Annotated in this window: 425 protein-coding genes, 2 tRNA genes, 1 other RNA gene, 8 pseudogenes and 3 riboswitches (1 of these 439 only partly in view); of the genes and pseudogenes, 198 read left to right on the top strand and 238 right to left on the bottom strand. The window is 66.5% G+C overall.

Features of this window, described 5'->3' with window-relative positions; all coding sequences use genetic code 11:
• The 3 genes in view from AC1Z3W_RS26900 to AC1Z3W_RS26910 are tightly spaced (at most 1 nt apart) and all read right to left on the bottom strand, a layout consistent with a single transcriptional unit that may run on beyond the window.
• On the bottom strand, window positions 1-280 hold the 5' end (the start) of the coding sequence (locus tag AC1Z3W_RS26900) for a beta/alpha barrel domain-containing protein (RefSeq protein WP_242431747.1). It extends 401 nt beyond the left edge of the window; only the first 280 of its 681 coding nucleotides appear in the window; it begins with the start codon at window positions 278-280; its stop codon lies beyond the left edge, outside the window.
• Window position 281: 1 nt separating this feature from the next.
• Window positions 282-1,307, bottom strand: coding sequence for a 4-hydroxythreonine-4-phosphate dehydrogenase PdxA (gene pdxA, locus AC1Z3W_RS26905; protein ID WP_483508816.1), 1,026 nt, complete (start codon window positions 1,305-1,307; stop codon window positions 282-284).
• A complete protein-coding gene (locus tag AC1Z3W_RS26910; RefSeq protein ID WP_483508818.1) occupies window positions 1,304-2,410 on the bottom strand; it encodes a four-carbon acid sugar kinase family protein in 1,107 nt (368 codons plus the stop codon). Before AC1Z3W_RS26910 ends, pdxA begins: the two co-directional genes overlap by 4 nt.
• Before the next feature lie 100 nt (window positions 2,411-2,510).
• Between AC1Z3W_RS26910 and pdxR the strand changes: the two genes are divergently transcribed.
• Window positions 2,511-3,980 carry a MocR-like pyridoxine biosynthesis transcription factor PdxR gene (gene pdxR / locus AC1Z3W_RS26915; protein WP_483508819.1) on the top strand — a complete coding sequence of 490 codons (1,470 nt, stop codon included), beginning with the start codon at window positions 2,511-2,513 and terminating at the stop codon, window positions 3,978-3,980.
• A gap of 41 nt (window positions 3,981-4,021) precedes the next feature.
• Here the strand turns inward: pdxR and AC1Z3W_RS26920 are convergent, their stop codons facing one another.
• Entirely contained in the window at window positions 4,022-4,504 is a 483-nt protein-coding gene (locus tag AC1Z3W_RS26920; RefSeq protein WP_057924407.1) for a winged helix-turn-helix transcriptional regulator, read from the bottom strand.
• Window positions 4,505-4,673: 169 nt separating this feature from the next.
• Between AC1Z3W_RS26920 and AC1Z3W_RS26925 the strand changes: the two genes are divergently transcribed.
• Complete coding sequence (locus tag AC1Z3W_RS26925) at window positions 4,674-5,111, top strand: PaaI family thioesterase (RefSeq protein WP_006757989.1); 438 nt, start codon at window positions 4,674-4,676, stop codon at window positions 5,109-5,111.
• A 197-nt stretch (window positions 5,112-5,308) separates the two neighbouring features.
• On the top strand, window positions 5,309-6,361 hold the full coding sequence (locus tag AC1Z3W_RS26930) for an NADP(H)-dependent aldo-keto reductase (RefSeq protein WP_483508821.1): 1,053 nt from the start codon (window positions 5,309-5,311) through the stop codon (window positions 6,359-6,361).
• Window positions 6,362-6,447: 86 nt separating this feature from the next.
• Here the strand turns inward: AC1Z3W_RS26930 and AC1Z3W_RS26935 are convergent, their stop codons facing one another.
• Together AC1Z3W_RS26935 and AC1Z3W_RS26940 are read right to left on the bottom strand one after the other, a co-directional pair.
• Window positions 6,448-7,734, bottom strand: a complete 1,287-nt coding sequence (locus tag AC1Z3W_RS26935) for an MFS transporter (RefSeq protein ID WP_057924409.1) — start codon at window positions 7,732-7,734, stop codon at window positions 6,448-6,450.
• Window positions 7,735-7,768: 34 nt separating this feature from the next.
• The gene (locus AC1Z3W_RS26940; protein WP_483508822.1) at window positions 7,769-9,190 is read right to left on the bottom strand and encodes a M20 family metallopeptidase; all 1,422 of its coding nucleotides are present in this window, start codon (window positions 9,188-9,190) and stop codon (window positions 7,769-7,771) included.
• A 166-nt stretch (window positions 9,191-9,356) separates the two neighbouring features.
• On the opposite strand from AC1Z3W_RS26940, the gene AC1Z3W_RS26945 reads away from it, so the two are divergent.
• From AC1Z3W_RS26945 to AC1Z3W_RS26960, 4 genes are all read left to right on the top strand, one after another.
• Window positions 9,357-10,310: a LysR family transcriptional regulator gene (locus tag AC1Z3W_RS26945; RefSeq protein ID WP_057924411.1), complete on the top strand. Its 954-nt coding sequence runs from the start codon at window positions 9,357-9,359 to the stop codon at window positions 10,308-10,310.
• A gap of 64 nt (window positions 10,311-10,374) precedes the next feature.
• On the top strand, window positions 10,375-11,502 hold the full coding sequence (gene mnmH / locus AC1Z3W_RS26950) for a tRNA 2-selenouridine(34) synthase MnmH (RefSeq protein WP_483508824.1): 1,128 nt from the start codon (window positions 10,375-10,377) through the stop codon (window positions 11,500-11,502).
• Complete coding sequence (locus AC1Z3W_RS26955) at window positions 11,499-12,557, top strand: permease (protein ID WP_124833054.1); 1,059 nt, start codon at window positions 11,499-11,501, stop codon at window positions 12,555-12,557. The genes mnmH and AC1Z3W_RS26955 overlap by 4 nt, the downstream gene beginning before the upstream one ends.
• Window positions 12,558-12,778: 221 nt before the next feature.
• On the top strand, window positions 12,779-13,201 hold the full coding sequence (locus AC1Z3W_RS26960; RefSeq protein ID WP_057924414.1) for a hypothetical protein: 423 nt from the start codon (window positions 12,779-12,781) through the stop codon (window positions 13,199-13,201).
• 48 nt (window positions 13,202-13,249) lie between these two features.
• On the opposite strand, the gene AC1Z3W_RS26965 is transcribed toward AC1Z3W_RS26960, so the two are convergent.
• The 3 genes from AC1Z3W_RS26965 to AC1Z3W_RS26975 all read right to left on the bottom strand — a co-directional run bounded on the left by AC1Z3W_RS26965 (window position 13,250) and on the right by AC1Z3W_RS26975 (window position 15,331).
• Window positions 13,250-14,083 carry an ABC transporter permease gene (locus AC1Z3W_RS26965; RefSeq protein WP_483508825.1) on the bottom strand — a complete coding sequence of 278 codons (834 nt, stop codon included), beginning with the start codon at window positions 14,081-14,083 and terminating at the stop codon, window positions 13,250-13,252.
• A gap of 6 nt (window positions 14,084-14,089) precedes the next feature.
• The gene (gene nodI, locus AC1Z3W_RS26970; RefSeq protein WP_057924416.1) at window positions 14,090-15,004 is read right to left on the bottom strand and encodes a nodulation factor ABC transporter ATP-binding protein NodI; all 915 of its coding nucleotides are present in this window, start codon (window positions 15,002-15,004) and stop codon (window positions 14,090-14,092) included.
• 162 nt (window positions 15,005-15,166) lie between these two features.
• The gene (locus AC1Z3W_RS26975) at window positions 15,167-15,331 is read right to left on the bottom strand and encodes a hypothetical protein (RefSeq protein WP_160327430.1); all 165 of its coding nucleotides are present in this window, start codon (window positions 15,329-15,331) and stop codon (window positions 15,167-15,169) included.
• On the opposite strand from AC1Z3W_RS26975, the gene AC1Z3W_RS26980 reads away from it, so the two are divergent.
• Window positions 15,330-15,827 (top strand): universal stress protein, encoded by a 498-nt coding sequence (locus tag AC1Z3W_RS26980; protein ID WP_057924417.1) that lies wholly within the window; start codon window positions 15,330-15,332, stop codon window positions 15,825-15,827. The two genes, AC1Z3W_RS26975 and AC1Z3W_RS26980, sit on opposite strands and share 2 nt — an antisense overlap.
• A gap of 92 nt (window positions 15,828-15,919) precedes the next feature.
• Here AC1Z3W_RS26980 and AC1Z3W_RS26985 read toward each other — a convergent pair whose 3' ends face one another.
• Genes AC1Z3W_RS26985 through lexA form a run of 3 tightly spaced genes read right to left on the bottom strand, consistent with a single transcriptional unit; the run spans window position 15,920 to window position 17,660 of the window.
• Window positions 15,920-16,618, bottom strand: coding sequence for a DUF2939 domain-containing protein (locus AC1Z3W_RS26985; protein ID WP_483508828.1), 699 nt, complete (start codon window positions 16,616-16,618; stop codon window positions 15,920-15,922).
• A 29-nt stretch (window positions 16,619-16,647) separates the two neighbouring features.
• Window positions 16,648-16,986, bottom strand: coding sequence for a hypothetical protein (locus tag AC1Z3W_RS26990; RefSeq protein ID WP_057924419.1), 339 nt, complete (start codon window positions 16,984-16,986; stop codon window positions 16,648-16,650).
• 26 nt (window positions 16,987-17,012) lie between these two features.
• A complete protein-coding gene (lexA, locus tag AC1Z3W_RS26995; RefSeq protein ID WP_006754655.1) occupies window positions 17,013-17,660 on the bottom strand; it encodes a transcriptional repressor LexA in 648 nt (215 codons plus the stop codon).
• Between the two features lie 264 nt (window positions 17,661-17,924).
• Here lexA and AC1Z3W_RS27000 point away from each other — a divergent pair, with 264 nt between their 5' ends.
• The 19 genes and pseudogenes from AC1Z3W_RS27000 to AC1Z3W_RS27090 form a co-directional block, all read left to right on the top strand.
• Window positions 17,925-18,962, top strand: a complete 1,038-nt coding sequence (locus AC1Z3W_RS27000; RefSeq protein ID WP_057924420.1) for a sulfate ABC transporter substrate-binding protein — start codon at window positions 17,925-17,927, stop codon at window positions 18,960-18,962.
• 134 nt (window positions 18,963-19,096) lie between these two features.
• Entirely contained in the window at window positions 19,097-19,993 is an 897-nt protein-coding gene (gene cysT, locus AC1Z3W_RS27005) for a sulfate ABC transporter permease subunit CysT (protein ID WP_057924421.1), read from the top strand.
• The gene (gene cysW, locus AC1Z3W_RS27010) at window positions 19,990-20,937 is read left to right on the top strand and encodes a sulfate ABC transporter permease subunit CysW (RefSeq protein ID WP_057924422.1); all 948 of its coding nucleotides are present in this window, start codon (window positions 19,990-19,992) and stop codon (window positions 20,935-20,937) included. Before cysT ends, cysW begins: the two co-directional genes overlap by 4 nt.
• A 13-nt stretch (window positions 20,938-20,950) precedes the next feature.
• Complete coding sequence (locus AC1Z3W_RS27015) at window positions 20,951-22,009, top strand: sulfate/molybdate ABC transporter ATP-binding protein (RefSeq protein WP_057924423.1); 1,059 nt, start codon at window positions 20,951-20,953, stop codon at window positions 22,007-22,009.
• Window positions 22,010-22,089: 80 nt separating this feature from the next.
• Window positions 22,090-23,016, top strand: coding sequence for a CysB family HTH-type transcriptional regulator (locus AC1Z3W_RS27020; protein WP_124833050.1), 927 nt, complete (start codon window positions 22,090-22,092; stop codon window positions 23,014-23,016).
• A 111-nt stretch (window positions 23,017-23,127) separates the two neighbouring features.
• Window positions 23,128-23,223: a DUF805 domain-containing protein gene (locus AC1Z3W_RS27025; RefSeq protein ID WP_124833049.1), complete on the top strand. Its 96-nt coding sequence runs from the start codon at window positions 23,128-23,130 to the stop codon at window positions 23,221-23,223.
• Window positions 23,224-23,355 (top strand): DUF805 domain-containing protein, encoded by a 132-nt coding sequence (locus tag AC1Z3W_RS27030; RefSeq protein WP_148095686.1) that lies wholly within the window; start codon window positions 23,224-23,226, stop codon window positions 23,353-23,355.
• 301 nt (window positions 23,356-23,656) lie between these two features.
• Window positions 23,657-24,607, top strand: a complete 951-nt coding sequence (locus AC1Z3W_RS27035) for a sugar ABC transporter substrate-binding protein (RefSeq protein ID WP_124833048.1) — start codon at window positions 23,657-23,659, stop codon at window positions 24,605-24,607.
• A 138-nt stretch (window positions 24,608-24,745) separates the two neighbouring features.
• Window positions 24,746-26,359: a sugar ABC transporter ATP-binding protein gene (locus AC1Z3W_RS27040; RefSeq protein ID WP_057924426.1), complete on the top strand. Its 1,614-nt coding sequence runs from the start codon at window positions 24,746-24,748 to the stop codon at window positions 26,357-26,359.
• Entirely contained in the window at window positions 26,356-27,375 is a 1,020-nt protein-coding gene (locus AC1Z3W_RS27045) for an ABC transporter permease (RefSeq protein ID WP_483508830.1), read from the top strand. Before AC1Z3W_RS27040 ends, AC1Z3W_RS27045 begins: the two co-directional genes overlap by 4 nt.
• Window positions 27,376-27,411: 36 nt before the next feature.
• Window positions 27,412-28,443: a LacI family DNA-binding transcriptional regulator gene (locus tag AC1Z3W_RS27050; protein ID WP_057924428.1), complete on the top strand. Its 1,032-nt coding sequence runs from the start codon at window positions 27,412-27,414 to the stop codon at window positions 28,441-28,443.
• Window positions 28,440-29,375 (top strand): ribokinase, encoded by a 936-nt coding sequence (rbsK, locus tag AC1Z3W_RS27055; RefSeq protein ID WP_483508831.1) that lies wholly within the window; start codon window positions 28,440-28,442, stop codon window positions 29,373-29,375. The genes AC1Z3W_RS27050 and rbsK overlap by 4 nt, the downstream gene beginning before the upstream one ends.
• A gap of 271 nt (window positions 29,376-29,646) precedes the next feature.
• Window positions 29,647-31,419 carry a methyl-accepting chemotaxis protein gene (locus AC1Z3W_RS27060; RefSeq protein ID WP_483508832.1) on the top strand — a complete coding sequence of 591 codons (1,773 nt, stop codon included), beginning with the start codon at window positions 29,647-29,649 and terminating at the stop codon, window positions 31,417-31,419.
• Window positions 31,420-31,925: 506 nt separating this feature from the next.
• Window positions 31,926-33,848, top strand: a complete 1,923-nt coding sequence (locus tag AC1Z3W_RS27065) for a PrkA family serine protein kinase (protein WP_057924430.1) — start codon at window positions 31,926-31,928, stop codon at window positions 33,846-33,848.
• A 125-nt stretch (window positions 33,849-33,973) separates the two neighbouring features.
• Entirely contained in the window at window positions 33,974-35,242 is a 1,269-nt protein-coding gene (locus AC1Z3W_RS27070) for a YeaH/YhbH family protein (RefSeq protein WP_057924431.1), read from the top strand.
• Window positions 35,239-36,918, top strand: a complete 1,680-nt coding sequence (locus AC1Z3W_RS27075) for a SpoVR family protein (RefSeq protein WP_057924432.1) — start codon at window positions 35,239-35,241, stop codon at window positions 36,916-36,918. Before AC1Z3W_RS27070 ends, AC1Z3W_RS27075 begins: the two co-directional genes overlap by 4 nt.
• A 232-nt stretch (window positions 36,919-37,150) precedes the next feature.
• Complete coding sequence (locus AC1Z3W_RS27080) at window positions 37,151-38,455, top strand: MFS family transporter (RefSeq protein ID WP_057924433.1); 1,305 nt, start codon at window positions 37,151-37,153, stop codon at window positions 38,453-38,455.
• Window positions 38,455-38,658 (top strand): hypothetical protein, encoded by a 204-nt coding sequence (locus AC1Z3W_RS27085; RefSeq protein ID WP_175826499.1) that lies wholly within the window; start codon window positions 38,455-38,457, stop codon window positions 38,656-38,658. The genes AC1Z3W_RS27080 and AC1Z3W_RS27085 overlap by 1 nt, the downstream gene beginning before the upstream one ends.
• Window positions 38,659-38,943: 285 nt before the next feature.
• A pseudogene (locus AC1Z3W_RS27090) lies at window positions 38,944-39,099 on the top strand (amino acid ABC transporter permease); the annotation flags it as partial.
• A gap of 16 nt (window positions 39,100-39,115) precedes the next feature.
• On the opposite strand, the gene AC1Z3W_RS27095 reads toward AC1Z3W_RS27090, so the two are convergent.
• Both AC1Z3W_RS27095 and AC1Z3W_RS27100 read right to left on the bottom strand, forming a co-directional pair.
• Complete coding sequence (locus tag AC1Z3W_RS27095) at window positions 39,116-40,381, bottom strand: M23 family metallopeptidase (protein ID WP_057924435.1); 1,266 nt, start codon at window positions 40,379-40,381, stop codon at window positions 39,116-39,118.
• 342 nt (window positions 40,382-40,723) lie between these two features.
• Window positions 40,724-41,371 carry a TetR family transcriptional regulator gene (locus AC1Z3W_RS27100; protein WP_483508834.1) on the bottom strand — a complete coding sequence of 216 codons (648 nt, stop codon included), beginning with the start codon at window positions 41,369-41,371 and terminating at the stop codon, window positions 40,724-40,726.
• A gap of 150 nt (window positions 41,372-41,521) precedes the next feature.
• Here AC1Z3W_RS27100 and AC1Z3W_RS27105 point away from each other — a divergent pair, with 150 nt between their 5' ends.
• Genes AC1Z3W_RS27105 through AC1Z3W_RS27115 form a run of 3 tightly spaced genes read left to right on the top strand, consistent with a single transcriptional unit; the run spans window position 41,522 to window position 47,338 of the window.
• Window positions 41,522-42,724 carry a MexX/AxyX family multidrug efflux RND transporter periplasmic adaptor subunit gene (locus tag AC1Z3W_RS27105; protein ID WP_483508836.1) on the top strand — a complete coding sequence of 401 codons (1,203 nt, stop codon included), beginning with the start codon at window positions 41,522-41,524 and terminating at the stop codon, window positions 42,722-42,724.
• Between the two features lie 19 nt (window positions 42,725-42,743).
• Entirely contained in the window at window positions 42,744-45,881 is a 3,138-nt protein-coding gene (locus AC1Z3W_RS27110; RefSeq protein ID WP_483508837.1) for a multidrug efflux RND transporter permease subunit, read from the top strand.
• On the top strand, window positions 45,881-47,338 hold the full coding sequence (locus AC1Z3W_RS27115; RefSeq protein WP_057924439.1) for an efflux transporter outer membrane subunit: 1,458 nt from the start codon (window positions 45,881-45,883) through the stop codon (window positions 47,336-47,338). The genes AC1Z3W_RS27110 and AC1Z3W_RS27115 overlap by 1 nt, the downstream gene beginning before the upstream one ends.
• Here the strand turns inward: AC1Z3W_RS27115 and AC1Z3W_RS27120 are convergent.
• Window positions 47,247-47,777, bottom strand: a complete 531-nt coding sequence (locus AC1Z3W_RS27120; RefSeq protein WP_483508838.1) for a hypothetical protein — start codon at window positions 47,775-47,777, stop codon at window positions 47,247-47,249. The genes AC1Z3W_RS27115 and AC1Z3W_RS27120 overlap by 92 nt on opposite strands.
• A gap of 410 nt (window positions 47,778-48,187) precedes the next feature.
• Here AC1Z3W_RS27120 and AC1Z3W_RS27125 point away from each other — a divergent pair, with 410 nt between their 5' ends.
• From AC1Z3W_RS27125 to AC1Z3W_RS27140, 4 genes are all read left to right on the top strand, one after another.
• Window positions 48,188-48,700, top strand: coding sequence for a fimbrial protein (locus AC1Z3W_RS27125; RefSeq protein ID WP_483508839.1), 513 nt, complete (start codon window positions 48,188-48,190; stop codon window positions 48,698-48,700).
• An 89-nt stretch (window positions 48,701-48,789) separates the two neighbouring features.
• Complete coding sequence (locus tag AC1Z3W_RS27130; protein ID WP_483508840.1) at window positions 48,790-51,276, top strand: fimbria/pilus outer membrane usher protein; 2,487 nt, start codon at window positions 48,790-48,792, stop codon at window positions 51,274-51,276.
• Between the two features lie 16 nt (window positions 51,277-51,292).
• On the top strand, window positions 51,293-52,039 hold the full coding sequence (locus AC1Z3W_RS27135; protein WP_057924508.1) for a fimbrial biogenesis chaperone: 747 nt from the start codon (window positions 51,293-51,295) through the stop codon (window positions 52,037-52,039).
• On the top strand, window positions 52,036-53,058 hold the full coding sequence (locus AC1Z3W_RS27140; RefSeq protein ID WP_175826529.1) for a fimbrial protein: 1,023 nt from the start codon (window positions 52,036-52,038) through the stop codon (window positions 53,056-53,058). Before AC1Z3W_RS27135 ends, AC1Z3W_RS27140 begins: the two co-directional genes overlap by 4 nt.
• A gap of 103 nt (window positions 53,059-53,161) precedes the next feature.
• Here the strand turns inward: AC1Z3W_RS27140 and AC1Z3W_RS27145 are convergent, their stop codons facing one another.
• Window positions 53,162-53,299, bottom strand: coding sequence for an HHHH-motif protein (locus AC1Z3W_RS27145; RefSeq protein WP_483508842.1), 138 nt, complete (start codon window positions 53,297-53,299; stop codon window positions 53,162-53,164).
• A 53-nt stretch (window positions 53,300-53,352) separates the two neighbouring features.
• A complete protein-coding gene (locus AC1Z3W_RS27150; RefSeq protein ID WP_057924443.1) occupies window positions 53,353-53,592 on the bottom strand; it encodes a hypothetical protein in 240 nt (79 codons plus the stop codon).
• 404 nt (window positions 53,593-53,996) lie between these two features.
• Between AC1Z3W_RS27150 and AC1Z3W_RS27155 the strand changes: the two genes are divergently transcribed.
• The 7 genes from AC1Z3W_RS27155 to AC1Z3W_RS27185 all read left to right on the top strand — a co-directional run bounded on the left by AC1Z3W_RS27155 (window position 53,997) and on the right by AC1Z3W_RS27185 (window position 60,824).
• The gene (locus AC1Z3W_RS27155) at window positions 53,997-54,665 is read left to right on the top strand and encodes an RNA polymerase factor sigma-70 (RefSeq protein ID WP_124833037.1); all 669 of its coding nucleotides are present in this window, start codon (window positions 53,997-53,999) and stop codon (window positions 54,663-54,665) included.
• 95 nt (window positions 54,666-54,760) lie between these two features.
• The gene (locus AC1Z3W_RS27160; protein WP_006753776.1) at window positions 54,761-55,003 is read left to right on the top strand and encodes an MbtH family protein; all 243 of its coding nucleotides are present in this window, start codon (window positions 54,761-54,763) and stop codon (window positions 55,001-55,003) included.
• A gap of 45 nt (window positions 55,004-55,048) precedes the next feature.
• Window positions 55,049-56,065, top strand: coding sequence for a TauD/TfdA family dioxygenase (locus tag AC1Z3W_RS27165; protein WP_483508844.1), 1,017 nt, complete (start codon window positions 55,049-55,051; stop codon window positions 56,063-56,065).
• The gene (locus AC1Z3W_RS27170; RefSeq protein WP_483508845.1) at window positions 56,055-56,906 is read left to right on the top strand and encodes an ABC transporter ATP-binding protein; all 852 of its coding nucleotides are present in this window, start codon (window positions 56,055-56,057) and stop codon (window positions 56,904-56,906) included. Before AC1Z3W_RS27165 ends, AC1Z3W_RS27170 begins: the two co-directional genes overlap by 11 nt.
• Window positions 56,903-58,996 (top strand): Fe(3+)-hydroxamate ABC transporter permease FhuB, encoded by a 2,094-nt coding sequence (fhuB, locus tag AC1Z3W_RS27175; protein WP_483508846.1) that lies wholly within the window; start codon window positions 56,903-56,905, stop codon window positions 58,994-58,996. The genes AC1Z3W_RS27170 and fhuB overlap by 4 nt, the downstream gene beginning before the upstream one ends.
• Window positions 58,993-59,793: a siderophore-iron reductase FhuF gene (gene fhuF / locus AC1Z3W_RS27180; RefSeq protein WP_483508847.1), complete on the top strand. Its 801-nt coding sequence runs from the start codon at window positions 58,993-58,995 to the stop codon at window positions 59,791-59,793. The genes fhuB and fhuF overlap by 4 nt, the downstream gene beginning before the upstream one ends.
• Entirely contained in the window at window positions 59,790-60,824 is a 1,035-nt protein-coding gene (locus AC1Z3W_RS27185) for an ABC transporter substrate-binding protein (RefSeq protein ID WP_483509605.1), read from the top strand. The genes fhuF and AC1Z3W_RS27185 overlap by 4 nt, the downstream gene beginning before the upstream one ends.
• A gap of 263 nt (window positions 60,825-61,087) precedes the next feature.
• Here the strand turns inward: AC1Z3W_RS27185 and AC1Z3W_RS27190 are convergent, their stop codons facing one another.
• Window positions 61,088-62,833, bottom strand: coding sequence for a cyclic peptide export ABC transporter (locus AC1Z3W_RS27190; RefSeq protein WP_483508848.1), 1,746 nt, complete (start codon window positions 62,831-62,833; stop codon window positions 61,088-61,090).
• Window positions 62,834-63,105: 272 nt separating this feature from the next.
• On the opposite strand from AC1Z3W_RS27190, the gene AC1Z3W_RS27195 reads away from it, so the two are divergent.
• The 9 genes from AC1Z3W_RS27195 (at window position 63,106) to AC1Z3W_RS27235 (ending at window position 85,512) form a co-directional block, all read left to right on the top strand.
• Window positions 63,106-72,864 carry an amino acid adenylation domain-containing protein gene (locus AC1Z3W_RS27195; protein ID WP_483508849.1) on the top strand — a complete coding sequence of 3,253 codons (9,759 nt, stop codon included), beginning with the start codon at window positions 63,106-63,108 and terminating at the stop codon, window positions 72,862-72,864.
• Between the two features lie 9 nt (window positions 72,865-72,873).
• Window positions 72,874-77,889, top strand: a complete 5,016-nt coding sequence (locus tag AC1Z3W_RS27200; RefSeq protein ID WP_483508850.1) for an amino acid adenylation domain-containing protein — start codon at window positions 72,874-72,876, stop codon at window positions 77,887-77,889.
• Window positions 77,879-78,904, top strand: coding sequence for a GNAT family N-acetyltransferase (locus AC1Z3W_RS27205; RefSeq protein WP_483508851.1), 1,026 nt, complete (start codon window positions 77,879-77,881; stop codon window positions 78,902-78,904). The genes AC1Z3W_RS27200 and AC1Z3W_RS27205 overlap by 11 nt, the downstream gene beginning before the upstream one ends.
• A gap of 34 nt (window positions 78,905-78,938) precedes the next feature.
• Entirely contained in the window at window positions 78,939-80,315 is a 1,377-nt protein-coding gene (locus tag AC1Z3W_RS27210) for a lysine N(6)-hydroxylase/L-ornithine N(5)-oxygenase family protein (protein WP_175826485.1), read from the top strand.
• Between the two features lie 46 nt (window positions 80,316-80,361).
• Window positions 80,362-82,614: a TonB-dependent siderophore receptor gene (locus tag AC1Z3W_RS27215; protein WP_483508852.1), complete on the top strand. Its 2,253-nt coding sequence runs from the start codon at window positions 80,362-80,364 to the stop codon at window positions 82,612-82,614.
• An 86-nt stretch (window positions 82,615-82,700) separates the two neighbouring features.
• Window positions 82,701-83,540, top strand: a complete 840-nt coding sequence (locus AC1Z3W_RS27220; RefSeq protein WP_483508853.1) for a formyltransferase family protein — start codon at window positions 82,701-82,703, stop codon at window positions 83,538-83,540.
• Window positions 83,540-84,556, top strand: a complete 1,017-nt coding sequence (locus AC1Z3W_RS27225; protein WP_124833027.1) for a GNAT family N-acetyltransferase — start codon at window positions 83,540-83,542, stop codon at window positions 84,554-84,556. Before AC1Z3W_RS27220 ends, AC1Z3W_RS27225 begins: the two co-directional genes overlap by 1 nt.
• 270 nt (window positions 84,557-84,826) lie before the next feature.
• Window positions 84,827-85,093, top strand: coding sequence for a type II toxin-antitoxin system VapB family antitoxin (gene vapB / locus AC1Z3W_RS27230; RefSeq protein ID WP_057924455.1), 267 nt, complete (start codon window positions 84,827-84,829; stop codon window positions 85,091-85,093).
• Window positions 85,090-85,512 (top strand): PIN domain-containing protein, encoded by a 423-nt coding sequence (locus AC1Z3W_RS27235; protein ID WP_175826482.1) that lies wholly within the window; start codon window positions 85,090-85,092, stop codon window positions 85,510-85,512. The genes vapB and AC1Z3W_RS27235 overlap by 4 nt, the downstream gene beginning before the upstream one ends.
• 45 nt (window positions 85,513-85,557) lie before the next feature.
• On the opposite strand, the gene AC1Z3W_RS27240 is transcribed toward AC1Z3W_RS27235, so the two are convergent.
• Together AC1Z3W_RS27240 and AC1Z3W_RS27245 are read right to left on the bottom strand one after the other, a co-directional pair.
• Window positions 85,558-86,463, bottom strand: coding sequence for a nucleotidyl transferase AbiEii/AbiGii toxin family protein (locus AC1Z3W_RS27240; RefSeq protein ID WP_124833025.1), 906 nt, complete (start codon window positions 86,461-86,463; stop codon window positions 85,558-85,560).
• Complete coding sequence (locus tag AC1Z3W_RS27245) at window positions 86,432-87,499, bottom strand: type IV toxin-antitoxin system AbiEi family antitoxin (protein WP_124833024.1); 1,068 nt, start codon at window positions 87,497-87,499, stop codon at window positions 86,432-86,434. Before AC1Z3W_RS27245 ends, AC1Z3W_RS27240 begins: the two co-directional genes overlap by 32 nt.
• A 356-nt stretch (window positions 87,500-87,855) precedes the next feature.
• Here AC1Z3W_RS27245 and AC1Z3W_RS27250 point away from each other — a divergent pair, with 356 nt between their 5' ends.
• Complete coding sequence (locus AC1Z3W_RS27250) at window positions 87,856-89,019, top strand: M20 aminoacylase family protein (RefSeq protein ID WP_124833023.1); 1,164 nt, start codon at window positions 87,856-87,858, stop codon at window positions 89,017-89,019.
• A 113-nt stretch (window positions 89,020-89,132) separates the two neighbouring features.
• The gene (locus tag AC1Z3W_RS27255) at window positions 89,133-89,375 is read left to right on the top strand and encodes a type II toxin-antitoxin system ParD family antitoxin (RefSeq protein ID WP_057924458.1); all 243 of its coding nucleotides are present in this window, start codon (window positions 89,133-89,135) and stop codon (window positions 89,373-89,375) included.
• A gap of 89 nt (window positions 89,376-89,464) precedes the next feature.
• Here the strand turns inward: AC1Z3W_RS27255 and AC1Z3W_RS27260 are convergent, their stop codons facing one another.
• From AC1Z3W_RS27260 to cobA, 4 genes are read right to left on the bottom strand one after another with little or no spacing between them, the layout of a single operon-like run.
• Window positions 89,465-90,775 carry a cobyrinic acid a,c-diamide synthase CobB gene (locus AC1Z3W_RS27260; protein ID WP_483508855.1) on the bottom strand — a complete coding sequence of 437 codons (1,311 nt, stop codon included), beginning with the start codon at window positions 90,773-90,775 and terminating at the stop codon, window positions 89,465-89,467.
• A 3-nt stretch (window positions 90,776-90,778) separates the two neighbouring features.
• On the bottom strand, window positions 90,779-91,381 hold the full coding sequence (gene cobO / locus AC1Z3W_RS27265) for a cob(I)yrinic acid a,c-diamide adenosyltransferase (RefSeq protein ID WP_057924460.1): 603 nt from the start codon (window positions 91,379-91,381) through the stop codon (window positions 90,779-90,781).
• A 34-nt stretch (window positions 91,382-91,415) separates the two neighbouring features.
• Window positions 91,416-91,793: a cobalamin biosynthesis protein gene (locus AC1Z3W_RS27270; RefSeq protein WP_057924461.1), complete on the bottom strand. Its 378-nt coding sequence runs from the start codon at window positions 91,791-91,793 to the stop codon at window positions 91,416-91,418.
• Window positions 91,790-92,599 (bottom strand): uroporphyrinogen-III C-methyltransferase, encoded by an 810-nt coding sequence (gene cobA, locus AC1Z3W_RS27275; protein WP_175826478.1) that lies wholly within the window; start codon window positions 92,597-92,599, stop codon window positions 91,790-91,792. Before cobA ends, AC1Z3W_RS27270 begins: the two co-directional genes overlap by 4 nt.
• A gap of 110 nt (window positions 92,600-92,709) precedes the next feature.
• Window positions 92,710-92,946: riboswitch (cobalamin riboswitch) on the bottom strand.
• A gap of 127 nt (window positions 92,947-93,073) precedes the next feature.
• Window positions 93,074-93,337, top strand: a riboswitch (cobalamin riboswitch).
• Window positions 93,338-93,665: 328 nt separating this feature from the next.
• Here cobA and cobW point away from each other — a divergent pair.
• The 7 genes from cobW to AC1Z3W_RS27310 all read left to right on the top strand — a co-directional run bounded on the left by cobW (window position 93,666) and on the right by AC1Z3W_RS27310 (window position 101,912).
• Window positions 93,666-94,754, top strand: coding sequence for a cobalamin biosynthesis protein CobW (gene cobW / locus AC1Z3W_RS27280; protein WP_124833020.1), 1,089 nt, complete (start codon window positions 93,666-93,668; stop codon window positions 94,752-94,754).
• Between the two features lie 6 nt (window positions 94,755-94,760).
• Window positions 94,761-98,570: a cobaltochelatase subunit CobN gene (gene cobN / locus AC1Z3W_RS27285; RefSeq protein WP_483508856.1), complete on the top strand. Its 3,810-nt coding sequence runs from the start codon at window positions 94,761-94,763 to the stop codon at window positions 98,568-98,570.
• Window positions 98,567-99,643: a magnesium chelatase ATPase subunit I gene (locus tag AC1Z3W_RS27290; RefSeq protein WP_124833018.1), complete on the top strand. Its 1,077-nt coding sequence runs from the start codon at window positions 98,567-98,569 to the stop codon at window positions 99,641-99,643. The genes cobN and AC1Z3W_RS27290 overlap by 4 nt, the downstream gene beginning before the upstream one ends.
• Before the next feature lie 68 nt (window positions 99,644-99,711).
• Window positions 99,712-100,320 carry a vWA domain-containing protein gene (locus AC1Z3W_RS27295; protein WP_483508857.1) on the top strand — a complete coding sequence of 203 codons (609 nt, stop codon included), beginning with the start codon at window positions 99,712-99,714 and terminating at the stop codon, window positions 100,318-100,320.
• A 74-nt stretch (window positions 100,321-100,394) separates the two neighbouring features.
• Complete coding sequence (locus AC1Z3W_RS27300; RefSeq protein WP_057924467.1) at window positions 100,395-100,847, top strand: YaiI/YqxD family protein; 453 nt, start codon at window positions 100,395-100,397, stop codon at window positions 100,845-100,847.
• Window positions 100,848-100,976: 129 nt separating this feature from the next.
• Window positions 100,977-101,549: a DUF1993 domain-containing protein gene (locus tag AC1Z3W_RS27305; protein WP_057924468.1), complete on the top strand. Its 573-nt coding sequence runs from the start codon at window positions 100,977-100,979 to the stop codon at window positions 101,547-101,549.
• Window positions 101,550-101,585: 36 nt separating this feature from the next.
• Window positions 101,586-101,912, top strand: a complete 327-nt coding sequence (locus tag AC1Z3W_RS27310; RefSeq protein ID WP_483508858.1) for a low molecular weight protein tyrosine phosphatase family protein — start codon at window positions 101,586-101,588, stop codon at window positions 101,910-101,912.
• Between the two features lie 15 nt (window positions 101,913-101,927).
• On the opposite strand, the gene AC1Z3W_RS27315 is transcribed toward AC1Z3W_RS27310, so the two are convergent.
• A complete protein-coding gene (locus AC1Z3W_RS27315; protein ID WP_057924470.1) occupies window positions 101,928-102,356 on the bottom strand; it encodes an NUDIX hydrolase in 429 nt (142 codons plus the stop codon).
• Between the two features lie 147 nt (window positions 102,357-102,503).
• Window positions 102,504-102,743 (bottom strand): hypothetical protein, encoded by a 240-nt coding sequence (locus AC1Z3W_RS27320; protein WP_124833016.1) that lies wholly within the window; start codon window positions 102,741-102,743, stop codon window positions 102,504-102,506.
• Between the two features lie 270 nt (window positions 102,744-103,013).
• On the opposite strand from AC1Z3W_RS27320, the gene AC1Z3W_RS27325 reads away from it, so the two are divergent.
• The 4 genes from AC1Z3W_RS27325 (at window position 103,014) to AC1Z3W_RS27340 (ending at window position 107,679) form a co-directional block, all read left to right on the top strand.
• Window positions 103,014-104,180, top strand: coding sequence for a CaiB/BaiF CoA transferase family protein (locus AC1Z3W_RS27325; RefSeq protein ID WP_483508859.1), 1,167 nt, complete (start codon window positions 103,014-103,016; stop codon window positions 104,178-104,180).
• A gap of 117 nt (window positions 104,181-104,297) precedes the next feature.
• Window positions 104,298-105,599 carry a CitMHS family transporter gene (locus tag AC1Z3W_RS27330; RefSeq protein ID WP_124833015.1) on the top strand — a complete coding sequence of 434 codons (1,302 nt, stop codon included), beginning with the start codon at window positions 104,298-104,300 and terminating at the stop codon, window positions 105,597-105,599.
• A 109-nt stretch (window positions 105,600-105,708) separates the two neighbouring features.
• Window positions 105,709-106,875, top strand: coding sequence for an acyl-CoA dehydrogenase family protein (locus tag AC1Z3W_RS27335; RefSeq protein WP_175826471.1), 1,167 nt, complete (start codon window positions 105,709-105,711; stop codon window positions 106,873-106,875).
• Between the two features lie 60 nt (window positions 106,876-106,935).
• Complete coding sequence (locus AC1Z3W_RS27340; protein WP_124833013.1) at window positions 106,936-107,679, top strand: IclR family transcriptional regulator; 744 nt, start codon at window positions 106,936-106,938, stop codon at window positions 107,677-107,679.
• A 62-nt stretch (window positions 107,680-107,741) separates the two neighbouring features.
• Here AC1Z3W_RS27340 and cobJ read toward each other — a convergent pair whose 3' ends face one another.
• The 4 genes from cobJ to cobG are packed head-to-tail and all read right to left on the bottom strand — an operon-like array spanning window position 107,742 to window position 112,165.
• Window positions 107,742-109,454 (bottom strand): precorrin-3B C(17)-methyltransferase, encoded by a 1,713-nt coding sequence (cobJ, locus tag AC1Z3W_RS27345; RefSeq protein ID WP_057924475.1) that lies wholly within the window; start codon window positions 109,452-109,454, stop codon window positions 107,742-107,744.
• Window positions 109,451-110,185, bottom strand: coding sequence for a precorrin-2 C(20)-methyltransferase (locus tag AC1Z3W_RS27350; RefSeq protein WP_057924476.1), 735 nt, complete (start codon window positions 110,183-110,185; stop codon window positions 109,451-109,453). The genes cobJ and AC1Z3W_RS27350 overlap by 4 nt, the downstream gene beginning before the upstream one ends.
• On the bottom strand, window positions 110,182-110,808 hold the full coding sequence (locus AC1Z3W_RS27355; protein ID WP_057924477.1) for a precorrin-8X methylmutase: 627 nt from the start codon (window positions 110,806-110,808) through the stop codon (window positions 110,182-110,184). Before AC1Z3W_RS27355 ends, AC1Z3W_RS27350 begins: the two co-directional genes overlap by 4 nt.
• Window positions 110,801-112,165 (bottom strand): precorrin-3B synthase, encoded by a 1,365-nt coding sequence (gene cobG, locus AC1Z3W_RS27360; protein WP_483509607.1) that lies wholly within the window; start codon window positions 112,163-112,165, stop codon window positions 110,801-110,803. Before cobG ends, AC1Z3W_RS27355 begins: the two co-directional genes overlap by 8 nt.
• 106 nt (window positions 112,166-112,271) lie before the next feature.
• Window positions 112,272-112,462: riboswitch (cobalamin riboswitch) on the bottom strand.
• A 204-nt stretch (window positions 112,463-112,666) separates the two neighbouring features.
• Here cobG and AC1Z3W_RS27365 point away from each other — a divergent pair.
• Genes AC1Z3W_RS27365 through cobM form a run of 4 tightly spaced genes read left to right on the top strand, consistent with a single transcriptional unit; the run spans window position 112,667 to window position 116,488 of the window.
• Window positions 112,667-113,902, top strand: a complete 1,236-nt coding sequence (locus AC1Z3W_RS27365; protein ID WP_057924478.1) for a bifunctional cobalt-precorrin-7 (C(5))-methyltransferase/cobalt-precorrin-6B (C(15))-methyltransferase — start codon at window positions 112,667-112,669, stop codon at window positions 113,900-113,902.
• Window positions 113,902-114,990 carry a cobalt-precorrin-5B (C(1))-methyltransferase gene (locus tag AC1Z3W_RS27370; protein WP_124833010.1) on the top strand — a complete coding sequence of 363 codons (1,089 nt, stop codon included), beginning with the start codon at window positions 113,902-113,904 and terminating at the stop codon, window positions 114,988-114,990. The genes AC1Z3W_RS27365 and AC1Z3W_RS27370 overlap by 1 nt, the downstream gene beginning before the upstream one ends.
• Entirely contained in the window at window positions 114,987-115,718 is a 732-nt protein-coding gene (locus tag AC1Z3W_RS27375) for a cobalt-precorrin-6A reductase (protein ID WP_057924480.1), read from the top strand. The genes AC1Z3W_RS27370 and AC1Z3W_RS27375 overlap by 4 nt, the downstream gene beginning before the upstream one ends.
• 41 nt (window positions 115,719-115,759) lie before the next feature.
• Window positions 115,760-116,488 (top strand): precorrin-4 C(11)-methyltransferase, encoded by a 729-nt coding sequence (cobM, locus tag AC1Z3W_RS27380; RefSeq protein WP_057924481.1) that lies wholly within the window; start codon window positions 115,760-115,762, stop codon window positions 116,486-116,488.
• Window positions 116,489-116,977: 489 nt separating this feature from the next.
• Here cobM and AC1Z3W_RS27385 read toward each other — a convergent pair whose 3' ends face one another.
• Window positions 116,978-118,174, bottom strand: a complete 1,197-nt coding sequence (locus tag AC1Z3W_RS27385) for an MFS transporter (protein WP_483508860.1) — start codon at window positions 118,172-118,174, stop codon at window positions 116,978-116,980.
• 130 nt (window positions 118,175-118,304) lie between these two features.
• Here AC1Z3W_RS27385 and AC1Z3W_RS27390 point away from each other — a divergent pair, with 130 nt between their 5' ends.
• Window positions 118,305-118,817: a MarR family winged helix-turn-helix transcriptional regulator gene (locus AC1Z3W_RS27390; protein WP_057928964.1), complete on the top strand. Its 513-nt coding sequence runs from the start codon at window positions 118,305-118,307 to the stop codon at window positions 118,815-118,817.
• Between the two features lie 124 nt (window positions 118,818-118,941).
• Here the strand turns inward: AC1Z3W_RS27390 and AC1Z3W_RS27395 are convergent, their stop codons facing one another.
• The 4 genes from AC1Z3W_RS27395 to AC1Z3W_RS27410 form a co-directional block, all read right to left on the bottom strand.
• Complete coding sequence (locus tag AC1Z3W_RS27395) at window positions 118,942-119,646, bottom strand: glutathione S-transferase N-terminal domain-containing protein (RefSeq protein ID WP_483508861.1); 705 nt, start codon at window positions 119,644-119,646, stop codon at window positions 118,942-118,944.
• Between the two features lie 298 nt (window positions 119,647-119,944).
• Entirely contained in the window at window positions 119,945-121,423 is a 1,479-nt protein-coding gene (ltrA, locus tag AC1Z3W_RS27400) for a group II intron reverse transcriptase/maturase (protein ID WP_124835047.1), read from the bottom strand.
• Between the two features lie 356 nt (window positions 121,424-121,779).
• On the bottom strand, window positions 121,780-122,904 hold the full coding sequence (locus AC1Z3W_RS27405; RefSeq protein WP_483508862.1) for a porin: 1,125 nt from the start codon (window positions 122,902-122,904) through the stop codon (window positions 121,780-121,782).
• Window positions 122,905-123,156: 252 nt separating this feature from the next.
• Window positions 123,157-125,850: a winged helix-turn-helix domain-containing protein gene (locus tag AC1Z3W_RS27410; RefSeq protein ID WP_483508863.1), complete on the bottom strand. Its 2,694-nt coding sequence runs from the start codon at window positions 125,848-125,850 to the stop codon at window positions 123,157-123,159.
• A 254-nt stretch (window positions 125,851-126,104) separates the two neighbouring features.
• Between AC1Z3W_RS27410 and AC1Z3W_RS27415 the strand changes: the two genes are divergently transcribed.
• The 6 genes from AC1Z3W_RS27415 (at window position 126,105) to AC1Z3W_RS27440 (ending at window position 132,188) form a co-directional block, all read left to right on the top strand.
• Window positions 126,105-127,031, top strand: coding sequence for a universal stress protein (locus AC1Z3W_RS27415; protein WP_483508865.1), 927 nt, complete (start codon window positions 126,105-126,107; stop codon window positions 127,029-127,031).
• Between the two features lie 33 nt (window positions 127,032-127,064).
• Window positions 127,065-128,045, top strand: a complete 981-nt coding sequence (locus tag AC1Z3W_RS27420) for a quinone oxidoreductase family protein (protein ID WP_124833003.1) — start codon at window positions 127,065-127,067, stop codon at window positions 128,043-128,045.
• Between the two features lie 10 nt (window positions 128,046-128,055).
• Window positions 128,056-128,904 (top strand): TauD/TfdA dioxygenase family protein, encoded by an 849-nt coding sequence (locus AC1Z3W_RS27425; RefSeq protein WP_057928958.1) that lies wholly within the window; start codon window positions 128,056-128,058, stop codon window positions 128,902-128,904.
• A 123-nt stretch (window positions 128,905-129,027) separates the two neighbouring features.
• The gene (locus tag AC1Z3W_RS27430; protein WP_483508866.1) at window positions 129,028-130,083 is read left to right on the top strand and encodes a beta-keto acid cleavage family enzyme; all 1,056 of its coding nucleotides are present in this window, start codon (window positions 129,028-129,030) and stop codon (window positions 130,081-130,083) included.
• Between the two features lie 162 nt (window positions 130,084-130,245).
• Window positions 130,246-131,574 carry an MFS transporter gene (locus AC1Z3W_RS27435; RefSeq protein WP_483508867.1) on the top strand — a complete coding sequence of 443 codons (1,329 nt, stop codon included), beginning with the start codon at window positions 130,246-130,248 and terminating at the stop codon, window positions 131,572-131,574.
• Window positions 131,575-131,606: 32 nt separating this feature from the next.
• Window positions 131,607-132,188, top strand: coding sequence for an RBBP9/YdeN family alpha/beta hydrolase (locus AC1Z3W_RS27440; protein WP_057928955.1), 582 nt, complete (start codon window positions 131,607-131,609; stop codon window positions 132,186-132,188).
• 88 nt (window positions 132,189-132,276) lie between these two features.
• Here the strand turns inward: AC1Z3W_RS27440 and AC1Z3W_RS27445 are convergent, their stop codons facing one another.
• Window positions 132,277-132,468: a hypothetical protein gene (locus tag AC1Z3W_RS27445; RefSeq protein WP_483508868.1), complete on the bottom strand. Its 192-nt coding sequence runs from the start codon at window positions 132,466-132,468 to the stop codon at window positions 132,277-132,279.
• Here AC1Z3W_RS27445 and AC1Z3W_RS27450 point away from each other — a divergent pair.
• The 6 genes from AC1Z3W_RS27450 (at window position 132,467) to AC1Z3W_RS27475 (ending at window position 137,848) form a co-directional block, all read left to right on the top strand.
• Window positions 132,467-133,633: an ABC transporter substrate-binding protein gene (locus tag AC1Z3W_RS27450; RefSeq protein ID WP_057928954.1), complete on the top strand. Its 1,167-nt coding sequence runs from the start codon at window positions 132,467-132,469 to the stop codon at window positions 133,631-133,633. The two genes, AC1Z3W_RS27445 and AC1Z3W_RS27450, sit on opposite strands and share 2 nt — an antisense overlap.
• Window positions 133,634-133,682: 49 nt before the next feature.
• Window positions 133,683-134,762 carry an ABC transporter ATP-binding protein gene (locus AC1Z3W_RS27455; protein WP_124832999.1) on the top strand — a complete coding sequence of 360 codons (1,080 nt, stop codon included), beginning with the start codon at window positions 133,683-133,685 and terminating at the stop codon, window positions 134,760-134,762.
• Window positions 134,763-134,808: 46 nt separating this feature from the next.
• Window positions 134,809-135,681: an ABC transporter permease gene (locus AC1Z3W_RS27460; protein ID WP_057928975.1), complete on the top strand. Its 873-nt coding sequence runs from the start codon at window positions 134,809-134,811 to the stop codon at window positions 135,679-135,681.
• A complete protein-coding gene (locus AC1Z3W_RS27465; RefSeq protein ID WP_175826867.1) occupies window positions 135,681-136,604 on the top strand; it encodes an ABC transporter permease in 924 nt (307 codons plus the stop codon). The genes AC1Z3W_RS27460 and AC1Z3W_RS27465 overlap by 1 nt, the downstream gene beginning before the upstream one ends.
• Before the next feature lie 189 nt (window positions 136,605-136,793).
• Window positions 136,794-137,231: a hypothetical protein gene (locus AC1Z3W_RS27470; RefSeq protein ID WP_057928951.1), complete on the top strand. Its 438-nt coding sequence runs from the start codon at window positions 136,794-136,796 to the stop codon at window positions 137,229-137,231.
• Window positions 137,232-137,635: 404 nt separating this feature from the next.
• Window positions 137,636-137,848 carry a hypothetical protein gene (locus AC1Z3W_RS27475; protein WP_014897011.1) on the top strand — a complete coding sequence of 71 codons (213 nt, stop codon included), beginning with the start codon at window positions 137,636-137,638 and terminating at the stop codon, window positions 137,846-137,848.
• Window positions 137,849-138,027: 179 nt separating this feature from the next.
• Here AC1Z3W_RS27475 and AC1Z3W_RS27480 read toward each other — a convergent pair.
• Window positions 138,028-138,732, bottom strand: a pseudogene (locus tag AC1Z3W_RS27480) (NAD(P)-dependent oxidoreductase); the annotation flags it as partial.
• 272 nt (window positions 138,733-139,004) lie between these two features.
• Here AC1Z3W_RS27480 and AC1Z3W_RS27485 point away from each other — a divergent pair.
• The 5 genes from AC1Z3W_RS27485 to AC1Z3W_RS27505 all read left to right on the top strand — a co-directional run bounded on the left by AC1Z3W_RS27485 (window position 139,005) and on the right by AC1Z3W_RS27505 (window position 143,696).
• Complete coding sequence (locus AC1Z3W_RS27485; protein WP_483508869.1) at window positions 139,005-140,195, top strand: CaiB/BaiF CoA transferase family protein; 1,191 nt, start codon at window positions 139,005-139,007, stop codon at window positions 140,193-140,195.
• 21 nt (window positions 140,196-140,216) lie between these two features.
• Window positions 140,217-141,179 carry a hydroxymethylglutaryl-CoA lyase gene (locus AC1Z3W_RS27490; RefSeq protein ID WP_483508870.1) on the top strand — a complete coding sequence of 321 codons (963 nt, stop codon included), beginning with the start codon at window positions 140,217-140,219 and terminating at the stop codon, window positions 141,177-141,179.
• Window positions 141,180-141,204: 25 nt separating this feature from the next.
• On the top strand, window positions 141,205-141,588 hold the full coding sequence (locus AC1Z3W_RS27495) for a VOC family protein (RefSeq protein WP_124832996.1): 384 nt from the start codon (window positions 141,205-141,207) through the stop codon (window positions 141,586-141,588).
• A gap of 255 nt (window positions 141,589-141,843) precedes the next feature.
• A complete protein-coding gene (locus AC1Z3W_RS27500; protein ID WP_483508871.1) occupies window positions 141,844-142,671 on the top strand; it encodes an alpha/beta hydrolase in 828 nt (275 codons plus the stop codon).
• 131 nt (window positions 142,672-142,802) lie between these two features.
• Entirely contained in the window at window positions 142,803-143,696 is an 894-nt protein-coding gene (locus AC1Z3W_RS27505) for a LysR family transcriptional regulator (RefSeq protein ID WP_124832994.1), read from the top strand.
• A gap of 68 nt (window positions 143,697-143,764) precedes the next feature.
• On the opposite strand, the gene AC1Z3W_RS27510 is transcribed toward AC1Z3W_RS27505, so the two are convergent.
• The gene (locus AC1Z3W_RS27510; RefSeq protein ID WP_124832993.1) at window positions 143,765-145,222 is read right to left on the bottom strand and encodes an MFS transporter; all 1,458 of its coding nucleotides are present in this window, start codon (window positions 145,220-145,222) and stop codon (window positions 143,765-143,767) included.
• 445 nt (window positions 145,223-145,667) lie between these two features.
• Window positions 145,668-146,852, bottom strand: a complete 1,185-nt coding sequence (locus AC1Z3W_RS27515) for a hypothetical protein (protein WP_483508872.1) — start codon at window positions 146,850-146,852, stop codon at window positions 145,668-145,670.
• Between the two features lie 143 nt (window positions 146,853-146,995).
• On the opposite strand from AC1Z3W_RS27515, the gene AC1Z3W_RS27520 reads away from it, so the two are divergent.
• The 7 genes from AC1Z3W_RS27520 to AC1Z3W_RS27550 all read left to right on the top strand — a co-directional run bounded on the left by AC1Z3W_RS27520 (window position 146,996) and on the right by AC1Z3W_RS27550 (window position 153,156).
• A complete protein-coding gene (locus AC1Z3W_RS27520; RefSeq protein WP_057928944.1) occupies window positions 146,996-147,922 on the top strand; it encodes a LysR family transcriptional regulator in 927 nt (308 codons plus the stop codon).
• Between the two features lie 116 nt (window positions 147,923-148,038).
• Entirely contained in the window at window positions 148,039-149,244 is a 1,206-nt protein-coding gene (locus AC1Z3W_RS27525) for a YbfB/YjiJ family MFS transporter (RefSeq protein ID WP_483508873.1), read from the top strand.
• Window positions 149,241-150,500 (top strand): MFS transporter, encoded by a 1,260-nt coding sequence (locus AC1Z3W_RS27530; RefSeq protein ID WP_483508874.1) that lies wholly within the window; start codon window positions 149,241-149,243, stop codon window positions 150,498-150,500. Before AC1Z3W_RS27525 ends, AC1Z3W_RS27530 begins: the two co-directional genes overlap by 4 nt.
• 281 nt (window positions 150,501-150,781) lie before the next feature.
• Entirely contained in the window at window positions 150,782-151,882 is a 1,101-nt protein-coding gene (locus AC1Z3W_RS27535) for an NAD(P)H-dependent flavin oxidoreductase (RefSeq protein WP_124832990.1), read from the top strand.
• Between the two features lie 181 nt (window positions 151,883-152,063).
• A complete protein-coding gene (locus tag AC1Z3W_RS27540) occupies window positions 152,064-152,435 on the top strand; it encodes a GFA family protein (RefSeq protein WP_175826862.1) in 372 nt (123 codons plus the stop codon).
• Entirely contained in the window at window positions 152,432-152,575 is a 144-nt protein-coding gene (locus AC1Z3W_RS27545) for a hypothetical protein (protein WP_175826861.1), read from the top strand. The genes AC1Z3W_RS27540 and AC1Z3W_RS27545 overlap by 4 nt, the downstream gene beginning before the upstream one ends.
• A 125-nt stretch (window positions 152,576-152,700) precedes the next feature.
• Window positions 152,701-153,156 carry a MarR family winged helix-turn-helix transcriptional regulator gene (locus AC1Z3W_RS27550; RefSeq protein ID WP_057928940.1) on the top strand — a complete coding sequence of 152 codons (456 nt, stop codon included), beginning with the start codon at window positions 152,701-152,703 and terminating at the stop codon, window positions 153,154-153,156.
• Between the two features lie 101 nt (window positions 153,157-153,257).
• Here AC1Z3W_RS27550 and AC1Z3W_RS27555 read toward each other — a convergent pair whose 3' ends face one another.
• From AC1Z3W_RS27555 to AC1Z3W_RS27575, 5 genes are all read right to left on the bottom strand, one after another.
• On the bottom strand, window positions 153,258-154,001 hold the full coding sequence (locus AC1Z3W_RS27555; protein WP_175826860.1) for a GNAT family N-acetyltransferase: 744 nt from the start codon (window positions 153,999-154,001) through the stop codon (window positions 153,258-153,260).
• 144 nt (window positions 154,002-154,145) lie between these two features.
• On the bottom strand, window positions 154,146-154,475 hold the full coding sequence (locus AC1Z3W_RS27560) for a DUF4148 domain-containing protein (protein ID WP_124832989.1): 330 nt from the start codon (window positions 154,473-154,475) through the stop codon (window positions 154,146-154,148).
• A 72-nt stretch (window positions 154,476-154,547) separates the two neighbouring features.
• On the bottom strand, window positions 154,548-154,874 hold the full coding sequence (locus AC1Z3W_RS27565) for a DUF4148 domain-containing protein (protein ID WP_483508875.1): 327 nt from the start codon (window positions 154,872-154,874) through the stop codon (window positions 154,548-154,550).
• A gap of 67 nt (window positions 154,875-154,941) precedes the next feature.
• A complete protein-coding gene (locus AC1Z3W_RS27570; protein ID WP_057928937.1) occupies window positions 154,942-155,361 on the bottom strand; it encodes an organic hydroperoxide resistance protein in 420 nt (139 codons plus the stop codon).
• Window positions 155,362-155,635: 274 nt separating this feature from the next.
• Window positions 155,636-156,100 carry a RidA family protein gene (locus AC1Z3W_RS27575; RefSeq protein WP_057928970.1) on the bottom strand — a complete coding sequence of 155 codons (465 nt, stop codon included), beginning with the start codon at window positions 156,098-156,100 and terminating at the stop codon, window positions 155,636-155,638.
• Between the two features lie 298 nt (window positions 156,101-156,398).
• Between AC1Z3W_RS27575 and AC1Z3W_RS27580 the strand changes: the two genes are divergently transcribed.
• Window positions 156,399-157,331, top strand: a complete 933-nt coding sequence (locus tag AC1Z3W_RS27580; protein WP_057928936.1) for a LysR family transcriptional regulator — start codon at window positions 156,399-156,401, stop codon at window positions 157,329-157,331.
• A gap of 91 nt (window positions 157,332-157,422) precedes the next feature.
• Here AC1Z3W_RS27580 and AC1Z3W_RS27585 read toward each other — a convergent pair whose 3' ends face one another.
• From AC1Z3W_RS27585 to AC1Z3W_RS27595, 3 genes and pseudogenes are all read right to left on the bottom strand, one after another.
• On the bottom strand, window positions 157,423-158,130 hold the full coding sequence (locus AC1Z3W_RS27585) for an SDR family NAD(P)-dependent oxidoreductase (RefSeq protein ID WP_057928935.1): 708 nt from the start codon (window positions 158,128-158,130) through the stop codon (window positions 157,423-157,425).
• Window positions 158,131-158,935: 805 nt separating this feature from the next.
• A pseudogene (locus tag AC1Z3W_RS27590) lies at window positions 158,936-159,364 on the bottom strand (helix-turn-helix domain-containing protein); the annotation flags it as partial.
• Between the two features lie 343 nt (window positions 159,365-159,707).
• Window positions 159,708-160,196, bottom strand: a complete 489-nt coding sequence (locus AC1Z3W_RS27595) for an aminoacyl-tRNA deacylase (RefSeq protein WP_044848239.1) — start codon at window positions 160,194-160,196, stop codon at window positions 159,708-159,710.
• A gap of 468 nt (window positions 160,197-160,664) precedes the next feature.
• Here AC1Z3W_RS27595 and AC1Z3W_RS27600 point away from each other — a divergent pair, with 468 nt between their 5' ends.
• Window positions 160,665-160,952 carry a YciI-like protein gene (locus AC1Z3W_RS27600; protein ID WP_057928933.1) on the top strand — a complete coding sequence of 96 codons (288 nt, stop codon included), beginning with the start codon at window positions 160,665-160,667 and terminating at the stop codon, window positions 160,950-160,952.
• 10 nt (window positions 160,953-160,962) lie between these two features.
• Here the strand turns inward: AC1Z3W_RS27600 and corA are convergent, their stop codons facing one another.
• Complete coding sequence (gene corA / locus AC1Z3W_RS27605; protein WP_124832986.1) at window positions 160,963-161,940, bottom strand: magnesium/cobalt transporter CorA; 978 nt, start codon at window positions 161,938-161,940, stop codon at window positions 160,963-160,965.
• A gap of 186 nt (window positions 161,941-162,126) precedes the next feature.
• On the opposite strand from corA, the gene cydX reads away from it, so the two are divergent.
• Window positions 162,127-162,273, top strand: coding sequence for a cytochrome bd-I oxidase subunit CydX (cydX, locus tag AC1Z3W_RS27610; RefSeq protein WP_124832985.1), 147 nt, complete (start codon window positions 162,127-162,129; stop codon window positions 162,271-162,273).
• The gene (locus tag AC1Z3W_RS27615; RefSeq protein WP_057928931.1) at window positions 162,270-162,887 is read left to right on the top strand and encodes a P-loop nucleotide/nucleoside kinase family protein; all 618 of its coding nucleotides are present in this window, start codon (window positions 162,270-162,272) and stop codon (window positions 162,885-162,887) included. The genes cydX and AC1Z3W_RS27615 overlap by 4 nt, the downstream gene beginning before the upstream one ends.
• 112 nt (window positions 162,888-162,999) lie before the next feature.
• Here the strand turns inward: AC1Z3W_RS27615 and AC1Z3W_RS27620 are convergent, their stop codons facing one another.
• Both AC1Z3W_RS27620 and AC1Z3W_RS27625 read right to left on the bottom strand, forming a co-directional pair.
• Window positions 163,000-164,100: a saccharopine dehydrogenase family protein gene (locus tag AC1Z3W_RS27620; protein ID WP_040144221.1), complete on the bottom strand. Its 1,101-nt coding sequence runs from the start codon at window positions 164,098-164,100 to the stop codon at window positions 163,000-163,002.
• Window positions 164,101-164,517: 417 nt separating this feature from the next.
• Window positions 164,518-164,982: an Lrp/AsnC family transcriptional regulator gene (locus AC1Z3W_RS27625; protein ID WP_006481526.1), complete on the bottom strand. Its 465-nt coding sequence runs from the start codon at window positions 164,980-164,982 to the stop codon at window positions 164,518-164,520.
• Window positions 164,983-165,321: 339 nt separating this feature from the next.
• On the opposite strand from AC1Z3W_RS27625, the gene AC1Z3W_RS27630 reads away from it, so the two are divergent.
• Together AC1Z3W_RS27630 and AC1Z3W_RS27635 are read left to right on the top strand one after the other, a co-directional pair.
• Entirely contained in the window at window positions 165,322-165,870 is a 549-nt protein-coding gene (locus AC1Z3W_RS27630) for a Spy/CpxP family protein refolding chaperone (RefSeq protein ID WP_124832984.1), read from the top strand.
• A 128-nt stretch (window positions 165,871-165,998) separates the two neighbouring features.
• Window positions 165,999-166,430, top strand: a complete 432-nt coding sequence (locus AC1Z3W_RS27635; RefSeq protein WP_124832983.1) for a PGDYG domain-containing protein — start codon at window positions 165,999-166,001, stop codon at window positions 166,428-166,430.
• 51 nt (window positions 166,431-166,481) lie between these two features.
• On the opposite strand, the gene AC1Z3W_RS27640 is transcribed toward AC1Z3W_RS27635, so the two are convergent.
• The 8 genes from AC1Z3W_RS27640 to AC1Z3W_RS27675 form a co-directional block, all read right to left on the bottom strand.
• A complete protein-coding gene (locus AC1Z3W_RS27640) occupies window positions 166,482-166,844 on the bottom strand; it encodes a DUF3022 domain-containing protein (RefSeq protein ID WP_057928928.1) in 363 nt (120 codons plus the stop codon).
• A 12-nt stretch (window positions 166,845-166,856) separates the two neighbouring features.
• The gene (locus tag AC1Z3W_RS27645; RefSeq protein WP_057928927.1) at window positions 166,857-167,645 is read right to left on the bottom strand and encodes a YhfC family intramembrane metalloprotease; all 789 of its coding nucleotides are present in this window, start codon (window positions 167,643-167,645) and stop codon (window positions 166,857-166,859) included.
• A 54-nt stretch (window positions 167,646-167,699) separates the two neighbouring features.
• On the bottom strand, window positions 167,700-168,743 hold the full coding sequence (locus tag AC1Z3W_RS27650; protein ID WP_057928969.1) for a LacI family DNA-binding transcriptional regulator: 1,044 nt from the start codon (window positions 168,741-168,743) through the stop codon (window positions 167,700-167,702).
• A gap of 326 nt (window positions 168,744-169,069) precedes the next feature.
• Window positions 169,070-170,035 (bottom strand): NAD(P)-dependent oxidoreductase, encoded by a 966-nt coding sequence (locus tag AC1Z3W_RS27655; protein WP_483508878.1) that lies wholly within the window; start codon window positions 170,033-170,035, stop codon window positions 169,070-169,072.
• Between the two features lie 5 nt (window positions 170,036-170,040).
• Window positions 170,041-171,321 (bottom strand): MFS transporter, encoded by a 1,281-nt coding sequence (locus AC1Z3W_RS27660; RefSeq protein WP_124832981.1) that lies wholly within the window; start codon window positions 171,319-171,321, stop codon window positions 170,041-170,043.
• Window positions 171,322-171,484: 163 nt separating this feature from the next.
• On the bottom strand, window positions 171,485-172,477 hold the full coding sequence (locus AC1Z3W_RS27665) for a sugar kinase (RefSeq protein ID WP_057928925.1): 993 nt from the start codon (window positions 172,475-172,477) through the stop codon (window positions 171,485-171,487).
• Between the two features lie 28 nt (window positions 172,478-172,505).
• Window positions 172,506-173,270, bottom strand: a complete 765-nt coding sequence (locus AC1Z3W_RS27670; RefSeq protein ID WP_124832979.1) for a sugar phosphate isomerase/epimerase family protein — start codon at window positions 173,268-173,270, stop codon at window positions 172,506-172,508.
• Between the two features lie 163 nt (window positions 173,271-173,433).
• On the bottom strand, window positions 173,434-174,327 hold the full coding sequence (locus tag AC1Z3W_RS27675; RefSeq protein WP_057928923.1) for a LysR family transcriptional regulator: 894 nt from the start codon (window positions 174,325-174,327) through the stop codon (window positions 173,434-173,436).
• A 111-nt stretch (window positions 174,328-174,438) separates the two neighbouring features.
• On the opposite strand from AC1Z3W_RS27675, the gene AC1Z3W_RS27680 reads away from it, so the two are divergent.
• Both AC1Z3W_RS27680 and AC1Z3W_RS27685 read left to right on the top strand, forming a co-directional pair.
• Window positions 174,439-175,515, top strand: a complete 1,077-nt coding sequence (locus AC1Z3W_RS27680) for a YeiH family protein (RefSeq protein WP_124832978.1) — start codon at window positions 174,439-174,441, stop codon at window positions 175,513-175,515.
• A 115-nt stretch (window positions 175,516-175,630) separates the two neighbouring features.
• Window positions 175,631-177,364 (top strand): ClcB-like voltage-gated chloride channel protein, encoded by a 1,734-nt coding sequence (locus tag AC1Z3W_RS27685; RefSeq protein ID WP_199866615.1) that lies wholly within the window; start codon window positions 175,631-175,633, stop codon window positions 177,362-177,364.
• A gap of 66 nt (window positions 177,365-177,430) precedes the next feature.
• On the opposite strand, the gene AC1Z3W_RS27690 is transcribed toward AC1Z3W_RS27685, so the two are convergent.
• Complete coding sequence (locus AC1Z3W_RS27690) at window positions 177,431-178,051, bottom strand: TetR/AcrR family transcriptional regulator (protein WP_057928920.1); 621 nt, start codon at window positions 178,049-178,051, stop codon at window positions 177,431-177,433.
• A 191-nt stretch (window positions 178,052-178,242) separates the two neighbouring features.
• Between AC1Z3W_RS27690 and AC1Z3W_RS27695 the strand changes: the two genes are divergently transcribed.
• Both AC1Z3W_RS27695 and AC1Z3W_RS27700 read left to right on the top strand, forming a co-directional pair.
• The gene (locus tag AC1Z3W_RS27695) at window positions 178,243-179,352 is read left to right on the top strand and encodes an efflux RND transporter periplasmic adaptor subunit (protein ID WP_057928919.1); all 1,110 of its coding nucleotides are present in this window, start codon (window positions 178,243-178,245) and stop codon (window positions 179,350-179,352) included.
• Window positions 179,349-182,507, top strand: a complete 3,159-nt coding sequence (locus tag AC1Z3W_RS27700; RefSeq protein ID WP_124832977.1) for an efflux RND transporter permease subunit — start codon at window positions 179,349-179,351, stop codon at window positions 182,505-182,507. Before AC1Z3W_RS27695 ends, AC1Z3W_RS27700 begins: the two co-directional genes overlap by 4 nt.
• Window positions 182,508-182,538: 31 nt before the next feature.
• On the opposite strand, the gene AC1Z3W_RS27705 is transcribed toward AC1Z3W_RS27700, so the two are convergent.
• Window positions 182,539-183,591 carry an RNA-guided endonuclease InsQ/TnpB family protein gene (locus AC1Z3W_RS27705; RefSeq protein WP_483508879.1) on the bottom strand — a complete coding sequence of 351 codons (1,053 nt, stop codon included), beginning with the start codon at window positions 183,589-183,591 and terminating at the stop codon, window positions 182,539-182,541.
• Window positions 183,592-183,710: 119 nt separating this feature from the next.
• Between AC1Z3W_RS27705 and AC1Z3W_RS27710 the strand changes: the two genes are divergently transcribed.
• On the top strand, window positions 183,711-185,282 hold the full coding sequence (locus AC1Z3W_RS27710; protein WP_483508880.1) for an efflux transporter outer membrane subunit: 1,572 nt from the start codon (window positions 183,711-183,713) through the stop codon (window positions 185,280-185,282).
• Window positions 185,283-185,405: 123 nt separating this feature from the next.
• Window positions 185,406-185,873, top strand: a pseudogene (locus AC1Z3W_RS27715) (MerR family transcriptional regulator); the annotation flags it as partial.
• Between the two features lie 61 nt (window positions 185,874-185,934).
• Here AC1Z3W_RS27715 and AC1Z3W_RS27720 read toward each other — a convergent pair.
• On the bottom strand, window positions 185,935-186,288 hold the full coding sequence (locus AC1Z3W_RS27720; RefSeq protein ID WP_483508881.1) for a hypothetical protein: 354 nt from the start codon (window positions 186,286-186,288) through the stop codon (window positions 185,935-185,937).
• Between the two features lie 108 nt (window positions 186,289-186,396).
• Between AC1Z3W_RS27720 and AC1Z3W_RS27725 the strand changes: the two genes are divergently transcribed.
• From AC1Z3W_RS27725 to AC1Z3W_RS27735, 3 genes are all read left to right on the top strand, one after another.
• A complete protein-coding gene (locus tag AC1Z3W_RS27725) occupies window positions 186,397-186,792 on the top strand; it encodes a GNAT family N-acetyltransferase (RefSeq protein ID WP_483508882.1) in 396 nt (131 codons plus the stop codon).
• 143 nt (window positions 186,793-186,935) lie between these two features.
• On the top strand, window positions 186,936-187,541 hold the full coding sequence (locus AC1Z3W_RS27730; protein WP_483508883.1) for a hypothetical protein: 606 nt from the start codon (window positions 186,936-186,938) through the stop codon (window positions 187,539-187,541).
• Window positions 187,542-187,685: 144 nt separating this feature from the next.
• Window positions 187,686-188,888: an ISL3 family transposase gene (locus tag AC1Z3W_RS27735; protein ID WP_483507674.1), complete on the top strand. Its 1,203-nt coding sequence runs from the start codon at window positions 187,686-187,688 to the stop codon at window positions 188,886-188,888.
• A 137-nt stretch (window positions 188,889-189,025) separates the two neighbouring features.
• On the opposite strand, the gene AC1Z3W_RS27740 is transcribed toward AC1Z3W_RS27735, so the two are convergent.
• Genes AC1Z3W_RS27740 through AC1Z3W_RS27755 form a run of 4 tightly spaced genes read right to left on the bottom strand, consistent with a single transcriptional unit; the run spans window position 189,026 to window position 191,362 of the window.
• Window positions 189,026-189,697 (bottom strand): hypothetical protein, encoded by a 672-nt coding sequence (locus AC1Z3W_RS27740; RefSeq protein WP_483508884.1) that lies wholly within the window; start codon window positions 189,695-189,697, stop codon window positions 189,026-189,028.
• Window positions 189,698-189,727: 30 nt separating this feature from the next.
• The gene (locus tag AC1Z3W_RS27745) at window positions 189,728-189,973 is read right to left on the bottom strand and encodes a hypothetical protein (RefSeq protein ID WP_483508885.1); all 246 of its coding nucleotides are present in this window, start codon (window positions 189,971-189,973) and stop codon (window positions 189,728-189,730) included.
• A gap of 13 nt (window positions 189,974-189,986) precedes the next feature.
• Window positions 189,987-190,775, bottom strand: coding sequence for a hypothetical protein (locus AC1Z3W_RS27750; RefSeq protein ID WP_483508886.1), 789 nt, complete (start codon window positions 190,773-190,775; stop codon window positions 189,987-189,989).
• Between the two features lie 5 nt (window positions 190,776-190,780).
• Window positions 190,781-191,362, bottom strand: coding sequence for a PAAR domain-containing protein (locus AC1Z3W_RS27755; protein ID WP_483508887.1), 582 nt, complete (start codon window positions 191,360-191,362; stop codon window positions 190,781-190,783).
• Window positions 191,363-191,726: 364 nt separating this feature from the next.
• Here AC1Z3W_RS27755 and AC1Z3W_RS27760 point away from each other — a divergent pair, with 364 nt between their 5' ends.
• Window positions 191,727-192,749 (top strand): IS30 family transposase, encoded by a 1,023-nt coding sequence (locus AC1Z3W_RS27760; protein ID WP_175828054.1) that lies wholly within the window; start codon window positions 191,727-191,729, stop codon window positions 192,747-192,749.
• A gap of 68 nt (window positions 192,750-192,817) precedes the next feature.
• On the opposite strand, the gene AC1Z3W_RS27765 is transcribed toward AC1Z3W_RS27760, so the two are convergent.
• A complete protein-coding gene (locus tag AC1Z3W_RS27765) occupies window positions 192,818-193,198 on the bottom strand; it encodes a hypothetical protein (RefSeq protein WP_483508888.1) in 381 nt (126 codons plus the stop codon).
• A gap of 63 nt (window positions 193,199-193,261) precedes the next feature.
• Between AC1Z3W_RS27765 and AC1Z3W_RS27770 the strand changes: the two genes are divergently transcribed.
• Window positions 193,262-193,807, top strand: coding sequence for a phage antirepressor KilAC domain-containing protein (locus tag AC1Z3W_RS27770; protein ID WP_483508889.1), 546 nt, complete (start codon window positions 193,262-193,264; stop codon window positions 193,805-193,807).
• Between the two features lie 32 nt (window positions 193,808-193,839).
• Here the strand turns inward: AC1Z3W_RS27770 and AC1Z3W_RS27775 are convergent, their stop codons facing one another.
• From AC1Z3W_RS27775 to AC1Z3W_RS27800, 6 genes are all read right to left on the bottom strand, one after another.
• The gene (locus tag AC1Z3W_RS27775) at window positions 193,840-194,484 is read right to left on the bottom strand and encodes a DUF2971 domain-containing protein (protein ID WP_483508890.1); all 645 of its coding nucleotides are present in this window, start codon (window positions 194,482-194,484) and stop codon (window positions 193,840-193,842) included.
• A 93-nt stretch (window positions 194,485-194,577) separates the two neighbouring features.
• Window positions 194,578-195,225, bottom strand: coding sequence for a DUF4326 domain-containing protein (locus AC1Z3W_RS27780; RefSeq protein ID WP_483508892.1), 648 nt, complete (start codon window positions 195,223-195,225; stop codon window positions 194,578-194,580).
• An 8-nt stretch (window positions 195,226-195,233) separates the two neighbouring features.
• Window positions 195,234-195,686, bottom strand: coding sequence for a DUF488 domain-containing protein (locus AC1Z3W_RS27785; protein WP_483508893.1), 453 nt, complete (start codon window positions 195,684-195,686; stop codon window positions 195,234-195,236).
• 8 nt (window positions 195,687-195,694) lie between these two features.
• Window positions 195,695-196,147: a dual OB domain-containing protein gene (locus AC1Z3W_RS27790; protein ID WP_483508895.1), complete on the bottom strand. Its 453-nt coding sequence runs from the start codon at window positions 196,145-196,147 to the stop codon at window positions 195,695-195,697.
• Window positions 196,038-196,397 carry a dual OB domain-containing protein gene (locus AC1Z3W_RS27795; protein WP_483508896.1) on the bottom strand — a complete coding sequence of 120 codons (360 nt, stop codon included), beginning with the start codon at window positions 196,395-196,397 and terminating at the stop codon, window positions 196,038-196,040. The genes AC1Z3W_RS27790 and AC1Z3W_RS27795 overlap by 110 nt, the downstream gene beginning before the upstream one ends.
• 345 nt (window positions 196,398-196,742) lie before the next feature.
• Window positions 196,743-198,125 carry a sigma-54 interaction domain-containing protein gene (locus AC1Z3W_RS27800; RefSeq protein WP_483508897.1) on the bottom strand — a complete coding sequence of 461 codons (1,383 nt, stop codon included), beginning with the start codon at window positions 198,123-198,125 and terminating at the stop codon, window positions 196,743-196,745.
• 265 nt (window positions 198,126-198,390) lie between these two features.
• On the opposite strand from AC1Z3W_RS27800, the gene AC1Z3W_RS27805 reads away from it, so the two are divergent.
• Genes AC1Z3W_RS27805 through AC1Z3W_RS27815 form a run of 3 tightly spaced genes read left to right on the top strand, consistent with a single transcriptional unit; the run spans window position 198,391 to window position 201,782 of the window.
• A complete protein-coding gene (locus tag AC1Z3W_RS27805) occupies window positions 198,391-199,260 on the top strand; it encodes an MBL fold metallo-hydrolase (protein WP_409364295.1) in 870 nt (289 codons plus the stop codon).
• Between the two features lie 29 nt (window positions 199,261-199,289).
• The gene (locus tag AC1Z3W_RS27810) at window positions 199,290-200,957 is read left to right on the top strand and encodes a bifunctional protein tyrosine phosphatase family protein/NAD(P)/FAD-dependent oxidoreductase (protein WP_483508899.1); all 1,668 of its coding nucleotides are present in this window, start codon (window positions 199,290-199,292) and stop codon (window positions 200,955-200,957) included.
• Window positions 200,958-200,975: 18 nt separating this feature from the next.
• Window positions 200,976-201,782, top strand: coding sequence for a sulfite exporter TauE/SafE family protein (locus AC1Z3W_RS27815; RefSeq protein ID WP_483508900.1), 807 nt, complete (start codon window positions 200,976-200,978; stop codon window positions 201,780-201,782).
• A gap of 113 nt (window positions 201,783-201,895) precedes the next feature.
• Here AC1Z3W_RS27815 and AC1Z3W_RS27820 read toward each other — a convergent pair whose 3' ends face one another.
• From AC1Z3W_RS27820 to AC1Z3W_RS27835, 4 genes are all read right to left on the bottom strand, one after another.
• Complete coding sequence (locus AC1Z3W_RS27820; RefSeq protein WP_124832971.1) at window positions 201,896-202,717, bottom strand: ABC transporter permease subunit; 822 nt, start codon at window positions 202,715-202,717, stop codon at window positions 201,896-201,898.
• Entirely contained in the window at window positions 202,714-203,643 is a 930-nt protein-coding gene (locus AC1Z3W_RS27825) for an ABC transporter permease subunit (RefSeq protein WP_057928911.1), read from the bottom strand. The genes AC1Z3W_RS27820 and AC1Z3W_RS27825 overlap by 4 nt, the downstream gene beginning before the upstream one ends.
• Window positions 203,640-204,800 (bottom strand): ABC transporter ATP-binding protein, encoded by a 1,161-nt coding sequence (locus AC1Z3W_RS27830; protein ID WP_483508901.1) that lies wholly within the window; start codon window positions 204,798-204,800, stop codon window positions 203,640-203,642. The genes AC1Z3W_RS27825 and AC1Z3W_RS27830 overlap by 4 nt, the downstream gene beginning before the upstream one ends.
• An 86-nt stretch (window positions 204,801-204,886) precedes the next feature.
• Window positions 204,887-205,981 carry a polyamine ABC transporter substrate-binding protein gene (locus tag AC1Z3W_RS27835; RefSeq protein ID WP_057928909.1) on the bottom strand — a complete coding sequence of 365 codons (1,095 nt, stop codon included), beginning with the start codon at window positions 205,979-205,981 and terminating at the stop codon, window positions 204,887-204,889.
• A 362-nt stretch (window positions 205,982-206,343) separates the two neighbouring features.
• Between AC1Z3W_RS27835 and AC1Z3W_RS27840 the strand changes: the two genes are divergently transcribed.
• Complete coding sequence (locus tag AC1Z3W_RS27840; protein ID WP_057928908.1) at window positions 206,344-206,547, top strand: DUF1289 domain-containing protein; 204 nt, start codon at window positions 206,344-206,346, stop codon at window positions 206,545-206,547.
• Window positions 206,548-206,622: 75 nt separating this feature from the next.
• Here AC1Z3W_RS27840 and AC1Z3W_RS27845 read toward each other — a convergent pair whose 3' ends face one another.
• From AC1Z3W_RS27845 to AC1Z3W_RS27855, 3 genes are all read right to left on the bottom strand, one after another.
• Window positions 206,623-207,264, bottom strand: coding sequence for an OmpW/AlkL family protein (locus AC1Z3W_RS27845; protein ID WP_057928907.1), 642 nt, complete (start codon window positions 207,262-207,264; stop codon window positions 206,623-206,625).
• Between the two features lie 65 nt (window positions 207,265-207,329).
• Window positions 207,330-208,520, bottom strand: coding sequence for an NAD(P)H-dependent flavin oxidoreductase (locus AC1Z3W_RS27850; protein WP_124832970.1), 1,191 nt, complete (start codon window positions 208,518-208,520; stop codon window positions 207,330-207,332).
• A 128-nt stretch (window positions 208,521-208,648) separates the two neighbouring features.
• Complete coding sequence (locus tag AC1Z3W_RS27855; RefSeq protein WP_483508903.1) at window positions 208,649-210,085, bottom strand: aldehyde dehydrogenase family protein; 1,437 nt, start codon at window positions 210,083-210,085, stop codon at window positions 208,649-208,651.
• A 256-nt stretch (window positions 210,086-210,341) separates the two neighbouring features.
• Here AC1Z3W_RS27855 and AC1Z3W_RS27860 point away from each other — a divergent pair, with 256 nt between their 5' ends.
• On the top strand, window positions 210,342-210,707 hold the full coding sequence (locus tag AC1Z3W_RS27860; RefSeq protein WP_057928905.1) for a hypothetical protein: 366 nt from the start codon (window positions 210,342-210,344) through the stop codon (window positions 210,705-210,707).
• 34 nt (window positions 210,708-210,741) lie between these two features.
• Here AC1Z3W_RS27860 and AC1Z3W_RS27865 read toward each other — a convergent pair whose 3' ends face one another.
• Window positions 210,742-211,206, bottom strand: a complete 465-nt coding sequence (locus AC1Z3W_RS27865; protein ID WP_014896949.1) for an Lrp/AsnC family transcriptional regulator — start codon at window positions 211,204-211,206, stop codon at window positions 210,742-210,744.
• Between the two features lie 133 nt (window positions 211,207-211,339).
• On the opposite strand from AC1Z3W_RS27865, the gene AC1Z3W_RS27870 reads away from it, so the two are divergent.
• Entirely contained in the window at window positions 211,340-212,383 is a 1,044-nt protein-coding gene (locus tag AC1Z3W_RS27870) for a zinc-dependent alcohol dehydrogenase family protein (protein WP_483508904.1), read from the top strand.
• A gap of 120 nt (window positions 212,384-212,503) precedes the next feature.
• Here AC1Z3W_RS27870 and AC1Z3W_RS27875 read toward each other — a convergent pair whose 3' ends face one another.
• The 3 genes from AC1Z3W_RS27875 to AC1Z3W_RS27885 form a co-directional block, all read right to left on the bottom strand.
• Complete coding sequence (locus AC1Z3W_RS27875; protein WP_483508906.1) at window positions 212,504-212,992, bottom strand: YjjA family protein; 489 nt, start codon at window positions 212,990-212,992, stop codon at window positions 212,504-212,506.
• Between the two features lie 310 nt (window positions 212,993-213,302).
• Entirely contained in the window at window positions 213,303-214,895 is a 1,593-nt protein-coding gene (locus AC1Z3W_RS27880; RefSeq protein WP_057928902.1) for an ABC-F family ATPase, read from the bottom strand.
• 135 nt (window positions 214,896-215,030) lie between these two features.
• Window positions 215,031-217,322 carry an AsmA family protein gene (locus AC1Z3W_RS27885; protein WP_483508907.1) on the bottom strand — a complete coding sequence of 764 codons (2,292 nt, stop codon included), beginning with the start codon at window positions 217,320-217,322 and terminating at the stop codon, window positions 215,031-215,033.
• A 152-nt stretch (window positions 217,323-217,474) separates the two neighbouring features.
• Here AC1Z3W_RS27885 and AC1Z3W_RS27890 point away from each other — a divergent pair, with 152 nt between their 5' ends.
• Window positions 217,475-218,176 carry an ABC transporter ATP-binding protein gene (locus AC1Z3W_RS27890; protein ID WP_124832966.1) on the top strand — a complete coding sequence of 234 codons (702 nt, stop codon included), beginning with the start codon at window positions 217,475-217,477 and terminating at the stop codon, window positions 218,174-218,176.
• The gene (locus AC1Z3W_RS27895; protein ID WP_057928899.1) at window positions 218,173-218,976 is read left to right on the top strand and encodes an ABC transporter permease; all 804 of its coding nucleotides are present in this window, start codon (window positions 218,173-218,175) and stop codon (window positions 218,974-218,976) included. Before AC1Z3W_RS27890 ends, AC1Z3W_RS27895 begins: the two co-directional genes overlap by 4 nt.
• A 358-nt stretch (window positions 218,977-219,334) precedes the next feature.
• Here AC1Z3W_RS27895 and AC1Z3W_RS27900 read toward each other — a convergent pair whose 3' ends face one another.
• Window positions 219,335-219,886, bottom strand: coding sequence for a DUF6013 family protein (locus tag AC1Z3W_RS27900; RefSeq protein ID WP_175826846.1), 552 nt, complete (start codon window positions 219,884-219,886; stop codon window positions 219,335-219,337).
• A gap of 160 nt (window positions 219,887-220,046) precedes the next feature.
• Complete coding sequence (locus AC1Z3W_RS27905) at window positions 220,047-221,063, bottom strand: zinc-binding alcohol dehydrogenase family protein (RefSeq protein ID WP_057928898.1); 1,017 nt, start codon at window positions 221,061-221,063, stop codon at window positions 220,047-220,049.
• Between the two features lie 123 nt (window positions 221,064-221,186).
• Here AC1Z3W_RS27905 and AC1Z3W_RS27910 point away from each other — a divergent pair, with 123 nt between their 5' ends.
• Window positions 221,187-222,137 carry a LysR family transcriptional regulator gene (locus AC1Z3W_RS27910; RefSeq protein ID WP_483508908.1) on the top strand — a complete coding sequence of 317 codons (951 nt, stop codon included), beginning with the start codon at window positions 221,187-221,189 and terminating at the stop codon, window positions 222,135-222,137.
• A gap of 226 nt (window positions 222,138-222,363) precedes the next feature.
• Window positions 222,364-223,209 (top strand): phosphoserine phosphatase SerB, encoded by an 846-nt coding sequence (gene serB, locus AC1Z3W_RS27915; RefSeq protein WP_057928897.1) that lies wholly within the window; start codon window positions 222,364-222,366, stop codon window positions 223,207-223,209.
• A 77-nt stretch (window positions 223,210-223,286) separates the two neighbouring features.
• On the opposite strand, the gene AC1Z3W_RS27920 is transcribed toward serB, so the two are convergent.
• From AC1Z3W_RS27920 to rimO, 4 genes are all read right to left on the bottom strand, one after another.
• On the bottom strand, window positions 223,287-224,471 hold the full coding sequence (locus tag AC1Z3W_RS27920) for a cystathionine beta-lyase (RefSeq protein ID WP_057928896.1): 1,185 nt from the start codon (window positions 224,469-224,471) through the stop codon (window positions 223,287-223,289).
• A 115-nt stretch (window positions 224,472-224,586) separates the two neighbouring features.
• Window positions 224,587-225,129 carry a hypothetical protein gene (locus AC1Z3W_RS27925; RefSeq protein ID WP_124832961.1) on the bottom strand — a complete coding sequence of 181 codons (543 nt, stop codon included), beginning with the start codon at window positions 225,127-225,129 and terminating at the stop codon, window positions 224,587-224,589.
• A gap of 199 nt (window positions 225,130-225,328) precedes the next feature.
• Entirely contained in the window at window positions 225,329-226,255 is a 927-nt protein-coding gene (locus AC1Z3W_RS27930; RefSeq protein WP_175826842.1) for a sugar kinase, read from the bottom strand.
• Between the two features lie 3 nt (window positions 226,256-226,258).
• Window positions 226,259-227,632: a 30S ribosomal protein S12 methylthiotransferase RimO gene (gene rimO / locus AC1Z3W_RS27935; RefSeq protein WP_483508910.1), complete on the bottom strand. Its 1,374-nt coding sequence runs from the start codon at window positions 227,630-227,632 to the stop codon at window positions 226,259-226,261.
• Window positions 227,633-227,647: 15 nt separating this feature from the next.
• Between rimO and AC1Z3W_RS27940 the strand changes: the two genes are divergently transcribed.
• From AC1Z3W_RS27940 to AC1Z3W_RS27955, 4 genes are all read left to right on the top strand, one after another.
• Window positions 227,648-229,312, top strand: a complete 1,665-nt coding sequence (locus AC1Z3W_RS27940) for a recombinase family protein (protein WP_483508911.1) — start codon at window positions 227,648-227,650, stop codon at window positions 229,310-229,312.
• A gap of 63 nt (window positions 229,313-229,375) precedes the next feature.
• The gene (locus AC1Z3W_RS27945) at window positions 229,376-229,558 is read left to right on the top strand and encodes a type II toxin-antitoxin system HicA family toxin (RefSeq protein ID WP_059771351.1); all 183 of its coding nucleotides are present in this window, start codon (window positions 229,376-229,378) and stop codon (window positions 229,556-229,558) included.
• Between the two features lie 24 nt (window positions 229,559-229,582).
• A complete protein-coding gene (locus tag AC1Z3W_RS27950) occupies window positions 229,583-229,978 on the top strand; it encodes a type II toxin-antitoxin system HicB family antitoxin (protein WP_483508912.1) in 396 nt (131 codons plus the stop codon).
• Window positions 229,979-230,041: 63 nt separating this feature from the next.
• Window positions 230,042-230,776 (top strand): Abi-alpha family protein, encoded by a 735-nt coding sequence (locus AC1Z3W_RS27955; RefSeq protein WP_483508913.1) that lies wholly within the window; start codon window positions 230,042-230,044, stop codon window positions 230,774-230,776.
• A 67-nt stretch (window positions 230,777-230,843) separates the two neighbouring features.
• Here AC1Z3W_RS27955 and AC1Z3W_RS27960 read toward each other — a convergent pair whose 3' ends face one another.
• The 6 genes from AC1Z3W_RS27960 to AC1Z3W_RS27985 all read right to left on the bottom strand — a co-directional run bounded on the left by AC1Z3W_RS27960 (window position 230,844) and on the right by AC1Z3W_RS27985 (window position 234,463).
• Window positions 230,844-231,314 (bottom strand): DUF2514 family protein, encoded by a 471-nt coding sequence (locus AC1Z3W_RS27960; protein WP_483508914.1) that lies wholly within the window; start codon window positions 231,312-231,314, stop codon window positions 230,844-230,846.
• Entirely contained in the window at window positions 231,304-231,612 is a 309-nt protein-coding gene (locus AC1Z3W_RS27965) for a phage holin family protein (protein ID WP_483508915.1), read from the bottom strand. The genes AC1Z3W_RS27960 and AC1Z3W_RS27965 overlap by 11 nt, the downstream gene beginning before the upstream one ends.
• Window positions 231,613-231,621: 9 nt before the next feature.
• Window positions 231,622-232,074 carry a D-Ala-D-Ala carboxypeptidase family metallohydrolase gene (locus AC1Z3W_RS27970; protein WP_483508916.1) on the bottom strand — a complete coding sequence of 151 codons (453 nt, stop codon included), beginning with the start codon at window positions 232,072-232,074 and terminating at the stop codon, window positions 231,622-231,624.
• A gap of 85 nt (window positions 232,075-232,159) precedes the next feature.
• A complete protein-coding gene (locus tag AC1Z3W_RS27975; RefSeq protein ID WP_483508917.1) occupies window positions 232,160-232,465 on the bottom strand; it encodes a hypothetical protein in 306 nt (101 codons plus the stop codon).
• Complete coding sequence (locus AC1Z3W_RS27980; RefSeq protein ID WP_483508918.1) at window positions 232,462-234,198, bottom strand: discoidin domain-containing protein; 1,737 nt, start codon at window positions 234,196-234,198, stop codon at window positions 232,462-232,464. The genes AC1Z3W_RS27975 and AC1Z3W_RS27980 overlap by 4 nt, the downstream gene beginning before the upstream one ends.
• Before the next feature lies 1 nt (window position 234,199).
• Window positions 234,200-234,463: a spike base protein, RCAP_Rcc01079 family gene (locus tag AC1Z3W_RS27985; protein ID WP_483508919.1), complete on the bottom strand. Its 264-nt coding sequence runs from the start codon at window positions 234,461-234,463 to the stop codon at window positions 234,200-234,202.
• Between the two features lie 108 nt (window positions 234,464-234,571).
• On the opposite strand from AC1Z3W_RS27985, the gene AC1Z3W_RS27990 reads away from it, so the two are divergent.
• A complete protein-coding gene (locus AC1Z3W_RS27990; protein ID WP_483508920.1) occupies window positions 234,572-235,309 on the top strand; it encodes a class I SAM-dependent methyltransferase in 738 nt (245 codons plus the stop codon).
• A 9-nt stretch (window positions 235,310-235,318) separates the two neighbouring features.
• Here the strand turns inward: AC1Z3W_RS27990 and AC1Z3W_RS27995 are convergent, their stop codons facing one another.
• The 28 genes from AC1Z3W_RS27995 to AC1Z3W_RS28130 form a co-directional block, all read right to left on the bottom strand.
• A complete protein-coding gene (locus AC1Z3W_RS27995; RefSeq protein WP_483508921.1) occupies window positions 235,319-235,750 on the bottom strand; it encodes an XkdW family protein in 432 nt (143 codons plus the stop codon).
• Window positions 235,750-236,820 carry a hypothetical protein gene (locus AC1Z3W_RS28000; protein WP_483508922.1) on the bottom strand — a complete coding sequence of 357 codons (1,071 nt, stop codon included), beginning with the start codon at window positions 236,818-236,820 and terminating at the stop codon, window positions 235,750-235,752. Before AC1Z3W_RS28000 ends, AC1Z3W_RS27995 begins: the two co-directional genes overlap by 1 nt.
• Complete coding sequence (locus tag AC1Z3W_RS28005; protein WP_483508923.1) at window positions 236,817-237,470, bottom strand: baseplate wedge 1 family protein; 654 nt, start codon at window positions 237,468-237,470, stop codon at window positions 236,817-236,819. The genes AC1Z3W_RS28000 and AC1Z3W_RS28005 overlap by 4 nt, the downstream gene beginning before the upstream one ends.
• Entirely contained in the window at window positions 237,467-238,612 is a 1,146-nt protein-coding gene (locus tag AC1Z3W_RS28010) for a baseplate J/gp47 family protein (protein WP_483508925.1), read from the bottom strand. The genes AC1Z3W_RS28005 and AC1Z3W_RS28010 overlap by 4 nt, the downstream gene beginning before the upstream one ends.
• A gap of 43 nt (window positions 238,613-238,655) precedes the next feature.
• Window positions 238,656-239,015 carry a contractile injection system sheath initiator gene (locus tag AC1Z3W_RS28015; RefSeq protein WP_483508926.1) on the bottom strand — a complete coding sequence of 120 codons (360 nt, stop codon included), beginning with the start codon at window positions 239,013-239,015 and terminating at the stop codon, window positions 238,656-238,658.
• Window positions 239,012-239,713, bottom strand: coding sequence for a Gp138 family membrane-puncturing spike protein (locus AC1Z3W_RS28020; RefSeq protein WP_483508927.1), 702 nt, complete (start codon window positions 239,711-239,713; stop codon window positions 239,012-239,014). Before AC1Z3W_RS28020 ends, AC1Z3W_RS28015 begins: the two co-directional genes overlap by 4 nt.
• Window positions 239,700-240,587 carry a phage protein gene (locus AC1Z3W_RS28025; protein WP_483508928.1) on the bottom strand — a complete coding sequence of 296 codons (888 nt, stop codon included), beginning with the start codon at window positions 240,585-240,587 and terminating at the stop codon, window positions 239,700-239,702. Before AC1Z3W_RS28025 ends, AC1Z3W_RS28020 begins: the two co-directional genes overlap by 14 nt.
• Complete coding sequence (locus tag AC1Z3W_RS28030) at window positions 240,584-240,904, bottom strand: phage baseplate plug family protein (protein WP_483508929.1); 321 nt, start codon at window positions 240,902-240,904, stop codon at window positions 240,584-240,586. Before AC1Z3W_RS28030 ends, AC1Z3W_RS28025 begins: the two co-directional genes overlap by 4 nt.
• Window positions 240,901-241,689 carry a phage baseplate protein gene (locus AC1Z3W_RS28035; RefSeq protein WP_483508930.1) on the bottom strand — a complete coding sequence of 263 codons (789 nt, stop codon included), beginning with the start codon at window positions 241,687-241,689 and terminating at the stop codon, window positions 240,901-240,903. Before AC1Z3W_RS28035 ends, AC1Z3W_RS28030 begins: the two co-directional genes overlap by 4 nt.
• Window positions 241,690-241,699: 10 nt before the next feature.
• A complete protein-coding gene (locus tag AC1Z3W_RS28040; protein ID WP_483508931.1) occupies window positions 241,700-243,451 on the bottom strand; it encodes a phage tail tape measure protein in 1,752 nt (583 codons plus the stop codon).
• Window positions 243,448-243,570, bottom strand: a complete 123-nt coding sequence (locus AC1Z3W_RS28045; RefSeq protein ID WP_483508932.1) for a hypothetical protein — start codon at window positions 243,568-243,570, stop codon at window positions 243,448-243,450. The genes AC1Z3W_RS28040 and AC1Z3W_RS28045 overlap by 4 nt, the downstream gene beginning before the upstream one ends.
• Window positions 243,567-244,058 carry a phage tail assembly chaperone gene (locus AC1Z3W_RS28050; RefSeq protein WP_483508933.1) on the bottom strand — a complete coding sequence of 164 codons (492 nt, stop codon included), beginning with the start codon at window positions 244,056-244,058 and terminating at the stop codon, window positions 243,567-243,569. The genes AC1Z3W_RS28045 and AC1Z3W_RS28050 overlap by 4 nt, the downstream gene beginning before the upstream one ends.
• The gene (locus AC1Z3W_RS28055; RefSeq protein ID WP_483508934.1) at window positions 244,058-244,492 is read right to left on the bottom strand and encodes a phage structural protein; all 435 of its coding nucleotides are present in this window, start codon (window positions 244,490-244,492) and stop codon (window positions 244,058-244,060) included. The genes AC1Z3W_RS28050 and AC1Z3W_RS28055 overlap by 1 nt, the downstream gene beginning before the upstream one ends.
• Before the next feature lie 59 nt (window positions 244,493-244,551).
• Entirely contained in the window at window positions 244,552-246,051 is a 1,500-nt protein-coding gene (locus AC1Z3W_RS28060) for a DUF3383 domain-containing protein (RefSeq protein ID WP_483508935.1), read from the bottom strand.
• Window positions 246,052-246,543: a phage neck terminator protein gene (locus AC1Z3W_RS28065; RefSeq protein WP_483508937.1), complete on the bottom strand. Its 492-nt coding sequence runs from the start codon at window positions 246,541-246,543 to the stop codon at window positions 246,052-246,054. It lies immediately after the preceding gene.
• Window positions 246,518-246,889: a hypothetical protein gene (locus AC1Z3W_RS28070; RefSeq protein WP_483508938.1), complete on the bottom strand. Its 372-nt coding sequence runs from the start codon at window positions 246,887-246,889 to the stop codon at window positions 246,518-246,520. The genes AC1Z3W_RS28065 and AC1Z3W_RS28070 overlap by 26 nt, the downstream gene beginning before the upstream one ends.
• Window positions 246,873-247,343, bottom strand: a complete 471-nt coding sequence (locus AC1Z3W_RS28075; RefSeq protein ID WP_483508939.1) for a hypothetical protein — start codon at window positions 247,341-247,343, stop codon at window positions 246,873-246,875. Before AC1Z3W_RS28075 ends, AC1Z3W_RS28070 begins: the two co-directional genes overlap by 17 nt.
• Window positions 247,340-247,723, bottom strand: a complete 384-nt coding sequence (locus AC1Z3W_RS28080; protein ID WP_483508940.1) for a DUF4054 domain-containing protein — start codon at window positions 247,721-247,723, stop codon at window positions 247,340-247,342. Before AC1Z3W_RS28080 ends, AC1Z3W_RS28075 begins: the two co-directional genes overlap by 4 nt.
• Window positions 247,720-248,154 carry a hypothetical protein gene (locus tag AC1Z3W_RS28085; protein WP_483508941.1) on the bottom strand — a complete coding sequence of 145 codons (435 nt, stop codon included), beginning with the start codon at window positions 248,152-248,154 and terminating at the stop codon, window positions 247,720-247,722. Before AC1Z3W_RS28085 ends, AC1Z3W_RS28080 begins: the two co-directional genes overlap by 4 nt.
• A gap of 9 nt (window positions 248,155-248,163) precedes the next feature.
• The gene (locus tag AC1Z3W_RS28090) at window positions 248,164-249,141 is read right to left on the bottom strand and encodes a DUF2184 domain-containing protein (RefSeq protein ID WP_483508942.1); all 978 of its coding nucleotides are present in this window, start codon (window positions 249,139-249,141) and stop codon (window positions 248,164-248,166) included.
• 4 nt (window positions 249,142-249,145) lie between these two features.
• Window positions 249,146-249,652: a structural cement protein Gp24 gene (locus AC1Z3W_RS28095; protein ID WP_483508943.1), complete on the bottom strand. Its 507-nt coding sequence runs from the start codon at window positions 249,650-249,652 to the stop codon at window positions 249,146-249,148.
• A gap of 30 nt (window positions 249,653-249,682) precedes the next feature.
• Complete coding sequence (locus AC1Z3W_RS28100) at window positions 249,683-250,903, bottom strand: DUF2213 domain-containing protein (protein ID WP_483508944.1); 1,221 nt, start codon at window positions 250,901-250,903, stop codon at window positions 249,683-249,685.
• Window positions 250,900-251,568: a phage head morphogenesis protein gene (locus AC1Z3W_RS28105; RefSeq protein ID WP_483508945.1), complete on the bottom strand. Its 669-nt coding sequence runs from the start codon at window positions 251,566-251,568 to the stop codon at window positions 250,900-250,902. Before AC1Z3W_RS28105 ends, AC1Z3W_RS28100 begins: the two co-directional genes overlap by 4 nt.
• A 73-nt stretch (window positions 251,569-251,641) precedes the next feature.
• Window positions 251,642-253,069 (bottom strand): DUF1073 domain-containing protein, encoded by a 1,428-nt coding sequence (locus AC1Z3W_RS28110; protein WP_483508947.1) that lies wholly within the window; start codon window positions 253,067-253,069, stop codon window positions 251,642-251,644.
• A gap of 3 nt (window positions 253,070-253,072) precedes the next feature.
• Window positions 253,073-254,617 (bottom strand): phage terminase large subunit, encoded by a 1,545-nt coding sequence (terL, locus tag AC1Z3W_RS28115; protein ID WP_483508948.1) that lies wholly within the window; start codon window positions 254,615-254,617, stop codon window positions 253,073-253,075.
• A complete protein-coding gene (locus AC1Z3W_RS28120) occupies window positions 254,568-254,963 on the bottom strand; it encodes a hypothetical protein (protein WP_483508949.1) in 396 nt (131 codons plus the stop codon). Before AC1Z3W_RS28120 ends, terL begins: the two co-directional genes overlap by 50 nt.
• 4 nt (window positions 254,964-254,967) lie before the next feature.
• Window positions 254,968-256,140: a DNA modification methylase gene (locus tag AC1Z3W_RS28125; RefSeq protein WP_483508950.1), complete on the bottom strand. Its 1,173-nt coding sequence runs from the start codon at window positions 256,138-256,140 to the stop codon at window positions 254,968-254,970.
• A gap of 237 nt (window positions 256,141-256,377) precedes the next feature.
• A complete protein-coding gene (locus tag AC1Z3W_RS28130) occupies window positions 256,378-256,653 on the bottom strand; it encodes an I78 family peptidase inhibitor (protein ID WP_483508951.1) in 276 nt (91 codons plus the stop codon).
• Window positions 256,654-256,802: 149 nt separating this feature from the next.
• Here AC1Z3W_RS28130 and ghoS point away from each other — a divergent pair, with 149 nt between their 5' ends.
• A complete protein-coding gene (gene ghoS, locus AC1Z3W_RS28135) occupies window positions 256,803-257,078 on the top strand; it encodes a type V toxin-antitoxin system endoribonuclease antitoxin GhoS (protein ID WP_483508952.1) in 276 nt (91 codons plus the stop codon).
• 101 nt (window positions 257,079-257,179) lie between these two features.
• On the opposite strand, the gene AC1Z3W_RS28140 is transcribed toward ghoS, so the two are convergent.
• The 5 genes from AC1Z3W_RS28140 to AC1Z3W_RS28160 are packed head-to-tail and all read right to left on the bottom strand — an operon-like array spanning window position 257,180 to window position 260,203.
• Complete coding sequence (locus tag AC1Z3W_RS28140) at window positions 257,180-257,875, bottom strand: hypothetical protein (protein ID WP_483508953.1); 696 nt, start codon at window positions 257,873-257,875, stop codon at window positions 257,180-257,182.
• Complete coding sequence (locus AC1Z3W_RS28145; RefSeq protein WP_483508954.1) at window positions 257,876-258,460, bottom strand: DNA-binding protein; 585 nt, start codon at window positions 258,458-258,460, stop codon at window positions 257,876-257,878.
• A 4-nt stretch (window positions 258,461-258,464) separates the two neighbouring features.
• A complete protein-coding gene (locus AC1Z3W_RS28150) occupies window positions 258,465-258,641 on the bottom strand; it encodes a hypothetical protein (protein WP_483508955.1) in 177 nt (58 codons plus the stop codon).
• Between the two features lie 10 nt (window positions 258,642-258,651).
• Entirely contained in the window at window positions 258,652-259,128 is a 477-nt protein-coding gene (locus AC1Z3W_RS28155) for a RusA family crossover junction endodeoxyribonuclease (protein ID WP_483508957.1), read from the bottom strand.
• Window positions 259,118-260,203, bottom strand: a complete 1,086-nt coding sequence (locus AC1Z3W_RS28160; RefSeq protein WP_483508958.1) for a DUF1376 domain-containing protein — start codon at window positions 260,201-260,203, stop codon at window positions 259,118-259,120. The genes AC1Z3W_RS28155 and AC1Z3W_RS28160 overlap by 11 nt, the downstream gene beginning before the upstream one ends.
• A 245-nt stretch (window positions 260,204-260,448) precedes the next feature.
• Between AC1Z3W_RS28160 and AC1Z3W_RS28165 the strand changes: the two genes are divergently transcribed.
• Window positions 260,449-261,162 (top strand): hypothetical protein, encoded by a 714-nt coding sequence (locus AC1Z3W_RS28165; protein WP_483508959.1) that lies wholly within the window; start codon window positions 260,449-260,451, stop codon window positions 261,160-261,162.
• A gap of 233 nt (window positions 261,163-261,395) precedes the next feature.
• Here the strand turns inward: AC1Z3W_RS28165 and AC1Z3W_RS28170 are convergent, their stop codons facing one another.
• Window positions 261,396-261,701, bottom strand: a complete 306-nt coding sequence (locus tag AC1Z3W_RS28170; RefSeq protein ID WP_483508960.1) for a DNA-binding protein — start codon at window positions 261,699-261,701, stop codon at window positions 261,396-261,398.
• A gap of 178 nt (window positions 261,702-261,879) precedes the next feature.
• Here AC1Z3W_RS28170 and AC1Z3W_RS28175 point away from each other — a divergent pair, with 178 nt between their 5' ends.
• Window positions 261,880-262,131, top strand: a complete 252-nt coding sequence (locus AC1Z3W_RS28175) for a hypothetical protein (RefSeq protein WP_483508961.1) — start codon at window positions 261,880-261,882, stop codon at window positions 262,129-262,131.
• A gap of 387 nt (window positions 262,132-262,518) precedes the next feature.
• Window positions 262,519-263,034 carry a hypothetical protein gene (locus AC1Z3W_RS28180; RefSeq protein ID WP_483508962.1) on the top strand — a complete coding sequence of 172 codons (516 nt, stop codon included), beginning with the start codon at window positions 262,519-262,521 and terminating at the stop codon, window positions 263,032-263,034.
• Window positions 263,035-263,039: 5 nt separating this feature from the next.
• On the opposite strand, the gene AC1Z3W_RS28185 is transcribed toward AC1Z3W_RS28180, so the two are convergent.
• Entirely contained in the window at window positions 263,040-263,300 is a 261-nt protein-coding gene (locus tag AC1Z3W_RS28185; RefSeq protein WP_483508963.1) for a YdaS family helix-turn-helix protein, read from the bottom strand.
• 72 nt (window positions 263,301-263,372) lie between these two features.
• Here AC1Z3W_RS28185 and AC1Z3W_RS28190 point away from each other — a divergent pair, with 72 nt between their 5' ends.
• From AC1Z3W_RS28190 to AC1Z3W_RS28240, 11 genes are all read left to right on the top strand, one after another.
• Window positions 263,373-263,831, top strand: coding sequence for a hypothetical protein (locus AC1Z3W_RS28190; protein WP_483508964.1), 459 nt, complete (start codon window positions 263,373-263,375; stop codon window positions 263,829-263,831).
• Between the two features lie 483 nt (window positions 263,832-264,314).
• Window positions 264,315-264,572, top strand: a complete 258-nt coding sequence (locus AC1Z3W_RS28195) for a hypothetical protein (RefSeq protein WP_483508965.1) — start codon at window positions 264,315-264,317, stop codon at window positions 264,570-264,572.
• Between the two features lie 36 nt (window positions 264,573-264,608).
• Window positions 264,609-264,965: a hypothetical protein gene (locus AC1Z3W_RS28200; protein ID WP_483508966.1), complete on the top strand. Its 357-nt coding sequence runs from the start codon at window positions 264,609-264,611 to the stop codon at window positions 264,963-264,965.
• A complete protein-coding gene (locus AC1Z3W_RS28205; RefSeq protein ID WP_483508967.1) occupies window positions 264,962-265,186 on the top strand; it encodes a hypothetical protein in 225 nt (74 codons plus the stop codon). Before AC1Z3W_RS28200 ends, AC1Z3W_RS28205 begins: the two co-directional genes overlap by 4 nt.
• Before the next feature lie 224 nt (window positions 265,187-265,410).
• Window positions 265,411-265,881 carry an HNH endonuclease signature motif containing protein gene (locus tag AC1Z3W_RS28210; RefSeq protein ID WP_483508968.1) on the top strand — a complete coding sequence of 157 codons (471 nt, stop codon included), beginning with the start codon at window positions 265,411-265,413 and terminating at the stop codon, window positions 265,879-265,881.
• The gene (locus tag AC1Z3W_RS28215) at window positions 265,878-266,690 is read left to right on the top strand and encodes a RecB family exonuclease (RefSeq protein ID WP_483508970.1); all 813 of its coding nucleotides are present in this window, start codon (window positions 265,878-265,880) and stop codon (window positions 266,688-266,690) included. The genes AC1Z3W_RS28210 and AC1Z3W_RS28215 overlap by 4 nt, the downstream gene beginning before the upstream one ends.
• 14 nt (window positions 266,691-266,704) lie before the next feature.
• Window positions 266,705-267,997: a recombinase family protein gene (locus AC1Z3W_RS28220; protein ID WP_483508971.1), complete on the top strand. Its 1,293-nt coding sequence runs from the start codon at window positions 266,705-266,707 to the stop codon at window positions 267,995-267,997.
• Window positions 267,998-268,024: 27 nt separating this feature from the next.
• A complete protein-coding gene (locus AC1Z3W_RS28225) occupies window positions 268,025-268,912 on the top strand; it encodes a DNA translocase FtsK (RefSeq protein WP_483508972.1) in 888 nt (295 codons plus the stop codon).
• The gene (locus AC1Z3W_RS28230; protein ID WP_483508974.1) at window positions 268,909-270,657 is read left to right on the top strand and encodes an AAA family ATPase; all 1,749 of its coding nucleotides are present in this window, start codon (window positions 268,909-268,911) and stop codon (window positions 270,655-270,657) included. The genes AC1Z3W_RS28225 and AC1Z3W_RS28230 overlap by 4 nt, the downstream gene beginning before the upstream one ends.
• 149 nt (window positions 270,658-270,806) lie before the next feature.
• Window positions 270,807-271,259 carry a zinc-finger-containing protein gene (locus AC1Z3W_RS28235; protein WP_483508975.1) on the top strand — a complete coding sequence of 151 codons (453 nt, stop codon included), beginning with the start codon at window positions 270,807-270,809 and terminating at the stop codon, window positions 271,257-271,259.
• Window positions 271,256-271,600 carry a hypothetical protein gene (locus AC1Z3W_RS28240; RefSeq protein WP_483508976.1) on the top strand — a complete coding sequence of 115 codons (345 nt, stop codon included), beginning with the start codon at window positions 271,256-271,258 and terminating at the stop codon, window positions 271,598-271,600. Before AC1Z3W_RS28235 ends, AC1Z3W_RS28240 begins: the two co-directional genes overlap by 4 nt.
• Window positions 271,601-271,605: 5 nt before the next feature.
• Here the strand turns inward: AC1Z3W_RS28240 and AC1Z3W_RS28245 are convergent, their stop codons facing one another.
• The gene (locus AC1Z3W_RS28245) at window positions 271,606-271,848 is read right to left on the bottom strand and encodes a hypothetical protein (protein WP_483508977.1); all 243 of its coding nucleotides are present in this window, start codon (window positions 271,846-271,848) and stop codon (window positions 271,606-271,608) included.
• Window positions 271,849-271,880: 32 nt separating this feature from the next.
• Here AC1Z3W_RS28245 and AC1Z3W_RS28250 point away from each other — a divergent pair, with 32 nt between their 5' ends.
• The 3 genes from AC1Z3W_RS28250 to AC1Z3W_RS28260 all read left to right on the top strand — a co-directional run bounded on the left by AC1Z3W_RS28250 (window position 271,881) and on the right by AC1Z3W_RS28260 (window position 274,200).
• On the top strand, window positions 271,881-272,564 hold the full coding sequence (locus AC1Z3W_RS28250; protein ID WP_483508978.1) for a hypothetical protein: 684 nt from the start codon (window positions 271,881-271,883) through the stop codon (window positions 272,562-272,564).
• Entirely contained in the window at window positions 272,561-272,842 is a 282-nt protein-coding gene (locus AC1Z3W_RS28255) for a hypothetical protein (RefSeq protein WP_483508979.1), read from the top strand. Before AC1Z3W_RS28250 ends, AC1Z3W_RS28255 begins: the two co-directional genes overlap by 4 nt.
• A 185-nt stretch (window positions 272,843-273,027) precedes the next feature.
• Entirely contained in the window at window positions 273,028-274,200 is a 1,173-nt protein-coding gene (locus AC1Z3W_RS28260; protein ID WP_483508980.1) for a YaaC family protein, read from the top strand.
• 611 nt (window positions 274,201-274,811) lie between these two features.
• Here the strand turns inward: AC1Z3W_RS28260 and AC1Z3W_RS28265 are convergent.
• Window positions 274,812-275,435, bottom strand: a complete 624-nt coding sequence (locus AC1Z3W_RS28265) for an RloB family protein (protein WP_483508981.1) — start codon at window positions 275,433-275,435, stop codon at window positions 274,812-274,814.
• A 2-nt stretch (window positions 275,436-275,437) separates the two neighbouring features.
• The gene (locus tag AC1Z3W_RS28270) at window positions 275,438-276,706 is read right to left on the bottom strand and encodes an AAA family ATPase (RefSeq protein ID WP_483508982.1); all 1,269 of its coding nucleotides are present in this window, start codon (window positions 276,704-276,706) and stop codon (window positions 275,438-275,440) included.
• A 482-nt stretch (window positions 276,707-277,188) separates the two neighbouring features.
• Here AC1Z3W_RS28270 and AC1Z3W_RS28275 point away from each other — a divergent pair, with 482 nt between their 5' ends.
• Window positions 277,189-277,440 carry a hypothetical protein gene (locus AC1Z3W_RS28275; protein WP_047900820.1) on the top strand — a complete coding sequence of 84 codons (252 nt, stop codon included), beginning with the start codon at window positions 277,189-277,191 and terminating at the stop codon, window positions 277,438-277,440.
• Window positions 277,441-278,066: 626 nt separating this feature from the next.
• Here the strand turns inward: AC1Z3W_RS28275 and phaR are convergent.
• The 6 genes from phaR to AC1Z3W_RS28305 all read right to left on the bottom strand — a co-directional run bounded on the left by phaR (window position 278,067) and on the right by AC1Z3W_RS28305 (window position 285,201).
• Window positions 278,067-278,633, bottom strand: a complete 567-nt coding sequence (gene phaR / locus AC1Z3W_RS28280; protein ID WP_012363978.1) for a polyhydroxyalkanoate synthesis repressor PhaR — start codon at window positions 278,631-278,633, stop codon at window positions 278,067-278,069.
• Between the two features lie 118 nt (window positions 278,634-278,751).
• Window positions 278,752-279,492 (bottom strand): 3-ketoacyl-ACP reductase, encoded by a 741-nt coding sequence (locus AC1Z3W_RS28285; RefSeq protein WP_057925235.1) that lies wholly within the window; start codon window positions 279,490-279,492, stop codon window positions 278,752-278,754.
• A gap of 115 nt (window positions 279,493-279,607) precedes the next feature.
• Window positions 279,608-280,789, bottom strand: a complete 1,182-nt coding sequence (locus AC1Z3W_RS28290; RefSeq protein WP_483508983.1) for an acetyl-CoA C-acetyltransferase — start codon at window positions 280,787-280,789, stop codon at window positions 279,608-279,610.
• A gap of 99 nt (window positions 280,790-280,888) precedes the next feature.
• Complete coding sequence (gene phaC, locus AC1Z3W_RS28295) at window positions 280,889-282,763, bottom strand: class I poly(R)-hydroxyalkanoic acid synthase (RefSeq protein ID WP_483508984.1); 1,875 nt, start codon at window positions 282,761-282,763, stop codon at window positions 280,889-280,891.
• A 365-nt stretch (window positions 282,764-283,128) separates the two neighbouring features.
• A complete protein-coding gene (gene pgeF / locus AC1Z3W_RS28300) occupies window positions 283,129-283,968 on the bottom strand; it encodes a peptidoglycan editing factor PgeF (RefSeq protein ID WP_124833214.1) in 840 nt (279 codons plus the stop codon).
• 6 nt (window positions 283,969-283,974) lie between these two features.
• Window positions 283,975-285,201, bottom strand: a complete 1,227-nt coding sequence (locus tag AC1Z3W_RS28305; protein ID WP_124833213.1) for an RluA family pseudouridine synthase — start codon at window positions 285,199-285,201, stop codon at window positions 283,975-283,977.
• 41 nt (window positions 285,202-285,242) lie between these two features.
• Between AC1Z3W_RS28305 and AC1Z3W_RS28310 the strand changes: the two genes are divergently transcribed.
• Window positions 285,243-286,067 (top strand): outer membrane protein assembly factor BamD, encoded by an 825-nt coding sequence (locus tag AC1Z3W_RS28310; protein ID WP_057925239.1) that lies wholly within the window; start codon window positions 285,243-285,245, stop codon window positions 286,065-286,067.
• An 81-nt stretch (window positions 286,068-286,148) separates the two neighbouring features.
• On the opposite strand, the gene yoaA is transcribed toward AC1Z3W_RS28310, so the two are convergent.
• The 3 genes from yoaA to AC1Z3W_RS28325 form a co-directional block, all read right to left on the bottom strand.
• Window positions 286,149-288,392, bottom strand: a complete 2,244-nt coding sequence (yoaA, locus tag AC1Z3W_RS28315) for a DNA repair helicase YoaA (protein ID WP_124833212.1) — start codon at window positions 288,390-288,392, stop codon at window positions 286,149-286,151.
• A gap of 55 nt (window positions 288,393-288,447) precedes the next feature.
• Window positions 288,448-288,663, bottom strand: coding sequence for a YdcH family protein (locus AC1Z3W_RS28320; protein WP_006755091.1), 216 nt, complete (start codon window positions 288,661-288,663; stop codon window positions 288,448-288,450).
• A gap of 77 nt (window positions 288,664-288,740) precedes the next feature.
• Window positions 288,741-289,490, bottom strand: a complete 750-nt coding sequence (locus AC1Z3W_RS28325) for a hypothetical protein (protein ID WP_057925241.1) — start codon at window positions 289,488-289,490, stop codon at window positions 288,741-288,743.
• A 160-nt stretch (window positions 289,491-289,650) separates the two neighbouring features.
• Between AC1Z3W_RS28325 and AC1Z3W_RS28330 the strand changes: the two genes are divergently transcribed.
• Window positions 289,651-291,975, top strand: coding sequence for a Tex family protein (locus tag AC1Z3W_RS28330; protein WP_175824906.1), 2,325 nt, complete (start codon window positions 289,651-289,653; stop codon window positions 291,973-291,975).
• Between the two features lie 115 nt (window positions 291,976-292,090).
• Here the strand turns inward: AC1Z3W_RS28330 and AC1Z3W_RS28335 are convergent, their stop codons facing one another.
• From AC1Z3W_RS28335 to ndk, 17 genes are all read right to left on the bottom strand, one after another.
• Window positions 292,091-294,004 (bottom strand): potassium transporter Kup, encoded by a 1,914-nt coding sequence (locus AC1Z3W_RS28335; protein WP_057925243.1) that lies wholly within the window; start codon window positions 294,002-294,004, stop codon window positions 292,091-292,093.
• Between the two features lie 274 nt (window positions 294,005-294,278).
• Window positions 294,279-294,875, bottom strand: a complete 597-nt coding sequence (locus tag AC1Z3W_RS28340) for a phosphoribosyltransferase (RefSeq protein ID WP_124833210.1) — start codon at window positions 294,873-294,875, stop codon at window positions 294,279-294,281.
• Between the two features lie 8 nt (window positions 294,876-294,883).
• Window positions 294,884-296,230 carry an adenylosuccinate synthase gene (locus AC1Z3W_RS28345; RefSeq protein WP_044848883.1) on the bottom strand — a complete coding sequence of 449 codons (1,347 nt, stop codon included), beginning with the start codon at window positions 296,228-296,230 and terminating at the stop codon, window positions 294,884-294,886.
• 113 nt (window positions 296,231-296,343) lie between these two features.
• Window positions 296,344-297,492 carry an ATP phosphoribosyltransferase regulatory subunit gene (locus AC1Z3W_RS28350; RefSeq protein ID WP_124833209.1) on the bottom strand — a complete coding sequence of 383 codons (1,149 nt, stop codon included), beginning with the start codon at window positions 297,490-297,492 and terminating at the stop codon, window positions 296,344-296,346.
• A gap of 112 nt (window positions 297,493-297,604) precedes the next feature.
• On the bottom strand, window positions 297,605-297,796 hold the full coding sequence (locus AC1Z3W_RS28355; RefSeq protein WP_009687995.1) for a DUF2065 domain-containing protein: 192 nt from the start codon (window positions 297,794-297,796) through the stop codon (window positions 297,605-297,607).
• A 36-nt stretch (window positions 297,797-297,832) separates the two neighbouring features.
• On the bottom strand, window positions 297,833-298,732 hold the full coding sequence (gene hflC / locus AC1Z3W_RS28360) for a protease modulator HflC (protein WP_057925246.1): 900 nt from the start codon (window positions 298,730-298,732) through the stop codon (window positions 297,833-297,835).
• Between the two features lie 15 nt (window positions 298,733-298,747).
• Window positions 298,748-300,097: an FtsH protease activity modulator HflK gene (gene hflK / locus AC1Z3W_RS28365; protein ID WP_483508988.1), complete on the bottom strand. Its 1,350-nt coding sequence runs from the start codon at window positions 300,095-300,097 to the stop codon at window positions 298,748-298,750.
• A 47-nt stretch (window positions 300,098-300,144) separates the two neighbouring features.
• Window positions 300,145-301,320, bottom strand: a complete 1,176-nt coding sequence (gene hflX / locus AC1Z3W_RS28370) for a GTPase HflX (RefSeq protein ID WP_185734422.1) — start codon at window positions 301,318-301,320, stop codon at window positions 300,145-300,147.
• Window positions 301,321-301,392: 72 nt separating this feature from the next.
• Window positions 301,393-301,632: an RNA chaperone Hfq gene (gene hfq, locus AC1Z3W_RS28375; protein ID WP_006399927.1), complete on the bottom strand. Its 240-nt coding sequence runs from the start codon at window positions 301,630-301,632 to the stop codon at window positions 301,393-301,395.
• Between the two features lie 154 nt (window positions 301,633-301,786).
• Complete coding sequence (gene der, locus AC1Z3W_RS28380) at window positions 301,787-303,124, bottom strand: ribosome biogenesis GTPase Der (protein ID WP_014896912.1); 1,338 nt, start codon at window positions 303,122-303,124, stop codon at window positions 301,787-301,789.
• Between the two features lie 246 nt (window positions 303,125-303,370).
• Window positions 303,371-304,516, bottom strand: a complete 1,146-nt coding sequence (gene bamB, locus AC1Z3W_RS28385) for an outer membrane protein assembly factor BamB (protein ID WP_057925249.1) — start codon at window positions 304,514-304,516, stop codon at window positions 303,371-303,373.
• 40 nt (window positions 304,517-304,556) lie between these two features.
• Window positions 304,557-305,186: a tetratricopeptide repeat protein gene (locus AC1Z3W_RS28390; RefSeq protein ID WP_057925250.1), complete on the bottom strand. Its 630-nt coding sequence runs from the start codon at window positions 305,184-305,186 to the stop codon at window positions 304,557-304,559.
• A gap of 55 nt (window positions 305,187-305,241) precedes the next feature.
• Complete coding sequence (hisS, locus tag AC1Z3W_RS28395) at window positions 305,242-306,582, bottom strand: histidine--tRNA ligase (protein ID WP_057925251.1); 1,341 nt, start codon at window positions 306,580-306,582, stop codon at window positions 305,242-305,244.
• Between the two features lie 20 nt (window positions 306,583-306,602).
• Complete coding sequence (gene ispG, locus AC1Z3W_RS28400; RefSeq protein WP_027787235.1) at window positions 306,603-307,907, bottom strand: flavodoxin-dependent (E)-4-hydroxy-3-methylbut-2-enyl-diphosphate synthase; 1,305 nt, start codon at window positions 307,905-307,907, stop codon at window positions 306,603-306,605.
• Between the two features lie 106 nt (window positions 307,908-308,013).
• Entirely contained in the window at window positions 308,014-309,030 is a 1,017-nt protein-coding gene (locus tag AC1Z3W_RS28405; protein ID WP_057925252.1) for a helix-turn-helix domain-containing protein, read from the bottom strand.
• 191 nt (window positions 309,031-309,221) lie between these two features.
• Window positions 309,222-310,361, bottom strand: coding sequence for a dual-specificity RNA methyltransferase RlmN (rlmN, locus tag AC1Z3W_RS28410; protein WP_057925253.1), 1,140 nt, complete (start codon window positions 310,359-310,361; stop codon window positions 309,222-309,224).
• Between the two features lie 55 nt (window positions 310,362-310,416).
• Entirely contained in the window at window positions 310,417-310,842 is a 426-nt protein-coding gene (gene ndk, locus AC1Z3W_RS28415; RefSeq protein WP_011352265.1) for a nucleoside-diphosphate kinase, read from the bottom strand.
• 250 nt (window positions 310,843-311,092) lie between these two features.
• On the opposite strand from ndk, the gene AC1Z3W_RS28420 reads away from it, so the two are divergent.
• On the top strand, window positions 311,093-311,791 hold the full coding sequence (locus AC1Z3W_RS28420; RefSeq protein ID WP_006761414.1) for a Bax inhibitor-1/YccA family protein: 699 nt from the start codon (window positions 311,093-311,095) through the stop codon (window positions 311,789-311,791).
• A 62-nt stretch (window positions 311,792-311,853) separates the two neighbouring features.
• Here the strand turns inward: AC1Z3W_RS28420 and rlmD are convergent, their stop codons facing one another.
• Window positions 311,854-313,251: a 23S rRNA (uracil(1939)-C(5))-methyltransferase RlmD gene (rlmD, locus tag AC1Z3W_RS28425; RefSeq protein WP_483508990.1), complete on the bottom strand. Its 1,398-nt coding sequence runs from the start codon at window positions 313,249-313,251 to the stop codon at window positions 311,854-311,856.
• Window positions 313,252-313,468: 217 nt separating this feature from the next.
• On the opposite strand from rlmD, the gene AC1Z3W_RS28430 reads away from it, so the two are divergent.
• Window positions 313,469-314,323 (top strand): endonuclease/exonuclease/phosphatase family protein, encoded by an 855-nt coding sequence (locus AC1Z3W_RS28430; RefSeq protein WP_124833204.1) that lies wholly within the window; start codon window positions 313,469-313,471, stop codon window positions 314,321-314,323.
• Between the two features lie 27 nt (window positions 314,324-314,350).
• Here AC1Z3W_RS28430 and AC1Z3W_RS28435 read toward each other — a convergent pair whose 3' ends face one another.
• The 10 genes from AC1Z3W_RS28435 to ffs form a co-directional block, all read right to left on the bottom strand.
• Entirely contained in the window at window positions 314,351-315,127 is a 777-nt protein-coding gene (locus AC1Z3W_RS28435; RefSeq protein ID WP_124833203.1) for a 3'-5' exonuclease, read from the bottom strand.
• A gap of 3 nt (window positions 315,128-315,130) precedes the next feature.
• Entirely contained in the window at window positions 315,131-316,216 is a 1,086-nt protein-coding gene (gene rpoS / locus AC1Z3W_RS28440; RefSeq protein ID WP_057925256.1) for an RNA polymerase sigma factor RpoS, read from the bottom strand.
• An 11-nt stretch (window positions 316,217-316,227) separates the two neighbouring features.
• Complete coding sequence (locus AC1Z3W_RS28445; protein WP_124833202.1) at window positions 316,228-317,109, bottom strand: peptidoglycan DD-metalloendopeptidase family protein; 882 nt, start codon at window positions 317,107-317,109, stop codon at window positions 316,228-316,230.
• A 5-nt stretch (window positions 317,110-317,114) separates the two neighbouring features.
• Entirely contained in the window at window positions 317,115-318,044 is a 930-nt protein-coding gene (locus tag AC1Z3W_RS28450) for a protein-L-isoaspartate(D-aspartate) O-methyltransferase (protein WP_057925434.1), read from the bottom strand.
• Window positions 318,041-318,802 (bottom strand): 5'/3'-nucleotidase SurE, encoded by a 762-nt coding sequence (gene surE, locus AC1Z3W_RS28455; protein WP_057925258.1) that lies wholly within the window; start codon window positions 318,800-318,802, stop codon window positions 318,041-318,043. The genes AC1Z3W_RS28450 and surE overlap by 4 nt, the downstream gene beginning before the upstream one ends.
• Before the next feature lie 218 nt (window positions 318,803-319,020).
• Window positions 319,021-320,226, bottom strand: a complete 1,206-nt coding sequence (locus AC1Z3W_RS28460; protein WP_057925259.1) for a CaiB/BaiF CoA transferase family protein — start codon at window positions 320,224-320,226, stop codon at window positions 319,021-319,023.
• Window positions 320,227-320,274: 48 nt separating this feature from the next.
• Window positions 320,275-320,871, bottom strand: a complete 597-nt coding sequence (gene recR / locus AC1Z3W_RS28465) for a recombination mediator RecR (protein WP_014896897.1) — start codon at window positions 320,869-320,871, stop codon at window positions 320,275-320,277.
• A gap of 47 nt (window positions 320,872-320,918) precedes the next feature.
• Window positions 320,919-321,245, bottom strand: coding sequence for a YbaB/EbfC family nucleoid-associated protein (locus AC1Z3W_RS28470; protein ID WP_006755698.1), 327 nt, complete (start codon window positions 321,243-321,245; stop codon window positions 320,919-320,921).
• Between the two features lie 94 nt (window positions 321,246-321,339).
• The gene (locus AC1Z3W_RS28475) at window positions 321,340-323,676 is read right to left on the bottom strand and encodes a DNA polymerase III subunit gamma/tau (RefSeq protein ID WP_483508991.1); all 2,337 of its coding nucleotides are present in this window, start codon (window positions 323,674-323,676) and stop codon (window positions 321,340-321,342) included.
• A 127-nt stretch (window positions 323,677-323,803) separates the two neighbouring features.
• An RNA gene (gene ffs, locus AC1Z3W_RS28480) (signal recognition particle sRNA small type) lies at window positions 323,804-323,902 on the bottom strand.
• Window positions 323,903-324,305: 403 nt separating this feature from the next.
• Here ffs and trxA point away from each other — a divergent pair.
• The 8 genes from trxA to AC1Z3W_RS28520 all read left to right on the top strand — a co-directional run bounded on the left by trxA (window position 324,306) and on the right by AC1Z3W_RS28520 (window position 332,930).
• Window positions 324,306-324,632 carry a thioredoxin TrxA gene (gene trxA, locus AC1Z3W_RS28485; protein ID WP_006402348.1) on the top strand — a complete coding sequence of 109 codons (327 nt, stop codon included), beginning with the start codon at window positions 324,306-324,308 and terminating at the stop codon, window positions 324,630-324,632.
• 194 nt (window positions 324,633-324,826) lie between these two features.
• Window positions 324,827-326,089, top strand: coding sequence for a transcription termination factor Rho (rho, locus tag AC1Z3W_RS28490; RefSeq protein WP_006478662.1), 1,263 nt, complete (start codon window positions 324,827-324,829; stop codon window positions 326,087-326,089).
• 132 nt (window positions 326,090-326,221) lie between these two features.
• On the top strand, window positions 326,222-326,722 hold the full coding sequence (locus tag AC1Z3W_RS28495) for a MerR family transcriptional regulator (RefSeq protein WP_057925261.1): 501 nt from the start codon (window positions 326,222-326,224) through the stop codon (window positions 326,720-326,722).
• On the top strand, window positions 326,719-328,275 hold the full coding sequence (locus tag AC1Z3W_RS28500) for an MFS transporter (RefSeq protein ID WP_483508992.1): 1,557 nt from the start codon (window positions 326,719-326,721) through the stop codon (window positions 328,273-328,275). Before AC1Z3W_RS28495 ends, AC1Z3W_RS28500 begins: the two co-directional genes overlap by 4 nt.
• Before the next feature lie 38 nt (window positions 328,276-328,313).
• The gene (locus tag AC1Z3W_RS28505; protein WP_483508994.1) at window positions 328,314-329,147 is read left to right on the top strand and encodes a M90 family metallopeptidase; all 834 of its coding nucleotides are present in this window, start codon (window positions 328,314-328,316) and stop codon (window positions 329,145-329,147) included.
• A gap of 157 nt (window positions 329,148-329,304) precedes the next feature.
• Window positions 329,305-329,571: a type B 50S ribosomal protein L31 gene (locus tag AC1Z3W_RS28510; protein ID WP_057925264.1), complete on the top strand. Its 267-nt coding sequence runs from the start codon at window positions 329,305-329,307 to the stop codon at window positions 329,569-329,571.
• Between the two features lie 150 nt (window positions 329,572-329,721).
• On the top strand, window positions 329,722-331,554 hold the full coding sequence (locus tag AC1Z3W_RS28515; RefSeq protein WP_124833200.1) for an ArnT family glycosyltransferase: 1,833 nt from the start codon (window positions 329,722-329,724) through the stop codon (window positions 331,552-331,554).
• Window positions 331,555-331,556: 2 nt separating this feature from the next.
• Window positions 331,557-332,930 carry an MATE family efflux transporter gene (locus AC1Z3W_RS28520; protein ID WP_057925266.1) on the top strand — a complete coding sequence of 458 codons (1,374 nt, stop codon included), beginning with the start codon at window positions 331,557-331,559 and terminating at the stop codon, window positions 332,928-332,930.
• Here the strand turns inward: AC1Z3W_RS28520 and lipA are convergent.
• The 6 genes from lipA to AC1Z3W_RS28550 form a co-directional block, all read right to left on the bottom strand.
• Entirely contained in the window at window positions 332,927-333,892 is a 966-nt protein-coding gene (lipA, locus tag AC1Z3W_RS28525; RefSeq protein WP_124833199.1) for a lipoyl synthase, read from the bottom strand. The two genes, AC1Z3W_RS28520 and lipA, sit on opposite strands and share 4 nt — an antisense overlap.
• 2 nt (window positions 333,893-333,894) lie before the next feature.
• Window positions 333,895-335,010, bottom strand: a complete 1,116-nt coding sequence (locus AC1Z3W_RS28530; RefSeq protein WP_483508995.1) for an acetoin dehydrogenase dihydrolipoyllysine-residue acetyltransferase subunit — start codon at window positions 335,008-335,010, stop codon at window positions 333,895-333,897.
• 4 nt (window positions 335,011-335,014) lie between these two features.
• A complete protein-coding gene (locus AC1Z3W_RS28535; protein WP_175824913.1) occupies window positions 335,015-336,019 on the bottom strand; it encodes an alpha-ketoacid dehydrogenase subunit beta in 1,005 nt (334 codons plus the stop codon).
• Window positions 336,020-336,080: 61 nt separating this feature from the next.
• Window positions 336,081-337,064, bottom strand: coding sequence for a thiamine pyrophosphate-dependent dehydrogenase E1 component subunit alpha (locus AC1Z3W_RS28540; protein WP_057925270.1), 984 nt, complete (start codon window positions 337,062-337,064; stop codon window positions 336,081-336,083).
• A gap of 76 nt (window positions 337,065-337,140) precedes the next feature.
• The gene (locus tag AC1Z3W_RS28545; RefSeq protein WP_175824915.1) at window positions 337,141-337,917 is read right to left on the bottom strand and encodes an SDR family oxidoreductase; all 777 of its coding nucleotides are present in this window, start codon (window positions 337,915-337,917) and stop codon (window positions 337,141-337,143) included.
• Window positions 337,918-337,974: 57 nt separating this feature from the next.
• Window positions 337,975-339,033 carry an ATP-NAD kinase family protein gene (locus tag AC1Z3W_RS28550; protein ID WP_057925272.1) on the bottom strand — a complete coding sequence of 353 codons (1,059 nt, stop codon included), beginning with the start codon at window positions 339,031-339,033 and terminating at the stop codon, window positions 337,975-337,977.
• Window positions 339,034-339,556: 523 nt separating this feature from the next.
• Between AC1Z3W_RS28550 and AC1Z3W_RS28555 the strand changes: the two genes are divergently transcribed.
• Window positions 339,557-341,473, top strand: coding sequence for a sigma-54-dependent Fis family transcriptional regulator (locus AC1Z3W_RS28555; protein WP_483508996.1), 1,917 nt, complete (start codon window positions 339,557-339,559; stop codon window positions 341,471-341,473).
• A gap of 20 nt (window positions 341,474-341,493) precedes the next feature.
• Here AC1Z3W_RS28555 and AC1Z3W_RS28560 read toward each other — a convergent pair whose 3' ends face one another.
• Complete coding sequence (locus tag AC1Z3W_RS28560; protein ID WP_057925274.1) at window positions 341,494-341,937, bottom strand: carboxymuconolactone decarboxylase family protein; 444 nt, start codon at window positions 341,935-341,937, stop codon at window positions 341,494-341,496.
• Window positions 341,921-342,382 (bottom strand): MerR family transcriptional regulator, encoded by a 462-nt coding sequence (locus AC1Z3W_RS28565; RefSeq protein WP_057925275.1) that lies wholly within the window; start codon window positions 342,380-342,382, stop codon window positions 341,921-341,923. Before AC1Z3W_RS28565 ends, AC1Z3W_RS28560 begins: the two co-directional genes overlap by 17 nt.
• A 286-nt stretch (window positions 342,383-342,668) precedes the next feature.
• On the opposite strand from AC1Z3W_RS28565, the gene AC1Z3W_RS28570 reads away from it, so the two are divergent.
• The gene (locus AC1Z3W_RS28570; protein WP_057925276.1) at window positions 342,669-343,280 is read left to right on the top strand and encodes a helix-hairpin-helix domain-containing protein; all 612 of its coding nucleotides are present in this window, start codon (window positions 342,669-342,671) and stop codon (window positions 343,278-343,280) included.
• Between the two features lie 88 nt (window positions 343,281-343,368).
• The gene (locus tag AC1Z3W_RS28575) at window positions 343,369-343,800 is read left to right on the top strand and encodes a YidB family protein (protein ID WP_057925277.1); all 432 of its coding nucleotides are present in this window, start codon (window positions 343,369-343,371) and stop codon (window positions 343,798-343,800) included.
• A 132-nt stretch (window positions 343,801-343,932) separates the two neighbouring features.
• Here AC1Z3W_RS28575 and clpB read toward each other — a convergent pair whose 3' ends face one another.
• Window positions 343,933-346,530 carry an ATP-dependent chaperone ClpB gene (gene clpB, locus AC1Z3W_RS28580; protein ID WP_057925278.1) on the bottom strand — a complete coding sequence of 866 codons (2,598 nt, stop codon included), beginning with the start codon at window positions 346,528-346,530 and terminating at the stop codon, window positions 343,933-343,935.
• 156 nt (window positions 346,531-346,686) lie between these two features.
• The gene (locus AC1Z3W_RS28585; protein WP_057925279.1) at window positions 346,687-347,205 is read right to left on the bottom strand and encodes an Rrf2 family transcriptional regulator; all 519 of its coding nucleotides are present in this window, start codon (window positions 347,203-347,205) and stop codon (window positions 346,687-346,689) included.
• 275 nt (window positions 347,206-347,480) lie between these two features.
• On the opposite strand from AC1Z3W_RS28585, the gene AC1Z3W_RS28590 reads away from it, so the two are divergent.
• On the top strand, window positions 347,481-348,041 hold the full coding sequence (locus AC1Z3W_RS28590; protein ID WP_057925280.1) for a group III truncated hemoglobin: 561 nt from the start codon (window positions 347,481-347,483) through the stop codon (window positions 348,039-348,041).
• A gap of 58 nt (window positions 348,042-348,099) precedes the next feature.
• On the opposite strand, the gene AC1Z3W_RS28595 is transcribed toward AC1Z3W_RS28590, so the two are convergent.
• From AC1Z3W_RS28595 to AC1Z3W_RS28620, 6 genes are all read right to left on the bottom strand, one after another.
• Window positions 348,100-348,576: a molybdenum cofactor biosynthesis protein MoaE gene (locus AC1Z3W_RS28595; RefSeq protein WP_057925281.1), complete on the bottom strand. Its 477-nt coding sequence runs from the start codon at window positions 348,574-348,576 to the stop codon at window positions 348,100-348,102.
• A gap of 157 nt (window positions 348,577-348,733) precedes the next feature.
• Entirely contained in the window at window positions 348,734-348,991 is a 258-nt protein-coding gene (moaD, locus tag AC1Z3W_RS28600; RefSeq protein ID WP_011885003.1) for a molybdopterin converting factor subunit 1, read from the bottom strand.
• A 19-nt stretch (window positions 348,992-349,010) separates the two neighbouring features.
• Window positions 349,011-350,258, bottom strand: a complete 1,248-nt coding sequence (locus AC1Z3W_RS28605) for a molybdopterin molybdotransferase MoeA (protein ID WP_483508997.1) — start codon at window positions 350,256-350,258, stop codon at window positions 349,011-349,013.
• Between the two features lie 256 nt (window positions 350,259-350,514).
• Complete coding sequence (gene thrC, locus AC1Z3W_RS28610) at window positions 350,515-351,966, bottom strand: threonine synthase (RefSeq protein ID WP_057925435.1); 1,452 nt, start codon at window positions 351,964-351,966, stop codon at window positions 350,515-350,517.
• Window positions 351,967-351,983: 17 nt separating this feature from the next.
• Window positions 351,984-353,312 (bottom strand): homoserine dehydrogenase, encoded by a 1,329-nt coding sequence (locus tag AC1Z3W_RS28615; RefSeq protein WP_057925283.1) that lies wholly within the window; start codon window positions 353,310-353,312, stop codon window positions 351,984-351,986.
• A gap of 53 nt (window positions 353,313-353,365) precedes the next feature.
• On the bottom strand, window positions 353,366-354,604 hold the full coding sequence (locus AC1Z3W_RS28620; protein ID WP_057925284.1) for a pyridoxal phosphate-dependent aminotransferase: 1,239 nt from the start codon (window positions 354,602-354,604) through the stop codon (window positions 353,366-353,368).
• Window positions 354,605-354,920: 316 nt separating this feature from the next.
• Between AC1Z3W_RS28620 and AC1Z3W_RS28625 the strand changes: the two genes are divergently transcribed.
• A complete protein-coding gene (locus tag AC1Z3W_RS28625; RefSeq protein ID WP_006754746.1) occupies window positions 354,921-355,295 on the top strand; it encodes an Mth938-like domain-containing protein in 375 nt (124 codons plus the stop codon).
• Here AC1Z3W_RS28625 and AC1Z3W_RS28630 read toward each other — a convergent pair.
• Window positions 355,292-355,417 (bottom strand): hypothetical protein, encoded by a 126-nt coding sequence (locus AC1Z3W_RS28630; protein WP_483508998.1) that lies wholly within the window; start codon window positions 355,415-355,417, stop codon window positions 355,292-355,294. The genes AC1Z3W_RS28625 and AC1Z3W_RS28630 overlap by 4 nt on opposite strands.
• A 14-nt stretch (window positions 355,418-355,431) precedes the next feature.
• Between AC1Z3W_RS28630 and AC1Z3W_RS28635 the strand changes: the two genes are divergently transcribed.
• The 8 genes from AC1Z3W_RS28635 to AC1Z3W_RS28670 all read left to right on the top strand — a co-directional run bounded on the left by AC1Z3W_RS28635 (window position 355,432) and on the right by AC1Z3W_RS28670 (window position 363,280).
• Window positions 355,432-357,108, top strand: coding sequence for an ArnT family glycosyltransferase (locus AC1Z3W_RS28635; RefSeq protein ID WP_175824917.1), 1,677 nt, complete (start codon window positions 355,432-355,434; stop codon window positions 357,106-357,108).
• Between the two features lie 13 nt (window positions 357,109-357,121).
• Complete coding sequence (locus AC1Z3W_RS28640; protein ID WP_057925286.1) at window positions 357,122-357,493, top strand: EamA family transporter; 372 nt, start codon at window positions 357,122-357,124, stop codon at window positions 357,491-357,493.
• A 130-nt stretch (window positions 357,494-357,623) separates the two neighbouring features.
• Window positions 357,624-358,775 carry a DegT/DnrJ/EryC1/StrS family aminotransferase gene (locus AC1Z3W_RS28645; protein WP_175824918.1) on the top strand — a complete coding sequence of 384 codons (1,152 nt, stop codon included), beginning with the start codon at window positions 357,624-357,626 and terminating at the stop codon, window positions 358,773-358,775.
• 6 nt (window positions 358,776-358,781) lie between these two features.
• The gene (locus tag AC1Z3W_RS28650) at window positions 358,782-359,804 is read left to right on the top strand and encodes a glycosyltransferase (RefSeq protein ID WP_057925288.1); all 1,023 of its coding nucleotides are present in this window, start codon (window positions 358,782-358,784) and stop codon (window positions 359,802-359,804) included.
• The gene (locus tag AC1Z3W_RS28655; protein WP_175824919.1) at window positions 359,801-360,748 is read left to right on the top strand and encodes a formyltransferase; all 948 of its coding nucleotides are present in this window, start codon (window positions 359,801-359,803) and stop codon (window positions 360,746-360,748) included. The genes AC1Z3W_RS28650 and AC1Z3W_RS28655 overlap by 4 nt, the downstream gene beginning before the upstream one ends.
• Complete coding sequence (locus tag AC1Z3W_RS28660) at window positions 360,745-361,800, top strand: bifunctional UDP-4-keto-pentose/UDP-xylose synthase (RefSeq protein WP_057925290.1); 1,056 nt, start codon at window positions 360,745-360,747, stop codon at window positions 361,798-361,800. The genes AC1Z3W_RS28655 and AC1Z3W_RS28660 overlap by 4 nt, the downstream gene beginning before the upstream one ends.
• Window positions 361,801-361,813: 13 nt before the next feature.
• A complete protein-coding gene (locus AC1Z3W_RS28665; RefSeq protein ID WP_124833189.1) occupies window positions 361,814-362,710 on the top strand; it encodes a polysaccharide deacetylase family protein in 897 nt (298 codons plus the stop codon).
• 108 nt (window positions 362,711-362,818) lie between these two features.
• Window positions 362,819-363,280 carry a peroxiredoxin gene (locus AC1Z3W_RS28670; RefSeq protein WP_006756046.1) on the top strand — a complete coding sequence of 154 codons (462 nt, stop codon included), beginning with the start codon at window positions 362,819-362,821 and terminating at the stop codon, window positions 363,278-363,280.
• 192 nt (window positions 363,281-363,472) lie between these two features.
• Here the strand turns inward: AC1Z3W_RS28670 and AC1Z3W_RS28675 are convergent.
• Window positions 363,473-363,717 (bottom strand): annotated as a pseudogene (locus tag AC1Z3W_RS28675) (hypothetical protein); the annotation flags it as partial.
• Here AC1Z3W_RS28675 and AC1Z3W_RS28680 point away from each other — a divergent pair.
• Both AC1Z3W_RS28680 and AC1Z3W_RS28685 read left to right on the top strand, forming a co-directional pair.
• Window positions 363,613-365,433, top strand: coding sequence for a PhoH family protein (locus AC1Z3W_RS28680; RefSeq protein WP_483509000.1), 1,821 nt, complete (start codon window positions 363,613-363,615; stop codon window positions 365,431-365,433). The pseudogene AC1Z3W_RS28675 and the gene AC1Z3W_RS28680 sit on opposite strands and share 105 nt — an antisense overlap.
• 236 nt (window positions 365,434-365,669) lie before the next feature.
• Window positions 365,670-366,722, top strand: coding sequence for a C40 family peptidase (locus AC1Z3W_RS28685; protein ID WP_124833188.1), 1,053 nt, complete (start codon window positions 365,670-365,672; stop codon window positions 366,720-366,722).
• A 119-nt stretch (window positions 366,723-366,841) separates the two neighbouring features.
• Here the strand turns inward: AC1Z3W_RS28685 and AC1Z3W_RS28690 are convergent, their stop codons facing one another.
• The 10 genes from AC1Z3W_RS28690 to AC1Z3W_RS28735 form a co-directional block, all read right to left on the bottom strand.
• Complete coding sequence (locus AC1Z3W_RS28690) at window positions 366,842-367,852, bottom strand: inorganic phosphate transporter (RefSeq protein ID WP_057925294.1); 1,011 nt, start codon at window positions 367,850-367,852, stop codon at window positions 366,842-366,844.
• Between the two features lie 10 nt (window positions 367,853-367,862).
• Window positions 367,863-368,489, bottom strand: coding sequence for a DUF47 domain-containing protein (locus AC1Z3W_RS28695; protein ID WP_044847234.1), 627 nt, complete (start codon window positions 368,487-368,489; stop codon window positions 367,863-367,865).
• 146 nt (window positions 368,490-368,635) lie between these two features.
• Window positions 368,636-370,018: a replicative DNA helicase gene (locus AC1Z3W_RS28700; RefSeq protein WP_044847233.1), complete on the bottom strand. Its 1,383-nt coding sequence runs from the start codon at window positions 370,016-370,018 to the stop codon at window positions 368,636-368,638.
• Window positions 370,019-370,160: 142 nt separating this feature from the next.
• On the bottom strand, window positions 370,161-370,613 hold the full coding sequence (gene rplI / locus AC1Z3W_RS28705) for a 50S ribosomal protein L9 (protein WP_057925295.1): 453 nt from the start codon (window positions 370,611-370,613) through the stop codon (window positions 370,161-370,163).
• A 27-nt stretch (window positions 370,614-370,640) separates the two neighbouring features.
• Complete coding sequence (gene rpsR, locus AC1Z3W_RS28710) at window positions 370,641-370,916, bottom strand: 30S ribosomal protein S18 (RefSeq protein ID WP_270178484.1); 276 nt, start codon at window positions 370,914-370,916, stop codon at window positions 370,641-370,643.
• Window positions 370,917-370,920: 4 nt separating this feature from the next.
• Complete coding sequence (priB, locus tag AC1Z3W_RS28715) at window positions 370,921-371,220, bottom strand: primosomal replication protein N (RefSeq protein WP_006486250.1); 300 nt, start codon at window positions 371,218-371,220, stop codon at window positions 370,921-370,923.
• Between the two features lie 40 nt (window positions 371,221-371,260).
• Entirely contained in the window at window positions 371,261-371,635 is a 375-nt protein-coding gene (rpsF, locus tag AC1Z3W_RS28720; RefSeq protein WP_006755436.1) for a 30S ribosomal protein S6, read from the bottom strand.
• 241 nt (window positions 371,636-371,876) lie between these two features.
• A complete protein-coding gene (locus tag AC1Z3W_RS28725; protein WP_483509001.1) occupies window positions 371,877-372,773 on the bottom strand; it encodes an anti-sigma factor family protein in 897 nt (298 codons plus the stop codon).
• On the bottom strand, window positions 372,763-373,404 hold the full coding sequence (locus AC1Z3W_RS28730) for an RNA polymerase sigma factor (RefSeq protein WP_057925297.1): 642 nt from the start codon (window positions 373,402-373,404) through the stop codon (window positions 372,763-372,765). Before AC1Z3W_RS28730 ends, AC1Z3W_RS28725 begins: the two co-directional genes overlap by 11 nt.
• Before the next feature lie 173 nt (window positions 373,405-373,577).
• Window positions 373,578-374,489: a LysR family transcriptional regulator gene (locus AC1Z3W_RS28735; protein ID WP_057925298.1), complete on the bottom strand. Its 912-nt coding sequence runs from the start codon at window positions 374,487-374,489 to the stop codon at window positions 373,578-373,580.
• A gap of 171 nt (window positions 374,490-374,660) precedes the next feature.
• Here AC1Z3W_RS28735 and gcl point away from each other — a divergent pair, with 171 nt between their 5' ends.
• The 4 genes from gcl to lysM all read left to right on the top strand — a co-directional run bounded on the left by gcl (window position 374,661) and on the right by lysM (window position 379,152).
• On the top strand, window positions 374,661-376,436 hold the full coding sequence (gcl, locus tag AC1Z3W_RS28740) for a glyoxylate carboligase (RefSeq protein ID WP_057925299.1): 1,776 nt from the start codon (window positions 374,661-374,663) through the stop codon (window positions 376,434-376,436).
• A 43-nt stretch (window positions 376,437-376,479) separates the two neighbouring features.
• The gene (hyi, locus tag AC1Z3W_RS28745) at window positions 376,480-377,289 is read left to right on the top strand and encodes a hydroxypyruvate isomerase (protein WP_124833185.1); all 810 of its coding nucleotides are present in this window, start codon (window positions 376,480-376,482) and stop codon (window positions 377,287-377,289) included.
• 26 nt (window positions 377,290-377,315) lie between these two features.
• On the top strand, window positions 377,316-378,224 hold the full coding sequence (locus AC1Z3W_RS28750) for a 2-hydroxy-3-oxopropionate reductase (RefSeq protein WP_483509609.1): 909 nt from the start codon (window positions 377,316-377,318) through the stop codon (window positions 378,222-378,224).
• A gap of 457 nt (window positions 378,225-378,681) precedes the next feature.
• On the top strand, window positions 378,682-379,152 hold the full coding sequence (gene lysM / locus AC1Z3W_RS28755; RefSeq protein WP_124833183.1) for a peptidoglycan-binding protein LysM: 471 nt from the start codon (window positions 378,682-378,684) through the stop codon (window positions 379,150-379,152).
• Between the two features lie 90 nt (window positions 379,153-379,242).
• On the opposite strand, the gene AC1Z3W_RS28760 is transcribed toward lysM, so the two are convergent.
• Window positions 379,243-380,265 carry an asparaginase gene (locus AC1Z3W_RS28760; protein WP_483509002.1) on the bottom strand — a complete coding sequence of 341 codons (1,023 nt, stop codon included), beginning with the start codon at window positions 380,263-380,265 and terminating at the stop codon, window positions 379,243-379,245.
• Window positions 380,266-380,537: 272 nt separating this feature from the next.
• Between AC1Z3W_RS28760 and AC1Z3W_RS28765 the strand changes: the two genes are divergently transcribed.
• From AC1Z3W_RS28765 to AC1Z3W_RS28775, 3 genes are all read left to right on the top strand, one after another.
• On the top strand, window positions 380,538-380,828 hold the full coding sequence (locus AC1Z3W_RS28765; RefSeq protein ID WP_057925303.1) for a PsiF family protein: 291 nt from the start codon (window positions 380,538-380,540) through the stop codon (window positions 380,826-380,828).
• 320 nt (window positions 380,829-381,148) lie between these two features.
• Window positions 381,149-381,607, top strand: coding sequence for a hypothetical protein (locus AC1Z3W_RS28770; protein ID WP_483509003.1), 459 nt, complete (start codon window positions 381,149-381,151; stop codon window positions 381,605-381,607).
• Window positions 381,608-381,834: 227 nt separating this feature from the next.
• A complete protein-coding gene (locus AC1Z3W_RS28775) occupies window positions 381,835-382,422 on the top strand; it encodes a BPSL1445 family SYLF domain-containing lipoprotein (RefSeq protein WP_057925305.1) in 588 nt (195 codons plus the stop codon).
• A gap of 107 nt (window positions 382,423-382,529) precedes the next feature.
• Here AC1Z3W_RS28775 and AC1Z3W_RS28780 read toward each other — a convergent pair whose 3' ends face one another.
• The 9 genes from AC1Z3W_RS28780 to mltG form a co-directional block, all read right to left on the bottom strand.
• Window positions 382,530-383,594: a glycosyltransferase family 4 protein gene (locus AC1Z3W_RS28780; RefSeq protein ID WP_057925306.1), complete on the bottom strand. Its 1,065-nt coding sequence runs from the start codon at window positions 383,592-383,594 to the stop codon at window positions 382,530-382,532.
• A gap of 260 nt (window positions 383,595-383,854) precedes the next feature.
• Window positions 383,855-385,030, bottom strand: coding sequence for an AAA family ATPase (locus AC1Z3W_RS28785; protein WP_124833180.1), 1,176 nt, complete (start codon window positions 385,028-385,030; stop codon window positions 383,855-383,857).
• A 40-nt stretch (window positions 385,031-385,070) separates the two neighbouring features.
• Complete coding sequence (locus AC1Z3W_RS28790; protein WP_124833179.1) at window positions 385,071-386,243, bottom strand: mechanosensitive ion channel family protein; 1,173 nt, start codon at window positions 386,241-386,243, stop codon at window positions 385,071-385,073.
• A gap of 96 nt (window positions 386,244-386,339) precedes the next feature.
• Window positions 386,340-386,696 (bottom strand): Rap1a/Tai family immunity protein, encoded by a 357-nt coding sequence (locus AC1Z3W_RS28795; RefSeq protein WP_006485939.1) that lies wholly within the window; start codon window positions 386,694-386,696, stop codon window positions 386,340-386,342.
• 123 nt (window positions 386,697-386,819) lie between these two features.
• Window positions 386,820-387,530 (bottom strand): ankyrin repeat domain-containing protein, encoded by a 711-nt coding sequence (locus AC1Z3W_RS28800; RefSeq protein ID WP_124833177.1) that lies wholly within the window; start codon window positions 387,528-387,530, stop codon window positions 386,820-386,822.
• A gap of 43 nt (window positions 387,531-387,573) precedes the next feature.
• A complete protein-coding gene (locus AC1Z3W_RS28805; RefSeq protein WP_014896836.1) occupies window positions 387,574-388,353 on the bottom strand; it encodes a TatD family hydrolase in 780 nt (259 codons plus the stop codon).
• Window positions 388,354-388,431: 78 nt separating this feature from the next.
• Window positions 388,432-389,460, bottom strand: a complete 1,029-nt coding sequence (locus AC1Z3W_RS28810; RefSeq protein ID WP_057925310.1) for a DNA polymerase III subunit delta' — start codon at window positions 389,458-389,460, stop codon at window positions 388,432-388,434.
• Between the two features lie 17 nt (window positions 389,461-389,477).
• The gene (gene tmk, locus AC1Z3W_RS28815) at window positions 389,478-390,098 is read right to left on the bottom strand and encodes a dTMP kinase (RefSeq protein ID WP_057925311.1); all 621 of its coding nucleotides are present in this window, start codon (window positions 390,096-390,098) and stop codon (window positions 389,478-389,480) included.
• On the bottom strand, window positions 390,098-391,117 hold the full coding sequence (gene mltG / locus AC1Z3W_RS28820; RefSeq protein WP_057925312.1) for an endolytic transglycosylase MltG: 1,020 nt from the start codon (window positions 391,115-391,117) through the stop codon (window positions 390,098-390,100). The genes tmk and mltG overlap by 1 nt, the downstream gene beginning before the upstream one ends.
• 77 nt (window positions 391,118-391,194) lie before the next feature.
• On the opposite strand from mltG, the gene ygfZ reads away from it, so the two are divergent.
• Both ygfZ and AC1Z3W_RS28830 read left to right on the top strand, forming a co-directional pair.
• Window positions 391,195-392,229, top strand: coding sequence for a CAF17-like 4Fe-4S cluster assembly/insertion protein YgfZ (gene ygfZ / locus AC1Z3W_RS28825; protein WP_124833175.1), 1,035 nt, complete (start codon window positions 391,195-391,197; stop codon window positions 392,227-392,229).
• A 76-nt stretch (window positions 392,230-392,305) separates the two neighbouring features.
• Window positions 392,306-393,151, top strand: a complete 846-nt coding sequence (locus tag AC1Z3W_RS28830) for an NRDE family protein (RefSeq protein WP_124833174.1) — start codon at window positions 392,306-392,308, stop codon at window positions 393,149-393,151.
• A 16-nt stretch (window positions 393,152-393,167) separates the two neighbouring features.
• On the opposite strand, the gene AC1Z3W_RS28835 is transcribed toward AC1Z3W_RS28830, so the two are convergent.
• The 6 genes from AC1Z3W_RS28835 to AC1Z3W_RS28860 form a co-directional block, all read right to left on the bottom strand.
• On the bottom strand, window positions 393,168-393,608 hold the full coding sequence (locus AC1Z3W_RS28835) for a GNAT family N-acetyltransferase (protein ID WP_057925315.1): 441 nt from the start codon (window positions 393,606-393,608) through the stop codon (window positions 393,168-393,170).
• 34 nt (window positions 393,609-393,642) lie between these two features.
• A complete protein-coding gene (locus AC1Z3W_RS28840; RefSeq protein WP_124833173.1) occupies window positions 393,643-394,602 on the bottom strand; it encodes an alpha/beta hydrolase in 960 nt (319 codons plus the stop codon).
• A gap of 61 nt (window positions 394,603-394,663) precedes the next feature.
• A complete protein-coding gene (locus tag AC1Z3W_RS28845; protein WP_483509005.1) occupies window positions 394,664-395,662 on the bottom strand; it encodes an NADP-dependent oxidoreductase in 999 nt (332 codons plus the stop codon).
• A 107-nt stretch (window positions 395,663-395,769) separates the two neighbouring features.
• Window positions 395,770-396,249 carry a PaaI family thioesterase gene (locus tag AC1Z3W_RS28850; protein ID WP_006753420.1) on the bottom strand — a complete coding sequence of 160 codons (480 nt, stop codon included), beginning with the start codon at window positions 396,247-396,249 and terminating at the stop codon, window positions 395,770-395,772.
• Complete coding sequence (locus AC1Z3W_RS28855) at window positions 396,246-396,563, bottom strand: Dabb family protein (protein WP_057925319.1); 318 nt, start codon at window positions 396,561-396,563, stop codon at window positions 396,246-396,248. The genes AC1Z3W_RS28850 and AC1Z3W_RS28855 overlap by 4 nt, the downstream gene beginning before the upstream one ends.
• 308 nt (window positions 396,564-396,871) lie before the next feature.
• On the bottom strand, window positions 396,872-397,402 hold the full coding sequence (locus AC1Z3W_RS28860; RefSeq protein WP_057925320.1) for an isochorismatase family protein: 531 nt from the start codon (window positions 397,400-397,402) through the stop codon (window positions 396,872-396,874).
• A 172-nt stretch (window positions 397,403-397,574) separates the two neighbouring features.
• On the opposite strand from AC1Z3W_RS28860, the pseudogene AC1Z3W_RS28865 reads away from it, so the two are divergent.
• A pseudogene (locus tag AC1Z3W_RS28865) lies at window positions 397,575-398,090 on the top strand (hypothetical protein); the annotation flags it as partial.
• A 146-nt stretch (window positions 398,091-398,236) separates the two neighbouring features.
• Here the strand turns inward: AC1Z3W_RS28865 and AC1Z3W_RS28870 are convergent.
• The 5 genes from AC1Z3W_RS28870 to AC1Z3W_RS28890 form a co-directional block, all read right to left on the bottom strand.
• Window positions 398,237-399,637: a sensor domain-containing diguanylate cyclase gene (locus AC1Z3W_RS28870; RefSeq protein WP_057925322.1), complete on the bottom strand. Its 1,401-nt coding sequence runs from the start codon at window positions 399,635-399,637 to the stop codon at window positions 398,237-398,239.
• A gap of 313 nt (window positions 399,638-399,950) precedes the next feature.
• Window positions 399,951-401,129, bottom strand: a complete 1,179-nt coding sequence (locus AC1Z3W_RS28875) for an acetyl-CoA C-acyltransferase (RefSeq protein ID WP_057925323.1) — start codon at window positions 401,127-401,129, stop codon at window positions 399,951-399,953.
• 43 nt (window positions 401,130-401,172) lie between these two features.
• A complete protein-coding gene (pncA, locus tag AC1Z3W_RS28880; RefSeq protein ID WP_057925324.1) occupies window positions 401,173-401,805 on the bottom strand; it encodes a bifunctional nicotinamidase/pyrazinamidase in 633 nt (210 codons plus the stop codon).
• Window positions 401,806-401,848: 43 nt separating this feature from the next.
• Entirely contained in the window at window positions 401,849-403,933 is a 2,085-nt protein-coding gene (locus tag AC1Z3W_RS28885) for a 3-hydroxyacyl-CoA dehydrogenase NAD-binding domain-containing protein (protein ID WP_057925325.1), read from the bottom strand.
• 185 nt (window positions 403,934-404,118) lie between these two features.
• On the bottom strand, window positions 404,119-405,762 hold the full coding sequence (locus AC1Z3W_RS28890; RefSeq protein ID WP_124833170.1) for a 3-(methylthio)propionyl-CoA ligase: 1,644 nt from the start codon (window positions 405,760-405,762) through the stop codon (window positions 404,119-404,121).
• Window positions 405,763-405,926: 164 nt separating this feature from the next.
• On the opposite strand from AC1Z3W_RS28890, the gene AC1Z3W_RS28895 reads away from it, so the two are divergent.
• The 5 genes from AC1Z3W_RS28895 to AC1Z3W_RS28915 all read left to right on the top strand — a co-directional run bounded on the left by AC1Z3W_RS28895 (window position 405,927) and on the right by AC1Z3W_RS28915 (window position 409,731).
• Entirely contained in the window at window positions 405,927-407,495 is a 1,569-nt protein-coding gene (locus tag AC1Z3W_RS28895; protein WP_483509006.1) for a protein adenylyltransferase SelO, read from the top strand.
• Window positions 407,496-407,533: 38 nt separating this feature from the next.
• Entirely contained in the window at window positions 407,534-407,965 is a 432-nt protein-coding gene (msrB, locus tag AC1Z3W_RS28900; protein ID WP_057925328.1) for a peptide-methionine (R)-S-oxide reductase MsrB, read from the top strand.
• A gap of 124 nt (window positions 407,966-408,089) precedes the next feature.
• Window positions 408,090-408,620 (top strand): septation protein A, encoded by a 531-nt coding sequence (locus AC1Z3W_RS28905; protein ID WP_057925329.1) that lies wholly within the window; start codon window positions 408,090-408,092, stop codon window positions 408,618-408,620.
• Between the two features lies 1 nt (window position 408,621).
• Entirely contained in the window at window positions 408,622-408,930 is a 309-nt protein-coding gene (locus AC1Z3W_RS28910) for a BolA family protein (RefSeq protein WP_057925330.1), read from the top strand.
• Between the two features lie 18 nt (window positions 408,931-408,948).
• Window positions 408,949-409,731, top strand: a complete 783-nt coding sequence (locus AC1Z3W_RS28915) for a peptidylprolyl isomerase (protein ID WP_057925331.1) — start codon at window positions 408,949-408,951, stop codon at window positions 409,729-409,731.
• A gap of 172 nt (window positions 409,732-409,903) precedes the next feature.
• On the opposite strand, the gene AC1Z3W_RS28920 is transcribed toward AC1Z3W_RS28915, so the two are convergent.
• Together AC1Z3W_RS28920 and purL are read right to left on the bottom strand one after the other, a co-directional pair.
• A complete protein-coding gene (locus AC1Z3W_RS28920) occupies window positions 409,904-410,446 on the bottom strand; it encodes a GNAT family N-acetyltransferase (RefSeq protein WP_124833168.1) in 543 nt (180 codons plus the stop codon).
• Window positions 410,446-414,510: a phosphoribosylformylglycinamidine synthase gene (gene purL, locus AC1Z3W_RS28925; RefSeq protein WP_483509007.1), complete on the bottom strand. Its 4,065-nt coding sequence runs from the start codon at window positions 414,508-414,510 to the stop codon at window positions 410,446-410,448. The genes AC1Z3W_RS28920 and purL overlap by 1 nt, the downstream gene beginning before the upstream one ends.
• Before the next feature lie 351 nt (window positions 414,511-414,861).
• On the opposite strand from purL, the gene AC1Z3W_RS28930 reads away from it, so the two are divergent.
• From AC1Z3W_RS28930 to pgi, 3 genes are all read left to right on the top strand, one after another.
• Complete coding sequence (locus AC1Z3W_RS28930; RefSeq protein ID WP_483509008.1) at window positions 414,862-416,166, top strand: FAD-dependent oxidoreductase; 1,305 nt, start codon at window positions 414,862-414,864, stop codon at window positions 416,164-416,166.
• Window positions 416,167-416,215: 49 nt separating this feature from the next.
• Window positions 416,216-417,760 (top strand): NAD(P)H-hydrate dehydratase, encoded by a 1,545-nt coding sequence (locus AC1Z3W_RS28935; protein ID WP_483509009.1) that lies wholly within the window; start codon window positions 416,216-416,218, stop codon window positions 417,758-417,760.
• A gap of 112 nt (window positions 417,761-417,872) precedes the next feature.
• The gene (pgi, locus tag AC1Z3W_RS28940) at window positions 417,873-419,495 is read left to right on the top strand and encodes a glucose-6-phosphate isomerase (RefSeq protein WP_483509010.1); all 1,623 of its coding nucleotides are present in this window, start codon (window positions 417,873-417,875) and stop codon (window positions 419,493-419,495) included.
• A 74-nt stretch (window positions 419,496-419,569) separates the two neighbouring features.
• Here pgi and AC1Z3W_RS28945 read toward each other — a convergent pair whose 3' ends face one another.
• Window positions 419,570-420,271: an ABC transporter ATP-binding protein gene (locus AC1Z3W_RS28945; RefSeq protein ID WP_124833164.1), complete on the bottom strand. Its 702-nt coding sequence runs from the start codon at window positions 420,269-420,271 to the stop codon at window positions 419,570-419,572.
• Between AC1Z3W_RS28945 and AC1Z3W_RS28950 the strand changes: the two genes are divergently transcribed.
• Window positions 420,270-420,950, top strand: a complete 681-nt coding sequence (locus AC1Z3W_RS28950; protein ID WP_124833163.1) for an arylesterase — start codon at window positions 420,270-420,272, stop codon at window positions 420,948-420,950. The genes AC1Z3W_RS28945 and AC1Z3W_RS28950 overlap by 2 nt on opposite strands.
• A 120-nt stretch (window positions 420,951-421,070) precedes the next feature.
• Here the strand turns inward: AC1Z3W_RS28950 and AC1Z3W_RS28955 are convergent, their stop codons facing one another.
• The 9 genes from AC1Z3W_RS28955 to tig all read right to left on the bottom strand — a co-directional run bounded on the left by AC1Z3W_RS28955 (window position 421,071) and on the right by tig (window position 433,172).
• On the bottom strand, window positions 421,071-423,005 hold the full coding sequence (locus AC1Z3W_RS28955; RefSeq protein ID WP_124833162.1) for a SurA N-terminal domain-containing protein: 1,935 nt from the start codon (window positions 423,003-423,005) through the stop codon (window positions 421,071-421,073).
• Between the two features lie 320 nt (window positions 423,006-423,325).
• Window positions 423,326-423,402: transfer RNA gene (locus tag AC1Z3W_RS28960), tRNA-Asp, on the bottom strand.
• Between the two features lie 23 nt (window positions 423,403-423,425).
• A tRNA-Val gene (locus tag AC1Z3W_RS28965) sits at window positions 423,426-423,501 on the bottom strand.
• Between the two features lie 443 nt (window positions 423,502-423,944).
• Window positions 423,945-424,982, bottom strand: a complete 1,038-nt coding sequence (locus AC1Z3W_RS28970; protein ID WP_483509011.1) for an IS110 family RNA-guided transposase — start codon at window positions 424,980-424,982, stop codon at window positions 423,945-423,947.
• A 129-nt stretch (window positions 424,983-425,111) separates the two neighbouring features.
• Window positions 425,112-426,503, bottom strand: coding sequence for a group II intron reverse transcriptase/maturase (ltrA, locus tag AC1Z3W_RS28975; RefSeq protein WP_483509012.1), 1,392 nt, complete (start codon window positions 426,501-426,503; stop codon window positions 425,112-425,114).
• A gap of 471 nt (window positions 426,504-426,974) precedes the next feature.
• Complete coding sequence (gene lon, locus AC1Z3W_RS28980) at window positions 426,975-429,398, bottom strand: endopeptidase La (protein ID WP_006760949.1); 2,424 nt, start codon at window positions 429,396-429,398, stop codon at window positions 426,975-426,977.
• Window positions 429,399-429,595: 197 nt separating this feature from the next.
• Entirely contained in the window at window positions 429,596-430,867 is a 1,272-nt protein-coding gene (gene clpX, locus AC1Z3W_RS28985; protein ID WP_006754177.1) for an ATP-dependent Clp protease ATP-binding subunit ClpX, read from the bottom strand.
• Between the two features lie 164 nt (window positions 430,868-431,031).
• Entirely contained in the window at window positions 431,032-431,685 is a 654-nt protein-coding gene (clpP, locus tag AC1Z3W_RS28990) for an ATP-dependent Clp endopeptidase proteolytic subunit ClpP (protein WP_006496351.1), read from the bottom strand.
• Window positions 431,686-431,825: 140 nt separating this feature from the next.
• Window positions 431,826-433,172 carry a trigger factor gene (gene tig / locus AC1Z3W_RS28995; protein ID WP_057925341.1) on the bottom strand — a complete coding sequence of 449 codons (1,347 nt, stop codon included), beginning with the start codon at window positions 433,170-433,172 and terminating at the stop codon, window positions 431,826-431,828.
• Window positions 433,173-433,545: 373 nt separating this feature from the next.
• Here tig and AC1Z3W_RS29000 point away from each other — a divergent pair, with 373 nt between their 5' ends.
• Window positions 433,546-434,715, top strand: a complete 1,170-nt coding sequence (locus AC1Z3W_RS29000; RefSeq protein WP_124833160.1) for a glycerate kinase — start codon at window positions 433,546-433,548, stop codon at window positions 434,713-434,715.
• A 62-nt stretch (window positions 434,716-434,777) separates the two neighbouring features.
• Window positions 434,778-435,227, top strand: a complete 450-nt coding sequence (locus AC1Z3W_RS29005; RefSeq protein ID WP_057925343.1) for a MarR family winged helix-turn-helix transcriptional regulator — start codon at window positions 434,778-434,780, stop codon at window positions 435,225-435,227.
• Between the two features lie 252 nt (window positions 435,228-435,479).
• On the opposite strand, the gene AC1Z3W_RS29010 is transcribed toward AC1Z3W_RS29005, so the two are convergent.
• Window positions 435,480-436,478, bottom strand: a complete 999-nt coding sequence (locus AC1Z3W_RS29010; protein WP_057925344.1) for a 2-dehydropantoate 2-reductase — start codon at window positions 436,476-436,478, stop codon at window positions 435,480-435,482.
• A 100-nt stretch (window positions 436,479-436,578) separates the two neighbouring features.
• Window positions 436,579-437,724 carry a helix-turn-helix transcriptional regulator gene (locus AC1Z3W_RS29015; protein ID WP_124833159.1) on the bottom strand — a complete coding sequence of 382 codons (1,146 nt, stop codon included), beginning with the start codon at window positions 437,722-437,724 and terminating at the stop codon, window positions 436,579-436,581.
• A gap of 305 nt (window positions 437,725-438,029) precedes the next feature.
• On the opposite strand from AC1Z3W_RS29015, the gene AC1Z3W_RS29020 reads away from it, so the two are divergent.
• The 4 genes from AC1Z3W_RS29020 to AC1Z3W_RS29035 all read left to right on the top strand — a co-directional run bounded on the left by AC1Z3W_RS29020 (window position 438,030) and on the right by AC1Z3W_RS29035 (window position 441,768).
• The gene (locus AC1Z3W_RS29020) at window positions 438,030-439,073 is read left to right on the top strand and encodes a porin (protein ID WP_483509611.1); all 1,044 of its coding nucleotides are present in this window, start codon (window positions 438,030-438,032) and stop codon (window positions 439,071-439,073) included.
• A gap of 22 nt (window positions 439,074-439,095) precedes the next feature.
• Entirely contained in the window at window positions 439,096-440,313 is a 1,218-nt protein-coding gene (locus tag AC1Z3W_RS29025) for an MFS transporter (RefSeq protein WP_483509014.1), read from the top strand.
• 16 nt (window positions 440,314-440,329) lie between these two features.
• The gene (locus AC1Z3W_RS29030) at window positions 440,330-441,439 is read left to right on the top strand and encodes a class II histone deacetylase (RefSeq protein ID WP_124833156.1); all 1,110 of its coding nucleotides are present in this window, start codon (window positions 440,330-440,332) and stop codon (window positions 441,437-441,439) included.
• A 98-nt stretch (window positions 441,440-441,537) separates the two neighbouring features.
• Window positions 441,538-441,768, top strand: a complete 231-nt coding sequence (locus AC1Z3W_RS29035; RefSeq protein ID WP_057925349.1) for a hypothetical protein — start codon at window positions 441,538-441,540, stop codon at window positions 441,766-441,768.
• Window positions 441,769-441,860: 92 nt separating this feature from the next.
• Here the strand turns inward: AC1Z3W_RS29035 and AC1Z3W_RS29040 are convergent, their stop codons facing one another.
• The 3 genes from AC1Z3W_RS29040 to AC1Z3W_RS29050 all read right to left on the bottom strand — a co-directional run bounded on the left by AC1Z3W_RS29040 (window position 441,861) and on the right by AC1Z3W_RS29050 (window position 443,219).
• Complete coding sequence (locus tag AC1Z3W_RS29040) at window positions 441,861-442,187, bottom strand: hypothetical protein (RefSeq protein ID WP_483509015.1); 327 nt, start codon at window positions 442,185-442,187, stop codon at window positions 441,861-441,863.
• Between the two features lie 629 nt (window positions 442,188-442,816).
• Entirely contained in the window at window positions 442,817-443,047 is a 231-nt protein-coding gene (locus AC1Z3W_RS29045) for a helix-turn-helix domain-containing protein (RefSeq protein WP_483509017.1), read from the bottom strand.
• On the bottom strand, window positions 442,950-443,219 hold the full coding sequence (locus AC1Z3W_RS29050; RefSeq protein ID WP_483509649.1) for a hypothetical protein: 270 nt from the start codon (window positions 443,217-443,219) through the stop codon (window positions 442,950-442,952). The genes AC1Z3W_RS29045 and AC1Z3W_RS29050 overlap by 98 nt, the downstream gene beginning before the upstream one ends.
• 92 nt (window positions 443,220-443,311) lie before the next feature.
• On the opposite strand from AC1Z3W_RS29050, the pseudogene AC1Z3W_RS29055 reads away from it, so the two are divergent.
• Together AC1Z3W_RS29055 and AC1Z3W_RS29060 are read left to right on the top strand one after the other, a co-directional pair.
• A pseudogene (locus AC1Z3W_RS29055) lies at window positions 443,312-443,971 on the top strand (IS6 family transposase).
• A 358-nt stretch (window positions 443,972-444,329) separates the two neighbouring features.
• The gene (locus tag AC1Z3W_RS29060) at window positions 444,330-444,560 is read left to right on the top strand and encodes an oxidoreductase (protein WP_282434847.1); all 231 of its coding nucleotides are present in this window, start codon (window positions 444,330-444,332) and stop codon (window positions 444,558-444,560) included.
• A 45-nt stretch (window positions 444,561-444,605) separates the two neighbouring features.
• Here the strand turns inward: AC1Z3W_RS29060 and AC1Z3W_RS29065 are convergent, their stop codons facing one another.
• The gene (locus AC1Z3W_RS29065; protein ID WP_244104822.1) at window positions 444,606-444,836 is read right to left on the bottom strand and encodes a hypothetical protein; all 231 of its coding nucleotides are present in this window, start codon (window positions 444,834-444,836) and stop codon (window positions 444,606-444,608) included.
• On the opposite strand from AC1Z3W_RS29065, the pseudogene AC1Z3W_RS29070 reads away from it, so the two are divergent.
• Window positions 444,768-445,232, top strand: a pseudogene (locus AC1Z3W_RS29070) (oxidoreductase); the annotation flags it as partial. The gene AC1Z3W_RS29065 and the pseudogene AC1Z3W_RS29070 sit on opposite strands and share 69 nt — an antisense overlap.
• 70 nt (window positions 445,233-445,302) lie before the next feature.
• Here the strand turns inward: AC1Z3W_RS29070 and AC1Z3W_RS29075 are convergent.
• Entirely contained in the window at window positions 445,303-446,154 is an 852-nt protein-coding gene (locus AC1Z3W_RS29075; RefSeq protein WP_483509019.1) for a glycine betaine ABC transporter substrate-binding protein, read from the bottom strand.
• Between the last annotated feature and the right edge of the window lie 556 nt (window positions 446,155-446,710).

Genomic DNA, 446,710 nt, shown 5'->3' on the forward strand with positions numbered 1-446,710 from the left:
CGACATGACGGCCGCCAAGCAGGTAGTCGACGCCGATATCGAGCGCTGCCTGGATCGATTCGAGTTCGCTTTCGCGACTTGTCGCGACAACTTCGAGCATGACCTTGCGGCCGTCGGCCCGGATACGTTGAGCCAGTTGCTTGAGCGAGGCGACCGGCAGACCGATATCCTTGAAACCGACATAGCGAACGGGACTGTGGCGCAGGCTGTCGTAGACCGTCAGCGCATCGGGAACGGTAGCGTCGTTCTCTGTCAGCATCAGTATGAAATGGGAGGACACGTCAGACTCCTTTGAAATTGGAAGAACTCACCCGGGATCGGGCGAATTGGTGGGCAGTTCGGAGAGCGACCTTCAGGCTGGCGGGATCCGCAATACCTTTTCCCGCAATGTCGAATGCGGTGCCGTGGTCGGGGCTCGTGCGCACGAATGGCAAGCCGACGGTGATGTTCACGCCGTCTTCGACGCCGGCGAGTTTCACGGGAATCAGGCCCTGGTCGTGATACTGGGCGACCACGATGTCGAACCGGCCCCGGCGCGCGTTCATGAACACGGTGTCGCCAGGCCATGGGCCGCTCGCATCGATGCCTTCGCCCCGGGCCAGTGCAATGGCCGGCGCGATGATGTCGATATCCTCCCGACCAAACAATCCGCCTTCACCGGCATGTGGATTGAGGCCCGCCACGGCCACGCGCGGATGCTCGATGCCCAGTTCCGTCATCGCCCGGTACGCAAGCCGGATGATCTTCAGTTCGCTTTCCACGGAGAGCTTCGCAATCGCGTCGCGCATCGAGCAGTGAACGGTGACGAGGATGGTGCGCAACGTCGGGTTGACCAGCATCATTGCGTATTCGCGTGTGCGGGAAAGGTCTGCGAGCATCTCGGTGTGACCGGGGTACGGTACACGCGCAGCAGCCAGCGCCTCCTTGTGGACAGGCGCGGTGCAGATGCCGGCAATCTGGTTTTGAACGGCGAGGTCGATCGCGGTGCGGATCGCATCGAATGCTGCCTGCCCGGCCTCGACAGTCACCGTGCCGATCGGGAGATCAGGCGGCAGCGGATGACAACCCGGTACGCGCAGGACGTCCAGGAACCCGGGGCGGGGCGAAACGTCCGCCATGGCCTCGACCTCGCGAATTTCAAGTGGGACGCCGAGCGACGCGGCTGCTCGTCTGAATACGCCGGCGTCGCCAATCGCGAATGACGGATGGTCGGCAATGAAGGCCGCATCCGCGAACGTCTTGACGACGATCTCTGGCCCGATTCCGGCGGCGTCACCCATTGTTACTGCGATCAGGTTCTGTTTCATGGTCGAACTTCATTGGAGAGGGTTAATGCATGGATGCAAGCAAGCAGCGCGTCATCGTCGCCAAAGCCACCGGCCTTCGTGATCATTGGAAACGTGCCGTCTGCAGTGCGAACTTCGGCGAGGGGTATGCCGGGCAGGATTTCCCGACATACGCGTAGCGACAGAGCGGGCAGCGCGTCGACGATGCGTCGCGCGGTCTCTCCTCCCGTCACGACGAGACCGTCGCATGTGCCGCTGCGGATGAGATTTACCGCTCGAGTGACCAGGTCGTGCAATGCCGCTTGCCGTGCTTCGTGGGCAGGCAATCGCTCATCGCGGGTAGCCAGGACGTGAATGCCGGATTGCGAGCGGACCACGTCGAGCTGGCGCCTGGAGCGCGGATTGAGGCTGCCGACCACAAGCGATGGATGCCGCAGAAGCGGGGTGGCTTCGTACTCGGCATCGCGGTCGGGACCCGGACGCGGTAAGCCCCTCGCGAGAGCCCGTACCAGGCCGGTCGAGCCGGCGAGCAGCAAGTCGCGTCGTCCGGCGAATCGGCCGGCGATCGCGTCAAGCTCCGTCTCCGTGCGGGCGTCCACGACCACGGCATCGCACACCTCGAGCAGCTCGCGCGCATGTTCCGCATCTTGCGCGACTGCGAGATCGATGCCGCTCGCACGAAACAATGCAGACACGTCGGATTCGCGCACGGGCAATGTCGGGTCCCGACCAAACTCGGTTTCATGGACCGGTACGCCGTGGACAAATACCGCGCCAGCTTCAGTTGTACGTCCTGCCGAAGGGAAAGCGGGCGCAATCAACAACTTGCGCCGTCCCGACGCGGCAAGGGCCATTTTGCAATCCAGTGCGACCCGACCACGCAGCGTTGAATCGAATTGAAGCACGAGCACGTCGGCGTCGCGCCACGCTTGCGCGGCGTCGGCAACGATGCGGCTGTCTCGTGCCGAAGGGTTCTCTCTGGTATCGGTGTCGAGGCTCACGACCGCGGCACACGCAGTGCTGTCCGGTCGGGTCAGAACCGCGGTAGCCCAACCCCGCTCGGCAAAGGATGCGGTTCCGTCAAGTGCGCTGGTGAAGTCATCGGTGATGATGCGAATCTGCATGGGCCGCCTTGTGCTATGGTTGCAATCGCGTTTGGTTCGTTCATTCTTCCATTTTTGGATGGTTTTTTAAGAACCAAAAAATGCCCATTTTGGAGTCTTTATGGTTGCGAGCCGGTCGCCGAGGCAATCGTCACCGACGCTGCTGAATCTCGAAATCGACCGGCACTCGGGCGAGCCGATGTTTAGACAAATAGCGCGGCAACTGCGAGAAAAGATCGGAAGTGCTGCGTTACCGCACGGAGCGCGGCTGCCTCCGACGCGCGACCTGGCTGCGCAACTGGGCGTTGCGCGCAATTGCGTCGTCGAGGCATATGACGAAATGATTGCCGGTGGGCTGCTCGAGGGGCGTGGACGACGAGGGACTTTCATTGCGTCGACAGCTCCAGCCGATCTTGCTGAAGAAATCGGACACGATTGCCAGCCGGCCTTGCTGCGCCGCCTGCGAGAGCAGGCAAGTCGAGAAGCCGTCCCGGTGGACGCTGCGCACGACTGGCGGCTGGGTCAGGCGAACGTGCGTGCATTGCCGGTCGACGTGTGGCGAAAGGCCTGCCGTGAAGCAGGGCGACATTTGCCGCCGCCGGGGTATGGCGACCCGCGCGGTGATCTTGGCTTGCGAAGAGCGATCGTTGCCTGGCTCCACGAGCAGCGCTCGGTGCAGGTCGCTCCGGATCAGATCGTTGTTACACAAGGAACCGGCCACGCGCTTCAACTCGTCGCGCAAGCATTGCTGCACGAAGGCGACCTGTGTGCAACGGAGGATCCCGGTTACGGCGGCGCGGCACTGGCGTTCGCGCGGGCCGGTGCATCGTTGCGCTACGTTCCGGTCGACGCAGAAGGGATTCTGGTCGAGCGTATCGTCGGTGCCAGCGCTCCGCTCATGGTTCACGTTACGCCCACGCATCAGTATCCGCTCGGTGGACCTTTATCCGGAGCACGTCGCCAAGGGCTTGTCGCGCTAGCGCGTGAGCATCGGATTCTGATCGTTGAAAACGAATACGACTGCGAGTTTCATTACGCAGGGACTCGACATCCGCCGCTGTTTTCTGCCGCGCAGGAAAGTACGCTCCTTTTAAGCACATTCGCAAAGGCAGTGAGCCCCGCGTTGAGACTCGGCTTCATTGCGGCGCCACCCGCTGTCGCGACCGCGCTGGCTGCGCATGTCGAGCGCGAACGCGTCCATGTATCGTGGCCGATCCAGAAAATCGTCGAAGCGTTGCTTGTTTCCGGCGAGCTTGATCGGCACCTCCGCCGCGTTCGACGACACTACGGCGCGATGCGCGATGTCATCCGCCGCAGGCTGGCCGAACATGCCGGATCGGTGACGGTCTGCGGTGACCACGGTGGCCTGCATATGGTCATCGTTGGCCGAAATCGGGCGTTTGATCTTGAACTGCGTACAGTCCTGCGCACGCGCGGCATCGTGTTCAATGAAGTTCGAGCGTTCACGAAACAGGCGCCCGATGCCGACGGACTCCTGTTCGGTTATGGACATATGAACGAGTCAGAGTTGTCACGATCGCTTGATCACCTGACTGAATGCCTGCGACGGGTGGATGCCGACGTCCGATAGGCAGTGGCGATAGATGGCCGGGCTGCGATGCGGGTCAAGCATCAGGCGCCGAGCGGCCCCGTTGCCTCGCGTGCGACCCACCCGGGCCCGGGTTCCGGCTGCACGTCGTGCGCATCGAGCGGCTCGCCGCATGCCGAGCACACCGAAACTGCGTGCATCACCTGACCACAGGTGCGATGGCGCAATTGCACCGGCGGCCCCTGGCCGTCGTCCTTCCAGCGGTCGCCCCATGTCATCAGCGCGAGCAGGGCCGGGTAGAGGTCGAGGCCTTTTTCCGTCAACCGGTATTCGAAGCGCGGCGGGCGTTCCTGATACGCACGCTTGACCAGCACGCCTTCGTCGACGAGGCGCGCGAGCCGCTCGGCCAGTACGTGGCGCGTGAGGCCCAGTTGCGTCTGGAACGCATCGAAGCGGCGGCAGCCGAGAAAGGCGTTGCGCAGGATCAGCATGGTCCAGCGATCGCCGAGCACCGCGAGCGTGCGCGCGACCGAACAGTTCAGCGTGCCGATGTCATCCCATTTCATCGTCGAGTCTCTTGCGTCGGTTCAGCGAAATAGCGGGTTCGATTATAGAACCCGCCTTCGGTTGTAACGGGCCCGGCCGCGTTGACAACGGCTGGTACCGTTGTCGATAATGAGTTCCAATTTAGAACTTAATGGCGCGACGACGCGCCTTCAACCTGGAGACAACCCGATGAATCCGCTTTCCCTCTCCGGTCTCGATCTGCTGCGTGCCGCAGCCGCCGGCGACGTGCCGCTCGCGTCGATTTCCGAAACGATCCCGATGCGTCCGCTGGGTGTCGAGCTCGGCTATGTGAAGTTTTCGGCGCGTGCGGACGGCCGGCACCTGAATCCGCTGGGTGGTGTGCACGGCGGGTTCGCCGCGACGGTGCTCGATTCGGTCACGGGCTGCGCGGTTCATTCGATGCTCGACGCGGGTGTCGGCTACGGCACGGTCGACCTGCACGTGAAGATGCTGCGTCCCGTGCCGCGCGACGTCGACCTGATCGCGGAAGGGCGCGTGATCCACCTGTCGCGTTCGCTCGGCGTCGCCGAAGGCACGCTGAAGACGCCGGATGACAAGATCGTCGCGCACGCATCGGCGACCTGCTTCATTCAGCGGCCGCAGTAACGGAGCGGACGGCGGCGTGCCGCCCCGGCCGTCCGACGTCATCCGAACGGCGCGCACGCGGAGGCGGCCATCGTGGCTGCAACCGGCATGAGCGACGCACACGTCGAAGGCTGCCTGTAAGTATGTGCATTGGGCATCTGAAGCGTTCGCTTCAATGTGATAGCGTTTCTGCTTTCCACTGACGCGACAGGAACAGTATGGAATACCGCACACTCGGCGATTCGGGCATCGAGGTCAGCCTGATCGGTCTCGGCACGATGACGTGGGGCGAGCAGAATTCGGAGCGCGACGCCCACGAGCAGATCGATTACGCGCTCGGGCAGGGCGTCACGCTGATCGATGCCGCGGAGATGTATCCGGTGCCGCCGAAGCCCGAAACCCAGGGCCGCACAGAGCAGTACATCGGCACCTGGCTCGCGCAGCACCGCGCGCAGCGCGGCCGGATCGTGCTCGCGACGAAGATCGCGGGCCCCGCGCGGCAGCCGCACAATCCGCGCCACATTCGCGGCGAAGGCAACCAGTTCGACCGCAAGAACCTGACCGAGGCGCTCGATGGCAGCCTCAAGCGCCTGCAGACCGACTATGTCGACCTGTATCAACTGCACTGGCCCGATCGCAGCACGACGACGTTCGGCCGTCCCGCGTATCCGTGGGTCGACGATGCGTATACGGTGCCGATCGAGGAAACGCTGGGCGTGCTCGCGGAATTCGTGAAGGCCGGCAAGGTGCGCGCAATCGGCGTGTCGAACGAAACGCCGTGGGGCGTCGCCCAGTTCCTGCGCGCGGCCGAGAAACTCGGGCTGCCGCGCATCGCGAGCATCCAGAATCCGTACAGCCTGCTGAACCGCACGTCCGAGAACGGCCTGTCCGAGTTCACGCATCGCGACGGCGTCGGCCTGCTCGCGTATTCGCCGCTTGCGTTCGGCTGGCTGTCCGGCAAGTACGAGAACGGCGCGCGTCCGGCCGGCGCACGCATCACGCTGTTCGAGCGGTTCCAGCGTTACAGCAAGCCGCAGGCGGTTGAAGCGACGTCGCGCTATGTCGCGCTCGCAAAGCGCCATGGGCTGTCGCCCGCGCAGCTTGCGCTCGCGTTCGTCAATAGCCGGCCGTTCGTGCGCAGCAACCTGGTCGGCGCGACGTCGCTCGCGCAATTGAAGGAGAACATCGGCAGCATCGACGTGAAGCTGTCCGACGAGATCCTTGCCGAGATCGACACGCTGCACGAACTGCAGCCGAACCCGGCGCCGTAAACGGCGAGCGGCCCGCGCGGCACGGATGCCGCGACGGGCCGCGTCCGACGCGCATCGGCGCGCCGGCGCTTCTTTCCTTGCGGCGGTTACCGCATCCCGAGCCGCGAGCGCGCGACCAGCAGTGCCGCGAGACTCAACACCGCGCAGCCCATCAGGTACAGTGCCGGCGACAGACGGTTGCCCGTCGCGCTGATCAGCCACGTGATCATGAACGGCGCGAAGCCGCCGAACAGCGTGACACCCGTGTTGTAGCTGACCGCGAGACCGGTCGCGCGGGTCTGCGCCGGGAACAGCTCGGCCATCAGCGCCGGCAGCGCGCCGCAGTACGTCGCCTTCAGCACGCCGATCCAGATCAGCGCGGCGAGCATCGTCGCGAATGATGCGTGATGCGTGAGCCACACGAACGTCGGCCAGACGGTAGCGAGCATCAGCACGGCGGCCGCCATCATCACGCGGATCCGCCCGGTGCGATCGGACAGGTGGCCGACGAGCGGCGTGACGAGGGTCAGCACAAAGCCGGTCGCAAGCGTCGCCGCGAAGCCTGTCGAGGCCGGCAGCCCGAGCTGCTTGATCGCATACGTCGGCATGTACAGCACCATGTAGTTGATCGCGGTCGAGATCACGAGCACGCCGATCGACAGCAGCACGCGCATCTTCTGGTCCGCGAACAGTTCGCGCACGGGCGCTTCGGAGCGCGCCTGCGTCTTGAACTCGATCCCTTCGTCGACGTAGCGGCGGATGTAGAGCCCGACCGGGCCGATCGCGAGGCCGAACAGGAACGGCACGCGCCAGCCCCAGCTTTCGAGTTGCGCGGTGCTCAGCGTCGTCGTCAGCAGCGCACCGAAGCCCGATGCGAGCAGCGTCGCGAGCCCCTGGCTCGCGAACTGCCAGCTCGACATGAAACCGCGCCGCTGCGGCGCATGTTCGACCAGGAACGCGGTCGAGCTCGCGAATTCGCCGCCGGCGGAAAAGCCCTGCATCAGCCGCGACAGCATGATCCCGAGTGGTGCGAGGATGCCAATCGACGCGTAGGTCGGCATCAGAGCGATCAGCAGCGTGCCGACCATCATCATCCCGATCGACAGCAGCAGCGATGCCTTGCGGCCCGCGCGGTCCGCGTAGGCGCCGAGCACGAAGCCGCCGATCGGCCGGATCAGGTAGGACAGCCCGAACGTGCCGAGCGTGAGCAGCAGCGACGTCGCTTCGCTCGTGGCGGGGAAGAACAGCTTGGCGATCGTCACCGCGAAAAAGCCGTAGACGATCAGGTCGAACCATTCGAGCGCATTGCCGATCGAGGCGGCGAAGATGATGCGCCGGATCTTCGCGGCGCTGGGACGCGCGGCGTCCTGCGAGGTCAGGGTGGTCGTATTCATCGTGTGAGCAGGTCCCGAGAAAGGGCGAAGCGCGTTACAGGGCGGCGCCGGCCGCGGCGGGTGCCGCGCGGCGAACGGGCGGCGCGGCGTCGCCGAGATCCCAGAAGAGGCCGGCCATCATTTGCAACCCCTCGCGCACGACGCTCGCGAGCAGGTGCTCGTCGGGCGCGTGCTGCGAGCACGCCGGATACGAGTGCGGCACCCACAGCGTCGGCAGTCCGAGTGTGTCGGCGAACACTTCGTTCGGCAGCGTACCGCCGAGGTTCGGCAGGATCGCGGGCTTCTTGCCGGTCGTGCGCGCCAGCGACGCGACGGCCCAGCGGACCCATGGATCGTCCGGCGGCAGGCGCGTCGCCGGTGCGCCGCGTTCGACGTCGATCTCGATGTCGGCGAAGCCGTGCGTATCGAGATGCGCGCGCAGGTGCGCGTGCAGCGCTTCCCAGTCGGTGCCGACCACGAAACGCAGCTGGCAGTGCGCATACGCGACGGGCGGAATCGCATTGACCGGATGGTCGGGATTGCCGGCCTTGAAGGCCAGGATCTCGAACGTATTCCAGCCGAACACGCGCTCGGCGGCGGAGAGGCCGGGCTCGCCCCAGTCGGCGTCGAGCGCCGGATCGCCGGGGCCGCCGCCGACGGACAGGTCGGCGAGCGCGGCGCGCACGGCGGCCGGGATCGGCGGCGGGCGCAGCGCTGCCACGCGGATCGCGCCGCGCGCATCCACGAGGCTCGCGAGCGCGTTCGCGAGCACGGTCGCCGGGTTGCGCAGCAGCCCGCCCCAGTTGCCGGAATGGTGGCCGCCGTCGCGTGCGCGCAGGCTCAGCTTGAAGTTGACGGCGCCGCGCGAGCCGAGGAACACGGTCGGGCGTTCCGCGGTGACGCGCGGCCCGTCGGACGCGATCAGCACGTCGGCCGCGAGCGCATCGCGCTCCTGGCGGCACAGTGCGTCGAGGCCCGGCGAGCCCGTTTCCTCACCCATCTCGATCAGCAGTTTCGCGTTGAAGCCGAGCCGGCCGCCGCGTGCGTCGAGCACGCTCGCCAGCGCGGCCAGGTTGATCGTGTGCTGGCCCTTGTTGTCGGCACTGCCGCGGCCGTACCAGCGATCGCCGTCGGCGGTCAGCGTCCATGGCGACAGCGGCGCGCGCCATTGCGCGTCGTAGCCGCGCACGACGTCACCGTGGCCGTAGATCAGGACGGTCGGCAGCGCGTCGTCCTCGTGACGCGACGCCAGCAGGAACGGACTGCCGCCGTCGACAGGGTTTTCGACAATCCGCGACGTGAAGCCGAGGCGCGCGGCTTCCGGCGCGATCTCGTCGGTCAGGTACGCGCGCAGCGCGGCGCCCGCGCCGCTGTCCTGGCTTTCGGTGCGCAGGCCGACGCGGCGGCTCAGGGTTGTGAAGAACGCGCCCGATTCGAACTGGTTCAGCGCGTGCTGGATGGCGGCGGTACGGCTCAAGACGTGTCTCCTCTGTCGGTTTTCCGGCGGGCGCGGCGCGCGCTCAACCGGGAGCGCGATCGATTCTAGAAAGCCGTTTTTTTTGTCACAATGATCGAATTTCGAACATTTCTTTGCCGAAAAGGCAAAGCGAATCGGCTCGGACGACGGGCTCGGGGACAGAACGATGGCGGCTTTCCTGCATGGTCTTGCGCTGCGGTACTTCGTCGAAGTGGCGCGCACCGGGTCGATCAGCGACGCATCGGCGCGGCTGCACGTGGCCGTCTCGGCAATCAGCCGGCAGATCGCGAAGCTCGAGAGCGAACTCGGCGCGCCGCTCTTCGAGCGTCGGCCGCGCGGGATGGCGCTGTCGGAGGCCGGCGAACGGCTGCTGGGCTTCGCGCAGCGCAGTCTGCTGGAGGCCGAGCATGTGATGAAGGAAATCGGCGGGCTCGAGGCGCTGCACGGCAGCCTGCTGAAGATCGCCTGCTCGGAAGGGTTCGCGATCGATTTTCTGCCCGGCGCGCTCGCAGGCTTCAAGGCGCGCCACCCGGGCGTCGAGTTCTCGGTGTGGGTCGTGTCGCCGGCGGAGGCCACGCGGCGCGTGCGCGACGGCGATGCCGACATCGGGCTGACGTTCAGCCTGGCGCCGGAGCAGGGCGTGCGCGTCGAACACACGGAGCGTGCGCCGGTCTTCGCGCTCGTGCGGCGCGACCATCCGCTTGCAGCGCGTGACGCGGTGTCGCTCGCCGATGTCGCCGGGCACCCGCATGTGTTGCCCGAGGCCGGCACGACGGTGCGTCAGCTGATCGACATCGCATGCGTGCTCGACGGGATCATGCTGGAGCCGGAGCTGACCAGCAACAACACCGCGGTGATGTACCGCTACGCGCAGCGTACCGGTGCGGTGATGTTCACGGGTCTGCTGTCGGTGCGCGACCGCTTCGACGCGGACGGCTTCGTCGTCGTGCCGGTGACGAACCCGCAGCTGCGCGAGCGCAGCATCCAGGTGCAGACCATGGCGGGGCGCGATCTGCCCGCGTCGGTGCGCGCGTTTCGCGACCATCTGATCGATGTGATGAGCGCCGCGTCGCCTGCGCCGGTTGCCGCGCGCAGCCCGAGACGCCCGGGCGTGAGATAATCGCGAATCCGCCTTCCATGTCCGTGCGGCTCGCCGAGCCGCATCGCCCCTGTTCGACGCCAAATTGAAGAACCTGATTGTCACCCTCGATCGCGCCGGCGAGTTCGACGAGATCATCGACGTGCGTACGCCGCTCGAGTTCGCCGAGGATCATATTCCCGGCGCGCTGAACGCGCCCGTGCTCAGCAACGAGGAGCGCGTGATCGTCGGCACGATGTACCGCCAGGTGTCGCCGTACGAAGCGACGCGCGTCGGCGCGGCGATGGTCGCACGCAACATCGCGCGCCATCTCGACACCACGTTTGCCGACCGTCCGCGCAACTGGCGGCCGCTGATCTACTGCTGGCGCGGCGGCAAGCGCTCGGGCTCGATGACGACCTGGTTCAACCTGATCGGCTGGCAGGCGCGCCAGCTCGACGGCGGCTACAAGTCTTACCGTCATTCGGTGTGCGCGACGCTCGACACGCTGCCGACGCGGTTTCGCTACATCGCGCTCGTCGGTCATACGGGCTGCGGCAAGACGCGACTGCTGAACGCGCTGCGCGACGTGGGGGCGCAGACGCTCGATCTCGAGGCGCTCGCGCGTCATCGCGGCTCGTTGCTCGGCGCACTGCCGGGAAAACCGCAGCCGTCGCAGAAGGGGTTCGATTCGGGGCTCGTCGAGACACTCGGGCATTTCGACCCCGAATGGCCCGTGTTCGTCGAATCGGAAAGCCGCAGGATCGGGCTCGTGCACCTGCCGATCGCGCTGATCGATGCGTTTCACGCCGGGCCGTGGGTGCAGGTCGACGCGGCGCACGACGAGCGCATCGCGTTCCTCCTTGAAGACTACGCCCACCTGTTCGACGATCCAGCCGCGTTCAAGGCGCAGCTCCATCGGCTGATCGGCCTGCACAGCCGGGACCGGGTGGCGCACTGGAATGCGCTGATCGATGCCAACGCGCGGGCCGACCTGTTCACCGAACTGATCGACAAGCATTACGATCCGGCCTATGCGCGCACCTACCGTGCAACGTACGACACGCCGAACCTGGCGCTGACGTTCACGTTCCAGCCGAATGCGGCCGACGTGCGCGATCAGGCGCGCACGTTGCTGGCCCGGCTCGCGCAAGCGGGGCTGCCTGCGTCGGCCGCGCTGGCGGCAGGCGTGGAATCCACAACCGAGAAAGACCAATCGAGCACCACACGATGACGACCACACGCACTCAACCCAGTCCGGCGCTCGGCTGGATGACCTTCCTGCTAATCGCGGTCGCGGGACTGTTCTACGTGAAATGGTTCCCGTACTACAACAAGGCGTTCGTCGCCGCCGAGCATCATTCGATCGGCCAGTCGATCCTGATGGGCACGTCGGCGAGCGCGCCCGAACCGTCGCTGAAGGCGGCGCTCGACTACGCGTGGGCGTACGGCAAGGCGATCTGGCAGGCGATGGTGCTCGGCCTGCTGCTCGGTTCGGCCGTGCAGGCGCTGCTGCCCGCGCACTGGGTCGCGCGCGCGCTCGGCCGCACCGGCTTCGGCAGTGTCGCCGCGGGCGGCCTGCTGTCGCTGCCCGGCATGATGTGCACGTGCTGCGCGGCACCGGTCGTCGCGGGCCTGCGCGCGCGGCACGCGTCGCCGGGCGGCGCGGTCGCGTTCTGGCTCGGCAACACGGTGCTGAATCCGGCTGCGCTCGTGTTCATGGGTTTCGTGCTCGGCTGGCACTGGAGCGCGCTGCGGCTCGTGCTCGGCATTGCGATGGTGTTCGGGATCGGCTATCTGCTGAACCGCGTCGCGCGCCCGGAGGACCGCAGCATCGACGACGCGCAACTCGCTGCGCTGGTGGCCGAGCAGGCCGCGGCCGGCAATCCGTTCATCCGCTGGATCAAGCTGCTCGCGCGCATGGCCGTGCGGCTCGTGCCCGAATACATCGTGCTCGTGCTGCTGCTCGGCGCGGCGCGCGCATGGCTGTTCCCGCACATCGGCCCGGAGATCGGCAACCATCTCGGCTGGATCATCGCGTTCGCGGTCGCGGGCACGTTGTTCGTGATCCCGACGGCCGGCGAGGTGCCGATCATCCAGGCGATGCTGTCGCTCGGCATGGGCGTCGGCCCGGCCGCCGCGCTGCTGATGACGCTGCCGCCGATCAGCGTGCCGTCGCTCGCGATGCTCGCGCGTTCGTTCAAGCCTTACATGCTGGCGATCGTCACGGGCCTCGTCGTCGTGTTCGGGATCGCGAGCGGGCTGCTCGCGATCGCGTTCGGGTTCTGACGGGCACGCGGGCGGGACGGCAAGCGGGCGCGACAGCCGGACACGTCCGGCTCGCGTGCCCGACCGGCCAACGGGCACGACAGGCCCGGCAGCCGGCAACCGAACCTGCGTGATGGCCGTTGCGCCGCGTGCAGGCTGATTCCGCCGCGCGATCGTCGTAATTTATCCGGCACCGCTGCTTCACGCGCGGTGACCTTTACAAGAAGCAAACAGGAAAACGCATGACCCAACCGAAGATTCATCCTCGACTCGAAAAGGCGCTGACGCGCGGCGATCTCGCGATCCGCCAGGCCAATTCCGCGCGGGCGACGGCCGTGCTGAACGCGCTCGGCACGATGATCATCGAAGCCTCCGCCACGATCGGCGTCGAGGCCAGCATCGAGATTCCACAGGGCGATCGCATTTACGATCCGATGAACGGCTTGTGGCCGCAGAAGATGCTGGTGTCGTTCGACGGCCCGGTAGACGAAGCCGACGCGGAAGAACTGCGTGCGGTCTATCTGGTCGCCGACGATCCGGGTACGCAGTTCCGCGTCGAATGGCATCGCGCGGACGGCAAGCTCGGCCGCCAGGAAGGCGGCCCGCTGGCGACCGTCGCGTTCCTGACCGACGTCGAGATCCCGTGGAGCGACGACGACGAGTAACGTCGTCGTGGTTTCGTCGTATCAAGCTGGCGCCGTGCTCGCCGGCCGTCAGCGCATCATCCGCCGCCGGAACAGCCACGCAGAGACCACGAATCCGCCGACCGCATAGCCGGCGAGCACCGCCAGATGCAGGCCGACGTCCGTCGCCGGCCGGCCGAGCATCGCGGGCCGGATCAGTTCGACCGCGTTCGCGAGCGGCAGCATGTGCGCCGCGTGCTGCGCGATCGGCGGCAGCTGCGTGATCGGGAAGAACACGCCCGACAGCAGCAGCATCGGCGTCAGCACGAGCGTCTGATAAAACATGAAGAAATCGTAGGACGGCGCGAGTGCGGTGACGATCATCGCGGTGCTCGCGAACGCGAGGCCGGCGAGCGCGATCACGGGCAGCGCCGCGAGCATCGACGGAAACTGCGCATAGCCGAGCAGGCCCGCGACGAGCATGATCGCGACGCCCGATAGCAACGCCTTGCTCGCGCCCCAGACAATCTCCCCGAGCACGATGTCGCCGAGCGCGAGCGGCGTGTGCATGATCGCTTCCCAGGTGCGCTGCACGTGCATCCGCGAGAAGCCCGAATACATCGACTCGAAGCTCGCGGACATCATCACGCTCGAACCGACCGTGCCGGCCGCGAGGAACGCGATATACGACACGCCGTCGACGTGGCCGAGCATCAGGCCGAGCCCGAACCCCAGCCCGAACAGGTAGATCATCGGATCGGCGAGGTTGCCGAACAGCGATGCGAGCGCGAGCTTGCGCCACACGAGATAGTTGCGCCGCCATACGGCGATCCAGTTGGTCGCATTCGCGGGCAGCGCGATCGCGAAGCGGGATTCGCGTGGCGGTGCGGACGGCGCGGCGGCGGAATAGTTGCGTACGTCCATGATCGATCAGTCCTGCATTTCGCGGCCCGTGAGCCGCAGGAACACGTCCTCCAGATTGGCCGGACGATGCAGATAGCGCAACCCTGAACGACCCTTGAGTCGTGCACTGAGCGGCTCGGGATCGGTCACGTAGCAGAACAGTGTTTCGCCGCTGATCTCGGTGTGCTTCGCGAACGGCGCCAACTCGTCGCGCAGCGTGACCGGGTCGGGCCCGTAGATCTCGATCACGTCGCAGCCGATCTCCGATTCGATCAGCGCATGCGGCGCGCCTTCTGCTATCTTGCGGCCTTCCTCGATCACGCACAGCCGGTCGCACAGGCGCTCGGCTTCCTCCATGAAATGCGTGGTGATCAGGATCGTCTTGCCGCGCGCGAGCAGCGAGCGCAACCGCTCCCACATCAGGTGCCGCGCCTGCGGATCGAGGCCCGTCGTCGGCTCGTCGAGCACCAGTACGTCGGGATCGTTGACGAGCGCGCGGGCAAGCGTCAGACGCCGCTTCATTCCGCCCGACAGCTCGCCGACCTTCGCATCGGCCTTGTTTTCCAGCTTCGCGAACTCGAGCAACGGCTGCACGAGCGCGCGTGCAGCCTGCGCGGACATCCCGAAATAGCGGCTGAACACGAGCAGGTTTTCGCGGACCGTGAAGTCGGGATCGAGGTTGTCGAACTGCGGGACGACACCGACGCGCTGGCGCGCATGCCGCGCGCGCGACGGAACCGGTTCGCCGCACAGTGAAATGGCGCCGGCATCGGGATACACGAGACCGAGCAGCATCTTCAGCGTCGTGGTCTTGCCGGCGCCGTTCGGCCCGAGCAGTCCGTAGCATTCGCCGGCCTGCACGTGGAACGACAGGTCGTTGACGACGAGCTTGTCGCCGTAGCGCTTTTCGACGTTCCGGAAATCGATCGGTGCAACGGACATGGGCAGGTTGTCGTTGTAAGCGGGCGCGGGCGTGTTTCACAGCCGGCCGGATGGGCATGCGGCGTGCGAACGGATCGGCGCAGGCGTGTCACATGGGCATGATCGGGGCGAACGCACACCGACGGCACGAACGGGCCATTCTAGTGCATCGGCTGCGTCTCTTCAGGGCATGCCCGTGCGGCACGGTGCATGCGCGCACGGATCGTGCACCGCATCATCGCCGACGCGCCCCGCGTGGCGAATCAGCGTTTTCCATCCCTTGCGTCCGGAATTGCGGCGCACCATGATGAGTGCATAGGGCACGTAGTCGCGATAGGGAGGTTTCATGGCTAGCTACAACAAGATTCTGCTGTGCTACGACGGCACGCTCGAAGGACGCAAGGCATTGCGGTGCGGTGCCAATCTCGCGCTGGACCTGAAGGCGGAAACGCATTTGCTGTCGGTGGTCGACATGCGCTCGAGCATCGCGCAAAGCGCAGGGTTGCTGACCGACGTCGCGTGCGGCCGCTTCGAGGAAACCGCGCGCGAGATCCTGCAGGAAGGCGTGAACTGGCTGCGCGAGCGTGGCGTCCAGGCGGAAGGCCATTTCGCGTTCGGCTATCCGATCGACGAAATCGCGAATCTCGCGACGGAGTTGAAGGCCGACCTCGTCGTCGTCGGCCATCGGTGCCGCAGCGGGTTGTCGAGATGGTGGATGGGGTCGGGCAACACGCAACTGCTCGATCGCGTGAGCTGCAGCATTCTGGTCGCATGCTCGTCGGCCGAAGAGCAAAAGGCCGAGATCGCGCGCGAACGCGAAGCGGCCACCGCGAACGGCAAGTGACGCAGTAATCGCGTGACCGGCCGGATTGTCCTGCGATTCAGGCCGGTCGCGTGCCGTGCCGCATCAGCGGCGCCTGGTCCGATCGCGACCGCTTACGCGTGCAGGTCGATCGCGGACAGTTTCCACGAGAACAGGCCGAAGCGGTGGAAGATCGCCGCATAGCGTGTGCCGTCGGCACTGCGCTGGTAGGTCACGACGAATTCATCGATATTCCTGTAGCCGGCACTCGTTTGCTGCGGATGACCCGCATCGCTTGGGCTCGCTGGCGCTGGCGCTGGCGCGGGTGCAGGCGCAGCCGAGGCGGTGGGACTGCTGCCCGGTACGGGTGCGCTCGCCGGATTGGCCGGCGGCACGGCCGGTGCGTTTCCGGGCGCACCGCCTGACGGCGGGCCCGACCATTCGGGTGGCCGCTCGCCCGGATTACCGCGCGGCGGGATGCCGCTCATCAGCGCCGCCACACCTTCCGGTGTCGCATAGGCATCGACCAGCGGGCCGATCAATGCAGATCCGATCAGCGCGCCAATCACCGCGAGCGGATTGTCCTTCTTGACCGCGTCGATCCGGCGCATCAACTCGTCCGTGACCTGCTGCTTCAGGCTGATGCGCAGCGACGGAAAATCGACATATTCGCTGACCGCCTGCCCATCGCGCGCGTCGATCGCCGATTTCAGGCGACTGAGCGCGACGTACGGCGACGCGTATGCATAGCCGATCGCCACCAGGGCGGCGACGGCCAGCACGACGATCAGCAGGGGCTTGAGCCGCCAGGCGCGGCCCGAAGATCCAGTCACGATGCCTCCGGTGCGGACAGGTTCCGCAATCAGAGACCGCCGTGCGTGGCCGATCGTTCCTCGTCGATGCAGCGATCGATCATCCGGCACACGGCATCGATCGTCCCGACCATGATGAGCCGCGATCGACCGTGATAGACGCGCACGGGTGCACGGCGCGCCGGTTCCGCGTGATTCAGGCCGGCGTTCAGCGAGACCCGCGCGAATGCGGGGAGCGCTGACGGCAGCAGCGACGCCTGCCGTTCAACTGCGACTTCTTGGCTCACCACGGGCGCCGCGGCGGACAGCGGTGCGCAGGGCGTGCGGCCGCGCAGGTGACGCAGGCGACCGAATTGACGGAAAGGCAGCAAACGGGAAAGGCGTTCCATGATGTTCTCCTCAGCGAGACCGATTGTCAGAGTTCGCCCGAGCGGATCAGCCCGACGGCGATGCCTTCCAGCGCGAATTCCGCGCTGCCGGCCTTGACGAAGATGTTTTCGTAATCCGGGTTCTCCGCGATCAGCTCGAGGCCGCCGGGCCGGCGCATCAGGCGCTTGACCGTGACGTCGTCGCCGAGACGCGCGACGATGATCTGGCCGTCCTTCGCTTCCGTGCGCTTCTGCACGGCGAGGAGGTCGCCGTCGAGAATGCCGGCGTCGCGCATCGACAGGCCGCGCACCTTCAGCAGGTAGTCGGGCTTGCTCGTGAACAGCGCGGGATCGCACGCGTAATGCTGCGAGATATGCTCCTGCGCGAGGATCGGGCTACCGGCCGCGACCCGGCCGACGAGCGGCAGCGACAGTTGCATCAGGCCGGCGTGCGGCAGCGTGAACTGGTGCGGCGCATCGTCGATGCCGAGCAGGCGGATGCCGCGCGACGCGCCGGCGGCCAGCTCGATCACGCCCTTGCGCGCCAGCGCACGGAGATGCTCCTCGGCCGCATTCGGCGAGCTGAAACCCAGCTCGGCCGCGATCTCGGCACGCGTGGGCGGGAAACCGGAGCGCTCGATCGCGCGGCGGATCAAGTCGAACACTTGCTGTTGACGGGCGGTGAGTTTGGTCATGGCTGAACTGTATGGATAGACAGTGAGCTGTATTTTTATACAGTACTTCGCGAATTTCAAGTGTTACTTGAGGTTCGACGCGATCGCGCCGGTTCCGGCGCGATTTCGCGATGTCCGGACGCCGGTTCGTCTGCCGCAACCGTCCGTCCCGTCTGCGTTAGCACTTTTGAGTATTAAAAAATGAAGAACGATTATTTTTAATCATGTAACCCGTTCGCTAGACTGGCCCGACATCGCAATACCGACAACACTGGAGAACCAAGGATGGCGAAGCGCAATACGGGGCTGGCGGGCGGAGCGGGCCGCCTGATCGCAACACTCGCGCTGGGCGCGGCGGCGGCGCTGGGCGTCGCGACACATGCCCAGGCCGATACGACGTTCCTGAACGTGTCCTACGACCCGACGCGCGAGCTGTACCAGGACTTCAACCAGGCGTTCGGCAAGGAGTGGAAGGCGAAGACGGGCGAGACGGTCAACTTCAAGCAGTCGCACGGTGGCTCGGGCGCGCAGGCGCGCTCGGTGCTCGACGGCCTGCAGGCCGACGTCGTGACGCTCGCGCTGGCCTACGACATCGACGCGCTCGCCAACAAGGGGCTCGTCAACAAGGACTGGCAGAAGCGCTTGCCGGACAACGCGTCGCCGTACACGTCGACGATCGTGTTCCTGGTGCGCAAGGGCAACCCGAAAGGGATCAAGGACTGGGACGACCTGACGAAGCCGGGCATCTCGATCGTCACGCCGAACCCGAAGACCTCGGGCGGCGCGCGCTGGAACTACCTGGCCGCATGGGCGTACGCCGTCCACAAGCCGGGTGGCAACGAGCAGACCGCGAAGGAATTCGTGACGAAGCTCTACAAGAATGCGGGCGTGCTCGACTCGGGCGCGCGCGGTGCGACGACGAGCTTCGTGCAGCGCGGGATCGGCGACGTGCTGATCGCGTGGGAGAACGAGGCGTTCCTGTCGGTCAAGGAATTCGGCACCGACAAGTTCGAGATCGTCGTGCCGTCGGTGAGCATCCTGGCCGAGCCGCCCGTTGCCGTGGTCGACAAGGTGGTCGACAAGAAGGGCACGCGCAAGCTGGCCGAGGCCTACCTGAATTTCCTGTACAGCCCGCAGGGCCAGGAGATCGCGGCGCGCAACGACTACCGTCCGCGTTCGAAGAACGTGCCGGCGAACCTGACGAAGCAGTTCCCGAAGCTGAAGCTGTACACGGTCGACGACACGTTCGGCGGCTGGACGAATGCGCAGAAGACGCATTTCGCGGACGGCGGTGTGTTCGACTCGATCTACAAGCCGCAGTAACGCCAGGCAGCAACCCATAACGACAGCGGCGCGCCACGACAGCGCGCCGCATCCCCGACGGTCCGCCGGCGCGACGCCTCGCGCCGGCGTTTGCGTCGGACCCGTGAGCAGCAACGACCCAGCAAGAGCATCCGATGACGACGTACACCTTTCGCAAGCCGAGCGCGCTGCCCGGTTTCGGCGTGACGCTCGGCATCACGGTGGCCTATTTGAGCCTCGTGGTGCTGATCCCGCTCGCCGCCACGTTCCTGAAGACCGCGACGCTGTCGTGGGACCAGTTCGTCACCGCCGTCGCGTCGCCGCGCGTACTCGCGTCGTACCGGCTGACGTTCTCCGCCGCGCTCGGCGGCGCCTTGATCAACGCCGTGTTCGGCTTTCTCGTCGCGTGGGTGCTGGTGCGCTACACGTTTCCGTTCAAGCGCATCGTCGACGCAATCGTCGACCTGCCGTTCGCGCTACCGACGTCGGTCGCCGGCATCTCGCTTGCAGCCGTCTATGCGACCAACGGCTGGGTCGGCCAGTATCTGGCGCCGTTCGGCATCAAGATCGCGTTTACGCCGGCCGGCGTGCTGGTGGCGCTGACCTTCATCGGGCTGCCGTTCGTCGTGCGCACCGTGCAGCCCGTGCTCGAGGATTTCGAGCGCGAGCAGGAGGAGGCCGCGGCGTGCCTCGGCGCATCGCGCTGGCTGACGTTCCGCCGCGTCGTGCTGCCGGCCGTGCTGCCGGCGCTGCTCACCGGCTTCGCGCTGGCGTTCGCGCGCGCGCTCGGCGAGTACGGGTCGGTGATCTTCATTGCCGGCAACGTGCCGATGAAATCCGAAATCACGTCGCTGCTGATCATCACGAAGCTCGAGCAGTACGACTATGCGGGCGCAACCGCGCTGGCGGTCGTGATGCTGGTCGTGTCGTTCCTGATGCTGCTCCTGATCAACACGCTGCAGTGGCATCTGCAGCGCCGGACGAGCAAGGGGGCGAGCGGCCCCGCGCCGTCGACCGTCACCGTCACCTCGGCAGCAGGAGGCCAGCAATGAGCCAGGAGTCCAGTGCCGTGCTGAACAATCCGTCCGCCGCGCGCGTGAGCGCCGCGAAACGGCTCGACCCCGTCAGCGAGCCGCGCGCCGTGCGCTGGCTGCTGATCGGCGTCGCGCTGGCGTTCCTCGCGTTCTTCCTCGTCGTGCCGCTCGCCGCGGTGTTCTTCGAGGCGCTGCGCAAGGGCGTTGGCTTCTATCTCGAATCGCTCGCCGATCCCGACGCCTGGTCGGCGATCAAGCTGACGCTGACCGTCGCCGTGATCGCGGTGCCGCTGAATCTCGTGTTCGGCGTGTGCGCGTCGTGGGCGATCGCGAAGTTCGAATTCCGCGGCAAGGCATTGCTGACCACGCTGATCGACCTGCCGTTCTCCGTGTCGCCGGTGATCTCGGGCCTCGTCTACGTGCTGCTGTTCGGCGCGCAGGGCTGGCTCGGGCCGTGGCTGCAGGACCATGACGTACAGATCATCTTCGCGGTGCCGGGCATCGTGCTCGCGACGATCTTCGTCACGTTCCCGTTCGTCGCGCGCGAGTTGATCCCGCTGATGCAGGCACAAGGCACCGACGAGGAAGAGGCCGCGCGCGTGCTGGGCGCGTCGGGCTGGCAGATCTTCCGGCGCGTGACGCTGCCGAACGTGAAATGGGGCCTGCTGTACGGCGTGATCCTGTGCAACGCGCGCGCGATGGGCGAGTTCGGTGCGGTGTCGGTCGTGTCCGGCCACATTCGCGGCGTGACCGACACGATGCCGCTGCACGTCGAGATTCTGTACAACGAATACAACTTCGCGGCAGCGTTCGCGGTGGCATCGGTGCTGGCGCTGCTCGCGCTCGTCACGCTCGGGCTGAAGCTGCTCGCCGAGCGTCATCTGGCCGCCGAACTGGCTGGTGCACGCGATGACGTTCCCGCTCATGCCGGCCCCGTCGCCGCCATTTCGTCGAAATCGTAAAGAGGCAACCAGAATGGGTATCACCGTCCGTCACCTTCAGAAGCGCTTCGGCGATTTCACCGCCCTCGACAACGTGTCGCTCGACTTCCCGCCGGGTGAGCTCGTCGCCCTGCTCGGGCCGTCCGGCTGCGGCAAGACCACGCTGCTGCGCGTGATCGCGGGCCTCGAGCACGCGGACGCCGGACAGGTCGTGCTGCAGGGGCTCGACGTCGCGTCGGTCGGCGCGCGCGATCGCCAGGTCGGTTTCGTGTTCCAGCACTACGCGCTGTTTCGTCACATGACCGTATTCGAGAACGTCGCGTTCGGGCTGCGCGTGAAGCCGCGCCGCGAGCGGCCGTCGGAAGCCGTGATCCGCGAGAAGGTGCACGAACTGCTGAAGCTCGTGCAGCTCGACTGGCTCGCGCAGCGTTATCCGTCCGAGCTGTCGGGCGGCCAGCGCCAGCGGATCGCGCTGGCCCGCGCGCTCGCGGTCGAGCCGAAGGTGCTGCTGCTCGACGAGCCGTTCGGCGCGCTCGACGCGAAGGTGCGCAAGGAACTGCGCGGCTGGCTGCGGCGCCTGCACGACGACCTGCACATCTCGACGATCTTCGTCACGCACGACCAGGAAGAGGCGCTGGAAGTGGCCGACCGGATCGTCGTGCTGAACCGCGGCCGCGTGGAGCAGGCCGGCAGCCCGCAGGACGTCTACGATCATCCGCAAAGCGCGTTCGTCTACGAGTTTCTCGGTGCGGCGAACCGGCTGCCGGGCACGGTCGCCGGGCGCGGCTTCGTCGCCGAGGGGGCGGCGGCGCCGATCGCGGTCGACGCCGATTTCGCGGGCCCCGCGAACGCGTACGTGCGGCCGCACGACCTGCAGCTGTGGCCGGCCGGCGACGGCCATCGCGACGGCATCGCGGTCGACGTGCGCCGCGTGATCCCGCTCGGCGGCTCGGTGCGGGTCGAACTCGAGGCGCGTACCGGCGGCGCACTCGAAGCGGAGCTCGATCGCGACGCATGGCGTGCGCTCGCGCTGCAGGTCGGCGACGGCGCGACGGCCGTGCCGCGCGCGGTGCGGGTATTTCCCGCACACTGACGCCCGAACCCGGTAAAGAGAAGAGGGCGGCTACCGCTCCGAATCGACATTCGAACAACGACAGCCTAAGAGGCATACCCATGAATTTTCAGCAATTGCGTTTCGTGCGCGAAGCCGTGCGCCAGAACATGAACCTGACGGAAGTCGCGAACGTGCTGTACACGTCGCAGTCGGGCGTGTCGAAGCAGATCAAGGATCTCGAGGATGAACTGGGCGTCGACATCTTCATCCGGCGCGGCAAGCGGCTCACGGGGCTCACGGAGCCCGGCAAGGCCGTGCACCAGCTGATCGAGCGGATGCTGCTCGATGCGGAAAACCTGCGCCGCGTCGCACGCCAGTTTGCGGACCAGGACAGCGGCCACCTCGTCGTCGCGACGACGCACACGCAGGCGCGCTACGCGCTGCCGAAGGTGATCCGCCAGTTCACCGACGTGTTCCCGAAGGTGCATCTCGCGCTGCGTCAGGGCAGCCCGCAGCAGATCGCGCAGATGATCCTGAACGGCGAAGCCGATCTCGGCATCTCGACCGAGGCGCTCGATCGCTATCCGGACATCGTCACGTTCCCGTGCTATTCGTGGCACCACACGGTCGTCGTACCGAAGGGGCATCCGCTCGTCGGCCGCGAGAACCTGACGCTCGACGAAATCGCCGAGTACCCGATCATCACGTACGACCAGGACTTCACGGGCCGTTCGCACATCGACCAGGCGTTCTCGCAGGCCGGCGCCGTGCCCGACGTCGTGCTGACCGCGATCGATGCGGACGTGATCAAGACCTACGTCGAGCTCGGGATGGGGATCGGCGTCGTCGCGGCGATGGCCTTCGATCCGCAGCGCGACACCGGGCTCGTCGCGCTCGACACGCAGCACCTGTTCGAAGCAAGCACGACGCGTGTCGGGCTGCGCAAGGGCGCGTTCCTGCGCGCGTATGCGTACCGGCTGATCGAGATGTTCGCGCCGCACCTGACCGAGGCGGAAATCGCCGGGCTGCTGCGCGAAGCGGTCTGACGGCGGGGCGACGTTTCGGGGGCGCGGCAAGCGCGCGCCGGACGCGTTGCATGCGGGCCGCCATGACGCCGGTTTCGTGCCGTCACGGTGTGCCCGCGCGGCGCACTTTCGATGCTCGTGCTGTTCGCGATCGCGGTCGTTTCGGGGTGGTCGTCGATAGCAGTGGGCGTGAAGCGCCTGCACGACACCGACAAGCCGGGGTGGTGAATGCTGCCGATCGTCGGCGCGATCGCGCTGTTCGTGATGAACGGCTTCATTGCCGGCACGCCGCACGCGAATCGCTTCGGCGAGCCGCCGTCGGACGATCGCGACGAAGCGACGCCGCGGAACTCGGTATAACACACCGCAATCGGCATGCGCAGCCGCGCGCTCCGAAAAAACCCTTAATTATTGATCAGACGGGTTGCGCGTCGAACCGAAACGGTACAGCATAGCCTTCACTCCGCCGGCGTCCCGCCGGCGGTGGCGCGTCGACGACAGCACGCGCCAGGCAGTCGGCCGTCTGCCTCGCTTCCATTCCGTGGTACCGACAAGCAGCATCGATGGCCAATGTGTGGGTAGTGTGACGCAAACGTTTGCTCACATTAAAACAACAGTCGAACAATAATCCGGCCCTCGGGCCCGTCGCCAGGAGATGTGTATGAATGTCCTTTTTCGCCGTCGATTCCTGACCGCCGCGCTTGCCGCAGTCGCGGTCGCCGCCGCACCGGCCGTCCATGCGCAATCCACGGCCAAGCCGAAGGTCGCGCTCGTAATGAAGTCGCTCGCCAACGAGTTCTTCCTGACGATGGAAAACGGCGCGAAGGAATACCAGAAGCACAACGCCGGCCAGTTCGACCTGATCACGAACGGTATCAAGGACGAGACCGATACCGCGAACCAGATCCGCATCGTCGAGCAAATGATCGTGTCGAAGGTCGATGCGATCGTGATCGCGCCGGCTGATTCGAAGGCGCTCGTGCCGGTCGTGAAGAAGGCGGTCGACGCGGGCATCATCGTCGTGAACATCGACAACCGGCTCGATCCGGACGTGCTGAAGTCGAAGAACCTGAACGTGCCGTTCGTCGGCCCCGACAACCGCAAGGGCGCGCGCAAGATCGGCGACTACCTCGCGAAGCGGCTGAAGGCGGGCGATCAGGTCGGCATCGTCGAAGGCGTGTCGACGACGACCAACGCGCAGCAGCGCACGGCCGGCTTCGAGGATGCGATGAAGGCGGGCGGGATGAAGGTCGTGTCGGTGCAGTCGGGCGAATGGGAGATCGACAAGGGCAATGCGGTCGCGTCCGCGATGCTCAACGAATACCCGAACCTGCGGGCGCTGCTGTGCGGCAACGACAACATGGCGATCGGCGCCGTGTCGGCCGTGCGGGCGGCGGGCAAGCAGGGCAAGGTGTTCGTGGTCGGCTACGACAACATCAACGCGATCAAGCCGATGCTGAAGGACGGTCGCGTGCTCGCGACCGCCGACCAGTACGCGGCGAAGCAGGCCGTGTTCGGCATCGACACGGCGCTCAAGGCGATCGCCGAGCACCGCAAGCAGGCCGACATGTCCGGTGTGGTCGAGACGCCGGTGGATCTCGTGACGAAGTAACGCCGCCCCGTCACGGCCGCCGCCCTCAAGAATCCGGGCTGGCGGCCGTTATACGGTGTGAGCGCGATCACGGCCACTGCTGCACTTGTGAGCGTCATACCCGCGCGCCGCGTGCGCGCGGCCGCAACCAGGATCGCGATGGAACCGACCTTCCAACCCTCCCGTTCAGCCGTTCCCGTGCTGTCCGTCTCGGGCGTGGGCAAGACCTACGCCGAACCCGTGCTCGCCGACGTCACGCTGACCCTCGCGCCGGGTGAAGCGCTTGCGCTGACGGGCGAGAACGGCGCGGGCAAGAGCACGCTGTCGAAGATCATCGGCGGGCTCGTCGACCCGACGACCGGCACGATGCAGCTCGGCGGCCGGGCCTATGCGCCGGCGAGCCGCACGCAGGCAGAGACGCTCGGCGTGCGCATGGTGATGCAGGAGCTGAACCTGCTGCCGACGCTGACGGTCGCCGAAAACCTGTTCCTGAATCGTCTGCCGCGCCGCTTCGGCATCATCGATCGCGCGCGGCTGCGCGACGATGCGCGTGCCGCGATGGCGCAGGTCGGGCTCGACGCGGTCGACCCCGATACGCCGGTCGGTGCGCTCGGCATCGGCCACCAGCAGATGGTCGAGATCGCGCGCAACCTGATCGGCGACTGCCGCGTGCTGATCCTCGACGAGCCGACCGCGATGCTGACTGCACGCGAGGTCGAGCTGCTGTTCGAGCAGATCGACCGGCTGAAGGCGCGCGGCGTGGCGATCGTCTACATCTCGCACCGGCTCGAGGAGCTCGCGCGCGTCGCCGAGCGCGTCGCGGTATTGCGCGACGGCCGGCTCGTGCACGTCGGCGACATGGCCGCGACGACGTCCGACCGGCTCGTCACGCTGATGGTCGGGCGCGAGATCGGCGAGCACATCGATCTCGGCACGCGCCGGATCGGCCCGCCGCGACTCGTCGTGTCGGGCATGACGCGCGGCACGGCCGTGCAGGACGTGTCGCTCGAGGTGCGCTCGGGCGAAATCTTCGGCATCTCGGGGCTGATCGGCGCGGGGCGCACCGAATTGCTGCGGCTGATCTACGGCGCGGACACGCCGGACGCCGGGATGATCGCGGTCGGCGATCCGCTGAAGCCGGCGCGCATCGGGTCGCCCGTCGACGCGGTGCGGCACGGCATCGCGCTGATCACCGAGGACCGCAAGGGCGAAGGGCTGCTGCTGTCGCAGTCGGTCACGTCGAACGTGTCGCTCGGCCAGCTTGACCGGCTGGCGCGCGGCGGCATCGTCGACACGGCGCGCGAGACGGCGCTCGCCGAGCAGCAGATCGACGCGTTGCGGATCCGCACGCACGGCGCCGCGCAGGCGGTCGGCGAACTGTCGGGCGGCAACCAGCAGAAGGTCGTGATCGGCCGCTGGCTCGCGCGCGACATGGGCGTGCTGCTGTTCGACGAGCCGACCCGCGGAATCGACGTCGGCGCCAAATTCGAGATCTACACGCTGATGGGCGCGCTCGCGCGCGACGGCCGCGCGCTGGTGGTCGTATCGAGCGACCTGCGCGAGCTGATGCTGATCTGCGACCGGATCGGCGTGATGTCGGCCGGCCGCATGACCGCCGTGTTCGAACGCGGCAACTGGACCCAGGATGCGCTGCTGGCCGCGGCGTTCGCCGGCTTCGGCCGCGAAGCGCTGCCGGAAGGCACGCGGCATCCGGATGCGGAAAGCGCGCCGCGCGCGGCTTCCGGCACTTCGACGACAGGACGACCGCAATGACCCAGCCTCCCGTATCCCCGACCGACGCAGGCGCGCAGCAGGACGTGACGGGGCGCCGCGCGCGCACGCTGTCCGGCACGCGGCTCGGCCTGTCGAACTACCTCGGGCTCGCCGGCGCGCTCGCCGCGATGATCGCGCTGTTTTCGGTGCTGAGCTCGCATTTCCTGACCTACGATACGTTCAGTACGATCGCGAACCAGATTCCCGATCTCGTCGTGATGTCGGTCGGAATGACCTTCGTGCTGATCATCGCGGGCATCGACCTGTCGGTCGGCTCGGTGCTGGCGCTGGCCGCGTCGATGGTCAGCGTGGCCGCGTTGAAATGGCAGTGGGGGCCGCTGCCGGCCGCGCTGATTGGGATCGCGATCGCGACCTTGACCGGTTCGCTGACCGGTGCGATCACGGTCGGCTGGCGGATTCCGTCGTTCATCGTGTCGCTCGGCGTGCTCGAGGCCGCGCGCGGTGTCGCATACCAGCTGACGAATTCGCGCACGGCCTACATCGGCGACGCGTTCGATTTCCTGTCGAACCCCATCGCGCTGGGCATCTCGCCGGCGTTCCTGATCGCGGTTGCGGTGATGCTTGCGGCGCAGTTCGTGCTCACGCGCACCGTATTCGGGCGCTATCTGGTCGGGATCGGCACGAACGAAGAGGCTGTCCGGCTTGCCGGGGTTAACCCGCAGCCGTATAAAATCATCGTATTCGCATTGATGGGCGCGCTCGCAGGGCTCGCGTCGCTGTTCCAGATTTCGCGGCTCGAGGCCGCCGACCCGAACGCGGGCGTGGGCCTCGAGCTGCAGGTGATCGCAGCCGTCGTGATTGGCGGCACGAGCCTGATGGGCGGGCGCGGCTCGGTGATCAGCACGTTCTTCGGCGTGTTGATCATCTCCGTGCTGGCCGCAGGGCTGGCGCAGATCGGCGCGAACGAGCCGACCAAACGGATCATCACCGGGGCGGTGATCGTGGTGGCGGTCGTGCTCGATACGTATCGCAGCCGGCGCGCGCGCGCCCGGTAAGAACTACACAGAAAGCAGACCAGAGAGAAACGGGAAATGGCGACGATCAAGGATGTGGCGGCCATGGCGGGCGTGTCGTTTACGACCGTCTCGCACGTGGTGAACAATTCGCGGCCGGTGTCCGCGGATGTGCGTGCGAAGGTCGAGGGCGCAATCCGCGAACTGAACTACGTGCCGTCGGCGGTGGCGCGCTCGCTGAAGGCGCGCTCGACGGCGACCATCGGCCTCGTCGTGCCGAACAGCACGAATCCGTACTTCGCGGAGCTTGCGCGTGGCATCGAGGACCAGTGCGCGGCCAACGGCTATTGCGTGTTCTTCTGCAATTCGGACGACGATCCCGTGAAGCAGCGCAACTACCTGCGCGTGCTGCAGGAAAAGCGCATCGACGGGCTGATCGTCGCGTCGGCCGGCGAGGATGCGGTGCTCGCGCAGACGCTCGCTGACGCCCATGCGCCACTCGTCGTCGTCGACCGCAACATCGAAGGGCTCGCGGCCGACCTCGTGCAGATCGATCACGAACGCGGCGCGTACCTGGCGACGCGTCACCTGCTCGAACTCGGGCACGCGAAGATCGGCTGCATCACCGGGCCGACGGACACGGCCGTCAGTGCGATGCGCGTGCATGGCTTCATCCGCGCGATGGCCGAGCGCGGGATCGACATCGTGCCGGGCGCGATCGCGGAAAGCGATTTTTCGTGCCTCGGCGGCTATCACGCGGCGTCGCGACTGTTCGAGTCGGTGCGTCCGAGCGCGATTTTCGCGGGCAACGACCTGATGGGCGTCGGTGCGCTGCGCGCGGCGGCCGAGCGCGGGATGCGCGTGCCGGACGACTGCTCGATCATTGGCTTCGACGACATCGAATTCTCCCGCTACACGTATCCGGCGCTGTCGACGGTCGGCCAGTCGGTGCGCGCGCTCGGCGAAATGGCCGCGCAGACGCTGATCGAGCGGATCGGCGGCGGCTCGACGGCCGCGCCGAGCCGCCGTCGCGTCGTGTCGCCGCGCCTCGTGCTGCGCGAATCGACGGCGGTCTACCACGAGCCGGCCGTGCCCGGCGGTCGCGCATGACGGCCCGCGCAGCGCTCGCCGGCCGCGTGACGGTGGTCGGCAGCCTCAACATGGATCTCGTCGTGCGGGCGCCGCGGCTGCCGCTGCCGGGCGAAACGCTCGCTGGCCATGCCTACGCGCAGGCGGCGGGCGGCAAGGGCGGCAACCAGGCCGTCGCGGCCGCGCGGCTCGGTGCGCAGGTCACGATGATCGGCTGCGTCGGCGCGGATGCGCACGGCACCGCGCTGCGGGCCGGCCTCGAGGCCGAAGGCATCGACTGCTCGCGGCTCGCGACGAGCGCAGCGGCATCGACCGGCGTCGCACTGATCGTCGTCGACGATGCGAGCCAGAACACGATCGTGATCGTCGCGGGTGGCAACGGCGAAGTCACGACCGATACGGTGGCGCAGCACGAGGCCGCGCTGGCCGCGACCGACGTACTGATCTGCCAGCTCGAGACGCCGCCTGATGCCGTGTTCGCCGCGCTGTCGGCCGGGCGGCGGCTCGGCCGCACCGTGGTGCTCAATCCGGCGCCGGCCGTCGCGCCGCTGCCGCACGGCTGGCTGCCGCTGGTCGATTACCTGATCCCGAACGAAGTCGAGGCGGCCGCGCTGACCGGGCTGCCGGTGCGCGATCCGGCCGAGGCGGAAGCCGCGGCGCGGGCGCTGCAGGCGGCCGGCACGCGCAACGTACTGATCACGCTCGGCGCGCGCGGCGTGCTCGCACTGACGGCCGACGGCGCAGCGCGCCACTATCCGGCGCCCGTCGTGCAGGCGGTCGACACGACCGCGGCCGGCGATACCTTCATCGGCGGCTTCGCCGCCCGGCTCGCGGCCGGCGACGACGTCGACACCGCAATCCGCTTCGCGCAACTCGCAGCAGCGCTGTCGGTCACGCGCGCAGGCGCGCAGCCGTCGATTCCCACCCTCGCCGAACTGGCCGAACAGCGCTAGTTCGCGCATCCCGGCCGGCGCCTGCGGCAACAGGCGGCCGGCCCGCTCTCGCTGACCATCCGGAATTCGACATTCGCCCTGTTATTTCACAGCGAGGGCTCGAATGTTCCGCACCAATTATTCATCAATATGTAATAAACAGACGGATTCCGCGGAAAATTGACGTCAATACCATCAAGTTGCGCAGCAGACGGTCGTAAATGCATCGGAACGAAACAATGTTCCGAAAACGGGCCCGGCCCGTCCATGACGACGCAACACAGGAAGAATGATGGTGATCGGAAACCTGACGATACGTGCGCGCATCGGTTTGACGATGGCGTTTCTCGCGGTACTGCTGGGGGTGATCGGCGGGCTTGGTCTGTACGGGATGGCGCGCTCGAACGACTCGACGCGCGAAATCTTCACGAACCGGATGCCGGGCACGGTCGATGTGGCCGTTGCTGAAATGTATGCGGCGCGCGAGCGCCTTGCGCTCGATCGCGCCGCGCTGCTGGCCGGGACACCCGATTCGGCTGCCGCAGTGGAGCGTAGCCGGGCGATGCGTGCGCAGTCCGATTCGTGGTGGAAAAAGTACCTTGCGCTGCCGCGCGATGCGCAGGAGGACCGACTCGCGCAGGATGTCGCCGCGAAGCGGCAGGCGCTACAGCGCAGTTGCGACACGTTCGGAGACCTTCTCGCGACAGGCGACCACGTCCGGATCGGCGATAGCGCCAAGCAGCTCCAGGTGCTTTACAACGATCTCGCGGTTGCGAGCGAGGCGCTGCGCAATGTCCAGTTCAGCGCGGTGCAGACGAGCTTCGATCATTCGGAATCCGCGTACGAAACGATGCGCGTGCTGTCGATCGTCGTGCTGGCGGCCGGTCTGGTCGCGGCGGTGCTGTCGTGGCTGACGCTCAGCCGCGCGATCGGCCGTCCGCTCGCGGACGCGCTCGCGCATTTCGACGCAATCGCCGCGGGCGACCTGCGCCGCTCGATCTTCGTGCACCGACGAGATGAAATGGGCCTGCTCCTCGACGGCCTCGCGAACATGCAGCGCGGCCTCGTCGACACGGTGCGCACCGTGCGCGGCGGCAGCGAATCGATCGCGACCGCGGCCCGGCAGATTGCCGCCGGCAACATCGACCTGTCGTCGCGCACGGAAGAACAGGCGGCTGCGTTGCAGGAAACCGCGTCGAGCATGGAACAGCTGACCGGCACCGTGAAGCAGAACGCGGAGAATGCGCGGCAGGCAAGCTCGCTGGCCGCGAATGCGTCGGAGATTGCAAACAAGGGCAATACGGTGGTCGGCCGGGTGGTCGGCACGATGGGCGAGATCAACGACAGCTCCGCGAAGATCGCGGACATCATCGCGCTCATCGAGGGAATCGCGTTCCAGACCAACATCCTGGCGCTGAACGCGGCTGTGGAGGCCGCGCGCGCCGGCGAGGAAGGGCGCGGCTTCGCGGTCGTCGCGGGCGAGGTGCGCAGCCTCGCGCAGCGTTCGTCGAGCGCGGCCAAGGAGATCAAGGCGCTGATCGATGCGTCGGTGGAGCGCATCCGCGCGGGGTCGACGCTGGTCGACGAAGCCGGTCGCACGATGAGCGACGTGATCGGTGCAGTGCAGCGGGTCACGGACATCATGGGCGAAATCGCGGCGGCGTCCGAGGAGCAGAGCGGCGGGATCGATCAGGTCGCGCGTGCGGTCGCGCAGATGGATGAGGTCACACAGCAGAACGCCGCGCTCGTCGAGGAGGCGGCGGCCGCTGCGCAGTCGCTCGACGAACAGGCCGCGCGTCTGCGCGAAACGGCGTCGGTGTTCCGGATCGACGACGACGCGGCGCGGCCGGTGGCTGCCGAGGCAGCACGCCAGGTGCCGCGCGCGGCGTCCGCGCCGGTTGTTGCGTCCGCTGCGTCCGCTGCGTCGCCCGCACCGGGCGTTGCGCGCGACGATCGCAAGGCAGCACCGAAGCGCACGGCGCCGGCACGCAAGCCGGCGGCTGCGTCTGCAGCGCCGGCACCGGTCGCCGCGGCTGCCGGCGCCGACGACTGGGAGACGTTCTGATTCGCGCGCGCCGCGTATCTATCCCCATTTGACAACATACGACGCCCGCGACGTGCGGGCGTCGTCGTTTCGGCGCGCGATGAAATGTGACAGCGCGTGTGAACGTTCGTGCATCGCCGCGCGTTGCATGCGCGCATCCGCGCTACGGGTATCTCCGGACGATGCGAGAAAAATTTGTAACGGTGCGCGTGGCGTGTCGTCGAAAACGTCTGCTCGAACGTCTAGGGATGAAGGGGGGAGTGGAGAGGCTGCGACGACGGAGGTGTCCGGTGCACGAGACGTTCCGATGCTCGACGAGACGCGGCGGATGCAGTTTCTGCGGCTCGGGAGATCAATTGTAAAGCGTCAAAATGCGTTGTCCAAGCGGTGTTGTCGAGAATGACGAACTTCATACGAAGAGTTCGTGAAAAAAAATAAGAAAGGGTTTAGGATGAATTCGAACGCGCTTGCTTCTGCGCAGTCATACGAAGGCAAGCACGTCTTCAGACTCAGGCGAGGGAGGTAGCATGGATATTTACAGCAGCTTCGCGAACCGCTTCGAAAAAACGCGAGAGGAAGAATTCTCGCTGGAGGAGTACCTCGCGCTCTGCAAGAACGATCCGTCAGCGTACGCCACAGCAGGCGAACGCATGCTGGCTGCAATCGGGGAACCTGAACAAATCGATACCCGCATCGATCCGCGCCTGTCGCGGATCTTCGCGAACAAGGTTATCAAGGTCTATCCCGCGTTCCGTGAGTTCTACGGAATGGAGGAAGTGATCGAGCAGGTGGTCGCGTACTTCCGCCACGCTGCGCAAGGGCTCGAAGAGAAGAAGCAGATCCTCTACCTGCTCGGCCCGGTGGGCGGTGGCAAGTCGTCGATCGCCGAGCGCCTGAAGCAACTGATGGAGCGCGTGCCGTTCTACTCGCTGAAGGGTTCTCCGGTCAACGAATCGCCGCTCGGGCTCTTCGACTACGACGAGGACGGCCCGATCCTCGAAGAGCAATACGGGATTCCGCGCCGCTACCTGAAGAACATCCTGAGTCCGTGGGCCGTCAAGCGCCTGCACGAATACAACGGCGACATCCGCCAGTTCCGCGTGGTGCGCCGCTATCCGTCGATCCTCCGGCAGATCGGCATCGCGAAGACGGAGCCTGGTGACGAGAACAACCAGGATATTTCCTCGCTCGTCGGCAAGGTCGACATCCGCAAGCTCGAACAGTACGCGCAGGACGATGCCGATGCGTACAGCTACTCGGGCGGCCTGTGCCTGGCGAACCAGGGGCTGCTGGAATTCGTCGAAATGTTCAAGGCGCCGATCAAGGTGCTGCACCCGCTGCTGACCGCGACGCAGGAAGGCAACTTCAAGGGCACCGAAGGATTCGGCGCGATTCCGTTCGACGGGGTGATCCTCGCGCACTCGAACGAGTCTGAGTGGAAGGCATTCCGCAACAACCGCAACAACGAGGCACTGCTCGACCGGATCTTCGTCGTGAAGGTGCCGTACTGCCTGCGCGTGTCGGAAGAGGTCAAGATCTACGAGAAGCTGATCCGCAACTCGTCGCTCGCCGAAGCCGTATGCGCACCGGGCACGCTGAAGATGATGTCGCAGTTCTCAGTGCTGTCGCGCCTGCACGAGCCGGAGAATTCGAGCCTGTTCTCGAAGATGCAGGTGTATGACGGCGAAAACCTGAAGGACACCGATCCGAAGGCGAAGTCGTATCAGGAGTATCGCGACTACGCGGGCGTGGACGAAGGGATGACGGGCGTGTCGACACGCTTCGCGTTCAAGATCCTGTCGCGCGTGTTCAACTTCGATTCGAGCGAGGTCGCGGCGAACCCCGTGCACCTGATGTACGTGCTCGAGCAGCAGATCGAACGCGAGCAGTTCCCGCCGGAAACCGAGCAGAAGTACCTGTCGTTCGTGAAGGATGTGCTCGCGTCGCGCTACGCGGAATTCATCGGCAAGGAGATCCAGACGGCGTACCTCGAATCGTATTCCGAGTATGGGCAGAACATCTTCGACCGCTACGTCACGTACGCGGATTTCTGGATCCAGGATCAGGAATTCCGCGATCACGACACGGGCGAGAGCTTCGATCGCGCCGCGCTGAATGCGGAGCTGGAGAAGATCGAGAAGCCGGCCGGCATCAGCAATCCGAAGGATTTCCGTAACGAGATCGTGAACTTCGTGTTGCGTGCGCGGGCGGCGAACGCCGGCAAGAATCCCGTGTGGACGAGCTACGAGAAGTTGCGCGTCGTGATCGAGAAGAAGATGTTCTCGAATACCGAGGAACTGTTGCCGGTCATTTCGTTCAATGCGAAGGGCTCGGCGGAGGAACAACGCAAGCATGAGGACTTTGTGAACCGGATGGTCGCGAAGGGCTATACGCCGAAGCAGGTGAGGCTGCTTTGCGACTGGTACCTGCGCGTGCGCAAGTCGTCATGACACGCGCGGTACCGTGCCCGTGCGAGTCGTTCGCACGGGCACCCTCAGAGGCGCCACCCGCATGACGGCAGACGGCATGCGCGGCGAGTGCCCCGGCAGATCGACTTTCGAGCGGGAGACCGGGAGTGCTTCATCAAATCATCGACCGCAGGCTGGCCGGCAAGAACAAGAGCATCGCCAACCGCGAACGCTTTCTGCGTCGCGTCAAGAACTACATTCGTCGTGCCGTGTCCGACGCGGTGCGCGATCGTAGCATCAAGGATATCCAGAGCACGCAAAGCATCACGATTCCACGCAAGGACATCGCGGAGCCGAACTTCCGGCACGCGCCGGGCGGGCGTCGTGAATACGTGCACCCGGGCAACGAGGACTACGTCCGCGGCGACAAGATTCCGCGTCCGCAGGGCGGCTCGGGCGGCGGCGGCAGTCAGGCGAGCAACGAGGGCGAAGGGCAGGACGACTTCGTGTTCGAGCTGTCCCGCGACGAATTCATGCAGTATTTCTTCGACGATCTCGAACTGCCGCGCCTCGTGAAGACGCACCTGCTGACGGTGCCGAGCTGGAAGAACGTGCGGGCGGGCTGGTCGGCGGAAGGCACGCCGAACAACATCGACGTCGTGCGCTCGCTGCGCAGCGCGCTCGGCCGGCGCATCGCGCTCGGCTCGCCGCTCGTCAACGAGCTGCGCGAGCTGGAAGCGCAACTCGAGGCGCTGAAGAGCGACACCGAGGACCGTCGCGAGGAAATCGCCGTGCTCGAGGCCGAGATCCATCACCTGAAGGGGCGCATCTGGCGGATCCCGTTCATCGATCCGTTCGACCTGCGCTACATCAACCGCGTGAAGCAGCCGCAGCCGTCGAGTCAGGCCGTGATGTTCTGCCTGATGGACGTGTCGGGCTCGATGGACGAGCAGCGCAAGGATCTCTCGAAGCGTTTCTTCATCCTGTTGTACCTGTTCCTCAAGCGCAACTACGAGCGCATCGAGGTGGTGTTCATTCGTCACCACACGCGTGCGGAGGAGGTCGACGAGGACACCTTCTTCCATTCGACCGAAAGCGGCGGCACCGTCGTGTCGAGCGCGCTCGAGCTGATGCGCAAGGTGATGAACGAGCGCTACTCGCCGACCGAGTGGAACATCTACGGCGCGCAGGCGTCCGACGGCGACAACTGGACCGACGATTCGCCGAAGTGTCGCAAAATCCTGGAAGAGGATATCCTCACGAAGACGCGTTACTTCGCGTATATCCAGGTCGCGCCGGAAGAGCAGAATCTGTGGCTGGAGTACGCGCAACTGGCGTTGTCGCAACCGCATCTCGCGATGAAAAAAGTGGAATCGGCTGCCGACATCTACCCGGTATTTCGCGAATTGTTCGAAAAGCAGGTGGAAATGTCATGACGACACGCCATCTGCACAACGAGTCGCGCGGCTACGAGCCGCGCCCTTCCGGCGACGACACGGCCGGTCCTGCCGCATCGCAGCAAAGCGGCCGGACCGAACCGGCGCCGCCGGCCGCCGACTTGCCCGGTGCCGGGCAGAAGGAAGCGCGTATGAACGTTGCCGAACGCAAGCCGCTGCCGTGCCCGTCCGACTGGACGTTCGAACTGCTCGAGGAATACGACACGCACATCGCGCAGGTCGCCGAGCAATACGAGCTCGACATCTATCCGATCCAGCTCGAACTGATCAGCGCCGAGCAGATGATGGATGCCTATGCGTCGGTCGGGATGCCGGTCAACTATCGCCACTGGTCGTTCGGCAAGCATTTCCTGTCGACCGAGAAGAGCTATCGACGCGGCCAGATGGGCCTCGCGTACGAAATCGTCATCAACTCGAACCCATGCATCGCGTATCTGATGGAAGAGAACACGATGACGATGCAGGCGCTCGTCATCGCGCACGCGGCGTATGGGCACAACTCGTTCTTCAAGGGCAACTACCTGTTCCGGCTGTGGACCGACGCGCACGCGATCATCGACTATCTCGTGTACGCGAAGAACTATGTCGCGGAATGCGAGGAGCGCTACGGGCTCGACCGCGTCGAGGAACTGCTCGATTCGTGCCATGCGCTGATGAATTACGGCGTCGACCGCTACAAGCGGCCGCAGAAACCGTCGCTGTCGAAGGAGGCCGCGCTGCGGCGCGAGCGTGAGGCGTATCTGCAGTCGCAGGTGAATGAACTGTGGCGCACGCTGCCGGGCAAGAAGCCCGAGCTGATGGAGGAGCAGGAGGGGCGCTATCCGCCGGAGCCGCAGGAAAACCTGCTGTATTTCGCGGAAAAGAACGCGCCGCTGCTCGAGCCGTGGGAGCGGGAAGTGATCCGCATCGTGCGCAAGATCGGCCAGTACTTCTATCCGCAGCGCCAGACGCAGGTGATGAACGAAGGCTGGGCGACGTTCTGGCACTACACGCTGCTGAACACGCTGTACAACCAGGGCAAGCTGGAAGACGGCTTCATGATGGAGTTCCTGCATTCGCACAGCAACGTGGTCTACCAGCCGCCCGTCACGAAGCCGTACTACAGCGGGATCAACCCGTATGCGCTCGGCTTCTCGATGATGAGCGACATCCGTCGGATCTGCGAAGCGCCGACGGAAGAGGACTACAAGTGGTTCCCGGAGATCGCGGGCACCCCGTGGCTGCCGGCGATGCACTACGCGATGCGCAACTTCAAGGACGAGAGCTTCATCGCGCAGTACCTGTCGCCGAACCTGATCCGCGAGATGCGGCTGTTCTCGGTGCTCGACGACGACATGCGCGATTCGCTCGAGGTGTCGGCGATTCACGACGAGTCCGGCTACCAGTATGTTCGGCAGGCATTGTCGCGGCAGTACGACATTCATCATCGCGAGCCGAACATCCAGGTGTGGGCCGTGAACACGCGTGGCGACCGCAGCCTCACGCTGCGCCACTTCATGACCGACAACCGCCATCTGTCGAACGACAGCGAGGAAGTGCTCAAGCACATGGCGCGCCTCTGGCAGTTCGATGTGTACCTGGAAAGCGTCGACGAGGCCGGTACCGTGCGCAAGCGCTACGAGTGCCGCTACGTGCCGCCGGAAGTGCGTGTCTGAATTTCCCGAAAATAGTTTGCATGGGACGCCAGCCTGACGGCTGGCGTTTTCATATGACGAACGCGCGGCGAGAGAAAATTCTTCTACATCCGGACGAACCCGGAAAGCCTGTTACTTTACATTTCGCTAAAATCCCGTAGCGCCGTGCGCCGGAACCGGTGCCACGTGCGACCGCACGCGGCGGCCCCCCAGCCGTCTCGCCCAGAAAGCACTAAAAGGAACAGACCAACCCATGGACGTCCAGACCGACCAAGCTGCGCTGTCCGCGCATGACACCCGGCGGCGCGTGTTCGCCATCGTCGGCGCCTCATCGGGCAACCTCGTCGAGTGGTTCGACTTCTACATCTACTCGTTCTGCGCGCTGTACTTCGCGCCGGCGTTCTTCCCGAGCGGCAACACGACAACGCAGTTGCTGAACACGGCCGGCGTGTTCGCGGCCGGCTTCCTGATGCGTCCGATCGGCGGCTGGCTGTTCGGCCGCATCGCCGACCGTCACGGCCGACGCGCGGCGATGATGATCTCGGTGCTGATGATGTGCGGCGGCTCGCTCGTGATCGCGGTCCTGCCGACCTACGCGCAGATCGGCGCGCTCGCGCCGGCGCTGCTGCTGGTCGCGCGCCTGTTCCAGGGCCTGTCGGTGGGCGGCGAATACGGCACGAGCGCGACCTACATGAGCGAGGTCGCGCTGAAGGGGCGGCGCGGCTTCTTCGCGTCGTTCCAGTACGTGACGCTGATCGGCGGCCAGCTGTGCGCGCTGCTGGTGCTCGTGATCCTGCAGCAGGCGCTGTCGCATGACGAACTGAAGGCGTGGGGCTGGCGCATTCCGTTCGTCTGCGGTGCGGCGGCCGCGCTGGTCTCGCTGTACCTGCGCAAATCGCTCGACGAGACGTCGACGAGCGCATCGCGCGACAAGAAGGACGCGGGGACGATCCGTGGCGTGTGGCAGCACAAGGGCGCTTTCTTCACAGTGGTCGGCTTCACGGCCGGCGGCTCGCTGATCTTCTATACGTTCACCACGTACATGCAGAAGTACCTGGTGAACACGGCCGGCATGCATGCGAAGACGGCCAGCAACGTGATGACCGTCGCGTTGCTCGTCTACATGCTGCTGCAGCCGGTGTTCGGCGCGCTGTCCGACAAGATTGGCCGCCGCACGTCGATGATCCTGTTCGGCACGTTCGCGGTGATCGGCACGGTGCCGCTGATGCACACGCTGAAGACCGTGACGAGCCCGACGGCCGCGTTCGTGCTGATCACGATCGCGCTGGCGATCGTGAGCTTCTACACGTCGATCAGCGGCCTCATCAAGGCCGAGATGTTCCCGCCCGAAGTGCGCGCGATGGGCGTCGGCCTGTCGTATGCGGTCGCGAACGCGATCTTCGGCGGCTCGGCCGAATACGTCGCGCTGTGGTTCAAGTCGATCGGCAGCGAGGAAACCTTCTACTGGTACGTGACGGTGCTGTGCGCGATCTCGCTGATCGTGTCGTGGCGGATGCGCGATCCGAGCAAGGAAGGGTATCTGCGTCACGAGCCGTGATGGAAGGGCAGCCCGGCCGGGCTGCCTGCATCGACCGGCAACATGCAACAGGACGGCGCTCCGCCACGCAGGCGGCGCGCCGTTTTTTCATGCGCGGCAGCTTCGCATCGGGGCGCATGCAAGCTCATCGCCGGCCGCGCGATATCGATATCGCAATCGCTTCGTTGTCCGTCGCACGCGATGCGCTTATCCTGAACCCGTAGTTCGTGTGACACCTCCTTGACTGGGATTCGCGCCCGCTGCGTGCAGCGGGCGTTTTTTTGCGTGCACACATTGCATGCGGCGAGCGCGGCTCATCACGAAACCCGCGGAGCAAAGCATCGTTCGTTGGTTCGGAATCGACGCAGGCGCTGATATGTTCGCGGCTTCGCGACGGCACACAGCGTCGCGATGTTCCTCGAACCGGCCGCCGCGCGATCCGCGGCGGCCTTCATGACAAATCAGGTCGTGCTCGTGAAAACCCACACGCTCGCGATGTGACGTGACGCGTCGCGGCTGGCGACGGGCAGCGGCAGGCCGGGCTACCGCTCGGGCTCACGTACTGGCAGACGATGCGCTAGGTGCCGCTGCCGCATGCGATCCGGGGCATGACGCCGTCGCTCGTCAACCAGTGGGGCGCACTCGTGAAGGACACGTCTTCAGCGCGTTGGTGCGTCAGCGTCAGGACGCGCTGTAGTGCGTATTGAAGACCGCACGCAGCGTCGACGGGTCGGTCGCGAAGTCGCCCCACAGCGGGCCGTCGCTTTGCGCGAACGCGAACGGCGACGTATTGATCGACGCGAGGCGGAAGCGCCATTGCGCCGCTTCCTGGCGGAACGCGGTGAGCTGCATGTCGGACAGCCCCGTTTGTGCGTTCGCGAGCGTGACGAGCGGATCGACCGGATCGTTCGCGACGCGCACCTCGAAGTGCAGGTGCGGGCCGGTGGCCGCGCCGGTCATCCCGACCGAGCCGATGCGCTGGCCCTGTTTCACGGTTTCGCCCGTCTTCAGCCCGCGCGCATACGCGGACAGGTGTGCGTAGTAGGTCGAATAGCCGTCCGCATGATCGACGATCACGTAGTGGCCATAGCCGCCCGGATCGGTGCCGACGAACGACACGACACCGTCGGCCGCCGCGTTGACGGGCGTGCCGGACGGCGCGGCGAGATCGACGCCCGTATGGAATGCCATCGCCTGCGACAGCGGGTGGATGCGCTCGCCGAAGAACGAGCTGATGCGCGTCCACTTCACCGGCATCGTGAACGCGGCCGCTTCGAGCGGTGCGCCGTCGAGCGTGTAGTACGCGCCGTGGTCGGCGCCCGGTGCGCGGAACCAGATCGCACCGAACGTGCGGCCCGCGACGCGCAGCTCGAGCGCGGTAAGGTGCGGCGTGCCGTTGTTCGTGTCGTACGCGATGCGGTAGTAGTCGCCGCGCTGTGCGCCGGCGCGCAGCGCGACCTTGCCGGTGACGAGATCGCCGAGCTGGATGCGCACCTCGGGCGGCACGTCGAGACGGTTCAGCGTATCGGACAGCGTGAGTTCGATGTCACCGGCGCGCATCCCGTGCTGGTTTTCGGGCGCCGCGTACTGGAACAGGCTCGCATAGCCGAGCATGTCGTTGCGGTGCGCGCTGAGCGGCGCGAACAGGCCCGGTTGCGGGTTGCGATGGCCGTGTTCGTCGAGTTCATTGTGCTCGCCGATCGTGCGCGCGAGTTCGCTCGTCACGAAATGCTGTGCGGTGGGAAACGGCGTGTCGGACAGCACGCGCTGCGGCAGCGCGGCCGTGCCCGAATCGACGGCGCCCGGCAGTTGCGAGACGGCTGGCAGCGCGGCGGCCAGACCGAAGGCGGCGAGGGCGCCGAGCACGGCGGCCGGCACGAGCGCGCGCGCGAGGCGCTGCGCGCGGCCGGGCGCGAAAGCATCAGGGGTTGCGGCAGGCTTGACCAAAGGTGTCCACATCCAGGAAAGCGGTTCAAAGAGGTGTGGGCAGTAGCCATCGGCGGCACATCCGTCGGGCGGCGACGGGGCGGGCGACGGGCGTGCAACAAAACAGGCCCCGCCAAGGGGCCTGTGTCGTTCCCGTTCGACCCAACGCGCGGGCGGGCCCGCTTCGAACGGCGGCGTGAACTTTCCGGGTCGAACCCGGTTTATCACGAAGACGCTAAAGAAAGATGACAGCGTCAGTCTACCGATGTTCCGCAGAATGTTAAAAATTTTAAAGAGGGTCAGCGTCGTCGTTTCGCAGTGCGGTAAATCGGGTTAAATCAGCATTTATTGCGCGGCTTTTCGTCAGGCAGGCAATTTTTGCGTGCGCACACGCAGCGCGCCGGAGGTCCTGACCGCATCGAAACCGGCGTCGAGCATCGCTTCCGCATCGCTCCACAGGTTGCCGCGCAGGCGATTGGTCCAGATCATCGATGCGAACACGCCTTCGAGCAACGACACGAGATAGACGGCCGCGAGATGCACGTCGAGATCGGCGGCGATTTCGCCCGCCGTGATCGCGCGGCGCAGCAGCGCCTTCGTGATGCGCAGCGTCTGCAGCTCGAGCAGCGTGCGGCGCCGCAGCAGCGCGCCGTTCTCCTCGCTCTGCTCGCACTTCGTATAGAGAATCACGAGCACGCGCTGCATCGCGCCCGGCGCGCCGCATTGCTGCAGGTAGTGCGACGCCGCGCGGCGCAGTGTGGCGAATGCGGGCAGGCTGTCGAGCGCGTCGAAGCCTTCCGACGTCCGCGCGAACGCGCGGTCGCACATCGCGAGACACACTTCCATCTTGTTGCGGTAGTGGCCGTACACGGCGCCCCGCGACATCCCGGCGGCCTCGGCGAGGTCCGCCATCGCGGTTTGCGCGACGCCTTTGTCGAGCAGTACGAGCTCGGCGGCATCGAGGATCCGGTGCTTGATGGCGAGCGATTCTTCCCGGGTCTTGCGGGCCATGTCGTGAATTTCCTTACAGTTCGCTGTCGTTTTATTGAGACAGAGGGGCGGTCGAATGGCAACCGCATGTATTTAATCAGTCGTGACTGATTATAATCGGCCACCCTAAGCCGCCGCATTGTATCGGCGGCGAACGATCCGAGGTCTCACATGAATGACAAACGCTCCCTGTGGCGCCGCCTTCGGCTGGCGCCGTTCGCGCTCGCGGCCATGCTGGCCGTGGCCGGATGCGGAAAGGACGAACGGGACAAGGCGCCGGAGGCCATGCAGAGCGCGACGGTCGTGACGGTGCGTCCGACGGCCGTGCCGATGACCGTCGAGCTGCCGGGCCGGCTCGATGCGTATCGGCAGGCGGAAGTGCGCGCGCGGGTCGCGGGCATCGTCACCGCTCGAACTTACGAGGAAGGCCAGGAAGTGAAGCAGGGCGCGGTGCTGTTCCGCATCGATCCCGCACCGCTGAAAGCTGCGCGCGACGCCGCGCAGGGTACGCTCGCGAAGGCGCAGGCCGCCGCGCTCGCGGCGAGCGACAAGCGCCGCCGTTACGACGACCTGGTGCGCGACCGCGCGGTGAGCGAGCGCGATCACACCGAGGCCGTCGCGGCCGACATGCAGGCGAAGGCCGACGTCGCTTCCGCGAAGGCCGAACTCGCACGCGTGCAACTGCAGCTCGACTATGCGACCGTCACCGCGCCGATTTCGGGCCGCGCACGGCGCGCGCTCGTCACCGAAGGCGCGCTCGTCGGTCAGGACCAGGCGACGCCGCTCACGACCGTCGAGCAGCTCGATCCGATCTACGTGAATTTCTCGCAGCCGGCGGCCGATGTCGACGCGCTGCGTCGCGCGGTGAAGAGCGGGCGCGCGACGGGTATCGCGCAGCACGATGTCGCGGTGACGCTGCTGCGCGCCGACGGCACCGCGTATCCGCTGAAGGGCAAGCTGCTGTTCAGCGATCTCGCGGTCGATCCGACCACCGATACCGTCGCGATGCGCGCGCTGTTCCCGAATCCCGAGCGCGAGTTGCTGCCGGGCGCGTATGTGCGGATCGCGCTCGACACGGCAGTCGACCAGCGCGCGATCCTCGTGCCGCGCGACGCGCTGTTGCGCACGGCCGACAGCACGTCGGTGCGCGTGGTCGGCGCGAACGGCAAGGTCAAGGACGTCGAGGTCACGGTCGGCCAGATGAGCGGCCATGGCTGGCGCATCACGCGCGGCCTCGCGGGCGGCGAGCGCGTGATCGTCGACAACGCCGCGCGGTTCGCGCCCGATACCGCCGTCAAGCCCGTCGAGAAGGCGCCGCCGTCGAAGACGGCGCCGGCAGCGGCTGCGACGCAGGCGGCCGCCCGTCAAACCTGACCGGTTCATACAGACCAACATGGCACGTTTCTTCATCGATCGCCCCGTCTTCGCGTGGGTGATCTCACTCTTCATCATGCTGGGCGGCGCGTTTGCGATTCGCGCACTGCCCGTGGCGCAGTACCCGGACATTGCGCCGCCCGTCGTCAGCATCTATGCGACGTATCCGGGGGCGTCCGCGCAGGTCGTCGAGGAATCGGTGACCGCGCTGATCGAGCGCGAGATGAACGGCGCACCGGGGCTCCTTTACACGTCCGCGACGAGCAGCGCCGGGATGGCGTCGCTGTACCTGACGTTCAAGCAGGGCGTGAACGCCGATCTCGCGGCCGTCGAAGTGCAGAACCGGCTGAAGGCGGTCGATGCGCGCCTGCCCGAACCGGTGCGGCGCAACGGCATCCAGGTCGAGAAGGCCGCCGACAACATCCAGCTCGTCGTGTCGCTGACGTCGGACGACGGCCGCATGACCGACGTACAGCTCGGCGAATACGCGTCGGCGAACGTCGTGCAGGCGCTGCGCCGCGTCGACGGCGTCGGCCGGGTGCAGTTCTGGGGTGCCGAGTATGCGATGCGGATCTGGCCCGACCCGGTGAAGATGGCCGGACACGGCCTCACCGCGTCGGACATCGCGACGGCCGTGCGCGCGCACAACGCGCGCGTGACGGTCGGCGACATCGGCCGCAGCGCGGTGCCGGACAGCGCGCCGATCGCGGCGACGGTGTTCGCCGATGCGCCGCTGAAGACGCCGGCCGATTTCGGCGCGATCGCGCTGCGCACGCAGCCGGACGGCTCCGCGCTCTACCTGCGCGACGTCGCGCGCGTCGAATTCGGCGGCAACGACTACAACTATCCGTCGTACGTGAACGGCAAGGTGGCGACCGGCATGGGCATCAAGCTCGCGCCGGGCTCGAACGCGGTGGCCACCGAGAAGCGCGTGCGCGCGGCGATGGACGAGTTGTCCGCGTATTTCCCGCCGGGCGTGAAATACCAGATCCCGTACGAGACGTCGTCGTTCGTGCGCGTGTCGATGAACAAGATGGTCACGACGCTGATCGAGGCCGGGGTGCTGGTGTTCCTCGTGATGTTCCTGTTCATGCAGAACCTTCGCGCGACGCTGATTCCGACGCTCGTCGTGCCGGTCGCGCTCGCGGGCACGTTCGGCGTGATGTACGCAGCCGGCTTCTCGATCAACGTGCTGACGATGTTCGGGATGGTGCTCGCGATCGGCATCCTCGTCGACGATGCGATCGTCGTCGTCGAAAACGTCGAGCGGTTGATGGTCGAGGAGGGGCTCGGTCCTTACGAAGCGACCGTCAAGGCGATGAAGCAGATCAGCGGCGCGATCGTCGGCATCACGGTCGTGCTGACGTCGGTGTTCGTGCCGATGGCGTTCTTCGGCGGCGCGGTGGGCAACATCTACCGGCAGTTCGCGCTGTCGCTCGCGGTGTCGATCGGCTTCTCGGCGTTTCTCGCGCTGTCGCTGACGCCCGCGCTGTGCGCGACGCTGCTCAAGCCGGTGTCCGGCGACCATCACGAGAAGCGCGGCTTCTTCGGCTGGTTCAACCGGTTCGTCGCGCGTTCGACGCAGCGTTATGCGACGCGCGTCGGCGCGATGCTGAAGAAGCCGCTGCGCTGGCTCGTCGTGTACGGCGCGCTGACCGCGGCCGCGGTGCTGATGCTCACGCAACTGCCGACCGCGTTCCTCCCCGACGAGGACCAGGGCAACTTCATGGTGATGGTGATCCGGCCACAAGGCACGCCGCTCGCGGAAACGATGCAGAGCGTGCGCGAGGTCGAATCGTATATCCGCAAGGACGAGCCGGCCGCGTATACGTTCGCGCTCGGCGGCTTCAACCTGTACGGCGAAGGGCCGAACGGCGGGATGATCTTCGTCACGCTGAAGAACTGGAAGGAACGCAAGGCCGCGCGCGATCACGTGCAGGCGATCGTCGCGCGCATCAACGCGCGCTTCGCGGGCACGGCTAACACCACGGTGTTCGCGATGAACTCGCCGGCGCTGCCCGATCTCGGCTCGTCGAGCGGCTTCGACTTCCGGCTGCAGAATCGCGGCGGGCTCGACTACGCGGCGTTCAGCGCCGCGCGCGAGCAACTGCTCGCGGCGGGCGGCAAGGACCCGGCGCTCACCGACCTGATGTTCGCCGGCACGCAGGACGCGCCGCAGCTGAAGCTCGATATCGATCGCGCGAAGGCATCGGCGCTCGGCGTATCGATGGACGAGATCAACACGACGCTCGCGGTGATGTTCGGCTCCGACTATATCGGCGACTTCATGCACGGCACGCAGGTGCGCCGCGTGATCGTGCAGGCCGACGGGCTGCACCGGCTCGATCCGGACGACGTGAAGAAGCTGCGCGTGCGCAACGCGCGTGGCGAGATGGTGCCGCTCGCGGCGTTCGCGACGCTGCACTGGACGCTCGGACCGCCGCAGCTCACGCGCTACAACGGCTATCCGTCGTTCGCGATCAACGGCTCGGCCGCGCCCGGGCACAGCAGCGGCGACGCGATGGCCGCGATCGAGCGGGTCGCCGCGAAGCTGCCGGCCGGCATCGGCCACGCGTGGTCGGGGCAGTCGTTCGAGGAGCGGCTGTCGGGCGCGCAGGCACCGATGCTGTTCGCGCTGTCGGTGCTCGTCGTGTTCCTCGCGCTCGCGGCGCTGTACGAAAGCTGGTCGATTCCGTTCGCGGTGATGCTGGTCGTCCCGCTCGGCGTGATCGGCGCGGTGCTCGGCGTCACGCTGCGCGCGATGCCGAACGATATCTATTTCAAGGTGGGGTTGATCGCGACGATCGGGTTGTCCGCGAAGAACGCGATCCTGATCGTCGAGGTCGCGAAGGATCTGGTCGCACAGCGCATGTCGCTCGTCGACGCCGCGCTCGAGGCCGCGCGCCTGCGGTTGCGGCCGATCGTGATGACGTCGCTCGCGTTCGGCGTCGGCGTGCTGCCGCTTGCGTTCGCATCGGGCGCCGCGTCCGGCGCGCAGACGGCGATCGGCACCGGCGTGCTCGGCGGCGTGATCACGGCGACGGTGCTCGCGGTGTTCCTCGTCCCGCTGTTTTTCGTGATCGTCGGCCGCCTGTTCGACGTCGGCCCGCGCCGGCGCGGCGGGCCGCAGCCGACGACGATGGAGGGTTCGCATTGATGTTTGCGTTGAATGCACGCGCCGCATTGAGGGTTCAACTCGCGCTCGCCGCCGCGCTCGCGCTCGCGGGCTGCGCGTTCGCGCCGCGTTACGAGCGGCCGGCGGCGCCGGTGCCGGCCAGCTACGCGCCGGTCGACGGCAGCACGGCGTCGGCTGCCGAGCCGGCTGCGGTGCAAGACGCCGCGCTGCTCGACGACTGGCATGCGTATTTCACCGATCCGGCGCTGCAGGCATGGATCGACGCGGCGCTCGCGAACAATCGCGACCTGCGGATCGCGGCCGGCCGGCTCGACGAAGCGCGCGCGCTGTACGGCGTGCAGCGCGCGGACCTGATGCCGTCGGTCGACGCGAATCTCGGCTATGAACGCGCGCGCCAGTACGATCCGGTCGTGCGCCAAAGCGCGATCAGCGGGCTGTATCGCGCGGGCGTCGGCATCAGCGCGTACGAACTCGACCTGTTCGGCCGCGTGCGCAGCCTGTCCGATGCGGCGCTCGCCGAATATTTCGCGACGGCCGATGCGCAGCGCACAGTGCGCATCGGCGTGATTGCCGAAGTCGCAGGGGCGTACGTGTCGGAGCGATCGTTGCGCGAGCAATTGGCGTTGGCCCAGCGCACGCTCGACGCGCGCGAGCGCATCGCCGCACTCACGCAGCGCCGTTACGCGGCCGGCACGAGCGATGCGATCGAGCTGCGTTCGGCCGAGATGCTGGTCGCGTCCGCGCGGGCGTCGCAGGCCGCGCTGCAGCGCCAGCATGCGCAAGCGGTGCGCGCGCTGCAACTGCTCGCCGGCGATTTCGCACGTAACGTGCCCGCCGACGGCACCGCGCTCGACACGCTCGCGATCGCGCCAGTGGCGCCCGGCGCGCCGAGCGCGCTGCTCGAACGGCGGCCGGACATCCGGCAGGCCGAGTCGAGGCTGAAGGCCGCGAACGCGCAGATCGGCGCCGCGCGCGCGGCGTTCTTCCCGCGCATCGCGCTGACGACCGACTACGGCTCGGTCAGCGACGCGTTCTCGAGCCTGTTCGCGGGCGGCACGAGCGTATGGACGTTCGCGCCGCGCATCACGCTGCCGATTTTTGCGGGCGGCCGCAATCGCGCGAATCTCGACGTCGCGAATGCGCGCAAGCACATCGCGGTCGCCGAGTACGAGAAGACCGTGCAGACCGCGTTCCGCGAGGTGGCCGACGCATTCGCCGCGCGCGACTGGATCGACCGCCAGCTTGCCGCGCAGCAGGACGTCGACGCGGCCGACAGCGCGCGGCTGAAGCTCGCCGAGCGCCGCTATGCGGGCGGTGTCGCGACGTATCTCGAACTGCTCGACGCGCAGCGCAGCACGTACGAATCCGGGCAGGAGCTGATCCGGCTCAAGGAGCTGAGGCTCGCGAACGCGATTGCGCTGTATCGCGCGCTCGGCGGCGGGTGGGCGCCGGCAGCGGCAGGGGAGGCTGCCGCGTGATGTCGTGGCCGGGGTGGCGGCGCATTGCGATGCGCTGCCGCTGTCCCGGCGTGTATCGCTTCTGCCGTGATACCGTCAGCGTCGACGACGAGCGCATCCGCGCGCGCCGTCGCCCACGTCGTTTCTCCTGGCTGTCGAGCTGAACGGCCATCTTCAGATCGACCTGCATCCCGGCGACCGATCGCGTCGCCGCCCGGCCGCCGATCGCGCCGGACTTCATTCTTTTCGATTCCATCCAATGCGTTCGTGCGTTCGTGCGTTCGTGCGCAGTGCGCCGTATGCCGCGATGGCGCACGGCATTACGCGCGACTTTTAATCCGGAATTGACGCATCGATTAATTCGCGCATCATGAATAATGCAGGGCGACAAACTGCCGCGGTAAAACGTTTGTATGGCGCGCAATCGTTTGCGAAGAAAATTCGAGGCGGCGAAAATCACTCGTTAATTTCCTGTCAGTTGAAAATCGCCAAATGTTTTCGTTGTGGTCGGACAACGATGGCGGGATTGGACAGAATTTTGTCATTTCAAAGTGGTTATCCATCAAAGCCTTGACCGGCAATGGGTAGCAAGGTCGGAGTATTGGCGACGGGAAAATGTCTTTATATTTCAAGCGATTCCGTGAAATGGGAAAGGACTGCGGAAGAAAAAGGTGGATTGATAAACTCAGAGAAAGAGTGTGCTTGAAAATACGTAAATCCGACATTGTCATGCTCTATTTGACAATGATTTACAGAATTCTTTCATTCATATCTCGATAATGCCGCCTCGTGACGGACGGGAGCCACCACACGCTGCCTTTTGTATCCGCCACGTCGTCCATTCCCTTTGCAATTCTCACGGAAAACGCCATGAAAAAAACCCTCCTGAGCGCTGTCGCACTCGCAGTCCTGTCCACCTCGGCCTTCGCAGACGGCACCGGCACGATCAACTTCACGGGCGAGATCGTCGCGGGCGCATGCGGCATCGATTCGGGCTCGGTCAACCAGACCGTGAACCTCGGCAAGGTGCCGACCCACACGTTCAAGCAGGCCGGCGACAAGTCCACGCCGACCAACTTCGACATCAAGCTGACCGACTGCGACACCAGCATCGCGCAGAACGCGTACTTCACGTTTACCGGCACGTCGAGCGCGGGCCAGCCGAAGCTGCTCGCCACGATCGGCTCGGCAACCAACGTCGGCATCCGCCTGCAGGCCGCATCGGGCGAATACCTCGACAACGGCGCAGAGCAGAAGGCGCCGACCGTGCTGCAAAACGGCACGAACATCGCACGTTTCGCGGCCATGTACGAAGCCACGGCAGCCGGCGTGACGCCGGGTACCGCCGACGGCGTCGCGAACTTCACGGTCCGCTACCAGTAAGCGTCCGTACCGGAGAAGGGGTGCGCGCACCCTTTCTCCATCCTCGTTGCCTTCCCGCTTCTTCTTCCTCGGATTTCCGGTAGCGCCGCGTGCGAATCAGACATTCCTTCCTTTGCGTCTCCGTGCTGGTCGTCGGCAGCCAGAGCCATGCGACGGAATTCAATTCGTCATTCCTCGACATCGACGGCACGAGCAACGTCGACCTGTCGCAGTTCTCGCAGGCCGACTTCACGCTGCCGGGCGAGTACATGCTTGACGTGCAGGTCAACGACCTGTTCTACGGGCTGCGGGCGATCCAGTTCATCGCGCTCGACGCGTCCGGTGCGGGCAAGCCGTGCCTGCCCCCGGAACTCGTCGCGCAGTTCGGGCTGAAGCCGTCGCTCGCGAAGGACCTGCCGCGCTTCCAGGGAGGCCGTTGCGTCGATCTCGGCGCGATCGAGGGCGCGACCGTGCGTTATCTGAAGAGTGACGGGCGGCTGAAGATCACGATTCCGCAGGCCGCGCTCGAATTCACCGATTCGACCTATCTGCCGCCGGAGCGGTGGTCCGAAGGGATTCCGGGCGCGATGCTCGACTATCGCGTGATCGCGAACACGAACCGCAGCTTCGGTTCGGGCGGCCAACAGACGAATGCGATCCAGGCCTACGGAACGATCGGCGCGAACTGGGACGCATGGCGTTTTCGCGGCGACTATCAGGCGCAGTCGAACGTGGGCAACACGGCGTATGCGGACCGCACGTTCCGCTTCAGCCGGCTTTACGCGTTTCGCGCGCTGCCGTCGATCCAGTCGACGGTGACGTTCGGCGACGACTACCTGAGCTCGGACATTTTCGACACGTTCGCGCTGACGGGGGCGTCGATCCGCAGCGACGACCGCATGCTGCCGCCTTCGCTGCGCGGCTATGCGCCGCTGATCTCGGGCGTTGCGCGCACCAACGCGACCGTGACCGTGTCGCAGGCGGGACGCGTGCTGTACGTGACGCGCGTCTCGCCGGGCGCGTTCGCGCTGCAGAACATCAATACGAGCGTGCAGGGCACGCTCGACGTCGCGGTCGAGGAAGAGGACGGCAGCGTGCAGCGCTTTCAGGTAACGACGGCCGCCGTGCCGTTCCTCGCGCGCACGGGACAACTGCGCTACAAGGCCGCCGTCGGCAAGCCGCGGCAGTTCGGCGGCGCAGGCATCACGCCGTTCTTCGGTTTTGGTGAAGCCGCGTACGGTTTGCCGTTCGACATCACGGTGTACGGCGGATTCATCACCGCCGCGGGCTATACGTCGATCGCGCTCGGTGTCGGCCGCGATTTCGGTACGTTCGGCGCGGTTTCGGCCGACGTCACGCATGCGCGCGCGCGGCTGTGGTGGAACGGTGCGACCCGCAACGGCAACTCGTACCGCATCAACTATTCGAAGCACTTCGACGGGCTCGACGCCGACGTGCGCTTCTTCGGCTATCGCTTCTCCGAACGCGAGTACACCAACTTCGCACAGTTCTCGGGCGACCCGACCGCGTACGGCCTCGCCAACAGCAAGCAGCGCTACTCGGCGACGATGTCGAAGCGCTTCGGCGACACGTCGACCTATTTCTCGTACGACCAGACGACCTACTGGGCCCGCGCGTCGGAGCAACGCGTCGGCCTCACGCTGACGCGCGCGTTCTCGATCGGCGCATTGCGCAACCTGAACGTCAGCGTGTCGGCGTTCCGCACGCAGAGCGCGGGCGCGAGCGGCAACCAGTTCTCGGTGACCGCGACGCTGCCGATCGGCGGCCGCCACACCGTCACGTCGAACCTGACGACGGGCAGCGGCAGCACGAGCATGAACGCGGGCTACATCTACGACGACCCGGCCGGACGCACCTACCAGATCAACGCGGGCGCGACCGACGGCCGCGCGTCGGCGAACGCGAGCTTCCGCCAGCGCACGTCGACGTACCAGCTGAGCGCGCAGGCGTCGACGCTCGCCAATGCGTATGCGGCCGCGTCGCTCGAAGTCGACGGCTCGTTCGTCGCGACACAGTACGGTGTGTCCGCGCACGCGAACGGCAACGCGGGCGATACGCGCCTGCTGGTATCGACCGACGGCGTGCCCGACGTGCCGCTGTCCGGCACGCTCACGCACACCGACTCGCGCGGCTATGCGGTGCTCGACGGGATCTCGCCGTACAACGTGTACGACGCGACCGTCAACGTCGAGAAGCTGCCGCTCGAAGTGCAGGTGTCGAACCCGATCCAGCGCATGGTGCTGACCGACGGCGCGATCGGCTTCGCGAAGTTCTCCGTCGCGCGCGGCAGCAACCTGTACCTGACGCTGACCGATGCGGCCGGCAAGCCGCTGCCGTTCGGCGCATCCGTGCAGGACGCGGCGAACGGCAAGGAACTCGGCATCGTCGGCGAGGCCGGTGCCGCGTTCCTGACCCAGGTGCAGCCGAAATCCGCCCTCGCGGTGCGTGCCGGCGAACGCACGCTCTGCACGGTGAACGCACTGCCGAACCAGCTTCAACTCGAAGGCACGCCGATTCCGGTGACGTGCCAGCCGTCCGGCGAGTCGCATGCAGCGGCCGCACGGGTCGAACATTGAATTGACGGAACCCGCGATGAACCATGCTTTCTCCTTTTCCTTCCGGCGACGCGCGTCGTGCATGCTGGCCGCGGCCGGCGCGCTGCTCGCCGGCGTCGCGCACGCGGCGATCGTGCCGGACCGCACGCGCGTGATCTTCAACGAAGGCGAACAGGCCGCGATCGTCACGATCACCAACAAGAGCACGACGTATCCGTATCTCGTGCAGTCGTGGCTCGAGGATACGCAAGGCAACAAGATCGCGTCGCCGCTGATGGTCGTGCCGCCGCTGCAGCGCGTCGAGGCGAACGAGCGCAACGTGCTGCGCATCGCGAAGCTGCCCGGTGCCGCGCTGCCGGCCGATCGCGAATCGGTGTTCTACCTGAACATCCGCGAAGTGCCGCCGAAAACCGATACGCCGAACACGCTGCAGATCGCGCTGCATACGCAGATGAAGCTGTTCTACCGGCCGAAGGGCGTGCAGCCGGCGCGCGACGAGGACTGGACGCTGCCGATGACGCTGCGCGTCGACGCGGCCACGCACCGGCTCGTGTTCGACAATCCGACGCCGTACCACGTGACGGTGGTCGACGTGACGGCGGGCGCGCAGAAGACGCCGGTGCCGATCGAGCCCGTGATGGTGAACCCGATGAGCACGGCCGACGTGCCGTTCAAGGCCGCGACGCCGTCAACGCTGTTCGTCACGCATATCGACGATTACGGCGGCCAGGTGGCTGTCGAATATGCGTGTGACGCGGGCGCTTGCAAGAGCGTGAAGAAATGAGTGGCGCCGCGCATGACCGGCAATTGCCGGCGGCATGGCTGCGCTGGATCGTGCTTGCTTTGCTGGTCGCGGCGGCGCAGCCCGCGTGGGCGTTGCGGTGCCTGACGAACAGCGGTGCGACCTCGCTGACCGAACCGATCGGCGGCGTGGCGTCGTATCCGACCGACGCGCCGGACGGATACGTGATCTGGGTCTCTCCGGTCCGCACGACGTCGGGGTATTGCTACAAGGACCTCGGTGATGCCGGCAGCCTGAAAGTCGTCGACAACATCTATTTCTACGCGAACCCGAATCGCACGAACCCGGCCGCGTGGGGGCTCGAGATCGGCATCCGCTACCAGGGGATCGACTATTTCGACAAGACGAGCAATCGTGGCGGCGGCGTGTTTACCGGGTATGCGGTGCCACCGTGCAGCAAGTACGACTTCGATCGCGGGCGTTGTCAGCAGACCCGGATCAGCATCGACTACCAGGTCGTCGTGCGCAAGAAAGGCAACTGGGTCCAGCCGCCGAGCGATATCTACACGGTATTCCAGTTCGACGGCGAGTTCGGGCTGAATGCGTACAACCCGAGCTTCCAGTACCGGTTGAGCGGCCTACGCAACCTCCAGCCGACGCCGTGCTTCGTCGACGTGCTCGTGACGCCCGAGCCGGGCATCGTCAACTTCGGGCAGGTGCAGGCGGTGGGCAACGGCTTCATGCCGGCGGTGCCGCGCAAGCGGTTTTCGTTGTCGTTGACCAAGAAATGCAACGTCGCGGTGCGGGTCGACGGGTATTTCGAAACGAGCTTTCCGGTGCAGAACGGTTTGCTCGTGCCGGCGAAGGACAGCAATTTCGGTATCGGCATCGAGGACAGCCAAGGCAAGGCCATTCCGTTCAATCAGCAGTTCACGCTGGCTCAGTTTGCGTCCAACGTGATGAATCAAAGCGTGTTGATGGACGCGGTGCTGAAATCGTTCGGCCCGCCGAAGATCGGGCGATTCGATGCGACCGCAACGATCCGGTTGTTCATCTACTGACGTGATGCTCACGGGTGCAGCCGGGCCGCAGCCTGGCGCACCGCACGCCATGAAAAAAGCGCCGGCATGCCGGCGCTTCCTTTTCAAACCCGCTGCGCGATGCTCAACGCACCCAGCGGCACATCTTGTGATGTTGATGCTCGAAGTGGCACACGCGGTGCGGATGCGCTTCGGCGATGGCCGGCACGAGCACGGCGGCGGCAACGGCGGCGGCGGTCAGGGTTTTCAGTAGCGTCTTCATGTCGAGGTCCTGTCGTTCAGTATTGGGTCACGGGAGGCGGAAGGCGGAAGGCTTTACCACTGCGGGCGCTGGTCGTCACGGCGATCGTAGCGATGGTCGTCCCGGCGGTCGTCATGACCGCGCGGATGCTGCGCTTCCCAGTCGCGGCGCTCCCAGTAGCGCTGTCCGTCCCAGTAACGATCGCCGTGCCAGCCGATCGTGACCTGAGCCTGGCCAGGGTATGCGACGCAGCCGGTCAGCATCACGCTCGACAGCGCGCCAACCATGACAGCGGATAACACGATGGATTTCATGTTGTTCTCCCTTGGAAACAGCAAGCCGATCGTACGAGCCCCCAAAATTTCACGTGGTAATAAGTTGCTACGGCAAATGACAGCCGTACGCGTTTCGTCAGGGGCGTGAAAGACCGGGCCGACGTCACGCAAGCAGCAGGGGGCGCGCGAATGCGTCGCTCGCCCCGTGCGGCGGCGCGCCTGCCATGAGCGTCGGGCCGTTTCCGGCGCCGGCCGCCTTCCTTTCATGCGGAAAGCTTTCCGCACGCCACGGATCCGCTGTTCCCGTCCCGTTCGTCGAGACATCGGCTCTGCCAATTAATCAGACAAATCCCGGCAACCGGAAGGGGCTTTCGGTAATCGTATTGAGAATGATTTGCGTTTACGTTAGATTGCGCTATCTCAGAATTTGACGGAGCAGATCGATGGCAATGGCGGAAGTGCTTGAACGACCGGCAGCGGCAGCGGCGAACCCGTTCCTCGGCAGTTATCCGGGCTTGCCGTCGCGCTCCGTGCCGCGTGCGTGCCGTGCCGCGGAGCAGCGTGCGCAGGGCGCGCTGCTCGACGTGCTGATTTCCCATCGCGCGATGCTCGTCAACGTCGCGCGCGGCTTCGTCGGCTGCGCGAGCCGCGCCGAGGACGTCGTGCACGACGTGTTCGTGAAGCTCGTCGAATTCCCGAACCAGGACGCGGTGCGCCAGCCGGTCGCGTACGTGACGCGGATGGTGCGCAACGCGTCGATCGACGCGTGCCGCCGGCAAAGCCTCGAGAACGTCTATCACACGGAAGAGGACGACGGCTTCGACGTGCCGTCGCCGGAACCGACGCCCGAGGCCGCGCTGATGACGCGCGACACGCTGCGCCGCGTGTGGGCCGCGCTCGACGACCTGCCGGCGCGCAGCCGCGCGGCGTTCGAGATGGTGCGGCTGCGCGAGGAAACGCTGCAGACCGCGGCGCGCGCGCTGAACGTGTCGCAGACGCTGGTGCATTTCATGGTGCGCGACGCGGAGCGGCACTGCGTGGAGTGTCTCGACGCATGCCAGCGCGGCGTCGCGTGTCCGGTGTTTCTCGGCGGCCGCGCACGGCGGCGGTAAAAAATCGCGCCGGCCAATCGTCTTCAAGACAGGAGCGGCCGAATCGACAGCGCGCCGCTTCGCATCCTTCAACCGTCTCCCGCTTTTTTCCGATCATGACGCAAGCCACGACGCCTTCCGCGGACACCGACGACCTCGTCTACACGGTCGTCATCAACGACGAAGAACAGTATTCGATCTGGCCGACGTTCCGGCCCGTGCCGGCCGGCTGGCGCGAGGTCGGCGTGCGCGGCCCGAAAGCCGACTGCCTCGCGCACATCGAGACCGTCTGGACCGACATGCGCCCCGCGAGCCTGCGCCGCGCGATGGACGGCGAGCGCGCGACGCGCGCGTCTTGACCCGCTGCGCCGCGCTTGCGGCGCGCCACCTGAAGAGGACGTTGCATGACCCTGCTTTCGTTGCCGACGCTCGACGACCTGCGTATCGAGCCGGGGCTGCCCACCGTCGTGTCGCCGCGCGGCGCCGACGGCATGTCGATCGACGAAGTCGCGCCGCTCGCGCATGCCATCGCGGCCGACACGCTCGAACGGTCGGGCGGCGTGCTGTTCACGGGCTTTAACGTGCCGTCGATCGATGCGTTCCAGCAGTTCGCGGCGTCGTTCGGCGATCCGCTGATCGGCTATGAATACGCATCGACGCCGCGCAGCCAGGTCGCAGGCGCCGTCTACACGTCGACCGAATACCCGCCGCATCGCGCGATTCCGCTGCACAACGAGCAGTCGTACACGCGCGAGTGGCCGCTGCGGATCTGGTTTCATTGCGCGCTCGCGGCGCCGAAGGGCGGTGCGACGCCGATCGCGGACAGCCGCGCCGTCTATCGCGTGCTCGATCCGGCGCTCGTCGCGCGCTTCGAGCAGCGCGAGCTGCTGTACGTGCGCAACTTCGGCCAGGGGCTCGACCTGCCGTGGCAGCAATCGTTCGGCACCGACGATCCCGCCGAGGTCGAGCGAATGTGCGCGGCGCGCGGGATCGAATGCGCGTGGCGCACCGACGACGGCGAGCTGCTGCTGCGCACGCGCGAACGCTGCCAGGCCGTCGCGCGCCATCCGCGCACGGGCGAGCGCGTGTGGTTCAACCAGGCGAACCTGTTTCACTTGTCGGCGCTCGACGACGACATGCAGGAAGCGCTCGTCGACGCGGTCGGGCTCGAGAACGTGCCGCGCAACGTGTACTACGGCGACGGCGAGCCGCTCGAGGCCGACGCGCTGGCGGAAATCCGCGGCGTGCTCGACCGCCAGCGCATCGTGTTCCCGTGGCAGACGGGCGACGTGCTGATGCTCGACAACATGCTGACCGCGCATGCGCGCGACCCGTTCGAGGGGCCGCGCAAGGTGGTCGTCGCGATGGCGCAGAGCTACACGGTCCCGCGCGCGACCGAACGGAGGACCGATGACGCGTAGTCCCGCCGCGCTTGCCGCGCGCGGACTGACGGTGGGTTATCGCGACCATGTCGTGATCGACGGGCTGGACCTGTCGATCGCGGCCGGCCGCGTAACGGCGCTGTGCGGCCCGAACGGCTGCGGCAAGAGCACGCTGCTGCGCACGCTCGCGGGGCTGCAGCCCGCGCGTGCGGGCCACATCGACGTGAACGGCATGCCGCTCGCGTCGTTTCGCCGTCGCGCGCTCGCGCGCGAACTCACGATGCTCGCGCAGTTCAACCAGATTCCGTCGGGGCTGACCGTGCGCGAGCTCGTCGCGTACGGGCGCTACGCGTATGGCGGCTTCCTGCGCGGGCTATCGCGCGCCGACCAGGCGGCGATCGACGCGGCGCTGGACACGAGCGGCCTGGCCGGCGACGCCGAGCGTGACGTCGGCGCGCTGTCGGGCGGCGAGCGCCAGCGTGCGTGGATCGCGATGGCGCTCGCGCAGCAGGCGCCGATCGTGCTGCTCGACGAGCCGACGACCTATCTCGACATCCATCACCAGCTCGACATCCTCGACGCGCTGCGCGCGCTGAACCGCGCACGCGGGCTGACGATCGTGTGGGTGCTGCACGACCTGAACCAGGCCGCCGCGTACAGCGACGAGATCGTGCTGATGCGTGCCGGCCGCCTCGTCGCGCAGGGGGCGCCCGACGCGATGCTGGAACCGGCGCAGCTGCGCGCGGCGTTCGGCGTCGACATGCTGAAGCTCGCGCATCCGCAGACGGGTGCGCCGATGTGCGTGCCGGCCTACGGGCCGCCGGCATCGGGCACGCAGCACGCGTTCGATCGCGCGGTCGACCGGGATATCGCCGTATGACGACGTTCGCGATGCGCAAGCGGCTCGCGGCGAGCGGGCAGGGCGCGGCATCCGGCCGCCGTGCCGGTGCGATCGCGCTCGGCCTTGTCGTGCTGATCGCCGTGCTGGCGGTGCTGCGCGTCGCGCCGGACCTGCACGGATGGTGGAACGCGGTGCCGGGCAGCGACGCTGCCGCGCTCGCGGGCGTGTTCCTGTTCGACCTCAACCTGCCGCGCGTCGCGGCCGCGCTCGTCGCGGGCGGCTGTCTCGGCATCGCGGGCGCGCTGTTCCAGTCGCTCACGCGCAACCCGCTCGCGTCGCCCGACCTGCTCGGCGTGACGGGCGGTGCCCAGCTCGGCCTGCTTGCGGCGATGCTGGTGCCGGCGCTCGCCGGCGTCGCGTCGGTGCCGCTGCTGTTCGTCTGCGGGCTGATCGCCGCCGCGTGCGCGATCGTCGCGGCCGGCGGCTGGCGCGCGACGCCGCTGCGGCTCGTGCTCGCGGGCAGCGTGTGCATGCTGCTGTTCGCGGCGCTGTCGACGCTGGTACTCGCGTTCTTCGAGCAGAACATTGCAGGCGCCGCGCTGTGGACCAACGGCAGTCTCTATCAACCGGGCGCGACCGGGCTCGCGCTCGCCGCGCGCTGGCTGGTCCTGCCGCTGCTGGCACTGCCGTTCGTGATCCGGCCGCTGAATCCGCTCGCGCTCGGCGACGAGGCGGCGGCCGCGGCCGGCGTGCGCGTCGATGCGACGCGGCTCGCCGCGACGATCGTCGCGGTCGCGTTCACGAGCGTGGCGGTCAGCATCGCGGGCCCGCTGTCGTATGTCGGGCTCGTCGCGCCGAACCTGCTGCGCCAGGTGCGCGGTGCGCGCGCGGCGCGGCTCGGCGTGCTGGTGCCGCTGTCGGCGCTCGCGGGCGGTGCGCTCGTGCTCGTCACCGACAGCGCGGTGCTCGCGTCGGGCCTCGACGCGACGTTGTCGACCGGCGTCGCGATCGCGCTCGTCGGCACGCCGCTGATGCTCGCGATGATCCGGCGCGGCGCCGCGTGGTCGGGTGTGCTGCACGCGCAAGCCGAACGCGCGGCCGGCAGCGGCTCGACGCGCGTGGTCGGCTGGCTCGAACGGCTCGGCTGGCCGCTGCGCACCGCGCTGTTCGTCGCGGCCGGCTTGCTCGTGGTGTTCGTCGGCGTGTCGACCGGCCCCGAATGGCTGTCGCTCGCGCGCTGGTCCGCCGCGCTGTCGGGCCACGATGCGCTCGCGCGCATGCTGATCGACCTGCGCATGCCGCGGCTGCTGTGCGCGCTCCTCGCGGGTGCGCTGCTGGCCGCGAGCGGCGTCGCGATGCAAAGCGTCGTGCGCAATCCGCTCGCCGGGCCCGAAGTGCTCGGCGTCACGCAGGGCGCGGGGCTCGTCACGCTGTTCGCGTTGTCGACGTGGCCGCTGATGGGCCATGTGACGCTTGCCGTAGCCGCCTTGACCGGCGGCGCGCTGTCGCTCGCGATCACGCTCGCGCTGAATCACCGGCATCGTTACGCACCGCTCGCGGTCGCGTTGACCGGCATCGTGATCGGCGCGCTGTGGACCACGCTCGCGCAATGGCTGATCACGCAGCAAAGCGTGCAGCCCGCGCGCTTCGTCGTCTGGCTCGTCGGCGGCACCTACGGCCGCAGTTGGGGCGAGGTGTCGATGCTGCTGCCGTGGTGCGTGCTCGCGATACCCGTATTCGCATGGCTCGCGCGGCCGCTCGATATGCTGGCGCTCGGCGACGACCAGGCGGCCGCGCTCGGCCTGCCGGTCGCCGCGCTGCGGCCGCTCGCGCTGACGATCGCGACGCTCGCCGCCTGCGCGGCCGTCGCGGCGGTCGGGCCGGTCGGCTTCATCGGACTGATGGCGCCGCACGTCGCGACGATGCTCGGCGCGCGCCGGCATCGCACGCGTCTGTGGCTGGCGGCCGCATGCGGCGCGCTGATTCTCGGATGTGCCGATCTGGCGGCCCGCACGGTCGTCGCGCCGCGCGAAGTGCCGGCCGGCGTGCTGACCGCGCTGATCGGCGCGCCGTACCTGCTCGGGCTGCTGATCCTCGAGGGGCGCCGCGCCCGGCGCGCGGGGCGATGACGCCGGCGCTCGACGGCGCGCGCGTCACGTGCTTCTCCGCGCTCTCGCCCGAACCGTTCGCCGCGCATCTAGACGACGTGTGGCTCGGGGTGCCCGACGACACGCACGCGCCGTGCCGGATCGTCGTGCCGGTGAGCGCGCTGCCCGATCATCGCGACGCGGTGCTCGACGCGATGGTGCGGCACTACGGCGGCGATCCGGCGCAGCATGCGCGCGCACTGATGTCGCAATGGAGCAAGTACTACTTCGGCCGCGCGGCGCCCGCCGGCGTGGTCGCCGCGCTGACGCTCGGCCGCCCGCTCGACATGGCGCCGGAACGCACGTTCGTCGCGCTCGACGACGGGATGCCGGCCGCACTGTATTTCGCGCCGGACGCGCTCGGCGCGCCGTGCGCCGATCCCGCGCCGCGCTATGCGGGGCTCGTCGCGCATCTCGGCGCGGTGATCGACCTGCTCGCGGCGATGGGCCGTGTCACGCCGCGCGTGCTGTGGAGCAACGCGGGCAACCTGCTCGACTATCTGCTCGATACGTACCGGTCGCTGCCGTGTGCGGCCGATCCCGTTCGCGATGCCGACTGGCTGTTCGGCGCGTCCTGCGTTCAGGGCGCGCCGAATCCGCTGCGCCTGCCGGTGCGCGACGCCGTGCCGCGCTCGCCGTTGCTGCCGACGCCGTTTCGCGCGCGCCGCGTGTGCTGCCTGCGCTATGAAATTCCTGGAGAAACGCAACTGTGTGGAAGCTGCCCCCTGCTATTGACGATGGACGACGCGGCGCTGGCCGAGCAGGACGCGTGCCGGTGACGCATGCCGGCCGCCGTCATGCGCTCGGCGCACTGGCCGCGCTCGGCGCCGCGTGCTGCGGCGCGCTGGTTACACCGGCCGTCGCGGTCGCCGGCGACGCGCGCAGCGGAGCGGGCAGCACGGCCTCGCCATCGAGCCGCTTGCTCGCCGGCAACCCCGTCGTATCGCAGGCGAGTGCAACGATGCCCGTGCGGCCGCAGCGCGTGGTCGCGCTCGACTTCATGTTCGCGGAAAGCGTGATCGCGCTCGACATCGTGCCGGTCGGCATGGCGGATACGGCGTTCTATCCGGGCTGGCTCGGCTACCGGAGCGACCGGCTCGCGCACGTGACCGACATCGGCTCGCGGCAGGAGCCGGGGCTCGAGGCGATCGCCGCGGTGAAGCCCGATCTGATCATCGGCGTCGGCTTTCGGCATGCGCCGATCTTCGCCGCGCTCGACCGCATCGCGCCGACGATCCTGTTCCAGTTCAGCCCGAACGTGTCCGAAGACGGCGTGCCCGTCACGCAGCTCGACTGGATGCGGCAGATCTTCCGGACGATCGGCGCCGTGACCGGACGCGACGCGCGTGCGAAAGCGGTCGAAGCGCAACTCGACGCGGGCATCGCGCGCAATGCGTCGCGGCTCGAGGCGGCCGGGCGCAGCGGCGAACGCATCGCACTGCTGCAGGATCTCGGGCTGCCCGACCGTTATTGGGCCTATACGGGCAACAGTACGTCGGCGGGCCTTGCGCGCGCGCTCGGTCTCGAGCCGTGGCCGAAGAAGCCGACACGGGAAGGCACGCTCTACGTGACCTCCGCCGACCTGCTCCGGCAACGCGATCTCGCCGTGCTGTTCGTCACCGCGACCGGGATGGACGTGCCGCTGTCGTCGAAGCTCGATTCGCCGGTGTGGCGTTTCGTGCCCGCGCGGCGAGAACACCGGATCGCGCTCGTCGAGCGGAATATCTGGGGGTTCGGCGGTCCGATGTCGGCGCTGAAACTGGCCGACGTGATGACCGATACGATGCTGAAGCTGCCGATCGTGCGCTGAACGGGGAGATCGTCGTGAGCGGGCGGGGCAGCGCGTGGCCGGGAATTGGGTTGTCATTCGCGTACCGCCCGAACGGGCCGCGGCATTGCGGTGGCGTTACGCCGTATGCAAGTATGCCGAACAATATCTCCTTCCGATTCATCCGAATCCTTCCGATCTTCCGATCTTCCGAACCTCCGAACCTCCGAACCTCCGAACCTCCGAACCGAACAACGCCTGCGCGCCGCAATCGCTGCACGCAGGCCGCCGGTGTTGACGCATGCTCACGCGCTCAGCGCGTCGGCACCATCCCGCGCGCGTGACCGCGCGGGCGTCGTGTCGCTGACGATCTGCCCGTTGTCGAGTTTCAGCAGGCGATCGGCGAGATCGAAATAGCGGTCGTCGTGCGTGATCACGATCACGGCCTTGCCGCGCGCGCGCAGCTCGGGCAGCAGCTGCTCGTAGAACACGGCCTTGAACGACGGATCCTGGTCGGCCGCCCATTCGTCGAACAGGTAAAACGGGCGGTCCTCCAGATAAGCGACGACGAGCGCGAGCCGCTTGCGCTGCCCGGTCGACAGCGCACGGTTCGAGAACGCGCCGTCGACGACCTTCACCTTGTGATCGAGCGCGAGCTTCGCGACCAGCGCGTTCGCGCGCGCATCGGCCTGCGCACGCGCCGGATCGTCCGGATCGACGATGCCGAGCAGCGCATCGAACAGGTGGAAATCGTTGAACACCGCGCTGAAGCGCTGCCGGTACGCCGCACGCTCGCGCCAGCCGATCGCGAGGCCGTCGACCTCGATCGTGCCTTCCTCCGGCTCGTAGAGCCCCGTCAGCACCTTCGCGAGCGTCGTCTTGCCGCTGCCGTTGCCGCCGACGATGAACACGAGCTCGCCCGGCTGGATCGTCAGGTCGATCGGCCCGATGCGGAACATTCGTTCGTCGCGCTCGTGGAAGTACGCATGCGTGACGCCGCGCAGCGTGACGGCGCCGGCCGGCGGCACGTCGGGCGCGTCGCTGGCGGGCGGCACCGTGCGCAGCGCGCCGAACTCGGCCATCACGCCTTCGATCCGCGTGAGCGACACGCGCGCCGCATTGACGGTCGGCAGATTGTTCAGCAGTCCGTCGAGCGGCACCAGCATGAACAGGAACACGACGACGTAGCCGGCCGCCGCACCGGCGTCGGCATGCACGCCCAGCTGCGGCCAGAACGCGGCCGCGCCGAGGAACACGTAGAACAGGAAGATGATCCAGCCGACACCGACCGCATACGCGCTGAACGCGCGGCGGCGGTGGTCGCGCACCTCGCCGATCGCGGCGCCGAGCTGGCCGTCGACGAACTGGCGCGCGCGCGCGTCGTGCAGCTTCAGCTCCTTCGCGCCGGAGAACAGCGAACCGAGATAGCCGAACAGGCGGTCCTGCGCGTGGCCGGCCGCCTCGAGTGACGCGATCGCGCGGCGGTCGCCGGTGTGATAACCGAGCGAGCCCGCGATGATCGCGGTCAGCGCGAGCAGGCACACCGGCCACGACAACCACGCGAGATAGCCGAGGCAGCCGAACACGATCGAGCCGTGCATCACCAGGTTCGGCAGCGCGAAGAACAGCATCGACACGTTGGTCGCGTCGTCGGTCAGCACCGACTGCACGGGCGCCGCGCCGATCCGCTCGATGTCGCGCAGTTCGGCTGCGCCGACACGCCGCGCGAGATGCACGCGCAGACGCGCCATCGTGTCCTGCGACAGCCGGGCGAACAACGTGCCCGACACGATCCGCGTGACGAGCGCGATCACCGCGCACAGCGCGAAGCGCCACGCGAGCGACGCGTCGGCCGCGCAGGGCTGCGCGAGCGCGCGGTTCAGCGTCGCGACGAGCAGCACGCTCGCGACGCCGTTGAGCACACAGGCGACGAGCGCAAGCGCGAGCGATGCGCGGCTTTCGCGCAGCAGCGCGAGGATCAGGCGGGCCGCGGGGCGGCCGGGGGAGGCGTCGAGGGACGGCGGGGAAGAAGGCTCGTGGGCGGCGGTCATCGGCAACGTCGGTAAATGAAGGGCAGGCAAACCGTGCGGAAACGGCAAAACTGACGCGAAAGCGGCGCGCGGGACGGGCCCGGTTGCGGCGTTCCTCCCTGATAGACGAACGGGCCGCGCAAATATTTAGCCATGCCGTCAAAAAATGCATCCGTTCGGACTTTGCGCGCAGAACGGTAAAAAATCGGCCGCGCCGTTCGTCACACCAGTGAAGCCGCCCCAAGCGGCCCCGAGACTTGGCCGAAGCGGCCGGACCGAAGGACTTCACGCACATGACGAGTTTCCCGACTGAGTTGCACCACCGAATCCGCGAACTGGCGCGCCGCGCGCCAGCCGCCCCTGCGCTCGCCGCGCCTTTCCAGAACGACCTGCGCCTGTCGCGCGGCGCGCTCGACGCGCGTGCATCGCGCCTTGCTCGCCAGTTGCGTGCTGCCGGTGTCGGCGAGGAAGTGCGGGTCGGCGTCTGTGTCGAACGCTCGTGTGAGCTGTTCGTCGCGCTGCTGGCCGTGCTGAAGGCGGGCGGCGTGTTCGTGCCGCTCGATCCGCGTCATCCGGCCGCGCGCCTCGACTGGATCGTCCGCGATGCGCAGTTGCGCCACGGGATCGTCGATGCGGCGGGCCGCGCGGCGCTCGGCGCGTCGTTCGAACACGCGTTCGACGCGACGTCGGCGGTGGATGACGGCGCGGATGCCGCCGCCTTCGCCGACGAAGAAGACGAAGACGTGCCGGTGCATCCGCGTGCGGCCGCCTACATGATCTATACGTCGGGCTCGACCGGCACGCCGAAGGCGGTGGTCGTCGAGCACGGGCCACTCGCCGCGCATTGCGACGCGCTCGCGGCCGCACTGCCGATCGAAGGCGGCGATCGCCTGCTGCATTTCGCGTCGGTCAATTTCGACGCCGCGCACGAATGCTGGCTCGCGCCGCTCGCGGTCGGCGCGAGCGTGACGATTGCACCGCCGCAGCCGTTCGCGCCGGACGCCGCCCATGCGCTGATGGTGCGCGAATCAGTCAGCGTCGCCGCGTTCCCGCCGGCCTACCTGCGTGAATTCGCGGCCGTCGCCGCGCGCGACGGCGTGCCGCCGGCCTTGCGCGTGCTCGCGTTCGGCGGCGAAGCGCTGCCGCAACAGGCCTTCGAATTCGTGCGCCGCACGTTCCCGTCAGTACGCCTGATCAACGGCTACGGGCCGACCGAGGCCGTGATCTCGCCGATGCTGTGGCCGGTCGAACCGGGCGAAACGCCCGTGCTGGCCGCGCACGATGCGTATGCGTCGCTGCCGATCGGCCACGTGATAGGCCCGCGCGTCGCGCGTATCGAAGGTGACGAGGCGGGCGAATCGGGTGAATCGGGCGAGGGCGGCGAACTGCTGCTCGGCGGCGTGTGCATCGCGCGCGGCTATCACGGCCGCCCGGCGTTGACGGCCGAACGCTTCATTCCCGATGCGCAGGGCGAGCCCGGTGCACGCGTGTACCGCACCGGCGACCTCGCGCGCCAGCGCGCCGACGGCGCCTTCGATTATCTCGGCCGTCTCGACGACCAGGTCCAGGTGCGCGGCGTGCGCGTGGAGCCCGCCGAAATCGCCGCGTGCCTGCGCACGCATCCGGCGGTGGCCGACGCGGCCGTGATCGCCGAAACCGGCAACGGGCCGACGCGGCTCACCGCGTGCGTCGCGCTGCGCGCGGCCGCCGACGATGCGGCGCTGAAGGCGCACGTGGGCGCGCAGTTGCCTGCCGCGTGGCAGCCGCACCGGTTCGTGCGCTGCGATGCGCTGCCGTACACGCTGAACGGCAAGCTCGACCGTGCCGCGCTGCGCGAGCGCATCGCCGCAGCACGGGATACCGAACAACACGCTGGCGACGCACCGCGCACGCCGACCGAAGCGCAGATCGCCGGTTTCTGGCAGACGCTGCTCGGCCTCGACGCGACGCCGTCGCGAGCCGACCGCTTCTTCGCGCTGGGCGCCGATTCGCTCGCGGCGATGCAACTGCAGGCCGCGATCCGCGCCGCGTTGCGCGTGAACCTGCGGCTCGACATGCTGTTCGCCGATCCGGCGCTGGGCGAGCTGGCCGCGCACGTCGATCGCGCGGAACGCGAAACGGGCGAGCCGCTGGCCGCGATCGCCGCGCGCCGTGCGCCGGCTGATGCGGCCGCATCGGGTGCGGCGCATGTCGATCGCGCGGCATCGCTCGCGCAGCAACGCTTCTGGGTACTCGCGCAAACGCGCGACGCCAGCGCCGCCTATCACATCGCCGCGCACTGGACGATCGACGGCGCGCTCGACCGCGCTGCACTGCAGCGCGCGCTCGATCACGTGATCGGGCGGCACGAGGCGTGGCGCACGACGCTCGTCGACAATGACGACGGCATCGTGATGCAGCGTATCCACGCGCATCTGCCGGTTTCGATCGCTACGGTCGACCTGCGCGACCAGCCGCCGGCTGCACGCGATGCAGAGGCTGCTCGTCTCGCCGAACGCGACGCGGGCGCGCCGTTCGATCTTTCGCACGGGCCGCTGCTGCGCGCGACGCTCGTCGTGCTCGCCGACGATCGCCAGCGGCTGCTGTTGAACGCGCATCATGCGATCACCGACGGCTGGAGCTCGCGCTGCGCATTCGACGAGCTGTCGGCCGCATACGGCGCGTACGCGCAAGGCCGCGAGCCGTCGTTGCCCGCGTTGCCGATCCAGTACGCCGACTACGCGGACTGGCAGCGCGACATGCTCGCTGGCGGCGAAGGCGAGCGTCAGCTCGAATATTGGCGCGGCGCATTGCGCGACGTGCCGGGCCCGCTCGCGCTGCCGGTCGACCGCCAGCCGGGCGCGACGCGCACGCTGCAGGGCGCGCGTGCGTCGCTTCGCCTGCCCGACACGGTCACGGCCGATGTGCGGCGTCTCGCGCGCGACGCGCAGGCCACGGTCTTCACCGTGCTGCTGGCCGCGCTCGACGCATGGCTGTCGCGCCTGACCGGCGAGACGGACGTCGTCGTCGCGGTGCCGGTCGCGCATCGTCAGCGTCCGGAAACCCGCGCGCTGCTCGGCCTGTTCCTGAATACGGTCGCACTGCGCGTGCGCGTGGTGCCGACTCTGCCGTTTCGCGCGCTGGTCGACGCGGCACGCACGGCGGCACTCGACGCGGTCGCGCATCAGGATGTGCCGTTCGAACGCGTCGTCGATGCGGTGAAGCCGCCCGTCAAGCGCGGCGACGAATGGCTGCGCGTGAAATTCGCGCAGCAGTTCGATGCGCGGCACGACAGCGAGCTGCCGGGCGCGACCGCGGTTGCGACGCCGGGGCCCGATCTCGCCGCGCGCTTCGACTTCGCGCTGGACTTCACCGATGACGCGAACGGGATCGAACTCGTCGCCGCCTATGCGACCGACTGCATCGATGCCGATACCGCGCGCGCATGGCTCGACAGTTATGCGGCGCTCGTCGCCGCCGCCGCACATGAACCGCAATGCACGACGGCCGCGCTGCCGTGCGATGCGTCGCCGGCATCGCGCCAGCCGCGCGACGGCCGCGCGCTGAGCGTCGAGCACACCGACATCGTCGCCGCATTCGCGCGGCAGGCCGCTGCCTATCCGCATCGCGTCGCGCTTGCCGATACGTCGGCGTCGCTGACGTTCGCCGAACTCGACGACGCGTCGAACCGCATCGCGCACGCACTGACACTGCGCGGCGCGACGGCAGACGCGCCCGTCATCGTCTGCATCGAGCGTTCGGCACGCTTCGTCGTCGGCCTGCTCGGCGCGCTGAAGGCCGGCGCGCTGGCCGTGCTGCTCGACCCGGCCCAACCGGACGCACGCCTGGCCGCGGCCGCCGCCGATAGCCGCGCACGCTGGGCGCTGGTTGCGAACGCGGCCGCGTGGCCGGCCGGCATCGACGCGCAGCCGCTCGACGTCGACGCGCTCGCGCAGGACGCGACGCTCGCACACGCGGCCGGCGTACACGTCGCGCCGCATCCCGAACAGGGTGCCTATCTGATCTATACGTCGGGCTCGACCGGCACGCCGAAGGGCGTCGTCGTGTCGCACGGCGCGCTGGCCGACTACGTGCAGGGGATGCTCGACGAACTCGCGTTCGCCCCGGACGCGTCGTTCGCGATGGTGTCGACCGTCGCCGCCGACCTCGGCCACACGACGCTGTTCGGCGCGCTGTGCGCCGGTCGCACGCTGCACCTGCTGCCGGCCGCGTGCGCGTTCGATCCGGACCTGTTCGCGGAAGAAATGCGCCGCCGCGACGTCGGCGTGCTGAAGATCGTGCCGAGCCACCTGCAGGCGCTGCTCGATGCGCGCGTGCCGGCCGACGTGCTGCCGCGCCACGCGCTCGTGACCGGCGGTGAAGCGCTGACGTGGGCGCTCGTCGCGCGTCTGGCCGCGCTCGCGCCGGCCTGCCGCGTGATCAACCATTACGGGCCGACCGAAGCGACGGTTGGCGCGATCGCGTGCGACACCGCGTCGATCGCGGCCGACGCGCGCGATCCGGCGAGCGGCGTGCCGCTCGGCGCGCCGCTGCCGAATGCGCGCGCACTGGTACTCGACGCGTTCGGCGCGTGCGTGCCCGCCGGTGCGACGGGCGAACTGTATCTGGGCGGGCCGGGCGTTGCGCGCGGCTACCTGAACCGGCCGGCGCAGACCGCCGAGCGCTTCGTGCCCGATCCGTTCACGCCCGGCGCGCGCCTGTATCGCACCGGCGACCGCGTGCGTCTGCGCACGGACGGCCGTCTCGCGTTCCTCGGCCGGATCGACGATCAGGTGAAGATTCGCGGCTATCGCGTCGAGCCGGGCGAGGTGAGCGCGGCGGTACGCGCGTGCGGCCCGATTGCGCAGGCCGAGACGCTCGCGATCGAGCACGACGGCCGTCTGCGGCTTGCGACGTTCGTCGTGATGCGCGACGGCGCGGCATTCGATGAAGCCGCCGTGCGCGCGGCGCTCGGCACGACGCTGCCCGACTACATGGTGCCCGCGCAGTTCGTCGCGCTCGCACGTCTGCCGGTGACCGCGAACGGCAAGATCGATCGCGCGGCACTGCGCGAACTGGCGGCCGCGCCGGTGGCGACGGCCTCCGGCGACGCGCCGCAGGGCCCGGTCGAAACGGCGCTCGCGGAAGTCTGGCAAGCGGTGCTGAAGGCGCCGCATGTCGGCCGCGACGACAACTTCTTCGAACTCGGTGGCGATTCGATCCTCGTGCTGCAGGTGATCGCACGCGCCCGCAAGCGCGGCGTGCGCTTCACGCCGAAGCAGCTGTTCGACGGCCCGACGGTCGCCGAACTCGCGCGCATCGCGAAGACCGGGGACGTTGCCGCTGCTATGTCGGCAACGACTTCCGCAACGCCCATGCCAGATCAGTCCGCACCGGCTGCCGAGGCGATCCTGACGCCCGCGCAACAGCGCTTTTTCGCGCTCGACGTGCCGCGTCCGGGCCACTGGAACCAGTCGGTCGCGTTCGACGTGCGCGGCCCGTTCGACGCCGATGCGTTCGCGCGTGCATTCGATACGTTGCTGACCCATCACGATGCTTTCCGCCAGCGCTTCGCGCGTGGCGCGGACGGCAAGTGGCACGCGCGCGATGTGGCAAAGCCGTACGACGCGCTGCCGTTCGTCGAAGTCGCCGCACGCGATGATGCCGACGCGCTGGCGCGCTTCGACGCACTGCAGCGCCGCCTCGATCTCGGCCGTGGGCCGCTCGCCTGCGCATGCGCGGCGCGGCTGCCGGACGGTGCGACGCAGCTATATCTGGCGATTCACCACGCGATCGTCGACGGCGTGTCGTGGCGCATCCTGCTCGACGACCTGGACGCCGCGTATCGCGCTGCATGCGAGCGCACGCCGGTCCGTCTGTCGCAGCCGGGCCTGCGAGCGGACGCATGGGCAGCACGCCTGGCGCGTGCCGCGACCGACCCGGCGTCGCCGCTCACTGCCGAAGTCGCATACTGGACCGGCATGGCACAGGGCGACGACCTCGTGCCCGATCATCCGGACGCACCGGCGACGAACGCCGACGCGGCCGTCGTCGTGCAGACGATCGACGCGGCACTGACCCGCGCCGCGCTAACCGATGCGCATGCCGCGTATCGCACGCAGACGATCGAACTGCTGGGCGCGGCGCTCGCCCTGGCGCTGGCCGGTGCCGGTGCCGGTGCCGGTGGCGCCGCATCGTGCCGGGTCGAACTCGAAGGGCATGGCCGCGAGGCGCTGTTCGACGATGCGGACGCGAGCCGCACGATCGGCTGGCTGACGAGCCACTATCCGGTGACGCTGCCGGTCGCCGCCACGGCGTGCGACACGCTGTGCGCGGTCAAGGACACGCTGCGCGCGGTGCCGCACAAGGGGCTCGGCTTCGGCGTGCTCGCGCACTACGGCGATGCGGCGACGCGCGCGGCGCTGGCCGCGGTGCCTCGTCCGCACGTCACGTTCAACTATCTTGGCCAGTTCGACGCACCGCGCGACGCGATGCTCGTGCCGCGCTTCGGCGGCACCGGCATCGAGCGCGACCCGCAAGGGCCGCTCGGCAACACGCTCGCGATCCACGCCTATCTGGATACCGATCGCGACGGCGCACGCACGCTGAAGGTTCACTGGGTATACGGCGCGCCGCAATTCGAGCGCGCGACGATCGACGCATTCGCGGCACGCTTCGCCGTCGCACTGCGCGAACTCGCCGACGCATGCGCGTCGCGTGTCGCGCATCGCGGCGGCGGCGCGACGCCGGGCGATTTTCCGCTCGCGCAGGCCGCCGGTCTCACGCAAGCCGCGATCGAGCGCGCGCCGCTCGACTGGCGCACGATCGACGACGTGTATCCGCTGTCGCCGATGCAGCAGGGAATCCTGTTCCACGCACTGTTCGCACCCGGCCACGCAAGCTACGTGAACCAGCTCGTCGCGACCGCGACGGCGCTCGATGCCGACCGGCTGGCGGCCGCATTCGGCGCGTCAGTCGCGCGCCACGACATCCTGCGCACCAGTGTGATGCCCGACGAGGCCGCACCGCTGCAATGCGTGCATCGCCATGCGCAGATGCCGATCGAACAGCTCGACTGGCGCACGCGCGGCGACACGCTCAACGCCGATTTCGACGCATGGCTCGCGGCCGACCGCGCACGCGGCTTCGACTGGCGCGAGCCGCCGCTGATGCGGCTCACGCTGATCCGCGTCGCAAACGACGCATGGCGGGTCGTCTGGACGCGTCACCACGTGCTGCTCGATGGCTGGAGCACCGCGCGCCTGCTCGCCGACATGCTGCGCGACTATCGCGGCCCCGATGCCGTGTCGCCGTTCGCGAGCCGCCCGACGCTGCGTTACCGCGACTTCATCGCATGGCTCGGCACACGCGACCGAGCGGCGGACGAGCGCTTCTGGACCGACCGGCTCGCGCGTCTCGACGCACCGACGCTGATCGCCGAGCGCGTGGCCGACCGTGCGGATGCCGACATGGTCACGTGGCGCGCGACGATCGATGCGGATGCGATGACGCGCGTCGCACGAACGGCACGTGCGCTGAAACTGACTGTCAACACGCTGGTGCAGGGTGCGTGGGCGCTCGCGCTGCAGCGCATGACGCACCAGCCAGCCGTCGCGTTCGGCGCGACCGTCGCGGGCCGTCCCGATGCGCTCGCGGACGTCGACACGGTGCTCGGCCTCTTCATCAACACGCTGCCGGTGATCACGGCGCCTGCGCCGCAGCAACGCGCGGCCGACTGGCTGCAAGCGCTGCAGCGCGAGAACGCGGCCGCCGCCGAGCATGCGCACACGCCGCTCGCCGACATCCAGCGCTGGGCACGCGGCGCCGGCGGCGCACTGTTCGACACGCTGGTCGTGTTCGAGAACTATCCGGTCGACGACACGGCGCGCGACACCGATCCGCGCGCGCTCGCACTGAGCGACGTGCGCAGCATCGAATCGACCGATTTCGCGCTGACGCTCGTGATCGAGAGCGGCGCCGAGCTGACGATTGACTACGGCTACGACACCGCGCGCGTCGATGCGCGCCAGGTCGAGACCTGGCACCGCGCGTTCGCGTGCGCGCTCGACGCGCTGTCCCGCACGCCGGACGCATTGCTCGGCACGCTGTCGATCGCCGACGACGCGACGCGCGACGCACTGGCGCTCGCGCAGGACACGGCGCGGACGTGGCCGAACACGCAACGGCAGCCGCTGCACCTGCAATTCGCGGCCGCTGCACGGGCGACGCCCGACGCGATCGCGCTCGAATACACGGATACCCATGGCGGCGTGCAACGTGCGACTTATCGCGAACTCGACCTGAACACGACGCGTGTCGCCGCCGCATTGCGCCGGCGCGGCGTGCTGCCCGATACGCCCGTGGCGTTGTGCGTCGAGCGCTCGTTCGACATGGTGACGGCACTCGTCGGCGTACTGAAGGCCGGCGCGGCCTACCTGCCGGTCGATCCCGACTATCCGGCCGAGCGCATCGCGTACCTGCTGCGCGACGCGCGGCCGGCGGTCGCGATCACGCAGGCCCATCTGCGCGAGCAGGTCGAGGCCGCGCTCGGCAACGACGCGACGACGCAACTGCTGACGGTAGCCGATCTGCTCGCCGACGGCACCGACAACGGCGTCGATGGCGTCGATGGCGACGATGGCGATGCAGCGGCCGATACCGCCACCGACGCTGCGACCGACATCGACGACGCCCGGCTCGCATACCTGATCTACACGTCCGGCTCGACGGGCAAGCCGAAGGGCGCCGGCAACTCGCACGGCGCGCTCGCGAACCGGATCGCGTGGATGCAGCACGCGTACCGGCTGACGCGCGACGACGTCGTGCTGCACAAGACGCCATTCGGCTTCGACGTATCGGTATGGGAATTCGTGTGGCCGCTCGCGATCGGCGCGAAGCTCGCGATCGCCGCGCCCGGCGATCACCGCGATCCGGCCCGCCTCGCGGCCGCGATCCACGCACACGGCGTGACGGTGCTGCACTTCGTGCCGTCGATGCTGGCCGCGTTCGCCGCATATCTCGACGATTTCACGGCCGCAGCGCAATGCGACAGCGTGCGCCTGATCGTCGCGAGCGGCGAGGCGCTCGCGCCCGAACTCGTCGCGAAGGTCGCACGGCTGATGCCGGACGCGACGCTCGTGAACCTGTACGGGCCGACGGAAGCCGCGATCGACGTGTCGCACTGGACCTGCGGCCCCAGCGACGCGAGCGCCGTCGCGGTGCCGATCGGCCATCCGATCGCGAACCTGCAGCTGCACGTGCTCGACGCGGCCTGGCAACCGGTGCCGGCCGGCGCGACCGGCGAACTGTATCTGGCGGGCGCGGGCCTCGCGCGTGGCTATCTCGGCCGTCCGGGGTTGACCGCCGAGCGCTTCGTGCCCGATCCGTTCGTGGCGGGCGCGCGCATGTATCGCACCGGCGACCTCGCGCGGCGCCGCGCCGATGGCGCGCTCGATTACCTCGGCCGCGTCGACACGCAGGTGAAACTACGCGGCCAGCGGATCGAGCCCGGTGAAATCGAGGCGCTGTTGCGAGCGGCGCCGGGCGTGCACGACGCGGTCGTGATCGTGCGCGACGAGCAACTGATCGGCTATGTCGCCCGCTGCGACGCGGGGCCGCTCGACCGTGCGGCACTGCTGGATTCGCTGCGCGCGCAGTTGCCGGCATACATGGTGCCGTCGCAACTGATCGAGCTCGACGCGCTGCCGGTCACGCCGAACGGCAAATGCGATCGCCATGCGTTGCCCGCGCCGGTGCGCGAGGCAGCCGCGGCCGTCGAACTCGCGACCGACACGGAGCGCGCGCTCGCGGCGATCTGGCAGCGCGTGCTGCACGTGGACGCGATCGGCCGCGACGACGACTTCTTCCTGCTCGGCGGCCACTCGCTGCTTGCGACGCAGGCCCATGCGCAGGCGAACCTGCACTGGGGTCTCGCGCTGCCGCTGCGCACGCTGTTCGACACCCGCACGCTCGAACGCTGCGCTGACGCGATCGACGCGGCCTGCGCGGCACGCGGCGAGACCGACGCGGCGAGCGCGATCGATGCGCTGCTCGGCGAACTGGAAACCCAATAAGGACGACGGATGACGAAGGTTCAACCCGACTGGCTCGCGCTCGCGACGCGTTTCGCGCAACTGCCCGACGCGCAGCGCGCGGTGTTCATCGACAAGCTCGGCGCGGCCGGCATCGACTTTCGCGTGCTGCCGATCCCGCCGCGCACGCCGCGCAGCGATCGGGTGCCGGCGTCGTTCGCGCAGACGCGGCTGTGGCTGCACGCGCGGCTGATCGACGCGCCCGACGCGTATCACATCACCGAGCGGCTCGCGCTGACGGGCCCGCTCGACGGTCACGCGCTGCGGCTCGCGTGCGATGCGTTGATCGCGCGCCATGAAGCGCTGCGCACGACCTTCGATGAAGCGGAGGGCGGCGTCGCACAGACGATTCATCCGCCGCTGCGTTGCCCGTGGCGCGAGACCGATCTCGACGCGCTGCCCGACGCGCAGCGCGTCGCGCGCGCCGAAAGTATCGCGGCGGCCGACGAAGCCGGCGCATTCGATCTCGGCGCGGCGCCGCTCGTGCGCGCACACCTGATCCGCTTCGACGCGACGCACCACTGGCTCGCGCTGACCGTGCACCACATCGTGTCGGACGGCTGGTCGTCGGGCGTGATGCTGGACGAGCTTGCGGCGTTCTATCGTGCGTATGCGTCGGGCCAGCCGGTGCCGCTCGCGCCGCTGCCGATCCAGTACGCGGACTATGCGCTGTGGCAGCGCCGCTGGCTCGATGCCGGCGAGCGCGATCGCCAGCTGGCGTTCTGGCGCGAACGGCTCGATCCGCAGCGCGGCGTACTCACGCTGCCCGGCGCAGCCGCGCGGCCTGCTCGCCGCAGCGCGCGCGGGGCACGTCATGTGTTTTCGCTCGACGCCCGCACCAGTGCACAGCTGCGCGCCTTCGCGGCCGGGTCGGGCGCGACGCCGTTCGCGGTGCTGCTCGCCGCGCTCGACGCGCTGCTCGCGCGCGCGACTGGCGATGCGCGGATCTGCGTCGGCGTGCCGGCCGCGAACCGCGAGCGCGCGGAAACGGCCGGCCTGATCGGCTTCTTCGTCAACACGCTCGCGATCGACGTCGACGTGCCGGCGCACGGCGATTTCTCGTCGCTGGTCGCGCGCACGCAGCGCGCGCTCGTCGATGCACAGATGCGCCAGGACGTGCCGTTCGAGCAGGTCGTCGACGCGCTCGGCGTGCCGCGCAGCGCAAGCCACCATCCGCTGTTCCAGGTGATGGCCGCGTATGGCGAGCGCCGCGCGCTGCCGGCGCTCGGCGCGGCGTCGGCAGCGTTGCTGCCGTCGGGCACGCCGTCCGCTAAATTCGACCTGACGCTTGCCGTCGAAGCGACGCCCGACGGCACGTTCGACGCCGCCTTCATTCATGCGCTCGACCTGTTCGATGGCGACGCGATCGAACGGCTGGCCGCACGCTTCGTCACGCTGCTGGGCGATGCGCTCGTGCGTCCCGACACGCCGGTCGGCGATCTCGACTGGCTGCCGGCGGACGAACGAGCACAGCTCTTCGCGTGGAATGCGCCGGCAGGCGCGGCCGAAGCCGAGCCGTTCGTGCCGGTGCACGCGCGCATCGCCGCGCATGCGAAAGCACGGCCCGACGCACGCGGCGTCGCCGACGTCGATCGCGCGCTGACGCGCGGCGAGGTCGACGCGCGCGCGGCACGCATCGCGCGCAATCTCGTCGCGGCCGGCGTGCGGCCCGAAATGCGCGTCGGCGTCGCGCTGCAACGCTCGGTCGACCTGCTGGTCGCGCTGATCGCGGTGCTGAAGTCGGGCGCCGCGTTCGTGCCGCTCGATCCGGCCCATCCGCGCGAACGGCTCGCGCAAATCGTCGGCGACGCAGGCATCGCGCACGTGCTGACCGATGGCACGAGTGCTGCATCGCTGCCCGAGTTGCCGGCCCTGAGCGTGTGGCGCGCGGATGAAGTCGACGCGCTCGACGAGGCGGCCCACGTGACGCTGCCGGCCGTGCTCCCCGGCCATGCCGCGTACGCGATCTACACGTCGGGCTCGACCGGCAAGCCGAAGGGCGTGATCGTCGATCACGCGGCGTTCGCGCGGCATTGCGTGGCGATCGCGGAGCGCTACGGTGCTGGCGAGCACGACGTGTTCCTGCTGTTCCAGTCGGTCAACTTCGACGGCGCGCACGAAGGGTGGTTTTCGCAATACCTGTCGGGCGCCGCTGTGTCGGTGACGGCCGACGTGCTATGGCCGCCCGCGCAGACCTGCGCGATGATGGTCCGCGACGGCGTGACGATGACCTACGTGCCGCCCGGCTGCGCCGCGCAGCTCGCCGAATGGGCGCTCGCGCACGGCGCGCCGCCGACACTGCGCTCGCTGACCGTCGGCGGCGAAGCGACGTCGCGCGAAGCGTTCGCGATGCTGCGCCGCGCGATGCCGAACGTGCGCGTGGTCAACGGCTACGGCCCGACCGAAACCGTGATCACGCCGACCCTGTGGATGTACCGTCCCGGCGACGATCTCGCGAAGCTTGGCGACGCCGCCTATCTGCCGATCGGTACGCTGGTCGGCGCGCGCACCGCGCACGTGCTCGACGCGCGGCTGCATCCGCTGCCGGTCGGCGTGATCGGCGAGCTGTATCTGGGCGGCGAGGGGATCGGCGTCGCGCGCGGCTACCTCGATCGTCCCGCGCTGACGGCCGAGCGCTTCGTGCCGGATCCGTACGGCGCGCCGGGTACGCGCCTCTATCGCACGGGCGATCTCGTGCGGCGTCGCGCGGACGGCGTGTTCGACTTCATCGGCCGCGTCGATCACCAGGTGAAACTGCGCGGGCTGCGCATCGAACTCGGCGAGATCGAGGCGCAGCTGGCCGCGCACGATGCGGTGCGCGAAGCGTGCGCGGTCGTGCACGGGCAGGGCGCGCAGGCGCAGCTCGTCGCCTACGTCGAACTGACCGCGGACGCGCAGGCCGCCGCGCAACCGGTCGAAGCGGCGACGCTCGACGCGCACTTGCGCCGCACGCTGCCCGACTACATGGTGCCCGCGCAGCTGATCGTGCTCGACGCGCTGCCGCGCAACGCGAACAGCAAGGTCGACCGTGCGCGGCTGCCGGCGCCGGTGCGCGTCGAACGCGCCTACGAAGCACCGCATGACGGCGACGAAACCGCGCTCGCGGCAATCTGGCGCGACGTGCTGAACGTCGAGCGCGTCGGCCGCGGCGACCACTTCTTCGAACTCGGCGGCCATTCGCTGGCGGCGGTGCGCGTTGCGACGCGCGTCGCCGAGCGGCTCGGCCGCGACGTGCCGGTGCGTGCGCTGTTCGAAGCGCCGGTGCTCGCGCAATACGCACGCCAGGTGGCCGATGCGCCGCGCGCCGCACACGCCGGCGCCACGGCGCCGGGCGTCGCGGTGGTCAAACCCGATGCGCACGGCGTGTGGCCGCTGTCGCCCGCGCAGCTCGGCCTGTGGTTCCTGTGGCGCGCGCAGCCGGACAGCGCCGCGTACAACATTCCGGTCGCGCTGCGCGTGCGCGGTCCGCTCGACCTCGAGGCACTGCGCGCGGCGTTCTCGGCGGCGGCCGCCGCGCACCCGGCGCTGCGCGCACGGCTCGTCGTGCGCGACGGCATGCTGCCGGGCCAGCGGATCGACGCCGCGGCGTCCGTCGCGCTGCCGCTCGTCGACCTGTCCGCGCAGCCCGACGCGCTCGCCCGCGCGGCGGCGCTGACCGATGCCGATGCGCTCGCGCCGTTCGATATCGCGGCCGATGCGCCGCTGTGGCGTGCATGCGTGCTGCGGCTCGGCGCGGACGATCACGTGCTGTCGGTGACGATCCATCACATCGTGTCGGATGGCGAATCGATCGAGCTGTGGCTCGATGCGGTGCGCGCACGCTATGTCGCGCTCGTGCGGGGCGACGTGGCATCGGCATCGGCATCGTCGGCAGCGTCGACGACGACGGCGGAAAACACGTCGCTCGTGCTGCCCGCCCCGTGCCATCCGGCTCGCGTCGCGTACTGGCGCGACGCGCTGGCCGACCTGCCATCTCCCATGCTGCCGCGGCGCGCACACGCGCCGGCCGTCCCGCAATGGCGCGCGGCGCGCATCGCGTTCGAGTTCGACGCGTCGCTGATCCGTGCCGCGCGCGACGCCGCGTCGGCTGCGCACGCGACGTTGCCGATGCTGTTGCACGCGGCGCTCAACACCGCGCTGTTCCGTGTGACCGGCGCAGCCGACCAGCCGGTCGGCGTGCTCGCATCGACGCGGGAGCTGACGGGCGATGCGGCGCGCGATGCGCTGGGCCTGTTCATCAATTCCGTGGTCGTGCGCACGCGGATCGACACGGCGGCCAGCCGCACGGACGTGCTCGCGCAGGTGCGCGATACGGCGCTCGCCGCTTATGCGCATGCCGACGTGCCGTTCGCCGACGTCGTCGCGGCGCTGCGCGCACCGCGTGCCGCGCACGCCAATCCGCTGTTCCAGGTGATGTTCAACTACCTGCGCCCGACCGGTGCCGCCGCACGCGACTGGGCCGGTTTGTCACTCGCCGACTTCGACGACGTGCGCCATCGCGTGGTGTTCACGCTGGAGCTGGATGTCGTCGAGCATCCGGACGGCCGCGTGAGCGCCGCGTTCTCGTATGCGGACGAACTGCTCGACGGCGGTTTCGTCGATGCGCTCGTCGAGCGCTATCACGACGAACTCGCGCGTTTCGCCGGTGCGCCGGAAGCGACACTCGGCGTGCCCGATGCGCTGTTCGATGCGCCGGCAGCGGCTGCAGTCGGCCCGGCCACTGGCCAAGCAACGCCCGTCAAGACGGCATCGCATGCCCCGAACGCTGCGGCCGCGCTCGCCGCGCTGTGGTCGGACACATTCGCGACGGCCGCGCCGGCGCCCGACGCCGACCTGTTCGAAGCCGGCGCGACGTCGTTCGACGTCGTGCGCTTCGTTGACGCGGCCGGCCGCGCCGGTCACGCGCTGACGGTGGCTGACGTGTTCGCGTCGCCGACGCTCGCGGCGCTCGGCGCGCATGTCGAGGCATCGGCCGAAGCGGCGCAGGAGGTGCGCGATGCTGGCTGAAGTGCGTCCGGACGGATTCACGATGCCCGACACCTGCCGTCTCGCGTTCGCGGACGGCCTGGTCGCCGCGCGCGACGGCGCGGAGATTCGCGTCGCGCAGGGCGACGGCATCGGCGCGCAGCTGCTGCGCGCGCAACTCGCGGACGACGGCACGCTGCGCCTCGTCGCGTACAACCATCGTGCGGCGCCGGCCGAGCAGCGCCGCGCGCTGCTGGCCGCACTCGCCGCGGCGTTTTCCGACGACGTGTGCCGCGCGGCGATCCGTCTCGACCCGGCCGCGTGGCCGGCGGTCGCGCTCGATGCGCTGCGCGCGAGCGGCGTGCTCGCCGACGGCGGCCTGTGCATGCGCGAAGGCTGGGCGCAGCAGGCCGATCTGTGGCGCGTCGGCACGCCGCTGCCGTGCGCGACGCTGCCGATGCTGACCGACGGCCGCCGTCATCCGCGCCGACCGCCCGCGCCGCGCGGCGACGTGTATGCGCGCGACCTGCCGGCGCTCGGCGTGCGCTTCACGCTGCGCGGCTGGCAGCCGGCCGAAGACGCCGCGCGCGTCGCGCGCTGGTTCGACGAGCCGCGCGTGCGCGACGGCTGGCCGGGCACGCAGCCCGGCGCGGACGGTACGGGACCCGATGCCGATCCGCACGTGAGCCCGCTCGTCGGGTGCTTCGACGGCGAACCGTTCGCCTATGTCGAGGCGTTCTGGCTGAAGGAAGACCCGCTCGCGCCGCACGTTGGCGCGCGCGACTACGACCGCGGGCTGCGGATGCTGGTCGGCGAGCCGCGCTGGCGCGGCCCGCATTGCGTGGCGGGCTGGCTGCCGTCCGTCGTTCATTACCTGTTTCTCGACGATCCGCGCACCGAAGCGGTCGGCTGCGCGGTCCCGGCCGGCCGTGCGCGGATCGTCGATACCCTCGCGCGGCACGGCTTCGCGCGGCCGCGTCGCCTGGCGCTCGCCGACACGCAGCCGCTGTGGATGTGCACGCAGCGCGAGACCTTCTTCACCGGCCGTCACGTCTGACGGGCCGGTTTCACCGACAAGGGAGCTGAGAGACATGCAGAGAGAAACCGTATTCGACCTGATCGGCGTCGGCTTCGGGCCGTCGAATCTGGCGCTGGCCGTGCGCCTCGAGGAGCGGCGTGCGGCACGCCCGCTCGCCCATTGCTTCATCGAACGCCAGCCGGAATTCGGCTGGCATCGCGGAATGCTGCTCGACGACTGCCGGATGCAGATCTCGTTTCTGAAGGATCTCGTGACGATGCGCGATCCGAAGAGCCGCTACACGTTCATCAACTACCTGTTCGAACGCGGCCGGCTGAACGAATTCGTCAACCTGAAGAACTTCTATCCGACCCGCGTCGAATTCCACGACTACCTGAGCTGGGTCGCCGACGCATTCGACGAGCACGTCCACTACAGCGAAACCGTCACGGCGATCGAGCCCGTGCGCGGCGACGGCGCGCGGATCGACGCGCTGCGCGTGGTGTCGCGCGACGCGGCCGGCCACGAGCGCCGGCGCGTGACGCGTGCGCTGTCGGTCGGCGTCGGCGGCACGCCGGCGGTGCCGGACGCGTTCGCCGCGCTCGGCCGCGATCGCATGATCCATTCGTCGTCGTACCTGACCGACATCGACCGGCTGGTCGCGTCGCCGGATGGCGAGCGCCGCCGCGTCGCGGTGATCGGCGCGGGGCAGAGCGCGGCCGAGGTGTTCATCGACCTCGCGCGCCGTTTCCCGCACGTCGACGCGAGCCTCGTGATGCGCGCGGGCGCGCTGAAGCCGGCCGACGACAGCCCGTTCGTCAACGAGATCTTCAGCCCCGAGTTCACCGACGTCGTCTACGCACAGCCGCACGATGCGCGCCGCGCGCTGCTCGAGCGCTACCGCGACACCAACTACGCGGTGGTCGACCGGCCGCTGATCGAGCAGATCTACGAAATGCTGTACCTGCAGCGCATCGACGGCACGCCGCGTCATGCGCTGCTCGCGAACAGCGCGATCGAGGCCGCGGTGCGCACCGCCGACGGCCGCATCGAGCTGACGCTGCGCGACCGGATGAACGGCGCCACGCGCGTCGAACGCTTCGACGCGCTCGTGCTCGCGACCGGCTACCGGCGCGACACGCATTCGGCGCTGCTCGAAGGGCTCGCGCCGTATCTCGGCGATGCGCTCACGCGCGGCGACGTCACGCGCGACTACCTGCTCGCGACGCCCGAGCACTTCGCGCCGCGCATCTACCTGCAAGGCTGCTGCGAAGACAGCCACGGCCTGTCCGACACGCTGCTGTCGGTACTGGCGCGCCGCGCGGACGAGATCTGCGCGTCGATCGAGGAAGGGACCGCGCCCGCCCATGACGACGGCGCGGCCCGGGCACTGCATGAACAACGACATCAAAACGGGGCGAGCGCGGGCCGCATGGCTTTCGCTCTTTGACAAAGGCGCGGTCGGAGACCGCATCGAAAAAGTGGAGCAGAGAAAGATGGAGTGGGCAACAGGCACGCGTGTGCGTGCGATCGCAGCCGCGGCAGGCGTGGCGTTCGGGATGGCGGCAGGCCACGCATTCGCGCAGACGGCGCCGGCCGTGAACGCGGGCGCCGCGGCGTCGGCCGGCGGTGCGCAAAACGGTGCGGCGGCCAATGCGTCGAGCAGTGCGCCGAACGGCTCGACGACCGGCACGCTGCCGGCGATCAACGTCAACGCGGGCGCGGAAGGAGACGGCACGGTCGGTCTCGTCGCGAAGCGCAGCAGGACCGGCACCAAGACCGATACGTCGATCGATGCAATCCCGCAGACGATCAACGTCGTCACCGCGCAGCAGATCGAGATGACCGGCGCGACCGACGTGAACGCGGCGCTGCGCTACGTGCCGGGCTTTTCGTCGTACGGCTCGGACAACCGTTCCGACTGGTACGCGGCGCTGCGCGGCTTCACGCCGACTGCGTACGTGAACGGCCTGCAGGTGCCGAACACGCTGAACCTGTCGAGCTGGCGCGTCGATCCGTACATGATCGACAGCATCACCGTGCTGCGCGGGCCGACGTCGGTGCTGTACGGCGCGGGCGACCCGGGCGCGATCATCGACGTGCAGACCAAGACGGCCGACGGCGAACGCGTGCGCGAAGCCGGCGTGCAGTTCGGCAACTATGCGCGCAAGCAGTTCATGATCGACGTCGGCGACAAGCTCGACGCGGACGGCAAGTATGCGTACCGGTTCGTCGGCGTCGCGCGCGACGGCAACGCGCTGACGGGCCCGAACAACGACCAGCGCGTCGCGCTCGCGCCGTCGTTCCGCTGGCGCCCGGATGCGGATACGTCGCTGACGCTGTCGGCCACGTACCTGCAGGACTGGGGCGACATCTCGTCGAACTTCCTGCCGGCGCAGGGCACGGTGCTGCCGAACTCGAACGGGCAGATCGGCAAGGACGTCTACGGCGGCGATCCGGATTTCAACTACTACCGCAAGAAGCAGTGGTCGCTCGGCTACCAGTTCGAGCGGAACCTGAACGCGATGTGGACGTTCCGGCAGAACGTGCGCTGGATGCACCTGTCGCTCGACAACGGCTCGGTGTTCGGCGCGGGCCTGGCCGACGGCAGCACGACCGACATCAACCGCTGGGCCGGCGTGTTCCAGACGAACTACAGCCGCTTCGACATCGACAACAACCTGCAGGGCCGCTTCGGCACGGGGCCGCTCGAGCACACGCTGCTGCTCGGCTTCCAGTACAACCGGCAGACCGCGACCGACAGCGAATGGCTGGCCGCCGCGTCGACGTTGAACATCTACAACCCCGTCTACACGCCGGTCACGCTGTCGGTGTTCTCGCCGCCGAACACCACGTACCGCACCAACACGTACACGACGATGAACACGTTCGGGCTGTACGTGCAGGACCAGGTCAAGTGGAACCGCTGGACGCTGACGCTCGGCGGCCGCGAGGACTGGGTCAACCAGCGGATGGACGACCGCGAGGGCGGCACGCAGTCGAAGGCCGACGTCACGGCGTTCACCGGCCGCGTGGGCCTTACGTACCAGGGCGACTACGGGCTGTCGCCGTACGTCAGCTACGCGACGTCGTTCAATCCGCTGATCGGTGTGAACCTGTACGGCGGCGGCCTGCCGCAGCCGACGCGCGGCAAGCAGATCGAGGCCGGCCTGCGCTGGCAGCCGGCCGGCCGGAACCTGATGCTGAGCGCGGCGATCTACCAGATCAACCAGACCAACGTGCTCACGCCGACGCCGACGAATCTCGATCCGTCCGGCACGACGTCGATCCAGACCGGCGAAGTGCGCTCGCGCGGGATCGAGCTGAACGCGACCGGCAAGCTCACGCGCAACCTGTCGCTGATCGCGTCCTACGTCTACCAGGACGTGAAGAACGTGAAGGCGAACGACGCATCGCTGAACAACTGGCCGGTCGACATTCCGCGGCCGCGCCAGATGGCGTCGCTGTGGGCGGACTGGACGTGGCACACGGGGCCGCTCACCGGCTTCGGCCTGAGTGGCGGCGTGCGTTACCAGAGCGCGTCGGCCGGCGCGGCGGACAACTCGCTGACGGTGTCGAGCTACACGCTGTTCGACGCGGGCGTGCACTACGACACGCGCAACTGGCGCTTTGCCGTGAACGGGACGAACCTGTTCAACCGCCACTACATCAGCGGTTGCCAGTCGACGAGCGTCTGCATTTTCGGTACCGACCGCACGGTGATCGCCACCGCGAAATACAACTGGTGACGCCGCACGCCGCGGCGCGCCGGCCGGCCTTCGGGCCGGTGCGGGCGGGCCGCGGCGCCGTCGTCCGCTTTTTCCACGACGCCTCCATGCCGAAGAAAAATCTCGTCTACATCCAGTCGCTGCGCAACGGCGCGGCCGATCGCGCGGGCCAGCCGGTCGCTTACCAGGGCGGCACGCGCTACATGAAGGCGCCGCTCGAATGCCTCGTCGAGCGCCTGAACGATTCGCCGCTCGGCGAACGCTATGCGCTCAAGGGCGTGATCGTCGACGACGACGAAGGCTCGCCGGCCGATCGCGCGAAGGTCGCCGACTACGGCTTCGCGCGCACGCCGGGCCGCCCGTGGATCCTGCCCGACGGGCTGACCGTGCAGGGGCGGCCGGTCGACGAACTGTTCTGCACGATTGCGTCGACATACCGCCGGCTGCCGCGCGACGCGCGCGAGCGCGTGACGGGCAAACAGGCGTTCGAGCGCCGCCTGCTCGAACGCCTGCTCGAACTCGACGCCGACGTGGTCGTGCTCGACGGACTGCTCGTGATCCTCGACGAGCTCGTGCGTCCGGGCGCGCGCTTTCACCGCCGCATCGCGAACATCCACCCGGGTATCACGGCCGACGATTCGCCGTACCAGCGGCGCGGCGCGTGGGCAACGCTCGACGCGCTGCACGGCGCGCGCGGCGAACGGGTCGACTGGGCAAGCGGTGCGACCTCGCGCGTCGAACCCGTGACGATGACGGGCGCATCGTTCCACTACGTCGACAACGGCATCGATTCCGGCGAGGTAATCTGCGACGTGCTCGACACGCCGATCGCGCCGGACGACACGATTCTCGAACTGCGCTGGAACAACTTCCAGCGCAGCCTGTTTCCGGCGCTCGAGCGGGGGCTGCACGTCCTCGCCGACCGCCACGACGCGGGAGCACTGTGATGGAAGACACGCTGACGAAACCGGCCGGCACGGCAGATACCGTCGAAGGCGAGGTGGCCGCGGCACTGGACGGCGCCGCGCACGCGCAGGCGACGCCCGCCGCCGAGCACGCGCTCGACGCGTGGCGGCCCGGCGACCCGCCGGCCGCGCTGCTCGCGGAATTCGTCGCACTGTTCAACACGGACACGCGGCACGACACAGCGACGGTGTCCGTGCCGCTCGGCGACGCCGATCCGGCGGCCGTCGGGTCGTACGTCGAGCGCGCGGTGCGCGAAGGCGTGATCGACGGCGCGCAGGTCGCGGGCGACCGGCTGCGCCTGAGCGCATCGCGCGCGACGTTCTGGCAGAACCCGCAGCCATGGTTGAAGGCGCCCGCATCGGGCGGGATGCCGCTGCGCTACACGATCACGAACGGCCATCGGCATCCGGTGCGACCGCCGTCGCCGGCCGGCGAGATCTATGCGCGCGACATGCCGCAAGTCGGGATGACGTTCAGCCTGCGCACCGTCGACATCGATGCGCATGCGCGGCTGTTCAGCGACTGGATGAACCTCGATCGCGTCGCGCATTTCTGGGATCAGCGCGGCACGCTCGACGAGCACGCCGCGTATCTCGCGCAGCGGCTTGCCGATCCGCACATGCATCCGATGATCGGCTATTTCGACGATACGCCGTTCGGCTATTTCGAGTTCTACTGGGCGAAGGAGGACCGCCTCGCGCCGTTCTACGACGCGCACGACTACGATCGCGGGCTGCACCTGCTGATCGGCGACTCGCGCTTCCAGAGCGCGGGCAAGCTGCATGCATGGTGGAGCGGGGTGCTGCACTACATGTTCGTCGACGAACCGCGCACGCAGCGGCTCGTCGGCGAGCCGCGCGTCGATCACGTGCGGCATATCGCATACATGCACCGGCTCGGGTTCTACACGCTGAAGGAGTTCGACTTCCCGCACAAGCGCGCGGCGCTTACCGTGATGGAGCGCGAGACATTCTTCGACACTTTCCGGTTGCCGTGACGGGACGGCGGCGCGAAGCGTCGGTGCGCGGATTCGCACGCGGCGACGTTTCGCGCGGCTCGAATGGCCGCGGGCATCGGCCGTTCGGGATATGGATCGGGCGGGCGGCATGAGGAAGAATGGATCGCATCCTCATCACGCACAGGTCATGACGACATGGCAAGCACATCCGCGATCGCATCGGGCACGCTCCCCGATCTGCGTTCCCCGACATTGACATATGCCGGCATATGCCTAGAATGGGCGCATCGTACTCCCGTGGAGTGGCTCATGCGCACCGTTTCCATTTTCAAGAACGCCCGTAACCAGGCAATCCGCATCCCGAAGGACATGGAATTCGAGGGTGTCACGGAACTCGAGATTCGCCGCGAGGGCGACACGCTGCTGCTGCGTCCGGTGCGGCCGACGTGGCTGTCGTTCGCCAGTGAACCACTGGCCGATGCCGACTTCCTCGTCGAGCGCCCGGCGATCGTCGAACCCGGCCGCTTCGACCTGTCCGGCGCCGATGACGACGCACCGACGGAGTCCGGCCGGTGACCACGCTCTACATGCTCGATACGAACATCTGTTCGTTCATCATGCGCGAGCGGCCGCCCGTGGTGTTGTCCCGGTTGCAGTCGTGCGTCAATGCGCAGCACCGGATCGTCGTGTCGGCAATTACCTATGCCGAAATGCGGTTCGGCGCAGTCGGCAGAAAGGCTTCGCCGAAGCATGCCGAACTCGTGACGGCCTTTGTCGCGCGGCTGGACGGCGTGCTGTCGTGGGATACCGCAGCGGTCGATGCGACGGCCGCGATTCGCGTCGACCTTGCCGCACGTGGCACGCCGATCGGCGCGAACGACGCGTCGATCGCCGGTCACGCGATCGCGGCCGGTGCGGTGCTTGTTACGAACAACCATCGCGAGTTCGGCCGTGTAGCGGGGTTGTCGCTCGAAGACTGGACAGCCTCGGCATAGGGGCGAATGCACGATGGCGCTGCTGTCGCGCGGCGCGCCAGCACGTCATGCCCGCGGAACGGGCGGATCCGCGAGGAAAGCCGAGCGGAACGCGTCGAGATACCGGTCCGCGTCATCGTTGAATTCACCCGGCAGCAACGCGAACGCACGAGCCTGCAGATCCTGCACGAGCGTCGCGTAAATCGCTTCGTCGGATAACAGCGCGCGGATCGCATCGTACGTTTTCGGTGAAGCAATGCCCTTCGCATCGCGTGCCAGCAGCGCCGCCGCTGCCAGCTCCGGCTGGAAATCGTGCAGTTCGACCAGATCGGGCGCAACGTCCCAGATGCGCTCGCGATTGCCCGCGTCGTGAAAATGCGTGAGCAGGAACAGCAGATCGTACGCGTCGCTGTTCTGGCGCGCGCGCCGGTCCTTCCACGCGAGCAACTTCAGCAGCGCGAGCGCCGGCAGGCTGGTCACCGGCACCACAATGCCGGCGCCGATCGACACGGCCAGCGCCGTATCGACCGCCTCCTGAAAGCCCAGCACGTTCAGCACGAAGTCGCCGCCCGGCGGCCACGCGATTTCGCCGGGCGGCGTTTCGAGCGGCCCGAACGGCACGAGATCGAGCTCCGTGCGAAAGCCCTGCGTCCCGCTGTCGAACAGCAGTTTCTGCTGATGTTTCGGCGCGCGCGCGAATTGCCCGGTCGCGACGAGCGCATCGACGAGCCGCTCGTGAAACGGCCAGCTCACCGCGCACACGGCGACATCGACGTCCCGCGTCGCGCGCACCGGCCGGATGCCGTGGACATGCCACATCAGGATGTCGCGCGCGGTTGCGCCGGCGACGACGAATGCCGCGTCGAGTGGCGCGCAGGCTGCGCCGACCGCCTGCAGCAGCGTGACCGCCGCCGGCTCGAGCGGCCGGCGTGCGTCGACTTCAAGCGGGCGGGTGGGCGAGGTATCGGTCATGGATGTATTCGGCAGCGGCAAGATTGCGGCTGTCCCCGGACGAGACGAGATCCGCGTAGATCAGCAGCGGCGGCACGAGCGGCACGTCCTGCTCGCGCCAGTCGAGCGCCGGCGACGGTGGCCAGAATGCTTCGAGCAGTTCGACGTCGCCGTGCTCGTCCGGGCGCAGGCGCGCCTGGAGCAGCAGGCGGTTCGACGCGGCGCCGTGCGTATAGACGGTGATCGCGGCGGGTTTCAGGTCGTGCGTGAGCAGGTCGGCCGCCGGTTCGCCGCCGAGCTGTGCGTCGAATGCAGCGAAATCGAAATTGCGCCACCAGTCGGGCGCGAGCGCGGCAAACCGCCGGCTCGGCAGTTTCGCGCGCAGGCGGCTCGGGTACAGTGCAACCCATTCCTGCACGAAACGCGGCCAGTCGGGAAACCGGCGCTCGCCGTTGCGCCGCTGCGCGACGAGGCCGCGAGCGATCAGGTCGTCCATCGCGAGATTGACCGTGCCGAGCGCGACGTCCGAGGCGGCGGCGATCGCCCGAAGCGGTTGCGCGACGAGGCTCGGCTGCGTCGCGAGCGCAAACATCACGGCGAGCCCCTTGGGCGTCGTCGCGCGCGATGCCGGCCGGCGCGGTGTGCGTACCGGTTTCGGCCGGCCGGAGATCATCACGGTCGCCTCCGGCTGGACCAGGCACGCGTTGCCGGCGGTATCGAGATACGGGATGTCGTGATCGATCAGGCGGGCAGCCAGTTCGGCTGAAAAATACGGCGCGACCAGCATCAGCGGCCGCTCGCCGGGCGTCGGGGTAGCGCGATGGCGTAACGCGGCGAGTGCGCCCTGCAGCGATTCGACGCCGACGCTCACAACAGCCGGCATCTCGAAGGCCTGTCCGGCAATGCCGAAGCGGATCATCGCATCGGCATGCGCGCTGCGGGCGGCCGGCACGCGCACGGGCCGTGCGTTGAAGCGCCGGGTCGCGCGTTCGAACGCGGCGCAGGCTTCGTCGAGCACGTGTTGTTCCGCTATCGGCAGGGTGGCGTTCTTGGGCATCAGGGCGAATCGGTTGTTCACTTTTTTATCAGCGTACACAAAAAATGTACGCCCGTCAAAAAATGAACAAACTCGCTCAAGCCATTGAGGCAAATGAATTATTTAAGAATATCGAACTGCAATCAACGAACGCCCCCGCCTGAAAAATCGAGACCGAACATGCAGTGTCGCGAATCCCGATCGCGCACGGTAGTCGCCCGAATGGCCGGTTTGTGACGGCCGAGCGAGTCGCCATGTTCCGCCGTCACGGAACGGCAACTCCAGGTTGTCTCAGTGACGACTTTCTGTCTGCCCGGTTGCCGCTCAACGGACTATCCTTGCCTGCACATTCCCCACCGAACCCAGGAGACGACACCGTGACGCACAGCGTGATCCCCGCAGGCCTCGCCGACGAAATGATCGAGATCCGGCACCGCATTCATGCCCACCCCGAGCTGGGCTTCGAGGAATTCGCAACGAGCGATCTCGTCGCCGGGCAGTTGCAGGCATGGGGCTATACGGTGCATCGCGGGCTCGGCGGCACGGGTGTGGTCGCGCAGCTGAAGGTCGGCAACGGCACGCAGCGTCTCGGCCTGCGCGCCGACATGGATGCGCTGCCGATCCACGAGTCGACCGGCCTGCCGTACCAGAGCACGATCCCCGGGAAGATGCACGCATGCGGTCACGACGGCCACACGGCGATGCTGCTCGCGGCCGCGAAGCACCTGGCGCGCGAGCGCCGCTTTTCCGGCACGCTGAACCTGATTTTCCAGCCGGCAGAGGAAGGGCTCGGCGGCGCGAAGAAAATGCTCGACGACGGGCTGTTCGAGCAGTTCCCGTGCGACGCGATCTTCGCGATGCACAACATGCCGGGCTTCCCGACGGGCAAGTTCGGTTTCCTGCCGGGGCCGTTCATGGCGTCGTCGGATACCGTGATCGTCGACGTGCAGGGGCGCGGCGGCCACGGCGCGGTGCCGCACAAGGCGATCGACCCGGTCGTCGTGTGCGCGCAGATCGTCGTCGCGCTGCAGACGATCGTGTCGCGCAACGTGTCGCCGCTCGACATGGCGATCGTCACGGTCGGTGCGATCCATGCCGGCGAAGCGCCGAACGTGATTCCCGATCGCGCGCAGATGCGCCTGTCCGTGCGCGCGCTGAAGCCCGAGGTGCGCGACCTGCTCGAGACACGCATCAAGGAAGTCGTTCATGCGCAGGCGGCCGTGTTCGGCGCGACCGCGACGATCGACTACCAGCGCCGCTACCCGGTGCTCGTCAACGATGCGCAGATGACCGCGTTCGCACGCGGCGTCGCGCGCGAGTGGGTCGGCGAAGCGAACCTGATCGACGGGATGGTTCCGCTCACCGGCAGCGAGGATTTCGCGTTCCTGCTCGAGAAACGGCCGGGCAGCTACCTGATCATCGGCAACGGCGACGGGGAGGGCGGCTGCATGGTGCACAACCCCGGCTACGACTTCAACGACGCGGCGCTGCCGACCGGCGCGTCGTACTGGGTCAAGCTGGCCGAGGCATTTCTGGTGTGACGAAGAAGGCGACGTGCGGGCCGGGGCCGGGCATCGGTGCGCCGATCGCGGTGATTGCATCCGGCATGTACCTGACGTTGGTACATGCCCATCGTGTTCAAAGGCAGTGATTCATGTCGCTAAAAGCCACCGTTTCCCGAGACAAGCACTTTGCCGAGTGCGTCGACGCTGAAGTGCGGTCGAAGCGATGTTCCGAGAGCGACATCGTGCGAGCGAGATCGCGGCTGCTTGAATCACCTGAAGCACCGGTGCGCGTGCTGCGCGACGCGCTGAAGGCCGGCGAGGCCTCGGGCGATCCCGCGACGTTCGACGGAGAAATCTTCCTGGCCCGCATGCGGGCAACGCATGGCGGATAAGGTCAGTCAGGTCACACGATTCCTGCCCCGATCTTGAAGGCGGTTGGCGTCGTGCCGCCGAACATGGGCCGCTCTCGCAAGCTGACCACTCATGTCTCGAACACGTCCCCGCTGAACAACGCCGCCGCCGCATCCGGATTCGACGGCCAGTACATGTGCATGTACGTCGCGACGATCGCCCCCGCGCGATAAACGGCTTCGCCGCTGCCGGGCTCTCCATCGGGCCGGGCGGCGGTCGCCACCGGCGCCAGCGGCGTGTCGAGCCGCGAATAATGAAACGTGTGTCCGCGTATCGGCCCGGTGCGCGTGTCGAGCTGCTGCATCCCGAGCGCCGCGAACCGGCGCTGCATCGTCGCATGGCCTGACAGCAGCCCGAGCATCGGTGTCGTCGCGCCTTCCACGTCGGTCAGCGACTCGCACAAATACGCCATCCCCCCGCATTCCGCGACGATCGGCCGGCCGGCCGCCGCGTGTGCGCGAATCGTCCGCGCGGTCACGGCATTCGCCGCGAGCGTCGTCGCATGCAGTTCCGGATAACCGCCCGGCAGGAACAGCGCGTCGCAATCGTCGGGCACGGGCTCGTCGGCAAGCGGCGAAAAGAACCGCAGCTGCGCGCCGAGCGCATCGAGCAGCGCGAGATTGGCCGGATAGATGAACGAGAACGCCGTATCGCGCGCGATCGCGATCCGCTTGCCGGCCAGCGCACGCGGCAGCGGAGCGCCGACGTCAGGTTCCGCGAACGAGACGGCGGGCGGCAATTCGGCGAGCGCCGTCTGCGCGAGCACGTCGGCCGCACGATCGAGCCGCGCATCGAGATCGTCGATGTCGGCCGGCTGGTGCAGGCCGAGATGCCGTTCCGGCAGCGCGATGCCCGCATCGGCCGGGACGTGCCCGAGCCAGCGCAAGTCGTCCGGCAGCGCCTGCCGCAACAGTTCCGCGTGACGCGGCGAGCCGACGCGGTTCGCGAGCACGCCGTGAAACGGCACCTCCGGCCGGAACCGCGCGAGCCCGAACGCGATCGCCGCGAACGTCTGCGCCATCGCCTTCGCCGAAATCACCGCGACGACCGGCACGCCGAATGCCGCCGCGAGATCGCCGCTGCTTGGCGTGCCGTCGAACAACCCCATCACGCCTTCGATCAGGATCAGGTCCGCTTCGCGCGCGGCATCGGCGAGCAGCGCCCGGCAGCCGGCTTCACCGACCATCCCGAGGTCGAGCGCGTGCACCGGCGCGCCGCTCGCGCGTTCGAGCAGCATCGGATCGAGAAAGTCCGGCCCGGTCTTGAACACGCGTACGCGCCGGCCGAGCCGGCGGTGCAGCCGCGCGAGGCCGGCCGTAACCGACGTCTTGCCCTGGCCGGACGCGGGCGCGCTGACGAACAGCGCGGGGCAGGCCGGCATCGGTCAGAACTCCACGCCGCGCTGCGCCTTCACGCCTTGCTCCTTGTACGGATGCTTGACGAGCCGCATTTCGGTGACGAGATCGGCCGCATCGATCAGCGCATCGGGCGCATGCCGCCCGGTGACGACGACGTGCACCGAATCCGGTCGCGCGACGAGCGTCGCGAGCACTTCGTCGAGCGGCAGGTATTCGTACTTCAGCACGGTGTTCAGCTCGTCGAGGATCACCATCCGGTACTCGCCGCTTTCGATCATCCGGCGCGCCTCGTCCCAGCCCTTGCGCGCGGTCGCGATGTCCGCGTCGCGGTTCTGCGTATTCCACGTATAGCCGTCGCCCATCGTCACGAAGTCGCATTGCGCGACCGCACCGAGGAAGTCGCGCTCGGACGTATGCAGCGCGCCCTTGATGAACTGCACGACGCCGAGCCGCATGCCGTGGCCGAGCACGCGCACGGCCATGCCGAACGCAGCCGTGCTCTTGCCCTTGCCGTTGCCGGTGTTGACGATCAGCAGGCCCTTTTCCTGGGTGGCGGCAGCCTGCTTCTTTTCATGGCCGGCGCGGCGGCGTTCAGTCATCCGCTGATGGGATTCGGCATCGGTCTTCATCGGGAATCGTCCTGTCGAAAGCGAAACAAAGGGTTCAGAGCGGGCCGGCGAGCGCAACCGTCACGCCGTCCCGGATGGATTTGGGGCCGAGCAGCCGGCCATTGGGCGCCGCGAGCCGCGCGCACGGCTCGGCCACGCCCGCGACGCCGAAGCGCGCGAGCGCGGCGGCCGACGGGCCGCTCAATAGCGGTTCGGAGCAATGCGCGAGTTGCGCCGCGTCGAACGCGACGAGCGGCCAGCCGCGCCGTGCGCACAGCGTGCGCAGCGGCCGCGCACGCGCCTTGTCGGCGAGCGTCGCGACGACGGCCGGCTCGGCGTCCGGGTAACGCGCCAGCGCCGCGCGGATCGCGGCATCGAGTTGGGCGGCCGTCACGCCCGCGCGGAAACCGACGCCGAGCGCGACGCGCATCATGCGCGGCCGCCGAGCGCCGCGCGCACCGCCGGATCGTCGGCGAGCGCCGCGACACGGCCGATCACGACGATCGCGGGCGAACCGATGCCGGTCAGGCCCACGCGTTCGACGATCGTGTCGAGCGTCGCGAGCACGTGCCGCTGCCCGTCACGCGTCGCGTTTTCGATCGCCGCGCACGGCATGTCGCCGGCCAGGCCGCCGTCACGCAGCGCGGCCACGATCGCGTCGAGCCGGCGAATGCCCATGTAGATCACGATCGTCATCCGCGTCGCGGCCAGCGCGCGCCAGTCGGGTTCGTCGGCACCCGCACCGTGGCCCGTGACGAAGATCACGCCCTGCGCGTCGCCGCGATGCGTGACCGGAATGCCGAGCGCGGCCGGCGCGGCGATGCCGGCCGTGATGCCGTTGACGACCTCGACCGGAAAACCGGCCGCGCCGAGCGCGAGCAGTTCCTCGCCGCCGCGGCCGAACACGAACGGATCGCCGCCCTTGAGGCGCGCGACGCTGCGGCCCGCGCGCAGGTGCGCGAGCATCGCGGCGACGATCGTCTCCTGCGGCGTCGATGCATGGCCGCCGCGCTTGCCGACGTGCTCGATGCGTGCGTCGGCGCGCGCGTGGCGCAATACGTCGGGGTTCACGAGATCGTCGACGAGCAGCACGTCGGCCGCGGCGATCGCGCGCACGGCCTTGAGCGTCAGCAGATCGGCGTCGCCGGGGCCGGCGCCGACGAGCCATGCGCGGCTCATCGGACGCGGCACGGCGCGCACCGTGTCGTAGCGGTGGAAAGGGGACAGCGAGCGGCACATCGGCGGCCGGCGGACAGGCAGTGCATGACGGATCGAGCGAAGCCCGCGCGAGCGCGGGCGGAAAGCGCACCCCATCCGTTCCCCGCGGATCGGGCGTTCGGCGAGCCTCGGGCTCGCCCCTTGCGTCGGCCGGTATCCGGGCTGGCCGCTTGCCAGGCCGCAGCCTTCCCACCCGCTGAAGGGCAGTGGCATCGCGGGCGGCCTGGGCGCGTGCGGGGGGAGCCGCGGCGCGCGGGCGGCGTACCGTTGCGGGGACAGCACAGGCCGGGCGGACTTCCGCCTCCTGTTTCCCGTTTAACTGCGTGCGCGGAATGCGCATGCGAGCACCGAACGCGGCGCATACGATAGCACAGCGCCCGGCCCGCGCGAACCCGCCGCGCGGGTGCCGGGATGCGGCCGCGGGCGCGGTGCCGCGGTCATGCCGAAGCCTCCCGCGGCGGCCCGTTGCGCCTTGACGCTCCGCGCACCGCCGCCTACACTCGCACGCGTTTCGGTGCTCGCACGCGCCTCTCCGGCGTGCGCAGTTAAACGGGAAACAGGGAGCCTGCCTGCGCCGCAGTCGAGCCAACCTGTGCTGCCCCCGCAACGGTAAGCGAACGCGTCGCGCGCAAGCGCCATGCAGCGCCGCTTCGCCGCATGCCCGCCGCATGCGGACGACCGCCACTGGATGCCGCGCATCCGGGAAGGCGAAGCGGCGTGTTCGTCAGCCCGGATACCGGCCGAAACGTTGGGGTTCAGCGCCGCGGGGAGGCGGCGCATCGTCCACGGCCGCAGCACGCCCGACGCCCGCGCGTTTCCCGCTTTCCCCGCCGATCCGCCCGCCGCACGCGCGCCGGGCCGGCGCGACGAACGGCAGGCGGCGCGGGCAGGGCCGACGGCGGCCGTGTTGGCATTCACGATGTCGACCGTTCGCAAGGAAGCGTCATGTCCGATTCGTCGTTCCGTCCGTTCTGCAGCCGTCCGTGCGGACTGCACCGCGCCATCCCCGCGATTCGCCAAATGACATGCCGCGCCGCCATCGACGCGACGATCCCGGCCTGATTCCATTTTCGCCACAGGACCTACCATGACCCTACGCAAGCTTCCCGTCACGATCGTCACGGGCTTTCTCGGCAGCGGCAAGACCACGCTGATGCGCCACATCCTGCAGCACGCCGAAGGCCGCCGCATCGCGGTGATCGTCAACGAATTCGGCGAGCTCGGCATCGACGGCGAAATCCTCAAGGGCTGCGGGATCGGCTGCGAGGATGCGGAGGGCGCGCAGGGCGAAGCGTCGGGCCAGCTGTACGAGCTCGCGAACGGCTGCCTGTGCTGCACCGTGCAGGAGGAGTTCTATCCGGTGATGGAAGCGCTCGTCGAGCGCCGCGCCGACATCGATCACGTGCTGATCGAGACGTCGGGCCTCGCGCTGCCGAAGCCGCTCGTGCAGGCCTTCAACTGGCCGACGATCCGCAACAGCTTCACGGTCGACGCGGTCGTGACCGTCGTCGACGGGCCGGCCGCCGCGAGCGGCCAGTTCGCCGAGAACCCGCAGGCCGTCGACGCGCAGCGCCGCGCCGATCCGAACCTCGATCACGAATCGCCGCTGCACGAATTGTTCGCCGATCAGCTGTCGTCCGCCGATCTCGTGATCGTGAACAAGGCCGACCTCGTCGCCGACGCGCAGTTCGCCGAAGTCGAAGCCGCGATCCGCGAGGAAATCCCGCCGCAGGTGAAGATCGTGCGCGCGACGCGCGGCGAACTGGATCTCGCGATGCTGCTCGGGCTCGAGTCGGCATCGGAGGAAACGATCCATCTGCGGCACGACCATCACGGCTCGGCCGACGACGGCGATCACGACCACCATCACGACGATTTCGATTCGGTCGTCGTGTCGGGCGATGCCGGTTCGCGCGAAGCGACGATCGCCGCGCTGCAGCGTGTCGTCGAGGCACATACGATCTATCGCGCGAAAGGCTTCGCGGCGCTGCCCGATGCGCCGATGCGGCTCGTGATCCAGGGCGTCGGCCGCCGCTTCGACAGCTATTTCGACCGTCGCTGGCAGGACGGCGAGCCGCGCACGAGCCGCTTCGTGCTGATCGGCGAGGATCTCGACGCGGCCGCGCTGCAGCGCGCGTTCGACGCCGCGTGCGCGGCGCAAATGCAACAGGCGTAACGCGCGATGCATCTGCTGCGCACCACGCCGGGCGGCTTCGTCGACGATACGCAGGGTGTCGTCCGGATCGACCAGCAGCCGGCCGACATCGTGATCCTGAGCTCGGCCGACACGACGCTGTCGCTGCTGGCCAGCGTCGTACCGAAGCTGCCGGCCGGCTTTCCGAGCGTGCGGCTTGCGAACGTCACGTTCCTGCGGCAGCCGGCGTCGGTCGATTTCTATGTCGACGACGTGCTGCGTCACGCGAAGACGGTCGTGATCGATCACCTCGGCGGCGAAGCATACTGGCCGTACGGGATCGAACAGGCCGTGTCGCTCGCGTCGAAACGCAAGCAGCAGCTCGCGATGTTCTCGGGCGACCTGCAGGAAGACCCGAACCTCGTCGCGAAGAGCACGGTCGCGCCCGACCTGTGCCGGCTGTGGTGGCGCTACCTGCGCGAAGGCGGGATGCACAATGCCGAAGCGTTGCTGCGCAGCATCGCGTTCCATACGCTCGGCTTCGGCGACGAACCCGAGCAGCCGCGCCCGCTGCCGGCCGCCGCGCTGTATCACCCGGCGCGCGACCCGGCGAGCGTCGACGACTGGCAAGCGCGCTGGACGCCCGGTGCGCCCGTCGTCGCGATCCTGTTCTATCGCGCGCACTGGCAGGCCGCGAACACGGCCGTGTTCGACGCGCTGGCCGATGCGCTCGTGCGCGAAGGGCTCAATCCGCTGCCGATCGCGGTCACGTCGCTGAAGGACGCGGTGAGCCGCGAGGTCATCACGCAGCTCTGCGACACGCACGGCGTCGCGCTCGTGCTGAACACCACGGCCTTCGCGGCCGGCGCGATCGACAGCCCCGAGCCCGACGTGCTCGCCGGCGACGCGCCCGTGCTGCAGGTGATCCTGTCCGGCGGCAACCGCGACGCATGGGTGGCCGACAATCAGGGGCTGCACGCGCGCGACATCGCGATGCACATCGCGCTGCCCGAGGTCGACGGGCGCATCGTCACGCGCGCGGTGAGCTTCAAGGGGCTCGCGTATCGTTGCCCGCACACTGAAGTCGACGTCGTGCGCTACCAGCCGGACGCCGAACGAATCGCGTTCGTCGCGGCGCTCGCGCGCGGCTGGTGCCGGCTGCGCACGCTCGACCACGCCGACAAGCGCATCGCGCTGATCCTCGCGAACTATCCGCAAAGCGAAGGGCGGATCGGCAACGGCGTCGGGCTCGATACGCCGGCGTCCGCGCTGCGCGTGCTGTCGACGCTGCGCGACGCGGGCTATGCCGTGGCCGACCTGCCGACCGACGGCGACGCGCTGATCGCGCGACTCACCGAAGGCGTGACCAACGACCCGGCCGTGCGCGCGTTGCGCCCCGCCTTCCAGAGTTTCGCGCTGGCCGACTACATCGCGCATTTCGCGCGGCTGCCGGCTGGCGTGCGCGACGCGCTGAACGAACGCTGGGGCCCGCCCGAAGCCGACCCGACGCTGCGCCAGGGCCGCTTCACAATCGCCGGCTGGCGCGCGGGCAACGTGTTCGTCGGCATCCAGCCGTCGCGTTCGCGCGGCGAGAACGACTATGCGAGCTACCACGACGCGGACCTCGTGCCGCCGCACGCGTACCTCGCGTTCTATTTCTGGCTGCGCGACGCGTTCGCCATCGACGCGGTCATCCACCTCGGCAAGCACGGCAACCTCGAATGGCTGCCGGGCAAGAGCGTCGCACTGTCCGACGCGTGCTGGCCCGACCTGACCCTCGGACCGCTGCCGCACCTGTATCCGTTCATCGTCAACGATCCGGGCGAGGGCAGCCAGGCGAAGCGCCGCGCGCAGGCGGTGATCGTCGATCACTTGATGCCGCCGCTCACGCGCGCGGAGAACTACGGCCCGCTGCAGGATCTCGAACGGCAGGTCGACGAGTACTACGAAGCACTGATGGTCGATGCGCGGCGCGCGAAGCTGCTGCGCAAGACGATCCTCGCGACGATCGCCGAACACCGGCTGCATGACGAGCTGAGCGTGTCGCCGCCGCGCGACGCGGGCGCCGAGGATGCGCTGCTGACGCGCGTCGATGCGTGGCTGTGCGAATTGAAGGAAGCGCAGATTCGCGACGGGCTGCACGTGTTCGGCGCGTCGCCGGCCGACCGTCAGCGGCGCGATACGCTGCTCGCGCTCGCACGCTTTCCGGTCGGCGACGGCAAGGGCGAACGCGCGGGACTGATTGCCGCGCTCGCGCGCGACCTCGCGCTCGGCGACGCGTTCGATCCGCTCGCAGCCGACTGGGCCGCGCCGTGGACGGGCCCACGGCCCGCCGTTCTGCAGTCGCTCGACGAATCGCCGTGGCGCCATGCGGGCGATACGCGCGAGCGGCTCGAGCGGCTCGCGCAGCAGTGGCTGGACGGGCTGTGCGCGCACGCCGGCGTCGATCCCGGCATCGACACCACGCCACCCGGCGACTGGCCGCACACGCTCGCGGTGATCGAACGCGTGCGCTCGACGCTGATGCCCGCGCTCGACGCGTGCGGCAGCGAGGAGCTGCGCCAGCTGCTGCGCGGGCTCGACGGCCGCTTCGTGCCGCCCGGGCCGAGCGGCTCGCCGTCGCGCGGCCGGCCCGACGTGCTGCCGACGGGCCGCAACTTCTATTCGGTCGATACGCGCGCGGTGCCGACGCAGGTCGCGTGGTCGCTCGGGCTGAAATCCGCGCAGCAACTGATCGAGCGCCATCTGCAGGATCACGGCGACTATCCGCGCGCGATCGGGCTGTCGGTCTGGGGGACGGCCACGATGCGCACCGGCGGCGACGATATCGCGCAGGCGTTCGCGCTCATCGGCGTACGGCCGAAATGGGCGCACGGCAGCCATCGCGTGACCGACTTCGAGATCCTGCCGATCGAGATCTTCGACCGGCCGCGCATCGACGTGACGCTGCGCGTGTCGGGCTTCTTCCGCGATGCGTTCCCGAACCTGATGCACTTGTTCGACGCGGCCGTGCAGGCCGTCGCCGCACTCGACGAGCCCGAGGAACTCAACCCGATCCGCGCGCGCATCGAGCGCGAACGCGCGAAATGGATCGAGCAGGGCGTGGCACCCGACGAAGCGCGGCGCCGGGCCGGCTGGCGCGTGTTCGGCGCGCGGCCGGGCAGCTACGGCGCGGGCCTGCAGGACCTGATCGACCAGCGCCGCTGGCAGACCGACGCCGACCTCGCCGACGCATACCGCCGCTGGGGCGGTCATGCATACGCGCAGAACAGCGCGGGCGACGTCGCCCCCGACGTGTTCGGCGAGCGGCTCGCGACGATCGACGTCGTCGTGCAGAACCAGGACAGCCGCGAACACGACATCCTCGACTCGAACGACTACTACCAGTTCCAGGGCGGGATGACGGCGGCCGTGCGCCACCTGTCCGGGCAACAGCCGAGCATCTACCACGGCGACCATGCGAACCCGGTCGCGCCGAAGATGCGCACGCTGCGCGAGGAGATCGCGCGCGTGATCCGCTCGCGCGTCGTCAACCCGAAATGGCTCGACGGCGTGAAGCGTCACGGCTACAAGGGCGCGGCCGAAATGGCCGCGACCGTCGACTACCTGTACGGCTATGACGCGACCGCGCGCGTGCTGTCGGACCACCAGTACGCGCTCGTCGCCGACGCGTACCTGTTCGACGACGCTACCCGCGCGTTCCTCGAACGGCACAACCCGAAGGCGCTGCACGGCATCTGCGAACGCTTCGTCGAAGCGATGCAGCGCGGACTGTGGCAGCAGCCGGGCGACTATCGCGAGCGGATCGAAGCGGTCTGGCTCGACAGCGAACAACTCCAGGAAGGGGGGCGGCGATGACCGATCCGACGACGCACCGCGCACGCACGGTGTTCCCGTTCGCGGCGCTGGTCGCGCAGCAACCGCTGCAGCAGGCGCTGCTGCTCGCGGCGATCGATCCGTCGCTCGGCGGCGTGCTCGTCAGCGGGCCGCGCGGCACCGCGAAATCGACCGCCGCGCGGGCGCTCGCGGAATTGCTGCCCGAAGGCGAATTCGTCACGCTGCCGCTGTCGGCGAGCGACGAGCAGGTCACGGGCACGCTCGATCTCGCGCATGCGCTCGCCGAAAACGGCGTGCGCTTCCGGCCGGGCCTGCTCGCCCGCGCGCATCGCGGCGTGCTGTACGTCGACGAGGTGAACCTGCTCGCCGACGGGCTCGTCGATACGCTGCTCGACGTCGCCGCGAGCGGCGTGAACGTGGTCGAGCGCGATGGCGTGTCGCACGCGCACGATGCACGCTTCGTGCTGGTGGGCACGATGAATCCCGAGGAAGGCGAACTGCGTCCGCAACTGCTCGACCGCTTCGGGCTGATGGTCGAGCTCGAGAACTGTTTCGACGCCGCGCAGCGCGAGCAGATCGTGAAGGCGCGTCTTGCGTTCGATCTCGATCCGCACGCGTTTCGCGAGCGTCATGCGGCGGCGCAGCGCGCACTCGGCGACCGGATTCACGCGGCACGGGCACGGCTGTCGACGCGGGATTTCGACGATGCGGTTCACGCACGCGTCAGCGCGCTGTGCATCGACGCGGCCGTCGACGGCCTGCGCGCCGACCTCGTGATGCTGCGCGCTGCGCGCGCGCTCGCGGCGCTGGAGCAGGCCGACGCGGTGACGGTATCGCACGTCGAGCGCGTGGCCGACGCGGTGCTGCGGCATCGGCGCCACGCGGGTACGCCGCCGCCGTCGGGCGCGTCGCCATCGAGCGGCGACCGTGATGCCCCTTCGCCGCCGGACACACGCCGGCAGCCCGGCAATCAACCGGACGGGGCACGCAACGATGCGACGGCATCGCAAGGCGACTGGGGCTACCTGCCGCCCGAGCCGGCCGGACTGCGCGACGTGAAAGGCGTGGTGCCGCTGCCGTTAAAAAAACGCTGAGCCATCGAGCCGACGCCGCCGCGAACGTCGTTCGCGGTCCTCGATGGCAGCCAGGCGCCGCCGCGCGCGTGCCGGGGACGGCGCGTGCCGGCACGGCCGTCGCGTGGCCGGCGACGCTCGCCGCGAAGCGCGGCGAGCCGCTGCACGCCGGCCATCTGCGTTTTCGCAAGCAGGCCGGCACACCGCGCGCACTTCATTGCTTCGTGCTCGACTGTTCGGCGTCGATGCTGTCGCATGAACGGCTCGCGCTCGCGAAAGGCTTGATCGTCGCGTACTTCGACCAGGCCGCGCGCGACCGCGTGGAAACCGCGCTGATCTGCTTCGGCGGCGACGGCGCCGCGCGGCGTTTCGGCCCGGCCGTGCCGCGCTGGTGGAATGCACGCTGGCTCGAACCGGTGGACGGTGGTGGCGGCACGCCGCTCGCGGACGGCATCGCGGCCGCCGCGCAATTGCTCGCGCGCGCTGCACGGCGTGCGCCGGACAAGCAGCGCTGGCTGTGGGTGCTGTCCGACGGCCGCACGCGCGAAACGCCGCCGAAACCGGCGGTTGCCGATCACGTCGTGTTCGTCGATTTCGACGACGCAGCCGTGCGGATCGGGCAGGGCGGGCGGCTCGCCGATGCATGGGGCGCGCAATGGACGACGGCCGCGGCGCTGTGCCCCGGGCCGATCGGCTGACCGGACAGCGTCCGCGCGGGACGATCGCCGACGCTGCGCTATGATCGCCGTTTCTGCTCACCGGAATGTCTGCCATGCAAGTACTCGTCGATGCCGACGCGTGTCCCGCCGTCGTCAAGGACATGCTGTTTCGCGCCGCGCGTCGTGCCGAGATCTGCGTAACGCTGGTCGCGAACCAGTTCCTGCGCACGCCGCCGTCGCCGTTCATCAAGGCGCTGCAGGTGCCGGCCGGTTTCGACGTGGCCGATGCGCGGATCGTCGAGCTCGCACAAGCCGGCGATCTCGTGATCACCGCCGACATCCCGCTGGCCGCGGCCGTCCTCGACAAAGGCGCGCATGCACTCGACCCGCGCGGCAACTGGTTCAGCCGCGAGAACATCGAGGAACGCCTGTCGACGCGCGCGATGATGGATCAGCTACGCAGCGCGGGCATCGACACGGGCGGGCCGGCGCCGTTCAGCGCGCGCGACGGCAAGGCGTTCGCCTCGCAGCTCGACCGGTTCCTGGCACGCAACGGCAAGCCCTGACGCAGCGGGCGACAGTGTCGTCGGGCGTGTGATGCGTCACCGGTTTCGCGTCGAATCGCCGGCTACGGCAGAATACGGATTCGCCCCGACATGGAGATCGTGGCGCGAACGAACCCTCGGAGAGCATGGATGTCACCGACCCAACTTCTCGTTCCGACGTTGACCCAGATGCTGCGCGCGCAATCCGCGTGGCTCGACAAGGCCGTGTCGCACCGGCAGGCCGCCGGCGACGCACCCGATGCGGTGCTGGCGCTGAAACTCGCGCCCGACATGTACCCGCTCGCCGCCCAGGTGCGGTTCTCGTGCTTCCAGGCGATGGAACCCGTCTACCGGCTGCGCGGCGAACCGCTGCCGGCCGCGCTGCTGGCGCTGCGGGAAGCCGGCTGGCATGCCGATGCACAGCCCGGCACGCTGAGCGACGCGCAAGGGATCCTCTCCGGCACGATCGCATTCCTCGGCGAACTCGCGCCCGACGCGCTCGATGGCGGCGCCGCGCTGCCGATCGCACTCGAGCTGCCGAACGGCATCGCGTTCGACATGACCGGCGAGCAGTACGTGCGCGACTGGGCGCTGCCGCAGTTCTACTTTCACTCGATCGCCGCGTACGCGATCCTGCGCCATTACGGCGTCGAGCTCGGCAAGGCCGACTATGTGCCGCACATGCTGGCGTACGTGCGGCCCGGCACGATTCCGCAGGGCTGACCGGATGACAGGACGAGCCGGCCGCGGCGCTCCGGCATGACGCGGGCGCTCTTCATCTGCAGCCGCAACCGGCTGCGCAGCCCGACGGCCGAAGCGGTATTCGTCGTGTGGCCGGGCGTCGAAACCGACTCCGCGGGCCTCGCGCCGGACGCGGACACGCGTTTGTCCGCGGAGCAGATCGAATGGGCCGAGATCGTGTTCGTGATGGAACGCGCACACAAGGCGAGGCTGTCTGCACAGTTCGGCGCGCGCCTGAAGCACAAGAAAGTCATCTGCCTCGACATTCCCGACCGCTACGCATACATGCAGCCCGAACTGGTCGCGCTGCTCGAACGCAAGGCCGGACCGTTGCTGCGCGCGTGAGTGGCGCAGGTCGATTCAACGCGAACGAAGCGATCCGTCCGTGAGTGCCGAAAAACGGTCGAGATGCAGCAGTTCGATGATCTTGCGCGTCGGCACGCTGGCACGCAGCGTCTCGAGGCGTTCGACGTCGAACCACTTGCAGCGCGCAATCTCGTTGCTCGCGCGCGGGGTCAGGTGTTTCGGCACGTCGGCCACGAACACGTGATGGAGTTTCGTGAGGCCGCCGAACTGCACCGCATAGTCGAGCGCGAGCCCCTCGAGCCGCGTTTCCTCCGCCAGCTCCCGCTGCGCGGCCTCGAGCGGTGTCTCGCCGCGCCGGATCGTGCCGCCCGGCAGCGACCAGCGCGCCGCGGTACGGGCGACCAGCAGCACGCTGCTGCGCTGGCGGCACACGATCGTGGCGCGCTCCTTGATGCTGTCGATGGTATCCGGCACGGTATTCATGTTCGGCAAAACAGGTGCTGAATCGTGGAGGGAAAGGCACGTCGACCGGCGTTGCCGGCCTGTTGCCCGGTCGTCGGGCACGATGGCATGCAAGCCGCCGCGCCGATCATACCGGTCGTTCGTGACAGTTCCGTGCGTCACCGCGCGTCACGCGTGCGTGTAGATCCCCGTGCGGGCGGGCTTTCCGGAACGTCCGTGGCGCCGTTTGTGGACGGCCCGCCGGTGATGCGGCGGCGTCACATGCGGGCGCACGGGCGCCGGCCGCGCCGTTGGCGCGGCGGCACGCGGCTGTAATTGTCCCTCGCCAAAATGGAAGGTCTGGGTTTGTGCGCTGGCGACGCCCAACGTCGACGCCAGCACGAGGGCCGCGAGCAGCATGCGTTTCATGAAATCTCCCACTTTCTTCGGATGAGTGCCGGTCGCCAGCTTAGCGAACCGCGGCCCGGTGCCGCAACCGGCTCGCGTTCGGTGTCGTTCCCACTTGCGGACGGCCGCTCTTCGCCCAGCCGTCGACGCACGTCCGGCTTGACAATAAAATTCTCGAGTGTGAATATAAATTCACACACAAGAATTATCATTCAAGCCAAGGAAACCGCGCCATCGTAGTCGGCGCAGCGGAACCGGCGATCCGATCAACCGGAAGCAGGAGCGAGACGCATGGCGGAGCTGGAGCAGCAGGGCGCGTTGGCGGGGTTGCGCATCATCGATCTGTCGCGGGTGCTGGGCGGCCCGTACGCGACGCAGATCCTCGCCGATCACGGCGCGGAGGTAATCAAGGTCGAACCGCCGTCGGGCGACGAGACGCGCACGTGGGGCCCGCCGTTCGACGGCGACACCGCGTCGTATTTCCTCGGCGTGAACCGCAACAAGCTCGGCATCGCGCTCGACCTGACGAAGCCGGACGATCGCGAGCGGCTGCTCGGCCTGCTCGAGCACGCGGATGCGCTGGTCGAGAACTTCAAGGTCGGCACGATGGAACGCTGGGGGCTCGGCTTCGACGCGCTGCATGCGCGCTTCCCGCGCCTCGTCCATTGCCGTGTGTCGGGCTTCGGCGCGGACGGCCCGCTCGGCGGGCTGCCCGGCTACGACGCGGCCGTGCAGGCGCTGGCCGGGCTGATGAGCGTCAACGGTGAAGCAGGGGGCGCACCGCTGCGCGTCGGCGTGCCGATCGTCGATCTCGTCACCGGGCTGAACGCGGCGCTCGGCGTGCTGATGGCGCTGCGCGAACGCGATGCGAGCGGGCGTGGCCAGTTCGTCGAATCGACGCTGTTCGACTGTGCGCTGTCGATCCTGCATCCGCATACGCCGAATTTCTTCCATTCCGGGAAGGCGCCGGTGCGCACCGGCAACGCGCATCCGAACATCACGCCGTACGACAGCTTTCCGACCGCGAGCGTCGACATCTTTCTCGCGGTCGGCAACAACGGGCAGTTCGCCGCGCTCTGCGACGTGCTCGGCACGCGCGACTGGCCCGACGATCCGCGCTTCGCCGACAACCGCGCGCGCAGTACGAACCGCGCCGCGTTGCGCGCGCTGCTCGAAACGGCGCTGGCCGCTCACGACGGTGCAGCGCTCGCCGAGCAGCTGATGCGCCGCGGCGTGCCGTGCGCGCCCGTGCTCGGGCTCGACGCGGCGCTCGACCATCCGCACGTCGCGCATCGGCGGATGAAGGTCGAACTGGGCCGGCATCGCGGTATCGCGTCGCCGGTCAAGCTCGGCCGCACGCCGGCCACGTACCGGCGGCCGCCGCCCGCGCTGAACGAACATGCGGCGCAGGTGTTCGCCGACGCAGGACCGGACGACGGCAGCACGCACGGCAACTGACACGCATCGCGGCCAGCGGCCGTGCAACGGCGCCCGACGCCGCTGCACGACCGCACGCCGCTTCGGACATCACGCCGCGTCGCGCCCGACGCGCGCCGGCGCCAGAGGAGACACATCATGCTCGCATGGATCGGCGCGATCGCGATCGTCGCGCTGTTCGGCCTGATCATCACGAAGCGGCTGTCGCCGCTCGTCGCATTGATCGTCGTGCCGGTGGCCGCGTCGCTCGCGGCCGGCTTCGGACTCTCGACCGGCAAGTTCATCGTGCACGGCGTGCAGAACATCGGCCCGATCGCCGGAATGTTCGTTTTTGCGATTCTATTTTTCGGAATCCTCACCGACGCGGGGATGCTCGACCCGATCATCGCGTGCGTGCTGCGCGTGATCGGCTGCCATCCGCCGCGCATCGTGATGGGCTCGGCGCTGCTCGCGCTGCTGATCCATCTGGACGGCTCGGGCGCCGTCACGTTTCTCGTCACGCTGCCCGCGATGATGCCGCTCTATACGCGGCTCGGGATGGACCGGCGGATCCTCGCGTGCGTCGCGTCGATGGCGGCCGGCGTCAACTTCCTGCCGTGGGTGGGACCGATGCTGCGCGCGTCGGCGGCGCTGCACATTCCCGGCTCGGCGATCTTCACGCCGATGCTTCCCGTGCAGATCGTCGGGCTCGTGTTCGTGTTCGGCACCGCGTACGTACTGGGCGTGCGCGAGGCAAAACGGCTCGGGCTCGATCGCGCCGGCGCCGCGTCGCTCGCGATCGCGCCGCGCGAGCTGACCGACGCGGAACGCGCGCTGCGCCGGCCCGCGCGCTTCCGGATCAACCTGGTGCTGACGCTCGTCGTGCTCGGCACGCTGGTGTCGGGCATCGTCGACCCGATGGTGATGTTCATGCTCGGCACGGTCGCCGCGCTCGTCATCAACTATCCGGACGTGCAGGCGCAGCGCGAGCGGATCGACGCGCATGCGAAGGCCGCGCTGATGATGGCGAGCGTGCTGCTCGCGGCGGGCGCGTTCACCGGGATCATGTCCGGCACGGGGATGCTGAAGGCGATGGCCGAGGTCGTCGTCGCGCACGTGCCGGTCGAGCATGCGCGCCACATGCCGTTCGTGCTCGGCCTGCTGTCGATGCCGCTCAGCCTGCTGTTCGATCCCGATTCGTTCTATTTCGGCGTGCTGCCGGTGCTCGCGGAAAGCGCGAAGCTGCTCGGCGTGCCGCCGATCCAGATGGCGCAGGCCGCGCTGCTCGGCCAGATGACGACAGGTTTCCCGGTCAGTCCGCTCACGCCCGCGACGTTCCTGATCGTCGGCCTGACCGGCGTCGAGCTGGCCGAGCACCAGAAGTTCACGATTCCGTTCCTGTTCGCCGCCACCGTGCTGATGGTCTTCGCTGCGGTCGCGACGGGCGTGTTTCCGTTGTGAGCGTCCGCGTATCCGGCGCGTCGCGCCGGCCTCCACCGAGGAGGCACACACCGGCCCGACGTTACCCCGAAAGCGGCGCGGCCGCCCACGTTTTCCTGGAGAGCAATCCATGCAGTTCGACCTGACCGACGACCAGCGCGCGATCGAAAGCGCGATCGAGAAAATCTGCGAACGCTTCGGCGACGACTACTGGCTCGAACGCGATCGCGCGGGCGGGTTTCCGTCCGACTTTCACGCGGCGCTCGCCGAAGCCGGCTGGCTCGGCATCGCGATGGACCCGGCCCACGGCGGCGCCGGGCTCGGGATGACCGAGGCCGCCCTGATGATGCGCACGATCAGCGCGTCGGGTGCCGGCCTGTCGGGCGCATCGGCCGTGCACATGAACATCTTCGGGCTGAACCCCGTGCAGGTGTTCGGCAACGATGCGCAAAAGGCGCGCTTCCTGCCGTCGCTGATCGCCGGGCGCGACAAGGCCTGCTTCGCGGTGACCGAGCCCGACGCCGGCCTCGACACGACGCACCTGAGCACGCAGGCGCGCCGCGACGGCGACCATTACGTACTGAGCGGGCGCAAGATCTGGATCTCGACCGCGCAGGTCGCGAACAAGATGCTGATCATCGCGCGCACGACGCCGCTCGACCAGGTCGCGAAGCCGACCGACGGGCTGAGCCTGTTCTACACCGACCTCGACCGGTCGCGCGTCGAAGTGCGAGAGATCGAAAAGATGGGCCGCAAGGCCGTCGATTCGAACATGCTGTTCATCGACAACCTGCGCGTGCCGCGCGACGACCTGATCGGCAACGAGGGCGACGGCTTTCGCTACCTGCTGCACGGGCTGAACCCCGAGCGGATCCTGATCGCCGCCGAGGCGATCGGTCTCGGGCAGGCCGCGCTGCGGCGCGCGACGCAGTATGCGTGCGAGCGCGTCGTGTTCGGCCGGCCGATCGGGCAGAACCAGTCGATCCAGCATCCACTCGCGCAGGCGTGGATGCAGCTCGAGGCCGCGTGGCTGATGGTGATGAAGGCGGCGACACGCTACGACGCGGGGCAGCCGTGCGGGGCCGAGGCGAACGCCGCGAAGTACCTCGGCGCGGAAGCCGCGTTCCAGGCATGCCAGACGGCGATCGCGACGCACGGCGGAATGGGCTATGCGAAGGAATACCATGTCGAGCGCTACCTGCGCGAGTGTATGATTCCGAGGCTCGCGCCCGTGAGTCCGCAACTGATTTTGTGCTACATCGCGGAGAAGGTGCTCGGGCTGCCGAAGTCGTACTGACCGTAGCGACCCGGCGGCCTGCGCGGCGCGCGGCTTCCCGTTCCGAATCAAGCGCTCGCCATGGACGTCAAACTCGTTGCCCGCACGCTCGACCTGTTCGAGCTGTTCGCCGCCGAACGGCGGCCGCTGCCGCTCACCGAACTCGCGCGCCTGCTCAATGTGCCGGCGTCGAGCTGCCTGGCGATGGCGCGCACGCTCGTGAGCCGCGGCTATCTGTACGAAGTGCGCAAGCGCGGTGGGTACTACCCGACGCGGCGCCTGCAGACGCTCGCCGCCGCGATCGACGCGACCGATCCCGTCGTCGACATCGTGCATCCGCAGCTCGTCGCGCTGCGCGACGCGAGCCGCGAGACGGCCGTGCTCGGCAAGATCCAGGGCGCGTCGGTCACGTATCTCGACGTCGTCGAATCCGAGCAGGCGATCCGCTATACGCGCCAGCCGGGCGAGCTGCGCCCGCTGCATGCGAATTCGATCGGCAAGGCGATCTTCGCGGAACTCGCGAGCGATGCGCAGCAGGCGCTCGGCGCGCAGCTGTCGTTCGAACGCTTCACCGATGCGACGGTGGCCGACCTGCCGGCGCTCGTCGCGCAAGCCTCACGGTTTCGCGAACTCGGCTGGGCCGAGAACTTCGGCGAGAGCGCGCCCGAGCTGTCGGCGATCGCGGTCGCGCTGACGCTCGACGGCGACTGGTACGGGCTGTCGGTCGTCGGCCCGACCGAGCGGATCCGCCAGCATCGCGACACGCATGCGGCGCTGCTGGTCGACGCGAAGGCGCGGCTGCTGGCCGAGCAGGGGCGCGGCTGACGTAGCCACCTGCCGCGCTGCCTGCTGCCCTCGGGTACTCAGGTACTCGGGTGCGCGAGCCGTCAGCGATACCAGCGCGGCGTATACACCCATTCGCGCCCGTCGCCGATCGTGAAACGTCGCGTCGTCGACGAACCGACGATCACCATCGTGCGCATGTCCACCTGGTCGCTGCGCAGCGCGCCGAGAGTCGTCGTTGCGAGTGTCGCGCCAGGCCGGCCGATATCGCGGCCGAGCACGACGACCGTATCGGCCGCGCGATGCGCGCGCACGGCGTCGAGCGCACGATCGAGCTGCCACGGCCGCGCACGCGAGATCGGATTGTAGAACGCCATCACGAGATCGGCTTGCGCCGCATGCCGCAGGCGCGTCTCGATCACATCCCATGGCTTCAGGTTGTCCGACAGCGAGATCGCGCAGAAATCGTGGCCGAGCGGCGCACCGGCCTGCGCGGCGGTCGCGAGCGATGCCGATACGCCGGGTTCGACGCGCAGCTCGACCGCCGCCCATTGCGGATCGCGCGCTTCGTCGAGTGCCTCGAGCACGGCCGCGGCCATCGCGAACACGCCCGGGTCGCCCGACGACACGACCGCGACGCGCCGGCCTTCGGCCGCCAGTTCGAACGCATGGCGCGCGCGCTGCATTTCTTCGCGATTGTCGGTGCCGTGCACGCGCTGGTCCGCGCGGAACGGGCCGGCCATCGTCACGTAGGTCGTATAGCCGAGGATGTCGGTGGCTTCCGCGAGTGCGGTGCGCGCAGCCGGCGTAAGCCATGCGGCATCGCCCGGGCCGAGGCCGAGCACCGTCAGGCGGCCCCGCGCACGGCCGAGCGTCGCGGGATCGACCGGCTGCGCGGCAACCGCGCAGGCGAAGCCGTCGGACGTTGTGCGCAACGTGTGCGCCACGCGCAACGCATTGCCGAGCACGGCCGCCGCATCGGTGTCGCCGCCGGCAACATCCGCGAAGCGCAGCGGCACGCCCAGCGTGTGCGCCGCCGCTTCGACCCGTGCCTCGCCGAGCATCGTCGCCGGTGCGACGAGCGCGGCGAGCGCCAGCCGCGCGAGGCCTTGCGCGTCCAGCAGCGCATCGATGCGTTCGGCGAGCGGGGGCGCCGCGTCGGCCTGCACACCGCGCGCATCGATGCCGACCACCACGCTGCGCGGATGGATCACGAGTTCGTCGCGCGCGCCGCGCCACGCATCGGGCGTCACGCGGATCGCATGCGCTGCCGCGTCGTCGCGCGGCAGCGCGACGTCGTCGAGCCACGGTGCCGCGCCGTCGATGCGCGTGGCCGCGCCCGCGAGCAGGTCTGACACGAAGCGCTTGCCTTGCTGGAGATCGGCGAGCGCATAGCCGTCGGGTGGATTGAGCACGCATGCGCCGAAGCGCAGCTCGCCGCTCGTCGTGATCGCCGGTGCGACGCCGAGGCATTCGGCGATTTCGCGCGCGATCACGTTGACGCCCGTCAATCCGCCGAGCAGCGGCACGACGGCCGAGCCGTCTTCCGCGACCGCCAGCACAGGCGGCTCGACTCCCTTGTCGGCCAGTGCCGGCGCGACGCAACGGATCACGATGCCGGCCGCGCACAGCGCGACGATCGGCAGGCCGCGCGCGTAAAGCTCGCGCAGGTGTGTGCCGAGCTCGTCGAACGGCACGTCGGCCTCGACGCGCGACGCGAGCCCGTGCACGAGCGCCCCCGGATAACGCGCCTGGATGCGTCGCGCGGTTTCGAGCGCGCCCGCGCCGAGAATCACGATCGCGGGCGGAGTCGTCATCCTTGCCATTTTTCCCCCGGTACGACGAGCAGCGAGAAATACGGCGATGCCATCGGGTCGACCTCGTCGAGCGGCACGATGCGCTGGGTCGCCATCGTCGCGCGCTCGACGTACAGCGCGCGCTTCGCGAGCCCGAGTGCGTCGAGCACGCGCCGCACCTTGTCGAAGTTGCGGCCGAGCTTCATCACGACGGCCGCGTCGGCCTGTGCGAGCCGCGCGCGCAGTTCGTCCTCAGGCAGCACGCCGGACAGCACCGACAGGCTCTGGTTGCGATAGACGAGCGGCTGGCCGAGCACGGCCGTGCCGCCGAGCATCGCGCACACGCCCGGGATCACTTCGGTGTCGTAGCGCGGCGCGAGGCGATCGTGCAGGTACATGTACGACCCGTAGAAGAACGGATCGCCTTCGCAGATCACCGCGACGTCGCGCCCGGCGTCGAGATGCGCCGCGACGATCTCGGCGGCCGTGTCGTAGAAGTCGGCGATCACCGTCTCGTAGCAGAGCGGCGGCGGCAGCGTCTCGGTCGTCACCGGATAGACGAGCGGCAGCTGCGTCTGCGCTTCGAGCAGGTGCGCTTCGACGATCCCGTACGCATTGCCTTTCTTGCCTTTCGCGACGAAATACGCGACCACCGGCGCGGCCTGCAGCACGCGCAGCGCCTTGATCGTCATCAGCTCAGGGTCGCCGGGGCCGACGCCGACCCCGAACAGGCGTCCGCGCGGGGCCGTCATTCGGCCTCCGTCGCGAGTGCGTTGACCGCGGCGGCGGCCATCGCGCTGCCGCCGCGTCGGCCGAGCAGCGCGACGTACGGCACGCCGCGGCTGTCCGCGTCGAGCATCGCCTTCGATTCGGCCGCACCGATGAAGCCGACCGGAAAGCCGAGGATCAGCGCGGGGCGCGGCGCACCGGCGTCGATCATGTCGAGCAGGTGGAACAGCGCGGTCGGCGCATTGCCGATCACGACGACGCTGCCGGCCAGGTGCGGGCGCCACAGTTCGAGCGCGGCGGCCGAGCGCGTGTTGCCGAGATGCCGCGCGAGGTCGGGCACGGCCGGTTCGCCGAGCGTGCAGATCACGCGATTGCCGGCCGGCAGCCGCGCGCGCGTGATGCCTTCGGCGACCATCTTCGCGTCGCAGAGAATCGGCGCGCCGGCCGCGAGCGCGGTGCGGCCCGCCGTGCCGGCGCCGGCCGAAAAGCGCAGGTCGTAGACGACATCGACCATCCCGCACGCGTGGATCACGCGCACCGCGAGTTTCTCGAGATCGGGCGGAACCTGCGACAGGTCGGCCTCGGCGCGGATCGTCGCGAACGACTGGCGGTAGATTTCCTGCCCGTCGCGAATATAGTCAAGCATCGGTGGTGTCCTGGCTGTGCCGCGCGCCCGTCAGTCGGGCCGCGGCCTGGTCAATCGTCAGATGGCGCGCGAGCGGGGCGCCGAGGCCCGCGGCGGCGTCGCGCCGGTAAAGGTCGTAGCGTGCGGGCGCGACCGCGACGAGCGTGTGCGTCGCGGGGTGCGGCAGCGCGCAGTGGCGCTCGCAGCCGGTCAGGTGCACGTCGACCGGATGGCCGACGCGCGCGGCCAGCGCGAGCGCATCGTGTTTCGTATCGGCGCGCGACTTCGCGCAGCCCGCGCTGCCGGTGCAGGCAACCAGCGCCGCCAGCGGGTCGGATGCCGTGCATACCAGGCCGAGCGACGCGAGCGCATCGAGCACGGCCGGCGCGCGCTCATGCCGTATGCCATGCACGAACACGCCTTGCCACGGGGTCATCGACAGCGTGCCGTCGCCTTCGGCTTCGGTCAGTGCCGCGAGTCGCTCCAGTTGCGTCGCGTCGAGCCGGCCGAGCACGCACTGCGCGCCGACGCTGCAGTACGCCGCGTCGAGCGACGGCCGCGCGCCGAAACGCAACGCGGCATCCGCCGGCTTGCGCCGCCAGCCGGCCAGTGCCGGATCGGCCTCGAGCGGGAAGGGTACGTAGTGCTGCGCGCGCGCGCGCAACGCGCGTTCGCCGCCGGTCGCGAGCCATGCGCGCATCCGCGTGACGTCGGCCGGCGCAAGATCGAGGAACGCGAGCAGCAACGCACGCACGAGCGCGACGGCCTGGTCCGGCGCCACGTCGAACGACGCGGGCGAATCGTCGGACGAGACCGGCGGACAGCCGGCCAGGCCCGCGGCGATGCGGACCGCGCCGTCGCCGCGGCGCCGCGCGGCGAGCCAGATGTCGTGCGGATGATCGAGCGCCGCGACCGATTCGCCGCCGTCGAGCTGGATCGAGAATTTCGGCGACAGCTCGCCGCGGCGCGGCGCGTGCGTCAGCATGTCGAGCAACGGAAGCGCGAGTGCGCGGCTGTCGAGCAGCGCGGCGGGATCGAGCCCGGCGAGCGGGCTGAGCATCACATTGCGGACGTCGTCGCTCGCGGCGAGCGCGGCCGTATCGGCGGTGGCGTCCGCAGTTGCATCGACGGGTGGGCCGAGACCCGCGTCGAGCAACGCACGCGTCAGCGCGTCGGCCGCGCCGTCGCGAATGCCGCGCAGCTGGAGATTCGCGCGATTGGTTGCGTCGATCGTGCCGGAGCCGTACACGCGCGCGGCGGCGGCGATCGCGCGCGCCTGGCGGGCCTCGAGCCGGCCGCCCGGCAGCTTGATCCGGCACAGTCCGCCGTCGGCGGCCGCGACGACGCGCACGAGCCCCGGGCAAGCCGACGGGCGCACGACGGGTGACGCAGGAATCGAAACGGGGGCGGAACTCACGGGATACCGGGACAGTGTCGCGCCGCGGCCAACGCATCGGTACACCCCGCCCGACGCCGACTGGCACGCACGCACTTTCAGGCCGGCAGGTCTCCTGGCTGACAGGTCGGCGCCGGCTCCCGGCCTTCCCGGTGAAACCAGTGGCATGAGGGGGAGATCGGCTCGCTGTCTACAGTTGCGGGGGCAGCCACAGCGGCGCGAGGCGCGCCCTGTGTTCCCTCTTCGGCCCCGAAGGGCACCGGCGAACGAACGGCCGTAGGATACCCGATTTCACGGTCGCTTCGCGACCGCCGGGCGCGTGCCGCGATCGCAGCGAAACGCGGCCCGGCGCCGGCGGGTCAGCAGATGAAACGCGCGGTGGAACACGGTACCATGCCGACTTTCGCAACGCGGACGGCCGCGCCGGCGCCTTCTCGGCCGCCGTGCGGCGACTCGATGAAATCGGACGATGGGGAAGGGTGCATGACGGCGTGGCTGACGGTAGTGGGCATCGGCGACGACGGCTACGCGGGGCTCGGACGCAGCGCGCGGCGCGCGCTGCTCGAGGCGACGCGGGTCGTCGGCGCGAAGCGGCACCTCGACATGCTGCCCGCGCGGCTGCCGGCCGCACGCGAAGCGTGGCCGTCGCCGTTCGACCTGTCGGGCCTGCTCGCGCGGCGCGGCACGCCCGTCTGCGTGCTCGCCAGCGGCGACCCGATGCTGTTCGGCGTGGGCGCCACGCTCGCGCGCGAACTCTCCCCCGACGAATGGCGCGTGCTACCCGCCCCGTCGTCGCTGTCGCTGGCGGCCGCGCGGCTCGGCTGGCCACTGCAGGACGTCGGCGCGGTGTCGCTCGTCGGCCGGCCGCTCGCGACGCTCGCGCGCCACCTGCTGCCGGGCCGGCGCCTGTTCGTGCTGAGCGCCGACGGCCGCACGCCGGCCACGGTGGCCGCCGAACTCGCCGCGCGCGGCTTCGGTCCCACGCGCATCAGCGTGTTCGAGCATCTCGGCGGCCCGCTCGAGCGGCGTCTCGACGGCCTCGCGCAAGACTGGCACATCGCCGAAACCGCCGCGCTCAATCTCGTCGCGCTCGACTGCCGGGCCGGCCCCGATGCGCCGCGCCGCGCGCTCACGCCCGGCCTGCCCGACGACGCGTATCGCCACGACGGCCAGCTCACCAAGCGCGACATGCGCGCGCTGACGCTCGGGCGCCTCGCGCCCGCGCCCGGCGAACTGCTGTGGGACGTCGGCGCGGGCAGCGGCTCGATCGGCATCGAATGGATGCGCGCGCATCCGTCGTGCCAGGCGATCGCGATCGAGTCGCATGCCGAACGGCAGCGCTTCATCGAGCACAACCGCGACGCGCTCGGCGTGCCGGGCCTGCAACTCGTCGCGGGGCGCGCGCCCGATGCGCTCGCGGGGCTCGCCGCACCCGATGCGATCTTCATCGGCGGCGGCGCGACCGCACCCGGCGTGCTCGATGCGTGCTGGTCGGCGCTGAAGCCCGGCGGCCGGCTCGTCGCGAACGCGGTCACGCTGCAGGGCGAACTGGCGCTCGCCGCGTGGCGCGATGCGCATGGCGGCACGCTCACGCGCGTGTCGCTCGCGCACGCCGAGCCGCTCGGCCGCTTCGATACGTGGCGGCAGCCGTTGCCGGTTACGCTGTACGACGTGCGCAAACCCGATTCAACGGCAACGGCATTCACGGACCTCGCGTGATGCGCGACGAAACCCCCGAACAACCGGCACCGCTGCGCTTCGGCTATACGACCGGCAGCTGCGCGACCGCGACGTCGCTTGCCGCCGCGCGCCTGCTGCTCGCGGGTCGCGCGGACGATGCGGTCGAGATCGTGTTGCCGAAGGGGCAGCGCGTGATGATGCGGCTCGAATTCTGCCGGGCCACGGCCGACGGTGCGGAAGCCGGCACTGTCAAGGACGCCGGTGACGATCCGGACGTCACGCACGGCGCGCTGATCTTCGCGCGCGTTGCGCTGTCCGCCGCGCCCGGCGTGCGCTTTCATGCGGGGCCGGGCGTCGGCACGGTCACGCGCGCGGGGCTCACGCTGGCGGTCGGCGAACCGGCGATCAATCCGGTGCCGCGCCAGATGATGACCACGCACCTCGACGCGCTCGCGGCCGAACACGGCTATGCAGGCGGCTTCGACGTGACGATCGGCGTCGAGGGCGGCGAGGCGCTCGCGCTGAAGACGATGAACCCGCGGCTGGGCATCGTCGGCGGATTGTCGATCCTCGGCACGACCGGCATCGTGCGGCCGTTCTCGTGCTCGGCGTACATCGCGTCGATTCATCAGGGTATCGACGTCGCCCGCGCGAACGGGATCGCGCACATCGCCGCGTGCACCGGCAACGCGAGCGAGGACGCGATGCGCGCGCACTACGGCCTGCCCGACATGGCGCTGATCGAAATGGGCGACTTTGCCGGCGCGGTGCTCAAGCACCTGCGCCGCGCGCCGATCGCGCGGCTGTCGATGTGCGGCGGCTTCGGCAAGCTCAGCAAGCTCGCGGCCGGCCATCTCGACCTGCACAGCCGGCATTCGAGCATCGACCTGCCGCTGCTCGCGCAGTGGGCGGCCGAGGCCGGCGCGAACGAGGCGCTGCAGGCCGCGATGCGCGCGTCGAACACCAGCCAGGAAGCGCTGAAGCTCGCGAACGCCAGCGGCGTGCCGCTCGGCGACATCGTCTGCGCGCACGCGCTGCGGGTCGCGCGCGACATCGTGCCGGCCTCGGTCGCGGTCGAGATGTTCGCGATCGACCGGCAGGGCCGCTTCGTCGGGAGCGCACGATGAGCGCGCGCATCCTGCTGCTCGGCGGCACCGGCGACGCGCTGAAGATCGCACGCGCGCTCGGCCCGCGACACGTCTATAGCCTCGCGGGCCTCGGCAAGGTGCCCGACGACCTGCGCTGCGACGTTCGCGTTGGCGGCTTCGGCGGCGCTGCCGGGCTTGCCGCGTATCTGCGCAGCGCCGGCATCGGCCTCGTGATCGACGCGACGCATCCGTATGCCGCACAAATCAGTGCAAATGCCGCGGCCGCGGCGCGTGAAGCGGGCGTGCCGCTGTGGGCGCTGCGCCGTGCGCCGTGGGCGCCCGGGCACGGCGACGACTGGCGGATGGTCGACGACTGGGCCGGCATCGAGGCGGCGCTCGCGCCATTCCGGCGGCCGCTGTTCACGCTCGGCCGCGAACCGCTCGCGCATCTCGACGAGATCCCGCCGCACCAGTTCTGGCTGGTGCGCTGCCTCGATGCGCACCCCGGCAACGCGCGCGCGCAGATCGTCGCGACGCGCGGACCGTTCACGCTCGACGGCGAACGCGCGCTGTTCGCCCTCGCGGGTATCGACGTCGTCGTCAGCAAGAACAGCGGCGGCGCCGCTACCGAGGCCAAGCTCGACGTCGCACGCGAACGCAGGCTGCCGGTCGTGATGCTGAAAAGGCCGCCGCTGCCCGACGCCGACCGCGCATTCGACTCGGCCGCCGTGCTGCTCGACGCGCTCGACCCGGCCGCGCGCACGTGATGCCGCGCTCGGCTGCCCCATGAATTGACGGAGATTTCTGGATGACGGTGTATTTCATCGGCGCGGGCCCTGGCGACCCGGAGCTGATCACGGTGAAGGGCCAGCGCCTCGTGCGCACGTGCCCGGTGATCCTGTATGCGGGCTCGCTCGTGCCGCCGGCGGTGCTCGACGGCCATCGCGCGGAACAGGTCGTCAATACGGCCGAGCTCGACCTCGACGCGATCGTCGCGCTGCTCGCCGACGCGCATGCGAAAGGGCAGGATGTGGCACGCGTGCATTCGGGCGATCCGTCGCTGTACGGTGCGATCGGCGAACAGATCCGCCGGCTGAAAGCGCTCTGGATTCCATATGAAATCGTACCGGGCGTGACGGCCACGGCCGCATGCGCGGCGACGCTCGGCGTCGAGCTGACGCTGCCCGGCGTCGCGCAGACGGTGATCCTCACGCGCTTCGCGGGCAAGACGACGATGCCGGAAGGCGAAGCGCTCGGCTCGCTCGCCGCGCATCGCGCGACGCTCGCGATCCATCTCGGCGTGCGGCATCTCGCCCGGATCGTCGACGAAGTGCTGCCGCATTACGGGCCCGCGTGCCCGGTCGCGGTGATCTATCGCGCGAGCTGGCCCGACGAGGAACGCGTGACCGGGACGCTTGCCGACATCGTCGGCAAGGTGCAGGGCACGCAGATCGAGCGCACCGCGCTGATTCTGATCGGGCGCGTGCTCGATGCGGAAGGGTTCGCGGATTCGACGCTGTATGCGAGCGGGGGTTGATTGCGCGTGTGCGGAACGCCAGGCGCTTCGAGGCATCGCGACAACGGGTTTTCTCGCGAGCCGGTCAACTGATCGACTCGCTTGGCCGTGCGGCACTGACCGTGCAATCCGGCGCGCCTGAGTAACACGGGGCAACCGCGCGCCGGCATCGATTCGGACCGACGCCAGACCGATGCGCCTTCGCGTTGCTGCCGATCGGCGCTAGGGCCTGTTCACGCTAATAACGGGCTTGCGAACGTGCCTTTCCGCCCGCAAGGCAAGGAGAGAGGAGGCGCAATAGCCGTAGCTATTGCAACGATGAACGACGCCGCAATGCGGGCGGAAAGGCACGTTCCCCTGTTTGGAAAAATCATTCGTGGGGCTGGCCCCCAGAAGGGCCGATCGCCGCGTCATGCGCCTCGCGAATACGTCGAGTATTCGCTTCTCCGCATTCCTTGCGCTCGGCCCTTCTGGGGGCCAGCGCAAGCCCGTTATTAGCGTGAACAGGCCCTAGGCCGGCGCGACGCGCCGCGCAAGCTGCGGCACGAAACCCGCCGCCAGCGCGAACAGCACCACACACAGGCCAGCCATTGCGACCCACGCGGGCGACAGATCGGCGAGATGCTGGCGCACGACGCCCGCCGCGAACGGAAACAGCCCCGCGATCAGATAGCCGATGCCCTGCACGAACCCCATCAGCGACGCCGCATCGGCCGGCGTCGCCGCATGATCGACCGTGACGATCAACGACAGCGGAAACAGCGCACCGATGCCCGCACCCAGCAGCAGCGCGGCCGGCAACGCGAGCGTCTGCGGCGCGGCCAGCATCACCAGCAGCCCCGCGAGCAGCGACGCGATCGCCGCGTGCAGCATGGGCCGGCGATCGGGCAGGCGGTCGATGGTCGCCGAGATCGCGAGCCCCGCGACGACTTCCGCGAGCGTCACGCCGCCGAGCAGGCTGCCGGCAGCCGTTGGCGACCAGCCGAGCCGCATGTAGTACGGCGGCAGCCAGGCCAGCACGAGCGTGTACGCGCCCGTCGCGATCCCGAAGAACACCGCGAGCCGCCACGCACGCGGCGAGCGCGACGGCCGCGCCTGCGTCACCGACGTCGAAGCTGACGCCGGCCGCGCCCCGGACGCCGGCGCATCGCCGCCACGGCTGGCCAGCGGCCACGCGAGCGCTGCGATTGCGGCCGGCAGCGCCCAGCCCGCGAGCGCGACGAGCCAGCCCCAGCGGGTCGCGGCAAACGGTGCGACGACGCTCGCAAACACCGCGCCGCCCATGATCGACGTCGAATAGACGCCCATTGCGCCGCCGATCCGCGTCGCGAAATGCGCCTTCACGAACCCCGGCAGCAACGCCTGCACCATCGCGATCCCGATGCCCGCGCAGCATGCGCTCGCCAGCAGCAGCCCCGCATGCCGCGCGCCGATGCGCGACGCGCAGGCGAGCCCGATCAGCGCGACGCCGAGCCACACGCCGCCCGCGATTCCCGTCGCGCGCTGCAGCCGCCGCGCGCTCAGCGCGCCGAAGCCCATCAGCAGGATCGGGATCGTGGTCAGCAGGCTCGCCGCGCCGTCGCCGATGCCGGTCGCACGCTGGATCATGTCGAGCAGCGGACCGATTGCGGCCAGCGCCGGCCGCAGGTTCAGTCCGACCAGCACGACGGCGGCGAGCCGCCATCCTGGGGAGGCGAAACGATTCATGGAACGGCCCTCGATATCGGTGCATGCCCCCTGCGTCGAGGCGCATGCGTTTTCAGGTAAAGTATCTCGACATCAAGATAAATGCCGATTTATCTCGACGTCAAGATAACTGGTGAGCCGAGGAGGGTTAATGGATCGAGCCGCGCATGCGCTCGCGCAATGGCGCATCGAGCGCCCGGATCTGGATGCGTCGTCGATGCTCGTGATGGGGCGGCTGCAGGAAGCCGCGCTCGTGATCGCACGCGACGGTCTCAATCCGCTGTTCGCGCGCTACGGGATGCAGCCGGGCGAATTCGACGTGCTGGCGACGCTGCGCCGCAGCGGCGCGCCGTTCGCGCTGACGCCGACGGCGCTGTACGACGCGCTGATGATGTCGTCGGGCGGAATGACCGCACGGATCGACCGGCTGCAGAAGGCCGGCTGGGTCGAGCGGCGGCCGAACCCGGCCGACGGCCGCGGCACGCTCGTCGCGCTGACGGACGCCGGACGCGTGCTGATCGACGATGCGGTGGTCGCGCACGTCGACAATCAGCGCGCGATGCTGGCTGCGCTGTCGCAGGCGGAGCAGGCGCAACTCTCGGCGTTGCTGGAAAAGCTGCTGGCGGGATGGGGGGAAGGAGCGTCGGCGCCGGCCGAAAAATAACGCGGCCGAATCGTCCTGCTGCCCGCAACGAGGGACATGCGGACACACCGAAGGAAAGCGGGAAAGCCGCCCGCCGCGCGATGCGGCGGGCCACGCAGACAGCGGGCAGCGCCCGCTGCACGGATCAGTCGCGTGCCGGGATGTTGAGCCCGCGCCCGACGGCCGGACGCGCGACGAAGGCTTCGAGCGCCCGCGCGACGTTCCGGAATTCGCTGAAGCCGACGAGGTCGCCCGCCTCGTAGAACCCGACCAGGTTGCGCACCCACGGGAAGATCGCGATATCGGCGATCGTGTACGTATCGCCCATCACCCACTTGCGGTTCGCAAGATGCGCGTCGAGCACGGCGAGCAGGCGCTTCGACTCGTCGACGTAGCGATCGCGCGGACGCTTGTCTTCATAGTCGCGGCCGGCGAACTTGTGGAAGAAGCCAACCTGACCGAACATCGGGCCGATGCCGCCCATCTGGAACATCACCCACTGGATCGTCTCGTAACGGCCGGCGAGATCCTTCGGGATCAGCTTGCCCGTCTTGTCGGCGAGATAGATCAGGATCGCGCCCGATTCGAACAGCGGCAGCGGCCGGCCGTCGGGGCCGTTCGGATCGATGATCGCCGGGATCTTGTTGTTCGGGTTCAGCGACAGGAATTCGGGCGACAGCTGGTCGTTGGTGTCGAAGCGCACGAGGTGCGGCTCGTACGGCAGGCCGGTTTCCTCGAGCATGATCGACACCTTGACGCCGTTCGGCGTCGGCAGCGAGTACAGCTGGAGACGGTCGGGATGCTGGGCAGGCCACTTTTTCGTGATCGGGAAGGCAGACAGATCGGGCATGGAGGTTCGCTCGTCAACGTGGAGGATCCGCGGTCCGCCGGCCTGCCGGGCGTCGCCGGCAGCCCCTGACACGGCGGCAGGGGCGGGACGAGCGCATCGACGGGCGGGCGGGGCGCGCCGAAAGCGCCCACTGTAGCCGATCCCCGCGATCGCTGCAGGCGGCGGCCGCGAGTCGCGCCCGAGCGCCGCCGCGCGCATCGCGCCGTGCTTCGCCTGGCTGCGTCGATCGCGGTAGGAATGCCCATTGCTAGACACCCCCCGCACAGATCCCGGCGTGCCCAATTCGGGCACCGGGCTCCTACCTTGAGTGTTTGACGGCGAACCGCCGGTCTGGCCACGGGTGAAGGATTCGAGGTTGTGGGAGCCAGGCATCCGCGATCCGCTCGACCCGCGTCCACGTCATGTGATCCTTCTGGCTGCGGCGCCGAAGCGCACGCCGCCAGAGATCCACGACGTGGTAACGGAACGCGCCAAGTGCGCGCGAATTCGTCGGTACCGCGTGGTACGCGAAGTAACCGCGAACCACTTGCCCGAGCCATTTCCCTTGTATGGGAATCGGTTCGTGCATACGCCGCCGTAGTTCCTCCTTGATCCCCCTGAGCTTCGCCCGCATGCGATCGCCCCGGGTCTTCCTCTGAAGCTGGAAGCTACCCCTTCGCGATTTGCCGCAGATAAAGATAAAGCCCAGAAAGGCGAAGGTCTCCGGCCGGCCAAGACCGCGGCTCCGGCGATTGGCCGCCGCATAGCGACCAAACTCCAGCAGCCTCGTCTTCTCCGGGTGAAGCGCAAGCATGAACTCCTCCAGCCTCGAACGCATCGCATCCCAGAAGCGCCGCGCGTCAGCTTCGTGCTCGAAGCCGACCACGACATCATCCGCGTATCGCAGGATGATGACGTTGCCCTTGGCTTCCCGCCGTCGCCAACGATTGGCCCAGAGATCGAAGACGTAGTGCAGGTACACGTTCGCGAACAGTGGCGAGGCCACTGATCCCTGCGGGGTACCTGTCTCACTTACGCTTAGCTCTCCGTCTTCCAGCACGCCGGCCTTGAGCCACTTGCGCACAAGACGGATGATGCGTTGATCACCGATCCGGTGCTCAATGAATCGCACCAGCCATTCCTGACTGACCGAATCAAAGAAGCTCTTGAGATCGGCGTCCAGAATCCAGTTCACCGGGGTGCGGGTGATCGCTGTCGCCAACGCGTCCAACGCATCGTGCTGACTACGTCCGGGCCGGAACCCGTACGAGAATCCGAGGAAGTCCCCCTCGTAGATCGCATTCAGTACTTCAACCACCGCGCGCTGGACGATCTTGTCCTCCAGCGCGGCAATCCCCAGCGGGCGATGCTTGCCATCCGGCTTGGGTATGTACTGCCGCCGAACGGGCAGTGCCCGATACGCTCCGCTGTGTACTTGCGCGTGCAGGCGCTGGAGATGGTCTTCCAGTCCTGCCTCGTAGTACCGCCACGTCAAACCGTCCACCCCAGGGGCCGCCTTGCGTTTGAGCGCAAAGAACGACGCCCTGAGACGATCGATCGTGACGTGGTGCAGCAGCGCGGTGAACCGTTCCTTCTTCCGCTGCCTTGCAGCCTGCCGTACACGGTCCAGCCCCTGTGACACGCTTGCCCGGTTCTGCGCCCGGCACGTGCTGAACTGCCCCGTGTTCCTCTTGGTCCCCGCCCTTGGCTCCACCCACTCCGCAGCCGGTTGCCCGACCTTGTTCGCAGGCTTCGACGCTACTATGGCGGAGTCTGACTTCTCCCGTCCGTTCATCATCGGCTACGGCTCCTCACCTTCCCGACACGGACCAGCCCGGGTTGCGACTGGCCAGACGAGAGATCTCCCGGTTCCCGCGCAAAGAGCGTCCGTGCGTGCCAGGGTCTTCGACCACGCCGGGTCGTCGAGGCGCTCGCGCTTGCGCGCCCCTTCATGTTGCCTTCCGCGTTCTGAACCGCGTCGGCACCCGGAATTACACAACTATCGCGGCTCAATGGCTGGCCCGCACGTTCCCCTACCGACGCTTCGCCGGTCGCCTCACGGCAGCCGACGCACGGCTCGGGGTCGATGTGGCTCGCTACGCCTTCATCGTAATGGACTTGCACCACCTGCTCCTTGCCGGTCTCCCGGCGCACTCAGAAGTTGTGCCGCAGCCCGACCATCGCGGCCGTCGTGCCGACCCCGGGCGCGACCGGCTGCCCGTACGCGAGCATCTGATCCATCGTGCCGCGGTTGTTCACGTGACCGACCTGTGCATAGACCATCGTCCGCTTCGACAGGCTGTAGTCCGCCGTGAGCACGATGGCCGTCGACCGGTTCTCCGAGCGGTTGCGGTCCTTCAGGTAGTACACGGCGGAGGCGACCTGCAGCGCCGGCGTGAAGCGATAGCCGACACCCGCCGACAGCATGTCGAGGTTTACCTTGTCCGCATGCGACGGATTCCGGCCGTTGCCGTACGACGCCGACACCGAGAAATCGCGGATCGTGTATTTCGCGCCGAAATAGACGAAGCGGTTGTTGTCGACGCCGGTCGGCGCGGTGCCCGGCGCCGGATTCGTGTCGTGGCCGTTGTAGTAGACGGCCGATGCGTTCAGCCCGTAGTTCGCATACCTGAGCACGACCGATTCGCGCGTGCCGCCCTGGAACTGCCCGGCGACACCGCCCGGCGCGTATTCGAGCGCGATCGATGCGCCCGCGAACGTCGGCGACTGATAGACGAGCGCATTGCTGTCGTACAGCGCGCCGATCGCGCCGTTGGTGCTCGTCCCCGGCCAGCCGGCCGCCGTGTTCAGGCCGAGCCACGCGGTCAGCACGCTGCCGAAGAACTGCGCGTTGCGCACGTCGGTGTCGGCCATCGCGTAGATCATCGGCACGATCTGGCGGCCGGCCGTGAACGTGCCGAACGGGCCCGACACGCCGAGCGACGCAACCTGGTTGAAGATCGCGACGGCGCCGGGCGTGTCGCTCAGCTGCATCTTGCCGGTGCCGCTGTCGAACGAGCCCTGCAGCTTGAAGTTGACCTTGTAGCCGCCGCCGAGGTCCTCGCTTCCCTTGATGCCCCAGAAACTCGAATAGATGCCGCCGTCCTTCATCCGGAACACCTTGCCGGTGTTCGGCGCGGTCGGGCTGAACGACGCGGCCGACGTGCTCTGGTACAGCATGCCGGTGTCGACCACGCCGTACAGCGTGACGGAGGATTGCGCGTGTGCGAGCGCCGAACAGCCGGCGAGCGCCGCGAGCGCGGCCAGTTTCGTCTTCATCGAAGTCTCCAGGATCGTAATGGACCGCACGGGATCGAGCCCGTGCGAGTGAAGCGGGGAAGCATCGAGGCAGGCGGGAAGGCGTCGGATGCGACGCCGGTGCGAGCCGTGCGGAAAGACTACGCAACGGCGCGCGGCCGCTCCCCCCCATGCGCGGGGGGCAGGGTTGCGGAGAATCGAAGGAGGGCGGCAATGATGCCGCCGTCGACGGCCGGTAAGGACAACGCCGGTACGGACGTGTAGAGGGGGCGGTCAGGGCGCGCTTTCGAGCAGCCCGAGCACCAGCGCGCGGCGCACCGCGTGCTTGCGCGAGCTGGCGTCGAGCTTGCCGAACAGGTTCTTCAGGTGCCACTTCACGGTTTCCTCGCCGACGGCAAGCGCGACCGCGATCTCCTTGTTCGACAGGTTGCGCGCGAGCAGCTCGAGAATCGCGCGCTCCTTGGGCGTCAGCACGACGCTCGGCACCGCGCGCGGGCTGGCGGTGCTGCGTGGTGCGGGCGGCACGATGCGCGGCTGCGGCTGCGCGGCCCGCGGGGGACCGTCGCCCGCGGCCGCCTCGTCGCCGGCGCGGCGCGCCCAGTCGGCGACGGCCGGATGCGTGTCGGCGAGCGTGCGCGTGAGGCCGAACAGGTCCGCGAGGTTCATCGCCTCGTCGAGCCGCGCGCGGCCGCCGTGCCCCGACTGCTCGAGCGCGAACGCACTCAGCGCCATGATCTCGATGCGCGCGCGCCCCATGCTCATCTCGCGGGCCAGTACGGCCGCTTCGTCGAGCGCCGCGCTCGCGTCATCCCAGCGGCGCGCGGCAAGCGCGGCGCCCGCGTGCGCCATCGCCTGCAGCAACACGACGGGGCGCCGCCACAACGGCCCGTGCGACGGAAATTCGGCCGCGGCGATCGCGTCGATCCGCTCGACCAGCGCATGGCAGGTTGCCTCGCGATAGCGTGCCGCATGAATGCGCACCTGCTCGGCGAGGCTCGCGACCGACAGCCGCGGCAGCCGCCGCGCGACACCCATTGCGTCGAGCGCCTCGAGCAGGTCGATCGCGCGATGCTCGACGCCGCGCAGCAGCGCGATGCGCGCGGCCGTCAGATAGCCGAGCAGCACGGTGTCGGGCGTGCCCGCGTGCTCGAGCACGTCGAGCCGGTTCGCGAGCAGCGCGGCAGCCTGGTCGACGCGATCGGACTCGTATGCGATCGCCGCGCACATCGCCGCGAGCATGCAGGTCAGCGGATGGCGGCGCCCGAGGTCGGCTTCCGCGCGCGCGAGTGCCGGCGACAACGCGTCGTCCGCGAGCCGGATCTGGCCTTCGCCCAGGTAGCTCAGGCCGGTGATCAGCTCGCCCCAGCGCGCGACGTACCCGAACCCGGCCGCCGTCTCGCCGCGCGGCGCGGCCTGCTGGAAGCGGCGCGCCTGCGCCGGTTCGCCGACGATGATCGCGCGCGCCGACAGGCGGTTCGCATGCATCTGGGCCAGCCATGTCGCCGCGGGCGGCGTGAACTCGGCCCACGGCTCGAACAGCTCGACGAAACGGTCGATTTCGTCGGCGTAATAGGCCGCCGCGCTGAGGATCAGCGCGCATTCGTAGCGCATCGCGGCCGGCGTGCCGGCATCGGCCAGGATGCTGGCGATCTGACGCTGCGCCTCGACATGGCGCTCGCCGAGCGCCAGCGCCCAGGCGACCGCGATCCGCAGCGTCGGGCGCTTGTCGAGTTCCGCGTCGGGCAACAGCGCGAGCCAGTCGAGCACGTCGTTGATGCGGCCCTGCTTGATCGCGTCCTCGAGGCAGCGCTGCGCGAGCGCGTACGCGGTCTCGACCTGGCCGGCCGCATACGCATGGCGCGCGGCTTCCTCCGTCATCCCGTGCGCATCGAGCCACGCAGCCGCGCGTGCATGCAGCTCGCTGCGGTCTGCGTCCGGGCACGCCGCCAGGCGGTCGCGCAGCGTATCGCGCACGAGCGGATGCAGCCGGCACCAGTCGGAATCGTCGGACGCGATGAACAGCGGCGTGTCGCGCGCGAGCCGCACGAGCCGGTCGGCGGCATCCGCGTCGTCGAGCAGCGCGGCGCACAGCGACGGATGCAGGCGGTCGGCCACGCTCGTGCGCGTCAGGAACGCGGTGTCGTCGGCAGACAAGTTCGCGAGCAGCAGCTCGACGAGCCGGTCGCGGGTGCCGTCCATGCGCGCGGCGAGCGCGTCGACGGCCTGGCGCGGATCGGCCGAGCGCGCCATCGCGGCCATCGCGAGCTGCAGCCCGAGCGGCCAGCCGTCGACGCGTTCGAACAGCCGCGCGCACGCATCGGCGTCGACCCGCTGCGCAAAGCGTGCGCCGACCAACGCGATCGTTTCGTCGAGCGTGAAGCGCAGCCAGTTGGGGCCCACGAGCGTGCATTGCCCGCCGGCGAGCAGGTCGCCGGCCGCGTGATCGAGCCCGCGCCGGGCGGCGACGACGACCCGCAGGTTCTGCGGCGCGTTGTGCAGCACGTAGGTCAGCGCGTCCAGGCCCGCGGCCGGCAGCCGCTCCGCATCGTCGACGATCAGCAGCGCGTCGATCGACAGTTGCGCGACTTCGGCCAGCCACGCGGTCAGCCCCTCCAGCGCGCGCGCCGCACCGCCCGGAACCAGGCGCCCGAAACCGGGCCGCGCGCAACCGGTGCGCACCGCCTGCACGAGCCCCAGCAGCAGGCGCGGCGCGTCGTCGCGCTCGTCGGCGGACAGCCATACGACCGCGCGGCCGAGCGCGAGCGATTCGCGGCGCCATTGCGCGAGCAGCGAGGTCTTGCCATAGCCGGCCGGCGCCTGTACGAGCGTGACCGGCCGGGCGTCGAACGTCGGCGCGGCGAGGCTCAGCCGCGCACGCGCGAGCAGTTGCGCCGGCACGCGCGGCGCGGTCGTCTTCAGCACGAGTTCGGTGGGGGGCGCGTCGGCGCGATCGGGTGGGTGGGCCATCGGGGCAGCAGTCGGATTCCGGCGATGCCGTGCGGGCCAGCGTCCGGGGTGGTTGTGGGGGGAAGGATCGGCCGAACCGTGTTCGCGCGTCAATCCCCCCCGCGACGAGTGGGGCCGCACCGCCGCCCGGTCGATAGCATGGGTTCCGATGCGTGACGAACGCAATTGACGAACGCGACGAGGAGGGACCATGAACATCGTATCGACCGGCACGCAACGCAGCGCGTCGAGCGCCGGATAAGCGGAGCGGCACGATGTATCGCCATCTGCTCGTGACGGTCGACGGCGTGCCCGGCGGCATCGACGCGATCGGCCATGCGCTCGAACTGGCGCGGGCGGTCGGCGCGCGGGTCACGTTCGTGCTGCCGGGCGCCGCGCCGGGCTCGCGTTTTTCCGGAGCGCGGATGCCCGAACAGGGTGCGAAAGTGGAAGCCGCTGCGCGGGCGCAGGGGCTGTCGCATGCGATCGCGGGGGTCGGCCATCCGGGGGCCGGCCATCCGGGGGCCGGCGACACGTCGCCTGGCGCGCTCGCCGCCGATCTCGGCTGCGACCTGATCGGCGTCGCGGCGCTGCCGCACGACGCCGATGCAGCCGCAGCCGTGCAACGGCAGTTGCTGCTCGCGACGAGCGGCGTGCCCGTGCTCGTGTGCCCGGCGCGGCATGCGCCGGCCGAGGTGCGCGTGATGGCACGCTGTCTCGCCGCGCATCGTGCGCTCGGCGAGCAGCTGCAGGCCCTGATGATGGCGAGCGAGGATGCGGACGTGACAAGGCGGCCGACGGCCGACGCGAGCGGCATGCCGACGGCGCTGGCATCGCTTGCGGCGCTGCAGGACGCACGCTTCGGCACGTCCGCCGAAGCCCGTCTCTTTGCGGCATTGCGCAGGCGGGCGGAGAGCACCGCGGCCGAGCTCGACGAGCTCGATCGCCAGCGGCGCCGCGATGCGCACGCCCTTGATGCGCTGGCGCGGCTCGCCGCCGCCGGTCTGCCGTCGGCCGCATTCGATGCCGCGCTCGCCGTCTATGCGCGCGGCGCATTCGAGCAGATGGGACGCATGGAAGGCGTGATATTCCCGGCCGCGCGCCGCTACCTGGGCGACGCCGACTGGAACGAACTGGACCAGCCCCCGGCGGGCGGCGCAGCCACGACGCCGCCGGGCGCCAACGAACCCGACGATGCGTGACGCGCATCCGACCGAATACCTACGGAGAACAAGATGGCACATGCAGTGCGATTCCACGAAACCGGCGGCCCTGACGTGCTGCGCTGGGAAGAAGTCGACGTCGGCGATCCGGGCCCCGGCCAGGTGCGCCTGCGGCACGAGGCGGTCGGCCTGAACTTCGCCGACACGTATTTCCGCAGCGGCCTGTATCCGGTTCCGCTGCCGGCCGGCATCGGCGTCGAGGCAGCCGGCGTGGTCGAGGCAGTCGGCCCCGGCGTGACGAACGTCGCCGCCGGCGACCGCGTGACTTACACCGGCTTTCTCAACACGCTCGGCGCGTACAGCACCGAACGGCTGATCGCGGCCGCGCCGCTCGTCAGGCTGCCGGCCGGCATTTCGTGCGAAACGGCCGCGGCGATGACGATGCGCGGGCTCACGTCGGCGTATCTGTTGCGCCGCATCCACGCGTTCGCGCCGGGCGACGCGATCCTGCTGCATGCGGCCGCGGGCGGCGTCGGGCTGATCGTGTCGCAATGGGCGAAGCTGCTCGGGCTCACGGTGATCGGCACCGTGTCGAGCGAACACAAGGCAGCGATCGCCCGCGCGCACGGCTGCGACCATACGATCGACTACAGCCGCGAGGACGTCGCGAAACGCGTGCGTGAACTGACGGGCGGCGCCGGCGTCGACGTCGTGTTCGACAGCGTCGGCAAGGACACCTTCGAAGGCTCGCTCGATTCGCTGAGGCGGCGCGGGCTGATGGTCTGCGTCGGCACCGCGTCGGGCCCGATCCCGCCGTTCGATCCGCAGCGCCTCGCGATGAAAGGCTCGCTGTACCTGACGCGCCCGGCGCTGGCCGACTACATCGCCGATCCGGCCGAGAAGAACGATCTGGCCGGCGAACTGTTCGCGCACGTCGCCGCCGGCCGCATCCGGATCGAAGTCAACCAGCGTTATGCGCTGCAGGACGCGGCGCAGGCGCACCGCGACCTCGAGTCGCGCAAGACGACCGGCTCGTCGGTATTCATCGTCTGAGGAGACGCGCATGCGAGTCGAACCCCTGACCTGTGCGATCGGCGCGGAGCTGCTGGACGTGAGCCTCGCCGACGCCGTGCACGACGACGGCCTGTTCGCCGAGATCCGCACGCAGTTGCTGCGCCATCGCGTGCTGTTCCTGCGCGACCAGGACATCACGCGCGCCGAGCACGTCGCGTTCGCGCGCCGCTTCGGCGAGCTCGAGGATCATCCGGTCGCCGGCAGCGATCCGGAGCACCCGGGGCTCGTGCGGATCTACAAGTCGCCCGACCAGCCGAACGACCGCTACGAGAATGCGTGGCACAGCGATGCGAGCTGGCGCGTGGCGCCGCCGTTCGGCTGCGTGCTGCGCTGTGTCGAAGGGCCGGACGTCGGCGGCGACACGATGTGGGCGAACATGGTGCTCGCGTACGAGTACCTGCCGGAGCACGTGAAGCAGCAGATCGCCGACTTGCGCGCGCGTCACAGCATCGAGGCGAGCTTCGGCGCGGCGATGCCGATCGACAAGCGCCTCGCGCTGAAGGCGCAGTACCCGGATGCCGAGCATCCGGTCGTGCGCACGCATCCCGAGACGGGCGAGAAGGTGCTGTACGTGAATGCGTTCACGACGCATTTCACGAACTTCCACACGCCCGGGCGCGTGCGCTTCGGGCAGGACGCGAACCCGGGCGCCGGCCAGTTGCTGCAGTACCTGGTCAGCCAGGCCACTATCCCCGAATACCAGGTGCGCTGGCGCTGGAAGAAGAACAGCGTCGCGATCTGGGACAACCGCAGCACCCAGCATTACGCGGTGATGGACTACCCGCCGTGCGTGCGCAGGATGGAGCGCGCGGGCATCGTCGGCGACGTGCCGTTCTGATCTGAGCCCACCCGCGCCGTAACCGGTTCTCAACCCCATGCAACGCGCCGGGCCTGCCGCCCGGCGCGACGGGATGCGCACGCCCGTACATCCCGAACACAACGATTCCATCTGGAGGACGACATGCAATTTCTCGACGATTCGCTGCACCCGGAAAACCAGGACAAGGTAGTCATCACGGTCGCGCCGTACGGCCCCGAATGGATGCCCGCCGATTTTCCGGAAGACATTCCGGTGACGATGGACGAACACGTGCAGAAGGCCGTCGACTGCTACAACGCGGGTGCGACGGTGCTGCACCTGCACGTGCGCGAGCTCGACGGCAAGGGCAGCAAGCGGCTGTCGAAATTCAACGAGCTGCTCGGCCGGCTGCGCGACGCCGTGCCCGACATGATCCTGCAGGTCGGCGGCTCGATCTCGTTCGCGCCGGAAGGCGACGGTGCCGAAGCGAAATGGCTGTCCGACGACACGCGCCACATGCTCGCCGAGCTCACGCCGAAGCCCGACCAGGTGACGGTCGCGATCAACACGGTGCAGATGAACATCACCGAGCTGATGAACCGCAAGGACATCGCCGGCACGTCGCTGAACGAAGCCGCGCTGTGGGACGCGTACCGCGAGATGACCGTGCCGGCCGGCCCCGGCTGGGTCGACGAACACCTGCGCCGGCTGCAGGCGGCCGGCATCCAGCCGCATTTCCAGCTCACCGGCATGCATGCGCTCGAGACGCTCGAACGAATCATCCGCCGCGGCGTCTATCGCGGCCCGCTGAACGTGACGTGGGTCGGCATCGGCGGCGGCTTCGACGGCCCGAATCCGTACAACTTCATGGAATTCGTGCGGCGCTGCCCGGACGGCGCGTGCATCACGCTCGAATCGCTGATGAAGAACGTGCTGCCGATCAACACGATGGCGATGGCGCTGGGGCTGCATCCGCGCTGCGGGATCGAGGACACGATCATCGACCAGAAGGGCAACCGGATGACGTCGGTGCAGCAAATCGAGCAGTGCGTGCGGATCGCGCGCGAACTCGGCCGCGAGATCGCGACCGGCAAGGAAGCGAAGGCGATCTACCGGATCGGCGTGCAGTACGACGGCATCGACGAGACGCTCGCGCAGCTCGGGATGGCGCCGAACCGTCGGCCGGGCCAGGTGAGCGTGCCGCTGCGCGCAGCCTGACGCGCCGCGCATCCGGGCGGCGGCCCTCGCGGCTGCCGCCCGCCGATCGTTGTGGCGTGGCACCCGTCCCCGCGCGTCGCGCGGGGGCCGACTCCGGTTAACGGAGCGGGGCCGCGCAAGCCGCGCCGGCGCGTTGCCGCACCGGTGCCGGAGGAGACACGCATGCTGATTCATCACGTCGAGCCGTCGCTGCAGGAGACGGCCGCCACCGGCCGGCGCGCGCCGGCCTATGCCTGGCTCGTGTTCGGGCTGACCGTCGGCCTGCTGCTGTCGGACTACATGTCGCGGCAGGTGCTCAACGCCGTGTTTCCGCTGCTCAAGCACGCGTGGGGGCTGTCGGACACGCAGCTCGGTTCGCTGTCCGGCGTCGTCGCGCTGCTGGTCGGGCTGCTGACGTTTCCGCTGTCGGTGCTCGCCGACCGTTTCGGGCGCGTGCGCAGCATCGTGCTGATGGCCGCGCTGTGGAGCATCGCGACGCTCGGCTGCGCGCTGTCGACCCACTACACCGAAATGCTCGTGGCGCGCGGCCTCGTCGGGCTCGGCGAAGCCGCGTACGGCAGCGTCGGCGTCGCCCTGATCCTCAGCATCTTTCCGGCGCGCTTGCGCGCGACGCTGACCGGCGCGTTCATGGCCGGCGGCGCGTTCGGCTCCGTGTTCGGGATGGCGCTCGGCGGGCTGGTCGGCGCGCATCTCGGCTGGCGCTGGTCGTTCGGCGTGATGGCCGCACTCGGGATCGTGCTGCTCGTCGCGTACCGCGGTGTCGTCACCGAGCGGCGGCTTGCGGCATGCCGCGTCGAACCGTGCCGGCCCCTTGCCGATGCGCCGTGCGATTTGCGCGGCAGCGTGCGCGTGCTGATGGCGGGGCTGTTCGCGTCGCGCTCGGTGATCTGCGCGTATGTCGGCAGCGGGCTGCACCTGTTCGTGCCCGGCGCGCTGTTCGCATGGCTGCCGAGCTACCTGAACCGCTATTACGCGATGGCGCCCGACCGCGCCGCCGTGCTCGCGGCCGGCTTCGTGCTGCTGTCGGGCATCGGGATGGTCGGTTGCGGAATCGTCACCGATCGCGTCGGACGCACCGACGGCGCGCGCAAATGGCTGACTGCGATCGTGTACTGCGTGCTGACCGGCGTGTGCCTCGCGCTCGCGTTCCGGCTGCCGCCCGGGCCACTGCAGCTCGCGCTGATCTGCGCGGGGATGCTGGTCGGCGCCGGTGCGTCCGGCGCCTCGGGTGCGATGGTCGCGAACCTGACGCCGGCCGCGATCCACGCGTCGGCCTTCGCGACGCTCACGCTCGCCAACAACCTGCTCGGCATGGCGCCGGGCCCGCTGCTGACGGGATGGGTTGCCGATCGGGCGGGCCTCGTCGGCGCACTGCAATGGATTCCCGCCGTGCCGCTCGCGGCCGCCGTGCTGTTCGCGATCGGACGCGCAAGCTACGCGGCCGATCTCGCGCGCGTCGAACGCGAACGGCGCGCATCCCGTCTTTCCTGAACTTTCCCGAACCGAACCCACCCGGAGGCTGCATGACCCTGGCGACCGCGCCCACGCCCACCATCCTGATCGTGCCCGGCTTGCGCGATCACGTCGAAGATCACTGGCAGACGCATCTGCAACGACGCCTGCCGAACGCGCGCGCCGTCGCGCCGCTCGAAGCCGACAAGCTGAGCCGCGCCGCACGGGTCGCGGCGCTCGACGCGGCGCTGGCCGAGATCGGCGGCCCCGTGATTCTCGTCGCGCACAGCGCGGGCGTGATGATCGTCGTCCATTGGGCGCAGCAGGCCACGCGTGCGATCGACGGCGCACTGCTTGCCGCGCCGGCCGATCTTGATACGCCGATGCCCGCAGGCTATCCGCCCCTCGATGCGCTCGACGCGCACGGCTGGACGCCGGTGCCGACCCGGCCGCTGCCGTTTCCGAGCATCGTGGCCGCGAGCCGCAACGACCCGCTTGCGCGCTTCGAACGCGCCGAAACGCTCGCGGCAGGGTGGGGCAGCCAGCTTGTCGATCTCGGCGAGGTCGGCCACCTGAACCCGGCGTCCGGGTATGGCGAGTGGCGTGACGCGGAGCGGCTGATCGGGGAGGTGATCGCGCTGCGTGCGGACTGAGCGCCGTCTGCAGCGCGCCGCGCAGGATTTCACGCCGGCGCGGCTGTGCAAACCAGTTCCATTTCAGCGCCTGCCGATATACGACGTCCTAACACACCATGCCGCCGTTGCCCCAGCGCGCCATGAAATCGGTCAATCGGCAAATCACCGATAAAAGGAAGGTTTTTGTTAGGGAAATTCCCGCCCCGCGCCGCTTGGTTTTTTGTTGACCGACATCGTATAACACCGTCATGATTTCCTGAAAGAAAGGTCCCATCCACCGACCGAAGCGAGGAGACATGAACACAACCACGATCGCGCGCCGTGTTCGCCGGATCGCCCTGGCGCTAAGCCTGACGTTGCCGGCCGCGGCCGCCGTCGCGGCCCCGGTGTCGCTGAATGTCGTCGACGTCGCGGGCAACCTGCAACTCACGCAGAAGGCCATCGAAGCGTTCAAGGAAAAGAACCCGAACCTCGTCGCGAACGTCACGTTCACGAACGCGCCCGCGCCGCAGCTGCCGGGCAAGATCAAGGCGATGCAGGCGGCGGGGCGCGCCGACATCGACCTCGTGCTGACGGGCACCGACGCGCTGGCCGCCGGCATCGAGCAGAACCTGTGGCTGAAGCTGCTGCCCGACAACGCGGGCGCGTTCCCCGGCGTGCTCGACAAGTACGCGCCCGGCCCCCGCAAGATGCAGGATGTCGCGCAGGGCTTCGGCCTCGAAGTCACCTACATGCCGGCCGGCCCGCTGCTCGAATACAACCCGGCGAAGGTCAGCGACCCGCCGAAGACGCCTGCCCAGCTGCTCGCATGGTGCAAGGCGCACCCGAACAAGCTGATCTACGCGCGCCCCGCGAACTCGGGCCCCGGCCGCACGTTCCTGATGGGGCTGCCCTACGTGCTCGGCGACAAGAACCCGCAGGACCCGATCAACGGCTGGGACAAGACCTGGGCGTTCCTGAAGCAGCTCAACGACTGCGTCCCGTATTACCCGGGCGGCACGTCGGCCGTGATGAAGGAACTCGGCGAGGGCACGCGCGACATGACCGTGACCGTCACCGGCTGGGACCTGAACCCGCGCGCGCTCGGCATCGTGCCGGCCGAATTCCGGATCCAGGCGTTCGACAACATGACGTGGGTCAACGATGCGCACTACATGGTGATCCCCAAGGGCGTGCCGAAGGACAAGCTCGACGTGCTGTTCAAGCTGATGAACTTCCTGCTCGAACCGGCGCAGCAGGCGATGACCTACGACGACGGCTACTTCTATCCGGGCCCGGCGGTGAAGGGCGTGACGCTCGAGATGGCGCCCGCGCACAGCCAGGACGTGATCAGGAAGTTCGGCCGCCCCGAGTACGCGAAGCTGCTCGCGGATCGTCCGCACGTGCAGCCGCTCAACGCGCAGGCGATGGTCGCCGCGTTCCAGAAGTGGGACCGCGAGATCGGTTCGCAGAAATCGAAATGACGCATGAACCCGCGGGCGCCGCGGCGCCCGCGCCGACGGAGTTCGCGTAATGAAGCACAGTTTCGAACGGTTGCGGCTCGACGGCGTGTGCCGCAGCTTCACCAATGCGGAGGGCGCACAGGTCGCCGCGCTGAACGGGCTCGATCTCGACATCAGGCGCGGCGAGTTCATCGCGCTGCTCGGCCCGTCGGGTTGCGGCAAGTCGACCGCGCTGAACTGCATCGCCGGGCTGCAGCCGCTCACGAGCGGCGGCATCTGGCTCGACGACACGCGCATCGACGTGCTGCCGCCCGAGCGCCGCGGCTTCGGGATGGTGTTCCAGAACTACGCGCTGTTCCCGCACATGTCGGTGCTCGACAACGTCGGCTTCGGGCTGAAGATGCGCGGCGTGCCGAAGCAGGACACGCGGCGGCGCGCGCAGCAGGCGCTCGAACTCGTGCAGCTCGTCGGCCACGAGGGCAAGCTGCCCGGGCAGCTGTCGGGCGGGCAGCAGCAGCGCGTCGCGATCGCGCGCGCGATCGTCATCGAGCCGCCGCTGGTGCTGATGGACGAGCCGCTGTCGAACCTCGACACGAAGCTGCGCATCGAGATGCGCGCCGAGATCCGCCGCATCCACACGCAGCTCGAACGCGCGACGATCTACGTGACGCACGACCAGGACGAGGCGCTGTCGATGGCCGACCGGATCGTCGTGATGAAGGAGGGCGTCGTGCAGCAGGTCGCGTCGCCGAAGGACGTGTACACGCGCCCGCACAACCTGCACGTCGCGCGCTTCATGGGCTATCGCAACGTGCTGCCGTTCACGCTCGAAGGGATGGCCGGCGACTACGTGAACGTCACCGCCGCCGGCGTGCGCGTCACCGGCGTGCCGATGGCCGGCTTCGACGGCAAGGACGTCGTGGTCGCGCTGCGCCCCGACGACATCGAGCGCGCGGAAGACGGCGCCGACAATGCATTCGACGCGACCGTCGAAACGGTCGAGTACGGCGGCCGCGATTCGCTGATCCGCGCGATCACGCCGTTCGGGCCGATCTGGGCGCGGGTCGCCGGCGAATTCGCGGAAGGCGAGCGGCTGCGGCTGCGCGTGGCGCCGGCGCGCACACTCGTCTATGCGGGAGACGCGCAATGAACGGCCACTGCGCCGCGCGCGCGGCCGCACGCCCCCGGGAGGCCGCATGAGCACGCTCGCGACCGGCGGCACGCCGCGCGACGCGAAGGCATGGCTCGTCACGCCCGCGCTCGCGTTCATCGTCGCGCTGTTCATCTATCCGTTCGCCTACGGCCTCGTGCTGTCGTTCCAGCCGATGAACGGCGGCGGCGCGCTCGCGAACTACGTGCAGTTCTTCACCGACACCGCGATGTGGCCGACCGTGCTCGTCACGCTGAAGCTCGCGGTGCCGGCGACGCTGCTCAACGTCGGCATCTCGGTGCCCGTCGCGTTCGCGTTGCGCCGCAACTCGCCGTACCAGAAGTTCGTCACGACGCTGCTCGTGATTCCGGTCACGCTCGGCACGGTGCTCGTCGCCGACGGGATGCTCACGTATTTCGGCCCGAACGGCTGGTTCCCGCAGGCGCTGCAGGGGCTGCACCTGTACACCGACGAAGTGCGCCTCACGCACAACTACTGGGGTGTGCTGCTGTCGCTGATCGTGTCGGGCTTTCCGTTCGCGTTCCTGCTGATGCTGTCATACATCAGCGGCATCGACCCGACGCTCGCGCGCGCCGCGGCCACGCTCGGCGCGAACCCGTGGCAGCAGTTCCGGCAGATCTACCTGCCGCTGCTCGTGCCGGGGCTCACGATGGCCGCGTGCCTGTCGTTCGTGCAGGCGTTCTCGGTGTTCCCGTCGGCCGTGCTGCTCGGCGCGCCGGCCGGGCCGACGCGCGTGATCTCGATCGCGGCGGCCGAAGCCGCGTTCGAGAGCTACGACTATTCGCTCGCATCGGCGATCGCGATCGTGATGGGTTTCGTGCAGTTGCTGGTGGTCGCGTCGATGCTCGGTGCGCGCCGCTTCTTCTATACGGGGCCGGTGACAGGGGGCAAGGGCTGATGGCGACCGACAATCATGCCGCGCCGGCCTGGCCGCCGAAGCAGGACGCGCCCGATGCACGCCCCGTCAACGCGAGGACACCGCGGAAGATGAGAAGCAGCCTCGCCGGCCGGGCCTGGAAGGCACTCGTCTGGGGGCTGATGGCGTTCTTCCTGCTGAACGTGATGCTGCTGATCGCGACCGTCGCGGTGAACTCGGTCGCGACGCGCTGGTTCGGCACGCCGCTGCCGCAGGGCTTCACGCTGCACTGGTACGCGAAAGCGTGGGAAGACTTCCAGCTCGCGAGCGTGCTGTGGGTGACGCTCGAAGTGGTCGGCGCGGTCGTGCTGCTGTCGGTCGCGCTCGGCGTGCCGGCCGCCTATGCGCTCGCGCGCGTGCGGTTCCGCGGCAAGCGCTTCGCGCTGCTGGTATTCCTGCTGCCGCTGATGGTGCCGCCCGTCACGTACGGGATTCCGATGGCGACCGTGATGTACAAGGTCGGGCTCGCCGGCACGCTGCCGGGCGTGATCCTCGCGAATCTCGTGCCGGCGCTGCCGTTCGTGATCCTCGTGATGACGCCGTTCATCGAGCAGATCGACCCGAATCTCGAGGCCGCCGCGCGCATCTTCGGCGCGAACACGTGGCGCTATTTCCGCTACGTGCTGCTGCCGCTGCTGGTGCCCGGCATGCTCGCGGCCGGGCTGCTCGTGCTGGTGCGCACGATCGGGATGTTCGAGCTGACCTTCTTCACCGCGGGCCCGAGCACGCAGACGCTCGTCGTCGCGCTGTATTACGCGGTGTTCTCGACCGGCGTGCGCGCGCCGCAGTCGATCGACGCGATGGCGATGATCTACATGGCCATCACGCTCGTGTGGGTCGTGATCGCGCTGCAGTTCGTGAGCCCGACGCAATTGGTCAGCCGCGTGAAGCAGGAGCGGCAGTAAGCGCGGACACCAGCGGCGGGGCGCGGCGCACGGGCCGTCCGTTCGGCCGCCCGCATCCGTGCAATTGGTTACAAATGGATACCGCGAACGACGCGCGGACGTTGCAGACTACGCGGCGTACCGGCATCGGTGATGCGTTCACTCGCATCGCAGCATGCCGCCCGACGTTCACCGGATTCACGGAGTGCCATGAAGTTTCCCACGCTGCTGACGCTCGGCTGTGCCGCCACGCTGCTCACCGCCTGCAACCTGCTCCACGACGGCCCCGGATCGAGCGACGTCGACGCCGCGGTGCGCCGCGCGCTCGAAGCGGAAAACCACGGCGGCCTGAACGCGCTGTTCGGCCAGCCGCTGCCCGTGTCGGCCGACGTGATCTCGGCGAAGCCCGACGGCGACTGCAAGAAGGTCGGCGAACGCACCTATACGTGCAACGTCGTGGTCACGTGGCGCAACAGCGATTACGCGCCGTCGCGCGCGAACCTCACCTTCGTCAAGGCCGCCGACGGTTCGTGGCAGACCTCGGGCGTCGACGCCGCGATCGCAACGGGCGCCGCCAAGTCGCTGATCGACAGGATCGGCAAGGCGTGGCCGGGCAATGCGGCCAGCGGCGCGTCGGCGCCGCAGTAACGCGTGCGCGACGGGCTTCGTCGCGCTTTCTTCCTTCCGAGTACGGTCCCGGCGAGCGGGGGCCGCACCGTCCTTATTCCGACACCGACGCCCGGCGAACCGCTGACCATGGCGGCAACGGCCCGCGTGCCGCCGTGCGGGTCACGCTGCGGTCGGCGGCCGCCACCGACCGCACCGTCATCGGTGCGGTCTGCGCCGGGCGACCTGACGCGGTCGAGCCGTCGGCATCCGCCAATCCCGCACGATTGCTCGACATGCGCGTCGGCGGCACGGATGGCGTGAGCAGAGAAAAAGGGGGCAAACGCGGCCGGATATCGATCGACCCCATCCCCGGTATGCGGACCGACATATAGGGAAAACCCTTAATTCGCGCTATAATCACGGCCTAGAAGAAAGGTCGAACCATGCCCGAACGTTTCCAATCCCTTGAAAAGTTTGTATTTTCCCTCGTCGTGATGTCCGCGGTCGTCTGCTCCGCATTCCTCGCGTACGAGCGTCATCCCGAGATCAAGATCGCGCTGCACGAAGGCGAAGCGCTGATGCGCGAAAGCGCCAAGTATTCGGTCATCTGCTCGCCGTCCAAGGTCGATCCTTGCGTCGAGATGTCCGCTTACTGAGCCCCGCCTCCCGCTGACGCATTCCCGCTGATTCCCGCCGACGCGCGGCCGATGGCCGACACGCGCCGGCGGCGCGCATCGCGCACTCGCGCGCACCGGTTCCGGTCGCGCGTCGCCTGACCATCGCTTCCCCGATTCTCCGATTCCGCTGCGGCGTCCTGCCCGCAACGCGTCTTCCTGTCGATCAGCAACGGCCGGCGTGCCATCCGCGCGAAGGCGGCCGCGTCGATCAGGTTCCGGGTCGCCGGCGTGAGCGGGCAATGCAGCGTGATCACGTCGCTGTCGCGCAGCAGCGTGTCGAGCGGCACATGGTCGCCGCCCCGCGCATCGCCGTGCGCGGCGAACAGCACGCGCATGTCGAGCGCACGCGCGATGGCGGCCACGGCCCGACCGAGCACGCCGTCGCCGACGATCCCGAGGGTCGAGCCGGCCAGATCGCGGATCGGATGATCGAAGAAGCAGAACTGTCCGCTGTCGAGCCAGCGTCCCGCGCGCACCGCATCGCGATACGCGACGAGGCTGCGCCGCAAGGCAAAGATCAGCGCGAACGTGTGCTCGGGCACCGTGCGCGCCGCATACCCGCGAATGTTGCTGACGACGATGCCGCGCGCCGCGCACGCGTCGAGGTCGACGATGTCGGTGCCCGTCGCGGCGATCGCGACCATCCGCATATGCGGCGCGGCGTCGAGCATCGCCGCGTCGAGCCGGACCTTGTTGGTCACGACGATGTCCGCGTGGCCGATGCGCGCGGCCACTTCGTGCGGGGCCGTCCGTTCGAAGGTCTGGAGCGTGTGCGGAAACGGGAACGGCTTCAGCACGGTCTGCGGCGACAGCGTCGCGCGGTCGAGAAACACGATCTTCGCGGGTGAACAGCTGGAAAACATGGCGGGCCTCGCTGACGGGCGCCCGGCGGGCGCGCAACGGCAATGATTCTGCCGACGGCGCGCGGGATCGGGCTTGATCGTTGCGCGAGTGCGCTTTCCCGCATGGAAAGGCCGGCGCTCCATCGCATGTGGAGCGGCGCGGCGTCTCCTGATTCACCGCCTTGCATGCCTTTCCGTTCGGGAAAGGCTGGTTGAGCATCGATCGATTTTCGCCGGGCGCGAACGCCGTCATGATCGCCGTCATCGACAACACGATTTCATCGGAGACAGACATGACGCGACCCCTGGACGGAATCCGCGTGCTGGAACTCGGCCAACTGATCGCCGGGCCGTTCGCGGGCCGGATGCTCGCCGAATTCGGCGCGGACGTGATCAAGGTCGAGCCGCCCGGCGTCGGCGATCCGCTGCGCAAATGGCGGCTGCTGCACGACGGCACGTCGGTCTGGTGGGCCGCCCAGTCGCGCAACAAGACCTCGCTCGCGCTCGACCTGCGCACCCCCGAAGGGCAGGACGTCGTGCGCCGCCTCGTCGCCGAGACCGACGTGCTGATCGAGAACTTCCGGCCCGGCACGCTCGAAGGCTGGGGGCTCGGCTGGGAGACGCTGTCCGCGATCAACCCCGGGCTCGTGATGCTGCGCGTGTCGGGCTTCGGCCAGACCGGCCCGTATCGGGACCGGCCGGGCTTCGGCGTGATCGCCGAGGCGATGGGCGGCCTGCGGCACCTGACGGGCGAACAGGGCCGCACGCCGGTGCGCGTCGGCGTGTCGCTCGGCGATTCGCTGTCGGCGCTGCACGGCGTGATCGGCATCCTGCTCGCGCTGCGCCATCGCGAGCAGCAGGGCGGCAAGGGGCAGGTCGTCGACGTCGCGCTGTACGAATCGGTGTTCAACATGATGGAAAGCCTGCTGCCCGAGTACTCGGCGTTCGGCGCGGTGCGCGAGGCGGCCGGCAGCAGCCTGCCCGGCATCGCGCCGACCAACGCGTACCGCTGCCGCGACGGCAAGTACGCGCTGATCGCCGGCAACGGCGACAGCATTTTCCGGCGCCTGATGGAACTGATCGGGCGGCCCGATCTCGGCAATGATCCGGCGCTCGCGCACAACGACGGGCGCGTCGCGCAGGTCGCGCGCATCGATGCGGCGATCGGCGAATGGAGCGCGCGGCACGACCTCGACGGCGTGCTGGCTGCACTGAACGACGCGCGCATCCCGTCCGGGCGCATCTACGACGTCGCGGACATCGCGGCCGATCCGCATTACCGCGCGCGCGACATGATCGTCGACGCGGCGCTGCCCGATGGCACGCCCGTGCTCGTGCCGGGCATCGTGCCGAAACTCGGCGCGACGCCGGGACGCATCGAGCGTCCCGCACCCGCGCTCGGCGCCGATACCGACGCGGTACTCGAATCCATCGGCATCGATGCCGCGACGCGCGACGACTGGCGCACGCGCGGCGTGATCTGAACCGACCACCGGGACGACGACATGAGCAAGCATCTCCAACGACTCTACATCCACGAAGTCGCCACACGCGACGGTTTCCAGAATGAAGCGGCGTTCGTCGACACCGACGACAAGATCGCGCTCGTCGACGCATTGAGTGCATGCGGCTACGCGAAGATCGAGGTCACGTCGTTCACGTCGCCGAAGGCGATCCCCGCGCTGCGCGACGCGGAGGCCGTGATGCACGGCATCGTGCGCACGCCGGGCGTCGTCTATACGGTGCTCGTGCCGAACGTGCGCGGCGCGGAACGCGCGCTGTCGTGCGGCGTCGACGAGGTGAACCTCGTGATGTCGATGAGCGAAAGTCACAACCGCGCGAACCTGCGGATGACGCGCGAGCAGTCGTTCGCGCAGCTGCGCGACGTGATCGATGCGGTGCGCGGCTCGGGCGTCGCGCTCAACGTGTCGCTGTCGACCGCGATGGGTTGCCCGATGGAGGGCGACGTGCGCGACGAAACCGTGCTGGCGTGGATGCAGCGCTTCGCGGATCTCGGCGTGCACGGCTTCACGCTATGCGACACGACCGGCATGGCATATCCGTCGCAGGTGCGCGCGCTGGCCGAGCGCGCACGCGAGCGCTTCGGCGCGCTGCAGCTCACGCTGCACTTTCACAACACGCGCGGGATGGCGCTCGCGAACACGCTCGCCGCGCTCGACGCCGGCATCGACCGCTTCGACGCGTCGCTCGGCGGGCTCGGTGGCTGTCCGTACGCGCCGGGCGCGACCGGCAACGCGTGTACCGAGGAGCTCGTGCACATGCTCGAACTCGACGGCTACGATACGGGCGTCGACCTCGCGGCCGTGCTCGCCGCGGCCGCACGGCTGCCCGCGCTGATCGGACACGACGTGCCGAGCCAGATCCTGAAGGCCGGGCGCCGCTCGGACCTTCATCCGCCGCCGCGCGCCGAAGCCGGCAGCATGCCGGCGCAGCGGGCTTTCTCGTGAACAGCCGTGAACAGGAGCAAATCACATGGCGCTGATTGACCACCTCGACCACCTCGTGCTGACCTGCGTCGATCCGCAGCGGACGAAGCATTTCTATACGGAAGTGCTGCAGATGCAGCTCGAGACCTTCGGTGCGGGCCGGCTCGCGTTCCGCTTCGGCAACCAGAAGATCAACCTGCACGTGCGCGGCGCGGAGTTCGAGCCGAAGGCGCACGTGCCGGTGCCCGGCGCGCTCGACCTGTGCTTCATCGCGTCGGTGCCGCTCGACGACGTGATCGCGCATCTGCAACGCGTCGAATGGCCGATCGTCGAAGGGCCCGTCGAGCGCACCGGCGCGACGCAGAAGATCCGGTCGGTGTACGTGCGCGACCCGGACCTGAATCTGATCGAGATTTCCGAGTTGATCTGAGTGGCTTCGCGTGGTGGTCGTCGTGCCGTCTCATCGCGCCGGTCCGTCCGTTCGCGCATGCGCCGGCACGCGGCGCCCGCCGCGCGACAGTCCGCCGCCGAAAGCGGACAGATGCGCGCCGCACCCGCCGATTCCGGATAGCCGGCCCCGGTCACGCTGCGGATAATGGTGCGACAGCGTCGGCCCGTCCGTCGCCATCGCAGCGGGCACCGCGAACGTCCCGCGTATCCGCAATCCGATCCAGGCGCTTCCCGAATGACGATCCTTTATCGCGGCATGGACCGCGCGGCGCTCGACGCCGCCTACCTGAACACGAAGGCCATTCCCGATTTCCCGGCCGTGCTCGCATCCTGCCAGGCACGCAGCAGGGCGCTCTACGATGCGACGTCCGGGCAACGCGACCTGCGTTACGGCGCGGGCCCCGCGCAGCGTTTCGACTGGCTGCGCTGCGGGCGGCCCGACGCGCCGCTGTTCGTGTTCATTCACGGCGGCTACTGGCAGCACTGCGCGAAGGAGGATTTCGCGTATGCGGCCGCCGGGCCGCTCGCGTGCGGCTTCGACGTCGTGCTCGCCGAATACACGCTCGCGCCGGCCGCGTCGATGACCGACATCGTCGGCGAGATCGGCGCGCTGCTCGACCGTCTCGCGGCCGATCCCGACCGCATCGGCACCGCTGGCCGGCCGATCCACCTGAGCGGCCACTCGGCCGGCGGCCACCTGACGGCCGTGCATCGCGCGCATCCGGGCGTCGTATCGGCGCTTGCGATCAGCCCGCTCGTCGATCTCGAACCGATCTCGCTCTGCGTGCTCGACGACAAACTGAATCTGACCCAACAGGAAATCGCCGCGTACAGCCCGCTGCGTCATGTCGGGCCCGGCGCGCCGACCGTCGTCGCGGTCGGCGCGGCCGAGCTGCCCGAGCTCGTGCGCCAGGCGCACGAATACGCGGACGCATGCGAGGCGGCCGGCGAACGGATCGCGCGCGCATGGCTGCCCTGCATGCGGCACTTCACGGTGCTCGACGATCTCGCGAAACCCGATAGCGCGATGCTCGCCGCGTTGCAGGCGATCGCGCCACGCTGACCGCGTCGTATTGCACGCATTCGCTACCCGTTCACACCCGTTCGCGCCGCGCGCGGCCGGGCGTATGATCGGCATCAGGCCGATCCGGCGCCGTTCGCCCGCGCCGCACGGCTTTCCCCAGGACCCTCATCATGGTGAACCCGCTTCATTTCGATCTGCAGTCGCTGCGCGTGTTCGCGCTCGTCGCCGAGCACGGCAGCCTGACCAAGGCGGCCGAACACGGCCAGCTCACGCTGTCCGCGGTCAGCAAGCGGATCGCCGAGCTCGAAGGCGTGACCGGCAGCGCGCTGTTCGTGCGGCATGCGCGCGGCGTCGAGCTGACGCCCGCGGGCCGCGCGCTGCTCGACCATGCGGCGAAGGTGATCGAGCAGGTCAACCGGATGGCGCACGAGATGAGCGACTACGTCGCCGGCGTGCGCGGCCACATTCACGTGTGGACCAATACGTCGGCCATCGTCCAGTTCCTGCCGGCCGATCTCGCCGCGTTTCTCACCGACAATCCGGGCATCAAGGTCAGTCTGGAGGAGCGGCTGAGCCACGAGATCGTCGACGCGCTCGCGTCCGGCAAGGCCGATCTCGGCGTGTTCGCGGACAACGTGCCGGCGCCCGGCATCGACCGCCGGCTGTACCGGCGCGACGAGCTCGTGCTGCTCGTGCCGCGCGGGCATCGCTTCGCCGCGCTCGACAGCATCCGCTTCGCGGATACGCTCGATGAAGACTACGTCGGCCTGAGCGATGGCAGTTCGCTGCTCGCGCGGATGACCGACGCCGCGTTCGCGGCCGAGCGCTCGCTGAAGCTGCGCATCCAGGTATCGAATTTCGATGGCGTGAGCCGCATGATCGAGGCCGGGCTCGGGATCGGCGTGCTGCCGCGCGATGCGGTGACCGGCGAGCGCGCGGCGCGGCTCGGCGTCGTGAAGCTCGACGATGCGTGGGCGACGCGCACGCTGTGGGTCGGCGTGAAGGCCGGCAGCGTGCTGACCACCGACATCGCGAAGCTGTTCGATTTCATGTCGGCGCGCTGAACAAGCGGAACGCGCCGCACGCGCGATGCACGGGGCACGCATTCGCACGCCCCGTGCCGGTCGCCGCGTCAGACCGGATTGATGTCGTCCTGGCTGCGCCGCGTGGTCAGCGGCCCGAGCACGCGCAACGTGACGGCGACGATACCAAGCGCAACCGAGATCACGCCGAACATCGCCCCCGCGCCGTGTTCGGCCAGCACCGGCAGCAGCACGAACGGCAGCACGCCGCTCACGATGCGCGACAGTGCGTACGTGCTGCCGATCGCGGTCGAGCGTACGCGCGCCGGGAAGATCTCCGCCTGGTACACGTGATACGCGTTGCTGAACACGTTCGACGCGCAGGTCGTCAGGAAACCGAAGCAGACGATCAGCACCGTATTGCCCGAGTACGCGAAGCACAGCCCGAACGCTGCGATCGACAGGATCGACACGATCACGAGCGTGCGGCGCTCGATCCAGTTCAACAGCGGAATCGACAGCAGCGAGCCGATCGGATAGCCGATGAACGACAGTGCAATGAACAGCGTGCTGTCCGTCACGTCGAAACCGCGGCTCTTGACGACCGTGCCCGCGAGCGTGCCGAAGCCGTAATAACCGAAGCCCTGGAACAGGTGGAACACGGCGAGCATCAGGTAGCGCGTGCCATAAGGCCGGCGGCGCAGCAGCGCGATGCGCTCGCCGAGGCTCAGCGGGCGCTGCGGTTCGGCCGACGCCGCGAACTGCTCGGGCACACGCACGCCGGCGCTGTCCGCGAAGCGCCGCGCGGCGGCATGCGCGTCAGCCGTGCGGCCCTGCGCGAGCAGCCAGCGCGGGCTTTCGGGCAGCCGCTGCTGGACCACCAGCACGTACACGGCACCAAGGCTGCCGATCGCGAGGATGATGCGCCAGCCGGCCACGCCCGCGATGTGCAGCGGGTTCAGCCATAGCGCCAGAAAGCCGACCAGCGGCACCGCGACATACGAAGTCGTATAGGCCCACGCGGCGAGCCGCCCGCGCTTGTCCTTCGGCAGGATTTCCGACAGGAAGCTGTCGGCGACCGGGTAAATCGCCCCGACGCCGATGCCCGTCAGGAACCGGCATGCGACCAGCATGTCGGCATTCACCGAGAACGCGCCGATCAGCGAGAACGCGCTGTACCAGACGAGCGTCAGCAGGAACGCCTTGCGCCGGCCGATGCGGTCCGCGAGGCTGCCGAGACACATCGCGCCGACGAACATCCCGATGAATGCCGATGCCAGCAGCAGCTTGAAATCGGCGCTTTGCCGGCTCAGCCCGTATTCGTTCTGCAGCGCGGAACCGATCGTGCTGACGAGGAAGATCTCGTACATGTCGAAGAACAGCCCGATGCCGATCACCCAGACGACGAACCGGTGCAGCGCACCGACCGGCAGGTCGTCCATGAATTCGCCGAGCGTGATGCCGCGGGCGGGAAGGGTGGTCGCATCGGCGCCGGCCCGGGCCGCGGGCGGTACGGCGGATGCGGGCGCGCCCGCGGTACCGCCAAGGTTGAGGGATTGGCTGTTCATCGTGTCTCCTGATTATCGATTTGCCGTGGCGCGACGCCCGGCCGTTCGCGACCGGCCTTGCGGCTCCGGCCGCGCGACGCGACGCACACGTGCCCGCCACGCCCGCGAAAGGCCGGATGCGCGGGTGGCGCCGATCGTCCGAAACATGGTGGGCGAATTTGCGCGGCGCGATAATTGCGGATGCTTCAAGCATCCTTTCCTGCGCAGAAAGGCTGCGCAACGCCCGCGGGACGGGCGTCGGGCGGGACGATGGCGGCTGCGGGAACGCAGTGGCAGGGAAAACCATGAGCGGTGTGGCGCCCATTCGGCGATCGGGGGAAGCCATACCGCGCGGCTCGGTATCGACAGCGTCGCCCGGCGCCGCTCAACGGATCGGCGGGCTTCGGTTCCCGCACTCGTCAGCGTCTAGCGATCGATGTGACTCACAAGGCGCGATCGTCGCCATTCATGGCGACGCGCACGGATCGGAACGTCCGGCCGTCGTGGTCGCGCCGGCACCGGCACCAGCACCAGCACCAGCACCAGCACCGGCATCGGCGTCGGCCCGTTCACCCAGGACCGTATCGGACGCAACGGCCTGCAACCTTGCCGCCAGATCGGGCGCGATGCCGAGTTGCGCGGCCGCGTGCTCCCGTGGGCCGAATGTGCGGACGTCGACACCGGCGATCTGCTGGAACAGCACGAGCGCGCTCAGGTAAGCGCCCGGCACGCCCGGATGCAGATAGTCGGGCCGCGAGATCGGCGGGTCGTTCTGCGCGCGCATGCCGTACCACAGCAGCGGCGCGCCGGACGGCGCATACGGGTCGGGATCGGCGACACCGGTCGACCATGCGCGCTGCCACGCGCGTCCGACCGGTGCGACTGCCACGATCGACGGATCGGCGCGGCGCGCGCCTTCGTATGCATCGCGATACGCGGCGACCAGATCGGCGAGACGATCGGCGTAACGTGCGCGAAAACCGTCGCTGCCCGGCTCGCCGGCGAGCGCTTTCGCGAGATCGGCGCGCGGCCAGGTTTCATACAGATAGACCCGCGCTCGCGGCGCCGCCGCACGAATGCCGCGCGCCAGCTTCGCGACGCTCGCGCAGAAACCGGCCGGATCGCTTGCGCGGCTGTGCGTGAGCGCGAACGGCAGCGGCTTCGCGCTCAGTTCCTGCAGGACGACCACATCCCAGGTGGGCCGGTCGATCACGTCCGATGCAACACGGTCATGCTTCGCGAGACTCGTCGCCGACATCGCCTCGAGGTGAACCTCATAGTCGAGCCCGGCTTCGACGGCAAGGCGCGCGAAGATGCCCGGAATTCCGCCCCACGGACCCGGCTCGTGTTCCGCGCGCGCACCGGTCTGCCCGACGTTTTCGTCGGCCACCTCAGCGGTGCCGTCGGCCGCCTGGCTGCCGGTGCGCATCGCGCCGTACGAACGCACGGGCGTGTAACGGCCGTGCGTGAGGCTGTCGCCGACGAACAGGATGCGTAGCGGGGCGTGGGCGGCCGGTGCAGGCGACCCGCCCGGCGAATCCGCGGCAGAGGCGGCCGTCGCCGGCCCGGCGGCCAGCAACGCGGCGATGCACGTCAGTGCGCAACGCGTGATCGGGCAACGGAACGAGGGCACGGCAGGCATTTCGGTCATCGCGGGGTTCCGGAAGGACGCGTGGCCGAAGTATTTCACGAAGCGGCTCGGCGGGGCCGACGAACCGCCGCCGAGCGCGTACGGTAGACTGCTCGCTGCTTTTCCCCGTCAATGACACGACCACTCGCGCACACCTGCACGCCATGGACCGAATCGATGCGATGAAGGTGTTCGTCGCCACGCTGGACGAGGGCAGTCTCGCGGGCGCGAGCCGCCGTCTCGGCCGTTCGCCGGCGGCGGTCAGCCGCGCGATCGCGTTTCTCGAGGCGCACACGGGCACCGCGCTGCTGTACCGGACCACCCGGACGATTCGCCTGAGCGAAGCCGGCGAACGCTACGCGGCAGCGTGCCGCCGCATCCTCGCGGATCTCGAGGAAGCCGACATGCTGATCGCCGACGAACGCTCGGCGCCGCGCGGCCTGCTGACGGTCACCGCACCGGTCGCCGCGGGAGAGGACGTGCTGCGCGCGCTGCTCGACGAATTCATCGACCGCCATCCGGCCGTGTCGATTCGCCTGCAGTTGCTCGACCGTCCCGTGAGCCTGATCGACGAGGGGATCGACGTCGCGCTGCGCATCGCGCACCTGACGGATTCGACGCTCGTCGCGATTCCGGTCGGCACGGTGCGCCGCGTCGTCGTCGCGTCGCCCGATTATCTGGCGAACCATCCGCCGATCACCACGCCGGCCGATCTCACCCGGCACCGGATCATCTCGATGACGCACTTCGGGCTCGATTCATGGAGCTTCCCGCCGTCCGGCCAGTCGGCGCTGCCGCAGGTTGTCCCATTCGCGCCGCGCTTCATCGTCAACACGATCCGCGGTGCAGTCGCGTCGGCGCTCGCCGGCCACGGCGTCACGCGGCTTTTCTCGTATCACGTCGCCGAGCACGTCCGGGACGGCGCGCTGCGCATCGTGCTGCGCGACAGCGAGCACGCGCCGCTGCCGATTCATCTCGTCACACCTTACGGACGACTGTCGGTGCCGAAGGTGCGGACATTCGTCGATTTCGCCGCACCGCGATTGCGCGAGCACTTCGCCCGGCTGGCCACCATCACCGATGGAGATTGAACCGCATTGCGGAAGAATGGCTTCCGCATCGCGTGGATTCTCCCGATATCCGGTTCAATTTAGACTTCCTTCAACCGACGGACGCACGTGCGGCCGTCCAGCGAATGGAGGTCCTCATGCAACAAGCGCTTCTCGACCGGCCGCATGCCCCCGCGTTCAACGTGTGGCGCGGCACGGTGTCCGGCGCCAGCGCGAGCCTGATCGGCATCGGCCTGGCGCGATTTGCGTACACGCCGCTGCTGCCCGCGATCATCGGCGCGCACTGGTTTCCCGCCGCGACGGCAGCCTATCTCGGCGCGGCCAACCTCGGCGGTTACCTGGCCGGCGCGCTGATCGCCGGTGCACTCGCGCGTCGCGCCGGCTCGACCGCCGTGCTGCGCGCGATGATGCTGCTCGCGACGCTTGCGTTCGTCGCCTGCGCGGTGCCCGTATCGTTCCTGTGGTTCTTCGTCTGGCGCTTCGCATCCGGCCTGTCGGGCGGTGCCCTGATGGTGCTCGCCGCGCCCGTGATCCTGGCGCACGTGCCGCCGGCGCGCCGCGGTTTTGCGAGCGGCGGCATCTTCACCGGGATCGGTCTCGGCATCGCGGCGTCGGGCACGATCGTGCCGATCCTGCTGCGGCAGGGGCTCGCCGCGACATGGCTCGGGCTCGCGGTCGTGTCGCTGCTGCTGACCGCCGTCGCGTGGCACGGCTGGCCGGCGGACGATGCGCCGCCCGCCGCGGCCGTCGCGCCGTCTGCCGCACACGCGCGCAACCTGCCGACCGGCAGCCTGCGCGCGCTGTACGTCGAGTACGGTCTCAATGCGGTCGGGCTCGTCCCGCACATGATCTTCCTCGTCGACTACGTGGCCCGCGGACTCGGCAAGGGCGTCGACGCGGGCGCGCAGTACTGGGTGCTGTACGGCCTCGGCGCGATCGTCGGGCCGCTCGCGTGTGGGCATCTGGCCGATCGCGCCGGCTTCGGCCGTGCGCTGCGCATCGCATTCGCGATCGAGGCCGTCGCCGTGGTGCTGCCGCTGCTCGGGATGGGATCGGCCGCGCTGATCGTATCGAGCATGCTGGTCGGCGCGTTCACACCCGGCATCGTGCCGCTCGCACTCGGACGCGTGAATGAACTGCTCGCCCATCATCCGTCGGTCGCGAAACGCGCATGGCGCAGCGCGACGACCAGCTTCGCGATCATGCAGGCGGTGGCCGCCTACGGTCTGTCGTACCTGTTCGCATCGAGCGGCGGCCGTTACGAAACCCTGTTCGCCGTCGGCGGCGCCGCGCTGCTGCTCGCGCTCGTGGTCGATGTGGCCTGCACGGCGACGGCGCGATGAGCACGACCGTCCAGGCACCGGCCGCGGCGCTCTCCGGCCGGTCCGCCGCAAGCTACGCCGAACGCAATGCGCGCTACTGGCGGCGCAATCTCACCGTGTGCGTATTCGGTTCGTTCACGACGCTCGTCAGCCTGAGCATGCTGCTGCCGTTCCTGCCGCTGTATGTGCGGCAGCTCGGCGTCGACGCGCAGTCGGCCGTGATCGAATGGTCGGGCGTCGCGTTCGGCGCGACGTTTCTCGGCACGGCCGTGACCGCGCCGCTGTGGGGCCGTCTCGCGGATCGCTTCGGCCGCAAGCCGATGCTCGTGCGCGCGGCGCTCGGGATGGCCGTCGTGATGTCGCTGATCGGCGTCGCGCATAACGTCCAGGAACTCGTTGCGCTGCGGCTCGTCGCCGGGCTCGTCGGCGGCTATGCGTCGGCGTCGACCGTGATGGTCGGCACCCAGGCGCCGCGCGAACGCGCGGGCTGGGCGCTCGGCATCCTGTCGACCGGTGCGCTCGCCGGCAACCTGGTCGGGCCGCTCGTCGGCGGGCTGCTGCCGGGCTGGCTCGGCATTCGCGGGACGTTTTTCGCGGGGGGCGCGATGATCGCCGTCGCCGCGCTGCTGACGATCTTCATCGTAAAGGAAGACTTTCGCGCGGACACCGACGCGCAGGCGCGACAAGCCCGCGCAACGACGGCGGACACGGCACGGCGCACCGATCGCGCGGCGGTCGCCGCGCTCCTTGTGACGGCGATGATGGTGCTGCTCGCGAACATGTCGATCGAGCCGATCATCACGGTCTACATCGGCGGGCTCGGCGTGGACGGCAGTCACCTGGCGCGCGTCGCCGGCGTCGTGATGGCCTGTTCGGCACTCGGCAGCGTGCTCACCGCCGCGCGGCTCGGCGCGCTCGCCGACCGGATCGGCAGCTGGAACGTGATCGTCGGCTGCCTGCTTTTGACCGCGCTCGCCATGCTGCCGCAGGCGTTCGTCACGCACTGGTGGCAGCTCGCGGCACTGCGGGTGCTGATGGGGATGACGCTCGCCGGGCTGCTGCCGGCGATCGGCAAGCTGGTCCGCCAGTCGGTCGACGAGCGCGCGACGGGCCAGATGCTCGGCTACCTGCAATCCGCGCAGTTCTGCGGGCAGGTGATCGGCCCCGTGATCGGCGGACAAATCGGCGTCGCGCTCGGTCTGCATTCGGTATTCTTCGTGACGGCCGCGCTGCTGACCGCCTGCGCGGGGCTCGCCTGTCGCGTACGCAGTCGATAAAGCCGGCGCGGGCCGAACCGGGGGGTGGCGGACTGGCGTAGCATGGGCGCAGTTGCGGGGAAGCCGCTGCGCGCACCGTTCGAACATGACGATCCGCGAACGTATCGCGCCTCGCGCGAGCCGGCGTCAACGCCCGATCGGCCGCCGCATTCGCCATCGCTTTTGCATGACCGGCCCGGCTGCACGCGACGTGCCGTGAACGCGCCGCGTGCCGAACCTGACCCAGCCGCTTCGGCTCTGGCCGCAGCATTCCGATCCCGGACGTTGCAGGAGACAACGACATGAATCAACCGACCGACAACCGGACGCTGTTGCGCACGCTCGGCATCCGCACCCCGATCATCCAGGCGCCGATGGCCGGTGTCAGCACACCTGCGCTGGCGGCTGCCGTATCGAACGCGGGCGGGCTGGGCTCGCTCGGCGTCGGCGCGACGAACGCCGACGGCGCGCGCAAGATGATCCGCGACACGCGCGCACTTACTGACCAGCCGTTCAACATCAACCTGTTCTGCCACCAGCCGGCCCGTGCCGACGCAGCGGTCGAACGCGCGTGGCTCGACTGGCTCGCGCCGGCGTTCCGCGAACAGGGCGCGACGCCACCGGTGTCGCTGTCGGAGATCTACACGAGCTTCGTCGCGGACGATGCGATGCTCGCGATGCTGGTCGAAGAAAAGCCGGCGGTCGTGAGCTTTCATTTCGGGTTGCCGTCCGATGAGGCCATTGCCGTGTTGAAGCGTGCGGGCATCACGCTGTTCGCGGCCGCGACGAATCCCGACGAAGCCCGGCAGATCGCCGCGGCCGGCATCGATGCGATCGTCGCGCAGGGCATCGAGGCCGGCGGGCACCGTGGCGTATTCGACTCGACGGTGCACGACGACCGGCTTGGCACATTCGCGCTGACGCGCCTGCTCGTGCGCGAATGCGCGCTGCCGGTGATCGCCGCCGGCGGCATCATGGACGGCGACGGCATCGCCGCGGCGCTCGCGCTCGGCGCGCAGGCCGCGCAGCTCGGCACCGCGTTCGTCGCGTGCCCGGAGACCTCGATCGACGACGGCTATCGCCGCGCGATCCTCGGCAACGCGGCGCACCGCACGACGTTCACGACCGCGATTTCCGGCCGGATCGCGCGCGGCATCGCGAATCGGCTGACCGCGCTCGGCGACGATCCGCACGCACCGGCCACACCGGCCTATCCGATCGCGTATGACGCCGGCAAGGCACTGCATGCGGCCGCCAAGGCGAAAGGCGAGTTCGGCTACGGCGCGCAGTGGGCGGGGCAAGCGGCACCGCTCGTCCGGTCGCTGCCGGCTGCCGAACTGTTCGCGACGCTCGAGCGCGAGACGCGAGCGGCCATCGCGCGGTTGCAGCACGTGCTGGACTGATTCCCGGGCCGCGTGCCACACATGCCGGCGCTTGGCAAATGCGCTGCAACGCCACCGCAACGCACATCGCCGGCAACAAAATTGCAATGTTCTGTATCTGCGCGCCGCATGGATACAGCGCGATACAACGCATGGGCCCGGGCCCGCTATAAAGCAGACATGACCACTTGAGGAGCACGACATGTCTGCGACATGGTTCTACGGATCCTGCCACTGCGGCGCCGTGAAATTCGAAGTCCGGACCGCGCTTGCGCCGGCGGTTCGCTGCAACTGCAGCCTCTGCCGCCGCCGCGGCGCGCTGATGAGCCCGATGTTCGATGCGGCCGACCTCAAGATCGTCGCGGGCGAGGGCGCACTGACGCGCTACCGCTTCAACACGCACACGGCCCGCCACTATTTCTGCAGCCGGTGCGGCATCTATCCGTTTCACCAGACGCGCAAGGATCCCGCGTGCTGGCGCGTCAATCTCGGCTGCCTCGAAGGCGTCGATCCGTACGCGCTCGACGCGGCAGTCGCCGACGGCGCGAGCCTTTCCGTCGTGGAGGACGCATGAAACGCTGGCTGATGATCCTGCTGTTCGCCGCGGGCGGCCTTGCCACCGAAATCGCGCATCCGGTGCAGTGCTCGCTGCTGTCGATCAGCCGGCAGCGGACCGGCAACCGCCGCGGTCGAAACGACGTCGGCGGGGGCTGAGCGCGAGCAGACACCGTACATATCGCATCCTGTTGATCGGAAGCGATAGTCATGCTTCCGATAAGATCGCACGCGATATATAATGCGCTCATCTGCGACCGATCCCGTGTCGATGGAGGACGCTCATGAAACCAACCGAAGCACAATCGCCCGCCACGCCGAAACTGTCCGAGTTCCTGTGTTTTGCGATCTACTCGACGAACCTCGCATTCGGCAAGGCATACAAGCCGATCCTCGAGGAGCTCGGTCTCACGTACACGCAATACATCACGATCATCGCGCTGTGGGAGGAGGGCAACCAGACGGTCGGGCAGCTCGGCGAGAAGCTGTTCCTCGAATCGAACACGCTGACGCCGATCCTGAAAAAGCTCGAGGCGATGGGTTATCTGGAGCGACACCGCGATCCGTCGGACGAGCGCCAGGTGCTCGTGAGCCTGACGAAAAGCGGCCGCCGCGTGCGCGAGAAGGGGCTCGACATGAACCTGGTCGAAGCCACCGGGTTGAAACCCGACGAATTCGCGAAGATGCAGAAGGCGATCGTCACGCTGCGCGGCAACCTGATCGATTCGATCGACGAGTAGACGAACCGATTCAGCATCGATGTCGAGCCGGCGGGGTGTTTTCGCCGGCTCCTTCGCCATTTCCGCAAGTCGCCCGCGATCAGGTCCGGCACACCGGCTCTTTACGGCTTGCTCCCGGGTTGCTCCGTCCGGCCGTCTTCGCGCCCCAACACCAGCAGATGCATGTCGCGACGCATCGCGAAGCCAAGGGCCCGATAGCGCTCGATCGCGACGTGATTCGACGTGAGCACGTGCAGGAACGGCGTTTCCGCCCGCGCGAGGATGGTCGCGATCAACGAGCGGATCAGCCCGGCCGCGAGGCCCTGGCCCCGAAACGCGGCATCCACGCACACCGCGCTGATCTCCGCATGGTCGCCTGCCTTCAGCCGCTGACCCACCATCGCCACGAGCCGGCCCTGTCTGCGTACACCGATATAACCGCCGAATTCGATCGTGCGCGTGCCGAAGGGCCCCGGTTCCGTCGCCGCGATCAGCTCGAGCATCTCCGGCACGTCAGCGTCCGTCAACCAGACATGCTCCAGAGGATGCGCGTCGTCCAGCGTTCCCTGCCAGATCATCTGATGCAGCACCGCACGCCGGACCACGGAACAGCCGGCCGGCGTCGGGATCTCGTCCGGCGTGACCAGTGCCGCCGGACCGTGCGCGTCGATCAGTGCGCGCAGCGCATCGAACGCGCCCGCGCTGCGCTCGGCCATGCCGGCAAACGGCGCAAGCGCCGGAGGGAATCGCCGCGCAAGCGCATCGCCGAGTGCAAAACAATGCTGCTCGCCGGTGAGCGCATTCCAAACGACGTTGTCGAGCGGATGCGACCCGCCTTCTTCATGCCCCGTCGTCGCTTCCCGCATTGCCCGCTCCTTGATTGAAGGCCGTCCGCCGCACAGCATAAACGCGATCGCCGACGCAGGTTGGCAGGCAAAATAAAAAGGCGCACACGATTACATCGCATGCGCCATATTTGACGGACGATATCGCCGATTTCGTCGCGACGTTCAATGTCCGGAATAGATCGAGCGCTCCGCCGTGCGAATCGTGCTGCGACTGCCGGACTGCGTCGCGCCGTCGGCGTTGCCGCCATAACCGGCTGCCTGCGTGTCGGCCACCGTCGCACCGTTGTCGCGAACCCGCTTCAGCGCTGCCTGCAGGTTGTCCGGATAGTTCGGATCGTTCGCGCGATTCGGCAGATAGCCAGCCTGCTGGAGCGCGGCCAGCTCCGCCCGCACTTGCGCACGCGTCACGGTGCTGTCGGCCGCAAAGGCCGGGGAGGTCACGGAAGCCGATACGGCGACGAGCAGGGCTGCAATCAGTTGGGTCTTCATCATTCACCTCGATAGAAAAGCGTGTATTCAGGTTGCGCGCGGCACGCCGGCAATCGGCGCCGATCGCGGTTTCGTTCAATGGCCGAAGTAGATCGAGCGCTCGGCGACATGCGTGACGGAACGGCTGCCCGACTGCGTGACGGCGGCGGCGGCGCTGCCATAACCGGACGTCGCCGTGTCGGCCGCGACGGTGCCGTTCGCGTCGATACGCGTCAGCGCGGCTTGCAGGTCGTCCGGATAGTGCGGATCGTTCGCACGGCCCGGCTCATAGCCGGCTTGCTGCAGTTGCACGAGCTCGGCGCGCACTTGAGCACGCGTCACGACGACGTCATTGGCAAAGGCCGGCGCGGCAACGGCAGCGGACACGGCAACGAGAACGGCAGCGATCAGTTGGGTTTTCATCATTCACCTCGACAAGAAAATGGCAGGACATTCGTGAAGGCGGCGCCTGGCCGCCCGATGCAACACATCAGACGATGCGAATCTCGACGTCGATGTTGCCGCGCGTCGCCTTCGAATACGGGCAGGTCTGATGTGCGGTATCGACGATGTGCTGCACGACGTCGCGATCGAGCCCCGGCACGCTCACGTTCAGGCGGGCCTGCAGGAAGTACGCGTTGCCGCCCATGCCCAGGTCCACTTCGGCGTCGACCGCGAGGTCGACCGGCAGCGTCACCTTCGCCGCACGCGCTGCAAGCTGCATTGCGCCGATGAAGCAGGCCGACCAGCCGGCCGCGAACAGTTGTTCCGGGTTGGTGCCCGTGCCGGCGCTGCCCGGCGACGACAGCTGGATGTCGAGACGGCCGTCGGAACTGCGCGCCGAGCCGTCGCGGCCGCCGGAAGTCGTGTGCGTCTTGCCCGTGTACAGCACTTTTTCGATCTTGCTCATCTTTCACTCCGTCAGGTTGGAAGGTCTTTCTCAGATGCGATTCGATCGCATGCGATGCAGTTTCGTCGAAGCACCTCTCACCGTCAAGCGGATTCGATTAAATCGTATGCGATATTTTGTATTGCAATGTATCTGGATTGCGTCGTGCCTTATGGGGCAAGGCCTTTCGGTGATATAGCCCTTATTTTGAGAAGGCGACGCGCAGGGGGAAATTTCACGGCGGGCAGGGCAGACGCCCGCCGGAATGGCCGTTGCCTCGGTGGCGGCAACCTGATTAAACCGGACGAATTTCGGCGATCACGACCAGGATCACGGCCGCGTCGGCCGGCAACTGCCGCTGGGAGAAGGCCGAGCGCGCGTGTCCCGCCTTGTCGCCCAGCACTGCGGCGAACAGGTCGGAAGCGCCGTCGATCACGGTCGGCTGGCCGTGGAAGCCGTCGGCCGACGCGACGTGGCCCTCGACCCGTACGATGTGATGCAGGCGGTCGAACCCGCCCAGGTGCCGGTGGATCTGCGCGAGCACGTTCAGCGCCGCGAGCTGCGCCGCGTGCCGGCCGTCATCGACGCTCAATTGTTCGCCGACGCGGCCCGTATAGGCAACCTTGCCGTCGACGAGCGGCAGTTGCCCGGACACGAACAACAGGTTGCCGGCTTCGCTGACGGCCGTATAGCTGCCGAGCGGTTGCGGCGGTTCGGGTAGCGTAAAGCCGAGTTCGGCCAGCTTTTGTTCGATCGTCATCGCGTTCTCCTTCGGGAATGGTTGATAGGTCGGCCGCAGCGGAAGCATCGCGCGCCAGGACCTCTGTTGATCACTCTAGTGAGGCGGCCGGGGCCGGTAAATATCGTTTGCGCAATTGATTCGACACACGATGTAACGAATCGCACGCGGCACGAAACGATGCGAACGCACGCCGGCGAAGCCGCCCGGTGCCGCCTGCCGCGCTCGCGGTTCGCTGGTTTCCCGCCCGGGATTCATGCACACTCGTTGCCTCGACGCCCCGCGATGGAAGTACCGGATACGGCAGGAGCCCCCCCTCATGCAACGAAAATTCGACGACCTCCTGCTCGGCAGCATCGAGCTGTTCTGCATGGCAGCCGAACTCGGCAGCTTCACGCTCGCCGCGACTGCTGCGAGCGTCACGCCGGCCGCTGTCAGCCGCTCGGTCGCGCGGCTCGAGGAGCGTCTCGGCGTACGGCTGTTCGTACGGACGACGCGGCAGATCCGCCTGACCGATTCCGGGCGGCGCTACTTCGAACAATGCCGTGCAGCGCTGTCGCAACTCGTCGACGCGGAGCGCGAAGCCACGGGCCAGCAGGCGACGCCAGCGGGCGTGCTGCGCATCAGCATGCCGACGCCGTACGGACACTATCGCGTGCTGCCGCTGCTGCCCGCGTTTCGCGAGCGTTATCCGGACGTGCAGGTCGAAACGCACCTGAGCAACCGCAACATCGACTTCGCCGAGGAGGGCTTCGACCTTGCGATCCGCGGCCGCGCACCGGCGGATTCGAGCCTCGTCGCGCGCAAGCTGGAGGATGCCGAACTCGTCGTCGTCGCGACGCCCGGCTACCTGAAGCGCGCCGGCATGCCACGCGCCGTCGACGATCTGCACATGCACGAATGCATCCAGTTCGAACTCCCGAGCAGCGGCCGGCCGATTCCGTGGTTGTTCAGCGACGGCTCGGCGGAAATCGAAATCGCGACCACCGGCGGCTACGGCGCGTCGGGCGACGTCCTCGCCGGCGTCACGCTCGCACGCAGCGGCGCGGGCCTGTTCCAGACCTATCGCTTCATCGTCGAACGGGATCTGCGGGAGGGCACGCTCAAGGAGGTGCTGTCCGGCCAGGGCGGGCGATCGCGGCCGTTCATGCTGCTGTATCCGCATGCACGCTATCTGTCGTCGCGCGTGCGCGTCTTCGTCGACTTTCTCATCGAACATCTGGCGCAGGCGCCCGGCAAGCGGGCGCGCTAGCCGCGTCCAGCCACGCCGGCAGCGGCGCGGCTGCGCCGGTAGCGGACCGCGTCGCGCCGTCCGCGCCAGCGCGTTCTTGCTGCCTTGCCGCTCAGTGCCCGGCGCTCTGGCCGCCGTCCACATGCAGGATCTCGCCGGTGACGAACGGCGCCGAATCGAGATACAGGATCGCGCCGACGATGTCGCTCATCTCGCCCATCCGGCCGACCGGATGCAGCGATGCGAGCGTCGCATGCGTGTCGGGTGCATGCATCGGCGACTTGATGATGCCGGGCGACACGGCGTTCACGCGGATGCCGGCCTTCGCATACTCGATTGCGAGCGACTTCGTCGCCGCATTGAGCCCGCCTTTCGTCAGCGATGCGAGCACCGACGGTACGTTGCTGTTCGCGTGGTCGACGAGGCTCGTCGTGATACTGACCACGTGTCCGCCGCCGTGCTGCTGCATCGCCGCGATTGCGCGCTGCGTGACGTGGAAGAAGCCGTCCAGGTTCACACGGGTGACGGCAGCATAGTCGTCCGCCGAGTATTGCGTGAACGGCTTCGCGATGAAGACGCCGGCGTTGTTGACGAGCGTGTCGACCCGGCCAAAGCGCTCGATGGCGGTGTCGACCACGCGCCGCGCGAGCGCCGGGTCGCCGATGTCGCCCGCGACGGTGACGAGATCGGGATCGTCCGACGGCCCGATCGAACGGGACGTCGCGACCACCCGATGGCCCTGTGCGCGGAATGCGCTGACCGTTTCAGCGCCGATGCCTTGCGATGCGCCGGTGACGATAATGACTTTGGAAGTGCTCATGATATGCCTCGACAGGTGACTGGTTTTCGGCTTCAGTGCCGCCCGGATCGATGAATCCGATGGACCAGACTCTAGGCGCGTCGGGCCGGAGTTCGAACACCCACCATGGACCAATAGTCTTGCGTCGCGGGAACAAATGGAGGAAGTGCGGGGACGGCCGCGGCGATGCTCGGTGCGACGGCGTGTTGGCGGGAAGATCGGCGTGATCGCCTACGAGCCGGCAATCGTGCGACGTCGCGCGTCCAAGCGTCGTGAATTCGGAGGTTTTCGCAGTCAAATACCGCGAACGCGGCACGCTGGATGTTCGTAACACGCCGGGCATTTCGGCTCTTTATCGATACTATCGAGATAACTTTTCTTATCACAATAGATTCATTATTTTCACAAACTGTCGAATCTGAAAACGCGCCTGACCGCACCTTCACACGCATCGTCGGACGGCTCCCAAAAGCGGATCAGGGCAGGGCTGTCGCGCGCATGCACATGCTCGGCACGCTATCCAGCACTCCGGACGCGGCTAAAACTAAAACTGGCACAATCCCGCCGACATCCGCAGATGCGACCCAATATCGCCCGCGCCGGACGATGCCGATCCGTTCATGCCGGACGCTTGCTTCGACCGGCACAGCACATGCACACACGCAGGACGCGCGGGCACCGGCGCCAACTGAATGCAAGCGCCGTCAAATGGCCGGCGCGCGACATGCCTGGCACTACGGCGAGACGAACTAGAGAACGGGGCGGATCGATGCCTCCGGTTTCGGGCTGCCAGGGCGGCGCTCGACGCGTGGGACGCGCGGCGCTTGCCGTCGATCTGGATCAGTTCACCCAGGCACGCCCGCCGTGCTCGTGGCTGATAGACCTTCGGCGGTCGTTGCCGGCGTGGCACCCACAAACCAGCTTCCGTCATCAGCCGCCGTACCGTTTCCTTGGCGAGCTGGATGCCGTGGCATTCCCGAAGCTTCTCGCACGCTAGTGTCGGCCCGAAATCGGCGTAGCGATCCCGGATGATCGTCAGGGCCCGCTGGGCCAACTCCGCATCCAGCCGCCGGTTGCCAGGACCGCCACGCTTGCGCGAGGTCAGGCCCACCGCGCCAGACTCCCGGTATCGAATCACCAGCCGCTCGATCTGCCGGACCGTCAGGCCCAAGCGTTCGGCCGCGCGGCCAGGCTTCACGCCCAAATCCACTACGGCCTGGATTACCTTCAGACGGTCGAGTTCTCTCATGTTCAATGTCACCAGTGCTGTTCGGTGCATCGCCGGCTCCATGATCTGACGGGGAGCCGGCAAGCTTACCGAGGTCCAAACGCGACATTTCTAAATGGCTAGAACACGACATTTCTAAAAAGCTACTACAAGATTTAACGTTGATAACTATGATTATGTCAAATCTCGAATTTCCTCAAAATCACCGCTGAAAATCCCGACCGGACGCCGCCGGAATCCCGTCGCCAAAGCCGCTGTTTTCCATCCAGCAAGAACCCGGCCCGGGCCAAACCGACAACACGCGACATCCCCCGACGGACGCCTGCCAGACGCCGTCTCCATCCACCGCAAACCGTCCGCAACACGACGATCAGGACAACCACATCCCTTGCATCTTGTGCGAGAAATGCGCGCGCTCGGCCGTCTCCATCAGCGACAGGAATTCGTCCTGCATCATGTGGATCAGCGCTTCGTGGTCGCCGGCCTCGAAATACACTTCCGGCTGCTGCGCGAGATGCTCCTCGAGGAACGTCTTCATCCCGTACGCCATGCACACTGGCGGCAACGCGCCCAGGTCGCAATCCTTGAACAGTTCGCGCAGTTCGATTTCCCGGGCGAGCACGAGATGGCGGCCGGTCTTGACCCAGAGATCCGACAGCCGCACCGCGTGCGACGTCGGCAGCACGGCGGCGACGTAGCCTTCGTCGTCCTCGAGCAGCACGGTTTTCGCGAGGCGATCGCCGGGGATATGCGCGGCGGCGGCCGTCTCCATGCTGGTATGGCTATACGGGTGGTACACGACTTCGTACCGCGATGACTTCTGGCGCAGGCAATCCTGCAGGGTGGCTGATACAGGCATGGCACACCTCGTCTGGATGAATCGGGCGAACGAAGTTCGCTCCGGATTCGTTCAGCATAGGTCGCATTGCGGCCAATGGAAACGCCCTTGCAGCGGCTCTCGCACGGACGGCTCGACACTCGGCTTCGGCCCCTTTTTCGATAACGCGACCGCCCTCGCCGGCATGTGAAATCCCGGCCCGGGATACGCGTCCCCATTCACTTGCCGGCCCCGCCTTTCCTGCAGACAAGACTGGCGATGCGCCATCTGGCGCGATAACGCAAACCCATGCGACGGCGGAGCCGCAATAGACCGTTAGTTGCATTTATGAAAAGAGTGTCGAGATGCCGAAATCATCTCGACAAGCCATGAGGAATCGGCCGGTCACGCACCGGCAAGCTGCCACGAACCGCGCCGACAAAGACCGGCCCGCGCCCTATACTGAGCCAGGCGCCCGCCATCCCGCGGCGGTCGATTCCGGGAGCGACCATGCATTACCAGTTGATCTACGAACTCGTCGACGATTACCTGTCCCGGCGCGAACAGTACCGCGCCGAGCACCTTGCCCTCGCGCGGGCGGCAACCGAACGCGGCGAGCTCGTGCTCGCCGGCGCATTGCAGGATCCGGCCGACCAGGCCGTGCTCGTGTTCGAGGGCGATTCGCCGGAAGCCGCCGAATCGTTCGCGCGCGCCGATCCGTACGTGCAGAACGGCCTCGTCAAGTCGTGGCGCGTGCGGCCGTGGCGTGTCGTGGTCGGCAAGCACGCACCGCACTAGGGCGTCGCGGCTACAACCACCCCGCCCGCTTGAAGCGCCACCACAACGCGAGATCGGCCGCAACCATCACCGCGATGCAGCCGTAGAAACCGTACTTGAGGTGCAGTTCGGGCATGTTCGCGAAGTTCATCCCGTAGATACCGGCGACCATCGTCGGTATCGCGAACAGCGCGGCAAACGAGCCGAGCCGCTTGGTCACCTCGTTCTCCGCGAGCGAGATCATCCCGAGGTTGACCTGGATCGCGGTCACGACCATTTCGCGCCGCCCTTCGATCGTCTTCACGATCCGCTGCAGGTGGTCGTACACGTCGCGGAAGTAATGTTCCATGCCGCTGCAGACCTGCGGAATGCGACCGCCGGTGAGCTTCGCGAGCGGCTCGATCAGCGGCGCCGTGTGCTGGTACAGCATCACGAGCCGGCGTTTCAGCGAATAGAGATCCTCGATGATCGCGCGCGACGACGCGGGCGTGGCCTTCGTGAAGATGCGGTCCTCGAGTTCCTCGAGTTCGATGCCAAGCGTCTCGAGAATCGGGAAATAGCGGTCGACGACCTGGTCCATCAACGCATAGAACACGAACGCCGAGCCTTCCTGCAGCAGATGCGGTTCGCGCTCGCAGCGCTTGCGCACCGCGCGGAAATCCTGCTCGGTATGGTTGCGGATCGACAGCACGTAGTTCGGGCCGACGAACACGTTCAGTTCGCCGACCTTGAATTCGCCGTCATCGTCGAGCTCGACCGTATGCAGCACCGCGAACAGCGAATCGCCGTACTCCTCGATCTTCGGGCGCTGATGCCCCTTGCGGGCATCCTCGAGCGCGAGTTCGTGCAGCCCGAACTCCTCGCCCATCAGGTCGATCTCGTCCGGTGTCGGATCCTTCAGCGCGACCCACACGAAACACTCGGGCTTCGACACGTAGTCGCTGATGGCGTCGATATCGATGTCGGCCAGCTTGCGGCCGTCCTGGTATGCAGCACAATTGATCAGCATATTGTCCGTGATGTTGCCGTTTCCGCATCAGTTTACCGGTTTGCCGCGTGGACGGCCCGGCTTGCGCGGCGCGCCGATATTGGTCATGATCGAACTGCATGCGCCGCAGCGCGCGCACGGCAACGCTTCGGCATTCCGCATTCGCACGGCATGGCCGTGCTGCCCAACCGTCAAGGAGGCAGGCCCATGTGGTATTTCTCGTGGATACTCGGCATCGGCGTGGCGCTCGGCTTCGGCATCATCAACGCGATGTGGCTGGAGGCGGAAGTGTTCTCTCGCGACGACAAGCGCACCGACGCATCGCGCGCGGGCTCGGGGAGCCGGTATTCGTGACGCATCTGGTGTTCTTCTGCGGTCATGCCGGAACCGGCAAGACCACGCTCGCGAAGCGGCTGATCGGGCCGCTGATGCGCGCGACCGGCGAGGCCTTCTGCCTGCTCGACAAGGACACGCTCTACGGCCGCTACAGCTCGGCCGCGATGGGCGCCCTCACCTCCGATCCGAACGACCGCGACAGCCCGCTCTACCTGAAGCATCTGCGCGATCCCGAATACCAGGGCCTGCTCGACACGGCCCGCGAGAATCTCGCGCTCGGCATCGGCGCGCTCGTGGTCGGCCCGCTGTCGCGCGAAGTGCGTGACCGGCGCATCCTCGACCGCGCATGGCTCGGCATCGGGCCGGACGTCAAGCTGACGGTCGTGTGGGTCCATACGGCGGAAGACGTCGCGCACCAGCGAATCGTCGCGCGCGGCAATCCGAACGACGCGTACAAGCTCGCGCACTGGGACGAATACCGGCAACGCCGCTTCGTGCCGACCGGCCACGAATGCGACGGCATCGTGATGTTCGACAACACCGCGCCGTCCGACGCTGAGATCGATGCACTGCTGTACCGCATCGCGCCGCCAGCGCCGCAGACCACGATGGTTCCGCCGCTGCCCGCCTGAGCGACACGCACCGCTCTGCTCCCCCCTGCTTCGGCAAGCCCCCCAAAAAAACAACGCCGGAAGCGCTGTTGCGCTCCCGGCGTTGCACGGCCCTCGTGCCGGAGTCCCGTCGTCAGGCGACTTCGTGCACGCGCTCCATCGTGCCGCCTTCGTACAGCTTGCCGAAGCGGTTCGCGAGGAACGCCTTCAGCGACACCTTTTCCTGCGGGATGAAGCCGCTTTGCGGCAGCTTCTTTTCGCGGAACAGATCCAGCACCGCGCACATCGCGCCGGCCGTCGTGATCTGGATCGCGCTCATGTGCATCCCGCACACGTCCTTCGCGAAGATCTTGCGCGTGAACACGTCCTGCACGAGCTGGCCGTCCTTCACGCCCGTCACCGTGACGAACACGAGCACGACGTCCTGCTTGGTCGACGGCACTGCGCGGCGCATGATCGACTTCAGCGTGTCGCGATCGCTCGACAGGCGCAGGTCCTCGAGCAGGAACTGCACGAGCTCGCGGTGGCCCGGATAGCGCACCGACTTGTAGTCGAGCGTCTCGACCTTGCCCGACAGCGTCTCGCACAGCGTGCCCAGGCCACCCGACGTATTGAACGCTTCGTATTCGGTGCCGTCCAGCGAGAAGTGCTCGAGGCCTTCGAGCGGCTGCACCCACTGCTTGCGGCCGTCGCGGATCGCTTCGCACGGCTGGCAGTATTCGTTGATCAGGCCGTCGACGCTCCACGTCAGGTTGTACTTCAGCGCGTTGGTCGGATACTCGGGCAGCGCACCGACGCGCATCTTCACGTCGCGCACTTCGCTGAAGCCGTTCACGAGCTCGTGTGCGGCGATGCCGATGAAGCCCGGTGCGAGGCCGCACTGCGGCATGAACGCGCGGTCCGAACCGTCGGCCAGTTCGCGGATCGCGTGGGTGGCGCGCACGTCTTCGGTCAGGTCGAAGTAGTGAACGCCGGCCGCCTTGGCCGCCGCGGCGACGTTGACCGCGAGATAGTACGGCAGCGCGTTGACGAGCGCATCGAAGCCCTTCACGGCTTCGCGGATCGCATTGGCGTCGGCCGAATCGACACGCTGCGTCGCGATGCCTTCACGCGACAGCTTGGCGAGCGCATCCGCATCGCGGTCGAACGCGACGACTTCGTAGTCGCCCGTTTCACGCAGCATGTGAGCAATGGTGTGGCCGATCAGACCTGCGCCGACGATGGCGATTTTCATGCGCTTATCTCCTGATGATGGGTTTGGTGTTGGTGTACGGCGTCGAGCCATGAACACAGTTTAGGGACGCGCAAAATCAGTTCCAAGACGAAGAGTGATGCGAAACGACCGATAAATTCGACGGAATGACGATGCATTTCGTCACAACGACCAAATCGTCTGAAAATCGCGTATATGACGCACCGCAAACGGGCCGCTGCGGACGCGTGTGGACAAGCAGGAATGAACGAGCAAAGCGGAATCGTGGCGCGCGCGGGCCGGCATTCGACGCAACGGTGATCGCGTGAAGATGCGCGAAGGTCATGCCCCGCCGTGCGGGCGAACGCAAACGGCGGGCATCAACGGAAGGAAAAAAGGAGGAACAACCTGCGCGACGAATCGCGCCACGGCGTCACTCGGGACGCCGCATGCGGCGCGTCATCCGCCAATCGTGCCGCGATCGATCTTGCGCGACAGGATGATCGACGTCGTCGTGCGCTCGACGCCTTCGAGCGTGCCGATCTGGTCGAGCAGGTCGTTCAGGCGCTCCGGCGAATCGGCACGCAGCCACGCGACATAGTCGTATTCGCCGCTCACCGCGCACAGCAGCTGCACTTCGGGCATCCGGTCGAGCTTGCGCAGCACGTCCTTGCCGAACTTCGGCGTGAGGATGATGCCGACGTACGCATAAATGCTCGCGTCGAGCACGTCCTGGCCGAGCCGCACGCTGTACCCGGCAATCACGTTCGTGCGCTCGAGCCGCGCGATGCGCGCGACGACCGTCGTGCGCGCGACGTCGAGCTGTCGCGCGAGATCGGCGACGCTTGCGCGCGCATCCGCTTGCAGCAGCGCGACGAGTTGCCGGTCGAGGTCGTCGAGTTGGTCGAGGCGAGGTGGACGCATGAGACTGGGCCGGCGTGCAGCGCGCCGGCGAAATGGAACGTGACGCGATGATAGCGCCGAACGCCGGTGCGCCCAAACGGCATCGCACGCCGTCATGGGCTCGCGCATGTGCACCACCCTCCTCGCTCGCAGTCGCCGTCCGGCGTGCCGACCGGACGCCGTCGACCGTCGCCCGCCCGCTATGTCCCTTTCAATTTCGATTCGTATCGGATGTAAGCAAGTGTCGCTTTCGCTGCTGCGCGACACGCAACGTGCTACTAATAACAGGCGACGCGAGATGCGCGCTCGCGGCACTGGCCGCCGCGCCCGCTCGCACGACACCACCCCGGAGAGCCAACCATGAAGAAAATCTCGCTCACCCTCGCCATGCTCGCCATTGCAGCCAGCGCATTCGCGCAAACGCCGCCGCAACCGCAGACACCTGCTCCGGCGACGGCAACGGCAACGGCCGCGTCGGCGCCGAGCGCCGAACAACGCGCCGCACGCCATGAGGCGCGCATCGAGCAGCGCATCAAGTACCTGCACGATCAGTTGAAGATCACGTCGGCGCAGGAGCCGCAATGGAAGACGTTCGCCGACACGATGCGCGAGAACGGCGAAACGATGGGCCACCTCTATCGCGCACGGATGGAAAGCCACAACGTGTCCGCGGTCGACGACATGAAGCAGTACGCGGAACTCGCCCAGGCGAACGCGGACGGCGCGAAGAAGCTCGCCGACGCATTCGCGCCGCTCTACGAACGCTTCCCGGCTGACCAGAAGGCGCTCGCCGACACGACGTTCCGCAGCTGGCTGCACCACGGCGGCGAACACCGCGGCAAGGGCAAGAAGAGCAAGGACGGCAAGGCAGCAGCCGCGCCGGCCGCAAGCGCGCCCGCCCAACCCTGACCTCCGCCTCGCCGGCGCCGCGCTGCCCGCAAGGGCCGAACGGCGTCGCGCATCCCGCGGGAATTCGGCGCGTCACACGGCGCGCCGAATTCGGGATAAGCTCCCGGCTTTTCCCGCACTTCCCCGCCATGCTCGAACTCAAGCACATCGATCTGCGTACCGACCCGCAGGCCCGTCGCGTCGTCAAGGACGAAACCGTCACGGTCGCATTCGCCGATGCCGACGGCGAACTGATGAGCCTCGAAGGCCCGAACCGCTATGTCGCGGGCGACGCGCTAATCACCGGCTCGACCGGCGACCGCTGGGTCGTGTCGCGCGCACGTTTCGACGCGAAGTACCTGCCCGCCGATCCGACGCTCGCGCACGGCACGCCGGGCGCGTACCGGAACCGGCCGGCCGTCGTGCTCGCCCGCCGCATGGACGAGCCGTTCACGATCGCCCGCTCGGAAAACGGCGACACGCTGCGCGGCGTCGCCGGCGACTGGGTGATGCAGTATGCGCCCGGCGACTACGGCGTCGTGCAGGCGCAGCGTTTCGCGCAGGTCTACCGCGACGCGTAACGCACCCGCAGCGACACTACACCGGCACCGCGCCGACGTGCTCGCTCGCGTTCACGCGAAGTCTTCGTCGAGTTCGAGTTCCGCGTCACGCTCGACGGCCTCGCCGGCCGCGTGCCGCTCCTCGAGCGAGCCCAGCATCGCTTCCGTGTACGCATGCAGCACCGCGTGGCTGCGCGCGCGCTGCATCGGCCTGAGCGCCAGATAGCGCGCCAGCGCGGCCGGCACGATGCGGATGTCGAGCGTCATCCGCTTCGGCGTCGAGCCGAAACGCATCGCGAGCCACTGCACCGACAGGAACCGCCCGCGCTCGTCGCTGCTTTCGGCAAAGCGCGTCTGCTCCGGAAAGAGATCGCAGATCACGCGCGCGAGCGCGTCGAATTCGGCGCTCCGGCATTCGATCAGATAGTCGTCCATTCCGTCCTCCCGTCAGGCCGCCGCACGCGGCGACCGGCACGTCTTCGCCAGCACGGCGACCAGAACCGCGGCCAGCACGAAATACACGGCCTCGAGCGATCCGGCCGGCAGCACGCGCACCTGGTACAGCAGTGCCGGCGCGACAGCCAGCGCATGCAGCGCGATCGCAAGCGGCAGCACACCCGCGCGGCCGGCACGCACGCCGCGCCAGACCAGCACCGACAGCGCGAGCTGCACCACGAACGCCGAGCAGCGCTCGAGCAGCAACAGCAGGATCGACTGTGCCGACAGCGTCGCCAGCATCACGTGCAGCCGCACGACGGTATCGCCCGGCAGGTCCGCGAGCTGCGTCTCAAGCTGTCCGCGGCTCGCGAGCCACGCGAGATACGACCACTGGCCCCACACGAGCACGCCGACGAACCACGCTTCGGCGCCGGCATGGCCGATCCCGTAGCCGATGCCGCGCCCGTCGCCGGTCGATGCGCCGTAGCGGCGATTCAGGAACCGCATCCCGAGATAGCGGCCGACTTCCTCGAACACCGCAGTCGCGAGCGCGCTGTACGCGACGAATGCGAGCGGCTGCGTGAGCCAGCCGCCGGCAGGCGTCTGGCTCAGCACGAGGCCATGGAACGCGCGTTCGACGATCATCGCGAACAGCGTGAAGACGGCGACGCCGACGATCGTGTCGCGGCGGTCGAGCGCAAGCGGCTTGCGCAGGGTGCGGAAGAGAACGAACGGCAGTAGCGCGATGATCAGCGTGGCGGCAATCAACACCGCCAGCGTGACGGGAGCGACAGTCATGTATTTCCTTGTTCGGGGCAGCGCACCTGACGCGCTGCGTGCCCCGAATGATACTCAGCTTGCGGTCGACGCGCGCGCAATCAGCTCGCCCGGCAGCATCGCGACGCGCACGTCGCCGGCCGCGCCGTCGATCCGCTCGTGCACGAATTCGACGGCCTTGTAGCCGATCTCGTAGGTCGGCTGGCGGATCGCCGTGATGCCGATCAGCTCGGCCCACTCCGGATCGTCGATGGACAGCAGCGCGGCCTTTTCCTGCCACGCGGCGCCGAAACGCGCACGCAGGTGGCGCGCGATCGCGAGCGCGACCGGCGCGTTCGCGGCGAACAGCGCCGCACGTACGCCGCGCCGCGTCGCATCGTCGATGCGTGCGTCGAGATCCGCGAGCGCCGCGGCGGCCACGGCCGGCTCGTTCAGGTCGAGCACGACCGTCGACGGCACCGGCAGCCCGCGCGCGCCGAGCGCGGCGCGAAACGCAGCCTCGCGCAGGCGCCGCGAGCTGACGTGCTCGAACGGCTGCACGACGAAATGAATCGCGTCGAAGCCGCGCGCGATCAGGTGCGCGAGCGCCGTCTCGATCGCATCGGTGTTGTCGAGCCCGATCAGGTCGGCCTCGAAGCCCTCGACCGTCCGGTCGACGAGCACGGCCGGGATGCCGCCGCCGCGCAGGGGGCGCAGCACGTCCTCCTCGGCACCGAGCGCATTGACGATCAGCCCTTCGACCCGGTAGGTCGTGAGCAACTGCAGGAAACGCCGCTCCATCTCGACTTCATTCGCCGCGTGACAGATGAGCGGCATGTAGCCGAGCGCGTGGCACGCGGCCTCGACGCCCTGCAGCACTTCGACGGTATACGGATTGGTCAGATCGGCCGCGAGCATGCCGAGCAGCCGGTTGCGGCCGCGCTTCAGCCCGCGCGCCATCTGGTTCGGCCGGTAATTGAGGCGCGCGATCGCCGCCTCGATCCGCTGGCGCAGATCGGCGGACAGCACGTGCGTCTCGCCGTTCAGATAGCGCGAAACGCTGGTCTTGCCCGTGCCGGCTTCGCGCGCGACGTCGCTGATCGTCGCCGGACGCTGCGTGGAAGGTTGCGAATCGCTCAAGTCGTGCCTCGCGACGTACGATCCGCGCCGCTTCGTATGCGGACGGACCATTGTTGTTGGATACCAAAGCCACCGGGCGGACGCCGCCGATCCGATGCTTCGCGGTCGACCGAAGCCGGCGCGTTCGCGCCCGCCCCGGTCACCGGCAACGAACGGCGATCGGCCGCACCGGACCTGGCACGGATTGCCCGTCGCCGGACGCCGCCGGCCGCGTGGCCGGGTCGTCGATGCGACGAGCCGGCGATCATAACGCAGCCTGCCCTCCCGCACCAAGACCATCGTCTCTAACGGTGCCGGCGGCCCCGTCGGCCGGCCGCCACTGCCGCTCAGGCGCGCGCGAGTGCGTCGGGATTGACGAGGTTCGTGCGCAGCGTGCCGGCCAGCGCGCCGACCAGGTTTTCCGCGGCGCAGCGCGCCATCGCATGGCGCGTCTCGTGCGTCGCCGAGCCGATATGCGGCAGCACGACGACATTGTTCATCCGCAGCAGCGGCGAATCCGCCGGCAACGGCTCCTTCTCGAACACGTCGAGCCCCGCACCGCGGATCGTGCCCGCACGCAGCGCGTCGATCAGCGCGGCCTCGTCGACCACCGGCCCGCGCGATGCGTTGATCAGGATCGCGCCGCGCTTCATCTTCGCGAATTCGGCCGTGCCGATCAGGTGATGCGTTTCCGGCGACAGCGGCACCTGCAGGCACACGAAATCCGACTGCGCGAGCAGCTCGTCGAGCGTCACGCGGCGCGCGCCGTATTGCGTCTCGGCTTCGGCATGCGCGGAACGGTTCGTGTACAGCACCTGCATCCGGAAACCGAGCGCCGCGCGGCGCGCGACCGCGCCGCCGATCCGTCCGAGCCCGACGATGCCGAGCGTCTTGCCCTGCACGTCGGTGCCGTACAGATCGGGGCCGATACTGCGATGCCAATGCCCGGCCTTCACCCACTCCGCCAGTTCGACCACGCGCCGCGCGGACGCGAGGATCAGCGAGAACACGGTGTCGGCGGTCGATTCGGTCAGCACGTCGGGCGTATGCGCGAGCACGATGCCGCGCCGCGTGAGATCCGCGACGTCGAAGTTGTCGTAGCCGACCGAGATCGTCGACCAGGCCTTCAGCCGCGGCGCACGATCGAGCATCTGCGGCGTGATCTTCAGGCTCGCGCCGATCGCGCCCTCCGCGTCGCCGAGGGCATCGGCGAGCGCGTCGGCGCCATCGGCCTGCACGACGTCCGCATGCTCGCGCAGGTACGCGAGAACGTCATCGGGCAGCGGCTTGTACGCGACGATACGAGGCTTCATCGTTTTCATTTTCCTTGCAGCGGCGTCGCGAGCGAGTGCGCATCGCGCGCCTGGGGTTTGACGGACAGCGTGAGGATCACCGCGGCGACGAGCGCGACGCTCATGAACGCATACGACGCGACGGGCGACCCGGTCGCCCCGTTCAGGTAGCCGACGAAATACGAGCCAACGAACGAGCCGAGCGCGCCCATGCTGTTGATCAGCGCCATCGCGCCACCGGCGACGTTCCTCGGCAGCAGTTCCGGGACGATCGCGAAGAACGGGCCGTACGGCGCGTACATCGCGGCGCCCGCGATCACCAGCAGCGCATAGGAGATCCAGAAATGCGACGAGCCGAGCGCATAGGATGCGGCGAACGCGGCCGCGCCGACCAGCAGGAACGGCCACACGAAGCCGCGGCGCGAGCCGACCTTGTCGGACGCCCACGATGCGACCAGCATCGCGATCGTCGCCGCGAGGTACGGCAGCGCCGACAGCCAGCCGGTCGCGACCATCCCGAGCTCGGAGCCGTTCTTGACGATGGACGGCAGCCACAGCACGAAGCCGTACACGCCGATGCTCCAGCAGAAATACTGTGCGCACAGCTTGATCACGGCCGGCGAACGGAATGCTTCGCCGTAGTTGCGCACGGGCTTGATCGCCGCCTGCTCGGCCGCGAGCGCGGCGTCGAGATCGCGCTTTTCCTGTGCGGTGAGCCACGGCGAATCGGCCGGCTTGTCCTGCACGAGGAACCACCAGCACACGGCCCAGATCACGGCCGGCACGCCTTCGGCGATGAACATGTGGCGCCAGCCGAATTCGTGGACCAGATAGCCCGACACGATCGACATCCACAGCACGGTGACCGGGTTGCCGAGGATCAGGAACGTGTTCGCACGCGAGCGTTCGCTCTTCGTGAACCAGTTGCTGATGTAGATCAGCATCGCCGGCATCACGGCTGCCTCGACCACACCGAGCACGAAGCGGATCGCCATCAGCGACGGGATGTTCGTGACCACGCCCGTGAGCGCCGCGCAGGCGCCCCACAGCACGAGGCTGGCGAACACCAGCTTCTTCACGCTGCGGCGCTCCGCATAGATCGCGCCCGGAATCTGGAAGAAGAAATAGCCGAGGAAGAACAGCGCACCGATCAGCGACGACAGCCCCTTGCTGATCCCGAGGTCCTGGTTGATGCCGGCCGCTGCCGCGAACCCGTAATTTGCGCGGTCGAGGTAGGCGAGGCTGTAGGTGATGAAGACGATCGGCATGATCGTCCACCAGCGTCGTGCTGCAAGATTGGCTGCCATCTGTGTGTCTCCTAGATAGATCGGAGTGGCGGGTCGTCGCCTGACTCCGCTCCCGTCCTGTCGGGAATCGACCGGCCTCGGCATATCGCCGCCTCGTCCGGCCTCATGCAAAACCGTGCGTGAAGCACGAAATGGGTCCGCGGATTGTGCCGTGGTCGGCCTCTCATTGCGCGGTGACGGTTTCCTCCAAGCGATCGGTGCGATTGCTGACATTTTCGAGCCGATCGAGTGCGACACGGGTCGGCAGGCCTTCCGAATCGCCGATCACCTGGATCGCGAGCGCTCCGATGCGGTTGCCGCGCACGACCGCCTGCTCGACGGACCGGCCTTCGAGCAGCGCGCTGACCACGCCGACCGCGAAGCCGTCGCCGGCCCCGACCGTGTCGACCACGTTCGCGACGTGCTCGCCCGCGACCGTGCCCTCGCGGCCGTCGGCCGTGCGGAAATACGCGCCTTCGGCACCCAGCTTGATCACCACGCCACGCGCGCCTTGTGCCAGATAGAAGCCCGCGATGTCGGCCGGCGTGTCATGCCCGGTGAGCTGCTGCCCTTCGGCAAGCCCCGGCAGCACCCAGTCGGCGAGCGCCGCGAGCGCGTTCAGCGTCTTCGCCATCACGTCGGCGGACGGCCACAGCGTCGGGCGCAGGTTCGGATCGAACGAGATCGACTTGCCCGCCGCGCGCATCTCGCGCGCCAGCTGGAACGCGAGCTCGCACGACGTCGCGGAGATCGCAGGCGCGACGCCCGTCAGGTGCAGGTGCCGCGCGCCGAGCACGTAGTCGGCCACGTAGTCGTCGCACGACAGGTGGCTCGCGGCCGAGCCCTTGCGGAAATATTCGACGGTCGGGTCGCTGCCGTCAGCGTTGCGCGACTTCAGCTGGAAGCCGGTCGGATAACGCGGATCGACCGTCACGCACGACGCGTCGATGCCTTCGCGTGCGAGCGTGTCGAGCACGTAGCCGCCGAACGAGTCGCGGCCGACCCGGCTCATCCAGCCGACCTTGAAGCCGAGCCGCGACAGGCCGATCGCGACGTTCAGGTCCGCGCCCGCGATCCGCTTCGTGAATTGCGCGGCGTGCGCGAGATGGCCGGGCTCGGCGGCGACGAACATCGCCATCGCTTCGCCGTAGGTCACGACATCGAGTGCTGCTTTCATGAATGACCTCCTCCGTATCCTTCCGGCGTCACGCGGCGGCGAGCCACGCGACGCGCCGGCCGGCATCGCCCGCCAGGTCCGCCGCATCGAACGGGAACTCGATCCCGCGCGGCGCCGCTTGCGGCAGGGCCGCGAGCACGTCCGTGACGAGCGGATCGCCCGGCGCCGGCGCCACCGCGAAACGGCGCGCGCCCTCGCCCTCGACGGCCTTGCAATGAATGTATTCCACGTGCGGCGCGAGCGAGCGCGCACACGCGAGCGGCGCTTCGCCCGGCCACTGCCAGTTGCCGATGTCGAACGTCATGCCGAGCACATCCGGCATGCCCGCCTCGCGCAGCGCATCGAACAGCCCGCGGAACTGCGCGAGCGCGCCGCCCATCGGCAGTTGGCCGTTCTCGACCACCACGCGGGCACGCGCGCCGCGCGACAGCGCGACGATCTCGGCCGCATGCGCATCGCCTGCGAAGCCGCCGAGCTGGAACTTGACGAAGCGCGCGCCGAGCGCATCGGCTTGCGCGAGCGTGTCGCGCAGCGCGTCGGCGTCGAGCGCGCCGGTTTCCGTGTACAACGTGGCCGGCGTCGAATAGACCGACCACAGCCCGTGCGCGACCAGTGCCGTGCCGAGCTCGGCCAGCGCGCCGGGCGCCGCTTCGTCGTCCGATGCGAACAGCTCGCGCCGCACCTCGAAACCGGTCGCGCCGGATGCCGCAGCGGTCGCGACGAATGCACGGTGGCCCTCCTGGCGCACGCGGTCCATCCCGAATGCGCTCGCCACGATCACGATGTCTGCCATGTCTGCCCTTTTTACCGGAATGGAACCGGTTCCATTTGCTTGAGACGGATGGTGCGCTTCGCCTCAGGTGCGCGCCATAGAGGAAATCCCTAAGACCGGCCGGCACACGAAGAATGCGTGCCTGCGCACCTGCATGCGGCGTTCCCGGAGCAGCTTCGGCGGCCTATGCGGCGTCGTGCGAGAGGCTCATGTCGAGGAACTGGGCGGCCACGCGCGACGGCGCGGCGCCATGCGGCACCAGAATCGAGAAATGGCGCGTGAGCGGCGCGGGGGCCAGCGAACGCGGCACGAGCGCCGCATCCTCGTGACGCAGCGACATCGCGGACACGAACCCGACGCCCATCCCCGCACGCACGGCTTCCTTCACGGCCTCGACGCCCGCGATCTCGAACGCGACGCGCGTCGGCGCACCGCCGTGCGCGAACGCGCGTTCGACGAGCTGCCGCACGGCAGAGCCCTCCTCGCGCAGCACGAGCGGATGCGCGGCGAGTGCGTCGAGCGTGACGCCGGCTTCGTACTCGGGTGCGGCGAGCGGATGCCCGGCCGGCACGACCGCGACGATCTCGTCCTCGCGCCACGCATGCACGGCGGTGCCGGGCGGCAGCGACTCGCCGGGCGGCCCTTCGATCATCGCGATGTCGAGCGACGCCAGTGCGGCAACCACGTCGGCCGTATTGCCGCTCATCGTCTGGATCGCGACCCGCGGCGCGCGCGGCTGGAACGCCGCGATCAGGTACGGCAGCAGGTAGCTGGCCGGCGTCGTGCTCGCGCCGATTCGCAGCGTGCCGGCATCGAGCCCGCGCACCGCGTCGCGAAACGCGCGCGCCTGCGCGAACGTGTCGCGCTGCGCCTTCGCGTACTGCGCGAGCTGCTCGCCGACCGGCGTGAGGCGGATGCCGCGGCCGTCGCGCTGGTATAGCGGCTCGCCGAACTCGTCCTGCAGCAGGCGCAGCTGGCCGGACACGGCAGGCTGCGACAGATGCAGCGCCACGGCAGCGTGGCTGATGTTCAGGTGCTCGGCGACGGCCGCGAACGTTATCAGTTGATCCGGGGTCATGGGGATGAATTATCGGCTTTCCGGATAGTTTACGTCACAAATCACAATTTTTCATATCGATATATCCAAATTAGGATTAAGCCATCGCAACCTGCTTCATCACGGTGCCCCATGTCCACTGCTCCGACTCCCCATCTCAGCCACGCCGCGCCATCGATGCGCGGTCAGTTGAACGGCGTGCTGTTCGTCGCGCTGTTCGCCGCCGCCGTCACGAGCCTGTCGCAACTTCCGGCGATCGCCGGGCTCGGCCTGTCACCGCTGATCGTCGGCATCGTCGCGGGCGCGCTGTACGGCAACGCGCTGCGTGACGGCATGCCGGCGAGCTGGGCGGCCGGCGTCAACTTTTCCGCGCGCAAGCTGCTGCGTATCGCGGTCGCGTTCTTCGGCCTGCGCGTGAGCCTGCAGGAAATCGCGCAGGTGGGCCTGCCGGGCCTGACGGTGTCGGTGCTGGTCGTCGTCAGCACACTCGTGATCGGCACCTGGGTCGGCATGAAGGTGATGAAGCTCGATCGCGACGCGGCGCTGCTGACCGCTGCCGGCAGCGCGATCTGCGGCGCGGCCGCCGTGCTCGCGTTCGAGTCGACGCTGCAGTCGAAGCCGCACCAGAGCGCGATGGCCGTGGGCAGCGTGGTGCTGTTCGGCACGCTGTCGATGTTCCTGTACCCGCTCGCGTATCACGCCGGCCTGCTCCATCTCGACCCGGCCGGCCTCGGCCTGTTCTTCGGCGGCACGATCCACGAAGTCGCGCAGGTGGTCGGCGCGGCGAGCGACATCAGCCCGCAGGTCACGCACGTCGCGACCATCGTGAAGATGACCCGCGTGATGCTGCTGGTGCCGGTGCTGCTCACGCTCGGCTGGTGGCTCGCCCGCTCGGCACGCTCGGCCAATGCGGCCGCCGACGGCGCGCAAGGCAAGCGCAAGATGGCCGTGCCGTGGTTCGCGCTCGGTTTCCTCGGCTTCGTGATCGTCAATTCGCTGAACGTGCTGCCCGCCGACGTCACACATACGCTGAACGTGCTCGACACCTTCGCGCTGACGATGGCGATGACCGCGCTCGGCATCGAGACCCGCGTGTCGCAGATCCGCGAGGCCGGCCCGCGCGCGCTGACCACCGGCCTGATCCTGTACGTCTGGCTGATCGCCGGCGGCTACGGGATCACCTGGGCGGTGCAACACTGGCTTGGCTAAGCCGCACATCCACGCCGCGACACGCGCCGCGCCCGACGGGAAGATCCCGCGGGCGCGGCGCAGTGCTATGCTTCGCGTCGTTTTCCTTCGTTCTCTTCATCACCCTCTTTCAGCCGTGCTCTCGTTCCTGCTGAAGCTGCGCACTCGCGCCCAGACACTGTTCCGCCTGTCGGACGCCCATACGATGCTGATCTGGTCGGCCATCGTCGGCGTCGGCGGCGCCTTCGCCACCATGACGTTTCGCGAAGGCATCGACCTGATGCAGCACCTGATCTCCGGACACGGCGGCAGCTTCGTGCAGATGGCGAGAAGCCTGCCGTGGTACGTGCGCTTCTGGATGCCGGCCGCGGGCGGCTTCCTGGCCGGCTGCGTGCTGCTGCTCGCGACGCGCGGCGACAGGAAATCCGGCAAGACCGACTACATGGAGGCCGTCGCGCTCGGCGACGGCGTCGTGCCGGTACGCCAGAGCCTGTGGCGCAGCGTGTCGTCGCTGCTGACGATCGGCAGCGGCGGTTCGATCGGCCGCGAAGGCCCGATGGTGCAGCTCGCGGCGCTCGCCGCGTCGCTGGTCGGCCGCTTCGTGCACTTCGACCCGCCGCGCCTGCGCCTGCTCGTCGCGTGCGGCGCGGCGGCCGGTATCACGTCCGCGTACAACGCGCCGATCGCCGGCGCGTTCTTCGTATCCGAAATCGTGCTCGGCACGATCGCGATGGAGAGCTTCGGGCCGATGGTCGTCGCCTCCGTCGTCGCGAACATCGTGATGCGGGAATTCGCCGGCTACCGGCCGCCGTACGAGATGCCGGTGTTCCCGGCCGTCACGGGCCCCGAGGTGCTGCTGTTCGTCGTGCTCGGCGCGCTGTGCGGCGTGCTCGCGCCGCAGTTCCTGCATCTGCTCGATGCGTCGAAGAACCAGTTCAAGCGGCTGCCCGTGCCGCTGCCGGTGCGGCTCGCGCTCGGCGGCCTCGTGGTCGGCGTGATCTCGGTGTGGATTCCGGACGTATGGGGCAACGGCTACAGCGTCGTGAACCACATCCTGCATTCGCCGTGGACCTGGCAGGCGCTCGTCGCGGTGCTGGCGTTCAAGGTGATCGCGACCGCCGCGACGGCAGGTTCCGGCGCGGTCGGCGGCGTCTTCACGCCGACGCTGTTCGTCGGCGCCGTGTTCGGCTCGCTGTTCGGGCTCGCGATGAACGCGCTGTGGCCCGGCCACACGTCCGCGTACTTCGCGTATGCGATGGTCGGGATGGGCGCGTTCATGGCCGGCGCCACGCAGGCGCCGCTGATGGCGATCCTGATGATCTTCGAGATGACGCTCAGCTACCAGGTCGTGCTGCCGCTCATGGTGTCGTGCGTGTTCGCGTATTTCGTCGCGCGCGCGACCGGCACGACGTCGATGTACGAGATCACGCTGCACCATCACCAGGACGCACAGGAACGGCTGCGGCTGCGCACCACCCAGATGCGCGAGCTGATCCAGCCCGCGCAGACGGTCGTGCCGCTCACCGCGACGGTCGCCGACATGACGCGCGTGTTTCTCGAATATCCGGTGAAGTATCTGTACGTGACCGACGAGGCCGGGCGCTTCCGCGGCGCGGTCGCATTGAAGGACATCACGTCCGACCTGCTCGACAAGCGCGACACGACCGACAAGACGGCCGCGCACTACACGCATACGCCGTTTCCGCTGCTCACGCCCGACATGCCGCTCGCGACCGCGCTCGAACGCTTCATGGCGTTCCAGGGCGAACGGTTGCCGGTGATCGAAAGCGAAGCCGAGCCGACGCTCGCCGGCGTCGTCTACAAGACGTCGCTGCTCGACGCTTACCGGCGGATGACCGGCGAGCGCTGACGGACACGGTGCACGGAACCCGGTGGGGCATGCACGGCCGCACCGCATTCGCGGCCGCCCGATCGTTCAGTCCGGCGCGCGCCCCAGCACGACCCGTGCGAAGAACCCCGCAAGCACCGATTCGGCCACGTCGGCCGACACGTGCTGCGGATCGGCCGTGTAGTACGACTGCACGCCGTCGCACAGGCACATCAGCCCGAACGCGAGCGTCTCGGCCGGCAGCAGCAGCGGCGTGCCGGCGCGCTCGGCGAAGCGCTGGATGAACTCGGCCATCTGCAGCCGCTTGCCGTGCAGGAACTGGTTGAAGCGCACGCGAAACTTCGCGTCGCGCGCCGCCTGCAGTTTCGCCTCGCCCCACAGCAGCGAATACTCATCGTCGCGAAAGAGCGTCCGGTAGTACGCGAGCGCCATCGACTCCATCTGCTCGCGCGGCCCGCCCTCCTCGAAGATCGCCTCGAAATCGGCCTGCACCGAATCGTGGTCGCGCTCGAGCAGTTCGAGCAGCAGCTCCGACTTGCTGTGGAAGTTCGAGTAGAACGCGCCGCGCGTGTACCCCGCCGCCGCCGCGATGTCCTCGACGCTCGCGGCGACATAACCTTTCTTCAGAAAAATCCGGTGCGCGGCATTCAGCAGACGTTCGCGCGTCTGGTCCCTGCTCTGCTCGCGAGTTAAGCGCTGTGGTTTCATGGCGCGCAGTCTAGCATCAACTCCCTTTCGGATTCATCTTTGCATTCAGATACAGGTGTGTATTAGAATTCGCCACAGTTTCCGAACGACCTCGTTCGTCTCTGTCGGCGCGCGCCACGCCTGCGCCACTCGGGGCAAGCGCCCGCCGCGCTTGCCGGCTTCGTCCCGCTTTCACCTGCTCTGGGGGTTTCGTGAATCGCTCCGGTTCCCGCGCCGTGCTGCTGATCGGCACCGCGCTCGTTCTCGCCGCCTGTCATCCGAAGGAAGCCGCGCCGCCCGCGCCGCGCCCGGTCGTCGCGCTGCCCGCGCAGGCCGACGGCGTTGCGACCGCGGCCACGCTGCCCGGCGAGATCCAGCCGCGTTATGCGACGCCGCTGTCGTTCCGCATCGCGGGCAAGATCGTCGAGCGCAAGGTGCGGCTCGGCGATACGGTCAAGGCCGGTCAGGTCGTCGCGCTGCTCGATCCGTCCGACGTCGAGAAGAACGCCGCGAGCGCGCAGGCGCAGCTTGATGCCGCATCGCACAGCCTCGCGTTCGCGAAACAGCAGCTCGACCGCGATCGCGCGCAGGCGCGCGAGAACCTGATCGCGACCGCGCAGCTCGAGCAGACCGAGAACAGCTACACGTCGGCGCTCGCGCAGCGCGACCAGGCGCAGCAGCAGCTCGCGCTCGCGAAGAACCAGCTCCGCTATGCGACCCTCGTCGCCGATCACGCGGGCACCATCACCGCCGAACCGGCCGACACGGGCCAGAACGTATCGGCCGGCCAGGCCGTCTACCAGCTCGCGTGGTCCGGCGACGTCGACGTCGTGAGCGACGTGCCCGAAGCCGCGCTCGCGTCGCTCACGCCCGGGCACGCGGCGAGCGTCACGCTGCCATCGCTGCCGGGCCGCCAGTTCGCCGCGAAAGTCCGCGAAATCGCACCGGCCGCCGATCCGCAAAGCCGCACCTATCGCGTGAAGCTCACGCTCGCCGCGCCCGATCCGGCCGTGCGCCTCGGGATGACCGCGAACGTCGCATTCGACGGCGCGCCGGTTGCCGGCAACGCGCCGAGCATCACGCTGCCCGCGACCGCGCTGTTCCACGACGGCCCGCATCCGGCCGTGTGGGTCGTGCGCGCGAAGGACGACTCGCTCGAACTGCGCCGCGTCGACGTCGCGCGCTTCAACGAACGCACCGTCACCGTGTCGCACGGGCTGCAGCCGGGCGAGCACGTCGTGCTGCAAGGCGTGCATACGGTCAGCGCGGGCGAGAAGGTGCGGCCGATCGCACCGCTGCACCCGGAGGACTTCGCGTCATGAGCGGCCCCCGCGAAGAAGGCCGGTTCAACCTGTCGGCATGGGCGCTGCGCCACCAGGCGCTGGTCGTCTACCTGATCGCGCTCGCGACGCTCGCGGGCATCCTCGCGTACACGCGGCTCGCACAATCCGAAGACCCGCCGTTCACGTTCCGCGTGATGGTGATCCGCACGTTCTGGCCCGGCGCGAGCGCGCGGCAGGTGCAGGAGCAGGTAACCGATCGGATCGGCCGCAAGCTGCAGGAAACGCCGGCCATCGACTTCCTGCGCAGCTATTCGCGCCCCGGCGAATCGCTGATCTTCTTCACTATGAAGGATTCGGCGCCCGTGAAGGACGTGCCCGAGACCTGGTACCAGATCCGCAAGAAGGTCGGCGATATCGGCTATACGCTGCCGCCCGGCGTGCAGGGCCCGTTCTTCAACGACGAATTCGGCGACGTCTATACGAACATCTGGACGCTCGAAGGCGACGGCTTCACGCCCGCGCAGCTCCACGACTATGCGGACCAGCTGCGCACCGTGCTGCTGCGGGTGCCCGGCGCCGGCAAGGTCGACTACTTCGGCGACCCCGACCAGCGGATCTTCATCGAGGTGAACAACGCGCAGCTCACGCGCCTCGGCATCTCGCCGCAACAGCTCGGACAGGCGATCAACGCGCAGAACGACATCTCGTCGACCGGCGTGCTGACCACCGCCGACGATCGCGTGTTCGTGCGGCCGAGCGGCCAGTTCGACAACGTCGCGGCAATCGCCGACACGCTGATCCGCATCAACGACCGCACGTTCCGGCTCGGCGATCTGGCCACCGTGAAGCGCGGCTACGACGATCCGCCCGTCACGCAGATGCGTGCCAACGGTCATGCGGTGCTCGGCATCGGCGTGACGATGAAGCCCGGCGGCGACGTGATCCGGCTCGGCAAGGCGCTCGATGCCGAATCGAAGGACCTGCAGGCGCAATTGCCGGCCGGCCTGAAGCTGACGCTGGTGTCGAGCATGCCGCATGCGGTCGCGCATTCGGTCGACGATTTCCTCGAAGCGGTCGCGGAAGCCGTCGCGATCGTGCTCGTCGTGAGCCTCGTGTCGCTCGGGCTGCGCACCGGGATGGTCGTCGTGATCTCGATTCCGGTCGTGCTCGCCGTGACCGCCCTCTTCATGTACCTGTTCGACATCGGGCTGCACAAGGTGTCGCTCGGCACGCTCGTGCTCGCGCTCGGGCTGCTCGTCGACGACGCGATCATCGCGGTCGAGATGATGGCCGTGAAGCTCGAACAGGGTTACACCCGCGCACGCGCCGCCGCGTTCGCCTATACGAGCACCGCGTTCCCGATGCTGACCGGCACGCTCGTCACCGTGTCGGGCTTCCTGCCGATCGCGCTCGCGAAATCGAGCACCGGCGAGTACACGCGCTCGATCTTCGAGGTGTCGGCGATCGCGCTGATCGCGTCGTGGTTCGCGGCCGTCGTGCTGATTCCGCTGCTCGGCTATCACCTGCTGCCCGAGCGCAAGAAGCACGCGCACGAAGCCCACCTGCCGGACGATCACGAGCACGACATCTACGACACGCGCTTCTACACGCGGCTGCGCGGCTGGATCGACTGGTGCATCGAGCGGCGCTTCGTCGTGCTGCTGATCACCGGTGCCCTCTTCGTCGTCGCGCTGATGGGCTTCTCGCTCGTGCCGCAGCAGTTCTTCCCGAGCTCCGATCGCCCCGAGCTGCTCGTCGATCTGCGGCTGCCCGAAGGCGCGTCGTTCGCGGCGACGCTACGCGAGACCGAACGCCTCGAGAAAGTGATCGACAAGCGCCCCGAGATCGATCATTCGGTGAATTTCGTCGGCAGCGGCGCGCCGCGCTTCTACCTGCCGCTCGACCAGCAGCTTCAACTGCCGAACTTCGCGCAGTTCGTGATCACCGCGAAATCGGTGAAGGACCGCGAGAAGCTCGCGACCTGGCTCGAAACCACGTTGCGCGAGCAGTTTCCGGCCGTGCGCTGGCGGCTGTCGCGGCTCGAGAACGGCCCGCCGGTCGGCTACCCGGTGCAGTTCCGCGTGAGCGGCGACAGCATCGCGACGGTCCGCTCGATCGCCGAGAAAGTCGCGGCGACGATGCGCGGCGATGCACGCACGGTCAACGTGCAGTTCGACTGGGACGAGCCGGCCGAGCGCTCGGTGCGCTTCGAGCTCGACCAGAAGAAGGCGCGCGAGCTGAACGTCACGTCGCAGGACGTATCGAGCTTCCTCGCGATGACGCTGTCCGGCACGACCGTCACGCAGTATCGCGAACGCGACAAGCTGATCGCGGTCGACCTGCGTGCGCCGCGCTCCGAGCGCGTCGATCCCGCGAAGCTCGCGGGCCTCGCGATGCCGACCCCGAACGGCCCCGTGCCGCTCGGCTCGCTCGGCCGCTTCACGCCGACGCTCGAATACGGCGTCGTGTGGGAGCGCGACCGCCAGCCGACCATCACCGTGCAGTCGGACGTGCGCGCCGGTGCGCAGGGCATCGACGTCACGCATGCGGTCGACGCGAAGCTGAACGCATTGCGCGCGCAACTGCCGGTCGGCTATCAGATCAACATCGGTGGCTCGGTCGAGGAAAGCGCGAAGGCGCAGAAGTCGATCAATGCGCAGATGCCGCTGATGGCGATCGCCGTGTTCACGCTGCTGATGATCCAGCTGCAGAGCTTCTCGCGCGTGCTGATGGTCGTGCTGACCGCGCCGCTCGGGCTGATCGGCGTGGTCGGCACGCTGCTGCTGTTCGGCCAGCCGTTCGGCTTCGTCGCGATGCTCGGCGTGATCGCGATGTTCGGGATCATCATGCGCAACTCGGTGATCCTCGTCGACCAGATCGAGCAGGACATCGCCGCCGGCCACGGACGCTTCGACGCGATCGTCGGCGCGACCGTGCGGCGCTTCCGTCCGATCACGCTGACGGCCGCGGCCGCCGTGCTCGCGCTGATCCCATTGTTGCGCTCGAACTTCTTCGGGCCGATGGCGACCGCGCTGATGGGCGGCATCACAAGCGCGACCGTGCTGACGCTGTTCTACCTGCCCGCGCTGTACGCCGCGTGGTTCCGCGTGAAGCGCGACGAACGCGACCCGCGCGAGCCACGCGATCGCCCGCCGCACGATGGCGGCACGCCTGCCGCGCCGTCGGGAGCCTGACCATGGAACTGTCGTTGACGTCCTCCTCCGCCTAAAGGCGGAGGATTCCCACACCTGGCGATGCACGTCCGCATCGGAGAATGTTCAGCGCAGCATTGGTATCACGATCATGCACGACACCACAACCATCGCAGGCCCACTCTCTTACTCGCAGTCCCGCGATACCTTTCGGCCGCGTCGTGCTGTCTTTCGACCCGCACGACGAACAGGGCTGGGTGGAACCGTTTTCGTCGACTTCCTCGAACGTAGCTCCGTGCGCCATCGCCTTGTAACGGAGCTTGTTTCGAAAGGACGACCAGGATGCGTCGTAGACGCTCTTCGCCATCCTGGTTCTGGCGAGCTTCGCGGCCGACACGTTGCCGACCGCGATGTAATCGAAGCGCCGCACCAGATCGAGCGCGAGCTTGTGTTGGAAATCGGCACGGGCATTTGCCACCTTGGCGTGCAACTTCGCGATATGCCGCTTGTGCCTTCGCGCCCGTTGCGCTTTCGCGAGCTTCTCGGCCGCGCATCGACCGAACAGATCATTAGGCAGTTTCTCGCCCGTCGACAGTGTGGCGAAGTCTTTCAGGCCGAGATCGATGCCGACACCGGAACGGATCGGGCGGGCCTGAACATCGGGTATCTCGATCACGATGTTGAGAAACCAGTTGCCACGCGCATCCTGTGCAAAGTTGGTCCCGTCCGTGATCTTGCCTTCAGGAAGCGGGCGGCTATTGAATACGCGAAAGGTATTGCCGGCGAAACGAAATGCGTCGCCTTCGCGCTTCAGGTCACGGCCTTTCAGCGGCACCCAGCCAAGAGATTTCCTGCCGCGATAGCGCAGGTAGGGTCGACGGCACTGACTGCGCGACTTCGCGTATTGCTCGCACGTTGCATTGACCGTGCCGGAGTGGATGCCGAGTTCCTTGCTGCTGCCGGTCGTCAGCACGTTCAGGTCGAAGCCGGTCGGCCATTTCTTGCGCCACTTGATAGCGTGCTTCTGCGTGTCGTTGCAGAAGTTCCAGACGTAGTTCACCGCGCGGCTCTGCTTGTTAAGCAGTCCGTTGAGCGACTTCACCCGGTAGCGGTAGACAAGGATCATGCCGGTGATCCTAACCCGTGGAAGAAGCTGCCTGTCAACAGCACGCCTTTCCTTCCCGCCATTCGCCCCGAAGGAAGTCCCCTTGGGGGAAATGGCGGGGTTTCTCGGAGCAAATTCTGATGAACCTGAAAACGAAGGCCACGCGGGCGCTCGCGGCCGTGAGCCTCGTCGGCCCGCTCGCCGGCTGCGCGTGGTTCGCGCCGAGCGGCGAGCCGCCCGCGATGCCGTCGCCCGCGCATTACGGCGCCGCGCCGCAAGTGCAGCAGACGGTCGCCGCGCAAGGCGTCGCGCAACAGTTCGAAGTCGGCGCGCAGCCCGTGCCCGACTGGTGGACCCAGTACCGCTCCGATGCGCTGAACGCGCTCGTCGACGAAGGGCTGCGCAACAGCCCGACGCTCAGTGCGGCGTCGCATTCGCTGGATGCCGCGCGCGAGCAGTTGCGCGGGCAGATCGGCAGCTCGATGCTGCCGTCGATCGACGCGGTCGGCCAGGCCACGCGCCAGCGTGCGCTCGGCGTGCCGATCCCCGCGCTCGGCGCGCCGACGCTGCTGTACGACACGTTCGTCGGGCAACTGCAGGCGAGCTATACGGTCGACCTGTTCGGCGTGTCGCGCTTCGCGAACCGCGCGCTCGCGAAGCGCGTCGACGTCAGCGCGTTCCAGCTCGAATCGGCGCGCCGCGCACTCGCCGCGAACATCGTCACCGCGTCGATCACGGTGTCGGTGCTCAACGCACAGATCGCCACCACCGAACGGCTCGTCGCGCTCGCGAACGACCAGGCGCGCGACGCGCAACGCCGCTACGCGCTCGGCTCCGCGTCGCACAGCGACGCGCTGAACGCGCAGCAAAGCGCGGACACCTTCGCCGCGAGCCTGCCCGCGCTGCGCCAGCAGCGCGACACGGCGCGCCATGCGCTGGCCGTGCTGGTCGGCCGCACGCCCGACCGGCCGCCCGCCGACCTCACGCTCGCCGACCTCCACCTGCCCGCGCAAGTCCCGGTGGTCGTGCCGTCCGACCTGCTGCAAAGCCGCCCCGACATCCAGGCCGCCGACGCGGGGCTGAAGGCGGCCGCCGCCGAAGTCGGCGTCGCGACCGCACAGCTGTTCCCGCAGCTGTCACTGTCGGCGGCCATGGGCAAAGGCGGCTTCAGCTGGCCGACGATGCTGTCGGGCGCCGGCGCGATCTGGAACGTCGGCGCGTCGCTGAGCCAGCCGCTGTTCCACGGCGGCGCGCTGCTCGCACAGCGCCGTGCGGCGAAGGCGACCTACGAGGCCGCGGTCGACCAGTACAAGCAGACCGTGCTGAGCGCGTTCCAGAACGTCGCCGATTCGCTCGCCGCGCTCGAGCACGACGCGGAGGCGCTCGATGCGTCGTCGCGCGCCGCGCTGTCCGCGCACGGCGCGTACGACGACGCGGCCGCCCGCGTGCGGCTCGGCGCGCTGCCGCCGTCGGCCGCGCGCGCGAGCGAGTTGCAGTACCGCAACGCGCGGCTCGACGAGATCCGCGCGACCGGCGCACGCTTCGCGGATACCGCGCGGCTCTATCAGGCGATGGGCGCGCCGCCGGTCGACGCGACCGGCAAGGCCGCGAAAGCCGGGAACTCGGCCGGCCACACCGGCAACGCGGATCAAAGCGCCCCCGCCGCCCAGGCGCGCGCGGCCACGCCCGACGCGCCGCCGTCTCCGCAATAGCGCGCCCTTGCGCCATGCGCGCGGCGCGCGGGACCAACCCGCGCGCCGATCAGCGATCTTCCGCTTGACCCTCACGTAGCGTAACGTTCGAGACTCCAGTGTGCGCACCGAACGGAGGACACCATGCGGCTGAAAGTGGGAGAACTGGCGAAACGCAGCGGACTGACCGTCCGCACGCTTCATCACTATCACGCGATCGGCCTCCTGACGCCTTCGGCGCGCGCCGACAACGGCTACCGGCTGTACGACCGCGACGACATCGCCCGGCTCCACCAGATCCAGGCCCTGCGTCGCTTCGGACTGTCGCTCGCCGAAATCGGCGACTACCTGAACCAGCCCGGCACCCCGCTCGTCGAGCTCGTCGCGAAACAGATCGCGTCGCTCGACCACCAGCTCGCGCAGACCGCGCAGCTGCGCGAGCGGCTCGTGCACCTGCACGCGCAACTCGCGGCGGGCACGGAGCCGGAACTGGCCGATTGGCTCACCACACTGGAGTTGATGACCGTGTACGACACATACTTTTCCGAGGACGAACTCGCGCGCCTGCCGATGTACCGCAACGATTCTCCATTACAAATCAAATACTTAGCGCACTTTACGGATTTTGTACGGATTCCCGCAATATCAGACTAGTTTGCAGCCGGTCAACCCATCAAATATTTCCCTTGTTCCTCGACTGCCGCAACAGCCCCTTCGCCACTTCCCTGACCCCGGCCGGATCGCCCTTCCCCTGAGTAAAGTTCCAATTACGCAGGCGGGATTGCTTCGTCACCTTGGCCGCAATGGTTATCAGAGCCGTCCTGACGACGCTATGAACGGGCGGCCCCCATATGCTGGGGTTACGTCGGCAAAGCTCTTTGACGACCTCAAAATCGCGCTGTAGGACCGTACAGCAGTAGAGGACAAGCTCCGGGCGCTCGTTCGTCACCCTCTTGACGTCCTCAATCTTGATCGGTGTCAAGGCGATGGGCGCGAGCGCGTCAGGCGTCAGGTAGTCAGGCTTCATAGGCCGAACAGTTTACCGGAGCGAAGCTACGAGTCTTGCCGAGATTGGCAGGGGCCGCGCAGAAAACGGTTAGACTGACGAAATCAATCGATATCTAGAAAAACCACAATGCGAATCCTACTGAACCCGGACAAAAGATATCTCAAACAGCTTGAACGGATGCTGTACGCCGAACCCGATCTTGGAATCGTGGAGCTCGAATACAAGTTGGGAGCGGATTACTTCGTCGCAGTCGAGGGTGATGCACCTTTAGGGGCGGCCACAATTGTGCAGTGGCCCGATGGTAGTGTCGAACTATACAAACTGTACGTTGCCCCAACACATCGGAGCCAAGGGATCGGTATGCAACTCGTCAATCGAGTCATCGCCGAACTTGCAGCACACAATGTATCGGAATTTATTATTGAAATTGTCGGGGACAGCGCCCCCTTCTGGACGCGAGTAGCAAAAGGTAGAAAAACACAGCCTTATGGCGACGGCAGATATGGAATATTTATCGCTTGACGCTTATTCAGCATATCCAACGCTTCAAAAGACTTAGTCATCGCGTCGTGATACGCAAAAATAATATCGGGGAACCCATGAGACTAAATCTAGCTATAGCAACACTCCCTTTTCTGTTTGGCTGTGCCACACAGCAGGCATTGATGACGGAAACCGCGTCGGGCTATCCTGAAACCACTTTCGAGGACGCAACTCTCCAAGACGTTCAAAATCTGTTGATTGGCCGATGCTCTCAGATTGGCGGGATGGTCACGGAAACGAATTCGAACATGGTCGTTTGCAGTAAGACACTGGAAGGACAGAAAGCGGTTTTCGCTCAATTGCTTCTTGGGAATTCGTACAGCACTACTCCGGTTGATCGAGTTCGGTTCGTACTCGATTCGAATGGCTCAGACACGCACGTGACCGCGTATGAGTGGGTCGAAACAACCATGCCATTCGGGCAAGTCAATCGCGCGGAATTGAAATCCAACAATTCCCGTAATTCGCTACAGGCGAGTCTAGATCGATTCAACCGCGAATATGGGTACTCGCACCCTAAGAAACCCGTTACAACCGGCGTCGGCGCAACGATGCCGGTAACTGCGAAAATCTGCACCTCGTATAACGAAGCTGGACCCGGCGATATCGTGAAGCACTACCGTAAGGGCGATTCGCTCACGGTCTTTGAGCGCTCATCGATCTACCTCCGCGTGTCGGCTAACGGTGCGCCACAAGAATGGGTCGTAGACGGCGCATGTACGCGCTGAGATAGCAGGAGCGCACGGCACTACGTGCGATAATTTTCGGTTCTTCACGGATTAGCGTGAAGGCGGGGCCCAAAAGGAAAGCGGTGGCCGAAGGAATAGACTGGTTGTGCGACCAATCAGACGATTCCAACGACCACCGCTTTCATGGCCGATCATAAACTCGACCTCCCGTTCTGGGAAGGTTTTACCGTTTCCGAACTCGAGCGCACGCCCGGTGTGACGCGCATCACCTTGTTGCCCGAAGTCGGCCATTGCGCTCGTTGCTCGGGCTGCGGCCAGCGCAGCGAGCGCGTGCATGAACAAGGCTGGCGGACGATTCGCGACCTACCGATGCTGGGCGACGCGGTCTGGCTGCGCGTGCGTCTACGTCGGGTGCGGTGCGCCGGATGTGGCCCTCGCACCGAGCGCGTGAGCTGGCTGGATCGCCACGCCCGAATCACCCGGCGTCTGGCGGAATTTGTTGGGCGCTGGTGCGAGAAGTTGCCGATCGCCCACGTCTGCCAGTTGTCAGGGCTGCATTGGGAAACCGTCCGGCGCATCGATACGCGACGCTTGCAGGCGCGTCTTGAGGCGTTGCCCGAGGCGCAACCGCGCCGGCTGGTGATGGACGAATTTGCGCTATACAAGGGCCACCGCTACGCCACCGTGGTGATGGACGCCGATACGCGCCGTGTGTTGTGGGTCGGCGAAGGACGCAGCCGGGAGGCGATTCGCCCGTTCTTCGACTGGCTCGGCATCGAGCGGTGCAAAGCGATCGAAGCCGTGGCGATGGACATGAACACCGCATTCGATCTGGAGGTACGGCAGCATTGCCCGAAGGCGCGCATCGTGTACGACCTGTATCACGTGGTCGCCAAATACGGACGGGAAGTGATCGATCGGGTACGCGTCGATGAGGCCAACCGGCTCAAGCACAAGCGTCCGCTGCGACGCGTCGTCAAACGCTCGCGCTGGTTGTTGCTGCGCAATCGCGAGAATCTGTCGGCCGACCAGCAGATCAAGTTACATGAGCTGCTGGAAGCCAATCAGGCTCTGATGACCGTCTACGTGCTCAAATCGGTGCTCAAGGAACTCTGGCGGCCGCTGAGCGCGTGGCAATGGCGTCGCGCCTGGCGGGCCTGGCTGGCGCAGGCCCGCGCGAGCGGCATCGAACCGCTGCGACGCTTCGCCAACAAGCTGGCTGCGTACTGGCGAGGCATCCTTGCTCGCGTGCGCTGGCCCATGCACACGGGCCAACTTGAAGGCATCAACAACCGCATCAAGGTCATGAAGCGCATGGCCTACGGCTACCGCGACAGTGCCTACTTCTTCCTCAAGATCAAGGCCGCCTATCCCGGTAATCCGTGAAGAACCTAATTTTAGCCCCTGCAACCAGGTGCACCTGTTAAGTAACGCGTAACCCAAAAGACTGGCCCCGCAATCCATGCTGGACGCGGGGCCATTGTCTTGGAGTGTGGCAACCCATTCGGGTTACAGGAAATTCGTCAATGCAGCCCGTGCGCTGTCGCTGGTGGCGCTTCATCCGCATATCCAACTATCCATGTATCGTCCTGCGTGCTGAACACCGCCCACGGTCCTGCCTGCCCGGATGGCGCACGACACACGCCCAGCCACGCTACAGCCGTCTGAAAGAGCCGGTTAAATGCTGCCTCGTCCAACTCGTCCACCGCCTCTAGTTCGCGCTCGTAACCCCGCAGACCCAGCGCTTGCCACTCGTCCCGCATGAAGTCAAACGCCCATTGGTTGAACGAGAACGTTACCCCGCCCGTGTTCTCCGGAATGTTGAACGGTAGCGGCACGTAGCGAATGCGCGGCGCGTGCACGCATATAACGTCGGTGGGCGTCTCCATCGCGAACCCGTATGCCATCATGCAATACAGCGGGCCGTCTATGCCGTTCGCGTGGTCTAACAGGTCAAAATCCTGTAGCGGAATCGCTTTCCAGTGGGCGCTATCGTCCTCGCTGTGGTACTCGTTGCGCAGGTATGCGTACATATGCGCCAACAGGCGCGAAACGAACACTACCGGGCCGGATATGCCCTCTTGGGCCGATCCGGTCCAAGCGGGTTCTATGAACGGCCCGGACTTGAGCACGCGGCGGCGCACGACTACCCAAAGCGAAAGAGGGGCAATATATTGCGTCTTAACCGGCATCATCAATATCTCTATTTTTCAGGGCTCTCACCCTCAATGAAAATCAAGCACTCGAATCGCTATAAGTGATGCCAATAGAATCACAGCGGAGACTATAACTAAGGGCAACGACAGAAATATTGAAACCTTAGACGGGCCAGTTTTTTCATCGCCGGACTCAGAATCATCGATGTCACCACCCCAATCCTCAGCCTTCACACTTGATGCAACCTTTATTGCACTAACGGCAAGAAACACTAGACAGATAACAATTAGGGCGACCAAGCTGTCGTAGATCATATTGATTTTCGAGTTAGTTGTTGATCCATCGCGTAAAAACTTCTAGCTCATCTTGGTAAACCTCATTTGCGACCTCGCCAGCCATCCCACCTACACCGCTACCAATAAGGACAAGCGCAGCGGCGCAAGCAGGTTCAGCAGGGCCGCACACGAAGGACACAGCAAGACCCGCTAGGCTTCCGCCAATCATACCACCCGCAATGATGCTCCCTTGGCGTGCGGCCTCACGCACCTTGTTTTTGGCCTCCGTTACCTCATAGACCGCAAGGATAGCCGTTATCAGAATGAACACCTTGGACAACACTTCCAACCGCCTTACCCTGACCGACACTCCAACATTAGCGCCACCGGCCTTTTTCAAGACCGTATAGTAAACTGCACTACGCTCGTCCGTGGATAACTGCGCGAAATCCTTCCCAAATTGCCCTTGAGCATATTTGTTTAGGTAATAATCAAAGCCGCGAGATTTTAGCTTCAATTCCTCCGCCTTGGCGATTCCGTATGCCGAAGTATATTTCCTGTACTCCACAAACAATTTATCTCTAAGTTGACTGCAATACTCCGCGCCCTCTTTGACGGTAATGTTTCCGTTCGCCACTTCCTGCCGAACTTGGTCAGAGATTTCCTTGATGTGTCGTGTATATTGCTGACGAACTCTATTATCCCCTATGGCATTTGCAGAAAAAGTCGTAGCGATAGATTCGTAGGAAGCAATAGCACCCTCAAGAATGCCACTGCTAATTTCGTGAGTCTTTTTGGTGTTATAAGCACCTTCGGCAACGGTATGAGTATTATTCTGCATTTCCCTTATCCCACCATCACACGAAGAATATTACTCATTACAGAACCCTCTGACTGGCCTGACGATCCAATTTTCACCTCGACCTTTTGACATGGCGAGGCATTAGTTCGATTGAAATGCGTAACGTTATTTGAATCAAAAAAACCCTCCTCGACCGTCCCATCTGAGAAATGGGCAAGACAGCGTAACCCCTCACAACTACCGGCGTCTTTCAGTGCGAAGCGAATCCAATGCTCACTTTGCGACTCCCCTGTCGAAGCTAGACCATTCGCAGCAAATCCCATGTCCGCGAGGTGATGAGATTCGAAGCTCTCAAACATTGAGTTCTGCGACGCGAGCATGACGGGGCTTGGATAGCACTTACAGACGCAGAGATCGCCTTCCAGCGCTGGCTCTTTCCCCATCATATTGTTTGGCCACCGTGGCCCCTTTGGGGCGATTCGGCCCGTTGACTGGCATGCGGGGCAGACCACCTGAGCACCTAGATAGGTCAATTGAGTTCCATGATGGAAACAACTCGGTATCCCATCGATAACCGTTCCACCCGCCGATGACTTGTCACCTACCTTCAGATAGTTCCTTCGCATTCCGGGTTCCCTATACGTATGATTAATTATGCGTCCGGTATGTTTACTGCATTTTTTCCGCCGCGTCTATCGGTCAAGTCTGAATCTAACAATTTATGGGAATTCTGAACATTGTTTAGGATTCTCATATTATCCAGAGTGATGCCCGCACAAGGCATATCTGATAAAACAGCCCCCGACCTATACTGATTTGAGGTAAAAAAAGCCCGTCTGCAATCGTTGGCAGACAGGCGAAAATCTCTCGCTTGGACGAGAGCCCTTGAGGCACAAGGAATCTATATTATAGGTCGATTCAGAACTAACACAGACAACACCTTAGTCTCTAGTTCCAAGTGCAACACCTTGAATCAAGTAAGGTGTTGCGATGAAGAAGAAGTACCAGCATCTGAGCGCGGAGGACCGCGCGGCAATCATGATCGAACGTCAGCGGGGAACCAGCATGCGAGAGATCGCGCGGCGGTTGGGGCGCAGTGCTTCGACGGTTTCTCGCGAACTGGCTCGTAATCGGAATGCGGCAACGCCGCGCTACGACGCAACCCAGGCGGCCTCGTCCTATCGGCTTCGCCGTCGGCGCTGCGTACGGCGTCGTAAGTTGAGCGAAGGCAGTGCGCTGTACTGGCATGTGCATCATCAACTGGTCTATCGACGCTGGTCGCCCCAGCAAATTGCTGCCAGACTCCGCGACATGCATCCAGACAATCCCGACCAGCGCGTCAGCCACGAAACGATTTACGCCACGATCTATACCCATCCCCGAGGTGGGCTCAAGCAGGCGATGATCGAGGCGCTTCGCCAGGAGAAGCCTGCACGCGGCGCCACCCGTCGAACCCTTGCGCGCAAGAGCTTCGTGCCGGAGGAATTGCGCATCATTCACCGGCCTGAACAGATCGAAACGCGGCAATGGCCCGGACATTGGGAAGGCGACCTTGTCAAAGGCGCGTTCAATCGATCCTGCGTTGGAACGCTGGTCGAGCGTAAAACACGGTTCGTCGTGCTGTGCCGCATGGACGGCTGTACCGCCCAGGACGCACTCGAGGGCTTCACGCGCCAGATGAAGAAGGTGCCGGCCTTCCTGCGTGAGAGCCTGACGTACGACCGTGGATCGGAGATGACCTGTCATGTCGAGCTTGCCGAGCGACTGAACCTCGATATCTGGTTCGCGGACCCATACGCTCCGTGGCAGCGCGGCAGCAACGAGAACACAAACGGCCTGCTACGCCAGTTCTTGCCAAAGGGCATGGACCTGTCGAGCGTCACGCAGACGCAATTGAACGACATCGCCAAGCTGCTCAATGGACGCCCTCGCCAGACGCTCGCTTGGAAAACGCCCGAGGAAGCCATGGCCATGGAACTGGCAGCCGCGGGATTAGCAAAACGTTGCACTTGACTCTAGAAACCGCCCACCTGAGAAGGCCTGACAATTGTTGAGGCGTCACGGCCGCTTCCGACAATCTCTTAGATCGTTCCAACTTCTGTCTTTACCGTAACAGCAAGCAATTCATTTACTTTCCTGAAGAATTGTTTGTGTGTTTCTGATTCATCTTTCGACAGATTGCCAGAAAAATTGTCACGCGCAATGTCAACAATCAATTGACGCAAAGTGATTTTGAGATTGGCTTTTGCATCGTGGTCGTTATCGTCCGTTTCGAAAGTATCCAGAATCGACACGGATACAAGCGGCGCTCCATCCTTGTCATAGAACGCGATTCCGGTAGCTGGTTGACCGTCATACGGTCCCGCTGTCGTATAGCGTTCATCCGTGGCAGAAATCAACCAATGCACGGGCGTGATATCTTCCACGCGCAAATTGTTCACATCGTCAAACGTCATCACCATAGAAGCTCCAACGAAAAAGGCCCCTGTATCCGTGACGGGAAACAGGGGCGAAATGGACTCGTGGTGTCTATCCGCAAGACCGGTTCATATTCGGCAGTTCCCGCCTTCCAGATTCCGCAGACCCTTGGTGAAGCGCTTCGATTCGCCGCAGACTTGGAGGAACAGCGCGCGGCACTGGCGCTTGAGAACGAAGCCAAAGCCAAGCTTATCGAACAGCAACAGCCGCACGTCGAGCATTCACAGGCGTTGCTGGCAACGTATGAGGTGTTGGACATGGCGACGATGGCCCAAAAGCTCACGCAGGCCGGCTACAACATCGGCCGGAATCGCTTGTTTGTTTTGTTGCGCGAAGACAGGATTTTGAAGGTGGACGGAACACCGTACCGTGACTACGCCCCGTGGTTCTATCTCGCGACGAGCGTGTACATGGACGAGAATGGCACAGAGCACGCCAAACACACGGTGCGCGTGACTGCTCAGGGTGAGGCCGCTTTGCTGCGCAAGTACGCGCCCAAGCGTACCGCGTTCATTGCCAAGGCGAACCCGCCAAAGCGTGGACTGTTCAAGCCGCGCGTCGTGACCGATGAGAGTCGCACCATTGCCCATTGACAGAGCGGTCTGTCGTTGAGCGGCATGCGGACTCACACTTCAGCCCGAGCAAATTCAAGCGAAAAATATCCTGATCGCAACGACGCCTGCCAGAATTCAACGGGCGGAGCCAAAGACACCAATTTGGTAATGATATTTCTTGCCGCTTCGCTGGTGTGAAGTCCGAAATAGATCGCTGACAGATTCCCCGGAATCGCATGCTTCTCACCTTTTTCCGATAAATTCTCCGTTATACGAAGCATCCTCCACTCTTCTTCATACTTCCAATCCTCGCTCTTTGTCAAGAATACCGCATCCTTCATGGTCATCAAAAGACTACCGGCATTGGGATCTCCGGCTGGATAACGGTTTATTTGCTCAATTATCGGCTGCGATTCACTATAACTAATAGGCAAAAATTGCGTCTTGAAGATTTCATCCGGAATATCATATTCAAGACAAATTCCACTATGATTTTCTGCGTAATGAGCCCAAAGGAGTAAATTGTCGTTACGTTTGCTGAAGCAACAGACGCGAATCTTCTGGATTAGCATATCCAGACTGATATCGTTCGATTTATTAATATAACCACCTTCAAAAGGATCATTAAGCTCAGAATACTTCGAGAACCACGCCTTTCTCTCCGCCAGCTCGCTAAAGGTGTTCGTGTTAATTTGACGATATCTATAAAGCTTCATTGCATTCCCTCGCCAGCGAACCGTTGTCAATGATATGCCATTCCTGAGTCCCCGATCGCGCAGCAAACTATCTATGGATAACACCACGGACAATTACTCTTGCCCATTATCGTCATCCCCTTCCTCCTGATCAACGTAGGCATTTAGGTATGCGGCAATTACGTCGCCGTGGCATGGGAGCGGCGAACAGAAACAACCCAACCTATACCCTCGAAGCGAAAGAAGCGCCGATTTCCGATCTGGATCGGCGATAACTTCCGCCTCGAAGTACTGGCGATACTTTTCTATTACTACCTCTCGACTGTCACCATCGGGCCCATGACCAATTTCAAAGGGATTTCCCCACCGAGTCCCTCGACCGATGTAAACGTCAAATTCCTCATTCTTCTTTTTGTTTCTAACCGTGGTTATTCGTATTGGGACAATCCGAATGTGTTTTTTCAATAAGCGGGAAAAATAGATAATATCCGAAAGATCGTTTCCACCCCAGAATACTACGACATGAGTACATGCTGTGACGACGCTCTTTGCGGCCATCCGCGTGCCAATCCGTTCTTCACGGATCGGGAAGTTCAAGTTTTCGAAGTAGTCGCGCGCGATGTGCTTGGCATCTTGGACAACGACCACCTCAGCGTCCTCCAACGCCCCAATAATGCGATCCATCTTCCCAGCGAAAATTCGCGGAAAGACGAATCCTTCGGAGAGTGCAACCAGTACGGTTGTTTTGCTTGGCGCTGTCATATCTACCGTCAAAAGAGGTGCGTTACTTTTAACCTGTTATCCCATCGGGAATTCAAATACTCAACCGCCAACCTTCGATGACAATAATGCGGGGTGTCTTCGCTGCACAACAGACACCCCTTATCGAAAAGCGCAATGTCAAGATTGCTTTCGACTCGACGCTTTGCCAGCAGTTCAATGTACTCCGCAGCATAATGATCCCAACTCAACTCCTTTTTTTGATATCGCTTAAGCATTTCCTTTTCGGGTGCCAGATCACGGAGTTCGATGAATTTCGCACCAACAAGCTCGGACAGAAAGTATTTAAGGTCGGGTTTTTTAGCAAATCCCGCAAGCTGGGAAACGTTATTGAGACGTACATCGAGCAGCGTTCGCACTTCTGCTTTACGCAGCAGCCCGAAAAACTTCTCAGCGGACTTATTTGTGAAGCCGATTGTCGTAGTTTCCATAACGTCCTTCATTTTTATCCTTAGGCGCCCTCTTCAGGTTTAGGCATTACCGCTGCGATCAACTTGTACCTGTAGTCAAGACCATCGCCATTTGTCTTATTAATTGGCTTTGACAAACTGATACAAAGCAGACTTTCGCCGATAGCGTAGTAACCGTCGTCTTTGGTGTGATATTCAGCTTCGATAACCGGGTCGGTTATGTCCAATCCATATCCCATTCCGTTGTACTGAAACCACCCCACAAGCTTCACCTTTTCGTAGTAAATGAGTTTCTGGACGTTAACTTCATCGACTCGTATCAGCGTCAAAGAGGAAGGAAGGGTCTCAGACTGGGTAAACGGAATTTCATTGTTGTTGCCAGTCTTACTGCTCCCCGCATTGACAAACAACACGGGCGAATTTTCCGCGTAGCTGGCTGCAATATCCCACTTCGCCGCCCCGGATTTCTGCCACCACTTGGTAGGGTCTAACACCCAGTTCTCGGTTTTGGCATCCGTAAGGCTTTGCCTCAAGAAGTGGCACTGACATTTCGTCAAGGACCTGTGGCAAACCTTTGTTGCCGTGGTATTGCTGCTCGCTCGTCCACACGCTTTCGTCCTGCCTTGAACTGACCGGCCTTATCCATTCTCCCAACTGACCGGTAGGAAGAATCTCCCGCCCCGCCACGCAACGGCCACCCGGTTTGCGGGAATTGGCGAAGCACAGAATGCGTTTCGTTACCATCTTGTTACCCCGTCTCTACTGTTTTTTTGGGGAAGACAGAACAGCCATTACCAACGTGTAGCGTGATTATTTTACGTCAGAGGTTCGCATTGGGAGGGTTTGCGCGCTCATTCGTTTGATGCTGCCGAGATTCTGCCTCCAGCTAGTTAAAGCGTGGCACGTCGCCTAGGCCGTCCCCATTTGTTCAGGTTGACGGCTCCGGCGCACCGCGCGATATGCTGTACACATATACAGTGGTTGCAGGTCATGGGTAACGACGGGTGCGGAAACGGCCTCTTTGTCGCCATCGGGCCAGCCAGTATCCGGTCGCGCGTCGGCGTAGCGCGGCGCGTTCGACACCTCCGCTCACCCGCCGCGCACCCCGAGCCCGAGCGCCTTCATCCGCCGATACAGCGTGCGCTCGCTCATCCCGACGTGCTCGGCCAACTGCTTGCGCGTGCCGTCGAACGTGCCGGCAATCCGCACGAGCGCCGCGTCCGACACGCCGCGCGCGTCCGCCGCACGCGCCTGTGGCGTCGCCGCTGCCGCGACCAGCTCGGCCGGCAGATGCTCGACGCGAATCGTCCCGTCGTCCGCGAACAGGCACGCGCGTTCGAGCACGTTGCGCAGCTCGCGGATGTTGCCCGGCCATGCATACGCATCGAGGCACGCACGCGCACGCTCGGTCAGCACGAACGGCCGCGCGCTCGCGTCGCCCGCGCCGGCACGCGCATTCGCGATCCGCCGCAGGATCGATTCGGCCAGCAGCGCGACGTCGCCGCGCCGCTCGCGCAGCGCGGGCAGCGGAATCGGAAACGCGTTGATCCGGTAATAGAGGTCCTGACGGAACCGGCCGTCATCGATCATCTCGCGCAACGGCTTGTGCGTCGCCGCGACGAGCCGGAAATCCGCGCGCAGCGCCTCGACGCCGCCGACGCGCCGGAACGTTCCCGATTCGATCAGCCGCAGCAGCTTCACCTGCATCGGCAGCGGCACGTCGCCGATCTCGTCGAGAAACAGCGTGCCGCCCTGCGCAGTCTCGACGAGGCCCGGCTTGCGCTGGTTCGCACCGGTAAACGCGCCCTTCTCGTAGCCGAACAGTTCGCTCTCGAACAGCGTCTCGGCGATGCCCGAACAGTCGACGACCACGAACGGCCCCATGGCACGCTCGCTCGCCTCGTGCAGCGCCCGCGCGAACAGTTCCTTGCCGGTGCCCGATTCGCCGAGCAGCAGCACCGGCAGCATCGACGGCGCGACCCGCTGCAGCGCGCCAAGCGCCGCGTTGAACGCGTCGGCACCGCCGACGAGCCCCTCCGCGCTCGGCTGCGCGGACGCGCTGCGCACCGTCGTCAGCCGCTCGACGTACGCCATCACGTCGCCGCGCGCATCGACGATCGGCCGCAACTCCACGTCGACGTGCTCGGGGCCGCGCGGCGTATGGTGAATGTGCAGCACGCGGTTCAGGCTGCGCGACTCGAGCGCCTGCTTCATCGGGCAATGCTCGCCGGCCTGGTCGCACGGCACGTCGTAGTGATGCGAGACCTGGAAGCAGCGCCGGCCCACGTGCTCGACGCCCGCCACGCCGAACTGGCGCCGGTACGCATCGTTCGCCGCGAGGATGCGGTAGTCGGGATCGAGGACGATCATCGGCTGCGGATCCTGTTCCAGATACGCGACAAGCGCGCGCACGTCGGGCATCGGGTCGGGAAAACGTGCGGGAACGATCGGAATGGTGTCGTGCGGATTCATGGGTCGGGCTCGAGAACGGATGGCCGGACGAACTGCCAGGCCGACTGCCAATTCTGCCACGACACTGCCAGACATGGCAGTCCGCACTGGCAGCACGCCGCCGGCCGTGCCCGCCGCGTACCGCGAGCGCGCCGAAAATCCGAACCGAATCAAGCATTTGCCCGATCGTCCGGCGTCGCGGCACCGACTGGCACGCTTCTTGAACATGGGATCCCCGATTGCAGATGCAGAACCCCATCGAGGACATCCCGTGAGCCATGCCCCCATGCTGTCTGTCGAAGGCTTTTTCGACCCGGCGACCCACACCGTCAGCTATCTGCTGCTCGAAACCGAGAGCCGCGCATGCGCGCTGATCGACAGCGTGCTCGACTACGACCCGAAATCCGGCCGCACGCGCACCGCCAGCGCCGACCGGCTGATCGCGCGCGTCGCCGAACTCGGCGCGACCGTCCACTGGCTGCTGGAAACGCACGTGCACGCCGACCATCTGTCGGCCGCGCCGTACCTGAAGGCGCACGTCGGCGGACAGATCGCGATCGGCTCGCACGTGCGCCGCGTGCAGCACGTGTTCGGCGCGCTGTTCAACGCCGGCCCCGGCTTCGCGCAGGACGGCAGCCAGTTCGACCGCCTGCTCGACGACGGCGACACGCTCGCGCTCGGCGCGCTGACGATCCGCGCGCTGCACACGCCGGGCCATACGCCCGCGTGCCTGACCTACTGCGTCGACGATGGCGCGCAGCGCGCGGCGTTCGTCGGCGACACGCTGTTCATGCCCGACTACGGCACAGCCCGCTGCGACTTCCCGGGCGGCGACGCACGCACGCTGTACCGCTCGATCGCGCGCGTGCTGGGCCTGCCGCCCGACACGCGCCTGTACCTGTGCCACGACTACCAGCCGGGTGGCCGCGACGTGCAATTCGTGACGACCGTCGCCGAGCAGCGCCGCACGAATGTGCACGTGAAGGACGGCGTGACCGAGGACGATTTCGTCGCGATGCGCACCGCACGCGACGCGACACTCGACATGCCGGTGCTGATGCTGCCGTCCGTGCAGGTGAACATGCGCGCCGGCCGCCTGCCCGAGCCCGAAAACAATGGCGTGCGCTACCTGAAGATCCCGCTCGACGCGATCTGAGCCGCCGCCCCGACCGGAGAAACCCCGACATGACCATCCGCACGCTGACCGACCTGCTGTCGGTCTCGCCCCAGATCACCGCGACCGACCTGCCCGCGCTGCACGCGGCAGGCATCCGCGCGATCATCTGCAACCGCCCGGACGGCGAAGGCGCCGACCAGCCGACCGTCGCCGAGATCCGCGCGGCCGCGGCCCCGCTCGGCATCGCCGTGCATTACCTGCCCGTCGACACCGGCAAGGTCACCGACGACCAGGCTGCGCAGTTCGGCGCGCTCGTCACGACGCTCGCCGGCCCGGTCCTCGCGTACTGCCGCAGCGGCACGCGCTCGGCGACGCTGTGGGCGCTGTCGCATGCCGGCCTGCGTCCGCTGAACGACATCGTCGCGACGGCCGCCGCCGCCGGCTACGACCTCAGCGCACTCGCGGCGCGCCTCGCGCAAGGCGGCCGGTACGCCGCGCCGGCCGTCGACGCGCGGCACGACATCGTGATCGTCGGCGCGGGCGCGGCCGGCGTCGCGGTCGCATCGAGCCTGCTTGCGCGCGACGCATCGCTCGATATCGCGGTGATCGACCCGGCCGATACCCACTACTACCAGCCGGGCTGGACGATGGTCGGCGCGGGCGTGTTCCGGCCCGCGACAACCGCGCGCCGGATCGCCGACCTGCTGCCGCGTGGCGTGAAATGGATCCAGGCGGCCGTCGCCGGCTTCGAACCCGACGCGCATACGGTCGTGCTCGATGGCTGCCGGCGCATCGGCTACCGCAAGCTGGTCGTGTGTCCGGGGCTCAAGCTCGACTGGCACGCGATCGACGGCCTCGCGGAAACGCTCGGCCGCAACGGCGTCACGTCGAACTATCGCTACGATCTCGCGCCGTACACGTGGGAACTGGTGCAAGCGTTCCGCGGCGGCGATGCGCTGTTCACGCAGCCGCCGATGCCGATCAAGTGCGCGGGCGCGCCGCAAAAGGCGATGTACCTGTCGTGCGATCACTGGCGGCGCACGGGGCGCCTCGGCGCGGCGAACGTCGAGTTCCTGAATGCGGGCGGTGCGCTGTTCGGTGTCGCCGACTACGTGCCTGCGCTGATGGAGTACGTGAAAAGCTACGACATCGCGCTATCGTTCGGCCACAACCTCGTCGCGATCGACGGACCGGCGCGACGCGCGACGTTCAGGCGCACGCTGCCCGACGGCGGAATCGAAACCGTCGAGCGTTCGTTCGACATGATCCACGTCGTGCCGCCGCAGAAGGCGCCCGATTTCGTGCGCGCGAGCCCGCTCGTCGACGCGGCCGGCTGGATCGACGTCGATCCGGCAACGCTGCGGCACAAGCAGTTCGCGGACATCTTCGCGCTCGGCGACGTCACCAACACCACCAACGCGAAAACCGCCGCGGCGGCCCGCAAGCAGGCGCCCGTCGTCGCGCACAACCTGCTCGCGTCGCTGGGCCGCGCACATGGCGATGCCGCGTACGACGGCTACGGATCGTGCCCGCTCACCGTCGAGCGCGGCAAGATCGTGCTCGCCGAATTCCTGTACGGCGGCAAGGTCGCGCCCACCTTCCCCGCGTGGCTGATCGACGGCAGGCGTCCGTCGCGGCTCGCGTGGCTGCTCAAGGAGCGCGTGCTGCCGCCGCTCTACTGGAAGGCGATGCTCAAGGGCCGCGAATGGCTCGCGAAACCCGCGATCGCACGTTGACCGGAACCCGATGACACCATGCTGATTTCCCTCGTACTCGGCGGCTTCGTCGGTGCCGTGCTCGGCCTCACCGGTGCGGGCGGCGGCATTCTCGCGGTGCCCGCGCTCGTCGTCGGGATGGGCTGGCCGATGCAGCAGGCCACGCCCGTCGCCCTCGTCGCGGTCGCGGGCAGCGCCGCGCTCGGCGCGCTCGAAGGGTTTCGCCACGGGCTCGTGCGCTATCGCGCGGCGCTGCTGATGGCCGTGGCCGGCGTGCCGCTCACGACGCTCGGCGTGCGGCTCGCGCACGTGCTGCCGCAACGCGTGCTGCTGGCGCTGTTCGCGCTGACGATGCTGGTTGTCGCGGGCCGCCTGCTGCGGCAGGCGCTGCGCCACGCGCCCGGCGACACGGCCGAATCGCCGCTGTGCGTCGGCCGCGTGAACCCCGATACGGGCCGCCTCGTGTGGTCCTGGCCGGTCGGGCTCGCGCTCGCGTCGACCGGTGCGGTGACGGGGCTGATGACCGGGCTGCTCGGGGTCGGCGGCGGCTTCGTGATCGTGCCGATGCTGCGCAAGTTCACGAACGTGTCGATGCACGGCGTGGTCGCGACGTCGCTGATGGTAATCGCGCTGGTCGGCACCGGCGGCGTGTTCGCGACGCTCGTGTCGGGCACGCGCGCGTCGCTCGACATGATGCTGTGGTTCACGGTCGCGACCGCGATCGGGATGGCCGCCGGCCGCCACGCATCCCGGCGCCTGTCCGCGCGGCACGTGCAGGCCGGCTTCGCGGCCGTGCTCGTCTGCGTGGCGCTCGGGCTGCTGGCCAAAGCGGTGTTCGCCGCATAAGCCATCCAAGCCGCGTCAGCCACGCGCAGCGCGACCCGCCAAACGAAACGCCCGGCCCGACTCGTCGTCGGCACCGGGCGTTTTTCGTTGCGTCGATAACCTGTGCGTGTGCGTCAGGTGGCGAACGCGGCCATCCGCTTGCGTTCCTGACGCAGCATCACGAAGTTCGCGATCACGACGCCGGCCGTCACCGCGACGATGAACAGCGTCGCGAGCGCGTTCATCTCAGGGTTCAGGCCGAGACGCACGCGCGAGAACACGACGAGCGGCAGCGTCGTCGAGCCGGGGCCCGACAGGAACGCCGACAGCACGAGGTCGTCGATCGACAGCGTGAACGACAGCAGCCAGCCCGCGATCAGCGCCTGCGAGATCAGCGGCAGCGTGATCGTGAAGAACACCTTCAGCGGCGTCGCACCCAGGTCGAGCGCGGCTTCCTCGAGCGACGGGTTCAGCTCGCGCACGCGCGACTGCACGATGATCGCGACGTACGAGATGCACAGCATCACGTGGCCGAGCCAGATCGTGAACACGCCACGCTCGGCCGGCCAGCCGATCCACTTCGCGAGCTCGATGAACAGCAGCAGCAGCGAGATCCCCTGGATCACCTCGGGGATCACGAGCGGCGCGTTGATCATCCCGCTGAACAGCGCAAAGCCGCGAAAGCGCCCCATCCGCGCGAGCACGAAGCCGGCCCACGTGCCGATGAACACCGACGCGAACGCGGTCAGCACGCCGATCTTCAGCGACAGCCATGCGGCCGTCAGCAGCTCGTCGTCCTCGACGAGCGCCGAGTACCAGCGGAACGAGAAACCCGACCACACGGTGACGAGCTTCGACTCGTTGAACGAATAGACGATCAGGCTGATGATCGGGATGTACAGGAACGCGAAGCCGGCAAACAGCGCCGCAAACTGCAGGTAACGATTCGGCTTCATCGACGGCGGCCCTCCTGCTCCTTCGCCTGGAAGTGCTGGAACATCGCCATCGGCACGAGCAGCAGCAGCACCATCGCGCAGGTCACGGCCGATGCCATCGGCCAGTCTGCGTTGTTGAAGAACTCGTTCCACATCACGCGACCGATCATCAGCGTGTTCGCGCCGCCGAGCAGCTCGGGAATCACGTACTCGCCGACCGCCGGAATGAACACCAGCAGGCAGCCCGCGATGATCCCGTTCTTCGACAGCGGCAGCGTGATCTGCACGAACGCCCGCCACGGCTTCGCGCCGAGGTCGTACGCGGCTTCGAGCAGGCGCAGGTCCATCTTCACGAGGTGCGCATACAGCGGCATCACGAGGAACGGCAGGTACGAATACACCATCCCGATGTACACCGCGTAGTTCGTGCGGTACAGCTCGATCGGCGTATGCGTCAGGCCGATCCACATCAGGAAGTTGTTCAGGAGCCCGTTGTTCTTCAGGATCCCGATCCATGCGTACACGCGGATCAGGAACGACGTCCAGAACGGCAGCATCACGCCCATCATCAGCAGGTTGCGGGTCGCCGGGTTCGAACGCGCGATGTAGTACGCCATCGGATAGCCGATCAGCAGGCAGAGCAGCGTCGTGATCGCCGCGACCACCACCGAATTCACGTAGGTCGCGAAATACAGGCTGTCGGTGAGCAGGAACGCGTAGTGCGACAGGTTCAGCGCGATGTGCACCACGCCGTCCGTGTACGACGCAAGCTCCGTGTACGGCGGGATGCCGAGCTGCAGCTCGGCGAAGCTGATCTTCACGACCAGCACGAACGGCACGAGGAAGAACAGCACGAGCCACGTGTACGGCCCCGCGACGACCGCCGAGCCGCCGGTCAGGTTGAAGCGCCGCACGGGCCAAGCGAGCAGGGACTTGAGCGCGTTCATGACGTCAGCACCACGCCTGCGGTCGCGCTCCAGCGCACGTAGATCTCGTCGCCGAGCACCGGCGTGTCGAGCTCGGAAATCGCGAGGCTCGACACGTTCGCGATCACCGTCTTGCCCGCGTCGAGCTTCACGTGATACAGCGAATAGCCGCCCATGTACGCGACGTTGCTGATCCTGCCGCGTGCCCAGTTGAACGCGCCTTCGGGCGGCTTGCGCGTGAGCGCGATCCGCTCGGGGCGCACCGACACCGTGACCGGCATCCCGAGCGGGCCCGAGATCCCGTGGCTCACGTACAGCCGGCTCGGCAACTCCGGCGATTCGATGGTCACGTGATCGGGTTCGTCCTCGACGGTCACGCCGTCGAACAGGTTCGTCGAGCCGATGAACTCGGCCGAGAAACGGCTGTTCGGATATTCGTAGACTTCGTTCGGCGAGCCGATCTGCACGATCTGGCCTTCGCTCATCACGGCGAGCCGGTTCGCCATCGTCATCGCCTCTTCCTGGTCGTGCGTGACCATGATGCAGGTGACGCCGACCTTCTTCAGGATGTTGACGAGCTCGATCTGCGTGCGCTGGCGGATCTGCTTGTCGAGCGCCGACATCGGCTCGTCGAGCAGCAGCACCTTCGGACGCTTCACGAGCGAACGCGCGAGCGCGACGCGCTGCTGCTGGCCGCCCGACAACTGATGCGGCTTGCGCTTCGCGTACTTGCTCATCTGCACGAGCTCGAGTGCCGCGGTGACGCGCTCCTTCAGCTCGGCCTTCGGCGTGCCTTCCTGCTTCAGGCCGTATGCGACGTTCGATTCGACCGACATGTGCGGGAACAACGCATACGACTGGAACATCATGTTCACCGGCCGCTTGTACGGCGGCATCTGCGCGAGGTCCTCTCCGTCGATCAGGATCTTGCCCGACGTGATCGTCTCGAGGCCCGCGAGCATCCGCAAGAGCGTCGACTTGCCGGAGCCCGAGCTGCCGAGCAGCGCGAACAGTTCGCCCTGGCGCACCGTCAGGTTCACGTTGCGCACCACTTCGGTCTCGCCGAATTTCTTGACGACGTCGACGATCTGGACAAAGTTCTCGGCGCGCGTATCGGCGCCGGACGAAGGAACGAAAGACGGCGCGCCCGCGACCGGCGCGCCCGACTGGCTATTCATGATGTGCTGCTTCTCTCCTGCGTTTGACGAACAAAGCCCCCGGGGACACCAGGGGCTTCATGACTGCTGGGGAACACCGGCTCGCGTCAGCGGCCCGATTTCAGCTCGGTCCACAGACGCGTCTGCAGACGCTGGATTTCAGGCGGCAGCGGCTTGAGCAGGAACAGCGTCTTCACGACGTCGGCCGGCGGATAGACGGCCGGATCGTTCGCCACGTCCGGCCGCACGTACTTGCGGGCCTCGGCGTTCGCGCTCGGGTAGTACACGGCGTTCGTGATCGCCGCGTGCACCTTCGGATCCTCGATGTAGTTGATCCATTGCAGCGCGGCTTCCTTGTTCTTCGCGTCCTTCGGGATCGTCATCACGTCGAACCAGACCGGCGCGCCGCCCTTCGGAATGTAGTACTCGACCTTGTACGGCTTCTTCGCTTCGATCGCGCGATGCTTCGCGATCACGACGTCGCCCGACCAGCCGAACGCGAAGCAGATGTCGCCGCCGACCAGGTCGTTGATGTAGCCCGACGAGTTGAACTGCGTGATGTACGGGCGGATCTTCTTCAGCACTTCCATCGCGGCCTTGTAGTCGGCCGGGTTCGTGCTCATCGGATCCTTGCCGATGTAGTGCAGCGCCGCCGCGAACATCTGGTCCGGCGCGTCGAGCACCGACACGCCGCAGGTCTTCAGCTTCGAGAGGTTTTCCGGCTTGAACAGGATGTCCCAGTTGTCGAGCGGAACCTTGCCGAGCGCCTGCTGCGCCTTCGTCAGGTTGTATGCGAGACCGGTCGTGCCGTATGCCCAGGGCACCGCGTACTTGTTGCCCGGGTCGGCGCCTGCGACGAGCGCCATCAGTTGCGGATCGAGGTACTTGAGGTTTGGCAGCTTCGACTTGTCGAGCGGCGTGAAGATGCCGGCCGCGATCTGCTTGCCCGCGTAGTTGCTGGTCGGCACGACGATGTCGTAGCCCGAGCTGCCCGTCAGCAGCTTCGCCTGCAGCGTGTCGTCGCTGTCGTAGTTGTCGTAGCGAACCTTGACGCCCGTCTGCTTCTCGAAGTTCGGGATCGTGTCCTTCGCAATGTAGTCCGACCAGTTATAGACATTGAGCTGCGTATCCTTCGCCGCTGCCGCCGATGCACCCACGCACAGCGCGAGCGCTGCGAACCGGCCCACTACCTTTGCTTTCATCCCGTTCTCCCTCCGGCCGGACCTTGTGTCCGGCTGCCGTCTGCCTCGTCATGGCGGCGCATTCTGGCGCGCCGCCCCTCGAAAACCCCGAAAACTACCATCATTCGCGCGCCGTCACAAAAAAATCATGCCGGTGTCGCGCAAACGGAACAGATTCCCGCCGCGAGCCGCTCTGGCGGCCCTCACGACGGGGCGTTCCGGGGGAATTCTATCGGGTAATCCGCGGCTGTCCATCAGGAAAAGAAAGCGATGGCGAAACCGACCGGACGAGCGGCCATCATGCCACCGGCATCGCGGCCGGGCCGCGTCACGCCGATGCATTAAAATGGCGCCCTGACGATTTCACTGCGCGAACCCTTCCGATGGCCTCCAATCTCCACGACCTGCCCGACAGCCCCTGCATCGGCGTGTGCTCGACGCTCTTCGACGAAGTCTGCAAGGGCTGCGGCCGCACGGCCGCCGAAGTGTCGAACTGGGTGTTCCTGAGCGACGACGAAAAACGCGCGGTGTGGGCGCGCATCACGCGGGAGGGCACCGCGATGCGTTTTCAGTACGACAAGCTGTAAATCCGCCGCACAAAAAAAGAGCGGCATGCCGACTGCCATGCCGCCAACCCCAACTCTGTTCTTTGCCGCGCGCGCCTAGAACTTCATCCCGACGCCCACGCCGACGATCAGCGGATCGATGTGCAGCGTGCCGATGCCCTTGTCGCCGAGCGTCGCATCGGTGCTCATCCAGATCTTCTTCACGTCGACGTTCATGAACACCTTCTTCGTCAACTGCACGTCGACGCCGAACTGCAGCGCCGGACCGAAGCTGCTCTTGTTGATCGACACGCCCTCGCCGCCGACGTTGAGCCCGTTGTTGTAGAAGTACGTGTAGTTCAGGCCCGCGCCGACGTACGGACGCACCTTGCCGGCATGATTGAAGTGGTACTGCAGCAGCAGCGTCGGCGGCAGCACGCCCACGCCGCCGAGATTGCCGAGGCTCGACGTCATCTGGTGCCGCGACGTGGCGAGAATCAGTTCCACGCCTAGGTAGTCGCGGATCATGTAGGTGAAGTCGAGCTCCGGCACGATCGCGTTGTTCACGCCGGTGTTGATCGCACCGAGCGTGTCGCTCGCGCGCTCGTTCGGCTGGATGCTGATCGCGCGCAGCCGGACCAGCACGTCACCCTGGTTGATGCCGTCGCCCGGCGACGCCGCGTGCGACAGCGAAGGCATCGCGGCGAGGCTCGACGCGATGGCGGCAGCGGTGACACATGTTCGAATCGTTTTGTGCATGGTACGGACCCTTGAAGAATGTATTCCATTCTCCCTGTAGGGTCTTTTTGACATCTTGATATCCGTCAAGCCAGCGTAAACATCGGGCGGTTTGTCGCAGGCTCCGCCGCGCGGCCCGTCAGCAGCAGATCGAGCAGATCGTGCACGCTGCGGATCGCGTTGCCGAACGGCAGCGCTTCACGGCCGCGGAAGAACAGGCCGTTCGCGACGTCGCCGCGCAGTGCGGCCGCGAGCCGCGTGTCGATGCAGAAATGGCCGAACTTCTCGATGCCGTCGCGCAGCCCACACACGCTCAGGCATTCGAGCGCGGTCGGGCAGCGCTGCTTGAACGCGCCGAGCTTGTTGCGAATGCGCGTTTCGTTGCGCAGGTAGCGATCGAGCCACGGGGTCTTCACCGCGCGCGCCGGCAGCCCCGTCACGCTGACGAATTCGACGATGTCGTCGGGCAGCGCATCGGCCAGCACGCGCTTGAAGTTCGGATGCGCGTCGCCCTCTTCCGTCACCGCGAACGGCGTGCCCACCTGCACGCCGTTCGCGCCGGCCGCGAGCGCCGCGCGCACCGTGTCGTGGCTGTTGATCCCGCCCGCGACGATCAACGGGATCGCGTCGCGCGCAAGGCCGAGCGATGCCATCACCTGCGCGGTCTCGTCGAGCACGCGTGCGAAATCGAAGCGCGCATCGTGCATGTCGTCGATCTGCGTGACGCCGAGGTGGCCGCCCGCATGCGCGGGATGCTCGATCACGATTGCATCGGGCAGCCGCCCCTTCTTCATCCACTTCTTCAGCACCAGCGCGATGCCGCGGCTGTCCGACAGGATCGGGATCAGCGCAATGTCATGGCCTTGCGTGAGGTCGGGCAGATCGAGCGGCAAGCCCGCGCCCATCACGATCGCATCGGCGCCTTCGTCGCACGCGACGCGCACGTAGTCCGCATGCGCGCTCACCGCCTTCATCACGTTGACCGCGATCATCCCGCGCCCTTCGCTGTAGGTCTTCGCGAGACGAATCTCGCGCGCGAGCGCTTCGAGGTTCGCGGCCTCGAGCGTCGCACGATCGGGATTCGCGCGACAGCGCGCGAGCAGGTCCGCATGATGGTGGCGCAGGTCGATACTGGCGATCGTGCCGAGCGCACCTTCGCGCGCGACGCTGCCGGCGAGGCGGTGCGCGGAGATGCCGACGCCCATGCCGCCCTGAACCACGGGCAGCAACGTGCGGCCGCGAATCGTGAGCGGCGGGAAGGAAGTGCGTGCGGTCATCTGAACCTCGTCGAAACATCGGAAATCGGAAACGCGATGATCGACGATCCACCGGCGCACACCTTGACGGCCGTCAATAAAAAAACGGCACGCGAGCGTGCCGTTGCGGGTCGTGCGGCGTGAAACGCTCAGCCCTGGCTCGCCGGCTTGAGCTGCATCGACTTGTACTCGAGATACTCTTCGAGCCCGTACACGCCGTTCTCGCGGCCGTGTCCCGACTGCTTGTAGCCGCCGAACGGCGCGGCACCGTTCCACGTGCCACCGTTGATGTCGACCTGCCCCGTGCGGATGCGCCGCGCGACGCGCATCGCGCGTTCGTCGCTGCCCGCCCACACCGCGCCGCCGAGCCCGTACGGCGAATCGTTCGCGATCCGCACCGCTTCGTCTTCGTCGCGATACGTGATGATCGACAGCACCGGCCCGAAGATCTCTTCCTGCGCGATCGTCGATTTCGGATCGACGCGGCCGAACACCGTCGGCTTCACGAAGAAGCCCTTCGCGAGCCCTTCCGGCAGGCCCGTGCCGCCCGTCACGAGCTCCGCGCCGTCGTCGATGCCGCGCTGGATGTACGCCTGCACGCGCTGCTGCTGCACGGCCGAGGCGAGCGCGCCGAGGCGTGTCGTTTCCTGACGCGGATCGCCCGCGACATACGCTTCGGCCGCGGCCTTCGCAATCTCGCGCGCCTCGTCGTAGCGTGCCTCCGGCACCAGCATTCGCGTGTGCGCCGAACAAGTCTGGCCCGCGTTCAGGTAGCACGCGTTGACCGTACCCTTCACCGCCGTCGCGAAATCGGCATCGTCGAGGATCACCGACGCCGACTTGCCGCCCAGTTCGAGCGCGACGCGCTTCACGCCCGCTGCCGCGAGTTCGGCCACGCGCTTGCCGGCACGCGTCGAACCCGTGAACGACACCATGTCGACGTCCGGGTCGGTTGCCAGGACCTCGCCGACGACCGGGCCATAGCCGCACACGAGGTTGAACACGCCCGGCGGCAGGCCCGCCTCATGAATCGCTTCGGCGAGCATGAACGCGTTGAGCGGCGCGACCTCGGACGGCTTCAGGACGACCGTGCAGCCGGCCGCGAGTGCCGGTGCGACTTTCAGCGTGACCTGGTTGAGCGGATAGTTCCACGGCGTGATCGCCGCGACGACGCCGACCGGTTCACGCACGACCAGCGAGTTGCCGACCGTCGCCTCGAATTCGAACGATTCGGCGAGCTTCGCGTACGCCTTCCAGTTGTAGATCGGGCCGCCGACCTGGATCGCGCGCGACAGCTTGATCGGCATCCCGACTTCGCCGGTGATCGACTGCGCGAGTTCCTCGCTGCGCGCCTGCAGGCGCTCGACGATCTTGCGCAGGTAGCCTGCGCGCGTCGCGGCCGGCGTCGCGGCCCACGCATCGAATGCCGCGCGCGCCGCACGGATCGCGTCCTGCGCGTCCGACGCGACGCCTTCGGGAATCCGGCCGATCACGGCCTCGGTACCCGAGTCGATCACGTCGATCATGCCCGTTCCGGCCGGTTTGCGCCACGCGCCGCCGATGTAGAACTGATCGTAGATTTTCATCGCTTCCTGTCTCCCGGAAAACGGCCATTCTAGCGAGTGTGACGCGGCACGGCGATCACTCGGAACGAGACCACCGGCGCCGCCGAACGGTCCACCGGCACACCGGCGGCACGCGCGCCGGACGCACGCTTCGCGCGGCTGCGTCATCCGCGCCACGCCGTCGCACCAGGTGGCCCGCATCGTGCTATGTTTTTAGTATCGGCGCCGGCCGCTGCACGCCGCGCCACCTGGAATCGATGCCTTCGTGAGCGCTGCCATGACCGACGCATCCCGTACCCTCGGCTCGCAAGATCGCCTGGAGCTGCTGTGCTGGCTCACCTGCGGCAATCTCGGCGCGTTTTACCTGAATGAATCCTGGCCGGACGCGTCGTTCCAGGTGCAGGCCGCGCACCGCTGGCTAGACCGCCATCACCGGCAGTCCGACTGGCTCGCGATCGCGAAGCTGGCCGCGCTGGCGCAGGACATCGCCAAGCGGCACGCCGGCTTCGTCGACGCATCATGGGCACGCGACGCGGTCGAGGAAATCGTCGATACCGACGATCTCGACTACCGGGCGAAACTCGTGCAATGGGTGTACGAAGACTGCTGCAAGGCGCTCGCCGACAAGCGGCTGGCCGACTGACCGCTCCCGCATGCGCGCGCGCCGGTACGCGCCGTCACGCTATCGGCAACCGCTGCGTCGACTTCAACTGCCGCAACGACAGGTTCGAGCGGATGCTCAGCACGCCCGGCAATTTGCGCAGCACCCTTTCGACGAAGTGACTGTAGTCGTCCAGATCGGCGGCCACCACCTGCAGCAGGAAATCCGCTTCGCCGGTCGTGTTGTCGCACGCAAGCACGTTGGGGCTCGCCTGGATCAGGCGCTCGAACTCGGCCGTCACCTCCTCGCTGTGCTGCGTGCAGACGATCTGCACGAACGCCATCACGCCGAACCCGAGCTTTCTGCGATCGAGCCGCGCGTGATAGCCCGCGATCAGCCCCGCTTCCTCCAGCCGCCTGAGCCGGCGCCAGCAGGACGTCTCGCTCAGCGAGAACGCTTCGGCGAGTCGCGCATTCGACACGCGCCCGTCCTGCTGGAGCATGTCGAGCATGCCGCGATCGATCCTGTCCAGTTGTTCCATGAAAGCTCCTTGCGGCAATCGCGCGATGGTCGCAAGGCTATCCCAAAAATATCCGTTTCTCAATCGTAAAACGAAAGATAAATCCACTTCTGCGCGGCTATAGTGAAAGAGTCATTCGATCCAGGAGGAGATAGTGAAAGCAGTCGTTTATGAAGCATTTGGTGCGGCGCCGCGGTTGATGAACGTCGACGATCCGACGCCGGCACCCGACGGCGTCGTGATCGAAGTGAAGGCGACCGGCGTGTGCCGCAGCGACTGGCACGGCTGGATGGGGCACGATCCGGACATCGTGCTGCCGCATGTGCCGGGCCACGAACTCGCAGGCGTCGTGGTCGCGACGGGTGCGGCGGTCACGCGCTGGAAGGCCGGCGATCGTGTCACGGTGCCGTTCGTCGGCGGCTGCGGCCACTGCCCGGAATGCCACTCGGGCAACCAGCAGGTATGCGAGCAACAGTTTCAGCCCGGCTTCACGCACTGGGGCTCGTTCGCCCAATACGTCGGCATCCATCCGGACCTGAATCTCGTGCGACTGCCCGATGCGCTCGATTTCCCGACCGCGGCGAGCCTCGGATGCCGCTTCGTGACGTCATTTCGCGCGGTGGTCGACCAGGGTCGCACGTCGGCCGGCCAGTGGGTCGCCGTGCACGGCTGCGGAGGCGTCGGTTTGTCGGCGATCATGATCGCGAACGCGATCGGTGCGAACGTCGTCGCGATCGACATTTCGGACCAGGCGCTCGCACTCGCGCGATCGGTCGGCGCAGCGGCGACCGTCAATGCGTCGCAAGTCGCCGACGTTGTCGATGCGGTGAAGGAGATCACGCGCGGCGGCGCACACGTGTCGCTCGATGCGCTCGGGCACCCGACCACCTGCTTCAATTCGATCAGCAATCTGCGCCGCCGCGGCAAGCATGTGCAGGTCGGGCTGATGCTCGGCGAGCATGCGACGCCGGCCGTGCCGATGAGCAAGGTCATCGCGCACGAGCTGGAGATTCTCGGCAGCCACGGGATGCAGGCGCATCGTTACGACGCGATGCTCGACATGGTGCATGCCGGCACGCTCGCGCCGAACCGGTTGATCGGCAAGGAAATCAGTCTCGGCCAGTCGATCGATGCGCTGATGAACATGAACCGGTTCGAAGGCGCCGGCGTGACGGTCGTGACGGATTTTTCGGGCTGACGGCGGCTGGACGTTACCGCCGGCGATGGTGGCAATCTGCTTCCGCCGCCATCGCACGTTTCTCTTCCGCAGTTTGCGCACGCATCGACTCGACGTGCGCGAACGATACGCGACGCCGGCTTACAACAGCGACTTTCCTTGCGCCAGCACCTTGTCGCAGATCTGCCTGGTGACCTGCTGCTTCAGCCCGCCGCCGCTCAGGTCGAGCTTGCTGCCGTTGCCGGCGTCGAGGATCCCGCTTGCTCCGCTCGTATAGCCGCTGTCGGACGATGCGTTGCCGCCGAGCTTGCCCATCAGCGCATCCTTCACCGACGATGCGCTGCCGGACGCGCCGCCGAGATAGTTGTTCTGGATGCAGAACTGCAGCAGCCCCGCGACGTTGCCCGTGCTGCCCGACATCAGCGACGACGCACCGCCGCCGCCCGTCAGCGCGCCACCGAGGCCGCCGAGGCCGCCGAGACTGCCCAGCGCGCCGCCCGCGCTGCTGCCCGAGTCGCCGCCGCCGACCTGCTTCAGTACATCGCCAAGCTGCGCATGCGCGACCGAAAACGGCGCGAGCAATCCGATCAGCGCGCCGGCAACGGTCGCGCGGTATAGACGTGCGTTCATGTGAAGCCTCCTTGTAGTGACTTGGTGACTGTGTGAGTACCGCGATTCGAATCAAAGCATACTCAATCGACCGCCCCACGACAGCCTCGACACGGACGCGAAACGTTAGGCATGGTGATATCGGCGGCGATTTGACAATGCTTGACGGGGAATGCGACGCGTACTCACGATCCATCCGAGCCGTCTTGCCATCATTTCCGGCGGGGTCGTGCCGATCCAGTAACGGCGAGCGCCCCGATACGAAAAAGCCCGCCAGGCTTCCACCTGGCGGGCTTCCGGTACATCAGGTCGGGCATGACCGCCCGGGCACTTACTCCTGCCCCTGGCTCGTCAGGAAATCCTCGTAGTTCCCGCCGAAGTCGAACAGCGTGCCGTCCGTCTTCACTTCGATGATCCGGTTCGCCAGCCCGCTCACGAACTCACGGTCGTGGGACACGAAGATCAGCGTGCCTTCGAACTGCTCGAGCGCGATCTGCAGCGACTCGATCGATTCCATGTCCATGTGGTTGGTCGGCTCGTCCATCAGCAGCACGTTGTGGCGGCCGAGCATCAGCTTGCCCCAGATCATGCGGCCCTTCTCGCCGCCCGACAGCACCTTCACCGACTTCTTGATGTCGTCCGACGAGAACAGCAGGCGACCCAGCGTGCCGCGCACCATCGTCTCGTCATCGCCGTCCTTGCGGTACTGGTCGATCCAGTCCATCAGCGTGATGTCGTTCGGGAACTCCTCGTACGTGTCCTGCGGCATGTAGCCGACATTCGCGTTCTCGGACCATTTCACCGTGCCGTGGTCGAGTGCCAGCGCGCCGAGCAGCGAGCGCAGCAGCGTCGTCTTGCCCGCACCGTTCTCGCCGATGATCGCGATGCGCTCGCCCGGCTGAACCGACAGGTTGAAGTTCTGGAAGATCGTGCGCTCGTACTTCTTCGTGATGTCTTCGGCGACCACTGCGACGTTGTGCAGCTTCTTCTCGAACTCGAAGCGGATGAACGGGTTCTGGCGCGACGACGGCTTGAATTCCTCGATCTTGATCTTGTCGATCTGCTTCGCGCGGCTCGTTGCCTGGCGGGCCTTCGACTTGTTCGCCGAGAAGCGGCGCACGAAGTCCTGCAGCTCGGCCACGCGCTCCTTCGCGCGCGCGTTCGCCGCGGCCTGGCGCTCGCGCGCCTGTGCCGATGCGAGCATGTAGTCGTCGTAGTTGCCCGGCCAGACCTTCAGCGTACCGAAGTCCATGTCGGCCATGTGCGTGCACACCGAATTCAGGAAGTGACGATCGTGCGAAATGATGATCATCGTCGAGTTGTACTCGTTGAGCGTGTGCTCGAGCCAACGGATCGAGTTGATGTCGAGGTTGTTGGTCGGTTCGTCGAGCAGCAGCACGTCCGGCTTCGAGAACAACGCCTGCGCGAGCAGCACGCGCAGCTTCCAGCCCGGCGCGACGTCGGCCATCGTGCCGTTGTGGAACTTCTCCTCGATGCCGATGCCGAGCAGCAGCGCGCCCGCACGCGCCTCGGCGTCGTAGCCGCCGTATTCGGCGAACTTGCCTTCGAGCTCGGCCGCGTGCATGTAGTCGTCGTCCGTGGCTTCCGGGTTCGCGTAGATCGCGTCGCGCTCGGTCATCGCGGCCCACATCTCGGTGTGGCCCATCATCACGACGTCGAGCACGCGCACGTCTTCATACGCGAACTGGTCCTGGCGCAGCTTGCCGAGACGCACGTTCGGCTCCAGCGCGACGTTCCCGGCGCTCGACTCGAGGTCGCCGCCGAGGATCTTCATGAAGGTCGACTTGCCACAGCCGTTCGCGCCGATCAGACCATAGCGGTTGCCCTCGCCGAATTTGACCGAGATATTCTCGAACAAGGGCTTCGGCCCGAATTGCATCGTGATGTTGGCAGTAGAAAGCACGGCAGGTCCCGTAAGAGAGAAATCGACGGAAAACCGTGTATTTTAGCAGGTGTCGGAGAAACTGCCGACCGCGCTGTTCCGGCCCCGCCAGCCGGCCCGCTGCACGCGGCACCGGCACCTCTGCGGCGGGCGCCGTCACTTGCCGGACTTCGCCGCCGCCTTCTGTGCCGCCTTGGCCTTCATCTGCCCGAACAGCTCCGAGCACGGCACGTCGCGGTTGTTGCTCGGTGCGATCAGCGGGATCAGCGCCGCGAACGGGTTGATCAGCCCGAGTCCGACCATCGCGCCTGCGCGCAGCGCGAGCGCACCCGCGTCGACGCCAACTTTCGGGTTCTTGAACGTGCCCTTCGCGTACAGCGGCGAGCGCAGCGAGAAGATCCGGAATCCCTTCGTGTGCGGATGGATCTTCAGGTCGAGCGATTCGTCGCGCAGGTTGATCGGGCCATCGACGTTGATCAGCGCGTCGTCGGTATCGAGCGCGAACACCTTCGGGTCGAGGATGCCGTTGGTCGCGGTGAAGTCGATCGCCGCGCAATTGATGTTCACGTCGCGGTTGCCGAACAGCTTCTCGTAGACGACGTTCGCGACGTTCAGCCCCGCCGCCTCCATCAGCAGGCGGCTGATGCGGCCGTCCGTGATGAGCGCCTTCACCTCGCCGTTCGACGTCGCCGCGAGCGCGGCCGGCGAATTGCCCGTCGCAGAGAGCGACGCGTCGCCGTTGATCTCGCCGAGCGCGGTCTGCATCACCTTCTGCGTCGGGAACAGCTGCTTGAGCTTCAGGTGCCGCGCGGCCACCGTGAAGCGGCCCTTGAGCGGCGCGCCGCTGCCGTCCAGATGCGCGGTCGTCGCGAGCGTGCCGCCCGCGACGCCAAACTGCAGCGGTTCGAGCGTCAGTACGCCGTCCTGCATCACGATGTGCGTGTACAGGTTGGTGATCGGCAGGTTCGCGCTCTTGATCAGCTTGCGGCCCGTGAACTTCACGTCCGCGTCGATCGCGCGCCAGCGGTCGGTACGGAACGTCTCCACCGGCAGCACGCGGTCCGTCGGCTGGCGCGTCGTGTCGCCGCGCTTGGCCTTGCTCGCGGCCGTGTCGGCCCCGATCACCGGTGCGAGATCGGAGAACTGCAGCAGGTTCGACACGAGTTCGCCCGACAGCTTCGGCCGTGGCTCGCGCTGCGCCCAGGTAAGCGTGCCGCCGAGATCGCTGCCGCCGACGCGGCCGTTGAAGTTCTCGTAGCGGAACGTGCTCGCGTGCGGCTTGAAGTTGCCGATCAGGCGCCCTTCGGTCGCATACGGCGGCGTGTCGGGCAGCGTGATGCCGGTAATCTGGTAGAGGTGCGACATCGACGTGCCCTGCAGCCACAGCCGCAGGTCGATCGCCGCGAGATGCATCGGATCGGTCAGCGTGCCGACGATCGCGAGCCGCGTGTCGCCAGCCTTCACGTCGGCCTGCAGCGGGAACGGCTGCGTCGCTTTCTCGATCGCCAGCACGCCGCCCACCTTGCCGGTGCCGCTGATCGGTACGTTCTTGTAGCGGCCATCGACCTTGAGGCCGAACGCATACGTCGGGCCCGACGGCTTCGCGGGCACCGCGGCACCGGATGCACCGCTCGCACCGGATGCCGGCACGGCCATCGATGCGGAGGAAGCCTGCGTAGCCGCGGAAACGGCTGCCGCCCCCGATGCGGCCATGGATGTCGACGCCGCGCTCGCGACCTGCGCCGCCGACGCGCCCGATGCAGCCTCGGCACTTGCCTTCGCGCTCAGTTGCGCGGCGCCGCGCTTGCCGACGCGCTGCGCAGACGCCGCGCGCGACGTTTGTTCCTGCTCCTTCAGCACGTCGCCGAGCGGGATCGGCTGGCCGAGCGTGTCGATCGCGATCGTGAGATCGGCCTTGGTGATCGCATCGCGATAGACGACGGTGCCCTTCGCGAACCCGAAGCTGTCGAGCCGAACCTTCCATGTCGACGGCTGTCCCGATTGCTTGAACTGGAAGGTCCACGTATTGCGGCCGTCGGCGAGTCGCTCGAGGTCGACCGCTGGGTTGACGACGTCGATCGACGGAATGACGATCTCGTGCGCGAGGAGCGGCAGGACGGCGAGATCGAAATGCGCGGCATCGAGCGTGACGAACTTGGGGCCTTTCGCCCAGTCGGGATTGCCGATCTCGAGTTGCGTTGCGGAGAGGCTCGGCCAGGGCACCCATGCGCGCCAGCCGGTTTCGCCGTCGGGGCGGCGCCAGTCGACCTTGAGATCGCCGTTGATCGCGAACGGGCGGCCGAGTGCACCACTCACCTGCTCATTGACCCACGGCTTCGCGCGGTTCCAGTCGAACGTGAAGATAAAGATGCCGGCTGCCGCGATGATCAGTGCGACGATACCGACGATCCATGCAGCCGATTTGCCGATGGCTCGGGCTAGCGTCATGGCGGTTCCGTTGTTGTTCTGCAGAGTTTGCGCGCCATGTCGGGCCACTTGCGTGAGTGAATGAAGCACGACACCGGCGGCTTTTCAATCGGTATTATGACGCACGCTGCAGCAACGCCTCGGCGCCATTAACGCTTTTTTTCATTTGTGACATGACAGTCCCCACCGGTCTCATCGATGCGCAGCACATCACGCGCCGCGACGCCAGCAGCGGCAAGACACTGCTCGCGCCGACCGACTTCAGCCTCGCCGCGGGATCGCGAATTGCTATCACGGGACCGTCGGGTTCCGGCAAGAGCGTGCTGCTGCGCGCGCTCGCGTTGCTCGATCCGCTCGACGGCGGCCACATCATGTGGCGCGGCAAGCGGGTGAGGCGCGGCGCGATGCCGCGCTACCGGCGCAGCATCGCGTACGTGCGCCAGCGGCCCGCGCAGATGGACGGTACCGTCGAAGCGCAATTGCGCTACCCGTACTCGCTCGCGATCTATCGCGACGTGACCTTCGACCGCACGCGTGCGGAAGCGCTCGCGGCGCGCGCCGGTCGCGGCGCCGACTTTCTCGACAAGCGTGCGAGCGAACTGTCGGGCGGCGAGGCACAGATCGCCGCGCTTTTGCGCGTGCTGCAGCTCGATCCCGACGTGCTGCTGCTCGACGAGCCGACGTCCGCGCTCGATCCCGATTCGACGCGCGCGATCGAAGCGCTCGTCGGCGCCTGGTTCGACGCGGCGTCCGACGCGCGCGCGTACATGTGGATCTCGCACGATCCGGCGCAGGCCGCACGGATCGGCACGATGCGGCTCGTGATGCAGGCCGGCGTGCTGCACACGGCGAGCGCGACGGAGGCTGCGCAATGAGCCCGGCACTGCAGGACCTGAGTCTCGTCGACGTCGGCATCGCCGCCGCGCTGGTCGCGGTCAACGGCGCGATCTCGGCTGCGCTGTCGCTCGGCCTCGGACGCAAGCTCGCGCTTGCCGCCGTGCGCACCGTCGTGCAGCTGCTCGCGATCGGCTACGTGCTCGGCTGGGTGTTCGGCCATCCACACTGGACCGTCGTGCTGCCGCTCACCGCGTTGATGACACTGATCGCGGGCTTCGCGGGCGCCGGTCGCGGCAGGCACGCCTATCGCGGACAACGCATCGACAGCATCGCGTCGATCTGGTTCAGCAGCTGGTTCGTCGCGGCCATCGGCCTGTTCGTCGTGATCCGCATTCATCCGTGGTACGCGCCGCAGTATGCGATCCCGATCCTCGGGATGATCCTCGGCAATACGCTCACCGGCGTGTCGCTGGGCGTCGAACGGATGATGGAGGAACTGACCGCGCGGCGCGACCGCGTCGAGACCGCGCTCGCACTCGGCGCAACGCGCTGGGAAGCCGCGCAGGACGCCGCGCGCCAGGCCGTGCGCGCGGGCATGCTGCCGACGCTCAACCAGATGGCCGTCGTCGGCGTCGTGAGCCTGCCGGGGATGATGACCGGTCAGGTGCTGGCCGGCCAGTCGCCGCTGCAGGCCGTGCGCTACCAGATCGTGATCATGTTCCTGATCGCCGCGGCGTCCGCACTCGGCACCGTCGGCGCGGTGCTGATGACGTATCGCCGGCTGTTCTCGGCCGATCACCGCTTTCTCGCATCGCGGCTCGAGGAACGCGCGCATTGACACGCATTGACGCCCGGTGCAGCAACACGCACGCGGCATCCGTGCGACCCGCCGTCAGCGGGCGGGGCGACGCTTGTCGAGCGCATGCGATGTTTCATCGTCATGTCGTTCGGAAATGTTCGGAAAAGAGAAGGAGGATGCCGCGAAGATAGCGTGACACCCGCATGAGGTCACGCAAGCCACCGGGAAAATGGCCGCCCTGGCAGCGCACGCCCGGCTTGGCGAAGTCGAGCACCAAACGATGGAAGCCCGACGACGCGCGCCACGAAACCATCACGCGCGGCCCTGCACGGATCGACCGGATAGGCCCCGGCGTTGGTTGCGCGCGCACCGGAGGCGGCCGGCCCGCGCGCACCGCTCAGTGCTTGATCGACACCGTCACCTTGGTGCCGTCGCTCATCGTAACGGACTTCGAACCGCCATTGGTCGAGATCGACACCCACTTGACCTGGCTCACCGATACGACGTCCGGGCATTGCAACGACTTGCCGCCCGCGCTTACGGTGCGCGTGCCTTTCGGCGCGGCCGCCTGGAAGCTCATCTGCACGTTCGCGGTCCCCTTCGCGTCGACCGATGGCGCGAGCCGCACCTGGGTCTGGCGCACCATCGCGCCGTTCGCGTCGCGCGGCAGGTTGTCGGCGTTCGGGCAACCGTCCGGCATCGCGACCGCGCCGCCCGGCGGCACCGACTTCCAGTTGAAGTCGTCCGTTTCACCCGAGCGGATCTTGCGGGTCTCCTGCGTATTGCCGAAGGTCTTCGAGTCGACCTTGACGGTGTATTCGAGCTGCCCTGTCCCGCCGCCCTTCAGGCTGCCCTTGACCGGCGGCGCCGCGAATACGCTCGCGCTGACGCACGCCGCCGCGAACACGGCCGACCACGATACGGCGACTGACAAGCTGCGTTGGCTCATGCTGACCTCCTTGTAATGCGGCGGCACGCGCGTGCCGCGCGGTTTTCGATGCATGATGCGTTGCCAGTCTACCGCCAAGCGGCATGCAGTGCGCCGCAAACGCATCGGGTGTTACCCCGCTTGCGTTCGCGGCACGGCATCCCGTAGGCGCGACGCCGGCTCAGAAGCCGCTCAGCACCAGCTTGCCGATCGCGCGCCCGGCCTCGAGCAGTTGGTGCGCGCGCCGCACGTTCGCCGCGTTGATCGTGCCGAGCTGTTCGCCGAGCGTCGTGCGCAGCGTGCCGCCGTCGACGAGCCGGGCCACCTCGCTCAGGATCTTGTGCTGCTCGATCATGTCCGGCGTCTCGAACATCGCGCGCGTGAACATGAATTCCCAGTGAAACGCAGCGCTCTTCGCCTTCAGCAACTCGACCGGAACCGGCTTCCCGTTCTCGACGATCGTGCAGATGCCGCCCTGCGGCCGGATGACTTCCGCTGCGGCGGGGAAATGACGGTCCGTGTCGTTGAAGATCAGCACGTAATCGACGCTCGGATGGCCCATGTCACGCAACTGCGCGGGCAGGTCGCCGAAATGGTCGACCACGTCGTCCGCGCCGAGCGAGCGCACCCATTCGGCCGACGCCGGGCGCGACGCGGTCGCGATCACGCGCAGCCTGGCGAGCGTCTTCGCGAGCTGGATCGCGATCGAACCCACCCCGCCCGCGCCGCCGATGATCAGCACCGACTTGCCCGCGTCCGCGCCCTGCGGCGACACGCGCAGCCGGTCGAACAGCGCCTCCCACGCGGTCAGCGCGGTGAGCGGCAATGCGGCCGACGCCGCGAAATCGAGTGTACGCGGCTTGCGCGCGGCGATCCGCTCGTCGACTGCGTGGAATTCGCTGTTCGCGCCGGGGCGCGTGATGCTGCCCGCGTAGAACACCTCGTCGCCGGGCCGGAACAGCGTGACCTCGGCACCGACCGCGACGACCGTACCGGCCGCATCCCAGCCGAGCACGCGCGGCGTCTCCTCGACCTGCGGCTTCGGCGCGCGCACCTTGGTGTCGACCGGGTTCACGGAAATCGCCTCGACCTTCACGAGCAGGTCGCGCGGGCCCGGCACCGGTTGTGGCAGTTCCACGTCGACAAGCGCCTGCGGGTCGTCGATCGGCAGGTAACGAGTCAGTCCAACGGCTTTCATCACGACACTCCTTCAGGGAAATCGGGCGGGCCGCGGCGCAGCCCCATGAGTGCCATCGTAGGCCTCCCGATCCTTCGAGAAAACCGCTATATTTCCTGAAACATTTTCAGGAATTTCAGAATAATGGCGTCCGAGCCGATCCCGGCCCCCGACAAGCCGCTCGACCTGCTCGACGTCGGCCTGTTCGTGCGCGCCGCGCTGCTCGCGAACGTGAGCGCGGCCGGACGCGAGTTCGGCGTGTCGGCCGCGGTCGCCAGCGCGCGCATCGCGCAGCTCGAGCGCCAGCTCGGCGCGCGGTTGCTGCATCGCACCACACGCCGCATCAGCCTCACGCAGGACGGCGAAGTCTTCATGGCCCGCGCCGAGGCGCTGCTGTCGGCCGCCGACGCCGCGCGCGCGTCGGTCGGCCACGGCCGAAGCGAGCCTTATGGACGGCTCAAGGTGTCGATGTCGTCGTCGTTCGGCCGCCAGCACGTCGCGCCCGTGATTCCCGCGTTCCTGCGCCGCTATCCGTCCGTGTCGCTCGACCTGCGGCTGTCCGACGAGATCGTCGATCTCGTCGACGACGGCTACGACGTCGCGATCCGCCTCGGCGCGCTGAAGGATTCGACGCTCGTCGCGCGCAAGCTCGCCGCGAACCGGCGCGTGCTGTGCTGCTCGCCCGCGTATCTCGCCGAACACGGCACGCCGCGCCATCCGGCCGATCTCGCGCAGCACGAATGCGTGATCCTCGGCGACCAGCGCGACTGGTCGTTCGTCACGCCGCAGGGTCCGCTCACCGTGCGGGTCGGCGGCCGGCTCGTCGCGAGCAACGGCGAGGCGATCCGCGAAGCGCTCGTCGACGGCTTCGGCATCGCGATCAAGTCGACCTGGGATGTCGGCCCACTGCTTGCGAGCGGCGCGCTCGTCACCGTGCTCGACGACTACCCGTTCGCGAACGACGTCGCGATCTGGGCCGTCTATCCGAGCCGCGCGCACGTGCCGCTGAAGACGCTCGCGTTCATCGCGTTCCTGGCCGAACACTTCGGCGATCCGCCTTACTGGGATCGCGCGGACGGACCATCGCCCCAATAGCCCAAAGCCCGCAGGGCCCGGCGAAGCGCCGCGTACGGCTCGCGGCACGGCGACCGCGCGGCGCCCCGGCAGGTATCCGATAGCTATCGGGTAGCTATCGGATACCAACCGGCTACAATGGCGCGTTCGCAACGCAGCGGCCCGACGCCGGACGGGGCCCGCGTTCGCAGGCGGCCGCACGCCGGCCGGCCGCGCACGCGTTTCATTCGCTTCCAATCATTCCGCCATGACCCACAACCTCGTCATCCAGAGTCTCGCGCCGCTGTCGGACGCGCATCACAAACCGCTGCTCGCGCTGTCGCGCGGCACCCGCATCGTGCAGACCGACGATCACGCGCTGCGCATCGAAAACGCGAACCCCACGCAGCGTCTCGACATCGACGCGTACTGCGGCACGCATGCGCTCGACTTCGGCTTCGTCGAAGCCGGCCGCACGCTCGGCGATTTCGGGCTCGTCGTGATGGATATGGATTCGACGCTGATCACGATCGAATGCATCGACGAGATCGCCGATTTCTGCGGGCTCAAGACGCAGGTCGCGGAGATCACCGAAGCGTCGATGCGCGGCGAGATCCGCGACTTCAACGAGAGCCTCACGCGCCGCGTCGCGCTGCTCGCGGGGCTTGACGCGCAGGCGCTCGAGCGCGTGTACGAGGAGCGGCTGCAGTTGTCGCCGGGCGCGGAAACGATGCTCGCCGGCGTGAAGGCCGCGGGCATGAAGACGCTGCTCGTGTCGGGCGGCTTCACGTTCTTCACCGAGCGGCTCAAGGCGCGCCTCGGCCTCGACTACACGCATGCGAACACACTCGAGATCGTCGACGGCAAGCTGACCGGCAAGGTGCTCGGCGAGATCGTCAACGCGGACGTGAAGGCGCGCATGCTGCGCGATACCTGCGCATCGCTCGGCCTTGAGCCGAGCCGCGCGATCGCGATGGGCGACGGGTCGAACGACCTGAAGATGATGGCCGAGGCCGGGCTGTCGGTCGCGTTCCATGCAAAGCCCGTCGTGCGCGATGCGGCGACCGTCGCATTCGACCATGTCGGCCTCGACGGGCTGCTGCGGCTGTTCTGATCCGCACGAGCCGCCCATGAAAAACGCCGGCGCGATGTTGCATCGCGCCGGCGTTTTGTCGTTCCGATTCGGTTTCGTTATCGGCCGAGCGTCGCCTGCAGCGCGCGCTCGATGTCCGCGCGCAGGTCGGCTTCGGCTTCGAGACCGATGTAGAAGCGCACCAGCGTGCCGCGATGCGGCCAGTCCGCACGCATCGACGCCACGTCGTAGGGCATCGCGAGGCTGCACGCGCCGCCCCAGCTCCAGCCGATCGCGAACAGCTCGAGCGCTTCGACGAAACGATCGATCTGCTCGCTGCCGTAGCGTTCGTCGAACACCACCGAGAACAGCCCGCCCGCGCCGGTGAAGTCGCGCACGAACGACGCGTGTCCCGGGCAGTCGGGCAGTTGCGGATGCAGCACCGCCGCGATCTCCGGCCGCGCCTTCAGCCATTGCGCGAGCGCAAGCGCGCTCTTGCTGTGCGCATCGAAGCGCACCTGCATGCTCGGCAGGCTGCGCAGCACGAGCGAGCAATCGTCGACCGACACACCGATCCCGCAGCGCATCCGCGCGAGCTTCAGTTGTGCGTGCAGTTCCGCGTTCGCGGTGATCGTCGCCCCCATCAGCACATCGCTGCCGCCCGACTGATACTTCGTCAGTGCCTGCACCGAGATGTCGACGCCATGCTCGAACGGCTTGAACGCGAGCCCGGCCGAATACGTGTTGTCGATCGCGGTGACGATGCCGCGCGCCTGCGCGACCGTCGTGATCGCGCGCACGTCGGGCACTTCCATCGTCACCGAGCCCGGCGCCTCGATCCAGATCAGCCGCGTGCTCGGCTGGATCAGGTCGGCAATCCCCGCGCCGACGAGCGGATCGTAGAAGCGCGCGGTGATGCCGAAATCCTTCGCGAGCCAGTTGCCGAAATCGGCGTTCGGCCCGTAGATGTTGTGCGGGATCAGCACGTCGTCACCCGCCTTCACGATCCCGAAATAGACGTTCATGATCGCCGCGAGGCCCGACGGCTGCAGCAGCGCGTGCGTGCCGCCCTCGATCTCGGCGAGCCGCTGCGCGAGCGCGAGCGACGTCGGGGTCGCATGCAGCCCGTAGCGCCACTGGTTGTCGTTGTGCCAGACCAGCGCGCGCATCGTCGCGAGATCGGGGAACACGACCGTCGATGCACGCGCGACCGGCGGCACGAACGAACGGAAGCCTTCCGGAATGACGTCGTCGGGTTGAACGATGCGGGTCTGGAGTGCGCGCTTCGGAGTGGATGCAGTCATAGGGCAGGAGGCCGGTAAAAAGGCCGTTCGGTTGCGGAAGATGGGGCTAGATTAGCCAAAATCGGCGCGGTTGGCCCGGTACAATGCGCGCCGCACGCACCGAGCCAGCGCGTACTCAGTCGTCGGTGCGCAGGTTGACGACGCCGCCGACCGTCTCGATTTCCTGTACGCGGCCGTCGCGTACCTGCAGCGCCGCGCGCTTGCCCGGCGCCGGGCGCAGCACGACGGGCTGCGGATCCGATTCATCCGAGTTCATCCGGTCGGCCTTCAGGTCGCCCGTCGAGTCGAAGCGACCGATCCACACGCCCGTGATGTTCGTGCCGTCGTTCGATTCCTCGATTTCGAGCGTGTCGCCGTCACGATCGCCGGCGAGCAGGATCACCTCGCCCGTGTCCGCGAACTGGTATTCGCCGTGCACGCCCTCCTCGTCCGTCTTCGGGCCGAGATGCACGACGATCGGCCGGTCGCCGAGCGTGCCCTCGTAGCGCGGCAGGCGGGCGAATTCCGGGTTCGGCCGCAGCGGCCGTGCGGGCGCCGCTTCATCCTGCTGCGCGCCCGGCGCGACAGCCTGCGCCGCGACCGCACCCGGCATCGCGAGGCCCGCCGTCAGCGCGCCGGCAATCACCAGCGCCCGTTGCCATTCCGAATATCGACCCACCTTGTATTGCTCCTTGCTTCAGATTCGCTCGACAATCGCGACGATACGCCGCTCGTCGCCAATGCACATCGTCACGAGCGTATAGCGACCACCATGCGAAAGCACTGATGCGGCACGCACACCCGCCCGCGCCCGTTCACGTCGCCCGTCATTCGGGTATGCGATGAGTGCGTCGCGTGGCCGGCGTGCGTGATCCGCGTCAGCCCTGCATCAGGCGTTCCACCGCATCGCGGTGCGGAATCGGCGCGACCGCGCCGTAGCCCGTGGTCGACAGCGCCGCCGCCGCGTTCGCATAACGCGCGGCCGCGAACGGATCGTCGCCCGCGACGATCCGTGCCACGAACGCGCCGCCGAAGCAGTCGCCCGCGCCCGTGGCGTCGACGGCCGCAACCGCGAAGCCCGGCACCACACGCCGTTCGTTCGGGGTCGCAACGTACGCACCTTCCTTGCCGAGCTTCAGCGCGACGATCTGCGGCCCGTGCTCGAGCATCGCATCGACGATCGCGTCGCGGTCGTTCGCGCCCGTGAGCGCCGTGACGTCGTCCCAGCTGGGCAGGCAGATACCCGTCAGGCGCAGCGCCTCGCGCATCACCGCACGGGCGCGCGGCAGCGGCCACAGCTTCAGGCGCAGGTTCGTGTCGAAGCTGACCTGCGCGCCGTTGCTGCGTGCATGGTCGATCGCCGCGAACGCGGCGTCGCACGCAGCCGTGCTGATCGCGAGACTGATGCCCGACAGGTGCACGGCCTTCGCTGCGGCCAGCGCCTCGAGCGGCAGGTCGGTCACCGCGTAGCGGCTCGCCGCGGAGCCCGCGCGCAGATAGTCGAACTGGTGGCCGTCGGCGCCGTGCGTGACGAAATACACGCCGGTCGGCGCCGTACGGTCGATCCGCACGTACGTCGTGTCGACGTGCTCCGCCGCCCACATGTCGGTCAGCAAGCGGCCGAACGGATCGTCGCCGATCGCCGACACGAAGCCGGTCGACGCACCCTGGCGCGCCGCGGCGATGCAGAAGTTCGACGTGTCGCCGCCGAAGCCCTGCAGGAACTCCGGACGGCCCGGCTGCGACTGGTTGAATTCGATCATCGCCTCGCCGAGCGCGAGGATCTGCGGAAATGCGGCGGTCATCGCTTAAACCTCGCCCCACAGGTCGTGGCCGTCCGCGCCCGTGATCTTCACCGACACGAAGTCGCCAACCCTGTAGCGCTTCGACGCCTTCGTCGCCGGCTCGACATAGACGACGCCGTCGATCTCCGGCGCATCCGCCGCCGTGCGGCCGATGCCGCCTTCTTCGCTGACTTCGTCGATCAGCACCTTGAGGGTCTTGCCGACCTTGCGCTGGATGCGCTGCGCCGATACCTCCTCGGCGACTTCCATGAAGCGCGCGCGGCGTTCCTCGCGAACGTCGTCCGGCAGCGCGCCGTCCAGTTCGTTCGCGGTCGCGCCTTCGACCGGCGAATACGCAAAGCAGCCGACGCGATCGAGTTCCGCCTCGCGGATGAAGTCGAGCAGCGATTCGAACTGCTCTTCCGTCTCGCCGGGGAAGCCGGCGATGAACGTGCTGCGGATCGTCAGGTCCGGGCAGATCTCGCGCCACTTCTGCACGCGCTCGAGCACCTTCTCCGCGTTCGCCGGCCGCTTCATGCGCTTCAGCACTTCCGGATGCGCGTGCTGGAACGGCACGTCGAGATACGGCAGCACATGGCCCTTGAACGGGCCTCCGGCCATCAGCGGAATGACTTCGTCGACGCTCGGATACGGATACACGTAGTGCAGGCGCACCCATGCGCCGTACTGCGCGGCGAGTTCGCCGAGCGCGGCGACCAGGTCGGTCATGCGCGTCTTGATCGGCTTGCCGTTCCAGAAGCCCGTGCGGTACTTCACGTCGACGCCGTACGCGCTCGTGTCCTGCGAGATCACGAGCAGTTCCTTCACGCCCGACTTGAACAGGTTTTCCGCCTCGAGCATCACTTCGGCGACCGGACGCGACACGAGATCGCCGCGCATCGACGGGATGATGCAGAACGTGCAGCGGTGGTTGCAGCCTTCGGAAATCTTCAGGTATGCGTAGTGACGCGGCGTGAGCTTGATGCCGGCGGCCGGCACGAGGTCGGTGAACGGGTCGTGCGGCTTCGGCAGGTGCGAATGCACGGCCTGCATCACTTCGCCCACCGCGTGCGGGCCGGTGACGGCGAGCACCTTCGGATGGACTTCCTCGATGAGGTTCGAGCCGCTGGCGCTCGACTTCGCGCCGAGGCAGCCGGTGACGATCACCTTGCCGTTCTCGGTCAGCGCTTCGCCGATCGCGTCGAGGCTTTCCTGCACGGCTTCGTCGATGAAACCGCAGGTGTTGACGACGACGAGGTCGGCGCCATCGTAGGTGCCGGAGATTTCATAACCTTCGGCACGCAGCTGCGTGATGATTTGTTCGGAGTCGACGAGGGCCTTCGGGCACCCGAGGGATACCATACCTATACGCGGTGCCGATGAAATTTTTTGAGACATCTGGGAGTGTGGGGCTTGGCAGCAAAAGCGAGAGTTTACAGCTATTTACGGTTCAGCGACCCAAAACAAGCGGTCGGCGGCAGCATAGACCGCCAGCTCGAGTATGCGGCTCGCTGGGCGGCCGATCACGAGCTGGAACTTGATGCGTCCCTTTCACTTCGTGACGAGGGATTGTCCGCCTACCATCAGCGCCACGTCCGGCAAGGCGCGCTCGGGGTGTTCCTTCGCGCCGTCGAGGACGGCCAGGTGCTCGCCGGCTCTGTGCTGATCGTTGAGGGTCTGGACCGGCTAAGTCGCGCCGAGCCGCTACAGGCGCAGGCGCAGCTCGCGCAGATCGTAAACGCCGGGATCACCGTCGTGACAGCCAGCGACGGCCGCGAGTACAACCGCGAGCGCCTCAAGGCGCAGCCGATGGACCTCGTCTACAGCCTGCTGGTGATGATCCGGGCACACGAGGAATCTGACACGAAGAGCAAGCGCGTCAAGGCGGCGATCCGCCGGCAGTGTCAGGGCTGGATCGCCGGCACGTGGCGCGCGCCGATCCGGGTCGGGAAGGATCCGCACTGGGTTCGGGAACGAGAAAGCGGCGGATTCGAGTTGATACCGGAGCGTGCAGAAGCGGTGCGCCACGTCATCGCGATGTTCAAACAGGGGCACGGTGCCGTCCGGATCGTTCGCGATCTGGCCGAGCGACGACTGCAAATCACCGAGAGCGGGCGCACGCAGTCGTCGAACCTCTACCGGCTGCTGGCGAACCGCATGCTGCTTGGCGAGAAATCCGTCGAGGTCGACGGTGAAGCGTTCCGGCTCGAGGGTTACTACCCCGCCCTGCTGACGCCGGCCGAATTCGCTGATCTGCGATACCTGGCCGAGCAACGCGGTCGGCGCAAGGGAAAGGGGGAAATCCCCGGTGTCGTAACCGGGCTCGGTATCACCCACTGCGGATACTGCGGCGCAGCAATCGTGGCGCAAAACCTCATGAGTCGCAAACGTATGGCAGACGGGCGCCCCGCTCCGGGGCACCGCCGGCTGCACTGTGTCACGTACAGTACGGGCGCCGGTTGCAAAGTCAGCGGGAGCTGCAGCGTTGTGCCGGTTGAGCGGGCGCTGATGCTGTATTGCTCAGACCAGATGAATTTGACGCGCCTGCTTGAAGGCGACGGCGGAACCGCGGCCCTCAGCGCACAGTTGGCAACCGCACGGCAGCGCGTCGGCGAGCTCGAAGCGCAGACTCGACGCGTCGCCGATGCCTTGCTAGAAGATGACGGAGAGGTGCCAGCCGCGGTGCTTCGCCGAATCCGCGAGCTGGAAAGCCAACTCGCGAGCGAGCGCCGCGACGTCGATTCGCTCGAGCATCACCTCGCCGCCTCGGCGTCGAACGTTGCGCCGGCCGCCGCTGATGCGTGGCGCGAGCTGGCACGCGGGGTTGAGGACCTAGACTACGACGCGCGCATGATGGCGCGACAGCTCGTCGCGGATACGTTCTCGCGGATCGTAATTTTCCAGTCGGGATTTCGCCCCGACGCCGACGATGGAACCATCGGCCTGATTCTCATTGCGAAGCGCGGCGCTACGCGGCTGCTCAACCTCGATCGACAAACCGGAAGCTGGACGACCGAAGAGAACTTCGACGTTACGAAGGGAGACGCGGGCGACCTGCCCTTGCCGCTTGATGCATAGCGGATCGCAAAACCTCTCCATTCGGATGTTGTGTATTCGTGTGTATTGTGTATAATTACACACATGAACAGCACCGAACTCATTAAGCGAATCAAGGCAGACGGTTGGTATCACGTCCATACCGTCGGGTCGCACCATCAGTTCAAACACCCGACGAAGCCCGGCAAGGTCACGGTGCCACACCCGAAGAAAGACCTGCTGATCGCAACGGTGCGCAGCATCTTGAAACAAGCCGGTCTTAAGTGACCGGCAGTTTTTGAGGAGAGACGAATGCTCTACCCGCTCTATGTCCATGTCGGTGACGCCAAGCACGCGCACGGCGTCACCTTCCCCGACTTTCCCGGCTGCTTTGCGGCCGCCGATACGTTGGAGGGGCTTCCCGCCGCTGTGCAGGAGGCCGTCGAGGCACACTACTACGGCGAAGAGGGGCCGGTGCCGGCCCCGTCACGGCTTGAGGTCCTCGCGAAAAATCCCGAATACGAAGGTGGTGTCTGGATGCTCTTCGATATCGACCTGTCGAAGATCAACGCGAAGGCCGTGCGCTTCAACGTCAGCATGCCGGAGCGCCTGCTGCAGCAGATCGACGCGGTTGCCACCACGCGCAAGTTGTCGCGGTCGGCGTTTCTCGCGCTCGCCGCCGAGCACGAAATGGCCTCGGCTCACTGACATCCTTCGTTCGTGAATCATCCGGATGATCGTGCCTGAACCGAAATCATGTGAGGTGGAAAAATGACCTGGCTCGATTCGCTTGCCAAAGTATTACCGGTTGAAAAGGTTTACGACGACGTTGCGGGACCTGCGTTCAGAGAAATCGGCGAAGCTGCACGCGTGACCGTTAAAGCATCTCGTTTTATCTTAGCGCCTGTTGATTATTTGGCGGCCAAACATGATCGCTGGCTCGCGTATCTGCAACGCGTCAACGAAAAAGTTCCGGAAGAGAACCTCACCCCAGCACACCCGCACATCACCGGAAAGATAATTGAGAGCTTGCGCTATCTCGAAGAGGAAAATGTTCTTACTGAACTTTTCCTAAATCTCCTTGCGCGCGCAATCGACAAAGAACGGGTCAGTGAAGCACACCCCGCATTTGCGTCTATAATTTCCCAGCTGTCGCCGGACGAAGCAATCATGGTCTATCACCTTAGCAAGAGTGATCGAATCCTGAAAGCATATGATTCATGGGATGCAAAAGAACACAAATTCACCGGCCGAGAGATTCTGCAAAACGAATTTCCACTTGAAACACTCTCCCACCCCAGCAATTTCTCGATGTATTGCGCGCACCTGCACAGTCTAAATATTACGGTATTCGAACAAAGGAATCCGCAAGAGCCAGAATTTAACGGGCGCAAACAAGTCGGAGTGCACACCATTTACCATTTAAACTTGACTGAGTTCGGTAAACTTTTTGCAAAATCCTGTTTGCCGGATGATATTAGTCCATTCGAGAATATCAGCCAATAATTGCAGCGCCGTGCAACTCGAAGATTCCATTTAACAATCCTGTGCCGCCTCGGAACTCTCTCCTCAGTTAGCTCGCGGGCATGGTCAAGGAATCGTAATCGGCCTCGCACTGTCGGCCGGCGATGCCACGGTCGTCAGCGATTCGAGCGAACTCGCCCGCAGCCTCATCAGTCCGGCCGAGCACGTCGGCAAGCAGATCGAGGGCGTCACCGGTTGCCGGGCCTCCGGACGTAGCGTCGGAATGTCGGGCCCGTTCGATGAGCTCGGCAACTTGCTTGCGCAGGCCGACAGCAGCAGCACCAGCGGCAGCAGCATCGGCCATCGCCTCCTCTCGTTTCTTCGCCGCATTTACAGCGTTCTCCTGTTGTTGACGAGCGATCCGGTTGCTCTCGTCGCGCTCCGCGACGAGGTCCCGGATGCGCTTCGCCTGCGTTTCCACCGTGGCAGACTGGTCGGCGTCACGATGCCCTTTGATGTAGCCGCCGGCCGCACCGACGGCTACCGCTACGACGGCGGCCGTGAGGAATTTACTGGCCATTGCCGTTTCCCGGTTGCGTTGGCGTGCGGCCAATGAAGCGCTGCGCCGCCGCCTCGAGGACCGACTGCCCGAGGATGCCGATAGCCGACGCGACGCCGATCAGCGCGGTCGGCTCCAGTTCCTTGAACATGATGAGAATCGCGCCAGCGCTCGACGACAGCCCTGCCCCGATAATCATTCGACCGAGCAGGATGCGCACGGTCAGCCGCTCGCCACCGACGAGCAGCTTCCCCAGGCCGATCACCGCACCGAGTGCAACGAGCGTCAGCAGTTCTTTTTCGTGTGGGTTCAGCTGCATGCATCCTCCTTATGCCGACAGGCCCGTCGAGTAGCGCGTCGCGCCGCCGCCGAAGTGCGCAGTCAGCACCTGCTGACGCGGCCGCCGTCCCACCGGCACGAGGCCGATGTGCACCCACGTACCCTCCTGAATCAGCTGGTCGAACTCGATCCGGGCCTCGACCAGCCGTTTGCAGATATCGAGCGGCGAGCCGAACCCCGGACAGGTGAAATCTGCTGCGAGCCCCTGCACGTGCGCACTGTTTGCCGCGCCGCCGACCGCCCTGTTCAACGCCGGCGAGCGATAGCCCGAAGAGATGAGGATCGGCTTCGCGCCGAGCAGAACGCGCACCTTCTCCAGCGTCTGCGCAGTGCGCGTCAGGTTCTCGACGATCGCCGGCGCCGGCGTGTTGTCGATGCCGCGGCGTGCCGCGGTCTCGCTTTGCGTCAGCTCCGACAGCGCGAAGTGGTCGGTCAGTTTCATCAGCAGCTCCATACGAAAGCGGCCGCACGCGGCGGCCGTAAACGAAAAAACCGCCCGAAGGCGGTCGTGGTGAATGCGGGCGGGCTTACGCCCAGACGCGGCGTGGCGCGGCCGGCGGATCGATCAGCACGTCGGTCAGCGCCGCGCGCTCGTCGTCGGTGAGCTCGCGATCGAGCCGCAAGTTGGCGTGCCAACCTGGCAGCGGCACCGGCTCGGCGTCCTCGTCGGATGCATCGGAAAGCACGCCGATCCAGTCCACCGAGACACCCGGTGCGAAGCTCACGACGACTTCATCGTCGTTCTGCACGAGTGTGGACAGCCCGGCGCGCGCGAGCGCGGCTGAGACGCTACGGGCAGCGTCTCCGCGCAGGTAGTAATCAAAGAACGTCATAGCAGCCTCGTCAGGTCAGAAAGGTCCGCGTCGGACATCCGGTAGGGCCAGTACTGGACGCCGCGGGCCCACAGGTTGGACGTGAACCCGCCCCCGCGCGCGGAAGCCACCGAAAGCGCCGTCGGTGACACGCGCGCCGGATTGGGAAACGCGCGCGCTGCTTGTCCGTTTATCGACGCCGACGCGCTGGTGCCGTTGTCGGTCCACGCAATCGCGACGCGGAAGCGCTGCCCGTCCGCAACCGTGACGCCGAGGGGCATCACGTTGCCGACGTAGACGTTCAGCGCCCCTGACCCATTCGTCTTGTAGACGCCGATGCCGTTGTTCACACCATCGTCGAGCGAGATCGCAAATGCGCCACCACCAAGCACACCAACGAAAGCCGCGTCGAGCAGGATCGTGCCATCGCCTGGTATAAACGGAGGATTCGTATACGTCATCTTGTCGCTGGCACGCGTCGCCGCGGCCGATCCTGTCGGGATGTTGCTAGTCGCAAAACCGGAAAGTTCCAGTTGACTACCACCTGAATACAGCCCCGACACTCCATCACCGACATAGTTGAACTGAAAACCATCGAGGGTAAGGAAGGTCGTGCCACGCACGGCATCCTCCTTTGTCACCATGCCTGTCAATCGGCACTCCCACCAGTCATCCGTAAGTCTCACCATCGATGCGTCGACGATGCTCCACCTGCTACCCTGTGTCCGCAGCCTGCGCACGACACCAGTGGATAGGTCGAAGCTCGCCCAACAATACTCACCCGACACATAGCCGGTCAATTGTAGTATCGCCGTGTCGCGCTCCTTTTTCCGCAGCCGCTTTACGTAGGTGAACATGGCTGGCCCGACCGACATCGGGACACTTTGCCACACCGTGTGCACGGACGGTGAACCCACCTGCTCCGTGATGAGCCGTGCCGGCATTCGGCCATCCGGCGCACAAGTACCGTCAGGCGTGATACTCACATCGGTAGAAATCCATCGCTCGATTGCATCGGAGTTCTGCAGATAATTCGTGCGCTCGCTTTCAAGAAGCAGCCCACACGGCGATTTCGTTGCGGGGTTGTGGTCGAAGCGCGGCGCGTTCGCGGCCGCGGTCTGCTGCACGCCGCTCGCGTCGAAGTAAGTCGCGGTCGTGCTGCGCGCGAAGCGCCACCCGGCTGGAATTGTCGGGCGCAGCACGAAATCGAGATCCACGGCCGGGCGCAACTGGGCCGGCACTGTTACCCGCTTCGGCTGCCCGTCGGTCCAGTCGACGCCGCTTGCGAAATAAACCGTCGTCCACGCATGCCCGTCGCTCGAGTATTGGATCGCATAGGTTCGCGGGTTGCGGGCGCCATCGCGAAACATCAGCGGCACCAGCGCCACCTCGTCGACGTCGCGCGGCACCCCGAAGTCCACCTCGATCCACTGGTTCACCGCGTTCGCGATCGAGCTGGTCCACGCGTCCGCGACCGCCTGCGGATCCTCCATCGGGGCCGTCCGGAACGACAGCCCGGCGTTGCGGCCGTTGTACGCGGAACTTTCCGACGTGGTGGCGTCGTCGTACGTCAGCTGCAGCCGGGCGCGATACATCCACACACGGCCGATGGACAGGTATTCGGCGGGCGTCACCGGGTTCGGGACCGGCATGTAGATCCGCCAGTATCGCGCCGTGCAGAAGCGATCCGGCGGCATCTCGACCACGCGCCCCGCGATGGCCTGCTCTACCAACATCACATTCACGCCGATCACGTCAGTCTCCTGCCAGGCACTGCCCGGTCGTACCGCTCTCGAACACGCGCCGCACACGCATCGGGTGCCAGCCTTCCTTCAGCGCAACCGTTTCTTCGGTGCCGCTCGCCATCGTGAGATGGAAGTTGCCGGCGACTTCCACAATCAGCACGCGCGAGACGTACTTCATGTCGTCGACATCGGACGGCACGACCTTCCACAGGTCGGTGATGCTGTCGACGCTCGTGCGCCCCGCGGGGTGTCGGTCGATTGCCTTCTGTGCCATGTCTATTCCTATATAGAAAATCCCAATCCATTTTCAGACTCGTCCGATTTAAGTCGCGATCACGGACTGATATACAGCTCTGACCCATGTGTCTTACGGAAAATCACAATGAAGCATCGCGACTACAGCTATTACCTCAATGGTCAGACTGGATACATGAAAAAGGTGCTCCAGTACTTCAATGGACGCCATACGAGAAAAATTAAGATCCTCGATATTCCATCCGGCTCGGGCGCATTCGCAGCATCGCTCGGCGCGCTTGGCCACGATGTCGTGCAAGCTGATATTCACGGCGAGAACGATTCAGTCGTCGCCAACATGGAAGCGTCTCTGCCATTTCCGAACGACGAGTTCGGTGCTGTCACCTGCCTCGAAGGCGTTGAGCACGTATTAAATCCGGTAAATTTAATTTCAGAATTGGTTCGCATCACAAAACGGGATGGAACCATCATCGTTTCGACACCGAACGTTTCGAACCTGCATTCGAGGCTGCAATTTCTTTTCACTGGGACGTTCTTTCAGTTCGATGCGCGAGGCGCCCGCCAGACGCACGGCGCTCCAGTCGATCGCGGACACGTAAGCCCGTTCACGCCGCTCCAACTGATCTACCTGTTCGGTGCGATGGGCTGCACGCTCGAAGAAATCCGCATAGACCGGAATAAGCGCCCGGCGTTGATCCCGATCTATCTCCTGCTGAAGCCGCTCTCGCTTCTTTGGACGCGCAAAATTGCGCGCGGCACCGCCGCCGGCACTTATCCCGGCGTAAAGAGCATCGGCCGTCTCCTGACCGGGTTTAAGCTAATGTTCGGGCGGTCACAGATCCTGATTTTTACGAAGGATAGGTGACCGCATACCTCACTCAACCGGCCGGTCCGGCCACACCACATCGAACGGAAACCCTTCCTGTTCCGGGACTGCTCGAAGTTTGCTTCGATAGTCCCGAAGCGCGGCCTCCAGACTCGAATTTCCATCATCCGTCGCCTGCTCGACCAGCAGGTCGGCCTGCGCGAGGAGTTCATCCCGCGTCTTCCTCGCGCTCTCCGACGATTCGAGAGACGTGTACTCGTCACTGAATTCCGGCCACCACGCCAGCAGATCGTCAGGCGTAGGATGCGGAATGCCCTCTGGCAACCAGATGGGAACCCACGCCGTCTTGGTTTGCACCAGCGTTTTGTCGTCGACCGGATGCGCGGGCCAGTAGTCCACACCCCGCGCGAGCAGCGGAAACTTTCGCTCGAGGATGAACGCCGCTTGCTCAACGTTGAGCCAAATCCCATCATTTTTCATTACTGGTTCCTCAATACAACACCCAGAACAGCGATCGCATTTGCCGTACCGTTACCAGGGCCAGCCAAGCCGCAAACCACCCAGGGAGCTGGAAGCGCACCGTTGAGGCGTTCGATCGAGCCAAAATTATTGACCCCTGAATCCCACTGCACCCTTGAGCCCGCAGCAGCTCTAGCGCCAATAGCGTTGTCGATATGGCCAAGCTGGTCGGACAGCCACCCGCCCCGGAAGCCGAGGTACAGATTGCCGTCAGGGTTCAGAATCTGGCGTCCGCGCAAGATGACGTTGCCGTAATCATCGGTCGCGAAAGGCACGCCGTCGTAGGCGGAGTTGATGACCTCAAGGCCGCCACCATCGCGCGCACGCAGGAATGTGCTCGCGGCCTGGCCAGGCCGGCGGTTCTGCAGCTGAATGTCGGCCTGCCACCCATCACGCCCGACAATCACGCGGTTCGTAATCTGGCCACCCGCACGGTCGAACTTCGTGTCGGGGTTGAAGTTCGCATCGGTCCAGAGCCGGCCGATATTGTTGCCCGCAACGGTAAGCCATGCCGCGTTTCTGTCGGGGTTGGTCGTCAGCACATATCGCACGGATTCTCCGTAGACCGCGTATCCCTTCACCCATTCCTGCGTCGCGTAGGTGCCGAGGTCGTCTTCGGACACATAGGCCGCGAGCCGCTTCTCGAGCAACTCGGTGTTCACGACGCGAAGCGACGTGTCGTCCTCGGCAACTGTCGGCGCCCAAGGCGCGCCCCAGTGCCCCGGCGACCCATCGGGCGCACGCCCCTCGTTTTCCACGTCAGCGCGGTACATGATCCCGTTGTGCTGCACGATGGCGCCTTCCGGATACGTCTCGGTCGCCGACCACTGCGCAACGCCGCGCTGCATGAAGTAGCGGATCGCCCGATCGATGCGTCGGCCGAGCCAGTTGAACCACTCCATCGGCGGCCGCCCGCCGGTCTGGTCGAGCGCGACACCCCACCCGCGCGCGACGTTCGGGAAGTCGTCAACCTCGCCCGGCCGCGCGCCAGCGGCAAACACGTCCTCGTCGGGACGCTCGAAAATCGTCATCGCAAAATCCTCGCAAAGGCACCGACACCGAACCCGTACGTGCCAGGCAGGCCGGCGAATCCGAACGGGCGGTCAGTGATGGTGAAGTAAAGCGACACGCCCACGCCCACGGGGCGCGGTAGCACGTCGAGGTTTCGAATCGCATAAATCAAGAAGTCGGACAGCGCGGAAATGCCGATGACGATCGAGATCGACATGTCGTAGTTGTCCGACACGTCCGCGTGCCCATCGAAGATGAAGTCGAGCGCGTCCATCATTTCCGGAATCGTGCCGACCATGAAGTTCTTCGCGATGCGGCAGCGGATCAGGAAGCGGTAATCGTCGTCATCCAGCTCAACGGAATCGTTCAGCGGGTCGCCAAGCCTGTAGAACTTCGACCCGCCGGTGCCATGCACGCGGAACGCGCCGCCACCCTCTCCGTAGAAGCCGAAGTAGTCGCGCGGCACGATGTCGGTGAGCACGCGTGCCTGGCCGACGTGCTTCCCGACGAGGTCGAGGTTCGCGCGGCGCGCCGTGTCGATATCGAGCGCCTCCGGAAGCGCCGCGATGCCGGCCCACGCGCGGCGGATCTCATCGTCGATCAGCTTCGCGTGCGCGCCGGCGCGCGGCTTGCCCTTGTACTGCCAGATCAGCAGGCGGTCGTAACTCATAGCGGAATGATCTCGATGTTCTCGGGCAAGAAGCGCGCACGTTCGCGCGGCCCGATGGTGAGGTTTTCCGGGAGCATTACGCCGTCCACGAAGCCGACCTTGAACGTCTCAATCGTGAAACCCGGCACCGTGTTCACGGGTGTGTAGAGGCGCGACAGCGCAACGTCCTGACCGATGCTGTAGCGGTACCTGGCCAGCGCATTCTTGATCGCGTCCTCGTCGATAGCCTGCAGTCCGCGGTCGCGCTTCAACTGCAAATACGCGGTGCAGTCGCGGATCCTCGGGCGATCGAACAGGATCTTCCGTTGGCGGCCCTTCCTGTCCCGCACGAAGTATTCAACGTCACCGCGCATGCCGGTGCCCGACGTTTTGTTGTCGAAGATGATCTTCGCGATGGCCGCATCGTCGCCTCCGTCGACGATCACGTTGATGCTTCGGGGTGGCACGCCGTTGGCGTCCGTCGTGTCAGTCCAGTTCTCGAGGCAGATCACCTCGCGCACGTCGTCCAGCTCATCGAGCTTCGCCTCGATCGTCTCGGCCGAGTTCTGCGCCGGCCGCGCGCGCGAACGCGCGAAACGTGCGCGCAGCACCGGATCGAGTTCCTCAGGCGCGCCGGTCTCGCCCGCCGTGAACGTCGTTGCCGAATCCCACCCGCTCACGATCGTCTCGATCTTCAACGCCGTGCCGACCGGGTTAGTGAACGCGCCGCGTTCCTCACTCCGGAAATCGCCGCGGCCCGAGCCCGCGTCGTTCAGCACGACATCGCGGATCAGTTGCCAGCGCACGCGCTGCGGGTCCGACACAACGGCGCCGGCCGGAATGGTCCGATGCGGCGTGCCGAGCAAGATCACGCTCAGCATGCGGCTGTACCGCGCGCCGAGTCGCCTGAGCCCCGCGTACGCAACACGTTGCTCCAGCCATTTGCCACCTGCGTAATCCGGATCCAGCGCTCGGTAGACGGCGGCGCCAAGCTCGTTGATATCGGCCAAGCCCTGTGCGAACAATCCAACGGCCTGGCCGTCCGGGCTGTCCGGGCTCAGGTCGATATCGTCGCCGTAGATGCGCCGGAGACCAGCCTCCATACGCGTCAGAATGGCGTCGAGCCGCTCGGCCACGTAGCCCTGCGGTGTGAGTTGCCCCATTGATGCTCCTGCCTGTGTGATGTGGGGATGCCGCGCTGCGACGTCAGATGCCGACCGGCACCTCGATATCAGCCTCGTCTCCGTGGATATCGCGGATCGTCACGGCGACGGTCATGCGGCGCGTCTTCACGTCGATCGACGTGTCGAACGCAAGAATTTGCGCTACGCCCTCGGTGCCGAGGATCTGGCGCTTGATGTCGCTTTCGAGGCGGTCACGCTCGTTCCCGCGCTCCATGCGCTCGATCCACGCGATACCGTGGTCGAGATCCAGAAACCAGTCGCCGCGGAAAGAACGCAGCCGCGTCGTGACGCGCTGCGCGACCGATTCGGACCGATCCGCGTAATCGGCGCGGCCGCGGCCGAAGGTCCAGTCGCCGTTGGCGTCGAGTCGTCGAACCCTCATCCTTCTGGATCTCCCGTTTCGTTACCGAGCACCGGATGGCGATGCTTGTCGACCGTGACTCCGTTCGATTTGATCGTGCCGCCGCTGTGGTTGATATCACCCTTGATCTGCGTGCCGCGCCCGCCGCCGTCGCCGGCCATGCCAGCTTGGTACGTCAGCAACTGCTCGAAGATCGCGGGGCACTTCACGCGGAACAGCGCGCCGTCGAGTTCGATGTTGCCGTCGCTGTCCATCCGGAAGCGCGCCGGCCCGTCGAGCTGGCGGATCACGAGCGCCCCCATGTCGAAGCCGCCCGGCACGTTCGGCAGCGAGCGAATCCCTGGAATGAAGGAAGCGTCCGACAGGTCATGCATGCGCAGGTCGAGCGGCGGCCCGTTGCGGCCCGACGCAAACCAGCCGTCGATGCAGCGGTCGTTGATGATCACCTGCCCCTCGTCACCGTCCTTCAGCGGCCACTCGAACACGAAGCCGCCGCCGGTCGGAAACGACACCGGCACGTCGACCAGCAGCGGCAGCTCGGCGCCGCTTCCATCGGCCAGCTGCGCGTCGATCGCCGCGCGTACGACGGCCGTGCGCGCATCCCCGTCGAACGACACGACGACACCCGGAAAGGCCGTCCGAACCTTCAGCAGCTCGCCGCGCAGCGTGTTCGCCAGCGCGAGCTCCGGTGACGGCATGTCTTCGTCAAACGTTCCCATCGTCACCTTCCTCGTTCGCTTTCTTCGTCTTGCCCTTGCTGGTCTTGGGCTTCTCGATTTTCTGGAACTTCCCGCCGCGCACGACCAGCTTGCAGAACCAGTCCGGCGTGTGCGTATCGCCCAGATACTTCGCGGTGACGACCTTGTAGTCACCGTTGAAGTAGTCGAGGATCGATTCGACACGGACGAGCCCGCCAGCACGTATAGCCGAGTTCAGCAGGCAGTCGACCTCGAGGCCGTTGTCGGTCGCGCGCGGGTTGCCGATCATGCCGGTGTCCTGCGACAGCACGACGCCCTCGCCCGGCAGCACCTTGTCAGCGGGCAGCACAATCAGCTCGCCGTCCTGCACCGACCAATCCGCGCCGCTGTTGCGCGCGACAACGCCCACAACGTCGCGCGCGTTCCCCATCAGCACCTTCCCGCGCGGCAGCACGCGGGCGCTCGTCAGGTCGGCCACGCCGGCGCGCGTGCGGATCATCGCCTTCGTGGCCTCCGCCAGCACGTCGGCATCCGTCGCGCCGGCGCCGAGCGTCGTCCAGACGCGTGCCGTCCGGTAGTCGACACTGCCGTCGCCGCATTCGAAGTCGAGGATCCAGTCCGCCTTGTCGCGGCGCGGCCGCGGCTTCAGGATGTCGCCCTGGTACAGCAGCCGCAGTTCGTTGTAGCCGACCGACAGCCGCGCGAGATCGAAACCGCGCGACAGGATGCGATTCAGGTTGTCGCGATTCAGGTTGTAGACCGAGATCCGGCCCGGGTTGGGCTTCTCGTCGAGGCTCTTCGTGATATCGAACGCGATGCGCAGGTCGTCGATTGCGATCGACTCGAATCGGTTGCCGAGTTCGAGGCGCCACCGGCGCCCGAATTGCACAGTCATGGCGCCACCTCGACCTTCATGCCGACATACAGCGCGAACCGCTCACCGAGATCGTTGCCACCTATGGGATCGATGCCGACGCCGCTCAGGTCTTCCAGCCAGAAAAAATACGCCACCGAATCGCGCCAGAGAATCGGCAGCCCCAGCACGAGCGGCACCGCATCGACGACAGCCGTGTCGTTGTCGCGATCGCGCACGTCGAGCTCCCAGTGGTCGCCGATGGTGTTGTAGCGGATCGTCAGATCCAGCAACGACCCGTCACCCGGGTCCACCGACATCTCCTGCAGCGGCGTCGAATCGATCGGTAGTCGAATCATGTTGCTCCCGTCACGTAATCGAGCACCTTCCGGACCGCGGAGCGTTTGCCCGCTGCGTCGGTGCCCTGCACGTTCCCTTTCTGCGTCGCGCCGGCGCTCTGCTTGCCGGCGCGGCCCGACTTCTTCGCGCCGCTCGCCACCGACAGCCCGCCAGCCTTCCTCGTCTCGACAACGAAGATGCGTCGACACGTGACGGTCAAAACCGCGCTGTGGATGCTCGACTGCTGCAGCGAGACGGTCTTCATGAGCATGTCCTGGTACAGCTTCGACATGGTCTGCACCTCGACCGGCGAGCCCGACTTCTGTAGCGCGAGCAGCGCGTCGTGGATCTGCGCGATCCGGTTCTCGCTCTGGCTTTCGTCGCCGGCGATCCACGCCGAAAAATCCGGCAGCCACGGCGCGAGCGCGCGCGGCGCGATCATCCCGGCCACCGCGTTTGCAGACGTGCTGACGAACGATGTCAGCTCGCGTTGCGCGCGCGCGAGCGTGTCCGCCGTGAACGCCTCGAATGAAGTCGGTGTGCCGATCACGTCGAGGAAGTCGCTCACGCTGCGGATATTCACGATGCTTGCCAGCAGCGACGATTCGACCGGCGGCTCGTACGCGACCACGGTCCCGGAAATGACCACCTCGTTCGGTTTCAGGAACGCGTGGTCGGCAATCTCGGCGCCCGATTCGACCGGGTTCTCGGTGATCTCCAGATCACTGGTGTGCGTCTCGTCCTTCACCACGTCGAGCGTGATCGTGCCGATGGCCGTGCGCAGGATCTGCGTTGCTGCTGCCATCCTTCCTCCCCTAACCCACCACAGCACTGGCCGCGTTCGCGATAGCCTGCCGGTTCTGCCGTTCCTGCATTGCTTCCAGCTCGCGCGCGGCCGCGCGCGCGTCGTCGGACTGCACATGCACGGTCGTGTTGTTCGTGACGTTGGCGTTCACGGTCTTGTTACTGACCGCCGGCGATGCCGCCGCGCCGCCTGGTGTTGCACCTGCGGCCGCCGCGTTCACCTGTTGCGGCAGCTGCGCCGCGGCGCGCGCGGCCGACGCAACCGCGCCGGCCGGACTGTCCGGCGCGTCGGCCTTCACATCGCCACCGCCGAAGAATCTCCCGACGGCACCGAGCGTTTTCTCGATCAACCCACCGAGGCCCGGGAAGTAGCTCTTTATGTTCTCGATGGTGGTCTTCACGAACTCGCGGATGCGCCGGAACGTGTTGATGAACAGGTCCGCGACACGGTTCAGCATCCGGTCGACGGCGGCGCCGGCGGCCTCGAAGTCGCCGGTGAAGAACGCGAAGAACCAGTCGAGCAGGTCGGCCATCAACCCGAACGCGGTCGCAAACAGGTCCCAAAGCTGGCCGAGCACCGCGCCGACGAACGCGACGGACTGTGCGAATCCGAGCTTCAGGTAATCCCACACTTCGGCAAGGATCGCCAGAACCGTCTCGCCATGCTCGGCCCACCAGCGGCTCAGGTCGCGCACGAACGCATCGATCTCGGCACGCACGCTCGCGATAGGCCCGCTCAACGCGTCCCAGAATTCCCCGAACTGCGCCTCGCCGCCGTCGAGGTGCGTCATGAAGTCGTCGATCAGCAACAGCAGCACGCCAATCGCCGCGACGAGCCAGAACACGGGGTTTGTCGCGAACGCGAGCAACGCGGCACGCTGGAACCACGCGAGCGCCGCACCAACCAGCAGCAGCGCCACGCGCATGCCACCGATCCCATCCGTCAGCCGGACGAAGAACCTGAACACGTTCACGAGCACCTGGCCTGCCGTGTACATGATCGTGATGAACCGGCTTATGCCCTCCTGAATCAGCTCGCGGTTGTTCCGCATCAGCTCTTTCAGCCCGGCGATGAACGCCTTCAGCTGCGGCAGGATGCCGACCGCGATGTCGCTGCGCAGCGCGTCGAAGCCGAACGCGAGGTCGGCCATCTGGTCCTTCCATTCGCTGGCTGCGTCGGCCTGCTCGGTGGTCGACACGCCCCACGCGTCGGCCTCGTCGAACAGCGCCTGCAGTTCGCCGCGCGTGAGGCGCAGCGTTTGCAGCATGGACGCGTCGGCGCCGATCTTCGACAGGAAGGCGGCCTGCTCCTGCTTCGACAGCTTCGCCATCTTGTCCTGTACTTCGCCGAGGATCTCGGAGAACTGCTTCACCGAGCCGTCCGCGTTCTTCGCCCGCAGGCCGTACTGCTCGAACGCTTTCGCTCCGCGGCCGACACCAGACGCGGCCTCGCCGATCGTCTTCGACATGCCTTTGATCGTGGCGGTAGCTGCGCCGACCGACGACGCGTTCTGATCGGCGGCGTAGCCGAGCCGCTGGATGAACTCGACGCTTTCGCCCGTCTCGCGCGCGATCTGATTCAGCTCGTCGAGCCCATCGAGCGACTTCGCGAACCATGCCGTCACGCCGGCAGCGAGGCCTGCGATCGCAGCCGTCGCGGTGCCGGCGACCGTCACGATGCCGCTCAACTGCTCACGGAACGCTCTCGCCTGCTGCACGTCTGCTGCGACGCCGAGCTTCACCACGAATTCATCAAGGGTCATCGAATCCTGCCTGCTTCTGTTTCATGTGCGCGCCGCGCGTCGTCCCACGCACGCATCGCCTCGTGCATGTCGCACAGGTCCGCGAGCGTGTAGATCGTGCGCAGCTGGTCCAGCGTCACACCGTTGAATCGCCGGGCGATTGGTCCCCAGATGAACCAGTCGATTCCGTCGTCTTCCCTTTCTGGAACCGCGCCATCAAATCCCGGAAGAGCCTCGAAAAGGCGCTTGCGCCGAAAAAATCGCTGTATTGGTACTTGATCCCCGCCATCAGCAACGGGAGCAGGTGCCCGCGATGCTCGTTGAAGTGCTCGTTGAACTTGTCGCGGATGCGGTACGGCTTGCCGCCGGCCACCGATGCGGCCGTCGCTCCCCACACGATCGCTTCGAGCTGCGCGACCTCGGGCCGGCCGAGGTTCGACAGGATCGTCGAGATCGCCGCGGTGACGATGGCGGTCTGGTCGACGTTCTCGGCCGAGCCGAAACCACTCGCCTGCATGCCCTGCAGCAGCGCGCCTGCACTTTTCAGGGCGTTCCACGCGCTCACCGCATCGGCCGGCGTCATCACGTAGCGGACGCTATCGAGTTCGATATCGAGTTGCTTTTCCATCAGTTTCCGAGCCCGTTTTCAAGTTTCATGTTCATCGTTTCGAAGGCGATCACCCACTCGTGTGGGTTATGCGCCGTGCCGCGCACATACTTCGGCAGCGTCGTGAAGTAGCCCTTGCTGGCCGTCACAACGTCGTCGTTCAACAGGTCGCGAATCGAAAGCTCGAGCGGCGTGAACGCCTTCAGGTTGGTCCGCTGCTGCGTCCGCAGCCCGGTCAGGAACTTGTTGTTTGGGCTGTGCTGCTTGATCTTCAGCGTGAGCTTCCCGGATTCGTCCGGGTTCGCGACGAATACGCCCTTGCCGTTGGCGCCGATGGTCAGCGCGCCGGCGTCCGCGTTGTGCTCGGCTTGGATCACGTCGCCGCCATCCGCCCAGTCGTCGATCGGCACGCCGTTGATCAGCACCGACACCTGTTTCGGGTCAAAACTAGCCATCTGTCAGGCTCCAATAAAAAACCCCGCCGAAGCGGGGCTCGTGTTGCGTCTCGCGACGATCAGCGGTCGAAGTTGATCAGCACGTCGACACCGTGGACGGCTCCGCCGAGTTTCACCGCGACCTGAATCGGTGGCATCTTGCGTTTCTCGCGGTCGCTGGTAGACAGCGTGTCGACCGAGTCACACCAGACGTAATAGCCATCGTTGAGGTAGTCGCCCTCCGCCAGCGTGCCGAAAGGATCGCCGCTCCACACGCCCGGCGCGAACGCACCGTTCTTCTTCCCTTCCTTGCACGCCTTTTCAACGGCGGAAATCACCTGCGGCGTCCCGAGATCGGTCAACGGGACTTTCGTCGGGCTCCGGTACAGCTTCGCGAACACCTCTTTCTGCACCGCGTCGACGAACCAGTCGAGAATGTGGATCTCGTCGAAGAAGCGCCCTCCGACGACCGTGCCTTCTGCAACCATCGCCACTTCGTCGAAGTACGTGTAGAAGTTCAACCCGAGCCGGCGGCACTTGTTCACCTCGGTGAGCCCGAGGTTGTCGGCCTCGACAGTGGGCAGCGTCTTGAATTTCATCGTCAGCGTCGAATTGTTCGCCGCGAAGTTCACCGACAGTCCGCGTGCGAGGTACGACAGGATCGCGTAATGGTCGGTCTTGTCGTAGTGCCCGACCGTGCGGTAGTTGCCCTTGTCGTAGAGCCGCTTGAACACGTTGCCCGCTTCGAACTCGATGTGCTGCGGGTTCGTGGTCGTCAGGCCGAAAATCTTCCCACACGCGGCCTGCGTCCAGTCCGACACTTCCCGAATCTCGTCGTCGGAGAGCTCCGCGGCGACCGCCAGCGCGTACCAGCCTGGCTGCTTGTCCTCGATCGCCGCCGCGGCTTCGGTGATGGTCTGCGCCTTCAGTTCGACTGCGGCCGCGCCGGCGACGACACGAGCCTGTCCGTTCTCGAGCTTCATCATCGCGCCGAGATACGTCCCGACCTGACCGTCGTCCGCAACGAAGCGGAAGGCAGGCCCTTCGCCAGAATCAGCCGCAGTGAATGCGAAGCGGTTTCCGATCTCGTCGAACGAACAAGCCCACCCGACGTCCTTGCTCGCCGCCGCGTTGACCGCTTCAACCACGTCAGCAAACGTCGAGGCGTTCGACAGGTTCACCGGCCCGACCTTCGTTGCCTTGTCGCCGAAGGTGATCGTCACGTATCCGGCGCTCGCGGCGCGAAACTCCGACAACGGGGCCGTGACAGGCGAGCCGATCAGCGCGGCGGCCGTCGATGGAATGCCGCGGTCGGCCTTCAGCCACCGGCCGATCATCATCTGTTTGGGGCGCGGCTGCTGCGCCATGAAGCGCCGCGTTGCGCGCGCCGTTTCCGAGTTCGTTCCGAACGCCGCCTCGACATCCGACTGCTGCGAAACGTCGATATACCGCGTGCTCGTGTCGTTGAACACGTTGCCGGCTTCGGGCGTGAGCAGCAGCGTCATTCCGAAGTTGCGGCGCGACGGCGCACGCGGCTGCGTGTTCAGCTGAATGTTTACGACATCATCAATGGGCAACATCTATTGCTCCGTAATGGGTGGTTCGATGGTGATCAGTTCGACGTGCCGTTCGGTGTGAACCTCGATGTCGACGCGCTCGATGCGCGGCACCGGAGCGTCAACGACGTGCGAATGGGTGAGCGTTGCTGTGAAACGCGCGCGTTCCTCCGGGCCGCCGCCGACAGCGGCCGACACGTCGATGACGGGCGTGTAGGACAGCATCGCGGCGCGCACATCGTTCTTCAGAACCGACATGGCCCTACTGGATTCGAGCGCGAGCTGCAGCTTCGAAAGCAGCGAAAACGCGTTCGTCCCGAAGGCTTCGAACGCCACCACGGTCAGAAGCGAGCGCCACAACAGCTCCCGCTCCAGCTCGCCGTCGAAACTGCGGTGCGCAGTGCCGATCGGCGTGTCGCCGCTCGCACTGACCACGACGAACGGCGCGCCGTCGGTCTCCCCCGCGTCCCACGTCGGTTGAACACTGCCGTCAGGTAACGACAAAAGCTCCCGCACGAGGTTTCGCAGTGGCGTCGTGTCGAGTTGCGAGCGCGTAGTAATAGCCATAGTCGGACCAGTCGGAATCCGCCGTGACGCGCCAGTGCGCACCGTGGTGAAGCACGAAATCGCGCGCGGCGAGTGGCGCGTCGCAAAACACGGCGATGGTTGGAAAATGCCGCTCGCCCTCCGGCCGGCTTTCGAGCTGCGCCTTGCTCGCGGGATACACGACGCCCGTCACCGTGCCGGGCGTGTACGTCTCGTCCCACTCACCGGACGGCAGCCGAACGCCCGACGCACGGTCGATATCGATTTCGCGCGCGCCGAGATCCGGATCGGTCACAACGTCACTGAGATCCGGCATCGCGCACCTCCGACGTGGTGGACTGGATGAGGTTGCCCTCGTCGATCAGTGGCCGGCTGCTGCCCTTCCGGGCGATCGTTTCGGCCTTGATTGGCGCGAAGTTGCCGCGCCGCACCTCGGACTGCACCGCGGCGACGCCGGCGAGGCCGGCCGCCTCGTACGCGACGTCGACCGATCCGTCGCCGCGCGCGGCGCGCCGCAGCCCGTGCGCGAGAACGTTCTGAATCTGCTTCGAGCCGTTCGCGAGCCCCTGCGTAATGAACGGCCGCGCCTCCAGTCCCTTCTCGGGATCACCGAAGGACAGCCGCGCGGCGAGCTGCGCGTTCGTGATGTCAGCGCCCGGGTGCAGCTCGGCGCCGGTGGACGTCGGATAGCCGACGACCACCTCGCGCTTCGCCGTCCGGTCGAGCATCGCGATCAGCCGGTCGAGGCCGGGAAAGTTCGAGTCGCTCATACAACTAGCCCTCCCGCGCCGACGATGCGGCGCAGACGCAGGTATTCCTGCCCCCACACGGTCGACGCAAGCCACGCGTCGTCGCCGGTCAGCGCGGCCGGCACCGCATAGCTCGCCTGCACCTCGCCGGCTTTCTTCGACGTGGCTGTAAGCACCGCTCTGCCGCCCGTACGCTCCGCAGCGCGCGCCATGATGAGGAAGTGCATCACGAGCCCGCACGCGGCGCGCTGGTAGAAGCCCCCCCACCGCACGCGATCGAAGTACGGTTGAACGTCCTCGATCGCGAGCTCGACAACGTCGTCGTCGAACGACTTGGACAACGCGGCGAACCGGGCTCGCACGTCGGCAACGGTGATCGGCCCCCCACGTGCCGCGCTCACGTCGCCTTGCGGCCACGCCTCGGCGCCGGCGTCGGCGTTTCGGCGGAACCTTCCGAGGCTGCGTTCGTCTCCGGCTGCTCCGGCTGCTCCGGCTGCTCCGGCTGCTCCGGCTGCTCCGGCTGCTCCGGCTGCTCCGGCTGCTCCGGCTGCTCCGGACCACCGGCGCCGAGCTGGCCGCTCGCCTCCTGCTCGCCCTTACCGCCAGGCTCCGGCGGCGCCGGATCGTTGAGCGGGATCTCAGCTGCGACCGGCCTCGGCGTCACGTCGACGAGCTCGCCGTCAGCGATCTGTGAGCACGCGGCGCGCCCGCGTTTGAACGTCATCCACACCGTATCCGGCACCGGGCGGGTAGCGCCCGGCGGGATCTCGAAGACCTGGCCGAATACGCGAATCACCGAGGCCGCCCGGGTCGTGTTCTTGATTTCCGGCATGGCGCCCCCTTAACCCATCACGTCGTCGACATACATCGCCGTCTTCGGGTAGCGGAATTCCACGCCCGAATAGCGGTACTCCCCGTTCACGAGCATTTCGAGACCGCGTTGCTCCGGCGCGTGGAACAGCAGCGCCATCGGAATGTGGAACACGAGGTTCTCGCGGTTCTTCTCGTAGAACATCATGCGGCTCGTCTTGCCCTTGCCGGCCGTTTCGAGATCCGCGGCCGCACGGAACTGGACGTCGATGTTGCGCTCGGTCTTCGAAATGTTGTTCTGCCGGATGAACTCGAGAATCGTCGTGTCCGAATTGTCGGAGCGCGGCGTGCTCGACAGGCGCGCCAGCACGCGGCCCGGCATCACAACCGTATCGACGACACTGTTACGGCGCGTCGTCATCCAGAGCTGCGCGATGTGGTCGTTGATGAATTCCAGCACCTGGCCGGGGGACGCCGTCATCAGGTCGACGCCGGCGCTCGATTGCGGCACCTCCGGCGCGTTGAACAGGCCCGTCAGCGGCTCTTCGCCGCGCTCGCCTTCCTCGCCGTACAGACCGACCTGATTCATGTGCGCGCGCCACGCCTTCATCGCGGTTTCCTGACGGTCCCCGTCGAGCGACTGGCTCAGCGCGGCCGCCGTGCGCAGTTCCGCGAACGTGTATGCGTAGCCGATCGCGCTGCCGACCACCGGCACCGACTTCGTACCGTAGAACACGTCGACGCGCGGGATATCTCCGCCTTGGCCGGAGTGCCGCTTGCCGCGACCAACGAAGTCCTTCATGCGGTAGACGATCGACTCCACGTGCGGCCCTGCCTCGGTCGAGATCGGCACGAGCGCCTCGTAGTCGAGCGGTTCGCGCTTTTTCTCGTACACCTGCGTTTCGAGGTATTCGAGCTGCGACGTGAGAAACGCGAGGCCCGGCTCCGAATCGATGTTCAGCGCCGGCAGGCGGCGCAGGCTATCGAGGATGATCTTTCTGCGGTTCATTCGGTTACTCCCCCTTCGTATCGGGCGTTGCGACCGGCACGGTCAGGCCCGGCACACGATTGATGACGACGACGCCGACCTGACCCGGCTCCGTTTTCGTTTCCCACTCGGCGCCCGCGATCTGCGTGCCCTTCCCCGCGGCGAGCGTGCCGTCGGCCGCGAACTTCACCGGATCCTGCGGATTGCAGCCGTCCGTACACGTGGCCCAGATGCGGCCGGCCTGCATCGCCGGCAGCGTCACGTCCGGCTTGTAGAACACTTCGCCCTCGAGGTTCGCCGTGAACGTGACGTGGCGCACCGAGATGCCCGCGAACTTCGTCGCGCGTGCGTCGCCGGGCAGGACATACTCACCCGCCACGTCGGTGAAGAAAACTGCGACGCCAAACTCGATCGGCGCGGTGCCGCGGTTCGTGCAGTTGAAAATCGTCGCCGTGTTGTTGTCGACGATCAGGCCGGGAATGCCGCGCTCGAACTGCGCCGGCGCGTAGTCGGCCAGGTTGATGCGATTCATGTGGTTTGCTCCGGTTGGTTGTGCCACGCGTTACTGCGCGCGTCCGTTCATGCGGTCGATGAAACTGGTACGCGCGGCGTCGGCCGTCTTCTGGGCGCCGCCACCGCCGCCCGCGTCGTTCACCTGCTTCGACTGGTTCAGCGTGTCGATCACCGGGTCCCGGCGCGTACCGCTGTCGCCCGTCTGCGTTGCGCCGACCGTCGCCGATAGCACGCCGAATGCCTGGCGCAACGTCGCGTCATCCGCCACGTCGACCGTCTTGCCGCCCAGCACCGCGTCGACGACGGGTTTGTGGTCGCCGTACAGCGACTTGATGACCTCGCGGCGGTACTGCGCACACGTCTTGCCCTTCGCGTCGACGGTCGGCGCGATGCGCTTGCCGCCTTCGAGCATTTCCGCCCAGTCCGCGACCATCGCGTCGCGCTGCTGCGGCGTCATGGCGTCCTTCTGCGCTTCTTCGAGCTCGTCCTCGAGCTTCTCGACCTCGTCTTCGAGTTCCTCGGTGTCACGCAGCGCGATCGACTTGTCGCCGACCTTGATCTTGCGATCGAGCAGGACGTTCAGGCTGCTGACCGTGGCCGCCGCATCGGTCAAGCGCTTGGTCAGGTTGTTGACGGCCGCCGCCGCAGCCTCGTCGAGGCTGAACGGGATGCCGTCGATCGTGATCGTGATCGGCATTGCTGTTGCTCCTTTCGGGGTGGATGGTTGTGAATCTCCGACGCGGCACACAGGCCCGCACCGGCCGCGGCGCACCAGCGCCGTGTGGTTGCCGCGAATGTCGCGCTGCAAGCCCTCGTAGGGCTCGCCTTCCGGCGTGACGCCGGGTGTCCAGTCGTAGACCGCGCTGTAGCCGCCGGACAGTTCCTCGCGTACCTTCGACTCGACCTGCTCGATGGCGTCGGCATCCATGACCCACGCCTCGCCGCTCAGCAGATTTGCTGCACGGTGCGGCCCGACCATCAGGCCGACCGACAGCTCGCGCCAGTTGTCCGCAGTGACACCGTTCGGCGGGTGGTCGATCGTGATCGGCTGCCGGTCGAACGACGCCATCGCGTCCGGGTGGAACACTTCCTCCGGCGGCCGGTAGACCCGCACCTCTCGCATCGGGTCGCCGTCGAGGCCGAGCTCGTGCGCGAGATAGATCTGGATGCCCGTGCGGGCGATGACGGCCGGCGCCACGAGATATCCCTCGGGCGTGCGCCGACGCTCGCCCAGCGCCGCGTCGAACGTGTGCTGTATGCGTTTGCTCATTCCTCGTCGTCCAATCTGAAGCGCGGGATCGCCACGCACCTGCAGTTCACCTCATGACCCGGGTGCCCGGTCTCCGGCGGCGAATCCCACCGGAACACCTTCCCGTCGTTCTCCGCGTGGCTGTCGCGCACGCGCTCGTCACCGCTGGTCTGCCACTCGTATTCCTCGATCCCGAGCGCGGTCTGCCGGGCCTCCGTGACGGCCGCGTTGAGCTTGGACGTCTGGTCGCGCGCGATCAGCTTCGCGCGGCTCTCGGTCACGCCCGTCTCGTGCTGGATCGATTCGACGATGGCGCTGTAGCGCTGGCCCTGCTGGACCGACACAAGCACCTGAGTTGCGATGCGCTCGAAGTACTGCTGCGGCACCGACTTGATCAGCCGCACGTTGGTTGCGGCGGCCGCCTCCAGCACGCCGCCGAGGTTCTGCATCTGGAGCGCGGCGCGGATATCGACGCCGATCGCAGCGTTCACGGACGCGCGCAGCGCGTCGGTGGCGCTCTCGTCGCAGATTTCGGTCATGCGCCGCGCGAGCAGCCGCGCACGCGCGGCGACGTTTGCCGCAACGCGCGCCGCCGCCGCGTCGAGCGCCTCGTTCAGCGCGCGCACGAACGCGCTCGCCATGTCGTCGGCCGTGTAGCTGTACTCGGCCTCGTTCCGCTTCAGCACCGGTAGAACGTCAGCTCGCACCGCGTCCGCGCACGCACGCACGACCGCGAGCAGCTGCGTGCGATACCAGCCTTCAGCTCGCCGGTTTGGCCGGCTCGGTCGGACACGTGACAGGCGCCGTCGACGAACCCGGTTTGCCCGCGCCAGATTCGCCAGGCTCATCTCCATCGGGTTCTTCCTCGAGCGGTTCATTGAGGCTCACGGCGAGGTTGATGTCCCCGTCTGTGATCTGGAAGGTGTCGTTCGTCTGCAGGCGCGTCATGATCTGCCGTTCCATCGGCAGCCCCATGTCGACCAAGTACAGCTTGTCCGTCTCCGCACGCGCTTTTTCTGCTGCGGCTTGTTCGGCCTCGGTCAGTTGCCAAAGCGGGTTGAACTCGATCACAAGATCGTCGAGACGACGACCGAGCATCGACATCGACATGACGTCGTAGATCAGCTCGACCTGCGGGCGCAGCTCCTGCTCCTGCCGTGACTTGAGGCCGTCGTAGTAGTTGCGGATATCGCTGTCGCCGGTAGCGTTCAGCCCCTTCGGCGCCTGGCCGAACAGCCGCGTCGCCGGAATGTCGGCCGCGCCCGCGACACGCTGCTGGAACATCCCGCCAACGGCATCGAGCCCGGAGAACGAAATCGTCTTTTGCTCGTAGGTGTCGTTCTTGTCGAGCAGCGTCATGCCGATAAACGACTTCAGCATCGAGACGAGCTCGAACCGCTTCTGCACCAGCTTCGTGCCTTCGTCGGTCGACAGCATGTCGCGCAGGCCATCAACCTGCAGCACGTTCACGATCGCCTCGAACATCATCGACGCCGTACTGCCGGCGACCGTCTCGTCGTTGCGCAGTTCGTCGTAGGCGGCCTGCAACACGCTGTCGTGCCAGTACTGGTTGCGGCGCAACTCGTCCCACGGCAACAGCGCACCGTCGGCAAAAATCAAGCGGCTGCTGTGAATCGCTTGGCTCGTGTTGGCGACGCGAAACCGCGTCGGCCGCCAGTAGTCCGGTCGTTCGAGATCGATCTGCATCAGCAGCGTGTCGGGCATCAGTTGCCAGCGGTCCAGCACGACGAAGCCGAGCAGCGAGCCCTTCCGAATCTTGTCGACGCGCAGCGGCTGCGCCGGATCGTCGCCGGCGATCGAGACATACAGCGCCGAGCCTCCGTACAGGCGCCCCCACTTCAGGTTGTCGCCCACGCGCGCGATTAGGCCGTAGCGCTTCTCGCCCTTCTCCAGCTTTTGCTTCGACTCCTCATCGTCGGTTTCCAGCTTCAGCCACTCGCGCGTCATGTCCTCGGCCGGCGCATCGACGATCTTCCGCGCGAGCCAGTTGTGGCGATACATCACCGTCAGCTCTTCGCGGTCGATGATGTCGCCGCGGCGGAATTTACTGTGCGCGCGCTTGTCGCGCGACGTCATCATCCCGGCCACGAGGTTCGACAGCGCGTCGCCCGTGCGCACGCGCGCGCTGCGCGACCGCGCCGCACGGCTAAAAAGTTTCTCGAGCATTCGTCAGTTCCATGCGCTCCAGTCGGAGGCGTTCGCCAGCATGTCGGTGGTTGCGTCGATCAGCGGGTCGATCTGGTCGTCGTGCGCGTGCGTGTCGTCGGCCGTGAACGCGTTCAGCTCGTTCACGAAGTCGAGCACCCACGGCGCATCCGCCGGGATCAGCGCGAGGCCGGCTGCCCAGTAGCTGTTGACGTCCATCACGCGGCGCAGCTTGTCGGTGTCGCGCGGCAGCGGACGCACGGGAATCAGGCCGTTCTTCTGTATGTCCTGTATCAGCCCCGTGCCGCTCGCCTTGTCCTCGATCACCATCTCGCGCAGCGGGCCACTCATGCGGTGGTCATAGGGCTTGTGCTTCGCCCAGAAGTCGAGCGCGGCCTGTCGCAGGTCCGGCGCCTTCCATTTGCTTCGGATCTGGTCGAGCAGGTAGATGCGGCCGTCGTCGCCGGCGCCCCAGCACTGGAACACCGAGTAGTCGTTCCGCTCGGCCGTCTTCTGCGCCGTATCGACGAATATCTTCCGATAGAGGATGCGCGGCAGCGTCGTGTACCGCGGAAACCACGCGCCCTTGATGATCCCGCCGCCGAGCGGCGATGGACGCTGCATGTACTGTCCCGAGTGCACGTATGGCGCGACGCGCTCCATATCGAGCTGGTCGGCCAGCGGTTCCTTGTACGGCCAGTAGCTGAACCGCCCGTCGGCGTCCTTCTCCGACAGTTCAACCAACTTCCGCACGCGCTCCGGCAGCGCTGCGACATACTCGTCGGTGATCAGCGCCGGGATCTCGACGAATTCCCATTCGCCGGGGAGGTTGCCTTCCTTGATGAAGCCGGTCGGGTCTTCCTCGGCCAGGCGCTGCATGATCACGATGATCGGCGTGTCGGGGTTCGCCTTCCGACTCTTCACCGTCGACAGCAGCTTCCGGTTCGCCTTGTCGCGGTATGTCTTGCTGTATGCGTCCTCGACCTTCAGTGGGTCGTCGATGATGATGGCGCCCTGCCACCCCTCGGCCATGTGGCCGGCACGAAAGCCGGTGATCTGGCCGGCGAGCGACACCGCGTAGACGCCGCCCGCCTTCTTCCCGTTGACGACGACGTTCCAGCGCTTCTTCGACTTCGCGTCAGCTGCGATGGCATACGGCCACTTCTCCTGATACTCGTCTGACTCGACAACCTCGCGCGCTGTCTCACTGTTGAGCAACGCGAGGTCATCGGAATACGAGATGTGCAGGAACCGCGCCCACGGATTCAACGCGAGGCCGCGCGAGATCAGGTTGATCACCACCATCTCGGTTTTCGACGAGCCTGGCGACACGTTGATGACGACGTTCTTCGTCGTGCCGTCGATGACGCGCTGGATCACGTCCGCGATCAGCACGTGGTGCCAGTTGACGCGGAACTTGATGCCCTGGCGGTGCTTGAAAAAATACCGCGTGAAGAACAGGTGATCCCGCTCGCACATCTGCTTCGCGACGGTGCGCTCGACGTCCGGATGGACGTGCTCAGTATTCGCGCTGGAGCTTGTCGAGCGCCGCTTTGACTTCCCGTTCATCCACGATGTGCGTCCTTTGTACGACCGGGCCGCCATCCTGCCCGGTCAGTTCGACCGACTGCGGCGTTTCCTTCCATCCGCCGCGGGTCTTCAGCCAGAAAATCATGCTCGCCACGTTGCCGCCGGCTGCCTTTTTGAACAACGCCTGCGCGACCTTCGTGTTCGCCTTCACGAGCCCTTCGGTCAGCTCGCGGCGAAAGTGCTTGCGCAGGGTCGGCACCGAGATCGGCTTCCCGTTCGCATCCACAATGAGCATGACCATGTCCTCCTGCGGGATGCCGAACGCCGCCAACTGCTCGACGAGCGCGCTCTGCGCGGAAGTGGCCTTGAAACTCGGTCGTGCCATTGCTCTACCTTGGCCGCCGATTCGCAGCGACCTCCTCGAAAGTTGCGCCGGTCTCTGCGTGCGAGGCCTGCAATCCGGTGAACGCCTGCCACCGCCCGATGATGACATCGCAGTAGCAGGGGTCGAGCTCGATCAACCGAGCTCGGCGACCAGACTTCTCGCAAGCAATAAGCGTCGTTCCAGAGCCTCCGAACGTATCGAGCACAATGTCGCCGTCGCAACTGCTGTTTCGGATCGGGTATTCGACGACAGCCACGGGCTTCATCGTCGGATGCAGATCATTGCGTGTCGGACGATCGAACGACCAAACGGTCGACTGGCTACGATCTGCGTACCAACGGTGCTTCGCAGTCGGCTTCCAACCGTACAGCACGGGTTCGTGCTGCCAGTGATAATCCTGTCGCCCAAGCACCAGCGATTGCTTGACCCACACGCAGCACTGCGCCAGCTTGAAGCCACTGTCGATCATCGCGCGCCGGAACGCTAAGCCCTCGGTATCTGCGTGGAACACGTAGATGCCGGCACCGCCCTTCACCGCACCGAACATCGCCTGATATGCGGCAAGCAGGAACGCCCCGAACTCGTCGGCCTGCATCGCGTCGTTCTGGATCGTCATGCGCTTGTCGGTCTTTCCGACGTATGCGACGTTGTACGGTGGGTCGGTGACGATCAGGTCGGCAAGATGGCCGTCCATCACCGCCGCGATGCTGTCCGCGCGCAGGCTGTCGCCGCACATCACGCGGTGACTGCCGCAGCACCAAACGTCCCCCACCACGGACACCGGTGTTTCCGGAGGCTCCGGCGTTTCGTCCTCGTCCGTCAATCCACCACCACCTTGCTCGAGCAACCGCGCCAGATCGACGGCCTCGAACCCGAGCAGGTCCACGTCGAAGCCCTCGTCGCGCAGCTCGGTCACTTCGAGCCGCAGCAGCTCGTCGTCCCATCCCGCCATCAACGCGAGCTGGTTGTCAGCGATGACGAACGCGCGGAACTGCGTCTCGCTCCAGCCCGACGCGTCGATCACGGGCACGTCGCCGTCCGCGAAGGGGTCAGCGCCGCGCGAGTGACCCGGAGGTGGATACAGGCGCTTGCCTGCGCCGTACAGTTTCCGGATTGCGGCGAGCGTGCCATGCCCCTTCGCGATGACGCCGTCGCGCACGACGATGGCGCCGACCATTCCGAATTCCTCGATGCTGGCGGCGATCTGCGCTATCTGCCGCTATCTGCGTTTCGGAGTGGGTCCGCGCGTTGCGGGCGTAGGGGATGAGGCTGTCGATGGAACGGCAGGAAATTTTCACTCTAGGCCCTTTTTATAGATGAAAAAAACGGCCACAACAGCAAACTGCGTAACCACCAGCGCCAATGAAAAAGCCCGCTGGCTTTCGCTCAGCGGGCTTTCTTACGCGCATCACACTCATTTATCTGGAAGCGATGCGTCGACCAAAATATCGTCAATACGACCGTCGGTACCAACCATCACGGTGACTCGCCCAGGCACGATGTCTTGGGTAACTGCATCGCCCACTTTCACGACTCGCACCGGACGCCCAATCAGGTCCTTGATCAAGGCGGGAGCTGTCTTGTAGGACCAGGGCCAATGCGTCCATCGATCATCGCCAGCACGCGCATTATCGGGCCAAGGCGGCACGACTGGGCCGGGGCCGCCGTTCGGCTGATTTTCATTCGGCATTTTTTGGTCTCCATGTTGATGTGGAGCAACCAATATACATGGGAAAACGCATGGCAATCGTGAACGGTCTGACCGGCACCCGGGTACAAGTTGCCGGCGTAGAATCACCGAGCCGGCCCTTACCGGCTCACATCTACGGGGTGATATAAATGGCAAGATTCGTCACACGCATCGAACTTCATGCGGCGAATTGGGATAACTACAACGATCTTCACGCACGCATGGAGGCCAAAGGCTTCCAACGAACAATCGAGTCCAGCAACGGCGACCATTACGAACTACCGACGGCCACGTACTACGTCGAAAGCACGCTCACGACCGAGCAGATCGCTCAGCATGCCCGGGAAGCCGCCAATGCAACCGGCAAATCGAACTCTGTGATTACCACGGAAGGAGCATCGTACTTCTATCTCAACAAGGCCTGATCAAGGCAACAAAAAAGCCCGCTTTCGCGGGCTTCTTTGCTTTGGACGCACGCATGACGTGTATCGAATATGGCGGATTATTGTGATTTTTTTCCGGCGTGTCAAGCAATGGGCGGATCAGGGTCGAACGAGTTCGATTTCGACCGGTTGTGACTGGCCGGGATAATGCGCAGGTTCCCCTCCCAATGCAGCCCACAAACGAGCGGATTCACGATCGGCACAATGTGGTCGACGTCGTGAGGGACGCCGATCTCCTGTTCGATCTCAGCCCGCCGCCTATAAATCGCGATCATAGCTACCGTGCTCGCCCACTGCGGTGTCCCGAGCCGGATTAGCATTCGGCGCCGCTCGCGGAAGTTTTCGCAGGCTGCGACTGCCTCACCCCACTTCTCACGCCGCTCCGGATCGGTCCAAGGGTGGCGCTCCGCGATGCGTCGGATTCGATCCTCAACCCATTCGAACTGGCTCATGCGCGCCCGCGGGAAGCGTTCGATGAACTCCACGGGCGACATTGCGACGTCCGCGAGCCATTCATCGACCGGTTCTCCCGTCGTTGCTTCGTACCAGGCACGGAACTCCGGTCCACGAAGTTTCGCCATGATCTGGCGGTACAACTGCGTGTTTCTCTCGTGATTTCGATCGCGAATGGGAGATGAGGAAGCGCGGCCAGCAGCGAACATTGCCGCCGTGTTCTCGCGTCGTTCATCCAAGCGCGCAGCCTTCCGCTTTTCCTTTTGGCTGCGCGCAACCGACTCGGACGAAAATGCGCTCTTCTTCGAATCAGGCCATGCGTCCATTCAGCTCGTTACCTCCAAGATTCCAAGCTCCTCAAATCGGCGCTCAAGGACGGCCCACGCTACGTCGGTCACGCCAATGGTACCGTCCTTCCGATTGCCCAAGAGCCACCGCTTGATTGCCACATTCTGAGCGCATGCTGTGTTTTCGTGTACATCGCAATCCGCTGCGATTTCCTCGAGGTTCTTCTTCACGCCGAAGAGTTTCTCGACAATGCTTCGCCGGAGCCGATAGTGCGAGAACCCCGAGCAGTATGCCGCAGAGGCTTCGGTCAGCCACGCGATCGCGGCCTGCCATTCGAGGTTCGGCGTCCGGCCGCTGCAGCATGCCGCGCCACACGAGCACGGGAGATCGCGTGGCGCCGCGCGTGCGATGACCACCGACAGATGCAGTTCCGGCAACTCCCAGAGGTGCCGACGGATCTCGCCCGCCTGCCCTGCGCCGTCGAGGCCCACGAGTCCCATGCCGGTGCCGATCGACTCGCCGCGCAAGCGCTTCGCCATCATCGTTTCACCGTACTGCTGCAGCGAGTAGCACATCGCGAAGCGCACCGCGTCGTACCCGCTCTTGAATCGAATTTCGTCCATGCCCTTACCCCTGCGATGCCAGTTCGGCGCCCGCGATCGCCAGTGCGAGCATGCCCGGCTCGCCGTGCTGTTCCAGCACCGCGCGCAGGTCCACCAGCGCGGCCTCGACCTTTTCCTGCTGGTCGGCCGGCATCATCGTCACCATCCCACGGATCATCATCAGCTGTTCGAGATCGCTCATCGTTTTCACCTCACGCCTTCTCCAAATTCAACTCGATCACTTCGACGCGCACGCCCGGCGTACGCACGTACCGCTTCGACACCCACCCGTCAACGATCTGAGCGTCGTCAACGTACGCCACGCCGTTTAGGCCGTCCTCGATCGCCTTCACGACGTTCGACCAGTCGGGCTTCTTCGTCGCGCCGATCAGGCCGGCGGCCGCCGACGCCTGGCGACGCTGGGACCAGCTCGCCGGGATCGGCACGCCGATGTGTACGACCATGCGCACCGGCCCCTCGAACGGCCGCGCGCCGCTCATTGCCGCGCGGGCGGCCATCTTCACGAGGTTCTCGTAACGCTCGGACGCCTCCGGCGTGTGCGCGCGCACATGGCCGCCCTGGCGCGAGAACCGCGGCCGCCCCTTCGCGACCGGCTTGCCGGGAACGACGAATTCCACACGCTGCGCCACGGGCGACGACGCGATCAACGATTGCTGCTCACCGGCCATACGTCAGGCCCTCCTGCAGTTGGGTGGAAATTGCAACTCGCTGGGCGGCGCGCGCCGCTTCGATCTTCGCGACGCACTGGTCGCGCGCGAGGCCGTGCGTGCTGATGCCGAGCCGGCGCCCTTCCGCTTCGAGCTGAACATCGGTCATGGCTCGCAGCGGAGGTACGACGGCACGCGGCGGCCCGAGTACAGTTTCGACGAAGCCGGCGAGGAATCCGGAGTTCACGGCTGTCTGGTCATGTTGGCGCTTGCGCTCGGCGCAAGCGCGGTCGTAGGCGGTGCGCAACTGCTCCGCCGTCACGCGCCATGTCGCCAACGGCACGTCGGTCACAGCGAAGCGCGGCCGCTTCCCACGATCCGTCTCCCACCGCGTCAGCAGGGTGACGATTTCTTCGGCTCGCAACGACGACGGCTGCGAGTTATCCCCAGCCCCACCCCGTATCAAGTCTCCTACGTCGTCGTTAGTTGCGCTCGTGTTAGGTGTATTGTCATGTTCTGTATACGCGCGAGACGGTGACGTAACACGTGACGCATCAGGCGTAACACCGCACGTAACGTGTGACGCATCTGTTACGCCGGCAGGAAGCGCTGCGATACGTTCGCGAAGCTCGATCGTCGGAGTGCTTTTCGGCAGGTCGATACCGTTCTTGTGCAGCGTGTCGAACATCGCGTCGCGCTGCTCGCGCAGGCGCTGCATCCGGGACTTTGGCTTGCCGGGTTCCTCACGGAACGAACGGACGCCGAGCGCTTCGAGCGCCTTCTCAGCGATTACGGGGTGATATAGACGCCCGTCTGCACATCGAATCCAGCCGCGCAGCGCCATCGCGCGCACGCGCTTCCATTTCACGAGCGCGAGACCAGCCAGGTGAGCCAGCAACCGGTCGTCGGCCGGCAAGCTTGCGGCCGGCACCTGATGCCATGACTTCGCCCAGAGCCGAAACGCGGTCTTGAATTCTTCGCCGGTCGACAGGCCGAACAGGTCGCTGTCGATCACGCGTGCGACGTCGAGTGCCATCCACGGATGGCCACGCAGATCGCAATCCGCAGGGGTGAGAGGATTCGGGATCTCAGTCATACAAGTCTCAACCTGGTTGTGATGCGCCAAGCATCCCAGCCGGACAAATATTTCAGAAATGATTTGTCGCGGATCACGAGGCCTCCAGCTTCAGGCCTGGCTGCTGCAGGCGGTCGGCGATCACCGCGCGCATCAGGTCGCGGCAGTCGCTTCGATGGGCTTGATCTATCCAGCTCATGCTTGTGCCCCCCAAGCACCGATTTCGGGCGTGCTACGATCAGTCGAAATTCAACTACGGGAGTGGCATGAAGCGCGCATGGAAACACACCGAACTGGCGTTCGTGTGGCTTTTGATCGGAATTGGGTTCTTTGCTCTCTCGCGCGTGTGGGCGACTACTGCGCGTGCCATCGGCTCTACAAAAGATTTTTGGGACGTCGCCACGGCAATCGGCACGTGCGCTGCTGTAATCTCTGCGCTCTACATCGCAGACATGGGCCGACGGAAGCAGAATAAAGACGAAAGGGTCAAGGCGACCTTGACTGCGGCAAGCATTCAACAGCGTCTTGCAAACACGCGAGACTCGGTCGAATTCATTGCAACCGGAATCGCAAATCTTCTTGCTCAAATAGAACTTGCACGTGGGGCAAACAATTCGATGAGCGAAATCTTCGAAGGATTGAGAAACGAAGAGAATTCGATTCACAAAGCCATCCAGGAAGTGATTCGAATCATCGATACGACTAGCCTGCTGTCGTTCGAAGAAATACACACTATGGTCGGACTGCCAGACAATTGCGCTATGCAGATTGCAGCCGCTCAAGCAAGAGTGCGCAACGTCCGAGAAACGCTCGAAGCGATCGGCAACTTCCCGTCCCTTGTACGAAAGCGACAACTCGAGAACTCGCGAAAACCGCTCGCCGAGGCGTCGATACTGCTGTCGAATGCAGTTTCCATCTGCGCGAAAGAAACCAAACACATCACTCGAATTCTCGTGGCCAGCGAAACGCTCGGCGATTAATAACGCGGGGCCGTCGCTCCTGCGGGGCCCCGCAAGACCATTCAAATCCTTTTCTGGTCGCGCCGCATGGCGTCCCGACCAACCGCTCGAACTCTCGCGCAGCGACCGAGACCGCAGCAAGACCCGAAGCTGTTGTACGCGAGCGCGCTCCGCGCGAACGGGCTTTCGTCGAACGGTGTACCGACGCGCGCCATCCTTTGCGGAGCAAAGCAAACTCAAACAGGGGCCGCTTGTCACCGCCCTGCCCCGCACTCGCCGCCCCCGGCTCGCGCGCATTCGCAGAACATGCCGACCTTCCCCATCGTGCACATCGCATCGAGGTAGTCGCGCGTCACCACCACGTGATCGAGCGCCGCGAGCAGCGCGTCAAGCTTGTCGAGCGTGATGCCGGCCGGCCTCTCCTGCACGAGCTTCGACGGCATGGACTCGTCCCACCCCGTCGCCTCTAGCAGGCGTTGCTTCTTCTTCGGATCGTTGAGCGCTGCGCGGATTGCCGCTGCGATGCTAGCGCGCATCACCAATGACATCGGCTGATTCATGGCCATTCACCATCAATTCAAAAACTAAGGAATGCCCATGAACCCAGCGCCGGATAGGCTGTGAGCATGGACACGAAACACACAACCGCCCGAGGCGGCTTTATGGAGATAGGCGTGCTCGCTGACGTGGGAGACTCGTTGCTCTTCACTTCAACAACCCTTCACGAAAGGAGCACGCGTGCACGGCACTTACGAAATGCTTGTTATCGACGTCCAAACCGGCTCGTCGATCGGCGAATGCAGCTTCGTTGTTCCCCCTCGACACGGCGAATGGATCGAGTTTCCAGAGCGCCCGAATTCGGCGGCCATGTTCGAGGTCGTCAAGGTTGTTCACCCGATGACTGGCGACTGTCCCGACATTTACGTACGGCGTCTCGGAGGCAATCACGAAGCACTGGATCGGCTCTGTTCGGAGCAATCCGAGCCCTAACGATGCGTTCAGCTGCGCTGAACTCTTCGCGGCCGAACAACACAACCGCCACAACGCGCCGGCCGGCCATCGATGCCGATAGCGGCAGCACCTCAAGGTCGCTCGTCACGGCGAAGCCGGCGCGCGCCGGATCTGGCTGGTTCGCGCTCGCGGACCAGAATGCTGCGGCCGGCGGCGACACGGCCGTCGGCTGAGCTGCGTGGGGGTCGAGTGCCGGCTGCACAAGACGCGCAACCATGCAGTTGCACGCGGCGCGGATACGAGTGGCAATTCGACGCATCAGGCTCCCTCCCCGGTGTCTGGATTCGGGCGAGAGTTCCGGCTCTCGCCAGTAGAATCGGCAGCTCTCACACAAACCGCATTCACTTCCGATATGGAGGAACCCTCGTGATCACAACCTTGGTTACGGCATTGAATGGAGCCAATCTCAGCCTTGATCTTCTCAAGCGTGCTGTTGCGGGCCATGACCAGCGTGTAGCTGAAGAGGCGATAGCCGATATGACGATCAAGCTCCGCGACGCTTACGCTGCTGCGCTCAGCACTGCGCAGGATGCTCTCAAGCTCGCGCAGGATGCACGCGCGCTTGACAATCGCATTGCTGAGCTTGAGCGAGAGAACGAAGCCCTTGAGGCGAAAGCTCAGGAACGCGAGCGCTATATGTTGGTTGCGACCGCTCCTCATTCCTTTGCATACGCGCTCAAGGACGTCGAGGCCACTATCGAACCGCAGCATTACTGCTGCCAGCCCTGCATGGAGGCGGGGAAGAAGAGCGTTCTGCAGCTCGCAGGCGGCAAAGGCGGCCTTCATTGCCCGACGTGTGACACGAACGTCCTCTGTGACGACGTCGCGCGACGCCAGGCCGAAGGATGGGCGCGACTTGCGTCGGGTTTGCCGGGACGATAACCGCATCACGTCACCTCCTGCAGCGGTGCTGCCGGCGCGTCGGTGGCCGCGAGATCGGGCCATATCTCGTGCCAGTCGTCAGGGCGCATTTCACGCCGCGTCACCTGCCCGTGCGTCGCGTCCTCGATCTGGCGGCACCGCCGCGGGTTGATGGATGAGGTCCCACTCGCCATTTGGGACAAATACGACGGCGACACCTTCAACGCATCTGCGAGCGTCTTCGCCGTTCCGCGCGGTGCAGTCGAAATGTAAGTTTTCAGGTTCATACCTCCGGAGTTTAGTTCGCACTAAACCACGGGTCAAGTGAATGCTTGTTTAGAAATGCCTAAACTATCGAAATGGACATCCAGGAAGTTCGGCGCGCCAGCTTGCGCGCGTGGGTCGCGTCACACTCGGTTCCGCCGCGTGAGAAGAGCTATTTCTCGCAGTTGATCAACGGCACCGCGTCGTTCGGCGAGCGCGCTGCTCGTCGGATCGAACGCGACTACGGCATGAGCCCGGGTCAGCTTGACGGAACTGACCGAGCAGAGTCGCACCGCTTATCGAACGAGGTCGCGCAAGCAGTACGACATGCGGACGATAGCGGTCATTCGTCGCCAAAGGACGTTGCGATATCCCGAGTCGTAAGGCTGTTTGATTCGATGAGCGTGGATGAAATCAACCAATTCGTGGACGCTTTGGTGATGCTCCAACGACACGGACGGGAAGTCCGCGGAAATGCTGAAGTTGAATCGACTGGGACAAGCGAACTCGTTATTCCCCCGCCCCGCTCCAAGAAAGCAACTCGGGCCGCATAGCAAAAGTAGCCGCGAAAGCGGCTATTTTAACGCCGCAGCAATAGCTTTTATTTATCGACTGATGGTTTTTTGAGATTTGCTCTATACCAGTGGCCGGAACGTGCAAATGCCACAGTCGCGTGTGAGACGACCGCTCCCACCAACAGATGGGCGAAATCCTTTCCATGTCGGATTTTCTCGCGGCGCGCGGCGTCTACGGGCCACCCCGAGCGCCGCCTGAGAAATCGCGACCACCTCGTAAGAAGCACGGCCGTATCGTCATTGACTACGACGACGGGCATCACCGGCTGAGCCGCATTGGGACGTATCTTGAGGACGACGCTCTGACACGATACGCCCTCTGCGAGATCCTCGCGCACTTCATCCGAACGGATCCCAGACTGAACGGTTAAGCAAACGCTGCGAGGAAGTAAAGTTTTCACTTGACGCGAAGTTTAGTTATTACTAACCTGTCGTCCATCGCCACTCAACCGATGGACGAACATGACCACGACCAGTACCGCAGCAGCCGAGCTCACCCGCCTCGAATCGAGCCTTCACGCCATTGCCGGCCGACCGTTAGAGCTCACGATCCGCGGCGCCCGCGCCTTCACCTTCACCTTCTCTTTCGACGAGTACGATCCGGCCGCCGGCGCGCGCGTGGCGCGCTTCTTCGCGTCGATGGCCATCGCAACGGTCGATGCTGACGTCGAGTGCGGCACGCACATCTACGTCGACGTGCCCGAAGCACTGCACTCGTAAGGCGGCGTCGACATGCGAAACACAACTCCGGTCAGCATGACCACCACCGCCTACGAGGCGTTCATCGAACGCGGCCTGGCTCGCGTCGAGCGGGATCTCGATAACGAGGCCGCACGCGCCGAGCTGGTCGACGCGCTCGCCAGCGTCATCGAGCATCGAAAACTCGGCACGCCGGACGCCGCCGAATTCGCTGATGCCCTCGGCTCGATCTGCGACGGCGAAGCGGCCGACCTGCTCTCTGCATATCGGTCAGGGCGCGAGAACCTCTACAACTTCATCAGAGCTCGGTATCGAGCGTATGTCGGCGGACTCGCGCGCGCCATCGCTAATGCGCAGGTGCAACGCCTGGACGACGACGCGCGGCACGACGCCGCGACGCGCGGTGATGCATGACGATCAACCTCACCATCGTCTGCATCGCGTGGGTCCTCGCAGCCGTGAGTGTGTGCCGCATGAACCTGCGCGCGGCCGCCGGTCGGCACGCCAGCTTCGCCGGTCCGTTCCTCCTGTGCGTTGCGTTCCTGCTCGCGCTCTACTCCTACCTCGGCGCGAGCGACGAAGCCGACGCAGTCCGTACCGAGCGCGCCGCGCGCGAATTTCGAGGTGGCGCGTGATACCTCCTCGCCTGCTCATGCTACGTGCGGCCCCTGATAACGCCCTGCTTCGCGCAGCGATGCCGCGCAATCGCCGCGCGCTCGCCGCAACGTTCTGGATGCTGTTCTACGGCGCGCCGGTCGGCGCCGTCCTTTTCGTCGCGTACCTGATCGGTCAGGCACGCCTGCAGTAACCCGATCCGCCACGTCGCCAGATACCCATTCCATTTACTACGGAGTCCTCTATGAAAATTGAAATAACCCCCGCGCTCTGTCAGTGCGGATGCGGGCAACCAACGCGGCTCGCACCGGTCAATGATCGCTCGAAGGGCTGGGTCAAGGGCCAGCCGCTGAAGTACATCAAGGGACATGGCACCGCCCATGCCGCCGCCGCAAAAACAGCAGCGGCAATCGGAAATCGCACGCGCACCAGCCAGGGATATGCCGTTGTCCTGCTGGGGGCGAACAAGCGCCAGTACGAGCACGTACTCGTGGGCGAGCGCGCACTCGGCCGGTCACTGCGCAACTTCGGTCGCGGCAACCGACGCACCGAAATCGTCCATCACATCAACGGCAACAGGGCCGACAACCGCCCGGCCAACCTGCTGATCTGCACGCACGAATACCACGTCGCGCTGCACCATCGCCTCTCGAACTCACCCGCATGGCCCGAGTTCGCCCCCGTCTCCCGTCCTGGCTTCGGAGGTCAACGATGAGCACGCCCTCTGTTTACACCGTTCGTGCGTCCAGTTGGGGAGCACTTTTTGATTGCAGTTACAGGTGGGAAGGCATCCACCTCCTGAAGCTGCCGAATGTCGTCGGCCTGCGCGCCGCGCTCGGCACTGCGATCCACGCGGGCACGGCCGTATTCGATCAGGCCCGAATCGACGGCAGCGGCCTGACCGTCGACGATGCTGCCGGCGTGTTCGTCGACAAGCTGCACGACCCCGAGAACGAGTACAACCCGGTCGCCGACGAGCTGACAGTTCCAGAGGCCGAGCGTGTCGGCCTGACGCTGCTGACGAAGTACTGCCTCGAAGTCTCGCCGCAATACGACTTCGTCGCGGTCGAGATGGAAACGAAGCCGCTGGAAATTGACTGCGGCAACGGGATTGTCGTCCGGCTTACGGGCACGATGGACCGCGCGCGCGTACGCCGCTCGGCACTCGGCGTCGGCATTGCCGACCTCAAGAGCGGATCGTCGGCCGTACAGAAAGGCGCCGCAGTCACAAAGGGGCACGGCCCGCAGGTCGGCACGTACGAGCTGCTCTACGAGCACTCGACGAACGACACCATCGGCGACGCCGCCGAAATCATCGGGCTCAAGACGAAGGGCACGCTCGAAATCGCGACCGCGCCCGTCAAGAACGCGAAGCGCGTGATGGTCGGCACCGAAGACATGCCCGGCCTGATCCAGTTCGCCGCCGACATGTTCCGCTCGGGCGACTTCTACCCCAACCCGAAATCCCTCCTGTGCGCGGAGAAGTACTGCCCGCGCTACGCCACCTGCATCTTCCACGACTGATCGACGAGGCCACTATGACCGCATCTACCAACGCACCGACCACCCTCGAAGCCGTGCGCACGCCGCAGCCGCGCGAGGCCAGTTTGCCGGCCGTCGCGCCGGGCTTCGGTTCGCTGCAGTCGTTCGAGCTGATGCAGCGCGCGGCGAAGCTGCTCGCGTCGTCGACGCTTGTTCCGGTCGCATACCGCCAGGTGATCGAAAAGACGGATAAGTGGGGCAACGTCACCGAGTCGCGCGAGAACCCGAACGCGCTCGCGAACGCCGTCGTCGCGCTCAACATGGCGCAGCGGATGAACGCAGATCCGCTGATGGTCATGCAGAACCTGTACATCGTCGAAGGCCGGCCGTCGTGGTCGTCGCAGTGGATCATCGCCGCGATCAACGGATGCGGCCGCTTCTCGCCGCTCCGCTTCGACATTCAGAAGCTCGGACGGAAGGCCGTCGCCTACACGTTCTTCGAGTGGAAAGACGGAAACAACGGCCGGCGCGTACGTGAAGAGCGCAAGCAGGACGTCGAAATCGACGACATGGTCTGCGTCGCGTGGGCGCTCGAGCGCGGCAGCGAAACGCGCCTGGAGTCGCCGCCCGTGTCGATCGAGCTGGCCGTCAAGGAAGGCTGGTTCACGAAGAACGGTAGCAAGTGGCAGACCATGCCCGAGGTGATGCTGCGCTACCGCACCGCGTCGTTCTTCGGAAAGCTGTATGCGCCCGAACTGCTGATGGGCCTGACCACCGTAGAGGAAGCCGCCGATATCGTCGACGTCAACCCGGACGGCTCCTATTCAGTGAACCGCACGACGCTCGACGAAATGCGCGGCGGCGGCCGAGCCCAGCCCGCTGACGAGGTGCCGCGCGCCGGCGCGCCGGCCAATCCACAGCCGGGTTGGCAGAACGGCGCATACGACGCAGCGCGTGATCCGTCGCAGACCGTGCGCCAGCCGCGCACCGCCGCCGCATCTGCTGCTGCCAGCGAACCGCCCGTCAGCACGCAGGTATCCCATGACAACAGCACAAGCCAGCCGGCCGACGACGGGCAACAAAGCGGGTTCGGGTTCGACGAGTCCGGCCTCGTACAGGGCATCCGCGAGGACATCGCGGTCGCCGCCACCGCCGAAGATCTAGACCTCGCGCGCAGCGCGATTTCCGGCGTCACCGACGAAGCAATCAAGGCAGATCTCAACGCGGCCGCCTCCGCACGCATGCGGGCCATCACCGCGGCCGCCGACGAGCAGGCGCAGCAGCAACGCCAGCAACAGCAGCGCACCAGCGCGCAGCGCCGGCCGCGCACGCCGCTCGGCGCCGAGTAACCCGCCAACCATCACAAGGATTCGACCATGACCGAGAACAACGACGCGAAGAACGTCCTCAACATGACCGCCGGCACGATCGGCCGCGACCTGCTGTCGGCCCTCGTCCTCGAATTGAAAATGCTGCCCGACGTGTGGGTGAAGCTGAGCGAGAAGAAGCAAAACGACGTGATCGACCGACTGCGCAAGCGCGTCGACACCAGCGTGAAGATGGCCGTGCACCTGATCGCGAGCGACGGCCGCATCGTCGTGCAGGGCGATCTTGACCAGATCACCATCAAGGACGGAGTCAAGGCGGTCGTGAAGTTCGGCGCGCACGCGACGAACCTGCACGAGCTGTACGACGCCAGCGGTAAGACCGTGCTGGTCGTCGTGGCCAACCCGGGCGAGCACACCGAAGGCATGGACGAGGTGCGCGGCGAAACGGATCAGCGCGGCCTCGATCTCGGGCGCGAGTACACCGACGAGGACGGCGACGGCATGAACGGGCCGCCGGCCGACGACAGCGACATCGTCGACGCTGAGTTCAAGGAAGTCCCGCGGCTCGGCGACGGCCCGACGCAGGCACAGATCGACGAGCAGTACCAGGCGGGCCGCGCGGCGGCCGAGGCCGGCAGCGCGGAAACCGACTGCCCGATCATGGCCGGCGAGCTGTGCATCGCGTGGGTGAAGGGCTGGAAAGACTGGCACGACGAGCAGACGGACGACGACCCGCTGATCGGCGAGGTCGAAGCGTTCGTGATCGCGAAGCAGCGCGTGTCGGTGTCCCTCATCCAGCGCCATTTCCGGATCGGCTACAACCGCGCCGCGCAGCTGGTCGAGGCGCTCGAAAAGCGCGGCGTCGTCAGCACGGAGAACGACAAGGGACAGCGCACGGTGCTGAAGTCGGCCGAAACCAAGGGAGACGCGGCATGAAGATCACGAGCATTTTCGTGCGCAACTTCCTCGGCGTGCGCGAGGCCGACATCACGCTCGACAAGCCCGTCGGGCTATTCGGCGGCGCAAACGGCGCCGGCAAGAGCAGCATGGAGGAAGCAGTGCGCCTGGCACTGACCGGGGACGCGACCCGCGTCCAGCTGAAGAAGGAATTTGGCGTGCTACTGAACGAAGGCGCGACAGGCGGCCAGATCACGGTCGCGTCCGGCGACGCGCACAACACGATCAGCCTCCCAGGCGGAAAGCTCGCGCGCGGACTACCGGACGACGCACGCATGTCGCTCGTGCTGGACGCGCAGCGCTTCGCGCGTCTCGCGCCGGCCGACCGCCGCGCGTTCCTCTACGACTTGATGGGCGTGAAGGTCGGCCACGAGGAAATGCGCCAGCTGCTCGTCGCGCGGCTTGGCTACGACAAAACGCTACCGGCGGGCGGCGCCGCGCGGCTGCAGGTAATCACGCCGCTGCTGCGCGCGGGCTTCGACGCGGCGCAGCGAGACGCAACCGAGCGCACCAAGGCCGCGCGCGCGGCATGGAAGGCGGTCACGGGCGAGACGTACGGCAGCCAGAAGGCGGCGACGTGGCGGCCCGAGGCGGTCGAATTCGACGAGGCCGCAACGATCAAGCTCGAAAGCGAGCTCGATGCGATCGACGGCGAGATTGGCGATGTGCGCGAGCAGATCGGCGCGGCCGAGGCGAGCCGCACGGCCGCCAACACGCGCGCGTCGAAGATATCCGAGCTGCGCGTTGTCGCGGAGCAGTACACGAAGCGCGCCGCGTCGCTCGAGCATGCCGACGCGCAGGTGCAGGAATTTCTGCCGAAGGTCGAAGCGCTGCGCGCGGCCGCCGGCGCAGCGCCGGCCGGCATCGAATGCGCGTGCCCGGCGTGCGGCGCACTGCTGCGCTACCTGCGCGGCGTGCTGACCGCCGCCGGCCCGGCGGCGGTCGACGCAGATGCCGTCGCACGACTGCCCGACCACGAGAAAAGCCTCGCCATGCTCCAGCGTGCCGCCGCGAACCGCCGCGCGGACCTCGATGCCGCCGACCAGGCAGCGAAGCAGCTCAAGCTGCTGGAGGCCGAACAGGTCGACTTCGTGTCGACGGCGGAAATCGACGGCATGCGCGCGCGCCTGGCGGAACTGAACGAGCGCGGCGGAAAGGTTGCCGCCGAAGTCGACGCAGCGCGCGAACGGCAGCGTCGCGCGGCGGCCGCCGCTGAAGTGGCGAAGAAGGCGCAGGTGCACCACAGCGACGTCACGGAATGGGACCGCATCGCGGAAGCACTCGGGCCCGACGGCATCCCCGCCGAGCTGCTGAACGAAGCGCTCGGGCCGATGAACGAGAAGCTCGCGGATCTCGCTGAAATGAGCGAGTGGGCGCACGTGCGCGTCAATGCCGACATGTCCGTCGTCGCGGGTGGTCGCCCCTACGGCTTGCTGTCCGAATCGGAGCGCTGGCGCGCCGACGCGCACCTCGCGGCCGCGATCACGCTGCTGTCCGGCCTGCGGCTGCTCGTCCTCGATCGAGCCGACCTGCTGATCGCGGAGGAACGCGACCGCCTGCTCTACTGGCTCGACGACCTCGCGTTCACCAACCAGATCGATACCGCCCTCGTTTTCATGAGCCTGAAGGCTCCGCCCAAGGCGCTGCCCGAAAGCATCGAGGCGTTCTGGATCGAGAACAGCTGCGTCACCCCCGTGCACGCCGGCGAGCCGGCCGCCTCCTGATCTGGTCGCCGCTGCGCACGCGCGTGGCGGTTTGGGGCGGCCCGCACGAGCGCCCGCTTTTTATTGCTCACCGCCGCGCGCCTTCCGTGCCTCGGATTGCGCGGCGCATTCGGGGCGGCTCGTACAGCGCCCGTTTTTTCGGAACCGACATGCAACCGACTCAGACGAAAAAAACTCCCTGGAATCCCTCGCGCCGCGCGACCGCGCGCGTGAAGAATCCCCTTCCGCAACCGACCACCTGCCACTACGACGACGGCCCAGTCGAAATCGTGAGTAACGCCGAGATCTACGGCCGCGAGTACGGCAACTGGCCATGGGCCTTCCTGTGCCGCACCTGCCGCGCGTACGTCGGCATGCATTCGTTCACCGGTATTCCGCTCGGCACGTTGGCCGATGCGCCCACGCGCGAGGCGCGCAAGCGCGCGAAAGCGGCGTTCAACCCGCTCTGGGAATCCGGCGCCATCGCATCACGCACCGACGCCTACGCCTGGCTAGCCGAGCAGCTCGGCATCGAGAACCACGAGGAATGCCACATCGGCTGGCTTGACGTGGCGACGTGCATCCGCGTCGTCGAAATCTGCAACGCATGGGAGGCAGCATGACCATACGCCGCCCCACCCCCGACCAGATCCTCGCGCGTATGTCCGCCGGCACCAAGTACGAAGCCAGCACGGTCGCCAGCAAGTTCCGCATCAACGTCGCGCAGATGAAACCGTTGCTCGAAGAGCTCGTCGAATCCGGCCGCCTGACGCGCGGCGCGCGACGACACGGCGAACGCCTCTGCCCGGCCTACGTCCGACCGACCGACGCGGAGGTCGCGCTGCGTGAGTCGACGTCAGTAGCCGGGCCGGCCTACGCGCCGGACTGGCGATCGACGCTTACCGGCTACGACAGCGCGAACCGCGAGCTCGCCGCGCTCTGCATGACGGCGAGGTCGCGATGACGCCGCTATCGAATGTCGTATTGCGCCTGCAGGCCGGCCATGAAGTCAGTGATTGCTTCTTCGCACTCGATCTGGTCATTGTCGTCGCCAGATCGACGCAACCCGCTCGTCGTCCAGTTGCCACCGTGCGTGCGTTTCGGATCCGCGACGATTGCACTGACGTGCAAGTTTCGACACACGTCCAACGTCTCCAGATGTTCATTAATCAGCGTCAGCAGATCGTTCGCGTCAATGAGCGTGCGCGCCATCGCGGCCTCCAAATCAGCATGTGGAAGACAACGTGATTGAAAAACCTATCTTGTTCAACGGAGCCATGGTGCGCGCGATTCTTGACGGCAACAAGACGCAGACGCGCCGAATTTTTAAGGTGCCGGCCGGGCTCGGCTGGTACGTCAACGGCTCGGCACGCGGAGAGGCGACCGGTGACCTTCATGATCTCGCCGGCCCGGGCTGGTGCACCGTCGACGAGCTCGCTTGCCCGCTCGGTATGCCCGGCGATCGCTTCTGGGTACGCGAAACGTTCTTCGCCTATGGGCGATGGGAAACGCGATACAGCGAGAAGAAGGGGCGCGATAAATGGCACTTCGTCGACCTGACGGCGGAAATGGACCGGCGCTACCAGTACGAAGACCCGACGCCGACCGCCGCGCGCCATCACCACAGCAGCACGCCTGCCTGGTGGCACAGGCCGTCGATCTTCATGCCGCGCGCCGCCACTCGAACGCTGCTCGATGTGATCGGCGCGCGGGTCGAGCGCGTGCAGTCCATCACCGAGCACGACGCCGTGGCGGAAGGCACGTTTGCCGGGGCCTACGAGTACGACAACGGCGAAGGCACCGAGAGCGCCCGCGGGTCGTTTCAATGCCTTTGGGACAGCATCAACGCCGCGAACGGCCACGGTTGGGACGTGAACCCGTGGGTGTGGGTGGTGGAATTCAAACGAGTGGGAGGCCACGAGCAATGACGAAGAAGAACCAACCGAACGCCAGCGCGCCGGCGGCCGACCTACCGGTTGTGGCCCCGATCTCCAGCACGATCAGCGCGGTCAGCTTTCAGGGGTTGAGCATCACGACGCCGAACGGCGAGCCGGCAACGCTCGCGGTGATCGACATGCAAGGCCGGATCATCGATTCCGGCCCGAGCGTCGTCCGCGCCGTGTGGGAGGTGGCGATCAGGTCATATCGAAACTTTCTGATCGGTAACGGACACCTTCGCGTGTTGTCGAAACCCGCAAACACTTGACAACATGGGCTCCGATCGCTCCTTCGAGATTGCAAGGATTGACGTAGCCCACTCAAGTGCGATATCAAACCAGAACTTGCTACTGAACATGTACCCAGAGCGCGTTCGGTGCGACATCAATGCACGGGATACCCCACCGGACTGCAATCAAAATAAAATAGAGACCAACCCAAGCGGGGTTATAGATGATAATAAATTCTATAAATTTGATCAGGTCGCGAGACATTGCTCAATATTGCTGGTCAAGAATATCCCAGTTTCAAAACATACAACTCACTTCAGATTTGATTTGCAAACTTCATGACATTCCACTTGATGACAGAAGCAATCGATCCAACGCAAAAAGCCAAGCCGAACAAATAAAATATTGCCTTTCCCAAGCACGAGAGTATTTTGATGCTGCAACAGGAGTTTCATTGGCAACCAAGCCAGTACTTCTCTACTACTCCACGATGTCGATGGCACTTTCAGAGATATTATTAAAGCAGTCCGGGGACAGCCGCCTTCCGAAGTTACGGGAGGAGAACAATTGCCACGGATTACAACTCGGCGTTCGCGCAACACCAAAAACAGAAGATTGCCTCAAAGATTCGTCGTCGTTTTTGATTGCAAAACCTCAGCGGGATATATCCGGTGCCCTCAAAGGCACGTTTGAAGTATGGAGAAGATCGGCGAGAGAATATCCTGTGGCAGGCAAACACACCACGTACTTTCCAGAAACCAGTGCGAATCAAAAAGGTTACGGTGTGATACTCATTCCAGGTGATGTACCGCCGCCAGAACTTCCCAGGTCCGGAATCTCGCTTTTCGATTGCTTGCAGGAATTGCCATACATGGGGGACTTACTAAAAACTTTCGGCGCACCCCCCAATTTTATTCGAGCGAGTATTTCAAATACATTTTTACTAGCAAGAGATGCACCATACCCTCCCCCGACAACCGAACTGATAATACATCCATCCCGACAAGATCTAATTGAAAAATTTGGTGACCTCGTAGAGCTCGCTCCTGAAGCTGTGAATATCATGACATTTCAAGAGTTGCCATCTGGATATATTGTCAGCTATCAAAGCACCGGACCAATTCATATGAGCTATCCCAGCTCCACCACCCTCAATAAAGATTTCTTCTACTTCTCCTGCTCTGGATTGAATTTGGGTGAATTTGGATTCCTCTACTGCGCCCTCCATATTTGCGGGAATTTCGCACGATATTACCCCGATATATGGTTAAAGCACATTGAAAGAAACTCCCCGCTATCAATGGCGATTGACGAATTATGCTCCCATGCACTTGAAAGACTTCCACTATTAATATTGTCGGAACTATTGAGAAGCTATCAGATCGTGGACGAGTAGCCAGAAACGACATCAAGGTTCTTTCGAGTCAACGACCTTGTTCTGATCTCGGATGCGTCGCGACATTCGCATCCATCGTCCGCAATAGTATGTCAGTGACGCTCGGGCATCCGTATTTTGAGTTCCATCGCGTCAGAAAGCTCGCCGAGAATGGCATTGAGCATCGGAAACGCGGTAGCCGTATGTCCAAATTGCCACCGCGAGCTTCACTACGGACAAAATTCTAAGACCCGCATTGAGACGCTTTACGAAAAGATCCCGAGTCTCAAACGTAAATAGCACGCCAGAATGTGCCGCTTTCCGGCGAACATGTTGACACTCCTCGATCGAACAGCTGGGCCTGTAGATGGTCGCGCCGAACACCAGCACGATTAGCGTCATCACCTTTCAGGGGTTGAGCATTACGACACCGGACGGCAAACCGGCAACGCTCGCGGTAATCGATATGCAGGGCTAGATCATCGAGTCGGGCCCGAACGTCATGCAGACTGTGTGGGACGTGGCGATCAGATCATATCGAAATTTCCTAATCGGTAGCGGGCACCTTAGGGTGCTATCGAAACCCATCTTTATATAAAAAAACGGCGCCTACGCTCCGTTTTCGCCTACCCTCAATTATCGAATTCCTTCTCCAACTGCTCAAAGAAATCGATTAGCTCATGCATTCGAGTACTCGGATTAAATTCGTTGTCCCTCTCAGCCTCTTGAAGTACTCGCAGAGAATTAACTCGAGCAACCGGAAGATTAGGAAGAAGATTTTTGAATATACTCACATCCTCGCCTTTAGCATATCCATCCATATCTTTGCACTTCTTCAAATCCCCGACACAGCATTCGCCAGGAGACTTCTTACCCTCTTTTGCATATGGTTTTCTATTTTTATTGAAATGTAATATAAACCAAAACTCCAGACATGGAAATGATCCTATTACAGAAATCTTCTCAATCTCCTTCACAATTCCAAGTGCCTGATCCCAGGTTTCGTGCGTATCACGATCAATCGCACAAAATACACGATCATATTTTTTCAATTGCCTCACAGCCTCCTCGACGATTCCCTTTGGGTCCGTCTTGCCGACATGAGCCACCTCCACCACAACATCTACACGGAAATGATGTGCAGCATCCTGAATATAGCGTTTACCAGATTTTTTATCCTCACAAATTACCAATATTTTAGGGGGATTTTTTTTTGGTTTTTCTGACCGACCAAACGACTGAGCGGAGCGTCCCATATTTAGCCCCTACGTCGAATCGGCAATCCACGATACAACCCCTCAAAGTAGCGCCGCTCCACATCCTCACCCTCCCTACCAGCGTAGTCGTGGATTGACCCCAATCGTGTAGCTCCATTGGCGTTTCTGTCCGTCAGCCAGAACTGATCTCGCCTCAACAGCCTTGAGCTCATCAAATGAGTATCGTGGGTTGTAAATATAAGCTGCGTGCAAGCCTCAGATTTTATTTGCTTCTTAACGAGATCTTCAACAATAAGTGGATGCAAGCTTGCATCGAACTCGTCAATAACGAGCGTTCTGAATCCTCTACCTTGGTCCGCAGATAATTGCAAAAACTGCCACGGAACAAAAACACCAACAAGATTTCGAGTTCCTTTCGATTCTTCAGAAAAATCGAATTTTGCAGACCCCAATCTGGTTTCATGAGTAAAAGTCGTCTTCCCCGGTTCTTCCAACAATTCACTTGAATCGGCAGGAGGAACTGATACTGACTCAGCGCCTTTAGTGACGTTTTTATTTTTTTCGAAATGAATATCCGTTACAGGAACATCAATCTCCTGCAAAAAAGTACTGATCGACGAAGCCCAACTTCTATCAGCTGCGAGATTTCTTCCGATATTCGAAAATGTATCAAGTCCATCATCGATGGCGAGCAACCCCGTTTGCAGCCAATTCAACGGCGCTCGAAGTTGCCGGAGTTCCTCGCTGCTATTTGCGACAGCCTGGACAATAAAAGCAGTTCGCGGACCCGTCAAACGCTGCCAAACCGAGCGCAATGCTTCGTCGGCCTCAAATATCGAGCCAAATTCGTAAAAATCGATACCGTCGCGAACCGTTCTTTTGTACAAGAGTGATTCCTTTCCTCTCGGATAGGCGATCAGAATCTCTTCAAAAATTCGACTCTGCGTCCCTGCAATTTTGTATTGATATCTGCATTTCTCGGCAATGAAGTGCCATTCAAACTCACTTGGCTTATCCAGGAGCTCAGGATCGAACCGAAATGGACTAACCGGCAATTGCCCCCAAGTCGATGATGCGGTCGTGCTTGAGGTCAACTTTGCGGAAATCCCCATCGCTTTCAACAAACTGGTCTTTCCCGATGCGTTGCCACCGTAGATTGCTGCGACTTTCAGCAATCGGGGCAACTTTTCTCCAATGACCACTGCCTCAAAGGTGTTCTCCTTCTTACCCAACCGGGGAGAGGCGGTCATCTGGAAAGTTTGGCGCTCGCGGAACGAGCGAAAATTTGACACTGAAAATTCGATTAACATGCAGAAATTCCGCAGTTGGATGCTTGAACGTAGGGTCTATGGTAGCCCGTTCGCGCTACAACTGCAAAAATTCTGCACTTCGGATCATCCTAGGATGTTGAGCCCCCTGATCCAGCGACGCGCCAGTCTTCCACTGGTATATTTCTGCTCTGTTACGGGCACCCGAGGCTGACAAAGCCTACTTTGGGGGACTGGGACATCTGGAATGTGGGGGCGTGGCGGCAAAAGCGTGAGTTTACAGCTATTTATGGGTCAGCGAGGCAAAACCAGCGGTCGAGAGCTCGCCGATGGCGCCCTCAATATGCAGCGCATGCGATCGCATCGGGCCGCCACGAACTGCGGATCGGACCCTTTCCGGCCGACGGCGATGAAACGACCGATACGATCGCCACGCATCACTGCACGACGATTGCCCCGGCTCCGCCCCGCCGCTATGCGAAAATCCCGACATCCGCTCTCATCAATTACCCAACGGGGTTCGCATGACCACCCACATCACGATCGAATTCACCGAGCACGCCGCCGAAACCATCGGCGAGCAGACCAGCACCAGCTTTTCCTATGACCAGGGCGCCCATGTGCCGCAACCCGGTGACTTCGTCGAACTCGAGAATTCGCGGCAGACGTTTCTCGTGATCGGCCGCGTGTTTTCGCTCAAGGCCAACTACAGTGCCGTCAAGCTCGTGCTCGATCTGCCGCCGCACGACGACGAGCAGGGATTCCCGGCACTGTGAACCATCGGGTCCGGCAACGCCGGCGTCGCCGCGGGCGTTCGCAAACGTCCGGACCGCCTTGTGCGAAAACGCTCCCGTAACGGGAGCATCAAAAAGCCCGCCGAAGCGGGCCAATGCGAATCCAACCCCGCGCGCACGGAAACTTCGCAGCAGTCAGACACCGCTCGAACCACACCCACACCGCATCGCCCCCGCCGCCGACCGGCCACATTTCCGCATCGAGTTGCGGCAACCCGGCTCCCGGCGCCGCCGCGCAGCTATCGTCACCGGACACTCCCGCACGCATCCATCCCGATTGCGCGCCGCCGTTGTCGCACGCACCCGCATGCGCTTCGCGGCACGCGACCGGCACGAGCGCGCGCCCGCCAGGTGCGACACGTCCCGGTTGCGTTTCACTGCTTGTCTGGAATTCGATCGACCGGACTTCGGTCATGCCCGCCTCACGCGCGCGAAGGCACGGGCATTCGGTGCCGACGATCAAGAACGACCGTCGGCGAATTCTTGCGGCAGCGGACCGTCAGCCATCGTCGTGCGAGCGCACACGATCGGCCGTATCGCATCGCCGCACGTCGCGGCACCGACCGTCCGGCGGCTCGCGCCGCCGCGGCCGGCCTGCCGCGAAAGCGTTACTTCTTCTCCGGCTCCGTCGCGCCCGGTTGCTTGAACGGGAACGTGCTGAACATCGACTTCGCCTGGTTCTGCATCTGCTCCTGCATCTGCACGAACATGTTCTTCGACTGCTCGATGTAGCTCGTCATCATCCCTTGCATCATCGGCGCCTGCATGTTCATGAACTGCGACCAGACTTCCGGATTCATCGCGTTGCCTTCGTAGAGGTTCTTCGACTGATCGGCAAGCTTGTTCTGGATGTCGATGAACGCCTGGATGTTCTTTTCCAGGTACGTGCCCATCATGCCCTGCATCGCATGACCGTAGAAACGAATGATCTGCGACAGCATCGACGACGAGAACATCGGTACGCCGCCGCTCTCTTCTTCGAGGATGATCTGCAGCAGGATGCTGCGCGTCAGGTCTTCGTTGGATTTCGCATCGACGACCTTGAAGTCCTCCTGTTCCAGCACGAGCTGCTTGACGTCGGTCAGCGTGATGTACGTGCTCGTCTCGGTATCGTAGAGCCGGCGGTTCGGGTACTTCTTGATGAGCCGCTCGGCCGTTTTCTTTGTAGTAGTCATGTAACGCCTTTGAATGCAGCGTAGCGCAAGTGACAAATCCCCGCCTCCCGGATCCGGGAGGCGGGGGCCTTCGGAAACGCCAGGCTGCGCGGCCGACCCGGCCCGCACAGCCGGACGTTCAGCCCATGTGCAGGCCGCCGTTCAGCGAGAAGTCGGCGCCCGTCGCGAAGCCGGAATCGTTCGACGCGAGCCACGCGACGATCGAACCGATTTCCTCCGGCCCGCCGAGACGACGCACCGGGATCGTCGCGACGATCTTCTCGAGCACGTCCGGACGGATCGCCTTCACCATGTCGGTGCCGATGTAGCCGGGCGACACGGTGTTGACCGTCACGCCCTTCGTTGCGACTTCCTGCGCGAGCGACATCGTGAAGCCGTGGATGCCGGCCTTCGCGGTCGAGTAGTTCGTCTGGCCGAATTGCCCCTTCTGGCCGTTCACCGACGAAATGTTGATGATCCGGCCCCAGCCGCGCTCGACCATCCCGTCGATCACCTGCTTCGTCACGTTGAACAGGCTCGTCAGGTTGGTGTCGATCACGGCCGTCCAGTCTTCATGCGTCATCTTGCGGAACACGACGTCGCGCGTGATGCCCGCGTTGTTGACCAGCACGTCGATCTCGCCGACTTCGGCCTTGACCTTGTCGAACGCCGTCTTGGTCGATTCCCAGTCGCCGACGTTGCCTTCCGACGCGATGAAATCGTAGCCGAGCGCCTTCTGGTCCTCGATCCATTTCACCCGGCGCGGCGAGTTCGGGCCGCAACCCGCGACCACCTTGAAGCCGTCCTTCGACAGACGCTGGCAGATGCTGGTGCCGATGCCGCCCATCCCGCCCGTTACGTATGCAATTCGCTGAGACATAAATCTCACTCCATTTTTTGGTTTCGAGAGCTGCCGGAGGCCCCTCTGACTTCACGTAGCGCTGGCCGAAGCCGCAATCGGCCGGCGCCCGGATTGGTTTGGCGGTGACGGCCGGTTACGGACGTTCGACCGCGAGTGCGACACCCATCCCGCCGCCAATGCACAGCGACGCCAGCCCGCGCTTCGCGTCGCGCTTGACCATCTCGTGCAGCAGCGTCACCAGGATCCGGCAGCCCGACGCGCCGATCGGGTGGCCGATCGCGATCGCCCCGCCGTTCACGTTCACCTTCGACGTGTCCCAGCCCATCTGCTTGTGCACCGCCAGCGCCTGCGCCGCGAAGGCCTCGTTGATTTCCATCAGGTCCAGGTCGCCCGGCGTCCAGCCCGCACGTTCCAGGCAGCGGCGCGATGCCGGTACCGGACCCATGCCCATCACGCTCGGATCCACGCCCGCGTTCGCGTACGCCTTGATCCGCGCAAGCGGCGTCAGGCCGAGTGCCGCCGCCTTCTGCGCCGACATCACCAGCACCGCCGCCGCGCCATCGTTCAGGCCCGACGCGTTCGCCGCCGTCACCGAGCCGTCCTTCGAGAACGCCGGCTTCAGGCCCGCCAGCGATTCCGCCGTCACGCCGTGACGCACGAACTCGTCCGTCGCGAACTGCAGCGGCTCGCCCTTGCGTTGCGGAATCGCCACCGGCACGATCTCGTCGTTGAAGCGCCCGGCCTTCTGCGCCGCTTCCGCCTTGTTCTGCGACAGCGCCGCGAACGCATCCTGCTCCTCGCGCGTGATTCCGTATTCCTTCGCGACGTTCTCCGCCGTGATGCCCATGTGGTACTGGTTGTACACGTCCCACAGACCGTCGACGATCATCGTGTCGACCAGCTTCGCGTCACCCATCCGGAACCCGTCGCGCGAGCCCGGCAGCACGTGCGGCGACGCGCTCATGTTTTCCTGGCCGCCCGCGATCACGATGTCGGCATCGCCCGCCATGATCGCGTTCGCCGCCAGCATCACGGCCTTCAGGCCCGAACCGCACACCTTGTTGATCGTCATGCCCGGCACCGCGCTCGGCAGGCCGGCCTTGATCAGCGACTGGCGCGCCGGGTTCTGCCCCGAGCCCGCCGTCAGCACCTGGCCCATGATCACTTCGCTCACCTGCTCGGGCTTCATGCCCGCGCGCTCCAGCACCGCGCGAATCACCGTCGCGCCCAGCTCCGGTGCCGCGACCTTCGCGAGCGAGCCGCCGAATTTGCCGACCGCGGTCCGCGCGGCCGATACGATCACTACGTCCGTCATTTCCGTTTCCTCCGGGCCCGCACGACACGGCGCATCGCTACCGGCCCTGTTAAAAAAACTGCGGTGCACCGGACAGCGTGCGCCGCTGTCCGGTTTTCGTCAATCGCGCTGCAACACGTAGCGGCCCGGCGCCGGCTCGATCACAGGGAACTGCGCGGAACCGGCCTTGGCGGGCGGCGCCACCTTGCGGCCGCCATATTGATCGAGCCACTCGACCCACGTCGTCCACCAGCTGCCCGGCTGCTCGGACGCGCCGGCAAACCAGGCGTCCGCGGATTCGGGCAGGTCGTTGTCGTTGACCCAGTAGCTGCGCTTCTTCTTCGCCGGCGGATTGATCACGCCCGCGATGTGACCCGACGCGCCGAGCACGAACTTCAGCGGGCCCGTCAGGATCGACGTCGACGCGTAGGCCGTCTGCCACGGCACGATGTGATCCTCGCGCGACCCGTAGATGAAGGTCGGCACGTCGATGCGCGACAGGTCGACGGATTCGCCGCACACGGTCAGCGCGCCCGGGACGCGGAGCTTGTTCTCGAGATAGGTATTGCGCAGGTACCACGCGTACATCGGACCCGGCAGGCTTGTCGAGTCGCTGTTCCAGTACAGCAGGTCGAACGCGGCAGGCGTGCGGCCCTTCAGGTAGTTGTCGACGACGTAGTTCCACACGAGATCGTTCGGCCGCAGGAACGAGAACGTGTTCGCGAACTCGACGCCGCGCATCAGCCCCGGTGCCGCGCCGTTCTTGCCGCCGATGGTCTGCTCGCGCATCTGCACGTGCGCCTCGTCGACGAACACGTCGAGGATGCCGGTGTCGGAGAAGTCGAGCATCGCGGTCAGCAGCGTCATCGACGCGGCCGGATGTTCGCCGCGCGCGGCGAGCACCGACAACGCGGTCGCGAGCATCGTGCCGCCGACGCAGAAGCCGAGCGTGTTGATCTGCTCGCGGCCGCTGACCTGCTGCACGGCGTCGATCGCCGCGAGCAGCCCTTCGTTCATGTAGTCGTCCCACGTCTTGTGCGCGACCGACGCATCGGCGTTGCGCCACGACACGAGGAACACCTGATGGCCGTTCGACAGCGCATGTGCGACGAGCGAATTCTCGGGCTGCAGGTCGAGGATGTAGAATTTGTTGATGCACGGCGGCACGATCAGGAGCGGCCGCTCGAACACCTTGTCCGTCTTCGGCGTGTACTGGATCAGCTGGATCAGGTCGTTCTCGTAGACGACCGCGCCTTCGGTACACCCGAGGTTCTTGCCGACCACGAACTGCGATTCGTCGGTCTGCGAAATTTTGCCGCGCTGCATGTCGCCGAGCAGGTTCATCATCCCCTGCCGCAGGCTTTCGCCCTGCGTCTCGAGGATCGATTTCTGGGCATCGGGATTGAGCGCGAGGAAGTTGCTCGGCGCGGCGGCGGCCGTCCATTGCTGGACGGAGAAACGGATGCGTTCGCGCGTCTTCGGATCGGTCTCGAGCGCGTCGGCCAGTTCCTGCAGGTAGCGCGCGTTGAGCAGATACCACGCAGCCGCGAACGCATGCGCAGGCGACGCCTTCCACGCATCCGCGCTGAAGCGGCGGTCCTTCAGTTCGGGCGACTCGAGCTTCGCGGCCGCGGACTGCTGCATCAGCGTCATGCAGTCGCGCGCATAGTCGGCCTGCAACTTCTGGAGCCGTTCGGGCGGGATCGCGGCGACCGGCAGCTTCAGCCCCGCGAACGGCGATGCCAGGCCGCCAAAGCTGCCCAGGTCGGGCATCGACGGCATCTGAAACGGAATCGATGTCGGGAACTGGAATGCGGCGAACGGATTCGCGGGGGTTGCCGTCGTGGCGGCACGTGCCGGATCGGCGAAACCGCGCCATGCGTTCAGCCATGCCTCGAACATCTGCTGCATCGGCTGGGTAGCCTGGCCGAATCCGGTGCTGCCTGCGGAAGTGTCCGTCTGAGCGGACGTCGACGAATTTTTCGATGCTGTCATTACCTGCCTTACCGGTGATTCGTGAGCGTCAATCGTGAAATCCTGCTCGCGCGCGGCGTGCCGGCTGCGAGCCGGGCCGTCATGCTCTGGAGAGGCGTCTCCAGATTCTGCCGCAGTGCGGTATTTTTATCATTATCGTTTTCCCCATGTGAAGCACTGCGTCAAACCACTGAACATTTCCGCTCGGAGATAATCCACGCGCAACAGACGGGACAAGGCTTCCGGCGAAACATGAAACATTTTGATTGACTTGACTTCGCGATTATTCATTCGGCTGTCCATACAACACCGCGTTGACGCGTCAATATCGAGATAACCCGATTTTGCAGCGCAACAACCCGCGCGCGCAAGCGCGCGCTCAGCCGTCAATCGGCCAGCCAGATCGCCGCCGCCATGCGACCGGTCACGCGGTCGCGCCGGTACGAATAGAAGCGCGCGTGTTCGGTGACCGTGCAGGCGGACCCGCCACTCACGTGCGCAACGCCCGCACGGGCGAGGCGCAGGCGCGCGAGCGCGTGGAGGTCGGCGAGGAACTTGCCGGGCGCGCCGTCGATCGCGACGAACGCTTGCCGCGTCTCATCATGCTCCGACTGCGGAGCCGTGTCGAGAAACGCGTCACGCACGTCGGCGCCGACTTCGAACGCCCGCGGCCCGATCGCGGGGCCGAGGTACGCACGGAGTTCATTCGTCGCGCCGCCGGCGAGCGCCGCGACGCGGGCCGCGGTCTGCTCGACGATGCCGGCCGCGAGCCCGCGCCAGCCTGCATGCGCGGCGCCCACCGCCCGGCCCTGCGCGTCGCACAGCAGCACTGGCAGGCAATCCGCGACCATCACGACGCAGACGGCGCCCGCGCGGTCCGTCACACTCGCGTCGGCCCGCACGGGCGCCGCGGCACCCGGCGCGGCCTCGATCACCTCATCGGCGCGCACGATCTGCGCGCCGTGAACCTGTTCGAGCCATGCCGCGCGCGACTGTCCTGCCAGCGCGAGCAAGCGCGCGCGATTCGCGGCAACGTGATCGGGATCGTCACCGGTATGCAGGCCGAGATTCATTCCGCCCGGCAACGCGGCACCGTCCTGCCAGCGCCCGTACGGGCCCTCGCTCACGCCGCCGGCGCGCGTCGTGATCAGCGCGCGTACGCGCGGCGACACCTGCCAGTCGGGCTGTATGCAGTCCTGCCACGTCAACGGCGCCAGGTTCGTCATCGGCACTCACTCCTCCTCATCGTCCGGCTCCGACTCGTCGTCGTAATCCTCGTCGTGATCCTGATACTCGCCGGCGAAATCGTCATCGTCGTAGATGCCGTCTTCATCGTCGAATTCCTCGTCACCCTGCCCGAAACCGAGCGCCGCGACGAGCGCGTTCATGTCGTCCGGCAACGGGCAGCGCCACTGCATCGTCTTGCCCGTGACCGGATGCACGAGGCCGAGCCGCCAGGCGTGCAGCGCCTGCCGCGCGAACCCGTCCGGCAGCGGCGCGACCGAGCGCTTGCCGCGCGCGCGGCCGTACACCGGATCGCCGAGCAACGGATGCCCGACATGCGAGCAGTGCACGCGGATCTGGTGCGTGCGGCCGGTTTCGAGGTCGCACTGGATCGCGGACACCGGCTGACGTTGCCACATGCATGTGTCAACCGTGCGGAAATGCGTGCGCGCGGGCTTGCCCGACGCGCCTGTGACGACGGCCATGCGCGTGCGCTCGCGCGGATCGCGGCCGATCGGTGCGTCGATCGTGCCGTCTTCGGGCATCGTGCCCCACACGAGCGCAAAATAGCGGCGCTTGACCGTGCGCGCCTGTAGCTGGCGCACGAGGTCGGTCTGCGCGGCGAGCGTGCGGGCGACCACCATCAGGCCGGACGTTTCCTTGTCGAGCCGGTGCACGATCCCGGCACGCGGCAGGCCGGCCGCCGCGTCGCCGTAGCGGTGCAGCAGCCCGTTCAGGATCGTGCCGCTCCAGTTGCCGGCGGCCGGATGGACGACGACGCCCGCCGGCTTGTTGATGACGACGAGCGCGTCGTCCTCGTAGATCACGTCGAGCGGCACGGGCTCCGGCGTGAACGCGAGCTGCTCGGGAAGCAGGTCGGGCACGAGCTCGATCCTCGCGCCGAGCGGCACCGGCTGGCGGATCTTCGCGGGCGCGCCGTCGACCAGCACGCGCTGCGCCTCGATCCAGCTTTGCAGGCGGCTGCGCGAGAATTCGGGGAACAGCTGGGCAAGCGCCTTGTCGAGGCGTTCTCCCGCGAGCGACAGCGGCACTTCGACGATGCGCGGCGCCTCGTCGACCGCGGCGGACGGCACGACAGGCGGCTGCATCGCGTCTGCAGCCAGATCGTCATCGGGGGAATCCCCCGACGCAGCGTCGGCGGGCCGATCGCTTGGGCTATAATCTTCGCGATTTGACTTGCCCCGCGGGGCATTCTGCGAACTTGAACGGGTCATTTAGACTGGGTCACCGAGACTTGAAGCTAGGACATGCGAGCATGATGAATTCGACCAAACGTACGGCCAAGACCGTCGCCGCCCGAGCTGCGGTGGTAGCGGCCGCGGCCCTCATCGCCGGCTGCCACGGCTTGCCGCAGAAGCAGGACGAGACGGCTACCTGGTCGAACAACAAATTATACTCAGAGGCCCAGGACGCACTGTCCGGCGGCGACTGGGGCAAGTGCGCGAAATATTTCGAATCGCTGCAAGGCCGCGATCCGTTCGGCCATTTCGCGCAACAGGCGCAGATCAACGTCGCGTACTGCAACTGGAAGGACAACGAAGCGGCAGCCGCCGACCAGGCCGTCGACCGCTTCATCCAGCTCCATCCGGATCACCCGGATATCCCGTACGCGTACTACCTGAAGGGGATGATCCACTTCAACGACGATCTCGGCCTGTTCGGCCGCTTCTCCGGCCAGGACATGAGCGAACGCGATCCGCAGGCACTGCGCGAATCGTACGATGCGTTCAAGGTCGTCGTCGACCGCTACCCGAAGAGCAAGTACGCGCCCGACGCCGCAGCGCGGATGCGCTACATCGTCAATGCGCTCGCGTCGCACGAAGTGCACGCGGCCGACTACTACTATCGGCGCGGCGCCTATGTCGCGGCAATCAACCGCGCGCAGCTCGCGATCAAGGATTACAAGGGCGCGCCGGCGATCGAGGACGCGCTGCACATCATGATCCTGTCGTACGGCAAGCTGAACCAGCCGCAACTCGCGGAAGACACGAAGCGCGTGCTCGCGGGGACCTTCCCGGACAGCCCGTACATCACCGGCCACTCGCGTCCCGGCACGAAGAAGTCGTGGTGGCAGTTCTGAGCGACACTCGCTGCACAATAAAAAACCCGGCCATCGAGCCGGGTTTTTTATTGGCGCCGCCCGTAACAGGCGGCGGTGCGGTTACGCGCGTTTCTCCGCGCGATGTTCGTCGAAGAAATCCTGCACGACCGCGATCTCGCGCGTGCGCTTGAACGGCGGCAGGCTCTGCCAGATGCGGCGACCGTACGGCTTGTCGACGAGCCGCGTGTCGCAGATCATCAGCACGCCGCGATCCGTCTCCGCGCGAATCAGGCGGCCCGCGCCCTGCTTCAGCGTGATCACGGCCTGCGGCAGCTGGTGAACCGCGAACGGGCTCAAGCCCTTCTTGGTCAGCGCATCGAGTCGCGCGGCCAGCACCGGATCGTCGGGCGGCGCGAACGGCAGCTTGTCGATCACGACGAGCGACAGCGCATCGCCGCGCACGTCGACGCCTTCCCAGAAGCTCTGGCTGCCGACAAGGATCGCATTGCCGTACGAACGGAAGCGATCGAGCAACTCGGTGCGGCTGGCATCACCCTGCACCAGCAGCGGCGTATTCCAGCCGCGCGACTCGATCACGTCGCGCAGCTTCGACGCGATCCGGTCAACCGCGCGCAGCGTCGTGCACAGCATGAAGACGCCGCCGCCCGATGCCTCGATCGCCGGCAGCGCGGCATCGAACACGGCGTCGGTGAACGCCGGCGACGAAGGCTGCGGCAGGTTGCGCGGCACGTACAGCAGGCCTTGCGACTGATAGTCGAACGGGCTCGCGAGCGTCATCGAGCGCCGCGAGCTGAGGCCCATCTGGGCCGCGTAGTGCGTGAAGTCGCCGCGCACCGACAGCGTCGCCGACGTGAAGACCCACGCGCGCGGCACACCGGCGCGCTGCTTCGCGAAAATCGGCGCCACCGACAGCGGCGTTTCGTGCAGCTGGACGGTATGTGCGAACACTTCCACCCAGCGCACCTTCTCGTTCGGGTCGTCGGCAGCCGCCTTGTCGCCGGCTGCCGCGGCATCGGCTTTTTCGGCCGCTTGCGCCGCACCGGGCGCGACCCAGCCCGCGAGCAGGTCCTGCAATTCGCGCGCTCGCCGCAAGCACGCGCCGAGCGATTCCGCCCGCTCGGCCTGGCTCGCGAGCGCCGATGCGAGCGCATCGAGCGCCGCCTCGAGCGCGTCGAGCGCGCCGAACATCGGGTGATCGTCGCCCAGTTGCGCGAGCGACATGCGCACGATCTGGTCGTTCGCGAACGCCAGGCGCAAGTCGCGCGCCGCGCGTTCGAGATCGCCGCCGAGCTTCACCCACTCGACCGCATCGCGCGCATGGCTCAGCCCTTCGGCGACCGTGTCGCGCGCGAGTTCGAGGATCTGTGTGGTCGACAGCGTCTCGCCGAAGAACAGCGTGGCCGTCTCCGGCAACTGATGCGCTTCGTCGAAGATCACCGTGTTCGCGTTCGGCAGCAGTTCGGCCATCCCGGTGTCGCGCAGCATGATGTCCGCGAAGAACAGGTGATGGTTGACGACGACGATGTCCGCCTGCTGCGCCTCGCGCCGCGCCTGCATCACGAAGCATTCCTTGTAATGCGGGCACTCCTGGCCGAGGCAGTTGTCGCGCGTCGACGTGACCATCGCCCACACCGGCGCCGTCTCCGGCACGCTCGCGAGCTCGGCCTTGTCGCCGCTCTTCGTGATCTTCGCGAACCGGACGATTTCCTGCAGGTACGCGGTGTCCTGTCGCGACGGCAGGCGGCCGTTGTCGGCCGTGCGCTGCAGGTAGTAATGGCACAGGTAGTTCGAGCGGCCCTTGAGCATCGCGACCGTCACCGGCACCGCGAGCGCGTTGCGCACGGTCGGGATGTCGCGCTGGAACAGCTGGTCCTGCAAGTGCTTCGTGCCGGTCGACACGATCACCTTGCCGCCCCACAGCATCGCGGGCACCAGGTACGCATAGGTCTTGCCGGTACCGGTGCCGGCCTCGACGATCAGCGTGTTGTCGCCGGCGTCGCTGTTGGTGTCGGCCGCTGCATCGCCCGCGGCGGACTCAGCCGCCTTGTCGCCTTCGCCGAGGCGGCGCGCCGGCCGCTTGCGAGTTTCGAAGATCTCCGGTTCGGGCATCCGGCGCGCGGACGCCTCCATCGCGGACGCGACCGCGCGCGCCATCTCGATCTGCGACAGACGCGGGTGATAGCCGTCGAGCGCGCGCGCAAGCAGTCCGCCTTCACCGAAGATCGTGTCGAGTTCGTCGACGCGCTTGCGGCTCAGCTCGAAGGTGCCTTCGGGCGCACGAACGCGCCCGGCGGACGACGCGTCACGCCGGGCATCGGGGTTGGCTTCAAGCGGTGAATTCAAGGCAAGCGTTCCTGTGTCCAGCGCCCGAGCGGCGCCGGCGCTTGCCAGGCCGCGCTCAGGCGCGCTTATCCGGTTCCAGCTGCGATTGCAGCAAAATGATTTTGTCCTTGGCCGCCAGCTTTTCCTTCTTCAGCCGGTGCAGCGTGATGTCGTCGATGTCGGAGTGTCCTTCCTTCAGCTCGATCTCCCGAGCGAGCTGCTGGTGCTGCTCCTGCAATGCAGCCAAACGGTTGTGCAATTCCTGCTGCTGTTCCGTGGGACGGTTTTGCATATGCGCCTCCTCATCGAAGCAGCGCGCCGACTGGCATGCCGGCACGCACGAGACTGATTCCGGATCAATCCAACACGTTACTGCCCCTGCTGTTGCTGCTTGGCCTTTTCGGCCGCTTCCCGCTGACGCCGCTCGACATCGGCCTGGTGCTGGGCGGCTTCCTTCTGCTTCTGCTCGTAGCGCGCGGCGTTGTCCGCCCGCTCCCGCGCCTTCTGCGCGGCCTGCTGGTGCGCCTGGTCGAGCTTGCGCTGGAAGTCCGCCTGCTTCTGGTCGTATGCCTGCTTGTTCGCAGCGTGCTGCGGCCCTTCCGCGCCGCGCTGCGCCTGCTTCAGTGCATTCTGCTCCTGCTTGTCGCGGAACGCAGCCGCGTTCGCCGCCTCGTTCGCCGCGCGCTGCGGCGCTTCCGCCGCGTTCTGCACCTGCTTCAGCGCCTGCTGCTGGTCGCGCTGCTGCGCCCGCACCGCGCGCTGTTCGTCGTCGAGCGCGAGCTGCTCCTGACGGATGCTTGCCCGCTCCTCGCGCATCCGGTCGCGCGCATTGCCGAGACAGTGATTGACGAAGAACTTGCTGTAGCAGTCGTGCTCCGCCACGGCATAACGATAATCGTTTTCCGCGGAACGTTGATTGAGCACTTTTTGACGGGCGTCAAAATCCTGCGTGGCGGAGGCCGCGACGGGCGCGGCGGCAGCGGCATCCGGCGCGGTTGCGCCCGATGCCTGCGCGTACGCGACGGCAGACCCTGCGGACAAAGCCGCGGCAAGCGCTGCGCCGAGCGCGACGAGAGAAATGCGGGAAGTTGGCAACGTCGTAGGAAAGCTGCGGGACATGTGTCAAATTCTATCACCCCCGGCTGGACGCTCCGCCATTTATGGCAAAATGCCCCGCTTCACTCACCCGCGGCATCTGGTCCGGCGGGCCCGTCTCGCAGCCCGCCGCGCGCGGTCTGCCGGCCCGCGCCGCGATTTCAGCAGGCAGATCATCCACGACATGACGGAAACCGTAGCACTCAAGATCGTACAGCGCATCGCCACCGAACTGTCCGTCCAGCCGCGCCAGGTCGCGGCGGCAGTGCAACTCCTCGACGAAGGCTCGACCGTTCCGTTCATTGCCCGGTACCGCAAGGAAGTGACCGGCAACCTGGACGACACGCAGTTGCGCCAGTTGGAGGAGCGCCTCCTGTATCTGCGCGAACTCGAGGATCGCCGCGCGGCGATCCTGTCGAGCATCGACGAACAGGGCAAGCTGACCGACGAACTGCGCGCCGCGATCGACGCGGCCGACAGCAAGCAGGTGCTCGAAGACCTTTATCTGCCGTACAAGCCGAAGCGCCGCACGCGCGCGCAGATCGCCCGAGAAGCCGGCCTCGAGCCGCTCGCGCAGGCGCTGCTCGCGAATCCGCTGCTCGACCCGCAGACGGAAGCAGCCGCGTACGTCGATGCCGACAAGGGCGTTGCCGACGTGAAAGCCGCGCTCGACGGCGCGCGCGACATCCTGTCCGAGCAGTTCGGCGAAACCGCCGAACTGCTCGGCAAGCTGCGCGACTACCTGCACAGCCAGGGCGTCGTGTCGTCGGCCGTGGTCGAAGGCAAGGAAAACGAGGAAGGCGAGAAGTTCCGCGACTACTACGACTATGCGGAAACGATCCGGACCGTGCCGTCGCACCGCGCGCTCGCGCTGTTCCGTGGCCGCAATGCCGGCGTGCTGACCGTCAAGCTCGGCCTTGGCGAGGAACTCGACGCGCAGGTCCCGCATCCCGGCGAAGCGATGATCGCACGCCATTTCGGGATCGCAAACCAAAGCCGCCCGGCCGACAAGTGGCTGTCCGACGTGTGCCGCTGGTGCTGGCGCGTGAAGGTGCAGCCGCATATCGAGAACGAATTGCTCACGCAACTGCGTGAAACGGCGGAAGCCGAGGCGATCCGCGTGTTCGCGCGCAACCTGAAGGACCTGCTGCTGGCCGCGCCGGCCGGCCCGAAGGCCGTGATCGGTCTCGACCCCGGCCTGCGCACGGGCGTGAAGGTCGCCGTGGTCGACCGCACCGGCAAGCTGCTCGCGACCGACACGATCTACCCGCACGAGCCGCGCCGCGACTGGGACGGCTCGCTCGCGAAGCTCGCGCGCATCGCCGCGCAGACGCAGGCCGAGCTGATCAGCATCGGCAACGGCACCGCATCCCGCGAAACCGACAAGCTCGCGAGCGAGCTGATCTCGAAGCACCCCGAACTGCGGCTGCAGAAGATCGTCGTGTCGGAAGCCGGCGCGTCGGTCTACTCGGCGTCCGAACTGGCCGCGAAGGAATTCCCGGAACTCGACGTATCGCTGCGCGGTGCCGTGTCGATTGCCCGCCGCCTGCAGGACCCGCTCGCCGAACTCGTGAAGATCGAGCCGAAGGCGATCGGCGTCGGCCAGTACCAGCACGACGTGAACCAGCGCGAACTCGCCCGCTCGCTCGACGCGGTGGTCGAGGATTGCGTGAACGCGGTCGGCGTCGACGCGAACACCGCGTCGGTTGCGCTGCTCGCGCGCGTATCGGGCCTGAACGCCACGCTCGCGCGCAACATCGTCGACTACCGCGACGCGAACGGGCCGTTCCCGTCGCGCGACCACCTGCGCAAGGTGCCGCGCCTCGGCGACAAGACCTTCGAACAGGCAGCCGGCTTCCTGCGCATCAACGGCGGCGAGAATCCGCTCGACCGCTCGTCGGTCCACCCGGAAGCCTACCCGGTCGTCGAACGGATCCTTGCGAAGATCAGCAAGCGGATCGACGACGTGCTCGGCAGCCGCGACGCGCTGTCCGGCCTGTCGCCGACGGAATTTGTTGACGAACGTTTCGGCCTGCCGACCGTGCGCGACATCCTGTCCGAACTCGAAAAACCGGGTCGTGACCCGCGCCCGGAATTCAAGACCGCAACGTTCCGCGACGGTGTGGAGAAGGTGTCCGACCTGATGCCGGGCATGCTGCTCGAAGGCGTCGTGACGAACGTCGCGGCATTCGGCGCGTTCGTGGATGTCGGCGTGCACCAGGACGGCCTCGTCCACGTGTCGGCGATGTCGACCAAGTTCATCAAGGATCCGCACGAAGTCGTGAAGGCCGGCCAGGTCGTCAAGGTCAAGGTGCTCGACGTCGACGTGAAGCGCCAGCGCATTGCGCTGACGATGCGCCTCGACGACGAAGCAGCCGCGCCCGGCATGGCGCCGCGCGGCGGCCAGGATCGCGGCAATGCCGGCCGCGGCACGGCCCGCCCGCAGCGTTCGCGCGAGCCGGAACCGGCCGGCGCGATGGCCGCGGCGTTCGCGAAGCTGAAGCGCTGAGCACGCGAAGGCTGTCGACGTAATAAAAAACCCGCCGAAAGGCGGGTTTTTTTATTGCTCTCGCGAACGCGCTGCCGATAGGCATGGGCCGTATCCACGACCCTGCGCGCGCCGGTCAGATCTCGATCTTGGTGCCGAGCTCGACGACGCGGTTCGCCGGGATCGAGAAGAAGTCGGTCGGCTTCGCCGCGTTCTGGTGCATCCATGCGAACACGCGTTCGCGCCAGATCGACATGCCGGGCAGATGCGTCGGCACGACCGTTTCGCGCGCGAGGAAGAACGACGTGTCCATCAGCTCGAACGTCATGTCGTGCGTGCGGCCGAATTCCTCGAGCACGGCCTTCACGTCCGGCGTCTCGTTGAAGCCGTACTCGGCCTTGACGATGTACAGGCCGCCGCCCGCATCGCGCGAACTCAGGCGCTTGTCGTCGCGCACATACGGAATGTCGCGCGTGACGAACGTCAGGAAGATGGTCCGCTCGTGCAGCACCTTGTTGTGCTTCAGGTTGTGCAGCAGGCTGACGGGCACGAGCTTGTCGTTGCCGGTCAGGTAGATCGCGGTGCCCGACACGCGGTGCGGCGGATGCGCGAGCAGCCCCTGCAGGAACGGCTCGAGCGGGATACCGTCGGCGGCCGTGCGCTCCTTGACGATGTGGCGGCCCTTGTACCAGGTCATCAGCAGGAAGAACAGCAGCGCGCCGATGCCGAGCGGCAGCCAGCCGCCCTGCGCGACCTTCAGCAGGTTCGCGCCGAAGAAGCCGAGGTCGATCGCGAGGAACACCGCGATGATCGCGCCGACGAGCAGCCGGTTCCAGTTCCACACCTTCACCATCACGACGCACGCCAGCACGGTCGTGATCACCATCGTCGCCGTCACCGCGATGCCGTATGCGGCAGCGAGGTTGTCGGAGCTCTTGAAGCCGATCACGATGCAGAGAATCACGAACAGCAACAGCCAGTTCACGACCGGCACGTAAATCTGGCCGATCGCCAGCTCGGACGTATGCAGCACCTTCATGCGCGGCACGTAGCCAAGCTGGATGGCCTGCGACGTCAGCGAATACGCGCCCGAGATCACGGCCTGCGAAGCGATCACGGTCGCGACCGTCGACAGCACGACGAGCGGCAGCAGCGCCCAATCGGGCGCCATCAGGAAGAACGGGTTCTCGATCGCCTTCGAATTCTGGATCAGCAGCGCGCCCTGGCCGAAGTAGTTCAGCACGAGCGACGGCATCACGAGCCCGTACGCAGCGAGGCGGATCGGCTTCGCACCGAAGTGGCCCATGTCCGCATAGAGCGCTTCCGCACCGGTCAGCACCAGCACGACCGAACCCAGCACGACATAGGCCTGCAGCAGGTGATCCGCCATGAACGACGCCGCGTAGTACGGATTGACCGCTGCGATGATGCCCGGCACGCGCACGATGTGATACACGCCGAGTGCCGCGATTGCGACGAACCACAGCACCATGATCGGCCCGAACAGCTTGCCGACCAGCGCGGTGCCGTGGCGCTGGATCCAGAACAGCGCGATCAGGATCACGATCGTGATCGGCAGCACGAGGTGGGCCAGGTGCGGCGTCGCGATCTCGAGACCTTCGACCGCCGACATCACGGAGATCGCCGGCGTGATCACCGCATCGCCATAGAACATGCACGCGCCGAAGATGCCGAGCGCCATCAGTGCGCCCGCGACACGTGTTTTCGAGTCGAGCGGCCGCAGCGACAGCGCCATCAGCGCGAGCACGCCGCCTTCGCCGTTGTTGTCGGCTCGCATCACGAACAGCAGGTATTTGATGCCGACCACCAGGATGATGGCCCAGAACAGCAGCGAGATCACCCCGAGAATCGAGCCTTCGGTCAGCGGGATGCCGTGTGCGGGGCTGAACGCCTCCTTCAGCGAATACAGCGGGCTCGTGCCGATGTCGCCGAACACGACGCCGATGGCCGCTATCGCAAGCGCCCGCATCGAGTGTTGGTGCGTCGAATGCGCATGGGCTGCGTCGGTCGCCTGGATCGTGTCGTTCATATGAAGCGTAATAATCGGGTCCGGTTCGGACAAAACGAGCGCTATTCTACTCGCGCCCCCCTTAAACACCGTCCTGCCGTGTTGCCCTGAAACCACGTGATCCACGCCGCGCATGCAATCCTGCGCAAGCTGTGGCAGGGCTGCCATCATAGCCGGGGCCGCGCCGTCTGCCTACCGTGTACGCCGGTCGCCGCGCCCACCGGTTCGGCGCACCCAATAAAAAACGGCGCCGCGAGCGGCGCCGTACAAGGCTTTCCTTCAATTTGCCGGCCGCTTACGCGCCCGAACCGTCGCGCTGCGTGCGACCGCGCTTGATCCACGCCTCGAGGTTGTGCGGACGAACCGTATCCCACTCTTCGAACGGCTGATGAATCCACGGATTCGTCGGCAGATACTGCGCGTGGTAGTCGGGCTTCACCTTCGAGCAACCCTTGTACCAGAGCACGGCCGAACGCACGGCCGTGACGGACGGATAACGCTCCTTCAGGTGCTCCTGCACGCGCGCGAGCGTGACGCCCGAATCGACGAGATCGTCGACCAGCAGCACGTTGCCCTCGAGGTTGCCACGCGTCATCGTGATGTACTGCGCGATGTCGAGCTCACCCTGCTCGGTGCCGGCTGCTTCGCGGTACGAACTCGTCGCGAGAATCGCGAGCGGGACGTCATAGATGCGCGACAGTTGATCGCCGACGCGCAGACCGCCGCGCGCGAGGCACAGGATCTGGTCGAACTTCCAGCCCGATTCATGCACCTGCAGTGCGAGCAGCTCGATCAGACGATGGTATTCGTCCCAGCCTACCCACAGGTTCTTGTCGTCGTTGCGCGGATCGGTCATCAAGTCTGCCGCCGTCATCGTGATTTGCTGCGTCATGCTGAAAGTTACACCTTGAACGGATGGCGAAGCAGGATCGTTTCGTCGCGATCAGGCCCCGTCGAAACCATGTCGACCGGCACGCCGGCCACTTCCTGGACACGGGTCAGGTATGCCTGCGCATTCGCCGGCAGCGCGTCCCACGTCTTGATGCCGACGGTGCTTTCCTTCCAGCCGGCGAACGTTTCGTACACGGGTTCGCAACGCGCGACGTCTGCCGCACCGCGCGGCAGGATGTCCACGTCCTTGCCGTCGATCTTGTAGCCGACGCACAGCTTGACTTCATCGAGGCCGTCGAGCACGTCGAGCTTCGTCATGCAGAGGCCCGACACGCCGTTGATCTGGATCGAGCGGCGCAGTGCGGCTGCGTCGAGCCAGCCGGTGCGGCGCGGACGGCCGGTGACCGAGCCGAATTCCTTGCCGACGTTCGCCAGCGTGACGCCGACCTGGTCCTGACGCTGCGGATTGTCCGCATCGTACAGTTCGCTCGGGAACGGGCCCGAACCGACGCGCGTGCAGTATGCCTTCGTGATGCCAAGGATGTAGTTCAGCTTCTGCGGACCGACGCCGGCGCCGGCCGAAGCCGCACCCGCGACGCAGTTGCTCGACGTGACGAACGGATAGGTGCCATGGTCGATGTCGAGCAGCGTGCCTTGCGCGCCTTCGAACAGCAGGTTCTGACCGGCATTGTTCGCGTCGTACAGACGGCGCGACACGTCGGCCACCATCGGCTTCAGGCGATCGGCGTAGCCGAGCATCGTGTCGAGCGTGGCCTGGAAATCGACGGCCGCGCCACCCAGGTACTGGGTCAGCACGAAGTTGTGGAAATCGAGGTTTTCGCGCAGGCGGTCGGCGAAGGTCTTCGCGTCGAACAGGTCCTGCACGCGCAGCGCGCGGCGGCCGACCTTGTCTTCGTATGCGGGGCCGATGCCGCGGCCGGTCGTACCGATCTTGCCCGCGCCCTTGCGCGCTTCGCGCGCCTGGTCGATCGCGATGTGGTACGGCAGGATCAGCGTCGTGGCTTCGGAAATGAACAGGCGATCGCGCACGTTCACGCCGGCTTCTTCCAGCTCGCCGATTTCCTTGAACAGTGCCTCGGGGGACAGGACGACGCCGTTGCCGATGTAGCAGGCGACGCCTTCACGCATGATGCCCGACGGGATGAGGCGCAAGATGGTCTTCTTGCCGCCGATGATGAGGGTGTGGCCGGCGTTGTGGCCGCCCTGGAAACGCACGACGCCCTGAGCGTGGTCCGTCAGCCAGTCGACGATCTTACCCTTGCCTTCATCACCCCACTGCGTTCCCACGACGACGACATTGCGCCCGGGAGTCACGTTCACTGCGCTGGCAGACATGTTGATTCGTTAGCTGGTTAAAAACGTATTCTACCTATGTTCGCGGGCGATTCCGAATTTTTCCGTTTCGCTTCAACGATATGCACGCCAAACGACGGCCCGCGAACGCCTGTTTAACGGGGTTCGACCACCCACGCGCCGTTACGCTCGACGAGCGAACGGTCGCAGGCGAACTCGTCGAGCACGTGGTCGTGCCCCGGCAACGCCTGGATCACAACCTCGCCCGCATCGCGCAGCGCCCCGACGGCCGCGTTCAGTGCGTCGTCCTGCGCCCACGGCGCGAGAATCGCTGCGCCGCGCGCCTCGATCGGCGAAATCCGCGCGAGTTCGCGCAGGTCGAGCGAGAAGCCGGTTGCCGGGCGGGCGCGACCGTAGGCCTGGCCTACGTGGTCGTAACGACCGCCGCGCGCGATCGCGTTCGGCACGCCGTCGATGTACGCCGTAAACATCGCGCCGCTGTGGTACGCATAGCCGCGCAGATCGGCCAGATCGATCGCCACCTCGACGCCCTTCGCCTGGGCCGCGAGCTGCGCGAGATCGTCGAGCGCGCGCGTGATCTCGGGCAGCACCGGCAGCCGTGCGCGCGCCTCGTCGAGCACGCTTGCGTCGCCGTACAGATGCGGCAGCGCACGCAGCGCCGCGCGCGTGTCGGCGCCGAGATCATCGGTAAGTTCGTTCAGCAGCGGCACGTCCTTGCCCGACAGCGCGTCGTACAGCGCCTCGCCGCGCTCGGCGGCCTGCGCATCGCGCGCGAGCAACGCCGCGAGCACGCCCGCGTGGCAGAGGTCCAGACGGATCCGCGACAGCCCCGCGAGGTGCAGCGCGTCGAGCATCAGCTGCTGGATCTCGAGATCGGCTTCCAGCCCGGCGTGCCCGTAGATTTCGGCGCCGATCTGGATCTGTTCGCGCGTCGCGTGCAGGCCGCGCGGACGCGTATGCATCACGTGGCCCGCATAGCAGAGGCGCGTGACGCCCTGGCGGTTCAGCAGGTGCGCGTCGATGCGCGCGACCTGCGGCGTGATGTCCGCGCGCAGGCCGAGCGTGCGGCCCGACAACTGGTCGACCAGCTTGAAGGTGCGCAGGCGCAGGTCGGCACCGCCGCTCGTCAGCAGCGACTCGAGGTATTCGAGCAGCGGCGGCATCACCATTTCGTAGCCATACGAACGGAAGCGGTCGAGCAGCCTGCGGCGCAGCTCCTCGATCTTGCGCGCTTCCGACGGCAGTACGTCGGCGATATTCTCGGGAAGTAACCAGGTCGACATCGGTACGGTCCTACGACGGGAAACAGGGCGCGACTCGCGCGCCGCGAGATGAATCGGAAATCGGAATCGGGCGGAACGAACGGCGGGTGCGCCGTCTGGATCAGCTCTCCGGTCAGGTGGCAAGCAGCAGCAGGACGAGCCCGAGCGCCATCACGATGAGCCCGCCGATCCGGATATGATGCGGCGGCCGCTCCGCTATTCTACGAAACGTGTCGCGCCAGGCGACGGGAAACACGAAGGGGAACGCCCCCTCGATGATCAGCATCAGTGCTACCGCGAGCAACAACGAGCCAGCCAGATCCATGCGAGCGACGGCGCCGCTCGACGCGGCGCCCCAAGGTCAGTGTTTGCGGGGAGCGGGTGCCGCCGGTGCGGTACCGCCCGTCGGGCTGCGCATGAAACGGAAAAACTCGCTGTCGGGATCGACGACGATGATGTCGTTGCGCTTGAAGGTATTCCGGTAAGCCTGCAGGCTCGCGTAGAACTGGTAGAACTGGGGATCGCTGCCGAACGCGTCGGCGGCAATCGACGCGGCCTTCGCGTCGCCCTCGCCCTTGATCGTCTGCGCGGACTTGTAAGCATTCGCGAGCACCGCCTGCTGTTCGCGTTCCGCATCGGCCTTGATCTGCTCGACATCGGCGGCGCCATCCGCGCGCACCTGCGCGGCCTGGTCGCGCAGCGCGGCAATCATCCGCTGATAGACGGCGTCCGTCTGCGCAGCCGGCAGGTCGACGCGCGTCAACTGCACATCGACCACGTCGACGCCGAAGCCGGATGCCTTCGCGCGCACCGCATCGCGAGCGGCATGGGCGATGTCGCGCTGCCCGCCGAGCGCATCATCGAGCGCGCGCTTGCCGAACGCGTCGCCGAGTGCGCTCTTCAGCGCGCCGGTCAGACGCTCGGTGGCGGCCGTCGGGTCGCCGCCCGTTGCCGTGAAATACTTCATCGGATCGCTGATCCGGTACTTGACCGCATACGCGACGAGCAGGTCATGCTTGTCTTCGGTCGCCAGTTGCAGCGAATCCTGCGATTCGAGCGATTGCAGGCGCGTATCGATCAGCGTCGCCGTCTGCAGCGGCGGCGGCAGCTTGAAATGGATGCCGGGGCCCGCGAGTTCGGGCTGCGCGCCGTCTCGGCCCGACAGCACGACCGCATGGCGCGGATCGACGGTCAGGACGGTCGACGACGCCGCGAAGGCAACGATCACGATTGCGACGACGAGCGCAATGATTCGGTTCATGTTCTGCGCTCCCCGTTACTTCGTATCGTCTTCGCGCGAGCGATTGCGGAACGCTTCGCGCGACCGCAGCACGTCGCTGCCCGGTGCGGGGGCCGCCGCGGCCGAAGCCGCGCTCGCGGGTGCGCTCGCCGCCGCGGCGGCCGGAGCCGACGCTGCATCGGGCGCGGATGCGCCGGCGGACGTCGCGGCGTTCGTGGCATTTTGCCGCCCCTGCTCGACGAGTTTGTCGAGCGGCAGGTACACGACGCTATTGCCGCCCTTGTTGCCGACGAACACCTTCGTCGCGTTCGAATAGATTTCCTGCATCGTCTCGAGGTACATCCGCTCGCGAATCACCGCGGGCGCCTTCGAATACTGCGCATAGACCTGCTTGAACCGATCGGCGTCGCCTTCTGCCTCCGTGACCACGCGATCGGCATACGCCTTCGCTTCGTCGACGAGTTTCGCGGCATTGCCCTGCGCCTTCGGCAGCAGGTCGTTCGCATAGGCCTGCGCGGCACGCTTGGCGGCCTCACGCTCGTCACGCGCCTTCGCGACTTCGGCGTACGCGGCTTGCGTCTGCTCGGGCGCCGCGACGCTCTGCATCGTGACGGCCGTCACCTCGAGCCCTGACTGGTAGCGATCGAGATCGCGCTGGATCGCGGCGGACAGCTGCTCGCGCAGCGCGTCGCGGTCCTGGTTCAGCATGTCGGCCGCGCTGCGCGTGCCGACGATCGCACGCACAGCAGCCTGGGCGGCCTGCGACACGCTGCGCTCGGGATCGACGCTGCGGAACAGGTAATCGGTTGCCGAACGGATGCGGTATTGGACGACGAAACGCACGTCGACGATGTCGGCGTCGCGCGTCAGCATCGCCGCTTCCTTCACGTTCGCGAGACGCACGACATTGTTCCGGCCGATCTCGATCGAACGGACCTGCGACGTGTCGACGATCTCGTGCGACGCGAACGGATACGGCGCGCGCCAGTGCACGCCCTGACCGACCGTGCCGGACAGCTTGCCGAACTGCAGCAGGACGCCCGTCTGGCCGTCCTGCACGACGAACAGCCCGCTGCCCGCGTAGACCGCGACCAGCACGCCGATCACGATGCCGACACCGACACGCGCGGCCCGGCCGTTGTCGGGCCGGAAGCCGTTGCCGCCCTTGCCGCCGAACAGGCCGCTCAGACGCCGGTTGAAGTTGCGCCACATCTCGTCGAGATCGGGCGGACCGTCACCGTCGCCGCCGGGCGGACGCTTCGATTCGTTCGCACGCGGACGGGATCCGTCGTTGCCCTTGCCGTCACCGCGCCCCCAACGGGGATCGTTGATCGACAGCAAGGCGCGCATCCGCCGCCAGGTACTCCGCTCGTTGTATTCGTTCACCAGAGTTTGTTCACCAGATTAGACGCCGGCGAACCGGCCGGGACCGGTTAGCGCCCCTGTTCGGAAATCGTGTGGTCTTCGTGTGGTTCTGCGGGGGCGCCGTCGAGCGCGCCGTCGGGTAACGTCGCGCCGGAAAGGTGTTCCGCGGAGGCGATCTCGGCGATGGCGGCACGCAACGCGTCGAGACCCTGACCGGTGCGTGCGCTCAAAAAGACGCGCGAAATATTACCATATTCGTCCCGCTCGACCGCGTCGCCGCGGGCCGCCAGCTCGGGTACGGCATCGATCTTGTTGAACACCAGCACCTGCCGGATCGTGTCCGCGCCGATCTCGTGCAGCACGCCGTTCACCTGCTCGATCTGTTCGAGCCTGACCGCGCTCGACGCATCGACCACGTGCAGCAGCAGATCCGCGTGGATCGTTTCCTCGAGGGTCGCGCGGAACGCGGCAACCAGCTGGTGAGGCAGTTCGCGGATGAACCCGACCGTATCGGACACGACGATCTGGCCGACCTCGTCGCCGAGATACACGCGCCGCGACGTCGTGTCGAGCGTGGCGAACAGCTGGTCGGCCGCATAGGCCTGCGCTTTCGTCAGCGCATTGAACAGCGTCGACTTGCCCGCGTTCGTATAGCCGACGAGCGACACCGACATCGTGCCGCTGCGCGCACGCTGGCGACGCTGCGTGCTGTGCTGCCGGCGCAGCCGGTCAAGCCGCGACTTCAGCATCTTGATGCGTTCGCCGATCAACCGGCGGTCGGTTTCCAGCTGGGTTTCACCGGGACCGCGCAGGCCGATACCACCCTTTTGCCGCTCGAGATGGGTCCACGCGCGAATCAGGCGGGTCGACAGGTATTGCAGCTGCGCGAGCTCGACCTGCAGCTTGCCTTCGTGGCTGCGGGCGCGCTGCGCGAAGATATCGAGAATGAGGCTCGTACGATCGACCACCCGCCTGTTAAGCGCCTGCTCCAGATTGCGTTGCTGGGCCGGTGCCAGTGCGTGGTTGAAGATGACGATTTCGACGTTGTGTGCGTCACAGGCAAGCCGCAGTTCTTCGGCTTTGCCGCTACCGATGAACATCTTGGCATCGGGACTGGCGCGACGACCCGTGAGGGTGACGGCGGGACGGGCCCCCGCACTGGAGGCGAGAAGACTGAGTTCTTCGAGACTGGCTTCGAAATCGGTCTTGCCGAAGTCGATGCCGACGAGCGCTGCGTTGATCAAATTATCGGGTGTCAAGATAAGGCGGCTGGCATCGGTCGCTCGCGGCGACCGGATGCCGGCCGCTGCGATAGGTTAGGACGAGGCTTCCGCGTCCGGGTGGAAATTCACCGGGCGCGCCGGCACGACCGTCGAGATGGCGTGCTTGTAGACCATCTGGGTCACCGTATTACGGAGCAACACGACGTACTGGTCGAACGATTCGATGTTCCCTTGGAGCTTGATGCCGTTGACGAGATAGATCGATACGGGAACGTGCTCTTTGCGCAGTGCGTTCAAAAACGGGTCTTGTAACAATTGCCCTTTGTTGCTCATGGCGTACTCCATCTTTTTTTGCAGGTTGATCTGGATTGGCGGCGAAGAAAAAGAGATCCGGCGCCAATCGCTACACTATAGCCGATTTTGCCTGCCCCGCCCGGCGGTAGGCCATGCGGCCTATCCCTTCCGGGACGTGCGTGGCAGGCATGCTTCAGCCCTTGTCCGCGTACGGGTTGTTCGACGAACGGAACTCTATGCGCAATGGAGTCCCGGTCAGGGAGAAAGTTTCGCGGAATCGGTTTTCGAGGTAGCGCTTGTACGTTTCGGTCACCGCGTCGAGCGCGTTGCCGTGGATGACGATCAGCGGCGGATTCTGGCCGCCCTGGTGCGCGTAGCGCAGCTTCGGACGCACCGGACCACGACGGCGCGGCTGCTGGAACTCGACGGCCTCGATCAGCGCGCGCGTGAGCTTCGGCGTCGGCAGTTTCGCCATGGCCGCCGCGTACGCGTCGTCGACCGAGCGCATCAGCGCACCGATGCCCGTCTTCTTCGCGGCCGAAATGTAGTGCGATTTCGCGAAGTCGAGGAATTTCAGCTTGCGGGTCAAATCCGCTTTCGCGCGATCGCGCGCGTGGTCGTCGAGGCCATCCCACTTGTTGACGCCGATCACGAGCGCGCGGCCCTGTTCGACGACGAAGCCGGCAATGTGCGCGTCCTGGTCGGAAATGTCCTGCTGCGCATCCAGCAGAAGAATGACGACATTCGCATCGGAGATCGATTGCAACGTCTTCACGACCGAGAACTTCTCGATCGCCTCGAACACCTTGCCGCGGCGCCGCAGGCCCGCGGTGTCGATCAGCGTGTATTTCTTGCCGTTACGCTCGAAGTCGACGTAAATCGAATCGCGCGTCGTGCCCGGCATGTCGAACGCAATGACGCGATCTTCGCCGATCAGCGCGTTTACGAGCGTCGACTTGCCGACGTTCGGCCGGCCGACGATCGCGATCTTGATGCCGCGCGACGGATCGTCCTCGTCCGCTTCCTCCGGCTGGCCCGCGTACGCGACTTCCAGCGCCTCGTTGATCATGTCGGTTACGCCGTCGCCGTGCGCGGCCGAGATCGCGCGCGGATCGCCGAGCCCGAGTTCATAGAAGTCCGTCGCGACCGCCGTGTACTTCATCCCCTCAGCCTTGTTGACGACCAGGAAGATCGGCCGGCCGGTCTTGCGCAGGTAGTCGGCAATCGACTTGTCCTGCGGTGCGAGCCCGTTACGGCCGTCGACGATAAACACGACGACGTCGGCTTCCTCGACCGCCTGCCGCGTCTGGCGCGCCATCTCGTGCAGGATGCCGTCCTTCGCGACGGGCTCGAAGCCGCCGGTGTCGACAACCAGGTACGGCCGCTCGCCGACGCGCCCTTCGCCGTAATGGCGATCGCGCGTCAGGCCCGGCAAGTCGGCGACCAGCGCATCGCGCGAGCGCGTGAGCCGGTTGAACAGCGTGGATTTCCCCACATTGGGGCGCCCAACGAGGGCAATGACCGGTTTCATCTGTGTTTTCTACGGTGATGCGCAGCAGCGGGAGGCCCGCTGCTGCGGGCGGCTGCGCTGAATGAAAATATCACGAATTCGCGCCGCGCCGGATGCGCGCGCCGGGCGCGCGTTGCGCGCCGTCGTCTTTCGTTTCGAACTGCCTTTCAAATACCGAGCGGCCGGGGACACCGGCCGCCTTCGTGCGCGCGACCGCAGCGCGCGGGACAAACCCGCAGCGCCGCGATTGCGCCTGTTGCGTGCGCGTCAGCGCGGGCGGAACCCGTACAGGCCGCCGTCCTTCGTCTGCACGACGAGCGTATTGCCCGCCAGGACCGGCGCCGCCGTAATCGCGCTGCCGTCGGTCTTCATCCGCGCAATGAAGCTGCCGTCCTCGCGCGACAGGAAGTGCACGAAGCCCTTGTAGTCGCCCATCACGACCGCATGGCCGAGCAAGTAAGGCACGCCGACGTCACGGCTCTTCAGCTTGTCGTTGCGCCAGAGCTGGTTGCCGCTCGCCGCGTCGTAGGCCGTCACGACCGACCAGTCGTCGCCGCCGGCGACGACCGAATCGTCCTGCGCGAGGCCGCTGCGGCTCGAGAACGCCTTTTCCCACAGCGGACGGCCCGAGTTCGCGTCGAAGCAGCCAAGCTGCCCCTGGAACGTGACCGCGCACGCTTCGGCACCCACGAGCGTCGGCGGACCGCTGACGTCGTTGATGCGTTCCACTTCGGTCACGCCCTTCGGGAACGATACGGGCGTCTGCCAGAACGGCTCGCCCGTCTGCAGGTTGATCGCGACGAGACCGCCGCCGGGGAAGCCCGCCAGCACGGCCGCATCGCCCGCGAACGTCATGCCGGCCGACACGCGCAGGTTCAGCGGCACCGCGCGGTTGCGGTAGTTCCACTTCTGCTCGCCCGTCTGCGCGTTGAACGCGATCACCTGGCCGTCGATCGTGCGCACGATCACGAGGCCGTTGCCGACCAGCGGCGGCGAGAAGATCTCGCCCTGCACGCTCGTCTTCCACAGCTGCTTGCCGTCGGGGCCGAGTACGAACACGCCGCCCTTCAGCGCACCGACCGCGGTCAGGTTGCCATCGCTGCCGACACCGGCCGACAGGTCCGAACCGACCTTCGAGCGCCACAGCGTCTGGCCCGTCTTCGCGTCGATCTTCTCGACCGAACCGTTCTCGCCCGCCGCGTAGACGGCGTCGCCCACGGCCACCGGCGAGAACAGGTAGCGCCCGCCCTTGCCGACGCTCGCCTTCCAGACCTCTTGCACGTCCATGACGGGCTTGAACTCGGTGAGCGGAGTCGGCACGCGGCGCGCGTCCTTCGACGACGAGCAGGCCGCCAATGCCAGGACAGCCGCCGCGCAGGCTACGGGCACAGCGTAACGTTTCAGCAAATTCATCGGTTAGCGAAGCAGAGTTAAGAGGTTGAGGGGGCCGCGATCAGCCGCCGAGCGCGTCGAGCTTGAACTGCACGAGCTGGCGCGCGGACTGGTCGTCCTGCGACAGGCCGTCGAGCGCGAGCTTGTACGCGGCGCGCGCATCGTCGGTCTTGCCTTGCGCGGCAAGCAGATCGCCGCGACGATCTGCCACGAGGCCCTTGAATGCATCGACCGGCGTGCCGGAGAGCAGCGCGAGGCCCGCATCGTACGCCTTCTCGTCGAGCAGCAGCGATGCGAGACGCAGCTTCGCGATCTGCTTGTACTCGTCGTCCTTGGCATGATCGACGGCCCATTGCAGCTGCGCCTTCGCGCCGGCGGCGTCGCCGGCCGCGTACAGCGTCTTCGCGGCCGCGAGTGCCGTCATCTGCGCATACGGCGTGCTGCCGAACTTGTCTTCCATGTCGGCGGCCGCACGGGCCATCGTCGCCTTGTCGTTTGCGGCGGCGGCCTTCTGGACCTGCTCGTACAACCCGGAAGCCTCGGCGGCCTGACGGCGCTGCCAGTAATTCCAGCCGTTGAAGCCGGCCGCGACGACCAGCGCCGCGAGCACGATCCACGTGGTGAGGTTGCCCCAGCGGGCCCACCACGCCTTGAGACTTTCAATCGATTCTTGTTCGTCGTGATAACTCATCGGCGAGCGATTCCTTCCTGTTCAGGCCTTTCTTGTCGAGCGAATGCCAGCGCGATCAGTCGTCGCCGTCTTCGGCGGATGCAACCATCGCATTGATTAGGAATTCGGTCAAGCTTTCGACCGGTACGGTCTGCTGAACGTTCTTTTCCCCTTCCTGGCCCGCACCGCGCAGCGCTTTCACGCCCACCGTACCGTTCGCGACCTCTTCTTCGCCGAAGATCACCGCGAACGCCGCACCGCTTGCATCGGCGCGCTTCATCTGCGACTTGAAGCTTGCCGGCGCGCCGTCGGCGCTGCAGTGGAAAATCACGTCGAGGCCCGTATCGCGCAGACGCTCGGCCGCGATGAACGCCTGTTCGCGCGCCGTCTCGCCCTGGTGCACCACGTACACGTCGACACCTTCCTGCTCGGGCGCGAGATCCTCTTCCTTCAGCAGTTCGAGGATGCGCTCGATGCCCATCGCCCAGCCGCACGCAGCGGTCGGCTTGCCGCCGAGCTGCTCGATCAGCGGATCGTAGCGGCCGCCTGCCGCGACCGTGCCCTGCGCGCCGAGCTTGTCGGTCACCCACTCGAACACGGTCAGGTTGTAGTAGTCGAGGCCGCGCACAAGACGCGGATTGATCTTGAACGGAATGTTGTTCGCGAGCAGCAGGCGCTGCACCCCTTCGAAGTGCGCACGCGATTCGTCGCCGAGGAAGTCGATCAGCTTCGGCGCGTTCTGCGCGATTTCCTGCAGCGCGGGGTTCTTCGTGTCGAGCACGCGCAGCGGGTTCGTATACAGGCGGCGCTTCGCGTCCTCGTCCAGTACATCGGCGAATTGCTCGAGGTACTTGATCAGCTCGACACGGTGCGCGGCGCGCTCTTCGGCGAGGCCGAGCGAGTTGATTTCGAGCTTGATGCCGGTCAGCCCGAGGTCGTCCCACAGGCGCTGGCACATCATGATGATCTCGGCATCCGCATCCGGGCCCGCGAAGCCGAGCGCCTCGACGCCGACCTGGTGGAACTGGCGGTAGCGGCCGCGCTGCGGACGCTCGTGACGGAACATCGGGCCGATGTACCACAGGCGCTTCGGGCCGTCGTACAGCATGTTGTGCTCGATCGACGCGCGCACGACGGCCGCGGTGTTTTCCGGGCGCATCGTCAGGTTCTCGCCGTTCAGCGCGTCGGTGAAGCTGTACATCTCCTTCTCGACGATGTCCGTGACTTCGCCGATGCCGCGCGTGAACAGCTGCGTGTGTTCAACGATCGGCGTGCGGATGTTCTGGTAGCCGTACGCGCGCAGCAGCGATTTCACGGTAGCTTCGAAGAACTCCCACAGGCCGGCATCCTGCGGAAGGATGTCGTTCATGCCTTTGACGCCCGTGAGCTTCTCGATCTTGCGTTTCTGTTCAGTCATCGTTCGTGTGTGTGGACGAATTAGTTCAAGGCCTCGGTGCGGCCGTAATTGCGTGCGACGTAGTCGCTGACGATCTGCTGGAATTCCTCGGCGATCCGCTCGCCGCGCAGCGTCTTGACCTTCTCGCCGTCGATGAAGACGGGCGCGGCCGGGTTCTCGCCCGAGCCCGGCAGGCTGATGCCGATGTTCGCGTGCTTCGATTCGCCGGGGCCGTTGACGATGCAACCCATCACCGCGACGTTCATCTTCTCGACACCCGGATACTCCTTGCGCCAGACCGGCATCTGCTCGCGCAGGTAGGTCTGGATCTGCATCGCGAGCTCCTGGAACAGCGTGCTCGTCGTGCGGCCGCAGCCGGGACACGCGATCACCATCGGCGCGAACGAGCGCAGGCCCATCGTCTGCAGGATTTCCTGGCCGACGATCACCTCACCCGTGCGCGACGCGCCCGGTTCCGGCGTCAGCGAGATGCGGATCGTGTCGCCAATCCCTTCCTGCAGCAGCACGCCGAGCGCGGCCGTCGACGCGACGATGCCCTTCGAGCCCATGCCGGCCTCGGTCAGGCCAAGATGCAGCGCGAAGCCGCAGCGGCGGCCGAGTTCCCGGTACACGGCGATCAGGTCCTGCACGCCGCTGACCTTGCACGACAGCACGATGCGGTCGCGGCCGAGGCCCAGTTCGACCGCACGCTCGGCCGAGCCGATCGCCGACTGGATCAGCGCTTCGTACATCACGCTCTGCGCATCCCACGGCTGCGAACGCGCGCCATTCTCGTCCATCATGCGCGCGAGCAGGTCCTGGTCGAGGCTGCCCCAGTTCACGCCGATCCGAACCGGCTTGTCGTACTTGGCCGCGGCTTCGATCATCTGCGCGAACTGCGTGTCGCGCTTCGCGCCCTGGCCGACGTTGCCCGGGTTGATCCGGTACTTCGACAGCGACTCCGCACAGCCCGGGTAGTCGCGCAGCAGCAGATGGCCGTTGTAATGGAAGTCGCCGACGAGCGGAACGGTCACGCCCATCCGGTCGAGTTGCTCGCGGATCGCCGGCACGGCGGCCGCGGCCTCCGGCGTGTTGACGGTGATACGTACCAGCTCGGAACCCGCATTCGCGAGTTCCTTGATCTGGATCGCCGTGCCGATCGCATCGGCCGTGTCGGTATTCGTCATCGACTGCACGCGCACCGGCGCATCGCCGCCGATCGTCACGAGCTGCCCGCCCCAACGAACATCCACCGCATGCGACACGCGACGCGGCTGATGCCCGCCGAACACCGGCTCGGTTGAACAAATCTGACTGCTGCGTGGGGATTGAGCTTCGGATTGCATCGATAGATCCATTTACGCGGAATGCGCCGCGAGGCGGCGCATGAATTGAAAAAGCGCCGTGCCCTCGCGGCCTGTCCAGGACGGGCCTTCGCCACGGCGCTTGACGTCAGGGCAACGTGAACCGCGCCACGTTACCCCGCGCTGCCGAATATTTTGCCGGATCGACAGGTTTTCCGTCGAACGCGACCGCGTCGAGGCCTGCCTTGTTGCCGATCGTGACCTTGAACGGCCCGGTGCCGGCGACCTGCTTCGTCTCGCCGGCCCGCACCAGCGCCGAGAACAGCTCCTTGCCGTTCTTGTCGCGCACGCTGAACCAGCAATCCTGCTTGACCTTCAGTTCGACCAGCGACTGGCCTGCCGCCACCACGACGCTCGCGGGCTGGGCCGGTACGACCGTACCGTTCGCCACGGCCGTCACGACGGCGGGTTGCGACGCAGGCGCTGCTGCGACCGCCGGAGCCGGTACTGGCGCAGCCGACGCGGCAGCCTGCGGCGCCACGGCGGATGCTACAACCTGCGCCGGAGCATCGTTGCCGGCTGCCGTCGACGCGCCGCCCGCAGCCGCCTCTGCGACGGAAGACGCCGCCGGTGCGCTGGCTGCCGACGCATGTTCTGCATCGCCGCCCTTGAAGCGCGCGAGCCAACTCGACGAATCGCCGCCAGTGTGCCACATGAGTACCGCGATTACCGCGACGACGACGATCGCCGTCCCCCACAGCCACGGATGGTGGCGCGACGAGCTGCCGAGCGGGATCGATACGCGGCCGCGCGGCAAATCCGTCCCCGACGACGCGGGCATCGACAGATCGACTTCCGGCACGCCGCGCTCACGCCGCAATGCCTGCGCAAACGGTTCCGGATCGACGCCGAGCATCTTCGCATAGCTGCGCACAACGCCGAGCGCGAACGTCACGCCGGGCAAATGACTGATGTCGCCTGCCTCGAGCGCACGCAGCTTCTGCGGGGCGACCTTGAGCCGCGCCGACACGTCGTCAACCGTCCAGCCCTTCGCCTCCCGGAGCTGCGCCAGCCGGCCGCCGACGGCTACCAGCGTTTCAAGCCCCGCCGGTGCCGGCTTCGCGGCATTGGTCTCTGCGCCGTTTGTCGGCTGCGGCTCACTCATCCTTGTCCTCGCGTCGATTCTTCTTCACTGGCGAGCACCGCCGGCTCCCGCCGGCCGGCACCCGCAACTGTCCATTTCATGCGCGGCGCCAAGGCGCCGCGACCGATCGCTATTCGCGTGCTGTACCGCCAAAAAGGTTCGGGCATTCGCGGCCAGGCCACCCCGATTGGGCGTCCCCGACCAGCCCCCCGTCAAATCGCCCGAACTTCGATGATTTTTGCTGTTGCGCCCGTTCGCTCCGCCAGGCGCGTGCGGTCCTTCACGGCGCCGGCCAGCTGGCCGCACGCGGCGTCAATGTCGTCGCCACGCGTCTTGCGCACGGTCGTGACGACACCCGCGTCGATGAGGACCTGTGCAAAGCGCTTGATCTGCTCCGGCTTCGAGCGGATGAGGCCCGATTCCGGAAACGGATTGAACGGGATCAGATTGAACTTGCACGGCACGTCACGCGTGACGGCCAGCAGTTCGCGCGCATGCGCCTCGGTGTCGTTGACGCCGTCGAGCATGCAATATTCGAAAGTAATGAAGTCGCGCGGTGCGACCTTCAGATAGCGCTGGCACGCAGCCATCAACTCGCGAAGCGGATGCTTCTTGTTGAGGGGCACCAGCTCGTCGCGCAGCGCATCGTTCGGCGCGTGCAGCGAAACGGCGAGCGCGACCGGCAACTCGGCGCCGAGGCGGTCCATCATCGGCACCACGCCGGACGTCGACAGCGTGACGCGGCGGCGCGACAGGCCGTACGCGTTGTCGTCAAGCATCAGCCGCATCGCGGGCACGACCGCGCTGTAGTTCAGCAACGGCTCGCCCATGCCCATCATCACCACGTTGGTGACGACCCGCTCGGCCTTGCCGTTCGGACCGGGCGCGCGACCGAGCGACGCACGCAATGCAAATTCGGCCATCCGGAGCTGGCCGATGATTTCGGCTGTCGACAGGTTACGGGAAAAACCCTGCTTGCCCGTCGAGCAGAAGCGGCAGTTCACCGCACACCCGGCCTGCGACGACACGCACAGCGTGCCGCGCGTTTCTTCCGGGATGAACACGGTTTCGACCGCATTGCCGTTTCCGACGTCGATCAGCCACTTGCGCGTGCCATCGGTGGAAACGTGATCGCTGGCGATCTCGGGCATCACGATCGACGCGCGGCCCTTGAGTTTCTCTCTCAAGGACTTCGCGAGATCGGTCATGCCGTCGAAGTCGCCAGCGTTGTACTGGTGGATCCAGCGCTGCAACTGCTTGGCGCGGAACGGCTTCTCGCCGAGGCTGCCGCAGTACGCGACAAGACCCTCGGCATCGAAGTCGAGAAGATTGACGGAAGTTTCGCTCGTCATGATGTGCTGCCTTGCCGCGTGCGCTGAATCCTGCCTACTTGCTGCCAGCCAGGGCTTAGCGCGAGTAAACGTTCATTTCCGGGAAGAAGAATGCGACTTCGACCGCTGCCGTTTCTGCAGCGTCCGAGCCATGCACTGCATTCGCGTCGATGCTGTCGGCGAAGTCGGCGCGGATCGTGCCCTTTTCCGCCTTCTTCGGATCCGTCGCACCCATCAGGTCGCGGTTCTTCAGGATCGCGCCTTCGCCTTCCAGAACCTGGATCATCACCGGGCCCGAGATCATGAAATCGACGAGATCCTTGAAGAACGGACGCGCTGCGTGAACCGCGTAGAACTTCTCTGCGTCAGCACGCGACAGGTGTGCCATGCGCGATGCGACGATCTTCAGGCCGGCGCCTTCGAAACGGCTGTAGATCTGGCCGATCACGTTCTTTGCCACCGCATCCGGCTTGATGATCGACAGGGTGCGCTCGATTGCCATAAAAACTCCAAAAAATTAAGAAGTTACAGGTTCAAATGAATCCGCTATTGTAGCACGATCCCGTGTATCATTGCGATTGAACCCTTACACAGCCGAAAGGTTCAGAATCGATATGTTTTTGCGCCGCCCGGCCATTGAAACCTCGCGGCGCGGAACGTATCTTAGCCATAGCTGCTCCGGTTTGCTGCGCCGCACATCGCGCGCGCCGAACCGTCCCCGGACGCCCACGCGTTCAATGTTAGGAGAAACCATGAACGACTATCCGTACAATTTCGGCCGCGGCGGCTCCGTCAGCACCGCGGAGGTTCGCAATCGCGTGCTGCGGAACACGTACTGGCTGCTCGCGCTGTCGATGGTTCCGACGGTGCTCGGTGCATGGGTCGGCGTCGCTACGGGCTTCTCGCTGTTCGCGGCCACGAGCCCGATGATGAGCCTGCTCGCGTTCTTCGCGATCGCGTTCGGCTTCATGTTCGCGATCGAGCGGACGAAAAACAGCGCGGCCGGCGTATTCGTGCTGCTCGGCTTCACGTTCTTCATGGGCCTGATGCTGTCGCGCCTGCTGAGCTTCATCCTCGGCTTCTCGAACGGCCCGTCGCTGATCATGCTCGCGTTCGGCGGCACCGGCATCATCTTCGCCGCGATGGCGACGATCGCCACCGTCAGCAAGCGCGATTTCTCGGGGCTCGGCAAGTGGCTGTTCATGGGCGTGATCGTGATCCTGCTGGCCTCGGTCGCGAACATCTTCCTGCAGCTGCCGGCGCTGATGCTCACCGTGTCGGTGCTCGCGATCGCGATCTTCTCGGCCTACATGCTGTTCGACGTCCAGCGCGTCGTGAACGGTGGCGAAACGAACTACATCTCGGCCACGCTCGCGATCTACCTCGACCTGTACAACGTGTTCACGAACCTGCTCGCGCTGCTCGGCATCTTCGGCGGCAACCGCAACTGACGTTCGCCGCATCCCATGAAAAAACCGGCCCGAGGGCCGGTTTTTTTACGTCCGCCGCCCGCTCAGTCGCGCTCGAACAGCGCGATCGATTCGACGTGCGACGTATTCGGGAACATGTTCACGACCCCGGCGCCCTTCAGGCGGTAGCCGGCCTCGTGCACGAGCAGGCCTGCATCGCGCGCGAGCGTGGACGGGTTGCACGACACGTAGACGATGCGCTTCGGCAGCGGACCTTCGCCGCTCTGCGCGATTTCGGCCAGCGCCTTCGACACGGCGAGCGCGCCTTCGCGCGGCGGGTCGATCAGGAACTTGTCGAATGCGCCGAGCGCACGGATGTCGTCGCCCGTCACTTCGAACAGGTTCCGGCACGCGAACGTCGTGTGGCCGTCGACGCCGTTTTCGCGCGCATTCGCGAGCGCGCGCGTCGTCAGCGTTTCGCTGCCTTCGATGCCCATCACCTCGCGCGACAGGCGCGCGAGCGGCAGCGTGAAGTTGCCGATCCCGCAGAACAGGTCGAGCACGCGATCGTCGCGCGACGGCGCGAGCAGGCGCAGCGCGCGGCCCACCAGCACGCGGTTGATCTGATGATTGACCTGCGTGAAGTCGGTCGGCTTGAACGGCATGCGGATGCCGAACTCCGGCAGCGTGTAGTCGAGCGGCACGTCGAGCGGATAGAACGGCGTCACCGTGTCCGGGCCCTTCGGCTGCAACCAGAACTGCACCTTGTGCTCGTCCGCGAACGCGCGCAGCAGTGCTTCGTCGTCCGCATTGATCGGCTCCAGCACGCGCAGCACGAGCGCCGTGACTTCCGAACCGACCGCGAGCTCGATCTGCGGCATCCGGTCGCGGATCGACAGCCCCTCGACGAGCCGGCGCAGCGGCACGAGCATTGCCGACACGTGCGGCGGCAGCACTTCGCAGCTCGTCATGTCGGCGACGTAGCTGCTCTTCTTCTCATGGAAGCCGACCAGCACGCCGCCCTTCTTCGCGACGTTGCGCACGGTCAGGCGCGCACGGTAGCGGTAGCCCCACGACGGGCCGTGGATCGGCGCGAACATCGTCTCGGCGCGCAGCTTCGACAGGTGCCACAGGTTGTCCTCGAGCACGCGCTGCTTGATCGCGACCTGCGCGCGCATCTCGAGATGCTGCATCGAGCAGCCACCGCAGGTGCCGAAGAATTTGCATTTCGGCTGCGTGCGCAGCACGCTCGGGCGCAGAATGTCGACAACGGTCGCCTGCTCATAGCTCGGCTTGCGACGGTAGCTCGAATACGTCACGCGTTCGCCGGGCAGCGCGCCCTCGACGAAGATGACCTTGCCCGGCGTGCCGTCCTCGGTCGCCGTGCGGCCGACACCGCGCGCTTCCATGTCGAGCGATTCGATCTCGAGAACCGGGGCAGGCCCGGGCGCGACGGGCGCATTTTTCGATTTGCGCGCAGAAGTGGGGACGGCTTCGGACACCAGCTTTTCCTGACAAAACGTTGAAGAAGGCGAGATTGTAGACGACGAAAGCCCGCATCGCCCGCTTTCGTCGCGCAAGCATCGAGACTGACGCACCGATCGCGCCACGCAATGCGGAAAACGGCCTGAAGGCATGCGCCCCAAGCCGCCCAACCACATGCGCGGCGCCTCGTCGCGCCAAGCGGCGGTACAACTTCGGCTCGCAGGAGACTCGACCATGCGACTGATCGACTGGAACATTCAATGGGGTCGGGACGCGGACGGCGTCGTCGACCTCCCGCGCACCATCGCCGCCGCCCGCCTGCTCGACGACTTCGACGTGCTGTGCCTGCAGGAAGTCACGCGCGGCTTCGGCGCATTGCCCGGCCAGCCGGGCCCCGACCAATTCGCCGAACTGGCGGCGCTGCTGCCCGGCTATACGATCGTCGATGTGATCGGCGCCGACCTGCCGGCGCTCGAACCCGGCGCGCCACGCCGTCAGTTCGGCAATGCGATCGCGACGCGGCTGCCGGTCGGGCGCGTGCTGCGCCAGTTGCTGCCGTGGCCGGCCGACGCCGGCACGCCGTCGATGCCGCGCGTCGCGCTGGAGGTCGAACTGGCGACGCCGTCAGGCCCGCTGCGGGTCGTCACGACGCACCTCGAATACTATTCGGCGCGCCAGCGACTCGCGCAAGTCGACGCGCTGCGCGCTCGGCACCAAGAGGCGTGCGCACACGCGGACCGGCCCGCGCCGGCCGAGAATGCGACGGGGCCGTTCAGCGCAACCGGCCAGCCGCGCGACGCGATCGTCTGCGGCGATTTCAACAGCGCGTTCGGCAGCGACGCGTACCGGCGCCTGCTGGAGCCGGTCGCCGACGCGCCGCCGTTCGTCGATGCGTGGGTCGCCCGACACCCGGGCCGCACGCCGCCGCCGACCGCCGGCGTTTACGACACGGTGCAGTGGTCGGAGGGGCCGCTCGCATGCGATTTCGTGTTCGTGACCGATACGCTGCTGCCGCGCGTCACGCGCTGCGAGATTGACGGCGACGCGCGCGCGTCGGATCACCAGCCGGTCGTGCTCGAACTCGATTGAGCACGGTTTCGACGCCGGCCGTCCGCGTCAAGCGTCGAAACCGGCCAGATATTCGGCCCAATGCGCCGCGGGCTCCTGCGCAAGCGAATTTTTCACGAGCAGGATCTCGTCCGCATATTCACTCGGCGTCAGGCCGCCGCGCATCAGCTGGAAGCGGCAATAGAGCAGATAGGTATTGACGACGTCGGTTTCGCAGTAGTTGCGGATTTCCTCGATCCGCCCGTCCTGGAATGCCGGCCACACCTGGCTGCCGTCCATCCCGAGCTTGCCCGGGAAGCCGCACAGCTTCGCCAACGCGTCGAGCGGCGCATTCGCGCGTGCCTGATACATCGCGAGCACATCCATCAGATCGGTATGCCGCGAGTGATAGCGCGCGATGTAGTTGTTCCACTTGAAGTCGCGGTCGTCCTCGCCAAGATCCCAGTAACGGGTCGCGGGGATCCCGTGCACGAGCGCACGGTAGTGGAGCACAGGCAGATCGAAGCCGCCGCCGTTCCATGACACGAGCTGCGGCGTGTATTTCTCGATCACGCGGTAGAACGACTGGATCAGTGCCGCCTCGTTGTCCTGCGGCGTCCCCAGCGAACGCACGCGGAAACCGTTGTTGTCGCGGAACACGCAAGAGATTGCCGCGATGCGCTGCAGATGATGCGGCAGAAAATCGCTGCCGGTCTTCTCGCGGCGCGCGGCGAACGCATGTTCGGCCACCGCGGCATCGTCGAGCGTCGCGGGCAGGTCTTCCAGACGGCGAATGCCGTCGACATCGGGAATGGTCTCGATGTCAAAAACGAGAATCGGAGTCATCAGTTACAGAACGGCGTCCTTGCGCACGCCATTGGAGGCGAAGAACCGCTTGAGGCGCACCAGCGCTTCCTGCTGGATCTGCCGCACGCGCTCGCGCGTGAGCCCCATCTCGTCGGCTAGCTCCTCGAGCGTGGCCGGTTCGATGTGGTTCAGGCCGAAGCGGCGCTCGATCACGTGCCGATGCTTGTCGGACAGCCGCGACAGCCACGCGCGCGTGAGCGTCTCGAGCTCGCGATGCTGCACCTCGGCATCGGGCGACTGGCTCTGATCATCGGGCAGCAGGTCGAGCAGGCTGCTCGCGGGATCGAGGTCGAGCGGCGCGTCGAGCGACGCGGTGTGCTCGTTGAGCGCGAGGATGTCCGTGACTTCCTCGGCGGTCTTGCCGGTGAGATAGGCGATGTCGTCGATGCTGGCTTCGCGGCGTTCTGCCGCCTCGCCCGTCGACATCGAATTCTTTTCGAGGTGGCGCTTCGCGCGCAGCACCTGGTTCAGTTCGCGGATCACGTGCACCGGCAGGCGCACGGTGCGGGCCTGGTTCATGATCGCCCGCTCGATGCTCTGGCGGATCCACCACGTCGCATAGGTCGAGAAGCGGAAGCCGCGCGTCGGGTCGAATTTCTCGATCGCGTGCATCAGGCCGAGGTTGCCTTCCTCGATCAGGTCGAGCAGCGGCACGCCGCGGTTCAGGTAACCCTTCGCGATGCTGACGACGAGACGCAGGTTACGCTCGATCATCACCTGCCGCGCCTCGAATTCGCCGGCCTTCGCAAGACGGGAATAGCGCTGCTCCTCCTCGACGGTCAGGAGCGGCTTCACGCTGATACGGTTCAGGTAATGCTGGATCGTGTCGGCCGTGAGTTCGGCCTGCAGCAATGCGCGGAAATCGTCGACGTCGGGCGCGGCTTCCGTACGGCCTTCGCGCTCGTCGTCGCCGTCCGCTTCGGCGTCGCTTGCCTCGGGATCACGTTCGTTTTCCGCGACGTCGTCTTCGTCGTCCTTCGAAGCGCCAGCTCGCTCCACCGATGCTTGCGTGGCACGACTGATCTTCTCAGACCCGGCTTGCGGCTCGTGGCGCTTCGATTTCGGCATGGTCGTCTCGGTTATTGAGGCGGCAAATACTTCAGCGGATCGACAGGTTTACCCTGCCGGCGAACCTCGAAATGCAGCATCACGCGGTCGGCATCGCTGTTACCCATCTCGGCGATCTTCTGCCCCTTCGTTACCGCGTCCCCCTCTTTTACCATCAAAGCGCGATTGTGTGCATACGCTGTGAGGTAAGTTGCATCGTGTTTGATGATAATGAGGTTGCCGTAACCACGCAGGCCATTGCCCGAGTAGACGACGCGGCCGTCGGCCGCCGCCTTTACGGCTTCACCGGACGTGCCGCCGATATTGACGCCCTTGTTCTTTGCGTCGTCGAAGCCGTTCAGCACGGGACCGCGCACGGGCCACGCAAACGTCACGGGGCCGCTCGGCGCTGCTGCCGTATCGCTCGATGCGGCAGCAGCCGGCGGCGTGATCGCGGACGACGAGCCTGCGGCCGGGGTCGCGGGACCGCTGCTGAGCGGTGCGGTCGCGACGGCGGCGCCGGCGATCGGTGCGGCAGCCGGCGAGCCGGCAACCGCAGCGCCGCCCGGCGGCGCGACACGCAGCAGTTGGTCGACTTCGATCTGGTTCGGGTTCACCAGGTTGTTCCACGTGGCGATGTCGCGATAGTTCTGCCCGTTCTCGAGTGCGATCCGGTACAGCGTGTCACCCGGTTTCACACGGTAGAAGCCGGGCGGCGGCGGGCCGAGCGGCACCGCCGGCTGCGCGGCAGCGGTCGTGCCGAGCGATCCGGAGCGGTCGACGACGGGCGCGTTGTCGAGCCGCGTCGCACAGGCGGCCAGCAGCGTGGAGAACGCAGCCACACAGATCGCGCGCTGGGCGAACGTGAGCGGTTCCCTGGTTCGGTGGTTTTGCATCGCGCGCAACATACTCATCGGTTTCAAATCACTCCGGATTTTAAAGGGACAAAGAAAACGCGATCAAGCCGCGACTCTCGCCATTGCGCGTGCGCGACGCGCTCGACAAGCGTGAGCACCTGATGCTGCCCGCTCTGCGCGCCGACCGGCGCGACGAGCCGCCCACCGATCGCGAGTTGCTCGAGCAGCGCCTGCGGCACGTCGAGCCCCGCCGCAGCGATCACGATCGCGTCGAACGGGGCCGCGGACGGCAGGCCGACACGCCCGTCGCCATAATGCAGACGGATGTTCGGCACGCGCAGCGGCCGCAGGTTCAGCTTTGCGCGCTCGTAGAGCGGCTTGATGCGTTCAATCGAATACACGTCGCGTGCCACGTGACTCAGCACCGCGGCCTGGTAGCCGCAACCGGTGCCGATCTCGAGGACGCGCTCGAGCGTGCGGCCAGCTGTCGCGAGCTCGATCATGCGCGCGACGACCGACGGCTTTGAAATCGTTTGCTGGTGGCCGATCGGCAACGCGGAATCCTCGTAGGCCTGCGTCGCGAGCCCCGGATCCACGAACATGTGGCGCGGCACTGCGGCCATCGCATCCAGCACACGCGCGTCGGTTACGCCGTTCGCGCGCAGGCGTTCGACCATTCGCTCGCGCACACGTTCCGAGGTCAGTGCGAACGCACCGGCCGGCGCGACGCTGGGCGCGGCCGGCTTCGGCAGCGCGGGCTTCAGCACGGTCGGCTTCGGCGTGGTTGCCGGCTTCGCGGCGGCCGGGCCGGGCAGCGCTCGGGCAGCGCTCGTTTTCACCGCCACCGGCTTGAGCGCGGCTGCGGGCTTGTCGACGGCCTTCGGTGCCGCGATCGCCGCATGGCGCTCGCCGGACCGGCCCTCCGATTTGCGTGGCGCTCGCTTGAGATCTTCGAGCGCGAGCGGAAACCGCTTCGCGCGCTCGCCGCTCATGAAGCCCGCCCTCCTGCGCGCGCCCATTCGCGCGTTGCAGGCAGCATTTGTGTATGCGTGAGATCGAGCTGCAGCGGCGTGATCGATACGAAACCGTTTGCGACGGCGTGGAAATCGGTGCCTTCGCTCGCGTCCAGCGCCGCACCCGCGGCGCCGATCCAGTAGACCGGCTCGCCGCGCGGGTCGGTCTGGCGAATTACCGGCTGGGACGGGTGACGCTTGCCGAGGCGCGTGACCTTCCAGCCTTTCAGTTCGTCGTACGGCAGATTCGGAATATTGACGTTCAGCAGCGGCTGACCAGGCAGCGGGTGCGCGAGGTAATGCTCGACGATTTCCGCAGCGACGCGCGCCGCGTCCCCCAGATGCGCCCAGCCCTTGTCGGCCAGCGAGAACGCGATGGCCGGCACGCCGAACATGATGCCTTCGGTCGCGGCCGCAACCGTCCCTGAATAGAGCGTGTCTTCGCCCATGTTCTGGCCGTTGTTGATCCCCGACACCACGAGGTCCGGCCGCGCATCGGCCATCCCCGTCAACGCGACGTGCACCGAATCGGTCGGCGTGCCGTTCACGTAGAAGAAACCCGTATTCGTCGCGCGCTGCACCGACAGCGGCCGCGACAGCGTGAGGGAATTCGATGCGCCGCTGCAGTTCTGCTCGGGCGCGATCACCGTGAGGTCGGCCAGCGGCTGCAGCGCGTCGCTGAGCGCGGCGAGACCGGGGGCGAGATAGCCGTCGTCGTTGCTGAGTAGGATTCGCATCCGGCGATTGTAACCGAGGAAAGATGGCGCGAGAGCGACAGTCCGGCGGCCGCGGGCGGGTCCGCACGCACGATGCGCGTGCGGTGCGCCGCCGCGTTGCGCGGCGGTGTTCTGCGAATTCGAGAAAATGCCGGCCGCACGCAGCTTTCCGTCCTGAAGAAAGTGTCGAGCAATCCCCCTCGGGTAAACCTGACGCGCAGCGCCAGGTCTCGCGGCGCTCAGATCGCGCCGGCTTCGCGCAGCGCGGCGATCGCCTGCGCGTCGTAGCCGAGGCCGCGCAGCACCTCGTCCGTATGCTCGCCGAGTTCGGGCCCGAGCCAGCGCGTTTCGCCCGGCGTGTCGGACAGCTTCGGCGTGATGTTCGGCAGCGGAATGTCGGTGCCGTCGGCCAGTTTGAAACGCTGGATCATCTGCCGCGCGACGAACTGCGGATCGGTGAACATGTCGGCAGCACTGTAGATGCGCCCGGCCGGCACGTCGGCCGCGTTGAGCACGGCCAGCGCGTCGTCGATCGTGCGCGGCGCGAGCCACGCGGCGATCGCGTCGTCGATTTCCTGCGTGCGCGGCACGCGTCCGTCGTTCCGTGCGAGTGCAGGATCGTCGGCGAGATCGTCGCGCTCGATCGCCTTCATCAACCGCTTGAAGATCGGGTCGCTGTTGCCGCCGATCACGATGCTGCCGTCGCAACACGCGTAGGTGTTCGACGGTACGATGCCCGGCAGCGACGCGCCGGTGCGCTCGCGCACCATCCCGTACACGCCGTACTCGGGCACCACGCTTTCCATCATGTTGAACACCGCTTCATACAGCGCAACATCGACCACCTGCCCCGCACCGCCGTTCACCTTGCGATGGTGGAGCGCCATCAGTGCGCCGATCACACCGTGCAGCGCGGCGATCGAATCGCCGATCGAGATGCCGATACGCGGCGGCGGCAGGTCCGGATAGCCGGTGATGTGGCGCAATCCGCCCATCGATTCGGCAATCGCACCGAAGCCGGGCCGGTCGCGGTACGGGCCCGTCTGCCCGTAGCCGGACAGGCGCACCATCACGAGACCGGGGTTGTCGGCCGACAGCACGTCGTAGCCGAGCCCGAGCTTCTCGAGCAGGCCCGGGCGGAAGTTTTCGATCACGATGTCGGCCTCGCGCGCGAGCTGCCGCGCGATCGCCTTGCCGGCATCGGATTTCAGGTTGAGGGTGACCGATTTCTTGTTGCGCGCCTGGACCGACCACCACAGCGACGTGCCGCCCTGCTCCGGATGCAGCTTGCGCCACTTGCGCAGCGGGTCGCCGCCGTTCGGATCCTCGATCTTGATCACTTCCGCGCCGAATTCGGCAAAGAGGCGCGACGCGAACGGCCCCGCGATCAGCGTCCCGAATTCGAGCACTTTGACGCCCGCGAGCGGGCCCTGGCTGGTGCTCATGTGTCTCCCTGACATGAGGAACGACGCCGCCGGCCGGCGGCGCCCTGCTTACATCGTGCGGCGGTCGAGCATCGCGCGGGCGATGGTGCCCGCGTCGACGTATTCGAGCTCGCCGCCCACCGGCACGCCGCGCGCGAGGCGCGTGACCGCGAGCCCCCGCGCCTTCAGCGTCTGGCCGAGGTAGTGCGCGGTGGCTTCGCCCTCGTTCGTGAAGTTGGTCGCGAGCACGACCTCCTTGACGATCCCGTCGGACGCGCGCCGCACGAGGCGGTCGAAATGGATTTCCTTCGGGCCGATCCCGTCGAGCGGGCTCAGCCGCCCCATCAGCACGAAATACAGCCCGCGATACGTCATCGTCTGCTCGAGCATGATCTGGTCGGCCGGCGTCTCGACGACGCACAGCAGCGTCGGATCACGCTCCTCGTCGCTGCACACCTCGCAGATCTGCGCTTCCGTGAACGTGTTGCACTTCTCGCAGTGCTGCAGGTGCTCGGTCGCGAACAGCAGCGACCGGCCGAGCCGCTCCGCGCCCTCCCGATCGTGCTGCATCAGGTGGTACGCCATGCGCTGCGCGGATTTCGGCCCGACGCCGGGCAATACGCGCAACGCTTCAACGAGCGCGGACAGGGCGGACGGCTGTTTCATACGGCGGCTGAAGGCTGAAGGCTGAACGGGCTGAACGGACGCTGTGCTCAGAACGGCAGCTTGAAGCCCGGGGGCAGCGGCAGGCCCGACGTCATGCCGCTCATCTTTTCCTGCGACGTCGCTTCGGCCTTGCGCACGGCATCGTTGAACGCGGCCGCGACCAGATCCTCGAGCATGTCCTTGTCGTCCGCGAGCAGGCTCGGGTCGATCGCCACGCGACGCACTTCGTTGCGGCAGGTCATCGTCACCTTGACGAGGCCCGCACCCGACTGCCCTTCGACTTCGATCTGCGCAAGCTGCTCCTGCATCTTCTTCATGTTTTCCTGCATTTGCTGCGCTTGCTTCATCAATCCGGCGAGGTTGCCTTTCAACATGGGAATACTCCTTCTTGATCGTGTGAAAACCGGCCCGCGGCGCGTGCCGGTCAATGTGTGCGGGCGTGATTGTGCCTGTCGCGGTGCAATGCGTTCAATGCAGCGTCGGCGGCGTGCCGTCCGGCGTCGAATCGGCGAGCGGCCGCACCGAGCCCTCGACGATGCGCGCGCCGAAGTCACGCACGAGTTGCTGGACGAACGGATCGCCATGGATGTCCTGCTCGGCCTCGCGCTGGCGTGCCGCGCGTGCGGCTGCATCGAGCGCCGCCGCGGTGCGCCGCGCGGGCCCCACCTCGACCGCGACCTCGACCGGCTTGCCGAGCGCGTCGGCAAGCGCGGCCTTCAGCTTCGCGACCTGGGCGGCGTCTGCATACTGCGGCACCGGCACGGACAGTTTCAACGTCGTCGCATCGACGGCCGTCAGTTCGCTGTTGAACGCGAGTTGATAGGCGACACCCTTCAGCGACAGCCGGGCGGCAAGCGCCGGCCATTCACCGTCGAAGCCGACGGGATCGAGCGCGATCGCGGGCGGCAGCGGACGCGTGTCGACCGGTGCGGACGGGCGAGCTTCCGCCGGCGTCGGCGCAATGCGCACGTCGTCGGGACCGCTGTCGAATACCGGGACGAAGCCGTCGTCGGCCGCGCCGCCGAACATCTCGTCGGCGCTGAGCGGCACGTATTCGTCCGGCGGGATGTCTTCCCACGGCGGCGGCGCCTGGCGCGCATCGGCAGCCTGCGGTGCGCGAGCCGCCGCACGCGGCGTCGGCACCTGCACGGCAGGACGCGACGACGCCGGTTTCTCGACGGCCGGCTGGGCTGCCGCCGGCTTCGGCGCGGCGCCCGCCCGCGAGCGGTCGGACGACACGCGCATGCCGGCATTGCGCAGCACGTCCAGTGCGGCAGCAGCGCCGCCGCGGGCCGACGGACGCGCGGCCGGCGCAGCACGCGGCGCCGGTTCGGCGGGCGCTGCAGGTTCGTCGATGCGGTTGGCGGCTGCAGGCGTTTCGGATTCGTCGCGGACGGCCGGCGGCACATCGCTCGCCGCTGCCGTCCGAGGTGCCGGATTCGCTTGCGGCTGTGCTGTGGCCGGCGCTTCGGCCAATGCCGCTGCCGGTGTCGAAGCGGGCTTCACGGCAGGCGAAGTCACTGCATCGTCAGACTGGGCCGGCGACGGGCGCGCCGCGGGCGCGACCGGAGCGGCAACTTGCGGGCGCGCTGCCTCCACGGCAGCAGCCGGTGCCGACGGTGACTTGGGCGCGGTCGCCGATGCAGCGGCGGCCGCCGCACGCGGCGCGGGTGCGGCACGCGGCATGGCCGGCTGGCCGCCCGGCACACTGCCGGTGCCGACGGCCGGCTCGAATGCGAGCATCCGCAGCAACGTCATCGTAAAACCGGCGTATTCGTCCGGCGCAAGGCCGAGCTCGGCACGTCCGACCGTCGCGATCTGATAGAACAGCTGAACCTGCTCGGGGCTCAGCGTCTGCGCGAAGCGACGCAGATCGGCCGCTTCCGGCCATTCGTCGAGCACCGAGCCCGGCGCGAACTGCGCCCATGCGATCCGGTGCAGCAGGCTCGCGAGATCCTGCAGCGCGGTGGAAAATGACAGGCTGCGCAGCGACATCTCGTCGGCGATCGCGAGGATCTCCGGGCCGTTGCCGGCCGCGAGCGCATCGAGCAGGCGCACCATGTAGGTCTGGTCGAGCGCGCCAAGCATGCCCGATACCGCCGATTCGGTCACTTCGTTCGCCGAATAGGCGATCGCCTGGTCGGTCAGCGACAGCGCATCGCGCATGCTGCCCTGTGCGGCGCGCGCGAGCAGACGCAGCGCCTGCTGCTCGAACGAGATCTGTTCTTCGCCGAGGATCCGTTCGAGATGCGACACGATGTGCCCGGCCGGCATCTGCTTCAGGTTGAACTGCAGGCAGCGCGACAGCACGGTGACGGGAATCTTCTGCGGATCGGTCGTCGCGAGAATGAACTTGACGTGCGGCGGCGGCTCCTCGAGCGTCTTCAGCATCGCGTTGAACGCGTGGTTCGTCAGCATGTGCACTTCGTCGATCATGTAGACCTTGAAGCGTGCATCGACGGGCGCGTAGACCGCGCGCTCGAGCAGCGCGGCCATCTCGTCGACGCCGCGGTTGCTCGCCGCATCCATCTCGACGTAGTCGACGAAGCGGCCTTCGTCGATCTCGCGGCACGAGCGGCACACGCCGCACGGCTGCGACGTGACGCCGGTTTCACAGTTGAGCGCCTTCGCGAAGATCCGCGACAGCGTCGTCTTGCCGACGCCGCGGGTTCCGGTAAACAGATAGGCGTGATGGAGACGCCCGCCGTCGAGCGCGTGCGTGAGCGCCCTGACGACGTGCTCCTGGCCGACGAGCGAAGCGAAATCCTTCGGACGCCACTTGCGTGCGAGAACTTGATAGGTCATCGAGAAATTGTATCAGTAACGCTGCATCGCGCCGACACGCGAAACGGTGCGGAAGACGGGCAAAGCGAGGGCAAAACGGAGAATGACGCAGAAATAAAAAACGCCCGGCGAACGGGGCGAGAAGAAAGGTGACGAGCCCAACCCTCGGCACTGGCGGAAAACGATTGTGGCTGCTTCGTTCCCGACCTGACCAGGTTCACCGCCCCACCATGCGAGGAGGCCCGTCACGGCATATTCTATCATCGCTTCCAGCCGAATGCGACCGTTTGTTCGCAACAATGCGAATGATCGAGCAAACCGGCGCGCGCGTGGGCGCATGGCGCCGGTTCAGGCACGCAGGAAGTTACCGCGCCTCTTGCATTTTGCGGGCCTGCCTCCACCTTCGGAGCGCAACGGTCGAACGGCGCGTCGTACCCCTACTCGCGTAGCGGCTACTATCGCCGCCCGCAGCAGATAGCAATTTAGGCTAATATGACGCCCGAACGACCCGCGAGCCGCGCCATGCAGCGCTTACGCCCTTCCTTCCGGAGAGCGGAGTGACCTGCCGCAGCGGCCGGCAGCCGACAGGCCGCCGGAGCGCCGCAACGCGCCAAGCAGGCAGTCCCCGAACCGTAAGAGGTATTGACCCAATGAGCGAACAGATCAAACACATCAGCGACGCATCGTTCGAACAGGACGTCGTCAAATCCGACAAGCCCGTGCTCGTCGACTTCTGGGCCGAATGGTGCGGCCCGTGCAAGATGATCGCCCCGATCCTCGACGAAGTCGCGAAGGACTACGGCGACAAGCTGCAGATCGCAAAGATCAACGTCGACGACAACCAGGCAACGCCTGCGAAGTTCGGCGTGCGCGGCATCCCGACGCTGATCCTGTTCAAGAACGGCGCAGCTGCCGCACAGAAGGTCGGCGCGCTGTCGAAGTCGCAGCTCACCGCATTCCTGGACAGCCACCTGTAATACCGGCCGTTCCGCGGACGTGTTGTCAACCGGCAACACGTCCGCCGTCAAGCCGCCGATCGGCCGCTCAGGCACGAATCGGCGTATGCTAGAATCAAAAAACGTCTACAAGACGCATTAAGTCTCAGAGCGCCTCCGCTCGCCCTCCTCCCTTATTTCTTTTCGTCGCTTCTCCTCCCTGGCGGGTTCTCCGTATGCATTTATCCGAGCTCAAGTCTCTGCACGTGTCCGAACTGATCGAAATGGCCAATGGCCTGGAGATCGAAAACGCGAACCGCCTGCGCAAGCAGGAGTTGATGTTCGCCATTCTCAAAAAGCGCGCCAAGACGGGAGAGACGATCTTCGGCGACGGTACGCTCGAAGTGCTGCCGGACGGTTTCGGCTTCCTGCGCTCGCCGGAAATGTCGTACCTCGCGAGCACCGACGACATCTATATCAGCCCGTCGCAGATCCGCCGCTTCAACCTGCACACCGGCGACACGATCGAAGGTGAAGTCCGCACGCCGAAGGACGGCGAGCGCTACTTTGCGCTGGTGAAGGTCGACAAAGTCAACGGGCAGCCGCCCGAGGCCTCGAAACACAAGATCATGTTCGAGAACCTCACGCCGCTGCACCCGAACAAGCCGCTGTCGCTCGAACGCGAAATGCGCGGCGAGGAGAACGTCACGGGCCGCATCATCGACATGATCGCGCCGATCGGCAAGGGCCAGCGCGGCCTGCTCGTCGCGTCGCCGAAGTCGGGCAAGACCGTGATGCTCCAGCACATCGCACATGCGATCAAGCAGAACCACCCGGACGTCATCCTGTTCGTGCTGCTGATCGACGAGCGCCCTGAAGAAGTGACCGAAATGCAGCGTTCGGTCGCCGGCGAAGTGATCGCATCGACGTTCGACGAACCGGCCACGCGTCACGTGCAGGTCGCCGAAATGGTGATCGAGAAGGCCAAGCGCCTCGTCGAAATGAAGCACGACGTCGTGATTCTGCTCGACTCGATCACGCGTCTCGCACGCGCGTACAACACCGTGATCCCGGCATCGGGCAAGGTGCTGACGGGCGGTGTCGACGCAAACGCACTGCAGCGTCCGAAGCGCTTCTTCGGTGCGGCGCGCAACATCGAGGAAGGCGGCTCGCTGACGATCATCGGCACCGCGCTGATCGAAACCGGCAGCCGCATGGACGACGTGATCTACGAAGAATTCAAGGGCACCGGCAACATGGAAGTGCACCTCGAGCGCCGTCTCGCGGAAAAGCGCGTCTATCCGTCGATCAACCTGAACAAGTCGGGCACGCGTCGCGAAGAAATGCTGATCAAGCCCGAGATCCTGCAAAAGATCTGGGTGCTGCGCAAGTTCATCCACGACATGGACGAAGTCGAGGCCATGGAATTCCTGCTCGACAAGATCCGCCAGACGAAGAGCAACTCCGAGTTCTTCGACCTGATGCGTCGCGGCGGCTGATCGCCCTCGCCCCGCCACGAACGGCCGCCCGCGCGTTTCGCCCGGCGGCCGTTTTTCCGGCCCAACCTGTACGTAAACGTACAGGTTGATCTATAATCGCGTCACCATTCCGACCGAAGCCGCGCCATCCCGATGCCGAACGACGCCTCCCCTTCGCTGCTGACCGTGAGCGATGCCGCATCGCGGCTCGGCGTCACGCCGCGCACGCTGAAGTATTACGAAGAGCGCGGGCTCGTCACGCCGTCGCGCAGCGGCGGCCGCTATCGCCTTTACGACGAAGCCGATCTCGAACGCTTCGCCCGCATCTTGCGGCTGCGCGCGCTCGGCTTTTCGCTGCACGGCATCACCGAGATGCTCAAGCGCCCGCTCGAAGAAACGGGCGACGGCCGGCGCCGCTATTCGGACGCATCATTACGCGACATCCGCACGGGGCTGGCCGAGCAGATCGACACGCTCGACCAGCGGATCGCGGCCGTCCAGCGCGAACTGAAGGAAGCCGTTGCGCTGCGCAAGGAACTGCAGCACGACATCGACTACATCGAGCGGCGGCTCGCCGGTGAAAACCCCGACGCGCTGATCGCGCAGCGGCAGGCCGAAGCCGGCACACGACGCGCGCGCAAGGATCGGGAATGAACGTCGCGCCCGGTCGCTCGCCGCTGTGGAGTCGCGCGAACCTGCGCGCAGACCTGTTCCCGTGGGCGCTCGCGCTCGTCACCGGCATCGACTATTTCGACAACGCGACCTTCTCGTTCTTCGCAAGCTACATCGCGGGCGGTATCAACGCGTCACCCGACGAACTCGTGTGGTCGTCGAGCGCGTATGCGGTCACGGCCGTGCTCGGCATCCTGCAGCAGCAATGGTGGGTCGACCGGCTCGGACATCGCCGCTACGTCGCCGGCTGCATGCTGATGTTCTCGTTCGGCGCGATCGCGGCCGCACTCGCCGACACGTCGCTCGAACTCGCGTTCGCGCGCGGCTTCCAGGGCTACTTCATCGGCCCGATGATGGGTGCGTGCCGGATCCTGATCCAGATCAGCTTCAAACCGCAGGAGCGGCCGCCGGCCACGCGCGCGTTCCTGGGCATGATCCTGCTCGGCAGCGCGCTTGCGCCGATCGTCGGCGGGCTGCTGGTCGCGCATTCGACGTGGCGCGCGCTGTTCGCATGCACGGCACCCGCGGGCATCGCGTTCTCGATCCTCGCGCTCCTCACGTTGCCCGATTCGGGCAGGACGCGCGACGACGAACGCGGCTCCGGGCATTTCTGGCCGTACGTCGTGTTCGCGCTCGCGCAAGGTGCGCTGCAGATCGTGCTGCAGCAGGTGCACTACCAACTCTACAGCGGCTCGCCGATGCTGATCATGCTGACGTTCGCCGGTCTCGGCGCGCTCGCGTGGTTCGCCTATCACCAGTGGAACCATCCGACGCCGCTCGTGCGGCTGCATGCGCTTCGCGAGCGCACGTTCCAGGTCGGGCTGCTGCTGTACATGTTCTATTACTACGAGTCGACCGGCTTCAGCTACCTGACCTCCCGCCTGCTCGAAGGCGGGCTCGGCTATCCGGTCGAGAACGCCGGGCGCCTGGTCGGCACGATGTCGCTGATCTCGGCGACGGCGCTGTTCGCCTACCTGTGCTATGCGAAGCACGTCACGCACAAGAAATGGTTCGTGGTGCCGGGTTTCGCGATCGCGATCGTCGCCGCGCTGTGGATGACGCGGATGACGCCGCAGGTCGGCGAGGCCGCACTGATCGTCCCGCTGCTGCTGCGCGGGTTGCTGTTGCTGTTCATCGTGCTGCCGGTCGCGAACCTGACGTTCCGCATCTTCGCGATCGACGAATACACGCACGGCTACCGGCTGAAGAACATCGTGCGGCAACTGACGATCTCGTTCGCGACGTCGTCGGTGATCATCGTCGAGCAGCACCGGCTGGCCGTGCATCAGACGCGGCTCGTCGAGCGCGCGAGCGTGTTCGATCCGCTGTTCCAGCAGACCGTCGACGCCCTCGCACGCAGCTATGCGGCCGCCGGCCATGCACTGAACGAGGCGCACGCCCTCGCGATCGCGTCGATCGCGAGGATGGTCGCGCAACAGGCGTCGTTCCTCGCGTCGCTCGACGGTTTCTATTTCCTCGCGGGCGTCGCGCTGGTCGGCGGCCTCTTCGCGGCATGGCAAAAAGAGATCGATTGAGTTAAAAGTCAGGCTTTGGATTTTCCCGCGCTGCCTCCATGCTCTCGAAACTGACCCGCTGGTTCGACGACCGTCGACGCGACCGCGCGCTGCGCAGCCATTCGATTCCCGATGCGCTGTGGCAGGACACCGTCGCGCGCCTGCCGTTTCTCGACGCGCTGCCGCCCGGCGACCTGGGCCGGCTGCGCGAGCTGACGAGCCTGTTCATCGCGAAGAAGTCGTTTTCGACCGCACACGGGCTCGAGCTGACCGACGAGATGATCGTCGCGATCGCCGCGCAGGCGTGCCTGCCCGTGCTGAATCTCGATTTGTCGCTGTATGACGGCTGGGTCGGCGTCGTCGTGTATCCGGGCGAATTCGTGATCCGCAAGACCGTGCAGGACGAGGACGGCGTCGTCCATGAAGTCGAGCAGGACGCGAGCGGCGAAGCGTGGGAAGGCGGCCCGGTGATCCTGTCGTGGGAAGACGCACAAATGACGGACGGCCGCGACGCGTACAACGTCGTGATCCACGAGTTCGCGCACAAGATCGACATGGTCAACGGCGAAGCCGACGGGTATCCGCCCCTCTTTCGCCGCTGGCACGCGCCGCACCTCGACGCGCAGGCGTGGGCCGACGTGTTCGAGCATGCGTACGACCAGTTCTGCGCACGGGTCGACGCGGTGCCGGATCGCGCGTGGACACGCTTCGAACGGGAATCGCTGATCGATCCCTATGCAGCCGATCACCCGTCGGAGTTCTTCGCCGTGTGCAGCGAGGCGCTGTTCGTGCGGCCGCGCGCGTTCGAGTCCGAATTTCCGGAGCTCTACCGGCTGCTCGCCCGCTACTACCGACAGGATCCGGCCCGGACGGGCGCCCTCGACGCGCGCTGAAAATAATTCGTCAACCGTCTGATTTTCTGGCATAATTGCCGCTTTTCGACCTTAGGCAAGTGGCTCGCGCCGGGCTTGACGTCGGCTGAATCGCGCAAATTCGTGCGATCCGGCACGGCAAGCGGCGGGTTGGCTACCGCTCTCACCAAGGAACATCATGAAACCTGGCATTCACCCGGACTACCGCGAAGTCGTCTTCCAAGACATGTCGAACGGCTTCAAGTTCATCACGCGCTCGACGATCCAGACGCGTGAAACCATCGAACACGAAGGCAAGACCTACCCGCTCGCCAAGATCGAAGTGTCGTCGGAATCGCACTCGTTCTACACGGGTCAGCAAAAGATCATGGACACGGCAGGCCGTGTCGAGAAGTTCAAGAACAAGTTCGGCGCACGCGCCAACGGCAAGGCTACTGCAAAGTAAGCTTTGTACCGATCCGGTGGTTGCAACGCACCGGTACCGCACGAAAGGGCAGCCCAGGCTGCCCTTTTTTGTCTCCGCTCGCCGGGAAACTGCCAACCGCCGGCCGGCGCCCGGGCAATCGTCTGACGCGCAACGGCCGGCGCGTCTACAATGCCGGATGCTCGAATCCGGCTCGTCCGCGCACGACCGCGCCGGCCGCCCGCTCATAACAAATCGCTCATCTGCATGAAGCCTGTCGTTCGTCTCACCGCCTCCGCCACGCGCGCGCTGCCGCGCTGGCTGCTGCTCACGCTCTGCCTCGTCTACGCGGCGTTCGGCCTGTTCGGCCGCGACCCGTGGAAGAACGAGGATGCGGCGGGCTTCGGCGTGATGTGGACGATGGCCACCGGCGGCTGGCATGACTGGCTGCTGCCGAATCTCGTCGGCAAGTTCATCACGACCGACGGGCCGCTCGGCTACTGGCTCGGCGCACTGTCGATCCGCGCACTGGCGCCGTGGGTCGACGCGAGCAACGCGTCGCGCGTCGACACGGGCGTGCTGTTCTGCGTCGCGTGCGCGTTCGTCTGGTACGCCGCCTACCTGCTCGGCCGGCGCGCCGAGGTTCAGCCGTTCAAGTACGCGTTCGGTGGCGAACCGGAACCGCGTGACTACGGCCGCACGCTCGCCGACGGTGCGCTGCTGATCCTCGTCGCGTGCTTCGGGCTCGCGGAGCGCGGCCACGAAACGACACCGCAACTCGCGCAGTTCGCGTGGATCGCGATGCTCGTGTACGGCATCGTGCGCGGCATCGACAAACCGATGCAAGGGGCGCTGTGGTGGGGCGTCGCGATCGGCCTCGTCGGCCTGTCCGGCAACCCGGTGCTCGTCGTCGCGCTGCTCGCCGGCACGGCTGTGCTGTGGCTCGTCACGCCGGAGATGCGCAACCTGCGCCTGCCGCTGATCGGCGTGCCGCTCGGAGCCGCGATCTTCGCGCTGTGGCCGCTCGCCGCCCTCAACGCGGCGCCCGACGACGCCGCGTGGTTCTTCAACCAGTGGATCCACGGCAGCCTGATGCGCTTCTCGGGCCCGCCGACCGCGGTGCTCGGCTATGCGGCGAAGAACCTGCCGCTCTTCACGTGGCCCGCATGGCCGCTCGCAATCTGGGCCTGGTGGAGCTGGGCCGGCATGCGCCGCCGCGCGCACGTCGCGATTCCGCTGTCGGTCGTGGTGCCGCTCATCGCACTCGTGATCCTGCAGAGCCAGCAGTCGAACCGCATGTACATGCTGCTGCTGCCGCCGCTCGCGGTGCTCGCCACCTTCGCGCTGCCGACTCTCAAGCGCGGCGCGATCAATGCGTTCGACTGGTTCGCGGTGCTGAGCTTCACGATCCTCGGCACCTTCGTGTGGCTCGTGTGGCTCGCGTCGCTCACCGGCTTCCCGCATCCGCTCGCGCGCAACCTCGCGCGCCTCGTGCCGGGCTACGAGCCGCACTTCAAGATCCTGTCGTTCATCTGCGCGGTGATCGTCACCGTGTGCTGGTGCCTGCTCGCGCGCTGGCGCATCTCACGCCAGCCGAAGGTGCTGTGGCGCAGCGTCGTGCTGTCGGGTGCGGGCACCACACTGATGTGGGTGCTGCTGATGACGCTGTGGCTGCCGATCGTCAACTACGGCCGCACCTACAGCGACGTCGCGCAACAGATCGCGTCCCATTTGCCGAAAGACTATGAGTGCATCTCGCCTGTCCGGCTCGGCGATGCGCAGATCGCGACCTTCGCGTACTTCGGCGACATGCACTTCGAATTCTCCGGCGACTGCGACGTGATCCTGCGCCAGGACCGCGCAGACTTCGGCGAGCCCAGCGCGATGTCGCAATACGTGTGGCGTCTCGTGTGGGAAGGCCGCCGCGTCGCCGACCGGGACGAGCGCTTCCGCCTGTACGAGCGTATCGAGCGGCCGACGACGCCCGTCAAGCGCCGCGGCCCGCGTCACCGGACGGTCGATTGACGATGTTCGCCGACATCCGTCGGATCGTCGGTCTCGCATGGCCGGTGCTCGTCGGCCAGCTCGCGATCATCGCGTTCGGCGTGATCGACACGGCGATGGTCGGCCGCTACTCGGCCATCGACCTGGCCGCGCTCGGGCTCGGTTCGTCGATCTATGTGTCGGTCTATATCGGGATGACGGGCATCCTGTCCGCGCTGCAGCCGATCACCGGACAGCTGTACGGCGCGCGGCGCTATGCGGAGATCGGCGAGGAAGTCCGCCAGGCGCTGTGGCTCGCGCTGATGCTCGCGGTGCCCGGCTTCCTGCTGCTGCATTTTCCCGAACCGCTGCTGCACATCGCCCATGCACCGCCCGCGCTGCACGACCGCACCGTCGATTACCTGCGCATCCTGTCGTACGGCCTGCCGGCGAGCCTCGTGTTCCGGATCTACAACGCGCTGACCAATGCGGCCGGCAAGCCGCGCCTCGCGATGATCCTGCAGGTCGGCGCGCTGCTGCTGAAGTTTCCGCTCAACGTGTTGTTCATCTTCGGCGGGTTCGGCGTGCCGGCCCTCGGCGGCCCCGGTTGCGGGCTCGCGAGCACACTGATCAACTGGGCGCTCGCGCTGATCGGCTTCACGCTGCTCGCGAAGCTCGACGTGTTCGCACCGCTCACGATCTTCGCCCGCTTTTGCTGGCCCGTATGGGCGCGCCAGAAGGCGATCCTGAAGCTCGGCGTGCCGATGGGCCTGTCGTACCTGATCGAGGTCACGTCGTACACGTGCATGGCGCTTTTCATCGCGCAGTTCGGCACGACGACGCTCGCCGGCCACCAGATTGCCGGCAACATCGGCGCGGTGCTGTACATGACGCCGCTGTCGATCGGCGTCGCAGCCTCGACGCTCGTCGCGCGCGCACTCGGTGCCGGCCGCCCGGACGAGGCGCGCCTGCTCGGCCGGCACAGCGTGATGCTCGCGTGCGGGATCGCGGCCGCTTACGGCGTGCTCGTGTTTACGCTGCGGCCGCTGATCGTCAGCGGCTACACGCCAAACCCGGCCGTCGCCGCCGCCGCGCTGCCGCTGGTCGCGATCGTCACCTGCTACCACTTCTTCGATGCGCTGCAGATCACGTCCGCATTCGTGCTGCGCGCGTACAAGGTCGCGGTCGTGCCGACCGTGATCTATGCGGTCGCGCTGTGGGGCGTCGGGCTCGGCGGCGGCTACGTGCTCGGCTTCGACGTCGGCGGCATCGCGCCGGCATGGCTGACCGGCGCGCGCGGCTTCTGGTTCGCGAACACGGTCAGCCTGATGCTCGCGGGCGCGGGCCTCGCGCTCTACCTGCGACACGTCAGCCGCGCGCAGCTGTCCGTTAGCGCAGACACTCGGCCCGCGGTTTAAGCATCCTCCAGCACGTCGGCCGCGTGATAAGACGATCTCACGAGCGGGCCGGCAACGACTTCCCTGAAACCGAGCGCGAGCCCCTCGTCGCGCCACGCGGCGAACGCCTCGGGGCTCACGTAGCGCCGCACCGGCAGATGGTGCGCGGACGGCGCGAGATACTGCCCGAGTGTCAATACGTCGACCTCGTGCGCACGCAGGTCGCGCAGCGTGTCCCGCACCTCGTCGTCGCGCTCGCCGAGCCCGAGCATCAATCCCGATTTCGTCACGAGCGTCGGCCGCGCGGCCTTCGCCTGCGCGAGCAGTTCGAGCGAACCGCGATAGTCGGCGCCGGGCCGCGCCGCCCGATACAGCGACGGCACGGTTTCGATATTGTGATTGAACACGTCCGGCCACGCCGACGACAACGCATCGAGCGCACGTGGAACGCGGCCGCGGAAATCGGGCGTCAGCACCTCGACGCCGATGCCCGGCACGCTCGCGCGCACCGCCGCGATGCAGGCGGCGAAATGCGCGGCCCCACCGTCGCGCAGGTCGTCGCGATCGACCGACGTGATCACGACGTAGCGCAGCCCGAGCGCCGCGACCGCGGCGGCGAGCCGCGCGGGCTCGTCGGGATCGAGCGGATCAGGGCGGCCGTGTGCGACGTCGCAGAACGGGCAGCGCCGCGTGCACAGCCCGCCCATGATCATGAAGGTCGCGGTGCGCTGCGCGAAGCATTCGCCGATGTTCGGGCACATCGCCTCCTCGCAGACGGAATGCAGCCGGTGATCGCGCAGCACGGCCGCCATGTCGGCGACCGCCCCGCCCATCATCGGCCGCGCCCGCAGCCACGGCGGCTTCGGCAGCGCCGCGCCGACCGCGGGCTCGACGCGCACCGGAATGCGCGCGAGCTTGTCGCGGCTCCTCGCGCCCGGCTGGCCGAGCGCGGTAAGGCTGGGGCGTTCGAGCGCGGCGGCCATCGTCAGTCTCCGAGAAACGCGACGATCAGGCGGTTCACGTCGGCAGCCGCCTCCATCTGCACCATGTGACTGCTGCCGGCGATTACCTCGGCCCGCACGCCATCCGGCAAGCCCTGCGCATGCTGCGCGGGAATCACCTGGTCACGCTCGCCCCAGATCACGAGCGTGCGCGGCGCGAGCGACCCGACGCGATCGCGGAACACGCGCCGCTGGGTCGCGCCGTCGAACGCGGCGTTCGCGATCTTCTCCAGCGCGACCTGCACGCCTTCGAGCCGCTTGTACTTGACAAGATCCTCAACCAGTTGGCGCGTGACGAGCGCGCCGTCCGCGAACAGCGCGCCGAGGTGCGGCTTCAGCGTATTGCGGCTGTTGCCGGCGACGAAGCCGTCGATATAGCTGCGGTTGATGTCGGTGCCGAGCCCGGCGCTCGCGATCAGCGTCAGCGACGCCACACGTTCCGGCGCTCGCTCGGCCGCCGCCATCGCGACCGCGCCGCCCATCGAATGGCCGATCAGGTGCGCGCGGTCGATGTGTTGCGCATCGAGCAGCGCGAGCACCGCATCGGCCAGTTCGTCGAGGCTGCCGGTGTCGACCGCCTTGCCCGACTCGCCGTGCCCGGGCAAATCGAGCGCCCACACGGGCCGGTGCGCGGCGAGTTCCGCATGGTTGAACAGCCAGTTGTTCAGGTCGCCGCCGAAGCCGTGGATCAGCACGGCGGGCGTGCCCGAACCATCGCCCAATTTCAGGAACCGGACCGTGCGTCCGCCGATCTGCGCTTTCTCGGGCTGCGGGCCCGCCGCGTCGTCGGCGGCCTCGCTCGGTGTGAAATCGCGCTGGAAATCGGCGATCGCCGCATCGATGTCGGCATCACTTGCGTCGGCCGCCGCCACCACGCCGAGCAGCGCACCGACCGGCAGCGTCTCGCCCTCCTGCGCGACCTGCCGGCGCAGCGTGCCGTCGAATGCGCACTCGACGCCCGACGAAATCTTGTCGGTCTCGACGTCGAGCACTTCGTCGCCCTTCGTCACGCGCTCGCCAATCGCCTTCAGCCAGCCGTTGACCTGCCCCTGCTCCATCGACAGCCCCCACTTGGGCATCGTGATCATGTGAATCGACATCGTGTCAGCTCCTCGTCTTCAGTACCGCCTGCGCGATTGCGTCGGCGGACGGGATGTACAGGTCTTCCAGCACGCCGGCGAACGGCGTGGGCGTATGCGGTGCGGTCACCAGCTCGATCGGCGCCTTGAGCGACCGGAACGCGCGCTGCGCGACGAGCGCGGCGATGTCGGTCGCGATCGAGCAGCGCGGGTTCGCCTCGTCGACGACCACCACACGCCCGGTGCGCTCCGCGCTTTCGAGGATCGTTTCCTCGTCGAGTGGCGACGTCGTGCGCAGGTCGATCACGTCGACCTGGATGCCGTCCTTCGCGAGCTTCGCGGCCGCGTCGGTCGCGAGATGCACCATCCGCCCGTACGTGACGATCGTCGCGTCGTCGCCGTCGCGCACGACATTCGCCTCGCCGAACGGAATCGCATAGGATTCCTCAGGCACGTCGCCTTCGCGCGTGTAGAGCAGCTTGTGTTCGAGGAAGATCACGGGATCGTTGTCGCGGATCGACTGGATCAGCAGCCCCTTCGCGTCGTAAGGCGTCGACGGGCATACAACCTTCAGCCCCGGGATATGCGTAAACAGCGACGTGAGCATCTGCGAATGCTGCGCGGCCGCGCGCAGGCCGGCGCCGTACATCGCGCGGATCACGACCGGCGTCACGGCCTTGCCGCCGAACATGTAGCGGAACTTCGCCGCCTGGTTGAAGATCTGGTCGAAGCACACGCCCATGAAATCGATGAACATCAGCTCCGCGACGGGCCGCATTCCGCACGCGGCCGCGCCGACCGCCGCGCCGATGTAGCCGCCTTCCGACAGCGGCGTGTCGAGCACGCGGCCCGGAAACTTGTGGAACAGCCCCTTCGTCACGCCGAGCACGCCGCCCCATGCGTCGTCCTCGCCCGGCGCGCCCGCGCCGCCTGCATTGTCCTCGCCCATCACGATCACGCTGTCGTCGCGCGCCATTTCCTGCGCGAGCGCCTCGTTGATCGCCTGCGAATAAGTGATCTTCCTTGCCATGTCTGTCTCCTGGGATATTCGGTTCGCCGTGCCGGCTGCCGGTTGCTGGGTCAGGCCGCGTTCACGGGTACGACACGTACACGTCGGTCAGCAGGTCGGTTGCGTCGGGCAGCGGCGCGGCTTTCGCCTGCGCGACCGCGTCGTCGATCAGCGCCTTCACCTGCGCATCGACCGCGCGCAGGTCGTCGGTCGTCAGCGCTTCGGCACGCACGACGCGCGTTTCGAAATGCTTCAGGCAGTCCTTCTCGTCGCGCAGCTTCTGCACTTCGCCCGGCGCGCGGTAGGTCTGCGCATCGCCTTCGAAGTGTCCGAAGTAGCGCGTGAACTTCACCTCGACGAGCGTCGGGCCGCCGCCGTTGCGCGCGCGTGCAACCGCTTCGCCGAGCGCCTCGTGCACCGCGAAGAAGTCGAAACCGTCGACGATCACACCCGGCATTCCGAAGCCGTTCGCACGATCGGCGATGTTGTCGGTCGCGACCGACCAGCTCGACGACGTCGCTTCCGCATAGCCGTTGTTTTCGGCCACGAAGATCGCCGGCAGCCGCCACACCGACGCGAGGTTCATCGATTCGAAGATCACGCCCTGGTTCGACGCGCCGTCGCCGAAGAAGCACACGCCGACGCCGCCCGTCTTCTTGTGCTTCGCCGCCAGCGCGGCACCGCACACGAGCGGGCCGCCCGCGCCGACGATCCCGTTCGCGCCGAGCATCCCCATCGACAGGTCGGCGATGTGCATCGAGCCGCCCTTGCCGTGACAGACGCCGGTCTTCTTGCCGTAGATCTCGGCCATCATCCCGTGCACGTCGACGCCTTTCGCGATGCAGTGGCCGTGCCCGCGGTGCGTGGTCGCGACGTAGTCCTCAAGACCGAGGTGCAGCATCGTGCCGACTGCAGATGCCTCCTCGCCCGCATACAAATGGACGAAACCGGGGATTTCGCCGGTCGCGAACTCGACGTGCAGGCGCTCCTCGAATTCGCGGATCGTGCGCATCAGCCGGTAGGCGTCCAGCAGCTTGTCCCTGCTGAGCTGTGTCGAAACGGTCATGTGTGTCTCCTGGTAGGTCTGACTGCGAATGCCGCCGCGGCAACGCCCCGGCGACGGATTGCACGGCCTGCGGCCGTCAGTGGAACGTGAAGCCGCCGTCGACGTTGACGGACTGGCCCGTCACGTTGTCCATCGTCGCGAAGAACAGCGCGAGCCGGCCCATGTCTTCCGGCGTCTGCGCGCGGCCCTGCGGAATCAGCGTCAACTGGTGCCGCTGCCACGACGCCTCGACCGTTTCGCCGTCGGTCTTCCACTCGTCGGACAGCCGGTCCCACATGTAGGTACGGACGATGCCGGGGCAGATCGCGTTGACGGTCACGCCGTCGCGCGCGAGCTCCTTCGCGAGCGCATTGGTGAAGCCGACGACCGCGAATTTCGATGCGCTGTAATGGGCGAGATTCGGAAAGCCTTCCTTTCCCGCGATCGACGCGACGTTGATGATCCGGCCGCGACCCTGCGCCTTCAGATGCCCGAGCGCCGCCCGGCAGCCGAGGAACGTGCCCTTTGCGTTCACGTCCATCACGAAATCCCAGTCACGCTCTGTCAGTTCAGCGACCGGATGAATGCTGATCACGCCCGCACAATTCACGAGGATGTCGAGCCCGCCGAGTTCGGCGATCGCCTGTGCGACCATCGCGTCGACCTGTGCGGCCTGCGTGACGTCGACCTTCGCAATCGTCGCTCGGCGGCCCAGCGCGCGCACCTCGCGCGCGGTGGCGTCGAGCGCGTCGTCGAGCAGATCGGCCAGCAGGATGTCGGCGCCGGCACCGGCGAGCGACAGCGCAATGCCGCGGCCGATGCCGCGCGCGCCGCCCGTGACGATGGCGACCTGTCCTTCGAGAGGGGTTGTCATGACGATGTCTCCTTGATGATCGTTATGGATGTCGAAGTCTTGCGTGAAACCGGATGCTCATTCGAGCCACGCGCCGGCGTCGCGCAATACCTGCCGAGACGACGCGTAACGCAGCGTGCGGCCGACATCGACCGTCAGCGGCCCGCACCAGTCGAGCGCGATCTCGTAGCGGTCGCCGCGCGCGACCTCGATCTCGCGCTCGCCGTCGAACGCGAGCGTGCCGTGCTCGAACGGAATCATCTGCCACGCCCCCGGTTCGAGCCGTTCGCAGCTGCGCATCACCACGCGATCGACGCGGCCGGGGGCGATCGGCGCGACGAGCGGCGTGCCGGCTGTCTTGCCGTCGGCGGCGAAGCGCATCGCAAGCCCGTGCGGCGCGCTGCGCTCGAGCGGCGCCCACGCGCCGCCGAGTGCGGACAGCCCGATGCCGTCCGGCTCCGCGAAGGTCAAGTAGAGCGTGTCGATATCGTCGGGCGCCGAAATCGCGCGCGCGCCGATGAAGCGCTGGCGTGCCGCGCACACGTCGACGAGCGCGATCTCCTCGCGCCCCGCGTTCGCACCCGCGACGCAGCGCACGACAAGCCGCTTGTTGCGCACGAACGCGACCTCGGCCGGCACGGCGCCGGTCGCGGCGAGTCCTGCCGCGACGCCCGCGACGGTCGCCTCGCGATGTTCGGGAAACGCGTTGTTGGTACCGGTGGACAGCGCGACGAGCGGTGTCGCACCGCAATGCGCGGCCACCGCGCGATGGGTGCCGTCGCCGCCGAGCACGACGATCAGCGCGACTTCCATCCGGTTCATGTATGCGGCGCCCGCCTGTGTGTCTGCGACGGAATCCGAGATCGGCAGGTCGACGAATTCGACGTCGGGCCAGCGCTCGTGCGGCGCGACCGCGCGATGCGTATCGAGCGCACGCATCAGCAGCGTCGCGATGCCCGTCCTGTCGCGCAAGGTCAGCACGCGCTCGACGCCCATCGCGCCGAGGCCGGCGAGCAGGCGCACGACCATGTTGGCCTTTTCCGCGGTCGGGAACACGGATGCATGCGTCGTCAGGCGGCGAATGTCGCGCCCCGATGCGGGGTTCGCGATCACGCCAACGGTCACGGGCGTCGTCACGGGCTTGTCTCCATCCAGTGGGCCAGCGCTCGCGCACCGGCCCTGCATGTGTCGTCCGCCGTCATCGAGGGCAGCGGATCGTCTTCGCCGACGCGACTGCGCCGGGCTTGCCCGTGACATCTGCAAGCGGCGTGCCATCGTGTGTGCAATGACCGGGAAACCCGCGCGCAAACTGGCTCGGCGGACATCCACGCCACCGACATCTGCTGCTGTTACAGCTCGGCGCGCCGCGAGACCGCCCCTGCGTCTCACGCCATCGATCGCGCGACACGCCAGCTTCGGCGGCGTAATCGGCGCTGCTGTCCGGCCGGCAACCCCGACGCACCGCGGCGCGGCATGCAACGCCGTGCTCCGGACCCCATCGCGCTCGCCATGCCCGCGCGTCTCAACCGCGCGAGACCGGCTGAGATACCGGTGAGACGAACGTCTCACGCCGCGCGCGTGCTGCGATGCAATGTGATCCGCGCAAGCGGATGTGCTACAAGAAGATCGAATTCCTCGCCGTACGGAACCGGAGCCGACCATGCCCTATGCCGTCCCCCAGGCCCAGCACGCCGACCGTGTGCTCGGCGCGCTCGCCGGACGCCTGCCCGCGCCGGCGGACTCCGCGCGTCTCGTCTCGTCGTGGCAGCGCTCGCTCGAGCGCTACGCGCTCGACCCCTCGTCATCGATCGGCCCGCGCGTGCTCACCGCGGCCGAGCTGCGCGAGGTGCGCGACAAGGAGGAGGCGTTCCTGCGCGCCTCGGGCCAGTGCCTCACGCGCCTGCACGACATGATTCGCGTCGCCGACTACTGCGTGATGCTGACCGACGCGCACGGCGTGACGATCGACTACCGGATCGATCGCGAGCGCCGCACCGACTTCCGCCATGCGGGGCTGCACATCGGCTCGTGCTGGTCGGAGAGCGAGGAAGGCACCTGCGGCGTCGCGAGCGTGCTGACCGATCTCGCCCCGATCACCGTGCACAAGACCGACCACTTCCGCGCCGCATTCACCACGCTCACCTGCAGCGCGGCCCCGATCTTCTCGCCGGGCGGCGAACTGATCGGCGTGCTCGATGCGTCGGCCGTCCAGTCGCCCGACGGCCGCGACAGCCAGCGTCTCGTGTATCAGCTCGTGCGGCAGAGCGCGGCGCTGATCGAGGATGGGTATTTCGTGCACAGCACCGCGCAGCACTGGATATTGTTCGGGCATCCGAACCGTCACTACGTCGAGGCACAGCCCGAATGGCTGATCGCATTCGACGAATGCGGCAACATCGTCGCCGCGAACCGGCAGGCGCGCGACGCGCTGCCGGCGCTGCGCGAACCGCGCCATATCGACGAGATCTTCGATGCGACCGAGATGCCGCTGCGCGACGCCGCACGGCTCGATGCGATCGTCGCGCTGCGGCTGCGCGCGACCGGTGCCCCGCTCTATGCGCGACTGCGTGCGCCGCTACGGCGTGCCGGCCGCGAAACCGGCACCGCATCGCGCCGCCCCGGCACCGCGCAGCGTCATGTCGGCGCGCTGACGCCGTTCCTGAACAGCAGCGACGCGCGCGTCGCGCAGCAGGCCGAACTCGCGCTGCGCGTCGCGAGCAAGCGGCTGCCGATCCTCGTGCTGGGTGAAACCGGCGCGGGCAAGGAAGTGTTCGCGCGCGCGATCCACGACGCCGGTGCGCGGCGTGCGCGGCCGTTCGTCGCGGTCAACTGCGGCGCGCTACCCGAAGCGCTGATCGAAAGCGAACTGTTCGGCTACGCGGCCGGCGCGTTCACCGGTGCGCGCAAGCATGGCGCGCGCGGCAAGATCGCACTCGCCGACGGCGGCACGCTGTTCCTCGACGAAATCGGCGACATGCCGCTCACGCTGCAGACGCGCCTGCTGCGCGTGCTCGCCGACGGCGAGGTCGTGCCGCTCGGCAGCGATACGCCCGTGCGCGTCGATCTCGACGTGATCTGCGCGACGCACCGCGATCTCGCGCAGATGGTGGCCGACGGCACGTTCCGCGAGGACCTGTATTACCGGCTGAGCGGCGCAACGTTCGAACTGCCGCCGCTGCGCGAGCGCGCGGACGTGCGCGACGTGATCGCCGCGGTGTTCGCCGAAGAGGCGCAGGCGACCGGCCACGTGCTCATGCTCGACGCGACGCTCGCCGAACAGCTCGCTGCCTATCCGTGGCCCGGCAACGTGCGCCAGTTGCGCAACGTGCTGCGTTATGCGTGCGCGGTGTGCGACGCCGCGCGCGTGACGGCGCGCGACCTGCCGGCCGATCTCGCCGCTCAGCTCAGTGCCGGTCCGGCCGGCGCGCTGCCGGACGACGAACGCAGCCGCATCGTCGCGGCACTCACCGCGCATCGCTGGCGGCCCGACGCGGCCGCGGAAGCGCTCGGCATCTCGCGCGCGACGCTATACCGGCGCATCGCGAAGCACCGGATCGTCGCGCCGCACCGCGCGTAATGCGCGAGCGCGCCTACCGCTCATGCCTCATGCACGGCTGCTTCGCGCGCGTTCGCGGTGTCACCGGTCTCGCCGGCCGCTTCGTCGCGCCGCGTAAACACCTCGTGTGCGGCGAACAGCGCGTTGAGCGCGGCCGGAAAGCCCGCATAGACGGCCATCTGCATGAACACCTCGACGATCTCGTCGCGCGTGCAGCCGACGTTCAGCGCGGCCTCGATATGCACCTTCAGTTGCGGCTGCGCGTTGCCGAGCGCGGCCAGCGCCGCGATCGTCGCGATTTCGCGCGCTTTCAGGTCGAGCTGCGGCCGGCTGTAGATGTCGCCGAAACCGAACTCGACGATCAGCCGCCCGAAGTCCGGCGCGATCGGTGCGAGGGCCGCAATCACGCGCTCACCCACTTCGCCGTCGATTTCCTTCAGTTTGTTCCAGCCGCGCGTATAGCGGTCTTCAACGAGTCGTTCCATTGTGTCCGTCCTGTTCCGATAGAGCGTGAGAAGGTTTTGCCCGTCGTGCCATATCCCGCTCCTGTGCCTCATAGTTCACGATCTTGTCGCTGATCACGTCGAGGCTCGCCTGCAGCTCCGCGATATGCGCGCGCACCGCGTCGCGATGCGCGACCAGCAGGCTGCGCCGCGCACCGAAGGTCGACTCGCCTTGCGCGCGCAGTGTCGCGAATGCCTGCATCTGCGCGATCGGCATGCCGGTCGCCTTCAGGCGCATCACGAAGGCCAGCCAGTCAAGGTCGGCCGGCGCATAGAGCCGGTGCCCGGCCGCCGTGCGCGAAATCGCGCGCAGCAGGCCGGCCTGCTCGTAGTACCGCAGCGTATGCGTCGACAAGCCGGTCATTTCGGCGACCTGGCCGATCGTCAGCGGGCCGGCGGAGGAAGGTTGGGATACGGTTTTCGACATGGCAGGAACAAGGTTAGGAGTTAGAGTTCACTCTAAGTCAAGCCCTGTCGAACAGCCAGCACGACGAATATCGGCGACGCTCCGGCAACACCGTAAAGAATGGTCAAAATCGCCGCCCGGCGCGGGTTTCGGTCTTTACAGCGACGCAGGCCTTCAGCAAGATTCGGTCAGCTTGTCTCAAAAAGGGCACGCATTTGTCCTATGCTTAACGGCGACGCCCGGCCAGGCCTCGCGCCGTCGTCCGTTGCAACAGCCATTCATCCGTCAGAACCAGGGAGCCTTTGCCATGCTGAAAAAGCTGCTGATGCTGTTCGTCGCGCTGTCGCTGTCGCTCGCCGCCGGTCTCGCCGCGGCCGTCGAAGTCAACACGGCCGACCAGGCCGCGCTCGAATCGGTGAAGGGGCTCGGGCCCGTGAAGTCGAAGGCAATCATCGACGAACGCACCAAGAACGGCCCGTTCAAGGATGCGGACGATCTCGCGAACCGCGTGAAGGGTCTCGGCACGAAATCGGTCGGGCATCTCGAGGAAAACGGCCTGACGGTCGGCGGCTCGTCGACGCCGCCGAAGGGCGTGAAGCTGTCGAAGCCGGCCGCGACCACGTCGACGACCACGTCGGCCACGACGTCGGCGGGCACCGCGTCGACATCGACGACCGCGACCGCCGGCACGACGGCGACGGCACCGGCGCCGGCCGCGAGCGCACCCGAAGCGGCAACCAAGCCGGCGAAGAGCAAGCGCGCATCGAAGAAGGACAAGGCGGCCGCAGCCGCGGCGGCATCCGCCGACGCGGGCGCGAGCGCGCCGGCCGCAGCGTCGTCCACGAAGGCGGCGAAGGGTTCGAAGAAGAAGAGCAAGAAGGACAAGGCAGCCTCCGCCGCCGCGGCGTCGGGCGCCTGATGTGCGCCGCGCGCGCGACGGCGTGCGCGCGGCATTCGATCAACGGGCGCCGTCGTTGCGGCGCCCTTTTCAGTGAAGGTGAAGAACCATGGGTCTCCTCGACATCGTCGGTGGTCTGATCGGCGGCCAGGCCGGCGGCAACTCGCAAAGCGCACTCATCACGACCGCGCTCGAATTCATCAACAACCAGCCGGGCGGCCTGAACGGGCTGATCGAGAAGTTCAAGGCCGGCGGCGCCGGCGACATCATCGGCTCGTGGGTCGGCACGGGCGAAAACCAGCCGATCTCGGCGGACACGCTGCAGAACGTGCTCGGCTCCGACGCCGTCGGCGCGCTCGCGAGCAAGGTCGGCATCGATCCGTCCCAGGCATCGTCGATCCTTGCGCAGGTGCTGCCGCACGTCGTCAACGGCGCGACGCCGAACGGCGAAGTGCCGGCCGGCGGCCAGGTCGACACGTCGAACGTGCTCGGCGCTCTCACGCAGCTCGCCGGCATGTTCGGCGGCAACAAGCAGGCCTGAGCCCGCACGCACCGCACCGGCTGACGGCCGCGGCAGCTATTTCGGCCGCTCCATATGCAAACACCCCGCCTGAGCGGGGTGTTTGTTTTTGCGCGCCCGGCGCGAACCGGGCGTGCGGCCGATGACCGGCGATCAGTGCACGACGCGGTCGAACACGAACTTGCCGTCGTTGACGTCGACCGGGATCACGTCCTTCGGACCGAAGCGGCCCGCGAGGATCAGCTTCGCGACCGGGTTCTCGATCTCCTGCTGAATCGCGCGCTTCAGCGGTCGCGCGCCGAACAGCGGATCGTAGCCGACCTTGCCGATCTGTTCGAGCGCCGCCGGCGACACGTCGAGCGCCATGTCGAGCTTCGCAAGCCGGTCGTGCAGGCGGGCGAGCTGGATCTTCGCGATCGACTCGATGTTGCTGCGATCGAGCGCGTGGAACACGACGACGTCGTCGATCCGGTTCAGGAACTCCGGACGGAAGTGCTGCTTCACCTCGAGCCACACGGCGTCCTTGATCTCTTCCTGCGGAGACCCCGTCATGGCCTGGATCACCTGCGAGCCGAGGTTCGACGTCATCACGATCACCGTGTTCTTGAAGTCGACCGTACGGCCCTGCCCGTCGGTCATGCGACCGTCGTCGAGCACCTGCAGCAGTACGTTGAACACGTCCGGATGCGCCTTCTCGATCTCGTCGAGCAGGATCACGCTGTACGGCTTGCGGCGCACGGCCTCCGTCAGGTAGCCGCCTTCCTCGTAGCCGACATAGCCCGGCGGCGCGCCGATCAGTCGCGCGACGCTGTGCTTCTCCATGAACTCGCTCATGTCGATGCGGATCAGATGCTCTTCCGAATCGAACAGGAACGCCGCCAGCGCCTTGCACAGCTCGGTCTTGCCGACACCCGTCGGGCCGAGGAACAGGAACGAGCCGTACGGACGGTTCGGATCGGCGAGACCCGCGCGCGAACGACGGATCGCATCCGCGACCGCGCTGATCGCCTCGTGCTGGCCAACCACGCGCTCGTGCAGCTTTTCCTCGATGTGCAGCAGCTTCTCGCGTTCGCCCTGCATCATTCGCGACACCGGAATCCCGGTTGCGCGCGACACGACTTCCGCGATTTCTTCCGCACCGACCTGCGTGCGCAGCAGGCGCGGACGCGTCGGGTTGTGCTGCTCCTGCTCTTCGGCCTGCGTAACCTGCTTCAGTTGCGACTCGAGTTGCGGCAGCTTGCCGTACTGCAGTTCGGCGACCTTCTCCAGCTTGCCTTCGCGCTGCAGACGCGCGATGTCGGCCCGCACCTTCTCGATCTCTTCCTTGAGCTGCGCGCTGCCCTGCACCGCGGCCTTCTCGGCGGTCCAGATCTCATCGAGGTCCGCATATTCGCGGCCCAGACGCTCGATCTCTTCCTCGATCAGCTGCAGGCGCTTCTGCGATGCCTCGTCCTGCTCCTTCTTCACGGCCTCGCGTTCGATCTTCAGCTGGATCAGACGACGGTCGAGCTTGTCCATCTCTTCGGGCTTCGAATCGATTTCCATCTTGATCTTCGATGCAGCCTCGTCGATCAGGTCGATGGCCTTGTCCGGCAGGAAACGGTCGGTGATGTAGCGGTGCGACAGCTCGGCCGCGGCGACGATCGCCGGGTCGGTAATGTCGACGCCGTGGTGCAGTTCGTACTTCTCCTGCAACCCGCGCAGGATCGCGATCGTCGCCTCGACGCTCGGCTCGTCGACAAGCACCTTCTGGAAGCGGCGCTCGAGCGCGGCATCCTTCTCGATGTACTTGCGGTATTCGTCGAGCGTGGTCGCGCCGATGCAATGCAGCTCGCCGCGCGACAGCGCCGGCTTCAGCATGTTGCCTGCGTCCATCGCGCCTTCGGCCTTGCCGGCGCCGACCATCGTGTGGATCTCGTCGATGAACACGATCGTCTGGCCTTCGTCCTTCGCGATGTCGTTGAGCACGGCCTTCAGGCGCTCCTCGAACTCGCCGCGGTACTTCGCGCCGGCGAGCAAGGCGGCCATGTCGAGCGACAGCACGCGCTTGCCCTTCAGCGTTTCGGGCACTTCGCCGTTGACGATCCGCTGCGCGAGCCCTTCGACGATCGCGGTCTTGCCGACGCCCGGCTCGCCGATCAGCACCGGGTTGTTCTTGGTGCGGCGCTGCAGGATCTGGATCGAGCGGCGGATTTCGTCGTCGCGGCCGATCACCGGGTCGAGCTTGCCCGCGCGGGCGCGCTCGGTCAGGTCGACCGTGTATTTCTTCAGCGCCTCGCGCTGGCTCTCCGCGTCCTGGCTGTGCACCTGCGAACCGCCGCGCACCGCGGCGATCGCGGCTTCGAGCGCCTTGCGCGTGAGGCCGTGCTGACGGGCGAGCTTGCCGGCTTCGCCCTTGTCGTCGGACACGGCGAGCAGGAACATCTCGCTCGCGATGAACGTGTCGTTGAGCTTCTGCGCTTCCTTGTCGGCCTGGTTCAGCAGCCCGGCCAGCTCGCGGCCGATCTGGATGTCGCCGCCCGTGCCCGTCACTTGCGGCAGGCGCGAAATGGCCTCGTTCAGCGCGCCTTGCAGCGCCTGCACGTGAACGCCTGCGCGCGACATCAGCGAGCGGGCAGAGCCGTCCTGCTGCGCGACCAGCGCCGCCAGCACGTGAACGGGTTCGATGTATTGATTGTCGCGACCTGCCGCGAGACTTTGCGCGTCCGAGAGCGCTTCCTGGAACTTGGTGGTGAGCTTGTCGATTCTCATTTAGTGAGACCTCCAATTTTCGATTAACACCAAGATGAGGATCGTTATACGGGTTTCAAGCGAAATTCGGGTTGATTCAGCGCAAAAATTGCCGGATGGCGATGTGGCGGCCTGCGGGCGCGCCGCGGCCGGCCGAGGAGGGGCTGCGCCGGCGTGTCAGCCGGCTTTCGAGGATGATTCGGCGGACGCAGGCGCGTCATCCACCGACGGCTCGGCACGCACCAGCGCGATCGGACGAATGCCCAGCAGCGCGACGAGCGGCGACGCGGGTACGGCGAGCTCGCCGAGCGTGTGGCGGTCGAGTTCGGTGAAGAACGCGTCGCGCGCGGCCGCCAGCACGCCCTTCAGGCGGCACTGGGGCTCGATCACGCAGCCGCGCGACTCGCCGCCGTCGGCCGAAAAGCAGCCGACCAGCGCGAAATCGCTCTCGGTCGCGCGCACCACCTGCCCGACCGTCAGCTTCAGCGAGTCGGGGAACAGCCGCAGCCCGCCGTTGCGGCCGCGAACGGTATCGACCCAGCCGAGCTCGCCGAGCTGCTGGACGACCTTCATCAGATGGTTCTTCGAGATGCCGTAGGCGTCCGAGATCTCCTGGATCGTCGCGAGCCCCTCGCCGCGCACGGCGAGGTACAACATGACGCGCAACGAGTAGTCGGTGTAGTCGGTGAGTCTCATGAGCGAATACGGAAAATTATCGATCGTGCCCCGATGATGCGAGCCGGGTCAATCGAAGCGCGCGCCGGATCGACTGTCCGGGCCGCTTGACGGCGCCGGGTTGCCGAGACGGCCTGCGCGCAATAAGATGCGTGGCATCTACACATTTTTCAGGCATCAGTGGACGCTATTTTGCGTCAAAATCCTGTCGGCGTCCTGCGCATTGCCCGCGCTGCCGTTCCGCCGGCACGGTGCCGACGCCCCGCCAACGCCCCGATTTTCCGGCCCTTTTTGCCATGACTGCCCTGCCCGCCTCGCCCGATACCGTGCCGGCCCGCCCCCGCGACGCCGAACCGACCGAAGACAACATCCGCGATCTCGTGTACGCGTTCTACGACCGCGTGCGCGCCGATCCGCTGCTCGGCCCCGTGTTCGACGCGAAGCTGAACGGTCGCTGGGACGACCATCTGCCGAAGATGGTCAACTTCTGGTCGAGCCTCGTGCTCGGCACCAAAGGCTATCGCGGCAACGTGCAGCAGGCGCATCAACCGCTCGACGGGATCGAGCCCGCGCATTTCAGCCGCTGGCTGTCGCTGTTCCTGAAGACCGTCGAGGGGCGCTACACGCCGCCCGCGGCGATCCGCTTCATGGAACCGGCGCTGCGGATCGCGCAGAGCCTGCAGCTGAGCCGCTTCGGCTGGGATTATCAGATTCCGCCCGAGCAGCAGGCGCTGCTCGATGCGATCGCACCGCGTCGCCGCGACGCGGGCGACGATCCGCATGCGCTGCCGTCACGCGCCCGCGGCGAGCCGTTTCCGACGAAGATCATCGGGCGCGGCGTCGATCCGGACGCCTGAGCGGCTTGCGACAATCGAACGGCCTGCGGCACAACGCCGCACGCCCCAAACGCTGCGCTCAGCGCGGCGTGTTGCCCGATTCGACGCCCCAGCGCGCGAGCGCCGCATCGTCGGTGCTGCGGGCGTCGACCCAGCGTTCGCCGTCCGGCGTCGTTTCCTTCTTCCAGAACGGCGCCTCGGTCTTCAGGTAGTCCATCACGAACTCGCACGACGCGAACGCGTCGCCGCGGTGCGACGCGACCGTCGCGACCATCACGATCTGGTCGAGCGGCAACAGCCGGCCGACGCGATGCACGATCGCGACGTCGATCCCGGGCCAGCGCCGGCCGGCTTCGGCGGCAATCTTCTCGAGCGCCTTTTCGGTCATCCCCGGATAGTGCTCGAGCTCCATCGCGGCAACCGAATCGCCTTCGTTCAGGTCGCGCACCGTGCCGACGAAGCACGCGACCGCGCCGATCTTCGGGTTGCGCGCGCGCAATGCCGCGACTTCGGCGTTCAGGTTGAAATCATCGGTCTGGATTCGTACGGTAGCCATCGTTCGGTCCTGTCGACCAGAGTTAGCGCTTTAGCGCTTACTCTGGTCCCATGCTTCGCGGTCGACCAGAGTTGGCGCTTGAGCACTTCCTCCGCTCCCATGCTTCGCGGTCGACCAGAGTCAGCGCTTGAGCCCTTCCTCTAGCCCCATGCAAAGCTCAGCCGCCGGTCACCGGCGGAAAAAACGCGACCTCGCAGCCGTCGGTAAGCCGCGTCTCCGGGTCGGTCATCTCGTGATTGCACGCCATGCGCAACGCGCGCCCTTCGGCGAGCGTCTCGGCCCACGCGCCGCCGCGCAGGCGCAGCCATGCGCGTACGTCGCCGACGGTCGTCACGCCGTCCGGCACGTCGGCCTGCTCGTCGGATACGCCTAGCGCCTCGCGCACGCTTGCAAAGAATTTCAGCTGAATCTTCATAGGTCGGGAAGCCATCGCATTACGACAGCAGTTCGGAAAACGGAATGAAACGCACGGTCTCGCCCGCGCTGATCGCGTGCTGCGGCGGATTGTCGATCAGGCCGTCGCCCCAGACCGTCGACGTCAGCACCGCCGAACTCTGGTTCGGGAACAGGTCGAGACCGCCGGCGGCATTGACGCGCGCGCGCAGGAATTCGTTGCGCCGGTCGCCCTTGCTTTGCGAGAAGTCCGCGCGCAGCGACAGCGCGCGCGGCGCGACGTCGCGCACGCCGGACAGGCGCAGCAGGAACGGCCGCACGAACAGCAGGAACGTGACGAAGCTCGACACGGGGTTGCCCGGCAGCCCGATGAAGTGCGCATCGGGGCGTGCGTCGCCGCGGCGCACCGCGCCGAACGCGAGCGGCTTGCCGGGCTTCATCGCGATCTGCCACAGCGCGAGCCGCCCTTCGGCCTCGACTGCCGGTTTCACGTGATCCTCGTCGCCGACCGATACGCCACCGCTCGTCAGGATCACGTCGTGATCGCGCGTGGCCTCGCGCAGCGTGTCGCGCGTCGCGGCGAGCGAATCGGGCACGATCCCGTAGTCGGTCACATGGCAGCCGAGCCGCTCGAGCAGCCCGCGCAACGTGAAACGGTTCGAGTTGTAGATCGCACCGGGTTTCAGCGGCTCGCCGGGCATCGTCAGTTCGTCGCCGGTGAAGAACACCGCGACGCGAGTCCGCCGCGCGACCGGCAACTGCGCACAGCCGACCGATGCGGCGAGGCCGAGCGCCTGCGGCATGAGCCGCGTGCCGGCCGGAAGGATCACCGCCCCCTGGCGGATGTCCGCGCCCTGCGCGGTGATCCATTCACCGGCCTTCGGCGTGTGCAGGATCTCGACCGCATCGCCGTCAGCCGACGCCTGTTCCTGCATCACGACGGCGTCGGCGCCGGGCGGCACCGTCGCGCCGGTGAAGATCCGCGCGGCCGTACCCGCCGCGAGTGGCACGGCCGGATGGCCGGCCGGGATCCGCTGCGACACCGGCAGGCGCCGTTCGCCGTGCAGCAGGTCCGCGACGCGCACCGCATAGCCGTCCATCGCGCTCGTATGCATCGGCGGCACGTCGAGCGGCGAGCTCACGTCGGCCGCCAGCACGCGGCCGAGCGCATCGAGCGTCGCGACGGTTTCGGCGCCGGGCAGCGGCTTCGCAGCTTCGAGCAGCGCGGCGAGCGCTTCCGCGGTCGACAGCATCGGCGCGCGCGGCGCCACGGAATTCGGATTCGACATCGATGGAATCGGGGGATCGTTGGAGTCAATACGTCATTGTAGCGACGCCGTCGCGCGGACGTGCGATATGGCGGACATGCGAAAACTGTGATCGGCGCGAAAGCGCGGCACTGGCACTTGTTTCGCGCGGCACCGGACGGCATGCGCGCGCACGGCCGGCGCCAAACGAAACGGCCGGAACCCCGATCCGTGAGACGAATCGGCATTCCGGCCGTCCAGCACCGCCGGCCTTGCGACCCGGTGGCCCGACGCTACGTTACGCGCCCGTATGCGCGGCGATGAAGTCCTTCACCTGCTGCGCGTCGGCCTTCACGACCTCGAAACGCTGCGGCAGCGCCTCGAGCCCGTCGAATGCGGCCGGCCGCTCGGCTTCGCGATCGAGCGCTTCGCGGATCGTCTCGCCGAACTTGATCGGCTGGGCCGTTTCGAGCACGACCATCGGCACGCCCGCATCGAGATGCTCGCGCGCGACCTTCACGCCGTCGGCCGTGTGCGTATCGATCATCGTGTCGTAGCGCGAGAACACGTCGCGGATCGTCGCGATGCGGTCCGGGTGGCTGCTGCGGCCCGACACGAAGCCGAACTCGGCCACGCGCGCGAAATCGCCGCTCGCCGCGAGATCGAACCCGCCCTTCTCCTCGACGTCGCGGAACAGCTGCATCACACGTGCCGGATCGCGGCCGAGCAGGTCGAACACGAAGCGCTCGAAGTTCGACGCCTTCGAGATATCCATGCTCGGGCTGCTCGTGTGATACGTGTTCTCCGCGCTGCGCACGCGATATGCGCCGGTGCGGAAGAACTCGTCGAGCACGTCGTTCTCGTTGGTCGCGACCACGAGCTTCGCGATCGGCAGGCCCATCATCCGTGCGATGTGGCCCGCGCAGACGTTGCCGAAGTTGCCCGACGGCACCGTGAACGACACGCGCTCGTCATTGGACTGCGTCGCCGCGAAATAGCCCTTGAAGTAGTACACGACCTGCGCGACGACGCGCGCCCAGTTGATCGAGTTGACGGTGCCGATCTTCTGCTGCGCCTTGAACGCGTGATCGTTCGATACGGCCTTCACGATGTCCTGGCAGTCGTCGAACACGCCTTCGACCGCGAGGTTGAAGATGTTCGGATCCTGCAGGCTGAACATCTGGGCCGTCTGGAACGCGCTCATCTTCTTGTGCGGCGACAGCATGAACACGCGCACGCCGGCCTTGCCGCGCATCGCGTATTCGGCCGCGCTGCCCGTGTCGCCCGACGTCGCGCCGAGAATGTTCAGCGCTTCGCCGTGCTTCGCGAGCGTGTACTCGAACAGGTTGCCGAGCAGCTGCATCGCCATGTCCTTGAACGCGAGCGTCGGGCCGTTCGACAACTCGAGCAGCGACAGTGCCGCGCCGTTCTCGGTGCCGAGCGTCTTCAGCGGCGTGATGTCGGACGCGTTCTCGCCGTGGCGCGTGTTGCTGTACACGGCCGCCGTGTACGTGCGGCGCGTGATCGCGCGCAGGTCGTCGGCCGGCACGTCGTCGCAGAACTTCGACAGGATCTCGAACGCGAGATCCGCGTACGGCAGCGTGCGCCAGCGCGCGAGTTCGTCGGCGGACACCTTCGGGTACTCGGCCGGCAGGTACAGCCCACCGTCCTTCGCAAGACCGCCGAGCAGGATGTCGGAGAACGTGTGGCGCTCGCCGATGCCGGCGCCGCGCGTGGAGATGTAGTTCATCATGTCGTTCCTGGCCCTCAGTTCAGCGCTTCCATGCGCAGCTTCGTCACCTTCGAGACCACCGTCGAGAGGTTCTCGATCTGCACGATCGCCGCATTGACGTTCTTCTCGAGCGTGACGTGCGTGATCAGGATGATGTCGGTTTCGCCGTTCGCGTCGTCGACCTGCTCCGACTCCTTCTGCAGCAGCGCGTCGATCGAGATGCCCGATGCGGCGAGGATGCGCGTGATGTCGGCGAGCACGCCCGTCTGGTCGGCCACGCGCAGGCGCAGGTAGTAGCCGCTCGTCACTTCGTCGATCGGCAGGATCGGCGTGTTCGACAGGCTGTCCGGCTGGAACGCGAGGTGCGGCACGCGATGCTCCGGGTCGGCCGTATGCAGGCGCGTGACATCGACGAGATCCGCGACGACCGCCGATGCGGTCGGCTCCGCGCCGGCACCCTTGCCGTAGTACAGCGTCGTGCCGACCGCGTCGCCGTGCACGACGACCGCGTTCATCGCGCCCTCGACGTTCGCGAGCAGGCGCTTCTCGGGAATCAGCGTCGGGTGCACGCGCAGTTCGATGCCTTTTTCGGCGCGGCGCGTGATGCCGAGCAGCTTGATCCGGTAGCCGAGCTCTTCCGCGTAGCGGATATCGGTCGCATCGAGCTTGCTGATGCCTTCGACGTACGCGCGATCGAACTGGACCGGCACGCCGAACGCGATCGCGCTCATGATGGTCGCCTTGTGCGCGGCGTCGACGCCTTCGATGTCGAAGGTCGGATCGGCTTCCGCGTAGCCGAGCTCCTGCGCGGCCTTCAGCGCGGTCGCGAAGTCGAGCCCGCGGTCGCGCATTTCCGACAGGATGTAGTTCGTCGTGCCGTTGATGATGCCCGCGATGTACTGGATGCGGTTGGCGGTCAGGCCTTCGCGCAGCGCCTTGATGATCGGGATGCCGCCGGCGACGGCCGCCTCGAACGCGACCATCACGCCCTTTTCGCGCGCGGCCTCGAAGATCTCGGTGCCGTGCACCGCGAGCAGCGCCTTGTTCGCCGTCACGACGTGCTTGCCGTTCGCGATCGCGCGCAGCACGAGCTCGCGCGCGATGCCCGTGCCGCCGATCATCTCGGCGATGATCGCGATCGACGGATCGTCGACGACCGCGTTGAAGTCGTCGGTGATCTGCGCGGCGCCGGCGTTGCCGCCGAGCGCAGCCTGCGCCTTGGCCGGGTTGCGCACCGCAATGCGCGCAATCTCGATGCCGCGCCCCGCGCGTCGCTTGATTTCTTCCTGGTTGCGGTGCAGCACCGTGAAGGTGCCGCTACCGACGGTGCCGAAGCCCAACAGGCCAACTTTGATCGGTTCCATGCTGCGTGTGATCGATGAGTAAGAGTGAATGAATGCCGGGTGATCCTGTCCGCTCAGACAGAATGGCGCTTGCGGTAGCCGTCGAGGAAGCGCGCGATCCGGTTGATCGAATCGGTCAGGTCGTCGAGATTCGGCAGGAACACCACGCGGAAGTGATCCGGGGCCGCCCAGTTGAAGCCCGTCCCCTGCACGAGCAGCACGCGTTCCTCAAGCAACAAGTCGAGGATGAACTGCTGGTCGTTCTGGATCGGATAAAGCTTCGGATCGAGGCGCGGGAACATGTACAGCGCGGCCTGCGGCTTCACGCAGGTCACGCCGGGAATCGACGTGAGCATGTCGTACGCGAGCTCGCGCTGCTTGTACAGGCGCCCGCTCGGCACGATCAGCTCGTTGATGCTCTGGTAGCCGCCGAGCGCGGTCTGGATCGCGAACTGCCCGGGCACGTTCGCACACAGGCGCATCGACGAAAGGATCCCCAGGCCTTCCAGGTAATCCTTCGCGCGCCGGCGGTTGTCGCCGCCGAGGCCCGACACGGCCATCCAGCCCGCGCGGTAGCCGCACGAGCGATAGCTCTTCGACAGGCTGTTGAACGTGACGGTGATCACGTCTTCCGACAGCGAACCCAGCGCGGTGTGCTCGAGCTCGTCGTAGACGATCTTGTCGTAGACCTCGTCGGCGAACACGATCAGCCCGTGCTGGCGCGCGATCTCGAGCAATTCGAGCAGCAATTCGTCGGAATAAAGCGCGCCGGTCGGGTTATTCGGGTTGATCACGACGATCGCCTTGGTGTTCGGCGTGATCTTGCGGCGGATGTCGTCGAGGTCGGGCATCCACGCGTTCTGCTCGTCGCACACGTAGTGCACGGGCGTGCCGCCCGACAGGCTCACGGCGGCCGTCCACAGCGGGTAGTCGGGCGCCGGCAGCAGCACCTCGTCGCCGTCGTTCAGGAGCGCCTGGGTCGCCATCACGATCAGCTCGGACGCGCCGTTGCCGATGTAGATGTCGTCGAGGCCGACGCCCACGACGCCCTTTTGCTGCGTGTAGTGCATCACGGCCTTGCGGGCCGAGAACACGCCCTTCGAATCCGAATAGCCGGACGACGCCGGCAAATTGCGGATCATGTCCTGGATGATCTCGTCCGGCGCGTCGAACCCGAACGGCGCGAGGTTGCCGATGTTCAGCTTGATGATGCGGTGGCCTTCTTCCTCGAGGCGCTTCGCGTGCTCGAGCACCGGGCCACGGATGTCGTAGCAGACGTTGAGCAGCTTGTTCGACTTCTGAATCGGTTTCACGACGACACGTTTCCTGGGTTGGCCTTGCGGCCGGGGGACGGGATCAAAACTGGAGAGCGGCCGGTCTGCGCGCGCTGTCTAGACTGGGAAAAAGCGGGCGGTCGGACGCAGCTTGTGGCGACGCACGATGCAAGTGGCGCCCGGGGGCGACCAAAAAGTTATAATTTAGCGGATTTTGGCCGACTTTCGCAATGCACCATGGCCGCTGCGGGCCCGCGCCGTCAGGCGTCCCGCGCGCGCCGGGTCGCGAAACCGGCCGCCCGGGCCCGTGCGGCCCTTGCCAGACATTCCCTCCACGGAACCGCGGAATACCGATTTGAAACTGCACCAGGACACGAGCGGCGCGCTCAACACCGTCACCGGCTACGGCCCCGATTATGTCGACGTCAATCTCCAACGCCACGAAGGCAGCGTCATCGTGCTGCCCGGCGCGCCGGTGCGGGACTGGCCCGTGTCGTCGTTCGACGCGCTCGCGCCCGAGCATTTCGCGATGCTGCTCGACCCGGCACCCGAACTCGTGATCTTCGGCAGCGGCGCGCGGCTGCGCTTCCCGCACCCGCGGCTCGTGGCCGCGCTCACGGCCAAGCGGATCGGCGTCGAGACGATGGATTTCCAGGCCGCCTGCCGTACCTACAACATCCTGATGGCCGAGGGCCGCAAAGTCGCCGCCGCGCTCTTAATTGAACGTTAATCCCCGATGCGGTAAAACTCGGGCCGGCGCACCGGGTCGATCCCCGGATCATCATCCGGATCGATCACCGGCAGCCCGCCCGCCTCCGGCGCAACCCGCCGGCGGCCCATCACAACAACCAACAGGCTGAAAATCCATGAACGATACGCCGTCGAGGCTACCGCTCAATCGCATCACGCTCGCCCTCCTGCTCGTCGCGCTCGCGATCGTCTGGTTCGCGCCGCTCGGGCTGCGCCACCTGATCCCGAGCGACGAAGGCCGCTACGCGGAGATGGCTCGCGAAATGTTCGTCACCGGCGACTGGATCACGCCGCGCTACAACGGCTACAAGTACTTCGAAAAGCCGCCGCTGCAGACCTGGCTGAACGCGCTCACGTTCGCGTGGTTCGGCATCGGCGAATGGCAGGCGCGCCTCTACACGGGCCTCGCCAGCTTCGCCGGCGTGCTGCTGGTCGGCTTCACGGGCGCGCGCCTGTTCAATCCGCTGTCGGGCTTCCTCGCGGCCGTCGTGCTCGCGTGCTCGCCGTACTGGAACCTGATGGGCCACTTCAACGCGCTCGACATGGGGCTCGCGTTCTGGATGGCGCTGTCGCTCTGCGCGCTGCTGCTCGCGCAGCGCCCCGGGCTGCGCGCGAGCGCGGTGCGCGGCTGGATGTGGATATGCTGGGCCGCGATGGCGTTCGCCGTGCTGTCCAAGGGCCTCGTCGGCCTGATCCTCCCGGGCGCCGTCCTGGTGCTCTATACGCTGATCGCCCGCGACTGGGCGCTGTGGAAACGGCTGTACCTGGTGAGCGGCCTCGTGATCTTCTTCGCGATCGTCACGCCATGGTTCGTGCTCGTCCAGCAGCGCAACCCCGAGTTCTTCAACTTCTTCTTCATCGTCCAGCAGTTCCGCCGGTACCTGACCCCCGAACAGAACCGCCCGGGCCCGCTCTATTATTTCGTGCCGGTGCTGCTGGTCGGCTTCCTGCCGTGGCTCTCCGTCGCGTGGCAGAGCATCCGCCATGCGCTGCACATGCCGCGCCAGCCGAACGGCTTCTCCCCGATGCTCGTGCTGCTGATCTGGAGCGCGTTCATCTTCCTGTTCTTCAGCGCGTCGCATTCGAAGCTAATCTCGTACGTGCTGCCGGTCGCGCCGGCACTTGCGCTGATGATCGGCGCATACCTGCCGCTGATGACCGCCGAGCGGTTCCGCCGCCACCTGCTCGGCTACCTCGTGTTTCTCGTCGTCGCGGCGTTCGGAATCATCTTCCTCGCCTACCAGGGCGACGCACGCACGCCGAACGCGCTGTACCGCGCGTTCCAGATGTGGCTGTACGCAGGCCTCGCAGTCGCGGCCGCGCTGACGCTCGCGGCCGCGTGGCTCAACCGCCGCGCGGGCGTCGCGGCCGCGATCGCCGCGTTCGGCGCCGCATGGCTCGCGTTCGGCACGATCGGCGGCACCGGCCACGACGAATTCGGCCGCTACAGCTCGGGCGCGCTGCTCGCACCCGCCGTGCGCGCCGAACTGGCGAAGCTGCCGCCCGACACGCCGTTCTACTCGATCCAGATGCTCGATCACACGTTCCCGTTCTATATGGGCCACACGACGATCATGGTCCAGCGCCAGGACGAGCTCTCATTCGGGATCTCGGTCGAGCCGAACAAATGGATCCCGACCGTCGACCAATGGATCGAACGCTGGAAGCAGGAAACCCATGCGCTCGCGATCATGCCGCCCGGCCAGTACGACACGCTGGTCAAGCAAGGCGTGCCGATGCGCGTGATCGCGCGCGACAACCGCCGCGTGATCGTCGAGAAACCGCAATCGTAAGGACGCCCACCGCATGAATCCCGTTTCGTTCGTCTGCATCATCACCGGCGTGATGCTCAACGCCTGTGCGCAACTTCTGCTGAAAGCCGGCGTCAACGCCGTTGGACACTTCGAATTCAGCCGTGCGAACCTCATCCCGGTCGGCCTGAAGATCGCGACCCAGCTGCCGATCATCGGCGGCCTCGGCTGCTACGTGCTGAGCGTCGTCGTCTGGATCCTCGGGCTCTCGCGGGTCGACGTGTCGATCGCGTATCCGATGCTGTCGCTCGGCTACGTGGTCAATGCGTTCGCCGCCTGGTACCTGTTCGGCGAAGTGCTGTCGGTGCAACGGCTCGTCGGCATCGGCATCATCCTGATCGGCGTGCTCGTGCTCGCGCGAAGCTGAGCACGCCCCGCCGCGTTAAGCGTCCGCCTACAAAAAATCACGGTACGAATCCGCCAACCGGTGTTTAATGCCGGTTTCGGGCCGGATCGCCCGACCCCTTTATTACACGCCATTACAGGCCAACGCGTTCATGAGCCAGACTACCGCTCCGTTTCTGCCGTTCACTCGCCCCGAGATCGATGAGGAAACCATCCAGGGCGTCGTCGACGTGCTGCGCTCGGGTTGGATCACCACCGGCCCGCAGAGCCAGAAATTCGAAGCCGCGCTGTCCGAGTATTGCGGCGGCCGTCCGGTCCGTGCGTTCAATTCCGGCACCTGCACGCTCGAGATCGGCCTGCGCATCGCAGGCGTCGGCCCGGGCGACGAGGTGATCACGACGCCGGCGACGTGGGTGTCGACCAGCAACGTGATCCTCGAGACCGGCGCGACGCCCGTGTTCGCCGACATCGACCCCGTCACGCGCAACATCGACCTCGACAAGCTCGAGCAGGCGATCACGCCGCGCACGAAGGCAATCATCCCGGTCTACCTGGCCGGCCTGCCGGTCGACATGGACCGCCTGTACGCGATCGCACGCGCGCACAACCTGCGCGTGATCGAGGACGCCGCGCAGGCACTCGGCTCGACGTGGCAAGGCAAGCGCATCGGCGCGCTCGGCGACATCGTGTCGTTCAGCTTCCACGCGAACAAGAACCTGACGACGATCGAAGGCGGCGCGCTCGTGCTGAACAACGAGGCCGAGGCGACGCTTGCGCAGAAGTACCGGCTGCAGGGCATCACGCGCACGGGCTTCGACGGGATGGACTGCGACGTGCTCGGCGGCAAGTACAACCTGACCGACGTCGCCGCTCGCGTCGGCCTCGGCCAACTGCCGCACCTCGAGCGCTTCACCGCGCAGCGCCGCGCACTGGCGCGCGCGTATTTCGCCGCGCTCGACGACGGCCCGGCCGTGAAGCTCGGGCTCGGCCTGCCCGTCGCCGATTTCGAGAACAGCAACTGGCACATGTTCCAGGTCACGCTGCCGCTCGACCGGTTGTCGATCTCGCGCGCCGATTTCATGGCGCAGATGAAGGAACGCGGGATCGGCACGGGCGTCCACTACCCGGCCATCCATCTTTTCACGCTGTACCGTGCACGCGGCTTCAAGGAGGGCATGTTCCCCCACGCCGAGCGGTACGGCGCGTCGACCGTCACGCTGCCGCTCTTCACGCAGATGACGGAAAACGACGTGCGTCGCGTGGCCGACGCCATCAACCAGATTTGCGAACAATACGGAAAATAAGCGTACATGAATCACCTTGAAGCACGCGCCGGGCATCCGGGCGCCGCGAACCCGGAAGTATCGGTCATCATCCCCGTGTACAACGAGGAAGACGGCCTGGCTGCGCTGTTCGCGCGGCTGTACCCGGCACTCGACGCACTCGGCACGTCGTACGAAGTGATCCTGATCAACGATGGCAGCCGCGACCGCTCGGCCGCGATGCTGGCGGACCAGTTCCACGTGCGGCCCGACACGACGCGCGTCGTGCTGCTCAACGGCAACTACGGCCAGCACATGGCGATCCTCGCCGGCTTCGCGCAGTCGCGCGGCGACATCGTCATCACGCTCGACGCCGACCTGCAGAATCCGCCCGAGGAAATCGGCAAGCTGATCGCGAAGATGCGCGAGGGCTACGACTACGTCGGCTCGATCCGCAAGCAGCGCCAGGACAGCCTGTGGCGGCGCAAGGCGTCGCAGATGATGAACCGGCTGCGCGAGCGCATCACGCGGATCAAGATGACCGACCAGGGTTGCATGCTGCGCGCGTACAGCCGCCGCATCATCGACACGATCAACGTGTGCGGCGAAGTCAACACGTTCATCCCCGCGCTCGCGTACACGTTCGCGCAGAAGCCGACTGAAATCGAGGTCGCGCACGAGGAACGTTTCGCGGGCGAATCGAAGTACTCGCTGTACAGCCTGATCCGGCTGAACTTCGACCTCGTGACGGGCTTCTCGGTCGTGCCGCTGCAGTGGCTGTCGTTCATCGGCGTGATCCTGTCGCTCGGCTCCGCCGCGCTGTTCGTGCTGCTACTCGTACGCCGCTTCATCGTCGGCGCGGAAGTGCAAGGCGTGTTCACGCTGTTCGCGATCACGTTCTTCCTGCTCGGCGTGATCATCTTCGCGCTCGGCCTGCTCGGCGAATACGTCGGCCGGATCTACCAGCAGGTGCGCGCACGGCCGCGCTACCTGATCCAGGCCGTGCTCGAGCAGCACGACGGCATGCCGGCGGTGCCGGCCGGCACGAACCGCACGGAGGCGTCGCAATGAAGCCGCGCGCCGTCGTCTTCGCGTATCACAACGTCGGCGTGCGCTGCCTGCAGGTGCTGCTGGCACGCGGCGTCGACGTCGCGCTCGTCGTCACGCACGAGGACAACCCGAACGAGAACATCTGGTTCGGCAGCGTCGCGTCCGTCGCCGCCGAGCACGGAATTCCGGTCGTCACGCCAGCCGACCCCGCCGATCCAGCGCTGCACCGCACGGTATCCGACGCACAGCCGGACTTCATCTTCTCGTTCTACTACCGCCACATGCTGCCGGTGGACCTGCTCGCGATCGCGCCGCGCGGCGCGTACAACATGCACGGTTCGCTGCTGCCGAAATACCGGGGTCGGGTACCGACCAACTGGGCCGTGCTGAACGGCGAAACGGAGACCGGCGCGACGCTGCACGAGATGGCCGCAAAGCCGGACGCCGGCGCGATCATCGGCCAGACCGCGGTGCCGATCCTGCCCGACGACACGGCCACGCAGGTGTTCGACAAGGTGACGGTCGCCGCCGAGCAGACGCTCTGGCGCGTGCTGCCCGCGCTGCTCGCGGGCGACGCGCCGCATCTGCCGAACGATCTCGCGAGCGGCAGCTACTACGGCGGCCGCAAGCCGGAAGACGGCCGCATCGACTGGTCGAAGCCGGCCGCGCAGGTCTACAACCTGGTGCGCGCGGTCGCGCCTCCGTATCCGGGCGCGTTCACCGACGTCGGCGGCACGCGTTTCGTGGTCGCCCGCGCACGCCTCGCGGCGCCCGGCAGCGCCGCCGCCTCGGCCGCGGCAGATTTGCCGCCCGGCCTGCACGTAAGCGATAATGCACTATTCGGCGTCTGCGGCGACCGCCGCGCCCTATCCATTCTCGAGCTGTGGCAGCAGCGCGACGGCAGCGAAACCGTCGTGACGCCCGCGGAATTCGCGCAGTTCATTCATTCTTCCCGTCATTCATGAAAGCAAAAAAAGTCCTGATCCTGGGTGTGAACGGCTTCATCGGCCATCACCTGTCGAAGCGCATTCTTGAAACCACCGATTGGGAAGTGTTCGGCATGGACATGCAGACCGATCGGCTGGGCGATCTCGTCAACCACGAGCGGATGCATTTCTTCGAAGGCGACATCACGATCAACAAGGAGTGGGTCGAGTATCACGTGAAGAAGTGCGACGTGATCCTGCCGCTCGTCGCGATCGCGACGCCCGCGACCTACGTCCAGCAGCCGCTGCGCGTTTTCGAGCTCGACTTCGAGGCGAACCTGCCGATCGTGCGTTCGGCCGTCAAGTACGGCAAGCATCTCGTGTTCCCGTCGACCTCCGAGGTCTACGGCATGTGCTCGGACGAGCAGTTCGATCCGGATGCATCGGCGCTCACCTACGGCCCGATCAACAAGCCGCGCTGGATCTACGCGTGCTCGAAGCAGCTGATGGACCGCGTGATCTGGGGCTACGGGATGGAAGGCCTGAACTTCACGCTGTTCCGTCCGTTCAACTGGATCGGCCCGGGCCTCGACTCGATCTACACGCCGAAGGAAGGCAGCTCGCGCGTGGTCACGCAGTTCCTCGGCCACATCGTGCGCGGCGAGAACATCAGCCTCGTCGACGGCGGCTCGCAAAAGCGCGCGTTCACGGACATCGACGACGGCATCAGCGCGCTGATGAAGATCATCGAGAACAAGAACGGTGTCGCGTCGGGCAAGATCTACAACATCGGGAATCCGAAGAATAACTTCTCGGTTCGCGAGCTCGCGCACAAGATGCTCGAACTGGCCGCCGAGTTCCCGGAGTACGCCGATCTGGCCAAGCAGGTGCAGCTCGTCGAAACGACATCGGGCGCGTACTACGGCAGCGGCTACCAGGACGTGCAGAACCGCGTGCCGAAGATCGACAACACGATGCAGGAGCTCGCATGGGCGCCGCAATCGACGTTCGACGACGCGCTGCGCAAGATCTTCGAAGCGTATCGCGGCCACGTCGCCGACGCGCGCGCGCTCGTCGAACAGCAAGGCTGACCGGGACGCTCGCTTGGCTCGTATCGTTCTCAAGATCGACGTCGACACGCTGCGCGGCACGCGCGAAGGCGTGCCGAACCTCGCGCGCATCTTCGACCGCTTCAGTGCGCGCGCGACCTTCCTCTTCAGCCTCGGGCCCGATCACACGGGCTGGGCGCTGCGGCGCGTGTTCCGCCCCGGCTTCCTGAAGAAGGTGTCGCGCACGTCGGTGGTCGAGCATTACGGCGTGAAGCAGCTGATGTACGGCGTGCTGCTGCCGGGCCCCGACATCGGCCGCCGTGCGATCGCCGACATGCGCGCGATCCACGAGGCCGGCTTCGAATGCGGGATCCACACGTGGGATCACGTGTACTGGCAGGACAACGTGCGCGTGCGCGATCGCGACTGGACCGCGCGCGAAATGCAGAAGAGCCACGCACGCTTCGTCGACGTCTTCGGCGCGCCGCCCGTCACGCACGGCGCGGCCGGCTGGCAGATGAACGACGCGGCGTTCGAGCAGATCGACGCATGGGGGATGCGCTACGCATCCGACGGTCGCGGCCATTCGCCGTACCTGCCCGTGGTCGGCGGCCGCACGCTGTCGCACGTGCAGATGCCGACCACGCTGCCGACGCTCGACGAAGTGCTCGGCATCGACGGCATCGACACGCACAATGTCGCCGCGCATATCCTGAAGTTCACGGAAACCAACCCGCACGACCAGGTGTTCACGCTGCACGCGGAACTGGAAGGCCAGAAGCTCGCGGCCGTGTTCGAGCAACTGCTCGCCGGCTGGCGCACGCAGGGCCATACGTTTGTGACGATGGGCGATTACCACGCGACGCTGGACCGCGACTCGCTGCCATCGTACCCTGTCACGTGGGGCGAGATCCCCGGGCGCTCCGGCGAACTGATCGTCCAGCCCGACTGAGTTCGCGCGCGCCGGCGCCGCGTGCCGCGCCCTTGCGGCGTGCCGCCGCGACGCCCCGCCGAACCGCGCCGCCCGAGCGGCGCCTTTCCATAACAACAGGAGAAACACGTGTCCGTCGAAGTTGACCGTCAAGTTCCCGATTTCACCGCACCGGCTACGGGCGGCGACATTTCGCTGTCCGACCTGAAGGGCAAGAAGCTCGTCCTGTATTTCTATCCGAAGGACAACACGCCGGGCTGCACGACCGAAGGCCTGCAGTTCCGCGATCTCTATCCGAAGTTCAAGAAGGCCGGCGCCGAAGTCATCGGCGTGTCGCGCGACAGCCTGCGCTCGCATGACAATTTCAAGGCAAAGCTCGAACTGCCGTTCCCGCTGATTTCCGATGCCGACGAAGCACTGTGCGCGCTGTTCGATGTCATCAAGATGAAGAAGATGTATGGCAAGGAAGTGCGCGGAATCGAGCGTTCGACGTTCCTCATCGACGCCGACGGCGTGCTTCGCCAGGCATGGCGCGGCATCAAGGTGCCCGGTCACGTGGACGACGTGCTAAGTGCTGTACAAGCGCTTTGAGGCGCGTTATATTGGGCCGCAATGAATGCCAGTTCGCCCCATATTTCTCGTAGCTGCGCCGGTGCCCGTTGCGATGCTTCCCGGCACCTGACGCGCATCACGACGGTATCAGCCGAGCCGCATGTCCCTGTCGATGGGGCAGCGGCTTTTTTTATGGACTGCGCGCCGGCCCTCGGTCCGGCCCTCACCCTGTCAAGGAGCTGATCGACACTTAGGCGAACCGGCTAGACGAAACTCCTGTGCGCCACCGCGCGCAAACTGCATGCGTCTACGTCACGCAGGATGCGATCAGCGGCGCACTTCATGCGACACGATTCCTCCCGAGGGACACCATGCCTTTGCCTACTCCCCCCAGCAAGCTCGGCAGCCTGCTGCCGCCCGACGAATACAAGGCGAAAGCGCGGCCCGCGAAAGCCGCGAAGAAATCCGCCGAAGGGGACGCATCCACAGCCGGTGACTATGGCCCGGCCAGCGTGGCCCAACCGATGACCGAAGCCGCGAACACGGTCGCACCGCTGCGTGCGGTCGCGCCGTCGTCGGCGCAACCGGCCGCAAGCACGCCTGCGCGCGGCCGCAAGACCAAGCAGACGGCAGCGCTGCTGCAGCCGATGCAGGCACCGGCAGAACCCGCGCCCGCCGAAACCGCCGCGCCGGTCGTTGCGCGCAACGACAAGCCGGCCGCTGGTAAACCGGGCGCGACGCCCGCGCGCGATGCCGGCGCCGCGACGAAGTCGCGCAGCCACAAGCCGGCCGAAGCCGAACTGCAAAAGCTGTTCGTGCTCGACACCAACGTGCTGATGCACGACCCGAGCAGCCTCTTCCGCTTCGAGGAACACGACGTCTATCTGCCGATGATGACGCTCGAGGAGCTCGATAACCACAAGAAGGGGATGTCCGAGGTCGCGCGCAACGCGCGCCAGGTGAGCCGCACGCTCGACGCGCTGGTCGCCGACGGCGGCCCGATCTCGACCGGCATTCCGCTGTCGCGCCTCGGCAGCCGCGAGGCGCTCGGCCGGCTGTACTTCCAGACGAAGCTCGCCGACATCGCGCCGGTCGAAGGCCTGCCCGAGGGCAAGGCCGACAACCAGATCCTCGGCGTCGTGCGTGCGCTGCAGCGCGACCGGCCGGATCGCCAGGTCGTGCTGGTGTCGAAAGACATCAACATGCGGATCAAGGCGCATGCGCTCGGCCTACCCGCGGAAGACTACTTCAACGACCAGGTACTCGAGGACAAGGACCTCCTCTATTCCGGCGTGCGCGAACTGCCGCAGGACTTCTGGACCAAGCATGCGAAGGGAATGGAGAGCTGGCAGGACACGAAGACGGGCACCACGTACTACCGCGTGACGGGCCCGCTCGTCGCGTCGATGCTCGTCAACGAGTTCGTCTATCTCGAACCGCAGAACGGCGAACCGACGTTCCACGCGATCGTCCGCGAGCTGAACGGCAAGACGGCGCTGCTGCAGACGCTGCGCGACTACAGCCACCACAAGAACAACGTGTGGGGCATTACCGCGCGCAACCGCGAGCAGAACTTCGCGCTGAACCTGCTGATGAACCCCGAGATCGACTTCGTCACGCTGCTCGGCCAGGCCGGCACCGGCAAGACGCTCGTCGCGCTCGCGGCCGGCCTCGCGCAGGTGCTCGACGACAAGCGCTACAACGAGATCATCGTGACGCGCGCAACCGTCCCCGTCGGCGAGGACATCGGGTTCCTGCCCGGCACCGAGGAAGAGAAGATGCAGCCGTGGATGGGTGCATTCGACGATAACCTCGAAGTGCTGCAGAAGACCGACGACGCAGCCGGCGAATGGGGCCGCGCGGCCACGCAGGAGCTGATCCGTTCGCGCCTGAAGGTGAAGAGCATGAACTTCATGCGCGGCCGCACGTTCGTCGACAAGTACCTGATCATCGACGAAGCGCAGAACCTGACGCCGAAGCAGATGAAGACGCTCGTGACGCGCGCGGGCCCCGGCACGAAGATCGTGTGCCTCGGCAACATCGCGCAGATCGACACGCCTTACCTGACGGAAGGCAGCTCGGGCCTGACCTACGTCGTCGACCGCTTCAAGGGCTGGGGCCACAGCGGCCACGTGACGCTCGCGCGCGGCGAACGCTCGCGGCTCGCCGACTACGCGTCGGACATCCTGTAACGCGCGACCGGCTCCCCGCCGGCTCTCGACGCCACGCGGCGCTCCATTTCCGGAGCGCCGTTTTTATTTTTGGGGTCGGGAATGTTGGTCATGTTTCGTTACGCAACAACCTCACTTACGCGCGAAACTTCAAGTAAATTCTCAGGAATGGTTGCCTAAGCCCCGCCGGAACGTCTACCATCGGGTCTGTCTGTTGTCATACGATTCGCGAGTGCGCCGCGCTCGTCCGCCTTGTCATGCTTCGAATCTGGGTTCCCGTCGCCGTCGTTTCACTGCTCGCGGCCTGCTCCAGCGTGCCGCCGCAGTCGGCCTCGCGCACCTCCGGCATGAAGATCACGACGCCGCGCGCATTCCCCCCGCCCGCCAATTTCCCGAAATTCGTCGATCACAGCGTCGGCCAGGAAGAAATCTCGATCCAGGCGATGAGCCTCGTCGGCGTGCCTTATCGCTGGGGCGGTAACACGCCAGCGAGCGGCTTCGACTGCAGCGGGCTCGTGCGCTACGTGATCGGCCGCGCGGCAGATGTGAACCTGCCGCGCACGACCGCCGACATGAGCAGCCGCGGCGTGTCGATCGACCCCGACCAGGTCGCGCCAGGCGACCTGATCTTCTTCAATACGACCGGACGCCCGCACTCGCACGTCGGCATCTATGTCGGCAAGCTGCGCTTCGTCAACGCGCCGTCGACCGGCGGCACCGTACGGCTCGATTACCTGACGAACCCGTATTGGGCCAAGCGCTTCGACGGTATTCGCCGTGTCGCGCCGCCGCGCGGCACGCCTGCCCCGTTCGATGCGCCGACCTACGAGGCACGGCGCAACGCACCGGCTGCCGTCGTCACTGCCGCCGCGCAGCGACAGCCTGCCTATGCCGCTCCGCAAGCCAGCTCGGCCCCGTCGGCCGCACCGATCGTGCAAGCCGCACCGGTCGCAGCGACCGCTGCGGTTGCCCCGGCAGCCGCACCCGCCGTCGATCCGTACGAACCGCCGCCGCGCGTGCAGGCCGCTCGGCAGCAGGCAACCTCGGCGAACGGCGACATGACCGCCCTGACCGCCAATGCGGCGGCGTCTGGCCCGGCAGAGGTCGGCACGCAGATTCCGACGACGACGCTGACGGCCGCCCAGGCGGCCGCATTCGATGACGAACCGCCACCCGCGGCCGCCGCACCGTCGCCGCGCACCACCGAACCCGTGCAGGTGCTGCGGGCGTCGACGCAATCCGCGCCCGTCAGTCCGCGCACCGGCACGGCGGACGATCCGATCGCCCGCTTCGCGAACGGAAGTTACTGACGTCGCACATCCTCCGGCGGCAGCCCCGCCATGGGCCACCCCTTTCCCGAGCACCAAAGAAAATGCGCCGCAACCTCGCGGTTTGCGGCGCATTTCGTGTCGATCCGGCAGCGGCGGAATCAGAAGATCTGGTGCCCGAGCCACCAGCCGCCGGCCGCGAACAGCGCGGAAGCCGGCAGCGTCAGCACCCACGCCCACACGATGTTGCCGGCGACGCCCCAGCGCACGGCCGACAGCTTCTGCGTCGCGCCGACACCGACGATCGCGCCGGTAATCGTGTGCGTGGTCGACACGGGAATGCCAAGGAACGACGCGATGAACAGCGTGATCGCCCCGCCGCTTTCGGCACAGAAACCGCCGACCGGCTTGAGCTTCGTGATCTTCTGGCCCATCGTGCGCACGATGCGCCAGCCGCCGAACAGCGTGCCGAGGCCCATCGACAGGTAGCACGCGCCGATCACCCACGCGGGCGGCGCATCGGACGTCGCCGACGCATAGCCCGTCGCGATCAGCAGCATCCAGATGATGCCGATTGTCTTCTGCGCGTCGTTGCCGCCGTGGCCCAGGCTGTACAGGCCGGCCGACAGCAGCTGGAGCCGGCGGAAGCGCCTGTCGACCTTGCTTGGGGCGGTACGGAAGTACAGCCATGACACGCCGAGCATGAACAGCGAGCCGAGGATGAAGCCGAGCAGCGGCGAGATGAAGATGAACGCGACGGTCTTGAGCAACCCGTCGATGTTCAGCGAACCCCAGCCGGACTTTGCGAGCGCTGCGCCGACGAGGCCGCCGATCAGTGCATGCGACGAGCTCGACGGAATCCCGTAGTACCACGTGATCACGTTCCAGCCGATCGCACCGACCAGCGCGCCGAACACGACGTAGTGGTCGACGATCTCGGGATCGATCGTGCCTTTACCGACGGTCTGCGCGACCTTCAGGTGGAAAATGAAGTACGCGATGACGTTGAACGCTGCCGCGAACACCACGGCTTGCTGGGGCTTCAGCACCCCGGTCGACACGACGGTGGCGATCGAGTTCGCGGCGTCGTGGAAGCCGTTCATGAAGTCGAATACGAGCGCGACGAGCACGAGCGTCGCGACCATCCATAGGGCGAGTTGTATCGAATGCATCGTGGTCCGCTCAGGCGTTTTCCAGCACGATGCCTTCGATGATGTTCGCGACGTCCTCGCACTTGTCGGTGATCTCTTCGAGCAGTTCGTAGATCGCCTTCAGCTTGATGAGCGTCTTCACGTCGTCTTCCTCGCGGAACAGCTTCGACATCGCCGCACGCAGCACACGATCGGCCTCCGACTCCCAGCGGTCGATCTCCTCGCACTGCTTGAGGATCTGCGCCGACTGCTTCATGTCGGACAGCAATCCGACGGCCTGCTGCACGTGTTGCGCCGACTGCGTGACGATGTGCGCGAGTTGGCTCGCCTCCGACGTGACGGACTGCACGTCGTACAGCGACACGGCCGTCGCGACGTCTTCCATCAGGTCGAGGATGTCGTCCATCGTCGTGATCAGCTTGTGGATCTCGTCGCGATCGAGCGGCGTGATGAAGGTCTTGTGCAGCAGATCGATCGCTTCATGCGTCAGCTTGTCAGCGGCCTTCTCGGCGGTCTGCACGTTTTGCTTGTGAATCTCGGCGTCGGCGAGATTGTCGATCAGCAGTTCGAGTTCGCGGCCACCGGAAACGATGTGCTTCGCGTGCGCGTTGAAGAGTTCAAAGAACTTGCCCTCGGTGGGCATGAATCGACCGAACATGGGATTCCTGAGAGATTGTCAAACGACTGTCACGAAAACGGGCGATATTGTACCGGTTTAGGTCGCGACGCGACGCGCGCATATGCGCGCGCCGGGATTGGATACAACGCTTGGTGAAATAAGGGTTTACATCCGGCGCGGAAGCGTTACTCCCCGTAGAAGTTCTGCGCCCCTGCAAAGTTGTCGAACTTCGTGTATTGCCCCAGGAACGTGAGCCGAACGGGACCGATCGGACCGTTACGCTGTTTGCCGATGATGATCTCGGCCGTTCCCTTGTCCGGGCTGTCCGGATTGTAAACCTCGTCGCGATAAATGAACAGGATCACGTCCGCGTCCTGTTCGATTGCGCCCGATTCACGCAAGTCGGACATCACCGGACGCTTGTTCGGACGCTGCTCCAGCCCGCGGTTCAGCTGCGACAGCGCGATCACCGGCACGTCCAGCTCCTTCGCCAGACTCTTCAGCGATCGCGAGATTTCCGAGATTTCGGTCGCGCGGTTCTCGCCCTGCGACGAGCCCGACATCAGCTGCAGGTAGTCGACGATGATCAGGCCGAGCTTGCCGCATTGCCGCGCAAGACGTCGTGCGCGCGAGCGCAACTCCATCGGGTTCAGGCCGCCCGTCTCGTCGATGAAGAGCTGCGCCTCGCTCATCTTCTGCACCGCGTGCGTCAGCTTCGGCCAATCTTCGTCCGTCAGTCGGCCGGTACGCATCCGGTGCTGGTCGAGCCGGCCGATCGAGCCGAGCATACGCATCACGAGCTGCGTACCCGGCATTTCCATCGAGAACACCGCCACGGGCAACCCATACTCGACCGCGACGTATTCGCCGATGTTCATCGAGAACGCCGTCTTACCCATCGACGGACGCCCTGCCACGATGATCAGTTCGCCGCCGTGCATTCCGGACGTCATCCGGTCGAGGTCGACGAAGCCCGTCGGCGTGCCCGTGACGTCGCTCGGGTTCGCGGTGTGATACAGCGTGTCGATTCGCTCGACGACCTGCGTGAGCAGCGGGCCGATCTCGAGGAAGCCCTGGTTGCCGCGCGCGCCCTCTTCGGCGATCGAGAACACTTTCGACTCGGCCTCGTCGAGCAGTTGACGGACTTCCTTGCCCTGCGGATTGAACGCGTCGGCCGAGATTTCATCGGCGACCGACACGAGCCGGCGCAGCACCGCACGGTCGCGCACGATTTCCGCATAGCGGCGGATGTTCGCGGCGCTCGGCGTGTTCTGCGCGAGTGCGTTCAGGTACGCGAGCCCGCCGACGTCGTCGGCCTTGCCGGACGTGGTCAGCGCTTCGTACACGGTCACGACGTCGGCCGGGCGCGTCGACGCGATCAGCCGGCCGATGTGCTCGTAGATGATCCGGTGGTCGTAGCGATAGAAGTCACCCTGCGACAGGAAGTCGGCAATCCGGTCCCATGCCGCGTTGTCGAGCAACAGGCCGCCGAGCACCGACTGCTCGGCTTCGACCGAATGCGGCGGGACTTTCAGCGATTCGATTTGAGGATCTTGCGGCGCGTTCATGGGTTGGGATTATCGCGAATAACCTACGACGATGCTAGAGAGACGGGCGCCGGCGAACAGGCAATAAAAAAGGCAGGCCCCGGTTGCCCGGGCGCCTGCCCTTGTCCGGACGGCGGAAGCCGCCCGGAAAGCTTGCGTACGCTTACGCGTGGTCGCCGATCACGTTGATCGTGACGTCGACGACGACGTCCGTGTGCAGCGCGACCTGAACGACGTGCTCGCCGATCATCTTCAGCGGGCCTTCCGGCATGCGAACTTGCAGCTTCTCGACTTCGAAACCTGCCTTCTTCAGCAGTTCCGCGACGTCGCCGTTCGTGACCGAGCCGAACAGACGGCCGTCGACGCCCGACTTCTGCGTGACTTCGAACGATTGGCCGTTCAGCTTCTCGCCGACTGCCTGCGATGCTGCCAGCTTTTCAGCGGCGATCTTTTCGAGTTCAGCGCGGCGAACTTCGAATTCGGCGATCGCTTCCTTCGTTGCACGGCGAGCCTTGCGGTTCGGGATCAGGAAGTTGCGAGCGTAACCGTCCTTGACCTTGACGATATCGCCGAGGTTGCCCAGATTGGCGACTTTTTCCAACAGAATGATTTGCATTCGAATTCTCCTTATTGCGTCGCCTGATTACGCCTTGTGCTGATCGGTGTACGGCAGCAGCGCGAGGAAACGCGCACGCTTGATTGCCGTATCCAGCTGACGCTGATAGTGCGCCTTCGTACCCGTCAGACGAGCCGGCGTGATCTTGCCGTTTTCGCCGACGAAGTCCTTCAGCGTTTCCGTGTCCTTGTAGTCGATCTGCTCGACGCCGGCTGCCGTGAAACGGCAGAACTTCTTGCGCTTGAAGAGCGGGTTTTGTTGCTGACGACGCTTGTCGAATTTCTTACCAGTCGGGCGGGCCATGATTTCAGTCCTTTCCTATGTCCTGCAATGCAGTGATGTGAAACACCAAGGTTCTCGCGTTGCGGCTTTTCTTTGCCAGGAAGCCCGTGAACAGCGTCTCGACGCCCATTTCACGACTTTCCAGCTTGCCGCTCGCCTCACCGGCCGCCACCGCCTCGATCGTCATTTCGACCTGACGGGGAATGCCTGCTTCGACGACTTCCGTGCGGTGATGCAACGTGGCGCTTGCGATCGGAACACCTGCCGGCGTATATCGCACCGGTGCGCGTTCGACGACGCTCGCCGTCAATTGCAACCTGTTCACGTGAGTGGCGCGCTCCTTGGTGGCTTAATAAGTGACTAACTTAAGCCTGCGCTTCGGTCGGCTGAGCTGCAGCCGCCTTCTTGGCTTCTTCGCGCTGAACTTCCTTCATCATCGGCGACGGGCCGGTCTCGGCCTTCTTCATCTTGACGATGAGGTGACGCAGCACGGCGTCGTTGAACTTGAACGCGTGTTCGAGTTCGTCGAGCGTCGTCTGGTCGCACTCGATGTTCATGCAGACGTAGTGAGCCTTCGCGAGTTTCTCGATCATGTAGGCCAGCTGGCGACGGCCCCAGTCTTCGACACGGTGGATCTGGCCGCCGTGCGTCGTGATCGTGGTCTTGTAACGCTCGATCATCGCGGGCACTTGCTCGCTTTGATCGGGGTGCACGATGAATACGATTTCGTAATGACGCATTACACACTCCTTGTGGATTGAAGCCACCCGGGCGTCTGAACCGGTGTGGCAAGTGAGAAGCCGAAGATTTTAACCCGGATATGAGGCGCACGCAACACCGATCGGCAATTTCCGACCGGATTCGGCCATGTTTTCAAAGACTTGAATCGTGCCGACGGTCGAAACGGCCGTCGGCGTGCCCGCCCAGAAATCGGGGCTCGAATATCGCGTGCAGATTCCGGGCCGACGACGCGGCCTGCCGTCACTCGCTGCGCGCCTCGCCAAGCCGCGCGTCGAGCGCCGCCCTGAACTCGGCCAGCGCCGACGGCTCGGCGTCGGTCACGGCCCACCAGGTCATCCCGGCCGCCTCCCAGCGATCGAGCGCGTAGCCCTGCGACACGGTCGCGTACGGCGCGGCCTCCCGGCCAACGCCTGCCGGCCGCACGTACACGTCGATCACGTGCTGCCGGTATCGGTACACGAGTACCGCGACGCGACGCCGCCCGACGTAGTCGAGCCGGCCGCCCGCGAGCGGGAAACCGCTCGCCGACAGGTCCTCGACCGGCGGCGCATAGTCGAGCCGGCCGTTGAACCACGGCTTGACCGTATGCCGGTCGGTCGAAATCACGTCGATGTCGCGCGCCGACAGGCCGGCCCGCACGTGGCTCGCGACCAGCTCGTCGACCGCCTGGTCGGTTTCGGCATGGCGGGCCGACAACGTCACCCCCGCCGCCGCAAGCGCAACCACCAGCGCCACGCCCCAGCCAAGCCCGGGCAGCACCGTGATGCGCGGCCCCGGCCCGGCAGACGCCGGGCGAGCCGATACGCCACGTCCGGCCGGCCACGAGAACCAGCGGCGACCGTTCGGCCGAGGCCAAGGCCGCGCCGCTGCGTCGGGCGCCGCTTCCGACGGGGCCGGCCCGCGCTCCTGCGCACCTCGTCCCGCCGGCAGCGCCGCCAGGATGCTCGCGCGCAGCGCATCCGGCGCGCGGTGATAGTCGGCCTGCCGCACGGCCCGCCCCAGCGCGACGATCCGCTCGCGTTCGCGACGGCACGCATCACACCCCTCGACATGCCGCTGGACGCGCAATGCATCGGGCGCCGACAGCTCGCGGTCGACGTCCGCGTCCAGCAACGCTCGCGCTTCGTTACAGTCCATCGATCGCCTCCGATGCGGTTCCGCTTGGCGACGCACGTCCCGGCACGGGTCCGGACGTCGGCGCCTGCACGCCGCCCAGCAGCGCGGCGAGCTTGCGCCGGCCGCGTGCGAGCCGCGACATCACGGTGCCGACCGGTACGTCGGCAATCGCCGCGATCTCGCGGTAGCTCAGGTCCTCCATCTCGCGCAGCACCAGCACCTCGCGGTATTCGGGCGGCAGCTTCGCGAGCGCCGCGTTCACGAGCCGCACGTTCTCGCCGCGCAGCAGATGCGCGAGCGGATCCTCGGTCGCCGGCTGCCAGTCGTCGGGCACGTCGGTATCGTCGAGCGTGTCAGGCAGCGCGACTTCGTGCGCATGCGTGCGCCGCCGCCATTCCGTGTACCAGGTGTGGCGCACGATCGTCAGCAGCCACGGCCGCGCGTTATCGCCGCGACACGAATCGACGAAGCGGAGCGCGCGCATGCATGCGTCCTGAACGACGTCGTCCGCATCGCCCGCGTTGCCGCTCAGCCAGCGCGCGAGGTTGTACGCGGCGTCGAGATGCGGCAGCACGAGCGCGCGAAACCGCTCGCCGCGCGCAACCGCGTCGTCCTCTGCCCGCTCGTCGACCGCCTGTCCGGCTTGCCCCACATGGCCTCCCTGGTCCTGGCGGCCAAAGCCGCGCCCGTCTCGCGTCCGTTCCCGCGCCCGATGCCCGGACAGACCGGCAGCGTGCGCACTCGATGACCTTACCGCCGCTGCGTCGAGTTTATTCCCGCACGAAGCCGACGAAGTGCAAAAAATGCCGGGACCTGCCGCGCCCGTTACGGCGTGCTGCTCCAGTAGCCGGGGCGCGCATACGCTTCGCGCAGGTAGTCGATGAAGTAGCGCACGCGCGCGGGCACGTAGCGCTGCTGCGGATAGACCGCGAGGATGTCGTAGTCCGGCAGCGCGTATTCGTCGAGCACCGTCTCGAGTTCGCCCGTCTCGAGCTGCGCGGCGATCTCCCAGGTCGAGCGCCAGCCGAGCCCGAGGCTCTCGGCCACCCAGCGATGCAGCAGCTCGCCGTCGTTGCAGTCGAGATTGCCGGCCACCCGCATCGTCACGATCTTGCCGTGGCGCTGGAAATACCAGCCGCGGTTCTGGCCGCCCTGCAGATTAAACGCGAGACAGTTGTGCCTGAGCAGGTCGTCGAGCGACTTCGGGCGGCCGTGCTTGCGGAAATACTCGGGGGTGCCGCACACGACGCGCCGGTTCGACGCGAGCTTCACCGCGACGAAGTTCGGATCGACCGAGCCGCCGATCCGGATCGACAGGTCGTAGCCTTCTCGCACGAGATCGACGACGCGATCGGTCAGGTTGAACGACAGCTGCATTTCCGGCTTGTCGGCGAGGAACCCAGGCGCATGGGGCGCAACATGCTTGCGGCCGAACGCGGCCGGCGCGGACACGATCAGGTGCCCGCTGACCGCACGCCGCCCGGCGGCCAGCTCGTTCTCGGCCTGGTCCCATTCGGACAGCAGCCCGCGACAGCGCTCGAGGAATGCGGCGCCCTCCTCGCTGACCACCAGCCGCCGCGTCGAGCGGTACATCAGCTTCACGCCAAGGCGCTTCTCGAGCGCGTCGATACGCCGCCCGAGCACCACCGGTGATACGCCCTCCTCGAGCGCCGCCGCCGCGAGGCTGCCCGCGTCCGCGACTCGCACGAACGTCTCGATCTGCTTGAAACGATCCATCTCCCGTCTCCGTCCCGGCTCCGACACCGGCGGGAAGCCCCGTCCGGCCGTCATTCCATACTTTTAGTTTCGAAATAAGCGACTTCGGCTGATCTTATCAAACCTTTCCTGCGTCCCTAAAGTGTTCCCAACAGACCGATTCGCAAGATCCGCACATTCAAGGAGACATTCATGGCCAAGATGAGAGCCGTCGACGCAGCCGTACTCGTGCTCGAGAAGGAAGGCATCCAGACCGCGTTCGGCGTGCCGGGCGCAGCAATCAACCCGTTCTATTCCGCGATGCGCAAGTCGGGCGGCATCAGCCACGTGCTGGCTCGCCACGTCGAAGGCGCGTCGCACATGGCCGAAGGCTTCACGCGTGCCGCACCGGGCAACATCGGCGTGTGCATCGGCACGTCGGGCCCCGCCGGCACCGACATGATCACCGGTCTCTATTCCGCATCGGCCGACTCGATTCCGATCCTCGCGATCACGGGCCAGGCACCGCGTGCGCGCCTGTACAAGGAAGACTTCCAGGCCGTCGACATCGAGTCGATCGCGAAGCCCGTCACCAAGTGGGCCGTCACCGTGCGCGAGCCGGCGCTCGTGCCGCGCGTGTTCCAGCAGGCATTCCACTTGATGCGCTCGGGCCGTCCGGGCCCGGTGCTGGTCGACCTGCCGATCGACGTGCAGCTCGCCGAAATCGAATTCGACATCGACACGTATGAACCGCTGCCGGTCTACAAGCCTGCTGCCACCCGCGCGCAGATCGAGAAGGCGCTCGCGATGCTCAACGACGCGGACAAGCCGCTGATCGTGTCGGGCGGCGGCGTGCTCAACGCGGCAGCCGAAGACCTGCTCGTCCAGTTCGCCGAAACGATCGGCGTGCCGGTGATCCCGACGCTGATGTCGTGGGGCGCGATTGCCGACGACCACCCGCTGATGGCCGGCATGGTCGGCCTGCAGACGTCGCACCGCTACGGCAACGCCACGATGCTCGCGTCCGACTTCGTGCTCGGCATCGGCAACCGCTGGGCGAACCGCCACACGGGCAGCGTCGAGGTCTACACGAAGGGCCGCAAGTTCGTGCACGTCGACATCGAGCCGACGCAGATCGGCCGCGTGTTCGGCCCGGATCTCGGCATCGTGTCCGACGCGAAGGCCGCACTCGAGCTGTTCGTCGCGGTCGCCCAAGAATGGAAGGCTGCCGGCAAGCTGAAGGACCGCAGCGCGTGGGTCGCCGACTGCCAGGCGCGCAAGCGCACGCTGCAGCGCAAGACGCACTTCGACAACGTCCCGGTCAAGCCGCAGCGCGTGTACGAAGAGATGAACAAGGTGTTCGGCCGCGATACGTGCTACGTCAGCACGATCGGCCTGTCGCAGATCGCCGCCGCGCAGTTCCTGCACGTGTTCAAGGCACGCAACTGGATCAACTGCGGCCAGGCCGGCCCGCTCGGCTGGACGATTCCCGCCGCGCTCGGCGTGCGCGCGGCCGACCCGACCCGCCCGATCGTCGCGCTGTCCGGCGACTACGACTTCCAGTTCATGATCGAGGAACTGGCTGCCGGCGCGCAATTCAAGCTGCCATACGTGCACGTCGTCGTGAACAACTCGTACCTCGGGCTGATCCGCCAGGCGCAGCGTGCGTTCGACATGGACTACTGCGTGCAGCTCGCGTTCGACAACGTGAACGCACCGGAGCTGAACGGCTATGGCGTCGATCACGTGGCGGTCGCCGAAGGTCTCGGCTGCAAGGCGCTGCGCGTGTTCAAGCCGGAAGAGATCGAGCCGGCGCTGCGCCAGGCGCAATCGCTCGCTGAAGAGTTCAGCGTGCCGGTGGTCGTCGAAGTGATCCTCGAGCGTGTGACGAACATTTCGATGGGCGCCGAGATCGACGCGATCAACGAGTTCGAGGAGCTCGCCGAGAAAGCCGAGCACGCACCGACCGCGATCTCGATGCTCGACTGAAGCGCACGACATTTTTGACTGACCGACCGAAGAGGCTTAGCTCATGCCGAAGTTTGCTGCAAACCTGACGATGCTGTTCAACGAAGTGCCGTTCCTCGACCGCTTCAAGGCGGCCGCGGACGCGGGCTTCGACGCCGTCGAGTTCCTGTTCCCGTACCCGTATGCGAAAGAGGAACTCGCCGAGCGGCTCGAGACGCACCGCCTGCGCCTCGTGCTGCACAACCTGCCCGCCGGCAACTGGGACCAGGGCGAGCGCGGCATCGCGTGCCTGCCCGATCGCGTCGGCGAGTTCCAGGAAGGCGTCGGCCGTGCGATCGAATACGCGAAGGCGCTGAAGGTGCCGCAGCTGAACTGCCTCGTCGGCATCCCGTCGGCGAGCACGGCGCGCGACAAGACCTTCGTCACGATCGTCGACAACCTGCGCTTCGCCGCCGACGCGCTGAAGCGCGAAGGCATCCGCCTGCTCGTCGAGCCGTGCAACAGTTTCGACATCCCGGGCTTCGCGCTGAACCGCTCGTCCGAAGGGCTCGACGTGATCCGCGCGGTCGGCTCGGACAACCTGTTCCTGCAGTACGACATCTATCACATGCAGCGCATGGAAGGCGAACTGGCCGCGACGATCGAACGCAACCTCGCGTCGATCGGCCACGTCCAGCTCGCGGACAACCCGGGCCGCAACGAGCCGGGTACGGGCGAGATCAACTACGCGTTCCTGTTCGCGCTGCTCGACAGGGTCGGCTATGCCGGCTATGTCGGCTGCGAATACAAGCCCCGCACCACCACGACGGAAGGGCTCGGCTGGCTGCAAAGCGTCGCCGGCTGCGCACCGGGCTCGGCGCGCCGCGCCGCCTGAGATCCGCCCTTCCCGCTTTCGCCCCTATAGGAGACTTACACATGGCAACCATCGGTTTCATCGGCCTCGGCATCATGGGCGCGCACATGGCGCGCAACCTGCTCAAGGGCGATCATCAGCTCGTCGTGAACGGTGCGTTCCCGATCCCGGACGACCTGCGCGCGAGCGCGAAGGTCGTCGCGAACTCGACCGAAGTCGCGCAGAACGCGGACATCATCATCTCGATGGTGCCGGACACGCCCGACGTGCGTAACGTGCTGTTCGCCGACGACGGCGTCGCAAAGGGCCTGACGGCCGGCAAGCTCGTGATCGACATGAGCTCGATCTCGCCGCTCGACACGCAGGAATTCGCGAAGCAGATCAACGCGCTCGGTTGCGACTACCTCGACGCGCCGGTGTCGGGCGGCGAAGTCGGCGCACGTGAAGCGACGCTGACGATCATGGTCGGCGGCCCGGAACAGGCATTCGAGCGCGCGAAGCCGCTGTTCGAGAAGATGGGCAAGAACATCACGCTCGTCGGCAACAACGGCGCGGGCCAGACCTGCAAGGTCGCGAACCAGATCATCGTCGCGCTGAACATCGAAGCGGTCGGCGAAGCACTGCTGTTCGCCGCACGCTCGGGCGCCGATCCCGAGCGCGTGCGCCAGGCGCTGATGGGCGGCTTCGCCGCATCGCGCATCCTCGAAGTGCACGGCGCGCGCATGACGAAGCGCACGTTCGATCCGGGCTTCCGCATCGAGCTGCACCAGAAGGACCTGAACCTCGCGCTCGACGGCGCACGCAAGCTCGGTCTCGCACTGCCGCACACGGCGAGCGCGCAGCAACTGTTCAGCGTGTGTGCGTCGCACGGCGGCAAGGCATGGGATCACTCGGCGCTCGTGCGTGCGCTCGAGATCATGTCGAACTTCGAAATCGGCCAGACGCCGGCTGCGTAACGCGGATGCCGCGGCGCGCGTTTCGCTGCAACGGCGAACGCGCGCGACGAATGCTCGCGATCCGGCCGCGGCCGATCGCATCGATGCACGAATACACGTGCATCACGGTGGGGCGTCCCGCCACGCATCGCTGAACGCGTGCGCGACGGGGCGAAAAACGCCGCTCTGGGCTGAGAGCGGCGTGGTGGGGTCCGCAGCGGCACCCGGCGGCGCCGGGGAAGCCTTGGTCGGTCAGACGTCGTCGTCGGGTGTCCGCCTGTCGGATTTCGCGTATTACATTTCTTTACGTTCACGCGTACGATTTTTCATGCAATCGTCGTGATGAACGCCTACACTTTCGCCACGCCTTTCGAGAAATCCGCCGCGCTTGCGCTCACTCCGGTGACCGCGCCCAGCGCGGTGTTTTTTTCGCCACTTCACGGCGCGTTTTCTTTTCAACCACCTAGGGAGTGCAGCGATGGGTCTTCTTTCGTTTATCAAAGAGGCGGGTGAAAAACTGCTGGGTCACGCTGACGCACAAGCGGCGGAAGATCCGAATGCCGCGAACCAGACCGCGGCCGACGCGATCAAGAACTACATCAGCACGCAAGGTCTCGACACGTCGAACCTGACCGTCGCGTTCGACGGCGCGTCGCGCACGGTCACGCTATCGGGCAGCGTCGCCGACCTCGACACGAAGGCGAAGGTCAAGGTCGCGGCCGGCAACGTGCAAGGCGTCGCGGGCGTGAACGACGACGACCTTCAGCCGGACGATCCGGAAATTCAGTACCACGACGTGAAGCCGGGCGACACGCTGTCGGCGATCGCCAAGGAAGTGTATGGCGACGCGAACAAGTATCCGGCGATCTTCGAGGCGAACAAGCCGATGCTGTCGAGCCCGGACCGGATCTACCCGGGCCAGAAGCTCGTGATTCCGCCGCAGTCCTGAGCAATCGCGCAGTAACTGACGCAAAAAAAGGCAGGCCATCGGCCTGCCTTTTTCATGCGCGCCGCGTGCCGCCCGATCGGCGGCCGTCGGTCACAGCATGTCGAATGCGCGTTGCAGCGCATCGCGCCCGTGAATGCCGTTCGCGAGCGCCAGCATCAGCAGCACGCGCGCCTTGAACGGACTCAGCGACCCGGCGCTCACGAAACCGAGCGCATCGTCGTTCGCGGCGCCGTTGCGCATCACGTGCCCCGAGCCGACGCGCGACGCGCGCACCACGGCAACGCCCGCGTTCACCGCATCGGCGAGCGCGGCCTGCAGCGTCGCATGGATCGACCCGTTGCCGGTGCCCGCGACGACGAGGCCGCGCACGCCGGCCGCGACGAGTGCATCGACGGCCGTGCGAGTCACGCCCGCATAGCTCGCGACGATTTCGACCGGCGGCCATGCCGCGGCGATCGCCAGATGCGCATCGCGCGAGCGCGTCACGCGGCGCGCGAATTCGACGCGGCCGTCCTGCACCCAGCCGAGCGCGCCCAGCTCCGGCGACTGGAATGCGTCGACTGCGTAGGTACTCGTCTTCAGGACGTCGCGGGCGCCGTGGATCCGGTTGTTGAACGCGACGAGCACACCCTGCCCGCGCGCGGCCGGGTGAGCGGCGACCGTCACCGCGTTGAGCAGGTTCAGCGGGCCGTCGGACGACAGCGCGGTAGCCGGCCGCATCGCGGCTGTCAGCACGACCGGCTTGTCGCCGGTCACGACCAGATGCAGCGCGTACGCCGTTTCCTCGAGCGTGTCGGTACCGTGGGTGATCACGATGCCGTCGATCGCCGGATCGGCCATCAGCGCGTCGATGCGCGCGGCGAGCGTATTCCACAGCGGCAGCGCGAGATCCTTGCTGTCGATGCTGGCGACCTGCTCGGCGTCGATGCGCGCGACCGACGCGAGCGCCGGCACCGCGTCGAGCAGGAAATTGACGCCGAGCGCGCCGGCCTGGTAGCCGGCCGTGCTGGCGGCGTCCGGCGCGGCGCCGGCGATCGTGCCGCCGGTGGCGAGTACGGCGATGCGCGGCAGGGCCGTCGCGGACGAAGGGGATGCGGGGTTCGGAGTATTCATGGCCGCGATTGTAATGGCTCGCGGCCGGCATCCGGTAGGTTCTGCATGCATGGCGGGCCGGACGCCGAGCGTCATGGTTTGTCCCGAGCACCGGCGCGCGCACGCACCGTCAACGGCTGCGCGGCCCGCCGCGTTATAGAAAGGCCGTTCTGGTGTTTTCACATTGATTTGCCATAATCGGAGCGCGCGGCGCGATGCGGCCCTGTTGCCGTTGCGCCGGGCTTCGTGACGGCGTCGATATAAAACGCAATTCACCCCATGGGAGTGTCGAAATGAAAATCCAATCGCTCGTAGCCGCAGTGCTTCTCGGCGGCATGCTGGCGTCCCCCGCTTTCGCGGCGAACAGCCAGCAGGACAAGATGAAGGCCTGTAACACCCAGGCCGCCGGCAAGACGGGCGACGAACGCAAGGCGTTCATGAAGGACTGCCTGTCGGCCAAGCCCGCGAAGAAGATGACGCAGCAGGAAAAGATGAAGGCCTGCAACACCCAGGCCGCCGACAAGAAGGGCGACGACCGCAAGGCATTCATGAAGAGCTGCCTGAGCAACCAGCCGGCCGCCTGAGTTCCCGCGCTCCCGCACGAATGCCGCGCACCGCTTTGGCGGGCGCGGCATTTTTGTTTTCGTTGCACGCGCATCGACGCAGGCGATGACGCCGGATACGCCACCGAACCGCCGGACGGCCGGTTCCACACCGCCGCCCCGATACATGCCGCCGTCCTCCCACCCCGCTTTCCGGGCGCGCCGTGCGAATGCCGCCACATGGTGCGGCAATTCGCCGCGATTTCTTCTATGATGGCTGCAACGCGGCCCATCCAAGTACAAGAAGCGCCATCGGGCCGCCCTCGAGACGGACGCGCACGCCGCGTCAAACGGAGGCATGGATGGCATGGAGACAACACCGCTGGTTCCGCCGCTGGCTGATCGTGATCGTGTTCTGGGCCGTGCCCGTCGCGATCGTCGCCGTGCGCGAGATCCGCGAGGAAATGGCGTACAACAAGGCCGACCTGCAGCTCGCGCTGACCACTTGGCAGCTCACCGACGCGCAGCAGGCCGCGGGCGCCGCCGCGAAGTGCCACGGGGATCCTGACGCGGCACGCGCGGCCGGCTGCCCCGCCGACGTGCTGGCCGCCAACGCGGCTCGCCAACAGGCAGCCCGCGACGAATACGTGGTGCGCCGCAATACGCTCGCCGGTTACCTGTGGCACGCGTTCGTCGGCTACTGGGTCGTGCCGGCCGCGTTCCTGTTCGCGTGCGGTGTCGTGATCGCGCTGATCCGCCGCGCATTGCGGCGCCCGCCGATCAAGCCGCCCCCCCCGCCGGCACCGCCCGTCACGCACTGACGCGCGCCGCCGCGCCTGGTTCCCGTTTTTCCTGCCCACCGTCGGCCGCGCGACGCGTCGGTGTGCGCGCGCCGATTCGTCCGTTGGCACGCCGCGACATCCTCCAGATGATTTGACGCTTTTTCACGCGCCGACGAAATGGGGTTGTAATCCGCTGTGATATAACTGCCGACGTGACCCGCTCCTGAGCGAGACTCACTCCGAACATCATCCGCTGGAGAAGAACGATGCAAAAACGGAATCTTGTGCTGAAAGCCGCCGCTGCGCTGATCGTCGGCAGCCTTGCGCTCACCGGCTGCACCACCACCCCTGACAAGCCCGACAACGCGGCGACCAACGCGTCGAAGCGTCAGGCGATCGATGCGAGTGTCGATGCCACGCTGTCGCGCCTGTATTCCACGGTCAAGGGTTCGCGTGAACTCGTCGCGAAATCGCGCGGCGTGCTGGTCTTCCCGGACGTGATCCAGGCCGGCTTCATCGTCGGCGGCCAGACCGGCAACGGCGCACTGCGCGTCGGCGGCAGCACGGTCGGCTACTACAACACGTCGTCGCTGTCGGTCGGCCTGCAGGCCGGCGCGCAGTCGAAGGCGATCGTGTTCCTGTTCATGACGCAGGAAGCGCTCGACGAATTCCGCGGCTCGGACGGCTGGGCCGCCGGCGCCGGCGCCTCGGTCGCGCTCGTGAAGATGGGCGCGAACGGTGCGGTCGATACGACCACGGCCACCGCACCGGTCCAGGTCATCGTGCTGACCAACGCCGGCCTGATGGGCGACGTGTCGATCAACGGCACGAAGGTCACGAAGCTGAAGATCTGACGCTGCGGCGTTCTCGCCCGTGCGCGCCGCGCGCGGGCGACATGCAAACGGCGATGCCCTCGCGGACATCGCCGTTTTTTTATCCGCGTACCTGGTGCATCAGGGCATCAGGTCGTCGAGTCGATCACCTTGAAGCGCGAGCGCTTCTGCGCGCGGATCAGCGACTGGTACACGTCGACGTACTGCTGCGCCATCCGCCGCGACGTGAAACGCTCCTCGAAGCGCTGCCGCACGCGTGCGCGCGGCAGCAGGTGCAGCCGGTTCACGGCTGCGACCGCACTGATCTCGTCCTCGACGATGAAGCCCGACACGCCCTCGTCCAGCACTTCCGGCACCGCGCCGCGATTGAACGCGATCACCGGCGTGCCGCACGACATCGCCTCGATCATCACCAGCCCGAACGGCTCCGGCCAATCGATCGGAAACAGCAGCGCATGCGCGCCCGACAGGAATTCGGCCTTCTGGTGATCGGCGATCTCGCCGATGTATTCGACGTGCGGCAGCGCGAAAAGCGGCTTGATCTCCCGTTCGAAGTATTCCTGGTCGGCCGCGTCGATCTTCGCGGCGATCCGGATCGGCAGCCCGCACTGGCGCGCGATGCGAATCGCCGTGTCGACCCGCTTCTCCGGCGAGATGCGGCCGAGAAACGCGAGATAGCGCGGCTCGACGGGCTGCGGCAGGTACAGCGTATCGGGCAGCCCGTGGTAGACGGTCGTCAGCCATTTCGCCTGCGGCAGCGGCTGGCGCTGCGAATTCGAGATCGAGATCACCGGCGCGGTGTTGAACGTGTCGAACACCGGTTGCTGTTCGGGCAGGTCGAGCCGGCCGTGCAGCGTCGTCACGAATGGCGTTTCCTGTCGGTTGAAGACAGAAAACGAGTAGTAGTCCATGTGGAAATGGAGCACGTCGAAGTCCTTCGCGCGGCGCGCGACCGTCTCCATCAGCAGCATGTGCGGTGCGACACGGTCGCGGATCGACGAGTCGAGCCGCAGCGCGCGCGGCCACACCGGTTCGAGCTTCGCCTGGGTCGTCGAATCGCCGCTGGCGAACAGCGTCACGTCATGGCCGAGGTCGACGAGCGCCTCGGTAATGTAGGACACGACGCGCTCCGTGCCGCCGTACAGCTTTGGCGGTACGGATTCGGTCAGCGGGGCGATCTGAGCAATTCTCATGGTCCACGTCTCCTGTGTCCTCGTTCGGCCGGCAGGGGGCTCGTCCACTTCCGGCTGCGGGCAGCGCGCCGGCAGGTTATCTCATTATTATTCGCGATCCCGATGCCCGGAAGCGCGGCTCTTTCATTTTATGGGGGTTGTTACAGACAGGATACATTCGTCTCGGGCCCGCCCGCACCGCTTCGGTGCAGCTTGACCGGCGCAGCGGGCGACCGACGGCGTGTCTCTACCGGCAGGCCGCACGCCCGCCGCCCTGCCCGTCAGCGCGACGGCCACTTCCACGGCGGCAGGTCGCGCGTGTCCGCATCGACGAGCACGGTCGCGCCGAGTTGCTTGTCGAGCACCAGCGACTCGCAGCCGGCCTCGCGTTCGAGCGTCGCGATGAGCCGCGCCGCATGCGATACGACCAGCACCTGCGAACGCTGCGCGGCCTGCGCGATCAGCCGGCCAAGCGCCGGCAGCAGATCGGGGTGCAGGCTCGTCTCCGGTTCGTTCAGCACCATCAGCGCGGGCGGTCGCGGCGTCAGCAGCGCGGCCGCGAGCAGCAGGTAGCGCAGCGTACCGTCCGACAGCTCGGCGGCCGACAGCGGCCGCAGCAGCCCCGGCTGGCGCATCAGCACGTCGAAGCGGCCGCGGCCGCCCGGATTGTCGATGTCGATCGACGCCCCGGGGAATGCGTCGTCGATCGCCGCATCGAGCGCGGCGGCGTCGCCGATCTCGCGGATCGTCTGCAGTGCGGCCGCCAAGTCGGCGCCGTCGTCCGCGAGCACCGGCGTATGGGTGCCGATGTGCGACTGCCGGGCCGGCGCCTGCGCGTCGGTCCGGAAGTGATCGTAGAAACGCCACGAGCGGATCCGCTCGCGCACCGCGATCATCTCCGGCGCGCCGACCGGATCGGCGAACTCGGTCATCATGCTGTCGAAACTCGCGACCGGCTGCGGTACCGTGTGCCAGTCGCCCGCACCGGTGCGGGTGCGGATCTGCGCGCCCTGCCGGTCGACCAGCAGCGTCGACGGGCGCAGCAGCGCGCCGCCCCAGATGCATTCGCGCTTCACGACGGGATCGAGTGCGAACTGCGACCGGCTCGGGGTCGGCAAGCCGAGATCGATCGCATAGCCGAAATCGTCGCCCGCGAAACCGAGCTTGAGACTCACGGGGCCGCTGCGCACCGTGCCGGTCACCGGCGTGTCGCCGCTCAGCATCGAGCGAGAAAAGCGCTCGGGGCCGGCCCACAGCGTCGACGGCAGCCCGCCTTCGCGCGCGAGCGACGGAATCACACGCCCCTGCGCGGTGTCGGCCAGCAGCCGCAGCGCGCGGTACACGCTCGACTTGCCGCTGCCGTTCGGCCCCGTGACGACGGTAAGCGCCGCGAGCGGCACGATCAGCTCGCGCAGCGAGCGGTAGTTGGCAACGGCGAGTGTCTTCAGCGCGGTCATGGAAGGAATGTCGGCGGCTATCGCGACCAGGGGCGCGCGTTCAGCGGCCTTCGGTGGCCTTCGGATCGGCCGCGGTGTTGGCCGCCGTGCTGGCGGCGGGCGGCCGCGCATGCGGCCGCTCGGGATTCGGCTCGCCCGGCGCCGATTCGTGCGGATACAACTCCATCCGGCTGCGCGGCAGGCATTGCGGAAAACGCGCCTGCAGATACGCGATCAAGCCCTCGCGCACGCGGCAGCGCAGGTCCCAGCACGCCGACGAATCGACCGCGCTCACGAGCGCGCGCAACTGCATCGCGCGCTCGGTCGCGTCGGTCACCTGCAGCACCTGCACGCGGCCGTCCCACTCGGGCGCCGCATGGACGAGCCGCGCGAGCTCCTCGCGCAGCGGCGCAAGCGGCGTGCGGTAGTCGACCGACAGGTAGACCGTGCCGATGATCTCCGAGCTGCTGCGCGTCCAGTTCGTGAACGGGTTTTCGATGATCCACTGCAACGGAACGACCAGCCGGCGCTGGTCCCACAGCCGCACCGACACGAACGAGCCGGTGATTTCCTCGATGCGGCCCCACTCGCCCTGGATCACGACGACGTCGTCGAGCCGGATCGGCTGCGTGAGCGCGATCTGCAGCCCCGCGATCAGGTTGCCGAGCACCGGGCGCGCGGCGATACCGGCAACCAGCCCCGCGACGCCGGCTGACGCCAGCAGGCTCGCGCCGATCTGGCGCACGTTCGGGAACGTCATCAGCGCGGCGCCCGTGCCGATGATCACGATGAGTACCATCACGGTACGCACGAGCACCTTGGCCTGCGTGTGGACGCGCCGCGCGTGGAGGTTGTCGGCCGCATCCATCGGATGGGCCTGGATGATCGCATCGCCGACCCCGGCCGCGAGCCGCACCAGCAGCCAGGTCAGCGACACGATGGAGCCGACCGCGGCCGCGGTACGCATTCCGCGTACGAACGACATGCCGTCGTCCGCCTGGACCCACAGGAATTCCAGCGCAAGCAGCCCGAGCGTGACGAGCGACGGTTTGTCGATGCAGCGCAGGATCACGCTCATCAGCGGATACGGCTGCGCGATCCGTTTGACGATGCGTGCACCGAGACGATGCACGATCACGACGACGAGTACGACGATAGCCGACACGCACAGCGTGCCGAGCCACGAATGCAACGGCGCATCGGCGATGCGCTGCAGTTCCTCGATTGAAATCATCGGCGCCCGGGATGCTTCTGTTATGAGGCGCAGCGGCCTCGTCCTGGATGCGTCGGCGACGTCCGGGCGGCGCATGCGCCCGAACCCGGCGTCAGATCAGTTGCCGCTTCTGCAGGGAAACGCCTTGCCGAGACCGAGCGACACCGCGGTGCTCGCGTTGTAGTCGGCCAGCTTCGGGTTCTCCGCGATGTACTTGCGCACCGCATCGGTCATCTGCTGCGCCCGGATGTCGGGCGGCAGGCAGAAATACTGCCCGACGCGCGGCCCGGTCGTGCCGCCGATCGCGTCGATGGTGTTGTAGACGCCATCGGCGGCGCCTTCGATGTAGGCCGCGCACGACGCCCGCGACTTGACGTCAGTCTTCGCGCACAGCCGGTCGAGATCCGCGCCCGTGAAAGCCGCCGCCGACAACGGCACGGCAAACGCCGCGGCACAAAACATAGCCCGCAACATGGTGTTCCTTATGTCAATGCGACGCGAGGCCGCTCACTGCGCTGACCGGCGCGGCGGGCCGGACGCCCGCTGCCGGCCGGCTTCCGGCCGGCCGGGCGCGCTCCGCCACCGCGCCGAAAACCGTCATTTTGCACTCTTTTGAGCATCTGCCGGCGCCGATGCGCCGACGCGCACCGTCCGCTTGCTCAGGATATCGATCGCGTCCGGCGCCTTGTAGTGCTTCGCGAACTCGAGTGCGGTGATGCCGAGCTGGTTCTTCACCTGCGGATCGGCGCCCTGATCGAGCAGCAGGTTGACCGTCGTCGCATGGTTGCCGCGGGCGGCCATCATCAGCGGCGTCGTGCCGTTCGGCGACGCCGTGTCGATATAGGCGTCATGGTCGAGCAAGACCTTGACGACCGCGTCCTGGCCGTTGGTGGCCGCGTAGTGCAGCGGCGCCCAGCCCTTCTTGCTGACTTCAGCGCCCTTGTCGATCAGCAACTTGACGAGCCCGACGTCGCCGTTCAGCGATGCGAGCATCAGCGCGTTCTCGCCGGCCTTGTCTTCCTTCTCGAGGTCGACGTTCGGCGTCGTGGCGAGCGCCGCCGCGACCTTGTCGGATTTCTCGCGTGCGGCGATCACGAGCAGCGGGTCGCCGTTCGGCGCGAGCGTGTTCGGATCGAGCTTGCCGCTCTTCAACTGCTTGCCGATGTCGTCGATGTCGTCGAACTTGACCGCCTTGACGATCGCGTCGAGCGACTCGGCATGCGCGCCGGCAGCGGCAATGAGGCTGCTCGCGACGAGCGCGGCGGCGACGAGTGCGCGCTTGGGCAGGTATGTGGTCGGCTTCGTCATTGTTGTGGGCTCCTTCCCTGGGTTGTCGGCTGGACGCGCGTCGTTAGCGGGCGATCTTGAACAGCCGGAAAAAGTTCTGCGTCGTCGCATCGGCCAGCGCCTCGACGGCGATCCCGCGCTCGGATGCGATAAAGCGTCCGACATGGCTGACGTACGCAGGTTCATTCGGCTTGCCGCGATACGGCACCGGCGCGAGGTACGGCGAGTCGGTCTCGATCAGCAGCCGGTCGAGCGGCACGCGCCGCGCGACGTCCTGCACGTCGGTCGCGTTCTTGAACGTGACGATGCCCGACAGCGAGATATGGAAGTTCTGCGCGAGCGCCTGCTCGGCGACCGGCCACGGCTCCGTGAAGCAGTGCATCACGCCGCCCGGCACGTCGGCGCGCTCCTCGGCCATGATCCGCAGCGTGTCCTCCGACGATGAGCGCGTATGGATGATCAGCGGCTTCATCGTCGCGGTCGCCGCACGGATATGCGTGCGAAAGCGCTCGCGCTGCCATTCCATGTCGGCGATCGAGCGGCCTTCGAGGCGGTAGTAGTCGAGGCCCGTCTCGCCGATCGCGACGACCTTCGGGTGCGCGGCCAGCTCGACCAGTTCCGCGAGCGTCGGCTCCCGGGCGTCCTCGTGATCCGGATGCACGCCGACCGACGCATAGACGTTGTCGTGCGCCTGTGCGATCGCGAGCACGTCGGGCAGCGTCTCGAAGTCGACCGATACACACAGCGCGTGCGTGACGTCGTGCTCGCGCATGTTCTCCAGCACGGCTGGCAGGCGGTCGGCGAGACCCTTGAAATTGATGTGACAGTGAGAATCGACGAACATCGTGTTTCCTGAATTCGTAAGACGAGCGCTATGCGCTCGCCGGCAATCGTTGCCCCGCCGGAAGGAAACAATACGCGCTCACGCGAACATTTCCCGATAACCGAGAAACAGTTCCTCGAACACGAGCCGGGCATTGAGCGGATGGTTCTCGACGGTCCGCTGGCGTGTCACGGCTTTCATGAAGCGCGCGAACGCATTCGCGTCGACGGCTTGCGCGCAGCGCGCGAGCGCGCCCGCCTGCATCGGGAAGTAGCGCGGCGCGCCCGCCATCCGCTGCGCGAGCAGATCGTACAGCCAGCGCTGCAGCCAGCCGAGCACCAGCGGCACCGGCAGTTTCTGCAGCGTCTCGCCGCAGGCGAACGGATCGCACGCCGCGCCGGCCGCGAGCTGGCCAAGCGTGAAATCGCGCAGCGGACGGTTCTCGTCGCTCGCGAGCGCCAGCGCGGCAAGCGGCGCGCCGCCGGCTTCGGCGAGCAGCGCGCGCGCATCGTCGACACCCTGCGTCGCAAGCCACGCCGCGGCCGCGTCGGGCGCGGGCACGGTCATCGGCCACTGCCGGCAGCGGCTGATGATGGTCGGCAGCAGCCGGTCGATGCGTGCCGACACCAGCAGGAACACGACGCCGGACGGCGGCTCCTCCAGCGTCTTCAGCAGCGCGTTCGACGCGGCGACGTTCAGCGCCTCGGCCGGATACAGCACGACGACGCGCGCGCCGCCGCGGTGCGAACCGACCCCGCAGAAGTCGAGCAACGCACGCACCTGCTCGATCTTGATCTCCTTGCTCGGCGCGCGCGTCTTCTTGCCGCCGTCGTCCGCGTCGGCCGGCTTCGCGTCGTCGGCCGCGCCCGGCGCTTCGCCCGCGAGCGCCTCGGGCAGCACGATCCGGTAGTCCGGATGGTTGCCCTGCGCGAACCACGTGCAGGCCGCGCAAGTGCCGCACGGCTCGCCGTTCGACTGCGGCGCTTCGCACAGGAAGCCCTGCGCGAGATGCTGCGCGAACTGCAGCTTGCCGATCCCGGCCTGGCCATGCAGCAGCAGCGCATGCGGCCATTGCGGGCGCAGTTGCTGCAAGCGATTCCAGTCGTCGGTCTGCCACGGGTAGATCATTGGTGCTTTCCTTCGTGTTACAGCGCGGCGAGCACGCGTTCGAGCTGCTGACGGATCTCGGGAATCGACTGCGTCGCGTCGACGATCGCGAAGCGGTGCGGCGCCTCTTCCGCGCGCCGCAGATATTCGCCGCGGGTGCGCGAGAAAAACGCGTCCGACTCGCTTTCGAACTTGTCGGGCATGCGCGCGGCGCCGCGACGCTCGCTCGCCACCTGCGGCGCGACGTCGAACAGCACCGTCAGGTCGGGCTGGAACCCGCCCTGCACCCACCGCTCGAGCGTCTCGAGCTTGTCGCGCGGCAGCCCGCGACCGCCGCCCTGGTACGCGAACGTCGCGTCGGTGAAGCGATCGGACACGACCCAGTCGCCGCGTGCGAGCGCGGGCTCGATCACGAGCGCGAGGTGCTCGCGGCGCGCGGCGAACATCAGCAGCGCTTCGGTCTCGAGATCCATCGGCTGGTTCAGCAGGATCTCGCGCAGCTTCTCGCCGAGCTGCGTACCGCCCGGCTCGCGGGTGACGACGACCTGCCGGCCGGCCGCGGCCAGCTTACCCTGAAGGCGTTCGCAGAACCATTGCAGGTGGGTGGTCTTCCCCGCCCCGTCGATGCCTTCGAACGTGATGAATTTACCGCTCGCCATTATTGACCTCGTATGTACTTGTCCACGGCCTTGTTATGATCGCCGAGCGTGTCCGAGAATACGCTCGTGCCGTCGCCCTTCGCGACGAAATAGAGCGCGCTCGTCGGGGCCGGATTGATCGCCGCCTGCAGCGAGGCGACGCCCGGCAGGGCGATCGGCGTCGGCGGCAGCCCACGGCGCGTATAGGTATTGTAAGGAGTGTCGGCCTGCAGGTCGCGCTTGCGCAGGCGGCCGTCGTACGCGTCGCCGAGGCCGTAGATCACCGACGGATCGGTCTGCAGCGGCATCCCGATGCGCAGCCGGTTCGCGAATACCGCAGCGACGAACGCGCGGTCGGCCGCATGGCCCGTTTCCTTTTCGACGATCGACGCAATCGTCAGCGCTTCGTAAGGCGATTTGTACGGCAGCCCCGGCGCGCGTGCGGCCCACGCTTCGTCGAGACGCGTCTGCATCAGGTGGTACGCGCGCCGGTAGATGTTCAGGTCGCTCGTGCCCTTGTCGAACAGGTAGGTATCCGGGAAGAACAGCCCCTCGCCGCTGCCGCGCTGGATCGCGCTGTCCGACGCGCCGATCGCGCGCAGCAGCTCGGCGTCGCTCATGCCGGCCGTTGCATGCGCGAGGTCGGGATTGCCGTCGAGTTCCGCGCGCATCCGTTTGAAGGTCCAGCCTTCGATCACGGTGGCGACGTACTCGTTCACGTCGCCGCGGGCGATCTTCTGCAGCACGTCGTACGGCGTGACGCCGGTCTTGAATTCGTAGTTGCCGGACTTGAGCCGGCTCGACAGCCCGAGCAGGCGCGTCATCGCGACGAAACCGAACGGCTCGATCGGCACGCCGCCGCGCTTGAGCTGCAGCGCGACGCTCTTCACGCTGCTGCGCGGCTTGATCGTGACGTCGAGCGACGCAGCGCCCAGCAGCAGCGGCCGGGTTGCCCAGTAATACCCGCCGCCCGCGCCGGCAGCGGCCACAACGACGGCCAGCGCCACGACCGTCGCGGCGCATTTCTTCAGTAGGGACATGGAAACGTGACTCAGGTAAGACCCATATAATACTTGCTCGCCTTCGTCAAAGTCAGGGTTGACTGTTCCCTCATTCCATGAGCACACCGTTCGCTTCACCGGCCGCCCAGGCCGCATCCGTCTCGCTCCCCGTTTTCCCCCGCGCGTCCGCCGCCGATTTCGACGCGCCGGGCGCCTGCATGCCGCTTGCGCAGTTCGGCGTGATCGACGTGGCCGGCGACGACGCCGCGACGTTCCTGCACAGCCAGCTCACCAACGACATCGAACATCTCGACGCCGCGAGTGCGCGCCTGTCCGGCTACTGCTCGGCGAAGGGCCGCCTGCTCGCGTCGTTCCTCGCCTGGCGCGCCGGTCACGGCGTGCGCCTGCTGGTCTCGAAGGATGTCCAGGCCGCCGTGCAGAAACGGTTGTCGATGTTCGTGCTGCGCGCGAAGGCGAAGCTGACGGACGCGAGCGACACGCTCGCGGTGGTCGGCTTCGCGGGCGACGTGCGCGACGCGCTGTCGGGGATCTTCGATGCGCTGCCGGACGGCGTGCACGTGAAGGTCGACGGCCCGTCCGGCGCGCTGATCCGCGTGCCGGACGCGGCCGGCCGCAAGCGCTACCTGTGGATCGGGCCGCGCGCGGAAGTCGACGCGCGTCTCGCCGCGCTCGCCGGCACGCTGCCGGTCGTGTCGCCGGCCGTCTGGGACTGGCTCGACGTGCGCGCGGGCGAGCCGCGCATCACGCAGCCGGCCGTCGAACAGTTCGTGCCGCAGATGGTCAACTTCGACGTGATCGGCGCCGTTAACTTCAGGAAGGGGTGCTACCCGGGCCAGGAAGTCGTCGCGCGCAGCCAGTACCGCGGCACGATCAAGCGCCGCACCGCGCTCGCGCACGTCGCCGGCGAGACCGACACCGTGCATGCCGGCGTCGAGCTATTCCACAGCGACGACCCGGGTCAGCCGTGTGGCATGATCGTCAACGCGGCGGCCGCGCCCGCGGGCGGCGTCGACGCGCTCGTCGAGATCAAGCTGGCCGCGCTCGACAACGGCACGGTGCACCTCGGTTCGGCCGACGGTCCGGCGCTCGCGTTCGACGCGCTGCCGTACGCGTGGCCGACCGAAGCGTGACGCACTGACAACCTGTTCGCACGCCGGCCCGCAGATGGCGGCCGGCGCGCGATGTTTCCTGCGAGAGATTCGCCCGATGTGTCTGATTGCCTTCGACTGGCAGCCTGATGCCGCCGCCGGTCCTGTCTTTACCCTGACCGCCAACCGCGACGAATTCTTTCGCCGTACGAGTGCGCCGCTTTCGTGGTGGGAGGACGTGCCGGGCGTGCTGGCCGGCCGCGATCTCGAAGCGGGCGGCACGTGGCTCGGCGTGTCGCGCGACGGCCGCTTCGCGGCGCTGACCAATTACCGCGCGCCGTTCGACATTCGCGCGGGCGCGCCGACCCGCGGCAAGCTCGTGTCCGATTTCCTCCGCGGCCCGTCCGTCGCGCCGCTCGATTACCTCGGCGAACTGGCCGAGCATGCGGCCGTGTACAACGGCTTCAACCTGCTGGTCGGCGACTGGAAGCGGCGCGAGCTCGCATGGTTCTGCAACCGCGCGGCCGAAGGCGAAACCAGTGTCGCCGCGCCGGTCGCGATCGTCGCCGGCGTGCATGCGCTGTCGAACGCGCGGCTCGATACGCCTTGGCCGAAAGTCGTGCGCAAGCGCGCGGAGCTCGGCACGCTGCTGACCGACAACCCGACCCCGTCGCTTGACGAACTGATCGAGCTGATGCGCGATCCGCATGTCGCGGACGACGACGCGCTGCCGCACACCGGCATTCCGATCGAGCGCGAGCGTGCGCTGTCGGCTGCGTTCATCGAGACGCCGGAATACGGTACGCGCGGCACGACCGCGCTGCGCGTGACGATGAAGGAAGGCGTGCGGCTGACGGTCGACATCAAGGAACGCTGCGACGACGACGGCTCGCACCGCACCGTTCGCCCGGGCACGTTCGAGCGCACGTTCACGTTCGACATCGACGCGACGCAGCCGCGCTGAACCTGCGCGTGCGGCGCTAGGGCGCGCGCGCCATCTCGACGTGCGGCACGCCCACTTCGACGAACGGATCGCCGATCGTCGTGAAGCCGTGCCGCACATAGAACGACACCGCGGCATCCAGCGCGTAGAGCCGCACGACCGGCTCGCCGCGGTGCCGCGCCGCATCCAGCAGCGCGTGCAGCACGGCCGATCCGGCGCCCTGCCCGCGCGCGTCGGCCAGCACCGCGACGCGACCGATCGTACCGGAGCGCAACAGCCGCCCCGTCGCGACCGCGCGGCGTGTGCCGGTCGCCGCGTCGACCCGGTAGGCCACCGCGTGCAGCGACAACGGATCCTCGTCGTCGAGCTCCCATTCCGGCGGAATCCGCTGCTCGCGCACGAACACCGCATCGCGAATGCGCGCGGCATCGCCGCCCAGCACCGTCCAGTCGCCCGTTTCCACCCAGCCGTCGGTCATCGCTTCCTCCGCGCGGCGTCGGGCGCCGCCATCGTCAAACGTCGTCGAATGCGGCCCTGAGCGCCGCCACCGCGTCGGCATGCGCGGCCCGCACCTCGGGCACATAGCCGCCCATCTTGAAGAACTCGTGGATCATCCCCGGATAGCAGGCGAGCGTGACCGTGTTGCCGGCCGCACGCAGCTTGTCCGCATACGCGGCGCCCTCGTCGCTCAGCGGATCGTATTCGGCCGTCGCGATCCATGCCGGTGCGACACCGGCGAACGACGGTGCATCGCGCCTGCCGTCGAGCGGCGCGAAACGCCAGTCGTCGCGATCGGACCGATCGCGCACGTATTGCGTGAAGAACCACTGGATCGTGTCCTGCGTCAGCAGGTAGCCGTTCGCGAGGCGCGCGTGCGATTCGGTGTCCTGGTGGCCCGTCACGCCCGGATAGATCAGCATCTGCAGCGCAAGATCGATGCCCGCGTCGCGCGCGAGCACCGCGCAGACGGTCGCGAGCGTGCCGCCCGCGCTGTCGCCGCCGACCGCGAGCCGCGTCGCGTCGATGCCGAACGCGGCGGCCTCGCGATGCAGCCAGCGCAATGCGTCGTCGGCGTCGTTCACCGCGGTCGGAAACTTGTGTTCGGGCGCGAGCCGGTAGTCGACCGACAGCACCGCGCACTGTGCATCGCGCGCGAACATCCGGCACAGCGCGTCGTGCGTGTCGACGCTGCCGACCGTGAAGCCGCCGCCATGGTAATAGACGAGCGCCGGCAGCGGCTCGGCGAGGCTCGGTTCGACCGGCACGTACAGCCGCGCGCCGATCATGCGGCCGTCGCGCGTCGGCACGACGCAGGCCTCGACCGAATGCATCGGCGCGGGCGCGACGTCGAGGATCGGCGCGCTCTTCTCGTACGCGGCGCGCGCCTGCTGCGGCGTCTGGTGGTGATAGGACGGACGTTTCGCGCGCTCGACCATGTCGAGCACCTGGGCGATCTTCGGATTCAGCGGCATCGGTGAGGACGGCGCGTGCGGCGCCGCGAGCGGACAAGCGTCACATGATGCCATGCGCGGGTCAGACGAGCTGCACGAGCTGCTTGCCGAAATTGCGCCCTTTCAGGAGCCCGACGAACGCCTCCGGCGCCCGCTCGAGCCCGTACGCGATCGTCTCGCGGTAATGCAGTTGCTTCGTCGCAACGAGTTCGCCGAGTTCAGCCAGCGCGGGCGACCACGCGTCGGGATGCTCGAACACGATGAAGCCCCGCATCGTCAGCCGCGAGCGCAGGATCAGGCCCGGATTCGCGAGCGGTACGGGCACGCCGTCGTAGCCGGCGATCATCCCGCACACGGCAATCCGGCCGAACGCGTTCATGCGCGCCATCGTCGCGTCGAGCACCGCGCCGCCGACGTTCTCGAAGCAGCCGTCGACGCCGTCCGGCGTCGCGGCAGCCAGGTCGTCGGTCAGCCGGCCGGCCTTGTAGTCGACGCACGCGTCGAAGCCGAGCGTGTCGACTACGTAGCGGCACTTGTCGGGGCCGCCGGCAATCCCGACCGCGCGACGTCCGGCACGTTTCGCGAGCTGGCCGACGACGCTGCCGACCGCGCCGCTCGCCGCACTGACCACGACGGTTTCGCCGGCCTTCGGCGCGATGATCCGGTTCAGCCCGACCCACGCGGTCACCCCCGGCATGCCGGCCACGCCGAGCCATGCGGACAGCGGCACCCGCGACGTGTCGACCTTGCGCAGCCCGCTGCCGGTCGACGTGCCGTATTCCTGCCAGCCGAACTGGCCGACCACCTGCTCGCCGACCGCAAAATCCGGATGCCGGGACTCGATCACCTCGCCCGCCGTGCCGCCGATCATCACCTCGTTCAACGGCTGCGGCGCCGCGTACGACTTCGCATCGTTCATGCGTCCGCGCATGTACGGATCGAGCGACAGGAAGTGGTTGCGCACCCGCAGTTCGCCGTCCGCCAGCGGGGCGAGCGGGGTTTCGACGAGCCGGAAGTTGTCGGCGCTCGCGACGCCTTGCGGGCGCGACCCGAGCAGGATCTGGCGGTTGACCGTGTTCATTGCAGCCTCCCTGGCCTCATTCGCGCGTATCGTCGTCCCGCTGCGCATCCGAGCCTCAAAACGAAACGGCCCTGCCTGTGATCAGGCAGGGCCGCGCGTTCCGGCGCTTACGCGTCGCTCGGGCCGGGCTGGGCATCCGGTGCCGTGCGCGTGCGTTGCCGCTTGATGTCGCGGCCCACCGCGAGCCGCCGCATGTACTTGAACGTGCCGAGCGCCTTCGCGACGAAGTTGCCGTCGCTGTCACGCACTTCGCCTTCGCAGTACGCCATCGTCGTCGAACGATGCATCACGCGGCCATACGCGCGCAGTTCGCCGCGCCCCGGCTGCATGAAGTTCACCTTCATCTCGACCGTGACGACACCGACGCCGTCGTCGGTCAGGCTGCGCGCGGCCATCGCGAGCGCGATGTCCGACAGCGTCATCGTCACGCCGCCGTGCGCGATGCTCCACGTGTTCATGTGCCGCTCGTCGAGCGGCAGCACGATTTCGCTCGCCCCATCCTTCGCGGACACGAGCCGCACGCCGAGCAGATCGACGAACGGACTTTCAATCGACGGGCCGTCCGTCGGGGACGCCGCGTCGCTCATCGTGCCGCGCTTTCGGACAGATAGTCGACGCACTGGCGCGATTCGGCCACCGCAACGACGAATTTCTTCACTTCCTGGTGAACCGGGTGCACCTGATACGCATCGAGCGCGGCCTGGTCCGTGAAATCGGACACGAGCACGACGTCCGACGTCGCGTCGAGGCCCGGCGTCGCCACGCCGACGTCGAGTTGCAGAATACCCGGCACGAGGTCGCGGCAGCCTTCGAGCTTTTCCTTCAGCTTCAGCGCGTTCTGCGCGCGCGTGCCGCCTTCGGCCGATTCCTTCAGCTTCCACATGACGATATGTCTGATCACTTCCGTTGCTCCTGTTCGTGTTGATTCGCCATTCCGGCCGAAACCCTCGCCGGTCATGGATGTTCCACTGCTCCGCCATTCACGCGCGCCGGCAAGCGCGGCCGGCCACGGGAACGCGGATGTCCAAACGGGCATCATTTCACACCTGCGGCAGCGATGCCCGCTTTTTCTCCGCCTCTCTCGCCGATGCCAGGCCCCCGCTCGCGAGTGCCGGCCCGCCAGACTAGCCTGCGCCAACGAACAGTAACCAGAGGCTCGCCTGCCCGGTTGCCGACGTGGCGTTCCGGGCCGCACCCGGACGCCGTGATTCACTTGATCAGTTGCAGCACGTCGCGAAAACGCGGATGCCGGCTGGAGCCCAGCCATTCGAACCCGATCATCTCGACGGTCGCAATCTCCACGCCCTTCGCCCGGAGCCTGTCGATCGCCGCATCGCGATCCACCGTCTTGCGAGAGCCCACGGCATCGCGGACCACCGTGACTTTACGGCCGCTACGCAACAAGCCGAAGGCCGTTTGCAACACGCAGACGTGTGCCTCGCAACCGGCAACGATGACATTGCTGCGCTCGGCCGGAAGCGCATCGGCCAGACCATCCGCGCACGCGTCGAAATGGTCCTTGGCCACGGTCTCCGAGCACAACTCCTTGAGGTCCGACACGTTCTCGCCAAGCCGGAGCGGACTCTGCTCGGTACCGATGACCGGCACCTCGAAGATCCGCGCAATTCGGCCGAGCCGAACGGCCTGTGCCACGACAAGCGTCCCGTCGTGGATCGCCGGCATCAGTCGGGGCTGAAAATCAACCAATACGAGCACTGAATCGTCGGGTACGTGTAGCACCGCGCTTTCTCCAAAATAATGCAAAGGCGATCTCGACCGCCGACGATCGCCGATGAAACGCCCGGCTCCGCGAAGGACCGAAATCGAAAGCGGAGGAAGCCTCCAAGCCTACCAAATTTGTCGGCTTCGACGAGTGAACCGCGGGCATTGCAGTTCGTGACCGGAATTCAAAGGCGGCTTCGCGCTGCTGTTCGGCACGCCGCCGGACGACGAACTCCAGCGGCTCGTCACCGACGTCGGGATGCTGATCGCGAACCCCGCCTATGCGAGCCAGGCGCTGTGGCCGAAGTTCACGAGTTCCGCGTATCACGGCACGGTGATCTGGTCGTGGCAGCAGGCGATGTGGGTCGCCGGGCTCGATCGGCAGCTCGCGCGCCAGGACCTGTCGGACACGACGCGCACGCTGCTGACGCAGGCACGGCAGACGATCTGGCAAGTGATCTCGAACGGACGCGACATGCGCACGTCGGAGATGTGGACCTGGTCATACGTCAACGGCCAGTACCAGACCGATGCATTCGGCACGCGCAGCGCGGATGCGACCGAGGCCAATGCGGCGCAGCTATGGAGCACGACGTATCTCGTGATCCGCGATCCGCAACTGCGCTCGGGCAAGTACTGGTGGCAGGCGTCGCAGCGGATGCGGGATGCGCAGCCCGAGAAAGCGGCGGCCGTTGCGTCGCGATAGATGACCTGCCAGTCAAACGAAAGCCCCGCACGCGGATTCACGTGCGGGGCCTCGTCCAGGTTGTCCGCGAACCGCGGTGTCCGTCACATCGCCCCATCGTGCTGCATTTGCACGCGCCGCGTCGCCGGATGCGCGGCGGTCGTTCGTCAGTGCGCGACCACGCGATTGCGCCCGTCGCGCTTGGCCTGGTACAGCCGTTCATCGACCGCGCGCAGCAGCGCATCGACCGTGCTGCCGTCGACGCCGTACTGCGCGACGCCGACGCTGACCGTCACCTGCACGCGCTTGAAATCCAGCCCGAACGGCGAACTCGCGATCGACGAACGCACGCGCTCGGCCGTCATGCGCGCGCCTTCGAGCGGCATCTCGGGCAACAGCGCCATGAACTCCTCGCCGCCGACCCGCGCAAGCGCGCCCGCCGGACGAATCGCCTCGAGACACTGGCGCACGACGCCGCGCAGCACCTCGTCGCCGATCTGGTGCCCGTACGCGTCGTTGATGTGCTTGAAGTTGTCGAGATCGAGCGCGAGCAGGCAGAACGGCGTGCCGTCGCGCTCCGCGCGGACGATCTCGCGCTCGATCTGCGCGATGAACTGACGGCGATTCGACGCCCCCGTCATCGGATCGGTCGCGGCCATGTACTCGAGCTTCTGGTTCGTGCGCCGCAACTCCTGCAGCGCACTCTCGGTGCGCGCCATCGATTCCGACAGCCGGCTCATCAGGTCCTCCTGGCTGTAGATCGCCGAGAACGAGCGGGTCGTCTGCAGCGCCTGGACGACGCCGTAGCTGAGCAGGAAGAATCCACCCGCGAAGATCGCATGCGCGAGCCACCACATGTGGTTCCACGGCTTGCCGAGCATGAACGCGAGCGACGACAGCGCGAACGCCATGATCGACATGCCGTAGATCACCATCAGCGGCGAACGGATGCGCCGTGCAAGCAGCACGCCGACATTCAGCAGCGAAAACACCAGCGCGCCGCCTTCCATCGACATCCGCGTGCCCAGCGCGCCGGCGATCGGCGAATACGCAATGTACGCAACCGCCACGTTGATGGTCATGAAAAACGCGATCCACGGCAGCCAGGTTCGCGCACGCGTACGCTTCTCCGCGCGATCGGGCGGATCCGAATACGACAGCAGGCCCGTCAGCAACAGGATCGACATCACGAGACGAGACGCGGGTCCGTACAGCAGGAACAGCCAGATATTGTGGTGCGCCATCCCGGTGAAAAGACCGTGCAGCGCGTAGATCATCGCGAAACCGAGAAAGCCGAGTGTCAGCCAGCGCAGCAGCGGCTCGCCGGACGACCGGTAGCACACCCACGTTACGTACGTGACGAACGCGCCCTCGAGGGTTGCGGCCGCGATCGCGATTTCATGGAATGCGTGGCTCTCGAACACGACGTGCGGGTCGCTGAAGAACCACAGATAGCCAATCAGATAGGCCGGCAGCAATGCGAATCCGACCAGCAGGCATTTTGCGTAGAGCCTCGCGGCCGCGCTGACGACGCGCGGCGGTTCCCCGGCTGCATAGATCGTGCTCAATTTATTCCCCGTTCGGTCTGCTGCGTGGTTCGAACGTCCACGGCGCCGGAAACGCACGATGCATCGTCTTCGCCGGCTACCGGAAACGCGCCGCGTGCGGTGGTGCGACGCACGCGCTGGCCCATCCCGCCGAAAGGCAAATGTCAGAGCAAGTATAGATGCGGCAATTCGTTTGACAAGTAAGGGGAAACGGCAACATCGAATCCGCGCCGTTTATCTCCCGACCCTTACGAATCGTATGCAATGGTGCCGATTCGTCGCGCGGTCGCGACTTCCGTCGAAGGAAGCCGCAACCGCCGCACAGCCAAAAAAATCAGATGATTTCGAACAGGCCGGCCGCCCCTTGCCCGCCGCCGATGCACATCGTGACGACCACGTATTTCACGCCGCGCCGCTTGCCTTCGATCAGCGCATGGCCCGTCAGGCGCGCCCCCGATACGCCGTACGGATGGCCGACCGCGATCGCGCCGCCGTTCACGTTCAGGCGGTCGTCAGGAATTCCGAGCGTGTCGCGGCAGTACAGCACCTGCACCGCGAACGCTTCGTTCAGCTCCCACAGGCCGATGTCGTCGACTTTCAGGCCTGCCTGCTTCAGCAGCTTCGGCACCGCGAATACCGGGCCGATGCCCATCTCGTCCGGCTCGCAACCGGCCACCGCGAAACCGCGGAACACGCCGAGCGGCTGCAGCCCTTCGCGCTGCGCGACATCCGCGTTCATCACCACGCATGCCGACGCGCCGTCCGAGAACTGGCTCGCGTTGCCTGCGGTGATCACGCCGCCCGGCACGGCCGAACGGATCTTCGACACGCCTTCGAGCGTCGTGTCGGGCCGGATGCCTTCGTCGGCCGACACCGTCACGTCCTGCGTGAACAGCCGGCCCGTCGCCTTGTCGGCGATGCCCGCGCGCACGGTGATCGGCACGATCTCGTCACGGAAGCGCCCGGCTTCCTGCGCGGCCGCGGCCCGCAGTTGCGACTGCACGCCGTACTCGTCCTGCCGCTCCTTCGCGATGCCATAGCGCTTCGCGACGTTCTCCGCCGTCTGCAGCATGTTCCAGTAAATCTCGGGCTTGTGCTGGACGAGCCAGCCCTCCTGGATCATGTGGTGGTTCATCTCGTTCTGCACGCACGAGATCGATTCGACGCCGCCTGCGACATACACGTCGCCCTCGCCCGCGATGATCCGCTGTGCGGCGAGCGCGATCGTCTGCAGTCCAGACGAGCAGAAACGATTCACCGTCATCCCCGGCACGCTCACCGGCAGGCCGGCGCGCAGCGCGATCTGCCGCGCGATGTTGGCGCCGGTCGCGCCTTCCGGGTTCGCGCAGCCCATGATCACGTCCTCGATGCGCGCGGGGTCCAGCTTCGCGCGTTCGAGTGCCGCGGCGACCACGTGGCCGCCGAGCGTCGCGCCGTGCGTCATGTTGAATGCGCCGCGCCACGATTTCGCGAGCGGCGTGCGTGCGGTCGATACGATTACGGCTTCGGTCATGCGAATCTCCTTCGGTCCTGCTTCATGTCCTGATGGGAATGCGCTACGCCGTCGGGCGCGCGCCCGCGGACGTCACATGTGCGACGCCCGCCGCCTGCATCTGTTGCCATGCGTGCGCGAGCGACCCGTTCAGGTCGATCGCGCGGCACGCATCGTTGATCACTGCGGCTTCGAAACCGGCCGCGCGCGCGTCGAGCGCCGACCACGCGACGCAATAGTCGGTCGCGAGGCCACAACACCACACGCGCTTCGCGCCGAGTTCGCGCAGATAGCCGGCGAGCCCCGTGCGCGTCGTGCGGTCGGCTTCGACGAACGCGGAATAGCTGTCGACCTGCGCGTCGCCGCCCTTGCGGATCACGAGCCTCGCATGCGGGATGTCGAGGTCGCGATGCAGCGCCGCGCCTTCGGTGTCCCGCACGCAGTGCACGGGCCACAGCACCTGCTCGCCGTACGGCAGCGCGAGCGTCGAGAACGGCTCGCGCCCCGCATGGTTCGCCGCGAACGACACGTGTTCGCGCGGGTGCCAGTCCTGCGTGAGCACGACCTGGTCGAAGCGTTGCGCGAGTGCGTTGATCACCGGCACGACCGCGTCGCCGTCCGGCACCGCGAGTGCGCCGCCCGGCATGAAGTCGTACTGCACGTCGATCACGAGCAACACGTCGTCAGTGCGTTTCATTGCGTTTCTCCTTGCGAGCCAGGTCGTGCCGTTACGCGGGCCGTCAGCCGTTGAACCCGCGCCCGGCCGCCGCCAGCTCGACGATCGACGGCGCGAGCTGCCACGCATCGCCGTTCGGTGCGGCCGCGTAGCGGCGGATCGCCCGTTCGACGTTGTAGAGGCCGACCATGTCCGCGTACAGCATCGGGCCGCCACGCCACAGCGGGAAGCCATACCCGGTCAGATAGACCATGTCGATGTCGGACGCCTTCGACGCGATCTTCTCCTCGAGAATCTTCGCACCCTCATTGACGAGCGCGAACACGAGCCGCTCGACGATCTCGTCGTCGCCGATCTTGCGCCGCTCGACGCCGCGCTCCTTCGAATACGCGACGACCATCTCGTCGACGAGCGCCGACGGCTTCGCCTTGCGCTCGCCCGGCACGTAGTCGTACCAGCCGCCACCCGTCTTCTGGCCGAAGCGGCCCTGCTCGCACAGGCGGTCGGCGATCTTCGAGTACTGCAGATCGGGCTGCTCGACATAGCGGCGCTTGCGGATCGCCCAGCCGATGTCGTTGCCGGCGAGGTCGCTCATCCGGAACGGGCCCATCGCGAAACCGAACTTCTCGATCGCACGATCGACCTGCGCGGGCAGCGCGCCTTCCTCGAGCATGAAGAGCGCCTGGCGGATGTACTGCTCGATCATCCGGTTGCCGATGAAGCCGTCGCACACGCCCGACACCACCGCCGTCTTGCGAATCTTCTTGGCGACCGCCATCACGGTGGCGAGCACGTCCTTCGCGGTCTGCGCGCCGCGCACGACCTCGAGCAGCTTCATCACGTTCGCGGGACTGAAGAAGTGCATGCCGACCACGTCCTGCGGACGCTTCGTGAACGCGGCGATCTTGTCGACGTCGAGCGTCGACGTGTTCGACGCGAGAATCGCACCCGGCTTCGCCACCGCGTCGAGCTGGCCGAACACCTGCTCCTTCACGCCGAGTTCCTCGAATACGGCCTCGACGATCAGGTCGGCATCCTTCAGGTCGTCGTAGGACAGCGTCGGCGTGATCAGCGCCATGCGCGCGTCGAGCTTCTGCTGCGTGAGCTTGCCCTTCTTTACCTGCGCGTCGTAGTTCTTGCGAATCGTGGCCAGCCCGCGGTCGAGTGCGTCCTGCTTCGTCTCGAGGAGCGTGACGGGCAGCCCCGCGTTGATGAAGTTCATCGCGATCCCGCCGCCCATCGTGCCCGCGCCGATCACGCCGACGCGGCGAATCTCGCGCACCGGCGTATCGGCCGGCACGTCGGGAATCTTGCTCGCCGCGCGCTCGCCGAAGAACGCATGGCGCAGCGCGCGGCTTTCCGGCGTCATCATCAGCGCGACGAAGCCGTCGCGCTCGGCGACGCTGCCCTTGTCGAAGCCGTTCAGCACGCCGGCCTCGATCGCGTCGATGCACTTGTGCGGCGCGGGGAAATTCGGCGCGGCGGCGCGCGCCGAATTGCGCGCGAACTGGATGAAGCCCGCGGCGTTCTCGTGGACGATCTTGCGATCGCGCACGCGCGGATGCGGCCCCTTCTGCGCGCCGACCTTGCGCGCGAATACGACGGCCGCGTCGAGCAGGTCGCCGTCGGCCATTTCGTCGAACAGCCCGCTCGTCGCGAGCTGCTCCGACGGCACCGGCGCGCCCGACACGATCATGTTCAGCGCGGTTTCGAGCCCCACCGCACGCGGCAGCCGCTGCGTGCCGCCGGCGCCCGGCAGCAGGCCGAGCTTCACTTCAGGCAGCGCGACCTGCGCACCGGGCGCCGCGACACGATAGTGCGCGCCGAGCGCGAGCTCCAGGCCGCCGCCCATCACGACGCTGTGCAGCGCCGCGACGACCGGCTTCGCGCTCGCCTCCACCGCGCGGATCACGGTGTGCAGCGTCGGCTCCTGCAGTGCCTTCGGGGTATTGAATTCGGTGATGTCGGCGCCGCCCGAGAACGCGCGGCCCGCGCCGGTCAGGACGATCGCCGTGACCGACGGATCCTGCACGGCGCGATCGAGCGCCTCCAAGACGCCCTGGCGCGTCGACAGGCCGAGCCCGTTGACGGGCGGATTGTTGAGCGTGATGACGGCCACGCCGTCGCGAATCGAGTAATCCACTGCCATCTGCCTGCCTCCATGCATCGCGCGCCGGGGTGGCTGCGCTTCATTGTGCGCGGTCGAACAGCCGCATGTCCGGATCGAACGGAGGCAGCATACAGCAAAAAAGCACGGTCGTTCAATTTGAATTTTTTCCCGACCCGGGGGCCGGATCGGGCGACCGCTCGGTGGACCCCGTCGCCGGTCCCGGCTTACGGCTCGCAGACCGCTGTCGGCAGCACGTAGTCGCGGAACGTCTCGCGCAGCTTCAACTTCTGCAGCTTGCCGGTCGCGGTGTGCGGCAGCGATTCGACGAACACGACGTCGTCGGGCACCCACCACTTCGCGACCTTGCCCTCGTAGAACGCGAGCAGCGCGTCGCGGGTCAGGTTCGCCCCCTCGCGCGGCACCACGACGAGCAGCGGACGCTCGGTCCATTTCGGGTGCGCACACGCGATGCACGCGGCTTCGGCGACGCCCGGGTGCGCGATCGCGACGTTCTCGATGTCGATCGAGCTGATCCACTCGCCGCCCGACTTGATCACGTCCTTGCTGCGGTCGGTGATCTGCAGGAAGCCATCGGGGTCGATCGTCGCGACGTCGCCGGTCGGGAACCAGCCGTCCGACAGTGGCGACGTATCGCTCTTGAAGTAGTGATCGATCACCCATGGCCCACGCACCTGCAGTTCGCCGAACGCTATGCCATCCCACGGCAGTTCGTGGCCGTCGTCGCCGACGATCCGCATGTCGACGCCGCAGATCACGCGCCCCTGCTTCTCGAGCAGCCGGCGCTGCGCGTCGAGCGGCCGCTGCGACTGCGCCCAGTTCAGCTTCGCGAGCGTGCCGAGCGGCGACAGCTCGGTCATCCCCCACGCGTGGATCACGCGCACGCCGTATTCGTCCTCGAACGTGCGCAGCATCGCGGGCGGGCATGCGGAGCCGCCGATCACCGTGCGGTTCAGCGTCGAGAAGCGCACGCCGGCCTCGCGCATGTAGTTCAGCAGCCCGAGCCACACGGTCGGCACGCCCGCGGAGAACGTCACGCGCTCGGCCTCCATCAGTTCGTACAACGACTTGCCGTCGAGGTCCTTGCCGGGCAGCACGAGCTTGCCGCCCGTGAGCGGCACCGCGTACGGCAACCCCCATGCGTTCACATGGAACATCGGCACGACCGGCAGCACCGCATCCAGCGCCGACAGGTTCATCGCGTCGGGCAGCGCCGCACCGTACGCGTGCAGCACCGTCGAGCGATGCGAATACAGCACGCCCTTCGGGTTGCCGGTCGTGCCCGACGTGTAGCAGAGGCCCGACGCCTGCAGTTCGTCGAGGCGTGGCCAGTCGTAGCGGCCGTCCTCGGCGTCGACGAGCGTTTCATAGCACAGGTACGGCGTCGCACCGGACGGCAGGTGCGCTGCGTCCGTCATCGCGACCCAGCCCTTCACGTGCGGGCATTGCGGCGCGATCGCATCGACGAGCGGCGCGAAATTGATGTCGAAGAAGACGTAGCTGTCTTCCGCGTGATTGACGATGTAGGCGATCTGCTCGGGAAAGAGGCGCGGGTTGATCGTATGGCACACGGCGCCCATCCCGCCGATCCCATAATACGCCTCCAGATGCCGGTAGCCGTTCCAGGCCAGCGTGCCGACGCGCTCGCCCGATTCGACGCCGAGCCGTGCGAGCGCCTGCGCGAGGCGCTTCGCGCGTTGCTCGCAGTCGCGGTACGTGTAGCGATGCAGGTCGCCTTCCACTCGCTTCGACACGATCTCCGTGTCGCCCGCATAACGCGCGGCATGCGCGATCAGCGACGACACCAGCAACGGCATGTCCATCATCTGGCCCAGCAACGGCTTACCCATCGTCTTGTTCTCCCTGAAGGACGCGAATCGGTGACCAGCCTCGAAGCGGTGCGCCTGCCTGCTGCCCGTCCACGGCCCGGACAGGCCAGACGCCGGGCGCGCGGGCTACCATGCGGGCGGCGCGGCGCCGCCTTACAATATCGGCTTACCCAGAGGCGCTCAACATGTCGTTTTCCCGAAGCGCAGCCGATACGGCTGACACTCTCCCCGACCTCGCCGCCACGCTCGGCACGCCGGCCGATGACGCGTTCGTCACGCTCGGCGACGCGTTTCATACGCGGCTGCCGGCCGCGCCGTTGCCCGCGCCGTACGTCGTCGGCTTTTCCGACGAAGTCGCGCAGTTGCTCGGCCTGCCGGCCTCGCTCGCGGCACGTCCCGGATTCGCCGAGCTGTTCGCCGGCAACCCGACGCGCGACTGGCCCGCGAACGCGATGCCGTACGCATCGGTGTACTCCGGTCACCAGTTCGGCGTATGGGCCGGCCAGCTCGGCGACGGCCGCGCGCTGACGATCGGTGAACTCCCCGGCGCCGACGGCCAGCGCTACGAACTGCAGCTCAAGGGCGGCGGCCGCACGCCGTACTCGCGCATGGGCGACGGCCGCGCGGTGCTACGTTCGTCGATCCGCGAATTCCTGTGTTCGGAAGCGATGCATCATCTCGGTATTCCGACCACGCGCGCGCTCACGGTAATCGGCTCCGACCAGCCGGTCGTGCGCGAGGAGATCGAGACGTCGGCCGTCGTCACGCGCGTGTCGGCGAGCTTCGTGCGCTTCGGCCACTTCGAGCACTTCTTCTCGAACGATCGCCCGGACCTGCTGCGCCAGCTCGCCGATCACGTGATCGACCGCTTCTACCCGGCATGCCGCGATGCCGACGATCCGTACCTCGCGCTGCTCGAAGCCGCGATGCTGCGCACGGCCGACCTCGTCGCGCAATGGCAGGCGGTCGGCTTCTGCCACGGCGTAATGAACACCGACAACATGTCGATCCTCGGCGTGACGATCGATTACGGTCCGTTCGGCTTCGTCGACGCGTTCGACGCGAACCACATCTGCAACCACTCCGACACGAGCGGCCGCTACGCGTACCGCATGCAGCCGCGCATCGCGCACTGGAACTGCTACTGCCTCGCGCAGGCGCTGCTGCCGCTGATCGGGCTGCAGCACGGGATCGCCGATGACGATGCACGCGCCGAGCGCGCGGTCGACGATGCGCAGGCCGTGCTCGCGAAGTTTCCGGAACGCTTCGGCCCCGCGCTCGAACGCGCGATGCGTGCGAAGCTCGGCCTCGAGCTCGAACGCGAGAACGACGCCGAACTCGCGAACAAGCTGCTCGAGACGATGCATGCGAGCCATGCGGACTTCACGCTGACGTTCCGTCACCTCGCGCAGTTGTCGAAGCACGACGCGAGCCGCGACGCGCCGGTGCGCGACCTGTTCATCGACCGCGACGCGTTCGACGCGTGGGCGAACCTCTACCGCGCGCGGCTGTCCGAGGAGACGCGCGACGACGCGGCCCGCGCGGCCGCGATGAATCGCGTGAACCCGAAATACGTGCTGCGCAACCATCTGGCCGAAGTCGCGATCCGGCGCGCGAAGGAAAAGGACTTTTCCGAAGTCGAACGGCTCGCGCAGGTGCTGCGCCGGCCGTTCGACGAACAACCGGAACATGAAGCGTATGCGGCATTGCCGCCCGACTGGGCCGGGTCGCTCGAAGTGAGCTGCTCGTCGTGACCCGCACGACCCGGCCGACCGATCAGGAGAACTCTCACATGTCACACGATTCCGACGATAAAACCTACCCGTACCGGAAGGACGATGCCGAACTGCGCCGCCGGCTCACGCCGATGCAGTACGAGGTCACGCAGCATGCGGCGACCGAGCGCGCGTTCACCGGCGAATACACCGACACCGAGGACGCCGGCATCTATAAATGCGTCGTCTGCAGCACGCCGCTGTTCGAATCCGGCGCGAAATTCCATTCGGGCTGCGGCTGGCCCAGCTACTTCAAGCCGCTCAACGGCGAGGTGATCGACGAGAAGATCGACCGCTCGCACGGGATGGTGCGTGTCGAAGTCCGCTGCAACCATTGCGGCGCGCATCTCGGCCACGTGTTCGAGGACGGCCCGCGCGACCAGACCGGTTTGCGGTACTGCATCAATTCGGCTGCGTTAAACTTCGAGTCCCGACCCGAAAACGAATGAGCGGTGCCGGACGGATCGATCGGGCAGCCTTGCCGGCTGCTCCGATCCCGGACGGTGGCGCCTGGCGGGTCCCCACAACGGTGAAAGGCCGCGCAATGCGGCCTTTCACGCAGCTGCGAGCGCCATGAAATTCCTGTTCGATCTGTTTCCGATCATCCTGTTTTTCGCCGCCTTCAAGGTCTGGGGCATCTTCACCGCCACCGCCGTCGCGATCGTCGCGACACTGGCCCAGGTCGCGTGGGTCGCCTTCCGGCACCGGAAGGTCGACACGATGCTGTGGGTCAGCCTCGGCGTGATCGTCGTCTTCGGCGGCGCCACCCTCGTCCTGCATGACGAAAAATTCATTCAATGGAAACCGACTGTGCTGTACTGGCTGTTTGCGATCGGGCTGTTCGCCGCGCGCTATGCGTTCGGCAACAACCTGATCGAGAAGATGATGGGCAAGCAGCTCACGCTGCCACACCCCGTGTGGGACAAGCTGAATGTCGCGTGGGCGCTGTTCTTCGCGGTGCTCGGCGTCGCGAACCTGTACGTGGTACACAACTTCACCGAATCGCAATGGGTGAACTTCAAGCTGTTCGGCACGACGGGCGCGATGGTCGTATTCATCATCCTGCAGAGCCTGTGGCTCACGAAGTACCTGAAGGACGAATGACATGACCGACGCCTTTCTGAACGCCTCGCCCGACGAACGCATCGCGCTGATCGAAGCGCGCCTCACCGCATCGCTCGCACCGCTGTCGCTCACCGTGCGCGACGACAGCGCGCAGCACGCGGGTCACGCCGGCGCGGCTGCGGGCGGCCACTTCACGGTCACGATCGTGTCGGCCGCCTTCGCGGGCAAGCCTCGCGTCGCGCGGCATCGGCTGGTGTATGATGCGCTCGCTGATGCGATGCAGCGCGGCATTCACGCGCTTGCGATCGTGGCTTACACGCCCGAAGAATTCAACGAATCTTCAATCTAGTCTCAACAGGAATTCCCGATGATCCTGAAATCCCCCCGCTTGTGGGTCGCGGCGGCTGCTTTTGCAGCGGCACCGGCATTCGCCCAGAACATCGCCGTCGTCAACGGCACGCCGATTCCGAAGTCGCGCGCCGATGCGATGGTCGCGCAGCTCGTCCAGCAAGGCCAGACCGACAGCCCGCAACTGCAGCAGGCCGTGCGCCAGGAACTCGTGAACCGCGAAATCCTGATGCAGGAAGCGATCCGCGAAGGCATCCCGAACCGTCCGGACGTGAAGGCGCAGGTCGCCGTCGCGCAGCAGACGGTCGTGCTGCGCTCGATGATCGAGAGCTTCCTGAAGAAGAACCAGCCGACCGACGCGGAAGTGAAGGCGCGCTATGACGATCTCGTGAAGGGTGCCGGCGGCAACCGCGAGTACCACCTGCACCACATCCTCGTCGACAGCGAGCAGCAGGCGAAGGACCTGATCGCGAAGATCAAGGCCGGCGCGAAGTTCGAGGATCTCGCGAAGCAGTACTCGAAGGATCCGGGTTCGGGCAAGAACGGCGGCGATCTCGACTGGTCCGACCCGAAGGCGTACGTACCGGAATTCGCGGCGGCAGCGCAGAAGCTGCAGAAAGGCCAGATGACCGACACGCCGGTGAAGACGCAGTTCGGCTGGCACATCATCCGTGTCGACGACATCCGCGACATCGCCCCGCCGCCGTTCGACCAGGTGAAGGCGCAGATCGCGCAGCAACTCGTGCAGCAGAAGCTGCAGGCGTTCGAGGAAGGTCTGCGCCAGCAGGCGAAGATCCAGTAACGTCGGCGACGCTCGCTTACGCAAAGGCCGCTCTCTGTGGAGCGGCCTTTTTCTTTTTCAGGTGCGCTTGCTTGCGGTCAACCGATCCACACCGCGGCCGCGCACAAGAAAAAGCCGCTTCAAGGCGGCTTTTCAGAACGGCAGGATCACGTACGGGCAGCGCAGCGAACCGCTATGCCGGATAGAACGCAGCGTGATAACGGACCTCCCCCGACGGCCGCGGCGCGGCGTCGTCGAACGCCAGCGCGAGGAAATACTCGGGTGGCGCCCCCGGGAACACGAGATCGCCGGACGGCGCGAAGTTGAAACGCGCGTAGTACGCGGGATCGCCGAGCACGACGCAGCCGCGCGCACCGAGCCGGCGCAACGCGTCGAGCCCCGTGCGCACGAGTCCCGCACCGATGCTCTGGCGCTGGCACTCGGGCCGCACCGCGAGCGGCGCAAGCCCATACCACGCGTGGCTGCCGGCCGGCTCGCCGCCGATCGACACCGGCGAGAACGCGACATGGCCGATCACGCGGTCATCACGCTCCGCAACGAGCGACACGCCGAGCGCGCCGTCCGCGCGCAGCGCGTCGACGATCTGCCGCTCGAACTGCCCGTGCTGCGGTTCGCCCTCGAACGCAGCCACGATCACGCGACCGATCGCCTCGACGTCGCTCGCGCGTTCGTCGCGCAGCGTGACGATCTCGACCGGTGCGTGCGGATCGAACATCAGCCGATCCAGCGGCGTGCGTTACGGAACACGCGCATCCACGGGCTCGCTTCGTCCCACCCTTCCGGATGCCAGCTCATCGTGACCGTGCGGTGCACGCGCTCCATGTGCGGCATCAGCACCGAGAAGCGGCCGTCGGCCGTCGTGACCGACGTGATGCCGGCCGGCGACCCGTTCGGGTTGAACGGATAGCGCTCGGTCGCTTCGCCGCGGTGGTCGACGTAGCGCATCGCGACCGCGACGCGATCGATGTCGCCCTGCTGCGAGAAGTCCGCATAGCCTTCGCCGTGCGCGACCGCCACCGGAATCCGCGAGCCTTCCATCCCTGCGAAGAAGATCGACGGCGACTTCTCGACCTCGACGAACGAGAAGCGCGCCTCGAACTGCTCGGACTTGTTGCGCGTGAACTTCGGCCACGCTTCGGCACCCGGAATCATCGACGCGAGGCTCGACAGCATCTGGCAACCGTTGCAGATGCCGAGTGCAAACGTGTCGGGGCGCGCGAAGAAGGCCGAGAACATGTCGGCAAGGTTCGCGTTGAAGCGGATCGTCTTCGCCCAGCCTTCGCCGGCACCCAGCACGTCGCCGTACGAGAAGCCGCCGCACGCCACCGCGCCCGCGAAATCGGCGAGCGTCGCACGACCGGCCAGCAGGTCGCTCATGTGCACGTCGTGCGCATCGAAGCCCGCGCGGTCGAACGCGTACGCCGTTTCAAGGTGCGAATTCACGCCCTGCTCGCGCAGGATCGCGACGCGCGGGCGAGCGCCCGTCGCAATGAACGGCGCGGCGATGTCGTCGGCCGGATCGAACGTCAGCACCGGCGAGATGCCCGGGTCGGCCGCATCGAGCAGCGCGTCGTATTCGGCATCCGCACACGCGGGGTTATCGCGCAGGCGCGCGATGCGCCAGCTCACTTCACCCCATGCACGATGAAGTTCGGCGCGCGGCGCGTCGAAGACCTTCTTCGCGTCGCGGTACACCTCGATCACGTCGCGATCGTTGACCGTTCCGATCACGTGCGAGCACGCCGACAGGCCGAACTCGCGCAGCGCGCCCAGCACCGCGTCGCGATCGGCCGCGCGCACCTGCACGACGGCGCCGAGCTCTTCCGAGAACAACGCGCGCAGCGTGCGATCCTCGCGACGGCCGCTCGTCTGCTTCGCCCAGTCCTTCGCGTCGCCGTAGTCGGACTCGTGATTCGGGTCGAGCGTCAGCATGTCGACGTTCAGCGACACGCCCGCGTGACCCGCGAACGCCATTTCGCACACTGTCGCCCACAGGCCGCCGTCCGAGCGGTCGTGGTACGCGAGCAGCTTGTCTTGCGCGTTGAGCGACTGGATCGCGTTGAAGAAGCGCTTCAGGTCTTCCGGATCGTCGACGTCCGGCGTCGCATCACCGACCTGCTGCGTGACCTGCGCGAAGATGCTGCCGCCCATCCGGTTCTTGCCGCGACCGAGATCGATCGCGATCAGCACGCTGTCGCCTGCGTCGGCGATGCGGCGCAGTTGCGGCGTCAGGTGACGGCGCACGTCCTCGACCGGCGCGAACGCCGAGATGATCAGCGACACCGGCGACACCACTTCCTTCGCGATGCCCTGCTCGTCCCACTTGGTCTTCATCGACAGCGAATCCTTGCCGACCGGAATGCCGATCCCGAGCGCCGGGCACAGTTCCATGCCGATCGCCTTGACCGTGTCGAACAGCGCGGCGTCCTCGCCGGCCGTGCCGCATGCGGCCATCCAGTTCGCCGACAGCTTCAGCTTGTCGAGCGACGCGATCGGCGCGCTCGCGATGTTCGTGATCGCCTCGCCAACGGCCATGCGGCCCGATGCCGGCGCGTCGATCACCGCGAGCGGCGTGCGCTCGGCCATCGTCATCGCCTCGCCCTTGAAGCCCGCGTAGTCGAGCGCGGTCACCGCGCAGTCGGCCACCGGCACCTGCCACGGGCCGACCATCTGATCGCGCACCGACGTGCCGCCGACCGAACGGTCGCCGATCGTGATCAGGAACGACTTGCTGCCGACCGTCGGGTGCTTCAGCACGTCGACCGCGACTGCCGACAGCGCGACGCCCGTCACGTCGACCGGCGCACGCTCGGTGGCGACACGCGTGACGTCGCGGTGCATGCGCGGCGGCTTGCCGAGCAGCACTTCCATCGGCATATCGACCGGGTACTCCTCGACGCCCGTCGCTTCGTCGTCGACGAGCTTCAGCTCGCGTTCGTCGGTCGCGACGCCGACCACCGCGAACGGGCAGCGCTCACGCGCGCAGATTGCCTCGAAGCGCGGCAGGTCGGCCGGCGCAATCGCCAGCACGTAGCGCTCCTGCGCTTCGTTCGACCAGATTTCGCGCGGCGACAGGCCCGATTCCTCGAGCGCGACCTTGCGCAGTTCGAAGCGCGCGCCCTTGCCCGCGCCGTCCACGATTTCGGGGAACGCGTTCGACAGGCCGCCCGCGCCAACGTCATGGATGCTCAGGATCGGGTTTTCCGCGCCGAGCTGCCAGCAGCCGTTGATCACTTCCTGTGCGCGACGCTCGATTTCCGGGTTGCCGCGCTGCACCGAATCGAAGTCGAGTTCGGCCGTGTTCGCGCCGGTCGCCATCGAGCTCGCGGCGCCGCCCCCCATCCCGATCCGCATGCCGGGGCCGCCGATCTGGATCAGGAGCGAGCCTGCCGGCACGTCATGCTTGTGCGTATGTTGATCGGCGATGTTACCGAGGCCGCCCGCGATCATGATCGGCTTGTGATAGCCATGCACCTTCCCGCCGACGTTCTGCTCGTACACGCGGAAGTAGCCGCCAAGGTTCGGGCGGCCGAATTCGTTGTTGAACGCGGCGCCGCCGAGCGGGCCGTCGATCATGATCTGCAGCGGCGATGCGATGCGATCCGGACGGCCGTACGGGCCATGCGCGTCGTTCGGGTTGCGCTCGCCGACCGGCTGAGCCGCGTCGCGTGCGTTTTCCCACGACTGGCGTGCGTCGGGCAGATCGAGGTTCGACACGGTGAAGCCGGTGAGGCCGGCCTTCGGACGCGCGCCGCGGCCCGTCGCGCCTTCGTCGCGGATCTCGCCGCCCGCGCCGGTCGCCGCGCCCGGGAACGGCGAGATCGCCGTCGGGTGGTTGTGCGTCTCGACCTTCATCAGCGTGTGCGTGAGCTCGGTGTGGCGGCCATAGCGTTCACCAGGCTCGCCGGCCGCACCCGCGTTGCGCGGGAACCAGCGTTCGGCTTCGGCGCCGACCATGATCGACGAGTTGTCCGAATACGCGACGATCGTCCCCTGCGGGCTCAGCTTTTCGGTGTTGCGGATCATCGCGAACAGCGACATGTCCTGATCCTGCCCGTCGATCGTCCACTGCGCGTTGAAGATCTTGTGGCGGCAATGCTCGCTGTTCGCCTGCGCGAACATCATCAGCTCGACGTCGGTCGGGTTGCGTTCGAGCTTGCGGAACGCGTCGACCAGATAGTCGATCTCGTCGTCGGCAAGCGCGAGACCCAGCTCGACGTTCGCGCGCTCGAGCGCGCCGCGGCCGATGCCCAGCACGTCGACGGTTGCGAGCGGCTTGGCCGGCAGTTCGTCGAACAGGTGCTTCGCGTCGTCGCGCGCGGCGACCACGCTTTCGGTCATCCGGTCATGCAGCGCGGCCGCGACCGCTGCGCGCGCATCGTCGGACAGCGCCTTCTTGCCGCCGAGCAGGCCCGACTTCAGCGTGACCGTGAACTCGACGCCGCGCTCGATGCGGCGTACCTGCGTGAGGCCGCAGTGCTGCGCGATATCGGTCGCCTTGCTCGCCCACGGCGAAACCGTGCCGAAGCGCGGCAGCACGACGAAGGTCTCGGCCGTCCCCTTTTCGGCCGCCGGCTCGAACGGCGCGCCGTAGTGCATCAGCGCGTCGATGCGGGCGCTGTCGTCGGCCGACAACGGCTCGACCGCATTGACGAAGTGCAGGAACTGGCCGCGCACCGCGACGATGTTGGCGTCGATTTGCCTGAGCGTGTCGAGCAGACGGGTTTGACGGAAATCGGAGAGGGCCGAAGCGCCGGGAAAACACGAGAAGTGAGCCATGGGCTGGACTGACGTCGATGAGTCGCGCGAGGTGGCGACGTGGGGCGAAAGGAAGGCCGTAATTATACCCGGAAGTCGGTCGCCCCAGACCGGCTGATCGGCACGGGTCGCGCACCGCGACGGTGCACCGGCACCCGCGCGCCCAACCGCCCCGCCGGGCCTGCGTGCGCGGCCGCGGCAACCGGCGGCAACCGGCGGCGGCACGACGGCGGCACGACGGCGGAACAGGATAGGCTCGCGTGGCGCCGGTTCGCGCGATTTTGGCGCTATCATTCCCGGTTCACCGGGCCGCGGGCCCGTCAGCGAATTCTCACCGGGCGGCTTGTGCGCCGCCCGTCATCGAAGCAATCCATGGATGTCATCGTCATCGGCGGCGGAATCAGCGGCGTCGCCACCGCCTACCAGCTGCGCGCGGCCGGCCATCGCGTGTGCGTGGTCGAACGCCACGCGACCGTCGCGCAGGGCTCGACCTACGGCGACGGCGGCACGCTGCTGCCGAGCCCGCTCGACGTCTGGTTCGGCCCGACCTTCATGCGCCAGCGCCAGCCGCGCGACACCGGCATCGTCTACAAGCCGGGCTTCAACGGCGGCGTGCGCCGCTTCGTCAAGCAGCTCGCCGCGCTGCGCGAGCCCGACGCATTCGCCGCGCAGTACGCGCGGCTGCGCCCGCTGATCGACGCGTCGCGCGAGTCGCTCGCCGACATCGAGGCGCGCTTCCAGCTCGAATTCGAGCAGAAACCGGGGATCCTGCACGTCGTGCGCGACCCGCGCGACTGGGAAGCGCTGCAACCGGCACTCGACCTGCTGCGCACGCTCGACCAGCCGTACCGCGTGCTCACCGCCGACGAATGCGCGGCACTCGAGCCGTCGGTGCCGGTCGAGCCCGGCTTCGCCGGCGGCGTACTGCTCGAGAGCGAGCGCACCGGAAACTGCCCGTTGTTCGCGAAGCTGGTCAAGCAAACGCTCGACGAGCATGGCGTGCAGTTCCGCTTCGGCGCGGACGTCGCCGCGATCCGCGTCGACACCGGCCGCGCCGCGGTCGAGCTCGCAGCGCCGGCCGGGGGCCGGCATGCGACGAAGGCGCGCGAGGTCGACGTGATTTCGGCCGACGCGATCGTGATCGCCGCCGGCGCCGGCAGCCTGCCGCTGCTCGAGCGGCTCGGCTGGCGGCTGCCGCTGCATCCGGTCCGCGCCCATACGCTGACCGCGCCGGTCGCGTACGAAGAACATGCGCCGCACCTGAGCGTCGTCGATTCGATCAAGCGGATCTCGATCACGCGCACCCATCAGCGGCTGCGCGTCGGTGGCGGTGCCGTGCTGCAGAGCCTCGCCGACACCGCGAAGCCACTCCCCGAGCCGCTGTCCGAGGCCGCGCTCGCGCTGCTCGGCCAGGCCGTCCACGACTGGGTGCCGGGCGCCGCGAAGATTTCCGCGGCCCTCTCGTGGCAAGGCACGCAGCTGCTGTCACCGGACGGCCTGCCGGTCGTCGGTCCGACCCCGCATTCGCGCGTGTTCGTCAATTTCGGCCACGGCCCGGCCGGTTGGGGCCTCGCGTGCGGGTCTGCTAAAGTGGTGACCGACTGTCTGGGCGGCGACACGCAGCAGTGGCCCGCCGACACCCTCGCCGCGCTGAGCGCCGCGCGCTTCACGACCTGACCGCCGCGGGCCCGTCCCGGGCGGCTCCCTGCCCGCCGCCATGACCCCGATGACGAATGCCCGCCCGCTTCCCGATCCAGCCCCGCTCGCGCTGCTGCGCGTCGCCGACCTGCGCGCGGCCGAGACGGCCGCAACCGCCGAACTGCCGCCGCACACGCTGATGGGCCGCGCGGGCGCCGCCGCCGCGCGCTGGCTGTCCGAACGGGTCGCCGGCGACGAACGTCCGGTCTGGTTCGCGGTCGGCCCCGGCAACAACGGCGGCGACGCACTGGTCGCCGCCGCGCAACTGCAGCAGCTCGGCGTCGCGACGCAGGCGTGGATGCCGGTGCCGGTCAAGCCGGACGATGCGCAATGGGCGCTCGGCCTCGCGCGCGCGGCCGGCGTGCCGCTGTCGACCGAACCGCCCGCCTCGCTCGACGATTACGCGTGGGTCGTCGACGGTCTGTTCGGCATCGGCCTCGGCCGCGCACTCGACGGCCCGTTCGCCGCACAGGCCGCGCGCATCGCCGCACACACACGAAACGGCGGCCGCGTGCTCGCGCTCGACGTGCCGAGCGGACTGGACAGCGACACGGGCCGGATCGTCGGCGCGGGCGTCGCCGTCGCCGCAACGCATACGCTCACCTTCATCGGCGCAAAGCCGGGCCTTTACACCGGCGACGGCCGCGATCTCGCCGGCGAGATCGACGTCGCGTCGCTCGACGTCGCACCGCCTGCAGCACCCGCCGTCCTGCTGAATGCGCCGGCACGGTTCGCCGCCGCGCTGCCCGCTCGCGCGTTCGCGTCGCACAAGGGCACGTTCGGCAGCCTCGCGGTGCTCGGCGGCGACACCGGCATGTGCGGCGCGCCGATCCTCGCCGCGCGTGCCGCGCTGTTCGTGGGCGCCGGCAAGGTGCATGTCGGCTTTCTCGGCGCCGGCGCGCCGCCGTACGATCCGCCGTTTCCCGAACTGATGCTGCACCCGGCCGACGGCCTCGACCTCGATGCGATGTCCGCGATCGCGGCAGGCTGCGGCCTCGGCACGCGCGAGGCCGCGGCAACCCTCGTGCACGACGTGCTCGCGCACGACGCCGTGACGCTGCTCGACGCCGACGCGCTGAACCTCGTCGCGACCCACGCCGATCTCGCCGCCGCCGTTGCCGCTCGCGGCGCGCGCGGCATCGCGTGCGTGCTGACGCCGCATCCGCTCGAGGCAGCGCGGCTGCTCGGCAGCGACACCGCGACGGTGCAGCACGACCGGCTCGCTGCGGCCCAGGCGCTCGCCGCGCGCTACGCGAGCATCGTCGTGCTGAAGGGTTCGGGCACGGTGATTGCGGCGCCCGACGGCCGCCTCACGATCAACCCGACCGGCAACGCCGCGCTCGCGACCGGCGGCACCGGCGACGTGCTCGGCGGCCTGATCGGCGCGTTGCTCGCGCAGCGCGTCGCCCCGTACGAGGCGGCGCTCGCAGGCGTGTACCTGCACGGCCTCGCGGCCGACACGCTGACCGCGAACGGCACGGGCCCGGCCGGCCTCACCGCGGGCGAACTCGCGCCAATGGTGCGCGCACTGATCAATCGCCTTTTTTACCCGTCGCCGCGCGCCGCCATATAACGCCGCTATACTGGGTGCCCCCGCCGCACGGCGGGTCCTCTCGTCCGCCGGCCATCCGATCCCGATGCGCCGGCGCGGCATTCCTCCCGATTCACGCTTCACTCGAACCGCCATGACGCTGAATTCGCTCCCCGCCTGGACTGCCCTTCAATCCCACTTCGAACAGATCCGCCATGCGCGGCTGCGCGACTGGTTCGCACCGGAAAACGACCGCGCGCCGACCCGTGCCGAACGCTTCACGATCCCCGGCGGCGGCCTTGCGGCCGATTTTTCGAAAAACCGCATCGACGACGACACGCTGCGCCTGCTCGTGCAGCTGGCCCGCGAAGCGGGCGTCGAAGCGCGCCGCGACGCGATGTTCGCCGGCGAGATCGTCAACCCGACCGAAGGCCGCGCCGCGCTGCACACGGCATTGCGCGCGACCGACCCGCACGCGCCGTTCCATGCGCAGGTCAGCGCCGAGCGCGCGAAGATGGCGACCTTCGCACGCGCCGTGCGCAGCGGCGCGTGGACCGGCTACACCGGCAAGCGCATCCGCCACGTGATCAACATCGGTATCGGCGGCTCGGATCTCGGGCCGAAGATGGTCACGCACGCGCTGCACCATGTCGCGACGCCGGAGCTCTCGACGCACTTCGTGTCGAACGTCGACGGCGCCGATCTCGCGCGCGTGCTCGAACAGGTCGATCCGGGAGAAACGCTCGCGATCATCGTGTCGAAAACGTTCACGACGCTCGAGACGATGACGAACGCACGCTCGCTGCGCGACTGGTTCGTCGCGCGCGGCTGCCCCGAGGACGCGCTCGCGAAGCACTTCGTCGGCGTGTCGGCAAACCCGGCCGAAGTCGTGAAGTTCGGGATCGCCGCGGACAACGTGTTCGAAATGTGGGACTGGGTCGGCGGCCGCTACTCGCTGTGGTCGGCGGTCGGCCTGTCGATCATGATCGCGATCGGGCCCGAGCAGTTCGACGAACTGCTCGCGGGCGCGAACGACATGGACCGCCATTTCCGCGAAGCGCCGCTCGAGCGCAACCTGCCGGTGCTGCTCGGCCTGATCGGCATCTGGTATCGCAACTTCTTCGGCTCACAGAGCTATCTCGTCGCGCCGTATTCGGAAGCGCTGCACTACCTGCCGTCGTACCTGCAGCAGCTCGAGATGGAAAGCAACGGCAAGTCCGCGCGCCTGGACGGCACGTTCGTCGACTACCCGACGTCGGCCGTCACGTGGGGCGAGCCGGGCACCAACGGCCAGCACGCGTTTTTCCAGATGCTGCACCAGGGCCCGACGATCGTGCCGATCGACTTCATCGCAGTGCTCACGCCCGAGCATCCGCTCGCGAGCCATCATCCGAAGCTGCTCGCGAACTGCTTCGCGCAAAGTGAAGCGCTGATGCTCGGCCGCACGCTCGACGAAGCGCGCAAGGTCGCCGGGCCGGCCAAGGAAGCGCTCGCGCCGCACCTGACGTTCCCCGGCAACCGTCCGACGACGACGCTGCTGGTGGATGCGCTGACACCGCGCACGCTCGGCGCGCTGATCGCGCTCTACGAGCACAAGGTGCTGGTGCAGGCGACGGTGTGGGACATCAATCCGTTCGACCAGTGGGGTGTCGAGCTCGGCAAGATTCTCGGCAAGGTCGTCGAAGCCGACCTGTCGGCCGAGTCGGTCGATCCCGCGAAGCACGATTCGTCGACGACCGCACTGATCGAGCGCGCGCGTGCGGCGCTCAAGCGCTGACGCGACGACGTCATGCGCATGCCGTTCGCGCGGGGCGATGTGCCGCGCGAACGGCGCAAGAATTCAGTGTCGCGCTACGCCGCGGGCGGGGCGACGATCCGTCCTGTGTCGAGGGTGACCATCGTCACGCAGCGCCGCGCGAGTTCGGCATCGTGCGTGACCAGCACGAGCGTCGCGCCGTGCGTGCGATTCAGTTCGAACATCAGGTCGATGACCGCGTGGCCCGTGGCCGCGTCGAGGCTGCCGGTCGGTTCGTCGGCGAACAGGATCGACGGATGCGTGACGAACGCGCGCGCGAGCGCGACGCGCTGCTGCTCGCCGCCCGACAGCAGCTTCGGATAATGTGCGGTGCGCTCGCCGAGACCGACCTGTACGAGCAGCGCGCGGGCACGCTCGGCCGCGTCGCGCGCACTGATGCCGCCCTGCAGTTCGAGCGGCAGCATCACGTTCTCGAGCGCCGTCAGGTGCGGCATCAACTGGAACGACTGGAACACGAACCCGACTGCGCCGTTGCGCAGCGCGGCGCGCTCGTCCTCGTCGAGCTGGTCGAGCGCGCGGCCGAGCAGGCGAACCGTGCCGCTCGTCGCGCTGTCCAACCCCGCAAGCAGGCCGAGCAGCGTCGATTTACCCGACCCCGATGCACCGACGATCGCGAGGCTGCTGCCGGGCCGCACGGCGAGCGTGATGCCGTCGAGGATCGTCAGCTCGCCCGTAGCGTCGGCGACCCGCTTGCACACGTCATGGACTTCGATGATCGGATCGGTAATCTTGAACATGGACACGACATTCCGCTGGAAAAGACGCACGGCGCTCGCCGTGCTGCTGGGTACGCTGCTCGCAGTAACCGTGCCCGCGCGCGCCGCGACGGCGGCGGCCTCGGCATCGGGCCAGGGCCGGCCCGCGCTCGTCGTGCTCGGCGACAGCCTGTCGGCCGAATACGGGCTGCCGCGCGACACCGGCTGGGTGGCGCTGCTGCGGCAACGGCTCGCGACCGAGCGAATCGATTATAGCGTCGCGAACGCAAGCGTCAGCGGCGACACCACGAGCGGCGGGCGTGCACGGCTGCCCGCGGTGCTGCAACGGCTCAAGCCGTCGATCGTCGTCGTCGAGCTCGGTTCGAACGACGCGCTGCGCGGCGTGCCGCTCGCGACGACCGAGCAGAACCTGCGCGGCATCATCGCCGATGCGCGGCAGGCACGCGCGAAGGTCGTGCTGGTCGGCATGTACGTACCGCCCAACTACGGGCCCGACTACACGCAGAAATTCCACGCGGTCTATACGCGACTGTCGAAGGAGTTCGGCGTCCCGCTCGTGCCGTTCCTGCTGGCCGGCATCGAGAACAAGCCGGAGATGTTCCAGTCGGACCAGATGCATCCCGCGCAGCAGGCGCAGGGCATCCTGCTCGACAACGTCTGGCCGGCGCTGAAGCCGCTGCTCGGCAAGCCGCGCGGCTGACCTGACGACTCGCCGCCGGAAAGCAAAAAGCCCCGCTTCGCGCGGGGCTTTTTGTCGTTGCGTGCGAAACCGTGAACGACGCTTCGCTTGGTTACCGCTTGGTTACCGCCTAGTTGCCGTTCAGTTGCCGCTGTCCTGCGACTGGCTCTGCGTGGTGCCGTACAGCTTCACCTTCGAGCGGTCGCGCAGCGCGGCGAGATACGCTTCGCCCTCGCTTTGCGCTTCGACCTGCGCCATCTGCTGCTGCGCAGCCGCGAGCTGCTGCGGATCGACGGCCGTGCCCGGGATCACCGCGTTCACGCGATAGATCGCGTAGCCGTCCGCACCGAGATCGACACCGACGTACGCCGGCAGCGTCTTCGCATCGATCTTGTAGACGGCACTCAGCGCCGCCGGCGTGAGCCCTTGCGACTGCGTGCGCGACACCTTCTGCGCGGCAGCGAAACCATCGGCCGATTTCGACTTCTGCAGCTCGGCCAGCTTCGCCGCACCGTCCTTCTTCGCAAGTTCCGCAGCCTGCTCGGCGACGACCTTCTGACGCACCGCGTCCTTGATCGCGTCCAGCGCCGGCACGGCAGCCGGCTTGTAGTCGGTCACGCGCGCCGAGATCAGCGTGTTGTTGCCCACGTCGATCGCCTGCGTGTTGTTCTGGTTCTTCACCGAGTCGTTCGCGAACACGGCGGCGAGGAACTTCGGATTGTTCAGCGGGCTCGTCGGCGGCAGTTGCGGATTCGGCGTCGGCGTGACGGTGGCCGTCTGGATCGTCAGCTTGTACTTGTCGGCTGCCGGCTGCAGCGTTTTCGCCTTTTCATACACGGTCGACGTGAAGCCTTCTGCGTTATCAGAGAACGCCTTCGCTGCGTACTGCTGCTTCAGGTCCACCGCGATCTGGTCCTTCACGTCCGCGAACGGCTTGACCACCGATGGCTTCACTTCCGTGGCCTTCAGGATGTGGAAGCCGAGATCCGACTGCACGACACCGCTCACGTCGCCCTGCTTCAGCGCGAACGCGGCATCGTCGAATGCCTTGCCGCCCGCCGTCGAGCCGCGCGTAATGAAGCCGAGGTCGCCGCCCTTCGCTGCCGACGGCGCATCTTGCGAGCTCTTCTGCGCGATCTGCGCGAACTGGTCCGGATGCGCCTTCACGTCGGCCAGCAGTTGTTCGACCTTCGCCTTCGCTGCCGCCTTGTCGGCAGCGCTTGCATCGCTCGCCGCGGCGATGAAGATGTGGCTCACGCGCACCTGCGCTTCCGAGCGGAAGTGCGTCGGGTTGTCGTCGTAGAACTTCTTGACGTCCGCATCGGTCGGTTGCGCGCTTGCGGCGGCAGCGGCCGGCGAATAGACGAGATACTGGATCGTCGCGGTTTCCGGCGTCGCGAAGCTCTGCTTGTGCGCGTCGTAATACGCGGTGAGCTGTGCCTCGGTCGGCTGCACCTTCGCCGCGTAGTCGCTCGTCTTCAGCACGAGCGCCTGCACTTCACGCTGCTGCGCGGCCAGTTCCGACAGGCGTTGCGCCGGGCCCTTCGGCGTGAATGCGCTCGCCACGATGCTTGCGGGAATCTGCTGCAGCGCGAGGCTGTAACGCACGCGCTCCTGATACTGCTCGGGCGTCATCCCCTGGAACGACAGCAGCTGCGCATAGCGCTGGACATCGATCGAACCGTCGGGCTTCTTCAGCGACGCGATCATCGGGTCGCTCATCAGCGCGTCGCGCACGGCGTTGTCGGATGCCGTCAGGTGCAGGCGCTGCGTCTCGTCGGCCAGCACGCGTTGCTGGATCAGGCCGTCGAGCACCTGCTTGCGATGTTCGGGTGTATCGAACATCTTGACGTCGAACTGGCCGCCGAGCGCCTGGCGCGCCTGGTCGATCTGCTGGCGAAATGCGCCGTCGAATTCGACCCGCGTGATCTTGTGCCCGTTGACCGCCGCGACGTTCGCACTGTCGTCGAAGAAGCCGCGGAAGCCTTGGATCCCGACGAAACCCAGCCCCGGCAACACGATCAGGAGCAGGAGCGCCATCATCAGGCGCTGGTGATTACGGAAGAAATCGAGCATGCGTGACGGGAAAATTGGACAAAACGTCCGATATTACAACATACGGGGTAGCACGGGAGAAAAGCAGGTGCGCAACGAACGAGCGCGACCGACGATGCAAATGAAAAAGCCCGCACAAGGCGGGCTTCTTCATTTTCTGGCGGAGCGGACGGGACTCGCCTACATCCCGCAGGCCGCGGCTGCGCGTGCACGCGCAGCCCTTCGAGTCCCGCCGGAAGCCGCGCAGGCGGCTTCCTCCACTCCGCAGTCACGCGCCCGCAAGCGGGCACGAACAGAAATACAAATGAAGAAGCCCGCACAAGGCGGGCTTCTTCATTTTCTGGCGGAGCGGACGGGACTCGAACCCGCGACCCCCGGCGTGACAGGCCGGTATTCTAACCGACTGAACTACCGCTCCTTGGCCTGGCTGAATCGTGAAACTGGTGGGTGCTGAGGGGTTCGAACCCCCGACCTACGCCTTGTAAGGGCGCCGCTCTACCAGCTGAGCTAAGCACCCGTTTCCGATTCGTTCTGGCTGCGATCTGCGTTTCGGCATCAACAACCAGCGAGCCCGCAAGTTTAATTCAATCCCGATCATTTTGCCAAGCCCGCGTGCGAACTTTTTTTTCAACGCTCACGCGCACGATTCCAATGCGATCGGGTAGGGAGAGGGGTTACCCCCTCAGCCCTCCCACATACATGGACGCCCCCGTTTTGCAAGGCCTTCGTGAACGATCGACAGATGGGATTGAGATTGCGGCCATACATCCGGACTGTTGAGGAGGCGACAGCAATGCCTCTGTCCCTGATGGAATCTGCTGATCGGGCTCTAATCACCACCTCGCGCTCGAAGCGCCTGTGGGAGGGCAGAGTATTCCGATCCCGGTCCAACCTATCTTGCCATCACGTCACGATTGCCCAAGCAACCTCCTGGGGGGAGCCTTAACTAAACTGATCGGATTACTCGGTGCCTGCGGACAGCGCGTAATCCGACCGGAACGCAGTGCCTTGTGTGAGCAGAGCCCATGCAATGCGCGCGTTCCTGTTGGCGACTGCCACTACGGCGACATTCTTGTGACGGCGCGTCAGCAGGCGTTGAAGCCAGCCCGAGAACGCATCTTCCTTGTTGGCGCAATATCGGACGACAGCCCGCGCGCCGTGCACCATCAACGTACGCAAGTAGGTATCGCCGCGCTTCGTGATGCCCAGCAGCGTTGGCTTGCCTCCACTCGAATGCTGTCGTGGTACGAGGCCTAGCCAGGCCGCCAGTTGCCGGGCGTTGCTGAAGGATCTGGCGTCGCCGATTGACGCAACAAGGGCACTGGCTGTGATCGGACCGATGCCTGGAATCGCCGCCAGCCTGCGGCTGGCATCATTCGCGTGATGCCAGGCTTTGATCTGCGTCTCGAGCTCTTCGACCTGTCGGTCAAGTTCCTTCAGGTGATCCGTCAGGCGCTGTATCAGCAGGCGGAATGACCCCGGCAATTCGCGCTCAGCGTCTTCGATGAGTTCGGGCACCCTTTGCGCAATGCTGCTGATCCCCGGAGGGATCACGAGACCAAATTCCCCTAGCAGTCCACGGATCTGGTTGGCCTGCGCCGTGCGAGCGCGGACGAATCCCTGGCGGGCGCGGTGCAATGCAAGAACCGCCTGTTGGTCGACGTTCTTGATGGGCACAAACCGCATGTTTGGTCGTGCCACGGCTTCACATATGGCTTCCGCATCGGCAACGTCGTTCTTGTTCGTCTTCACGTAGGGCTTGACGAACTGGGGAGCCATGAGCCGCACCGTGTGGCCGAGCGCCTGCAGCTTACGTGCCCAGAAGTGGGCACTGGCGCAGGCTTCCATGCCGATCATGCAGGGAGGAAGGTTCGCGAAGAACTCCACCATCTGGTGCCGCTTGAGCTGCTTCTTCAACACGGCCTTGCCGTGCTCATTCACGCCGTGGACCTGGAAGATGTTCTTGGCGAGGTCAATGCCGATCGTAGTAACGTTCATGGTGACGCCCTCCTCCTCCGATGAAGGTGGTGTTTCGACAGCCTCACCACTTTGACACGGCGATGCCGTTTCGGACGGGGGCGTCCATTCCATTACCACCGTACGTGCGGTTCCGCATACGGCGGTTCATCAAGAACGCTGGAGGCGCTGCTGAGTGTCCAGCAGCGAGACCAGCCCCAAGGCGTCGAAGTAGCGTTTCGGGAAGGCCGCGTTCATGTGGCTCGCTCCCGCGTTCCACCATGGCCCTCGCCCATTGCGGGACGATTGCCATGCGCGTGCCTCCGTGAGGCCCCTTCGATGCAACATGATCGCGCGGGCTCCCCGGCGTTTCGCCTGCCTCCATAGAAGACTGCGCATTCGCCGTCTGACCCACCCGTCCAGTTCCTCCAACGCGCCTTTGACCTCCGTGTGCCGAAAGTAGCTTATCCAGCCGCGAAGCACCGGGTTCAGCGACTCGATCGTCTGCGATACGCTACGCCCTCGACCCGGACGCATCAGCTCCTTGACCCGCGCCGTCAGCCTCTTCAGGCTCTCCGGCGCGATTCGCAGCCTCGCCTGACGATGCATCGTCACGCTGTAGCCCAGGAACTTGCGCGCCCACGGTCGTGCACACGTGCTCTTCGCCTCGTTGATTCGCAGCCTCAGGCGCTTCTCGAGAAACGCCTTCATCTGTATCAACAGCCGCTCGCCCGCCACCTTGCTTCGAACATAGATGTTGCAGTCGTCTGCATAGCGGCAGAACGCGTGGCCGCGTCGCTCAAGCTCGCGGTCCCAATCCGTCAGCAGGATGTTCGACAGCAGCGGCGAGAGCGGCCCGCCTTGCGGCGTCCCCTCCCGTCGCACCGTCACCATCCCGCCTCGCATCAGGCCCGCCTCCAGATACCGCCGGATCAGCTTGAGCACCCGATCATCCTTCACCTGCCGGGCCACCCGCGACATCAGGATGTCGTGGTTCACACGGTCGAAGAACTTCTCCAGATCGATGTCCACCACCCAGCGAAGGCCTTCCTGCACGTACTGTCGTGCCTTCAGCACCGCCTGCTGCGCGCTGCGTCGCGGCCTGAAGCCGTAGCTCGACTCGGAGAACCCCGGCTCGAAGATCGGTTGGAGTACTTGGTGCAGCGCTTGCTGGATCAGCCGGTCCAGCACCGTCGGGATGCCCAGTGTCCTTACCCCGCCCGCAGGCTTCGGTATATCCACCGCGCGCACCGCCGCCGGTACGTATCGCCCTTCCAGCAGCGCCGCCTTCACGCTCGGCCAATGTACCTTCAGCCAGCCTTTGAACTGCTCCACCGGCAAGTCATCGACTCCCGGTGCGCCACGGTTCTCGACCACCCGTCGATACGCCAGCCACAGGTTGCTGCGTTCAACCACCGCCTCCATCAGCGATGGCCCCTCCGCTTTCGCTTGCCCGGTAGACGCCGCGCCAACCTCCGCACCACGCGCGCCATCCCCAGGGTTCCGCCCCGGCTCCTGCGTCATGGCCCCGTTCTCACGGGCTTGTGCTTCATCGGCTCGCATCGAGTCTCCACCGTCCTAATCGCGGTCCTTCATGTTCGGGCCTTCAGCCTCGCGGCCTACTATGCCCTCTGCTGACTTCTGCATGGCCATCCCGACGCCTCTCGACGCCAGTAGCACTTCGGCAGCCGTGCAGATCTCCCCGGGTATTGCGCACCCACCTTCACGCTTATGCCTGTCGGATATACGCCGCATCGTCCCGTGCAAGTTTCGGGCTTCGGCCTTTATGGCTGCCTTACCCCGATGCGTCGCCTCTTATCCGCTTCCTGTTCGTCAGGCCAGCGCTTTGCCTCGGGCTTCCTTCAGACTCGCAGTCACCCGCGACGCCCTTGCCTCTAGCTAACACTTCCCCTTGCCGGGCGTGTAGAGGACTTTCACCTCCTAGTGAGTGCGCCCTGCCGGGCGCACCATAAAAAAAACCCGCGGCCACGCCGCGGGTTTCGCGAACAACCGTCAGCGACGGCGTTCAGGTTCTCAGTGCTTGACGACTTCCGTCGAGCCGGCATCCTTCGCCGCCTCGCCGACGGGCGCCGCAGCCTTCGCCTCTTCTTCCGGCGGCAGCGGGGTCGGCGTACGTTCGAGCGCGAGTTCGAGCACCTTGTCGATCCAGCGGACCGGCACGATCTCGATCGCGTTCTTCACGTTGTCCGGAATGTCCGCGAGATCCTTCACGTTCTCTTCCGGGATCAGCACGAGCTTGATGCCGCCGCGATGCGCCGCCAGCAGCTTTTCCTTCAGCCCGCCGATCGGCAGCACTTCGCCACGCAGCGTGATCTCGCCCGTCATCGCGACATCGGCACGCACGGGAATCCCCGTCAGCACCGACACCAGCGCGGTCGTCATCGCACCGCCGGCGGACGGGCCGTCCTTCGGCGTCGCGCCTTCCGGCACGTGGATGTGGATGTCCTGCTTCTCGAACGCTTCGTCCTTGATGCCCAGACGCCGCGAACGCGAGCGCACAACCGAACGCGCAGCCTCGACCGACTCCTTCATCACGTCACCGAGCGAACCCGTGCGAATCACGTTGCCCTTGCCCGGCATCACCGCGGCTTCGATCGTCAGCAGGTCGCCGCCGACTTCCGTCCACGCGAGGCCCGTCACCTGACCGACCTGGTTTTCCTTCGCCGCGAGGCCGAAGTCGTACTTGCGCACGCCGAGGAACGTATCGAGGTTCTCGCCATCGACCTTGATCGCGCCCGATGCCTTCTTCAGCAGCAGCATCTTCACGACCTTGCGGCAGATCTTCGACACTTCCCGCTCGAGCGAACGCACACCGGCTTCGCGCGTGTAGTAGCGGATGATGTCGCGGATCGCCTGCTCGGTGACGTCGACCTCGCCGTCCTTCAGCCCGTTGTTCTTCTTCTGCTTCGGCAGCAGGTAACGCTGCGCGATGCTGACCTTCTCGTCTTCCGTGTAGCCCGACAGACGAATCACTTCCATCCGGTCGAGCAACGGCGGCGGGATGTTCAGCGAGTTCGACGTCGCGACGAACATCACGTCCGACAGGTCGAAGTCGACTTCGATGTAGTGGTCGGCGAACGTGTGGTTCTGTTCCGGATCGAGCACCTCGAGCAGCGCCGACGACGGATCGCCGCGGAAATCCATGCCCATCTTGTCGACTTCGTCGAGCAGGAAGAGCGGATTGCGCACGCCAACCTTCGCGAGGCTTTGCAGGATCTTGCCCGGCATCGAGCCGATGTACGTCCGGCGGTGACCGCGGATCTCGGCTTCGTCACGCACGCCGCCGAGGGCCATCCGGACGAACTTGCGGTTCGTCGCACGCGCGATCGACTGGCCGAGCGAGGTCTTGCCGACGCCCGGAGGCCCGACGAGGCACAGGATCGGGGCCTTGACCTTGTCCACGCGCTGTTGCACCGCGAGGTACTCGAGGATGCGTTCCTTCACCTTCTCGAGGCCGAAATGATCCTCGTCGAGCACCTGCTCGGCGTTCGACAGATCGTTGTTGACCTTGCTCTTCTTGCGCCACGGCAGGCCGATCAGCGTGTCGATGTAGTTGCGCACGACGGTCGCTTCGGCCGACATCGGCGACATCAGCTTCAGCTTCTTCAGCTCGGCATCAGCCTTCTTCTTCGCTTCCTTCGGCATGCGCGCGGCGTTGATGCGCTTCTCGAGTTCCTCGAGATCCGCACCCTCTTCGCCTTCGCCCAGTTCCTTCTGGATCGCCTTGACCTGTTCGTTCAGGTAGTACTCGCGCTGGCTCTTTTCCATCTGGCGCTTCACGCGCCCGCGGATGCGCTTTTCGACCTGCAGGATGTCGATCTCGGCTTCGAGCTGCGCGAGCAGGTGCTCGAGGCGCTCGATGACCGGGAACATCTCGAGGATGTGCTGCTTCTGGTCGAGCTTCAGCGGCAGACGCTCGGCGATCATGTCGGCGAGACGACCGGCTTCATCGATGCCCGACAGCGACGTGAGAATCTCCGGCGGGATCTTCTTGTTCAGCTTCACGTACTGGTCGAACTGCGACACGATCGCGCGGCGCAGCGCTTCCGTTTCCGCGCTGTCGGCGTGATCGGGCTCGAGCGGCATCACTTCGCAGGAGAACTGCGTCTCCTGTTCTTCGATCGACAACGCCTTCGCACGCTGCAGGCCCTCGACGAGCACCTTCACGGTGCCGTCCGGCAGCTTCAGCATCTGCAGGATGTTGGCGATACAACCGACCTCGTACATATCCTTTTCGGTCGGTTCGTCCTTGGCCGCGGTTTTCTGGGCGACGAGCATGATGTGCTTGCCGCCTTCCATCGCTGCTTCGAGGGCCTTGATCGATTTCGGCCGGCCCACGAAGAGCGGAATCACCATGTGCGGGAAAACGACGACATCCCGCAGCGGCAGCAGCGGGAGCGTGATGCGTTCCGGCGGGAGAAGTTGGGTGCCTGACATTTCATTTCCCCATGAGTGGAATCAATTGTTCGGTAATTGAGGCCGCCACAACGAATTGCAAGCCTTCAAGTGCGGGAAATATTCGGTAAGAAAGTAACCACCGCGTGTCGAGTCAGAGTTACCCACAAGATAAACGAAAAAAAGCCGCCCACGGTCTCATGAACGGCCTTTTTCGCAGAACATCGTCGGCAAGCCGGTCAGTTCGAACCCGCCACCTTCGGCGTGTCCTCATAGATCAGCAGGGGCTTGCCGTCGCCATCGATGACGTTCTCGTCGATGATGACCTTGCTGACCCCTTTCATCGCCGGCAGTTCGTACATTACGTCGAGCAATGCCTGTTCGATGATCGAACGCAAACCGCGCGCGCCGGTCTTGCGGCGGATCGCCTTGCGGGCGACTGCCTGCAACGCGCCCGGCCGGATTTCCAGCTCGACGCGCTCCATCGCGAACAGCTTGTGATATTGCTTGACGAGCGCGTTCTTCGGCTCGACGAGGATCTTCATCAGCGCGGCTTCATCGAGCTTGCCGAGCGTCGCGACCACCGGCAGGCGACCGATCAATTCGGGGATCAGTCCGAATTTGATCAGGTCTTCCGGTTCCGTCTCGCGCAGCACTTCGCCCGCGTCGCGCTCCTGCTTGCTCTTGACCGTCGCGCCGAAGCCGATACCCGTCTTTTCGGTGCGATCGGTGATCACCTTCTCGAGACCGTCGAACGCGCCGCCGCAGATGAACAGGATGTTGGTCGTGTCGACCTGGATGAAATCCTGGTTCGGGTGCTTGCGGCCGCCCTGCGGCGGCACCGACGCCATCGTGCCTTCGACGAGCTTCAGCAGCGCTTGCTGGACACCCTCGCCCGACACGTCGCGCGTGATTGACGGGTTGTCCGACTTGCGGCTGATCTTGTCGATTTCATCGATATAGACGATCCCGCGCTGGGCCTTGTCGACCTCGTAGTTGCAGTTCTGCAACAGCTTCTGGATGATGTTCTCGACGTCCTCGCCGACGTAGCCGGCTTCGGTCAGCGTCGTCGCATCGGCGATCACGAACGGCACGTTCAGCAACCGCGCAAGCGTCTGCGCGAGCAGCGTCTTGCCGGAGCCCGTCGGGCCGATCAGCAGGATGTTGCTCTTCGACAGCTCGACGTCGTCCTTCTTGTCGAGATGCTTCAGGCGCTTGTAGTGGTTGTACACGGCCACCGCGAGGATCTTCTTCGCACGCTCCTGGCCGATCACGTACTGATCGAGGATGTCGCGAATTTCCTGCGGGCTCGGCAGATCCGACCGGGACAGGCTGGCCTCGACGCCGGCGGCAGCCGCCTCGTCGCGAATGATCTCGTTGCAGAGGTCGATGCACTCATCGCAGATGAATACCGACGGGCCCGCGATGAGTTTCTTGACCTCATGCTGGCTCTTCCCGCAGAACGAGCAATACAACAGCTTCTCGCTGTTCGAACCTTTTTTGTCCGCCATGAATGTAGAGCCTCCGGACAGGTAGATGACATGATACGCCGAATGCTCCGAACGCCGCGCCTAGGGCGCGACCGGAGTCGGCTGGATGCGCTTGCCGCAGATGCTCAAGGCACTCGGGACGTAGCAGGGGCGCCGCGCGAATCGGGGCGGCACCCCACTTAAGCTCACGGGCGCTTCAGCAGCACCTGGTCGATCAGCCCGTACGCCTTCGCGTCCTCGCTCGACATGAAGTTATCACGGTCGGTGTCGCGCGCGATGCGCTCGACGTCCTGGCCCGTGTGCTGCGCGAGCAGGTTGTTCAGCCGTTCCTTCAGGTAGAGGATTTCGCGCGCCTGGATCTCGATGTCGGATGCCTGGCCGCGTGCGCCGCCGAGCGGCTGGTGAATCATCACGCGCGAGTTCGGCAGCGCGAAACGCTTGCCCTTCGCGCCCGATGCGAGCAGGAACGCGCCCATGCTGGCCGCGAGGCCCATGCAGAGGGTCGATACGTCCGGCTTGATGAACTGCATCGTGTCGTAGATCGCCATGCCGGCCGACACCGAACCGCCCGGGCTGTTGATGTAGAGGCTGATGTCCTTGTCGGGATTCTCGCTCTCGAGGAACAGCAACTGCGCGACCACGAGGTTGGCGGTCTGGTCGTTCACTTCGCCGACCATGAACACCAGGCGCTCCTTCAGGAGACGCGAATAAATATCGTACGAACGCTCGCCGCGGCCGCTCGTTTCGACGACGATCGGCACCAGCCCCAGCGCTTGCGCCTCGAAACCTTGCGGCGCGTTCGAAGCAAGCATGTCCAGCAATTCAGCGCGAGTGATCATTCAATGAACCTTGTTCGAATGGAAAATTGAACGGAAGGAAGCCGCCCGCTCAATCGCCATATTAATGGCAACCGTGCGCTTGACGTAAAAACGGCGTGCAGGCCGTCGCTCCGACAGCCGGCACGCCGCTAGAGCGACGCTTACGCTTGCGCCGATGCGCTCGCGAGTGCTTCGAAGCTCACTTCCTTGTCCGTCACCTTTGCCTTGCCCAGCACGAAGTCGACGACGTTGCTTTCAACGACGAACGCTTCCATCTCGGCGAGGCGCTGCTGGTTCGAATAATACCAGCGGACCACTTCCTTCGGGTCTTCGTAGCTCTTCGCGAACTCGTCGACTTCCGCGCGGATCTGTTCCGGCTTCGCTTCCAGGCTGTTCGACTTCACGAGCTCGGCCAGCACGAGGCCCAGCTTCACGCGACGCTCTGCCTGCTCGGCGAACATCTCGGCCGGGATCGGTGCGTCCTTCGCGTTCGGCACGCCGCGCTGCGCCAGATCCTGGCGAGCCATTTCGACGAGGCGTTGCTGGTCCTGCTCGATCAGCGCCTTCGGCACGTCGAGTTCGGAAATCTTCAGCAGCGCGTCCATCACCTGGTTCTTGACGATCGACTGCGTGCGGCGCTTCGCTTCACGCTCGAGGTTTTCCTTGATCTCGCCGCGCATCTTCGTCAGGTCGCCGTCTTCGATGCCGAGCGACTTCGCGAATTCGCCGTCGATTTCCGGCAGGTGCGGCCATTCGATCTTCTTCATCGTGACCGTGAATTGCGCCGTCTTGCCCGCCACGTCCTTGCCGTGGTAGTCGTCCGGGAACTTCAGGTCGAACGTGCGCTGTTCGCCAGCCTTCAGGCCGAGCGCCGCCGTTTCGAATTCCGGCAGCATGCGGCCTTCGCCGAGCACGAACGGGAAGTCTTCGGCCGTGCCGCCCTGGAACGCGACGTCGTCGATCTTGCCGACGAAGTCGACCGTCACGCGGTCGCCGTTCTTCGCTGCGGTGTCTGCGCCGCCGTCGCCGTGCTCGCCGGCTTCGCCGCGAGCGTGGAAGTGCACGCGCTGCTTGCGCAGGATGTCCAGCGTGCGGTCGATTTCGGCGTCGCCGATCGACGTCGTCGAGCGCTCGACTTCAGCCGTCGCCAGATCGCCGATCTTCACTTCCGGGTAGACCTCGAACGTCGCGTCGAACGCGTACGCATCTTCAGCCTGTTCCTGCTTCGGCTCGAAGCTCGGCTGGCCGGCGACGCGCAGGTTTTCCGCGCGGCTGATCGTGAAGAATTCCTGGCCGATCTTGTCGCTCAGCACTTCCGCTTCGACCTGACCCGAGTACTGCTGGGCAACCATCTTCAGCGGCACCTTGCCCGGGCGGAAACCCGGCATGCGAACGTTCTTCGCGAGTTTCTGGATACGGGCGTCGATTTCCTTCTGCACGGTGTCCTTCGGCAGGGAAATCGTCACGCGGCGTTCAAGCTTGCCGAGGTTCTCAACAACGTTAGCCATGGCTTCAATCGTCCTAAAATTATTCGAGCGAATCGGGTTTTCCTTGCCGTGCCTGCCTGCAGCGTGAGGTGCGTCACACACACGCCGCGCCGGAGCGCCACGCCATCCCTGCACGCGCCGGATGGCTAGCGCAAGCGGCTCGGAGCACGGCTTTGGCCGGAAGAATCGACTATTCTAGCAAACAATTTTCCTCGCACCGCTAGATCGGCACGACGTACGTGCATACCCGCTGTCCGTGCACGGCGATGTTCGCAGATCGCCGCTATGCCGAACGCCGTATCCACCGCCGGCCCACCATCCTGTAAGCTCCGATTGAGGGTGCGTCGCCGTCACGCCCCCATTCCTCACATCAATTACACCTTCCGGAGACACCATGCCGCAACACCCGTCCGCGCCTGTCGTCGTCATCGCGCCCGATTCGTTCAAAGGCTCGCTTTCCGCCGAGCAGGTCGCGGACGCGATCGCCACCGGCATCCGCCGCGCCCGGCCCGACGCGGTCGTGCGCTGCTGCCCGATGGCCGACGGCGGCGAAGGCACGCTCGACGCGATGCTGGCAGGCGGCGGCACGCGGCGTGCGCTGCGGGTGGCCGGCGCGTCGCTCGCGGCACGCGATGCGGCAGTCGGCGTGATCGACGCGCGCACGGCGATCGTCGAGACGGCCGAGATCGTCGGGATCACCGATGCGGTCGGCATGAGCGTACCGGTCGACGCGCGCAGCACGCGCGGGATGGGCGAAGCGATCCGCACGCTGCTCGACGAAGGCGTGCGCCGCTTCTTCGTCGCACTCGGCGGCAGCAGCACGAACGACGCGGGTGCAGGGCTGCTCGCGGGCCTCGGCCTGCAGTGCTTCGACGCGGCCGGCCAGGCAGTCGAACCCGTCCCGTCCCGGCTCGCCGACATCGCGCGGATCGACGCATCGGGGCTCGATCCGCGCCTGAAGGAAGCGGAATTCGTCGGCATGTCCGACGTCGACAACCCGCTGACCGGCGCGCACGGCGCGACCGCGGTGTTCGGCCCGCAAAAGGGCGTGACGCCCGAGCAGGTCGAGACCCTCGACGCTGCGCTCGGCCGCTTCGCCGACCTGCTCGAGGCCGCGCTCGACCGGCGTCCCACGGGGACTTCCGCTGGTCGTGCCCGCGACTTGCCGGGCGCCGGCGCCGCGGGCGGCCTCGGTTTTGCGCTGCACATGCTGGGCGCGCAGTTCGAAGCCGGCGCGGAAGTCGTCGCACGGCAGGTCGGGCTCGATGCGGCGCTCGCCGGCGCCGACTGGCTGATCACCGGCGAAGGCCGCTCCGACGTGCAGACGCTGCACGGCAAGGCGCCGTTCATCGCCTGCCGTCACGCGCGGACCGCGGGCGTGCCCGCGTCGCTGCTGTCGGGTGCGGTCGACCCGGCCGCGCTGCCGCGCCTGTCCGAACACTTCTCTGGCTGCTTCTCGCCGGCGCCGGGGCCGATCACGCTCGACGTCGCGATCCGCGACGCGGCGAATCTGCTCGTGAACGAAGCGGAACAGTTGACACGGCTGAAGTACGGCGCACACTGACCGTTGACCCGAGCGCGCGATACAGGAACAATCGGGCCCGCCCTTTTTCTTCAGGATTCGACATGAAAGGCCGTCAAGCCGGGCTCGATCAGTTTCTGACCTATCGCCTCCATGCGCTCACGAAGCGATCCGACCGCGGGATCGCCGAGGTGTACCGGTACAAGCTGGACATCTCGCTGCCCGAGGCGCGCGTGATCGCCGCCGTCGGCGCGTTCGGTCCGTTTTCGATCATGGATCTCGCGCGCCACACCAATCTCGACAAAAGCCAGGCGAGCCGCGCGGCAGAAGCGCTGCTGCGCCAGGGGCTGCTCGAGCGCAGCGCGAGCGAGGAGGACGGCCGGATCGTGCTGATCGCGCTGACCACCGACGGCCGCGCGCTGCATCGCAAGATCATGCCGATCGTGCGCAAGTGGAACGAAGGCTTGCTCGCATGCCTGTCCGACAGCGAGCGCCAGGCGTTCGAGCGGCTGCTCGACAAGGTGGTCGCGCACGCGGTCGAACGCGACGAGTGAATCGCGCAGCGGGCGCAATCCGTGCCGCACGCGCGTTGCACATGCGCGGTACACGCACCGGAATTGCCGCGCGGGCCGCGCAGACGCGTCACGAGCGATCCGGCGCCCGCCCGTTTATCCAGACGAATCTGCAGGTCGCCCGAGTCGCGCAAGCACATGGGCGTCGGCCCGGCCTCCCCTGCCGGCCACGTACCGAACGACTGCTCGTCGTTCTTCATCACGCCAGGCCATCCCCGCAGCGATCCCTTTTCGCTATAGCCCGCTGTTCACCGCGCGCTGACGCAGCAGCCCAAGCACCGCGTCGCAATACGGCGTCGGCACGTCGAGCTTGCGACCCAGCTCCGGAAACACGCCGAGGATCGGCCCGATTTCGAGCGGTCGCCCAGCCTCGAAATCCTGCAGCATCGACGTCTTGAACGCGCCGAGCTTGCGCGTCACGGCAATCCGTTCCGGCCCGCTCATCCCCGTATCGAGACCAAGCTTCGCACCGATCGCGGCCGCCTCCTCCATCATTCGCAACGCGAGATCCTGCGTGAACGGATCGTCGAGCAGTTGCTCGGCGGTCGAACCCGTGAGCGCACTCAACGGATTCATGTTCATGTTGCCCCACAGCTTCGCCCAGATCTCGGTGCGGATCACCGGCGTCGATTCGACATCGAAGCCGCCCGAGGCGAGCGCCGCCGCGAACCGCGCGGCAGGCGCGTCGAGCCGCGGATCGGTCGAGCCGATGATCAGGCGATTGCCGCGGCCGCGGCGCACGATACCCGGCGCATCGGTGCTCGACGACAGATGCACGACGCAACCGATCGCCTGCGCGGGCGGCAGCGCCGCCGAGACGGCACCGGCCGGATCGACCGCATCGAGCGGCACGCCGTCGATCGGGCCTGCGAGCCCGTGCGTGAACCACCACGGCAGCCCGTTCATCGCGGCGACGATCACCGTGCCAGGCCCGACCAGCGGCGCGATGCGCGCGGCCAGCGCCGGCAGCGCCTGCGCCTTCAGCGCGATCACCACGTAGTCCTGCACGCCGAGCGCGGCCGCGTCATCACTCGCGCGCACCGGGACCGACGACACGGCGCCCGCCTCGTCGACCACGCGCACGCCGTGCGCGTTCAGCGCATCGAGCGTCGCACCGCGCGCGTATGCGCTCACCGTCATGCCGGCCCGCGACAGCGCTGCCGCGAGCAATCCGCCGATCGCGCCGACACCGACCACCGCCGCGCGCACCGACCCTGAATTCGTGTCGTTCATGATGGAAATCCGTCTGCTGGGAGCTGACGAGCATAACGCCCAATGGTTGCGGATACAACCATTCTCGCGTGTGCCCGCGGCAGGTGTTCGCCTGAGCGATTCAGCGCGGCACGGCGCCCGCCTCCACGGGCTCGTCGTCAACCGGACCGCCCGTCGCGCCGAGCACGCCGGCGATCTGGCTCTTGTCGTGCATGCCGAGCTTGCGGTACGCGCAGCGCAGGTAGTGACGCACGGTCGTCGGTGAAATCGCCATCTGCTGCGCGACCTCCTTGTGCGAGCGCCCCGCACCGTAATAGCGGATCGCAGCCAGTTCGCGCGGGCTGAGCCGGTCAAGCAGCGAACGCGGCCGCGCCTCGATCTGGAACAGCCCCGCGACGGGCACGCACTGGATGCGCAACGCATCGCCGACGAAGGGCTGGCCCGACTGGCGCCGCACATGCGCGACCAGCGGCTCCGGTACGCGCGAGCCCGTCCACGCCGGCCATTCGGTCCGCAGCACGTCGTCGAAACCATGATCGGCGTGATGCAGCACGCCGAAGTTGTCGCACAGCGCGCGTGCCGCCGGCGCAACCGCATCGCCGCGCTCGCGCGTGAGCTGGGCCGTGCGATTGATCGTCAGCGCGGCCGCCAGATGCGGGATCACTTCCTCGAAGCGGCTCGCGTCGTCATCGTTGAACGGACGGTTCAGGCCCTGGCGGTAGATCGACATGAAGGTCGTCAGCCCGAAGCGGCGATCGAGCGTACACACGCACATCAGTTGCGCCAGCCCGTACTTCACGCACCAGTCGCGAAACCGCACGTCGCCCCCCGGCTCGACGATCGACAGACGCACCGCGCGACCATATGCGCCGGGCAGCGTGCGCTGCGCGAACGGATCGCAATCGCGCACGCGTTTCCAGTCGCTGAAGAACGCATGCGGAAGACGGTACAGGAAACTGTTGTGCATCACGGGGCCGGTCGGCACGTGCGTCGCGACGCCGGTCCATGCGGCATCGAACGGGATCAGCGCCTGCAGCAGCGAAAAGAAGCGGCACTCGAATTCGCCGATGCCCGACTGCGCGGCGACCGCGTACAGGTCGAGCAGCATCAGGCCGAGTTCTCGCTGCGCCGCGTCGCCGCGCGTCACACCGTCGAAATCGGCGCGTCGGGACGGCAGCGGCGGCCATGCGGATTCGTCGAGCACGATCGCGGCCGGTACGTCGCGCAGCGCGTCGAGATCCGGCCCGATATCCGTCGTGATCCTCACCTTCCGCTCCCCTGCCCGATCGGGCTGCTGATGCGCGCAACGCAGACCGGCCGATTATAGCGACCGGCATTTTTGGCGGGCCCCGCCGCGGGAACGCGCGACAACCCCATCCATTTGGACGGTACGCCCCGCGTTGCTGCTGCGCAGCACGCCGTGCGGCGGCGTCGCACCATGTCCATGCCGTGCACCGCGGGTTTTCCATACCGTTCATCTGCACGACTGTTCGCCGGCTTTCCTGCTGCGGACACTGCGTCGCGACAACACCAACGACACACGATGCAGGACGGTATGGAGAACCCCACGTGATGACACCTCGCTTCATCCGCACGGCCACGGCCGCCGCGGCGCTCGCCGCTTGCAGCCTCGCCGCGCACGCGCAATCGACCCTCACGCTGTACGGCGCGCTCGACGCCGGCGTGCAGTACCTCACGCATGCCGACGGACGGCACGCGGCCGTGCAGTTGCAGAACTACGGGATCCTGCCGTCGCAGGTCGGACTGAAGGGCAACGAGGATCTCGGCGGCGGCTGGCGCGCGCTGTTCAAGCTCGAACAGGGCCTCAACCTCAACGACGGCACCGCGACCGTCCCCGGCTATGCATTCTTCCGCGGCGCGTACGTGGGTGTCGCGGGCCCGATCGGCACCGTCACGCTCGGGCGGCAATTCAGCGTGCTGTTCGACAAGACGCTGTTCTACGACCCGCTGTGGTACGCGTCATACAGCGGCCAGGGCGTGATCGTGCCAATGACGGCGAACTTCATCGACCACTCGATCAAGTACCAGTCGCCGACGTTCGCCGGCTTCGATGTCGAGGCGCTCGCGGCGACAGCCGGCGTCGCGGGCAATACACGCGCCGGGCGCGTGCTCGAACTCGGCGGCCAGTACACGAGCAACGGATTGTCGGTCAGCGCGGTACTGCATCAGGCGCACGGCGACGCATCCGCAGCGGACGACGCGTCCGCGCGCCGCCGCGAACTCGGCACGCTCGCCGCACGTTATGCATTCGCGACGCTGCCGCTCACCGTCTACGCGGGCGTCGAACGCCTGACCGGCGACCTCGATGCGGCACGCACGATCGTCTGGGGCGGCGCGCGTTACCTGACGCCGGGCGGAATCGGGCTGAACGCGGGCGTCTACCACACCGATTCACGCACGCCGGCGATCGGCCACCCGACGCTGTTCATCGCGAGCACCACCTACGCGCTGTCGAAACGCACCGTCGCCTACGTGAACCTCGGTTATGCGCGCAACAGCGGCCAGAGCGCGCAGACCGTCTACGAATACGACCCGACGCCGCTCGCCGGTGCATCGCAGTTCGGCGCGATGGTCGGCATGTACCACCTGTTCTGATTCCGTCCAGCGAGATCCCTTCATGAAAACCCTTTGCTCCGATGCCGCGCTGCCGTCCGACGGCCGCGCGTCGACTTTCGCGCGCTCGACGCTCGTCGCGCTCGTCGTGTTCGCGGCCATCACGCCGCTGCTGCTGCTCGTCGCGCCGGCCGTCGCCGGACAGCTGGTGACGCAGCTCGGGCTGTCCGCGTCGCAGATCGGCACCTACTTCTTCGTCGAGCTCGGCGCGTTCAGCCTCGCGACCGTGCCGTCGTACCTGTGGCTCGGCCGCGTCGATGCGCGCCGCGTCGCCGCCTGCGCGATCGCGCTATTCGGTGCGGGCAACCTGCTGACCGCGCTGTGGATGCCCGGCTTCGTCACGCTGCTCGCGCTGCGCGCCGTCACCGCGCTCGGCGGCGGCTCGCTGATGGTGCTCTGCATGACCAGCGCCGCCACGAGCGAGAACAGCGACCGCGTGTACGGGCTGTGGGTGGTCGGCCAATTGATCGCGGGCGCGATCGGCCTGTTCGTGCTGCCTCACGTGTTCGCCGCGTTCGGGCTGCGCGCGCTGTACGCCGCGCTGGCCGTGCTCGCGCTGCTCGCGGCACCGCTATCACGCGGCTTTCCATCGATGCTCGGAGTGCGCACCGCGTCGGCACAAGCAGTACGCGGCACCGCGACAGATGCATCGCGACGCTTCGTCGCGCTCGCGATCGGCGCGGTGCTGACGTTCTATCTCGCGATCGGCAGCGTATGGACGTTCGCGAGCCGCGCGGCGGCGCAAGCCGGACTCGATCCGCAGTCGACCGGCAACGTGCTCGCGATCGCGAGCGTGATGGGGATAGCCGGCGCGGCGCTCGCATCGTGCGCGGGCGGCCGGCTTGCGCGGCGCGCGATGCTGGCTGCCGGTTACGCGCTGCTCGCGGCGTCGCTCGTCGCACTCGCCGCGCTGCCGCATGCGAGCGGCTACAGCGCCGCGATCTTCGCGTTCAAGTTCGCGTGGACCTTCGTGCTGCCGTTCATTCTCGCGACCGTCGCGCAGATCGACACATCCGGGCGCCTCGTCGCGACGCTCAATTTCGTGATCGGGGCGGGCCTCGCGGCTGGCCCGCTGCTCGCCGGGCTGCTGCTCGATGCCGGCGGCACGATGCGCGCGCTGTTCGCGGCCGCAACCGCCGTCGCGATCGCGTCGTTCGCCGCGCTGCGCCATATCGATCGCCGCGCACGCGCTGCGACGACTTCCGTTTCCTCCCAACCGTGACAGGTCAAGCTCATCCATGAATCGCACTGCCTTCTTCACCGACGAACGCACTTTCTGGCACACCGGCGGCACGCACGCGCTGTTCTTCCCGGTCGGTGGCTGGGTCCAGCCGCCGTCGAGCGCCGGCTATGCGGAATCGCCCGACTCGAAGCGCCGCTTCCTGTCGCTCGTGCAGGCGTCGGGCCTTGCCGCCCACCTCGACATGCGCTACGCCGCACCGGCCACCACCGGCGACCTGCTGCGCATCCATCCGGCAAGCTACCTCGACGCGTTTCGTGCGCTCAGCGATGCGCACGGCGGCGACCTCGGCGACCTCGCGCCCTTCGGCAAGGGCAGCTACGAGATCGCGGCGCTATCCGCGGGGCTCGCGATCGCGGCGGTCGACGCCGTCGTCGCCGAGCATGCGGCCAACGCGTTCTCGCTGTCGCGGCCGCCCGGCCATCACTGCCTGCGCGATCGCCCGATGGGCTTCTGCCTGCTCGCGAACATCCCGATCGCGATCGAGGGCGCGCGCGCGAAGCACGGCATCGGCCGCGTCGCGGTGATCGACTGGGACGTGCATCACGGCAACGGCACGCAGTCGATCTACTACGACGATCCGGACACGCTGACGATCTCGCTGCATCAGGACCGCTGCTTTCCGCCCGGCTACAGCGGCGGCGGCGATCGCGGCGAAGGCGCGGGCGTCGGTGCGAACCTGAACGTGCCGTTGCTCGCAGGCAGCGGCGACGATGCGTATCGCTATGCCTTCGAGCGGATCGTGCTGCCAGCGTTGGAGCGGTTCCGGCCGGAACTGATCGTCGTCGCGAGCGGCCTCGATGCGAGCGCGGTCGATCCGCTCGCGCGCATGCAACTGCATACCGACAGCTACCGGTTCATGACGCGCGCGGTGAAGGAGGCCGCACAGCGCCACTGCGGCGGGCGGCTCGTGATCGTCCATGAAGGCGGCTATTCGGAGGCGTACGTGCCGTTCTGCGGCCTCGCGATCGTCGAGGAGCTGGCCGGCATGCGCACCGCTGTCGCGGATCCGATGCTCGACCTCGCGATCGCTCAGCAGCCGGGTGAACGGTTCGTCGCGTTCCAGCGCGAGCGGCTCGACGAACTGGCCGTGTCGTTCGGGTTGTAACGCTGTGCCCACGCTACGGGGCCGGCATGCGCCGGCCCTTGCGCGATCGGTGCGGATGGGGTCTCCTGTGCTTTTACACCTGCCAGGCCCTTCTTCAGATGAAATCATCTCCGCGCGAACCCGACACCAACGACAAAGCGCGCCGCCAGCCGTCGAAGCTGGTTCTGAATATCGCCGCCGTACTGGTCGGCCTCGTCACATTCGCGATCGGCGTGGCGTGGTTGATCTATAGCTGGATCGTCGATCGCGAAGCGCAGTATTTCGCGATTCCGCTGGTGTTCTCGGTGCCGGTGATCGTCGCGGTCGCGGTGCGAAGTTTCTGGGATTAGGTCCGCTCAAAACGACAAAGCGCCGCGGTCGGTCGACGTGCGGCGCTTTTCATCAAATGCGGTAACGATATGCGCGGTTTGCCTCGGGCAACTCACAGGCCGGCGTGCCGGCACGGGTTGGGAACTGCACCCTGATACCCGCCGGCGAAACCCAATGCGGAGCCGAGCAGCGCCGTGCCGACCGATTTCAGGACGGTTTCGCCCGACAGCGACACGCCGCTCGAGATCAGTCGGCCCGAGTAGGCCGAGCACTCCGGCGACGATGCGTCGGTCTGCACGGGTTTGGCGCTCCATGCGACATTGTCGGCGGGCGTGGCGGCAAATGCCGGTCCAGCCAGCGTCAGCGTCAGCGTCAGCGTCAGCGTCAGCGTCAGCGTCAGCGTCAGAACGGAAATCGACGTGTGTACGATGTTCTTCATCTATACCGTCCTCGGCAAAAAGCGCGTGTCGTGCATGAAAAGTGATCACGATATTACGCGATTCGCGCCCCGAATTTCCGTGCGCCCGAGAGATCCCGCGTATCGCGCAGATACAGCCCGGCATCAACAAAAAAGCGCTGCCGGTCAACCGACCGACAGCGCTTCTTCCAGAACGGCCCCGGGGGAGGCACGTTCAACTTCCTGGTCTGAGGCCGACCCGAATCGACCGGCCGGATCCCTTGCCATCAATCAATTGTGTTCTTCTCGCCGAATAGTGGCCCCCATCGTTGCCCCCAATACTCGATGCTGCGGCGCTTGAAGCTCTGTTCGTGTCCTTGGTAACGCTCAATATTCGGCCGTCAGACTATCCCTGGACCTATGCCAACGAGCATGCTGCCACCGTTTGAGCCCCATTGGTGTCGGGACAACGTTACACCGAGTCGTTCGAGGGCGATACGACTACGCTACTCGGACGTGATCGGCATCGACGGATTTTCGCCTGCGTTGAACTGGCGATGAAGCGCGTAACCGATCCGGAAATGTCTCGACGCGTAGGCCTGAATCAGTCGTCGCAGCACGCAGCTTCGCCTGTCGTGGCGGTTTTTTCTGACACGCGACCAAGGACTGCCTCAATGAACCCCCAGGTCATTTCGCAGTTGTCTCAGTTTTGTCGGCGTCGCACCGTAGACCCGCTTGAACCGTTGAATGAGGTGTGATCTGTCGGTAAAGCCGCACTCATAGGCGATCTGGCTGACGGACTGGTTACTGTTCAGCATCATCCAGCGGGCAGATTTCAGTCGGATCTTGCGCCAATAGCCGCCAGGAGAGGTACGCAGGTGCTTCCTGAACAGCCGCGTCACCTCGCGCTCTGTCGTGACCCACTGCCTCTGCCACATCGCTGATATGGCCGGGTTCCAGCAGCCTCGGATACATCAGTCCAACCGCATTGACGACGCGCCGATCGGCGCAATGAAGACCGATTTCCGACTCTTGCGCCACCGCGCGGGCCTCTTCGAAGCCGCAGTCGGTCATCAGATAGTGAAGCGCTTTGTGAGACCTGGTCTTTCCACAATGTTGGTCGACGGCGTTGTCACGTTGGCGGGGTGTTCGCCTAACATGATGCGATGACGACGAAAAGGAAATCGCTTTATCACGGCCACCGGTTCCCGGCGACGGTCATCAGCCACGCGGTGCGCTGGTACTTTCGGTTCCAGCTCAGCCTGCGCGATATCGAGGAGTTGATGTTCGAGCGCGGAGTGACGGTCAGCTACGAGACGATTCGCCGCTGGTGCGAGAAGTTCGGCGCGGGCTTTGCCCAGCGTGTGAAAGCGGCGCGCCGCAAGCCGAGCGCGGCGCCGAACTCGACATCTTGCTGCAAAAGCGGCGCGACAAAACCGCAGCCAAGCGTTTCTTCAAGCGTGTGCTGCGTTCGAACCCGGTGCCCCGCAAGATCGTCACCGATCAATTGCGCAGCTATCCGGCGGCGAAAGCCGACATTCCGGAGCTGCTCAACGTGAAGCATGTGTTCGTCAAAGCTGCGGCCCGTGCACAACCGAGCGGAGAATAGCCATCAGCCCACACGGGAGCGCGAGCGGCGCATGCGAGGCTTTCGCGACCCGAAGCGTACGCAGGCCCTCCTGTCGAGCTTCGGTCCGATCCGGCAGCACTTCGCACTGAAACGACATTTGCTGCGCGCTTCTCTCTATCGCAAACACCTCGCGCCCCGGTTTGCCGCGTGGCGCGAATTTACCAACGTCACCCAAACTCCGTCGACTGGCTTCTGAGCCGCAGTGCGTTATGGATCGTCGTCGACGAAGTCAGCCAAGTCGACAGTGCCCTTCTTTGGCCATCGACGCAACTTCGCGTGATCCGGCAACCGGCGAGATCGTCACCGAGTATCCGTTCCAGGCGTGGGAGCTTGGAGACGCGGATGCCTTCGTCGTCTCCGCCCACGCGAACCTCTAATCGCAGCGAAACGATTTATCGGCGGCAGCCTCTGAACACGCAATATCGTGCGCGTTCACCAATGCGCAGGTGGTCCGGGCCAAGATGGTCGATTGATCCATTCCACACTCGTCAGTTCCCCGTCTTTCCAATCACTAAGGGATCTTAAACATATACACTCATACCCAAAGCCCTGTATTGCAGCCTGTCGCTTTCGGCAGCTTGCGATTGAAGAATCGCATCGTTATGGCACCAATGACCCGGTGCCGCTCCGACGACGTGGGCGTGCCGCCGGAATACGCGGCAGACTACTACGCGCAACGTGCCGATGCTGGCCTCATCATTACCGAAGCGATCAATATTTCTGCCCAGGCTCGCGGCTACCCCCGCACCCCGGGAATCTGGACCGAAGCTCAGGTCGCTGCCTGAAGGCTGATCACCGATGCCGTCCATCGGCGTCACGGCAAGATCTTTCTACAGCTTTGGCACACTGGCCGGATGTCCCATCCTGACATGCACGATGGTGCGCTGCCCGTGGCACCCTCCGCCATCAAACCATAGGACCAGATACGGGTTCACTACGGCCTGAAGGACTTCGTTACGCCTCGCGCCCTCGAGACCGAAGAGATTCCGCTCATCGTCGAGGACTTCCGCCGTGCGGCGGATAATGCGAAGCGCGCAGGCTTCGACGGCGTCGAGATCCATTCAGCCAACAACTATCTGCTCGAACAGTTTGTTCGCGATAGTACGAATCGTCGTACCGACGAATACGGCGGCTCGATCGAGAATCGACTGCGCTTCCCACTCGCGGTAGTCAAGGCAGTTGTCGATGTATGGGGCCGCGATCGCGTCGGCATTCGCATCTCGCCAGTGACCACGACGCCCGGCAATACGCCCGTCGATAGCAAAACAATGACGACATTTACCGCCTATCTCGCCGCATTGTCGAAAATCGGACTGCTCTATATCCATGACATTGAAGGCGTGACTCAGGTGAGTCGCGAGACGGACAGCGATATCAGCTTTGCAGCGCTTCGCAAACAGTTTAACGGTATGTACATCGCAAACAACCAATACACGCTAACCCTCGCTGAGCAAACGCTGGCGGCAGGCCACGCCGACCTGTTCAGCATCGGTCGGCCGTTCATCGCCAATCCCGATCAATCGCGGCTCACTCCGCGAACCAGGCATCGGTTTCCGTTCGATTGCGTCGCATCCAGTTCTGAGCGACTGTCCTCGCCGGCAGGTGTTCGACGACCAGTTGGCGCTCCAGCTCGGTCACGACCGGCACGCTCAATCGCACTCGGCCCAACACGTCGCGGCTATGCGCGGGCAGCGACTCCCAGACGCCCTTCCGAACCACGACGACGGCCCTGTCATCGCCGAAGATGCCTTTCGGATCCCTCAACACCCGCATCGAATACATCGCATTGAGATATTGCGGTTGCCAAAGCGGCATGACCATCCATCTCCTCGCGGCATAGGCGGATCCCAGATGGGCGGCCCATTCGCTCACCGGCGCGACACGCAACGAATAACCGACCGCCGTCAGTCCGTACGACGACATCACTTTTTCGGATCCGACCATCAGCCCCGCCCCCGGACCGACGCCGGCAATATCTTTGTCCATTTTCGAGGCGACGTCCGGTTTGCGAAGATCGTCGATACTGGAAACATCGCTCTCCGGCACATAGGAAGGCACAGCCCAGAAAAGGCGTGCGTCGGTGTACAGCGTCGTCGCCTCAACGAGCTTGTCGGCCAATGGCTGCTGCAGCGGACCATGGGCGTGTGGAAGCCACGATGCGACGAGCACGTCAACCTTGCTCTTGCCCAGCGCGTCGTAAATCTGTGGATGATTTCCGCCAACGATGGTTACGGGGTGACCCAGTCTCTCCAGTACCTCGACAACAACCGCTGCCGCTACTTGATAGAACGTCAAATTGATTTCGCCCACGACCAGCGGGCGTCGAGATTGTTGCGCTTCACTTGCCCGTACAGCGTCAGGTATCAGGCCGATCAGCATCGACATCACCAGAATGTAACCAATCTTGCATCGCCTCATTTATCTCTATTCCGGTGGATTGTGACGGTCACGAAGGTCAAGCGCGCGCGATCGACAGGCTCCGACAGCATCGTTTGTCAAAGCGCAACGCACGCCGCGAAGCAGCCGTCGTGACGATCACTTTCCATCGATCGCCGCTAGCCCGCCGCGGAAACATAGTAGTACTCGTTTCTGCGTTGAATAAAAATGCGCATCTTGCGAAAACTCTTTTGAAAAAATCGGGAAAATTCCTGCGACCGATTCACTCCGATACGCTTGGCTCGGAGTGAATCTACGCATCACCGACAGGTACGCTCATGCAATGCAAACCGGTGGTGCGCACCTCACCGTCCATGCCGTCGCTGTCGTCCGATTCATGAAGGAGGAACAGCAATCAAATGGTCCGTCCGCCATTTTTCATCGACCGGGGATGACGTGTCATGTATCGCGCCTCGGCCAATGACCGAGGCCGCGCGACAATCATGCCCGCTCCCTGCTCCGGGGTCCTCCCGGAAGCGACATCTTCTTTGGCATTTGA

This window comes from Burkholderia sp. 10_S31 (genome assembly GCF_056930375.1).

What these genes read in the sequence shown, in the direction of transcription:
- pdxA (WP_483508816.1), bottom strand. Translation starts at nt 1,307, where the DNA reads ATGAAACAGAACCTGATCGCAGTAACAATGGGTGACGCCGCCGGAATC.
- AC1Z3W_RS26910 (WP_483508818.1), bottom strand. Translation starts at nt 2,410, where the DNA reads ATGCAGATTCGCATCATCACCGATGACTTCACCAGCGCACTTGACGGA.
- pdxR (WP_483508819.1), top strand. Translation starts at nt 2,511, where the DNA reads ATGGTTGCGAGCCGGTCGCCGAGGCAATCGTCACCGACGCTGCTGAAT.
- AC1Z3W_RS26920 (WP_057924407.1), bottom strand. Translation starts at nt 4,504, where the DNA reads ATGAAATGGGATGACATCGGCACGCTGAACTGTTCGGTCGCGCGCACG.
- AC1Z3W_RS26925 (WP_006757989.1), top strand. Translation starts at nt 4,674, where the DNA reads ATGAATCCGCTTTCCCTCTCCGGTCTCGATCTGCTGCGTGCCGCAGCC.
- AC1Z3W_RS26930 (WP_483508821.1), top strand. Translation starts at nt 5,309, where the DNA reads ATGGAATACCGCACACTCGGCGATTCGGGCATCGAGGTCAGCCTGATC.
- AC1Z3W_RS26935 (WP_057924409.1), bottom strand. Translation starts at nt 7,734, where the DNA reads ATGAATACGACCACCCTGACCTCGCAGGACGCCGCGCGTCCCAGCGCC.
- AC1Z3W_RS26945 (WP_057924411.1), top strand. Translation starts at nt 9,357, where the DNA reads ATGGCGGCTTTCCTGCATGGTCTTGCGCTGCGGTACTTCGTCGAAGTG.
- AC1Z3W_RS26955 (WP_124833054.1), top strand. Translation starts at nt 11,499, where the DNA reads ATGACGACCACACGCACTCAACCCAGTCCGGCGCTCGGCTGGATGACC.
- AC1Z3W_RS26960 (WP_057924414.1), top strand. Translation starts at nt 12,779, where the DNA reads ATGACCCAACCGAAGATTCATCCTCGACTCGAAAAGGCGCTGACGCGC.
- AC1Z3W_RS26965 (WP_483508825.1), bottom strand. Translation starts at nt 14,083, where the DNA reads ATGGACGTACGCAACTATTCCGCCGCCGCGCCGTCCGCACCGCCACGC.
- nodI (WP_057924416.1), bottom strand. Translation starts at nt 15,004, where the DNA reads ATGTCCGTTGCACCGATCGATTTCCGGAACGTCGAAAAGCGCTACGGC.
- AC1Z3W_RS26980 (WP_057924417.1), top strand. Translation starts at nt 15,330, where the DNA reads ATGGCTAGCTACAACAAGATTCTGCTGTGCTACGACGGCACGCTCGAA.
- AC1Z3W_RS26975 (WP_160327430.1), bottom strand. Translation starts at nt 15,331, where the DNA reads ATGAAACCTCCCTATCGCGACTACGTGCCCTATGCACTCATCATGGTG.
- AC1Z3W_RS26990 (WP_057924419.1), bottom strand. Translation starts at nt 16,986, where the DNA reads ATGGAACGCCTTTCCCGTTTGCTGCCTTTCCGTCAATTCGGTCGCCTG.
- lexA (WP_006754655.1), bottom strand. Translation starts at nt 17,660, where the DNA reads ATGACCAAACTCACCGCCCGTCAACAGCAAGTGTTCGACTTGATCCGC.
- AC1Z3W_RS27000 (WP_057924420.1), top strand. Translation starts at nt 17,925, where the DNA reads ATGGCGAAGCGCAATACGGGGCTGGCGGGCGGAGCGGGCCGCCTGATC.
- cysT (WP_057924421.1), top strand. Translation starts at nt 19,097, where the DNA reads ATGACGACGTACACCTTTCGCAAGCCGAGCGCGCTGCCCGGTTTCGGC.
- cysW (WP_057924422.1), top strand. Translation starts at nt 19,990, where the DNA reads ATGAGCCAGGAGTCCAGTGCCGTGCTGAACAATCCGTCCGCCGCGCGC.
- AC1Z3W_RS27015 (WP_057924423.1), top strand. Translation starts at nt 20,951, where the DNA reads ATGGGTATCACCGTCCGTCACCTTCAGAAGCGCTTCGGCGATTTCACC.
- AC1Z3W_RS27020 (WP_124833050.1), top strand. Translation starts at nt 22,090, where the DNA reads ATGAATTTTCAGCAATTGCGTTTCGTGCGCGAAGCCGTGCGCCAGAAC.
- AC1Z3W_RS27025 (WP_124833049.1), top strand. Translation starts at nt 23,128, where the DNA reads ATGCTCGTGCTGTTCGCGATCGCGGTCGTTTCGGGGTGGTCGTCGATA.
- AC1Z3W_RS27030 (WP_148095686.1), top strand. Translation starts at nt 23,224, where the DNA reads ATGCTGCCGATCGTCGGCGCGATCGCGCTGTTCGTGATGAACGGCTTC.
- AC1Z3W_RS27035 (WP_124833048.1), top strand. Translation starts at nt 23,657, where the DNA reads ATGAATGTCCTTTTTCGCCGTCGATTCCTGACCGCCGCGCTTGCCGCA.
- AC1Z3W_RS27040 (WP_057924426.1), top strand. Translation starts at nt 24,746, where the DNA reads ATGGAACCGACCTTCCAACCCTCCCGTTCAGCCGTTCCCGTGCTGTCC.
- AC1Z3W_RS27045 (WP_483508830.1), top strand. Translation starts at nt 26,356, where the DNA reads ATGACCCAGCCTCCCGTATCCCCGACCGACGCAGGCGCGCAGCAGGAC.
- AC1Z3W_RS27050 (WP_057924428.1), top strand. Translation starts at nt 27,412, where the DNA reads ATGGCGACGATCAAGGATGTGGCGGCCATGGCGGGCGTGTCGTTTACG.
- rbsK (WP_483508831.1), top strand. Translation starts at nt 28,440, where the DNA reads ATGACGGCCCGCGCAGCGCTCGCCGGCCGCGTGACGGTGGTCGGCAGC.
- AC1Z3W_RS27060 (WP_483508832.1), top strand. Translation starts at nt 29,647, where the DNA reads ATGGTGATCGGAAACCTGACGATACGTGCGCGCATCGGTTTGACGATG.
- AC1Z3W_RS27065 (WP_057924430.1), top strand. Translation starts at nt 31,926, where the DNA reads ATGGATATTTACAGCAGCTTCGCGAACCGCTTCGAAAAAACGCGAGAG.
- AC1Z3W_RS27075 (WP_057924432.1), top strand. Translation starts at nt 35,239, where the DNA reads ATGACGACACGCCATCTGCACAACGAGTCGCGCGGCTACGAGCCGCGC.
- AC1Z3W_RS27080 (WP_057924433.1), top strand. Translation starts at nt 37,151, where the DNA reads ATGGACGTCCAGACCGACCAAGCTGCGCTGTCCGCGCATGACACCCGG.
- AC1Z3W_RS27085 (WP_175826499.1), top strand. Translation starts at nt 38,455, where the DNA reads ATGGAAGGGCAGCCCGGCCGGGCTGCCTGCATCGACCGGCAACATGCA.
- AC1Z3W_RS27100 (WP_483508834.1), bottom strand. Translation starts at nt 41,371, where the DNA reads ATGGCCCGCAAGACCCGGGAAGAATCGCTCGCCATCAAGCACCGGATC.
- AC1Z3W_RS27105 (WP_483508836.1), top strand. Translation starts at nt 41,522, where the DNA reads ATGAATGACAAACGCTCCCTGTGGCGCCGCCTTCGGCTGGCGCCGTTC.
- AC1Z3W_RS27110 (WP_483508837.1), top strand. Translation starts at nt 42,744, where the DNA reads ATGGCACGTTTCTTCATCGATCGCCCCGTCTTCGCGTGGGTGATCTCA.
- AC1Z3W_RS27115 (WP_057924439.1), top strand. Translation starts at nt 45,881, where the DNA reads ATGTTTGCGTTGAATGCACGCGCCGCATTGAGGGTTCAACTCGCGCTC.
- AC1Z3W_RS27125 (WP_483508839.1), top strand. Translation starts at nt 48,188, where the DNA reads ATGAAAAAAACCCTCCTGAGCGCTGTCGCACTCGCAGTCCTGTCCACC.
- AC1Z3W_RS27135 (WP_057924508.1), top strand. Translation starts at nt 51,293, where the DNA reads ATGAACCATGCTTTCTCCTTTTCCTTCCGGCGACGCGCGTCGTGCATG.
- AC1Z3W_RS27140 (WP_175826529.1), top strand. Translation starts at nt 52,036, where the DNA reads ATGAGTGGCGCCGCGCATGACCGGCAATTGCCGGCGGCATGGCTGCGC.
- AC1Z3W_RS27145 (WP_483508842.1), bottom strand. Translation starts at nt 53,299, where the DNA reads ATGAAGACGCTACTGAAAACCCTGACCGCCGCCGCCGTTGCCGCCGCC.
- AC1Z3W_RS27150 (WP_057924443.1), bottom strand. Translation starts at nt 53,592, where the DNA reads ATGAAATCCATCGTGTTATCCGCTGTCATGGTTGGCGCGCTGTCGAGC.
- AC1Z3W_RS27155 (WP_124833037.1), top strand. Translation starts at nt 53,997, where the DNA reads ATGGCAATGGCGGAAGTGCTTGAACGACCGGCAGCGGCAGCGGCGAAC.
- AC1Z3W_RS27160 (WP_006753776.1), top strand. Translation starts at nt 54,761, where the DNA reads ATGACGCAAGCCACGACGCCTTCCGCGGACACCGACGACCTCGTCTAC.
- AC1Z3W_RS27165 (WP_483508844.1), top strand. Translation starts at nt 55,049, where the DNA reads ATGACCCTGCTTTCGTTGCCGACGCTCGACGACCTGCGTATCGAGCCG.
- AC1Z3W_RS27170 (WP_483508845.1), top strand. Translation starts at nt 56,055, where the DNA reads ATGACGCGTAGTCCCGCCGCGCTTGCCGCGCGCGGACTGACGGTGGGT.
- fhuB (WP_483508846.1), top strand. Translation starts at nt 56,903, where the DNA reads ATGACGACGTTCGCGATGCGCAAGCGGCTCGCGGCGAGCGGGCAGGGC.
- fhuF (WP_483508847.1), top strand. Translation starts at nt 58,993, where the DNA reads ATGACGCCGGCGCTCGACGGCGCGCGCGTCACGTGCTTCTCCGCGCTC.
- AC1Z3W_RS27190 (WP_483508848.1), bottom strand. Translation starts at nt 62,833, where the DNA reads ATGACCGCCGCCCACGAGCCTTCTTCCCCGCCGTCCCTCGACGCCTCC.
- AC1Z3W_RS27195 (WP_483508849.1), top strand. Translation starts at nt 63,106, where the DNA reads ATGACGAGTTTCCCGACTGAGTTGCACCACCGAATCCGCGAACTGGCG.
- AC1Z3W_RS27200 (WP_483508850.1), top strand. Translation starts at nt 72,874, where the DNA reads ATGACGAAGGTTCAACCCGACTGGCTCGCGCTCGCGACGCGTTTCGCG.
- AC1Z3W_RS27205 (WP_483508851.1), top strand. Translation starts at nt 77,879, where the DNA reads ATGCTGGCTGAAGTGCGTCCGGACGGATTCACGATGCCCGACACCTGC.
- AC1Z3W_RS27210 (WP_175826485.1), top strand. Translation starts at nt 78,939, where the DNA reads ATGCAGAGAGAAACCGTATTCGACCTGATCGGCGTCGGCTTCGGGCCG.
- AC1Z3W_RS27215 (WP_483508852.1), top strand. Translation starts at nt 80,362, where the DNA reads ATGGAGTGGGCAACAGGCACGCGTGTGCGTGCGATCGCAGCCGCGGCA.
- AC1Z3W_RS27220 (WP_483508853.1), top strand. Translation starts at nt 82,701, where the DNA reads ATGCCGAAGAAAAATCTCGTCTACATCCAGTCGCTGCGCAACGGCGCG.
- AC1Z3W_RS27225 (WP_124833027.1), top strand. Translation starts at nt 83,540, where the DNA reads ATGGAAGACACGCTGACGAAACCGGCCGGCACGGCAGATACCGTCGAA.
- vapB (WP_057924455.1), top strand. Translation starts at nt 84,827, where the DNA reads ATGCGCACCGTTTCCATTTTCAAGAACGCCCGTAACCAGGCAATCCGC.
- AC1Z3W_RS27240 (WP_124833025.1), bottom strand. Translation starts at nt 86,463, where the DNA reads ATGACCGATACCTCGCCCACCCGCCCGCTTGAAGTCGACGCACGCCGG.
- AC1Z3W_RS27245 (WP_124833024.1), bottom strand. Translation starts at nt 87,499, where the DNA reads ATGCCCAAGAACGCCACCCTGCCGATAGCGGAACAACACGTGCTCGAC.
- AC1Z3W_RS27255 (WP_057924458.1), top strand. Translation starts at nt 89,133, where the DNA reads ATGTCGCTAAAAGCCACCGTTTCCCGAGACAAGCACTTTGCCGAGTGC.
- AC1Z3W_RS27260 (WP_483508855.1), bottom strand. Translation starts at nt 90,775, where the DNA reads ATGCCGGCCTGCCCCGCGCTGTTCGTCAGCGCGCCCGCGTCCGGCCAG.
- cobO (WP_057924460.1), bottom strand. Translation starts at nt 91,381, where the DNA reads ATGAAGACCGATGCCGAATCCCATCAGCGGATGACTGAACGCCGCCGC.
- AC1Z3W_RS27270 (WP_057924461.1), bottom strand. Translation starts at nt 91,793, where the DNA reads ATGATGCGCGTCGCGCTCGGCGTCGGTTTCCGCGCGGGCGTGACGGCC.
- cobA (WP_175826478.1), bottom strand. Translation starts at nt 92,599, where the DNA reads ATGTGCCGCTCGCTGTCCCCTTTCCACCGCTACGACACGGTGCGCGCC.
- cobW (WP_124833020.1), top strand. Translation starts at nt 93,666, where the DNA reads ATGACCCTACGCAAGCTTCCCGTCACGATCGTCACGGGCTTTCTCGGC.
- cobN (WP_483508856.1), top strand. Translation starts at nt 94,761, where the DNA reads ATGCATCTGCTGCGCACCACGCCGGGCGGCTTCGTCGACGATACGCAG.
- AC1Z3W_RS27290 (WP_124833018.1), top strand. Translation starts at nt 98,567, where the DNA reads ATGACCGATCCGACGACGCACCGCGCACGCACGGTGTTCCCGTTCGCG.
- AC1Z3W_RS27300 (WP_057924467.1), top strand. Translation starts at nt 100,395, where the DNA reads ATGCAAGTACTCGTCGATGCCGACGCGTGTCCCGCCGTCGTCAAGGAC.
- AC1Z3W_RS27305 (WP_057924468.1), top strand. Translation starts at nt 100,977, where the DNA reads ATGTCACCGACCCAACTTCTCGTTCCGACGTTGACCCAGATGCTGCGC.
- AC1Z3W_RS27310 (WP_483508858.1), top strand. Translation starts at nt 101,586, where the DNA reads ATGACGCGGGCGCTCTTCATCTGCAGCCGCAACCGGCTGCGCAGCCCG.
- AC1Z3W_RS27315 (WP_057924470.1), bottom strand. Translation starts at nt 102,356, where the DNA reads ATGAATACCGTGCCGGATACCATCGACAGCATCAAGGAGCGCGCCACG.
- AC1Z3W_RS27320 (WP_124833016.1), bottom strand. Translation starts at nt 102,743, where the DNA reads ATGAAACGCATGCTGCTCGCGGCCCTCGTGCTGGCGTCGACGTTGGGC.
- AC1Z3W_RS27325 (WP_483508859.1), top strand. Translation starts at nt 103,014, where the DNA reads ATGGCGGAGCTGGAGCAGCAGGGCGCGTTGGCGGGGTTGCGCATCATC.
- AC1Z3W_RS27330 (WP_124833015.1), top strand. Translation starts at nt 104,298, where the DNA reads ATGCTCGCATGGATCGGCGCGATCGCGATCGTCGCGCTGTTCGGCCTG.
- AC1Z3W_RS27335 (WP_175826471.1), top strand. Translation starts at nt 105,709, where the DNA reads ATGCAGTTCGACCTGACCGACGACCAGCGCGCGATCGAAAGCGCGATC.
- AC1Z3W_RS27340 (WP_124833013.1), top strand. Translation starts at nt 106,936, where the DNA reads ATGGACGTCAAACTCGTTGCCCGCACGCTCGACCTGTTCGAGCTGTTC.
- cobJ (WP_057924475.1), bottom strand. Translation starts at nt 109,454, where the DNA reads ATGACGACTCCGCCCGCGATCGTGATTCTCGGCGCGGGCGCGCTCGAA.
- AC1Z3W_RS27350 (WP_057924476.1), bottom strand. Translation starts at nt 110,185, where the DNA reads ATGACGGCCCCGCGCGGACGCCTGTTCGGGGTCGGCGTCGGCCCCGGC.
- AC1Z3W_RS27355 (WP_057924477.1), bottom strand. Translation starts at nt 110,808, where the DNA reads ATGCTTGACTATATTCGCGACGGGCAGGAAATCTACCGCCAGTCGTTC.
- AC1Z3W_RS27365 (WP_057924478.1), top strand. Translation starts at nt 112,667, where the DNA reads ATGACGGCGTGGCTGACGGTAGTGGGCATCGGCGACGACGGCTACGCG.
- AC1Z3W_RS27370 (WP_124833010.1), top strand. Translation starts at nt 113,902, where the DNA reads ATGCGCGACGAAACCCCCGAACAACCGGCACCGCTGCGCTTCGGCTAT.
- AC1Z3W_RS27375 (WP_057924480.1), top strand. Translation starts at nt 114,987, where the DNA reads ATGAGCGCGCGCATCCTGCTGCTCGGCGGCACCGGCGACGCGCTGAAG.
- cobM (WP_057924481.1), top strand. Translation starts at nt 115,760, where the DNA reads ATGACGGTGTATTTCATCGGCGCGGGCCCTGGCGACCCGGAGCTGATC.
- AC1Z3W_RS27385 (WP_483508860.1), bottom strand. Translation starts at nt 118,174, where the DNA reads ATGAATCGTTTCGCCTCCCCAGGATGGCGGCTCGCCGCCGTCGTGCTG.
- AC1Z3W_RS27390 (WP_057928964.1), top strand. Translation starts at nt 118,305, where the DNA reads ATGGATCGAGCCGCGCATGCGCTCGCGCAATGGCGCATCGAGCGCCCG.
- AC1Z3W_RS27395 (WP_483508861.1), bottom strand. Translation starts at nt 119,646, where the DNA reads ATGCCCGATCTGTCTGCCTTCCCGATCACGAAAAAGTGGCCTGCCCAG.
- ltrA (WP_124835047.1), bottom strand. Translation starts at nt 121,423, where the DNA reads ATGATGAACGGACGGGAGAAGTCAGACTCCGCCATAGTAGCGTCGAAG.
- AC1Z3W_RS27405 (WP_483508862.1), bottom strand. Translation starts at nt 122,904, where the DNA reads ATGAAGACGAAACTGGCCGCGCTCGCGGCGCTCGCCGGCTGTTCGGCG.
- AC1Z3W_RS27410 (WP_483508863.1), bottom strand. Translation starts at nt 125,850, where the DNA reads ATGGCCCACCCACCCGATCGCGCCGACGCGCCCCCCACCGAACTCGTG.
- AC1Z3W_RS27415 (WP_483508865.1), top strand. Translation starts at nt 126,105, where the DNA reads ATGTATCGCCATCTGCTCGTGACGGTCGACGGCGTGCCCGGCGGCATC.
- AC1Z3W_RS27420 (WP_124833003.1), top strand. Translation starts at nt 127,065, where the DNA reads ATGGCACATGCAGTGCGATTCCACGAAACCGGCGGCCCTGACGTGCTG.
- AC1Z3W_RS27425 (WP_057928958.1), top strand. Translation starts at nt 128,056, where the DNA reads ATGCGAGTCGAACCCCTGACCTGTGCGATCGGCGCGGAGCTGCTGGAC.
- AC1Z3W_RS27430 (WP_483508866.1), top strand. Translation starts at nt 129,028, where the DNA reads ATGCAATTTCTCGACGATTCGCTGCACCCGGAAAACCAGGACAAGGTA.
- AC1Z3W_RS27435 (WP_483508867.1), top strand. Translation starts at nt 130,246, where the DNA reads ATGCTGATTCATCACGTCGAGCCGTCGCTGCAGGAGACGGCCGCCACC.
- AC1Z3W_RS27440 (WP_057928955.1), top strand. Translation starts at nt 131,607, where the DNA reads ATGACCCTGGCGACCGCGCCCACGCCCACCATCCTGATCGTGCCCGGC.
- AC1Z3W_RS27450 (WP_057928954.1), top strand. Translation starts at nt 132,467, where the DNA reads ATGAACACAACCACGATCGCGCGCCGTGTTCGCCGGATCGCCCTGGCG.
- AC1Z3W_RS27445 (WP_483508868.1), bottom strand. Translation starts at nt 132,468, where the DNA reads ATGTCTCCTCGCTTCGGTCGGTGGATGGGACCTTTCTTTCAGGAAATC.
- AC1Z3W_RS27455 (WP_124832999.1), top strand. Translation starts at nt 133,683, where the DNA reads ATGAAGCACAGTTTCGAACGGTTGCGGCTCGACGGCGTGTGCCGCAGC.
- AC1Z3W_RS27460 (WP_057928975.1), top strand. Translation starts at nt 134,809, where the DNA reads ATGAGCACGCTCGCGACCGGCGGCACGCCGCGCGACGCGAAGGCATGG.
- AC1Z3W_RS27465 (WP_175826867.1), top strand. Translation starts at nt 135,681, where the DNA reads ATGGCGACCGACAATCATGCCGCGCCGGCCTGGCCGCCGAAGCAGGAC.
- AC1Z3W_RS27470 (WP_057928951.1), top strand. Translation starts at nt 136,794, where the DNA reads ATGAAGTTTCCCACGCTGCTGACGCTCGGCTGTGCCGCCACGCTGCTC.
- AC1Z3W_RS27475 (WP_014897011.1), top strand. Translation starts at nt 137,636, where the DNA reads ATGCCCGAACGTTTCCAATCCCTTGAAAAGTTTGTATTTTCCCTCGTC.
- AC1Z3W_RS27485 (WP_483508869.1), top strand. Translation starts at nt 139,005, where the DNA reads ATGACGCGACCCCTGGACGGAATCCGCGTGCTGGAACTCGGCCAACTG.
- AC1Z3W_RS27490 (WP_483508870.1), top strand. Translation starts at nt 140,217, where the DNA reads ATGAGCAAGCATCTCCAACGACTCTACATCCACGAAGTCGCCACACGC.
- AC1Z3W_RS27495 (WP_124832996.1), top strand. Translation starts at nt 141,205, where the DNA reads ATGGCGCTGATTGACCACCTCGACCACCTCGTGCTGACCTGCGTCGAT.
- AC1Z3W_RS27500 (WP_483508871.1), top strand. Translation starts at nt 141,844, where the DNA reads ATGACGATCCTTTATCGCGGCATGGACCGCGCGGCGCTCGACGCCGCC.
- AC1Z3W_RS27505 (WP_124832994.1), top strand. Translation starts at nt 142,803, where the DNA reads ATGGTGAACCCGCTTCATTTCGATCTGCAGTCGCTGCGCGTGTTCGCG.
- AC1Z3W_RS27510 (WP_124832993.1), bottom strand. Translation starts at nt 145,222, where the DNA reads ATGAACAGCCAATCCCTCAACCTTGGCGGTACCGCGGGCGCGCCCGCA.
- AC1Z3W_RS27515 (WP_483508872.1), bottom strand. Translation starts at nt 146,852, where the DNA reads ATGACCGAAATGCCTGCCGTGCCCTCGTTCCGTTGCCCGATCACGCGT.
- AC1Z3W_RS27520 (WP_057928944.1), top strand. Translation starts at nt 146,996, where the DNA reads ATGGACCGAATCGATGCGATGAAGGTGTTCGTCGCCACGCTGGACGAG.
- AC1Z3W_RS27525 (WP_483508873.1), top strand. Translation starts at nt 148,039, where the DNA reads ATGCAACAAGCGCTTCTCGACCGGCCGCATGCCCCCGCGTTCAACGTG.
- AC1Z3W_RS27530 (WP_483508874.1), top strand. Translation starts at nt 149,241, where the DNA reads ATGAGCACGACCGTCCAGGCACCGGCCGCGGCGCTCTCCGGCCGGTCC.
- AC1Z3W_RS27535 (WP_124832990.1), top strand. Translation starts at nt 150,782, where the DNA reads ATGAATCAACCGACCGACAACCGGACGCTGTTGCGCACGCTCGGCATC.
- AC1Z3W_RS27540 (WP_175826862.1), top strand. Translation starts at nt 152,064, where the DNA reads ATGTCTGCGACATGGTTCTACGGATCCTGCCACTGCGGCGCCGTGAAA.
- AC1Z3W_RS27545 (WP_175826861.1), top strand. Translation starts at nt 152,432, where the DNA reads ATGAAACGCTGGCTGATGATCCTGCTGTTCGCCGCGGGCGGCCTTGCC.
- AC1Z3W_RS27550 (WP_057928940.1), top strand. Translation starts at nt 152,701, where the DNA reads ATGAAACCAACCGAAGCACAATCGCCCGCCACGCCGAAACTGTCCGAG.
- AC1Z3W_RS27555 (WP_175826860.1), bottom strand. Translation starts at nt 154,001, where the DNA reads ATGCGGGAAGCGACGACGGGGCATGAAGAAGGCGGGTCGCATCCGCTC.
- AC1Z3W_RS27560 (WP_124832989.1), bottom strand. Translation starts at nt 154,475, where the DNA reads ATGATGAAGACCCAACTGATTGCAGCCCTGCTCGTCGCCGTATCGGCT.
- AC1Z3W_RS27565 (WP_483508875.1), bottom strand. Translation starts at nt 154,874, where the DNA reads ATGAAAACCCAACTGATCGCTGCCGTTCTCGTTGCCGTGTCCGCTGCC.
- AC1Z3W_RS27570 (WP_057928937.1), bottom strand. Translation starts at nt 155,361, where the DNA reads ATGAGCAAGATCGAAAAAGTGCTGTACACGGGCAAGACGCACACGACT.
- AC1Z3W_RS27575 (WP_057928970.1), bottom strand. Translation starts at nt 156,100, where the DNA reads ATGACGATCGAACAAAAGCTGGCCGAACTCGGCTTTACGCTACCCGAA.
- AC1Z3W_RS27580 (WP_057928936.1), top strand. Translation starts at nt 156,399, where the DNA reads ATGCAACGAAAATTCGACGACCTCCTGCTCGGCAGCATCGAGCTGTTC.
- AC1Z3W_RS27585 (WP_057928935.1), bottom strand. Translation starts at nt 158,130, where the DNA reads ATGAGCACTTCCAAAGTCATTATCGTCACCGGCGCATCGCAAGGCATC.
- AC1Z3W_RS27595 (WP_044848239.1), bottom strand. Translation starts at nt 160,196, where the DNA reads ATGCCTGTATCAGCCACCCTGCAGGATTGCCTGCGCCAGAAGTCATCG.
- AC1Z3W_RS27600 (WP_057928933.1), top strand. Translation starts at nt 160,665, where the DNA reads ATGCATTACCAGTTGATCTACGAACTCGTCGACGATTACCTGTCCCGG.
- corA (WP_124832986.1), bottom strand. Translation starts at nt 161,940, where the DNA reads ATGCTGATCAATTGTGCTGCATACCAGGACGGCCGCAAGCTGGCCGAC.
- cydX (WP_124832985.1), top strand. Translation starts at nt 162,127, where the DNA reads ATGTGGTATTTCTCGTGGATACTCGGCATCGGCGTGGCGCTCGGCTTC.
- AC1Z3W_RS27620 (WP_040144221.1), bottom strand. Translation starts at nt 164,100, where the DNA reads ATGAAAATCGCCATCGTCGGCGCAGGTCTGATCGGCCACACCATTGCT.
- AC1Z3W_RS27625 (WP_006481526.1), bottom strand. Translation starts at nt 164,982, where the DNA reads ATGCGTCCACCTCGCCTCGACCAACTCGACGACCTCGACCGGCAACTC.
- AC1Z3W_RS27630 (WP_124832984.1), top strand. Translation starts at nt 165,322, where the DNA reads ATGAAGAAAATCTCGCTCACCCTCGCCATGCTCGCCATTGCAGCCAGC.
- AC1Z3W_RS27635 (WP_124832983.1), top strand. Translation starts at nt 165,999, where the DNA reads ATGCTCGAACTCAAGCACATCGATCTGCGTACCGACCCGCAGGCCCGT.
- AC1Z3W_RS27640 (WP_057928928.1), bottom strand. Translation starts at nt 166,844, where the DNA reads ATGGACGACTATCTGATCGAATGCCGGAGCGCCGAATTCGACGCGCTC.
- AC1Z3W_RS27645 (WP_057928927.1), bottom strand. Translation starts at nt 167,645, where the DNA reads ATGACTGTCGCTCCCGTCACGCTGGCGGTGTTGATTGCCGCCACGCTG.
- AC1Z3W_RS27655 (WP_483508878.1), bottom strand. Translation starts at nt 170,035, where the DNA reads ATGAAGCCTCGTATCGTCGCGTACAAGCCGCTGCCCGATGACGTTCTC.
- AC1Z3W_RS27660 (WP_124832981.1), bottom strand. Translation starts at nt 171,321, where the DNA reads ATGGCAGCCAATCTTGCAGCACGACGCTGGTGGACGATCATGCCGATC.
- AC1Z3W_RS27665 (WP_057928925.1), bottom strand. Translation starts at nt 172,477, where the DNA reads ATGAAAGCAGCACTCGATGTCGTGACCTACGGCGAAGCGATGGCGATG.
- AC1Z3W_RS27670 (WP_124832979.1), bottom strand. Translation starts at nt 173,270, where the DNA reads ATGGCAGACATCGTGATCGTGGCGAGCGCATTCGGGATGGACCGCGTG.
- AC1Z3W_RS27675 (WP_057928923.1), bottom strand. Translation starts at nt 174,327, where the DNA reads ATGACCCCGGATCAACTGATAACGTTCGCGGCCGTCGCCGAGCACCTG.
- AC1Z3W_RS27680 (WP_124832978.1), top strand. Translation starts at nt 174,439, where the DNA reads ATGTCCACTGCTCCGACTCCCCATCTCAGCCACGCCGCGCCATCGATG.
- AC1Z3W_RS27690 (WP_057928920.1), bottom strand. Translation starts at nt 178,051, where the DNA reads ATGAAACCACAGCGCTTAACTCGCGAGCAGAGCAGGGACCAGACGCGC.
- AC1Z3W_RS27700 (WP_124832977.1), top strand. Translation starts at nt 179,349, where the DNA reads ATGAGCGGCCCCCGCGAAGAAGGCCGGTTCAACCTGTCGGCATGGGCG.
- AC1Z3W_RS27705 (WP_483508879.1), bottom strand. Translation starts at nt 183,591, where the DNA reads ATGATCCTTGTCTACCGCTACCGGGTGAAGTCGCTCAACGGACTGCTT.
- AC1Z3W_RS27710 (WP_483508880.1), top strand. Translation starts at nt 183,711, where the DNA reads ATGAACCTGAAAACGAAGGCCACGCGGGCGCTCGCGGCCGTGAGCCTC.
- AC1Z3W_RS27720 (WP_483508881.1), bottom strand. Translation starts at nt 186,288, where the DNA reads ATGAAGCCTGACTACCTGACGCCTGACGCGCTCGCGCCCATCGCCTTG.
- AC1Z3W_RS27725 (WP_483508882.1), top strand. Translation starts at nt 186,397, where the DNA reads ATGCGAATCCTACTGAACCCGGACAAAAGATATCTCAAACAGCTTGAA.
- AC1Z3W_RS27730 (WP_483508883.1), top strand. Translation starts at nt 186,936, where the DNA reads ATGACGGAAACCGCGTCGGGCTATCCTGAAACCACTTTCGAGGACGCA.
- AC1Z3W_RS27735 (WP_483507674.1), top strand. Translation starts at nt 187,686, where the DNA reads ATGGCCGATCATAAACTCGACCTCCCGTTCTGGGAAGGTTTTACCGTT.
- AC1Z3W_RS27740 (WP_483508884.1), bottom strand. Translation starts at nt 189,697, where the DNA reads ATGATGCCGGTTAAGACGCAATATATTGCCCCTCTTTCGCTTTGGGTA.
- AC1Z3W_RS27745 (WP_483508885.1), bottom strand. Translation starts at nt 189,973, where the DNA reads ATGATCTACGACAGCTTGGTCGCCCTAATTGTTATCTGTCTAGTGTTT.
- AC1Z3W_RS27750 (WP_483508886.1), bottom strand. Translation starts at nt 190,775, where the DNA reads ATGCAGAATAATACTCATACCGTTGCCGAAGGTGCTTATAACACCAAA.
- AC1Z3W_RS27755 (WP_483508887.1), bottom strand. Translation starts at nt 191,362, where the DNA reads ATGCGAAGGAACTATCTGAAGGTAGGTGACAAGTCATCGGCGGGTGGA.
- AC1Z3W_RS27760 (WP_175828054.1), top strand. Translation starts at nt 191,727, where the DNA reads ATGAAGAAGAAGTACCAGCATCTGAGCGCGGAGGACCGCGCGGCAATC.
- AC1Z3W_RS27765 (WP_483508888.1), bottom strand. Translation starts at nt 193,198, where the DNA reads ATGGTGATGACGTTTGACGATGTGAACAATTTGCGCGTGGAAGATATC.
- AC1Z3W_RS27775 (WP_483508890.1), bottom strand. Translation starts at nt 194,484, where the DNA reads ATGAAGCTTTATAGATATCGTCAAATTAACACGAACACCTTTAGCGAG.
- AC1Z3W_RS27780 (WP_483508892.1), bottom strand. Translation starts at nt 195,225, where the DNA reads ATGACAGCGCCAAGCAAAACAACCGTACTGGTTGCACTCTCCGAAGGA.
- AC1Z3W_RS27785 (WP_483508893.1), bottom strand. Translation starts at nt 195,686, where the DNA reads ATGAAGGACGTTATGGAAACTACGACAATCGGCTTCACAAATAAGTCC.
- AC1Z3W_RS27795 (WP_483508896.1), bottom strand. Translation starts at nt 196,397, where the DNA reads ATGGTAACGAAACGCATTCTGTGCTTCGCCAATTCCCGCAAACCGGGT.
- AC1Z3W_RS27800 (WP_483508897.1), bottom strand. Translation starts at nt 198,125, where the DNA reads ATGAATCCGCACGACACCATTCCGATCGTTCCCGCACGTTTTCCCGAC.
- AC1Z3W_RS27805 (WP_409364295.1), top strand. Translation starts at nt 198,391, where the DNA reads ATGCTGTCTGTCGAAGGCTTTTTCGACCCGGCGACCCACACCGTCAGC.
- AC1Z3W_RS27810 (WP_483508899.1), top strand. Translation starts at nt 199,290, where the DNA reads ATGACCATCCGCACGCTGACCGACCTGCTGTCGGTCTCGCCCCAGATC.
- AC1Z3W_RS27815 (WP_483508900.1), top strand. Translation starts at nt 200,976, where the DNA reads ATGCTGATTTCCCTCGTACTCGGCGGCTTCGTCGGTGCCGTGCTCGGC.
- AC1Z3W_RS27820 (WP_124832971.1), bottom strand. Translation starts at nt 202,717, where the DNA reads ATGAAGCCGAATCGTTACCTGCAGTTTGCGGCGCTGTTTGCCGGCTTC.
- AC1Z3W_RS27825 (WP_057928911.1), bottom strand. Translation starts at nt 203,643, where the DNA reads ATGAACGCGCTCAAGTCCCTGCTCGCTTGGCCCGTGCGGCGCTTCAAC.
- AC1Z3W_RS27830 (WP_483508901.1), bottom strand. Translation starts at nt 204,800, where the DNA reads ATGAATAGCCAGTCGGGCGCGCCGGTCGCGGGCGCGCCGTCTTTCGTT.
- AC1Z3W_RS27835 (WP_057928909.1), bottom strand. Translation starts at nt 205,981, where the DNA reads ATGAAAGCAAAGGTAGTGGGCCGGTTCGCAGCGCTCGCGCTGTGCGTG.
- AC1Z3W_RS27840 (WP_057928908.1), top strand. Translation starts at nt 206,344, where the DNA reads ATGGCCTCCAATCTCCACGACCTGCCCGACAGCCCCTGCATCGGCGTG.
- AC1Z3W_RS27845 (WP_057928907.1), bottom strand. Translation starts at nt 207,264, where the DNA reads ATGCACAAAACGATTCGAACATGTGTCACCGCTGCCGCCATCGCGTCG.
- AC1Z3W_RS27850 (WP_124832970.1), bottom strand. Translation starts at nt 208,520, where the DNA reads ATGACCGCACGCACTTCCTTCCCGCCGCTCACGATTCGCGGCCGCACG.
- AC1Z3W_RS27855 (WP_483508903.1), bottom strand. Translation starts at nt 210,085, where the DNA reads ATGAAAATCTACGATCAGTTCTACATCGGCGGCGCGTGGCGCAAACCG.
- AC1Z3W_RS27860 (WP_057928905.1), top strand. Translation starts at nt 210,342, where the DNA reads ATGACCGACGCATCCCGTACCCTCGGCTCGCAAGATCGCCTGGAGCTG.
- AC1Z3W_RS27865 (WP_014896949.1), bottom strand. Translation starts at nt 211,206, where the DNA reads ATGGAACAACTGGACAGGATCGATCGCGGCATGCTCGACATGCTCCAG.
- AC1Z3W_RS27875 (WP_483508906.1), bottom strand. Translation starts at nt 212,992, where the DNA reads ATGAACGCACGTCTATACCGCGCGACCGTTGCCGGCGCGCTGATCGGA.
- AC1Z3W_RS27885 (WP_483508907.1), bottom strand. Translation starts at nt 217,322, where the DNA reads ATGACGCTAGCCCGAGCCATCGGCAAATCGGCTGCATGGATCGTCGGT.
- AC1Z3W_RS27890 (WP_124832966.1), top strand. Translation starts at nt 217,475, where the DNA reads ATGACAGTCCCCACCGGTCTCATCGATGCGCAGCACATCACGCGCCGC.
- AC1Z3W_RS27895 (WP_057928899.1), top strand. Translation starts at nt 218,173, where the DNA reads ATGAGCCCGGCACTGCAGGACCTGAGTCTCGTCGACGTCGGCATCGCC.
- AC1Z3W_RS27900 (WP_175826846.1), bottom strand. Translation starts at nt 219,886, where the DNA reads ATGAGCCAACGCAGCTTGTCAGTCGCCGTATCGTGGTCGGCCGTGTTC.
- AC1Z3W_RS27905 (WP_057928898.1), bottom strand. Translation starts at nt 221,063, where the DNA reads ATGAAAGCCGTTGGACTGACTCGTTACCTGCCGATCGACGACCCGCAG.
- AC1Z3W_RS27910 (WP_483508908.1), top strand. Translation starts at nt 221,187, where the DNA reads ATGGCGTCCGAGCCGATCCCGGCCCCCGACAAGCCGCTCGACCTGCTC.
- serB (WP_057928897.1), top strand. Translation starts at nt 222,364, where the DNA reads ATGACCCACAACCTCGTCATCCAGAGTCTCGCGCCGCTGTCGGACGCG.
- AC1Z3W_RS27920 (WP_057928896.1), bottom strand. Translation starts at nt 224,471, where the DNA reads ATGACTGCATCCACTCCGAAGCGCGCACTCCAGACCCGCATCGTTCAA.
- AC1Z3W_RS27930 (WP_175826842.1), bottom strand. Translation starts at nt 226,255, where the DNA reads ATGACCGCCGCATTTCCGCAGATCCTCGCGCTCGGCGAGGCGATGATC.
- rimO (WP_483508910.1), bottom strand. Translation starts at nt 227,632, where the DNA reads ATGTCTCAAAAAATTTCATCGGCACCGCGTATAGGTATGGTATCCCTC.
- AC1Z3W_RS27945 (WP_059771351.1), top strand. Translation starts at nt 229,376, where the DNA reads ATGAACAGCACCGAACTCATTAAGCGAATCAAGGCAGACGGTTGGTAT.
- AC1Z3W_RS27950 (WP_483508912.1), top strand. Translation starts at nt 229,583, where the DNA reads ATGCTCTACCCGCTCTATGTCCATGTCGGTGACGCCAAGCACGCGCAC.
- AC1Z3W_RS27955 (WP_483508913.1), top strand. Translation starts at nt 230,042, where the DNA reads ATGACCTGGCTCGATTCGCTTGCCAAAGTATTACCGGTTGAAAAGGTT.
- AC1Z3W_RS27960 (WP_483508914.1), bottom strand. Translation starts at nt 231,314, where the DNA reads ATGGCCAGTAAATTCCTCACGGCCGCCGTCGTAGCGGTAGCCGTCGGT.
- AC1Z3W_RS27965 (WP_483508915.1), bottom strand. Translation starts at nt 231,612, where the DNA reads ATGCAGCTGAACCCACACGAAAAAGAACTGCTGACGCTCGTTGCACTC.
- AC1Z3W_RS27970 (WP_483508916.1), bottom strand. Translation starts at nt 232,074, where the DNA reads ATGAAACTGACCGACCACTTCGCGCTGTCGGAGCTGACGCAAAGCGAG.
- AC1Z3W_RS27975 (WP_483508917.1), bottom strand. Translation starts at nt 232,465, where the DNA reads ATGACGTTCTTTGATTACTACCTGCGCGGAGACGCTGCCCGTAGCGTC.
- AC1Z3W_RS27985 (WP_483508919.1), bottom strand. Translation starts at nt 234,463, where the DNA reads ATGGCACAGAAGGCAATCGACCGACACCCCGCGGGGCGCACGAGCGTC.
- AC1Z3W_RS27990 (WP_483508920.1), top strand. Translation starts at nt 234,572, where the DNA reads ATGAAGCATCGCGACTACAGCTATTACCTCAATGGTCAGACTGGATAC.
- AC1Z3W_RS27995 (WP_483508921.1), bottom strand. Translation starts at nt 235,750, where the DNA reads ATGAAAAATGATGGGATTTGGCTCAACGTTGAGCAAGCGGCGTTCATC.
- AC1Z3W_RS28000 (WP_483508922.1), bottom strand. Translation starts at nt 236,820, where the DNA reads ATGACGATTTTCGAGCGTCCCGACGAGGACGTGTTTGCCGCTGGCGCG.
- AC1Z3W_RS28005 (WP_483508923.1), bottom strand. Translation starts at nt 237,470, where the DNA reads ATGAGTTACGACCGCCTGCTGATCTGGCAGTACAAGGGCAAGCCGCGC.
- AC1Z3W_RS28010 (WP_483508925.1), bottom strand. Translation starts at nt 238,612, where the DNA reads ATGGGGCAACTCACACCGCAGGGCTACGTGGCCGAGCGGCTCGACGCC.
- AC1Z3W_RS28015 (WP_483508926.1), bottom strand. Translation starts at nt 239,015, where the DNA reads ATGAGGGTTCGACGACTCGACGCCAACGGCGACTGGACCTTCGGCCGC.
- AC1Z3W_RS28020 (WP_483508927.1), bottom strand. Translation starts at nt 239,713, where the DNA reads ATGGGAACGTTTGACGAAGACATGCCGTCACCGGAGCTCGCGCTGGCG.
- AC1Z3W_RS28025 (WP_483508928.1), bottom strand. Translation starts at nt 240,587, where the DNA reads ATGACTGTGCAATTCGGGCGCCGGTGGCGCCTCGAACTCGGCAACCGA.
- AC1Z3W_RS28030 (WP_483508929.1), bottom strand. Translation starts at nt 240,904, where the DNA reads ATGATTCGACTACCGATCGATTCGACGCCGCTGCAGGAGATGTCGGTG.
- AC1Z3W_RS28035 (WP_483508930.1), bottom strand. Translation starts at nt 241,689, where the DNA reads ATGGCAGCAGCAACGCAGATCCTGCGCACGGCCATCGGCACGATCACG.
- AC1Z3W_RS28040 (WP_483508931.1), bottom strand. Translation starts at nt 243,451, where the DNA reads ATGACCCTTGATGAATTCGTGGTGAAGCTCGGCGTCGCAGCAGACGTG.
- AC1Z3W_RS28050 (WP_483508933.1), bottom strand. Translation starts at nt 244,058, where the DNA reads ATGGAAAAGCAACTCGATATCGAACTCGATAGCGTCCGCTACGTGATG.
- AC1Z3W_RS28055 (WP_483508934.1), bottom strand. Translation starts at nt 244,492, where the DNA reads ATGGCTAGTTTTGACCCGAAACAGGTGTCGGTGCTGATCAACGGCGTG.
- AC1Z3W_RS28060 (WP_483508935.1), bottom strand. Translation starts at nt 246,051, where the DNA reads ATGTTGCCCATTGATGATGTCGTAAACATTCAGCTGAACACGCAGCCG.
- AC1Z3W_RS28070 (WP_483508938.1), bottom strand. Translation starts at nt 246,889, where the DNA reads ATGCCGGATCTCAGTGACGTTGTGACCGATCCGGATCTCGGCGCGCGC.
- AC1Z3W_RS28075 (WP_483508939.1), bottom strand. Translation starts at nt 247,343, where the DNA reads ATGAGCGACTCGAACTTTCCCGGCCTCGACCGGCTGATCGCGATGCTC.
- AC1Z3W_RS28085 (WP_483508941.1), bottom strand. Translation starts at nt 248,154, where the DNA reads ATGCCGGAAATCAAGAACACGACCCGGGCGGCCTCGGTGATTCGCGTA.
- AC1Z3W_RS28090 (WP_483508942.1), bottom strand. Translation starts at nt 249,141, where the DNA reads ATGAACCGCAGAAAGATCATCCTCGATAGCCTGCGCCGCCTGCCGGCG.
- AC1Z3W_RS28095 (WP_483508943.1), bottom strand. Translation starts at nt 249,652, where the DNA reads ATGAATCGCATCAACCTGGCCGACTACGCGCCGGCGCAGTTCGAGCGC.
- AC1Z3W_RS28100 (WP_483508944.1), bottom strand. Translation starts at nt 250,903, where the DNA reads ATGAGCAAACGCATACAGCACACGTTCGACGCGGCGCTGGGCGAGCGT.
- AC1Z3W_RS28110 (WP_483508947.1), bottom strand. Translation starts at nt 253,069, where the DNA reads ATGCTCGAGAAACTTTTTAGCCGTGCGGCGCGGTCGCGCAGCGCGCGC.
- terL (WP_483508948.1), bottom strand. Translation starts at nt 254,617, where the DNA reads ATGAACGGGAAGTCAAAGCGGCGCTCGACAAGCTCCAGCGCGAATACT.
- AC1Z3W_RS28120 (WP_483508949.1), bottom strand. Translation starts at nt 254,963, where the DNA reads ATGGCACGACCGAGTTTCAAGGCCACTTCCGCGCAGAGCGCGCTCGTC.
- AC1Z3W_RS28125 (WP_483508950.1), bottom strand. Translation starts at nt 256,140, where the DNA reads ATGGTCGGCGCCATCGTCGTGCGCGACGGCGTCATCGCGAAGGGGCAT.
- AC1Z3W_RS28130 (WP_483508951.1), bottom strand. Translation starts at nt 256,653, where the DNA reads ATGCCGAATGAAAATCAGCCGAACGGCGGCCCCGGCCCAGTCGTGCCG.
- ghoS (WP_483508952.1), top strand. Translation starts at nt 256,803, where the DNA reads ATGGCAAGATTCGTCACACGCATCGAACTTCATGCGGCGAATTGGGAT.
- AC1Z3W_RS28140 (WP_483508953.1), bottom strand. Translation starts at nt 257,875, where the DNA reads ATGGACGCATGGCCTGATTCGAAGAAGAGCGCATTTTCGTCCGAGTCG.
- AC1Z3W_RS28145 (WP_483508954.1), bottom strand. Translation starts at nt 258,460, where the DNA reads ATGGACGAAATTCGATTCAAGAGCGGGTACGACGCGGTGCGCTTCGCG.
- AC1Z3W_RS28150 (WP_483508955.1), bottom strand. Translation starts at nt 258,641, where the DNA reads ATGAGCGATCTCGAACAGCTGATGATGATCCGTGGGATGGTGACGATG.
- AC1Z3W_RS28155 (WP_483508957.1), bottom strand. Translation starts at nt 259,128, where the DNA reads ATGGCCGGTGAGCAGCAATCGTTGATCGCGTCGTCGCCCGTGGCGCAG.
- AC1Z3W_RS28160 (WP_483508958.1), bottom strand. Translation starts at nt 260,203, where the DNA reads ATGACTGAGATCCCGAATCCTCTCACCCCTGCGGATTGCGATCTGCGT.
- AC1Z3W_RS28165 (WP_483508959.1), top strand. Translation starts at nt 260,449, where the DNA reads ATGAAGCGCGCATGGAAACACACCGAACTGGCGTTCGTGTGGCTTTTG.
- AC1Z3W_RS28170 (WP_483508960.1), bottom strand. Translation starts at nt 261,701, where the DNA reads ATGAATCAGCCGATGTCATTGGTGATGCGCGCTAGCATCGCAGCGGCA.
- AC1Z3W_RS28185 (WP_483508963.1), bottom strand. Translation starts at nt 263,300, where the DNA reads ATGAACCTGAAAACTTACATTTCGACTGCACCGCGCGGAACGGCGAAG.
- AC1Z3W_RS28190 (WP_483508964.1), top strand. Translation starts at nt 263,373, where the DNA reads ATGGACATCCAGGAAGTTCGGCGCGCCAGCTTGCGCGCGTGGGTCGCG.
- AC1Z3W_RS28195 (WP_483508965.1), top strand. Translation starts at nt 264,315, where the DNA reads ATGACCACGACCAGTACCGCAGCAGCCGAGCTCACCCGCCTCGAATCG.
- AC1Z3W_RS28200 (WP_483508966.1), top strand. Translation starts at nt 264,609, where the DNA reads ATGACCACCACCGCCTACGAGGCGTTCATCGAACGCGGCCTGGCTCGC.
- AC1Z3W_RS28205 (WP_483508967.1), top strand. Translation starts at nt 264,962, where the DNA reads ATGACGATCAACCTCACCATCGTCTGCATCGCGTGGGTCCTCGCAGCC.
- AC1Z3W_RS28210 (WP_483508968.1), top strand. Translation starts at nt 265,411, where the DNA reads ATGAAAATTGAAATAACCCCCGCGCTCTGTCAGTGCGGATGCGGGCAA.
- AC1Z3W_RS28215 (WP_483508970.1), top strand. Translation starts at nt 265,878, where the DNA reads ATGAGCACGCCCTCTGTTTACACCGTTCGTGCGTCCAGTTGGGGAGCA.
- AC1Z3W_RS28220 (WP_483508971.1), top strand. Translation starts at nt 266,705, where the DNA reads ATGACCGCATCTACCAACGCACCGACCACCCTCGAAGCCGTGCGCACG.
- AC1Z3W_RS28225 (WP_483508972.1), top strand. Translation starts at nt 268,025, where the DNA reads ATGACCGAGAACAACGACGCGAAGAACGTCCTCAACATGACCGCCGGC.
- AC1Z3W_RS28230 (WP_483508974.1), top strand. Translation starts at nt 268,909, where the DNA reads ATGAAGATCACGAGCATTTTCGTGCGCAACTTCCTCGGCGTGCGCGAG.
- AC1Z3W_RS28235 (WP_483508975.1), top strand. Translation starts at nt 270,807, where the DNA reads ATGCAACCGACTCAGACGAAAAAAACTCCCTGGAATCCCTCGCGCCGC.
- AC1Z3W_RS28240 (WP_483508976.1), top strand. Translation starts at nt 271,256, where the DNA reads ATGACCATACGCCGCCCCACCCCCGACCAGATCCTCGCGCGTATGTCC.
- AC1Z3W_RS28245 (WP_483508977.1), bottom strand. Translation starts at nt 271,848, where the DNA reads ATGGCGCGCACGCTCATTGACGCGAACGATCTGCTGACGCTGATTAAT.
- AC1Z3W_RS28255 (WP_483508979.1), top strand. Translation starts at nt 272,561, where the DNA reads ATGACGAAGAAGAACCAACCGAACGCCAGCGCGCCGGCGGCCGACCTA.
- AC1Z3W_RS28260 (WP_483508980.1), top strand. Translation starts at nt 273,028, where the DNA reads ATGATAATAAATTCTATAAATTTGATCAGGTCGCGAGACATTGCTCAA.
- AC1Z3W_RS28265 (WP_483508981.1), bottom strand. Translation starts at nt 275,435, where the DNA reads ATGGGACGCTCCGCTCAGTCGTTTGGTCGGTCAGAAAAACCAAAAAAA.
- AC1Z3W_RS28270 (WP_483508982.1), bottom strand. Translation starts at nt 276,706, where the DNA reads ATGTTAATCGAATTTTCAGTGTCAAATTTTCGCTCGTTCCGCGAGCGC.
- AC1Z3W_RS28275 (WP_047900820.1), top strand. Translation starts at nt 277,189, where the DNA reads ATGACCACCCACATCACGATCGAATTCACCGAGCACGCCGCCGAAACC.
- phaR (WP_012363978.1), bottom strand. Translation starts at nt 278,633, where the DNA reads ATGACTACTACAAAGAAAACGGCCGAGCGGCTCATCAAGAAGTACCCG.
- AC1Z3W_RS28285 (WP_057925235.1), bottom strand. Translation starts at nt 279,492, where the DNA reads ATGTCTCAGCGAATTGCATACGTAACGGGCGGGATGGGCGGCATCGGC.
- AC1Z3W_RS28290 (WP_483508983.1), bottom strand. Translation starts at nt 280,789, where the DNA reads ATGACGGACGTAGTGATCGTATCGGCCGCGCGGACCGCGGTCGGCAAA.
- phaC (WP_483508984.1), bottom strand. Translation starts at nt 282,763, where the DNA reads ATGACAGCATCGAAAAATTCGTCGACGTCCGCTCAGACGGACACTTCC.
- pgeF (WP_124833214.1), bottom strand. Translation starts at nt 283,968, where the DNA reads ATGACGAACCTGGCGCCGTTGACGTGGCAGGACTGCATACAGCCCGAC.
- AC1Z3W_RS28305 (WP_124833213.1), bottom strand. Translation starts at nt 285,201, where the DNA reads ATGACCCGTTCAAGTTCGCAGAATGCCCCGCGGGGCAAGTCAAATCGC.
- AC1Z3W_RS28310 (WP_057925239.1), top strand. Translation starts at nt 285,243, where the DNA reads ATGATGAATTCGACCAAACGTACGGCCAAGACCGTCGCCGCCCGAGCT.
- AC1Z3W_RS28320 (WP_006755091.1), bottom strand. Translation starts at nt 288,663, where the DNA reads ATGCAAAACCGTCCCACGGAACAGCAGCAGGAATTGCACAACCGTTTG.
- AC1Z3W_RS28325 (WP_057925241.1), bottom strand. Translation starts at nt 289,490, where the DNA reads ATGTCCCGCAGCTTTCCTACGACGTTGCCAACTTCCCGCATTTCTCTC.
- AC1Z3W_RS28330 (WP_175824906.1), top strand. Translation starts at nt 289,651, where the DNA reads ATGACGGAAACCGTAGCACTCAAGATCGTACAGCGCATCGCCACCGAA.
- AC1Z3W_RS28335 (WP_057925243.1), bottom strand. Translation starts at nt 294,004, where the DNA reads ATGAACGACACGATCCAGGCGACCGACGCAGCCCATGCGCATTCGACG.
- AC1Z3W_RS28340 (WP_124833210.1), bottom strand. Translation starts at nt 294,875, where the DNA reads ATGACGCAGCAAATCACGATGACGGCGGCAGACTTGATGACCGATCCG.
- AC1Z3W_RS28345 (WP_044848883.1), bottom strand. Translation starts at nt 296,230, where the DNA reads ATGTCTGCCAGCGCAGTGAACGTGACTCCCGGGCGCAATGTCGTCGTC.
- AC1Z3W_RS28350 (WP_124833209.1), bottom strand. Translation starts at nt 297,492, where the DNA reads ATGTCGACCTGGTTACTTCCCGAGAATATCGCCGACGTACTGCCGTCG.
- AC1Z3W_RS28355 (WP_009687995.1), bottom strand. Translation starts at nt 297,796, where the DNA reads ATGGATCTGGCTGGCTCGTTGTTGCTCGCGGTAGCACTGATGCTGATC.
- hflC (WP_057925246.1), bottom strand. Translation starts at nt 298,732, where the DNA reads ATGAACCGAATCATTGCGCTCGTCGTCGCAATCGTGATCGTTGCCTTC.
- hfq (WP_006399927.1), bottom strand. Translation starts at nt 301,632, where the DNA reads ATGAGCAACAAAGGGCAATTGTTACAAGACCCGTTTTTGAACGCACTG.
- der (WP_014896912.1), bottom strand. Translation starts at nt 303,124, where the DNA reads ATGAAACCGGTCATTGCCCTCGTTGGGCGCCCCAATGTGGGGAAATCC.
- bamB (WP_057925249.1), bottom strand. Translation starts at nt 304,516, where the DNA reads ATGAATTTGCTGAAACGTTACGCTGTGCCCGTAGCCTGCGCGGCGGCT.
- AC1Z3W_RS28390 (WP_057925250.1), bottom strand. Translation starts at nt 305,186, where the DNA reads ATGAGTTATCACGACGAACAAGAATCGATTGAAAGTCTCAAGGCGTGG.
- hisS (WP_057925251.1), bottom strand. Translation starts at nt 306,582, where the DNA reads ATGACTGAACAGAAACGCAAGATCGAGAAGCTCACGGGCGTCAAAGGC.
- ispG (WP_027787235.1), bottom strand. Translation starts at nt 307,907, where the DNA reads ATGCAATCCGAAGCTCAATCCCCACGCAGCAGTCAGATTTGTTCAACC.
- AC1Z3W_RS28405 (WP_057925252.1), bottom strand. Translation starts at nt 309,030, where the DNA reads ATGAGTGAGCCGCAGCCGACAAACGGCGCAGAGACCAATGCCGCGAAG.
- rlmN (WP_057925253.1), bottom strand. Translation starts at nt 310,361, where the DNA reads ATGACGAGCGAAACTTCCGTCAATCTTCTCGACTTCGATGCCGAGGGT.
- ndk (WP_011352265.1), bottom strand. Translation starts at nt 310,842, where the DNA reads ATGGCAATCGAGCGCACCCTGTCGATCATCAAGCCGGATGCGGTGGCA.
- AC1Z3W_RS28420 (WP_006761414.1), top strand. Translation starts at nt 311,093, where the DNA reads ATGAACGACTATCCGTACAATTTCGGCCGCGGCGGCTCCGTCAGCACC.
- AC1Z3W_RS28430 (WP_124833204.1), top strand. Translation starts at nt 313,469, where the DNA reads ATGCGACTGATCGACTGGAACATTCAATGGGGTCGGGACGCGGACGGC.
- AC1Z3W_RS28435 (WP_124833203.1), bottom strand. Translation starts at nt 315,127, where the DNA reads ATGACTCCGATTCTCGTTTTTGACATCGAGACCATTCCCGATGTCGAC.
- rpoS (WP_057925256.1), bottom strand. Translation starts at nt 316,216, where the DNA reads ATGCCGAAATCGAAGCGCCACGAGCCGCAAGCCGGGTCTGAGAAGATC.
- AC1Z3W_RS28445 (WP_124833202.1), bottom strand. Translation starts at nt 317,109, where the DNA reads ATGAGTATGTTGCGCGCGATGCAAAACCACCGAACCAGGGAACCGCTC.
- AC1Z3W_RS28450 (WP_057925434.1), bottom strand. Translation starts at nt 318,044, where the DNA reads ATGAGCGGCGAGCGCGCGAAGCGGTTTCCGCTCGCGCTCGAAGATCTC.
- surE (WP_057925258.1), bottom strand. Translation starts at nt 318,802, where the DNA reads ATGCGAATCCTACTCAGCAACGACGACGGCTATCTCGCCCCCGGTCTC.
- AC1Z3W_RS28460 (WP_057925259.1), bottom strand. Translation starts at nt 320,226, where the DNA reads ATGAGCACCAGCCAGGGCCCGCTCGCGGGCGTCAAAGTGCTCGAATTC.
- recR (WP_014896897.1), bottom strand. Translation starts at nt 320,871, where the DNA reads ATGAAACAGCCGTCCGCCCTGTCCGCGCTCGTTGAAGCGTTGCGCGTA.
- AC1Z3W_RS28470 (WP_006755698.1), bottom strand. Translation starts at nt 321,245, where the DNA reads ATGTTGAAAGGCAACCTCGCCGGATTGATGAAGCAAGCGCAGCAAATG.
- AC1Z3W_RS28475 (WP_483508991.1), bottom strand. Translation starts at nt 323,676, where the DNA reads ATGACCTATCAAGTTCTCGCACGCAAGTGGCGTCCGAAGGATTTCGCT.
- trxA (WP_006402348.1), top strand. Translation starts at nt 324,306, where the DNA reads ATGAGCGAACAGATCAAACACATCAGCGACGCATCGTTCGAACAGGAC.
- rho (WP_006478662.1), top strand. Translation starts at nt 324,827, where the DNA reads ATGCATTTATCCGAGCTCAAGTCTCTGCACGTGTCCGAACTGATCGAA.
- AC1Z3W_RS28495 (WP_057925261.1), top strand. Translation starts at nt 326,222, where the DNA reads ATGCCGAACGACGCCTCCCCTTCGCTGCTGACCGTGAGCGATGCCGCA.
- AC1Z3W_RS28500 (WP_483508992.1), top strand. Translation starts at nt 326,719, where the DNA reads ATGAACGTCGCGCCCGGTCGCTCGCCGCTGTGGAGTCGCGCGAACCTG.
- AC1Z3W_RS28505 (WP_483508994.1), top strand. Translation starts at nt 328,314, where the DNA reads ATGCTCTCGAAACTGACCCGCTGGTTCGACGACCGTCGACGCGACCGC.
- AC1Z3W_RS28510 (WP_057925264.1), top strand. Translation starts at nt 329,305, where the DNA reads ATGAAACCTGGCATTCACCCGGACTACCGCGAAGTCGTCTTCCAAGAC.
- AC1Z3W_RS28515 (WP_124833200.1), top strand. Translation starts at nt 329,722, where the DNA reads ATGCCGGATGCTCGAATCCGGCTCGTCCGCGCACGACCGCGCCGGCCG.
- AC1Z3W_RS28520 (WP_057925266.1), top strand. Translation starts at nt 331,557, where the DNA reads ATGTTCGCCGACATCCGTCGGATCGTCGGTCTCGCATGGCCGGTGCTC.
- lipA (WP_124833199.1), bottom strand. Translation starts at nt 333,892, where the DNA reads ATGGCCGCCGCGCTCGAACGCCCCAGCCTTACCGCGCTCGGCCAGCCG.
- AC1Z3W_RS28530 (WP_483508995.1), bottom strand. Translation starts at nt 335,010, where the DNA reads ATGTCGATTCACATGATCACGATGCCCAAGTGGGGGCTGTCGATGGAG.
- AC1Z3W_RS28535 (WP_175824913.1), bottom strand. Translation starts at nt 336,019, where the DNA reads ATGGCAAGGAAGATCACTTATTCGCAGGCGATCAACGAGGCGCTCGCG.
- AC1Z3W_RS28540 (WP_057925270.1), bottom strand. Translation starts at nt 337,064, where the DNA reads ATGACCGTTTCGACACAGCTCAGCAGGGACAAGCTGCTGGACGCCTAC.
- AC1Z3W_RS28545 (WP_175824915.1), bottom strand. Translation starts at nt 337,917, where the DNA reads ATGACAACCCCTCTCGAAGGACAGGTCGCCATCGTCACGGGCGGCGCG.
- AC1Z3W_RS28555 (WP_483508996.1), top strand. Translation starts at nt 339,557, where the DNA reads ATGCCCTATGCCGTCCCCCAGGCCCAGCACGCCGACCGTGTGCTCGGC.
- AC1Z3W_RS28560 (WP_057925274.1), bottom strand. Translation starts at nt 341,937, where the DNA reads ATGGAACGACTCGTTGAAGACCGCTATACGCGCGGCTGGAACAAACTG.
- AC1Z3W_RS28565 (WP_057925275.1), bottom strand. Translation starts at nt 342,382, where the DNA reads ATGTCGAAAACCGTATCCCAACCTTCCTCCGCCGGCCCGCTGACGATC.
- AC1Z3W_RS28570 (WP_057925276.1), top strand. Translation starts at nt 342,669, where the DNA reads ATGCTGAAAAAGCTGCTGATGCTGTTCGTCGCGCTGTCGCTGTCGCTC.
- AC1Z3W_RS28575 (WP_057925277.1), top strand. Translation starts at nt 343,369, where the DNA reads ATGGGTCTCCTCGACATCGTCGGTGGTCTGATCGGCGGCCAGGCCGGC.
- clpB (WP_057925278.1), bottom strand. Translation starts at nt 346,530, where the DNA reads ATGAGAATCGACAAGCTCACCACCAAGTTCCAGGAAGCGCTCTCGGAC.
- AC1Z3W_RS28585 (WP_057925279.1), bottom strand. Translation starts at nt 347,205, where the DNA reads ATGAGACTCACCGACTACACCGACTACTCGTTGCGCGTCATGTTGTAC.
- AC1Z3W_RS28590 (WP_057925280.1), top strand. Translation starts at nt 347,481, where the DNA reads ATGACTGCCCTGCCCGCCTCGCCCGATACCGTGCCGGCCCGCCCCCGC.
- AC1Z3W_RS28595 (WP_057925281.1), bottom strand. Translation starts at nt 348,576, where the DNA reads ATGGCTACCGTACGAATCCAGACCGATGATTTCAACCTGAACGCCGAA.
- moaD (WP_011885003.1), bottom strand. Translation starts at nt 348,991, where the DNA reads ATGAAGATTCAGCTGAAATTCTTTGCAAGCGTGCGCGAGGCGCTAGGC.
- AC1Z3W_RS28605 (WP_483508997.1), bottom strand. Translation starts at nt 350,258, where the DNA reads ATGTCGAATCCGAATTCCGTGGCGCCGCGCGCGCCGATGCTGTCGACC.
- thrC (WP_057925435.1), bottom strand. Translation starts at nt 351,966, where the DNA reads ATGAACTACATCTCCACGCGCGGCGCCGGCATCGGCGAGCGCCACACG.
- AC1Z3W_RS28615 (WP_057925283.1), bottom strand. Translation starts at nt 353,312, where the DNA reads ATGGAACCGATCAAAGTTGGCCTGTTGGGCTTCGGCACCGTCGGTAGC.
- AC1Z3W_RS28635 (WP_175824917.1), top strand. Translation starts at nt 355,432, where the DNA reads ATGAACGATACGCCGTCGAGGCTACCGCTCAATCGCATCACGCTCGCC.
- AC1Z3W_RS28640 (WP_057925286.1), top strand. Translation starts at nt 357,122, where the DNA reads ATGAATCCCGTTTCGTTCGTCTGCATCATCACCGGCGTGATGCTCAAC.
- AC1Z3W_RS28645 (WP_175824918.1), top strand. Translation starts at nt 357,624, where the DNA reads ATGAGCCAGACTACCGCTCCGTTTCTGCCGTTCACTCGCCCCGAGATC.
- AC1Z3W_RS28650 (WP_057925288.1), top strand. Translation starts at nt 358,782, where the DNA reads ATGAATCACCTTGAAGCACGCGCCGGGCATCCGGGCGCCGCGAACCCG.
- AC1Z3W_RS28655 (WP_175824919.1), top strand. Translation starts at nt 359,801, where the DNA reads ATGAAGCCGCGCGCCGTCGTCTTCGCGTATCACAACGTCGGCGTGCGC.
- AC1Z3W_RS28660 (WP_057925290.1), top strand. Translation starts at nt 360,745, where the DNA reads ATGAAAGCAAAAAAAGTCCTGATCCTGGGTGTGAACGGCTTCATCGGC.
- AC1Z3W_RS28680 (WP_483509000.1), top strand. Translation starts at nt 363,613, where the DNA reads ATGCCTTTGCCTACTCCCCCCAGCAAGCTCGGCAGCCTGCTGCCGCCC.
- AC1Z3W_RS28685 (WP_124833188.1), top strand. Translation starts at nt 365,670, where the DNA reads ATGCTTCGAATCTGGGTTCCCGTCGCCGTCGTTTCACTGCTCGCGGCC.
- AC1Z3W_RS28690 (WP_057925294.1), bottom strand. Translation starts at nt 367,852, where the DNA reads ATGCATTCGATACAACTCGCCCTATGGATGGTCGCGACGCTCGTGCTC.
- AC1Z3W_RS28695 (WP_044847234.1), bottom strand. Translation starts at nt 368,489, where the DNA reads ATGTTCGGTCGATTCATGCCCACCGAGGGCAAGTTCTTTGAACTCTTC.
- AC1Z3W_RS28700 (WP_044847233.1), bottom strand. Translation starts at nt 370,018, where the DNA reads ATGAACGCGCCGCAAGATCCTCAAATCGAATCGCTGAAAGTCCCGCCG.
- rplI (WP_057925295.1), bottom strand. Translation starts at nt 370,613, where the DNA reads ATGCAAATCATTCTGTTGGAAAAAGTCGCCAATCTGGGCAACCTCGGC.
- rpsR (WP_270178484.1), bottom strand. Translation starts at nt 370,916, where the DNA reads ATGGCCCGCCCGACTGGTAAGAAATTCGACAAGCGTCGTCAGCAACAA.
- rpsF (WP_006755436.1), bottom strand. Translation starts at nt 371,635, where the DNA reads ATGCGTCATTACGAAATCGTATTCATCGTGCACCCCGATCAAAGCGAG.
- AC1Z3W_RS28725 (WP_483509001.1), bottom strand. Translation starts at nt 372,773, where the DNA reads ATGGACTGTAACGAAGCGCGAGCGTTGCTGGACGCGGACGTCGACCGC.
- AC1Z3W_RS28735 (WP_057925298.1), bottom strand. Translation starts at nt 374,489, where the DNA reads ATGGATCGTTTCAAGCAGATCGAGACGTTCGTGCGAGTCGCGGACGCG.
- gcl (WP_057925299.1), top strand. Translation starts at nt 374,661, where the DNA reads ATGGCCAAGATGAGAGCCGTCGACGCAGCCGTACTCGTGCTCGAGAAG.
- hyi (WP_124833185.1), top strand. Translation starts at nt 376,480, where the DNA reads ATGCCGAAGTTTGCTGCAAACCTGACGATGCTGTTCAACGAAGTGCCG.
- lysM (WP_124833183.1), top strand. Translation starts at nt 378,682, where the DNA reads ATGGGTCTTCTTTCGTTTATCAAAGAGGCGGGTGAAAAACTGCTGGGT.
- AC1Z3W_RS28760 (WP_483509002.1), bottom strand. Translation starts at nt 380,265, where the DNA reads ATGAATACTCCGAACCCCGCATCCCCTTCGTCCGCGACGGCCCTGCCG.
- AC1Z3W_RS28765 (WP_057925303.1), top strand. Translation starts at nt 380,538, where the DNA reads ATGAAAATCCAATCGCTCGTAGCCGCAGTGCTTCTCGGCGGCATGCTG.
- AC1Z3W_RS28770 (WP_483509003.1), top strand. Translation starts at nt 381,149, where the DNA reads ATGGCATGGAGACAACACCGCTGGTTCCGCCGCTGGCTGATCGTGATC.
- AC1Z3W_RS28775 (WP_057925305.1), top strand. Translation starts at nt 381,835, where the DNA reads ATGCAAAAACGGAATCTTGTGCTGAAAGCCGCCGCTGCGCTGATCGTC.
- AC1Z3W_RS28780 (WP_057925306.1), bottom strand. Translation starts at nt 383,594, where the DNA reads ATGAGAATTGCTCAGATCGCCCCGCTGACCGAATCCGTACCGCCAAAG.
- AC1Z3W_RS28785 (WP_124833180.1), bottom strand. Translation starts at nt 385,030, where the DNA reads ATGACCGCGCTGAAGACACTCGCCGTTGCCAACTACCGCTCGCTGCGC.
- AC1Z3W_RS28790 (WP_124833179.1), bottom strand. Translation starts at nt 386,243, where the DNA reads ATGATTTCAATCGAGGAACTGCAGCGCATCGCCGATGCGCCGTTGCAT.
- AC1Z3W_RS28795 (WP_006485939.1), bottom strand. Translation starts at nt 386,696, where the DNA reads ATGTTGCGGGCTATGTTTTGTGCCGCGGCGTTTGCCGTGCCGTTGTCG.
- AC1Z3W_RS28800 (WP_124833177.1), bottom strand. Translation starts at nt 387,530, where the DNA reads ATGACGAAGCCGACCACATACCTGCCCAAGCGCGCACTCGTCGCCGCC.
- AC1Z3W_RS28805 (WP_014896836.1), bottom strand. Translation starts at nt 388,353, where the DNA reads ATGTTCGTCGATTCTCACTGTCACATCAATTTCAAGGGTCTCGCCGAC.
- AC1Z3W_RS28810 (WP_057925310.1), bottom strand. Translation starts at nt 389,460, where the DNA reads ATGATCTACCCGTGGCAGACCGACGACTGGAATCGCTTGCAGCAACTG.
- tmk (WP_057925311.1), bottom strand. Translation starts at nt 390,098, where the DNA reads ATGGCGAGCGGTAAATTCATCACGTTCGAAGGCATCGACGGGGCGGGG.
- mltG (WP_057925312.1), bottom strand. Translation starts at nt 391,117, where the DNA reads ATGTCCCTACTGAAGAAATGCGCCGCGACGGTCGTGGCGCTGGCCGTC.
- ygfZ (WP_124833175.1), top strand. Translation starts at nt 391,195, where the DNA reads ATGAGCACACCGTTCGCTTCACCGGCCGCCCAGGCCGCATCCGTCTCG.
- AC1Z3W_RS28830 (WP_124833174.1), top strand. Translation starts at nt 392,306, where the DNA reads ATGTGTCTGATTGCCTTCGACTGGCAGCCTGATGCCGCCGCCGGTCCT.
- AC1Z3W_RS28835 (WP_057925315.1), bottom strand. Translation starts at nt 393,608, where the DNA reads ATGACCGACGGCTGGGTGGAAACGGGCGACTGGACGGTGCTGGGCGGC.
- AC1Z3W_RS28840 (WP_124833173.1), bottom strand. Translation starts at nt 394,602, where the DNA reads ATGCCGCTGAATCCGAAGATCGCCCAGGTGCTCGACATGGTCGAGCGC.
- AC1Z3W_RS28845 (WP_483509005.1), bottom strand. Translation starts at nt 395,662, where the DNA reads ATGAACACGGTCAACCGCCAGATCCTGCTCGGGTCGCGCCCGCAAGGC.
- AC1Z3W_RS28850 (WP_006753420.1), bottom strand. Translation starts at nt 396,249, where the DNA reads ATGAGCGACGCGGCGTCCCCGACGGACGGCCCGTCGATTGAAAGTCCG.
- AC1Z3W_RS28875 (WP_057925323.1), bottom strand. Translation starts at nt 401,129, where the DNA reads ATGACCGAAGCCGTAATCGTATCGACCGCACGCACGCCGCTCGCGAAA.
- pncA (WP_057925324.1), bottom strand. Translation starts at nt 401,805, where the DNA reads ATGAAACGCACTGACGACGTGTTGCTCGTGATCGACGTGCAGTACGAC.
- AC1Z3W_RS28885 (WP_057925325.1), bottom strand. Translation starts at nt 403,933, where the DNA reads ATGGCAGTGGATTACTCGATTCGCGACGGCGTGGCCGTCATCACGCTC.
- AC1Z3W_RS28890 (WP_124833170.1), bottom strand. Translation starts at nt 405,762, where the DNA reads ATGGGTAAGCCGTTGCTGGGCCAGATGATGGACATGCCGTTGCTGGTG.
- AC1Z3W_RS28895 (WP_483509006.1), top strand. Translation starts at nt 405,927, where the DNA reads ATGTCGTTTTCCCGAAGCGCAGCCGATACGGCTGACACTCTCCCCGAC.
- msrB (WP_057925328.1), top strand. Translation starts at nt 407,534, where the DNA reads ATGTCACACGATTCCGACGATAAAACCTACCCGTACCGGAAGGACGAT.
- AC1Z3W_RS28905 (WP_057925329.1), top strand. Translation starts at nt 408,090, where the DNA reads ATGAAATTCCTGTTCGATCTGTTTCCGATCATCCTGTTTTTCGCCGCC.
- AC1Z3W_RS28910 (WP_057925330.1), top strand. Translation starts at nt 408,622, where the DNA reads ATGACCGACGCCTTTCTGAACGCCTCGCCCGACGAACGCATCGCGCTG.
- AC1Z3W_RS28915 (WP_057925331.1), top strand. Translation starts at nt 408,949, where the DNA reads ATGATCCTGAAATCCCCCCGCTTGTGGGTCGCGGCGGCTGCTTTTGCA.
- AC1Z3W_RS28920 (WP_124833168.1), bottom strand. Translation starts at nt 410,446, where the DNA reads ATGTTCGATCCGCACGCACCGGTCGAGATCGTCACGCTGCGCGACGAA.
- purL (WP_483509007.1), bottom strand. Translation starts at nt 414,510, where the DNA reads ATGGCTCACTTCTCGTGTTTTCCCGGCGCTTCGGCCCTCTCCGATTTC.
- AC1Z3W_RS28930 (WP_483509008.1), top strand. Translation starts at nt 414,862, where the DNA reads ATGGATGTCATCGTCATCGGCGGCGGAATCAGCGGCGTCGCCACCGCC.
- AC1Z3W_RS28935 (WP_483509009.1), top strand. Translation starts at nt 416,216, where the DNA reads ATGACGAATGCCCGCCCGCTTCCCGATCCAGCCCCGCTCGCGCTGCTG.
- pgi (WP_483509010.1), top strand. Translation starts at nt 417,873, where the DNA reads ATGACGCTGAATTCGCTCCCCGCCTGGACTGCCCTTCAATCCCACTTC.
- AC1Z3W_RS28950 (WP_124833163.1), top strand. Translation starts at nt 420,270, where the DNA reads ATGGACACGACATTCCGCTGGAAAAGACGCACGGCGCTCGCCGTGCTG.
- AC1Z3W_RS28945 (WP_124833164.1), bottom strand. Translation starts at nt 420,271, where the DNA reads ATGTTCAAGATTACCGATCCGATCATCGAAGTCCATGACGTGTGCAAG.
- AC1Z3W_RS28955 (WP_124833162.1), bottom strand. Translation starts at nt 423,005, where the DNA reads ATGCTCGATTTCTTCCGTAATCACCAGCGCCTGATGATGGCGCTCCTG.
- AC1Z3W_RS28970 (WP_483509011.1), bottom strand. Translation starts at nt 424,982, where the DNA reads ATGAACGTTACTACGATCGGCATTGACCTCGCCAAGAACATCTTCCAG.
- ltrA (WP_483509012.1), bottom strand. Translation starts at nt 426,503, where the DNA reads ATGCGAGCCGATGAAGCACAAGCCCGTGAGAACGGGGCCATGACGCAG.
- lon (WP_006760949.1), bottom strand. Translation starts at nt 429,398, where the DNA reads ATGTCAGGCACCCAACTTCTCCCGCCGGAACGCATCACGCTCCCGCTG.
- clpX (WP_006754177.1), bottom strand. Translation starts at nt 430,867, where the DNA reads ATGGCGGACAAAAAAGGTTCGAACAGCGAGAAGCTGTTGTATTGCTCG.
- clpP (WP_006496351.1), bottom strand. Translation starts at nt 431,685, where the DNA reads ATGATCACTCGCGCTGAATTGCTGGACATGCTTGCTTCGAACGCGCCG.
- tig (WP_057925341.1), bottom strand. Translation starts at nt 433,172, where the DNA reads ATGGCTAACGTTGTTGAGAACCTCGGCAAGCTTGAACGCCGCGTGACG.
- AC1Z3W_RS29000 (WP_124833160.1), top strand. Translation starts at nt 433,546, where the DNA reads ATGCCGCAACACCCGTCCGCGCCTGTCGTCGTCATCGCGCCCGATTCG.
- AC1Z3W_RS29005 (WP_057925343.1), top strand. Translation starts at nt 434,778, where the DNA reads ATGAAAGGCCGTCAAGCCGGGCTCGATCAGTTTCTGACCTATCGCCTC.
- AC1Z3W_RS29010 (WP_057925344.1), bottom strand. Translation starts at nt 436,478, where the DNA reads ATGAACGACACGAATTCAGGGTCGGTGCGCGCGGCGGTGGTCGGTGTC.
- AC1Z3W_RS29020 (WP_483509611.1), top strand. Translation starts at nt 438,030, where the DNA reads ATGACACCTCGCTTCATCCGCACGGCCACGGCCGCCGCGGCGCTCGCC.
- AC1Z3W_RS29025 (WP_483509014.1), top strand. Translation starts at nt 439,096, where the DNA reads ATGAAAACCCTTTGCTCCGATGCCGCGCTGCCGTCCGACGGCCGCGCG.
- AC1Z3W_RS29030 (WP_124833156.1), top strand. Translation starts at nt 440,330, where the DNA reads ATGAATCGCACTGCCTTCTTCACCGACGAACGCACTTTCTGGCACACC.
- AC1Z3W_RS29035 (WP_057925349.1), top strand. Translation starts at nt 441,538, where the DNA reads ATGAAATCATCTCCGCGCGAACCCGACACCAACGACAAAGCGCGCCGC.
- AC1Z3W_RS29040 (WP_483509015.1), bottom strand. Translation starts at nt 442,187, where the DNA reads ATGAAGAACATCGTACACACGTCGATTTCCGTTCTGACGCTGACGCTG.
- AC1Z3W_RS29050 (WP_483509649.1), bottom strand. Translation starts at nt 443,219, where the DNA reads ATGACCGACTGCGGCTTCGAAGAGGCCCGCGCGGTGGCGCAAGAGTCG.
- AC1Z3W_RS29065 (WP_244104822.1), bottom strand. Translation starts at nt 444,836, where the DNA reads ATGGATCTCGACGCCGTCGAAGCCTGCGCGCTTCGCATTATCCGCCGC.
- AC1Z3W_RS29075 (WP_483509019.1), bottom strand. Translation starts at nt 446,154, where the DNA reads ATGCTGATCGGCCTGATACCTGACGCTGTACGGGCAAGTGAAGCGCAA.